Source organism: Microbulbifer celer (assembly GCF_020991125.1).
GTDB lineage: Bacteria > Pseudomonadota > Gammaproteobacteria > Pseudomonadales > Cellvibrionaceae > Microbulbifer > Microbulbifer celer.
This window is the reverse complement of the sequence record NZ_CP087715.1, coordinates 2762501-3210000: the sequence shown is the minus strand read 5'-3', so window position 1 is coordinate 3210000 and position 447500 is coordinate 2762501. Positions and strand designations below refer to the sequence as shown.

The window sequence follows — 447500 nt, the reverse complement described above, 5'->3', positions numbered from 1 at the left end:
GAGAAATCGAGTCTTAATAGGGCGTTCAGTTGCAGGCAATAGACCCGAAACCCGGCGATCTATCCATGGGCAGGTTGAAGATTGAGTAACATCAATTGGAGGACCGAACTCACTAATGTTGAAAAATTAGGAGATGACCTGTGGATCGGAGTGAAAGGCTAATCAAGCCGGGAGATAGCTGGTTCTCCTCGAAAGCTATTTAGGTAGCGCCTCGCGTCTCACCCACGGGGGTAGAGCACTGTTTGGGCTAGGGGGTCATCCCGACTTACCAACCCCATGCAAACTCCGAATACCGTGGAGTGCAATCGCGGGAGACACACGGCGGGTGCTAACGTCCGTCGTGGAAAGGGAAACAACCCAGACCGCCAGCTAAGGTCCCAAATATCAGTTAAGTGGGAAACGATGTGGGAAGGCCCAGACAGCTAGGAAGTTGGCTTAGAAGCAGCCATCTTTTAAAGAAAGCGTAATAGCTCACTAGTCGAGTCGGCCCGCGCGGAAGATATACCGGGGCTCAAACTGATAACCGAAGCTGCGGATGCAACTTTGTTGCATGGTAGAGGAGCGTTGTGTAAGCCGCTGAAGGTGAACTGTGAAGTTTGCTGGAGGTATCACAAGTGCGAATGCTGACATGAGTAACGATAAGGGGGGTGAAAAACCTCCCCGCCGGAAGACCAAGGGTTCCTGTCCAACGCTAATCGGGACAGGGTTAGTCGGCCCCTAAGGCGAGGGCGAAGGCCGTAGTCGATGGGAAACAGGTTAACATTCCTGTACTTGCAATTGCTGCGATGGAGTGACGGAGAAGGCTAGGCCAGCACGGCGATTGGTTGTCCGTGTTTAAGGTAGTAGGCTGGGGACTTAGGCAAATCCGGGTCCCTAAGGCCGAGAGCTGATGACGAAGCCTACTTTGTAGGTGAAGTGGTTGATGCCATGCTTCCAGGAAAAACTTCTAAGCTTCAGGCAATTGCGAACCGTACTCTAAACCGACACAGGTGGTCAGGTAGAGAATACCAAGGCGCTTGAGAGAACTCTGGTGAAGGAACTAGGCAAAATGGTACCGTAACTTCGGGAGAAGGTACGCCGGTTTTGGTGATGGGACTTGCTCCCTAAGCTGAGACCGGTCGAAGTGACCAGGTGGCTGCGACTGTTTATTAAAAACATAGTACTGTGCAAACACGTAAGTGGACGTATACGGTATGACGCCTGCCCGGTGCCGGAAGGTTAATTGATGGGGTTAGCTTAGGCGAAGCTCTTGATCGAAGCCCCGGTAAACGGCGGCCGTAACTATAACGGTCCTAAGGTAGCGAAATTCCTTGTCGGGTAAGTTCCGACCTGCACGAATGGCGTAACGATGGCCACGCTGTCTCCACCAGAGACTCAGTGAAATTGAAATCGCTGTTAAGATGCAGTGTACCCGCGGCTAGACGGAAAGACCCCGTGAACCTTTACTACAGCTTTGCACTGAACTTTGAGCCTACTTGTGTAGGATAGGTGGGAGGCTTTGAAGCTGTGACGCCAGTTGCAGTGGAGCCATCCTTGAAATACCACCCTGGTATGTTTGAGGTTCTAACCCAGTTCCCTTATCGGGATCGGGGACAGTGTATGGTGGGTAGTTTGACTGGGGCGGTCTCCTCCCAAAGAGTAACGGAGGAGTACGAAGGTGCACTCAGCATGGTCGGAAATCATGCAATGAGCATAATGGTATAAGTGCGCTTGACTGCGAGTCAGACATGACGAGCAGGTACGAAAGTAGGTCATAGTGATCCGGCGATTCTGAATGGAAGGGTCGTCGCTCAACGGATAAAAGGTACTCCGGGGATAACAGGCTGATACCGCCCAAGAGTTCACATCGACGGCGGTGTTTGGCACCTCGATGTCGGCTCATCACATCCTGGGGCTGAAGCCGGTCCCAAGGGTATGGCTGTTCGCCATTTAAAGTGGTACGCGAGCTGGGTTTAGAACGTCGTGAGACAGTTCGGTCCCTATCTGCCGTGGGCGTTGGAGATTTGAGAAGAGTTGCTCCTAGTACGAGAGGACCGGAGTGAACGAACCTCTGGTGTTCGGGTTGTCACGCCAGTGGCATTGCCCGGTAGCTATGTTCGGACGGGATAACCGCTGAAAGCATCTAAGCGGGAAGCCTCCTTCAAGATGAGATCTCCCTGGAACCTCGAGTTCCCTAAAGGGCCCTGGAAGACTACCAGGTTGATAGGCTGGGTGTGGAAGCGTTGTGAGGCGTTGAGCTAACCAGTACTAATTGCCCGTGCGGCTTGACCATACAACAGAGATGGTTACTGACGATTATCTAGCAAGGCTGGATTGGATTGTGAGCGTTAAGGCGCAAGCAACGAGAGACATACAGAGTTCTTGCGGTGTATTACTACAGATTGTTTTACCGAATTATTTGGGGTTACCGTTGATCGAAAGATCGTGCAAACGGCGGTAACACGGCAGCGCAGGGCCCTTGATATCAAGAGCAGCCCATAAGACCGAGCCAACCCAAGCCAGTTTGCCTGACGACCATAGAACTGTGGAACCACCTGATCCCTTGCCGAACTCAGAAGTGAAACGCAGTATCGCCGATGGTAGTGTGGTGATTCGCCATGTGAGAGTAGGTCATCGTCAGGCTTTAATTCAAAGGCCCAGTCGCTAACGCGGCTGGGCCTTTTTCATATATGGAAAAAACTTTCCACAGCTTTATCCCGCCCAGAATTGTTCAAAAACCCATCGACGTATTTTTATACGGTTCCCCAAAGCCAGTAACCATGCGGTTTACCTCCAATATCCCGTAGTTATGCACAGGTCTATCCATCATATATGTGGGTAACCGCTACTATTTCATCCTTTCAATTCACACAGCCATGAAGTCTGTGGAAACAGAAAACCAAACAGTGTTGTCCTGTGATTAACTTTTATGAGTGAAGGTTCCTCTTGGGATATCTCGTTGGATAAAACGTTTTCGTCCACGAGGAACTTATGTCGGTGTATTTTTGTACGCATCCCGTGAAACCAGCTGTCATGGGCTTCAGGGCTACTACTCTCAACTTATGCACAGGTCTGTCCCAAGAATCTGTTAGTAATAGTGGCTGTGAATAAGTGGAAAAATCCACAGAAAATCAAAAACTAATAGCTGCCTGAATACCTGTGCTCCAGACTCCGGGCCCGCAAGGAGGTTACGTGATCCACAAGCCGGAACAGGGCGGCCATGAGGATGGATATTGGGGGGAAAAGCGAGTGGGGGATGGACTCAGAAGTGCATGCTCCACCCGAGTGAAGCACTCTCTATATCCTGTTCACCGCGAAAGTCGCTGCTGCCGACCTCCGGGAATAGCTCCCACTCGGCACGCAGTGTCCAGCGGTTGTGATGGCGATAGCTGACTCCTGCGCCATACCCCCAGTGGAAGCCGCTTTGATTCTCGCGCCACTGCCCTGACACGGGCATTGTGATTTCTTCTTCTGCCCCGTCATCACCGGTAATAAGGAATACAGCTTCGCCGCGTTGGTTTTGCTCCAGCCTTCTCAGCCAGAATCCGCCGCCAACCTTGCCGAATACGCTGAGTCCGGTGGTTCCGAAAGGAAGGTGAGCGACAACAAAAGCGTTGCCCATACGTGAGGTGATTTCTTCATTGATCCGCATTGCTGGGAACCGGGGGTTACTGACCTGAAAAGCCTGACTGGCATCGGGTAATTGTCGGAGGTCCAACTCAATCGCCAGATTGGGCTTCCAGCGCCACCCGCCATAAACCTTCCAGCCATTACCCTGTTCTTCACAAGATGTACCAGAAGCGGATTGCTGTTGTGAGTTGAGGCCACTGACAAAGGCCGTTGCCTGTGTACAGAAGCCATCGAGGGAGCCATCCAGGGCGCTGAGACCCAGATAGCGGTGGGAGTAGAAATCGGCGCTGGCGGGGGTTGCCAGCAGGGCTGCAGATACAACAAGCAGTTTGGGGAGCCGTGCCATGGCGTTACCTGCTGTTGGTAGAGTGGGGTTTGGAGCCGGCTGGTACTGTATTCCCTAAAGCCGGCTGGTACTGTATTCCCTAAAGCCGGCTGCTAATGAGTATCATATTTTCAGTCGGGCCCGCAATTCCGCCAACTTCTTGGCATTTTCGGATTTGGAAAGGGGCTGACCCTGCTGATGCTCCAGCTGCACCTGCTCGGGGGCGGGTAATTTGTCGCCGGCCATCAGGCGCTCACAGATCTTTTTGTAGTGCGCGGCGAATACCGGGTACGCGGAGGACTCGGGATTGTTGGCGAGAAAAAACCAGTCTGCTGCACGCCCTGCGTGGTATACGGCAGGATGGCTCCACTTGAAATTCGCCTTCGGGCTCGGCGCATTACAGGCTTCACGGTAGGCTGCGCGGGGTTCAGGCAGTCCATTCTCGCCTTCGGCGCACAATTGCAGCATCTTGTGTACGGTGGGCAGGTACTCGCACTGCCTGATCGCGCGCTTGGCGCCTGCGACCATCTGTTCGGGAGTAAATCCCGATAGAGATTCCAGCCACAGCCGCTTGGCGTGGTTCAGGGTCTGTACATCGGGAAAAGCCGCGTTGAACTGATTGTGGTAACTCAGTTTGAGCAGGCCGAATACTTCATTCAGTGCACGTTTTCTGGCGTCGAGCTCGGGATCACCAGTTTGTGTCTGTGACGATGTCCCAGACCGATGTGTCCCTTGTGCGCTGGTTACCTGATTGCCGGGATTCTTGTGGCTTGCCATGGTGTTGTCCTATTGCGAACTTATTACGCTCTGCCCACTGGTAACGCGCGTGTCGCACGAACACGGCATCCCAGCTTTTGCGTGCGCCGCCCTGTTCTCGCCAGTAGATACGGAACTCGGGCACCAGGCCCAGGGCAAAGTCGCGGTCTATTTCACATTGATTCAGCAGGTGCCCCAGACAGTCGCTGGAAGGCTGCCAATTACGCGATATGGGTTTGGCTACCGGGTTCTTCTCAATGCCCTGGCAGTAATAGGCCCACTCTTCTCGCGCGTACTCGATAAACAGCTCGCCCCAGCGGGCGCTGTGCCCGCCGCGCTCAAGCCATTTGTAAATAAATTCAGGGAGCAATTCTGCGGCAAAACTGGGGTTGATGGCCAGACGGCGCAGTTGCTCCCAGGTGTGTTCGCTGGGTTGCCAGTCTCTGACCATGGCGACGGGCTTGCGCTTCTCGATGAACGGCGTTTCCTGCTGTTCCCAGTCTTCAGTGACCCAGTCATTGAACTCCAGATCCCAGGACACGGACTGTTTACCGCTTTTGCGGTGATACTCCACAAACCGCTGCATACAGCGACGCACAAAGGTACTGGGGACGCCTTCGTCCGCCAGCTTGCTCAGGGTGCCTTGATCGGGGTGCCAGTCTTGGGGGAGTGGCTGCTTGCGCCCCTGGGTCGCGCGGAAGGCTTCCCATTTACTCTTCACCTGTTTGAGAAACAGGGAACCGAAGGAATGACGGCTCTCGCCCCGGTCGCGCCAATAGGTCACGAATTCCGGTATTTGCTCACGCACAAAGTGCTCTGGTACACCCAGCTGGCTGATGCGCGCCAGTGTCTCGTTATCCGGTGTCCAGTTGGGGCCGATGGTATTGGCACTGCGCACCGTCTGCTGACGGCTGGCCATCCGGGCCGGGGGCGCAGTATTCGAGGCGGGTGCGCCGGTCTCAGGCAGTGCAAACTTGAGGATGCTGCTGCCCCCATAGGGGGCGGCACCGAGCAACAGTGCGCCCTGGTTGCGCAGACTGGTGGCGACCCGCTGTATATCCGCCGGTTGCCAGAACGGCAGCAATTGCTCGAGTTGCTCTCCTTCTGCAACATACCAGTCGCGCCCCGGGTGGGATTCCGCGGGCAGAAATGGCAGCAGGTCTCCCAGAGCCGTCAACAATACCGCCTCCTCCAGGCCGACGGTGGCAGCCAGAGTGGGAGAGATAGACAGCGGTCTTTCCGGGAGCAGGGGATGTTTCATGGAGTGGATGATAACACCCGGGGCCTGTGGCCGGGGACTGGTATCGCCATCTGGAAGCGGGCTTTGAGTGCGAGTAGAACCTGTGCGAGCAGAGCCGATAGAATGACTGATCGGTTAGTGGTTTAGGGAGTGATTCGGTAGGTACAGCGTCGCGCGCCCTCTAACAGGTAGTCAACGCGCACGACCTCAGCTTCGGGCAAGCACTGGCGAAAGATATCCAGCTCTGAGCGACAAAATTCGCGGCACTTGGTGGCTGCGGCACAAATAGGGCAGTGATTCTCCACCAACAGCCAGACACCGTGGCTTTGATGTATTGCCTGGGCCATGTAGCCCTCCCGATTGCGGAGCTCTGCCAGCTTCTTCACTTTTCCCGCGAGACTGGTGCATGCTGCCAGCGCCTGCTGGTAGTCACTCAGGGCGTTGCGTTCGCGCTTGGCAATCAGTGCTTCCAGGCCCTCGTCACCGAACACTTCGCGCACGCTATCAATCAGGTGCAGGGACAGGTCACTGTGGCGGTCTGGAAATCGGCCGTGGGCCTTTTCTGTCAATTGCCAGAAGCTCGCAGGGCGCCCGACTTTCTCAGCGCGTTCGAAATGCGCCAGTAATCCGTCATCGGCCAGTTGTTTCAGGTGCTGGCGTGTACCCACCGGGGTTATATCGAGCTCGTTCGCAAGTACCTGCGCAGTCTGCGGGCCGCGGGTCTTGAGGATATACAGAATCCGATCGCGATTGTTGCTGGAAGCGGCCATAGTCAGTGCACCGGTGATTTCGCTATTGATGAAGAAAGCCGCGGACTGGCGGTTCTGTGTCGTTGCCACGCAAACTGTGCCGCGCCGGCGAAACACAACAGTGCTCCCAAAACCAGGGACCAGTGGCTGCCCACGAGCGCCACACCGCTGCCCACCAGCGCAATAATAACGCTCGCAAGGCAGAAGTTGGCTGTCAGGAGCCCCATGATGCGCCCCTGACCAAATTGTTCGAAGCGCTCTGACATCAGTGCTGGAAAGACCCCATTCACGGTAGCAATGCCAATGCCGATCAGCGCAAATACCGGATACACACTGATCAACCCGGCCAGTGGCAAAAATAGCAGCAGAGTGCCCAGCGCCAGCGCTCCTTTCAAGACCAGCGCAGTACTGCCGAATCGACGCTGCATCGCCGGGACCACTAGGGCGCTGGTGGCAATCATCGTGCCGGTGACCGCGACTGTGTTCCAGGCGATCTGGTGGGGAGCAAAGCCGAACTTTTCAACCAGCCAGAACGGGTAGAACTCGTAGAATGCGTTGACTCCCAGGCAGAATAAAAGATTGAACAAAGCGAGTGGGAAGATCGCCGGCTCTTTCCACAGTGCCAGGGAGTTTTGCGCGCGTGCCAGGGTGAGCAGACTGGGCCGGTGCCCGGCCAGTGGCCGGTCTGCCTGAATGCCAAACTGTACCAGCGCGGTACAAACGATGACCGCCAGCCCCGCGAACCAGAAAACGGCGTCTACCCCCAGTGTTACCAGATAACCGCCGGACAAAGGGCCCAGAAGCCAGCCAGCGTAGGTACAGGCCATGGCCAGAGACAGCGCGCGGGTGCGGTCGATGGCGGGGTGAAGGTCGGCGGCAATTGCACGCGCGATAGCGATATTGCCCTGACAGACGCCAGTGAGAAAGCGCGCCACGGCAAACAGAATGAAGTTTTGCTGCAGTAACGCCGTGGCCGAAAGCGCATAGCCGATCGAGGCCAGTAGCAGAGTCGACATTAATACCCGTTTGCGTCCGAAGTGATCCGAGAGGCCACCAATGACACTACTGCCCAGCAGCAATCCCAGCGGGAACAACGCCAGTACCAGTCCCAACAATAGCTTGGGTGGCATCCCCATAAAGTGGGTCAGGTCATTGGTGGGCCCTTCAAGAAACATGGGCGCCAATACAGGGTAGGGCAGCGCGATGCCGGCGGTTCCCACCAGGGATACCAGCAATACGGCGAGCAGGGTGGTTCTTGGGTTGGCTATTGGCATGGTAATAAAGAAAGTTGATTGTTGTTTTATTTAGGGTACCGCGATACAGCAATAAGAAAAGCAAATGCTTATCTATTGTCGTTATAGATATTCCCTATTCGGCGCGCAGACCGGGTACAGGCAACGGTGCGATTCGCTAAGCTATTTACTCGGTGATCAAACGGAGACGGCGACCCGATGCAATCCTTTCTGGATAACTGGCATCAAGCGGCGGTAACGACGCTCGGACTTTTCTGGATGGCGTTCTGGGCATTCGCGCTGGGTTATCTGATCAGCAGCATGATTCAGGTGTTCGTGACCCGGGAGCGCATGCGTCGCAGTATGGGGGAGACTGGCGCCAAAAGTGTGGGGTTAGGCGCACTGTTTGGCTTTATCTCAAGTTCCTGCTCTTTCGCTGCACTGGCAACCACTCGCGCGCTTTTTGCTAAAGGCGCGGGATTGATTCCCTCCCTCGCATTTCTACTGGCGTCTACCAACCTGGTGGTGGAGTTGGGGATCGTCATCGCAGTGTTCCTGGGCTGGCAGTTTGTGGTGGGGGAGTACGTTGGTGGGCTGCTGCTGATCCTGCTGATGTGGCTGCTGGTCAAGGCCAGTTATCCCGATGCACTGGTAAAGCGTGCCCGTGAAAAGGCCCGCGAAGCAGAAAATAGTGATGCCCAGGACGAAATGCCGGACTGGAAGAGACTGATCCTTTCCACTGAGGGGTGGCAGCGCGTAGCCGAACGCTTCGTAATGGAATGGAAAATGGTGTGGAAAGACGTCACCATCGGGTTCACTGTTGCGGGCATAATCGCGGTGTTTGTGCCTCAAGCTTTTTTTCAGGCGCTATTTGTCGGTTCGGGGGAGTCAGACCCAGCTTTCTGGCAAGTCGTGCTGCAAAGTGTCGTAGGGCCGGTCGCAGCATTCTTTACCTTCATTGGATCTATGGGGAATATTCCACTGGCTGCGGTGCTGTTCGATAATGGCGTTGCGTTTGCCGGTATCATGGCGTTTATTTTTAGTGATCTGGTGGTGCTGCCGGTTTTGAGAATTCAGGCCCAGTACTACGGTTGGAAAATGGCGCTGTATATTCTGTCAGTATTTCTGTGCATTCTCGTGATCAGTGCGCTGCTATTGCACTACGGCTTTTCTGCACTGGATTTACTGCCCGAGGCCAGTAGCGGAAAAGGTCTGAGTGAGCGGGAGTTTTTCAAGGTCGATTACACGCTGCTCCTGAATGTAGGGTTCCTCATCCTGAGCCTGATCTTTTTTGGCTGGCGGATAAAAATCCGCGGACTGCCGAGGCTGAATACGGATAAACCCAGTGAAAAAATTCTGCTCACCTTGGCCCTGCTGGCGCTGTGTTGGCTCGCCGCTGGCGCGATGTTGATGTGATGTTGGTGCGATGTTGCCTTAACCCGGGGGGAAGCTTTTAAAGTGGCTGTCATCAAAGTTATTACCTTACTTGCTGGAGGTCACAGTGGCTGAAAAGAACAAACTGCCGAAACACCGATTTCGTCTTGAGGGGGTTTCCTGCGCGGGCTGCGTGCGCAAAATTGAAGGCGCGTTGCAGGCGGTACGAGGCGTGCAGGAGGCGCGAATAAACCTGGCCGATAGAACACTAGTGGTGACTGGCGACGTAGATGTACGAGCCTGTATCGCTGCAGTGAAAGAAGCCGGATACGGTGCCGAGGAGATACGAGCCAGCGAGCGTGAATTGAGGGAGCAACAGCGCCAGGAAGAGCGCAAACACTATCATCAATTGCTGTGGCGTTCCGGTATCGCGTTGGTGCTGGGTATTCCGCTGATGGCCTGGGGGCTGATCACCGGTGATATGTCCGTGGACTCACCATCAGAGCAATTGGCATGGGGTGCTATGGGGTTGCTCACCCTGGCCGTGATGGTGTTCTGTGGTGGACATTTCTATACCGGCGGCTGGAAAGCATTCCGTCACCACAGCGCCAATATGGATACGTTGATCGCGCTGGGCACCGCCTCCGCCTGGCTTTATTCAATGTTGGTTGTTATCGGGCCACAGTGGTTGCCGGATGCCGCGCGTCACGTATATTTCGAAGCCAGCGCGATGATCATCGGCCTGATAAACCTGGGTCAGGCACTCGAGGTGCGCGCCCGCGGTAAAACCAGCGCGGCAGTGGAAAAACTGCTGGAACTTCAGGACACCAGTGCCCGTGTGTTACGTGATGGTCAGGAGGTGGATATTCCGCTGGAAGAAGTCCAGCCCGGCGATCACATGCGCGTGCGCCCCGGAGAAAAAGTACCGGTTGATGGTGTGGTCAAGGTCGGTAGTAGCCTGGTGGATGAATCCATGTTGACCGGCGAACCGATACCGGTAGAGAAAGCCGAAGGGGATCGTGTATCCGCAGGCACGTTGAATAAAAACGGCACACTTATCTTTATCGCAGATAAAGTGGGGGCGGAGACCCGACTCTCGCAGATTATCGAAATGGTGCGCAGTGCACAGAACTCCCGCGTACCCATTGCCCGTCTGGCGGACCAGATATCCGCAATCTTTGTTCCTGCAGTGATGATTATTGCAGTGATAACCGCACTGGTCTGGTACAACTTTGGCCCCGATCCCAAGGCGGCACACATGCTGGTGGTTTTGACCTCGGTGCTGATTATTGCCTGCCCCTGTGCCTTGGGGCTTGCTACCCCGATGTCGGTCATGGTCGGTGTCGGGAAAGGGGCCGAGTACGGTGTTCTGATCCGCAATGGCAAAGCGCTTCAGCAGGCCTGTGGCCTCGACACTCTGGTGGTGGATAAAACCGGCACCCTGACCGAGGGCGCGCCAAAGCTGACCGACATCGAAACCGATCTCGAAGAGGACGGGTTGCTGGCGTTGCTGGCCGCGCTTGAAGCGGGGTCGGAACACCCGCTGGCAGAGGCGATCGTCAATGCGGCAAAGGAAAAACAGCTGCAGCTGGGCGAGGTTAGTGACTTCGAGGCGATCACCGCGCATGGCGTGCGCGGGAATGTGGATGGGCGGGCATTGCTGCTGGGTAACCGCAAACTGCTGCAGAAGGAAAATGTCCCGGAGGGCGACTGGCCCGATCGGGTACAGGCGCTGGCCGAACAGGGGCGCACGGCAATGTACGCCGTCGTCGACGGAGAGGTGGCAGGTATTATCGCTGTTGCTGACCCCATCCGCGAGGATGCAAAGGCGGCGGTGGCGCGACTGCAAAAAGACGGCCTTAAGGTGCAGATGCTGACCGGCGACAATCGCGCCACGGCTGAGGCGGTGGCGCGCCAGTTAAATATCGACGAGGTTCATGCGGACCTGCAACCGGAAGATAAAGAAAATCTGATTGCCGAGCTGCAGAACAATGGGCGTAAGGTGGGTATGGCCGGGGATGGCATCAATGATGCGCCGGCCCTGGCGCGCGCCGATGTGGGGTTTGCCATTGGCGGCGGCACCGATGTCGCGATCGAAACTGCCGATGTCACCCTGATGCGCTCCTCCCTGCACGGTGTCGCCGATGCGATCGAGTTGTCCCGTGCCACCCTGCGCAATATCAAGCAGAACCTGTTTGGCGCTTTTATCTATAACACTCTGGGTATTCCCATTGCCGCGGGTGTGCTGTATCCGTTTACCGGCGCCCTGTTGAGTCCGGTAATCGCCGGTGCGGCGATGGCATTTTCCTCGGTGACGGTGGTGAGTAATGCCAACCGGTTGCGTTTCTTTCAGCCGAAAAAAATCGGGGAGGGGCAGTCGTGATGAGTCTTCTGATCAATATTGCAGGGCTGGTTTTGATTGTTGCCATCGTTTGGTGGTTCTGGCTGGCGGGGCGACGCAGCAAAGGCGAACACTATTCGGACTCCCTGGAGATTCTGGTGCGGGACGGTGTCTATGAACCGGACCGTATCGAGGTGCCGGCGGGGCAGGCGATCACCCTGCATTTTCGGCGCGAGGACCCGAGCCCCTGCGCCGAGTATGTGGTATTTGCGGATCTGGATATCAGTCAGCAATTGACGGTAGATGCCGTGACCGACCTGCGTTTACCCGCACTGGAAAAGGGCGAATATCCGTTTACCTGTCAGATGCAGATGTATCGCGGTGTACTCGTCGTCGGATGAGTCGCAAATTGTCGGGGCGCTGCGCTTTCTTTTGCTCAGGCCCCGGTTTCCTTTGAAAGCCCTGATTTTAAAACCAGGTGCGGAGTCCGATCACCCAGGTGGTCTCGCTGGGAGAATCTCCCTCTTCACGTGCAAAATCCGCCGCGTTGCCAAACTTTTTCTCGTAGTGCACACCAAGATACGGTGCAAATTTGGGCGTGAATTCATAGCGCAGCCGCAACCCCGCTTCCAGGTCGGAAAGGCCCGAGCCGGTTGTGCTGTTGCGGTGATTCTGTCCGTAAAAGTTCACTTCCATTTCCGGGGTCAGGATCCATCGCTGGGTCAGTAGCAGCTCGTACTCCGCTTCCACGCGCAGGGCGCTATCGCCGTTCTCTCCCACAAACAGGGACGAGTCCACTTCGAAAAAGTAGGGCGCAAGGCCATTGAGGGCAATGATGCCCCAGTTGCGGCTGTCACTCTCCCGTTCGAAGTCGTGGCGCACGCCTGCCTGCAGGTTCCAGTACGGACTGATTGCTCGACTATAGAGCGCTTGTAATTCCGCTTTTTCGGTTTCGCCTTCTTCCTGTTCCACTTCCGTTTTTAACCACACCCGGTCCCTGTCGCCGCCGAACCACGCGCTACCTTCCAGGGCACCGCTGTTGTGCTGGCGTCGCTCCAGCTGGTCGATGGTTACTTTGCTGAACAGTACCTGGTGGTCCATCACATGATCTGGCGCGTCCGCTGCGTGTCGCAGGTTGGGCGAAGCGGGCGGTGCGTAGGTTGCGGCGGTACCGGCCTGGCCGTGATGGTGGTGACCCGATACTGTGGCCTGTTGTGCGACGGCAGCCTGTGCCTGCAGGGCAGTGCCCAGAAGCACCATTTGCCAGTGAATCAACGCTTTCATACGACCCGCACCTCCCTGAACATACCCGGCATGTGATACAGCAGGTGACAGTGATAGGCCCAGCGGCCGTAAGCGTCAGCGGTAACCAGATAACTAATTTTGGAACCCGGCTGCACAATGACCGTATGCTTGCGCGGGATAAAATCCCCATCGCCGGTTTCCAGTTCGCTCCACATGCCGTGCAGGTGGATCGGGTGCGTCATCATGGTGTCGTTCACCAGGGTGATTCGGATGCGTTCGCCGAATTTCAGCATCAGCGGCTGCGCATCGTCGAACTTGATGCCGTCCATGGACCACATATAGCGCTCCATATTGCCGGTGAGGTGCAGTTGCAGCTCTCGGCTGGGCTCGCGCTGATCGCGGGTGGGGGTGAGGTTGCGGATATCTGCATAGGTGAGCACGCGGCGTCCGTAGCGGTTGGCGTGATCGCGCAGCCCGATGCCGGGATCGTGCAGTCCGTCGCCCGGCATTGATGAGCGCATGTCCACACCGTATCCGAACTCGCTCGGCAGGTGCACGATAGAGCTGTTGCTGCCGTGCCCGGCGCGCCCGAGTGCATCGGTAAACCAGACCCCTTGCATGCCGCCAAGCCCGGGGCGGCCACCGTGGAGGCTGTATTGCTCGGATGCGCGGTTGTGCAGGGCACTATCGGTCATACCGCTATGCTGGGAGTGGTCCGTCTCATCCATGCCGCCCATGGGTTCCATGTTGTGGCCCGCATGCCGGCTATGATCCTTCCTTCCATCTGTGCTGCCAGCGCTATCCATGCCGTCCATTTTGTGGCTGCCGCCATCCCCATGGGCGCCGTGTCCCATGCCCATATCTCGATGGGTCAGTACCGGTGCATAGTCCATGGCGGGAACCGCTGCCTGCAGGGCGGGATCCGGGGTCAGGGTACCGCGAGCGAAACCGCTGCGATCGATGGTCTGGGCAAACAGGGTATAGGCACTGTCCCCGTCCGGCTCGACGATGACATCGTAGGTTTCCGCCACGCCGATACGGAACTCGTCGACGCTGACCGGCTCGATATTCTGTCCATCGCTGGCGACCACGGTCATTTTCAATCCAGGAATACGGAGATCGAAGATGGACATGGCGGAGGCGTTGATAAAGCGCAGGCGGACTTTTTCTCCGCGTTGGAATAGCGCCGTCCAGTTGGCGTCCGGCGTCTGGCCATTCATCAGGAAGGTGTAGGTGTACCCGGTGACATCGGAAATATCGCGATCGGACATGCGCATTTCATTCCACATTTTGCGGTCGCGCCAGGTCTGTGCCACGCCCTTTGCGCGGATCTCATCCCACAGGTCGCCGGCGGTGCGCCGCCGCCGATTGTAGAAGTGCCCCTCGGCCTTGAGGTTGGCGTAGATGTCATGGGGCGACTCGTCACTCCAGTCGGACAGCAGCACCACGTAATCCCGGTCGTACGCCACCGGGTCCGGCTCTGCCGGGTCGATAACGATGGCACCGTAGAGCCCCTGTTGCTCCTGGAAATCCGAGTGACTGTGGTACCAGTAGGTGCCGCTCTGATTGAGCTCGAACTGGTAGCGGTAGCTGCCCCCCGGTTGGATGCCAGCAAAGCTGAGCCCCGGTACGCCGTCCATATCCGATGGCAGGATAATGCCGTGCCAGTGTATGGAGCTGTCGTGGGCCAGGTGGTTGGCCACATTCAGGGTAACGGTTTCCCCTTCTTTCCAGCGCAGAATCGGCCCGGGCAGCCCGCCGTTGACGGTCACTGCGGTGCGGTCGCGACCGGTAAAGTTCACCGGCGTGTAACCGATATTCAGATCAAAGCGGTTCCCACGCAGGGTGTGCACGGCCTCGCCGTTCAATACCGATTGCCGCTCACGGGCACCGGCCCCGCCGGAAATCCCCGCGAGTGCCGCGCCGGCAGCTGCACCGGTCACAAATGTTCTGCGGGAAATGTTTTGGTGACAAAGGTTGGGGCGCTTCATCTTTTTTCCTCAGAACTGTTCGGCGGCACTGTGCACTTGTGCGTAAAGCGCGCGGCTGCCGTCGGTGTTCAGTTACCAGACCTGATGGGGCCAACGCGGCACCGCGCAAACCGGCCCCGGGGCAGCCTTCGCCTGTTAGGTGGTGGTTTCAGGCGTCCAGCCCGCGATGGATGTTCTCTTTACGAATCTCCGCAATACCGGAATCCGTACCGGCCACGGCCAGATGCAGTTGGGTGGTATCCGGGAGCCGGAGCATGCCGTAGTGGAATTGCCACGGCCTGCCGGGGATCGCGAGGTCATTGTCGAACTGGATGCCGCGTCCGAGATGAAACCCTGCCAGGTTGATGCGCGACAACCCTTCGGAAATACCGGTGCCGCGGGCCTTGAAGAAAGCCTCCTTCATGGTCCACAGACGATAGAAGTGCACTGGCATCAGCTCCTGCGGCGGGGATTCCAGCAGCGCGCATTCGTCGGGGTGAAAATAGTGTCGGGCAATGCGCATAAAGTCCCGCGGTTTCTGCGGTTGTTCGATATCGATGCCGATGTCGGATTCGCAGGATACCGCCAGCCCGATCCACTGGCCGCTGTGACTGAGGCTGAAGTGCAGGTCGGGAGTGGAGGCAAGATGGGGCTTGCCGGCATCGTTGCGGGAGAAGGTCAGTGACTCCGGCGTCCGGTTGCTGATTGTCCCCAGCACCCGTCGCAATAGCGCCCGGCTCAGTAGGAACTGATGGCGCAATTCGTCGGAGGCATAGCGCGCCTGACGCTCGCGTTCTTCACGGGAGAGTATCGATTCCAACGCCTGTGCGGCGCTAGTGCCTTGGGGGATATCGTCGGTGCGGAGTAACCAGACTGCAGGTAATGTCATGGAGCACTTCAAAAATGGCTGGCCTGTGTCTCATGCTAAACGCTGCGGTGCCGGGCCGCCAGTGTCTTGTGTTCGTCAGGATGCCAGACCCGGGGGTGACGTGGTGTTAGAATTTTGTATCGCGAGTCGTGATTTGCTTTAATGAAAAAGAACTCATCGACCGATGGCGGGTCTGAAATACCATGTTGACTTCCCGTTCCGTGAAACTGTTTGGCTATCTGCTGATTGCATTACTGACAATGCAATCGGTCACTGCCTGCTATGACGGACACGGTGAACTGGACGTTGCCTCCCAGCATTTACCACCCCATCATCAGGATGCTGCCGACGGTACGCCGCATCTGGATCGATCCGTATCCGATAATCATTCTGCATCCCTCCGTCAGACCGCTGGCATCAGCCAAACCGATGAACACCCGGACCGGGTGGTGCTCGATCTGTTGGCCCCCAGCGAGCACACCAATCCAGATATCGCACAGGACTGTAATCACTGTTGTCATTGCCATAACAGTGCATCCTTGTGTCTGCCGTCCGCGCATCTCACCATGGTGAAATTTGCCGGCAACCACTGGTCCGCAGCGGCAGATTCCGGTTTTCCCCACGGCTATATTTCCGCATTGTTTCGCCCTCCCATCGCCTGAATTTTTCTGACTGCACCACGCGGCCTGTTTGATAAACGCGAGTAGCCGGCCGCGCCTTCAGGAATATTCAGGAGCTTTCCATGCAATTGCTTTTGGCGCCCGTATTGCGGCGCCCGTATGTCCGGCTGCGCCAAATACTGTTTTGTGCCCTGGCGCTACTACTTTTCCACAGCGCGTCCAGCGCTGCGGCTGAGCCCCCCGCACCGGTGCTAACCCTGCAGCAGGCCTTCAGCCGTACTCTGGAGCGCAATCCGTCTCTCCGTATGTTCGAATTCCGGCAGCGTGTCCTGGACGGGCGAGCGCAGACCGCTGCGCTGAATCCGGCTGTCAATCTGAACGCTGAGCTTGAAAACTTCGCTGGCAGTGATGGCTTTGATAATGCCGAGCTGACCGTTGGCCTTTCCTCCGTGATTGAGTTCGGAGACAAGCGGGAGGCGCGCACGGCGTCGGTCAACAGTGAGCGCGCGTTGTTGGAGGTATCTCGTCGGATACAGGCGCTGGATCTGCTGGGAGAAGTGACGCGACGCTATGTACGCGTACTCGCTGGCACCGAGCAGCAGGTGATGGCACAAGACGCGGTGCGTCTGGCCATGGATACATTGAATGCGGTCGACATGCGAGTCTCCGCCGGCGGCGCACCAGTGGCGGAAAAACTGCGTGCCGAGGCCGCACTGGCACGGGCTCAGATCCGGTTGCAGCGGCTGCAACAGCAGTTACGTGCCGATCGCGTCGCCCTGGCCGCGATGTGGGCAGACACTTCCACAGATTTTTCCGTTAACGGCGGCGCACTGTATCGGGTGGGCGCGAAGGGGGACTTCGAGGCTTTTTTCCAGCGCGTGCTCGCCGGGCCACTAGTCAATCGGTTCGCCAGTGAAGAGCGGCTGCGCGCGGCACAACTGCGGCTGGCGCGCACCGCCAGTCGCGCGGATCTCGGTTGGTCGCTGGGGGTGCGCCGAAATCAGGAGGTGGATAGCACCTCTCTGGTGGCGGGCGTCAGCCTGCCGCTGTTCAGCGCCGAGCGGGCCCGCGGTGCGATCAGCGCCGCGGAAGCGCAGCTCGACGGAGTTTCCGTAGAACGACAATCGGCCCACCTGCAACTGCGTACCCAGCTTTATCGGGCCTTCTCCACCCGTGCCCAGGCGATCGGTGCCGTACGACGTCTGCGCTCAGAAATCATTCCCGCGCTGATGCGCGCACTGCAGCAAACCGAACAGGCTTATCGCAATGGACGCTACGGCTATCAGGAGTGGGTGGCCGCGCGTGAAGAGTTACTCGATGCGCGCAGTGCGTTGATTCGCGAAGCAGAAAATGCGCTGTTGGCCCGCGCCGAAATAGAACAACTGACCGCGGCATCGCTGGATGTCATGGTGGTGGAAAAATGAAGACGAGAAACACGATGAATTTTGTAAACGCGACAGAAAAGCAGTTTGCGCTGCGGGTTTTCGCCCCGCTGGCGTTTTTTATATTGGGGTTGTTGGTGGGCAGCAGCCAGGCAATGGCTTCCGGTGAACACCATGAGGATTCGATCGTCGAATTGAGCGATGAAGCCCAGAGTCGAGCAACGTTGTCCACCGCGGTGGCCGGCCCACAAAAAATCGTACAGCAGATGACGTTGTACGGCAGATTGCTGCCGGAGCCAACGGCGGTAAGCCACATCCGCGCGCGCTATCCCGGTGTGGTTTCCCGGGTCAATGTGCATATTGGTGATGAGGTGAAAGAAGGCCAGGTTCTGGCGACAGTGCATTCCAATGAAAGCCTGCAGGAATATCAGTTGCGCGCTCCCTTTGCCGGCATGGTGACCGCGAAACACGCGGGACCGGGGGAGTTTGTCAGCAACCAGAAACTGTTTTCCGTCGCGGACTTTTCGCGCTTGTGGGCAGACCTGCAGGTTTTTCCCGCGCGTATGGCATCGGTTAAAAAAGGCCAGAGGGTACAGATTCGTGCAGGGGATCAATCTTACAACGGGACCGTGCGCAGTCTGGTGCCGGGAGATGAGTCGTCCCCCTATCTACGCGCCCGCGTGCAGGTCGATAATAGCGATGACCGCTGGGTACCCGGGATTTTTGTGGAAGGTCGGATAATCGTGGCGAAGGTGCCGGTAAAAGTAGCCGTGGACAACCGGGCCCTGCAGGAGCTGGATGGCCAGCCCGTGGTATTTGTGCAGACCGCCCGCAATCGCTTTGAGGCGCGCCCGGTTCAGCTGGGTGCAAAGGGGGCGGCGTTCACCGAGATCCATGCGGGGATTGAAACGGACGCGCGCTACGTGGTGGAGAACAGTTATCTGCTCAAAGCCGATCTGAAAAAATCCGCTGCCGGCCACGCGCACTGAGGAGTCGTCCCATGATTGAGTCCTTATTGCGCTTTTCCATTGAGCGCCGGGTGCTGCTGCTTTGCAGTTGTGTATTTCTGATCGCCCTCGGCCTGTGGAGTTATCAGCGGCTGCCCATTGATGCGGTGCCGGACATCACCAATGTACAGGTGCAGATCAATACCGAAGCGCCGGGTTATTCGCCCCTGGAGGCAGAGCAGCGGGTGACCTTCCATGTGGAAACGGCGCTCGCTGGTTTGCCCGGACTTGCCTATACCCGCAGCCTTTCCCGCTACGGCTTGTCCCAGGTGACCGCGGTTTTTCACGAGGGCACCGATCTCTATTTCGCGCGCAACCTGATTGCCAACCGACTCGCCTCCGTGCGCACCGCACTGCCCGCCGGGCTGGAACCCAAGATGGGGCCCATTGCCACCGGCCTGGGGGAGATATTCCTGTACACGGTGTCTGCATCCAGCGATGTGCGCCAGGCGGATGGACAGCCCTACGACACCATTGCACTACGGGAGATTCAGGACTGGATCATCCGCCCACAGCTGGCACTGGTTCCGGGGGTGACCGAGGTCAATACCATTGGCGGCTACCGCAAGCAGTTTCACGTGACGCCGGATCCGCGCAAGCTGCTGAGTTTTGGTGTGAGCATGGAGGATGTGGTCTCCGCCCTTAAGCGCAACAATCAAAACCGCGGTGCCGGCTTTGTGGAGCGTGGTGGCAGTCAGTTACTGGTGCGCTCCCCGGGGCAACTGCAGACCATTGCCGATATAGAAAGCGTCGTGGTGAAAATGCCGAAATCCGGGGCCGAAGGCCTGAATGCGGCGCCGGTTACCGTGGGGGATATCGCCTCGGTGGCCATTGGTCGCGAGTTGCGCACCGGCGCGGCTACCCAGAATGGGGAGGAAACGGTACTGGGAACCGCGATGATGCTGGAGGGGGAAAACTCCCGTGCCGTCGCGGTGGATATCGCCGCGGCGCTGGAAAACATTCAGGCTTCATTGCCGCAAGGCGTTATCGCAGAGCCGGTTTACAACCGCACCGTCCTGGTGGACAAGGCGATTGCCACGGTGCAGAAAAACCTGCTGGAAGGTGCGCTGCTGGTGATTGCAGTGCTGTTCCTGATGCTGGGGAATTTCCGCGCTGCACTGATTACTGCCGCGGTCATTCCCCTGGCCATGCTGGCGACGTTGACCGGCATGGTGGGCACCGGTATTTCCGCCAACCTGATGAGCCTCGGCGCACTGGACTTCGGATTGATTGTAGACGGGGCAGTGATCATCGTGGAGAACGCCATCCGACGGCTGTCGATGGAATCTCACCGCCATCAGAATGGCATTATTCCACTGCGTCAGCGGTTGGAGGTCGTGTTCAGTGCCACCAACGAGGTGATCCGTCCGAGTCTCTTCGGTGTGCTGATCATTACCCTGGTGTATGTGCCTCTGTTTTCGTTGACCGGTGTGGAAGGCAAGATGTTCCACCCCATGGCGGCCACGGTGGTGATGGCCCTGCTGGCGGCGATGGTGTTCTGTTTTACCCTGGTGCCCGCGGCGGTGGCGGTATTCCTGCGCGGGCCCATTTCTGCGCGGGAAAGTGGTGTGGTGCGCGGGCTGAAACTTCTGTATCGCCCGGTGTTACTGGCGGCACTGAACCTGCGCTGGCTGGTGCTTTCGTTCGCTCTGTTGCTGGTACTTTCATGCGCCTGGCTCGCGACCACCATGGGCTCGGAGTTTGTCCCGCAATTGGACGAAGGGGATATCGCCCTGCACGCCATGCGGGTGCCGGGCACCGGCCTTGAACAGTCCGTGCGTATGCAGCGGGAACTGGAAAAGGCGATACTGAAAATGCCGCAGGTCGAGCGCGTGTTTTCCCGCATCGGTACCCCGGAAGTCGCCTCCGATCCCATGCCGCCCAACGTGGCGGATACACTGGTGATGATGAAACCGAGGAGCCAGTGGCCCGATCCCGACTTGCCCCGGGATGCACTGGTTCGCCAGATGAAAGCCGTGGTGGAAGATGTGCCGGGCAACAATTACGAGTTTACCCAGCCGATCCAGATGCGCTTCAACGAACTGATCTCTGGTGTGCGCGCGGACCTGGCAATCAAAATTTTCGGCGACGACCTGGACCAGTTGCGTCGCTCGGCGAACACCATCGTGCAGCAGGTGCGCACTGTCGAGGGCGCGGCGGATGTGCGTATGGAACAGGTGGATGAACTGCCGGTGCTCTCCATCGCGCCCAAACGGGTCGCATTGGCCCAGTACGGCCTGGATCTCGAATCCCTGCAGAACCTGATTGCCACCGCTATCGGCGGCCAGTCCGCCGGTTTGATCTACGCCGGCGATCGCCGTTTCGAATTGGTGGTGCGGTTGCCGGAGACCGCGCGGCAGAATATCGACGGCTTCGCGTCACTGCCAGTGGCACTGCCCGGTGGGGGTTTTGTGCCGCTGGAAGAGGTGGCGACGCTGGAGCGGGTGCCGGTACCGGGACAGGTCAGCCGGGAAAACGGCAAGCGTCGCGTGGTGGTGAGCGCTAACGTGCGCGGCCGCGATCTGGGCTCCTTTGTCAGCGACATTCGGGAGATTGTTTCCAGTAACGTGACCCTGCCACCGGGCTACTGGCTGGATTACGGCGGCACCTTTGAGCAGTTGCAATCTGCCAGCAAGCGCTTGTCTCTGGTGGTCCCACTGACGCTGTTGATGATCCTGTGCCTGTTACTGCTGGCTTTCGGCTCCCTGCGCGATGCGCTGATTATTTTTACCGGTGTACCGCTGGCGCTCACCGGTGGAATACTGGCACTGTGGTTGCGTGACATGCCGCTGTCGATTTCCGCCGGGGTGGGCTTTATTGCGCTGTCCGGGGTGGCGGTGTTGAACGGCCTGGTGATGCTGTCATTTATTCGCGAGCGCTGGCGGGAAAGCGGTGAGCTGTATACCTCGATTGTGGATGGCGCCATGTTGCGGCTGCGGCCGGTATTGATGACTGCGCTGGTGGCGAGCCTCGGGTTTGTGCCCATGGCGCTGAACACAGGCACCGGCGCGGAAGTGCAGCGGCCGCTGGCGACGGTGGTGATCGGGGGAATCATCTCCTCCACCTTGCTGACCCTGGTAGTGCTGCCGGCGTTGTACCAGCTGGTCCATGGCCGTGCCCGCGGATTTTCACCGGTGGCTGTGGAAGGGTAGAATCTTCACCTCAATTTTCAGCACCGATACCGGGGAATCACTTGGCCAAGAAATCCAAAACCGCGTTTGTCTGTAACGAGTGTGGTGCCGACTACAGCAAGTGGGCGGGGCAGTGTGGTGCCTGTGGGGCCTGGAACAGCCTCAGTGAGGTGCGCCTGGGGCCCGCGCACACGGATAGCCGTGCGGCCAACTTTACCGCCGCCCAGTCCGGTTACGCCGGCGCTGCCGGTGGTGCCAGCAAGGTGCAGAAGCTCTCCGAGATCGACCTCAGCGAGCTGCCCCGGATCGCCACCAATGCCAGTGAACTGGACCGGGTACTCGGTGGCGGGCTGGTGCCGGGATCGGTGGTGTTGATCGGCGGGCATCCCGGTGCTGGCAAATCCACCATCCTGTTGCAGACCCTGTGTGAACTGTCGCGCTCGCAACCGGCGTTGTACATCACCGGGGAAGAATCCCTGCAACAGGTGGCCATGCGCGCCAAGCGCCTGGGTCTGCCGGCCGACCACCTGCAGATGCTGTCGGAAACCAACGTCGAGCAGATCTGCCTCACCGCCGGCGAAGTCAAACCGCGGGTGATGGTGGTGGACTCCATCCAGGTGATGCACATGGCGGAAGTGCAGTCCGCACCGGGTTCCGTGGCCCAGGTGCGCGAGAGCGCCGCGTATCTCACCCGCTTTGCCAAACAGACCGGTACCGCGCTGATCCTGGTGGGCCACGTCACCAAAGACGGCAGCCTCGCCGGCCCCAAAGTGCTGGAGCATATTATCGACTGCTCCATCATGCTCGAAGGCACCCACGACTCCCGCTTCCGCACCTTGCGTGCGCACAAAAACCGCTTTGGTGCTGTCAACGAGCTGGGGGTATTTGCCATGACCGAGCAGGGTCTGAAGGAAGTCTCCAACCCCTCCGCCATTTTCCTGCAGCGCGCCGACGAGATCGCTGCGGGCTCCGTGGTCACCACCATCTGGGAAGGCACACGCCCATTGCTGGTGGAGCTGCAGGCCCTGGTAGACGACAGCAGTCTCGGCAATCCGCGCCGGGTCGCGGTGGGCCTGGATCAGAATCGTCTCAATATGCTGCTGGCGGTATTGCACCGCCACGGCGGTGTGCTGGTTGGCGATCAGGATGTGTTTATCAACGTGGTCGGTGGAGTAAAAGTGATGGAAACCAGCGCCGACCTCACCCTGTTGATGGCGGTGGTGTCCAGTTTCCGCAACCGCCCCCTGGACCGGGACATGATGATCTTCGGTGAAGTCGGCTTGGCCGGCGAAATCCGCCCGGTCCCCTCCGGCCAGGAACGCCTCAGAGAGGCCGCCAAACACGGCTTCCGCAAAGCCATCGTTCCCGCCGCCAATCGCCTGAAAACGGATATTGAAGGCATGGAGGTGATTCCGGTGAAAACCCTTTCCGAAGCCTTGAATGCGTTGGATATGAGCTGAACCATGCCGCGCCAGGGAAGGATATCTCCGTTGTGGTTGATGGCATTTTGGGCCCTGATATTTTCGGGGCCGGTTGTCGGTGCGGAGCGGGTTGCCTCTCTCAACCTGTGCCTCGACCAGATCCTCCTCGCCTGGCTGCCACCGCAAAATATCGTCTCGGTCACCTGGCTTTCCGATCAGCCCCAGTACCGCAATGGCGCGATACCCGAGCATATCTACCGCAACCGCGCACAGGCGGAAGAACTTTTGCCGTTAAAACCGGACCTTATCCTCACCGGACAATTCGGCGCGCAGCGCGCGGCGGCGCGGTTGGAGGATCTGGGATTTAATCTGGTACGCATTCCCGATGCCTACAGTCTGGAGCAGCTGCAATTACAGCTGGATGCACTGGAGAAAGCGCTGGGGCAATTGCCGGCGCTGCAACAACAGAAGTCCCGCCTGCAAAAACTGCTGGTCAATAAACCGGAAAGTACGGGGGATACAAAGCCCACCGCACTGATCCTGTCCGCCAACAACATCACCTACGGCTCCGGTATGCTGGAGCATCAGCTGCTGACTCGCGCGGGATTTTCCAATCTCGCCGCCGAGCAGGGCATCAATCAACTGGGGCGTGTCAGCCTGGAACAGGTGATCGATGCGGCGCCGGACCTGCTGGTGTTCTACGGCGGGGCGCAGGATTTTGCCATTGCCCATCTGGCGGAACAGCACCCGGTGCTGAAAACTTATATCGAAAGCGGACGCACGTATCGCCTGCCGGCACAGCTGGGGTATTGCCCCGCGCTGGCGGCGGCGGATGTCCTGCAACAACTGCAACAGAAGAGAATGGATCTTGTCGAGCAACCATAGATGGATTTTCGGGCTGATGATCGTCGCGCTGCCACTGGCACTGCTGGCGGCGCTCTCCAGTGGCCCGGTCGCCATCGATCTTGTAGCCGCTTTTACTAGCGGCTGGCGTGGAGACAGCAGCGATGCGGTGATCCTGTGGCAATTGCGTCTGCCGCGGGCGGCGCTGGCGATTTTGGTGGGTGCTGCGCTGGGGATCGGCGGTGCCGCGATGCAGGGCATGTTGCGCAATCCACTGGCAGAACCGGCACTGCTCGGGGTGAGCAGCGGCGCGGCGCTGGCGGCGATACTGGTGCTTTACTACGGTGCTTTTTCCAGTGGACTGGTGTTGCCGGTGATGGCGATTACCGGCGCGCTGTTAGCGGTGGGCAGCGTCTGGCTGCTGGCCGGGCGCGGCGCCAGTGCCAGCCGCCTGGTGCTGGCGGGGGTGGCGATCAATGCGTTTCTGTCGGCGCTGATGGCGCTGGCACTCAACTATGCGCCGAGTATGTTTGCGATGCAGGAGATCGTGTTCTGGCTGTTGGGATCTCTGGCCAACCGCGGCTGGGATCAGGTACTGCTGGCACTGCCGTTTATTCTGCTAGGCGGTATGTTTCTATTCTTTTCCCGCAATTACTTGCGGGCACTTTCTCTCGGTGAAGCCAGCGCCGCATCTCTCGGATTCGCCGGCCGTCGTTACCCCTTACTGGTACTGTTCGGTATCGCCTTTGCCGTGGGGGCATCGGTGGCGGTGGCGGGCACCATCGGATTTATCGGCCTTGTGGTACCGCACCTGATGCGCCCGCTGGTGGGGCAGGATCCGGGCAGGTTGCTGTGGGCCAGTGGACTCGCCGGGGCGCTGTTGTTGTTGTTGGCGGACGTGCTGGTACTCAATACCGTGGGTGCACAGGAATTGCGGATCGGCGCGGTTACCGCTTTTATCGGTGCACCGTTCTTTTTCTGGCTGATTGTCAGCGCGCGACGGGGGATGACACTGTGAATACCACCGATCTGACATTGTGCTGCGACAACCTCTCACTGCAGCGCCACCGGCGTGCGGTACTGGAAAATATCGAATGTGCATTCAGCCCCGGCGAGTTGACCGCGGTGATCGGTCCCAACGGTGCCGGCAAGAGCAGCCTGTTGAGTTGTCTTGCCGGCGTTCTGTCGCCATCGGGCGGCCATGTGCAACTGGGCGAACATCTATTGTCTGCGATTTCCGCTGCCGAACGCGCCCGTCTGTTCGCCTATCTGCCACAGCAGGAAGCGCCCGCCTGGGCGATGGCGGCACGGGACCTGGTAGCGCTGGGGTTGTTGCCGTGGGGGCGAGCCATTCCCGCAACTGAAAAAGCGCAGCGGGTGGCTGATACATTGGCGCAAGTGGATGCGCATACACTGGCGCAACGTCCGGTCACCCAGTTATCCGGCGGTGAATTGCGCCGGGTACAGCTCGCGCGTTTACTGGTGGGAAGCGCACCACTGATAATCGCCGATGAGCCCGGCGCAGCACTGGATATCCGTCACCAGCTGCAGTTGATGCAGACCTTCCGTGCACAGGCGGACAGCGGCAAGAGCGTTATTCTCGCCCTGCATGACCTCGGACTCGCCGCCCGCTATTGCGATCGTATCCTGCTGTTACAGGCGGGACGACTGCGTGCCGATGGATCGCCCGCGGATGTGTTGACCCGCGAGCGTGTGGGCGAGGTGTACGGCATTCACAGCGAATTCCGCTGGCGCGATGGCCGCCCGGAGTTTGTCACCGGCGACCTGCTGTAGCCCCGCCGCGCATTGCGCTATACTCGCGCCCGCTTCAGGTGCCCAGCAGCACACGCCGCCACAAGCGGCCCGCTTGGCTGGGTTAAACGGGAAGTCCGGTGTACGGCTGTTCACAACAACAGTCTGAATCCGGCGCTGCCCCCGCAACGGTGATTCGCCCTCTGCGCCTTTGAGAGAACGATAAGCCCGATACCGGCCTCAAGCAGACCAGTAGTGGTTTATGCGAACTGTTACCTAACGTTCCGCTTGGACCAATAACGATAAAGCGGAGGGCTTTGTCTGGGCTTGTTTGCGGCGCCGGCACCTGTGCCCGTCGATCCTTCTCTCGCCCTTGTATTTCCCTCCCTCAATCGATCCTTATTTCAGATTGGGGCTCACATGCACAAGTTCTTATTCAGCAGTCTCGCCGGCGCCATCGCGCTGGCCGCGCAATCCGTTTATGCCGCGGAAAATCCGCTCGAACAGGTCAATGTGACCGGCAGCCGGGTAGAAATTCCCAGCGCCGAGAGCGGCGTATCGGTCTCCGTGCTCACCGCCGTGGAAATCGAGCAGCTTGGCTACAGCACCCTGTTGGACGTGGTGAAAACCCTGCCGGGGATCGCCGTCAGCAACAACGGCGGCCTGGGCAAAGTCAGTAACGTGTATGTGCGCGGCGAATCCGGTTCGCGCACCCTGGTGCTGCTGGATGGGGTCAACGTAGCCGACCCCACCAATACCCAGGTCACTACCCAGTTCCAGCACCTGCTGGCCAGTGACGTGGAGCGCATCGAAGTGCTGCGCGGCCCCCAGGGCATGATGTACGGCGCCGGTGCCGGCGGTGTGATCAATATCATCACCAAGCGCGCCGAACAGCCGCTGGAGCTACAGTTGAGCGGTGAAACCGGCCGTTACAATACCCAGCGCGCCCAGGCCGCCCTGCGCGGTCAGCAGGCCGGGTGGAACTACGCATTGAACCTGAGCCAGCTCGACAGCGATGGTTTCAATACCCGCGAGTCCGACACCACCGGTGAGCGCGATGGTTACGACAACCGATCCGTGAGTGCCCGCCTGGGTTACGCGTTCAGCGAAAACTTTTCTGTGGATGGCCAGATCCGCCAGATCGACGCAGAAACCGAATACGATAGCTGCTTTGCCCTCGTTGACCCCAACGATTGTCTGGATCTGTACACACAGACCAGCTACCAGCTGGGAGCGGACATCAAGGGTGCATACGCCGCGCACAACGTATCGGTCTCCAGCCAGGAACTGGAACGGGACAGCCTCACCGAGGGTGTCAGCAGCTACGCGGTGGAAGGCCGTATCGATGAACTGAATTACGCGGGCAATCTGGACCTCGACGCCGGCGCTATTTCCTGGGGCATGGACCTGGATCAGCAGGAAATTGAGTCCGTCAGCGATAGCCAGTCACTGGATATCCTCGGTGTCTACGGTGAATGGCGTGGCGATGTTGCCAGCAAGGTGTACTACACCGTCGGCTACCGTCACGACAGCCTGGAAGATGAAAATCACGATAGCTGGCGGGTCTCCGCTGCGGTACCGCAATTGATCGGCGACAACCAGCAGATCAAATACCGCGCCAGCGCCAGCACCGGCTTCCGTGCCCCCAGCCCCTATGAGGTGTCCACCAACCTGGTCAGCGAAGTGGCGCCCCTGGGACCGGAAACCAGCCGCGGCTACGAGCTGGGGGTGGAATACCGCTACGCCGATCTGCTGCAACTGGAAGTGGTGGCCTTTCAGCAAACCGTAACCGACGCCATCGTGTATGTCAGTGGTATCGGCACCGGTTGGGGCGCCTATGCACAGGATGATGGCGAAAGTGATTCCGACGGCCTCGAGCTTTCTCTCAGCGGCAAACTGGGCGAGCGCGGTCGCTGGTATGCCAATGGTACCTGGCTCGACAGTGAGGACAGTGCCGGTGAGCAACGTCTCAATGTGCCGCAAACCACCTACAACCTGGGCGCCAGTTACACCCTGCTGGAGGAGCGCCTGAGCATCTCCGGTAACTGGCGCCACCTGGCAGACCGCAACAGCCCCAGCACCGTGTATCTGGAGCCAGCAGTGGCACTGCAGAGTTACAACCGCCTGGACCTGAATGCCAAATACGCCTTCAGCGAGCGCCTGGCGTTTACCCTGCGCGGTGAAAACCTGTTGGATGAAGACTACCAGGAGGTCGCCGGCTTCCACACCACCGGCGCCGCCGTCTACGCCGGCATCCAGTACACCCTGCGCTAATTCCCGTCCCTGGGACCGCGGAGCGCCAGCTCCGCACAGCGGGCCGCAAGGCCCGCCCACTTTCTGCCACTCCTCCTACTTCCATCACCCCCTCTGTTATCCTTTCCACCTCATTTCATCCATACCCGATACTGGCCAGAAAAACTCATGACCAATCCAGAAAACAGCAAACAACAGCGCCACAAAAAGCGCATGCAGGCCCGCAAGGAAATCGTTGACTCCGGTGTGGCAAAAGCCCTCGAAGAACGCGGCATCGTCATCGTCTACACCGGTGACGGCAAGGGGAAAACCACCGCCGCCGTGGGCACCGTCACCCGCGCACTGGGCTATGGCTACAAAGTTGTAGTGGGCCAATTTATCAAGGGTGTGTGGGAGTGCGGGGAGAAAAACCTGCTCGGCCAGTTACCGTCTGATCAATATCCCCTGCAGTGGCATGAAATGGGCACCGACTTCACCTGGGAGACTCAGGATTTTGCAGCGGACAAGGCTGCGGCGGAAGCATTGTGGGAAAAGCTGAAAGCAGCGCTGGCAGATGAGAGCGTGTATCTGGTGGTGATGGATGAACTGACCTACGCGCTCAATTACAAATGGCTGGATAAAATGGAAGTGGTGCAAGCAATTGAAAACCGCCCGTCAGAGCAGAGCGTGATTATTACCGGACGCGGTGCTAAGCAGTATTTGATGGATATCGCAGATACGGTGACGGAAATGAAGTCGCACAAACATGCGTTTGAGAATGGGGTTTCTGCGCGGAAGGGGGTGGAGTGGTGACCACTTACATTACCCAGTAGCCAAGTGTACTGGCGGCAAGGTACCAGCTATGAGGGTGAGAGATGGGAAGAAAAAACGCCTCGGTTGAGGCGTTTTTTTGGGGGGGCGGCTGGCGCCGCATTGCGGAGCTGGAGCTCCGCGGTCCCGGGGTTACATTTTGTAGTTGAAGCGCAGGCCGGCGGTGCGGGGTTGGCCCCATACGCCGTAGCCCCAGTCGGCGCCCAGGGTATTCTGGTATGTGAAGTACTCTTCGTTGGCCAGGTTTCTGGCGAAGGCTTCTACGCTGTAGGTGTCGGTTGGCGAGTGCCAGGCGACTTTGGCATTTGCCAAGCCGTAGGCGCTCTGTCTGGAGTAGGGATCGTTTTCCACCTGCAGGTAGTGATCGTCCTGCCAGGCGTAGTCGCCCTGGAATACCAGTTCGCCGCTGTCGCCCAGACTCTGGTAATAGCGGGCCACCAGGTTGTAGGTGAAACCGGGCGCGGAGGGTAGTTCGTTACCGTTCAGGGTGTAGGCATCCCCGGCGACGTAGAACAGTTGCTCGGAATCAAAGTTGGTGTCGAGCCAGCCGGCACCGGCGATCACTTCGAAATTATCCGTGATCGGTGCGGTCAGTTCCACTTCGGCACCGGTACCGGTGACGTCACCGGCGTTGGTGATCACACTGCCGTCGGCCACGGTGAGGAACACCTGTGCCTGATAGTCTTCCACGGTGTAATGGAAGGCGGCGGCGTTCAGGCGGTAGACCTCGGCCAGGGTGGTTTTCAGGCCGAGTTCGAAGTTTTCGATACTCTCGGAGCCAACTGGCAGTGTTGCTTCCGGCGTTGAGTTGTAGCTACCGGAGAAGCCGCCACTTTTGAAGCCGGTAGAGTAACTGGCGTAGGCGAGGGTGTCTGGGGCCGGGCGCCAGTCGAGGCCGATACGGCCGGTCGTAGCGCTATCGCTCAGGTCGCCGGTGGCGTCAATCTCATCGTAAAAGCTCGGGCCGGCATCCTGGGAAAAGTCGCGCTCTTCCTCGGTGTAGCGCAGGCCGCTGACCAGGGTGAGGGTTTGCGAGAGATCGTATTCCAGTTGACCGAAAAGCGCCCAGGAGGTGCTGTCCAGAGTGACGATTTCCCGGTGCCACAAACCCTGTTCCGCCCAGTCTGCGGTGGTGGGTGCTTCCGTAGTCAGTCCGCGGTCATCCTTATAGTAGTAGAAACCCGTTACCCAGTTGGACTTCTCGGTGTTACCGTTAAGTCGAATCTCCTGCGTATATTGCTCGGCATCTACACCGTACTGCTCGTCAAAAAATATTACCGCCGTGCCATCACCGTCATCCTGCAGGAACTTGTCCAGCTCTTCGTAGGCGGTGATCGAGGTCAGGCTGAAGTTGTCGAAATCCCAGTTCAGAGTGGCCGATGTGCCGAAGGTATCGATTTCGGTGCCGAGTCCGTTGGCGGCACCGGTGGCGACATGCTCGGGATCGAATTTCCCGTTTACCGCTTCGGCACCGGTCATGTTAAAAGTTTCACTGGTACATTGACCGGACTGAATCGCGCCAATGCCGCAGGTCGGAGCGCCGGCGTCGACATTCGGGTCCGGGTCGGCGTATTCCAGGTAACCCATATGCGCAAAACCGACCGAGCTCTGATCGGCAGAGGCACCGTGTACATTCAACAACAGGCTGCCGCTGTCGGCGAGATCAAACTCGAGCTGGGTGCGGTAACCAAAGCTGTCGGTATCGTTGAGCTTTTCGCCGGTAACGGTGTTGGTTTGCCAGCCATCGTTATGGGTACTCTTGACTGCTACCCGACCACGGATACCGTCGCTCACCGGGCCACTGACGGTGCCTTCGATAATCCGCTCGGAATAACTGCCGTAACTGGCGCTGGCGGAAGCTTCAAAATCATCGGTGGGTTTGCGGGATACGTAGTGCACCAGGCCACCGGTGGTGTTGCGGCCGTAGAGCGTGCCCTGTGGGCCGCGCAGGACTTCCACCCGCTCCAGGTCGAACAGCTGGATTGCGGAACCTGCGGGGTTGCCGCGGTAGACGTCGTCTACATAGATGGAGACCGGCGATTCCCAGGAGTCGGAGAAATTCACCAGGCTGATGCCGCGCAGGCTGACGGAGGGGCTGGAGGCTTCGCCGAAGATGGCGAAGAAGTTCATATTCGGTACTTGCTGGGTGATATCCAGCCCTTCTTCAAATCCCATTTTATCGATGGCGTCGCCGGAAAAAGCGCTCACGGCAACGGACACATCCTGCATGGACTGTTCGCGTTTCTGTGCGGTGACGGTGACTTCTTCGAGAACGGATTGTTGGGAGAGGGCGGGTACGGTACCGAGTGTAGCGGTCAGTGCGATGGCGCTGGCCAACAGTTTGCGGCCCGACGGGTATGTTGTTTTTTGCTCTGCGTCAGAATGGTGAAGGCTGCTGCGATTTGGTGCAGTCATTTTTTTCTCCTTGTGATCGCGCGTGTTCCGTATATATCCGAGCTGGATTGCACGATATGAAAGCGGGCGTCTTTGCCCGGGATGCACGACAATGTTGCATTGCCGCGATTTGACTGGATGCGTTTAGTAAGGCGTCCAGAAAAAAGAGCGCCAGAATGACAGGGCTCTGGGAAAACCCTATCAAATATTACGGCTTGATCGCAATTTTGTTTCTAATGGGAGGGAAGAGGAGGGGCGGTGGTATCGATTCTTTCACCCTTCTGGGCGGGCAAGTACTGGGTATGAGTTTTCAGAACCGCTGTTGATACATCCCTGTACGCTGCGGCGGCGACGTCCCTGTCGCCGACGCTTCTGAAAACTCATACCCAGTACTTGCCCTTAACATCAGGGTATTTGACTCTGTTAAAAAGTGAATTACTTGGTCAAACGCAACATCAGCTTCATCATTTTGTCTGCGACCTTTCCATAGGGCGGCATCAACAGTTTCAAGGGATCCAGCGGGCCCTGATAGAACACCGGGCGCAGCTTGGAAAAAGTGATAAACCCCTCGTAACCGTGATAATGGCCCATGCCACTCTCTCCCACACCACCAAACGGGATATCGTGTTGGCCGACGTGCAGCACGGCATTGTTGACACTGACGCCACCTGACATCACATGGTCAATATAGTAATCGCGCAACGCTTTATCGTTGGTAAACGGATAAATCGCCAGCGGGCGGTCGCCGCGGTTGATGTACTCGGCCACTTCTTCACGGTTTTTGTAGGTCTTGATCGGCAGTAACGGACCGAAAACTTCCCGCTGCATGACTTCCATCTCTTCGCTGACATTGATCAACAGGTGGGCGGGGAATTTCTGGATGCTGTCGTCGCGGCTGCCCTGGCCATCGGTGAGATCGATGGCATTGGCACCTTTCGCGATTGCGTCATCGAGGGTTTTCCACAAGCGGTGAAAGGAAGTTTCATCGATCACTGCCGTATAGTCCGGGCTCTGGATATCCGGGTAGCGTTTCTTGAACACTTTCCTGGCCTTTTCCACGAAGGCATCCACCTTGTTTTCTGGCAGCAGCAGGTAGTCCACCGTGGTACAGATCTGTCCGGCATTGAACAGTTTCCAGAACAGTACACGCTCGCAGGCGGTATCAATATCAAAGTCGGGGCCGATAATCGCAGGAGACTTGCCTCCCAGTTCCAGTGTGACCGGTGTCAAATTGGCGGCGGCAGAAGCCATGACTTTGCGCCCGGTGTTACCCGAGCCGGTGAAGATCAGATGGTCGAATTTCAGTTTGGAAAATTCGATCCCCACACCGCCGGTTTCTTCGATAAATACCAGTTTGTCTTGCGGGAAGTAGTCCCCACTGATGCGTTGCAGTAATGCGGTGAGGTTGCGGGAGTTTTCCGACATTTTCACCATCGCCCGATTACCGGCGGCAAAGATATTGATCAGGGGGCCAAAGGATAGATTGACCGGAAAGTTCCATGGGACGATCACGCCGATCACCCCTAAGGGTTGTGGAATCACCCTGCTGGACGAGGTAGGGAATGCGGTGAAATCGGTATGGCGACGCTGTGGCTTCATCCATTTTTTAAGGCGCTTGATGGTGTCTTTGATACCGTCCAGCGCGGGGAAGATTTCTGCAAACAGGGTCTCGTGGTGAGAGCGGTTGCCGTAGTCGGCGCTGACGGCGCGCACGATCTCGTCTTGATGGTCGCGGATCATTTGCGCGAGGGACTTGAGATCTTTGACCCGTTCGTCATAGGTCGGGTTTGGAGCGGCCAGGTATGCCTTGCGCTGTTGCGCCAGCAGGGAGGAAAGTGCTATCTGATCGCCGGGTTGTTCGGACTGGATGGTCACTTCCTGCGTCACGGTTTGATCTTTATCATTTATTGTTCCGGTGCTCATCAGGGATTACCTTGGTTTCAATTCAGAGGCATGGATAAAGGCGTAAATAAAAAAACGGTCAACAGACACGGCAGCATAATGCAATTTCAGCCGTATTTGTTGACCGATGGTTTCAAGGTGTTGACCTTTTGTGCAGGAGAGCCTGCTTCAGTTCATTTTGCGTTTGACGCTACCTTCTGGTCATGGACCTCTTCCTGACCTTCCACTTCTTTCTGGCTGAGTTCCGCCAGGGCCAATAGCAGAGGAGATACCCGGGATTCATGCAATTCCCGGGTGATGTCATCCAGCTGCAGTTGCAGCTGGCTGCGTTCCACTTCCAGGTTCAGGGGCTCATTACCACTGGGTGTGGACTGGAATGGCGCTGGAAGAGGCTCTACGCCCGGTGCGAATCCGGGTGCCCCGGCCGGTAGTTCCGGGCTGGCCGCCGGGCGCTCAAACTCGCCAAACAGGGAGTTGGCGCGGTAGCGCCCGGTGTCGTCATCCATTTCCAGCGGGCTGGATTTTGCGCCATCGCCCCGGTCGCTGGTATCGATACTCAAGTCGTTTCCGAATACCCGCGACCAATCGTTGGGGTAGTAAGCGCCATCCACCGGGCCGAAGGCGGGATCGTAATTGCCGCCATTGCGGCCACCCTGCAGGTTGGCTGCGATGTCCTCGGTCTCTTTGGAAATCAGCCGGCCGTGCAGTTCCGGTGCCTGTCGCTCCCATTCCCGGGGCGGGTAAATGTAATCCTGATGGAGTTGCGACAGGGTGATGTTGTCCACAAGCACATCGTTGTTGATCTTGGTTTCGTCAGTATCGATATTGTCTTCGGGGTTCTGGTCCGGGCCGTTATTGTCATCATCGGTAATGGTGGCGGTATTACTGGTCTGCTGGATTTCGACATCCAACGGATAGTCCACGATAACCGCAAAGGTAATGCTGCCTTGTTCACCCGGCGCAAGTGATCCCACATCGAAGGTGAATGTATCACCGTTCTGCACCCATCCAGGCGTGGAGTTGGCGGCATCGAAGCTGGTGTTGGGGGGCAGGGTTTCGGTGATCACGACACCGGTAGAGGTGGCGTTGCCGCGGTTGCCGTATTCCAGGGTGTAGACAACGGATTCGGTGGGGCGCGGTTCCACACCCTTGTCGTCCTTGTCGATATACAGATCCACGAATTCGACGAAGAATTCTTCACTGTCCTGGTTATTCTCCGGCACACGGTCCTTGCCATTTTCCCCGTCGTCGTCCACCACCACCGTGTTGATCTGGGGCGCTATGTCCGCGGGTACGGATTCCGCCACTACGGCAGACAGGGTGAGCGAAGCACTCTCACCGGCGGCGAGATCGCCGATATTCCAGGTGACTGTGCCTGCTTCCAGGTCGATCACCCCGCCATTGCTGGCTGTGAAATCCGTAAACAGCGCAGTGTCAGGCAAAGTATCCGTCACCACCACCCCGGTGCCGTCCTGAGTGCCCTCATTGCTGACTTCAATGGTCCAGCTGATGGGATCACCGGGGTGAGTGGGATCATCGAAGTTCTCGATTTTGTCGACTACGTAATCCACGTAGGTGATATCGAAGTCTTTACCATCGCTGTTGTTGTCCGGTGTCGGGTCTTCCCCGTTGTTTCCATCGTCGTCGACGGTCACCGAGTTGGTCTGGGTGGGGATGGTTTCGGGCACGGAATCGTTGATCACCGCGGAAATAGTGAAGGTGAACGAATCGCCCACGGCCATATCGCCAATTTCCCAGGTGACGGTGCCGGCTTCCAGATCAATCACACCACCGTCGCTGGCGACAAAGTCGTGGAACAGGCTGGTGTCCGGCAGGGTGTCGGTAACGACTACCCCGGTGCCGTCCTGGTTGCCCTCGTTGGAGACGGTGATGGTCCACTCGATGGGATCGCCGGGGTGGGCGGGATCGTCGAAGTTTTCTTCCTTGGTGATGACGTAATCCGGACGACCATCGATGGGCGTGTTGTCATCGTTGTCGTTATCGTCGGGATCCTGTTCCGGGCCGTGTTCACCATCGTCTTCGATACTGGTGAAATTATTGGTCTCCTCCACACCCGCGGGCAGTGGATCGACGATGGTGACGGCGAACTCGACAGTGCCGGTTTCGCCGGCGGCGAGGTCGCCAACGTCGAAGCTGAAGGTGCCATCGCCGTTGTCCACCCAGCCGGCGGTGGATGCGGCCGCATCGAAGCTGGCATATTCCGGCAGGGTTTCGGTGATCACCACACCGGTGGCATCGGCGGTGCCGTTGTTGGCGTAGTTGAGGGTATAGACCACGGCATCGCCGGGTTCGGCGGTGATACCGCCGTCATCCTTGACGATGGCGAGGTCGATATATTCGATATCGAAGTCCTCTTCGTCGGTATTGTTTTCCGGCGTCGGGTCTTCGCCGTTTTCGCCGTCATCTTCCACGGTGACCGAGTTGGTCTGGGTGGGGATGGTCTCGGGCACGGATTCGTTGACGACTGCCGACAGTGTCAGGGTGATGGAGTCACCGGCGGCCAGGTCGCCGATTTCCCAGGTGACGGTGCCGGCGGCCAGATCGATCACGCCGCCATCGCTGGCGACAAAGTCGTGGAGCAAACTGGTGTCTGGCAGGGTGTCGGTGACCACCACACCGGTACCGTCCTGGTTGCCCTCGTTGGATACTTCGATGGTCCAGCTGATGGTGTCGCCGGGATTGGCTGGATCGTTGAATTCCTCGATCTTGTCGATGACATAATCCGGCGTGGCGATGATGGGAGTGACATCGGTGTCGGTGTTGTTTTCGGGCGTTGGGTCAGCGCCATCGTCTGTGTCGATAGAGACGGTATTGGTCGTCTGTTCTACGCCGGCCGGCACCGGATCGACGATGGTGACAACGAGCGTGGTACTGCCAGTGGCGCCGGCTGCAACGGTGCCGACGTCAAATGTCAGGGTGTCGCCATTGAGAGTCCAGCCGGGGTTGTCGGCGGGGTCGAAGGTGACGAAGTCCGGCAGGGTTTCGGTAATCACCACGTTGGTGGCATCGACCGTGCCGGTGTTGCCGTAGTCGAAGGTGTAGGTGACTTCTTGGCCGGGCACGGCCGGGTTGGCCTCATCGATACCGCCGTCATCCTTGTTGATAAACAGATCGAAGGCTTCGATTTCGGCGGTGACTTCGTCGCTGGTTTCGTAGTCGTCCAGGTCACCGCCTTCACCGTCGGCACCGGTGCGCTCGGCGGGGTCGTCACCGTCGATGCTGGTCCAGTCGACGGTGGTGTTGTTGGTCGTACTCTGGCCGACGGCGGCGGGGTCAGAGGTCACCTGAGCGTCGATGGTAATGGTGATTACGGTAGTGCTGTCGATCACGCTGATATCCAACAGCAACAGGTTGTCGGTGGAGCTGTCGATCACCTCCGGCGAGCCGCCGGTAACGTCTATCTGTACGTCGTTCACGCCGGACAGGTAGGGAGGCAATGCGTCCGCAATATGCACGTTGTAGGCATCGGCACCGCTGCTCGGGTCCAGTTGCACGGTGATCTGATATTGGGCGGTTCCGCCGAGTGTCAGCGGTGTGGGGCTGAGCAGTTCTTTGTCGACGACTACTTCGGGTTCCACCAGATCGACGGTAGCATCGTCGCTGATCTGGCCTTCGAACCCGGGCGTGTCGGCGTCGGTGTCGTAGTTGAGGGTGGCCTCGTTGGTCAGGGTGGTGCCTTGTTGATTGTCGACGACATTGGTAACACGCAGCCGGTAGGTGAAGGTGACGGTTTCGGTGGTGCTGTTGTCGGTATCGGTATTCACCAGGGTACCGAAATCGAAAGCGACGGTATTGCTACCCGGGTCGTTAATGACTGTGATCTGATCGAAGTCGATATTAATCGCGTCCGGGTTGTTGGCGGTAACGCTGACCAGGTCCACGAACTCGAAGCCGGGGCCATAATTGTCGAGGATCTCGCCGATCAGTGTGGCCTCGGGCAGGGTCAGCACCGTTTCGAAGGTGACGATTTCGCCAATGGTGGCTTCGGTGTCATCGTTGAGACTGTCGTTCTGGCTGGTGGAAACCAGGTTCTTTTCGATCAGCGGGTCCGGCACCGACAGCAACGCGTTGTCGCTGTTTGCGTAGTCGTTGAGGGCGCCGCCCTCACCGTCGGCGCCGGTGCGCTCGTTGTCGTCCTCACCATCGAGACTGGTCCAGTCGACGCTGGCGGTGTTGTCGACGGTGCTGCCGGCGAGCGCATTGGTGAGCGAGCCGCTGACAGTAATGGTGACGGTACTGCCCGGTACCAGGTCCAGTTCCGCCTGCGGATTCAGCACCAGTTCGTTGCCGACGATTTCAAAGTATCCCGAGATGTCCGTCGTTTCCGCGTCGGTCTGCAGGATTGCGATAAATGTGGCATTCACCAACCCGTCGGGCAGCGGATCGTTGAAGCTGATGTCGTAAGCGGTGGTGCTGCTGCCGTCGTCGGGATTGGTGACGGTAATGGTGTATTCGACCGGGTCGCCGTTGTCGGCTTCGGTGACGTTGACGGATTTGTCGATCTGCAACTGTGGTTCGATCACAGTGATGGTGGTGCTTTCGGTCACCTGACCGTCGTCGGGGTCGGTATTGGTGCCGTTGCCGTTCAGATCCCAACGGAATTCCGCCTCGTTGGTCAGTTCCACACCAGACTGGTTGCTGTCCACATTCAGGACGCGCACGGTGTAGACAAGCCCCACCAGATCCGCTTCGTTGAGGCCGTTATTGCCGCCGATATTGATCAGGTCGGCGGTGCCGAAACTGATCTCGCCGGTGGCGCCCGCTGCCGGCGGAGTGAAGACCACACTGCTGGGATCGATATCTTCGCCGATATAGATTTCGTCGAGGCTGACGAACTCCACTCCTTCGGGCAGGGTGTCGAGGATCTCCGCCATGGGCGCACTGCCCTCGGGCACCAGGAAGGAGGCGAAATAGGTCACCAGCTCACCGATCACTGCCTCTTCGTTGCCGTTGTAATCGTCGTCGATGGAACTGCTGACCACGACTTTGCCGGCCTCCACCGGATCCACCGTGAAATTGGTGGTGCCGCTGGTTTCGTAGTCGTTGAGACCGCCGGGACCGTCGGCGCCGGTGCGCTCGTTGGGGTCATCGCCGTCGATGCTCTGCCAGTCGACGGTGGCGGTATTGGAAACTTCGGTACCGGCGACCACGGTGCTGATCACCTGTGCATCGACCACGATGGTCAGCGTCGCGCCCTGTGGCAGGTCGAAGGTCGCGCCGGGAATGGTTTCCACGGTGTTGCCGGTGACCTGGAAGATACCGGTAAGGTCGGTGTCCATTCCGTCGACCGTCAGTATGGCGCTTTCCAGTGCCACATTGGTCAGCTCCGGCGGCAACGTATCGCTGAAGGTGGCATCGAAGGCGTCGGTATCGGAGAAGCCGGTATGCGAGACGACGATGGTGTATTCCACCAGGTCGTTCGCGTCGATGCGGCCGAGGCTCTCGGTCAGCGATTTCTGCACCTGCAGATCCGGTTCGATCACGGTGACATGGCTTGCGGATGCCTTGCCGTGGCCAGTGGGGTTGTCCACGCCGTCGGCGGTATCGTCCCAGAAAAACTGTGCGCGATTGTTGAGTTTGTCGCCGCTCTGGTTATCGGCGACATTCTGCACCAGCACCTGGTAGGTGATGGTAATGGTCTCGTCGGTGGTGTTGTCGCGGTTGCTGTTGGTCAGGTCGCCGAGATCGAAAGTCACCTTCTGGCCACTGACCGTACCGTCCAGGGTGTTCAGGTCCACCGTGGAGTCGATGTCACCGGAAAAATCGACACTGGTAACCCCGATAAATTGCAGCCCGGTATCCAGGGTGTCCACCAGGCTGGCGCTCGGGGTTTCGCCCTCGGCGATGGTCAGCGTTACCGAGTAGGTGATTACCTCGCCGATCACCGCCTCGTTATTGGCATTGGTATCGGAGTTGATACTGGTGCCGACCAGGGTTTTCTCCACGGTATTTTCGCGGATCGAGACCAGCGCATCGTCCTGCCAGTTGATATTGGAATTGCCTTCTGTGTAGTCGTTGCCGCCGTCGAGGGCGCCGTAGGCTTCCAGCTGCGCGGTATTTTCTATTTGCTGATTGGGCTGCACATCGTCGGTGGCCACCAGGTCGTAGGTGATGACAATGACGTTGCTGCCATCGGTGGTGGGACCGGTATCGGGATCGCGGCCCTCGTTGAGGGCGCCCTCGTCGGCGGATGGGTCGTCCAGGGTGATGCCGCCGCTGAACAGGTCGCCGCTGTAACTCACCGGTGTGCCGTTGCCGGTGAACACCTGCAGGTTGAGGCCACCGCTGGGAATTTCGAAGCCGTCGGGTAGCGTGTCGCTGATGGCAATATTGAAGGCATCGGAGCTGCCGGAGTTTTCCACCACGATGGCAAAGCGAACCGTGTCGCCGGCGTCCACGTTGCTGAGGTCGGAGTCGATCGGTGTGGTGTCGAGGTTCTGGCTGGTGATGTCGCCGCTCCAGGGCGCACTGCCATTGTCGGGACTGCCGGCGGGATCAAAGGCCACCGGTCCGGGGGGCGTCGGATCGAGTTGGCCATTCGGATCATCGGTGGAAATCACGCCCTTGGTGACGTCGATCGACGGCGACAGTACCTGCACCAGAGTACCGTCGGGGTCCAATACGGTGGTGGAATTGGTGCTGTCGATACTGACCGAGGCCATATTGGTCAGGAAAAGGCCGTCGGTAAACGGCACATCCTGCACCTCCACGGTAAACAACAACTGCACGGTGCCGCCTGCGGAATTGAGCTGTTCGACAGGATCGAAGGTCCAGGTAATGGCGTTGTTGGCGGTGTCCGCGCTGGTGGTGACATTGTCGCCGTCCAGGTAACCGTCGGGCCAGTTGCCGAAGTCGGTGCCCGGGCCGAAGCCCCACTGGTTGACGCCGGGGGTGGTGGCGCCGTTGCCGGTATCGACAAAAATGGGCGCTATCGCCTCGAACACCGGCTGCGGCAGGTAGTCCGTAATCGACATTCCCAGGGTATCGAGTGTCGCCAGCTCAAGCGTCAGGGCAAAGGTTACGGCATCGCCGACGCGGATCTCGTCAAGGTCATTGGGGTCGGTACTGCCGTTGACGGCATAGACGCTTTTGTCCGAATCGGCCCCCTCGATAGTGATCTGTTCTGAGCTGCTGTTGTCCACCGCTTCGCCGTTAGCGGAGGCGGCATTGGCATCGATGGTGGCCTGGTTGCCGATGACATCCAGTGAGTTCACTGCTTGACCGGTGGCGAGGTATTGCTCGCGGATGGTGGCCTCGTAGGTGACCACAATGGTCGTGGTGCCGTCCACGATGCTGTCGGCGAACAGGTCTCCGTTGAGGCTGCCGTCGCTGATGCCCAGGTCGATCAGCTCCTGGGATATATCGATGTTGATGGTGGTCTCGCCGCTACCACCGTCCTCGCTGACGGTGGCGTTGTCGGTACTGGAGGGGCCGTAGGTGGTGCCGTTGTAGAACAGCTCGATGGTGATCGAGCCTTCGTCTATCTGCAGGCCGTCGCCGAGTATGTCCGACAGCACCAGGTCCTCCAGCTGCATATAGTCGGAGACTTCGACGGTCAGGGTATATTCCAGCCCGTCGCCGGGGGTGAAGCCTTCCGCGCCGGTATCGTTGACCAGGACCACGTCTTTCTGCACCGCGGTGGCGGTGGCGGTGATGGTATCGGTGTCGTCGTCGCTGATTTCCTGTTCCTGATATGTGCCGGTGATGGAGGCGGTGTTTGTTACCGCGTCGTTGGCACCATCGTTGATCACGATAGGATCGCCATTGGCATCTACGTCCGGCACATAGCCGGTGTAGGTAATAACGATATCGTTGTCGGCGAGTGTGCCTTCTACCGGGTTGAGGAATTCGACCACCAGTTCCGCGTCGTTGTTGGCGCCTTCCGGTGGTTCGGTAACCGTGTAGTCAACGCCTTCCTGTAACACATTACCGGCGGAGTCGCTGACCACCACAGTGCCCGGCATATAGTAGAAGTTGTTGGGCACCTGCTCGGTTACCACCAGGTTTTCGATGGTGGACATATTGGCGATATCCACGGTCACGGCCCAGGTCACCGGTTCACTGGGGCCGGTGACAGTTTCGCCGTCATCGCCGATGGAATCGTTGTCGCCGTCGCCGTCCCGCGCTTCCTTGTCCACCTTCATTACCGTGGGGGTGATGCTGGTTTCTATCTCACTACCAGTGATGGGTGGATCAATATCCGGGTTGTTCAGCGGATCGTTGCCGTACATAAACCCTGGGCGCGCATAGACCGGAATGGGTACGCCCACCTCGGCGCCGGCGGCTTCGTCGAGCAGTATCGAGACGGTGAATTCGTAGGCCGGCTGGTCCTCAGTGAAGGAACCGAATGGCAGTTCGACGGCGTACCAGGTGGAGCCTTCCGGGCCCACTGGTGGCAGCGGAATGGCACCGGTCTGGTTGAGATCGTAGGGATGGTACTCTAGCGGGTTGCCGTTGCTGTCCACCCACTGTCCGTTCTCTACGGTATAGGTTTCAAAGCTGGCGCCCAGCAGCCCATCCACGCTTTGGACTTCGATCCCCGGACCCACAACCACATCCATAAACGGCCCGTAGCCGGTATCAGAACTGTTGTTTTCAAATACGAAATTCACCTCGGTGGTTTCGTTGATGAAGTCTTCCGATGGGGCATCCACCGTTGCGGTAGGGTTCGCCACCATCAGTGCTTCCCAGCTGCCCTGCAGCAGCTTGGAAAACACGATATCGGTTTCCACTTCGCCTTTCTGTTGCTCCAGCTCCCAGTCGCCGCCGCGCAGGGCGCTGCCGGTCGCATCGTCGGAGGCGGCCACATCGGCATTGGTCAGTTGCGCCAACTGATCGATAAAGTTTTCGCCGGTCTGGCTATAACCCGTACTGCAGCCGTACAGCAGGATATCGGCATTTTCGCTCAGTCCGGCTGACCAGCTTTGCAGCTGAGCGCGGTGGCTGTCTGCATCGGACGCGGTGAGGGAAGTCAGGGATAGTTCTTCACCACCGACATCAATACCGCCAGCGCCACCGTGAGAAATAATGTGAACCGCATCGAATGCAGTGCCGGACGCTGTGCTGATTTTCTGCAGCAGGCTGGTGACTGTTTGCAGGCTGTCATCCCCGTCCAGTGTCAGTAGGGTAATGCTGCGCTCGCCGATGGTGATCTGTGTGCTGTCTTCATGGTGGGTGACCGAATCTGCCTGCTGCAACAGATCATCCACCAGTGACTGGGCGTCATCCAGTTGTAAATCGATCACCACCAGTTCCTGACGGGGGGGATCGGAATCCTGATCGCTGTTGATGGCCGAGGGTTCGCTGTTCTCGTTCTGCTTTTTCTTGTCTGCAGTTTCTATCGTTACCGCAGTATCTCCGTCGTCAGTATTGAATCCCGCGGAACCCGGCCCGGAATCCCCGTTGTGCTGGCTCACATCTGCCGCCACCGAGGCATCCAGCAATACCCGCTTTTCCAGTGAGCGACGCAGGCTGGTGAGTTGGCGGCCGTGCAGGTTGATGGCCTGAGCCAGGGATGATCTGGAAAACTCGTTGAGTTCCATGGGGTACCTCGTTCCTTGTGGCTTTCTCGGCGGCATTCCTGGCCGCTCGGAAAAATTAACTGTGCGCGACGGTCAAACGCCGCTTTCCCGGATCACGACACCCGCAATCCGGTCCGTCAGTAGTTTCAGTAAACTCACTGGTTCACCAAACAGCACCAGGTGTCCGGTGCGTTGTGCGGTAGAGAGCATTTTTTCTCCGTCGTTAGCGATGGAGAAATTCACCAGGTGCAGCGCTTCTGCACTGCGCTCAGGGTCGTCCGGCAGCGTCTGCAGTGGGCCACCGTAATCGGATGCCAGTGCGGGGTCCTGAATCTTGCGTGAGGCGATCTGGTCTACGCTACTGACGGTGACAGCAACCGGTTGCCAGCCTCCGTCCAGAAACAGGCGGCCGTACATCGGGTTATTTTCGCGTGGCGTCAAGCGTGTGATTTGCTGAGAGCGGCCGTAGGCACGCCCGCGCAATGTGGTGCGATCGACGATAGTAATAAACGGTTGATTGAGATCCAGGTACTGGCCGCTATGCAAGCCGGGAAGAATCCAGTCCACATGACCGGATACCTTGGCGATGATTTCCAGCTGTTGTTTTTCTGTATGCAAGGTTCGCAATAGCTGCTGTTTACTGAGCAGATCCTGCAGGTACACACCATCCAGGGCGTCCAGGCTTTCTGCAAAGCCGTCGCTATCCTGGCGCCGTTGCAGAAGTTGCAGCTCCTCTTCGGTACGGGCAATGCGATAGTCCAGCTCCGGGTCTTGCAGGCGTGCGATCACGGCGCCAGTTCGGATTTCACTGTCCGGTTTCAGGTCCAGGGATTCCAGTACAGCCCCTGCCGGCGCCATCACTTTCTGGCTATCTGCAAAGAAGGTGCTGGCGGGGAGTTGCACCGGCCACGGCAGAGGGATCAGCAGCAGCGCTGTGAGCACTGTCAGTGCACCGAGAAACTTCGGGTTGAGCAGGCGAAGGTAGTTTGTCACTTTCTGCAGTGGAGACATTCCGTTACTTTCTACCGTCTCATTTTCGCTGCCTGGTGATGGTCTCTGATTCGAATTTTTACGCATGATTGGCCGCTTATCCTGCTCCTTGAGGAAATTGATAAAGGCAAGGGTTTCCCGAACACTGGGAACTACTAGCAGCAGCCCCACACAGATCAGAAGGATCAACACTCCGGCGGCCTTGAACAACAGCTGGTAGGCGGCATAGCTGATCAGCATGAAGACCGATATACGATAGAGCAGGCCGGCAATGCCAAACAGGATCAATAGTTTCTGTCGACGATTGGTCGGCGGCGTTGGCTGACGCACCAGCACCCCCCAGGCCCACTGGCGTAAGGTCGAAGTAGCGGTCTGTTGCAGGTTTTTTTCTCCTGTGAAATCGCTCAGCAGGTAATAGCCGTCGAACTTCATCAATGGGTTGGCATTGATCAGCAGCGTGGTGATCAGAGAGGTGGTGAAAAGGTAAAATGCCAGGGATCGCATAGAGCCGTCGTCCAGCAGGCACCAGGTTGCCGCCGCGGCCACTCCGAGTGTTGCCTCAAACAACACGCCACCGGCGGAAATATGCAGACGTGCGCGTCGTGGCAAGCGCCAGGCATCGGTGATTTCACTGAACATGATCGGGAACAGTGCGATCAATCCAACGCCGATGCTGTTGGCGCGCACGCCGTACAGGCGCGCGACACTGGCGTGGCCCAGTTCGTGGAACAGACTCAGTAGCAGGTAGCAAAGGAAAAATGTCACCGCACCTGCGGCGTTCCAACTGGCACTGAAGTAGGCGAGAAACTCTGGCCAGTGCTGCCCGATTGAGAGTGCAGAGGCAATTGCAACCAGCCCCAGAAAAGCGTAAAAGGCCGGATAAGCGGTGCAGCGGGCCAGGGGACGTAACAGGTAGCTGCTCAGGTTGGGAATAAAAAGTGGCCTGCGCCAGAATACGGTTTTCTGCAGTGTTTGCAGACGTTGCTGTTGTAGATTGATGCTCGCGAGTTTCCGTTCAATTTCCTTACTACTGCTCTGCAGTAGTTCATTGTCCTTGACGAAGCGGGCCACGGCCTCCACTTCTTCGGCGCTGATGGCACAGCCGTGATCGCGCGCGATACGATTGGCAATGGCTTGCGGGCTTCTGAAGTGCCAGTAGTGCAGTACCAGTAATTCCAGCTCTCCGAGCTCGAGATACTGACCACGCAGGGGATCGTACAGCATCCAGGTGGTATTGCCCTCGCTTTCGCGCACCGGGTGGAACTGCAGGTCACTGCGCAATGGCGGTAGCGCTCGCTCCTCGATATCAGAAGTGCGAGTGTCCGGTGGCTCTGTGGTAGTGGCGGAACACTGGGGTTGCACGGTTACCTCTTTTTACCTCTACCTCTTTGCTTGCCTTGCATGCACGCCTAGATACCAACCCAGCGGCGGGCGCTGGCCAGTGGTCGGCGCAACAGGTAATAGACAAGGGGAACGCGCGTACCGTAGATGCGGGCGTGACCGCGAGTATTGATCCGGATCTGTGCCCGGTCTTGCTGAATACTGGCCAGCAGGCGATAGCTGGCGGGGAGGTTCTCGCCCTCGGCAGTAAGCAGGCTGTGGTAGCGCAATTGCCCCCTGATCGGCGAGAGTGGATCTGACTCGGCGTAAAATACCGTTTGGGCATTTTTTGGTAACGGAATGGCGTCTGCTGTGGGCAGATCAATCTGGATCTGTCGTGCGTGGGGCTGAACGATCTCCATCACTTTTTCGCCGGCGTAGATACGGCGGCCGATCCAATCGGAAGGGTCCGTATAGATGGCCACGCCCGTTGCCGGTGCTTTCACCCGGGTTTTGTCCAATAAGGTTTGCTGATAGCTCAGGTCAAGATTGCGGATGGAAAGATCGGTTTCTGCTTGTGCCAGTTTGTGGCCAGCCGCGGCCTGCTGGAAGTTGTACTGACGGGTCATGCGCAGGCGCTCCCGATACAGCGCAATCTCCTGCTGTACGCGATCAATCTCTGCGGTGACTTCAGCGTCTTCCAGGGTGAAAAGCAGTTGCCCGTTTTGTACCTTCGCATTGGGAGGGATATTGATCTCGCGGATCACGCCATCGGTGCGTGCGGAAACAATACGTGGCTCGATCGCCGCCAGTGTGGCTGGCGCGAGTACGCTCTGGCGTACCGGGATCAGGCAGATTCCGGCAAACACTGCGGCCAGAATCAGAGGTCGACGTGCGCACAGACGACGCAGGGAAAATCGGCGCGCGCCGCGCAGTGCCAGTAATGCCTGCTGAACCGAGTCCGCCAGCTCGCGCACTATTTCCTGCTCCTGTTGGGAAAAAGCTTTGGCCCTCAATAAAGCAAGGCATCCCTCTTCCCCATTCCGTCCCAGTGGTATCAATATTAAGTGGTGTGCTTCCTGTGCCTTTTGATCGCCGTCTTTTGGTGCTGCAGTGGAGAACTGGACTTGCAGCAGCCGCTGTTTTTTGGCGGCTGCAAAGTGTTTTTGCACCTGCCGACGCCAGCGGACCGCTTCGCTACTGGTCGCATCAATGGTGGTGACATTGGATGCTGCAATGAGTTTTAAGTTGGCGCCAGAAAAAAACAGGCAGCTGTCAAACTTCAACAGTTGCTGACTGTCACTACAGGTTATGCGCGCGATCTGTTGCGCACTGGTTGCAGTACGCAAACTTTTCTCGATCGCGAGAAAGCTGTTGAGTTTTTCCAGGAGCCTCGCATCCATATCAATTGGCCCCCTGGGTTTTTGGGGCCGGTTTGGCGGTGCCGTCGGCGAGAAGGTCTTTGGCTTTATCGCGCATGGTAAAACGCGCTTCCCCGCTCATGCCGGAGATCAGCAGATCCGGTGCGGAGATACTTGCGGTTTCTTTTTCGATATGCCCGATCACCCGTACCGTGCGGGTCACCGGATCCACTACCGGAACAATGCGTTTCAACGTGGCCGTGTACTGATGACCGGTTTCGTTGATGGCTACGGAGAATTGATCGCCAATGGATATTTTCTCCAGCCAGCCCGAGGGAATAATCGCTTCCACTTCCAGGCCGCGGTTGTCCACCAATTCGAGCAGCGGCGCGCCTACATCCACCCGTTGGTGTGGCTCGACGCTGCGGCTCACCACAAAGCCATCAAACGGCGCGCGCACGGCACAATAGCCATTGCGATGGGTGAGCACCTTGGCCTTGGCGGTGGCCTCTGCCAGCTGTGCTTCGCTCTGCACCATTTCCAGTTCACTGATATTGCCACCGAGCTGACGCAGGGAAATATTGGCTTCCAGTTGTCGGCGGGCCAGCGCCTGTTGGGATGCGGCGCCTTCGAGTTCTGCCTCGAGTTCGGTGCAATCAAAGCGCGCGAGCAGTTCGCCTTTTTCAAAACGGTCGCCGGCTCTTACGCGGACCTGTGTAAGTCGGGCGGCCAGTTCACTGGAGAGCTGTACGCGGCTGAGCGCATTGAGTTTGGCGGGCGCGCTTTGCGAGGTTTCTGCCAGCACCTGGCTACACAGCGGGAGCAGTCCCAGTATCAGGGTTACCAGCAGGCGAGGGCGCAATTGGGGGTGCATTCGGACTTGCATATGGGGTACCACGAAACCATCTACCACAAAGTTTTATTGCGCCCGGGGCCACCCGGGCTGCTTCGGAGCGTTCCTCGGCCTTATCGGCCACAGCGGTCACCAGTGCGCGGCGGCCTGGCCGTCCTCACGGATTTCCGCCTCGCGTTTTTCAACGCCCTGTGGGTTGTAGCCGCCGGTGGGCAGCAGCTCCATGCTGGCGCTCTGGGTGCGCAGGTCGGCCACCTGTTGCTCAATCACTTCCAGCGGTTGTCGATAGTCGATATAGAACTCGGGCTGGAAACCCACTGCATTGCTGAGGCGGCCATTGGCGCTGCGCCAGTCGGCATAACTCACATCCCGCTGCACACTGGATACCAGCGCCTGGGTGGCAGCGTGGATACTTTCCAGCTCGGTGCCCTGGCTGGATTGCCAGCGGGCGCGGGACTGGCTCGCCATTGCCCGGTCGAGCTCCGCCATTTCCGCCGCATAACCGTGGTTCAGTTGTGCCCGCTGCAGGTGGCTGTAGGCCAGGTCCACCTGGGTGAGCACAGCGACGGTCAATGCCGCACGGCGCACATCGCCCAGGCGCTCGGTATCTTCGGCATAACCCACCAGATCGCGGCCGGCGACTACCGTGCCGAGCAGGTCCCAGGTCAGCCGCAGGCTGCTTTCGGCCCAGTCGTTGTAGAGCAGGTAGCTGTTGTCGTCGTAGAAATAACCGGTGCGCAGTTCCAGGCCCGGGAGGAGCTGCAGGCAGGCCTTGCGGATTTCCGTGGCGGCGATGCGCTGGCGGTAATCCTCTTCAAGCAGTTCCGGGCGGTTGCGCAGGCTGTACTGCTCCAGTTCCAGTACGCTCATCTCATTGAACGGGCTGCGCAGTACATCGCTCTGGCTGGCGCGGACGGTGAACTGGCTGCCCGGCGGCAAGCCCATCAGTGAGGCGAGTTCCATCTTGGCGTTGTGCATATCGCCTTCCAGCGCCAGTAATTGCTGCATCAGATCCAACAGGTCGCGACGGTATGAGAGGCTGGCCTCGGTCTGGCGCAGACCCCGCTCGGCGCTCTGGCGGGATTTTTCCAGTGCGCTTCGGGTCTGTTCGATCAGAGCAGGTAACTGGTTCTGGGCGCGCTGGGCGGCGGCGGCCATCCAGAAGGCATATTCCACGTCGGTGATGACGTTGTGCATCAGCTTGCGCTGGCGCTCAATGGCAATCATCACCCCATCGGCAGCCTGTTTGGCAGACAGGTAATTGATGCCAAAGTCGAGCACATTCCAGGACAGTTCCAGCCCGGAGGTGCTGTAGGTTTTGTCCAGGGAGGTGGATTGTGCGAGGGATTCATTGCCATTTACATCTTCGCTGCTGGAGAAATGTTGCTTGTTGCGGTGGTTATAGCCGGCGCTGGCGGCAATCTCCGGCAGCATATCCCAGCGCGACAGACGCAGGTTGCGGTCGGCAACCACCGCTTCCATCAGTTTCAGGCGGTTGTCCATGTTGTAGGCGATAGCGCGGGCGATGGCTTCATTGAGGTCGATGGGGCCTGTCACCGGTTGCTGATTGCCAAAGGCGGTTTGCCAGTCACCGCTGGCGCGTTGATCGATAGTGGCGTCGTCCATGGCTTCCGGCTGTACGGAGCATCCGTGCAATACAGACAGGGAGACCAGTGTGAGGCTGAATGCCGCAAAAGGGGCCAGGCGCATATCTCTTTGTCCTTATCGGCGTTATAGACTTCTTGAGGCGCAAAACGGCTGCGCCCGTAAAATCTAGTACAGCCGGCCGACTGCTCGCCCCTGTTTCCTCTACTGAGGTTGAAATCCGCGCGGGTATTACGGCGTGGTAGTTGGAGCTTGCGACATCTGGCGTGGGCTTTTGCAAAAATGGTGTTGTTCATTTATTGTTCAATCTTCGCGGGGTATTTCGCGCCGCTGTTCGTGCTTCAATGTCGTACCCAAGTGCACCCTCCGAACTCATGAGAAGATAGATCCGTGGCCAGTATCGAATTCAAAGGCGTCAGCAAGCGCTATGGCGATAGCCCGGCTCACCCAGTCGTGGTTCCGGGGCTCGACCTGCACATCCGCGATGGCGAGTTTATGGTGCTGGTGGGGCCGTCCGGCTGCGGTAAGTCCACCATCCTGCGGATGATCGCGGGGCTGGAGAGTATCTCCGGCGGTGGCCTGTGGATTGGTGGCGAGCGGGTCAATGATCTGCCCCCGAAAGACCGGGATATCGCCATGGTGTTCCAGAGCTACGCCCTTTATCCCCACATGACCGTATTCGAGAACCTGGCCTTTGGCTTGCGGGTACGTAAGCAGCCGCAGGCTGAAATTGAACGGCGTGTTCACCAGGCTGCGGACACCCTGGGACTGTCGGACCTGCTGGCGCGCAAGCCCGGGCAGCTCTCCGGCGGCCAGTGCCAGCGGGTCGCGCTGGGCCGCGCGATGGTGCGCGATCCACAGGTGTTCCTGTTCGACGAGCCGCTGTCCAATCTTGACGCGGAACTGCGGGTGCAGATGCGTGCGAATATCAGCCGTCTGCACCGGGAGTTCGGCACTACATCGGTTTATGTCACCCACGATCAGGTAGAAGCCATGACCCTCGGCTCGCGCATCGCGGTGCTCAATGATGGAGCACTGATGCAAGTGGGCACGCCGATGGAGTTGTACACGGATCCGGAGAATGCCTTTGTCGCCGGGTTTATGGGTGCACCGCCCATGAACCTGTCGCAGGTGCGCAATACCGGCAGTGCGCTGGTCAACGGTCTGCTGCGTTTACCGCTGGCGCACCTGCAGGGCCTGCCCGGCCGTTTGCAGCTGGGCCTGCGGCCGGAGCAGTTGTGTCTCGCCGCCGCGGCACCGGCCCACTGGCCCCGGGTGCGGGGGGCGATTGAGCTGGCAGAGAGCCTCGGCGCAGAGATGCTGGTACACGTGGCCGCGGGCGAGGCGCGCATGGTGGCGCGATTGCCGGGACTGCAGTCTCTGATGGCGGGGGAGGCCGTGGAGCTCGCCTTCGATCCTTCTTCTATTTACCTGTTCGACGCCGATAGCGGTGCCCGACTGCCTGTCACCGCACCGGTTGTGGCGGAGCCGACGTGCTGAAGCGTCTGTTTTCCATCGCGGTGCTTGGAGCGGTTTTCCTGCTGTGCAACCGAGCCGCTGCTGCGGAACCCCTCGAGCTGTGGCACAGCTACCGCGGTGCAGAACGCGCCGCACTGGAACAGTTGATCGCTGACTACAATCGCCGCCATCCGCAGCTTCAGGTCAAGGCGCTGGCGGTGCCGTTTGGTGGCTACGCCGACAAGCTCTCCGCGGCCTTACCCCGGGGGCGGGGGCCGGATCTGTTTATCTTCGCCCATGACCGCCTCGGCGCCTGGGCCAGTGCCGGGCGCACCGTGGCACCCATTGATGACATTGTCAGTGAGCGCTTGCTATCCCGCTTTCCCGACAATTTGCGCCAATCCATGGTGCACGGGGGGCGCCTTTATGGCCTGCCATTCAACTTCAAAAGTCCGGCTCTGTACCGGAATACCGATCTGGTTCCCCGCGCCCCCCGCAGCACCGACGAGCTGGAGGCCGTGGCCCGCCGCCACACCGATCGCAATGCCGGGCGTTTCGGCCTCGCCTACAGCTACACCGAGCCGTTTTTTCACGGCGCGCTGATGAACAGCTTCGGCGCCGGCCCCTTCGGTCGGGGCGGCGAGCTGGATCTGGATAGTCCCGCCAATATCCGCTCCATGGAGTTGCTGTTGCACTGGGCGCGGGGAGATGCAAAGGGTGAGAAAATTCTGCCGGAGGAGCCCAGCAGTACTCTGGTCACCAACCTGTTCAATCAGGGCCGTGCGGCGATGGTGATCAGCGGGCCCTGGATGCTGGGAGAGATCGACCCGCAACTGCCATTTGCGGTAGAGCCACTGCCATTGAATAGTGAGAGTGGTCAGCCGCTGGCTCCCTGGGTGGCGGTGGAGGGACTGTTCGTTTCGCCGTGGACCGAACACCGCCGGTCAGTACTCGACCTGATGGATTTTCTCACCAGCCGCCAGTCTGCGGAGATCATGGCCATCCGCGGTGGTCAGCTGCCCGCCAACCTGGCTGCCTTCGATCACCCGCAGGTCGCCAGCGATGCCATCGCCATGGCGTTTCGCGCACAGCTGGACAATGCGCTGCCAATTCCCAACCAGCTGGCCATGACCCTGGTATGGCAGCCGCTGGAAACCACTTTGCAGAAAATTGTCACCGGCGCGGCGCTACCTGCGCCGGAGCTGCACCGCCTCCAGCAACAGGTGAGCGGGGAGCTGGCGCGGCTTGAGCAGGCCCGGGTGCGCAACAATATCGGACAGGCCAGCTTGCCGGTGGCCTGGCGCCTGGGGTTGTGGATTGTGCCGATCCTGCTGGTGGCCATTGCCCTGGCGCTGTGGCACCGTCACCGTATTCCATTTACGGCAGGCTGGCGGGCCAACCGGACTGCCTACCTGTACCTGCTGCCGGCTGTGCTGGGGATGACCCTGCTGGTGTTCTTCCCGCTGCTCTACGGTCTGCTGCTGTCGTTTACCGATACCACCGTGTTCAATGAATACACCCCGCTGTGGTCGCGTTGGGTGGGCTTCGATAACTACCTCGCCATTCTGGGGGATTTCGACCTGTGGGGTGGCGAGACGCGCAACCTGAACTTCGACAACTTTTACTGGACGCTGTTTATCACCGTCTGCTGGACGCTGTCCAACGTAGTGCTGTCGGTGGGGTTGGCGCTGGTGCTGGCTCTGGCGCTGGATAAACCCATTTTCGGTCGCGGGCTGTTCCGGCTGATCCTGATCCTGCCGTGGGCGATTCCCAATTACATTACCGCGTTGGTGTGGAAGGGCATGTTCCACCCGCAATTCGGGGTGATCAATCAGGGGTTGCAGATCCTCGGGTTTTCCCCAATCGCCTGGTTCGATGCCGTCGGCACCAGCTTTGTCACCGGCCTGGTTACCAACGTGTGGCTCAGTATCCCGTTTATGATGGTGGTCATCCTTGGTGGCCTGCAGTCGATCCCGAAGGAGCTTTACGAGGCCGCACGATTGGAAGGGGCCGGGCGCTGGCGACAGTTCCGCTCCATCACCCTGCCGCTGCTGAAACCGGTACTGGTACCGGCGGTGATCCTGTCGGTGGTGTGGACCTTCAATATGTTCAATGTCATCTATCTGGTCAGCGACGGCGCGCCGGCGGGGGCCAACGATATCCTGATCACCAAGGCGTTCCGTATCGGCTTCGAGAAATACCAGTACGCCTATTCCGCGGCCTATTCGATGGTCATCCTGATGCTGCTGTTTGGGTATGCTCTGTGGCAGACGCGGGTGGGCCGGACTGTGGAGGCAGTGCGATGAGTGACCGTGCGATGAACCACAATGCGCTGGCCGGAGCCGTAACGCCTTACCGCGAGCGCGCTATTGCGCGGGGTACGGCGGTCCTGCGGGATGTATTCAGCTGGCGCTTTGCCTTGCTGCTGTTCGCTTCAGCGGTCGTTATTTATCCCCTGTTGTGGGTGGTGGGCCTGGCCTTTTCCGGACAGCAGGCGTTGATACTGGTGCAGTTACCGGAGGACGCCGGCATTCTGGACCAGCTGCTGGCCCTGATGCCGCTGCCGACGCAGTGGAGCCTGTCCAACTTTTCCGCGGTGCTTACCGAGCAGCCGTTTCTACGCTGGCTGGGTAACAGCCTGGTGATTGCACTGTCCACCACCCTTGTCGGCCTGTCGCTCAGCTGCAGTGCGGCTTACGCCTTTTCCCGCTTCCGCTTTGCCGGTCGCGAGCGGGGGCTGATGCTGTTTCTGGTGTCGCAGATGTTCCCGTCGGTGCTGATGTTGATTCCACTGTATGTGATCGTGGTGCAGTGGCTGGGTTTGGGGAATTCATGGCTGGGGCTGATTCTGGTGTATTCCATCACCGCATTGCCGTTCTGTGTGTGGATGCTGAAGGGCTATTTCGACACCCTGCCGTATGAAATTGAAGAAGCCGCACTGCTGGAGGGCGCTTCGCGCCTGACCATCTTTATCCGCATCGTGCTGCCCCAGGCGCGCCCGGCCATCGCCGTAACCGGACTGTTTGCATTCATGACCGCATGGAACGAATTTATTCTCGCCGCCATTTTTATGGACGACGACTCCCGCTACACCGTACCGGTCGGGCTGCGCTTCTTTGTCAGTGATTACGCCTCTGAATGGGGGTACTTTGCCGCGGGCTCCATCCTGGTATCGCTACCGGTTATGCTCTTGTTCCTCGCGTTGCAGCGGTTCCTGGTGTCCGGGCTTTCCGGCGGGGCGGTGAAGGGATAGGCCGCGCGATCAGGCTTTCGATAGTTCGCCGGATTAAATAACAATGGCTGCGGATCGGCAATGCGCCGGCTACCTACTTTCCGGTACAGTAGGTGGCAGAGGATTTCTGCTCGGTGATTTGGCAGATCCTCAACTCTTCTGGCAGGGGCCGGTATCACCGCTCTCCCTTCTCTCCTCCTTCTTCGTGGTCATCGGGTCATACATTCTGATTGGCTAAATTTTATCCTTCCGGTAAGGTTGGTACTTTCGTCCCAGGTAATCTGCACAGTTATGGTGCGGATCATGGTTGTCTTTGTAAGTGGTTGAAAATAAAAGAATTTTCCGTTCCCGCTTTGCGGGAACCAAGGTGGGATAGTTCATTTTTCGGTAAATTCTCAAGGTGGGACGACTCACTTTGGCGCGCCGGCGGAGTATAGGCTTGCGTCAGAGCGGGTACCCCGTTTGCGGTTTCGAGTTACCCCCTGGCGAACCCAAATAACGAAAATGACGTGACGATGGGGGAGACAACTCCATGAACAGAATGACCGGATTCAAGAAGAACTCTATTGCGGTAGCGATTGCTACCCTCGCGGGTGTCAGCAGCCAGGCCCTGGCCCAGAGCGAACAGAACGTATCACTGGAAGAGGTGGTCGTACTGGGTATTCGCGGCAGTCTCGATAAGGCCATGGATGCGAAGCGCGATGCCAACGGCGTTGTCGATGCCATCTCCGCAGAAGATATCGGTAAGTTTCCCGATACCAACCTGGCGGAATCCATGCAGCGTATCTCCGGTGTGTCTATTGACCGGGTCAATGGTGAAGGCAGCAAAGTCACCGTGCGCGGCCTGGGCCCCGACTTCAACCTGGTAACCCTGAACGGACGTCAGCTGGCGCGTACCACCGGCGGCCGCTCCTTCGATTTCCAGAATATTGCCTCCGATATGGTGACCGGTGTAGAGGTTGCCAAAACCAGCGATGCCACCCTGCCGTCCGGCGGCATGGGCGCCACCATCAACATGACCACCGCACGCCCGCTGGAAACGCCTGAGCGCACCGTGCGTTTTTCCGTGAAAGGTGTGATGGATGAGTCTTCCGAAGATGCCGATATCACACCGGAATACAGCGGTTTCTACTCCGACACCTTTGCCGACGGCAAATTCGGTGTCGCCATCTCCGGCTCTTTTCAGGAGCGTGAAAGTGGCAGTGCCCAGTCCACCGTACCGGGTGGTTGGATCAGTGTTGAAGGCCAGATGGACAACAACTGGGATGGCGTGAATGACCAGTGGGGTGCGGTGCCTACCGAGAACCAGGTGAACCGTCCGGGCGAGGGCGATATTTATTCTGTTCCCCAGAACACCGCCTACAAGTTTGAAGAGCAGCAGCGTAAGCGGACCAACGGTCAGCTGGTGCTGCAGTGGGCGCCGACCGACGATTTCACGGCGACCATGGATTACAACTACTACCAGAACAAGATCGCCAAGCAGTTCAGCGATATCTCCGTGTACCACTCCTGGGATGGCGATCAGCGCGGTGTCTGGAGCGACGGCCCGATCTCCTCTCCGCTGATCTATAGCGAGTTCAAAGGTGAGCCGAGCGATGTGGCAATCGGCGGCGGCAGCATGGCCGAAGTCAACGAAGGCGATATGTTCGGTATCAACCTGGACTGGCAGGTCAGTGACCGCCTGAGTCTGGAGTTCGATGCGCAGCACTCCGAAGCCGAGCGTCGTCCGGATAGTCCTTACGGTACCGACAATACCTTTACTCTGGCTGCCATGGTACGTAACGGCAGCAGTGTCGACTACACCAACGAACTGCCGGCGATCCATGTCTACACCGACAATGGCATCAATGCATCCGATATCCAGGTGACCGGTTCCGCGTTCTACAACACCCTCGATGAGTCTGAAGTGGATCAGTTCCGCTTCGCCGGTAATTTCGAAGTCAACGACTCCAGCAATATCGATTTCGGTATTTCTCGCCAGGAAGTAACTAACCGTTCGCGCTCCGTATTTGTACAGCGTAACAACTGGGGTGGTGCCGGTCCGGCCTCCGACCTGCCGGATGAGTTGTTCACCGAAGAGAGTATCTCCGATCAGTTCGATATGTCCTGGGGGGATTTCTCCGAGCTGGGTGGCCTCGAGCCGATGGACACCTATTTCGCCTATGACTTCGGCGCCATGGTCTCACTGGCAGAAAGCCTGTATGCCGACAACGCGGCAGACCGGGCCACGGCCAACCGTCTGGGCGACTGCGGCACAGCGTTCTGTGCTTCCACCGATTGGGCTTCTGATACAGACCGCGAGACTACCGAGACTTCGACGGCAGCATTTGCCCAGTACAATTTCTTCTCCGAAGTGAGTGGAATGCCCTACCAGGTTAACGCCGGCCTGCGTTACGAGCAGACCGAAGTCGATTCCGTCTCGGTTGTGCCGGTCTATAACCGGGTGGACTGGAACTCCAACAACGAAGCGGTTGTTAGTGGCAACGGCGATCAGGAATACCAGCGCGAGCAGGGAGATTATGACTACTGGCTGCCGAGCCTCGCATTCAAGCTCGATGTAACCGAGGATGTTGTGGCCCGCGCAGCGGTCAGCCAGTCGATTACCCGTCCGGACTACAACTCTATCAAAGGTGGTACTACGGTAGGCACGATTGCCAACGGTGGTATTGGGGGGGGCTCTACCGGTAACCCGAGTCTGAAGCCATACGAGTCCATCAACTATGACCTGTCGGTTGAGTGGTACTACGGCGAAACCAGCTACGCTTCTGCTGGCCTGTTCCGCAAGGAAGTTTCCAACTTCATCAGCTCGGTCAAGACCGATACCAATCTGTTCAATATCCCCAACCCCTGGGATGGCGCGCTGGTGGATGAGGCTCGTGCGAACGGCGCTAATGATGCCGCCGGGATCCGTACTTACATTGCCGAAAACTACGCCGATAGCGAGTTCGTCAATGTCACCTACACGGAGAATGATGCTGGCGAGACTGTGATCGATCAGATCTTTATTCAGGGCAACCCTGAAACTGACCGCGACATGGTTTTCCGGGTGGATACCCCGACCAACAGCGATGTGGAAAACACCATCGACGGTCTGGAGCTGGCAGTTCAGCACATGTTCGGCGAGACCGGTTTCGGTATGCAGGCGAACTACACCATCGTTGATTCCGAGCTGGAGTATGACCCGTTCCTGCTGGTGGATCAGGAAGCGATGATCGGCCTGAGCGATTCTGCAAACCTGATCGGTTTCTACGACATGAACGGATTCCAGGCGCGTATTGCGTATAACTGGCGTGACAAATTCCTGAGCTCTCGAGGTCAGGATACCGGCGCCAACCCGCAGTACGTGGAGGAGTACAGCCAGATCGACGTGAATGTGAGCTACGAACTGCCGCAAGTGGAAGGTATGCAGGTATTCCTGGAAGGTATTAATGTTACCGACGAGTACCAGCGTGTTCATGGGCGAGACGTGCGTCAGATCATGGGTCTCTACCAGGGTGGTGAGCGCTGGCAAGTGGGCGCCCGTTACGCCTTCTAAGTCATTTCACAGGATGGTTTATTAAGGCAACGGAAAGCCGCTGGCCCTTCGGGTCAGCGGCTTTTTTGATCCGGTTATTTATGCAACCCTACTACAACAATAATTAACCACTACGAGAGAAATACGATGGCAAATGCAGTATTGCTGAACAACGTCGAGCATCGCGACCTGCGAATTGATACGACGCGCTCAGCCGCCTTTGGCGATGACAGCTGGTATGCATTGACCTTCCCGCTGGAATTTCGCGCCCTTCAGGGCCACTACCCGATCTTTTTTCAGAAGGACGCTAAAACCGGCGACTTCTTTCCGCTGGTACTGCTCGGTTTTCAGCCCGGAGAAAACCTGTATCTGAGCGATAGCGGCTGGGCGGCTTCCTACATCCCGCTCACGATCCGTCGCGAACCGTTTCTGATCGGCCGCCAGAATGTGGTCGAAGACGGTGTACGGAAAACCCGCCGTGTGATTCATATTGATCTCGATAACCCGCGTGTCAATCATGAGCATGGTGAACCGTTGTTTCTGGAATATGGCGGAAACTCACCATACCTGGACGGCGTGTCAGATATGCTTGAAGCAATTCACCAGGGTGTCGAGCAGAATGCGCAGTTTATTCCTGCACTACAGATTCACGGGCTGCTGGAGTCCTTTACTCTGGATGTTACGTTGGATAATGGCGAAACCAACCAGCTCAAAGGCTTTTACACTATTGATGAAGAGCGGCTGCGTACATTGAGCGCGGAAGATCTGAGCAAACTCCATCGGGCAGGATTCCTTGAGGCCATCTATATGGTGTTGGCGTCCCAGGCTCAGGTTCGTCGGCTGGTAGATGAAAAAAACCGTCGTGCCGCAGTCAGATAAATTGCCAGAGTGAGGACGACATGAGCAAGCCGTTTATCGAATCTGCCGGCCTGCCTGTTGCGGATGAAGTACAGGGTACAACGCCGGAAAATGTGCTGGAGTCTGTTGCGGGCGTAGCCCGTCCGCTGGTATTGCGCGGCTACTGCGATCACTTTCCTGCGGTACAGGCGGCGAAGCAGTCTCCACAGGCAATGGCCGAATACCTGCTGCAGCAATACAGCGGGCATGCCGTCAATGGTTGTTTCGGTTCGGCGGAAGCGGGCGGTCGGGTTTTCTACAATGAAGACCTGAGTGGCTTCAATTTCGAGACCCGTCGTGTACCACTGGGAGTGCTGCTGGATGAAATTCTGGCCAGCGCCGATGTCGAAAGTACGCCCATGCGGTATATGCCTTCCTCAGAAGTCGGCTACTGGTTTCCGGGGTTTGCCGCCGCCAACGATGCCGGGGTGAACAGTGTTTCTCCTGTCGGCTCTTTGTGGCTGGGCAACAAGGTGCGTGTGGCCGCGCACTACGATTTTCCGAACAATCTCGCCTGCAATATTGCCGGCAAGCGGCGTTTTACCCTGTTGCCCCCGGAGCAGATAGCGAACCTCTACCCCGGCCCGCTTGAGTTTGCGCCCGGCGGACAGGAAATCAGTCTGGTGGACTTTTACGATCCGGATTTTGAACGTTTCCCCAAATTTCGCGACGCGTTGGCAAATGCACAGATTGCAGAACTGAACCCCGGTGATGCGCTATACATTCCCGGCATGTGGTGGCATCACGTGGAAAGCCTGGATACGCTGAACGTTCTGTATACCCATTGGTGGCGGGATTCTGAAGCCTTTATGGGGCGCCCCACCAATGCGCTGCTGCACGCAGTTCTCGGTTTGCGCAACCTGCCGGCCCATCAGCGCAAGGCCTGGAAGGCATTGTTTGATTACTACATCTTTGACGCTGATGAAGGCGCCGCTGAGCATATAGCGCCCGCCGCCCAAGGGATATTGGAACAGCCGCTGTCGCTGGAAAAGGCGATGCAATTGCGTGCGAAGCTACAGAATGACCTGAAGCGCTGATAACGCTTGACGGAATCAATAAGTGAGAGATGACACTGTGAAAACTGACAAACTTATTCGCCGGGTGATTATTGCTGGTGGTGGAACCGCAGGCTGGATGACCGCCGCGGCACTGGCCAAATTGCTGGGAAAAAACCTCGATATTAAACTGGTGGAGTCCGAAGCCATCGGCACCGTGGGTGTCGGTGAAGCCACTATTCCCACACTGCACTTATTTCACCAGCTGCTCGGTATCGACGAGCGGGAAATGATGGCGTTCACCAATGCCACTTTCAAATTGGGTATCGAGTTTGAGAACTGGAAAGACGTCGGTGAAGACTATATTCACTCCTTTGGTGCGGCAGGTAAAGACTGCTGGGCGTGCAATTTCAGTCACTTCTGGGTGAAGGGAAAACAGCAGGGGATTGACTACGATATCGGTGATTACACCAAAGAACACCTGGGGGCGCGTCTGGGAAAATACGCGGTATCTCCACGCAGCGAGCGCACCCATGCCTATCATTTTGATGCCAGCCTGTACGCAAAATACCTGCGGATGCTGGCGGAAAAAAATGGCGCAGTGCGCATCGAAGGCAAGATTGATGATGTGCAGCTGGATCACGACAACGGTTTTATCAAGGCGCTCAAGCTGGAAAGCGGTGAGCTGCTGGAAGGTGATCTATTCATCGACTGTACCGGCTTCCGCGGCCTGCTGATCGACAAGGCGTTGCATACCGGTTTTGACGATTGGGGGCACTGGTTGCCCTGTGATCGGGCGGTTGCGGTGCAAACCGGTAAAGGGGAAAACCCGGTTCCCTATACCCGCTCTATTGCGCGGGAATCCGGATGGCAGTGGCGTATTCCCCTGCAGTCGCGTACCGGCAATGGTCTGGTGTTCTGCAGTCATTACATGAACGAAGAGCAGGCGCTGCAGCAGTTGCTGGATAATATCGAGGGGGAGCCGCTGAACGATCCGCGGGTGATCCCGTTCCGCACCGGTACGCGCCGCCAGCACTGGAACAAAAACTGCGTGGCAATCGGTCTTTCCAGTGGCTTTATCGAACCACTGGAATCCACCAGTATTCATCTTATCCAGCGCAGTATTGTTCGCTTGATGACCCTGTTCCCCTCCGATGGTATCAAGCAGGTGGATGTCGATGAATTCAACCAGCTGATCCGGGAAGAAACAGAAAATGTGCGAGATTTTGTCGTCTTGCACTACAAACTGACCGACCGGCGGGATTCCGAGTTCTGGCGCCACTGTCGCAATATGGACGTTCCTGAATCTCTCGCTCGTCGCATGCAAGTATTTGAAGAAAGCGGTCGCGTTTACCAGAACGGCACCGAGCTTTTTGGCGAGAGCTCCTGGCTGCAGGTACTGCTCGGCCAGGGGTTGATGCCGCAAACTTACCACCCGATAGTGGATATGATGAGCGATGACGAGCTAAGCCGCTTCCTCGGCAGCATCCGCAGCCAGGTGCGCGGTGTCGTGGATGGCTGGCCAAACCATATGGAGTTTATCAACCACTATTGTAAAGCCCGGATGGATTGACTGTGAACGGAGCGGGGGGCGAGAAAGTTCAACGGAAAATCGAACATATCGGTAATGACAAGACGCCGATTCTGACGCTTGATAGTTTTGACATGTTCACCGCGCCGTTGCAGAACGCGGCTTATCAGGCCACTTTTGCACCGGATGTGAAGACTTACTATCCTGGCGTGCGAGCCCCCATCCCGAAAGAAGCCGTCGTGGCAGTATTACGCGGGCTCTTCCGTCAGTTGTATCCGGTTTTTGATATCCCGAGGCACCTGCGGTTGAAGCCGCGCGATGCCAACTTCTCGCTGATTACCCGTGCACCGTCTGCATTGGGGGACTTGCAGCGTATTCCACACTTCGATACATCCAACCCGTATTTTTTTGCCCTGTTACTTTATCTAAATCCCGGTCCTCACGGTGGCACTGGTTTTTTCCGGCATAAAAGCACCGGCTATGAACGGGTGAGCGAAGAGCGCGCCGAAACCTATTTCTCTGTGGCCGATCAGTTCTTGCAGCAGCAGGGTGGCCCTTCTGCCGGCTACGTGAAAGAAAGCCGCGACGACTATGAATTGTTCCACGAAATAGAATATCAGCAACATCGCCTTACGGTTTATCCGGGAAATGTGCTGCATTCCATTCTGGTTGATGAACAGGCCGATATCAGTGCCGATCCTAAGACAGGTAGGCTGACTGCGAACCTTTTCTTTGAGTTCGCATAATTGATCGTCGAGGCAGATACCGAGGGGCGGACTGAGACGCAGTTCAAGGTTTTCCGTTGCTGGGCCCGCAACCGCGCTTTTATCTCGCACCATCTTGGTGAAAATCGCAAAGTGGGACGACGTCAAGACACTAAAAAACTACGTTTAATCTCGCGATGAACTGAGATAAGAGCGACAGTGCTCACAATCCAATAATCAACAATAAATAAAGCGAGGTTCGACCCATGCGTTTACCCCCTCATCAGCGGGGAGCCTTTCTGGCGCCCGTTTTTTCTCTGATGACGGCTTCGGCATTGTACGCCATGAGTATTACTGCCCAGGCCCAAATCCAGAATCCATCGACCAATCTCGCCACGGGCGCTTCCGTCACTGCCAGTACCGCGGACCTTGCCGCTGCGTATGCGGTAGATGGCGACAACGGTACACGATGGGCGTCAGCGGCACAGACCGATCCTTCCTGGCTGAGTATTGATCTCGGCCAACTGTACAATCTGAACCAGGTGGAAATTTTCTGGGAAGCGGCTAATGCCGATACCTATGAGATCCTGGGCTCCAGTAACGGCAGTCAGTGGACCACCTTGTCGACCCAGACCGGCGGCCAGTTCGGCCACCGTACCGATTCCGTCTCCGTAAATGGGACATACCGCTATGTTCGCATTAACGGTCTGTCCCGCAGCGCGGGCAACCAGTGGGGCTATTCGATTTGGGAGTTGGGCGTGTTCGGCTCGCCGGCCACCTGTGATAACGGTTGTATGCTGGAAGTGAATGGATCCACTGCCCGGGCGCAAATGGACGGTGGCGATATTGTCGACTTGCATTATTCGATCAATGGCGGCGCCCAGCAGAATGTGCGCATGAATCAGAGTGGCAGCGAGTGGACGTACGATGTTCCCAATCTGTCCAGCGGCGATACCGTTTCCTATTTCTTTACCAAGATTACCAATGGTGTGGGCGAGACCACTGACGCCGCGCAGTTTACTTTTGGCGGGCAGGGCGGCTCTTCCTCTTCTTCCTCTGGTGGTGGTTCCGGCTCCGGCGGTTCCTCCAGCAGTTCCAGCAGTTCGTCTGGCGGCGGCTCTTCGAGCAGCTCATCCGGAGGCTCGTCCGGCGGCGGTTCCAGTAGTTCTTCTTCCGGTGGCGCAGATCTCGGCAGCATAGTGCCGTTGTATGATGGCAGCACACCTCTGGAGCCGGTCATCCAGTACGAAACCGCTACTGCGCTGGTCACGCGCTTCTCCGATCGCGCGCGGGATCGCCACGCCAAGGAAGATCATTTCCAGGCGTACGACCATTACCTGAGCTTTTACTGGGAAGACCGCACCGCGGCGATCGAGATTATCGATGAGGTGGCCAAGGGCGGCGACAGTGTCCGTATGAATGTGCGCACCGAATTCAAATTGAGTGATACCGAAGCGGAAAATCGCTGGTTCTATCGCGGCGTGGGCACGGTAGCCGAGTACTGCGACAACGGCACCATGGTGGTGGAAGACCAGTACAACTACCATAAGGAGCGCACCTACAACTGTCGCGAAGGCCGCAATATCCAGGTAGGCGACAAGCTGGAATTTGAACTCAGCCAGTTCCTGGATGCCAGTGTGCCCAACGGTCGTGCGAATTATTACGGCACTACTTTCCTGTACATTGTCGGTGAGGGATTGGTGCCCTGGGATGTGGGCGGCACCACGCCATTCGGTGGCGTGAAGGATTCCTACAAAATTCCAGAGGCCGCATGGCTGGGTGGCGATACTACCATCCATGCGCTGACGTCCGGCGAGACGGATAACCACTTCATGCAAATGGCCACCAACATCGGCTATGAAAATGCGCAGCCGTTTATGCGTGGCCGCCGTGTTCTACATTCCTCCGCGGTAGATGGCGTGCACGATGAGAAGCCGATCGAAAACCCTCCGCTGCAGGATATGATCGGCCTCGCGGGACCGCACTATATTGCCGACAGTTGCGCGAGCTGCCACGAGCGCAACGGCCGTGCCGCGCCGGCACCGGTTGGGGAGCCGCTGGAGAAGTGGACCTTTAAAGTGGCGGATGCCAACGGCAACCCGGACCCCTATCTCGGTTCCGCATTACAACCCAAAGCGCGCGGCGGTGCTTCCAGTGAAGGCAATGTTTCCATTGCATTCTGGAGTGAGCAGAACGGTCTGCGTTCTCCCAACTATGCGTTTACCGGTGTCACCCCGGAGCGTTTTTCCGCGCGCATCGCGCCGAATCTGGTGGGTATGGGCCTGCTGGAGGCAATCGAGGAAAGCGCAATCGTTGCCCAGGCTGATCCGAACGACAGCAATGGCGATGGCATTTCCGGGCGTGTTAACCGTGTGGTGGATCCGGAAACCGGCGATACCCGTCTTGGTCGCTTTGGCTGGAAAGCCGGTGCACCGAGTATCCGTCACCAGTTGGCGCGTGCCTTCAATACCGATATGGGCGTGATGACTTCCGTCTTTCCCGAGCCGGACTGCGGTAGTAGCCAGAACGATTGTGGTAGTGGCGGTGCCGAACTGGACGACCAGCACCTGCAGGATCTCACCAAATATATTGCCCTGCTGGGCGTACGCCCGCAGCGCAATCACGACGACCCCTCGGTACAAAACGGCCAGCAGCTGTTCAGCAGTATCGGCTGTGCCGACTGTCATACACCAACGCAGCAGACCAGCGCAAATCATCCGTTTGCGGAACTGCGTGATCAGACCATCCACCCGTACACCGATCTGCTGCTGCACGATATGGGACCGGGCCTTGCCGACAATCTGGGTGAAGGTGAAGCCAGTGGTGCAGAATGGCGCACCGCGCCGCTGTGGGGGCTGGGACTTTCCGCTTGTGTCACCGGTGGGGTGGAAAACCCGGTCGGTGGCCAGGGGAACGAAGTCTGCACTCCCGAGCACAGCTACCTGCACGACGGCCGCGCGCGCTCCATCGAAGAGGCCATTCTGTGGCACGGCGGTGAAGGTGAAGCATCAAAAAATGGCTATCAGGGACTGTCGGCCTCTGGCAAGCAGGATCTATTGAACTTCCTGAACTCCCTGTAAATCTTTACAAAAAGCTTCCAGGTAAATCACAAAAATTGGTCGTTGAGTGTTGTTGGGCGGGGTTTCTACCTCGCCCTTTTTTGTGTACGAGCGATCAGAGCCTTCCCCGCAGAAATCATCAGACCCACCTTGCCCGTTTCAGCAATGTGGGGCGACGATGGTTGCTTTTCGACATTAGATCAGTGGTCTCTCAGCGGAGAGAAACATAAAACAATAAACAATGATAAGGAGACAGCGATGTCCAGATTCCTTTTCCGTACTACTACGCTCGCCTTGGCAATAGCAGCAACTGCCTGCGGTGGCGGTGGTGGTTCCAATAACAACAACAATGATGACGATATCGGCGTGGTCGAGCCACCGGTGGACGAGCGCCCCGAGCGTTGCCTGGAAGATCCGATGAACTCCGGTTACTGCCTGGTGTGGGCGGATGAGTTCTCCGGGGATGCCATCGACAGCGAAAAATGGTCCCACGAGAAAAACTGCACCGGCGGCGGCAATAACGAGGCCCAGTGTTATAACGATTCCGCAGACAACTCCTGGGTTGCCGACGATATGCTGCACATCAAGGCTGTCCGCGAAGACGCCACCGGCCCCGGTATGGTTGACGACGATCCCAACTACGATCCGGAAGATACCTCCGGCAGCGGCACCTACACCTCCGCGCGCCTGCGCACCAAGAACCTGGGTGACTGGAAATACGGCCGTTTTGAGATGCGCGCAAAACTGCCCTTCGGCCAGGGCAGCTGGCCCGCGTTCTGGATGTTGCCCACCGAATGGAACTACGGCGGCTGGCCGCTCTCCGGGGAAATCGACATTCTGGAAGCGGTCAACCTGAAGGTGGGTGGTGAGGACCATATCCACGGCACTTTGCACTACGGCGATAACTGGCCGGGCAACGTCTATTCCGGTGAAGCCTACCGCATCCCTGGTGACCTGAACCCCGCGGACGATTTCCACACCTACGCGGTGGAATGGGAAGAGGGGGAAATCCGCTGGTACGTAGACGGCGACCACTACGCCATCCAGAAAGCGGACGGCTGGTACACCACCGCCGCACTGGATAACCCCAATGCACCTTTTGATCAGACCTTCCACCTGATTCTGAACCTGGCAGTGGGCGGCGACTGGCCATCCAATGTCAACGACACCGGCATTGATGAAAGCGCCTTCCCGCAGGAATTCATCATCGACTATGTGCGGGTCTATCAGTGCACCGAAGACTTTGAAACCGGCAAGGGTTGTGCCAGTACCGATGGCGATTTCGTCTACAACGAAGGCACCCAACCACCGCAGGCACCGGAAGGGGATGAGATCGCGATATTCGATGGCGAAGTCAACGCACCCTACCAGTGGTACTCCTGGAGCAGTTTCGGAAGTGTGGATTTCGAAGTGGTCGATGCCGGTGGTGATTATGGGGATGTAGGCCAAATCACCTACAACACCGACGAGGGTATCGGCTTTTTCCAGTCCGAGGCCACTTACGATCTGAGTGATTACACCTATATCGAATTTGACCTGCGGGTTCTGGAAGAGCCCGCGGATGCCGGCTCTGCCGGGCTCACTTTCCGCGCTGACTGTATCTTCAACAACGGCTGTACCTCCGGGGACTACCCCCTGGATATGCCTGCACTGGACCAGTGGACACATTTTCAGATCCCGCTGATGGAACTAGTCAATCAGGGCCTCAACGCGGAGAGCGTGGATACCCCCTTTGTGATCTCACCCACCTGGGGTAACCAGATGGGGGCGGTATTGCAGGTGGATAACGTGCGCGTGGTCAAGTAGTCGCGACGTGAACTGCGGGCGAAGGTGGCGATGCCGGGGGCGGTCTTGTGAGACCTTCTGCGAGAGGGACCTCGCAGAAGAGCCCCCACGGATGGGTTCACGGCGTGTCTCACAAGACCGCACCCGGTAGCGCCACCGCCACAGCAGATTAACCGAGGTCCTGGGTGAGTCCCATTTTGTGGTTTTCCGCGGGTGGCAAGGTGGTGTGCACCATTTTGTTGGCGGATTTCAAAGTGGGACGACCCTTTTTCGTGCAGTGGGTACAACGAATACTGACAGAGCCGTGTTCAACAGAACCGGTAATAGACATTGAGTCACAAGAATAACCAGCCAGGAAATTGATGGGAGTGTAGCGGTGATGAAGAAGCGAATTCTGCTGGGGGTCATCTCCGGTCTGATAGCCGGCGGTGGGCTCGCCGGCTGCGGTGAACAGGTCGAACAGAAAGCGGCCGCCAAGCCGAAAACGGAAGGTGTCAGCGTCAATGATGCCTGGCCGCAATTGACCAGTCCCATTGAGAAAGATCCGGCCATCGAAGCGCGCATCGACGAGCTGCTCGCCAAAATGACCGTGGAAGAAAAAGTCGGCCAGATGGTGCAGGTGGAAATCCGTGCGGCCACCCCGGAAGAAGTGAAGCAATACAATATCGGCTCCATCCTGAACGGCGGCGGCGCCTTCCCCGGCGACAACAAACACGCAACCGTGGACGATTGGGTCGCACTGGCGGACGAGTACTACAAAGCCTCCATCGACACCAGTGACGGTGGAGTCGGCATCCCCATGATCTGGGGCACCGACGCCGTACACGGCCACAACAACGTGATCGGCGCGACCCTATTCCCCCATAACATCGCTCTCGGCGCCACCCAGAATCCCGAACTGATGCGCCAGATCGGTGCCGCCACTGCGGCCGAAGTGCGCGCGACCGGCATCGACTGGATCTTCGCGCCCACCCTCGCAGTAGTGCGTGACGACCGCTGGGGTCGCACCTACGAATCCTATTCCGAAGATCCTCAGGTGGTGTATGACTACGCCGGCAAACTGGTGGAAGGCCTACAGGGCGCCCACGACAGTGAAGAGCTGCTGCACGGCAAGCATGTGATCGGCACCGCCAAGCACTTCCTGGCCGATGGCGGCACCGAGAACGGCATCGACCGCGGTGACGCAGTGATGAGCGAAAAAGAGCTGGTTGAGATCCATGCGCAGGGTTACTTCTCTGCCATCGAAGCCGGCGTGCAGTCGGTGATGGCCTCCTTCAGCAGCTGGAACGGCGAGAAGATGCACGGCCACAAGTACCTGATGACCGATGTGCTCAAAGACCGTCTGGGATTTGACGGTTTTGTGGTTGGCGACTGGGCCGGCCACCAGTTCGTCAATGGCTGTACCAATGAAAGCTGCCCGCAGGCAATCAACGCCGGCCTTGATATGTTTATGGCGCCGGACCCGAGCTGGAAGGAACTCTACGCGAATACCGTGGCACAGGCGAAGAGCGGCGAAATTTCTGCAGAGCGTCTCGACGATGCGGTGCGCCGCATCCTGCGAGTGAAAATGCGCTCTGGTCTGTTCGAGGCGGGGCTGCCGTCCGAGCGCGCTAACGCCGGTGATGAATCCCTGATCGGTGCCGCCGAGCACCGCGCCATCGCCCGTCAGGCGGTGCGCGAATCCCTGGTGCTGCTGAAAAACAACGACAACCTGCTGCCGCTGGCCCGTGATCAGCGCGTGCTGGTCGCCGGTGACGGCGCCGACAATATCGGCAAGCAGGCTGGTGGCTGGAGCATCACTTGGCAGGGTACCGGCAACCAGAACAGCGACTTCCCCGGTGGTACCTCTGTGTACGGTGGTATTGCCGAGGCGGTTGAGTCTGCCGGTGGCACCGCAGAGCTGTCGGAAGATGGCAGCTTCGAGCAGAAGCCGGATGTGGCCATTGTTGTGTTCGGTGAGGACCCCTATGCGGAAATGCAGGGCGATATTTCCAACCTGGATTACCCGGGCGAGCGCGACCTGGCGCTGCTGCAAAGCCTGAAAGAGCAGGGCATTCCGGTGGTTTCCCTGTTCATTACCGGCCGCCCATTGTGGACCAACCCTGAAATCAACGCGTCTGATGCCTTTGCTGTCATCTGGCAGCCGGGTACCGAGGGCGGTGGTGTTGCCGACGTGATCTTCCGCAAGGCCAATGGTGAAGTGAATTATAACTTCAAAGGTCAGCTGACCTTCTCCTGGCCGAACGATGCCCAGCCCACCCTGCGTAACCCCGGCGAAAACGAAGCGCTGGCGCAGTTCAACTACGGCTACGGTCTGGATTACCAGAGCCAGGTGCAGATTGCCGCGTTGTCTGAAGAGAGCGGCCTGAAAGCCTCCAAAGGCAACGAAACGCTGGCGGTATTCAACGGTCGCGCACTGGATCCGTGGAGCTTCCAGGTAACCGATGCCGGCAACAACCAGTCTGAAATTACCAGCAGTGTCGCCAAGCTACAGGGCATCAGCGTGCAATCCGTCGACCGCAACGTGCAGGAAGACAGCCGTCGTGTGCAGTGGACCGGTGAAGGCAATGCGGTAGCCGGTTTCTTTGCCAATAGCCGTACCGATCTCTCCGCTTACCTGAGCAATCAGGGCGCGCTGGTATTTGATGTAAAAGTCGATGGCGCGCCAAGCGATGCAGTAAACCTGGGTATGTACTGTGGCCAGGATTGTGGTGCCGAGCAGTCCATCACTGAACTGTTGAGTGGCACAACCGCAGGTGAATGGAAAACCGTTGCCGTGGATCTGCAGTGCCTGGCAAAAGGCGGGGCGAAAATGGATATGGTGCTTTCTCCATTCTATGTGCGCACCGCTGGCAAACTGGATCTCACGATTCACGATATTCGTATCGCCGCCAAGTCCGAGGCGGATATCAACTGCGGTTAATGAAGTTGAGTTAATTTGACTGACCGCAAGCCCGGCTGCCACATCCATCTTTCCGGCAGCCGGGCTCCGCGATCCACCCACAAGGTGGTGGCCGGAAACTGATTACAAAATATGGATAACAACAATAATATCGCCGTTCGCGGCTTCAGAAAGCAGTACCCCGAACAGCAAGCAGTAAAACCCTGATCTGATCAGGCTTTGTGGATAAGTTTCTCTGGTTATCCGCAAAGGCTTCCTGCGCGCTGAATTTTCATTCGGATGGTATGAGCCGAGTTTTACATCCCGATCCGACAATAAATACAAAGAAGTTCGATGGGAGACATAATGAAAATAACCAAGCTATTGTCCAATCAACGTGTCTTGATTGGCGCACTGTGCCTGGCGGTTCAGCCGCTGGCCTCTATCACTGCGCACGCGCAAGCTGACCCGGTGTGGTCGGATGAGTTCGACGGTGAGCAGATCGATCGCAGCGTATGGACCTACAACACCGGCGGCAGCGGTTTTGGTAACGGTGAAATGCAGTTCTACACCGCATCCCAGAACAATGCCTATATCGAAGACGGCAATCTGGTGATCGAAGCGCGCCGTGAAGACTACGAAGGCAAGCCGTTCACCTCCGCCCGCCTGCACACCAATGGCCGGGTGGGATTCAAGTTCGGCACCCTGGAAGCACGGATTAAACTGCCGAAACTGGACAACGGCCTGTGGCCGGCCTTCTGGATGCTGGGCGACAACTACGGTGTCGACGGCTGGCCCAAGTCCGGTGAAATTGACATCCTCGAAGCCGGATTCAAATCCGCCATGGAAGATGGCACCGTCAACCATGCGGTATCCGGTGCGGTGCACTGGTGGCATGAAACCGGTACCTGGAGCGACTGGCTGCAGGCCTCCCATTCCCGGCACGCTGTACTGGCTGATCCGCTCTATACGGATTATCACATCTACCGCCTGGACTGGACGCCGGAAGAGGTGGTGATCTCTGTGGACGACACCACTGTCCTCACTATGGACACCAGCGCCCCGGAACTGTCGGAATTTCGCGACAATCCCATGCACATCCTGCTGAACCTTGCCGTAGGCGGTTGGAACTTCGTCGAGATCACCGACCCCGCACAGATCACCGCAGACTTCCCGGCAAAAATGTATGTGGATTACGTGCGCCTGTATGCCAACGAGCACACCGAGCTGGAAGTGGCGAGTGAACACTACGTCTCCGGTGATTTCGGTATCCTCACCGAAACCCACCCGGTGGAAAGTGCGCTGGACTGGGAAGACAATACCAACCTGTATGTGTGGAACAACATGGTAGAGGCCAGCGCTGTTCCTTTCGAAGGTTCCGAGTCACTGGCGTTCAGCGTGCAGCCCGGCAACTGGTGGGGCATGGGATTACTGCACCCGGACTACAACCTGCACAACTACAAGCACGGCACTCTTGAGTTCGACATGCAGGTGCAGAGTGATGTGAATATTGAAGTACACATGATGAGTACAGCCGGCGGCCAGGGCACAGTTGTGCTGGCAGAAGGTGGTGAACAGTATGGCCTGGTGCGCGACGGTGCCTGGCATCACGTGAGTATTCCGCTGTCGAAGTTCGGCGGTGTGGATATGGAAACCGTGCAGACCCTGTTTGCCATTTCCGGCCCGGCACCGGGGGAAGCCTTCGATATTGCCATAGACAATATCTATCTCACCGAAAGCACCGCGCTGCCGGCGCCGGAAGGTGGAAGCTTTGGCATTTATACCGAAACCGAAGCCAATACTTCTGCCGGCGCCCTGGTTGAAGGAAACAACAGCGATCTGTTCGTATGGGAAGGCACGCTGTCTCTGTCTCACGGCAACCCGCTGGAAGGGAACAGCGCCCTGAACCTCGCTTCCAACGGCCTGGGGTGGTTCGGCATGGGCTTTGCCGCTCGTGAGGGCTTCGATCTGAGTGCGTTTGATAATGAAGAAGCGGCACTGCACTTCTCCATGCGTACCACCGACCAGACTGAATTCCGTATCGGCATGAAGAGCGGCAATGTGCAGGACATCGGCCAGACCTGGGCAACCTTTGCCCCGGGAAATGATCCCTACGGATTTGCCCGCGACGGCCAGTGGCACGATGTAGTGATTCCGTTGTCCGATCTGGCGGCCGATCTGGAAATCACCGATGTGCGTCAGCTGTTCCAGGTGTTGGGTTTTGGTGAGGTGGTCGATCTTTCCATCGATAATGTCTATCTGTCGGGCGGAGCTTCCAGAGACGATGGCAATGACGCGAGATCCAAACCAAACCGTGGCAATGGTGAAGGCAAAGGGCCTCGCGGCTGCGGTCGGGACGGCTTGCCGCACCCAGTATTCGGTGAGGCGAAACGCTGCGGAAAGCCGCCGAAAAATCAGTGAAATAAGTAGTATGCACCTGGCGATAGGTATCGCCGGGTGCAAAATGGTGGCATGGAGGTGTCCGTGAAGAAGAAGTTTTTATCCCTCGCTTTGTTGGGTATTCCCGCGCTGGCTGCCGGCGCCGAAAATCCGCCGGTCTGGGCCGTCAACGTGGGCGGTGGCGTTTTCGAATCCACAGACGGCATTACTTACGGTGCGGACGAGGGTTTCAATGGTGGCTCGGTGGAAACGCTCAGTGGAAAAATTAAAGCCAGCCACAACCCGGAGCTGTATCGGAGTGAGCGCCGTGGGGTGGATTTTTCCTACGGGAAAGCGCTGCCCGATGGCCGTTATAATCTGACCTTACGCTTTGCGGAAAGTGATGCGGACAAGCCCGGCGAGCGTACCTTTTCTATTGACGTGGAAGGACGCGAGCGTATCGCAGCGCTGGATGTGCGGGATATCAGTGGTGCAATCAACACCGCCTACAGCGTAACCATTCCCAATATTGTGGTGGGGGACGGTGAGCTGAATATCGACTTTCGCGGCGATCAAGGGCCCGCGTCACTAAGCGCTCTGCTGGTGACAGAGCCCCACAGCCACGATCGGGAGTGGCAGCTCTATTGGTCCGACGAGTTCGATTACAAGGGCGCGCCTGACCAGGAGAAGTGGAACGTCGAAGTGCAGCCCCCGGGCTGGGTCAACGACGAGTTGCAGTACTACACGGGCCGGCCGGAAAATATTCGTGTGCAGGATGGCGTCCTGGTAGTGGAAGGACACAGGGAAGATTATAAAGGGGCGGACTACACTTCCGGGCGCATCCATTCACGGAACAAAGGGGATCTGCTCTACGGCCGTGTGGAAGTACGTGCGAAGCTGCCAGCCGGCCGTGGCACCTGGCCTGCTATCTGGATGATGCCTACGGATTTTCTCGGTTACGGCAAAGGTTGGCCAGACAGCGGCGAGATCGACATCATGGAACACGTGGGCTACGACCAGGGCCAGGTACATGCGACGGTTCACAACAAGGCGTATTACTGGGTCAACGGTATGCAGCGCAAGGGCTCGGTGATGATGGAGGATGTGAGTTCGGCATTCCATGAGTACGCAGTGGAGTGGGATCGGGATCGCATGGACTTCTTTATCGACGACGTGCACTACTTCACCTACATCAACGACGGCAACGGCTGGGAATCCTGGCCGTTCAACAAGCCTTTTTACGTGATACTCAATCTCGCCATCGGCGGAAACTGGGGCGGCGTGGAAGGCGTGGACCCGGAAATCTGGCCGAGAAGGATGGAGGTGGATTACGTGCGGATGTATCGTCCTCTTTGAGTAATGGATGAAAGAGGACGAGTGCAACACCAGGGCGAGTGCAACAACGAAAGTGTCGTACTCGCCCGGTAATAAATACCAACCGGAAACCCTGTAATCAGTCGGGGATGTTGGCGCTTTCAAAGGTGGCGACGTAGAACGGTGGGCGATCCAGGTACTGCGCCCAGCGCGTATCCCCGTCGAGAAAGGTCTTCTGGAACGCCAGTGCCAGCTGCCCTACATAGCGGTTGGCATCTTCCGGACCACCCCAGTCAAAGTGCCCCACATTGGAAACTTCGTAGAACAGCTTGGGTACGCCCCAGGGAATATTGCGATATACCCCATCACTCTGTCCGAGGCCACCGAGGTAAGTCGTATCCAGTGCACCATTGAACAGAATGGTGGGGATACGGGTATTGCGGCCACTGGAATCGCTGTCGACGGCGGTAAGATTGTGCCCTGCAAAAGACATTGCGGTTTTCAGGCCGCTATACTCCGCTGATGAAATCCAGGTGGCACCGCCGCCCATGGACCAGCCGGTGGCACCGAAACGGCTCGTGTCCAGTTGCCCGCGTAGCGGGCTGCCGAAACGTGTGTTTTCCCCTTTCATTGCATCCAGCACATCCTGTTGCTGGCGAGCCCGGGAATCTACGCTGTCTAGGGTGGTACGGGTGTCCATTGTTACCATTACAATACCGTGTGACGCAAAGAACGGACCCCAGTCCCGGTACCAGGGCTGGGTGCCGGTGTAAGGCGGAGTAAATACAAGCAGGGAGTAGGGCGGCGCCGCATCGGTGGGATAGTAAACGGTTGCGCCACCGGGAGTGGACAAGTAGGGCATGGTGTAACTGTCGTAATCATACGGGCCGTTATCGCTGTAGTTGCCCGGGGAGTATTCATCGCGACAGATGGCATCAGAAGGGCAGCCTTGTGCCTGTACCGCAGTCGCAGCCAGTAGCCCACCCAGTAAAACCCCGAGTGTGGGGAGTAAATTCTGTACCAGTTTTCTCTTCATTATCGTCGTAGCCTCTTTTATTACAATTATTCTTGAACCGAATTTTTCGGTTATCGGGGCTCCCGGATTTGAGTTTGTATAGATTTTCTCCGCGAGCGAGAAAATCATAGGCGGCTCGTCGATAGTCCCAATAGTACATAACCCACCAAAAAATCCTGTTTCTGTCTTCTGCTGTATTTCTGGCGTTGTATCCATTCATTTGCAACTGGCGCGCTGACTGTTGAATCCGGTAATTTGTCTCAAGTCGGTTGTGATGGGTGGATATCGCGGGTTGATTACCTGAGAGGGAGGAAAATGAAAAAGTCGATTGAAAAAATTTTCAGATTTTTTCTCGGTGGTATCGTTGCGGTGGCAGTGGCGATTGCCGTCTGGTTGACGGCTCTTCCCTACGAAAACCCTGCGCTGGAAGTAAAAACTCCGCATACAGAAATACCGCCAGATGTAATCGCTGCATCAGGAAAAACTATGCGTTCAGTGCCTCATGCCCTGCCGGAGCAGAAGGTGGCCTCCGAACCAGTCGATGGCGTTGAATCATCACCCGAAAATATCGCGGTACCCCCGGTTGAGGCGGTCGCCATTATTGATGCTTTGCTCCTGCTCAGCTTCGATCACGATGGTAACTTGTTGATGGATCGGAATACGCTGGCCGCATTAAAAGAATTCCATACTCAGCTGGAGGGTTCTGCCAGCGCGGACACCATGGTCACATTGCGAACGGTGCTGGAAGCGTCACTACCGGAAACTGTAGCCAACCAGCTGATGGCGTTGGCCCGGAATTACTTTGATTTCCGTCGGGCAGAGCAGGACTTTCAGCTGGCGATGACAGCGGGTGCCGAGGAGGTAAATGGGGTGGCGTTTCAGTCCGAACAGTACGCCGAGATAAAAAAAATACGTCGCAGTTACTTTGCGCCGGAAGTGGTGAACAAGCTGTTTGCTGAAGAGGAAGCCCAGCTGCCGTACATGGCAACTGCGTTGGCGGTAGCGCAAAATCGTGAGCTGACAGCGGAACAGCGGGCGCAACAGCTGGCGGTACTACGGGAAGAGTTCAATCACGTGACAAGCAGAATGGACTCGCCGCTGGCAGGCAAGGTGCTGGAGGCGAAAGTTGCGCGGATGCGTGCGTCGGGCGCCACGGAAGCTGCGATCTTCGACGCACGCAGCGAGGTGTTGGGGAGTGCCGAGGCGCAGCGCCTGGCCGATCTCGACCGGGCGCCCTAGAGGGCACCCATCCAGGTTGAATGTCAGCTGGAGGCTTCGGCTGCCAGCGCCTGCTTGCGGTATTCCGTGGGCGACATGCCGACCAGACGGCTGAAGAAACGGTGGAAGGCGGATTTACTGTTGAAGCCGGATTCCAGCAGCACGTCGAGTACCGTCATATCCGCTTTCTCCGGATCTGCCAGCAGGGTCTTGGCGGCCTCCACCCGATAGCTGTTCACGAACTCGAAAAAGTTGGTACCGAAGTGTTTGTTGATCACCCCGGAGACTTCTTTCGGCGGCAGGTCGATGCGCTCGGAGAACTGCTCCAGGTTCAGGTTCTTCTTCAGATAGATCTTGTCCACGTCCATCGCGTGGCGCACCTTGGTGATGGCCGGCTCCGAGGGCGCCTCTTCGCTGACAGTCTCGTGGGTCTCCTCTTCTGGCTTGGTATCCAGAAGTTGATGGGCGTAGGTCAGACTGTACGCAAAGAAGGCGTTGATCAGGATAAAGGCCAGGTAATTGTCAGCGATGCCCATATAGTCAGCGACAATATCACTGGAGAACTTTGCTACTACGTGCACCACCATGGTCCATCCCCAGGAGATGAAGACCCCCCAGGCCAGTGCCGACAGCCACGTCAGCTCCACCTCGGAATAGTGTGAGTACTCATCCTTGAGTGCGATCCGGTAGCGGCGAATCTGAACCAAGGATGCGGCAGCATACACAAATGGTACCAATGACGCGAGATCCCAGATGAACTCGATGGCCAGGGTGGGGAGTGACTGTTCGGTGTCCGTTGCAAGTCGCAGATCACTGCTGGAAATTCCGAATACCGCTATACAGGCCAGGCCCAGCAGCGCTGGCAGCAGGTGTATGGCAAGGCGTCGATCTAATGTCAGCTTCCGTTGTGTCAGCGAGCAGACATACAGATAGATTGCGGGCCCCTTGAGTAGCAGTGCGCTGTACAGCAGGTAGGGCAGCAGCGTCTGTTCAAACCAGGGGGCGAGCGAGAATTGGTCGTTCCACAGGATCAGCGTGCAGGCGGAGGCCACGGCAATAATCAGCAGAAAGGCGCTCAGCAATCTGCCGTCGTGTCGCGCGCGTGTGGGCAGAATGGACTGGAAGACCGCCAGTAGCAGGCATTCTGCCGCAGTCATCAACAGCACCACGTCGTGAATATTGAAAATGTATTGTTTCATCGGGTCATCGCTTGAGTGTCTTTTTTATGGTTCTTATTAGAGTTTTGTAATGAGGCGATTATAAGAGAAAACCCACCCGGGTAGGAGCCTGAAGCGGGACGGGATGAGCAATGTCTGCCGCTTGTGTCCCAGTGTCTGGCGACGTGGGTGAATGTGACTGGAGAGCCCGTAACACCGGGGCCCGAAAGATCCGCGGAAAAGAAAATGAGCCCCGAAATACACCCAGGAGATATGCCTTCCCGAAGGAGGTGGCACAGCCCAGTTTGCTCTTTCCCCTAAAGTGGGGCGACCGCACTGGGGGATCTGCGGATACTGCGCACCATCGGTTCATACCTTCGGGTGCACGGCCACCGCCCCTGCACCATTCGGCTCTGACCTTCTCGGCAGGGCGCGACGAAGGTTCCCGACATCATCTCTCTTCTCCCGCTAGTGGGCAAACCCGTTTTAGCTGGGCCGGTACAGTGCTGTTGTACCGGCTTTTTTTTTGCCTGGGCGACACCTACCCTGACACGGGGGAATACCGGGTGGGCGCAATTATTGGGGGCGGTGAGGGCGTCCGCTGGCCTCCCGTCCGTCTTCATACTGTCAGCGGCTTTCCCGCTATTGCTCACTGCGAAATGCTATTGGTTGAGTTACCTGCTCATCCTTCGCGATTTGTGACCGTAAAGCAGGGGGAGGGCTGGAGTTTTTGTCGGCAAATCATTACCTTATACCGCCGTTTTTTCCGGGACTCTTTCCATGCCTCTGCCTGAGAACTCTTCCGGGAGTCGGGTGTAGGGCCGGTCAGAATAGTCAGAAGTGAAGCGAACAGGTTTAATTAAGGAAAGCACCATGACCAGAATCGTTGCGGATATCGGCGGTACCAACGCCCGTTTCGCCGTTGCCCACCCGCGCGACGGGGGCTACCGTCTCGAGCATATTCAGGTGGTGAACTGCGCCAAATATCCGGATTTCTATTCTGCGCTCGGGCAGTGGGTCGAAACTCTGGAAGAGCGTCCGCGCGCGGCCTGTATTGCCGTCGCCGGGCCGGTAGAGGCGACCCCGCAGGGGGGGCGTGTGACCATGACCAACCTCGGGTGGGATATTCGCGCGGAAAAGTTGTGCTCTGACCTGGGGCTGGATCGGGCGCGGGTGGTGAACGACTTTGCCGCCCTGGCGCTGTCACTGCCGCGGCTTACCGGAGAGGACAAGTGGGCCCTGCGGGATGTGCCGCCCCAGCACAACGGCTGTATGGCGGTGCTCGGCCCGGGCACCGGTCTCGGTGTGGCGGCGATCATTCACGAAGCCGGCCGTTACCGCGTGGTGCCGGGGGAGGGCGGGCACGCCAATCTTTCCGCCGGCAGTGAGCGCGAGTTGGAGCTGCTGCAGATTCTCGCCCGCACCCAGCTACCGGTCTATAACGAGTACGTGCTGAGTGGTGGCGGCCTGGTCAACCTGTACCGGGCAGTCTGTGCCCTGCACGGCCGTCAGCCGGAAGAACTCACGCCGCCGGATGTCAGCGGTCGCGGCCTCGACGGTAGCGATCCCCTGTGCCGTGAGACGCTGATCGACTTTCTCAATTTCCTCGGCAGTGCCGCCGGCGATGCGGCGCTCTACTATGTGGCCCGCGGCGGAATCTTCCTCGGCGGCGGCGTACTGCCCCGTATCGAATCCCTGCTGCCGGAAAGTGAGTTCGAGCAGCGCTTTGTCACCAAAGGCCGCCTAGGCGACTGGCTGCAGGGCGTACGGGTAGAGGTGCTGAAGGCCGGTTACCCTGCGCTGATCGGCGCTGCCGCCTGGCTCGAATACTGATCACGATTCTACTACCTTGCATTTTTTGCGAGGTTGTAGCGCTCCCCGAATCGGCGCCTGATGGCGCCGGTTTTGCGTTGGAATGGATAAAAATTAGCCAGTCGGTATAATTGCCGCCAGGTGACTGAGCCGGGTCTCTTCTCCTCGTACCCGGTATCTCCTCCCCCTCCTCCCCCCTCGGGGGTGGAGGCCAAGGACTGTGGGCCGCAATAGGATGCAAGCACTCACCATAACGATAAGTCCAAGGGAGAAGATGATGAGTCTGACTAAAAGAGGTTTTCGGCCAGCACTGCTGTCCGTCGCTATTGCTGCATCCGCTACATCCGTTGGTGTGATGGCCCAGGACGAAGGCAGCACCCAGCTGGAAGAGCTGACCGTAACCGGTTTCCGCAAGAGTGTGATGGACTCCATCGACACCAAGCGCGATGCCAAGGCGGTTGTTGAAGCCATTTCCGCCGAAGATATCGGCAAACTGCCCGACTCCTCCATCGCTGAAGCCATCTCCCGCCTGCCGGGCCTGGCTACCCAGCGTCTGGACGGTCGCGCCAGCCGCGTCACCATTCGCGGCTTCGGTGAAAACGAAAGTGCCACCACCTTCAACGGCCGTGAACAGGTATCCATCTCCGACAACCGCGGGGTGGAGTTCGACCTGTACCCTTCCGAGATCATGAGCGGTGTGACCGTCTACAAAACCCCGCAGGCCAACATCGAGGCCGAAGGTATTGCGGGCGTAATCGACATGCAGACCGTCAAGCCCCTGGAGCGCGGCGAGCGCGTAATCCAGTTCAATGGCCAGCTGGAGCAGACCAGCTTCGACAAGCTGAACCCGGACGGTGAAGACCAGGGCCATCGCGGCACCTTCTCCTATATCGACCAGTTTGCCGACGATACCATCGGTGTGGCCTTCGCTTACAACACCATGAGCTCTCCGAACCAGGAAGAGCGCTGGAACACCTGGGGTTACCCGGAGTTTGAAGTCGACGGTGAGAACTACTCCATTCTCGGTGGCGCCAAGCCGTTTGTGCGCTCCTCCGTGCTCGAGCGCGATAGCGCCATGCTGGTGGTTGAACTGCAGCCGAACGACAAACTGCACACCACCTTCGATGCCCTGTATGTCGACTTCAACGATGAAAAAATTCTGCGCGGTATCGAAATTCCTTTTGCCTGGGGTCAGGGCAATCTGTCCGCAGACCTGTCTGGTGCGGATCCTTCAACCGGCTTCCTGACCAGCGCTTCCACCGAAGGCCAGCGCGTTGTGGTACGTAACGACCTGGAAACCCGCGCCGCGGAAATGACCTCCTTCGGCTTCAACACCAAGTACGATTTCAGTGACACCCTGCAGCTGGAGTTTGATGCCAGCCACTCCGCCGTAGAACGCGATATCTGGAGCTTCGAAAGCTACTCCGGTACCGGCCGCGGTGACAATGAAGGTATTGCAGACAACCTGACCTACACCTTCGACGGCGGCAATACCGGCGCCAAATTCACCCACGGCCTGGATTACAGTGACTTCGGTCTTATCCAGTTGGGTGGACCGTTGTCCTGGGGTGCGAGTACGGCCTTGAATGAGAAGTACGGCCAAGTAGAAGGCGACGACTACTACAATGCCGCGCAAGATGGATTCCTGAATACCCCTTCGATTGATGACGAGCTCACCACCATCAAACTGGCGGCAAAGCAGCTGGTAGAGCTGGGTGTAGTGGAAGAGATCAGTTACGGCGTATCTTACCGCGACCGTGAAAAGACCAAACAGTCCGGCGGCTACTACATGACTCTGGCCAACTTCGATGGCGAGTCTGCGGGCATGCTGGAAGTGCCGGAAGAATATCGCCTGGGCAGCGCCTCCCTCGACTTTATCGGCATGGGCGACATGGTCGCATACAATGCCAAGGGACTGCTGAACGACGGCTACTACGACCTGCTGGATGAATCCCTCACCGGTATTGGGCACCTGACCAAATCCTACTCCGTGAGTGAGGCGGTCACCGCAGCGTTCGTACAGGCGGACTTCGCTACCGAAGTGGCTGGCCTGCCGCTTTCTGGTAACGCCGGCCTGCGCTACGTATACACCGAACAGGAATCCGAGGGTTACGCCGGACAGGTTATCGACGACCTGGTGGTCGCTACGCCCACAAGTCTGAGTCACGACTACGGTCGCCTGCTGCCAAGCCTGAACCTGGCGCTGGAAATTGACGAGCAGCAGACCCTGCGTTTCGGTGCCGCCAAAACCTTCTCCCGCGCGCGCATGGACGAAATGAATGCGTCTCTGGAAGTGAATTACAACCAGACTCCCGACGAAAACGGCAACCACTGGAACATCAGCGGTGGTAACCCGACGCTGGAACCGAAAGAAGCGGTAGGTGTAGACCTTTCCTACGAGAACTACTTCAGCGATGAAGGTTACTTCTCTGTGGCGCTGTTCTGGAAAGACCTGAGTAACTGGCACTTCGATGACAACTACAATGTTGACCTCGTCGGTGTAGCCGATCCGAATACCGGTGAAGTGCCCGCGAACTCTTCCGCGACTGCGTACGGTAAGATCAATGCCGGCGGCGGTACCCTGCAAGGTTACGAGCTGTCCGCTACTCTGCCGTTCAACCTGTTCAGTGAAAGCCTCGACGGCTTTGGCCTGATTGCCAGCCACACCGGCGTCAGCTCCGATGTCGAAGACCAGAACGGCAACGAGTACGAGCTGCCGGGCCTGTCTGACAGCATCCAGAGCATGACCGTCTACTACGACAACCACGGCTTCTCTGCCCGCACCAGTGTGCGCAAGCGCTCTGACTTCAAGGGTGAGGTTTACGGCCTCGGCTTCAACACCGAACAGGTCGACGTGCTGGGTGAAACCATCGTCGATGCGCAGATCGGTTATGACTTTGCCGACGCGGGTATCGGCGGCCTCGAGGGGCTGTCTGTTTACCTGCAGGGCGTCAACCTGACCGATGAGCCGTTCACTACCCTGAGTGGTGACAATGAGCTCCAGGTACGCGACTACCAGAGCTACGGCAAAACCTATCTGCTGGGCTTCAGTTACGAGCTGTAATTACCCTCTGTCAGTCTAGCCTCACAGCTAAAGGCCCTTGCGATTCCGTATTGCAGGGGCCTTTTTTGTGGTCTTCAGAATTATTCTCAGGCAGGCTTTCGATAACTATGTGCAACTCTTCGCACACCGTGGCTATGCCGTACAGCATCCCAATTCCGCAGCTCTAGCGGTTATGGATGGGACGACCTGGAAGCTGGTTATCGCCAGTGGAGATGTTTAGTCCGGTACGACATCACCGGGGGGGCAGGTATCTTTTGCGCGCCACAGCAGCTGTAGGTAAAAGGTGGCTGATCCCGCTTAAGTCAGGTTCGGTTTGAGTTTATTGCGGTGCAATATGCGGGGGAGTATATTGGCTCTTCGGCCCTGAACTTCTCACGGAATGACGCGGGTAGGGCCGCTTCTTGATCAGTTGATGGATAATAAAATGAATAAATTTTCCTTACGGCAGGGAAGAGGTTGGCCTGTGGCCGCGTTGAGCCTTCTACTGGCGGCCTGTGGTGGCGGTTCTGGTTCTGGCTCCTCAGGCTCGAGTGGTGATGTCGCTAACCCGCCAGTACCGTCACCGGATTTACTTACGGGTATATTTTTTGATAGCCCGATAGCGGGGCTCAGCTACAGTACGGGGTCCGGGCAACAAGGGGTTACCGATGGTGAGGGCCGGTTTACCTATGAGCCCTCGGATACGGTTTCCTTTTCATTAGGGGCTCTCACATTTGCTTCCATTGCCGCGAAGCCCGCACTTACCCCGCTGTCATTGTTTGATACACGCGATATCAACGATCGTCGAGTTGTGAACTTTCTGCGTATTGTGCAGAGCCTGGACGATGACGGGGATATCGAAACACGCATCATGTTGCGTGACGATACCGCGGAAATTATCGACAAGTCCGGGCTGACGTTGGTCGATTTTGATCAGGATCCGCTTGCCTTCGCTACGGATCATAAAGTCACAGCCTTTCTCTCCGCCGCCGGGTTAGGAGCGCTCGTGGAAGAGGAGTCTGCCAGAGAACATTTTTCCCTGACGCTGAAAAATTCAGAGAAAATTGATATCGATGAGGATGGCATTGGCAATCACTCCGACGCAGATGACGACAACGACGGCATTCCGGATGAGTGGGACGAGTTTCCCTACGACCCGGAGCGCAGTGGTGACGTCGACCTGGATGGCATCGATAACATCCATGATGGTGACGACGATAACGACGGCTACGCCGACGAGGATGACGACCTGCCGTATGATCCCGATGAGTGGGAAGACACCGATGGCGATGGCATCGGCAATATTGTCGATGAAGATGACGACAATGATGGTACTCCAGACAACGCCGATACGGCGCCGCTGGATTCTGATGTCGCGGGTGACGCCGATGGCGATGGCCTCGATAATGTTGTCGATCCTGACGATGACAACGATGGGGTGGTCGACAGCCAGGATGCCTTTCCGCTAGATGATGCGGAGAGCATGGATTTTGACGGTGATGGTCTGGGGGACAATGCAGATCCCGACGACGACAATGACACCGTTCCAGATACTGAAGATCGAATCCATATCGTCGGCCAGAGTGAGGTTTACTTCCAGGGCGAAACGATCACCCTGCGCGCACGAGGTTTTGATCCCGATTTCAACCCGGCAGACCCCGAAGACGGTTGGCATATACAGTTCTATACCTATGATCTGGAAAACCCCGAAAACCACATGTCCGAATATCCTGTCGAGGGCGTGTATAACGCGGAGTACGACTATGCCGGTAACGTTTGGGAGATAGAGTACTGGGCACCAGCCAAACCGGGCGAATTTCGTACCGAGCTGGCCCTCTACTGCTCTGAAAGCCCCAGTGTCTGTGAGGAAGAATATAATGGGGACCAGGTAGAGCAGAGTATTTATTTCACGTCTACCTGCGCAGAGCCGCCCTGTAGTTATGAACTGGATACACCCCGGGGTCATTACGTCACCAATAGTACGATCTATCCACACAATGCGGCCTTTGTGCAGCGCGATAATGGTGAGTTGGTGGCACTGGTCTCAGAGGACGATACTTACCTTACCCGATCAGTAGATAGTGGCCAGACCTGGGAGACTTTTGCAACGCTGCCGGAGTATATCTACGGCAATCCGGTGATGATCGAAAACCGATTTGGAAAGGTGCTGATACTTGGTCACTGTGACAGCGGAGGCGCCTGTATCTACGAGACAGACGACGGCCAAGACTGGCTGAAAACAGCGCTTACTGTAAATACCAACTTTGCCGGCTGCGATGAGACGGAGTGTGACTGGAACCTGTTGCATGCGGAGTCGCTGATCGAGGCGAGTGACGGCACCTATATTGTCAGTTATTCACTGGCCGAGTCACCTCAGGATGATGACTACAATATCGATGTTTACGTGACATCCAGTAGTGATCTACAAAGCTGGAGTACGCCGGCAAAGGTATCCAGCGGTACTGATTGGGACTTCGACTCAACACTGCTGCAAGCCTCAACTGGCAAATACTATCTGGGGTTTGTTTCCTACTCGAAGAATCAATTGGTGATCGCTGAATCGGATGATCTGGAGAACTGGAATGAAAAGCATCTGATCAGTCCGCACCCGCACCTGCATATGATGCCAAGGTTGCGGGAAATTGACGGTAAGCCGGTATTTTTCTACGAGAGCAGTGGCGTATTGCGATACAGTTATTTGCTCGATTCTGGAAACTTCTCAGGTCCGAAAACGGTAATTGACGGGATACCATTTGGTCCGGATATACAGCTGCTGCAGAGTGGTCACATCGGTGTCCTTTACCAGATGGACCTGAACAATCAGCGCGATGTCTTCTATGAGGAAATTGACTCGGTCGATATAGGAGGCTGAACCGAGGGCTAACCTCAGCAGCAAAAAGGGACTGAATTTTCAGTCCCTTTTTTTTGGCCATACCGTTACCGATCAAAATTCTGCGTCAGTGTTCGGTAGTGGTGAACGCGTTACAAACCATCACATCCGTATCCAGCGAACCAATCACCCGCTCCGCAGTATTACCCCGCAGCAGTGAGCCGGTCTCACCGTGCTGGTTGAGGGTGCCCATCACCACCACATCGGCGTCGACTTCCAGAGCAATCTCGGCCACCACTTCGTTGGTGTAGCCCTGCTTTACATGAATGCGGTCGGTGGGTACACCGGTCTTGTCGGCGAGCTTGGCCAGGGCGCCGCGATCGGGGTAGCGCATGGAGTCCAGATAGGCATTGACCAGGTGCAGCTCGGCACCGTAAACCTCGGCGATATAATTGGCGCGGGCGGTGATCTGGCGGTTGAGCTGGCGTTGCTGACTGGTCTGGGCCTGGTAGTTGACCGTGGCCAGCACCACCTTGCGACGGTCTTTGGCGCCGGGGCGGATCAGAACTACCGGGCAGCGGGCCTGCTTTAGTACCTGCCATTTAGACTCGGCAAAGGTGAACCGGCGGCTACTAGTGCGAGCGTGCACTGGCAGGTAAATCATCTCTGCGTTGCAGCGTTTAGACTCCTGAATAATTGCCGCCTGCCAGTCACTGGACCAGCACACGGTAATTTCAAATTCCACGCCCGCTTCTTCGATCGGGGTGCGGATCTGGTCGCGGAACCAGAACTCGTCCCGGAACAGGTGATCATTCACCGCGCGGGTGTCCACTGCCTCGCCATCAACGGCGACGAAGACCGCAAGTTTCGGTTGGGGATTGCGCTCGCGGGCGGTAGTCAGGGCCCGCTCCAGGGCTACATGTTTGTCATCGTTAGGGTCGACTACGACGAATACGACCGGTTTGTCCTGCATGGTCACTCCTTCAGGTTTTATGGTTCTTCCATTCAGTCAGTGTTTTTCTCTCTGGACCGCACAAACCGCCTGCGGTGCCTCTCATCGACTTGGCAGTCAAGGTTATCACCGGATGTTGCTTTTTTCATCTGCTCCCCTTCCATCTACGCCCCTGGGCAGGAGGATGAAAGTGCGTGGCAGCCGGGTAAAGTAGCCTGCAGTGATGACCGTTGGATAACGACCGAGAGAAGATAATGAAAAAAACAGCCGGCCTGACAGCATGGATTTCTGCAGCCGCCCTGGCCTTAACGGCCTGTGGCGACGATGCGCGAGTGGATCAATCCGAGCGCCCGGTAGCCGCTCCGGATGCCGCTGCATCATCGCAGACGAGCGAAACTGCAGTATTGACCGAGGTCAAGGATGCCGCCCGTGACCCTTTCTGGAACAACGCCACCATCTATTTCATGCTCCCGGACCGCTTCCATAACGGCAACCCGGACAACGATCTTTCCTATGGCCGCAAAGATGATGCAGCGCACCTGCGCGGTTTCAAGGGGGGAGACCTGCGCGGTGTCATCCAGAAGCTGGAAGAGGGCTACTTCTCCGATCTCGGAGTGGATGCCATCTGGATGTCTCCCATTGTCGAGAATGTGCACGGCTACGATGAAGGGGACAAGCGAACCTACGCGTTTCACGGCTACTGGCCGAAAGACTGGACTGCGGTAGATGCCAACTTCGGTACCGAATCAGATCTGGCGGAACTGGTGGAGGTCGCTCACAGCAAAGGCGTGCGTATCCTGCTGGACGTGATCATCAATCACACCGGCCCGGTCACCAGCGAAGACCCCCTGTGGCCGTCGGACTGGGTTCGCACCAATCCCCAGTGTGACTGGAGCAGCTTTGAGCAGAATGTAGAGTGCGCTCTCACCGAAAACCTGCCGGACATCCTCACTGAAAGTGAAAAGCCGGTTGAGCTTCCACCACAGCTTACCGAGAAATGGCAGCGCGAAGGTCGCCTTGAGCAGGAAGTGGCAGAGCTGGATGCCTTTTTCGAGCGTACCGGCTATCCGCGCGCGCCCAAGTACTACATCGTCAAATGGCTGACCGATTGGGTGCGGGAATACGGTGTGGACGGTTTCCGTGTAGACACGGTCAAACACGTGGAGCCGGAAATCTGGGCGGTACTGAAGAAGGAGGCCAGTATCGCGTTGTCGGACTGGAAAGCGCGTAATCAGGGCCAAAAGCTCGACGATCGTGACTTCTTTATGGTGGGAGAGGTTTACCACTACGGGGTGAATGATTTCGCCAGCAGCGATGGCCGTTTCTATGACTATGGCGATCGCAAAGTGGACTTCTTCAACTATGGCTTCGATAGCCTGATCAATATGGGGTTCGCTGCACACGCTACCCAGGATATGGAAAGTATCTTCCGCGAGTACTCCAATACCCTGCATGAGGGCGCCTTGAAAGATGTTTCGGTGCTGAATTATCTGGGCTCTCATGACGACCAGAACTCTTTCGACCGTGAACGCAAGCAGGTGAAGACTGCTGCCTTGAAACTGATGCTTGCGCCCGGTGCTGCGCAGATTTATTACGGCGATGAAGTTGCCCGCCCGATGATTGATGACCAGGCTTATGGCGATGCGTCCATGCGTGTCCCTATGGACTGGGCGTCTCTGCAACAGACGCAGACTCAGGAAATCCTCCAGCACTGGCAAAAACTGGGTCAGTTTCGTCAGTCCCATATGGCCGTGGGCGCCGGTGTGCACAAACAACTGAACGAAAAGCCGTATGTATTTACCCGCACCCTGGAAGATGACCGGGTGATGGTGGCGCTGGATATGCCGAAAGGTGAGAAATCCCTGACTGCTGCTGGTGTCTTCGCTGAGGGCGCTCTGGTGAAGGACTACTATTCTGGCGTTGAGGCCCGGGTAGAAGATGGCACTCTTTCGTTCGACACCAAATTTGACACCCTGCTGTTGGGTGTTGAGCAATCGTCGCAGTTGAGTGCCCGATAGTAACTGTACCGATATTTTAATTCTTGGACCAATAGGCTTTCTGTTCGCTTATTGAGCTATGGATGAGGCAGCAATTGGCTGCGTGCGACCCCTCTTTCTCGTCGAAAGGTTTGCCGGTATCCGCTTTTGCGTGATACCGGTTTTTTTTGCCCGAAATTTACCGGAACTTTCCAGGAGTGGCGCTTTTGCGGACTAAGCCCCCGGGAAGGATGAGGTAATTCCCTGGGAACCCGGTAACTTGAACCTGCGCCTATGCGGTTCGCGCACGAAAATGAACAGCTGCGTTGTATTCAGTTGATAACAAAATAAAGACTGAATGTTGAGCCGACATGACAGTCGTCCGGATAAAAATAACGACCGGAGCATAGCGATGATATCTGCCCCCAATGCGGTCGGAGACAAGGTCTCTGCCGATTCCGTATGCCTGAGAAATTTTCTGTTGCCGGTACTTGCAGTGGTATTGGTGCTGCCATTTCCAGTGTTGGCACAAAACTGGTCCGAAGCCTGGTTCCGCGGTACCCCGAACGAATGGGGAGCCACCGCCATGGCTTACGATGCCGAAACCGGTGTCTGGGCCACTGAGCAGACATTTGATGATCCCAGTCCCCGCTTCAAAATCAGCCGTTTCCAGAACTGGAATGAGGCCTATCCGGCTGGAGATTATTCAATGCAAAACGGGCGCTATCGGATTGCATTTGACGATACGAGCAAAGAGATAAGGGTAACGGAAATTGTCGATCCACCGGTGGGGGCGGGTCACACTCTGTGCTTCGACAATGCACAAAACTACGCGAATCCACATATCTATTTCTGGAACCCCGATCCCTCCACCGGTTTTAATAACCTGCCCAATTGGCCCGGCGAGTCGATGACCGAAAGGGACGGCTTTTATTGCTATGACTTCTCCGGTCATCTGGATGGTTTCATGCCCGGGTCGCTCAATGTCATCTTTAATGACAATGGTACGGCTCAGACTCAGAACCTGCTGTACGCGGGCGCGCCCTGCTATATTGCCCATCAATGGCAGCCGGCACAGGCCTGTGGTCTGGATCAGGAGCCGGAGGAAGATCAGCCCCCAACCACCCGCCCGCTGCTGAAGCAACCGCTGAACTTCCCCATCTCCGGCAACGTGTCCGGCGGCAGCTACCGGTTTGAAATCGCCTACCCCAATCTGCAGGGACTGTTTATGTCTCCGGTGATGGTGGTACCGGATGGCGTGAACGACCTGCTGTACGTGGTGGATAAAACCGGCTCCATTTTCACTTTCCCAAATCGCGAGGATGTGGCCCCGGGCGAAGTGCAGACGCTGCTGAATATTAATAATGAAGTGCGCAACTATCACGAGCAGGGACTGCTCAGCATGGCCTTCGATCCGGCGTTCGCCAGCAACGGTTATATCTATATTTATTACATCCACGGTACCGACGATAACGAACGCGCACCGGATGGCAGTTATGGCGATGCCATTCTTGAGCGCTGGACCGTTGATGATCCGGATAATCCATCCCGGGTCGTGACCGGATCGCGAACGGAACTGTTGCGGGTTCCACAGCGAGGCCCGGACCACAAGGGCGGCATGATGCAGTTCCACCCGGAAGACAACTACCTGTACCTGAGTATCGGCGACGGCGCTTACGGTCACAGTGCCACCATGTCTTATCCGGAAGATCCGCGCACCAATAACGGCGCGCAGGAAACCGACAACCTGCTTGGTACTTTCATCCGTATCAAGCCGCTGGCGCAGCCGATCGATGGAAAGTACTACGAAATTCCCGCGGACAATCCGTTTGTGGGTGTGCCCGGTTTTCGTGAGGAAATCTGGTCTTACGGCCACCGCAACCCGTGGCGCTGGAGCTTTGATACCGAGGCGCCCTACACCCTGTGGGAAACCGAAGTGGGGCAGGCGGGATTCGAAGAGGTCAACCTGATCGAGAAAGGAAAAAACTACGGCTGGCCGGTATGCGAAGGCACCACCAACCGCGGCGACCTGGGGGGAGACCCGGGTAAAAACTGCAGTACCGATTTCGAGCCCCCCCGGGATGGCTATGCGCATCCCACCGGTTTTTCCATTATTGGTGGCCTGGTCTATCGGGGCGGTGCACTGCCCGGGCTTACCGGTAATTTCGTTTTCGGCGACTACGTGACCAAGCGCATCTGGTCCATTGTGGATGGCGAAGCCAAGTCGCTGATCAGTGATACTTTCCCGGAAAACATTGCGTCTTTTGGCACCGACTTGAGTGGCGAGACACTGCTGGTTTCCACCTACGGTGTGGAGTACGGCGGGCAGTCCACAATCTATAAGATCGTTGATGAGGATACGGCTACCGCAGTTATTCCTGCAAAACTGTCGCAGACCGGGATCTTCTCCGACCTGGAAAACCTGACGCCCGTCAGCGGTGTTCTGGAATATAGCCTCAACACCGAAGGGTGGTTTGACGGCGCCGGTGTGCGGCACTTTATCGCGTTGCCGAATGACACACAGATCAATTTTGACGATATCGATAATTGGGATCTGCCGGTGGGCACCGTGCTGGTAAAACATCAGAGTATTGCCACTTTGGAAAACCTGAACAAACCGTTTACCACATCGGTCCTTTTCCGGCAGGACAGCGGCAAATGGCAGGCGGCTAACTACTATTGGAACAGCACCGGTGAAGATGCCGATCTGGTGACGGAAACCATGACGGTAATGGACGGGGGGATCGAAAACCGCGAGCGCGCCGTGCAGTCAGCGGCTGATTGCGGGTCCTGCCATATCGGCAGTGGTAGTCGCGAGCCCCTGGCGGTACATACCCGGCAGCTGAACCGGGATTTCCAGTACGGTGAATCTCCACAGTCGATTGCCAACCAGCTGGATGTGTTCAATAACATCCAGTTGTTTGCGGGGGATATCGGCGCTGCACAAAATCACGGGCAGTTTGTCGCCACCAATGACGAAACCGCCGATCTGAATACGCGTGCGCGATCCTACCTCGATACCAACTGCTCGCACTGCCACGCCAGTGGTTTTATGGACCTACGCTACGACACGCCGCTGGAAGAGACGCGCCTGCTGGGTGTCGAGACCGTTGCCGGCACCGCCCGCTTGCGACCGTTCGATCACGCCAACAGTCTGATCTATATCTACCAGACCACCGACAACAACCGTATGCCGAAAGGCACCCGTTACACCAATCCGGTGGCGGAGGCGCTTTTCCGCGATTGGATTGAGGCGGTCGACGCACAACAAACCGGTATTGCATTGCAGGCAGGCGGTGATCGTCTCAACAGCGGCGATACGCTGACGATTGCCGTACAGGCCGAATTTGATAACGGCTTTACCACCGCGGTTTCCGGTACGCCCAGTGTCGCCTCCAGCGACAGTGCAGTCATTGCCGTCGAGGCGGTGGGCACCGGGCAATTTACCCTGCGCGCCGGCGACCCCGGCAGTGCCTCGGTGACGGTACAGCAAAATGGGTTTGGCGAAACCCTGGCAATTTCTGTCACCACTGTGGATACCGGTATTACCGACATCGAAATCGCGCCACAGGGTTTGCCGCTCGACAGCAGTCGTCAGTTGGCAGCCTATGGTTTGCGCGCAGATGGTACGCGGCAGAATCTTTTCGGACAGGTGACCTGGGTTGTGGAGAGTGGCCCTGCCACTGTAGATCAGAATGGTCTCGTAAGCCGTACCGGTAGCGGTGATGTCTCAGTGCGGGCGGAGGTCGGCGAGTTTTCGGCGGCCGTCAGTCTCACTGAAGCTGGTTCAGGGATTTCCGTGCGCTTCGATAATCCCGATAACTGGGACCAGGTATTCGTGCATTTGTGGGTGACGGTGGATGGCCAGGATCAGGCTGTTACCGAATGGCCGGGGCGGTTGATGTCGGGCCCGGATCGGGAAGGCTGGTGGCGCCATACCGTGGAAGAGGAAGAGCTCCACCAGGGACAGATCAACCTGCTGTTCAACAGCGGAGACGGCCAACAGACCGGAGACCATCGCGATATCACGCAATCCTCGAGTCTTGTCGGCGGCACCTGGGAGCCCTGGGAAACGGAAGGTCCGATTGGCGGCGAGACTTCGCGGGTGTCTGTGATCGGTGGTACCACCACCGATGGTGGCCGCGACTATCCCATCGGCAGCGTGATTACCGTCACCGCAGATACGCCGCCGCTCGGCACCGAATTTGCCAACTGGAGCGGCGATGCAGCCCCGTATATTGTCGGTGATCCGTCCCAATCCCAGGTACAGTTGTTGATACCGCAGCACGATCTGTCGCTGGTGGCCCTGTTCCCCAGCACAAGCAACGAATACGAAGCGGGCCAGAATTTTTACGCCGCCCAGTGTGCCAGCTGTCACGGCGACCAGGGGCAGGGTGCGGTTGCCCAGGCGTTGGCCGGCTCCGGCAGTAACTGGCAGCTCGCCGACCTGACCCAATACATCGAGGACTTTATGCCCATGGATGCGGCCGCCAGTTGTGTCGGCGACCAGCCCGGCGCCTGTGCGTACGAAACCGCGCGGCTGATTGTGGATGAAGCCTGGAATACCGGCACCTGTAATGACAGCACCTGCGATGGTAGCAACCTGGACCGGCGCAACCTGCGCCTGCTGACGCGGGATGAATATCTCAACAGTGTGCGGGATATTTTCGCCACCGACTTTGATGTTTCGCTGATGAGCCCGGTACCGGCGGATGGCCGCTATCGCAATTTCGATACCGCTTCCTACCTCACGGCGGGCAACGATCGCACCCTTGGTTATCAACTGGTGGCCGAACAGGTAGCGGAGCTGGCCATCAGTCAGTCCGGTTTCCTGAATCTTGTGAATGACTGTGCAGAAATCGAATGCGTGGTGGATACCCTTGGCTTCCGTCTTTTCCGTCGCCCGTTGAGCATTGCGGAAATTGGCAATTACACACCACTCTACAGCAGCGAAGACGATGGCCGCCTGTTGCTGCAGGCCATGCTGATGTCACCCCACTTTATGTATCGCTCGGAGCTGGGTGTACTGGATGGTGAAACGGGCCTGTATCGTCTGACCAATTACGAGATTGCCACGCTGTTGTCCTACACCTTCTGGGGCACCACACCGGACGATACCCTGCTGCTCGCGGCCACCGAAGAAAACTTTGACGTGGCGGCACAGGTTGACCGATTGCTGGCAGATCCCCGTGCAGAGCGCGGTCTGCGCCGGTTTATCGACGGATGGCTGATCAACAATCAGTATCCGTTCCCGGCCATCGACAGCCCGGAATTGATTGCGGCATTCAAGGAAGAGACGGTGGGCTTTGTGCTGGAGCATATCCGCAGCGATGCGGCTTACAGCACGCTACTCAGTGCCAACTCCACCTGGGCCAACGACGTGCTGGCTGTCCATTACGGGCTCGACAACAGTGGTGGTAGTGGCTGGATGATGCGCAATTTTCCGGTGGGCGACCCGCGCAGCGGCAGCGGCCTGCTGGGGCACGGCAGTTTCCTTGCCTCGCGCACCAGCACCGTCAACCCGGCGCCGATCAAGCGCGGTGTCTACGTGCGCGAAGTACTGATGTGTCAGGAGTTTCCGCCGCCGGCTGCGGCCGACTTCAATGTGGTGTTTGAAGAGACCGACAGCAACCGCGAAGCGACGGCCCGGCATACTTCCGACCCCGCCTGTGCGGCCTGTCATCAGTTTATCGACGGCGTCGGGTTTGGTTTTGAAGGCTTCGGCAGCGATGCGCTGTATCGCACCATCGAAACCATCGGCACAGGTGAAGAGCGGGAGATTGATGACAGCGGCAGTATCAAAAGCCTGTATACCCCGGCCACGGTACTCGACCCCACCAGCTCCAGTTACGACTTCTACTCGGTTCCGGAACTGGCAAACCTCATTGCCGGCAGTGATCAGGGAGAAGCCTGTTTCGCGCGGCAGTTTTATCGGTACGTTGTCGGTCGGGAAGAGAGCGCCAGTGACGACCTGATCATCCATGCGGTAAGCGAAGACCTGCGCAATGGTGGCGGCATGCAATCCATGTTGCGCACCCTGGTCTTGTCCGACACATTCACCCTGCGTCGCTGAAACAGGAGAGCATAATAATGAAACTGTTGAATCAATTCCGCCTTCCCACCGTCAAGGAATCCACCAGCCAGTCGCGCAGGAAGTTCCTGCTACGCATGGCGCAGGCCGGAGTGCTGTTGCCACTGGCGGGCAACATGCTCGGCCAGAAAGTGCTGGCACAGGCTGACAGGGCCCAGCGGGTACTGTTTCTGTACTACCCCAACGGAGTAGTGCCCTATAACTGGTTGCCGCAACAGGGGCCGGGGACCATTGGTGGCAGCCAGGCACTGAGCTTTGGGCTCGGCCCGCTGGCGTCCTGGCACAATCGCATGATCGTACTGCAGAACCTCACCCTGGATATTGGTGACGGTGCCGGCGCGCACTACAACGATATGCGCGGCATCCTCACTGGCAACAATCAGATCAGCCGCGAGAGCGCCAGTATCGACCATTTGATAGCCGAGCAGCTGGGCAATGAGGGCGTGTTGAATCTGGGGGTACGTACCGGCAGCCGCTCGGACATCATGATCTCCAAACCCCGTGGCTACGCAAGTAATGAGCGACCGATTCCTAACAACGACCCCGCCGATGCCGCACAGAAACTTGCGGTAGGTATTGAAGGCGGAGGCAGTGGCGACGGCAACGGTGAGAAGCAGGCCTATTACGAGGCGGTATTGAATGATTTTGACAGCCTGGCCAATGCGACCCTGGATGCCGCCCGCAGAGACAAACTGACCCTGCATGAAAACGCACTCAAACGATTGCGGGATCTCGCCAGTAACCAGGTGGGGCAGTGCACTTTCAATACCAATGTGATGAGTGATCCCTACTACGCGTCTACCAGCCAGCTCACGCCGACAGAATGGCAGATGTTCCCGCACCTGGCGCGGGCGCAGGTAGACAATATTGTGGGTGCCTTCACCTGCGGTCTACACAAAGTCGCGACCCTGCAACTGTCCAAAGGCGACGAGAACGGCAATCTGGTGAACTATGCCTACGATGAATGTTGGCAGATGGCCCAGGAGGCCATCAGCCAGGGTATTCAGAGCACCAGTGATGGCGACCCGGTAAGCGGTATTACCCGCTGGTACAACGAATTCGCCAGTCACAGCGCCTCGCACCGCCCGGGGGATGTACCGCATACCGCCCAGGTCCGCTGGTACCACTCCCTGCTCGCCTACACCCTGCAGAGACTGGACGATAGCGGACTGCTGGATGACACATTGGTAGTGATGTTCAGCGAAGTGGGCGACGGCTCCAAACACGGCGGTGCAGCTGGTGCCGTCACCCTCGCCGGTGGTGCCGGCGGTGCGCTACAGATGGGTCGTATCATCAACTGCGGTGACGGGGTTAACAACGGCCAGCGGATTTACGGTACACACCAGTTATTTGGCGATATCGCCCGTTACCTGGGGGTGAACAGTTTGCCGGAAAGCCATTGGAGTGGGGGCGTCGTCTGACCCAGGGAGGGGAAACAGAGCCCCGGAAATCCGGGGCTCTGTTCGTTGGGAGGTTTTCTACTGGCTGGGGAGGGTTTGTAGGGCTGCTTTCAGCTCCCGCAACTTCTCCTTCACCCGCGCCGCATTATCCGGCCCGATGCGAATCATCAGCTTGTGCAGGCCGGGCATTTTTTCCAGCTTTTCATCTTCGAATTTGTAGTACACCGTAGGCTGTACCAGTTTGATCGGGCCTTCCACTTCCGGCGCGGCCAACACCTGATCGATGGCGGCGAGTAGCGCCGCGTGGAAGTTTTTGTTCTTGAGGCCGAGCTCTCCATAGGCCTGTTTCAGACGCGGATACCAGAACTGATACAGCTTGACCGCAGTATCGGTATCCACCATGGCGAACAACCTCACTGGCTGGTCATAGCGCTGGTAGTTTTCCTGTGACAGCACGAAAACCTTGGTGCCGTCGTTGCGGCTTTCCAGGTCTTTGACCGCGATTTCGCCTTTCAGGTTGGTAAACGGCCGGTTCTTGTGCATCAGCTCACCGCGGGTGGCGGTATTGACTGCAGCGACCCATTTGCGCACGACCTCATCCGACACGATCCACTTGGCCAAGGCACCATCGGAAGACAGGCTGATGATATCTGCGCGGGCTTCCTTATCGCTCTCATTGAGTGCCGGCAGTTCACGCGGTGGGTCTTCCGGCTCGGTGGGCTCGGGAGCCGGGGGGATTTCCGGTTCTTTCGGTTCGTCGAGGTCGACACTGGGGTCGGGCTCTGGTGCCGGCTCTGTAACCGGCGCCGGTACATCTGGCTCGGGGGCATCCCTGACCGCAAACCAGTAGATACCAAAGGCTACGGCTGCTGTAACCAGTAAAGCAATCAGCCAATCGCGAATCGTGCCGCCCATGTGAGGACTCCTCCCGTTGATTTCGGCGCTCTGTTCAGTGTAACCCACAGACTGTGTGGTCTCCGACAGTAGCAGAAGCGAAATGTTTCGCGCTATAGCCGCGATGAAATGGGAAGCACCTGCTAAATTGTGTCGGATATGCACAGATTGCAGTGTTCATTCATGCGCCATTTGTGTGATTAATGTCTCACTTCTGGGTTGTTTGGAAAAAAATGCGGGAAAAATCCGGCAGCGACAGTGGGGGGGTGCTAGTAGTATTTAATGAGAACTGCGTCAAGAATAATTACAGGGAGCGGTGCCATGTTTCGATTTCGGAGTGGAAAACGACCAGAGGCCAGCAGTAAGCGTCGCAGTCGGTCGTCTATATCAGTGATGGGCAGATTCCTCGGGGGGCTGGTTCTGGTGTTGGCCGCCACCGGAGCAAGCGCGGGGCTACTGGATTTACTCAGAAAGCCCTCTATCGAACTAAAGACCGGCTTGCTCGATCTCAGTCTCGAAGAGCTGATCTTGAATACCAGCATACTCGGTCTGATAGAGCTGGAAATTGATGTCAACCAGGTGATCGCTGTCCTTACCCTGCCTGGCGGAATTGAAACGGATCTGATCATTAACTTTGACCGCGTGATCGGTCTGAATGAAGACAGTCTGGGCCTGTCTGCCAGTGAACTGGATCCGGAAGACCCCGCGCTGCTCCAGCGGCTTCCTGCCGGCGCCATGGTTATCCCTCAAGCCGACTTCCCCATGCTGATCGAAATCGAGCCTGTGGATAACTTTGCGTTTGCAAACGACGTCGAGCTGGAGATTCATACCCACAACCTCGAGTTTACCCCCGGTACGCGATTGCGATTATTCGCCGCCGCCCACGGAGAAGCATTCCGGGATATTACGACTTATGTGGGGCCGGGCAGCTATCGCAGCCGTGGACGCCGTGGCAAATTCTCCGAGTTTCTGGTGGTGGAAGATAATAGGGATACAGATACCGTAATCGCCACTAAGTTTGATTACCTGAGGGATCTGTTGGAAGGCTACCGGGGGGATATCCCGCCCTACATCTATTGGGTACTACGGACCGAGATTAACTCGGCAAAGAACGCCTGGAATTTTGATGATGATGACAGAGCGACAGATCTGCTAGATTCGGCGATAGAGACCGTGAATCGAAACCGTGGTCTTATTCCCAATGTGTGGCACCCCAACCTTGATATGAAAAACGTTGCCGGGGAATTTACTGCGGCGGCGCAAACGCTGATATTCAGTCTGGATCTGCCTGATTGATGCCGGGACCCACCGCCATGGGGGGAACAGCAAAACAGGGCGCACCTGACAGGGTGCGCCGTAGCCTGCCACTCTATCGGGCGATTTCATTTATCGCCATACTGCTTCTATTATTCCTCGCGATCAATGCGCGAGAGATCTATCGCTTTTTCATCCCCGCCCCGACTCTCCATCCGGACAGAGCGGTTTATACCCTTGCGATACTGCCTGTGCAGTCTGAACATCTGGACACGCAATGGCGTTGGATCCGCAGTGGTGGGCAACTGCTGATGCAACAGGCGCTGGAAGCTGAAAACTCGGTCAAGCTGGTAGCGCAGGAAAATGTTAACGGTGCGCTGGACCTTTTCCAGATTGGGGGTGAAAACGCCCGCTACGCCGAGGTCGGTCGACTTTTGGGCGCGGATTACCTGCTTCACTCCGAAGTGACAGAACATGCGCAGCGGGATCAGTTTCAGCTGAAGGTGATCTTGATCAATGCATACGATGGGTTGCAGCGCACTGTGTTGGAAGATGCTCTGGTGGCAAGGTCTGAGTTGTCTCGTACTTTTCAGGGAGTACCGCATCTGATCCGAGATGTTCTGCGGATTGATGATACTCATACCACGCCGACACCTTTGTGGAGTATCGATGCAGAGCTGTATACAAAAGCCCAGCACGCGCTGAACCTTGGGGAATTGGAGTCGGCAAGAGACCATCTAAATGCACTGCTTGAGTCGGAGCCCGAATATGCCCCTGGCTGGTTGATGAAGGCGAGGGTGGCGTACCTCACCGGTAATATAGAGGCCGCGCTTCACTGCCTGAAGTCGGCCATTCAGCACAGCGCAGACAATACAGTGACATCGCTGCAGGCGCGCGCACTGGACGCGTTGTGGCGGGGAGAGAGCCAGGCGGCGGAAGCGTATTTGCGGCGGTTGATTGCCGCCTTTCCCCACCTTGCCGCCCCGCGATTGGATCTCGCTGCTCTGTTGATGGAGCGGGGAGATTTTCAGTCCTCTGGAGCCGAGCTGGAAAGGCTGGTGGCGTCACATCCCCAAAGTCCCACCGCGTGGCTGGAGCTTGCCAAGTCAACCATTGTTGCTGGAAACATACAGCGTGCAGTAGATGAATATCTGGTGAAAGCACTGGGCCTGTTCCAACGTCTTAATAACCGTAGCGGCGAAGGTGACACGCTCAATGCGATGGGCGTTGCCTATCAAAGGCTGGGGCAGTGGCAAGAAGCGGAAAAGTATTACCTGCGCGGTTATCAATTGCGATATGCGGAAGGAGATATCCGAGGCCAGGTGGTCAGCTTGAGCAACCTGGCGACCATACAGGGTATTCGCGGGAACCTGGATGCCGGGCTGGATACGCTGGAAAAAGCCAAGATACTAGCGAAAACTATGGAGGACCCCGCTGCCTACAGTGAAATTTTCAATCAGGTAGGGTTGATGTGGGAAGAGCAGGGACGTTACGAAGAGGCGTTGGTCAATTACCGCAAAGCGCTTGCGATTCGCATGCGTATGGAGGATCGTTGGCTACAAGCGGAAAGCCAGAATAATGTCGGCTTTATTTATTACCTGTTGGCAGATTTTGATCACGCGATGATTTACTGGCGTCAGGCTGCGGAAAACTTTGCCTTGACCAGTGACACCCTTGGAGAGGTACAGGTAAAGCTGAATGTTGCGCAATTATATTTGCAGCGGGGCAGTTGGTCGGAAGCGCTGCAGGCGCTCCAGATGGCGGAACAGATGGCGAAGCAGGCCGGCCTGAAGGAAGAGGTCATAATCGCCCAGGCGTATCAGGGCCGACTGGCATTCCTGCAAGGAAGTTTTCAGTCCGCGGATAAATATTGGTCCCTTGCCAGCGATTACGTCAGTAACCGGGGAGATTACCGGGGGGCGATCGAGTTTGGTCTGTGGCGTGCCGAACTGGCGCTGGTGTTGGGCAAGCAGGAGAGAGCGGCCAATCAGTTGGCGGAACTGGAAAACCTACTGCGGGAACACGGAAGCCCGGATCAGTGGGTATCGGAGAAGCTGCTCCGATTCCGCCTGGCAATGGATAAAGAAAACGTGTCGGCGGCGCACGATATCTATCGCGATATTGAAACCACCTTGTCTACTCAGGTGCCCCAAAATTTTCACTTGAGGGCCAAAACTGCCGCACTTGAGCTGGGGTGGAAATTGAGTGAAGACACAGAAAGTGTGGCTTCAGAAGGTTCAGATCTGGTTACTGAGACCAGTACTGGCCCATGGCAAGAATATCCCGTAGAAAAGTTACGCTGGTTGGAAGTGATCGCATTGAACCAGTGGAAAACCCAGGATTGGACTGCGCTGGAGAATACTCTTGATGCAGCACAAGGGGTAATGGAAGAGGTAGACGGTTACTGGAAAGGCTACCTGTTCCACCATCTGAAGTTTGTGCTTTCGCTGGAGTATGGCAGAGGGGATATTGAATCCCGCGAGCTCGCCAACCGGGCCTATTCAGGGCTGCTGAACAATATAGACCCGGCTGACCGCTACGCCTTTCAGGCGCGCAACGCGCTACCCGATGATCTGGCTCAAAATTAACCAGAGGTTCCTCAAGCGCTGATCTATTGAAGTTTCAGCACATACCCGGACATCGGTGGGATTTCGATCGATGCACTCCCGCTGGCGTCTTTCCATTGCAGCTTTGTCTGATAGCTTCCCAGCTGATCGTGCAGTTTTGTTTCCTTATCTGTGGGGTTCCATGCCTTCTTCAGGTCATCGGGAATTTCCAGCTCAAAGTTTTTGGGCGCTTTGTCAAAATTGGCCACAATCAACAGTCGGTCGTCTCCTGACCAGCGGGCGAATGTGTAAACGGAATCGTCATAACCGGCTGAGTGCTTCCGGTTGTATTCGTGTAGATCCTGATATTCACCGCGCAGTGCTTCACTTTCCGTGGAGAAATTCATCAGCCGCTGATAGAAACTGCGCAGCTGCTGTTCGCTTTCGCTTAACTTCTCGCTGTTGAACGCTCCTTCGTTGTTCCAGCGGCGGATAGTGGGGACTGACCAGTAATCGAAAATGGTGGTGCGGCTCGACTTGCCAAAACCGGCGTCACCCGCGCCCGGTTCACCCAGCTCCTGACCGAAGTAGAGCAGGGTGGGCGCACCGCTGATGGTGGTGGAGACGACCATGGCCGGGATACCCGCCCGAGGGTTGCCGGCAAATTCCGGGCTGGCAATACGCTGCTCGTCGTGGTTTTCCATAAAACGCAGCATATTGTCTTCGATGCCCTCCAGGCTTTTCTGGATATCCACCAGTGGATCGGTGCCGGCCTTACCTTCCATCACCGCTCGAATGGCATCGTAGCTGCCGACCTTGTCATACAGGTAATCCATCTTGCCCAGGTGAATGTAATCCCGGTACAGGTCGGGCTGGTAGATCTCTGCCAGCAACAGCGCATCCGGTTTCTGCATTTTGATGCTGGAGTTGAGATAGCTCCAGAACGCTACCGGCACCATGCCGGACATATCGTAGCGGAATCCGTCCACACCAAATTCGAGCCAGTAATCGGTGATCTGACGAAACTTCTTCCAGCTATCCGGTACCTCTTTATCTGCCCAGAACGCCGCGTGTGCGCGGAAGTCCTTCTGTGCGTATTCCTCGGGGAGTTGGGGGAAGTCGTAACTGCCGTCCGGGCGCACGCCAAAGTTGATCTTGACGGTCTCATACCAGTCATTCTGGGCGGGTTGTGGCGCGCGGCTGCCGTTGCCGGTCCACTTGGCCGGTGTTTCTTCAAACTTGCCATCGGCCAGTGGGTGGCTTTCGCCGTTCAGGGGCTGGTAGCCATCTTCCGCCTCCGGTACCTGGAAGGGTTCGCCCGGTACATAGTAGAAATTGTTGTCGCGGGCGTAGGCCACACTGGTGTCGTCGTCCGCACCGAAATCACGTACGCCCTCGGGCTTGGCGAGGGACTGGTAGTTGCGTGCAACATGGTTGGGCACGATATCGATGATGACCTTGAGGCCGGCGTCGTGCGAACGTTCGATCAGCGCTTTGAACTCCTCCAGGCGCTTCGCCGGATCATTGGCGAGATCCGGGTTCACGCTGTAGTAGTCCTTGATCGCATAAGGGGAGCCGGCGCGCCCCTTGATGACATCCGGATCGTCATTGCTGATACCGAAGGCGGTGTAGTCGCGTACCAGTGCGTGGTGAAGGGAACCGGTGTACCAGATGTAGTCGGCGCCCAGTGCTCGGATCTCTTCCAGTGCCTTCGGGGTAAAATCACTGAATTTACCCACACCGTTTTCTTCGATGGTGCCCCAGGGCTTGTTGGTGGCGTTGGTGTTGCCGAACAGGCGGGGGAGTACCTGGTAGATAACCGGTTTGCCATTGGTGGCGACAATCGTCGATGACTCCTCGGGAGCCGGCGTTCCGGTTTCTGAATTGCAGGCAGTAAGCGTACTGGTGGCGATGGCGGACGCCAGAAGAAGCTGGATAAATTTGTTCATAGTTTTTCTATTCAAAGTTCGTTTACAGGGTTACGGTCAGGGCCTGGTGCTTTTCGGTCCAGTTGAATTTCACATGCAGGGTCTTGCTGCGTTTGTTGAACCAGGCGGTGTTATTCGAGAGTGACTTCTCAGCGGAGACCAGTTTGAAGATGTCCCCACCTGCGCTGATGGATGAAGGCTCCTGACGCCAGTTGTGTAGCACCAGCTCAATGCTTCGTTTTTGCGGCGCACCGGAGTAACCCTTCCCTTCGCGATCAAAGCGGAACTCGATACCGGATTCGGTACGTTCCCCGGCAAACATCAGTTTTTCGTACAGTCCTTTGCCAAAGGCATTCGCGGTAACGCCGTCATCTTCGTAGACGTATCCGGCGGACCGATCGACGGAATCGTGGGCATAGTAATCCAGTCGCAGTTCTTTGCTGGAGTACTCGCGAGTGTTTTTCATGTCGCCAACGGTGGGAATAAATGCACCGGCGCGCACCAGTACCGGAATAGTTTTCAGGGAGACATCCACCCTGGCGATATCGCCGGCGTATTGGTTGTCGTTCCAGTAGTCGAACCAGGTGCCTCCGGGAAGCTCCACAGTGACCTGGTCCGACTCATCCATTACCGGTGCCACCAGGAAATCATTGCCCCACAGATAGGCTTCCTTGTAGTCCATTAATGCCAGGTTGCTTTCATCTTCGAAAAACAGCGGACGCATCAGCGGCATACCGGTCTGGCTGTTTTCAAATGCCAGTGTGTAGTTGTAGGGCAGCAGGCGGTAGCGGAGTTTGATGAAGTCGCGGGTGATATCGCGAGTCTCGCGATCGTGGAATACCGGTTCCGGCGCGATATGGCCCTGGGCGTGGGGGCGATACACCGGCTGGAAGGCGCCGTACTGCAGCCAGCGGATGTAGGGCTCGCGATCGAAGCTTTCGCCATCGGCGAAGCCGCCGAGGTCGGAGTGGGTGTAACCAAAGCCCAGCAGGCCCATTTGCAGTGATAGCTCCACTTGCGGTTGCAGGCCTCCCCAGCCGCGCGCCACGTCGCCGGTCCAGGGAATCATGCCAAATCGTTGGGAACCCGGGAAGCCGGCGCGCATCATGATAAACGGGCGTGCCTCGGGGCTGTCTGCTTTCTCGTTGTCGTACAGCATCTGCGCCCAGCGGTGGCCGTAGGCGTTGTGAATCTCGTCTGCCATACCGATGGCGTGCACGGTATCCGAGGGATGCACTTCCGGCTCACCCAGGTCCCCCCACCAGCCGGCGACGCCCTGATCTTTCAGGTCTTTGTAAATATTCCAGAACCAGTCGCGACCGTCTTCGGAGAAAACATCGATAAGACCGGTGTTGCCGAAATAGAAGTCAAACTGCTTGGGTTTGCCGGCGAGATTTTTCGCCAGGGCATTGCTGGCTACGGCATTGTCCCAGCGCTCGGCAGTGGAAAGCACAAAAGGCTCGGTGACCAGAATGGTGTTGATCCCCTGTTCCTTCAGTTCCGCCATCATTTCTACCGGTTTCGGGAAGGCGTTGGTATCCCACGCCAGGTTACCCATATGACCTTTGATGTCCGGGCCAAACCAGTACAGGTCCAGTACCAGTGCGTCCAGCGGAAAGTCTTCTTCGCGGAACGCTTTGACGGTTTCGCGCACCTGATCCTCGGTGCGGTAACCAAAGCGCGAGGCAAAGTTGCCCAGCGCCCAGCGCGGCGGCATTGGCTGGCGGCCAGTGACGTCCACATAGTTTTCGATCAGCTTGGGATAGGTATTGCCTGCTACCACGATGTAAGCACTGCGGCCGGCAACGGCCTCAAACTGCATCACGTCCTGTTCGCTGGCGCCGAGATCCATGGTGCCGGTGGCGCTGTTGTCGAACAGCAGAATGTATTTGTTGCTGCTCATCACTGCCGGCAGACCAAAGTACATTTGATTGGACTCGGTGCTGTAGCCATAGTGGGCTTTGTTGTACAGCGGCAGGCGATGACCGCGGCGGTCCATCCCCAGCACGCGCTGTCCGCCGCCGATCAGTTTTTCCTGCTCCTGCAGGGCAAAGCGGAAGCCACGCATGGTTTCGTTGGCAAAAAAACCGTGTTCTTCCGCCAGCAGGTTTTTTCCATTGCGCAGGTATTCAATGGCAAAAGGCGACTTGTGGATAACAGCAGTAAGGTCACCGAGTGCATAGCGCAGGGTATCTTGTGAAACACGCAACTGCGCCTGTACGTCGGCTTCGAGCTGTGCGCGCGCAAAGGAGGGTAACTGTTTCATGCCCTCGCGCTGGTAGTGCACTTCCAGCGCGCCGCTGTTCAGCGGTGTCAGGGTGACCTGGCTGTCGCTGGTTTCGATCACCAGTTTGTCGTCGCGCAGTTGATGGCTCTGGTAGCTTCGACCTGTTTCCGGATTCGTCCCCTGGCTTGATTCGGCAAATGCCGGTTGCATGGCCGCAGCCAGGAAGGTCGGCAACAGGGTGGGCAGCAGGGTAGCCAGTCCGAATTTCTTCAGTAGCCTTTTGGGCTTTGCGGTACTTACTTCTTTCATCGTCTTTGAGTTTCTTGTTTAGTTAGTTGTATTTTTTGCGGTTGCCGCACTCTTCAACACCCGTCATACCGGACTTGATCCGGTATCCAGCTGCGCTGGGGCTGGATTCCAGCATGCGCGGGAATGACGTAGTGGCGTGTTTTTCACTAGCGAATTTCGGCAACCAGTACATCTCTGGCAGGAATCAGCAGTCCGTTCAGTGAGTAGGTTTTTCCATTGGTGATATCGGTCGCTTTGGATTTTCTTCCGAGCATCTCCGCCAGATGTGCCAGCGGCAATTCACGCGGCCGCTCGCTTTTGTTGATGGCCACCATCACGGTGTCTTTGTCGTCGTAGCGAAAATACACATAGAGACCGTCAATAGGCGCAAAATGCTTGAGTTTTCCATGATGGATAACGTCTTTGTCTTTGCGCCAGTTGAACAGGGTGCGCACAGTTTGCTGCGCTTCTTTCTGCTGCTGGCTCAGGTTTTTGCCGGTAAAAGCGTTTATCCGGTCGCCTTGCCAGCCGCCGGGGAAATCGCTGCGCACCACACCGTCGTCACGGCGTTTGGGGCTTTTCGCCAGAATTTCATCGCCGTAGTAAAACTGCGGGATACCGCGCATGGTGGCGAGGTAGGCCACCGCCATGCGGAACTTGCCCATATCCTCGTCAAGCTGGCTGAACAGCCGACTCATATCGTGATTGCCGCCGAGAATCACCAGATTGTTGGGGTCCGGGTAGAGCACATCGTTGGCGAGAGTTTCGTACAGGGTTACCAGGCCGGTGCTCCAGGTCTCCGGTTTCTCCAGGCCGTCACGCAGGCCGTAGAGGAGCGGGAAGTCCATCATGCTGGGCACATGAGAGACGTAGCCGTTGCGGTTTTTATTGCCCGCCTGCCAGTAGGCAACGAGCGCGGGCTGCCGGGTCCACTCTTCGCCGACGATATTGAAGTCGGGATATTCGCGCATCAGGCGTGCGGACCAGCGGGTGAGAAAATCCGCATCGGAATAGGCATAGGTGTCCACGCGAATGCCGGATAGGTCGGCGTACTCCACCCACCAGATGGCGTTCTGAATCAGGTAGTTGGCCATGCGCGGGTTGCGCTGGTTCGGGTCCGGCATGGAATCCACAAACCAGCCGTCGGTAAACAGCCGGTGATCTTTGTGGCTGGCGTAGGGGTCCATATGCACGGTGCGGGCGTGATTGGTGTATTCGTACTCGCCCTTTTCGATACCGTCGCCGTTCAGCCAGTCGTCACCGGGGAGATCCTGCATCCACCAGTGCCCGTCGCCGATGTGGTTGGGCACCATGTCCTGGATAACGCCGAGCCCCCTGGCCTTCGCCGCCGCGACAAACGCGCGGAAGCTTTCGTTGCTGCCGAAGCGGGGATCGATACGATAGTAATCGGTGGTGGAATAGCCGTGGTAGGAATACTTCGGCTGGTCGTTCTCCAGCAGAGGGTTAGGCCAGATCTGGGTAAAACCCATATCCGCGATGTAATCCAGATGCTGCTGCATACCGGCGATATCACCGCCGTGGCGTCCATTGGGATCCTTGCGGTCCAGCCCTTCCAGCGTATCCGCCGTCTCGTCGTTGCCCGGGTCACCATTGGCAAAGCGGTCTGGCGTGATCAGGTAAATACTGTCGGTGCTATCGAAGCCCTGGCGCTCGGCGGAACCGGCGCGGCGCTGTTTCAGTGTGTAATCCACCGTGAGCTGGGTGTCGCCGGTGCGCAGCTTGATGGGCAGGGTGCCCGGCTTGGCGCTGTCGGTGATGGCGAGGTTGATAAACAGGTAGTTGGGGCTCTGTTCCCGCTCGGTACCGGCGAGTGTCACGCCGGGATAGTCCAGGCTGACCACTGCGTCGGCAATATTGTCCCCGTGGAGCATCAGCTGCAGGTCGGGTTCCGCCATCTGTGTCCACCAGAAGGGCGGCTCCACCCGTTCAACGAGGGGGCTGACCGATGCGCTGCAGCCCACAGACAGCAGTATCAGCAGGGAAAACAGCAGAACTCGGGGGTAGGGTGTATCCATCATCGTCGCGGTCACCTGTTATTGGACCTGGGCGCTTTACCCGGGTGGATTATTCGCACTTTTTTTCAACATTGTGCCCGTACTTGTGCGCCCTGTTATCCCCCTCCCGTCGGGGGGAGTCGCTCTCCGGTTGTATCCATCTGGCCTGGCGCGTACTTCCTCCACGCCCCAGGCAGGGAGGAGGCATTGACCAGCCAGTTCGCCAGTATGTGACTTGCCCCGGTAAGGCGGTGCTCTTGCGGTGGAAGCACGCCCCGGGCGCACGATCGATAAAAATAACCAACCGAGATGATGAAAATGACCAAGAGCTATCTGGCCCTGGCAGCACTGCTGCTGGGGGCGAGTTCCATGGCGCAGGCGGAATGGTTCCTGCGCGGCACCCACAACAACTGGCAGGCCGATCAGATGCAGGATGTCGGCAGCAACACCATGCTGGCGGACGATGTGGTGTTCTCCGCTGCCGGCGAGATCAAGTTCGACCGCTGGGGAGACTGGAGCGAAAACTACGGGGCAAATGGCCAGCAGAACGGGAACAATATCGCGGTTCCCGCCGGCACCTGGGACATCAGGTTCTATACCGACAGCAAAGACTACGACATCCTTCCCGCCGAAGACCCCGAAACCCCGGATGCCACCCTGCACCTGCGCGGTACCCACAACAGCTGGGTCGCCGGTGACCTGATGGCCCGCATCGGCGAGACCGACGAGTACGATGCCTGCCGCAACTTCGACAGCGGCGACGGCAACGGCGGCCCGCGCTTCAAGATCGATCCCAGCGGCAGCTGGAGCGGTGGTGAGTTCCCGGCCCAGGACGCGGCGGCTAGCGGCTGGACCTATATTGTCGCCAATGCCGAAACCAGTTCACTGGTCAGCGTAACCACCGACCTGGGCGCAAACTGCGGCGCGGTCGAGGCGGACAGTGATAACGACGGCGTGCCCGACAGCCAGGACAACTGCCCCGACACCCCTGCCGGAGCCACGGTGGATGCCAACGGATGTGAAGTGGTGCAGCCCGTGCAGTCCGACTTCCGCAACCGCAGCATGTATTTCGTATTTGTGGACCGCTTCTACAACGGCGACACCAGTAACGACAACGGCAACAACGCCGCCGCCACCTCCACCAGCAAATCCGCCGGCGGCCTGTCGGAATGGAAGAAATACTGGGGCGGCGATATCCAGGGCCTGATCGACAAGCTCGACTATCTGGAAGCCCTCGGCATCACCGCCATCTGGGTGACCCCACTGAACGACAATATTGATGCATCCGGCAGCGAAGGCGCCTACCACGGCTACTGGGGCCGCGACTTTTACGCAGTGGACGAACACATGGGCGACTGGGCGCTCGTCGACCAGCTGGATGCGGAGATGGAAGCCCGCGGCATGAAGCTGGTGCTGGATATTGCCCTCAACCACTCCAATCAGGACGACCAGTACGAGTTCGGCGCGCTCTACAAAGAGGGCACCTTCATCACCGATGTAAACCTGGACAACGGTACCTGGTATCACCACAACGGCGCCATCGCCGACTGCGGTGACAGCGATCCGTCTACCAGTTGCGGTGGCGAGTGGGACGATCCCTGGGCCTTCCGCAACAAAACCCTGTTCAACCTCACCGACTTCAATCACGGTATCAGCAGCAACAGCGCCGCGGACCAGTACCTGATCGACGCCGCGCTGAAGTGGATGGAACACGGTGTGGATGCCTTCCGTATCGACGCCATCAAACATATCGAGCCGAGCTTTATCAATCGCTTCAGTAATGCGGTACGCGCGCAGGATCCGGAAGTGTATATCTTCGGCGAATGGTATGGCGCCGGTGCCGGAGAGAGCCTGTCGATGCAATTCCTGAGCGAAGACCGCGGCTCTGAGCTGCTGGACTTCCAATTGCGCAATCATATCGAGGAGGCGATCGCCGGTGATATCACCATGACCCAGCTGAACACGCATATCACATCGCGCCCGGGTGCGATGAACGGCCGCGACAGCTGGCAGCCCATCTTCCTCGATAACCACGATGCCACCCGCACCAGCGTGTTCCTGCAAACCACCGGCCCTGTGGATAACGGACGCACCGGCAAAGGTTTCTCCAAGCCCCTCGCGGACGCGCGCCAGAATCTGGGTATGGCGCTGGTCATGACCCTGCCGGGCATCCCGACGATTTACTACGGCAGCGAGCAGAACAGCACCTGGTTCGATGCCAACGGTGATGGTCAGATAGGACACGACCCGTACAACCGCGAAGGCATGCCGTCTTTCAGTGAAACCAGCGATGCTTTCCAGCTGATCAGCGCACTCGCTAACCTACGCGAGAACAGCCCCGCGCTCGCATCCGGCAGCTACAGCGAACGCTGGGTGAATCAGGATATTCTGGTTTACGAGCGGATCGAGGGTAGTGATGTGGTGATGGTGGCGGTAAACCGCGGCGGCAGCACCTCAATCAATGTGAGTAATCTGGCGCTTGCCGATGGACAGTACAGCAGTCTGGTTGGCAGCGATTCGGTAAGCGTGAGTGGCGGCTCTGCGGTGCTGAATCTGGATGCTAATGAAGTGATTGTGTTGCACTGAGCGCTATCGGACCGATAACGGTTCAGGAATTTAGCGAAGCATTTAAAGTGAGGAATCGGGGGTTCCCTGGCTCCTCCTTTTTACTTCCAGTGTCCTGACAAATGCACCGGGGTCTTCGAGCTCAATTAAAGTGTCTTTATCGGGCAGGCAGCTCTCTTCGGCGAACTACAGTAAATCTGTAACTGGACTGCAAAAAAGAATATCCAGCACAGTTATTACTAGCTTCGACTTATTCTCCTTACATTGGGTCACGCACGCGGTAGAATTCTGGCGCCTCAGGTTAAATGGCTATGAAGATGGTGCTCAAGCGAGACTGTGTTGCGCGAAGTTGCGTTCCAGCAGTACTCCCGGCAACCATAAGTTTTCCCGTTTACTTCCCGAAATTCCGGAGTGTATCTTATACATTCAAAACCGTGCTTTAGTAGAACTCGCGCAGAGGCAGCGTTATTATCGAGAACAAGTGCTCTGATAGTATTTAGACCAAGTTTCTGAACGGAAATTTGTAATAGTTTACCGACGCCCTTTGTGGCGACTCCTTTCCCTTTGTGCTTTTCTGCTACCCGATATCCTAGCATCGCAGACTGTCTGGAGTGATCAATTTCTCTTAAGTTGAACCTGCCCAGTAGCTCATTATTAGTAACCATTAGTGCTGGATACATTGATTTCTGACGCATGAGTTGTAAACACTCGGTTATATGCTCTGTGACCCCAGGGTGGGTATAGAAGTCCGGATTTCTGGCGGCTATAAACTTTTCAAACCACAGTCGGTTTTCTGTTTCAAATTTGAGTAGTGCAGAGGTGTGTTTGGTAGATAGTACTTCGAAATTAGTACTGTTCTGAAAATACATCGTTAATCCGTCTAGGTATTTTCTGATCGTTCAGTTGTTTGACCAGATATTTTATGCTCGATCTGAAAATCGTCGATTTTGATAAACGGTGACTTACCGAAGGCAGAAAGTGAAATGATAGCTGTGATAGCTACCGCTGCTTGAAGAAAACATTTTCGGTTCATACGAGTATTGGTTTAAGTTTTTTCTGGTTTTTAAGGGTGGAAATTGGTAGAACGTTATTTGTCCACGTTTTCAGCTGAGTACAATCCCTTTCTGCTTACGGTAATCTCCAGGTGTGATCCCCATCCAGTCCCTGAACGCGCGGGTAAAGGCACTCTGTTCGGAATAACCCAGCAACATAGCCACATCCGCATAAGACAGACTCGGGTCCTGTAAATACTTTTTTGCCAGACGCTGGCGCAATCCGGCCACGATACTACGATAGCTGTACCCCTCGTTGGCCAGTAGCCGGTAAAAACTGCGTAGTGAGATACCCATCTGCCGGGACACCGATCGGGCAGAGGTGTCGCCATCCTTCATCGCCATCAGAACCTGCTGCTGTAGCGCCTCGAAAAACTCTTCAAAGCTGTCGGATCGATTTTCCCCTTCGGACTTCAACATCGCCTGCGCTTGGCGGTCGAAAATCTTGCGCATGTACGGATCACGGCTGGTGATGGTCATCCACATAATTTTTGCCGGCACATCCACCATCAGGCACTCAGAATTGAAGGTGACCGGGCACTGCAGTAGGTCCCGATAAATCTGCGGCTGTTCCGGGGTGGCAAACGGCAGCCCGACGTGAATCGGTGGCACCGGTTTTCCGATCAGGCTCTGAACCAGGGTGATAAAAATGGATACGCCGAATTCGCAGGAGATGGGTGTTTCCACATCGTGCAGATTCCAGCGGTGGCTTATCACGTCGTCGCCCACTTCCACCCAGGTGCTCAGGGTGGACAGTATCAGTGTCTGGTAGTGCCCGTAACGGGTCAGTGCCTGGCCCAGGGTGCTGCAGGCGGTCAACAGGTATCCCACCAGGCCGAAGTCTTTCGGCTCAACCAGCTTGCCGATTTTTATCCCAAAGGCCGGCTCGGGATCCAGCGCATACAGGTCGTGCAGCAGGGCATCGAACTCCCGGTTTTCCATCTTGCTGCGCGCGCGGTACTGCGCGAGCTTTTCCCCATAGGCCGGCGCGCGGATGCCGCGCAGTTCTACGTAGCGCTGCAACACGGCAATAAAGCTGGCCGGTATGGTGGCGGGGATGGTGGCAGATTCCGACATGCAACCGAGTGTTTGCGATCTGGCACAAAATGTCAATGCAGGCCAAAGCGTCAATACTTTCCCCGGCCGCTTACCTACTATTCCCGTCATTCGACGCACCAGAATCAGCACCAGAATAACAACAAGCTCGATGAGTTTGAGGGAGCCAACCCCATGGCCTATGTGGTCACCGAAGCCTGTATCAACCACAAACACACCAACTGTGTGGATGTGTGCCCGGTAGACGCGTTCCGCGCCGGGGACGCGATGCTGTATATCGACCCGGACACCTGCATCGACTGCAATGCGTGCCTGACCGAATGCCCCGAGCGCGCCATTCACCCGCAATCGTCGGTACCGGAAGATCAGCGGCACTATATTGCGCTGAATGCGGAGCGGGCCAGGGTGCTGCCGCCCATCCGCGAAAGCGTGTTCCAGGCCGCTGCGACCAGCGCCCAGTCCGCCCTCAGTGCCCGCTTTGCCGTGGTGGGTGCCGGCCCCTCCGGTTTCTATACCGCCGAGGCGATTCTGAAAAACATGCCCGCGGCGCAGGTGGATATCTTCGAGCGTCTGCCAACGCCCTTTGGGCTGGTGCGCTACGGTGTCGCCCCGGATCATCCCCGCATCAAATCCATCAGCGCCAGTTTCGAGCGGATCGCGGAAAATCCGCAGGTACGCTTTTTTGGCAATGTGGCCATCGGCCGGGATATCTCAGTGGCAGAACTGAGCACGCTGTATCACGGCGTGGTGTATGCCACCGGCGGTTCGCAAAGCCGCCCGCTGTCCATTCCCGGTGCAGATCTCGGCAACATCTTCGGCTCGTCGGAATTCGTCGGTTGGTACAATGGCCACCCGGACAATCAATCCCTCTCCCCGGATTTCACCGCCGAGCGCGCGGCGGTGATCGGCATTGGCAATGTGGCGCTGGATATCGCCCGTATGCTGGTATTGCCCCACACCGAGCTGGCCCAAACCGACATCGCCGATCCCGCACTGTTGGCGCTGCGCGATAGCAACATCAAGGAGGTCTGCCTGCTGGCCCGGCGCGGTGTGTTGCAGGCTGCGTTTACCCCCAAAGAACTGGAACAGCTGATCGCCCTCGAAGGCCTGGACCTGATCATCAACCCGCAGGACCTGGAACTGGATCCTGTGTCTGAAGCGGAAATGGCGAAGCCGGAATTCAGTGAAGCCCGTCAGAACCTGGCACTGCTGCGCAAGGTGGCGGAGCGGCCGCTCAGCAACAGCGCAGACACGAAACGCATCCGCTTTCTATTTTTGACCAGCCCGGAATCCATTGAAGAGGAGGGCGGTACCAAGAAACTCCACACTGTGCGCAACTGTTTGCAGAGCGGTGACGATGGCCGCGTGCGCGCAACTGCCACACCGGATAGATCCGCGCTGGACGTGGGCCTGGTGATCAATGCCACCGGCTATCAGGGGATGCCAATTGACGGACTGCCGTTTGACCAGCAACGCGGTGTAATCAGTAACAAAGATGCCCGGATTGAGGATGCCTGCATTGAAGGTTCCCGCATTGAAGGAGACGGAAAGCAGGCCTATGTAGCGGGCTGGATCAAGCGCGGCGCCAGCGGCGTGATCGGCAGCAACAAGCAGTGCGCCGCAGATACCGTTACCCGGATGCTGGCCGATCTGCCTCCATCCCCGGAGTCCATTGATGGCGATGTGGAGCAACTTTTTGCGCGCAAGCAGGTGGAAGCCATCCGTTATTCAGACTGGCAACTGCTGGATCAACACGAGCAGTCACAGGGTGCCAGGCAGGGGCGTCCCCGCTGTAAAGAAACCTCCATCGAGCGCATGCTGCAGGTGATCCGGGAGGCCCGCGCCGCGGCCATCGCCGAGTCCGAGGCCCAAGCCAGGCTGCCGGTCAAAACCCACTACCGCAGCTGTACCCTGTGCGAGGCCATGTGTGGTGTGGAAATCCAGTACCGTGGGCGCGAGATCATCGCCATCTCCGGTGATGAGAAGGACCCGCACAGCTGGGGACATATCTGCCCAAAAGGTTATTCCCTGCAGGACTTGCACAACGATCCGGACCGACTGAAAAAGCCTCTGCGCAAAGTGGATGGCCAGTGGCTGGAAGTGGAATGGGACGAGGCGCTGGACTATGCCGCCCGGGGCCTCGCCCGGGTGCAGGCGCAGTACGGCGAGGACGCCCTGGCGGCCTACTGGGGCAATCCCACCTCCCACAACCTGGGCCTGCTACTCACCACCAACAAACTGAAAAAAGTCCTCAACACCCGCAATATCTTTACCGCCGCGTCTCTGGACCAGATGCCACACCAGCTGTGTTCCTACCTGATGTTCGGGCACGGCCAGGTGTTCACCATTCCCGATGTGGACCACACCGACTATATGTTGATGCTGGGCGCAAACCCGGCGGCGTCCAATGGCAGCCTGATGTCCGCGGGGGATATCCTCAAGCGCCTGGAAGGGATCCATGCCCGCGGCGGCAAGCTGGTATTGATTGACCCGCGCAAAAATGAAACCGCCCGCTACGCCCAGGAACATCACTTTATCCGCCCGGCCACCGATGCCATTTTCCTGGTGGGGCTGATCCAGCACATTATCCGCAAGGAGCTATACAGGCCCGGCAGGTTGGCGGACATGCTGGATCACTGGAACGAATTACTCGACACCTTCAACCTGTTCTCCATGGCAGAGATTGCCGAGCTGTGCGGCATCGAGCAGGCGGAAATCGAGCGCATCGCCGAAGAGTATGCATCCGCAGACAAGGCCATCTGTTACGGCCGTATGGGCGTATCCGCACAGGCCTTCGGGGCACTCAACCACTACCTGATCAACGTGCTGAATATCCTCACCGGAAACCTCGACCGGCGCGGCGGCATGATGTTCACCAGGCCGGCGGTGGATGCGGCGGTCAAACCACATCAGGCCGGCAGCTTTGATACCTATCAGAGCCGCGTGCGCGGCCTGCCCGAGTTCAACCGCGAGCTGCCCGCCTCCGCAATGGCCGAGGAAATGACCACCCCCGGCAAAGGGCAGATACGCGGCTTTATCTGTATCGCCGGCAATCCCGGCCTTTCCTCTCCCAACAGCCGCCTGCTGGAGAAGGGCATGAGCGAGTTGGATTTTATGGTATCGCTGGATTTCTACCTCAACGAAACCTCCCGCCACGCGGATATCATCCTGCCGCCCACCGGCCCGCTGGAACACGAGCAGTACGACCTGGTATTCAATCTGTTATCGGTACACAACACTGCCAAGTTTGCCGAGCCGCTGTTCCCCCATGAAGCCGGTGCGAAGTCCGACTGGGATATCATGAATGGACTGATCGAACGGCTCGAAACTATTAAGAAGGGAAGCAAGACGGGCAGCAGCAAGCCGCAGACCATGACGCCGGTACAGATACTGGACATGGCACTGCAGCATGGCCCCTACGGTAAAGGCTTTGACGAGTATCGTGGCAACGAAGTGATCCGCCACGAGGACGGCCTCAGCCTCGAGAAGTTGAAAACGTTCATCCACGGCCTGGACCTGGGGCCGCTGCAGCCCTGTCTGCCGGATTTCCTGTTCACCGCAGACAAGAAAATCCACACCATGCCCGGCGAATTCATTGCCGACCTGGGGCGCCTGCAGCAGTTTGCCCACGATCTAAAACAACACAACCCGCTCAAGCTGATCGGCCGCCGGGATCTGCGCACCAACAACTCCTGGATGCACAACAGCAAGCGCCTGGTCAAAGGCCGGGACCGCTGCGGACTGTTGATGCACCCCCTAGATGCGGAAAAATACAAGCTGCGGGACGGCGGCAAAGCGAGCATCTCTTCCCGGGTCGGTCAGCTGAACGTGGTGATTGAAGTGACGGACTCCGTGATGCCCGGCGTAGTCTGCCTGCCCCACGGCTGGGGGCACGACCTGGAAGGCGTCGAGCTGCGGGTGGCAAAAACCAATCCGGGGATCAATTCAAACGATCTGACCGACGACCGTATGGTAGACGCGCTCTCGGGCAATGCGGTACTGAACGGCATCCCCGTAGAAGTATCAGCGCTCTAAAATAATTCAATAACAAGGTGAACCATGACTACCAATCAGCTGATCGGCGCAGAAGTGTCGCTCTACACCGGCAAGCTCCGCTGCTATCTGAAATACAAAGATATTCCGTTTGAGGAAGTGGTCGCATCCCAATCGGTATTCTGCGATGTAATCATTCCCCGCACCGGCGTGCGCTATATCCCCATCTTTATTACCGAAGATGACCAGGCCATCCAGGACACCACGGAGATTATCGACTTCCTGGAAAAACGTTATCCCGAGGCCAGCGTCTACCCCGGCACCCCAAAACAGAACCTGGTCTCCCTGCTGCTGGAAACCTATGGCGATGAATGGCTGGTAATACCCGCCATGCACTATCGCTGGAACAAACCGGAAAACCGGGAGTTCGCCATTGCCGAATTCGGCCGCACCGCAGCGCCGGAAGCCAACAGGGAAGAGCAGCTCGCCATCGGCCATCACAACGCCAAACCCTTTGCCGGCGCACTGCCCAGATTGGGGGTGGTGGATGAACTGGTGCCTGCCATCGAGAAGAGTTATCTCAACCTGTTGGCCGACCTGGATCGACACTTTGCCGAGCATAACTTCCTGCTGGGAGACAGGCCCTGCATGGGGGACTTCGGCCTGATCGGCCCGCTGTATGCGCATTTGTACCGCGACCCGTATTCCGGCCGCCTTATGCAGGAATGCGCCCCCAATGTGGTTGCCTGGGTCAAACGCATGATCGAACCGGCACCGCTATCCAGTCACTTTCCTGCCGGTGATTTCCTGGCAAATGATGCAGTGCCCGAAACGTTATACCCCATCCTGCAGCGCATGCTGAGCGAGCAGGGCCCGGTGCTCAAGCAGACCATGGATCAGGTGGGGACGTGGGTAGGGGAGAACCCGGAGGTGGAAATCCCCCGGGCAATTGGCAAGGTCAGCTTCACCATTGAAAGTGTCAGCGGCAGCCGTCTGACCTTTCCGTATATGCAGTGGATGTGGCAACGCTGCCATGATTTTTACCACGGCCTGCAAGGTGAAGAGAAGGCAACCGTAAAAACGCTGTTGAGCAATACGACGGGCTTGGAAGATCTACTTAACTACCCCATTCACTGTCGTGTTCGACGTATAGAAAACCAGCTCCGGATTGTCAGGTGAGTCACTGGCCCGGCGCTGGACGCAAGGGGTATTTCGATTCATCATGGCATGGTTTCCGATAACCGCTCAGTGACAGGGATAAAGATGCTGATTGATCGAGTTGATGGATTTCAGTGCCACTTTTATTAGATATTATTTGTAACAAATGATTGAACATTAATCTTTTCTCGGCCAGCTGCATAGTGCCTGTCCAGGCCATATGCCATGGTCTCAAGCGGAGATTTATCGTAACCAAAATCTTGAATCTCTTTCATATAGCGACGGATAAAGTTAAGCGCACCCAGATGTTCCCACTGTGCTACGTGAACCAGCTCGTGGAAGTGCAGCTGAAAATCTGCCTCTTCCCCCCGCGCAATATAATAGGTGTTCTTGTAGCTAATACCTCTAACTGGCATGTCGATGAAGTCACCAAAACCAATGGCTCTCAGTTCGGGAAAGTCGGGTTTCGGTATCTCATCGGTAACAACAAAAAAAGAATTTTCCAAGAACGCAGCAGAGTAAAAACCATGGAATGCATTTTTAAAGCGGGCGCAGCAAATGCGTGCTTCTAAAAATTCCTTATTGGTTTCATCTATCCATCCATTGATATGTTCAATCATCCTAATTTCCGTGCAAAGCTTTGTCTAATCCTGTGAAGTCGAGATTCGAGCCTGATAAACTGGCTCGATAAGTATAATACCCCGATACCACCTGTAAAAGAAAAGCGCCGAAGTCCGAGGAGTCTACTTCTGTTCGCCAGATCTCTGCTCTAGCTTCGCACGCTCGGCCTTGGATACATAGCGCGGTTTGGCCTTGGAGTTGAGCTTGTCGTTGGCTTTCTTGGCTCTCTTCTTCAGGATCTGATTGACTTTCTTCCTGCGATTCATAATTCACTCGGTGCGTTTGCGGGTAGGGGGCATTCTAGCGTCATCGGCGCCGCCAACCAACGTATGGTACATTGCTCGCCCTATGCCCATAGACCCACAGCGAGCCAACACCATGAAACCCTGGATCGAACTCGGTACCGCCCAGATTCCCAACAATGGCGGCACACTAAAGCTACGCCAGCGCGACCAGGAGTTCTCAATTTCCCTGTCCGGGCCGCGTGGCGAACTGATGAACAGTCGCAGGTTCAACAGCGAGCAGCAGCTATCGGTGCTCGGCTGCGCGCATCTGAAAAATCACCAGAATGCCCGTGTTGTCGTGGGCGGTATGGGTATGGGTTACACCCTGGCTTCAGCGCTGGAGGCTGTGCCGTCCAACGCCGAGGTTATCGTTGCCGATCTGATTCCCGAAGTGGTGGAGTGGAACCGGGGCCCGCTGGGCGAATGTGCCGGCCGGCCGCTGGACGACAGCCGGGTCTCGATCCATATCGGCGATGTGGGTGATCTGCTGGTGAAGGGCAACGGTGACTACGATGCCGTATTGCTGGATGTGGACAACGGCCCCGAAGGGCTGACCCACAGTGATAATAATTGGCTGTATTCTGTGGAAGGTACCAGTAGCATCTATAACTGTCTTGCGCCGGGTGGTGTGCTGGCAGTTTGGTCGGCGGGGCCGGACACCATGTACGTCGGCCGCCTGAAGAAGGCGGGTTTTCAGGTCGATGTCATGACCGTGCGCGAACGCCCGGGGAAGGGTGCGCGGCATACGATATTTTTAGGTAAGAAAACTGGGTAAGTTACTAAAGTAAAACCTGTACCCACCAAATTATATTCTTCTCTGGTACGAGATAACCGCTGCAATTCAAGGGATACCAGAAAGAATTTTTTCCACAAGCTCTTGTGGAATAGTCAGCATGGGCCAGTGTCCGCCGTTTATTGTACGGAACTGCCACGTGGAGGATCGTCTCAGTTGATCCACCAGGTCGTGCTCCCGTGAAGACGACAACCAACCCTCATGCGCAATAAAAGTCGCTGAAATTTCGCTCAGAGGTGTTTCAAGCTCGGCTCGATCAGTAACAGTATTACCAGGGTGCGGCCTTTGTTTTGATACAAGCAAAGCTTTTTGAGCCTGGTTCAAATGTGGTTGTGATTCCAGTTCTTCGGCGGTAGGTGCTGGCCACATTCCCTGATTACTGTCTATTGCTTTTTTCTCCTCCTCGATTGGGAGGCCAGATACCTCTAGCAGTGACTGACCAGAGACAGGAAGAAACGCCTCGATAAAAATCGTATGGCTAACAGATACCTTCCCCCGGCTAGCCACCTGGCCTACAACAATTCCAGAGTAACTGTGACCGACAAGCGCTACATCTTTGAGGTCGTGCATCCTGATGTAGGATTCAACGTCCTCGACGTGAGTGTTGAGATCAGTTGATCCCTGTGAGTTTTCTTCAAGGCCGGAAAGAGTAAGTAGATGTGTTTTGTAACCTGTCCTTTCTAGATTCTCAGAAACCTCACTCCATATCCAATCGCCCGCCCAGGCGCCCGGTACCAGAACAAATTCCATAGTTTTTCCTGATTCTGATAGTCTTGGTTGAAAGAAATCTTCCCAGTGGAGATCTGCAGGGCGGAATAGCATCTATAGCGGCGGTAGTGTACAGATCGAAGCAACGGTGACCTGCGACATCACCAGTAAAGGCCCATGGAGCAGTGCAAAAAACCGAGGATCAATCAGGCATTATCCAATGTTTACCTGAAAAACAGGGGGTTATACACGTTGTGCGTGATGGATGGATCAAGCTTCACCATTTCGTTGCAATGCCCTGTGCGGATCCGAATGTGCGGTGGTATGGGAAAAGGTGGGCTAGAAATCCGCCTTTACCCGATTAATTTTCTTTCTTCGCTCGCAACTTATCTAATGATAGCTCGGCCCTGTCAACAAGTGTAAAATAACCGTCTGCAGATGAAAGCTGTATGTCGATTGAAACTTTTAAATTCTCTGCCATAGTCGGGTAACTGCGTAATTTTGGAACCACCTTGATTGCTATATCGTCAGATTTATTCTTAAGCAAAAAATTCTGTAACTGTTTGAATTCAGACTTTGAAGACTCGCGGTTTCGGATAATAAGTGCAATTGGTAAGAGAGAGGCCAGCTGGTAGAGTCGGCGCCTCTCCCGACCAAGAGAAAAGCACTGATGAGCTACTACCAGCTGACCGAGAACGAACGATACCAGATTTACAGCCTGAGAAAAGCCGGACACTCACAAGCAGAAATAGCGGAGCTGCTGGAAAGGCATCCATCGACGATCAGTCGAGAACTGCGGAGAAATACGGGGCTGCGAGGGTATCGCCCTGGTCAAGCCCATAAGCTATCAGATGTCCGGCGACGAGAGGCCCATAAGGCGCGGAAAGTGACCGACGAGGTGCAGCGTCAGATTGAGCTGCTAACCATGCAAGATTTAAGCCCGCAGCAGACTGCGATCTACTTGGAGAGGCACACAGGTGTTTCGCTACACCATGAAACGATTTACCAGATAATTTATGCAGATCAAGCCAGCGGTGGGGATTTGTATACACATCTGCGGATAGCGTCCAAGCCATATCGTAAACGCTATGGCAGCTACGACCGGCGGGGAAAGATCAAAAACAGGGTGAGTATAGAAGAACGTCCAGTTGTTGTTGATCAGATGAGTCGGATTGGAGACTGGGAAGGTGATACTGTCATTGGCAAGGGACGCAGCGGAGCATTGCTGACGATGGTTGAGCGCAAGACATTGTTTACAGTCATTGTGCGACTGACGGGTAAACGAGCAGACTTGCTGGCCGATGCAGCTGTTGCTCACATGGCTCACCTGAAGGACAAGATTAAAACGATAACCTTCGACAACGGGCTTGAGTTCTCCGGACATGAGGTTATAGCCAGAGGGCTGGGCGCGGATATTTATTTCGCGCACCCCTACGCCTCTTGGGAGCGGGGGATCAATGAAAACACCAACGGTCTTATTCGGCAGTATTTTCCAAAAGGAACGGACTTCAACAAGGTGACGGACGATCAGGTTCACTTTGTTATGAATCGGTTGAACAGCAGGCCGAGAGAAAGTCGAGGCGGCAAGTCACCAAATGAATTATTTATGGGGCAGCGAGACGATTTGCTCGCTGCGTGAAGAAATTGCAGTTATTACTTGAAACCAAGACTCATCAAATTCAAGACTGTATATGGAAACTTTTTTACTAGTTAAAAAACTATTCTGCTCCTCAAAATAAGGGGGTTCAAACTCCTTCAAGCCGAATTCGCCGTAATGAAAACCTGCTGGAGAATTTATATTCACTCCAACCCAGCTTTTCTTTGAATCAAGCACAAAACCGTCAGGAATCTCGATTTTTACTTTTACTTCGTCAGAGCTAATAGCTTGAAAGTCGTCCCAACCAAAAGTGCTCATTTTGGCAATGGTGGTTATAGGCATTGATGTACAGCTGCATAGGCATAAGAGGATAATAAGTAGTGATGTTTTCTTCATTATTTTAGATTTCCTGAATTGATGCTAAGTGCCATTCTCTTTCCTTCTCACCGGAGAAAGCTAGTTCCGTAATACCCCAATTGCTGAGTATACGTAATCTGGTTTCCCTCTTTCTTCAATTTCTTCTTTAACGTCTGAGTAGGGGATAAGTGAACAGACCTCTTTCTGGCAAATTAATGCTACAAACCAGCCTCCACCCTCTATTTTTTCTGGCTCACCACAAGAAGTCTCTTCTCGTGTAAATTTCATGTACCGACCAGATTGAAAGCCCCATCCGTGAAGTAGCTCTAAAACAGCTACAGCAACTTTATAGCCATCTTCTGACTCAGATACTGAATCCGAATGCAGCTTAACTACTGCCAGGTTTTTACTATTTTTTACCGCCTCTGATTTAGCCTTGCTCGGGTCAGGGTAAACGTACTGAAACTCCCCAAAAGGGCTATCAGGTGGAATAATTTCTGGACCCGTGACGCTACAAGCAAGTATCTTCTTGCTGAATAGAACAATTACTGCCGATAAAAGTATTACGATTTTCATAGTATACCCTGCCAACAGGGGTGGCCAATGTTGTGCGTATTCTACGCAATAATGGGAGTGCAGAGACCGTGTAAAAAGTAAGATGTCGGCTGCATTGCCTTGTATGGTCAAGCTGAGGGGCTAAGATGGAAACGATAAGAGAACATTTTTCAGTTTATCTGCATTAATCTTTACTACGTTCGCGGGTAACTCACCTTTTAACGCAGGGATAGGTTGCTGCATCCAATTAATTGCCTGCTCTTGATTGTGATGAAACACAACCCAGGCAATATCCTCGTTTCCGTCACAAATAGTAATTAGCTCATCCCTAAATGTGCAACTTGAAAATCCAGGTTTACATAGTTGAACGTAACCGTCCCAATGTGACATCACTTGAAGTAACTCTGACAGTTAACGCTGAGTTTAGGTGCATATTGTAGCATGTCCCCAGCAGCGAATGGTTATGTGGGAGAGCCTCGATCTGCTGGATGATTTACACCATCCTCTGTGGGAATGCCGTCTATTTTTAGTGGATTTATGTCTTCCAAACACGCCACGTTAAAACCGAATTGATTTGGCTTTGACCTTCTTTGGTGATGCGTATAGATCCCACAATTACTACAAAAATAATGTTTTGCAGTATTTGTATTGAACTGGTACAAATTAAGGTGATCTTCACCTTTTAAAATCTTGATTCCACCCAAAGGTGCTGAAGCCGCAATTGCTCCTCGTCTGCGACACAAAGAACAATCACAGCGTCTAACATCTACTAGGCCTTGCGGCAAATCTACCTCAATTTCGACCAAGCCACAGTGGCATCTGGCCAAGTACTTTGGCTGAATTTTAACTCCATCAACTTCTTTTATATTCGCAGTCATAGCTCACTCCTTGTGCTCAGCCACGGCTAACCTTGGGCGCTTTATGCGTGATAATGGGAACGAAGCGACCGCGCGTAAGGTTAGACGTCGGCCTGCAGCGCTTGTATGGCTGTCACTCACCCATGCCTGGGGGCAAGGTATCAAACTTAGCCAGGCCCGCAGGAAATACTGCCCAACTGGGAGCCGATGCCGCATAAAGTGCCATTGATGGGTTTATACTTTCATTTTCATCTAAGGTCGAAACCGCAATAGAATAGAAATTTCCTACGGTTACTTCAACGCACACCGTTACACCACAATTATTACAGAATATGTGATTCAGATCTTTTCCGGAATCGCCTTTTCGACTATATACAGAAAACTCGCCATCTGTGATTTTGAATCTGTTTTTTGGAAACCAAATTCCAAACCACTTATCTGAACCAGTATGGGTTTGACATTCTTTGCAATAGCAAAATACAGAGTTGATAGGCTCTCCTTCAGCGGAGTACTTTAAGGAACCGCATCCACATCTACCTGTCTTAAATTCCATTTTTCAAACTCCTTAGTTGGATGGTTGGATTCTGCGCCGACTAGGGAGCCGTCACCGACTCCCAGCCCTCTAAGAACCGTACTGCGGGTTTCCTCGCATACGGCTCAAGCCCCTCAAAGGCTCAGGCTGAACCCGGTGATTTGACTCATTATCAATTCTCTCCTGCACCTTACGACGCCAAGATGCATCCTGCAATAGGCCCGGAGATTACTCTCCACGCATGTGCCGGTAGGATACCGATGGCAGAACATCGGGTTACATCGTTCTGAGAAATGACCTCCTGTAATTTTTCAGGGTGTGCAACAGAAATTTATACGACTTCACGTCGCAAATAACGCCGCGCTCACCGGAGCAAACTGCCTGCGGTTGTATGGTCGACCACCCACTTTACCTTGCCTCAACTACTTAAAAAGATTGGCAATCCAGCTTCCAACCAAAAGAACCACACCTATTGCTGCATTGGCCTTATCAAAATCATCATTTTCTCTAGATTTTTGAGCCTGACGATCGAGGTCTTCAGCACGGTAGTAGTTATTTTGCTCTCTAGCTTGCTCCGCTTGGCTCTCTAGACTGTTCGCACGACGCTCTCTCTCCATCCAGCCCTGCGAAGAACAACCAGAAATAACTAAACATAAAATTAATAATGATAGAAACTTCATTTTTTCCGCCACAATGATTATTCAGTTCCATAACGCTGAGTCCAGGGGCAACCCACTTTAGGTGCCATTTTGTGCAAAATAGGAGCGCAGCGACTGCACAAAATAGTGTATAAAGTGGGCTGTCCCCTGGAACGATTTGTTACCAAAACCTCCACCAAGGCCTCCGGCCCTCAAGATTCAACTTTATACTATCTATCGTAGCTCCTGTAGGTAAATCCTCAAGCTGATTATATATCTGACCCGCGATTGAAAAATGAACTTCTACATTAGTAGCTTGAAGGTTATCTAATGAAAAATAACCACCAAGGCAAGGAAGAATTTTAAAGCTGTAAACTTGTTCTTTCTCTAAGAGAACCCCAGATTCTCTCATGCCATTAACGATTTTTGGGGCGAATTCATTTTCTACAAAATGTCGGCTCTGAAGGAGAGCACGAAATTCTTCTGTAGATTTCGCTACTTCCCTAAGACTTCCTGTTGCTACACTTAAATGATAAACCACATTATCGTTCAAGGATTGGATAAATACATCACCAATCGCTGAAATCAGAACAGGTAGCTTATCGCTCCCTATTAGCCATTCCCAATCTGAGAGAAGCTTCTTTCTATCTATGCTACTAAAATTTACGGTAAGGTCATTTAGAGTCACAAAACTTCCCTTTTTGGTAACGCCCGAAGCACGGGAAAAATTGTAGCGCAGCGGAAGTTTTGTCCCAGTGCCTGCGATTGTTATGCGTATTTTCCGCCATGTATTCTCACTACAACTGAATAGGTTGGTCCGGAGGTTACCGAAAACAGTTTGATTCGGACGACCGAACAAACTGAGCTATCCTCTCCCTCGATATCAGTTATATCCAGCAGGTGTAACGCCTCACTTCCAGGTTTCGTCAGCGGGTGATCTTCTAAGCATCCGATCCACTTCTTGGCATAATTATGCTCGTTTACTGCTATGGGTAGAACCGGACTTTCCTCTAGGGGGAAAACCCCCTTCTCGGCCACATAGTATGAATATGCTATTTTTGCCAACATTCGAATGAAAGACCAGATATCTAATTTTGATTGAATCTCGATACCTGTAGCTCGATGCTTTTGAAGCCTGTCTCTTGCATCACCGATGTGAAGTGTGTCGATACCAGCAATATCTATACCTGCTGGATTGTTATCTTTTGTCTTACCTCCGAGCGCCAATGGCGTTGTAAAAATGGGGAAGTGCATCGTGTGAAAACCGCCCTCAATGGGCATTTCTCCATCTATACGTATCTGCCCCGCTATGAATTTCACTGGTGCCGTCGATGGTTTTTCACGCTTTTTATGGCGAGACGAAACCCCCATAGCACGACGGCCTAGATCTAGGAATCCCCTAAGCACACGAAGCTCTACCTTCGAAGTGCTTTTTGCACATTTCGTACAGCTTGATTTTGGTAGCACGAGGTTTCCATTTAAGCCGAACGGGACGATGTGTTCATCAGTAAGCTTGTCCGTTGCATTGCCACAATAGATGCAATGGTTTACGGGTGGATACGTAAACTTTGGTGTTCGCGGAAGCCGATTACTCATAGTTTTCTCGATGCATGCTGTAGTGCATAACGCTCAGCGCAGGCGCAGCCAGAGCGGAGCGCATTTTGTGTTAATGTTTGAGCGCCAGCGAGTAACACAAAAGGTGCATAGCGTTGGCTGTCGCTCTGCCGCTGTTTGTTATGCACTTCGGAGTATTTTGTTTGCGTAGAGGTCCTCTACAGGGAAAATCATTGTGTAATCATCCCAATTTAAGTTCCCATCCACTATCTCATACTCAAGAAATTTCTTTTCAGACTTATACTGTTCATAGTCTGGATGACCCACAGAAAATATGAATGGCGCAAAATCTACAATTTGTTTGTGGCCATCATTGAAAGTTATTTCAAGAATGTGAGATTTTAGGTGACGGACAGACTCAACCAAAATTTCTGACATTTTTAACTCTCTGCGTGATTACTTTGGGAGCAATAGGCTGTTTTCTCACGAAGTATGAAACCCACTTTTCAACGATTTCATCCGCATATACGTTGACAAATTCTTCAAACTCTTTTCTCTTCTTAGGATCTAAACCTTGCCCTTTATCCTTTATGATAATCTTGCTGATTTTTCCGTGAAAGAAATGAATTTCTGCTTTACTTTCTTTTCCTTCATATTTTGCATGGACGTGAATCGGTTCATGCTCATTGCTATAGAAGAAAAGAGTAATTCCGAGGTATTGGTATAGTTTTGGCATCACATTCTCCTTGTGAAGTTGCTACTTGATTGCATAACGCACGCGTAATAGGCGCGAGCTTGCGAGCGTCCTAATTGACGCGATTGTGTACGCCCAGCATGGGCATGAACTAATGAGGTGAAAGTCCTCTGTAGGAGAGCCAGATCACCGGGATATCGTTGATCATAACTACTAGCTGACGGCAAGGGCAACCTCGTGAGAGGTTGTCTGGAGGAAGCCCGAGCGCAAACCTGTGAGCCGACGAACAGAAATCGCATACAAGGCCCAGTCCCGGGGACGAGTTAGCACAAGATAACAAAGTCCAGTGGCTCGAGGGATAGGGTAAATGCGGCGGTTGTGCAGGGACAGTTCATGTTCTTATCTGGGGCGGTCCGACGTTTCGGGGTCTGTACCGCTTGCTGGGAGCGATTCTAGCGCCGGGTGGGGTAACCCGCTCGGTGATGGTGCAGAAGTCAGCAGAGGGCATAGTACCCGGAACCGGCAGGAGGCCGGCGATGGGGAAGGCCTAAACATTAGACAAAGAGTGAGACATTGCTGCCTTATGAGGAATATTGGTTGTGACAAACGACGTTCAGTCCCATAGCGGTAGTGATTTGTTCCCAGCTTTGGAGAGTAACCTGTATGCGCAGATTCTGGCGCCAGAGAACGTGCGTGCCGCATGGAAGCAAGTACGCAAGAACAAAGGCGCCGCCGGTGTCGATGGTATCTCCATCGAAGACTACCCCCAGTGGGTAACGTCACGCTGGCCAGCTTTGCGCCGAGCCCTGGTTGAGGGTTATTACCAACCCCAGCCCGTTAAACGGGTCGTGATCCCTAAACCCTCAGGTGGTGAACGCCATCTTGGGATACCCACGGTACACGACCGCGTGATCCAACAGGCAATCAGCCAAGTGCTGACGCTGATCATAGACCCAACGTTCTCAAACCACAGCTATGGCTTCCGCCCCGGACGCCGCGCCCACGGCGCAGTCAGCCGGGTTCAGCACTGCATCAAGCGGGGTCTGAAGGTTGCTGTAGATATTGACCTGTCCAAGTTCTTCGACCGGGTAAATCACGACCTTCTGATGGCACAACTGGGTAAACACGTCAGGGACAAGCGTGTCCTGTCCCTGATTGGCAAATACCTCAGAGCCGGAATACAGGTAGATGGGGAAGTGCGACCAAACACCCTCGGCGTACCGCAGGGTGGCCCACTATCTCCACTCCTGGCCAACGTGATGCTTGATCCTCTGGACAAATACCTGGAGAGGCGTGAACTCCCTTTCGCCCGCTATGCAGACGACTTTGTCATCTGCGTAGCGAGCACCTCCAGAGGGAGCAGGGTAAAGCAGCAAGTAAGCCGCTTCTTGGAAAGGAAGCTGCAGCTGCCGATCAATCAGGAAAAGAGCGCAGTTCGCAAAACCAGCGCGCTGGAGTTCCTCGGATTTACTTTCAAAGGAAAGCAGATCCGCTGGAGTGACAAAGCGATACGACACTTCAAGTACCGGGTGCGTCAACTGACGGGCCGCTCTTGGGGGGTATCCATACAGCGTCGGATACGCGAACTAAACCAGTTCCTGATCGGCTGGATCAACTACTTCGCCCTGGCCAAGTACTACCGTCCTTTACCACTCTACGGTGAGTGGATACGCAGACGGTTACGCATGTGTTTTCTCAAACAATGGCGCAAACCTAGAACGCGAATCCGTAATCTCATCAAACTGGGTGTTCCGGAGAGGCCCGCAATATCAATCGGGCTCAGCTCCAAAGGGCCTTATCGACTGGCAAAGACGTTTGCAGTCCATCAGGGAGTCAGCAATGAGTACCTGAGTAAGCTGGGGCTCGTCTCGGTAAAAGAAATATGGGTGAAATTTCACTATCCGAATGGATAGTTTTAATGAACCGCCGTATGCGGACCCGCATGTACGGTGGTGTGGGGAGGGCGGGCTAGAAACCCGCCCTTACCCGATTACAAGTTGGATCATTCGAAGAACTCTCTCACTGGCTTATCCTCAGCCATTATATGGTCGGTTATATGATAGACGTCTTTAATCCAAGGATGCTGTAAAGCCTCTTCGCGATCTATTATTTTTCCAAGGAACTCAACGTTCTTCCAGGGCGACTCAGATTTGTTCATGACCGTTACGGCCCAAGAACCACCATCTTCCCAGATTTTTATGGGAAAAGCCGTGCGCGTTTCTGGCTCAGCATCTTCGTCCCAATTTCCCAACCCGATAAGGACATAAGCGGCTTTCTCATCGTGCCCCTTAGTAAATAGAACGTAATAGATCGAAAAGGCGTCGCCATCTTGGTGGACGAAGCGCGTTAATCGTGTGCTCGTGTTTCCACAACAGTCACATGTTTCCCTTTTCGGTTCGTCGAATTCGATTTCAATCATTTCTCAATACTTAAGACTTGTAACGCTCAGCGTTGGCTGTCGCTCTGCCGCTGCTTGTATGGTTAAATATTCATGTAAACCGCTATTCCATGCGACTGAAAAGAGATAAGTTGGAGCCCGTAATCTGGCTGCAACCAGTTACCGGAAAGGCAGTCCGATGCATGCCAGGTACTCGATACCGTTAACAAGCCTGGACGCCTTTCCGACCCGAATTAAACTCGAACAGTCGAATGGGCTCCGAGCCCGAATTTAGCAAGTAAGGGCTATTATGACAATCAATAATGAGAACACGGGTGTTAACGTCGGTATAGATGTAGGTAAGTTTCAGCTAGATATCCACATCTGGGAAAGAGATAGACACTTTACAGTTGAGAATGATGAGGCTGGTATCCGTGAGGCGCTGAAGATCCTTAAGCGTTATCGTATCGAGCGTATTACCATGGAGGCGACAGGCCGCTATGAAATGGCGTTCGCATCTCTGGCATTTGAAATGGGCATGCCTGTCGCAATCGTCAGGCCAATCCTTGTCCGCCAGTTTGCCAAAGCTGCCGATCAGCTGGCTAAAACAGACAAGATTGATGCAAAAATAATTGCTCGCTTCTCCGCGGTAATGCAACCGCGGTTGACTGCACAAAGAAGCAAAAATCTTCAGTTAATCAAGGACTCAGTGACACGCAGAAGACAGTTAATTAATATGAGAACGCAGGAAAGTAATCGAGAAAAAGTCTCCGGCGAAGAGGTCGCTCGATCCTGTAACCGCCTGATAAAGGCAATCAACAAAGACATTGAATGGACAGAGAACAAACTGGCCAAAGCAGTAAATGATGAACCGGCATGGAGCGAGCGAAAGCAACTTCTAGACAGCGTACCAGGTGTTGGTAATGCACTCGTGTGGACGCTACTAAGCGAGATGCCGGAGCTCGGAACGCTCAACAACAAAGAGATAGCAGCGTTAGCCGGCCTAGCTCCCATTAACCGCGATAGCGGTAAAACCAAAGGTAAGCGGCGGATACTGGGAGGGCGCCACAGTGTCCGCACAACTCTGTATATGGCCACATTGAGCGCAACCCAGTGCAATCCTGTCATTGGCGGGTTCTATAAACACCTAGTAGGTCAGGGAAAGCACAAGAAAGTGGCGCTGACAGCCGCAATGAGGAAGCTCCTCACCATCCTGAATGCAATGGTTCGAGAAGGGCAAGCCTGGGCGCACTAGGAATTTTTTACACTGAGGTTGAACCACAGTCGCTTGTTATGAGGATTTCCCGCAGAACCCAGGAGCATACTTTAAAAGGTAGCTATGGGGATCGTCATAGTCTGCGTAGAAGACTAGTAACTCATTATTTTTTAGTATTTTCAAAAGCTCTGAGTACCAAATATGATAGTTGGCATTAAAAGCGACTTTGTCGTCAGAATTTAAACCATAGTAACTTACGAAATTCTTTGCAAGAACTTCAGCAGACGAGTTGTCTTCTGACCACTCAACAACACCTTCATCTTTTATGCTGCTGAAAACTAAGTAATCATTTTGTGGCCAACACCCAGATTTCATTCTTCCAATGCTAAATCTCCAGTGCATTCCACTTGGAGACATTCCTGAGTAGATGTAAATATTTTTATAACCATCTCTATGTAAGATCTCTACCATTTTCAGAATGCGTCTTGGCAGATTCTCCATAATTAGTCACTCATAACGTTGAGTTCAGGGGCGGACAATGCTATGTAACTTTTGTGCGAAAATGGGAGCGTAGCGACCCGCACAAAAGGTGCATAGCGTTGGCCGTCCCCTGGAACGAATTGTTAAGTGCGTGGCCATCAGTCTCCGTAAAAAACCAGTGCTGTGCGGTCTTTAATTGCCAGATTTGCGGCCGCATCTAAATTTTCCAGAGTTTCAATGATCAACGACTTATCCAAACTTTCTAATCCCTTATAGATTGTTTCATATCTGATCTTGCTTTTATTGGTAAGGCTCAGTGTCTCCATAAACGATGCAATAACATTTCGCAGCCTCATACAGTCATCCAGTTCATACGTTGTATCACTATATTCATCAAAAATAGGGGCTCCAACGTTGACAACAGGCAATAAATACTCCTGAACCTCAAAGCTCGGGAAGAACCAATTTTCCCTTTTTTCTTTTGAATTTTTAATATTCCAGTTGATCATGTATTGACACTTAACGCCGCAATCAGCCGCGGCTTACTTTGTGTGCTTTTTGCAAAATAATGGGAGCGCAGCGACCGTGCAAAAAGTAAGACGTCGGCTGCATTGCTTGGTTACATTTTTAGACACTCGGTACGGGAGTAGTAGGTTCCTACGGCCCAAACTACTTTTTTCTGCCTCATGTGTCCATAGTGCGTTCTTACGTTACTTGTAATGTATGTATCCTCATCAAGACTTCGTGCATTGAGCCCAAATATAAATGCCTCATTGGTTTCTACTTGATTCTTTAGCAACTCGATAGAGCTTTGATAGTTTTCCTCTCGCTCTGATTTTTCAGAAACCAACCCAAAATTGATTGCATTATCCTCTAAACATGATGGGCGATAACTAATAAATAGATCTATGATTTTTGGATTGTCTTTATTCTGCACCCACGGCGGACCCAAATTAACGAATGTAAATTTGTATTCATTATCTCTCATTTCCTTAAGTTCAATAGGACGAACTTCCACGAAGAAGATAGTAGCCATCGAATTAATCGGCACAAGGAACAAGAGAGCTGTAAGTATTATCTTCATAAAATGTAACGCCCAGCGCAGGCGCAGCCAGCGAGTAACACAAAAGGTGCGTAGCGTTGGCTGTCGCTCTGCCGCTGATTGTTAGCCATTTCCTGGCTCAGGGCTGAAAAGAGCTGCACCGACGCTTAAACCAGCCAGTACGCTTTTTATAATTTACGGGGCAATTGTCCTTACACTCTGCCCCCAACTCTTTCAGCGATTCAGCTTCTTTGAAGTGCGCAACAGTTTCCCCAGAAACTACATGCTTGTAACCGGGCTCACTAGATGTAACTAGAAAATAGTTATTACTATCCCCGATCAATATTTTTTCACTAGCCAGCGCATACACATCGAATCTCCACATGCCCCAGGAACTCCAATTATGCATTATCAAGCAATCTGACATTGTTCTTAAGGGCTCTCGGTCTTCCTCTGAATGAGAAAGTGGAGATAGGCCAATGGTGGCAATCATCAGCATTTTTATTATTTTCATGCTCAACTCTCCTTATGATGGCTAACGCCCAGCGCAGGCGCAGCCAGCGCGGAGCATATTTTGTGTTAATGTTTGAGCGCCAGCGAGTAACACAAAAGGTGCGTAGCGTTGGCTGTCGCTCTGCCGCTGATTGTTAAGTGGGGGCTAGCACCCACCATCTCCCCCTCCTCCACAGTCTCCGCCACCACCATGTCCGCCGCTATCGCCGCCAAAATACACTCCGCCATTGGTACGTTGGTTCACACCAAATTTCACAATAACCCAAAGAATGCTAGATATGAGAAAGCCAGTAAAGATGATTGGGGCGAAAACTGAATTGAGTGAATCATTTGAGGACAGCTCTATAAACTGCCAAGAACCTAGAAGACCCGCCAGGTTAAATATAAATGACTTCATCGGTACTCCTTTACTCACTTAACAGTTTTATTCAAAAGCCCCAGATATAGACATTCTGCCTATATCTGGAAGTAAGTTTCCATATCTACCCATTCTGCCTAAATATGGAAGCATATTCCTCTTTTTCTTTTGGCGGCGGTTGCCTTTTATAGTTGTAATCGCAGGTTGCCTTCTATCTCCGTAATCAGAGACTCGGGTACCTCGTACTCTGTCGCCAGGTTTCGCCATTTTGAAACCTGTTCCACGACATTATCCACAATGCTATCGATCTTTCGCTTGCTAAACAGCGGGCTGATCTTTTCCAGGCTGTAGATATCCTCGCGGGTAAAGTCCTCCCGCTTGCCGTTCAGGCTCATCCAGTGGTTGTTCACCCATTTGCTACCCGGTTTGTAGCTGTAGGCGAGGTCGTAGGCGGGGGCCAGTTGCCAGGTTTTTTCTTTGAGCTGGAAGGCGAAGTTTTTTGCGTGGTCGTCGTGGTTGCGGGCGACGATGTTGAACACCATGCGCAGCAGCAGTTGTTCGGCTTCTTTGGCGGTGAGTTTCAGCTGTCGGGCGATGCCGAAGAGTTCTGCGTAGGAGAAGGAGCCGGGGGCTTTGTAGTCTACATGGGCGATGCCATTTAGAGTCTGAATATGGATTTTGTCGTTGCCGCGGCGGTCGAAGCGTTCGGTGACAAAGTGCCGGCGGTTGCCTTCATCGAGCAGGTGGCAGGGCATCATATCGATGCCGCAGTGGGTGGCCATTTCATGGTAGACGTATTCCATGGCGCCGAAGCCCATGGGGTCTCCGAAGGTTTCCCGGTTTTTGTTGTGCTCGCTGACGCCGTCGAACTTCATCAGGTAGTGGGTGAAGCCTTCCGGGACGTCGGCCTGTCCGGAGCGTACGTGGGTGAAGTCTTTATTGAAGGCGAGTACTGCCTTGGGGCGGGCGCCACCGGCGCTCATGCCGACGGAGAGCAGGGCGATCATGGCTTCGCGGCTCTCTTTTAAGCGGCCTTCGCCATCCTTGTCCAGTTCTATGCGGAAGCCGGCGCGGCTGTCGAGGACTTCCTGGGCGATGCTGACGAGTTCGTCGATGGCGATGTCCTGGGAGGCGTTGAGCTTCTTGATGCGGGTGGCGGGGGCGTATTCCAGTGCGCCCATGCCGCGCTTGCCGGTGAACTGCAGTCGCTGTAGCGGCGTGATCTCTTCCGGATGTTTGCCCTGGGAGGCCATCCACGCGTTCAAGACCGCATTGCCGAAGTCGTCGGGGAGGGAGTCGGCGATCAGGCCGGGCAGGCCGCGGAAGGTTTCAAAGCGCAGTTCCGGGAAGCTGTAGATACGTTGTGCCAGGGGCATTTTGAGAGGGGAGAGTTCAATGCCGCTGTCGATAAAACCGGGATCGTACTCGAACGCGCCGAGGCCGGTATCGGTGTCAAAGCTGACTGCGCCGGCGACCTCACCTTTGTAATCCACTTCGATGACTTCCATTACCATTCCGGCTCCTCCTGCGAATCCTTGTCTTCTGGACTGTCTTCCCCGTCACGATGTTTGCGCTGGCCGGAGGCCCGCTGGCGTTGCTTGCCCTGGAGTTTGGCGAGCTGGATGGGGGAGGGCGGTTGCGGGGGCAGGAAGTTGTCCAGTTGGGTGGTGAGGTCGAGGGCCTGGAGTATTGCCACCAGTACCTCCAGCTGGGCTTTGCCCTTTTCTGCATTGAGCACCGCTTTGCGGCTGACACCCGCGCGCTCCGCAACCTCGATCTGAGTGAGGTCCCGGTTCAGGCGCGCCTGCTTCAGGCGCTGGCCCAGCGCTTCGGCGACGGCGGAGGGAGATTTCTGGCTGTAATCCATAAGGTGCTTTATTTGGGATTTAATGCACGTTTTACCAGATTATGTGCCAATTTGGGCATATTGCAAGAAGTTTCCTCAAAGTCCTATATTCTGTACTTAAATGGTTTTAATACGATTAAAGTGCGTTAATTCGCACTTTATATGGGCTTTCTGATGCTGATCGGAAGCTGTGACCGCGGTTTCATCACGGTTCATGACGCTACAGCCCGCGCCTTCCTTCCCTGGTTCTCCACCCCCGCCGGGGAGGATGGCCGGTATAGTCCCGGCTGACACAATGCCGTCATAACCAAAGTGCCGCACCGTAAAACGCCGGTGTACCAGGACGATTCAACAATAATCAGGCGGTTAATGCGATGAAACAACAGCCCAAGCTTCCCTTCTGGCAGGTGTGGAATGTGAGCCTCGGTTTTCTCGGGGTGCAGTTCGGTTTTGCCCTGCAGAATGCCAATGCAAGCCGGATCCTCTCGGACCTGGGGGCAGATCTGCACTCCCTGTCCCTGTTCTGGATCGTGGCACCGTTGATGGGGCTGTTGGTGCAGCCGATCGTGGGGTCCGCTTCCGACCGCACCTGGAGCCGCTTCGGCCGTCGCAACCCCTATATCCTGTTTGGTGCTATTGCGGCGGCGGTGGGTATGGCATTTATGCCCAACGCGGGTATTGCGGTGGCGTTTATTGCGCCGATTCTGTTTGGTGGGGTGATGCTGGCACTGATGGATGCGGCGTTCAACGTCACCATGCAGCCATTCCGCGCACTGGTCTCGGATATGGTGCCGTCAGAGCAGCGCACGGTGGGTTACGCGGTACAGTCCCTGCTGATCAATCTCGGCGCGGTAATGGGCTCCATGCTGCCGTTTATCCTCACCAATGTGATTGGGCTGGAGAACACCTCAAAAGCGGGGGAAGTGGCGCCGTCTGTGATCTGGGCCTTTTATATCGGCGCGTCTGTGCTGCTGGGCTCGGTGCTGTGGACCGTATTCCGTACCAGGGAATATCCGCCGGAAGAGTACAACGCGTACAAGGGCATCGATGAAGCAGCTCTGGCGCAGGAGCTGGCGGAGCGTAAATCCCTGCCACAGCGCCTGGGCGGCTTTTTCAAGTTGATGGTGACCATGCCGAAAACCATGCGCCAGTTGGCTGTGGTGCAGTTCTTCTCCTGGTTCTCCCTGTTCATCATGTGGGTGTACACCACGCCGGCGATTACCCAGCATGTGTGGGGGGTAGAGGCGAAGTGGTTCGATTCCCATTATCTGGAGAGTGTGGGTGAGATTCCGGCGCATATCGCGGCGGCCAAGGGGGCTGCCGGTGACTGGGTGGGGATTATCTTCGCCGCTTATTCCCTGTTCGCAGCGCTCTTCTCGCTGGTGCTGGCGCGGGTTGCCAGCAAGCTGGGGCGCAAGCCTACCTACGCGCTGTCGCTGTTGTTGGGAGGGCTCGGTTATATGAGCTTCTCCCTGTTCCAGGGCGGTGAGGCCACCCAGGTGAATCTGTTAATTACCGAGGTGACCGTACCCAGTGGCGCCATCGGCCTGTTGCTGCCGATGATCGGTGTGGGTATTGCCTGGGCGGCGATTCTGGCGATGCCGTACTCGATCCTTTCCGATGCGCTGCCGGCGAGCAAGACCGGTGTGTACATGGGTATCTTCAACTTCACCATCGCCGCACCGCAGATTCTCTCGGCGCTGGTGGCGGGGCCGATTCTGGCGGGCGTGTTCGACAACCAGGCGATCTACATCCTGATGCTGGCGGGTGTGTTTATGGTGTGCGGCGCCGTTTCGGTGTTCTTTGTTCGGGAGGAAGATGCACAACCGGTGACTTCGGAGCCGGTGGCTGCCTGATCAACACGCGGTTCCCAATGAGCCCCTCACCAGAGGGGCTTTTTCGTGGAGGCCTTGTTGTAAACGCTTGCCGCCGGTAGCGTGGTCATTCGTCTTCGCCGACCCGCACCACCAGCTTGCCGAAGTTCTTACCTTCCAGCATCCCGGCGAAGGCTTCCGGGGCCTGTTCCAGACCGTCGACAATCTGTTCGCGGTATTTGATTTTACCTTCCCCGTACCACTTGGACATCTGCTGGTAAAACTCGTCGTAGCGGTGGCCGTAGTCATCAAAAATGATGAAGCCCTGCACTTTCAGGCGCTTGGTCAGAATGGTTCCCATCAGCAGGCCGAGGCGGTCGGGCCCTTCGGGCAGGTTGGTGGCGTTGTATTGGGACACCAGGCCGCACACTGGCACGCGCGCGTTGGTGTTCAGCAGCGGTAGGACGCCGTCCAACACCTTGCCGCCGACATTTTCATAGTAAACGTCGATCCCGTCCGGGCAGGCCGCGGCCAGTTGCTGGTCGAAATCGGACGCATGGTGATCAATACACGCATCAAACCCCAGCTCTTCCACTGCAAAACGACATTTCTCCGCGCCGCCGGCCACACCGACCGCACGGCAGCCTTTCAGTTTGCCGATCTGCCCTACAGTCGCGCCCACCGGGCCGGTGGCCGCGGCAACCGCCACGGTTTCACCTTCTTTAGGGGCGCCGATATCCAGCAGGCCCATATAGGCGGTGAACCCCGGCATACCGAGCACGCCCAGTGCCAGGGAGGGGTGTTCCGGGTTTTTGCCCAGGTTGATCAGCATAGTGCCATCAGACAGGGCGTAATCCTGCCAGCCACAGGCGTAGGAGAGCACCCAGTCGCCCTCGGCAAAGCCGTCGAGACGGGATTCCACCACGCGATTGATGGTGCCGCCCACCATCACATCGTCGATCGCCACCGGCTCCGCGTACGAGGGCGCATCACTCATGCGGCCGCGCATATATGGGTCCAGGGACAGGAACACCGTGCGCAGCAGCACCTGGCCCTCGGCGGGCTCGGGGATGTCGGTCTGTTCCAGGCGAAAGTTGTCCGCGCCCGGCGCGCCCTTGGGGCGGGAGGCCAGAACAAGGCGGCGGTTGTGGTCATTGGACTGATTCAGGCTCATGGGGCTTTCTCCGGTGAGGGTTTTGACGGTTCGGGGCAAAGAGTGAGCATTAGAGGGATTCTGCAGTAATTCATTCCGTATTGAACGTAATCGGAGGTAATGACTGGCTACTGACGCGGTGTTTTATTGGATCACTAGCTTAGTCTACGGGCAGGCTCCCGTGTAACGTGCGGTGGCTGCCTGCACTGAATCCACTGGCGCATCGGGATGAGAGGCGGTAGCCTTAAGAATAATGTTACAGGCGCCAATCTTTGTGAAACGGTTGTAATCGTTTACATTATTGTGTGATTAATTGTATAAAAGAGATTGTCCGGCTCGCGCCCGTTCCGGTAAAAAAGAGCAGGCGGTGAATGAAGCCGGTTGATAATAAATCGGAGCCGCCAAGCGGCCACAGTGAGTGAGAGAACAGAATGAATACCACCGTCAGCAGCGGTGCGGCGATTGACGCTGCCCCCGGAGTTGCGGACTCCGAATCCCTCCACGCGGAAACCAATCACGGCCTGGTCATCGCCATCAGCGGTGTGGCCACCATCGGCGGCTTCCTGTTCGGGTTCGACAGCGGCGTGATCAACGGCACCGTCGAGGGGCTGCAGACCGCATTCAATTCCGACTCCGCCGGTACCGGCTTCAATGTGGCTTCGATGTTGCTGGGCTGTGCCATTGGCGCCTTCTTTGCCGGTACCCTGGCGGATAAATATGGCCGCAAGACGCTGCTGATTGCTTCGGCGCTGATGTTTATCGTTTCCGCCTGGGGCTCCGGTATTGCCACTGGCTCTCTGGAGTTTGTCTTCTATCGCATTCTCGGCGGTCTCGCCGTGGGCGCCGCCAGTGTGATGACGCCCGCCTATATCGCGGAAGTGGCACCGGCGGCCTATCGCGGGCGCCTGGCCACGGTGCAGCAGGTGGCCATCATCAGCGGCCTTACCGCGGCGTTTCTCAGTAACTATGCCATCGCCAAATTTGCCGGCGCTTCCACCACCGAGTTCTGGATGGGTTTTGAGGCCTGGCGCTGGATGTTCTGGATCGAGTTGTTGCCCGCTGCCATCTTTCTGATCGGTCTGTACTTCATCCCCGAGAGCCCGCGCTTCCTGGTGGCCAGTGGCCGCGGTGACTCCGCGCGCGCAGTATTGCAACGCCTGTTCGGCGAACGCACCGCGGCAGACAAGGAGCAGGACATCCGCGCGTCGCTCGCCGACGACCACCGCCCCAGCCTGTCGGATCTGAAAGATACAAAAACCGGCAAGTTGCGCAGCATCGTGTGGGTGGGTATCGGCCTGGCGGTCTTCCAGCAGCTGGTGGGCATCAATGTAGTGTTCTATTACGGCGCCGTGTTGTGGCAGTCGGTGGGCTTTACCGAAAGTGATGCACTGCTGATCAATGTGGTTTCCGGGGCGGTGAGTATTGCCGCGGTCATTACCGCGCTGATCCTGGTGGACAAGATCGGCCGCAAGCCGCTGCTGTGGTTCGGGTCCGTCGGTATGGCGGTGACCCTGGCAATCATGGCCGTTTCTTTCTCTCAGGCCACGCTGGATGAAAGCGGCTCCCTCAGCCTGTCGGACTCCGTGGGTACCATCGCCCTGCTGGCGGCCAATGCCTATGTGGTCTTCTTCAATGCCTCCTGGGGGCCGGTGATGTGGGTCATGCTGGGAGAGATGTTCCCCAATCAGATTCGCGGTTCCGGCCTCGCGGTATCGGGCCTGGCCCAGTGGTTGGCCAACTTCGCCATTACCCTGTCGTTCCCGGTGTTGCTGGTCAGCATTCAGCTGTCTGGCAGTTACGGTATCTATGCCATCTGCGCGTTTATCTCGATCTTCTTCGTGTCCAGATATGTGCGCGAGACCAAGGGGCGCGAGCTGGAGCAGATGCAGGGCTGATAGTCCCGGCGGCAGCCCCAGCCCCGGGCTGCCGCCGATAACAGGTTCCCCATTCGCCCGTGTGGCCTCTGCCCGAACTTGTTCGGGCGGGCCCCGGGAATTTTTTTGGGGATGATTTAATTTATATGATTAACCGGATTAATGGTTCGGGTAGAACATAAGACGCCAAGCCGAACTCAGCCCGACTAAAAACCGCAAACGGAAAAAGCCCGATAAATAACAAACCAATCAATAACCAATAAATAACAAAAGGGATTGCCTGTTATGAAGCCTCTCTCTACACCAGCCGATGCCCTGCGCACCATACTGGCCGCGGGCCTATTGTCAGTGACGCCCCTCGCGATTGGCGACTCTGAGACCACAGAACGGCGAATCGATCTCTGGCCGCAGACCCGCAGTCCGGAAGTAGCGCCCGCGCTGGAGAAACGCGTGGAAGCGCTGCTGAAACAAATGACTCTGGAAGAAAAAGTCGGCCAGATCATGCAGCCGGAAATCCAGTCGATCACCCCGCAAGAGGTGAAGCAATACCATATCGGTTCGGTATTGAACGGCGGTGGCTCGGTGCCGGGGCGCAAGGAGGATGCGGGCCCGGACGATTGGCTGGTACTGGCGGACGCCTTCTGGGAAGCCTCCATGGATACCAGCGATGGCGGTACCGCCATTCCTGTATTCTGGGGGACGGATGCGGTGCACGGCAATGGCAACCTCACCGGTGCCACTCTGTTCCCCCACAATATCGGTCTCGGCGCCACCCACAATCCCGCATTGGTACGCGCGATCGGCGCAGCAACCGCAAAAGAGGTGCGCACCACCGGAGTGGAATGGGTATTCGCACCGACACTGGCGGTGGCCCAGAACGATTTCTGGGGCCGTACCTATGAGAGTTACAGCGAAGACCCGCTGGTAGTGAAGCGGTTTGCCTCCGCCATGGTGGAAGGGTTGCAGGGCAGTGTGGGCAGTGATGATTTCCTGTCGGAAACCCGCGTGCTGGCATCGGCCAAACATTTCCTCGCCGATGGCGGTACTTTCGAAGGCGATGATCAGGGCGATGCCCGCATCAGTGAGCAGGAGCTGGTGCAGATCCACAACGCCGGCTACCCCGCAGCCATCGAAAGTGGGGTACAGACCATCATGGCCAGCTTCTCCGAGTGGAACGGGGTGAAGCACCACGGGAATAAATACATTCTTACCGATGTGCTGAAAGAGCGCATGGGCTTCGATGGTCTGGTGGTTGGCGACTGGAATGGTCACGGTCAGGTGCCAGGCTGCACCAACGATAGTTGTCCACAGGCGATCAACGCCGGCATCGACCTGTTGATGGTCACCTACGACTGGAAAAACATGATCGCCAATACCCTTGAGCAGGTAAAAAATGGCGAGATTTCCATGGCGCGCCTGGACGATGCGGTGCGCCGGATTCTGCGGGTCAAACTGCGCGCGGGCCTGTTTGATAAAAAGCCTTCCGAGCGCGCGTTGGCCGGTGACGAGCGTGTGGTGGGCAACCCCGAACACCGCGCCCTGGCCCGCCGCGCGGTGCGCGAGAGCTTGGTATTGCTGAAAAACCGCGACGGCGTGCTGCCGCTGAATCCGGACCAGAATATTCTGGTGGCGGGCCCCGGCGCCGACAGTATTGCCATGCAGTCCGGCGGTTGGAGCGTGACCTGGCAGGGCGCCGGCATTCCCAACGAGAAGTTCCCCGGTGCCACCTCCATTTTCCGCGGCATCCAGAAAGCGGTGGAAGTCGCCGGTGGCAAGGCAATACTGTCTGAAGACGGCAGCTTCGATCAGAAACCCGATGCCGCCATTGTGGTGTTCGGGGAATCCCCCTACGCCGAAGGGCAGGGGGATCGCAATACCCTGGAATTTGAGCCGGGTAATAAAAAGAGCCTGGCGCTGCTGAAACAACTCCGCGCGCAGGATATTCCCGTGGTTTCCGTTTTCCTGTCCGGCCGTCCGCTGTGGGTGAACCCGGAAATCAATGCTTCCGATGCCTTCGTTGCCGCCTGGTTGCCAGGATCCGAAGGTGATGGTGTGGCGGACATGCTGATAGCGGATAAAGACGGCAAAGCCCGTCACGACTTCACCGGCCGTTTATCCTTTTCCTGGCCCGGCCTGCCGCTGCAGGGCAAGTTGAATACCCATCACGCAGGCTACGATCCGCTGTTCCGGTTTGGCTATGGCCTGAGCCTGTTCTCCGAGCAGCAGGGACCAGAGAAGCTCGCGGAAAATGTGCCCGGCCTGCAACAGGGTGAACCGGAAAGTTATGCGCTGTATCAGGGGCGGCCACTACAGCCCTGGGGGATTCAGATCGACGACTTTGAACAGAACCAGATGCTGAGTGGCGCCTTCGCCAAATTGCCCAGTGGCCGCGTCACCGTGGTCACCACGGATAAAGACGTACAGGAAGATGCCCTGACCCTGAAGTGGCAGGACACCTGGCTTGCCCGTCTCAGCCTGAAACATGGGGAGCCACTGGATCTTGGCAGCTACGTGGAAGAGGGCGTGTTGTCTTTCGACCTGAAAGTGGATGATCTGGCGGAAGCGGACCTCGCGGTGGAAATCCAGTGTGGCGAGGGCTGCGAGCGTCATGTGAATCTCACCCGCCAGGCGCGGAGCAACATCGGCGAAGGTTGGAAAACCGAGAGTTACCGTCTCAGTTGCTTTGTCCGCGAAGGGGATGATCTCTCCAGTGTAACGGTGCCCTTCTCCCTGCGCGCCGGCGGTAAAGGGCAGGTTTCCGTGGCCAATGTGCGCCTGGAGAAAACTGGGGAAGCAAAAGACCACTGCCCCGACTACCGGAAGCTCTCCACTACCCCCGATACCCGCTATGAATACTGGGCCAAGGGATGGTGGGACGAGCGCTTCGAGCGCAACCTGAAACGCCTGGAAAAGGGCAATGTGGACCTGCTGATGATTGGCGATTCCATAACCGAAGGTTGGGAAAAAGCCGGTAAAAAAGTGTGGGATGAGTACTACGCAGATCGCAATGCGGTCAATCTGGGCTACGGTGGCGATCGCACAGAAAATCTGTTGTGGCGGCTGCAGAACGGCGAGCTGGATGGTATCCAACCGAAGGCCGGGGTGGTGATGATCGGTACCAACAACACCGGCCACCGCCGGGAAGATCCCGAACTGGTGGCAGCGGGCGTACGCGCGGTACTGGACGAACTGCGCGATCGTCAACCACAGATGAAAATCCTGCTACTGAGTATATTCCCGCGGGATCCAGAACCCGGTACGCAGATGCGCAAAATCAACCTGGCGGTCAACGATATTATCGAGGGCTATGCCGATGGTGAACACATCTTCTATCAGGAAATTTACAGTGAGTTTCTGGAGAAAGATGGCACCCTGAGCGAAAGCATCATGCCCGACTACCTCCACCCCAATGAAGCGGGGTATGAAATATGGGCTGAGGCCATGGAGCCAAACCTGAAAAAAATACTGAACTGATATTTAGAGGTATGAATCAAGGTGCCCATTTATCGAGTTTCCTGGGTTTAATTGAGGTTTAATCGGGGTTTGATTTCTTGAAACTTGAATTGCGTGGCATTTTTGTCGCTTCAGTTGCCCAGAAAGTGGTGACTATTTTAGGTGCTGATCCGTCTTACTGTTGAAGGCCCTAAAGCCTTTCTGAAAGTTGGTGTGAGCTTGGGCGGGTGAGTGTTTCCCCGCCCGTTTTTTTACACCTCGGGATCGGGCTGCACGGCTGATAACTTTCTTTAAGTGTTACATTCACATTCCGGTTTTGAGAAGTGAGCAGATCTGTCGCTAGTGGTCCATGCGGGAAATTCGGTAACTAAAGCACACAGCCAAAGGCTCCAGGGTGGCGTTGGAAAAGCGCAGGACTAGCAGCGTTAATTCAAGCTTTTTCAGCGTCGCCCTGGAGTCTGTGGCGAAGTGATCGGTTACAGAATTTTCCGCATGGACCACTAGTGTTATCGTTGGTTTGACATGTTCTTGTTTACTTTATAAGTAAAATCGTGTCACAGATTGGGTTCGAAAAATATAATAATAATTACTAAAAGTTCCTTTTATTTTCACACCAGAAAAAGTCGTAATCCCCGCATGAATTGTGTGCTCTTGGGCGAGTACTCAGCCGGTTGCTGCCAGCTATATGCAGGATTTCCAGGAAATGGAGCCGCCATTGAGCGTGGGAGAGTTCGCGCACGAACATCAAGGGCAGCCGGTGGACGAGGATCCCATCCTGGCTGAGGCCGAAGCGCGTGGGCTCGGCTATCTCGGCTGGTCCTGGTCTGGCGATACCGAGCCCTACTTGGATATGGCGCTGAACTGGGACCCGAACAATCTTTTCGGTTGGGGTGAGCGTTGGTCTGCTTGAAGTGGGGGAAAGTGTGACATACGGACTACAGGGCGCGCCCGGAAATGTGGGAATGCCCGGGTGTAGCGCACCCCTGGAACCCCATAAGTGGTTTTATCAAAGCGGTATTTAAATAATGAAAATAAGGAAATAGCGATGATTAAATTAAAAAAGATAAAGCTTGCCGAGCAGGTGGCAAAGTACTGCCGTCCGGTCATGCAGGCGAGTCTGTTCGCCCTGTGTGCGAGCGGTGTGCAAGCGGCCCCACAAGAAGAGTATCAATGGCAGAACGTGCGCATTGACGGCGGTGGTTTTATTCCCGGAATCATTTTCAACCGCACCGAACCCAACCTGATTTATACCCGTACGGATATTGGTGGTGCCTACCGCTGGGACGAGGAAAACCAGGAATGGAAGCCGTTGCTGGACTGGGTCGGCTGGGACAAATGGGGCTGGAACGGTGTGATGAGTATGGCCACCGACCCGGTAGATCCGGACCGTGTCTACGCCGCGCTCGGTATGTACACCAACGATTGGGACCCCAACAACGGTGCTATTGCCCGCTCCACAGACCGTGGCGACACTTGGCAGGTCACCGAACTGCCGTTCAAGGTGGGCGGCAATATGCCGGGCCGCGGCATGGGCGAGCGGTTGCGCATCGACCCCAACGACAACAGCACCATTTATTACGGCGCAGAACTGGGCGAGGGCCTGTGGCGCAGCACTGACTACGGGGAAACCTGGTATGAAGTACAGAGCTTCCCCAATCCTGGCACCTACGCCGCCGATCCTGATGACGAATGGGGTTATGGCGATAAACTGCAGGGCGTGGTGTGGGTGACCTTTGACCCCAGTTCCGGCACCAGTGGCGCCGGTTCCGATGTAATTTATGTAGGGGTCGCCGATAAGGCGCATTCCCTCTATCGCTCCACCGATGGTGGTGCCAGCTGGGAAGTGATCCCCGGTGCACCCAGTGGTTTGATTCCCCACAAAGGCGTTTACGACGAAGTTAACGGCGAGCTGTACGTGGCCATGAGCGATACCGGTGGTCCCTACGATGGCGAAACCGGCGCGGTATGGAAATTCGAAGCGGCCACGGAAACCTGGACCGAAGTCAGCCCCATGACCGCAGCCAGTGGCGAGTTGTATTTCGGCTATTCCGGCCTCACCATCGACCGCCAGAACCCGGGCACCCTGATGGTCGCCTCACTCAATTCCTGGTGGCCGGACATGATCCTGTTCCGCACCACCGACGGCGGCGATTCCTGGAGCCGCATCTGGGACTGGGGGGCCTATCCCGAGCGGGTCAAGCGTTACGAGATGGATATCAGCTCCGTACCCTGGCTGCACCTCGGTGCCAATCCGCAGCCGCCGGAAGAAGCGCTGAAGCTGGGCTGGATGAACGAGTCGGTGGAAATCGATCCACACAATTCCGACCGTTTCATGTATGGCACCGGCGCGACCATTTACGGATCGAACAATCTCACCGAATGGGACAGCGACGGTATCGTCACCATCGAGCCGATGATAAAAGGGCTGGAAGAGACCGCGGTACTGGATCTCGCGAGCCCGCCTAGCGGCAATGCGAATATTTTCTCCGCGCTCGGTGATATCGGCGGCTTCAAACATACCGATCTGGATTCGGTACCGGAGCTGATGTACCAGACCCCGTATCTCACCAGCACCACCGGTATCGACTTTGCCGCGCTGGATCCGTCGATCATGGTGCGGGTGGGCAATGCAGACACGGTGCACCTGGGTGTTTCCACTTCCGCCGGCGACAGCTGGTGGCAGGGGCAGGAACCGGCGGGCGTGACCGGCGGTGGCAAGGTGGCGATGAGTGCCGATGGCGGCGCCATTGTATGGAGCCCGGAAGGCGCCGGGGTACATGTGTCCACCACGCTCGGCAGTTCCTGGATTGCGTCAAGCGGTATTCCCGATGGCGCGCGGGTGGAGAGTGATCGAGTTAATCCACAAACCATCTACGGTTTCAGCAACGGGGTTTTCTATCTCTCCAGCGACGGCGGTATGACCTTCGCAGCGACGGCCGCCAGTGGTTTGCCGGAATCCGCCAAGTTCCTGGCGGCACCGGGCAATGAGGGGCATATCTGGCTCGCCGGTAGCGGCGTCAATGTCAGTGCGGAAACCGTCACCGGCCTGTGGCGTTCCACCGACGGCGGTGTGAGTTTTGAGAAAATTGCCAGTGTGGAAGAGGGGGTGAATATCGGCCTGGGTGCGGCCGCGCCGGAAAGCGACTATCACACCCTCTACCTGGTTGGTACGGTGGATGGTGTCACCGGTGTATTCCGCTCCACCAATCAGGGCGGTGACTGGGTTCGCATTAACGACGATGCGCATCAGTACGGCAATATGGGCGAAGCCATCACCGGGGATCCGCGCATCTTCGGGCGGGCGTATCTCGGCACCAATGGTCGCGGCCTGTTGTATGCAGATCCGGCGTCCGGATCCTCGTCCGGCGGAACCAGCTCCAGTAGTTCTGGAGGGAGCAGTTCTTCTAGCTCCTCGAGCTCCAGTTCCTCGAGTTCTTCCAGCTCAAGCTCTTCCAGCTCAAGTTCTTCAAGTTCAAGTTCGAGTTCGTCCGGCGGTTCCGGCTCGTCCAGCAGTTCCTCTGGCAGTTCTTCCGGAAGCTCGTCGAGTAGTTCCTCTGGCGGTAGCTCCGGTGGTATAGCCAGCTGCGAATATATCGAGGGCAGCGACTGGGGAGGTGGTTTTACCGGCAGTATCCGGATTACCAACGATGGCGATACCGCGATCGAAGGCTGGACGCTGAGTTTCTCCTATAGTGGCAGCAGCAGGGTAACCAATCTGTGGAACGCCAACCTTGCCGGCAGTAATCCCTATACCGTGAGCGATATGGGCTGGAACGGTACCATCCAGCCAGGCGGTTATGTGGAGTTCGGATATCAGGGGGAAAAGGCTGCGCAAGAGCCGCTGGAAATTCCCGCGATCACCAGTGAGGTTTGTGAATGAAATGCGCATTACACCGAACTGAAAAGGTACTCAAAGAGGATATTCCTCCGCACTGAATGATCACTGTTGTGATCACCCTTGGCCCGGCTTCCCCAGTCGGGCTTTTTTGCTTCGGGAGTCGGCTATTCTACCGTAGTGAGTGCTGCGACGGCTCGGAGATAATTCGGTACTCTTTCACACTCGAATGTTTTATGGATATTATGAATAACGTGAATAATAACCAGGAAATAGAATTCCAATAATGATGAGACCTTCAGGCCCCTTCCGGGCCCTATTCGTTATTGCGCTGATTTTATTGCCCGCCACTCAGGTACAGGCGGACAGTACCCGGATTTCTGTTCGTGACTACGGCGTCCTGCCCAAAATCAGTCAGATGAGCATTTCTCCCAATGGTGAAATGATCGCCTACCGCATGACCGAAAATGAACGGGATATGGTGGTGGTTTACGACCTGGAACAGGGAAAACACAAAGCGTCACTGGATTTATCTGAATCAGGTTTGCAGTTCAACGGCCTGTACTTTGCCACCAACGAGGAGCTGATCCTGCGCGCATCCCAAGTGCGGTGGGTGTGGGGGTATCGCGGCGACCTGGATCTGAGCACCGCCTTTGCTTATAACGTCGAGCAGAACGAAATCCGTCAGCTGCTGACGCCGGGGGACGTGATTTACAAAGGCCAGGAGGGGCTGGGGCGAATCACCGGTTTTTCTCCGGATAACAAGTTTGTCTACATGCCGGCATATGTGCCGGACAGCCCCAACGATCAGTCGCCGCGTATGTCCCTGATGAAGGTGGATCTCGATTCACCCCGGCGTCCCAGGGTGCACTTCAAGGGCAAGCCTGATTCCATCGAGTACTTCGTCGATGAGAACGGAGAGGTCATGGTCCATGAAACCTTTAACAACCGCCGCAACGAGCACGAAATCTTCGTCAGAGAGGGCGACGGCTGGAAGACAATCTATCGGGAAGAAACAAAAATCCGTTCGATAATACCAGTTGGATTGACGCCGGACCGCGATTCCCTGGTGGTGCTGGCGAATAACCGTGAAACCGGCCGCGATGACTATTACACCCTGTCTCTGGAAAGCGGTGAAATCACCAATATGGGCTTCGGCCGCGAAGACGCCGATATCGAATATACCTACAAAGGGCTGGACAAAATCGTCTGGGGCGCCCGTTATTCCGGATTCAACCCTGAATACCGTTTTTTCGATCCCGAGCTTGACCGGCGCATGCAGAAAATCCGCAGTATGTTTCCGGAGCATTCGGTTTGGCTGCGGGATTGGAGCGACAACTGGGAAGACTTGATCATCTATGTAGAAGGATCGCAGTTTGCCGGCACTTTCTACAAATTCAGTAAAAATGAACCGCCCACACAACTGGCCTCTGCGCGTCCGAAAATTACCGCGGAACGCATACATCCGGTTGTCACAACCCGGTATAAAACCCGCGACGGCTACAAGATTCCGACACTACTGACTATTCCGAGAAATCGCGTCCAGAGTTTGCGGAACCTGCCCGCAGTCATCATGCCCCACGGTGGCCCCGCGGCCTATGATCAGATCGGCTTTGACTGGCTCGCCCAGGCTCTGGCCAGTCGCGATTATCTGGTGGTGCAGCCGCAGTTCCGGGGTTCCTCCGGCTTCGGACTGGATCACGAACTGGCCGGCCGCGGTGAGTGGGGTGGCAAGATGCAGGACGACGTCACCGACTCGGTCAATGTCCTGGTCAAACAGGGAATCATCGATCCCGAGCGGGTATGTATTGTCGGTGCCAGTTATGGGGGTTACGCGGCCCTGGCTGGCGGCGCTTTCACGCCGGACCTGTACCGCTGCGTGGTGTCCATCAACGGCGTTGCCGATCTGGAAGAAATGCTGAAGTACGAAGAGCGTGAGTACGGCGACGATCACTGGGTGGTGGCCTACTGGCAGAACAACTACGCCAAGGGTGAGGTCACCGACGAGCTACTCAATGCAGTATCCCCAGCCCTGCATGCGGAAAACTTTCAGGCTCCGGTACTGTTGATTCATGGCGAAGACGACCAGAACGTACCGTTCAGGCAGTCGAAGATCATGTACAAAAAACTCAGGCGTGCGGACAAAGCCGTGGAACTGCTGGAGCTGGAGGGCGAAACCCACAACCTGATGCGGGGCGAAACCCGCCTGCAGACCGTTGAGGCCATGGTGTCCTTTGTGGATAAGTACCTTCGGCGCAACGAGGTAGGTGAGTCGGCGCAATGAATAAAAAGCTCGCATCGCGGGCGGGCACCCAACCTACCGCTGTAGCGAAGTGATCGGTTACAGGATTTTGATCTTCCCCCGCTTTAGCGGACACCATAGTCAAAGTTCTCTTACCCAGATATTGCGGAAACTTACAAAATCGTTGTGGTCTTGTAGGGCGATAGGCGCGCAGTCGTGGAATTCATATTCAGGTTCCCCTATCCACACGGTTGTACCCAGTATCTCCTCGTGGTTCTGCACCAGCACACCATTATGTAGAACAGTGATCGTTGCCGGCTCGACCAGCTTCTTGTGTTCAAATCGAGGCGCTTTGAAAATGATATCGTACGTCTGCCATTCACCCGGCGGCCGCGAGGCATTCACCAGGGGAATGTGCTGCTTGTAAATCGAAGCGGCCTGGCCATTGGAGTAGGTCGGGTTTGCGTGGGAATCCAGGATTTGCACTTCATAGCGCTCCTGCAAAAAGATGCCGCTGTTATTACGCCGTTGACCCTCGCGGTCACCGAATTGGGCAGGAGTACGCCATTCTAGGTGTACTTGCGCATCACAGAATGCGCGCTTGGTGCGGATGTCACCTTTTCCCGGTACCACGGTCAGGACTCCCTCCTCCTGGGCCCACTCGGCTTTGCCACCTTTAGCGGATTCCCATTGCGACAAGTCGGTACCGTCGAACAATACCAAAGCGTCCGAAGGTGGAGCGTCTGCTGGTGCTTCTACTACCTTCGGTACGGGTTCCCACTGTTCAGATTTCTCGGCAAGTTGCCAGGGCTCCAGTGCTTTGCCTGTCGTCTCCGCCGTGCAGGATAACGCGGTGAAAAAACACGGAATGATCATGGCAAAGGCCGTTGATATGAAGGTGGGGAGGCGATTATTTCTTATGGCGCGCATGCGTTGTGTCATCTGATTGTATTTCATGGTCAGGTCGCCCAAGCTCGATCACCCTCGGTATAAGGTATACAGCCATCAAAGCGACCCGGTACTGCCGTGTAACGAAGGACTTCGGTAGCGCCGGGTTTTGAGGTGAAGAATCCGAACAGGGTGAGCTGCTTCATCATGGTGAAGTAGTGCGGGCCATCCTGCCCCGCACTATGCAGCCGGGCCTTGCGGTCCAGTTGCGCGAGGAGGTCGTGCCTGTCTTCCCGTGTCAGTTCCATAAAGGCGACACCATAGGCTTCCTTGCTGAGGTCCTGTAGCTGGGTAATACCGCGATGAAAAACGAGCTGATCTTCCGCGGTATAACAATCGTTCACCATAACCGTCATAAACTGGCCTACCTGCGCATCCTTTGCACCGGGGGTATCTGTTCTCGGAATAATGGTTTCGGCAACCTCATCTAGCAGCAATATATCGGTAGAGTCAAAACGGTATTCTTCAGCGGGCTCCCTGCGTGTACAGCCTGCCAGCAGAACATTTCCACCAACAAAGGCTGCGCCTGTAGCGGCGGCGATCATTTTTATCAGTTCGCGTCTGTTCATGGCTAGAGGTTACCTTTCTTTAGTTCTTCCACTGCGTGGTTGGCGGCCCGGGCGGTGAGTGCCATGTAGGTCAGTGAGGGGTTTACACAGGATGCAGACGTCATACAGGCACCGTCGGTCACAAAAACGTTAGGGGCATCCCAAACCTGGTTGTGGGCATTGAGTACGGAGGTTTTGGGGTCGCGTCCCATGCGCGCGGTTCCCATCTCGTGAATGCCTTTGCCCGGTGCATACTCACCGGAAAATCCGTGTACATTCTTTGCGCCGCCGGCCTCCAGTATCTCTACGGCGTCCTGCATCATGTCCTTGCGCATGGCGATTTCGTTCTCGCGGATTTCCACATCCATCGCCAGTACTGGCAATCCCCACTTGTCTTTGACGTCGCGATTCAGGTATATCCGGTTGTCGTGGTAGGGCAGCATCTCGCCGAAGCCGCCCATGCCGATTCTCCACCCTCCCGGCTCGCTCAGGGCACTCTTGAGGTCGGCGCCAATATTCAGCTCCGCGATATCTCTTTTCCAGCCCTGTCGACTGGCGGCCCCCTGGTATCCGAAGCCGCGCAGATAATCGCGCTGGTCGCCATTCCAGTTGCGGAATCGCGGTACATAGAAACCGGTAGGGCGACGGCCGAAGTAATATTCGTCCAGGTAGCCCTCTACATCGCCGCCAGCACCCACATTGAGGTGGTGGTCCATTACATTGTGGCCCAGCTCGCCGCTACTGCTGCCCAGGCCATCGGGCCAGATATCGGTGGCGGAGTTCATCAGCACCCAGGTAGAGTTGAAACTGGAGGCATTGAGGAACACGACGTTGCTGGTGAATTCATAAGTCAGGTTGGTTTCTGCATCAAGGACCTCGACACCCCGTGCCCGTTTCTTTTCCTTGTCATAGAGTACCTGAGTCACTATCGAGAAGGGGCGGAGGGTAAGGTTGCCGGTTTTCATCGCCGCCGGCAGGGTGGAGGACTGGGTACTGAAATAACCGCCGAAAGGGCAACCCAGCCAGCACTTGGCCCGGGCCTGGCAGTTTACCCGCCCCTGTTCTGCTTTGGGCTGGGTGATATTTGCGGTGCGCCCCATAATCAGATGGCGATCGCCCTTGAAGGCCTTTTGGATTCGCGCGGCTACATCCTTTTCCACGCAGTTCATCTCGAATGCTGGCTGGTACTGTCCGTCCGGTAGAACATCCAGCCCGTCGCGATTGCCACTGATTCCGGCAAAGCGCTCGACATAGTCATACCAGGGCGCGAGGTCGCGGTAACGAATGGGCCAGTCGATGGCGATGCCCTCGCGCAGGTTGGCCTCAAAATCCCGTTGGTTGAAGCGGTAACTCTGGCGCCCCCACAGCAGTGACCGACCACCGACATGGTAACCGCGAAACCAATCGAAGCGCTTGTCTTCCACGTAGGGGGAGTCTTTGTGGCTTGCCCACATGCCGGCGGTGGATTCGTTCAGTGTATATTCGCGCTTCAGGACCGGTTCATCTTCCTTCATTTTCTGGGTTGGTGTATCCCTGTGTGGATAGTCCCAGGCTTCCTTGAGCGCATTTTTGTAATCTTTGATGTGCTCGATATTGCGCCCGCGCTCAAGCAGCAGGACTTTGAGTCCTTTTTCGGTAAGTTCTTTCGCGGCCCATCCACCGCTGATGCCAGAGCCGACAACGATAGCATCGTAGTGATTACCAATCGCCATGGTTATACCTCTTATATATTATTATTTATGGAGTGAATCGTTTGCCGTATTAAAAAGTTTCTGTTAACTCAATTCCATATTTTCCTGTAGCACCACACTAGCCTGGTACCTCAAGATTGCCAGCTAAACGTCACAGATTTGTATCGCCGATTTCAATGATTCTATATTCCCTTCGATACTCCCCCTTGTGGGAATAAATTCCTGGGCAATGTAGCCGTTAAAGCCGGTCTCTTTGATCGCGCGGGCAATGGCCGGGTAGTAGAGCTCCTGCGTACCATCTATTTCATTGCGGCCGGGAACGCCGGCGGTGTGATAGTGGCCGAAATATTGATGGTGATCGCGAATGGTACGGATAATATCGCCTTCGCTGATTTGCATGTGGTAGATGTCGTAAAGGAGTTTGAAGTTTGGGGAGCCCAGCCGTTTACACAGTTCTATTCCCCAGGCGGAGTTGTCACACAGGTAGTCGGGGTGGTCGATCTTGCTGTTGAACAGCTCCATTTGCAGGACGACGCCGCGCTTCTCCGCTTGCGATAGGATTTTTTTGAGGCCTTCGGTCGCGTTCTTCAGCCCTGTTTCCGGGTCCATTCCGCGGGCGTTGCCGCTGAAGCAGATCAGGTTCCGGTAGCCGGCGTCGGCTACCAGATCAATATGCTTGCGGTAGTTGTCGATCAGCTGGGGGTGAAACCGGCTATCTCCCCAACCATCCTCCAGGCTGATTTCCGCACCGTTACACATGGAGGAGTCCACGCCCTCGCGCTTAAGCAGGGCCCAATCCTTCGGGCCAACGAGATCAATGGCGGCAAAGCCCAGCCCCTTGATCACCATGCATAGCTTCTCAAGGGAGAGATCGCCATAGGTCCAGCGGCTGACAGAGTGGTTGATATTACCTTTTAATTTGAAGGGCTCCGGGATTTTGGGGCTCGCCAGGGTGTTCGCACTCAGCGTGCCCATCGCGGTAGCGCTCAACGTGCCCGCGGCAAGGTTGCGGAGCAGGGTGCGTCGGTCTGGATCAAAAGTCACTTTTATTTATCCTCTCTCGATAGCGCCCTGTGGTAACAGTTCCTCGGAAGAGGATGTCTTTTCCTTGCTGAATGTCAGTGTGAAGAGCACAAAGACTGCCAGTGCAAAGGCCGCAGGGAAAAGCCAGATATTCTTCCAGAGATGGCCGTCTACCCCGGTAAAGTTTTCGGTGACTTGCCCGGCCACCCAGAACCCAATAAGCATGCCGACACCATAGGTAGCGAGGGTTATCATGCCCTGGGCGGAACTCTTGAATTTCTCACCGGCTTTGGAGTCTGTGTAGATCTGGCCGGATACGAAGAAAAAGTCGTAACAGATGCCGTGCAGGGCAATGCCTAGGATCAGCATGAACGCGAGGTTGTCGGCATCGCCAAAGGCGAACAGGGTGTATCTCAAGGCCCAGGCAATCATGCCGATCAGCAGTGTCAGCTTGATGCCGAAGCGCTTCAGGAATATTGGCAGCACCAGCATGAAAAGTACTTCGGAAATCTGTCCGATGGTCATTTTTCCGGTGGCGTTCTCGACGCCGATCTCAGTCAGGAACGGATTGGCATTCTGGTAGTAGAACGCCAGGGGAATACAGATCAGGACCGAAGAAAGGAAGAAGAGAGCAAAGTTCCGGTCTTTCAGCAGGCCCAGCGCATCCAGCCCCAGTGCATCACGGAGTGCCAGCTTTTCACCCCGCGAGACGGCTGGTGGCGTCTCGGGCAGGGTGAAGCTGAAGATTCCCAGAATCAGGGATGCCATGGCGCACATCAGGAAGGTATTTTTCAGTAGGCCCGCCGCAATGGCTTGTTGAGAGTCCCAGGAGAAGCCATAACTGATGAGGAGCCCCGCGGCAATCCAGCCCACGGTGCCCCATACCCGGATGTTGGCAAAATCCTTGGCCGGGTCGTTCATTTGCCGGAAGGCAACTGAGTTGACCAGGGCGAGGGTTGGCATATACAGAATCATATATGCCAGTACAAAGGGATAAAAAGCATCGAAGTTCTCGGCGCGGTAGAGTTGATACATCAGAACCGCGCCTGCGAGATGCAGGAAGCCCAGTATGCGTTCGGCATTAAAGTAGCGATCGGCGATCAGACCGACAATAAAGGGGGCGATGATGGCGCCCCAGGATTGCGTCGAAAAGGCCATACCGGTCTGGCTGCCAGTGGCATGGAGGTTGTTGGCGAGAAAGGTGCCCAGGGTAACGAACCAGCCTCCCCAGATAAAAAACTGCAGGAACATCATCGCGCTGAGGCGTATTTTTATAATATTCATGGTTGCCCACACTCTTATTGGTATTATTGGTCTTGTTGGAAGCTTCCCGCTCCTATTCCGCCAGGCCCAGTATGCGGCGGTTGCGCGCTTCGCTGGTATTGCCGCCCGCAAAGTCGTCGAACGAGCGCGCGGCCTTGTTGATCATTCGTTCTTTTATGAAAGCCGCGCCTTCGGCCGCACCCTGCGCGGCGTCTTTCAGGCAGCACTCCCATTCGAGCACTGCCCAGCCCTTGAAGTCGTATTGGGTCAGTTTGCTGAAGATAGCTTTGAAGTCTACTTGGCCATCCCCCAGTGAGCGGAACCGGCCGGGGCGATTCACCCAATCTTCGTAGCCGCCGTAAACACCAGAACGGCCGTTGGGATTGAACTCCGCATCCTTGACATGGAACATGCGGATACGGTCGTGATAGCGATCGATAAAATCCAGGTAGTCGAGTTGTTGCAGGACAAAGTGGCTGGGATCAAACAGGATATTGGCGCGCGGGTGGTTGTCCACCGCTGCCAGAAACCGCTCAAAAGAGGCGCCGTCGTGCAGATCCTCACCCGGGTGGATTTCGTAGCAGAGATCAACGTCGGCTTCATCGAAAGCATCCAGTATCGGCCGCCAGCGCCGCGCCAACTCCGCAAATCCCTGATCCACCAGGCCGGCTGGGCGCTGGGGCCAGGGATAGGCGAGGTGCCAGAGCAGGGCACCGGAAAAGGTTGCGTGCGCTTTCAGCCCCAGCCGTTGGCTTGCCTTGGCGGCCAGCTTTAGCTGGTCGATGGCCCACTCGGTACGCGCTTTGGGGTTGCCCGCGAGGGCGGCGGGGGCGAAGTTGTCGAACAGCTCATCATAGGCCGGATGCACCGCCACCAGCTGCCCCTGAAGATGCGTGGACAGTTCGGTAATTTCTACCCCTGCCTCGGCACAGATGCCGCGCACATCGTCGCAGTACGCCTGGCTTTCTGCCGCCAGTTTCAGGTCCATACAGCGGGGATCGTTACTCGGTACCTGCACGCCGCGATAACCCAGGTCGGCGGCCCAGCGGCAGATATCGGATAAATTATTGAACGGCGGCTGCTCGCCCATAAATTGCGCGAGGAACAGTGCCGGGCCTTTGATGCCATTGCTATCGGTAGCACCGATGTGCGCTTCGTTCATGGGGTCGCCTCCTTAGACTGCGGGGATTCGGTAGGAAGGTTTTCGTTGAGGGAAATCCAGTTGCCGTGGCTTGCCAGCATGGCCTCGATAAATGCCATGCCGCGCAGACCGTGGTCGATTCCGGGGACGCTGTTCTCAGAGCCTGTGAGTATCGCGTCGGCGAAGTCCCGGTACAGGTTGGCCATGGCTTCCAGATAACCCTCCGGGTGCCCGGCGGGCAGGCGCAGGCCGCGGCGGGTGCCGGGCAGCAGGTAGTCGCGGTCGGTGCCGGCGCGCAGCAGGCGGGTGTCGCCGTTAGCGGCGCGATGGATCAGTACGTCCGGCTGCATCTGCTGCCATTCCAGGCCGCCGTGCTCTCCATAGATGCGCAGGGTCAGGTTGTTTTCCTCGCCGGCGCATACCTGGCTGGCGGTGAGCACGCCACTCGCATCGCCGTCGGTGCGAAACAGGGCCGCGCCGTCATCGTCCAGCTGGCGGCCGTCGATATGGCTGCGGAGCTCGGCGCACAGACGCACGATTTTCTGCCCGGCGACAAATTCCGCGAGACCGAAGGCGTGGGTGCCGATGTCGGCCATACAACCGCTGGCGCCGGCCTGGGCCGGGTCGGTACGCCAGCCGGCCTGTTTGTTACCGCTGTATTCGAGGCCATCGGCGAGCCAGCCCTGGCGGTAGTCCACATAAATTTTGCGTATTCGGCCGAGGGTGCCGGCGGCCACCATATCCCGCGCCTGGTGTACCAGCGGATAACCGAGGTAGGTGTGGGCGAGGCCGTAGTGGCAACCATTGTCGGCGAGGGTGCGGGCCAGGTCGGCGACTTCACGGAAATTGATACCCGCGGGTTTTTCGCTGAACACATGAATGCCCGCCCGGGCGGCGGCTTCGGCGATGGGGACATGCAATTGATTGGGGGTGGCGATGGTGAGCGCCTGCAGTCGCTCGGCAGGCGGCAGGGCGGCTTCGCCACGGAGCAGGCTCTGCCAGTCCGGATAGATGCGGTTGTCTGCGAGGCCGAGGGCGCGGCCGCTGCGCAGGTTGTTACCCGGCTCGCGGCTGAAGCTGCCGCACACCAGTTGGATGCGCCCGTCGAGGTTGGCAGCGGCGCGGTGCACCGCGCCGATAAAGGCGCCTTCACCGCCGCCAATCATGCCCAGACGCAACCTGTTTGCGGGCTTGCTCACTGTATTCTCCTTATTGGTATCAGCGGTGGCTGTGCACACAGGCAACAGCTTGTGAAAATCAATGTAACGGGTTACATTTTTACCTGTCAAGCACCCTGTGGATACATTCGGCGCCGGAATTGCCATGCGGTGGGGGAGTTCACCGCCCGGCGGTCGCTGCCGGGGTATACTGGCTCGTTTTATGGCTGCAGCGGTGGCGGGTATGATTGGCCGGTCAGCAAGAGGGGAGAGGCTTCCGTACATGTCGAATATTCGCACCGTGGCCCGCCTGGCCGGTGTCTCTGTCGCCACGGTTTCGCGCGCGCTGGCAAAACCGGATCTGGTGTCGCCGCGCACGCGTAAAAAAGTACTGGCAGCGGTGGATAGAGCCGGTTACAAGCCGAACCTGATGGCGGTGCAGTTCCGCTCCCGACGGACCCGTAACCTGGTGGTTCTGGTGCCCACCATTGCCAACCCGTTTTTCTCGCGGGTGATTACCGGTATTCAGCAGCGTGCGCGCGAGGCCGGCTACCAGGTGTTGCTGTGCAACACCCTTGGGCAGGAGGACATTGAACGCGAATACGCGCGCATGGTACAGAACTTCCAGGCGGATGGTGTCATCCAGCTGCGCGCCTTCGATCCGTTCTCTAATGAGGCCGACGCGGAGGGTGCTGGTGACGATTCCCTGCTACCCATGGTGAATGCCTGTGAGGTGATGCCCGACTGTAGCTATCCTTCAGTCCAGCTGGACAACCGCGCCGCCGCACGGGCCATGACCGACCACCTGGTACGCCTCGGCCATCAGCGCATCGGGCTTGTGAAAGGTCCCCAGCGCAGCCCGCTGACCCGGGATCGCATCGCCGGTTATCGCGAGGCGCTGGAGGCCGCGGATATTCCGTTTGATGAATCCCTGCTGTGCCCCGGGGATTTCTCCCTGCAGTCCGGCCACCGCGCCGCCGGCACCCTGATCACCCGCGACAACCCGCCCACCGCGATTTTCTGTGAAAACGATGAAATGGCCATTGGCGCCATGCAGCGTATCAAGCAGGCGGGGCTCCGGGTGCCGGAAGATATTTCCATCGCGGGCTTCGATGACATCGCGTTTGCCGCCTACAGCGACCCGTCCCTGACCACCATTGCCCAGCCTGCGGAAGAGTTCGGCGCCACTGCCGCACAGTTACTGATTGACCTTCTGGAACAGGGGCCGGCTAACGCGCCCGCGCAGGTGCTGTTGCCTTACGATCTGAAAGTGCGCGACAGCACCGGGCCTGCCCCCACCTCTGATTCGTAACCGCCGTACATGAGGCGCCATATACTTCCATCGGAGGGTTGCGGCCTTTTCTGAAACCGGTTACATTTTTCCCGTCACCTAGGGGGTTGTGTATCTGCACATGAGCATATGACATGAGCATATGAACAGTAGCCCCGTAACCGCGTAAAAATAATAAGACAATAAAAATAACCAGCGATGAACAGCCATGACCGAAACCGTGCAGGCCGCCCCTGCCTCTTCGCCTCACCAGTACAAGTCTTTCATTTTATTCCAGCAGGCGCCGGCTCTCGGGTACCTGTTATTGCATCCCTGTACAGGAGATAAATAATGAATCGAACCGTGCCCCTATCTGTGCCCCGCCGGAGATTTCTTGCCATGACCACTGCCGCTCTTGCCACCGCTGCCGTATCCCCGGTGCTCGCCGGTTCGTTGAAAAAAACCGGAGCCAAAGCCCGGGTGCGCGGTGTGCAGCTGTACACCGTGCGCGCGCTGATGGAGAAAAGTGTTCCTGCCACACTGAAAGCCCTGGCCGGCATCGGTTACGAGCAGGTGGAATTCGCCGGTTACTTTGGTGAAAAACCGGCGGAGCTACGCAAAATACTCGCTGGTGAAGGGCTGTCCGCGCCCGCGGCGCACTTGCAGCTCGACCAGTTGCGCGGGGATCTCCAGCAGCACCTGGATGCCGCCGTGGAAGTCGGCCACGACTATGTTGTATTGCCCTGGATTGGTGAGAGCGAGCGCAGCGAAGACAGTTACAAGCGCCTGGCAGACGATCTCAACCGCTGGGGCGAAGCCTGCCGCAAGGCCGGGCTGATAATGGCCTACCACAATCACGAGTTTGAATTTTCTCCCGCTGGTGATTTTGTGCCCTACCACCACTTGCTGGATCACACCGATCCCGCGCTGGTGAGTTTTGAGCTGGACCTGTTCTGGGTGCGCAAGGCCGGGTATGACCCGCTGGTGTATTTCAAACAATATCCGGGCCGTTTCCCGCTCTGGCACGTCAAAGATATGGATACAGAAGGAAATATGGTGGACGTGGGTGCCGGCATCATCGATTTCCCGCAGATACTCGCCGCCGCCGGTCAGTCCGGCTACCGCTATGGGTTTGTCGAGCACGACCAGCCCGGAGATCCACTGGAATCTGTTACCGCCAGCTTCAGTGCGGCCGCGGGCTGGGGATGAACTGAAAGCGGCTACCGATGAAAGGCGATGAAATAATAAAAATAGGTCAGAGCCATGAACAGACGATCGCTACTCAAAAACCTGATGCTCGCTGCCGGCGGCCTCGCGCTGTTACCCGTGGCCGAATTTACCCGGGCCCGGGTTCTCGCCGCCTACGATGAGCTTCAGGTGACCCCCAGCCAGCAGCGGTTGTTGAAAAAACTGGTGGACACCCTGATACCCGCAACTGATGTGGATGGGGAAACTCTCAAAGGTGCTGCCGAGCTGGATGTGCAGGACTTCGTGCTGGTGATGGTAAATGACTGCCTGAACCACACCAACCAGAAAATGTTTATTGCCGGACTGCAACTGTTCGACGACTTCCCCTCCAGTAGTGGTAAGCCGCGCTTCAGCGAACTGGATCGTTCTGATAGCGAGCGCCTGCTCGCGGATATCTGGGGTCGGGAAAACCCGCGGGAGCCCCGGCAGTCCCAGGCGCTGGCAGCGGTGCGCTATTTCCTTGATACCAGCAAGTGGTACGCCATCCAGGGTTACCTGCACTCCGAATATGTCATGACCGAACTGATGCCCTATCAGCTGGTACCGGGCCCGGTATTCGATGGCGACAAAAAAATAGACCCGGAAGCGAAGGTGAACCTCCATGGCTGATCTGAACATAAACGCCGCGCGCGGCAACAGCTATGGTGCCATCGTCATCGGCTCCGGTATGAGTGGTGGCTATGCGGCCAAGGAGCTGTGTGAAAAGGGGGTACAAACCCTGGTGCTGGAGCGGGGCAGAAGTGTCGAGCACAATCGCGATTACCCCACCACCAATCTGATGCCGTGGGAGTTCAAACACCGGGGAGAAATCCCGGAGGATATCCGGCGGGACAATCCCATTGCCAGCCGCTGCTATGCCTTTCGCGAGGATGCCGCGCATTTTTTTGTCAAAGACAAAGAGCATCCCTACATACAGGAAAAACCTTTCGACTGGATCCGCGGCTACCAGACCGGCGGCAAATCGTTGATGTGGGCGCGCCAGGTGCAACGCTGGAGCGACCTGGATTTTGAGGGCCCGGCGCGGGACGGCTTCGCCGTAGACTGGCCCATCCGCTACAAAGACCTGGCGCCCTGGTACAGCAAGGTGGAACAGTTTGTCGGTGTCGCCGGCTTTCGCGACGGTATTCCCCATCTACCGGACGGCGAATTTCTGCCGGGTATCGAACTGACCGCGGCAGAAAAACATTTTAAAGCCGTGGTGGAATCCAGGTACAAAAACCGCCATGTCATCAGCGGGCGCTGCGCGCACATTACCGGCAATATGGAGTACTATGCCAAGCAGGGACGCACCATCTGCCAGCAGCGGGTCTTGTGCCAGCGGGGTTGCCCGTTTGGTGGTTACTTCAGTGCGAACTCCGCCACCCTGCCGTGGGCCGCGCGCACCGGTAATCTCACCCTGAGAAACGACTCGGTCGTGCACTCGATCATCTATGATGAGAAAAAACAGAAAGCCACCGGCGTGCGTGTGATTGACGCCCACAGCAAGGAAATGACCGAATACTACGCGCCGTTTATTTTCGTCAACGCCAGTGCACTGAATACCAACCTGATCCTGCTCAATTCCACCTCGTCCCGTTTCCCCGATGGCCTCGGCAACGACAACGGGCTGCTGGGAAAATTCGTCTCCTTCCACAACTACCGCGGACGCATGACCGCCGAATACGACGGTCTCAAGGACTTCAAAACCCACGGTCGTCGCCCCACCAGCGGTTACATTCCACGATTTCGCAATCTGCACAAGCAGGAGACCGGTTTCCTGCGGGGATACGCCGCCGGTGTCGACAGTACACGCCCGGTGGACATGAATTACGATGGCGTCGGTGAGCAACTGGTCACCAACCTGATGAACCCGTCCTACGGCCCCTGGCAGATCAATTCCCACATGATGGGTGAATGCATTCCTCGGGAGCGCAACCAGGTATCGCTCGACCCGGTACAAAAAGATGAATGGGGCATGCCGGTACTGCGGGTGAATGTGGGCTACGACGACAACGACGAGAAAATGATCCGCGACTATCAGGAGCAGATCTCGGAAATGTTCGACGCCGCCGGCTTCACCAATATCCAGATCGATGACGATCACCGCAATCCGGGCCTCGACATTCACGAAATGGGCGGCGTGCGCATGGGCCACGACCCGAAAACGTCCCTGCTCAACAAGCATAACCAGCTGCACGCCTGCAAAAATGTCTACGTCACCGACGGCGCCTGCATGACCTCCACCGGTACCCAGAACCCGTCACTCACCTATATGGTGTTTGCAGCGCGGGCGGTGGATCACGCTTTGAGCCAGAGTGGCTGATAGCGTTTTACCGGTGGCTCTATAAATTTTCGATCGAAAATGGCAGCGCCGGGAGACCCGCTGAATTGTAGAGATTGACTTCCGGGTAATCTGCCCAGGCATATTTGAGTGCGCTCGGCTGCGTGATGGAATCGTGCCAGACCACCACCGAGCTTCCGTGAATCTGCGCCTGTGCGGGCAGATAATTACCATCGCGATCGGCAAGAATAAATCCCTGCACCGATTCTCCTTGCTTGAGACGCAATCCCTCGCCAGTGTGGGCAAAGTGAATCGTGACCCGGCCATTTTCCAGCTGGTGTGACTGGAAAGTAGGGCCGCGGCTGAGAATATCCTCGCCATAGCTGATGCGCTTTGCCTCGCCCCACAGGCGCGCGGCAACATCCTGTTTGTTGCGTGGGTGTATATCGTAGATATCACCGATATCGATGGCGGTGGCCATGCCGGTGTTGGGCAGCTTCAGGGTACGGCTTTGCATTTCGCGCAATAGTGCCCAGCTGCTGTCCGGCTGCGGGTTTTTGGGTTCCAGAAAAGCGGCCAATTGTACAAACAGGAACGGAAAGTCCTGTTGCCACTGCTGGCGCCAGTCTTTGATCAGCGCGCTGAACAGGTCGTGATAGTGCACTGCCTCGCCCACATTGCTTTCCCCCTGGTAGCAGATGACGCCGCGCAGTGCGTATCCCTGGATCGGACGGATCATACTGTTGTACAGGAAGCTGGACTTGTGCTCGTAGCGGATATGATCTGGTATCGGAGGCTCTACCTGATTGCTGTACTGCCAGCCCTTGCTCAGGTCGAGTTTATTGTCGCCGAGTTGCAACCAGAGTTGATCCGTGCGGCCCACATATGGCTTGTTGTGCCAGCTGTTACCGACGCGCAGGGCGATCAGATTGCGACCCTTGTTCAGCACTTTCGTCGGGATTTCATAGCGGGCACCCTGGGCCTGTGAATCCTCTTCCGCCAGTAGTTGTTCATTGATCCAGACGAAGGCCTCCTGCTGCAGGTCTCCAAGTTCGAGTACGGCCCTGGATGGAATTTCGTCGAGGGTGAATTCATGACGTAACCAGGCCAGGTGCTCGAACTCCGCGGGTAAGGCCTGTTCACTCCAACTGGCAGTGGGGAAATCAAACCGGTAGGCGCCAGCGTTCAGTGCATCCTCTCTGCTGCTGAGCCGCTGATATTTTTCTTCCGCATTGCGCTGATTGCGGGCGAAACGGGCGGGCCAATCGGTGTCCGGTTGATAAAGCGCTTCGGTGCGTTCGCGATAGGCGGATAATTGCAGCAGAGCCTCTTTACTCATCCACGCTTCCGCCGGTGTACCGCCCCAGTTGTTGTCGATGATACCAACCGCAACGTCTTTCTCCAGATGGTTTTTCTGCGCGAAAAGGTAGGCGACCGCGGAGAACTCGGCGGCATTTTCCGGGGTTGCTTTTTTCCATTCACCACCTTCCAGTGCTGTTTTTGGCGTTGGGGATACCTCGCTGGGCACATCGAAAAAGCGGATCAGCGGATAGTCTGCCGCGGCAATGACCTTGTCAGAGTCGTTGATGCCCCAGCTCAGTTTCCATTCCATATTCGATTGGCCGCCGGCAAGCCACACATCGCCAAAGTGGACATCGCGAATGGCTGCTTCACCATCGCCGCTGAGTATGAGGGTATAGGGGCCGCCCGCTTTCTGGGGGGGTACGGGAATTTCCCAGTGACCACGTTCATCACTGCGATTGTGATAGGTCTTTCCGTCGAAGTGCAGGGTGATGGGGGTATCGGCGGCCGCAGAGCCCCAGATGGTCACTTCCTGATCCCGCTGCAATACCATCTGATCGGAGAAAATCTTTGCCGGCGCTATATCGGCAACGGAGGGCCAGGGCGCGCATGCCAGCAGCAAAAGAAAAGCAGTGCGTGCCGATGGGGCAGAGTTGATTCCGTGAGATTTTCTGAGCATAAAACGTGTCCTACACAGTGGTCGAGTGGCCGGCGCTCGCGGATGCCGGTGCCGGCATCTGGGAGGCGCGGGCCGCGATGGAATTCAGCATGCGCTGGAAGGTGGCGATCTGCTCGTCTTCGGCCATCAGTTCTGCACGGGGGTGCCAGGCGACGGGTACCAGTCCACAGCCGGCAAACAGTAATTGCCAGCTCTCTTCCTGGAAGGTTTCGCTCTCCTTCAGGGGAATATGTCCGCGCGTGCGAAACAGTTCAATCTTGTGCTGCAGGGTGTTTGGCCGGGGCGCATTGGCACAGTGCTGCCAGAAGGGCTCACGGCGTCCGTTCAGGGCGTAGTGGGCGAGCTGGAAATCCCTGAGTCGCAGGCTGTGGTCGTGGAGTCGGGCATTATAGATTTCCCGCTCCAGCCGCATGCAACCGGAATCTGTGGGGATCAGGGTCAGCAGGTAGGAGAGCGAGGTGTGCAGCAGGTGCAACTGGATACCCTGAACCGGGTCCAGGCTTGTAGCGGTTGTCCCGACAGAGACACAGTTGGCCTGCCAGGGGTTTGTGCGGCGGCCGCGAATCAGGGGTTTCAGATGAGGTTGTTGCGGGGTGCCTGCTGTGTGCTGGACTTTCTCCAGTACCTGATCGGCGTGGGTGTGCGCACTGGAAAATGGTGCAAAAAGTGCCGTGTGGGCGCGCAGCGGATATCGCCCCAACCAGCCGGCATCGAATGCATTGACCTGGTTGAACGTGGGCGGTGGTTGCAGGGCCGGCACACTGGCAACAAGTGCCTGGTCGCAGGGAAACCAGTGCGCCCAGGATTCAAAATGTGCAGCCTCGAAGTACTTAGCTGGTTCCGGTTCGACCTGAGTGATCAGTTCGCCATCGCCACTGGCATCGATAAACAGATCGGCGGTCACCGTCTCGCCATTCTTCAATTGCAGCGATTCTATCCGGCCATCGGTGTTATCGATACCGTCTGCGATATTGACCGAGGCCAGCTCTGCTACATGGTGTTTTATCCCTGCGGCCAATGCGATCCGGCCGATAGTCTGCAGGTAGGAAATTGCGGGTAGATTGCCGGCAAGCTGTCCGCTGCTGAAACGCTCGCTGTCGATCTCGTGGGAATAATATCGCCCCTGTTTGGCGCTCGCCGCACAGAGTGAGAATGCATCCAGCGGGATGTTCAGTCCACGCTGCCGCGCTCTGGCCCAGTAGTGGATAAATGCCACGCCGTTCAGTGCGCTGCCCGCGGTGTCAAACGGCATGAAAAACTCTGATTTTGACCCGGCCCAACCGAAGTAGCGGTACCCCATGGATGGCAGGCCACCACAGGCACCGAGCAGCGCCTGCTGGTCGAGCCTGAGTAGACGATGCAACGCTTGTTGGGAGGGCAGTGTCGGATACACCTCGCCGGGCGTCAGCCGCGACGGCAATTCGACCAGGGTGATGGTAACCGGCTTGTCCGCATTGCCCAGGCTCAACTGTAATAGCAGGGCGCTGATCCAGGCATCGACATCGCGACCGACAACCGCGATGGAGCGAATGGGAGAACACGAACCCGAGGATTCTTTTGTAAACGCGCTCATTTTGTTGTTTCCAGTGCCGCGGTCTCCATTGGTGCGGTAGCGCAATAGTTGCCGACAAATTCGCGACTGCTCACCATCGTGCCGAGAGCCTGCTGCACCGCCTCGAACTGTTCGGCCATGGTGCGCTGTGCCAGTGTGGTGTCCACGGTTGCGGAGAGCGGGTCGGTTTTTTCCGGCATCAGGCCCTGGCCCATCATCACGCTCAGCCAGCTCGGTGGCGCAAAGAGCCCGAAGCGGTACTGTTCGATATAGCCGCGTTTGCGGAACGCATCAATGCGCCCGCGCAGGCTGTCAGGAATATTCATGCTACGACAGTAGTGCCACAGTTCACTGTCATCTCGCTGGTTGAGGTGATAGTGGAGGATAATGAAATCCCGCGCGCGCTCGTACTCCAGATCCATCTGTCGGTTGAATTCCCGCACCAGTTGCGGCGGCGCCACCTTGCCGGGCAGTAGTGCGAGAAAGTGCGCGATGGCAGACTGGATCAGATAAATACTGGTGCTCTCCAGTGGTTCCAGAAAGCCGGCTGCGAGGCCGATTGCGATACAGTTTTTGTACCAGGAACAGCTGCGTTTTCCGGCCTCAAAGTGGATCACCCGGGGACCACTCCCGCTGTGTCCGCCCAGGCTTTGCTGCAGTGACGTTACGGCTTCATCCTCACTCATCAGCCCGCTTTGAAAGACCAGTCCGTTGCCGGTGCGGTGCTGCAGGGGAATCTGCCACTGCCAACCGACGGCTTTTGCGGTGGCGCGAGTGACCGGGGGAAGTTCTGGGTTGCGTTCGCTGGGCATGGCGACTGCGCTGTCGCAGGGTAGCCAGTGCTTCCAGCTCTCGTAGCGCACGCCGAGGCGTTCCCCCAATAGCAGTGAACGAAAGCCGGAGCAGTCAATAAAATAGTCTGCGTCGATACGCTGGCCGGACTTCAGTAATACCCCTTCGATATCGCCGGAGTCACGATTGAGTTGGGCTCCGGTAATCCGGCCTTCAATACGGCGCACGCCTTTTCTTTCGGAGAATAGGCGTAGATAGCGGGCGTAGAGGCCAGCATCAAAATGATAGGCGTAGGCAAAGCGGGAATCTGTGGCGATGGTATCTTCGCCAGATTTTCGGCCGGGAAATTTGAACCGGTTGTGCCGGCACATCTGAACCGCAAGCGAGTACGCTTCCAACGGTTTTGTTTCCGCACTATGGGAAAAACGCAACCACTGCTGATGAAAATCGCTACCGGCAATGGTATCGCCGAAGGTGCCGAATGGGTGGATATAGGACGTATTTTGCCGGCCCCAGCCGCTAAACTCGATGCCAAGCTTGAAGGTGGCCTGGGTAAAACGCATGAAGTCCCGCTCGGGAATCCCGAGCAGGTCGTTGAAGTCCTTGATGGCGGGAATGGTGGCTTCGCCCACGCCGACGGTACCGATGGCTTCTGACTCCACCAGTACCAGATCGCAAATCCTGTCGGTGGCCAGGCTTGCCAGTGCAGCGGCTGTCATCCAGCCTGCGGTGCCGCCGCCGATAATGGCTATTTTTATTCTTTCTGCCATTCTTTGCCCCGAAGTTTTTTCGCTCGATGACGTTCTCTGAGGTTCAGTCGGTGGGCCAACAAAGCGTATGGCCCACCGGAGCTGATGGGCGGGTGCGGCAACAGGTAGTTGCCGCAGAGCCGTCAGTTGCAACGTAGATCAGAACTGGTAGCGGAGCCCCAGCATATACAGGCGACCGTTGGTGAAGCGGGAGTTGGGCATCAATTTGCCGCCGTCTTCCACACTGGTTACCTGTTGGCGGGTGACCGTTTCCTCGTTCATCAGGTTGCTGCCCTGGAAGGAAATATCCATATTGTCGGTCAGGCTGTAGCGTATGGAACCGTCCAGCGAGCCGTAGGCATCGGTCCAGACCGGATAGGCCACACAGCAGTCGATGGCAGTCACCATATACTCGTCGCGCCAGCTGTAAGCCAGGCGTGCCTGTATGTCACCTTTTTCATACATGCCCACCAGGTTGAAGGCGTTGTCGCTGAGGCCTTCCAGGCGGTCGACACCAATCGTGTCGGGGGCCTGGTCGGTAACGGTGGTGCCCTGTACCTGCTGACTCTGTACACCGGTATTGGTTATCCCGTTATTGTCGATGTAGGTGTAGTTGGCCTGTACGCCCAGCCCGTTGAACGGTTCCGGCAGGAAGTCGAAGAAACGCTGGAATGCCACTTCGAAGCCCTTGATGCTGGCACCCTCTCCATTGAGTGGCCCACGAATTTCCGCAGTGCGGGTAACACCGTTATTAGTGAATTCGCGATAGTAGCGGCCGAACTGGATGTAGTGATCAAAATCCTTCTGGAACAGGGTGAAGGTCATGGAGCCTACATCGGCGAAGTAATACTCCAGCGCCAGGTCGTACTGCGTGGCCTCGATCGGTTTCAGGAATGGGTTCTGTGCGTCTCCCACCAGGCCGATTTGCGCACCAGTGATTTCGCCATCCTCATTTTTTACCCACAACGGATCGTCTGCATTACTGGTGTCCGGAAGTAGCGTATTGACGCCCACATAATTGCGCAGGTTGCCAATATCCGGGCGTGCGATGGCCTTGGACGCAGCGAAGCGCAACAACACTTCCTCGGTCAGGTCGAACTTGATATTGAAGCTCGGCAATATGTTGTGGTGGGTGGTTTCCGTTTCACTGCTCTGTGTGGCGCCGTTGGCAAACTGTGCGTCGGCCAGGGTCAGGTAACAGCCCAGGGTTCCGGAAACGGCGGGCGTCGGCTGTCCATCCTCTACTTCCACATCGGCGCAGCCGAGATTCTGACGAGTCGGGTCGGGAATGCGTTCGCCGGTGTCCGGGTCCAGGGTAAAGAAGTACTCATCGCCGAGGCGGGGCAAGGCGATACCACCACCACTGGTGTCGATGGTTTTCACATAGCGCAGGCCGATATTGCCGGAGAAAGGAATATCAAACAGTTCGGCATCGGCGCCACCGAAGTTGAACTGGACATACAGTGCCTGAGTCTCTTCGTTGACGTCGGCAATTTCCGCGGGGGTGAAGCAGGTCCCCGGAACCTCGTCGCTGCGGTCGCCGATATTGGAACACACCGGATCCCAACCGGTGCCACCGGCAAAGCCAAGCGCGCTGGCTCCAAGTGCATTGGCCATGGCCTGGCGATTTTGCAGCAGGTCCATATCAGCGAACACAAACTGGTTTACGTTGATATCGTGGTAGTTTGAATTGCCAAAGTTGCGCACTTCATAAAAGCCTTCTGGATAGCCGGTAAAGCCGGGTTGCCCGCCCGCGCCGTTGGCGGGGTCATGGTTATCCAGGTTGTAGTAGGCTGCTTGGCTGCCGCCACCCCAATCGTTGGCTACGTTCTGCCAGTTGTATCCGCTCCAGCGTACCTGTTGGTCGCGCTCGGCCCAGCGCACCCCGGTTTTGATGGATTCCATCCAACCGTTATCGATGTCGAACTCGAAGTCCGCACGCAGCGCCAGTTGGTCCCCCTCACTGTCTTCCACATGGTCCATGATGGAGTGGATGCGATAGTTGTTCGGGTTGGACCAGTTGCCTTCGGACATATTGACATTGGACGGGTCCAGCAGATTGATTTTCGGGCGTTCGCCGCGCAGATCCAGATCCAGGTTGGCATAGGAGGCAAAGCCGACATCAATATCGTAATTCTGTACTTCCGACTCCACGTACTGCACATCAAAATGCGAACGCACCCGGTCAGAGATCGCCCATTTGACGTTGAAGGACAGATCCTGGGTCATGTTCTGATTATTGTTGGAGCGGGTGGCGGTGTTCATACCCACGCCGCGTTGTTGCTGTTCAACGGGGCAATCCGTCCAGTCGTAACAGGCATTGACGAAGGGCTCTCCCGCGGCATTGGTGGCGTCAACTGTGTCGGTACCAAACCAGCCCATGCCGCTGGCCAGGACGCCAGTCTGGAACATGCCGTTGGCGTTAAAGGTGAAGGGACCGGTTCCTGTTGCCGGGCGTGGAATAGTCGAGCCGGGGTCGTTCAGGAAGTTTTCCGCGGCGGTAATTTCGTGATACACGCTTTGGCCGTAGGAGAGATCGGCCGGTGAGGCCTGCACTACATACTCTTCCCAGGCGTTTTCATATTCGGAGCGGTTGTACTGTGAGGTGAATACTACTGTTTCATTGGGGTTTTGGAACTGAAATGCCAGCGCGCCGCCTTTGCGTTCTCGTTCGTACACATTTTCCCGCATATTCACACCGCCAGGGATGTAGTACAGGCTGTCATCGTCGTACACGTCGCGGAAGCGGTTCATTCGGAACAGTTGGCTGCCGTCGGTTTTGGTGGTGACGTCCGAGTAGGCGAAGTTGGCGAGTATCCCGAATTCACCGACACCGGTTTCCCAGCGAGTGCTGTACAGACCGGACGCTTCCGGGGTGGCCTCTTCGGAGAGATCGCTGTAATTGGTATTTATGCTCAGGGCAATCAGGTCTCCATCCTGATCGAAGGGGACCCGTGTGCGCATGTTGACTGTGCCGGCAATACCGCCTTCGATCAATTCTGCCATCTGGTTTTTATAGGTGTCCACGCCACTCATCAGTTCCGGGGAAACATCGCTCCAGCTGAGCCCGCGGGAAGAGTTTGCGCTGAAAGAATCGCGGCCGTTGAACTCGGTGCGTACCTGATTCAGACCGCGCACGACCACGCCCGAGGGCTCCGCGGAAAAGTGCGCAGTATCGGAAGTGGCGGCAAAGCGGTTTACGGTAATCCCGGCGACCCGCTGCAAGGCTTCGGCGACGGATTTATCCGGAAAGGAGCCCAGATCTTTGGCGGTAATGGAATCCACCACCGTGGGTGCGTGGCGTTTGATGTCCTGTGCACTTTCCAGTGACATACGCATGCCTTGGACCACCACCTCCTCAATGGCCGGATTCTCTTCCTCGGGCTTTTCCGGAGGTTGGCTGTCTTGCGCGCTCGCCATTGCGCCGCCCAAGACCAGCAGTGGGGATGCAAAGGAAATAAGACCGGCCCTGACGCCGGGCAGACGGATACGATTCATTGAATTCACCCTCTTATTTTGATTTTCGGTACTGCCAGTTTTCCCGCACCGGTGATGGCTGGTGGCGGGTTGGAATGTTGCGGAAGCAACGGATTCATGGCGAGCGGGCGAGGCATATCTGTCGGCAGGCAATCTCCGGCTCTGATGGCCGTTTTCTCTCGGGTTGCCCTTCATCGCTTTATTGCTCGTTATTATTTTATTGAGATCAAATGTAACCGGTTTCAAAAATGTTGTGCAAGGTCTCGTGTGCTATCTGGCGCCTTATCTTTCGGGAAAAATGACGGAGAGAAGCATTGGAGCGCACGATATACAGTAATGACTGTATATAGTTTGTGAAGCGGATGGTTCTTGGGGAAATCTTCACGGGGGTGATATTTTTACCGCGATACACAATGTGGTGTAACCCGTTACATTGCGGCTGCAATTTGTCTCGATCGGTCTCCCCATATCCACTGATCCCCGCTTGCCTCCCACGGCCGACATTGTGTCAGCCGTGGGTCAGGTCAATTTTGCTGGCGGTATCACCCTCGGTGTTGTAGCGGCATGTGTTTGCCGCTACCAGTGTCGGGTTGGCGCCGGTTAGCCTCGCTTTACTGTGACTGTGCTGCCGCTGTACTGAATGGTTTCCGCCGTGTTCCCATCCAGGTTCGATGGTTTGTCCCCCTGGTCAATCCAGCGGATGCTGATACTGCGCTCCTCGGCCATCCCGTCAAAGCTGCCGCTGCGCTCGCCGATGGTGAGTTCACCGCTGGCGTTATCGTAGGTGACCGGAATGCGGGACCACTCGCCGTTTTCGTAGTCATAGCTTTCGCCGTCGTCTTCGTAGATTTCAAAACTGCCGTCGGCGCCGGTAAATACGTTCAACGTCAGCGGCGTATTGATACTTTCCGCGGTGCTCTGGATTTCCGGGCCAGTGGGCAGGATACTGCCGGCTTTTACAAACAGCGGCATCTGCGTGTAGGGCGCGTCGGCTTTGATGGTCTGGCCGCCGCTGTACTTTTCTCCACTGTTGAAGTCGTACCAATCGGTTCCCGCAGGGAGGTACACGTCGCGGGTGCGGGCACCGAACTCGGTGATCGGGTTCACCAGCAGGGACGGGCCGAACATGTACTGGGTGTTGATGTCGCGCACCTTCGGGTCGGCACCAAAATCCATCGTCAGGCCGCGCATCATGGTACCGTCCTTGTGGTGGGCATCTCCGGCCAGGGTGTAGATATAAGGCATCAGGCGATAGCGCAGTTTGGTGTATTCCACCATGCTGTTGTAGGTATCACTGCCTTCATCGGCGAGGTTGAAAATTTCCCGGTAGGGATTCTGGCCGTGGGCGCGGAATAGCGGCGTGAAGACACCGAACTGGAACCAGCGCAGGTTCAGTTCCTGCCATTCTTCCTGTTCGCTTTCCGCCATTTCCTTGTAGTTACCCACTACCACATCGCCGTTGTAACGGTAGCGATCTTCCGGGGTGAAGCCGCCGATATCAAAGGTCCAATAGGGCATGCCCGCCAGACCCACACCGATGCCTGCGGCAATCTGTTCTTCCAGGTTGGACCAGCGGGAAACCACATCGCCACTCCAGATAGCCGACGCCGTGCGCTGGATGCCACCGAAGCCGGAGCGGGTGAGAATGAACGCGCGCTTGTGGCCGTCGGTTTCACGCTCGCCCTGATACACGGTTTCCGCGTGGGGCAGGGCATAAGCGTTGAACATTTCCGCCCCGGTGCCCATGGCGTTGGGGGTGATCAGGTCCTTGCGGTGTTTGAAACTCAGGTTGGAATGGATATCCGGTTCCACCGCGTCCAGCCACCAGGCATCGAAGCCGACAGTGTTGAGTTTATCGCGCATCTGGCTCCAGTAGATATCCCGACACTCGGGATTGTACGCATCGTAAAACGTATTCAGATAGCCGCTGCCGATCCAGTCCAGGTTTTTCTCTTCGATGTTCTTGTTGAACATACAACCCTTGGCGTTGAGCTCGGCATAGTTGTCCGTGGTGGGGTAGAACTTCGGCCACACGGAAATCATGATGTTGGCATCCAGCGCGTGGACGCGGTCCACCATGGCTTTGGCATCGGGGAAATAGGTTTTGTCGAAGTCGTGGCTGCCCCAGGCATCTTCCGGCCAGTAGGACCAGTCGAGCACGATATTGTCGATGGGGATCTTGCGCTCGCGATACTCCTCCAACGCGCCCAGCAGTTCTTCCTGTGACTTGTAGCGCTCGCGACTCTGCCAGAAACCGAAGGCCCACTTGGGCAGCATGGTGGCTTTACCGGTGAGTTCGCGGTAGCCGGAAACCACCTCGTCCTTGTTGTCGCCGGCCACAAAATAGTAATCCACCGCTTTACCGGTATCCGCGGTAAAGGACAGCTGCTGCTGTTCTTCTTCGGGGAGTGGTCCGTGTTGCAGCAGGCGCATGTAACCGCCCTGAGGTTGCCATTCCAGATCCAGTTTGTATTTCTCGCCGGCTTCAAGATCCACTTCTGCATTGTGGTACCAGGGGTTCCAGTTCATGCGCCAGCGATTCAGCAGTTCTTTTCCGTCCAGGGACAGGCTGGCGTAACCGGAGGAGTACATCTTGAACTCGTGCTCGCCACTGATTGTGGGCTCGACACTGCCGGTCCACTGGATGCGCAGGTCCTGTGCGTCTGCCACTTCTTCCGGCAACGGAATTTCGCGCACACTGGCGTGAGACAGGAACTGGTAATTGAGGTCTGCTTCCGAGCGCTCCAGCTTGAGCTCGTCGCCATCGTAGTAGCGCGCGGTGAGGCCGCCGGGCTCGCCCTTGGCATCGTACAGTTTGAAACCTTCCGGCAGCGGTTGTGGCGGTAGCGGGTCGCCCAAACGGCTGATCCCGGTGTTATTCCACAGCAGGCCGTAATTGCGGCTGGAGACCAGGTAGGGAATGGCGATTTCCATGTTGTAGGTGGTGAGTTCGATATTCTCACCGCGGTAGTTTACCCGGCCGTCCTGCTGTTGGCCGAGGCCATAAAATGCCTCGTTCTCCAGAGGTTGGAAACGCTGACGGAAAGAATGGGAATCTGCATCCGCCGGTCCCGGCTCGTTGATCACTTGCGCCATGCTGCGGCCGGCTTCCGACAGCAGGGTCACGCCATCGGCGTTCTTGAATTCCACTACGCCGGTAGCGAGAGACACCTCCGCGCTGACTTGCGCGGTTTTGACCACCAGTTCGCCATTCACTTCGGCGACACTGAACTCGATATCCTTCGGTTGCGCAGTCACCATCAAGGTATCTGGCAGGTTGCTGAAATCCTGCTGGGGAGTGGCAGTGACGCGGATGATCTCTTCATCGATCACCTGCAGGCGGACTTTTCTGAACGCACTCTCGTTCAGTGTGATCACGGCACCGTGTGCGGTTTTCTGCCAGCTGGCGTGGGTGGTGGCTGCCTCCGGTTGCGAGGCACTCTGACTGCCGTCGCAGGCATAGAGCACAGGGAAAAGGGCCAGTGCCAGTAGTGTGCTTTTGGGCTTGATGTTTTTCATGATCTCATCCGTCGTTATTGTTTGTCTGCTGTTTATGAACTGTGTGAGAAGATGGATAAGCGCAGCGCATCCACCAATCAATCGTCAATTCGTTTTGTAGGTGGCGAGCTTCACCTTGAGTACATGGGGCTGTTCAATGAAGTTCAGGCCCCAGTCGGTCTGGTCGCCATTCCACACCCGCTCGAATACCCACTCACCATCGTCAAAGTGACCTTCTTCCACGCGTTCAAAGGTGTACTGCTCCCCCACAAGTTCCTTGCTGGGGGAAAAGTTGACTCGCGCGTGGTAACCGACGACCAGGTATTCGTCCTTGCCCAGCTCCGCGATCACCGCTCCGCCGGAGGCGGGGCTGTTGCCTTTGGGCGGTTCGATCCAGAATGCCGGGCGGCCGTAGGTGATCTCTGCGGTCCAGTCCCCCAGGTCCTGGCGCTGGGTGTTGTCCTCGGGGTCTTTTTCCGGTTTTTCTTCGCCGTCGCTGCCTTTGGCATTCCACAGGGCTTTGTCGGCGGAGTAGGTGTCTACCGGTTCGGAAAAACCCCAGGTGCGATGATTCAGACTGATTTCAGCCCATTCGGCCCCCATGGCCCCGAACACCCTGTACAGTTCGGCGAACGGCTTGATCACCGTTTCATCCATGGTTTTCGCGCCCAACGGATAGTTGGAGTACTTGGTGTTGTCCATGCCGAAGGGGGCAAAGCCCAGGGCACCGTGCCCCAAGGCGTCGAAGAAATAGCGCGCATAAGGTTGATCGTTGCCGATCTCGGCGATATACAGCGGGTTGTCGTCGCGGGCATAGAGTTCCATCACCCGGGTGGCGGTCTTGTGATCGCGAAAATAGATATCCGGCGAAATCATATCGATATGCGGCGCGGCGGATTTCCAGATTGGGATGACATTGTCCGTGGCGCCGCCGCTGGAATACTGGCCCGGTTGTCCGGGATTGAACGGGTTGCGCAGTGCCACGTTGACATACAGGGGGAGTGGATATTCTTTTTTTCCGGCTTCGGCGATTTCATCGACGTAGCGGCCGATATGCCAGGCGTGAAAGAACTCGTCGGCGTCTTCACCGAATACGGTTTCCCAGTTGCCGGGTTCTTTACCAGCCTTTCTACCAGCGTCGGTCAGCAGTTTTTGTGGCACCGGTTGCTGGAAAATCTCTTCCGCGGTTTCGGAGTAGTCCCGTGCGGAACCGTAGGTACCCACCTCATTCTGGACCTGCACCATGATGACGGTGCGCTCGCGGTCGACCTTTTTCAGGTGACGCATCAACTGCACAAACGCTTTTTTGTCCGCTTCCAGCGTGCTGCGGTAGTGCGGGGACAGGGAGTTCAGGGTTTTGCCATCTTCGGTTTTCACGCGCGGAAAACGCTGATTGTCGAGTTTTACCCACGACGGTGCGTAGTGCGGGGCGTTGTTTTTCCAGGTGGCAAACCACAGCAGTACCAGCCGCACGTCTTGTTCCCGCGCCTGTGCGATCAGGGTGTCGACAAAAGAAAAATCAAAGGCATTTTCCTGCGGCTCTACCTGCTCCCAGGCAACGGGGATGACCAGGGTATTTGCCTGCATCTGTTCCACCACCGGCCACACATCCGGCAACGCTGCTGCGTAGTTGGCGGAGTTGTTGGTCTGGGCGGCCAGTATCAGATAGGGCTTGCCATCCACCATCAGCGCGTGACGGCCATTGTTGGAGTCAATATGCGGAAAGGTCTGATCGACTTTGGCGGTGGCGACACCACTTGCCAGTGACAGATACAGCAGAAAGCAGAAACTGAGTTGTAGTGTTTTCATGGTCGTTATTATTCGTCGCTTGTGCCTTTGGGAATGAAACCGGTGGGGCCGGGGCCCCACCGGGTACAACAGGATCAAATACCGGGGATCAGAAAGTAACCCGGATACTGGCCGCATAACGCACATCCTGGGAGTAGGTGTAGGCGTGACGCTTGCCGATTTCACCCTGATCCATCAGGCCAACGGTTTCTTCCCGGGTAACGTTGGCGGCTTCAAAATTGACCGAGACATTGTCGGTAACGTTGTAGCCCATGGACAGGTCCAGTTGGCCGTAGTCATCGTTGTAGACCGGCAGGTGCCAGCCGGCGCCGTCGTCCTTCCAGCCGTTGGCGTTGGCAGAGACCAGATATTCGCTGCGCCAGTTCCAGGCCAGGCGGGCGTAGAAACCGTACTGTTCGTACATACCCACCAGGTTGTAGGCGTGTTCGGACAGGCCTTCGAAGGGCAGGTCGTTGTAGTCGGAGCCGTCGGTGTTGGTCGGATCCACTTCAGCGGGTACGTCGACGCTGCTGTCGATATAGGTGTAGTTGGCTTGCACACCGAAACCATTCCAGGGCTCGGGCAGGAAATCGAAGAACTTGCTCACACCGAGTTCGGCGCCCTGAATATCGGCGGTTCCCACATTACCCATCCAGCTGGCAACCACATCCATGTCTTCAATAGTCGTGTCTTCGGTAACGGTGCCGAAGACATCGGAGACATCTTTGCGGAACAGGTTTACGTGCGCCATACCGCCGTTGTCATCGAAGTACCACTCGGCGGACAGGTCGTACTGGTTTGCGGTCATTGGCTCGAGGCCAGGGTTGCCTGTGGAGTCCAGCGCAAAGTAAATCATGCTGGGATCGTAATCCTCGGGAGAGGTGGGCGGATTGATGCCGTCTTTCCAGTTGACCGAGAAATCCATCAGTGCTTTCAGTCGCCAGAACTCGGGACGCCAGACTGCCTTGGACGCGGCAAAGCGGATCTTCAACTCGTCGGTTGCGTGCAGGCGTACATTGAGGCTGGGAAGCACGTGGTCGTAGTCATTCTCTGACGAAAGCGCCACTGGGTCGCCGGGAAACAGCGGTTCGCTACTACCGGGGATACTGAACGCACCAAAGCGCATATGACCATGCGCCACATTGTCCGTGCGTACATAGCGCAGGCCGACGTTACCGTCCACCGGCATGGTGAGGTCATCCATGGCAAAGTTTGCCTGCAGATAGACCGCTTCGGTGGTTTCGTCCTGTGTGTTGAGATTGTCCGGCGATGTCAGGTCCAGTTCGTTCCAGCGCACGGACGGATTGTGCCAGTCGATACCGGCAGGATCGGCGAGAGCATCGGTATGGTCGTAGTAGAATTCCGTCAGGCGGTCCGTGGTACCGCGATAGTCGCGCAGCAGGGCAGGATTCAACAGGTAGGCGGAGTCGGGCACGTCGATATTGCCGCGCTGGAAGCCACCGTAGGAAAAGGCCACCAGGTCACTGCTCTGGACATTGGGGAAGGAGTTCCTGTCCGGATACAACCAGCCGGTCTGCCAGGGTTGATACATGGCCGACCAGCTGAAGGCTTCTGCATTGCGGGTGGATTTTTCGGTATAGCGTGCACCGGCCTGAACAGAACGGATCAGACTGTTCTCCAGTTCGTACTCCAGGTCCAGTCGGGCAGCGAATGAATCGCCCTCGTTGTCGGACGGCATGGACTGCATCTGGCCGTAGCTATAGTTGGATGGGTCCGTGAGAAATGCGTCATCGACATGGATGGAGGGGGCGCTGTTGAGGCCGTCTACCCGGATGGCATCGGGGAAGGTGACTAGCCCGAGCAGTACGTCTTCGGTCTGTGAGGTGGATTCCACATATTGCAGATCCCCCTTAACCGTGAGGCGCTCGCTTGCCAGCCATTCGCCACCGAAAGAAATATCGGTGGTCTCCGAGACATTTTCCGAGTACCGGGTACTGGTACCGAAAGCCATACCATTGCCGTTGTTGGTACCGATGGTGCCTGATACCAGCGCGCCATTGTTATCGTACTCCCAGTCTTCCGCTCCCTTGACCGCAGCGGTGTAATTGCCCGCATCGATAAAGAAGCCATTTTCATCCCAGAACTGTTCATGGGTGGAGCGGAATGCGGTGGTATGGAGCTGCAGGTCGTCACTGGGGGCCCACTGCAGTGCCAGGTACTGGCCTTCGCGTTTGCGTTTGTAGTCGTTGCGACGCCAGTCGGCACCGGGAGACACCCAAACGGTTTGGTCTTCTTCAATATCTTCCCGCGGGAAATAGGCGCGGGTATAGATATTGTCGGCGCGGCTGGAAAGATCGGAAGTCGACAGGTTTACCAGCACACCGAAATCGCCAATCCCCGTTTCCCATTGATCGCTGAACAATGCCGAGTATTCGCCATTGGTCTCTTCGATCTGATCGCCGTAGTTGCCCTTGATGGTTGCGCTGAAGACCTGACCATCGCTGTCGAAGGGCATACGGGTACGCAGGTTCACCACCCCGCCCAGGCCACCCTCGATCATACTTGCGGATGGACTTTTATAAGTGTCGACACCGGCCATCAATTCTGCCGGTACATCGTCAAAACTCAGGCTGCGTCCGCCACTGGCTGAAAATACATCGCGTCCGTTGAGCTCGGCGCGCACCTGGCTCAGGCCGCGCACTGCTACGCCGGCACCTTCGCCGGCAAAGTGTTCCGGATCGCTCATGTCGTCGTAACGGGTTACGGTTACGCCCGGTACCCGTTGCAGTGCCTCGGTAATACTGCGGTCCGGCAGCTTGCCGATATCGGAAGCGACAATGGAGTCTACAATCGAATCGGAGTCACGTTTGATATCCTGGGCGGACAGGATACTTGCCCGTTGTCCGGTGACAGTGACTTCTTCCAGACTTGCTGCATCGGTGAGTTCGTCTTGTTTCTCTTCCTGTGCCAGCGCAACAGAACTCAACGCCATCAGGGAAATTCCTGATGCGATGCGGATACAGCGCGATAGCTTGGATTTGGCGAATGCCTTTTTATTGTTATACATCTCTCTTCTCCCATTTTTATGGTTGTTTTTTTATACCGCTAAGACGTTTGTTACCGCTATGGATCTACTTCCCCCGGTGGCTTTATTGGAGTGACTTCTTGTGAGTCGTGCGGGTCAGGAGGTAGCTTTTTCCTGCCCTGGCGGTAAAGGCTCTGGTATTACCTTTGCCTCGCAGGGCGAGAACCTTGCCGCTGTCGGAATCGCGCAGGGTAAATGGCCCTGCGTCCTGCAGCTTAATCTGGATGTTCCGGTCGTTTCCGCTGACGAGTGTGGCGCGCTGCAGCTGCTGGTTGTGCCACGCCATATCCACCGTGACATCGCCGCGGGCGCGCAGGCCGGTCACACTGCCACTGTTCCAGGCGTCAGGGAGGGCCGGCAGCAGTTGAATGTGCCGATCGTCAGACTGGATCAGCATTTCTGCCATGCCTGCAGTCGCGCCGAAGTTGCCGTCAATCTGGAAGGGGGGATGGGTGCTCCACAGGTTGGGCAGAGTGCTGTCTTTCAGTTGCGCGGCGAGAATGCGATGGGCGCGGTCGCCGTTGTCGAGGTGTGCCCACAGGGCGATTTTCCACGCGCGGCTCCAGCCGGTGCCGACGTCGCCGCGGGCTTTGAGTGAAGTACGCGTGGCTTCCTGCAGGTCTGGGGTATGCGGGCCAATTCCTTCACCGGGGAACAGGGCGTAGAGCTGCGATACGTGGCGGTGCTGGTTTTCCGGATCGTCCAGGTCTGACTTCCATTCCTGCAGTTGTCCCCAGCTGCCGATGCGCAGGCCCGGGTCCAGGTTTTCCAGTGTGCCGTTCAGTTCGTCCACAAAGGCACTGTCGCCGAGCAGGCTGGCGGCAGCGCGGGTGTTGGTGAGCAGCTCGTGGACCAGCTGCTGCGACATGGCGGCGCCGATGGTGAAGTTGCCGTGCTCCGGTGAATAACTGGGGGACACCACCAGTTTTCCGTCCCGCGGGTCTGGCACCAGGCTGTCGAGCCAGAATTGCGCAGCGCCCTTCATCACCGGATATGCGCGCTCGCGCAAGAAAGTTTTATCCAGATTGAAACGGTAGTGTTCGTAATAGTGGTCCGCGAGCCAGGCACCGGCCTCCGGTTGCCAGAAGGCGGTGGGCCAGTCGATCACTCCGGTAAAGCCCCAGATGTTGGTATTGAGAAACAGGGTCCAGCCGCGCGCGCCGAGGAGTTTTTCTGCGGCCACGGCACCGGGCTTTTGCAGGCTGTCGATAAAGTCGAACAGGGGGCCGGTGGTTTCGCTCAGATTGGTCACTTCCGCCGGCCAGTAGTTCATCTGCAGGTTGATGTTGGCGTGGTAGTCGGCGTTCCAGGGGGGCGTGGCGGAGTTGTTCCACACCCCCTGCAGATTGGCGGGCAGTGAGCCGTCGCGGGAGCTGCTGATCAGCAGGTAGCGGCCGAACTGAAAGTAGAGTTCCTCAAGGGCGCGATCGGAGGTGGTGTCGCCTGCGCCGTAGTGATCCAGCCGCTGGTCGATGGGGACATCTCGCTTTCTGATCTGGCTTTCAGTGGCTCCGGTGAGGTTCAGGTTTACCCGTGCAAAGAGGTTGCGGTAATCCTTCACGTGGGCGGCCCGCAGGACCGGGTAGCCGTGGCGGTGTACCTTGCGGCTGGCCCGGTCCATGCGTGCCTGCACCATCCTGTGGGGATTCTGGCCGCGGTACTGTGGATACTCCGCCGCGTATTCGGTGCCGGCTGTGATCAGCAAGGTGGCACTGTCGGCGCCTGCCACGGTGAAGCTGCCGTCCTCTTTGGTTGTGACTTCGCCGCCGTCGGCGATCAGCTGTAACTGGGTTTCGTACCCCAGTCCGTTGTCATCCAGCGCGCCGCTGATGGTGACGCGCTGATCTTGTATGTGTACTTCGGCACTGCGGTTGTCGGGAATCTGCAGCTGGGCGCGGAATTGGATGTGGCCGGGCCGATCGGCCCGCAGGTGCACCGCGATCACTTCATCGGGGTAGCTGGCGAGATATTCGCGGGTGTAGTGTACGCCGCCTGCGGTGTAGCTGACCGAGGCGGTGCCGTTATCCAGATCCAGTGCGCGGCGATAGTCAGCCACTGTGTCCGCGGCGGGGAACTCCAGTACCAGATCGCCAAAGCTCTGGTAATTGCCGTAGGCGGTAATCGGGTTGCCAAGGACTTTGGCTACCGCTTGCGGGGCCAGTTGCCCTTTTTCTGCCAGCGCGGCGCGCATCTGGGCGAGCGCCTGGTGGCGCGGCTCCCGGGGCAGGCCAAAGTCATAGCCGCGCGGGCCATTCTGTTTGGAGGCGGGGCCACCGGTCCACAGGGTTTTCTCGTTGAATTGAAGGATATCGCGGGTAATCCCGCCCTGAACGGTGGCACCGAGGGCGCCATTGCCGATGGGCAGGGATTCGGTTTCCCAATCCTGCGCCGGGTGGTCGAACCAGAGTGCCAGTGGTGCAGGCCCGGCTTCTTTCGCGGACACTGCCGCACAAGTTGCCGTGGAAAGCGTCAGGCATACCGCGGCCAGCGCCCCGGCTACCGTGTAGACTGACTGGTCCGCACTCTGGGCGCGGGCGTGTACTGTCTTCATCGCGTGTCACTGTGTATTGCTTGTTGTTATTTATTGGTTGTTATTACTGTTTGTGACGTTTGGCGTTTTGGTTTTGGCTCCAATCTTCAGTATTGATAATTGGAATCTTTTTTATTTTGAATCTTGCTGGTTTCACGTGCGGTAATTTTGGCTTTTGCGCGCGTTGCGATTTTCAAACCTGAATTCAGGAAAGTATCACCGGGTGTAATCGTTTACAATATTAATCGCAATTATATGCTAAATAGATGGCGGGAAATTCCTTTCCGTGGTGACCATACGTGAAGAAGTGCGTGGAAGGGCCGCGAGATAGCCGGCTTCGGGAACAATGTGCCGAGACTCTAACAAATGAATCAGTCTCAGGACTTGGCGTTATCGTCAATATTTGTCATATTAATCAAGCATCAATGTTGAGGGGCAGACCTTGGATAGACATCACAATGGACGCAATCTGACGCAACAGCTGGTACACACCTTGGGTGAGGCTATCGCCAGCGGGCGCTACCAGCCCGGAGACGGTCTGCCCTCTGAGGCCAGCCTGTGTGAGGAGTACGGCATCAGCCGCAGCGCCACCCGCGAGGCAATCAAGATGTTGACTGCCAAGGGGCTGATTTCTTCCCGTCCCCGTCAGGGCATCCGGGTCCAGAGCCGCGCCCGCTGGAACCTGTTTGATCCAGACGTGCTGGGCTGGATTCTGCGGGCATCACCATCGCTGGAAATGCTGCGGGAGTTTATGCAGCTGCGTAAGGCGATTGAAAAAGAGGCCGCAGCGCTGGCAGCGACGGAGCAGGATCGTGAGGGTATCGCCGGCATTGAAGAAGCACTGGGACGCATGAAAGCTGCTGAGAGCGGTCTTGGTGATTCGGTAGATGCGGATATTGCTTTCCATATCAATATCCTCAATGCCACTAACAACCCCTTCTATATACAGTTGGGCAGCTTTATCGAAACCGCGCTGCGGGTGAGCATCCGCTTCACCAACCGTATCAAGGGCGTGGAGAGCGCCAGCTACCAGAACCACAAACGGCTGTTCGATGCCATCGACCGCGGGGATGCCGACGCTGCGAGCACAGCTTCCGCCGCGATGCAATTGGAGGCGCTGGCGTTGATAGAAAGCCAGCTGGATGCCCGCCAGGCTGGAGTGACGGCGGCGGTTTAGGGACGGAACTCTGATGATGTAGCGGGGACAAAGACTTTGCCTGTATCGCGCACAGTCGCTGCTTTGGCTCTCGCACACCCATAAAAATGCAAAAGGAGTTGCACTATGTCCCGCTTGTCCCGTGTTTTTATCCTGATGCTGCTATCTCTGTCTCTTCCAGTTTTCTCGGCTGAACTCCAGGTTTACGAGCTGCAGGTAAATCCTGAGTTGAAAGGTGAGTTCGAGCGCAGTCTGCCGGAATTTCTCGCCTACAGCCCCGATGGTAAGTGTCTGCTGCACACGCGCGGTTTTTCTTCTGCTGAAAGCTATATGAACAAGTTGGATCGGGCTTTGGCTGGAAAAGAGATGGCCATAAACCCGGCCCGGGTGACGGTAATGGAAAAGGCTCGTGAGCGCTCGTTGCGAGAGTCTATACAAAAGGATGACAGGATTCCCCAAGACCAGAAAGAAGTTGTTCTGCAGTCCATGCTTGCGAAGATAAATTCCCGTGAACCGGCATGCACTGACCCGATGGAGTTCTACCAGAAATTGCTGCAGCACCCGGGCGGGCGCCAGTTCTCCTTGGGCGAATTGCCGGAGGGAAAAGCGGTGTTTATTGAATACTATGCTGACTGGTGCGCGCCGTGTAAAAAGCAGGAAAAAGTCATACGCCAGTATGCTCTGGAGCGCGGCGATGAGTTCGTTCTGCTGAAAGTGGAGCGGGATAAAGTCAAGTTATATGGTTTGCCCGCCCCGTAATCAGTGTTTCCCCAGGTAGCCTGAGTGGCGTCACCCATTGGATCAGATTTGAGATTTTCCCCCCAGTGCGCGAGCATATTCCGTTTGTCGTACTGAATCCCCCCGGGAAGATCTCTCATGTCATTTATCGAATCGCTCGATTCCGCCCTCGATACCTTCGTCGCTTACGCTTGGGGCACACCCCTATTGGTACTGCTTGTGGGCGGTGGTCTGTTTCTACTCTTCAGCTCCCGCGGTCGCCCCTACCGCCATCTGGGGCACAGTATCGACCTGCTGCGGGGCAAGTACGATGACCCCAATGATCCCGGCCAGGTGCCGCACCGGCAAGCGCTTTCCACCGCACTCTCGGGCACCCTGGGTCTGGGGAACATCGCCGGGGTCGCCATCGCCATCAGCACCGGCGGTCCCGGAGCGATCCTGTGGATGTGGGTGACAGCGCTGGTGGGGGTGGCGACCAAGTTCTATACCGCGACCCTGGCGGTGATGTATCGCGGCCGTGACAGCAGCGGCGAGCTGCAGGGCGGTCCCATGTATGTGATTCGCGAGGGGCTCGGTAAACGCTGGCAACCGCTGGCCTATCTGTTTGCGATCGCCGGACTCTGCGGCCTGCTGCCGTCCTTCCAGTCCAATCAGACCGTGCAGTTGTTGCGGGTTTCTTTTGCCGAGCCCATGGGCTGGGTGTCTGCGGACAGCTCTTTGCTGTTCGAGTTTGGCCTCGGTGTGGCGCTGGCTCTGGCGGCGCTGGTGGTGATTGCCGGACGTATCCAGCGGATCGGCCGGTTCGCTGTGCGGGTCGTGCCGGCAATGGTGGTGTTCTACCTGCTGTTGACCCTGGGGGTGATCGGCTACTTCTGGCAGGAGATACCCGCCGCCTTTGCGCTGATCTTTTCCGATGCTTTTACCGGTGAAGCGGTGGCCGGCGGTGCGCTCGGCGCGGTGATCGCCACCGGGATCAGTCGCGGTGCTTTCTCCAATGAGGCGGGCATCGGCACCGAGTCCCTGGCCCACGGCGCGGCAAAAACCAATGAACCCGTGCGTGAGGGCGTGGTGGCCATGGTGGGACCGATTGTGGATACCCTGATCATCTGCACCTGTACCGCGCTGGTGATTCTGCTGACCGGTGCCTGGCAACACGGTGAAGGCATCGAAGGTGTGTCACTTACCGCCGGTGCCTTCAGCAGCGTGTTCGGCGGTTGGGGGCCGATCATGTTGCTGATCATGGTGGTACCCCTGGCGTTCAGTACCATCGTCACCTTCTGGTATTACGGGGTGAAGTGTTTTGGCTTTCTGTTTGGTACCCGTTTCCAGTGGGTGTACACGGTGATTTACCTGTTGCTGATTGTGTTTGGTGCGGTGGCGTCATTGAGTATCGTGAACAATCTGATTATCGGTATGTATGCGGTAATGGCGATCCCCACCATGGTGTCCACGCTGCGCCTTTCTGGCAGGGTGAATCAGGCTGCGCACGATTATTTTGTGAAAACGCCTGGCGTCTGATTATTTGCAGGCCCGTATGCTGGAAAATCCCTGTGCCATACTTTTTGAGCGGCCCACAACCCGTGGGCCCTATGTCCATATCCGAGAAGGGTATGTCCAGGAAGTAAGGTGCCGGTCGTGGTCGGTGCCGCGTAGTATGGATGCTCGACCATGGATATCAGTTGTCGTCGCGGTTCTATTGTCTGCTTTTACGCCATTCTGATTGGCCTGCTTCTCACTTTTTCCTCAACCGGTAGTTACGCTGCCCGCGATTGGCAGTCGTTCCACACCGGATGGCTGCCGGTCTCTCCCGCTGCCGATACCATTAAAGGAACAGTAAAGAGCCACCAGTTCCCACTGGTGGGTTACCGTATTTCCCTCTACGCCAATTTCACCATTGCGGGCGGATTCCAGCGCAAGTTGGCAACCGCTGTGAGCGAAGAAGATGGCAGCTTCAGTCTGCATTTCCGGTTGCCGCCAGGGCTGCTGGAAACAATGCCGCCCGTATTGTTGGTGGTGGCTGAGAAAGGTGAGGTGACCCTCGCCACCGTCGTCGCCGGCAACGATGTGCCGTCAAAACTGGTCGTCAACGAACGAACCACGGTTGCCATGGCGACTGCCTTTGCGCAGTTTATTCACGGAAAGAAACTACGCGGCAATCATGTCGGTATGCAAAACGCGGTAAAAATGGCCGCAAACATGGCCGTTCCCTCAACCGGGCTGGTATCTCCGGTTTTACTGCAAAAACCGAATGGCAATGAGACCAGTACATTGCCAACCTTCAATGCGCTGAGCAATGTGGTTGCGGCGTGTGTTGCGACACAACAGCACTGTGAGCAGCTGTTTGCGGCAACCACTCAGGTTGGTGAGGCACCGGTAGACAATGTATTGCAGGCGATAGCGAATGCTGCTCGCTATCCCTCTTATCCCTACTACCCGCAGGACAGCGCAGACCCGTTGTTTCTGTTGTCGCTCGCGGCTCCGGTCTATCAGCCTGCTTTGCCCCAGCGTCCCACAAACTGGCTGTTGTTCATTAAATTTACCGGTGGCAACTATTCCGCACAGGACCAATTCAACCTGATCAATGGACCCGGCAATATCGCATTTGACGCTGAAGGCAGCGCGTGGATCCTGAACAACTATGTTCCCAAAGCCACTAATGAAAACGCTTGTGCGAGCCAGCGGTTGCTGCGGTTTCAGCCGTGGGGTGAGACATATCCCGGGTCGCCCTATTATGGCGGGGGGTTGAGTGGTGCAGGGTTCGGGATCACTCTGGATCCCAGAGGCCGTATCTGGGTAGGTAACTTCGGTTTTGAATCCCCGGCCTGTGCTGACGGTACCGTGCCGCCGGACCCGGACAACAAAATCCCGGCTACGCACAACAGCGTTTCCCTGTTCCACAAGAGCGGTCGCCCGATCTCCCGCGAACAGGGCTTTACCCGCGGCAATATCTGGTGGCCGCAGGGGACGGTTTCCGATCGCCGCGGTAATATTTGGGTGGCCAATTGCGGCAACGATACCGTTACCATGATCCCTGGTGGCAACCCATTGCTGGCCAAAAACTTCCCGCTACCGGGATCCAATCCGGATCTGCAGCCCACCGAATCTCCCTCGCTGAAGCCGTTTGCCATTGCCATAGACCGGCGGGGAAGGGCTTGGATCACCGGCAATAAATCCGAACGCCTCTACCGTATTGATCGTCGCGGCCGTGTAGAGGAAGTGGATATTGCCGGGGTGGAGCTATCCTGGCCCATGGGTATCTCCAGCGACAGCAAAGGCAATATGTGGGTGTCCAATTCCGATGCGGTAAATGTGCCCTGTGTCGATCCACTCGACACGCAGGGGGGCGGCAACCCATCGATGGTCTTTATTCCCGCGGATGGCAGTGCGCCGGTTCAAGTGTTCGGCCAGGGAGGGCTGAGCATTCCGTGGGGGAACGCGGTGGATGGCAGCGATACCATTTGGGTATTCAATTTCGGGCACACTCCGTTTGAAGATGCCCAAGAGGATACTGTGTGGCCGGATACCGGTGTCTCGCGCTTTTGTGGTAGCGGTGAATGTCCTCAGGGGATGTCCGTGGGCGACGCGATATCACCGGATACCGGCTACACCAGCGATGCCCTGGAGCGGATCACTGGTGGTGGCATCGACCCATCCGGCAATCTCTGGCTGTTGAACAACTGGAAGAAGATCGGTCCGTTTGTGTACGACACCAATCCGGGCAGCAATAGTTTCGTCATTGTGCCCGGTGCGGCGACACCGGTAAAAACGCCTCTGATCGGCGTGCCCCGACATTTCCGATGATCACTGATCGCAACGCTTTATTTGGGGCAAATGGTTGGATTGTGAGTAATTGTGTATTTTTTCGCGGTTTTAACTGGTTTTTAATCATTCTCTGGATACATCCTGTTTTTCCGGAATGTGTGCGGATTTTATCCGGCCGTTGAAAACAGTTCCCTATGAACTTGCGTGTGGCGCCTAATTTTGTGTGAGGCTTTTCACAAAGTTGGGCCTGCGCTTGATTTTTGTCTCACCAGCTATGGGAACCAGTGGAAAAAAGCGCTACAAACGCCGCTTACCTAAAAACATAAACACTCTTCTACGGTTAAAACTAACTTAGGTGGCACTATGGCGAACCCGCTCGATCCCAAGCCGGATGCAAATCTGGATTCCAACTCTTTTCTTTCCGGTATGAACGAAAATGGTGCGAGCGAGCGCCCGTTCGCAGACAAGCTCGAATCCACGATAGCCAAGGATCGCTCCACCATTGGTAAAAATATCAAGTTCCGCGGTGAATTGATTGGCAACGAAGACTTGCATATCGAAGGTACCGTTGAAGGTACCGTGATTATGGAAGGTCACGACCTGTCCATTGGTCGCGAAGGTGAGATCAATGCGAATATCCACGCGCAGAACATTGTCATCAACGGTTCCCTGACCGGCGATGCCCTGGCGGACGAGTTGATTGAGATCCGCAATACCGCCGTGGTTAAGGGCAACCTGATTGCCCCGCGTATCCAGCTGGACGATGGCGGTAAGTTCCGCGGCTCCATGGATATGGTGGATACCGATGATGAAATGAAAGCGCGCCACAGCGAATTTAAAGAAAAACTGGTACACCCCAGCCTGCCACCCAAGGACGAAGCGCCGGCGAAGCCTGCCGCGGCGAAAAAATCTTTCGCCCCGAAAACACCTGTTAATGAGAGTGCCAAGGACCAGGCCAAAGATCAAGCCAAGGAAGCCGAGCCGGCAGACAGCTGATCGCTGATGGCTCGACCGCGGCGCCGTTACCTCCGACGGCGCTGCACTTCTATTCCTGGCTCACGCCCTCGAACCTTTGCGATAACCGATGCAACACCGTTCTTTTGGCCTCGCTGCGTTAACGACCGAGATGGTCAAAAGCGGGGACCGAATCCTCGACCTTGGACCGCTCTCATCCGGTACCACCCAGGCTTTTCTCCGCCTCAATTGCCAGTGTCATATTGAAGATCTGGTGGAATACCTCACGGACAACCAGTCCTGCAGTGACCCACTGGCGGCGCTAGAGGAGCACCTGCTGCCAAAGCCCGCGGGTCTGAAATTTGATGTGATTCTGTGTTGGGATCTGCTCAATTTCCTCGACCTGGAAGTGATTGAGCACTTGATCCAACTGCTAAAACCCCACCTCAAGCAGGGCACGATTCTGCATACCATGCGCTACACCGGTCGCGATCAGCCGCGCAAGCCGCGACGCTTCCGCCTGCTGGAGGATTTCTGCTTCGAGTATGTGGACGATCCGGAATATCCGGAAGTTCCGTCCAAGGGCCACTCCACGGTAACGCTACTCAAGTGTATGGATCGATTCACTTTGTTCAATTCATTGATGAAGCGCGAGGGGATGGATCAGAACGTGACCGAGCACTTCCTCGAGTACGACAGCGTCACTTCGCGCAATCAGGTGCGCAGCGGCGGAGCTTCGGATGTCAGTGCCTACTTCAATACCGTGCGCGATGACGAACGTATCGAACTCTCCGGTATCGGAAAAACACTGGGCGCGTTACCGGCTGCCAGTACCGTTCTTGATTGCGGGCGTAAAAACGGCCGCAATATCGATGCGCTGAAAAAGAAAGTCGGTTCACTCTACGTGGAAGACCTGCACGCTTCGCTCACCTGGCGAAAGAAGACCCAGGGCGAGGCGGCTGGCCTCAGTGAGTCCATGTTCAGTTTTGACAAGGGCACCCGCCTGGACGGCGTGCTTCTCTGGGACCTGCTGAACTACTGCACCCGGGAACAGGTGCAGGCTCTGGGGGAACTGTTCGCGGAGCGGATGAATGCCGGCGCAATCCTGCATTTTCTGGTGCACAAATCAGCACAACAGCCGGAGCGCCCGTCGATGTTTGAAGTATTGGAGGACGGTCGCGTGGCGGTCACCGGCATTTCCAGCAAGCGTTGTGCGCGCAACCTGGGCAGTACTGCCGACCTGATGCGGCTGCTGCCGGATTATCGCTTGTACAGCCACCATCTCGCCCGGCTGCCATCCGGGGAAGCCATTCAGGAATTTGTACTGCAACTCAAAGGCTGAATATTCATTGTTTGAACGTTCCGTTTGAGTAAATTGCTTGAACACGACGTTCGAGAAAATTTCGAGAAAAACACAATGTCTGAATTATTACGCTCTGTATTTCTTGCTCTCAGCCCGGATGCGGTGACCGAGGGATTTCTGTATTTGATGCTGTCTCTGTTCACTCTGGCGCTGGTGTGCCGGTTCGCCCGTCGCGGTGGCGAATTTGTGGAGCAGGCACCGGGGCTGCTGACCTCTCTGGGGATTCTCGGTACCTTCACCGGGGTGATCATCGGGCTGTTTGAATTCAGTCTGGTGGATATTGACCAGAGTATCGCAAACCTGCTGGACGGCCTGAAGACCGCGTTTATTACCAGTGTGTGTGGTATTGGTCTTTCCATTTTGCTGCGTGCACTGACCCGTTTTATTCCAGTTCCCGGCGATGTGAGCGGGCCGGTGATAGAACTGTCGGATATTCAGCAGTCCCTGCAGCAGTTGCAGAGCACGTTGGTAGCGGGACAGGAGCGGCAGTTGAAGCAGAGCGAAAATCAGTTGGCGGAATTCTCTGAACAGATTTCCCGCGCTCTGGTTGGAGAAATGGAGCAGGTGGTACAGCGCTTCAACGAGCGTGTGGAATCCCAGTTCGGTGACAACATGGCCCGATTTGGTGAGAACTTCAGCCAGTTCGATGCCATGGTGGCAACACTGACCAACGAATACAAAGCGCACGAAGAGCGCGTCGAATATTGGTCCGAGCACTGTGATACCGCGGTTATCGGCATGGTACAGGTCGCCCGCGATTTGCAGCAGGTACATCAGCAGCTGGCGGAAGTGCCGCAGTTCTTTGAGGGAATGCAAGGCTTCGGCCAGGATGTACGAGAGCAGATGCAGGCGCTCAATGCGCAACTGGAGCGCTATGGCCAGATCAGTACGCAGGTCCAGGACGTCATGCCTCAGCTGGGGGATCGCATCGCACAGTTTGTGGAAGGTATCGATGTGGTGCAGCAGGTGATGACCAGCGACATGAAGCAGTCTCTGGTCAGCATTGCCCAGCAGAGCGAATTGCTCGGTGCGCAGATTCAGGCGGTTTCCGGCGCGTTCGAAAAAATGTCGAGCCTGGATGCGGACTTTATCCAGTCACTGGTACAGGAATCTGTCACCACGCACCGCAACGGCATGCAGGAACTGGCATTGCAGCAGGCCCGCACCCACAAGGAAATGGTGGATGCACTCACCCATGTTATCCGCAAGAGCATTGGCGAGTCTGAAAATACCATCGGCAAGCAATACCAGTTGGTGGAGCGCCGTATGGAAGAGGAAGTCGAGGGTGTGATCAGTGCCATGGGGCAGGCGCTGGCGACCATCAGTGGTCAGTTCACCCGGGACTACCGTCAACTGATTGGGCAGATGCAGCGTCTGACGGAGTCGGCCGCGCGTGCCCAGTCCCGGCAGCAGGTAGAAAGCCGCCATGAGGAAATCGCCTGATGGTGCAGCGGTCTGGATATCACGGCGGCCGTGTAAGCCAGGATAGAGGCGATGACGCCTCCTGGATCAGTGTGTCCGACCTGATGGCCGGATTGATGATGGTCTTCCTGTGTATTGCGGTGGCGATGATGCGCTCGGTGATGATCGAGCGGGAAAAAATTCGCACCATCGCTATGTCCTACAAGGAAAACCAGCTGGCCATCTACGAGACCCTGCAGCGGGAATTTGCCCCGGATCTGGGTCGCTGGGGGGCCACCATTGATCGCGAAACACTGACCATCGCCTTCAATAACTCTGATGCCATGTTTGAAACCGGTGAGGCTGAGCTTAATGCCAGCTATCAGGTGGTATTTGAAGAATTTTTCCCGCGCTACATGAATGTGCTGGCCCCGTTCAGAACTTCTATTGAGGCCGTGCGGATTGAGGGCCACACCAGTTCTGGCTGGGGGCAGTCCAGTGACCCCAATGCCATGTACTTCAACAACCTGCGCCTGTCGCAGGATCGCGCGCGCTCGGTGCTGCGGTTCGTGTACACCCTGGATGCGGTTACGTCCTACAATTCCTGGATGATGAAGAATGTGGCCGCAGTCGGATATTCTTCATCGCGGCCCATATACAATGCGGATGGCAGTGAGAATATTGACCAATCCAAACGGGTGGCCTTTCGCGTGATTACCAACTCTGAAACCAAGATCCACAGCATTCTCGAGGAATCCTTCTGATGAGACGCTGGGCGCGGCATCTGGAAGCACTGACCCGTGCTGTCTCCGGTATGGGGCCGTCCATCACCACCCCCGAATCTGCCGAGGGGGGCCAGGAGGAAGGAGGACAGGAGGCTGCAGTAGCGGATGAACAGGAAGTACAGGCGTTGTCTTCGTCAAATGAGTCCGTACCGGAAACGGCGGCTACCGCCAATACCAGTGGTGAGGAAGTAGAACCAGCGCAAGTGGCACTGGAATCCCTCGAGCAGACACTGGTGCGCGGTATGGAAGTGGCACTGGGTGATCTGGATCAGACCGCCCACGGCTGGATTTACCGCGGGCATCCGGTGATGGTGTTCGCCGTAGACGTTGCTGGCGTGGAAGACCTGAATGTGCGCAAAGAGTTTTTCCATCGTATCCACCTTGCCAGCTGTTGCGGCGCCCTGGAAGATCCCGCACAGCCGGTCTGGATTGGTACTGCGCGCGAAGCACTGTCCGCACCGGGGCTGGAACAACCGCCCCACGCCTGCGAGTACTGTCTTGCCAAGGTCAATCACCGCGGCTACCGCAGCCTTGGTCCGCGGGATCGGGGCAGGGTTGCCTCGGCGCTCAGTTTCCACTGGCATGTCAGTCAATTTGCCGATGAGTTTTTCTCCACCGATCGCGCCAGCTTCTGGACGCCCGGCAAACGACCACAGCCACTGCATGCACTCACACCTGAAGTACAAGCGGATTCGGGCACCTGCGGCTTTTGCGAGTGGCCGGTACCGAGTGGTAAAGAGTGGTTTGTACCCGTGGATCGCGGTGTTGCTCTGGGACTGGCTGTGGATGCCTGTATTCTCTGCGCTCAGCAGCAGGCCGCCGGCGTACTGACGCTGCCGGAAAACAGTGCGCTTGCCGCCAGTGAATCGCGTTATCGTCACTGGCAGGCGCAGGTGGTCGAGGATAACGGCGAAAAGGTAGAAGAGACCGGCGAGCGCAACTGGCAGCGGGTGCGTCGACAGTTGCCTCTCGACTGGCACCCGCTCTGCGAGCAGCTGGAGCGCAAACTCGCAGCGCCACTGCTGTTTCACCGTTTTGCCGGATACGAGGGCGTCGCAGTACTGGCGTGGCCGGAACACCGCCGGGGTATTGTCGCCAGTGACAATGAACGGGATCGGCTGCCGGAGGGCTGGGACTTCTGGACCATCAGCGGCGTGCTCGGGAGCCTCGGTTAATCATCCGCAATCAAGAGCTGTAAATACGAAAAAAAGGGCAATCCATGGATTGCCCTTTTTACTTGTCCTCATTTTAGTGCCTCGGGTCAGCGTTCTGATTACTGACGAACAGTCACCTTGGTGCCCATTGGCGCATTCTCATAGAAGATTTTCGCCATGTGCCAGGGCAGACGGATGCAGCCATGGGATTCCGGGCGACCGGTCACTTTGCCCGCGTGCATACCCACCGCACCGTTTACCCGCATAAAAAAGTCCATCGACGCGCCGCGGAAAACCGTGCCCGCCGGACGCTTGTCGCGGCGTACATCTACGCTCGATTTGCGCACATAGCCGGCGCGGTCTACATAGTGGCCGAACAAGTTGGAGCGGTGATCAATATCTTTCTCGCTGATCCGGAAAGAGCCCGTAGGGGTGCGGTAACCCGCGATACCCGTGGCCACCGGTGAGATACCGGCCAGGCGTCCCCCTTTGTAGAAGTAGGCACGCTGCTCACTGATATCGATGATGATATGCGGTGTTCCGCCCACCACATCCCGGCGCCACCAGGCACTGCCATCGGTCATGGATCTGTGTTGCTGATAGGGGTAGGGATAATCACCGGCCTGTGCTACCGGCGCAAAGGCTGCCGTGGTGGCGAGTACCAGGCTGCTGCCAACAAGCATTTTCTTAATCAGGGAAGTGAAAGTTTGCATGCGTACCTCATCTGCTCTTGCGAGCCAATTGCAGGCCGTTGTGTGCTGGCTTCGGTTACCCATTGTTGGGTTGGCCGTGTAGCCGAATTTCCGGTCAAATTCAGGACGAGCGAGGTCCTGCACCGGACGTGCACAAACAGTACCTTTGAATTTCCCCAATGCGGCGCGCCGGTGTGTCCCGGTTTGGCCGCGGGATGAGCCCGCCTCAGAGTGGATCTCTCTAGGTTCGCGCAAGGCTCGAGTAAGCTTCCAGCGAACTTCGAGAGATGCACCTGTGGCAAGTGAGAGGCATGGTAGGGTTAGGCTTTGGCGCCTATTACATTTAAATGGAATGAGCCGAATTCGGCTTATTGCAAAGGGGAAATGTTCCTGGATGGTGTTGGTGGAGAGCCGGCGGGGGGCAGAAAAAAGGCCGGCTAAACAGCCGGCCTGAAAATCCAGAAGGGGTCTGGATACTTGCTTTGACGAGAGAGCAACCAAATCGACGTTTTTATCGAGAGGTACAGGTTTGAGTACGCTCGTGGGCCTCGGTTCGGCCCGCTCGATAAAGTAACCGCCAAATTTTCAACTGAGCCCGATCATTGGCATTGGACTCATCAATTAACGCTTAACTGTGACGAAAAACCCGCGCGCCAGCGACCGGCAGGGTGAGTAGATTGCCGTCCACACTGCCGGAAAAACCCGCTGGGGTGATGTCTTCGGCGCCCACAAACGGTGCCGGCAGAGTGTATTCCGCTGCCGTCTGACCCAGGTTCAGGGCTACAAAATAGCGTTCCTGTTCGACCCCTTGATCTTGAACACTGCGCTCGAACACCAGCAGGTCATCGCCGGTATCGACAATGTTCTGCTCGGCAGTGGCCAGTGCCGGCGACAGCGCGGCGTGCCAGTCCAGCAACGCGCGGAACCGGTTCAGCATCGAGTGCTTGTCGTCTTCCTGTACGGAAACCGCAAGGTGATAGTGCTCTTCCGCTACCGGCAGCCAGGGTTTTGCCCTGGAGAACCCCGCGTTGACCTCGCCACCATTGAACCAGGGCATGGGGGTGCGGCAACCGTCGCGGCCCTTGAACTCCGGCCACAGGTTGATGCCGTAAGGGTCCTGCAGATCCTCGAACGCCACCTCCGCTTCCGGCAGACCCAGTTCCTCGCCCTGGTACAGGCACACACTGCCGCGCAACATCAGCTGCATCAGCAGGAACAGCGGGGCGCGGGCCAGCGCGGTCTCGCGGTCGAAGCCCTTGTTCCAGCGGCTGAAGGAGCGCGGCACATCGTGGTTGGAGATGGACCAGCAGGGCCAGCCTTCCTCAATAACGCGGCGGTTCTTTTCCAGGGTTTCCCGCAGGAACTCTGCACTGCAATCTTCCGACAACAGGTCAAAGGAGTAAGCCATGTGCAGGCGGTTCTCGGTGGTGTAGTCCGCCATGATCTTGTGGGTGTTGTCATCGCCCACCTCGCCCACGGTGGTGGAGCCGGGGTACTGATCCATCAGCGCGCGTACGCGCTGCAGGAAGACCAGGTTTTCCGGCTGGGATTTGTCGTGGATATGCCACTGGTGCTCGTAGGTGTTCACCGGCGGCAGACCGTTGTCGTCCAGCTTCAGCGGACGCGGCGGATTGTTTTCCAGCGACGGGTTGTGGAACGCGTGGTTGATCGCATCCAGGCGGAAGCCGTCGACCCCGCGATCGAGCCAGAATTTCAGGTCCGCCAGCAACTGTTCCTGAACTTCCGGATTGTGCAGATTCAGGTCCGGCTGCTCCTTGAGGAAGTTGGTCAGGTAGTACTGACGGCGACGGGTGCACCAGCGCCACGCGCTGCCGCCAAAGTTGGACATCCAGTTATTGGGTGCGCTGCCATCGGGGTTGGCATCCGCCCACACAAACCAGTCCGCCTTGGGGTTGTCGCGGCTGGATCGGCTCTCCTCAAACCAGGGGTGCTGGTCGGAGGCGTGGCTCAGGATCTGGTCGATGATGACCTTCAGGCCCAGTGTATGGGCGGTTTCGATGACCCGGTCAAAATCGTCCAGGTTACCGAAAATCGGGTCGACATCGCGGTAGTCCGATACATCGTAGCCGAAGTCCGCCATGGGGGATTTGAAGAAAGGGGAAATCCAGATGGCGTCCACGCCCAGGGATTTCACATACTCGAGCTTCTGGCAGATCCCCTGCAGATCGCCGATGCCATCACCATTGGCATCGCAGAAGCTGCGTGGATAGATCTGGTAGATGACGCAATTGCGCCACCATTCGCCATTGTGCTCACTGATAGTGTTACCGCTCATACCTTGAGTCCGCTGGATTGCTGTTTATTAGGTTAGGGTGGAGTATGGCGATGCCGTGGACCGCTTACCTCCTCCCCCGCAAGGGGTGGAGGGAGCGGGCTTTCAGGGGGTGTTGTGACTGAGTGGTCTCGTGCGTTGGGGGAAGCGGGATGAGAAAGGCAACATCGACGGCCTCCCTTCCCAAACTGGTACCACCGTACACGCAATAATCGGTGCTGTTCCTTGAAGGCCGATTTACCGCTCTTTATGATTCTGAGTCTTTCACAGGGAATTGAAAAGACGGCAAGGAATCCATGACCACACCACATAATCCTCTTCAGCACACCCCCCAGAACTTTCCTCTTATCGCCGGGCGCAACGCAGGCAAGCCAATCCGCTGCAGGCCCGAGTTACAACCGGTCTACGACCGCCTGCAACAGGCCGCCCAGCGCAACCACCACTGGGCACGGATCGCGGTCAAAGAACTGAATGCGCTGACCACCGGTATGCTGGGGAAAAACAACGTATACGTACGTCCCGGTGAACGCGAGCGCTCCAGTGGCAGTGAGAAGTATTATGTCTTTCTGCCGGGACTGAAGGCGACGGTGGTACGTTGGATGAATGACCAGTTTTGTATTATGGAGCTGGACCTGGATGCACATTACTATGATTTGGCGGCACCGGGTGAAGAGGGCACCCGTTTGGGGCTCTATCGTGTTTCAACCGGCCGCGGTCATAACTCGTGGTCGTCAACCTATGTTGCAGATAGCAAGATTCTTCCTCAACGAGGGCGATTAGTTACAGTCGCAGACGCCCAATTTAGTAGTGCAGACGACGCTGTTGAAGATACGCTTCCCAGAACCATGAAGCATCTTGGATTGGGGGCCGCCCAAGTCCCCGAGAGTGGTGCGGATCTGCATTTCACACCAGGCAAAGCGCGACTGGGAGGGCTTTTCAGTTATAACCCTCTGTCGGTGGCAAACAGTCGCGCATCTGCAGTGCTGTTAGCCAGTTCCATGGCGGCGGCTCGGGATATAGAGGGCGTGGTATGGGCCGCAGATTTCGGCGGTTCCGCGGTGTTGACCCAGGCGATGCAGATATTGGTGGATAAAGGGATCAGCCTGGAAAGTCATACCGTTTACTTCCACAAGCCGCGCACATCGCCTGCAAAAGCACTGAAGTTAGCCCACCAGCTACAGATGCGTTTAAATGAACGTATTGCTGATACCGGGTTGAGTGCGCGCGGTGCACTTAGTCAGTTTGGCGTGGCTGGATTAAGGCTGAGAAATCAAGATGATCCCTACAACAAAGGTTACCACGCTGAGGCCTGGCTGAACGGCGGCCTCAAGGTGGCCGCACCGGTGGGTGTTTTGGCTGCAGCCATTGGCGGGCAGGCTGGGTTGGTTGTAGGTGGCATTGCTACCGCCATCGGTGGGGTCGGAGTCGTCCATGCGCTGGGTAAAAGTGCTGCGGAAAGTTTTGGACACCATTTCAGACGTTGAGGGGCGTTATGCGTAATCTATTCAAATACCTCCCGCTGGAGTGGCGGCGCCGGGATGCTTATTGCACGCCTCGGGGGCCATCGTTTTCCAGTTCGCCTGAAACCACTTTGGTACTTGGCGGCAGCCGCCTGAATTTGCGTGCTCCCAGGCATAGGCCGTTGCGCCGTTCGGTAAAGCAGACAAGAATTCTGCCGGGGCATGACGTGTTGATTGATCCTCGCCTGAGCCGATATGGACAGGGGGTGATGGCGAATTCACACTGGGGTATCAACTGTGTATTGAGGCGCTTGTGGGCGTTCTACGGGCCGTGGATGAGCGGGTGTAAGGGGGAGTTGATTCTCAGTGTGAGTGTCATTGGCCGCTTTGATGAACACAGATTTGAGAACTTATCTTTTTTTAACCCCAGGGCCTTTGAAGTGGTCTTGATGCGCTATTTAAACGAGCGCTACGGGCACCACAACTGGGAAAATGAGCTTGCCCATATTCCGCGTTTTCATGGCCCCGTAGATTGGCAGCGTCATTCGCATTTACCCGTTCCCAGTGCCAGCTTCAAAATCAGTCGTGGCGCAGACCCGGAGAAACTGATCCGCCCGGAGCATGTTTTTGTGTTCCCGATAACCGAGGAACATTTTGTTGAAGTTTGTTTTGAGCGGCGATATCACAGTTTCGATTCTGAACACCGTCCCACATTCGATATATCGCCGATTGAAAAACTTCAGGAAGACATATTCAACAGCATCACCCTGGAACTCGGCCCGGAAACCCAGGCCAAGGTCGACAAAGTCAAAGCCGAAGTCGGCAATATGCAGTTGTGCAAAGAATTCGCGCCGCTGAAATGGCCCACCAATATCTACCCACCTGAGACTTCCGCCGCGCCGGAAGGGCAGAACGCGCTGCAAGCCGGGGGCTGATGATGGTAGATGCGCTGCGCTTATCTCCCCTACGGTACGATCGTGTTGATTGCATAAGTAAGGTGGATAAGCGCAGCGCATCCACCATGGACCACTAGTGTGGTGTAACGAACTAGGGCTGGTCCTGCACCGACCGCAATAGCTGCTCCGCCAGCGCAATCGCCTGCTGGCGATCTTTCACATCCAGTTTCTGGTACAGACTGCGGATATGCGTCTTGATGGTGCTGGGGGCGACCTTGAAGTGTCTGGCGATACGCTCGTTGGAGAGACCGGAGTGAATGGCGTTCAGGACCTGCCACTCCCGCGGAGTGAGTGGGGAGTGACGCAGGAAGTCCGGCAGGTCGTCGCTGGCGAGGATTTCGCGCACGATGGTCTCATCCAGTTCGATCCGGATGCCACCGCCCAGCTCCGGCTGTTGCTGAGCCAGTTTGATCAGCTCGCGGGCCTTGTCCGCGCGGGCGTCGTCCAGGGCCTGTTCTCCCCCTTTTTCTTCTGCTTTCTCTTTTTCTTCCAGGGCGGCTTTTAATATTACGATCAGGGGTTTGCCGATCTGCAGTGCACTGGCGGTGAGATCGCTTTCCAATAATTGGCCGAGGGCGGTGTGGATATGTTTTAGCGCTTGCTCCCGGCGCTCCCGCAACCAGGCGAGATGGGCGGCCAGTACGCGATTGCGCAATTGATCGGTGAACAGACCGCAGGTTTCGGAAACCGAGAGCAGACGGCTCAGCAGGCGGTTGGCGTCGGACCAGCGATGCAGTTCGATCAGCGCGCGCACATGGTTGCGCCCGTGGCACTGTTCGAAATGGTTGCTGGGGCGGTCCGCCACCGGCACCGCCTGTTCCTGCCAGGTGGCGATGGCCTCGGTATTGCCCAGTGCGCGCCACACGCGCATGCGGGCGGCGTCGGCATTGGCGATCCAGTCGCGATGGTAGCGCTCATCGGTGAGCAGGTGATCCACCCGCTCCAGCCATTCAATGGCCTCGTCTTTGTCCCCGCGGGCCACCGCCACTTTCAGCAGCAGGGTGTATTCCGGCAGCAGCCAGCGCTCGCCGACCTTGCGATTGATCTGCATGCCGCGTCGGGCGGATTCCGCCGCGCCGTCCAGGTCGCAGGCTTCCCACTGCAGTTGTCCCTGCAGGCGGCATACAAATTCAGAAATGGGCAGGCCGGTCAGGTGGTGCTCTTCCACCAGGCGCTGGGCGCGCGCATGTAGCGCAGCGGCTTTTTTCAGCAGCCCGCGGGCAAAGGCGATTTCGCTCTGCTGGCACAGGGTCCAGGCGGCACTGGGAATATCCTTGCGCGCGAGGGTGATTTTTTCCACCGCTTCCATATGGCGGCTGGCCTGATCCAGTTCGCCGAGGCAGAAACTGGTTTCGCCGATCACTAGCTGCGCGGCGATACGTTCGTTGTCCTGTTCCGGTGGCAGCAGGTCGAGGGCTTCCTGGGCATATTCCTTGGCCTTGAGGATCTGTCCCCGGGCCACGGACACCTGTGCGCGCATGGCGGCAAAGGCGCCTTCATAGGATTCCCACTGATCCGGATCTTCCCGCTGCAGCCAGCTTTCACTGGCGGCGAGCAGTTTGTTGCAGCGCGCGTAATCGAAGCTGTCTCGGGCCAGGCGTGCGGCCAGCAGGGTAAAGGGGGCGTAGCGTTTCAGCGCATCTTCGCCGAGCCAGTTGAGGCTGTCGTTCAGCACCCGGAATTGTCCCTCGCGCAGGAACTGCTCGCCCTGATCGGCGATCAGGTTGTGTACCCGCTCGCGGTCTTCGGCGGCCAGTGCGTGGCGCAGGGCCTCCAACGGTTGCCCCAGCTCCAGCCAGGTATCACTGGCAATCTGGTGCAGTTGCTCGCGCTGCTGCCGCTCTGACAGTTGGCGTTGCAGAAAGCGCGCAAATACCGGGTGAAAGCGGAACCACTGGCGGCTGGAATCCAGCGCCTGTAAAAACAGCCCGCGGCTGGCCGCCAGTTCCAGTTGCTGCTGGCCGCCCTCCTGGCCGCTGAGGCGCTCGGCGAGGGTGCCGTTGACGCGAGTGAGGATGGAGGTGCTGGCGAGCAGTTTGCGCAGCGGCGGGTCTAGCCGTTCCAGTACTTCTTCGGCCAAGTAATCGAGAATATGGCCGTGGCCCTGTTCCAGTTCGCCGAGATAGCGGTCCACTTCTTCGCGGTTGCGCACCGAGAGTGCGAACATCTGGATCGCCGGCGGCCAGCCTTCCGACAGCTGGTGCAGCTGGGCAACGCGATCGCTGCCGAGGGTAAAGGGCAGCCGGCGGGCGAGGAGTTGGGTGGTTTCCTCTACCGACAATGCCAGCTCGTCGGTACCGAGTTCCAGCAGGCGGTCCTGCAGGCGCAGGTTGCCGAGCCCCAGGGGCGGTTGGCTGCGGCTGGTGATCACCACGCCGATCCCCGCCGGTGCGTGGCGCAGCAGAAAACGCGCAGCGTCGTGGACTTCGGGGTTGTCGATCTGGTGGTAGTCGTCGAGGACGATGCGCAGTTCGCTGGGAAGGTGGCGCAGCTCCGAGAGCAGCTGGCTGATGATCAGGGCCGGGTCCGGGACCTGCTGTGCCGCGAGCATGCGACAGGTTTCCGGCACGCCGTTACCAGTGGCGCGGTGCACACTTTCCACCAGGTAGCGACAGAACTGCCCGGGTTCGTTATCGCCGCTGTCGATGGAATACCAGGCTACTGGATTGCGCTGTTCCGCCGCCCAGGAGGCCACCAGGGTGGTTTTGCCGTAGCCCGCCGGCGCAGTCACCAGTACCAGTTGGTCGCTCTGGCTTTGCTCCAGCAATCCCAGCAATCGCGGGCGCTGGAGCGTGTGTTCCGGGCAGTCGGGGAGGCTGTACTTGGAGGCTAGGAGCATGGCGTTGACCGATCAGCATGGCTTGGGCCGGGGTTCCCACACTCAAGTAATACCACGCTGGAACCCCGGGAGGCGCAATTGTACAACTTTAGTGTGCCAGCCCCCCGTTCGGTCCGCGTCCTCCCCCGGGGGGGAGGAGTCGCTCAGCCTTCCTTGCTATCGGCCTCCGTGGTTTTCGCGCCTGCTTTCGCGCTAAAGGCGTGCAGCCCGATTACTGCGCCCACAAAGCCGCCGGCATTGCGTGTACTCACAACCCGGCCATCCGCTGCCAGCAGCAGCGGCTGCCAGGGCTTTTCATCTTCGAGGCGGTAGTGGAAGTCGTATTCCGAGCCGCGGGCGGTGACGCGCAGCTGGATATTTGTTAGTTCCCCGGCCTCGGTTGTCAGTGCATTGCGGGCAATGGTTTGTCCCTGTGGATTTCCCCCGCCGTTGCGGCGACTGACAATCAGATCGGAACCGCCGTCTGCATTGCCGGTCACCCCGAAAAAGTAGAAGTGCTCACTGTTCTGGAAAACCGCCATGCCAGCGCGGTCACCCTTCTGTTGAGGGTGATAGCGCATCTGGGTTGTGGCAGTAGCCTGCAGGTGCTGCTGTCGGCGCGCGAGAAAAGCGGGGTTATCTTTCTCGCCCAGAGCGATGGGAGTGGGGTTGAGTTGAAGGCTTCCCGGTGTCCGCGTAAGGCTGTACCAGGGGGAGGGCGATGGATTGCGCAACTGCAGCCAGTGCATGGGTAAATCCGGTGCATCGAACTCATCGCGCAGGGTGAAATTGCCGGTTGTCGGAACCGGGGCCGCGGGTTGGGGTGGCAAGGCGGGGCGCTTGCCGACGGTGGGAATCTGCTGCTCGCCGCGGGTAATCACTGGCCAGCCGTTTTCCCAGCTTACCGGCATCAGAAAGGTCTCACGCCCGGTATTGTAGAAGTCTCCTTCATACGGGCGAGTGCCGAGAAACACCGCCCACCAGTTATCTTCCGCATCCTGTACGAAATCCGCGTGACCCACGGAGGTCACCGGGTTCTGGCGTTCCGGGTCGAGATGACGCTGGGTGAGGATGGGGTTTTTATCCCAGGGCGTAAAAGGCCCGAATGGCGACTCGCCTTTGAGCACGACCTGTGAGTGGTTCACACTGGTGCCACCCTCGGCGGCGATCAGGTACAACTGGCCATTTCGGCGCAGCAAATGAGGGCCCTCGATCCACACTGGCTTTTCTGCCAGGTTCACGCCGCCGTTGACGATCAGTTTGCGCGGGCCAGTAGTCTTCAGATTTTCCGCATCGAACTCCTGCACCCAGATTGCCCGGTGGCCTTCGTACAACGGCTCGCCCTCTGGAGCGTCGTTGTTGAGGATATAGGCCTTGCCGTCGTCGTCAAAAAACAGCGATGGATCAATCCCTCCCACTTCCGGCAACCACACCGGATCCGACCAGGGACCGGCGGGATCCTCTGCGGTGACCACAAAGTTACCACCGCAGTCCACACATGTAGTGATCAGATAAAAGGTGCCACTGTGGTAGCTGATGGCGGGGGCAAAAATACCGCGGGAAATTCCAAGCCCGGAAAAGTCCAATTGTCCAGGCCGGTCAATTACATGGCCAAGTTGGGTCCAGTTCACCAGGTCACGGCTGTGAAAAATGGGGATGCCGGGGAAGTGGGTGAAACTGGAATTGACCAGGTAGTAGTCTTCGTCCACTTGAACGATGCTCGGGTCCGGGTAGTAGCCGGCCAGGACCGGGTTGCGGTATTCGTCCTGGGCGATTGGCTGCTCAAAAATCGTGTCTTCGCCGCGGTATTCGAGCCAGTCGAATAGCGCGGGATGTTCAGTTTCCGCCGATACGCCCGATGAGGTAGTAACTAATACAGCGGCGGCGGTCAGGTTGCGGATGAATTTATTCATGGTGTGAATAACTCTCGTCGTGATGGCTTTCAGTAGCTTTCAATAGCGTTCAGGCCGTTGACCAGGTAGGCCAGTGGCGCATTCCAGTTGATGGCAATTTCGTTGCTGGCATAACTGCATACGTGATCGGTGTAGGACTGATCGGTGATCTTGCTCGGGTACTCACATCCGTCCTGCTGCGACGGATTGGGGCCTCCCACCAGAAATCCGGGCAGGGGCGGTAGATCCGGGCGCGCCGCGGCCAGGCGGTGGTGAGGGTGTTGAGGGGTTTTGTAGCCAAAGCCGGTGACGTAGGAAAACCCGGTGGCATTGCGGCCCAGCAAGTAATCCCGCGTGGCTTCTGCGCTGTGTAGGAACTCGCTATCGTTGGTGATACGGAAAGCTTCCAGAAAAAGAATACCCTGATTCGCGGCTACGGCATTGCTGCCCCATACAAAGAAGTCCGGATTGCTTGCCATGGGCACCCGGTAGGCACTGCGCTCACCGGCACTGCGCAATTCTCGCGCGGCGACCACGAGATTTTTTTCGATCGCGCTGCGCCAGGGGCCGCTGCCCTCCGGCAGCTTGTCTCCGTGAAAGAGGAGGCTGTAATAGCCGAGCCATCGCACATCGCCCCAGTTGGGCAGGCTGTATCCCCGGGTGGAATTGGTGATGGTGGACCAGAATGTCTCTTCTTGTGTCGCGAGGTAGAGCTCCGCCGCCGCCCATAGGCGCTCGTCATCGAGCTGTTCATCGCCATAGGCGCCAGTGGTCACGTCCGGATCGAACTGACGATTGATTTCATCCTGACGATAGTGCACCGCGGGATTGTTTTCCGCCCACCGCCAGGCGGCCAGCGCGGCCTGCAAATAGGTTTTGCTCTCCTGTTCCAGATAGGGCGCGTATACGCGCGAGGCCTGGGCCATCACTGCGGCAAAATCCAGCGCGGCGGCCGTTGTTTTCTGCACCATGTAGCGCGGTTGCGTGGCCTGATGTGCGGCCGTTTCCATGCCTTCAAAACCGGCGGTGGTGAGCTTGTGGTACACGCCGCCGTCGCTCGGGTCTTGCATGGCAACGAGCCACGCCAGGTTGTAGTGCACCTCATCAAGAATATCCGGTAAGGCATTGCCGGATTCGGGAATATTCAGGGGCTGCGCGGAAAAATATTCCGGATAGCGTTCAAAGGCGCTCATCAGCGTGCCCATAGTGATGCCGCTGTTAACCACGTACTTGTTGTAGTCGCCGGCGTCGTACCAGCCCTTGGGCGCGGACACCAGGGTATTGGTTGGCCGTTCTTCAGTTGCGGCAGAGGGATGAATCCGCACCTTGTCATCCGGATGACCGGCGGCGCGGTGCCAGGGCCCCGCGTGAACTTCTTTCAATTCCGTTGACGCGCGCTGGTAGTAAAACGCTTTAACGCTTGCCGCGGCAAGATCCTGGTAAACCTTGTCGTCCACATTGAAAGGCTTCGAGCGGAGAGCGTCTGTGTCTCCAGCTGTGGCAATTTCGAGATAGTACTGACCGGGGGTTTTCAGGCCCGAGAACTCCGCCACCAGCGTGGTTTTCCCACTCAAGGTTTTCTCTTGGCCCGGTTGCAGCTCGCCGCCCAGCACTGCCCTGCCGGACTTTGAAGCGCGCACCACAAATGTTGGTGGGGCTTTGGGCAGGTCTTGTGTAACGAGAACTGCGACCTTTTCCGACTGCGGGGAAAACCCCAGCTGGTTAAAGCGGAAATCCCCGCTGATTTCAGGGTTGGCCTGTGCATACGGGACGCCGCTGAAGGCCGTGGCCAGTATCAGCGCACTACCGGCGGCGAATATTTTGTTCTTTGACACTGCCATGGTCCTCTTTATTTATTTTTACTCTTACCGCGCTCTTCTTGCGCACTCTGCCTTTTCAGATGGCCCCGCGAATATGCGGGCGCACCTGTTGTTGGTAGTACTCTGCCAGTGCTTGGTGGGTAGATTCGGGAAGGGGGGCGAGGTCGGAAACCGACGCGTTGCGGGCAATCTGTTGTGGGCTGGATGCGCCGGCAATAATGGTGGACACCGCCGGATGATCCAGAATCCAGCGTAGTGCCTGTGCTGCCAGATCGTTGTCGACGTTGTCCGGTAGCAGGGCTTTCAGTCCGTCGACGAGCGCCACACCTTTCTCAAACGGAATACCGCCAAAGGTTTCACCCACAGAAAAAGCGGCGCCGTCGCGGTTGTAGTTGCGGTGGTCGCTTTCGGCAAAGCGGCTGTCGCGGGTGAATTTTCCGGAGAGCAGGCCGGAGGCGAGGGGCAGGCGTACGATAACGCCCACGTTTTTTTCCTTTGCCGTCTGCAGCAGTGCCTCCGCCGCGTCCTGACGGAACAGGTTAAAGATGATTTGCAAGGTGGCGAGCCCCGGGTTTTCCAGGCAGGTGAAGGCTTCTTCAATGGTTTCCACACTGGCGCCGTAGTGGCGGATCAGGCCGCTGCGCTGCAGATCTTCCATCCAGGTGAAGATGTCACCCTGCTGCAATATTTCTGGTGGCACACAGTGCAGCTGGGCCAGGTCGATTGTGTCCACACCGAGGCGTTGGGCAGAATCTTGCAGGCTCGCGCGTATGCTGGCAAAGCTGTAGCCGTCCGGATAGAGGTCCTGCCCACGCCCTACCTTGGTAGCCACCAGCAGATTGTCGGGCTTGTGTGGGAAATTACCGATGTGCTGTTCACTCTGGCCACTGCCATACACGTCGGCGGTATCCCAGAAGTTGATGCCTTCTGCGGCAGCTACGTCGAGAATTGCGCTCGCGGTCTCGTCCGCAATGGGCCCAAAATCCCCCCCCAGCTGCCAACAGCCAAGGCCGATCTCACTCACCCGGTACCCTGTTTTTCCCAGTTGACGATAGTTCACTGTGTCACTCCTGCTGCTGTGGTGGGAGACTTCTATTGAGATGCTTTTCCGGTGTCTTTTCGATCGACCTGGAAAGGCGCCGCGGGCAGACCCGCGCGATTGTAAAGGTTGGCCTCTGCCGGATTATCGGCCCAGGCATAGCGTACGGAATGCGGTTGACTCACCTGATCGCTCCAGACCTCGACGCTGTCACCGGAAATTCGGGTGTTGGCCCAGAAATAGCGGCCATCGCTGCCGGCAATGGCAAACTCAAACAGCGGAGAATCTGCTTCGCGATGACGGCAATCCGTATCGCAGGGTTTTGCTATCAGTTCTCCCTGGGCACTTGAAAAACGCAGCACCGCTTTGTCTCCGGTGAACGTCGCCGATGTCAGTTGCGGGCCGGAAGCCGTGATGTCGTCGTGGCGGTAGACCAGCTTTCTCGCCGCCAGTGCCAATCGTTGGCCCACCGTTTTTTTGTCCAGAGGGTGAATGTCATTCCACTCACCTGCATCGATGGTAACCGCCATGGCGGTATTAGGCAGTGCAAGCGCGCTTGTCTGAGCCTCGCGAAATTCCGCCCATCCGCTGTTGCCGGGTTTGTCCTGTGGTTCCAGAAAATTCGGCAGTTGCACAAACAGGAAGGGCAGCTCCTTGTTGCCGGTATTTTGCTTCCAGCCTTCGCGCCAATCGCGGATCAGTGCCGGTAACAACCGTCTGTACTCGTCCGCACGCCCGACATTGGACTCGCCCTGGTACCAGAGCGCACCGCGGACAGAATATTTCTGCAGCGGGTGGAGCATGGCGTTGTACAGGCCGGCGGGCTTCCAGCGTACAAAGGTCTGGCTTCCCACGGGCTCCATGGTTGTACCCAGCTTGTAGTGCCATTCGCCGCGCAGATCAATACGCTCTCCGGCCACCGTGAGTGCGTAGGGTTTGTCTTCGACGAAGCCGCCGCGACCACCACCATTGATCACGCGGATGGCAATGGTGTTTTTGCCGGCTTTCAATAGTCCCTCCGGCACGCTGTAGCGCCGGCGAGGGTAGAGATAGGTGGTATTGCCCACCTTTTCTCCGTTGATCCAGGTTTCGTCCGCATCAACGATGCGGCCGAGCTCCAGCAGAGCGGATTTTTCGGCCAGTGTTTCAGGCAGGGTGATGGTTTTGCGGAACCAGACAACGCCGTTGGTTTTACCCAGCGCCGTGTCCGCCCAGTAGCCGGGCACGGCCATGGTGGACCAGTCGCCGACATCCAGGTTTTCCACATGCCAGCGTTTGTAGCCCCTGTCGTTGTGATCGGCTTCCCGGTGCCAGGCGTCGCTGTGTTTGCGGTCCGAGCTCTCAATTTGTTCGATCAGGTCATCGTTCTTGAAACGTTGCAGCTCTTTGAGGTGTTCCGGGAATTTTTTCAGGGTTTCCTCGCTTACCCAGGCTTCCGCCGGTGAACCGCCGAGGCTGCTGTTGATGATGCCGATAGGCACGTTTTCAGCGCGCTCGATGTCCGCGGCAAAGAAGTAGGCTACGGCAGAAAAGTCCTGAATATTTTCCTGGGTGGCCGGCAGCCACTGTCCTGCCTCCAGATCTGTGCGTGGGGTATTGAAATCGTAGGTCTGGGGTACCCGAAACTGGCGAATGCGCGGGTTGTTGACCGCGGAAATTTCATCGGCGAAGCGGTGGACCACCCGGTTGATGGGATATTCCATATTCGACTGGCCCGAGGCCAGCCACACATCGCCGACGAGAATATCTTTCAGCTCGATACGGTTTTCCCCGGCGATGGTCATTGAGTGAGGGCCGCCGGCAGGCAGCGATTTGAGGGTCACCGACCAGTTACCGCCGTCGTCGGTCTCCACTGTGTATAGCTGGTCCTGGAATTCAACCCGGACTTCTTCGCCGGCATCTGCTCGGCCCCAGATATTTACCGGTGCACCCCGCTGCAGCACCATGCCATCGCTGACGAGCCGGGGCAGTTGTACGTCCGCATTGGCATGAAAAGCCAGGGAAAAACTGGTGAGTCCTAGTGTCAGGGACACCAGGGGGGTAAGAATGGCTTTCATTGGTGCTCCTCATCGCTGGCAATGTGCAGCAGCTTATTGTTATCGGAATTTTCTTGTCAGGTCTGGCCGATGGCATTGTCACCACATTAGCAGGTAACGCTACCATTTAATGTAAACGTTTACAATAAACGGAGGCCGGTCTACCCTTGCCGGTGCCATAGCCAAGGGAAGAATAACAATGAACAAAATACAGAACAGAAGGCTCCTCACAAGTCGAGGCCTGCTGCTGACCGCCTGCGCGCTCACTGCCTGCGCCTTCACTGCCTGTACCGGAGACACTGAAAAAAGTGCACATGCCGTGGGTGTGAATAAAAGCACAGCAACGGTCGATGCCTCCGCTACCTTCGATGCATTGCCATTTCGTGATACCTCACTGCCCATCGAACAGCGGCTTGACGATCTTGTCGGACGCATGACGCTGTCGGAAAAAATCAGCCAGCTATACAACGATGCGCCGGCGATAGAGCGCCTCGGCGTAGCGAAGTACGACTGGTGGAATGAGGCTCTACACGGCGTGGCCCGTGCGGGCAAGGCCACGGTCTTTCCGCAGGCCATCGGTCTGGCGGCGACCTTTGACGATCAATTGTTGGGCGAAGTAGCCACGGTGATTTCCGACGAGGCGCGGGCCAAGCACCATTACTTTGCCGACAATGGTATGGCGTTCCGCTATACCGGGCTGACATTCTGGTCGCCCAATATCAATATCTTCCGCGACCCGCGCTGGGGCCGGGGGCAGGAGACCTACGGTGAAGATCCGTATCTCACCGGGCAGCTGGCGGTGTCATTTATCAACGGGCTTCAGGGGGATGATCCCCGCTACCTGAAAACCGCGGCAATGGCCAAGCATTTCGCGGTACACAGCGGCCCGGAAAAATCCCGTCACTCCGATGATTATACGGCGAGTAAAAAAGACCTGGCCGAGACCTATTTCCCCGCCTTCAAGACCGCAGTGATGGAAGCCGATGTAGAAGCGGTCATGTGTGCCTACAACCGGGTCAATGGTGAGCCGGCCTGCGGCAGCGATATGCTGCTGAAAGAAACCCTGCGAGAGGATTGGGGCTTTGAAGGGCATGTGGTGTCAGACTGCGGTGCGATCGCGGACTTTTACGAGCCCGATGCCCACAACCTGGTCAGGGCTCCGGCGGAGGCCGCGGCCTGGGCCCTGAAAGCCGGGACCGACGTGAACTGCGGCACCGGCCGGCTCAGCACTTTCGCCAATCTGGGGTTCGCACTGCAGCGCAATATGATTGATGAAAGTGAGATTGATACCGCGGTCAAGCGCCTGTTTGCCACGCGCTTCAAACTCGGCATGTTCGACCCGGCCGATTCCGTGCCCTACACGCAGATTCCCATGTCGGTGGTGGGGTCTGAAGAACACTTGGCGCTAGCGGAAAAAGTCGCGGAAAAATCCATGGTGCTGTTGAAAAACGACGGCGTGCTTCCCCTGGTGGAGGGCACCAAAGTTGCGGTTATTGGCCCAAACGCGACCAATTTTTCTGTACTGGTGGGGAACTACCATGGTTCTCCGATCAATGCGGTGACGCCGCTTGCGGGGATCCGCTCGCGCGCCGGGGCTGGCAACGTAGTCCACGCGCCGGGCTCTGCACTGATTGCCGATCAATACGGGCACTATGAAATCGTCAGCGCCCAAAACCTGTTTCACCGCAATGGAGATGGCGAACTGCAGGCGGGCCTGGAAGCGGAGTATTTCCCCGTTGATCTCACCCGGGGGGAGAAAGCGCGCGATTTCCGCTATATACCGGCAACGACATTGGCTGAGTCTCCGGCGTTTACCCGTATCGATCCCACGGTGGATTTTTACTGGACCCGCTCGCCCATCGACGACACGGTAAACGGGGATTTCGGTGTTGTGTGGAAAGGTGTACTGGTTCCACAGGCGTCGGGAACCTACCTGTTCAAAACCGGTGCTGAGCTGTTACTTGATGGCCAGCCTGTTGACGGCGCAGTGTCTCTCGTCGCCGGAGAGGAATATGCCCTGACGTTGTCGGACGTGTTTCTGCGCACGGTATCGGGTAGCCCGTTGGAGCCGGAAGTCCAGTTGACATGGGTCAATACTTCCCGAGACTACGCGGCCGAGGCCCTTGAGGTGGCGCGTGGGGCCGAGGTCATCTTGTTTACCGGCGGCATCTCCGCAGAGCTCGAAGGCGAGGAAATGTCGGTGGAACTGGAGGGGTTTGATGGCGGGGATCGTACCGACATCAAGCTGCCCTCCGTCCAGCAAGACCTGCTGCGGAAACTGAAAGCGTTGGGCAAGCCGATCGTAATGGTCAATTTCAGTGGCAGCGCCATGGCGCTCAACTGGGAAGATGAAAACCTCAACGCGATCGTACAGGCGTTTTATCCCGGCGAAGCTACCGGTACCGCGCTGGCGCGCCTGCTGTGGGGCGATGTGAATCCGTCCGGTCGTCTGCCGGTAACCTTCTACCGCAGTGTTGAGGACCTGCCGGACTTCAAGGGCTACTCGTTTGCCAATCGCACCTATCGATACTTTACCGGCGATGTGCTCTATCCATTTGGCCACGGCCTGAGTTACACGCAGTTCGCCTACAGTAATTTGAACGTTCCCGAAACCATTGCGCCGGGGGAGGAGCTCGCGATTGATGTGACCCTGACCAACAGCGGTGAGCGTGCCGGTGGAGAAATCAGCCAGGTTTACCTGAGCCTGCCGGATGCACCGGTTGATGTTCCGATTCGTGAACTCAAGGCATTCAGACACACGCAACTGGCGTCTGGAGAGTCGACAAAACTGCAGTTTGTCATTGAAAGTGAGGATCTCGCCTACGTGGACAATGCGGGTGTTTTCCAGCCTTACCGGGGCCGCGTAAATCTCACGGTCGGATCGGGGCAGGGGCCCTATCTGAAAGCACCACAGTTTGCTGAAGCAACCGTGGTCATTCCGTAGAGTTTTCGAGAGCAGAATAAAAAGCCCACCGCTACACCGGTGGGCTTTTTGTTTGCGGTGTCGCCGCAGAAAATCTGCAGAGATAATGAGTGCGGCATGGCCTCGGTTATGGTGAGGCCGTAACAAGGTGGCTCTCGGGCGGCCCGAGGTAGGAGGGCTTCAGGCCACCGGTATCAATCAGGATCTTCTGTAGGGTAACGCCGGGGTCCATGGCGTAGATGCGCAGTCTGTGCTGCCCGGGATTCTCGACCTTGTGTACGGATTCGGATTTCCGCACGCCGTCTTTCACCGCGGTTGCCCATGCGCCTTGCGACAGGTCGGCCAGGATATCCACTACCTGCGGTTTCTCATCGTCCAGCGCAATGGCGTAGCGCATTCCGCGCCCGGGCCGAAAGTTCAGGCTGGGGGCGAACAGGCCCTGTATGCGGATTTCGCCGGCAGTGAACAGCGTCAGATCGTACTCCACGAAGGGGGCCTGGTGCGGATCTTCAAACACCCGGTCACTGGCGGGAAAGACCGAGATGGATGAGTGAGTGCGACCGTGCAGGGGGATTTCCTCCCAGGCTGCACCGCCCGTATCCCGCTTGCGGCTGAAATTGGCCGCCTCAATCGCGATGTAGCCGCCCGCTTCCACGAAGCCTTCAATATTTTGAGTGGCATCCGTATCCGGCTTGAAGCTATTTACCCGCACGCGCGCGCTGCCCCAACCGGTGCCCTTGATATCGATAATTTCCTGGTGCCTGCCCGCGGGGGCGTTTTCCCAGTCGATGGATACGGACAGCGGCAGTGTATGCTGCAGTACAGTACCCTCGGTTTTACTGAGGTGAATCCAGGGTGCGCTTGTGGTCGCGGAAAAATCGAATGGTTTTGTCCCGCGGTTGAACAACTCGATGGTGTGGCTGGCTTCGCCGTAGGGGCTGAACTCTGGAAGAACCAGATTGCCGCTGGCCGGCCAGAATTGCCCACTGCCCTCCACCGCGACACCCATATCCGCTTCACCGTGGGGCTGATAAGAGGCGAGGGCGGGCATGGTATTGGCGGGTGGGTTGTTCCAGTGGGTATAACCGATATGCGGCTGGGACATCATGTGATTCCACTTGCCGTCGTTGATACGGTGGAACTGCTCGCTCAGACTGGCATCCAGCGCGAACAGGTCTTCGGCTTTGTTCGCGAACTCGTTGGTGTCGGTCCGGCCCTGGCTGGCGTAAAGGTGATTGCGGGCGGTGGCCATATATAGTTGAGAAACCACCGCGCTGGCCTTGACTGGGTAGAGCACCAGTTGAAAAAATGCATCGCGGTATTGCAGAGGCATTTCCCGGTAAATTTCTTCCGCCCGAGCCACCAACTCCGCCAGTTCCGAATCAATTCGGCTGGCTTCCTGGTAGTGGTGTTGGCTGTAAGTACCTGGCTCCAGCAGCTCTGGCTTGCGCCGGCCATTGTGACGGCTGTATCCCTGGACAAGCTCGGCAATCTCTTGCGCACGTTCAGGACCAAACTCCCGTGCCGCCCACCGTTCGCCGAATTCCGCTAATCGTTCCTTCGGCCAGGTCTCCGGATTCCATGCCATGCGCAAAAAGAATTCCGTGGGAAACTCCTGCGGCTTCAGGTCGCCCACATTCACCAGCCATATCCGGTCGGCGCCATAGGCATAGGCCAGATTCATCTGCTCCCACACTTTGGCAATAGGGGTGACATTGATCCAGCGGTAGGAGCGCGGCCCGCCAACATAGTCGAAGTGGTAATAGACCCCGGCGCCGCCACTGCGCTGCCGTTCTTCCGGCGTCGGCAGTCTGCGGATATTGCCCCAGTTGTCGTCTGCCCATAGCAGCGTCACATCCTCCGGCACCCGCATACCGCTTTCGTAATAGCCCTGCACCTCCTTGTACAGCGCCCACACCTGTGGCACCTCGGTGAGCGGCCGTTCGTCAAACACCTCGCCGAGAATTTCCCGCTGGTCCTTCACGATTTTTTCCAGCAGGCCGATATTCTGCTCCTCGCTCATGGGCGTATCTGCCTGTCCGCGCATGCCGAGGGTATAGATGCTGTCGTAAGGCTTGTTGCGCTCCGCCCCTTCCTTCCAGAAGTCGTAGAGTCCATCCGCATTCACGGCGTAGTCCCATGCGCCTTTGCCGCGCCCTGAACCGAAGTTCTTTCCGTACCGATTCCACTCCTTGTCCGCCCGCATCATCGGCTCGTGGTGGGAGGTTCCCATCACAATGCCGTACTCGTGCGCGCGCACCATATTCAGCGGGTCGTCATCGTTGAAGGCGTTGTTCCACATCGCCGGCCACAGATAATTCGCCTTTAGGCGCATCATCAACTCAAACACTTTCTCGTAGAACTGGTGGTTGTAATCCCCATACTTCTCCTTGACCCAGTTCGTCAGTGCCGGCGCTTCATCGTTGAGAAATATTCCCCGGTATTTCACCCGCGGCCAATCCACCACGCGCGTATCTGCGCCAATGTAAATCCGATCAGCTTTGCGCACCGGCACATCTGCCCACCAGTACCAGGGCGAAACACCAATCTGTTCGCTGATCTCATAAATCCCGTAAGCCACTCCGCGCCGATCGTGCCCTGCGATCACCAGCGCCCGATCCAATCCGGCTAGTGGACTATCCACCACCTGAATCAGATAGCCTTCCCATTTGTCCCTGATCGCACTCACATCAATCCGCTGCTCGCTGATCAGGCGATCGATCAGTGGGCTTTTGCCGATTTCACCGGCAATTACGGCATGGGTATCGAGGTTCTTGATCGTATGGACCAGCGAGGGCCTGGTACCTGTGACTCGCTCGACATCTTCCTGCAGATTGTGCAATGCCAATCGAATTGCCGCATCTGCGTTACTGTCCACAAACAGTGGCGCGGAAGCCTTGCGGTCGACAAGTCGAAAATCTTCCGGAGAAGGGGATTTGGAAACAAAGGAGGGGCTACCCAACGCGAGGGTATGGGAAGAAAAAAACAGACAGGCGAGGACAGTAACTGCCCAATATAAAAAAACGTTCTTGAGCATATTCAATAAAACTTGGTTTCAAGTAATAACTGCAATTTCTTCACGCAGCGAGCAAATCGTCTCGCTGCCCCATAAATAATTCATTTGGTGACTTGCCGCCTCGACTTTCTCTCGGCCTGCTGTTCAACCGATTCATAACAAAGTGAACCTGATCGTCCGTCACCTTGTTGAAGTCCGTTCCTTTTGGAAAATACTGCCGAATAAGACCGTTGGTGTTTTCATTGATCCCCCGCTCCCAAGAGGCGTAGGGGTGCGCGAAATAAATATCCGCGCCCAGCCCTCTGGCTATAACCTCATGTCCGGAGAACTCAAGCCCGTTGTCGAAGGTTATCGTTTTAATCTTGTCCTTCAGGTGAGCCATGTGAGCAACAGCTGCATCGGCCAGCAAGTCTGCTCGTTTACCCGTCAGTCGCACAATGACTGTAAACAATGTCTTGCGCTCAACCATCGTCAGCAATGCTCCGCTGCGTCCCTTGCCAATGACAGTATCACCTTCCCAGTCTCCAATCCGACTCATCTGATCAACAACAACTGGACGTTCTTCTATACTCACCCTGTTTTTGATCTTTCCCCGCCGGTCGTAGCTGCCATAGCGTTTACGATATGGCTTGGACGCTATCCGCAGATGTGTATACAAATCCCCACCGCTGGCTTGATCTGCATAAATTATCTGGTAAATCGTTTCATGGTGTAGCGAAACACCTGTGTGCCTCTCCAAGTAGATCGCAGTCTGCTGCGGGCTTAAATCTTGCATGGTTAGCAGCTCAATCTGACGCTGCACCTCGTCGGTCACTTTCCGCGCCTTATGGGCCTCTCGTCGCCGGACATCTGATAGCTTATGGGCTTGACCAGGGCGATACCCTCGCAGCCCCGTATTTCTCCGCAGTTCTCGACTGATCGTCGATGGATGCCTTTCCAGCAGCTCCGCTATTTCTGCTTGTGAGTGTCCGGCTTTTCTCAGGCTGTAAATCTGGTATCGTTCGTTCTCGGTCAGCTGGTAGTAGCTCATCAGTGCTTTTCTCTTGGTCGGGAGAGGCGCCGACTCTACCAGCTGGCCTCTCTCTTACCAATTGCACTTATTATCCGAAACCGCGAAATATTCTAAAGCCAAAAAAGGCTACAAGGTCAAAAGTATAAAGCGAAGGCGGGCCGCCGGGTGCGGGTTCACAGTGGTCCTGAATACCCGCACCCGGCGGCCTGCCGCCACCGGACTAAACTACAAAGCCCAAATCACTGCGGAGTAACCGAAAACTCATCAACATAGAAAGTTTCCACTTCCAGAGGCGTACCCTCAAAGTACAACCGCAGCTCATTCACGGTACAGCCCGCCGGCACCTCAAAGCTGCCGGTCAGCGCGTGCCACTCATTCGCCGCCAGACTGATCTGATTGTCGTCATCGTCCGTTCCGGCAACGGCCGGATAGGCGTCTTTCTCTCCCTCACAGGCCAACTTTTGGGTCAACTGAACCGGCGCCGCATTGGGCCCGGAATGCCGCACAGACAGCGCAACATCATACGCAGCACCCGCTTCCACTGCCGCCGTCAGGTCATAGGAAGGATTGGAATTCTCTGCGCGGGTGGAAACCTTCAGGCTCTGGCTGCCCGCCTGCGCCTGCTCATTACTGAGCGCAAGCGTGGTGCCACTGGCGTACCAGGCACTCCACGCCGCCGCGGGAACCACACCCTCAAAGCCACCGTCCTTGATCAGGTTATCGGTTTCCTCTTCCTCGCCGCTGTTCGGCGGAATCACCTGCACACTGTCGAGGTAAACATCGGTCCCCCCGGGCGTATTATCAAAATACATCAACGCCTCATTCACCTGACAGTCTGCGGGGATTTCCAGCGTACCCGCGAATTCGGTCCAGGTCTGCGTGGGTACCGCGTCGTTGTCGGCGATCCAGAGATACTGGTCCCCCTGGCCCTCACACGCGAGCTTGGTCACCATTGTGATCTGTACCGGAGCGGCACCGGTGTGGAGGGCCCAGGCAATCATCGGGTAACTGGTACCCGGTTCCACCAGTTCGGTCAGGTCGTAGGTCGCGTAGGCGCCGCTGCTGAAATCGGAGGCCAGCAGGCTGCGGTTGCCGGTTTTTGCGTATTCCGCGGAGGTGCTCAGGGCGCCGCCACCCCAGCCTGCGCCCCAGCCCTCCGCGCTCTGTTCGAAGTCGCCGTTGCTGATCAGGTTCGCCACCGGCTTGGCGCCTGCGACGCCAAAACGCAGCCAGTCGATGTTGCCAACACCAGAAACGTCATTGAAGCGCACAAACACATCGTGACTGCCGGACAGCGGCGTCCACTCCACCGTACTGGTCTGGAAATCGTTCCAGCCATTGGTGGGAGGCAGCGGCACCTGCAGGGTGTCGGTGTTTTCCAGACTGTCGAGGCGGATAGAGATGCCGCCAGTGTTGCCCGGGCCTTTGGCGTAGTTGACACTGAAGCTGTCCCAGGTGTCCTTGAACGCCACATCTTTGAACACAATCCAGTCGCCCACATCGGCGTGCACCACAGCGTCGTCGCCGGCCTGCACGCCATGGCCCTCGTCGTAGAGTTCCGCCTCCAGCGTGATCAGGTCGTCGCTGCCGCTCCAGCCGGCGGGAGTGTATTCCGGCACCAGATGATCGCACTCCGCCTCCTCGGCGAGGTAGCAGTTCAACCACTGCAGGCCCGCGCGCTCGCTGCCGTCGCTCGCCAGCAGCCAGGCTTCACTGCGCCACGTATGGCCCTGGCGGTAGCCCCAGTGGGTGACACCGGCCACTGCCGGGTGCTCCCAGAATACCGTGAACAGCTCGCGCAGCTTGTTGGCATGGCGGGCGTCGTCGGCAAAATTGATGTCCAGTTCGGAGATGTAAATCGGCAGGCCGGTGGTGGCGAGGCGGTCGAGGTTGTCTTTGATATCCGCTGCCAGGGACTGCTCGAGAAAATGCGCCTGCACGCCGATGCCGTCGATCAGCTCGCGCTCCTGCAGCAACTCGATCAGGGCGAGATAATCTTCAGTGGCGGCCTCGAGGCTCAGAATGTTGTAGTCGTTCAGGATCAGCGTGGATTCCGGGAAGGCCTCGCGGGCCAATTCGAATGCCGTGATCAGCCAGTCCCAGCCAGTGTTGCCCTCACCGCCCAGGGCTTCTTTATAGGTGGGCGGTGCGTTCAGCGGTTCATTGACCACATCAATCATTTCAAGGTTCGGATAGCGGGTTTTTACCGCGGCCACCCACTCTTTGATTTCCTCAAGCTGCTCTTCCGCACTCAGGTCGGTGAGCCACGCCGGCTGTTGCTGGCCCCAGAATAGGGTGTGGTACTTGAAGCCGAGATCGTTGTTGTTGGCGAAGGTGTGAGCGGCATCGAGATCGGTCCAGTCCATGACGTCGCGAGTGGACTCCACCGCGCCCCACTTGCCCGCATTGCTGGGTGTGATCTGATCGAACCAGGTGGTGAGCTGGGTATAGTCGTCCGCGTGTTCGGTGGCGACACCGAAGAATTTATCCAGCACCGGTAGCACGGTGACGGTGACTGCATCCGCCGGGCTGCTGGCCCCGCCATCGTCGTTGACACGCAGCTCAAAGGTGAGTCTGACGGATTCCTCCGTGGCCGGCGCGGTAAAGCTGGCTTTGCCGCTATCGTCTGTTGTCAGAGTGACAGCAGCGCCTGCGGCCTGGCTCCAGTTGTAGCTGGTGATACTGCCGTCCACATCGCTGCCGACGCCCACCAGGGTGACGTTGCTGCCAGCGACTACCACCTGATCGGGGCCGGCCTCCGCGACCGGAGCAGCATTGTTGTCGGTGCCGGGCGTTGCGTCCGGACCTTTGATTTTTCTGTCGGTACAGCCTGCGGCCGCAATGGCCAGCGAAAGCGCCGCGATTGGAAACAGAGAGGTTTTCATGGTTGTTACCCTTGCCGTTGGTCCGGTTGTCCGGACTTTTTTGTTGTAAATACGGTATACGGAGCAGGGGGGCCTGCCGGGGGGCTTTTGACGCGGAACGGTTACACGGGGAGGGGTGCTATCGCTCGGGTCATCGCTATTTCAATTTTATTTTTGTGTGCGTCCATGCGCGGTCCGCGTCTATCTCCGGGGGCGGACCGTGCAGGCTGTCGGACAGCTCTGCGGCGACCTTGTGTATCGGGAGGTGCCTTTTGTTAACGCTACCATTTGGGTTTGACGTTTACAATATGTGACGTGAAAATCTCCTATCTACTGGGTAACTGCAGGATTTTGACGGTTATGAAAGTCCTTGACAGCGGACTGCCGACTGAATAATCCTATAAATTGTTAGCGGTAACAAAGCTAGGAAAAAAGATAGTGCCGGGTGTTTCCGTCCGGCCATAAAAACACATAAATAACAAGCCGCAGCAGCCGTCCCGATTGCTTTACCGATCCTTCGTGTACATCGAGCGGGAGTGCCGGCGGCAAGCGAGATGGGGGCACTTCCGTGTTCGATAACAATAAGTTCGAGAAAAAGCCGTTTAAGAAAAACCGCCTGTCTGAAGTGATCATCGCACTGGCGGCCACCGCGTTCACCGCCCAGCACGCAATCGCGCAGGAAAATCAGAACGCCGAGGATGCCGACGCGGCAACGCCTGTTACCATTGAAGAAGTGGTGGTGAGCGGAGTGCGCTATAACCTACAGAATGCGCAGGATATCAAGCGTGAGGCCGATACCTTCGTCGATTCCATCTCCTCCGATGATATGGGTTCGCTGCCGGACCGCAGCGTGCTGGAAGCGATACAGCGCATGCCCGGGGTTTCCATCGAACGCTTTGCCGGCGCTGACGACCCGGACCACTTTGGGGTGGAGGGTTCCGGTGCCGTTATCCGCGGCATGACCGCCACCCGTTCCGAGTTCAACGGCCGCGACTCTTTCACCGCCAACTCCGGCCGCGGCCTCTCGTTTCAGGATGTACCGCCGGAGCTGATGGGCGGGGTGGATGTTTACAAAAACCAGTCCGCGGACATGATTGAGGGCGGTATCGGCGGCACGGTGAGCCTGCGTACCCGCAAACCCTTCGACCTCGCGGAACAGACCATTTCCATCTCGGCGGATTATTCCCAGGGCGACCTTGATGAAGACGGTACCCCGAGCGTGTCGGCACTCTTCAGCGATCGCTGGATCACCAGCGCTGGCGAGTTTGGAGTGCTGTTCAATATTGCCCACTCGGAACTGACGGGCACCTCCCACGGTATCCAGTCCGATACCTATCTCAATTACGATGCCGAGGGTATCGCCGGGGCGGAAGGCTTCGACACGGTGTGGGTCCCCAATGCCTCGAACTTCTTCAAGAAAAACGACGAGCGCACCCGCAAGGGTTACGCGGCGGCGTTCCAGTGGGCGGATACTGACGAAACGATTCTGGCCACTGCGCAGTTTATGCGCTCGGACTCGCGCCTGTCCTGGACCGAGAATGCGGTGAAATACAGCGGGGATTCCTACGATGCCGCGCGCACGGTCGGTCCGCTGGCGGGTACTGAATTCTCTTTCGACGACAACGGCATATTTGAACAGGGCGCGATGGTTACCGAGGCCGGCTGGCGCGGCGGATACGCACCCGACGATGGCCAGTACGGCTCCAAGTTCCAGACCGACACCCGGGCCAAGGATACCCACACAGTAGTGGACGACTTTGCCGTCAATGTGCAGTTCACACCCAACGATAATTGGGAGTACAGCGTCGATTTCCAGTATATCCAGGCGGAAACTCGCGACGACGATCTGCAGATTGCCCTCGGCCAGTGGATGGCGCAAGCGTACGATGCCAGTGGTGAAACACCCACGCTAGCGGTGGATGATCCGAGTGTACCCTACGACGGCAACAGCGATCCCAATTGGTTCAAGAATCCACAGAATTACTGGTGGCGTTCTGCCATGGACCACTACGAGCGCTCCGAGGGAGAATCCTTCGCCACTCGCTTTGATGGCGCTTATCACTTCAGTGAAGAGCCTCTGGGTCTGTTGCGCGCGGCCAAGTTCGGCGCGCGCCTGGCGGAGCGGGACCAGACCGTGCGCCTGACCGCCTACAACTGGGGCACCATCGGCGCGGAGTGGGATACCCCTTATTACCTCACAGACCCGGAAGTGGCAGGTCAGCCCTACGAGTACGTAAGTTTTAGCGATTTCCACCGCGGCAGTGTCCTCTCGGTACCCGGCGGCGGCTTCCTGTTCCCGGATGCGGAATATGTGAAAGGGGTGGTGCAGGGGCATCGCGACCTGTTTATCTCTCCTGCTGGCGATCCGTGGGAACCCTACCCAAGTCGCGATGACATCGTCGCTGAGGGCATTTTCCAGGCGCCCGAGGTTTTCGATACCACCGAGACCAGCCGCGCCGCCTATCTGCGTCTGGATTTCGGCTCCGACGCCACCGCACTGCGTTTCTCGGGTAACGTCGGTCTGCGTTATGTAGAGATTGAGCGCGAGGCGCAGGGTTCGGTGCAGTATCCCGACTTGGTCGGCCTACCCTATCCTGATGGATCGCCGGTAGATCTGGGCGACTACGACGCGGTGGAAGAGTGGGCTGTCCAGGCAGTACTGGACGGTCGCTTCCCCACCGAAAAAGACGCCATGTCTTATGCACGGGATCCTAACAACTGGCTGACTCAGGAAGAAAAAGCATTCGGCAACGACGCTTTCACGTTGGAGGAGGGCTGGAGCGAGTACAGCACCGTGCTGCCGAGCTTCAACCTGAAACTGGAATTGCGCGACGACCTGCTGACGCGTTTCGCTGTTTCCAAGGCCATTTCCCTGCCGGACATGTCGGATGTGAAAAATCAGGCGGTGATCGGCAACCGTCAACTGGGTGTGGTACGTGAAAACGGTCCGGAGGAACCTCCAGTAGACGGGGAGGAGGCGGAAGACAACGGTACTAATATCGTATCCGTCGCACCGGTGGACTGGGTCGGCTCCGGTGGCAACCCATACCTGTGGCCAATGGAGTCTATTCAGTATGACGCTTCCCTGGAGTGGTACTTCGCGGATGTGGGTTCCTTCACCACCTCGCTGTTCTACAAGGATTTGAGCGATACCTTTATTACTGGTGCCTTCCCGCGAGACTTCGCCAACCCGGTCACCGGTCAGGTGCAGACCGTGGATTTTGAGTCCACTGTAAATGGAGGCGACGGCTTTATGCAGGGGGTGGAGCTCGCCTATCAGCAGTTCTACGACTTCCTGCCGGCGCCGTTTGACGGGCTCGGTTTGCAGTTGAACTACACCTGGATTGATTCTGGTCTCAGCAATAGCCGTGTTGGCAGTGGCGCCGAGCCTGCCACCGGCGAGGAAGAAGCCGACCGCTATCCGCTGCCGGACATCACTCTGCTGCCACTGCGCGGTGTATCGGAACATACCTACAACATTGTTGGCATGTACGAGAAGGGGCCCTGGTCTGCGCGTCTCGCTTATAACTGGCGCTCGAAGTACCTGCTCACTACCCGCGATACCATCAGTAAGTATCCGATCTTCAATGACGATGCCGGTTATATGGACGGTTCCGTGTTCTACAACTTCGACAATGGTGTGACCGTGGGTCTGCAGGTGTCCAACCTGCTCGACACCCAGACCGAGACCATTATGCAACTGGATGACGCGGGCTCTGAGGCCGGTCGCTCCTGGTTCATCCAGGACCGCCGCTTCGCCCTGATCGCGCGCGCGAATTTCTAACGCTTTCGCACGACGTTCTTGACAGACCTTGTTGTGCTTTCTCGTCGGCGCACTGTGCAAGCAGTGCGCCCTTTTTTTGTTTGAAACCGGTAAGCTCGACAGGTAAGTTTGGGCGTTTTTATGCGGTTAAGACAGGTTGCAAATGAACAATAACAACATCCGGAAGGTCGTCATTGTTGGCGGCGGCACCGCTGGCTGGATGGCGGCGGCAGCGCTGTCCAAAGTGATGAAAAACCGGTTCTGTCAGATTGAACTGGTGGAGTCGGAAAGTATCGGTACCGTCGGCGTGGGCGAGGCCACCATTCCGCAGATTCAGGTGTTCAACCAGATGCTGGGGCTCGACGAGGACGAGTTTCTGCGCAAAACTCGCGGCACCTTCAAGCTCGGTATCCAGTTTGAGGACTGGGGCCGGAAAGGCGACTCGTATATCCACGCCTTCGGCGAGGTTGGCCGGGATATGGAAGGCATCCCGTTTTACCACTATTGGCTGAAAGAGCACTTCCGTGGTGGGAGCGCAGACATCGGCGAATATACCCTCACCGCACTGGCGGCGCTGCAGGGGCGTTTTATGCGTTCCATTGATGCTGGCAACTCACCGCTTTCCAATATCACCTATGCCTTCCACTTTGATGCCGGCCTCTACGCACAGTTTCTGAGGGAATACGCTGAGCAGCGCGGTGTCATCCGCAGCGAGGGGACAGTTACAAATACGCATCTGCACCCTGACAGCGGATTTATCCACTCGATACAGCTCGCCGACGGACGCGCGATTGAAGGCGATTTGTTTATCGACTGTTCCGGGTTCCGTGGATTACTGATCGGTGAGGCACTTGGCGTAGGCTATGAAGACTGGCGTCACTGGCTGCCCTGCGACCGCGCCTGGGCGGTGCCCTGCGAGGGTGACGACAATCCCATCCCTTACACCCGCTCTACCGCCCACACCGCTGGCTGGCAGTGGCGCATCCCGCTACAACACCGAATTGGCAACGGCCACGTCTTCAGCAGCCGTTTTATGGAAGAGAGTGAGGCCAGGGAAATCCTGCTGCGCAATCTCGACGGCACGCCGCTGGCAGAACCGAAACTGTTGCGCTTCACCACCGGCAAGCGGAAGGAGTTCTGGCACAGGAACTGCGTGGCCCTCGGCCTCGCCAGCGGATTTATGGAACCGCTGGAATCCACCAGTATCCACCTGGTGCAGTCCGCCATTGCGCGCCTGCTGAGCCTGTTCCCCAACCGAAGTTTCGATCGAGTCGACATCGACGAATACAACCGTCAAACGCACTTCGAGATGGACCGCATCCGCGACTTCCTGATCCTTCACTACCGGGCCACAGAGCGCGACGACAGTGCCTTCTGGAACTATTGCCGCACCATGGAAATACCCGACACCCTCGCACAGAAGATCGATCAGTTCCGCGCAAATGGCCGCATTGTCCGCGCCAACAGTGAACTGTTCAATGAGCTGAGCTGGATGGAAGTCATGCTGGGGCAGGGCGTGATACCACGCGGTTACCATCCTCTCGTGGATGCCATGCCGGAGGACATGTTTGTCCGGCGGATGCGGGAAATCAAATCGGTCATCGAGCGCTCGGCGGAGGCGATGCCATCGCATAAAGAGTTTATTGCTCGCCACTGCGCCTAAATCTCCCGATTAGTTTGAATTTATCCGCACTATGACAATTTGTTGCAGGTAGCGGGGTGCCCGTTTGGGCGCTGTCCCGTCACGTTCTCAGTAGTAAACCGATAACAGGTAGAAAATGAGGACAGCGATGATGAGAAACATGTTGTGGAAAAAAGGCCTGAGTCTACTCGGCCTATCACTGGTGGCGGGGAGCGCTCTGGGGCACGGCTTGATTGTGGAGCCGCCAGCGCGCAACGCCCACTGCGGGCTGAATGAAAAGCCGGACCAGGCCACCACCCCCGCCTGTGTCGAAGCCGCCGAGAATGACGCTAATGGCATGTACCAGTTTATGAGCGTGCTCACCCACACCCAGGGGCACGCACAGGCAGACAGTACCAATGTGTGTGGTTTTGACAGCGAAACCTGGAACGGCGGCCCCAGCCCCTGGGACTACCAGCTCGACTGGCCTACCAGCCCCATGAGCGGTGGAACCCAGACGTTCAGCTGGAATATCAGCTGGGGCCCGCACTGGGACGACACCGAGGAATTCCGCTACTGGATCACCAAGCCGGACTTCAATTACCAGGTAGGCGGCACCCTGACCTGGGAGGACTTTGAAGACGAGGCGTTCTGCGTACTGGATTACGACGACGCCAACCCCACCGCCAACCCCAACGTGGTCGCGGAGAAAGCCAACAATCTCTTCCACACCACCTGTGAAGTGCCGGAGCGTGAAGGGCGGCACATCATTTACGGCGAGTGGGGGCGCAACTACTTTACCTGGGAGCGCTTCCACGGTTGTGTGGATGTGGCGTTCGAGGGCGGCGGCTCCGGCGGAGGTTCGTCGTCCAGTAGCAGCTCCTCCTCGAGCAGCAGTTCATCCTCAAGCAGCTCTTCCTCCTCGGGTGGCTCCTCTTCCAGCAGCTCCTCCAGCAGTGGCGGTTCCAGCTCCAGCTCCGGCGGCAGCACAGGCAACGGTGTGAACTGCGAATACGTGGTATCCAATGAGTGGAGCGACGGTTTCACTGCGGAAGTGCGCCTGACCAATACCGGCAGTGAATCAGTGAGCGGCTGGGAAGTGCAGTGGGGCTACTCCGACGGCACCGCGCTGAGCAACACCTGGAATGCCGTGGTCAATGGCATGGGGCCGTTTACTGCCACCAGCATGGGTTGGAACGACACCATCGGCGCCGGCCAGACCGTGAGCTTTGGCATGCAGGGCACCAAGGGTGGTGCCAGTGCCGAAGTGCCGGAGGTAACCGGGAATGTATGTGAATAAGCTCCGGAGTTAATCGATAGTAAACGCAAAAGCCAGCGGAACACCGCTGGCTTTTTGTAGACCATCAGTATAGTGGATCCAATTGGTCGTTACATTTATGACCGCACCCAGTGGGGCAAGACGTGCTATCGAGAGTGGTCTCTGCAGTTTGAGGCTATTGTAGGTGCGATTCCCGAATTCAGGACTGAGAAATACTGTAAGAGGTTTTCTGAAGTAATTGATTCGATGATATATCTCTTAATCCAATTGAGACACGCCTGGCCACGCGTAAGACGGTGGCCAAGTGTCGAGTAAACACGGTTACGCGAAAGACTGTGGAAATTGTTTCGGTTACCAGTCGTGCATGCCGCCGTCTTCTAGGCGGTTCACCGGCAGAAACGCGCGCTTGTACGGAAATTCCTTGGCCATATCTTCGTCGATATCCACACCCAGTCCGGGGCTGTTGCCCGGATGCAGGTAACCGTCGCTGAATGAGTATCCGTGGGGGAAGACCGCGTTGGTCTCGTCTGTGTGATGCATATATTCCTGGATGCCAAAATTCGGGATCGACAAACCAAAATGCAGTGCCGCCGCCATGGTCACCGGCGACAGATCGGTGGCGCCGTGACAACCGGTGCGGACGTTGTACAACGCGGCGAGGTTAGCGATGCGCCGCAAGTGAGTGATGCCGCCGGCGTGCACCACAGTCGCTCGAATATAGTCTATCAGCTGTTCTTCGATCAGCTGTTTGCAGTCCCAGATACTGTTGAACACTTCACCCACCGCCAGTGGTGTGGTGCTGTGTTGGCGAATCAGACGGAAATTGGCCTGATTCTCCGCAGGCACTGCATCTTCCAGCCAGAACAGGCGGTAGGGTTCCAGATCTTTTGCCAGCCGTGCCGCTTCGATGGGCGTCATGCGGTGGTGGGCGTCGTGCAGCAGGTGGATATCCCAACCCAGTTCTTCCCGCGCTGCGGCAAACAGTTGCGGCACGATGCGCAGGTATTTTTCCGTGGACCAGGTATTTTCGGTGGGCAGGTCGGCGTCGGCCGGCTCGTAACGGGCTTTGTCTTTGCTCACGCCGTAGGTAGAACTCAGCCCCGGAACCCCACACTGCAGACGCACTGCGCGGTAGCCCAGGGCGATGTATTTTTTCGCCTCGGAAAGCGTCTCCTCGATGCTTTCACCATTGGCGTGGGCGTACACCAGATTGCCCTCGCGGCAGGCGCCACCAAGCAGCTGGTACAGCGGCAGGCCGGCCACCTTGGCCTTGATATCCCACAGGGCCATATCCACCGCGGCAATCGCCGACATGGTCACCGGTCCGCGGCGCCAGTAGGCGCCCTTGTACAGGTACTGCCAGATATCCTCAATCTGGTGCGCGTCGCGCCCAATCAGGCAGGGGATAATGTGATCTTGCAGGTAACTCGCCACGGCCAGTTCGCGGCCGTTAAGGGTGGCGTCGCCAAGGCCGAAAGTGCCGTCTTCAGTTTCGATTTTCAGGGTGATGAAATTGCGCCCGGGGGAGGTGGTGATAACCCGGGCGGATTTGATTTTGAGCATGCCGTATTCCCTCAACTCCGATAATGCATGTTTTAGCCGGAAGTTATTTTAACTTGCCAATCAGAACGGAATTCTGTGTTATGGTTTCTTCTTGATAGCGCTACCATTCTAGCCCCCAGAGTCGAGCCAAGGAAAGTCCCCTGGCCACAGAACCTGTAACAGAAATAATAAAAGCCCCTGAGGTCACCATGTATAGCGATGCGTTTTTCATTCCCCGAGCCCTGTTGCTGTTTGCGGTATTCCTGGCTGCGGCCACCGGTGTCCATGCCGAAGACGGCTACGATCTCTGGCTGCGTTACCAGCCTTTGGAAGCCGAGGCCCGGGAAAAGTACCGGCCGCAGTTGCGGCAACTGGTGATTCCCGGAAGTGAGCAGTCGCCAACCCTTAAAGCCATTGAAGGTGAGCTGGTACGTGGGGTCGGCGGGCTGCTGAAGCGAGCGCCCGGGGTCAGTGCGGGTGTCAACGGTGACGGCTTTGTGCTGGTGGCGACACCGAAAGCCTCGCGCGATGTACGCGCTCAGAACTTCCCGGTACACAAGCTGGGAGAAGAGGGGTATCTGGTGCGCTCCACAACCATTCGCGGCCATAGAGGCACGGTGGTGGCCGCCAACTCCGAGCTCGGTTTGCTCTACGGTAGCTTCCATTTACTGCGGCTGCTGCAGACTCGTAGTGCCCTTGAGGGCGTGAGCATTGAAAGCCGCCCGCGAATCGGCCTGCGTCTATTGAACCATTGGGACAACCTCGACCGCAGCGTGGAGCGCGGTTACGCTGGCCAGTCTATCTGGGACTGGTGGAACCTGCCGGACGTTCTCGACCCGCGCTACACCGACTACGCTCGCGCCAACGCGGCCATCGGTATTAACGGCACGGTACTGAATAATGTAAACGCCAGCGCCGACAGCCTCACTCCGCGCTACCTGGCCAAAGCTGCGGCACTGGCGGACGTGTTCCGGCCCTATGGTATTCGCGTCTATCTGTCCGCCCGCTTCAGCGCGCCGGTGGAAATCGGTGGGCTCGATACCGCAGATCCGAAAGATCCGGACGTGCAGCGTTGGTGGGCCCACAAGGCGGATGAGATTTACCGGCTGATCCCGGATTTCGGTGGCTTTCTGGTGAAGGCTAACTCCGAGGGACAGCCGGGCCCGCAGGATTACGGACGCAGTCACGCCGAAGGCGCGAACCTGCTGGCGCGTGCGTTGAACCCCCACGGCGGCGTGGTGATGTGGCGCGCGTTCGTGTACCAGCAGGACAATCCTGAGGATCGCGCCAAACAGGCCTACAGCGACTTTGTGCCTTTGGATGGTCAGTTCGATGACAATGTCATCGTGCAGGTGAAAAACGGTCCCATCGACTTTCAGCCCCGCGAGCCCTTCCACCCTATGTTCGGCGCCATGCCGAAAACTCCCCTGATGATGGAATTCCAGATCACCAAGGAATACCTGGGCTTTGCCTCCCATCTCGCCTACCTCGGCCCCATGTACGAGGAGGTCCTGCGCGCGGATACGTTCGCCGAGGGGCCCGGGTCCACCGTGGCAAAAGTTATCGACGGCAGCCTGCATGGCCACCAACTCACGGGCATTGCGGGCGTGGCGAATATTGGTAGCGACCGCGACTGGACCGGCTCCACCTTCAATCAGGCGAACTGGTATGTCTTCGGGCGTATGGCGTGGAACCCGCAAACAGGGGCAGAAGAAGTGGCGCGGGACTGGCTGAAAATCACCTTCTCGAACAACCCGGTTGTTCTCACTACCGGCCAGGACATGTTGCGAGACTCACGCCAGGCGGTAGTGGATTACATGACGCCGCTGGGGCTTGCGCACCTGATGGCCACCGGCCACCACTATGGCCCGGGGCCCTGGGTGTCGGACCTGGCGCGCCCGGAGTGGAACCCGGCCTACTATCACCGCGCCGACAAAAATGGCATCGGTTTTGATCGCACCAGTGAGGGCAGCAACGCGGTGGCCCAGTACGCCGACCCGGTGGCGAAGCGCTTCGCCAGCCGCAGTGATGTGGGCGACGACCTGCTGCTATGGTTCCATCACCTGCCGTGGGACTATCCAATGACATCCGGGCGCGACCTGTGGGAAGAGCTGGTGCACCGCTACGATACCGGTGTGGCAGAGGTCCGGGAAATGCGCGCGCAGTGGCAATCACTTGAACCGCTGATCGATGCAGAACGCTTCGACAAGACCGCCCGCTTGCTGAGGGTGCAGGAGCGCGAAGCGCAGTGGTGGCGGGACGCGTCCATTGCCTATTTCCAGTCGGTTTCCCAGCGACCACTTCCGGAAGGCGTAGCGCCGCCCGCGCATAGCCTTGAGCATTACCAAGCCGTGAAGTACCCCTGGGCGCCGGGTCATTGAGAGAGCGGAGGGGAGGGTTTTTAAAGTTGACTCTCCTCCCTTTCGTAATCTACTTGTCTATTTGTGGAGTGCGGTTTCCGTATTCGACTCATTAATTCTTGCCGCAATTTTTACGTTGGCGGGGGGGACTATCCCTGCGGGTCAATCGTCTTCTCTGTAGGTGGGAGAGAAATCGCTTGACTCAATAAGGCAAGAGGCGTAACTATATTATGGTAGCGGTACCATAAAGATTATAAATTCAGCAAAAATAAATTCAGCAAAAACCAATAAGAGCCGCAAAGTCCTCCTCGAAGTGGTTCAGTCGAGCAGTGTCGGCCGCGGCATAATGCGAAGAGGGAAAACCAAAATGTTCGAACGCAAAAAACTTTCGGGTGCTGTGGTTGCGGCCATCACCTCGATGGCCTGTGCTTCTGTACTGGCCCAGGATGCCACTCTGGAAGAGGTGGTCGTTACCGGTATCCGTGCTTCCATGGATCGTGCCATGGACATCAAACGCGATGCTTCGGGTGTGGTGGACGCTATCTCTGCCGAAGATATCGGCAAGTTCCCGAGTTCCAACCTCGCTGAGTCCTTGCAGCGCATTCCCGGCGTTGCCATCGATCGGCAGAACGGCGAAGGCTCGAAAATCACTGTCCGCGGCTTCGGTCCTGGCTATAACCTGGTTACGCTGAATGGCCGTACCCTGCCGACTGCGACAGTCGGAATCATGGGGCAGCGCGATAACTACACCGGTGCGCAAGGCCGCAGCTTCGGTTTCGAGAACTTGACTGCCGAAGGTATTTCGGGGCTGGAGGTCTATAAGACTGGTAACGCCTTGGTACCTTCCGGTGGCCTTGGTGCGACCGTCAATATCAATACGCTTCGTCCGCTGGAGTCAGATAATTCGGCAAGCATGTCGTTCAAAACCAATCACGATACCAGTGTTGGTTCGGACGGCGATAGTGTCACTCCCGAACTGTCTGGTTTATTCAACTGGTCTAATGAAGACTCCACTTTCGGTATCGGCGTTTTTGGCTCCTACTCAGAGCGCGATTCAGGGGCGGTAATGGGGCAGGCCAACGACTGGGTGGTTAGTCGGCAGTCTGGCGACTTTTTGTCGGATACGAGTAAGGTCCGTGCCGACGGTGATCCCTCCAACTATCAGAACGTTCCTGTCGACGGTGAACTGTTCGCGATTCCTCAGGATAGCCGCTACGACTACAGCGAGCTAACCCGGGAACGTTTTAATGGTCAACTCGTCGCGCAATACACGCCCACGGACTCTCTGAGATTTACAGCGGATTACACCTTTGCCAGCAATGAACAGGCGGAGATGCGCTTTGAGCAGACTAACTGGTTTGCGACGCCTTTTGATCAGTTGATTTTCGACGGCTCCGGCCCTGTCAACAATGCGTTGTTCATGCAGGAGAACAACGACGGTACCAAGGATATTGGTTTCGAGCAGACCAATCGCGCCACCAAAGAATCACTTGATTCATTTGGGTTGAATATGGAATGGGACCTGGCTGAAAACCAGACTCTGCGGGTTGATGGGCACTCCTCAACAGGTGAGGCAAGGCCGAATAACCCCCTGGGCCACACGTCAACCTTCGTGGACTTTGCCGCGCCTGTGATTCTGCAGCACTCTCTGGACTGGCGCAGCGGCTTCCCTGTGCAGGACTATACTATTGACGATTCCGCCAAGGGTAACGGCAACGGCGTTCTCGATGTAGGCGACCTGGCAACCCAGGTTCAGCGTAGTTCTACGCAGCAACAGGACATGGACGTCAAAGAGTTGGATGTGCGCTACACGTTTGACTGGGAATCCAGCCAACTCGATCTGGGTGTGAATTATCGCGATACCGAAGTTTTTGTGGCGACGGCCAGCACCCAGCAGGATATCGGCACATGGGGTATGGCCGAATTGCGTAACGTGGAAGAGCTGGCTCCCGGCCTGGTGGAGGCCTACTGCCTTGAGTGCCAGTTTGGTGACTATTCCTCGGGGCGCGGGGATGTCTCTTTCCGAGCGGATGCGGCAGCTCTGTTCCCGATTTTCCAGGAGCACTTCCTGAATCATGAAGACCCCGCTTTGCGCACAGATGTCACTGTGAGTGGTAGCCAGAATACCGTTCAAGAAGACATCATGGCGTATTACGCCAACTATAAATTTGAAACCGAGTTGTTTGATATTCCCGTGCAGCTGAATGCTGGTCTGCGCTATGAGGAGACCGAGGTGGAATCGTTCTCCCTGCAAACGGTTCCTACTGGTGTGAGTTGGACTGCGGATAACGATTTCGTCATCAATTACGGGTCAGAGGAGCAGAATGTTGAAGGTTTGGGTAAATACCATCATTTACTGCCAAACCTCGACCTTAAGTTTGACTTGACCGAGAATCTTGTCGGTCGCGTCTCCTACAGCGAGACCATTGGTCGTGTGCCTTACAGCAACCTCTTCTCCTCGACGACAGTTCAGGCCCCGAACAACCCGACCGCTCTTGGTGGTCAGACAGGTGGTAATCTAGAGGACCCAAGTCTGCTGCCGCTGGAGTCCAAGAACTTCGACATCTCTGCCGAGTGGTACTTTGCGGATTCCAGTTACGTCTCTGTCGGTTACTTCGACAAGACGGTGGATAATTTCCTGGGAACAGGTGTATTCAAGCGCTCCTTGTTTGACCTGCGGGACCCATCCTCTGGCGCGGCTGGAACTCGCTCTGGCGACGCGCTTGCGGTCATTGATGAACTGGGTATCGACCAATCTCCTGCGAACCTGTTCACCATGGTGGCGCTTATCGATGCCAATAACGGTAACGTGGCCGCGGCACAGTCGGAGTTTGAGTCGAAACTAGAGGGCGGCCAGTTGCCCCAGTCGTATGTCGACCAGATTCTCGGTGCCTATGATGTGAACACTGACTCCAGCGACCCGCTGATGGAGTTCGAGGTCACCCAGCCGATCAATGAACGAGAGGGTAATATCGACGGTTGGGAATTCGCTGCGCAGCATTTCTTTGGTGACACCGGCTTCGGTCTCGCCGGCAGTTATACCATGGTCAATGGTGACGTGGAGGCAGATCCGGCCCAGGACCCGAGCGAGAACCAGTTTGCTCTGACAGGACTGGGGGATACCTTCAATGTGACAGCGATTTACGAGAACTTTGGCTGGTCTGCCCGCCTCGCCTACAACTGGCGTGACGAGTTCTTGAACGCCACTAACCAGGGTGGCAGCAGAAGCCCACAGTTCACAGATGAATATGGCCAGTATGACCTGAGTGTCTCTTACGACATCAATGACAATCTCCAGGTGCAATTCGAGGGCATTAACCTGACCGGTGAAGATCAGTTACAGTATCGCCGGGAAAAGAAAATGGTTATCTGGGCTTACGAGCTGGAGCCGCGTTATGCTCTGGGTGTTCGTTACAAGTGGTAAGTCACTGCTGACCTGAGCGGGCAAGAAGGGCCGCCATTTGGCGGCCCTTCTTGCTTTTTAGTGGCTAATTATCCAATCGCTTAAGGGTATCGACGTCAGGGTATACTGCCTTTACCTTTACCTTTACCTTTGTAGTAGTAACTTACGCTTCAGCGGATAATCTTATGACGAACGCGGTTTTACTGGACAACGTGACTCACAAGGACCTAAGAGTTAAAGTCGGCCACTCGGCTGAGTTTGGCGATAACGTCAATATGGTGTTGGTTTTCCCCACCGAGTTTACCTTCGTGCAGCGGGAATATCCCATCCTGTTTCGCAAGGATTCAACGGAAGGTTTCCAGGCCGTTGCGCTATTGGGATTTGACAAGGGTGAGAACCTGTTTCTGGGCGATGCCGATTGGAATGCCCGCTATGTGCCCGCAGTCCAGCAGCGAGGCCCATTCCTTATCGGTATTCACCAACAAGCGGGGGGGGCAGAGGAGATGATCCATGTTGATCTCGACCACCCCCGGATCAGTCAAGCTGAAGGGGAGCCTGTGTTTCTGAAGCACGGTGGCAATTCCCCATATCTCCAACACGTAAATCGCATGCTCCAACTCATTCTCGATGGTGCGGAGATTGCGAAGCCCATGTTTAAAACTTTTGAGGAGATGGGGCTTATTGAATCGGTGGAGCTTAATGTCAGACTGGATGAGCAGGTGGAATATAATCTGCCGGATTTTTTCACCGTCAACACAGAACGGCTGAGTGCGCTCGATGGCACATCGTTGGAGCGACTGAACCGGGCTGGATATCTGAAGCTGGCCTGGATGGTTGCCGAGTCACTTGGAAATATTGACGGGCTGGTCCAACTTAAGAATCGCAAACGCAAAGCCCTGCAAATCTGAACATGGCACTGATCGCACGTAAGACCCGGATAATTGAGGGCGTTGAGCCGCATAATATTCCCTTTGAGGAGCTGGTGGCAGAGGGAAAGCCAGCGGTTATCAAAGGGGTGGCTAGTGATTGGCCGTTGGCCTGTGTGGACTCGCCGCAGCAGGCGGCAAGTTACCTGAAGTCCTATTATCGGGGGCGGCGGGTCACTGCTTTTACTGCGCGACCAGAGTTGCGGGGGCGTTTCGGTTACACAGACGACGCTACGCAGCTTGACTTCGATTCAGATCAGGGAGATTTGGGGGAGTATCTGGATCGGATACTGGCTCATATTGACGACCCGGCCGCACCGTCATTCTACATAGGTTCGACAGATGTGGATTTGTTCCTGCCGGGGTTTCGGGCAGAGAACGATCTGATGCTTGATCACGATATGTTTACCGCCAACCCTCCTATGGTAAGCGTCTGGATTGGAAACCGCACAACGGCGCTGGCGCATCACGATCTGTCACACAATATGGCCTGTTGCCTTATCGGAAGACGGCGCTTCACGCTCTTTCCACCAGAGCAGGTGGCGAATCTCTACCCGGGCCCTCTAGAGCCAACACCGGGGGGGCAGGTAGTCACCATGGCGAATATCTCTGCCCCGGATTTTGAGCGTTTCCCAGGGTTACGTGAAGCCTTGGATGCAGGGGAGGTGGCCGAGCTGGAGCCCGGTGATGTACTCTATTTCCCGGCAATGTGGTGGCACCAGGTCGATGCACTGAATACCTTCAACGTCATGGTTAATTACTGGTGGAACCTGGTTCCAGATTTCATGGACACACCACAGAATACTCTGCTGCACGCGCTGCTCAGCCTTCGCGACCGCCCTGAAGCCGAAAAGAGAGCTTGGCGCGCCATGTTCGACTATTACGTGTTTGGACCGGCGGAGCGGGCTGGCGAACACCTGCCCGAAACCGCGCGTGGCAATCTCGCGCCGCTGGATGAGTTCAAGGCCCGACGCCTGCGAGCGCTATTGCTCCGGCGTCTTAATCGATGATGGTTCCCCATATGCACGATCATTCTGTCAAACGTGTTGTTATTGCTGGAGGGGGGACTGCTGGCTGGACGGTGGCATCGCTTCTCGCGCGACAACTTGGTTCCTTACTCGACATTACGTTGGTGGAGTCTGACGCGATTGGTACCGTTGGGGTAGGTGAAGCAACTATACCTACTTTCCGCTCATTCCATGCGCTGCTCGGCATTGACGAGCGCGAGTTTATGCGCGCGACCCAGTCTACCTTCAAGCTCGGAATTTCATTCGAAAACTGGGACCGGATCGGGGATCGTTACATTCACCCGTTTGGGGATGTTGGCAAGTCGACCTGGATGGCAGAATTTCACCATATGTGGTTGATGGCGAAGGCCAAGGGGTTCGGTGGGGATCTGGGGCGCTGTTGTTTCGAGCACGAAGTGGCCATCGCTGGCAAGTTCGCGGTGTCGGAGTCGTCGAAGCTCAATTATGCCTATCACTTGGATGCGGGGCTTTACGCTCGGTTCCTGCGCCAGAAGTTTGAGCCGCAGGGTGTCAAGCGCATTGAAGGCAGAATCACGGGGGCCGAACAGGACTCAGAGAGTGGGTATGTTACGGCACTGGTGATGGAAAATGGTGACCGGGTGAGCGGTGATCTGTTTATCGATTGTACAGGCTTTCGTGGCTTGCTGATCGAGGAGACGCTTGCCGCCGGTTACGAGGATTGGCGGCACTGGCTGCCGACGGATAGTGCGCTGGCGGTACAGACGGAGTTGTCTCAAGTTCCACCTTACACGCAGGCCATGGCGCGCAGTGCTGGCTGGCAGTGGCGTATCCCGCTACAGCACCGGGCAGGTAATGGTCTGGTCTTTTGTAGCGCGTACCAGGATAAAACGGAGGCCCAGGACGAACTGCTAGGCCACCTGGAAGGAGCGCCGCTTACGGATCCGCGCCTCATCCGGTATACGACGGGACGGCGACGTAAGTGTTGGGATAAGAATGTCGTGGCTATCGGTCTTTCCAGCGGTTTTCTCGAGCCGCTGGAAAGCACCAGTATCCACCTTATCCAGATTGCTGCTGTGCGCCTCATCCAGCTGTTTCCATTTGGTGGTAATTTCAAAGCGCTAGCCAGGCGCTATAACCGACAGATGCATGATGACTTCGAGCAGATCCGCGATTTCATCATCCTTCACTACAAACTTACCCACCGAGACGATACGCCTTTCTGGCGTGCCTGCCGTGACATGGATATCCCAGATACGCTCGCCGAGCGCATCGAGTTGTTCAGCGATAGTGGTTACATCAGGCCTGCGAGCGAGGAGCTGTTCCAAACTGCGTCGTGGCTGTTCGTGATGACGGGGCAGGGGCTGATGCCGCGAAACCACCACTACATGGGTGCTTTACTAGGCGACGAGCGTCTACGGAAAGCGCTTGAGTCCCTTCAGCAAAATATTGTGAATGCCGTGAATAGCATGCCTTCGCATGACGATTTTCTGCATAAGTATTGCCCGTCTGATATTCCGCCCTCTTGATTGAGGCGGCTTCTAAAAGCTAGTGGCGCCAAATGGTGATACCGTTTTTGGAGTGAAAGCCACCGGCTTCCGCGCGCTGTTGATGGAGCAGATCCTGAATTGCGGCTTTGAGGGCTGGAACCCTTGGTTGTCCACGGATCGCGCCTGCGCGGCGCAGTCGACACAGGTGGGGCCCGCACGGCCCATTATCGGTGTCATCATCCACAGGCTCGGATGGGCGGTGCGGAGCTCTGGATGGATTTCTGCGGCAGTTGCGCGACTCCATCCAGTCTGCAGTGGTGCAGATGCCGGCACACCGGGATTTTGTTGCACAGTATTGTGCTGCGAACACACAGCCGCCTGAGGCCAGCCTCGTGTGACGGTTGCCAGCAAGCGACTTTGATTGGAAGATAGGCGCTCTGATTGAATGCTGCTGGAAGTGAGTGCCGTGAAACCAAAACAGAGCCGCCGCCAGGGCAGTGGCCCCACCATTGCCGACGTGGCCCGAGAGGCGGGCGTCTCGCCGATGACCGTCTCCCGGGTGATCAACGGCGAGGACAGTGTGCGCGCGCGCACCCGCGAGACCGTGAATGCGGCGATCAAGTTCCTGGGCTATACCCCTAACAGTGCCGCGCGCAGTCTTGCCGGCGGCGCCCAGATCAAGATCGGCCTGCTGCACAGCCACCTCAACGCTTCCTACCTCAGTGCCTTTCTGATCGGTGCCCTGGAACAGTCCAGTCGCTACAACATTCAGTTGGTGGTTGAGCATTGCGATGTGGAGTTGAATGCGGAAGCGGTGGTGGCGCGGATGTTGAGCGGTGGTGTTGAGGCCATGCTCCTGCCGCCGCCTCTATCGGATCTACCGGCGGTTTTGGAGGTGCTGGAGTCCAGTGAAACGCCGACGGTATTGATCGCCGCTGAGCAGCCGCGCAACAACATCTCGGTGGTGAAGATCGACGATTACCAGGCCGCCTACGAGATGACCCGGCATATTGCCTCTCTCGGCCACCGGCGTATCGGTTACATTACCGGTGACCGCGGCCAGCAGGTGAGCCAGCGCCGTTTGAAAGGCTACCGCCAGGCCCTGAAAGACTCCGGCCTGTGTCCCGTGGACGAGCTGGTACAGGAAGGGATTTTCACCTACCGCTCAGGGCTGACCGGTGCGGAAAAACTACTGGATCTGAAACAGCCGCCCACGGCTGTCTTTGCCAGTAACGACGAAATGGCCGCGGCCACCATCTCCGTGGCCCAGCGCCAGGGCCTGGATGTGCCCAGGGATCTGACCGTTTGTGGATTCGACGATACCGCACTCGCCACTACAATCTGGCCGGAGCTGACGACGATTCATCAGCCGGTTGTGGATATGTCGCGGGCGGCGGTGGATCTGCTGGTGAAAAAGGTCCGCGCGCAGCGGGCCGGCGAGGCCGAGCAGGGCCAGCAGGTACAACTGGACTTCACCCTCATCCGCCGTCGTTCTGACGCGCCCCCTCGGTAACTCCTCTTCTCTTATTCCGGTTCAGTGGCGGTGCCGCTGCCGGGTGGGCCCTTGTAAGACACGAGCTAGGCGCCCCCCCTTAACCCATCCATGGGGGCTCGGCTGCGGCCGTCCTGGCCGCAGACGGTCTTACAAGGGCCCACCCGGCATCGGCACCTTCGCTTCGGCTATTGGGCGGTGTTCCGGATTTTGAATAAAAAAAAGCCGGCAGGGGGAGCCGGCTTAGTAAGGATACGATGAGAGCTATTGATCACAACGATTCAAGGGAGACTGATTCTTTAGAGAGGCTCCTGTCGCAGAAGTTCCCGCTTCGGCATAAATTTTTTCGATTGGCGCCGTTCTTTTCAATCCCATCCGACAATGGTAGCTTTGCTTTTCTACTGAAGTGTTGACAAGGTTCCGCTTTTTAGCGGAAGAACGACACAAAATGCACAAATTTCACTCCTGAATCCACATAATAAGCGATGCGCGGGTAAACCCCGGGGAAGTATCCGCATCCAATAACAAAACCACGGGGAACAACAATGGCCGACCTGGTAATACTGGCGGCGCCGGGGATGGGGGCTGTGGACGAGCGCTTTGCCGAACCCCTGTTCCGCAGCCTTGCCGCAGCGCTGGGAGACGACTGGTCCCGCGTCTACACCGACACCATTCTCTGCCAGAGCCACCTGCAGCCCAATATCGAGCGCCTGTTCGAAGCCACGCAGAAACGTGACATGGACTACCTGCGCGCGCGCAAGTTCATGCTCTATGGGCTCTCCGAAGCCGCCTCCCAGCTGGGTGATATCCAGAGCCGCGGCGGCAACTACGAAAAGACCCAACAGGCCGTCTACCAGACCTTCGAGCGCGCCGCCAAAGAAGCTGGCGACACCACCCCGGTAATCCTCCTCAGCCACTCCGTTGGCTGCACCATCCTCTCCAACTACCTCTGGGACGCTCAGCGCTCCACCATCAACCACGGTATCTGGCGCGACGGTGGCCCCAAAGGCGTGCACAAAGGCTCCGCCAAAGACCTCTTCCTGCGCGGCAAAGCCCTGTCCCACTGGTACACCCTCGGCGCCTGCGCCCCCCTGTGGCACGGCGCCATGCCCCGCGAGCAGATCCAGGCTGTCACCTCCGACACCCGCGGCTACAACTTCCGCTGGAAAAACTTCTACCACCCCGACGACCTCTTCGGCTGGCCCCTCAAGCCCCTCAGCCCCTCCTACAATCAGGCCGTCTACCGCGACTTCGAGACCCGCCCGCTATCAGACTGGAGCGCCACCAGCTGGGGCCCACAACTGGTGGCCCACGACGGTTACTGGCAGAGCGAGATGGTGCAGCAGAACCTGCTGCAGGACATCCGCGAGATGCTGAAAAAGAACCGCGGCCACCGTCCCAGCCCCATGCAGCGGGCGACTGCTGCTGCGATATAGCCCAAAGCTGGCTACAGGGTGACTCCAAAAGCCCAACGCGAAGGTGCCGCTACCGGGTGAACCCTTATGAAACCTTCAAAAACATGGATGTTTTTGCAGAGCCCCCAGGGATGGGTTCACGGCGTGTTTCATAAGGGTTCACCCGGTAGTGGCACCGCCACTAAGCGTACCAAAGACCACCCGCGGGTTTAGAGGATGGAGCCCCGCCAGTTATACTCCCCAGCGAAGATTCAAAAGGTGGTTTTATGGCTCTGCAATTTCACTCGGTCCCCGTCACACCCTTCCAGCAAAACTGCACCCTGCTGTGGTGTGACGACAGCCTGCGCGCAGCCGTAGTCGATCCCGGTGGCGACATCGAAAAAATCCTCGCCGCCGTCGAAGAGCGCGGCCTCAAGCTCGAGAAAATCCTTCTCACCCACGGCCACCTCGACCACGTCGGCGGCACCGCCCCCATCGCCCGGCAACTCGGCATCCCCGTAGAAGGCCCCCACAAAGACGACCAGTTCTGGATCGAACAGATCAGCGTCCAGGCCCAGATGTTCGGCTTCCCCCCGGTGGAAACCTTCACGCCCGACCGCTGGCTCACCGACGGCGAAACCGTCACCGTCGCCGACGAAGTGCTCGAAGTCGTCCACTGCCCCGGCCACACCCCTGGCCACGTCATCTTCTTTCACCGTGCCAGCAATCTCGCCCTCGTCGGCGACGTCCTGTTTGCCGGCTCCATCGGCCGCACCGACTTCCCCAAAAGTAACCATCAGGACCTGATCGACTCCATTACCAAGAAACTCTGGCCCCTTGGGGATGCGGTAAAATTTGTACCCGGCCACGGCCCCATGTCCACCTTCGGGCAGGAGCGTCAGACCAACCCATTTGTGGCGGACAAGCGTTTTGGTTGATTCAGCGTGGATTCACTCGGGCCTGGGCTAAATGGTGGAACTGAATTCGACGGTGGCAGCAAGGCACCGGGTACGGGTTTTCAGGACCGCGGTGAACCCATCCCTGGGCGCTGCGGCGCAAACATCCTGTTTGCGACGCTCCTGAAAACCCGTACCCGGCACCTTGTCTTCTCATCACACTTGTTACTCCGTCTCACAGGCCGGCTATGAAACCCTGGAAATTACTCACACTCATCTCAATCCCAGCAGTACTGGTTTTCGCCAACGGCTGCGCAGTGATCTCCGAAGACGAGTGTCAGGCCGGCCTCTGGTACGAGCGCGGGATCGAAGACGGCGCTCGCGGGCGCAGTCAGGCGACTGTGTATGAAATCGCGCAGAAGTGTCACGAATACGGCGTGCGCGTGGATACCAGTGACTGGATGCGGGGCCACGAAGAAGGGGTAGAGCAGTACTGCACCCCGGAGAATGGATTTATTCAGGGCCGTAACGGGCGCGACTACGAAGGCGTCTGCACGGGTCCTACTGCGGACCTTTTCATGTCCCACTATCAACAGGGACTCGTGGTTTACCAGGCCGAGCAGCAATACCTGGCGCTGGAGAACCGATACGAAAAAGTCGAGCGGGAATACTACAGTGTCAGCGCCCAGCTGGATGAAGATGTCAGCAAAAAAGAGGCCCGCGCCCTGCGCCGCCACCTGCGCAGTCTGCGCCGGGAGATGCGCGGGCTGGAACATCAGATGATGCGCTTTGGCGGATTTGGTGCTTTCAATCCGGGGCTGTTTTACTGATATTCAGCACGGAACCATTTATTTAAAGGTAGACAAGCATGGCAATCTGGCACGGCGATATCACTCTCGAACAGGTCCAGCAGAGCATGGGCAACTGTATGCCCACTTTCCTCGGTATGCAGATTACCGAACTCGGGGACGACTACCTCGTCGGCACCATGCCGGTGGAAGACCGCACCCGACAGCCCTTCGGCATCCTGCACGGTGGTGCCAGCGTGGCCCTGGCGGAGACCCTGGGCTCCGTGGCCGCCAACTGTGTGGTGGATAACAGCAAGTTCTACTGCGTCGGTCAGGAGATCAACGCCAATCACCTGCGTCCGGTGGCGGAGGGGGTTGTGACGGCCAAAGCGACCGCGGTACACATTGGCCGCAGTAGCCAAGTGTGGGAAATCCGCATCAGCGATCCGAAGGGCAAGCTCAACTGTATTTCCCGTATCACCATGGCTGTGGTGCCGGTGCCCGCCAGTTAACTCTCCGACAATTCTCCTGCCCTGTGACTGCCGAAACCTTTCTGTTCGAAGACGTACCTTACAGCCTGCACCGCTCGCCGCGGCGCAGGCGATTGGGCCTGGTGGTAAAAGACAGCGGGGTGGAGGTGCGTATTCCCCAGCGGTGCGCCGCCCGCCACGGGCATCAGTTCCTGCAGGATAATATCCAGTGGGTGCGGCAACAGTTGAGCCGCTCACAGCAGCGTCGCGCGGAAGTGCCCGACCACCACTTTGCCTTCGGGGCACATTTTCCCTGGCTCGGTGGCACGTTTGAGCTGGACCGTGCGGCCAGTGCGGCGGACGCAGGGATACGCGATGGCTATATCCAGTTGTATTCCCGTATCCGGGCGCCTTCGGAGGTGCAGATCCAGACGGCGTTGCAGCGGCTGTATCAGCGTGAGGCGCTGGCGTTGTTGACGGCAAAGTCACAGCATTTTGCCGGGCAGTTGGGGTTGGCATTCTCGGCAGTCAAAGTGCGCCGGACGAAGAGCAAGTGGGGCCACTGTACGATCCGCGGCGAGCTGCAGTACAACTGGCTGGTGTGCCTGGCGCCGGAGCCGGTGGTGGATTATCTGGTGATCCACGAGGTGTGCCACCTGCAGCACCACAATCACAGCCGGGCTTTCTGGGCTCTGGTAGAGAGTCTGTGTCCCGACTACCGCCGGTTGCGACGCTGGCTGAAGGACAACGGACACCGGTTGCATCTCTGACTGTTTTGTTCGGTCGTCTTAGGGCGCTCTGTAGCACAATCGGGGCGCCAGGGCGCCGGGTGAGGGTTTTCGAAACCGCTGTGAACCCATCCATGGGCGCTGCGGCGCAAACATCCTGTTTGCGACGCTTTCGAAAACCCTCCCCCGCCACCCGGGCTTCGCATTGAACTTCTGTGCTTCGTGATTCCCAAATACTTCTGTGGCCAAAATAGAAGACGGAGTGGCGGGGATAAGTTTTTGGAAGCGTCGGCGACAGGGACGTCGCCGACGCAGCGTACAGGGATGTATTCACAGCGGTTCCAAAAACTTATCCCCGGTGCTCCGGCGCCCGGAGCTGACCAATAGCGGACCACTGAATCCCAAAACCACCACCAAGCGCAAGTTTCTACTTATCCCCGGCAAACTGGCGTAAACTGCCGGGATCACATTACAGGCAGGTCGGTATGGAACTGGAACCACTCGGAGACGATTTTGAGGAAAACTGCGCCCGGTTTTTGCCGGAAGCGGTAGAGCAGGGCTGTGTTTGGGCGCTGGAGGGCGAGGAAGGGTTCGCGCTGTGTGAATCAGAGCGCCGTGCGGATACCGAGGTCATGCCATTCTGGTCCCAGCGGGAATTTGCCGAGCAGCAGGTGGATGGCGACTGGGCCGACTATCAGGTTGTACCCATCGACCTTGAAGAATTTATCGACGACTGGCTTACCGGCATGCACGATGACGTATTACTCGTCGGCATCAACTGGAACGAAGAACTTGAAGGGGAAGAAATAGAGCCCCTCGACCTGCTGGAACAACTTGAGCAGGCATTGCAGTAAACCGGATAACGAAACTGCACAAACGACATACAAGAATAAACCGGTGACAACTATTCAGTGCGTCACTACAGCACAGGAAACAAATCTCCAGCGGGAGGTCTGAACGTGAGTCAATTTCTGGGATTGCGCACCGTCATCTACGGCGTCAGCGATATTGCCGAAGCCAAGGCGTGGTATACCGTATTGCTGGAGCAGGAGCCCTATTTTGACAGCGAGTGCTACGTGGGATTCAACGTCGGTGGCTTTGAGCTGGGGCTGAATCCCGATGCGCGCAATATCACCAGCCGCGCCGACGGTGTGGTGGCCTACTGGGGGGTGACCGACATCGCCGCCCAGGTCGATCGCCTCAACGGGCTCGGCGCGCGTCAGCACAGTGAAGTGGTCGACGTGGGGGAGGGCATTCTGATGGCCAGTTTCCTCGATCCCTTCGGCAATGTATTTGGACTGATAGAGAATCCGCATTTTGCGTTGGCGGAAGGTGGCAGCAGTGCGCCGCCGCAGAGCAATCCACTGGAGTCGTAACCCGTGAGCAAGCCCCCGGCCTCCCGTTTTCGTCCCTCCGATCAGACTTTTGCCGCCGAGAGCCTGGCGCAGATCGGCCGCGGTTATGTAGTGCCGGACCGGGTCGCGCTGATCACCGGTTGCTCCAGTGGTATCGGTCGCGAACTGGCCCTGGCCCTGCACCGCCGCGGCACCATCGTCATCGCCACCGCGCGCCGTGCCGAGAGCCTGCAGGAACTGGCAGACCTCGGGATTGCCACCGAAGCGCTGGACGTCAATGCCCATGCGGACATCAACCGCGTGGTCCACGCCATCAAAACTGCGTACGGTCGGCTGGATATTCTGGTCAACAACGCGGGCTACGGACAGATGGGGCCACTGCTGGAGCTGGATAGCCGCGCGCTGGAGGCCCAGTTCCGCACCAACGTATTTGCCCCCATGGCCCTGGCCCGGGCCTGCGCGCCGTTGCTCAAATCCCGAGGGCGCGGGCTGATCTGTAATATCGGCTCCGTATCCGGGGTATTGCCCACACCGTTCTCCGGCGCTTACTGCGCCTCCAAAGCAGCCCTGCACAGCCTCTCCGACGTACTGCGCCTGGAACTGAAACCCTTCGGGATTCGCGTGATTACCGTTCAGCCCGGCGCGATTGCCTCGGAGTTCGGACGCCACGCAGAATCCTCCCTGCGCGGCCTGTTGCCCGCAGACTCCTGGTACAAGCGCAGTGAAGATGCGGTGCATGCCCGCGCGCTGGAATCCCAGCAGAATGCCACCCTGGCACGGGATGTGGCGCGGCGTCTGGCGTCAGAGTTGTTGCGCAAGCGCCCGCGCTCGCTGCTGCGTATCGGCAACAAGAGCCGGCTGCTGCCGTGGGTCGCGCGCTGGTTACCGCGCTGGATGCGGGACCGCCTGCTGTCGCGCCGGTTTGGTCTGAAGCGGTTGCAGCTGTCAAACCAGTAGCCTTTGCCGCTGCATCTAATTTCATTCACTTTGTTCGTGTTCATCCACTATGTTTGTGTTCATCCACTATGTTTGTGGTTGGCCCTGTAGATTTTTTGCCGTCCCTGGGCTGGCGGTAATCGGGATCCCAACCCTGCATGACTCCAGACCAGATCCTCATACTCCTTATTCTTGCCGCCACCGTAGTCCTGTTTATCTGGGGCCCCTGGCGGCACGATATGGTCGCGCTCGCCTCCCTGCTGGCGTGCGTGTTCTGTGGTCTGGTTGAGCCCGCCAAGGCGTTTGCCGGATTCGGTCATCCCGCTGTTGTCACCGTCGCCTGTGTGCTGATCCTGAGCCGCGGGTTGCAGAATACTGGCGCCATGGACGTACTGGCGCAAAAGGTGGTCCCCAGGAAAGGCGGTATTACCCTGGCGATCACTGCGCTGACCGCGGTGGGTGCGGCAATGTCCGGCTTTATGAACAACGTCGGTGCCATGGCGCTGTTGATGCCTGTGGCCACGGATCTTGCGGACCGTTACCAGGTTCCCCCCGGCAAAGTCCTGATGCCGCTGTCGTTCGGTACCATCCTCGGTGGCATGACCACACTCATTGGTACCCCGCCCAACCTGATTGTTTCCGGCTTTCGCGCCAGCGCCGGTGCCGGCAGTTACGGTATGTTCGACTTTACCCCAGTGGGTGTTGTGGTGGCGCTGGTGGGGGTGGTGTTCGTATCCCTGATCGGCTGGCGCCTGGTGCCCGCCCGCACCCAGGCCGGTGCCGCCACCTTTGACACCGGAACTTATCTCACCGAAGCACTGGTGGGCGAGAAAAGTTCCGCCATCGGTAAATCGCTGGTCGAGCTGATGCGCATGATCGGGGACGAAGATGCGCAGATCATCGGCCTGGTGCACAACAACGCCCGCGTCTCCACCGCCATGCCCGGGTTGCGGGTACGCGCTGGGGATATTCTGGTGATCGAATCAGAGCCGGAAGCCCTTTCAGCGGTGCTATCCAACCTGGGCCTGACCCTTGCTGAAGATCCCGACGCCAAAGAAAAGACGAAAAGCAAAAACAAGGACGCATCGGAAGAAGACAAGGACAAACAGGCAGATGACGTAAAAAGCCCGCCGGACCAGCCGGAAAGACAGCGCGGGGAACCCACCCTGAGCGCAGACGTAAAAGAAGTGGAGACACCGCCAGAGCTTGGCAACACTCGGGTAGAAAAAGCCGATGAGGAAACCGATCCCGAGTCTAAACAGGACACCGGGAAACAGGATCGGGAAAATGCGGCGAACCCAGAGAGTGACAAGAGTGGGGCGGATAACAAGGAATCCGACAAGAAGGAACCTGACAAGAAAGAGTCAGACAAGAAAAGCAGCGAGGAAAAGCGTTCCAGGGATCGCAGTGAAATGGTGTTGCGGGAGCTGGTGGTCATGCCGGACTCGTTCCTGGTCGGCCGCAGTGCACAGAACCTGCGCCTGGCCGGGCGCTATGAAATCAATCTGCTGGCCCTGTCCCGCCAGGGCCGGCGCTCGGTGAAACGGTTAAAGTCCACACCGCTGCGCGCCGGGGATGCACTGCTGATGATGGGGGTGGAGGAAAACCTCAGCAGCTTCGCATTTGAGCAGCGCTGTGTGCCACTGGCACAAAGGGATATCACCATCCCCAACAAGGAAAAAGCTTACGTAGCGCTGGTGGCCATGGCACTTGCCGTAGCCGGTGCGGCGTTTGGATTACTGCCTGCGGCTATTTCCTTCGCCACCTGCGCGCTGGCGTTCATGGCAATGAAGGTGGTGCCGTTGCGGGGCGTGTACGATGCCATCGACGGCTCAGTAGTTGTACTTCTGGGCGCGCTGATTACCGTTGCCGGCGTAATGGATACCACCGGTGCCGCGGATGTGGTGGCAAAGTCCATGCTGGATAATATCGCCCGGGGAAGCCCGGTGGTGGCGCTGGTGTTATTGCTGGTGGTCACTATGACCCTGTCAGACTTTATGAACAATGCCGCAACCGCTGCATTGATGTGTGCAATAGCCCTCAGTGCCTCCGCCCAATTGGATGTCAATCCGGACAGCTTCCTGATGGCGGTGGCTATCGGTGCCTCCTGTGCTTTTCTGACCCCGGTGGGGCACCAGAACAACACCTTGATCCTGGGGCCCGGCGGGTTCAAATTTGGTGATTACTGGCCGATGGGGTTACCGATGGAAGTCATCGTAGTTGCCGTTGCCGTGCCCATGTTGCTGTGGATCTGGCCTCTGTAACGGGGCGCCGGTCTGAGTGCGCTCGGGGAGCCCATTGCGTCGTTCGTATCAGGCCACGGTATCATCCGGGCTTTGGGTGATTTCGGCGAGGAACTGACTGCAATACCGCAGCGCATCCGTCACCGTCACGATACCCGCCAGTTCTCCCTCCCGCATGACCAGTACCGAACCAATTCCGGTATCTGCCATCGCCAGCAGTATTTTGTCCAGCGGATCGTGAATATCGGCGATATACGGCCGACGTGCCGCCAGATCGCGCACAAACAGTTGCTGCTCCTCCAGCCGGTGGCCGGGTGAGTTTGCACGTTCGATATCGCCGCGGGAAATAATGGATTCCAGCTCTCCGTCCCGGGTGACGGGTAAATGGTGCACTGCATGCTGCTCCATCAGGGATTCCGCTTCCTCTACAGGTGCCTCCGCATCCACATGGTAGGGAAAAGGCGTCATCAGTGCCGCCAGAGTAGGCATATGGTGTATATCTCTGTTTTTAGACATTGCTGGCTATCCCCCTTGATTACAACCGATATTGGAATACTGCTTCAAGGATAGGTCAGGCAGCAGCAACATACTGTCGATGTGAGTGCATCCAGAAGAATTGTCGGCCAGATTGCCGGTGGGGCGTTCTGTTTATGACCGGTGTACCCAATATAAACGAATAGCGCGGGTTTCCCGGTTGCACTTTTAATTTAATCTATTATTATGCGCAGCACTGTTGGATATCGGTGCCACCCATTGGTGCCAGGGTCCAAAGAGAGAAGACTGGATCCGAATGTTTTCGGTTTTCTCTGTGCCCGCGTTTCGATATTAACTCAAATGCCCAATGTACCGTCTGGAAAGCTCGATCTGGAATGTTCGACCAGGAAAGTACGCTGAGAGTTGAGTTTGCGATGTCGTTACGGCTGAAGTTTCCGGCGGTCTTTACTTACTTTTGAGCGTGCGATATCTGAATATCCTGTATATGCGTCCTGGCCTGACGGCCCAGGGGCCGGGTCCTTTATTTCGCAAGATATCTCTATATCGGTTTATTTCCGATTATTTGACCACACTGGCAGGTTGTTTGGGTTGCCAGCGGGCGGGAAGTATTATCGGTGTATCGCCGTGTCTTATATTAAATAGTTTCAAATTTCGGCTTTTTCAGAATAACGGAATAAGCCGTTTAACAACCTTCAGCATTGCTCACTAATCACTGTAATTGATAGGCAATGTATATCTACCTGATAAACAGAGGCTCACTATATGTTTCAGGAATACGACCAGATTGAACAGCAGATCGCTGAACACCAGGCCAAAATTGAACAACTGCAGCAGGAAATGGCGCAGGTTGAGCGTAAAAAGGAAGGTGTGATCGCCTTTGATAAGGCGCTGGTCAATCTGGCCGCTGAGTACGAGATGGCAGAAGAGGAGTTCTTCGTTGCCCGTGCTGACCAGATTGTTGAATGGCTGATCGGCCAGCTGGATGCAGAAGAGGAGCCGGACTATATCCGTACACTCAAATCCCGCGTTGCCCGTCACCTGAAGCGTGGGGACAGCCCCCGCCGTGGTGCCCGCGCTGCCAAATCCAGCAAGCCCGCCGAGCCGAAACTGGAAACCGGCCACTATCGCAACCCGTACACCAATGCCACCATTGAAAAGAAAAAGCGCAATCCCAAGCAGCTGAACCAGTGGGTGGAAGAGCACGGCCTGGAAACCGTGAAAACCTGGAAAATCTGATTTTCCTATGCTGAAGGCGGCGCCGGCGCAATACCGGCGCAGTCTTAACATCCGCCAGTTTTTACGCATCCTGCGCCGGATTTCACATTCCTGTCTGTTTTCCTACGGTTTCCCCCTTCTCGCCTTCCTTTACAGCCGGTTTCTCTTCTATATCCACTATCCTTGTTAGCAATTAAACGAAGACAGGTGACAGGGAATTGTTCATGCCTGAGTTCGCCGTTGGTGGCGCTGTCAGCGCAAGTAAAAGGTTGTTGGTGCTGCTGTTCGTTCTATGCATTGCAGCCTGTGATTTTGGTGGTTCTGATCGCTCTGGCGGTGGTGGTGGTTCCGGCGGCGGCTCCAGCAGTTCTGGCGGTAGCAGCTCTGGTGGTGTCACTGAAGTAAAGCGAGGAGTGTTTGCCCGCGGCCTGTTCTTCGGCCTGCGCTATGAAACGGAAACCCAGTCCGGTTTTACCGACATCGATGGCGTCTTCCTGTACCGCGAGGGAGAAACGATCACCTTCTCTCTCGGCAGTATCCAGCTGGGGTCCGCTCCGGCGGACACCTATCTGAATCCATTTGACCTGCTCGGTAGCAGCGCCCCTGTCACCGAGCGCCACCTGCGTGGCCTGCTGGAAAACCGCCGGCAGGTAAATAATCTGGACCGTGTCGCCAACATGACGCTGTTCCTGATGACCCTGGATGAAGATCGCAATCCGGACAACGGGGTACAGCTCGTCGGTTGGGATGAAAGGTTGGTGGATGTATCCATCGACTTTGATGTGGACCTCTATCTCTTCCCCTTTCTCGAAGGCCCGGAAACCCTGCGCGCGCTGCGCACACGGTACGGCGTAGACTTTGAGGTGCCAGAATCACTGCCGCTGGTCATTCTTTATGAAAGATTGCGCATAGAAGTGCCGGCACACCTGCCCGAACGGAAAACCCGCGACCGCGGTAACAACGGCACCATCGAAACCGAATACCTGGTGGCGTACAACGATTTCGGCCTGCCGATCGAGTTGCGCCGTTTTCCGTCGTTCAGCACTGGCCAGTTCTGGGACCTGTTTGCCCGCTATGAGTACGACGACTGGGGGCGCGAAGAGTTTCTGCAGCAAGACCGGGACACCAATGACGACAGTGTGGTGGATAAATTTATTCGCCGCAGAAATTTCTACAACAACAGCGGCCTGCTGAGCGAACGGCTGGAAGAGCGCGGTGAGGCGGGGGTTAGCTATCGCCAGAAGATCGAATACTTTTACGACGGCGGCGGCAATCGCACGGGATATGTCCTGGAGCGGGATCAAAATGCAGACGGCGAAGCGGACTACCTGCAAACCGCAGACTACTTCTACGATGACATCGGCCTGATCACCGAGCGCGAAATTGAAACTGACACCGATGCCGATGGCCGTACAGACCAGCGCTTTCGCAGCCGATACTTCTATACCGACACCGGTCAACTGGAGCGGAAATTTAAACGGTTCGATACCGACAATGACACCGCCGACGGAGTGACCGACGCCACCATAGAGATCGACTACAAATACAATGACGAAGGGCGCCTGGTACGCGTGGATTACGTGAAGGAAACGGACATCGGTGGAGACACAGAATACCGTTTTCTATGGCGGTATAAATACAACGATCGCGGCCTGTTAGCACGGCAGGTGCGGGAAGTGGACCGGAACATCACCGGCGTATTCGATACCCGGCAGGTATTGGATTATCGGTATAACGCTGCAGATGAACTCGCGACCCTGATCGTCCGCTTCGATACCGATAACAACGGCGTGGTGGACTTCGAGGATACCACCGACTTCTACTACAACGATATCGGCCAACTGGAGCGGCGGGAAAGTGTGCGCCGCAATACCCGCGGTACCGTAGAACTGGAATACGTGGAGTTCTATGTTTTCGGTGACGACGGCGAGCCGCTCAGCCGTACCATCCATTATGAGGGAACCCTGAGCGATATTGATGACCGCCGCAGTCCCATCTACGGCAATCACCGCTACCGCTACTACGACCTGTATCGGGCAGGACTATACGACCAGCATTATTACTTCCACCACTATTACTGGCCGCAATCATTCACCGGCGTGGAGCGTTGGCGCTGGCAATATCGCACCCTGGATGACGGCCTGCGATTCCTGATCGAGTACTACCGCTATACGCGCCGTTATCGCAGTCTGCACTATCCGTGCGGTACAACCGTGGCAGACCCGGGCGTAATGTGTATCGGACCCGAGCGGGAGCGATAAACTCCCGCCGGTAGTAAATGCGATCTGTTCGCCTGCGTCAGTGCATCTTCAGCCGTGGCTTCACAAACCGGTTGGCGTGACCCACCAAGTACAGCAACATCGCCCGCGGCCAGCCGTGCAGCGCGGCCAGGTGCATCCGGTACAACGAGCGGTAAGCGAGCCCGGCAACGCGGCCTTCAATGGTGAGGCTGCCTTTTACCAGTCCACCCATCAGGTTGCCTACCGCATCGAAGCGCGACAGGGATACCAGTGAGCCGCGATCCTTGTACAGGAAGGAATGCAGTTCCGCACTCTCACCATTTTCCACCAGCGCAATCAGGTTTTCGCGGGCAGTTTTTGCCATCTGCTGGGCGGACTGTGCCCGTGGCGGCACCTTGTTACCCGCACTGTCGATACAGCCGGCGCAATCGCCGAGAGCAAAAATATTCGGATCGGCCTGGCTCTGCAGGGTGGCATCCACCTCGATCTGGTTCTGGCGATTGAGTGTCAGTCCATCCAGCTCTTTCAGGAAATCCGGTGCCTTGACGCCCGCCGCCCACACGCGAATGGCTGCGGGAATCTCTTCCCCATTGGCGGTCACAAAACCGTGTTCGTTGGCTTCCGCAACCTGGGTGCTGGTGAGTACGCGCACACCCAGCCGGGTAAGCTCTTTCTCGGAACTGTTACCCAGCCGTGCGGGTAATGCGGGTAACAGGTGCGGGCCGGCTTCGATCAGGGTTACGCGGAGATCGCCATTGGCGATGCGCCCGTAGTGGCCCATTTCATCCACCGCATCCACCAGTTCCGCGGCCAGTTCCACCCCGGTGGCACCGCCACCGACGATGGCAATTTCCACTTTATCCACAACCTTGTTTTCCAGCTGCAGGAACTGGTCGAGCAATTTGTGGTGGAAGATCTGTGCCTGTTCGGAGCTGTCGAGGAAGCGGCAGTGCTGGCGCACCCCGGGGGTGTTGAAGTCATTGCTCTGGCTGCCGAGAGCAATTACCAGATAGTCGTAGTCGAGCGTACGCGCCGGCACCAGTTGCTGGCCGCTATCGTCACACACCGGTGCCAGTTCAATGGTGCGTTTTTCCCGGTCCAGCCCACACAGACTGCCGAGCTCAAACTGAAAACCGTTGGAGCGCCCGTGTACCTGGTAGTTGAGCGCGTCCATGGAGGAGTCCATCGCACCGGTGGCAACCTGGTGCAACAGGGGCTTCCACACATGGGTACGATTTTTATCGACCAGTGTGACTTCCGCCGCGGGTGATTTGTTGCGGCGGTTAAAGCGGTTAAAAGAAAAGTAACGGCCGAGGCTGGTAGCGAGCTGAAGCCCACCGGCACCACCGCCGACGATGACGATTTTTTTCATGACAGAGTTTCCTGTAGAGCGATAAAAATAAGGCGCTCTCCGACCGTCTCCTCAGGGAGTCGGGCGACTCTGTGTGACCCCTGTCGATTATATGGCGCAGTATTGCCGCCCGCCGGAAAAATCGCAACGGGCGGTTGGTTTCACTGGAAACCAGTCACGGTTTCCGCGGGCTTATGGGCTGCTCTTGCCGGCGACCTTACGGGCCAGACGACGGCGGGCCAGATAGCGGTGGGTAACTGTGTCAGGAAGTGGTTTCCAGATAACGGGCAGCCATGGCGCGCCAGTCGCCGCTTTGCGACAGGTACACCGGCTGTAGCGTTTCATCCAGCGGATCAGGGGTAGTGGGGAGCGCGTCCACAAAGCCGACTACCGCTGCCTGTCGACAGCCGGCGGCGTGCAAGGCGGCGAGGCAGGGCGCCACCTGCACTGCCGGCACAGATGCCAGTAGCCCGCCACAGACCTGTGGGTCTGCCAGTAATTGCAGCGTCGGATCGATCTCCCAGGCAACCGCGTTTTGCAGCGCAGTCAGGTAACGCAGGTTGTCGCGATGGACCGGAGCCAACCAGCCCTGGTCAAGGGTGCATGCGGCGCCCGGTAGTATCGGCAGCGCGTCCGCAAACAGGGTGGCGCCCCGGCTGGCCTGATGGCAGTGGTCCAGTTCCGGGGAACCGGATTGCACAGACGGCGCCGACAGCAACGGCAACAGATGGCCGAGCAATCCGCTACTGCCGATACTGGCTACCGCCGTCGCGTGATGGCGATGGAATATGCCTGCGGCGGTAGCATTGCTTTGCAACATGTACTCCAGCGACTGCTGTATCCAGCGCGCCCGCGCGTGTCCCTGCCGCTCGGCGGCGAACAGGGTGCCATTACCCAGTGGTTTGGTCAGGATCAGGCAGTCGCCGGGTCGTGCAGTCTGCCCAGTGTGCGATTTCGCCGGTTCCGCGAATCCGTTGACGGTGAGAGCCAGCTGCAGTTCGTGCCCCTCACAGGTATGTGTATCCACGAGTGGACATTCGTGGTGACGCAGTTCCCGTTCGGCGCCGTCCAGCAGTTGCTGCATATCCCAGCGCGCCAGCTCGGGCATGGCGCCGGACAGCGTGACTAGGGCGCGCGCCTCGCCGGGTTGTGCCCCGGAGGCAAAACTGCCCGAGAGCGCATTGAGTGCGCACAGTCGTCCATACAGCCACGGGTCTGCCACCGGTGATCGCATCATACTGATATGTTGCAGCAGCCTTTTGCCCTCAGGCACAACAATCGCGGTGGCGCCATCGGCCGGGTTGGGACCATCGTCGGTCACTTCCTGCAGCCAGCGGCTCGGGGCCATTTGTGGCGCGAGGTGGTGGAGAGCGGCGCTCTGAGCCATCGGTGATGGGGCGTAGGGCGGAGGAGGGACCGGCAGTTCGTTGAAACGCTGCAGGAAGCGGCGATTGCGGTAATCCTTCCAGCGCCAGAGTACTTCACCTACCGCCGCGATGCCGCTGTGGCTGGCCAGTGTCCGTTGATTGCCACAGGAAATCAGTGTCACCGGTTTCCGCGGTGGACGGAATGCTGCCAGCTTCTGCCGGGGGCATCGCTGCAGAGTGACGCACAGGTTGCGATACAGCAGCTCGCCCTGGTGCACGGCACAGGCGGCGGACTTGGGTACCGGGCCGCGGGCGAAGCTGGCGAGATCACCGCTGGCGAAAATGTAGGGTTTACCACTGACCCGCAGATGATCGTCCACCAGCACAAAGCCGTCGTCGTCCAGCGCCAACCCGGATACCGCCAGCCACGGCGGCGCCGCCGCCTCGGTACACAGCAGTGCCTTGTTCAGGGCCAGAAACTGCCCCTGCTCACTGTGTACGCCGCGGTGGGTAATTTCACTCACGCGCCAATTGCGGTGCACCCGAATATTTAACCGGGTCAGCTCGCGGGCGAGCAGTTGTCGCGCAAGCAGTGGCAGTTCCGGTGGAATTTTCTTGCTGCCCTGCAGCAGGTGAATCTCCACCCGGCCGCTATAAACCGGTTCTTCAAGCGCCCATGCCATGGCCATGGCCAGTTCACACCCGCCGACACCACCGCCGACAATGCCCAGCTTAAAAGGCGCGTGCTGATCGAACAGCTGTTGCTTCAGTTGCTGCCAGTAACGGTGGAAGTGGCCGATGGGTTTCACGGGAATGGAAAGCTCGGAGCCGGTGATGCTGCGATCGGGGGTGGCGCCAACATCCAGCGAGAGCAGATCGAAGGGCAGGTCCGGGCGCCCCAGCAGGGAGACCAGGCGCTGGTCCGGGTGCAGTTGGTGCGCACAGGCCTGGATAAATCGGGCGCCGGCAGCGCGACACAACCGCGGCAGATCAATATGAATGTCACTGTAGCCATAGTGGCCCGCCACCATGCCCGGCAGCATGCCGGAATAGGCGCTCTGAATTTGCGGCGAAATCAGTGTCAGGCGTGCGCCGGGCAGCGGCTTGCGCGCCCACTTCTGCAGCAGGGTGACGTGGCTGTGTCCGCCACCGATAAGGACAATATCCCTTTGTTGGGGGGGCTCCTGCATGAACTTTTCACCCGTCAAGATGGATCGGTTTGATCGAAATATAAACAGTGTAATGGTGAGCAGCGTTTTAGCACGGGTGTGGTACCCGTAGGCGACTGATTCGGCGCCGGAATTACACGAAATACTGCCAACAAAAATAGACCAAAGTCGTAGGGAGCGACATGTGGGCAACCCTGCTGGTCTTTACTTAATGGTGCGTTGTTTTATCTCCCTTTCTTTTTCAGGTTGAACGCGCTAATTCGTTGAGCACCGAGATTTGATGCTGAGATCCCGCGCCACCCGACAGACCGCTAACCAAAAACAATCCCGGGGCATGCATCGTGTGCTGTGGATACTGGTCTTTTTTCTGCTGTTTATTGGCGCGCTGAATATTATTGTCTCCACCGTTGTGCCGGGCGCGATCCAGCGCTGGTTGCACGAACGCGGCCTGGAGGCGCAGGTTGCCCATATCCAGATTTCTCTTCCCCGTCTGCGTGCAAACCTGCGTGGGCTGGATGTACGCAATAAATACGGCCGTGGTTTCAGCGCCCGCGAGGCTACCCTCGGCCTCAGCTGGTGGTATCTGTTACAGGGGAAAATTCACGTCAAGCTGGTAGAGCTGGAAGGCGTGACTATGGACCTGGAATCGGAGCCCGGTAAACGCGGGCGAGTCTGGGAAATCGGTGGCTGGCGCCTGGGGGAGGGGGAGAAAACGCCCACAGACTGGCGGGTGGAGCTGGCGGCGGCGAAGCTGCGCGACGCCACCGTGTGTTATCAACACAAACCCCAGTGGTCCACCGCCAGTTGTGTGGAAATCGGCCGTCTCGAAATGCAGGATTTTTTCGTCTCCGGTTACCGGGAAAGTGACGAGCCGCTGAAGTTTTCCATTGGCACGGAGGATTTCACGCTGCAGCAATTACTGGCGTGGGAAGAAACCCCTGCCGGCACGCATGGAGAAGCGGCAGAAGGTGACATGCAGCAGTCCGGCCGCGAACACCCATTTATTGCCGCGGTTCTACTGGAAGCGGAAGACATCGGATTCGATCGTCCCGGTAACCGCCTCGTCGCCGATGAAATGCTCGTGCGCAAATTTGCCGGTTGTACCCCGGCGCGCTGGACAGACGTGATTCGCGGGCTGCAGCTTATTGAGGGACACTGTGCCAGCGCACGCCGCCTTAACGGCACCGGATCGGAAAAGACACCGCTGGCTTTTGACTTCGGCAAACAGGCACGGGTGCAATGGCGACGCCTCGATGGACAGGAAGTTCGGTTGCGCCATGCCAACCGCCGCTACTGGAACTGGCGCGCGCAGACCATTGCCCTCAATCGTTTTGACTACCAGCGGCAGGCAAAGAGCATCCGCTGGCAACAGGCCGGCGCCACCGGCTTTGACTGGTGTCCTAATACTTGGCGCTCTGGCAGTACTTGGCGCTCTGGCAGTACTTGGCGCTCTGGCAGTACCTCGCGCACCAGGGGCGGGAGCAGCGGCCAACATCACTATTGCCTGCGCGCCGGCAGCCTGAGTTTCCCCGAGCCCGCCAACCTTGCCTGGCCGCAGGGGTTTACCGTGGCCACGCGGGATGCGAATGCCGCGCAGATCAGCCTGTTGGATGTCGCCGCCAACCGCACTGCGCCCAATCCGGTGACCGCAAACAACCTGCGTCTCGGTGTACTGGAATACCGCAATCGACAGCGCCGGCTGACCCTCGATGGTGTCGCGCTGGACAGTATCAACGGCTGTATACCCGGCCAGCTCTGGCAGCGCGGTGATCACTGTGTACAACTCACCGCATTGGCGGCACCGGAACAATTCGAGCTGCAGTTTCCCCGCAGTCAGGCGGGGAGCGATGGGCAGCCCGCGCAATCCTGGGCGGTCGATAGCGGGCCCTTTTCCCTCAAACATTTCAATCTGCGCCCAGCGGCCGGCAGTGCCGGCACCCCCCTGGTGGTGGATGCACTGCACTGGGCCGAGATGCGCCTGCAACCCGGTCCGGGAAATTTCCAGCTGACCGATATCGGTCTGGAAAAACTGGATGGCTGTCTGCCTGAGGATACTGTGGCGCGCGCCCCGGGCAGGCTGTGCGCGCAGGTGCAGCAGTTGCGCGGCAAGGGCAGTTTCCTGTTGGAAAAAAATGGCGACCTGCTGGCGAACTGGGGTGAACTGACGCTGGAAAGCCTGAAGTTGTCTGATCGTGTGGATAAAAGTGGCGGCATCAACCTGCAGAAACTGAATTGGGGGCACGGACTGCTGCGCCAGAGCCGGGGTGCGTCGTCCACCGATATTTTTGCCGAAGCCTTCTTTACCGCCCCGCTCCCGAAAGATGCCCTGGGCCTGGATGCGTGGCTCGACGATGGCACGGAGAAGGGATTGCTGGCGGAAGAACTGAACAATCTTCCGGACTTCTCCCGCGACAATCCTGACAGGGAGGTTGAGGACCAGACTGGTTCCGGTACCGGACAAGTCGCCAGGCGCTTTTCCGTTACCGAGCTGGATCAGTCCTCCGCGACACTCGCTAGTGTTGACGGTTGCCTGCCCGGCAACTGGTCCAGGCTGATTTATGGAGAAAGCCCTTCAGCGCGCGCACCAGCGTGCTTTTTCATCCGCAACCTGCAACAGCAGGAACCGTTGAGACTGGCGCTGCAACGGGGAGAAATCAGTGATGCGCGCACGCGGCTGAAGTTTCACCTCGCGGCCGGTGCCCTCAGCCTGGAAGCGATCAATATCGGCACTGTCGCCAATAAGGAACTGGTCGCAGTAGAAAACCTCAGGCTGCCGCAGGCAGATATCCGCATCGCCACGTTGCCGACGCGCACACAGGTGCAATTGCCCTCCATGGCGCTGGATCGCGCGCACTGGTGCAGTAGCGAAAAACGCTGTCTCAATATCGAGACGGTGCGCACTGGTGAGCAGTTCAGCGTGGCATATGACCGCAATCAATTCAGCGCTGATCTCAACAACCTCACAGTCGATCGGTTTGAACTGACGGGGCAGGGCGCAGACCCGGGTATCACTGCCGATATACAGGACCTGAAAAGCCTGCAGCTGAAAGTCAGCCTGCCGCGCCGGCAGGGGCGAAGCGCGGACTGGCAGATGCGGGATCTGCAAGCGGCGGAACTGAATGTCTGTTTACCCGCGCCGGAGAAAAGCCGCGCATCCGAGGCCATACTTCCCCGCTGTCTACAGGCGCAATCGTTGCGTTCCCGCGGTTCCGGCATTGCGGTACAGCGACTCGGGCTGTCCGCCGGCCCGCAACAACCGGCGCAATTGCAGGTGGGCGAACTGGCCATCGGGCGCGTCGCCATGGTGCAGCCCGATGCGGGACCATTGCGGCTCAATCTGCACAACATCGATCTGCAGGCGGTAGACGGCTGTGGCCTGCAGGACTGGTTGCAAAGTGAAGCCGCCGCCCGCTGGGCCGGATGTCTGGCGTCCGGGCGTCTGCACCTTTCGGGAGACAATTTGATTCCGCTCGGCGGCGGAGGCGTGAGTGAACCCGTCGAACGCTTCACCCTGGGCCCATTACAGGCGCAAGGCCTGCGGTTGCGTCCGCAAACAGGTAGCGCACCTCGGCTGGAGCTGGCGTCCATGGGCTGGCGTTCCCTGGGCTGGTCCGGCGGTAGCCGGATCCGGGTGGCGGATTTACAGATGCGAGACTTCAGCGGTTGCCTGCCGGACAAACCGGGTCAGCCGATAGCGACTTCGCAACGATATTGCGCCGGTTTTGCGCGCCTGGCACTACCGGGTAACCAGGTGCTGTCTCTGGGCGAAGTACTCAGCGCCAGTGGCGACATTGAGTTGGCAGGATTCTATCTGCGCCAGGGGGATCGCCAGCGCGTTGCAGTCGAGAAACTGGGGGTGAGCGGCGTGGCCTTCTCCAGAGAACGGCTGACGCTGGAAGGGGGGGAAATCTCCGGAGTCAGCGGCTGCCTGTCGTCCATCAAATTGCCGCGTAAAACACTGAACCCCTGCTTTGAAGTCGGGCGCGTATCCGTCGTGCGGGAGCACCGCGTGGCCCTGGCTGAGGGGGTACGGCAACGGCGGTTTCACGATCTTTTTATCGAGGGCGTGCTGCTCAAGGAGCGCGGCATTCCGTCCGGTAAGCCGGCTCAATTGCTACAGGTGGCTACTGTGGAAGCCGAGTTGCTCGCCTTTGGCGGCCGCGAAATTCGCGGCGACAACCTGCAGCTGAATAATGTGAGCAGTTGCCTGCCCGCAGGTTATATCAGCGGCATCGATCACTGCGTGAACCTGGAAAGTATCACGGCCACCGGCACCTACCGGCTGGACTCCCGCAGGCTGGAACTCGCGTTGCTGAATGCCAACCAGCTGACCGTACTTGGGGACGAGGGCAATCGGCTTGTGGAGCTCGCCTTTATCCAGGTGCGACAACTTCTGGCATCCCGGGAGCAGGTGCTATTCGAGTATCTGGAAGCCCGTGATGCGCGCCTGCTGCGGCGCAGCCAACGGGCGCAGGAATTCATTCACCGCCAGTGGAACTCAGAATTCCAGACGCTGTACGTCCACCAATTCGATTATGCAATCAGCCCTCACAGGCTCAATATCCAGAACATCGAGCTGATTCGACCGCGTACAATTCTCGCTCGGGGTATACAGGGCGGCCTGGAGTCGGTTGAGCGTGTCATTAGCGATGAAGAACCGGCGGACAATAACCGAGGTCGACGACTCCAGCGCGGGGATCTCTCCCGCAAAGCCAGGCGCTTTGAGTACCGTATCGGCGAAGTTTATATCGATCACGGACATTTCTTGTGGTTGGACAGCAGTAAAGAGTACCGGGCCAGTTTGCCAATCCGTCAGATCAATTTACTCGTGCGCAATATCAGCAGTCACAGTGACGATCCACCGGCGATAGTGCTGCTGAATGGTCGCCCCGGCGGCTTCGGTGACCTACAACTGGCCGGGGAACTCGACTTGCTGGAAAACAGCCACTGGAATGCGGGCCTGCTGGGCTACGTGACCGATGCCAACCTGATACCCGCAACGCCCTACATCGCCGCGCTACTGGGTTACAAAATCCTGCAGGGCCAGCTGGATGCCGAGGTGGATATTCAGATACGAAACAACCAGGTAGATGCACTGGCGAAAATGGGCCTGCAAAAAATAAAGGTGCGACGGGTGCGAGAGAGCGATCACCTGCCGGTAAAAAGAAGCATTATTCCTCTCGGGTTTGCGTTGGCACTGTTGAAAGACGGCAACGGCGATGTGCACTTTGATATGCCAGTTACTGGCGATCTGTTCGATCCCGAGTTCAATTTCAGCTTCATCTTCAGCGAATTGTTGCAGCGCGCCATTCTTGAATCCCTGTTTGCCTACTTTACCCCGATTGGCGTCTACAGCCTCGCCAAGCTGGCCTGGGCACGCTTCCGTGCGGTGGATTTTGATCCGGTGGAGTTCGTTCCGGGCAGCACGGATTTGACCGAGACTGCCAAATCGGATTTGCTCGGTATGATTGAAAAAATGCGCGGTAACCCGCAGGCAAGGCCGGGAATCTGTGGTGTTTCTACCGCACTGGACCTGGAATTCCTGTTCCCCCACGTGAGAGACGCGTATGGTCGTGGTGGAGAGCAGCAAAAAGAGTTTTATCGCGACCCGCCACGGGGGATACACGAAGAATTACTCCACCTCGCCGGGCGCCGCAGTCACCATGTGCAGAAGTTCCTGATTGAGGCTGGGCTCGAAGCCCAGGACTTCATCCAGTGCGCACCAGACTATATTGGTACGGAATTTGACGCACCCAGAGTAGAACTATCCAACTGACCCAAATACAGGGAGTAAGTGTGATGGCCAAGAATCTCGCCCATAAACTGATCGAGCAGCACCTGGTCAGCGGCAAAATGACACCCGGCGAAGCGGTACAGCTGAAAATCGACCAGACCCTGTGCCAGGACGCCACCGGCACCATGGTAATGCTGGAGTTCGAGGCTCTGGGGCTGCCCGCGGTCAAAACGGAAGTGTCCGCACAATATGTCGATCACAACCTGATCCAGGCGGACTTCAAGAATGCTGATGACCACCTGTTTCTACGCAGCGCCAGCCGCAAGTGGGGCCTGTGGTACTCGCGGCCGGGCAACGGCATCAGCCATGCAGTGCATATGTCCTGTTTCGGCAAGCCCGGCAAAACCCTGCTCGGCTCCGACAGCCACACCTGCGCCGGCGGTTCCATGGGGATGCTCGCCATGGGCGCCGGCGGTTTACAGGTCGCACTCGCCATGGCCGGTACGCCATTTTCCCTCACCATGCCGGAAGTGATCGGGGTCAAAGTCACCGGCAAACTGCCGCCCTGGGTCAGCGCCAAAGATGTGATTTTGGAAATGCTGCGCCGTTACGATGTAAAAGGCGGCGTGAACAAGATTTTTGAATATTACGGCCCGGGTCTCGACAATCTCACCGCCATGGATCGTCACGTCATCGCCAATATGGGCCAGGAGATGGGCGCCACCGCCAGCGTCTTCCCCGCCGATGAAAACCTGCGCGCTTTCTTGAAGCAGCAGGGGCGGGAAGAAGACTTCACCGAAATGGCCGCCGATGATGGCGCCAGCTACGACGGTGAAGAACATATCGAATTGTCCGAGCTGGAACCACTGATCGCCTGCCCCTCCAGCCCCGGCAACGTAGTCACCGTGCGCGAAGTGGCGGGTAAACCGATCTACCAGAGTTATATCGGCTCCTCCGCCAACCCCGGCCTGCGGGACTTTGTGATTCCCGCAAAAATGCTGGAGGGCCGCACCGTACCCGAAGAAGTCTCCCTGGATATCAACCCCTCCAGCCGCCAGTTGCTGGAAGAAATCAGCCGCAATGGCGACCTGAACCTGATGCTGCAGGCCGGCGCGCGTCTGCATCAGACCGGCTGCAACGGCTGTATCGGCATGGGGCAGGCACCGGCCAGTGGGCGCATCAGCCTGCGCACCGTGCCGCGCAACTTTCCCGGACGCTCCGGCACCAAGGAAGACCAGGTTTATCTGTGCAGCCCGGAAACCGCCACAGCCAGCGCACTGTTTGGCAAAATCACGGACCCGCGTGACATGGACATGGACTATCCGTCGTTCACTGAACCGGAACAGCTGCAGGATATGCGCCCGCTACTACTGGCGCCCCGTGATCCTGAAAAAGAGGTTCCGGTAGAAATCCAGTTGGAGAAGGGCCCCAATATCCAACCGTTACCGGACTTCGGACCACTCCCGGAAATCCTCAGCGGCCCAATTCTGCTCAAAACCGGAGACAATGTCTCCACCGATGAAATCCTGCCCGCGGGTACGGAAATCCTGCCACTGCGCTCCAACATCCCGGCCATCAGTCATTACACCTTCTCCCGCATTGATGAAAGTTTTTACGATCGCGCCATGGCGCACAATGGCGATTGCTTCGTCATAGGTGGCGAGAACTACGGTCAGGGCTCCAGCCGCGAGCACGCCGCCATCGCCCCGCGCTATCTCGGTGTACGCGCAGTGATCGCCGTCTCCATGGCGCGCATCCACCGCCGCAACCTGATCAACTTCGGCATCGTCCCGCTGTTGTTCAAACAACCGGAAGATCTGTCGAAGCTCAACCAGCAAGATATGCTCTCGTTCAGCGACCTCCCCAACCAGCTGGCCAGTGACAAAACCGTATCGGTGCAGACTGCTGACGGTAAGACACTGGAGCTCACACACAATATGAGTGAAGAGGAAGTGGCCACAGTGATTGCCGGCGGGCTGATTAATGAAGTGCGCAAACATCACTTGAGCGATTAATACTGCGCAGAGCCGACATTCACTTTGAAACCCTGCAACCCCCCCGCCTGAGCGCGGGGTTTTTTGGGGTCGGCATCAGGAAAAGAGGATCATGCTGCAAGTTGCCAAGTGAGAGTATCTTCCTACCCTGAAATACAAAAGCGCCGACTCTTTCGGTAAACTGCCCGCATCATTTAAAACCACCGGTTATAGGGAGTGTGGGAGTGAGAAACTGCCCAAATTGTGAAGAGAAGCCAATATCTTTCTGGGGATGGCTGAATGGTATCAACTCAGTAAAGTACAACTGTAAGTTCTGTGGCGTGGACCTGACCGCAGATGTGATCACCTGGGTTTTTATTGTCGTTATCATGCTGGCCATGTGTGGAGCAGCATTGGTTGCCGTCACCCAGTTCGGCGTAGACTTCCGCGAAGATCGTTTGTTGCTGATAGGCGTGATGTGTGTTCCCGGGGTGATAGGGTCTTTGCTCGGATACTGGATTTCTGGTTATCGGGTAAAAAACGACTTTTAACTGCGCGAACCTGTAACGCTCAACAAATTCGCTGATCTGATCAATGAAGTGCGCCCTGAAAGCTCAATGAATGGCCAGTTCTGTCATTCGCCCTTGTATAATTACGCGCCAGAATTTCTAATGTGCCGCGCCCGCAACCCGGGTGCGGCACTTTAGTTTTGCCTGCATGACTTGCATGAAAAATGTGCAAAAAGAAAAATTAGATTTACAAGGGGTAGTATGTTGATCCGTAACCGGAACCTGCTTGTGGCCGCACTGGCCACACTCATTTCATCCACAACCGCTGCGCAGGAGATGAACACCATTGGGCCAGTAAACAGTGTTTACCAAGGAAGCTGGAGCTTCCATGGCGAGCTCTTCAACTTTGACTCACAAGTGGCGCGTTACGAGGGCATATCCGACAGCGGCTACGGCCTGGGGGCGGGGTACAGCGGTGAAAAAGGGTTATTCAACTTCAATGTTGGCCTTGGCGTAATCCTGATCGATGATAAAGATAAGTTTGAACAGTACGTAGAAGATGAAGATGGTGATACCTTCAGCAAGGACTCTTCCATCAGTGCCGTTACAGCCAATATTGACGCCGGTATACAGTACCCGGTAAGCCGAAGTGGCAATTTTGTTCTCGGCCTGAATATTGGTTTTCGGCAACTGGAGGCCGAACGCGAAATTGCCAACTGCTCCGATTGTTTCACCGAAGGTGTCGGGCTTGGAAGCGAAACGTACCTCAAACCGTTCGCGAAGATGCAGTTCAGTAAACGCTTCGATGGCACCCTGGCCCTATTCAATTATGCCGGTGATAAGGGCCTGGATAACTCAGTACAGTTTAGTTTGAACTGGAAAAGATAAGCCCTTCCTGTAGTCATCCTTCCAGCGTATTCTGTAGGGGAAAGTGGCGCCAGCAGCAGCTTCTTTGGCGGATCTCATCCACCTTGCGGCTTGTTGGCCCCTCTCTCTTGTCTTTTCTGCCAGGCCATATTTTTAGAAATATAGGTCTCAGGCATATACATGCCGCTAACCGAGAAAGTGCATAACACTCGCAGGCAGTGGATCTCTGGCCCTTCGGGCCGGATTCTCTACGTCGACGTTTCGTCCCTAGCGCTTATCGGGGGATGTTATTAAGGAGAAATGCTTGAAATTGATAAAATTTTTTCTGGGAGCTGCCTTTGTTGTTTCAGTTCAAGTGAACGCGGCTAGCTTTAATCTTGACGGAAAAATCATCGAATCTGATACCGTTGAAGAAATCGTAGATTGTGGCTCATATAAAGTTCGACTGAAAAGTGAGCAGTTTCCCTATAAGTATGAAATGGAAATTCCAGAAGAATACAAAATTGAAGGTTTTTATGGTTCTTCTGCTATCGTGGAAAAATCGGCTTTTATCTTTCCAGGTGGAACTAGAGTGCTAAGTCCTAGCGAGATCAAGAGCTTAAAATCATTGTATCCATTAGATAGAACATACTTGCCTACATCTGCGGTGTGCAAAGGGAGCACGCTAATTGTGTCGTATTGGTCTGGCGGTAATTGCAAGGAATGCGAAGCATTTTTGCAATTTGAAGTAGTAGATGGAAAGCCAACCAATGCGAAAAAGGTTCATTACGGCCAAGTTCAGGTCCTTAAAAATTAGTCAGGCCCATAAAGATAAGGGTTCATTTCCCCCCGCAAGACATCGGTTCTCAGCCGGACAGCTTACATTGCTGGCGGAATTTGACATGTAGTGGTCAACTATGTGGTTGCCACCTGAGGCTAGTGGCATAATGCAGACCGTTGAGAGTCGATAGGCTCTCGCAAATCAGGTCTAACTTCACTAAAGGATTGGTGTATTTCAAATTGTATTGCTTGTGGAAGAATAGAAAATTTCAATCATGGCTCAAGTACTCCCGAAGGTTGGTTTTGTTCCCGATGTAATACCGTGGGAGCATTAACCACGACGCTTCAAAACGCGCCATCCTCGCCTGTCAACGGGCGTGACGGTCTGTTTTTAGTGGGCCTGATTGCTAATCTGAACTTGTCTATTGAAGAATTAAATGCCATTACAGGTACCTTTGGTAGTCCTTGTCGCGATCAGGGTTTGGAGGATATCTGGGGCCTGGGAATTCCTGCGCGTCATCAGACCAGTAGTCAGAATATCGTGGTTGTGTTTACGCGTAATCACGGTGTAATGAATGTATATGGTATTGGTCGTCATGTGAGTAAAGGCAATAGCCATTAGCGTATTCTGCGCTGGAATGGCAGGCATGTTCGGGTGAATCGATAGTAAATGGATAAATTTTCTCTGTCATGTAAATCAATCAATTTCGCCTTACCATGAGTCATCGATCGAATTCGCATTTAAGAGTAGGGTTAAGCCTATCTCCGGCGAGAATATCGTTACAAAAGCGAAAACTGTGCATTAATCGGAACCGATCCTGAATCGAAAATTAGAAGCCTTGTCGCTACTGAGATCGTAGTTTGTGGCGTACTTATAAAGAATTCGATTGATGCAACAATTAGAGTCGCAGCCGACTTGGGGTTCTTGGTTTTTTTCCCCAAGATACGACGGCATGAAGGCTTAAATATTATCTCGCAGAAGATGTTTTTTGGCTGTGTCTATCAAACCTTGATGGGGAATATTGCCGTGTCGTCACCACGGCCGAAGCCCTGAGCGTTAACTGAGATCAGTGGTGTGAAAGTACAGCTGCTAACATCAGGATTTCTTGGTCATAAAAAATGAGGCGAAAATGGATAAGGAAAAGAACAGGGTTAGACAAAGGGCAAACGAGATAAAGCCGTATCGCTGCAAGAACCTTATAGCAGTGCTTGAGAACCCGATGGATATCAAGAATATCGGCACTGTGATACGGAATGTGAATGCCCTGGGCGTAGAGAAGACCTATATCGTCGATAGCCGGAAGGCGTTACCAGATGATTGGGAGGAGATGAGAGAGAAAAAGTCCCTATCCAAGACCTCGGTTTCTGCTATCAAGTGGAGCTTTGTAAAACGATTCGATAGTAGCGAAGACTGCTTGAAACACCTGGAGAAAAACCGGTTTAGATCCGTTGTCACCTCCCCGCATGTGAAAGGAAAAATAAACGAGATTCTGCATGAGGCAGACTATACGATGCCGAAATTGGCCGTCTGGTTTGGGAATGAATCGCGGGGAATCAGCGATGAGGTGGTAGCCTCAAGCGATTTTTGCGTATCAATCCCTATGTTTGGAATGATAGAAAGCCTGAACCTCGGGACCACTACCGGGATTGTGCTATATGAAATTACCAAACAGAGGCGGGCGTTCCAGGAAAAGTACAAGCGTGCAGGTCGAGGGCCCCAAAAATCCACAGAGAGCAGCCAGTAAGGTAGCAAGTTCTCCGGGGGCCAGGAAGATTGGTGCAATGGAAATGCGCACTGGAAATAATAGTAGCTACTCTCACGCGGTGCTTAAAAATCAGCCCCGGCTATTCAATCAGATTGTAATCACGCAAAAGGGCGATAGAATCGACTCGCCGCATTCAAGGAGAGCGCCATGAGTAAATTTCATCTAGCCCAGCTTAATATCGCCAAACTGATAGCCCCCATCGACTCCCCCCAGCTGAAAGACTTTGTCGACAACCTGGACCGGATCAACGCATTGGCAGACGAATCTCCCGGCTTTGTCTGGCGGCTGCAAACCGAAGAGGGGGATGCAACGAGTATCGATTTCTTCGGCGCGGATCAGATCGCGAATATGTCGGTGTGGCAATCGTTCGAGTCTTTGCACGATTACGTGTATCACTCCGCGCATATTGAGGTTCTGCGCCGCAAGAAAGAGTGGTTCCACAATATGGCCGAATCGCACATGGTGCTGTGGTGGGTGCCCGCAGGGCATGTTCCCTCGGTTGAAGAGGCTGCCGACAAGCTGGCCTTGCTGCGCGCATCCGGGCCCACGAGTGAGGCCTTCACCTTCAAGAAGGCATTTCCCGCTCCGGAGCAGGAGAAGAGCAGCTCAACCGAGGCGTAAAGCGCTTCTACACCGCGATCTATTCCAAGCCCCCACCACCCTGATCCAAGGGTGAATGAAAACGCGCCACGACCCGCCGTGGCGCTTCGTCTTTGAATCCGGGACCTTTCAGTTCCGCCGCCTTTGTGACATATCTAGCGTTTGTCATATTCCGCTTTGCCACCGATTGATGTGCCCCTGGTGTTGCCCTAATCTGGATCGGCTTTTGACGTTGCTGTAGAAATTTGATGCGTCAAAGGTCATAACCAAATGGCACCAACAAATAGAAATATCTATCCCAGTTGATTAAATAATAATAGGACGGGACTTATGAATAATTTCAATAAAAATGCGCTTTCTTTCGCAGTAGCCGCCGCAATGCTGATCCCCGCGGGCCAGGTAATGGCGCAGTCCGATGACGAGAGCACCAACTACGATTACGAGGTAATTGAAGAGGTCATCGCCACCGGAACCCGCAAAGCCGGGGTACTGCCCACCGAAACCCTGTCGCCGGTAGATGTGCTCGGCAGCGCCAACTTGTCCGAGCAGGGCAGTTTCGATCTCACCGACTCCCTCTCCAAAATCGCCCCCTCGTTCAATACCCAGCGCTTCCCCATTGCCGACGGCACCGCCTTTATCCGCCCGGTCACCCTGCGCAACCTGTCGCCGGATCAGACCCTGGTGCTGGTTAACGGCACCCGCCGCCACCGCTCCGCGCTGGTCAACCTGCAGCTGGCACCGCTCGGCACCAACAACCAGGGCGCCCAGGCGGTAGATTTTTCCGCGATTCCCTCTGCCGCCATTGCCCGCGTTGAAGTATTGCGCGATGGCGCATCCGCCCAATACGGCTCCGATGCCATCGCCGGCGTAGTGAACGTGATCCTGAAAGACGACGCCGAGGGTGTAAGCCTGAGCGCGCAGACCGGGGAATACTTTGAAGGCGATGGCACCCGCACCAGCCTCGCGGCCAACGCCGGTTTCGGCCTGGGTGACAACGGCTTTGTAAATGCCACGGTAGAGCACTCCACCGCGGATAAAACCTGGCGCGGCGCCGCGCGCCCGGATGCGGAGTTTGTCGGCTCCGTAGTCGGTGTCGATCAGGTACCGCTGGACGGCCTGGGCCAGCGCTGGGGCGATCCGGATGTGGAGACCACCAAGCTGTTCATCAACACCGGCTATGACCTTAACGAAAGCGTCGAGCTCTACGGCAACTTCGGCTACTCCGATAACTCCACCATCTCCGACTTCTTCTACCGCGGTCCGGTACTCGACCCCGAACATGAATTCGAAGCCCGCGCCACCCTGCAGGCAGACGCGGACGGCGACTTTATGCCAGACAACGCGCCGATGGATCTGGTCAACAGCATCCTCGGCCAGAACCTGGACCCCGCCGACTACCTGGTGGCCGACAGCAACAGCCCCAGCGGCTACGTACTGCGCAACCCGATTTACACCCAGTTCCCCGGCGGCTACAACCCGCAGTTCGGTGCCGACATTGTGGATATCTCCGCGGTGGTGGGCGCCCGCGGTGAACTGGCCTCCGGCATGACCTGGGACCTGCGCGCCCGCACCGCCGAGAACGAAGTCACCTATGTACTGAAAGACTCCATCAACCCGAGCCTGGGCCTGCTTTCTCCCACCAGCTTCAACCCCGGCACCCTCACCCAGCAAGAGACCAGCGTGAACGCCGACTTCGTAAAACCGATCGAAGTCGCCGCACTGGCCACACCACTGAACCTCGCCTTCGGTGCCGAGTGGCGGGATGAAACCTACAAGATCGGCGCCGGTGATGAAGCCTCCATCGCAGTAGGGCCCACCGCGGCGGTATTCGGTGTGGGTTCCGATGGCTTCCAGGGCTTCCCCACAGAAGCCGAAGGCAGCTACAGCAGCGAGAGCATGGCCGCCTACGTGGACCTGGAAGCCGACCTCAGCGACCAGTTCACCGTCGGCGCCGCGCTGCGCTTTGAGGATTACGACCTGTTCGGCTCCACCGCCAACTGGAAGCTCTCCGCCCGCTACGACTTCTCCGAAGCCTTTGCCCTGCGCGCCACCGCCAACACCGGCTTCCGCGCACCCACACCCGGGCAGGTAAACACCCTCAACGTCACCACCACCGCCAACCCCGACGGCAGCCTGACCCCCAGCGGCACCTACCCGGTAGACCACCCGGTGGCCCAGGTGCTGGGCGCACAGGCCCTGGACCCGGAAGAGTCCACCAGCTTCACCCTGGGTGCGGTGATCAACCCGCTGGCGAACACCAGCGTCACCATCGACTACTACAACATTGATATCGAAGACCGACTCGCACTGCGCAACAACACCATCGGCGCGGATGAAGTCGACCTGCTCACCAGCGCTGGCGTGGCCGATGCCAACCTGCTGCTGAACAGCAACGTCAACTACTTCACCAATGCCTTCGACTCCACCGTGCGCGGTATTGATCTGGCGGTCACCAGCGATTTCGACCTCGCCGGCGGTTTGCTGGTGGTGGACCTGCGGCATAACTTCAACGAACAGGAAGTCACCGACATAGCCCCCAACACCGTCAACGCCACCCGCGTGTTCGACTTCGAAAACCAGGTGCCCAACCAGCGCAGCACTCTCACGTTCGACTACGACAGCGGCGGCATGCTGCAGGGCTACCTGCGCTTCAACCGCTACGGCGATTGGCAATCCACCGGCGGCCAGCTGGAAGCCGACGGCAACGACACCTCCAACGCCACCCGCTACAGCGGCGAGATCCTCACCGACATCGAAGCCCGCTTCACCATCGCAGAAAACTATACCGTTGCCCTGGGCGGCGAGAATATTTTTGATGTGAAGGCCGATGATGAGGGCAATGGCACCCTGCAATTCCTTGGCGTACGCCAGGCGCTGACGTCGCCGTTTGGGTTTAATGGTGGGTTTTGGTATTTGCGGGCCAGTGCGGATTTTTGATTAGTAATTAACCCCAACGATTAAAGAGGCCACCCTTTGCGGTGGCCTTTTTTTTGGAGCTGACATTGTTTAGTGAGTGGCCCTATAGGGCTAAGGCTGGTGATTAATTAGCCGCTGTAATTGTGTGTAATGGATTTATGGGGTTGAAAACGTGACGTGTGTATCATTTTGTGGCTAGATGGTGGTCTGTGTCCAGATATAGACACATCACGGGTCCGGGTACATATATGGATACTTTGTGGGCAGGTATAGACATTTTGGTGGTTCCTATATATGCACACGCCCATGAACAAACCGTTAAGTGAGTAAAGGAGTACCGATGAAATCATTTTTATTTAATCTGGCGGGGCTTCTTGGCTCTTGGCAATTCATTGAGCTTTCTTCAAATAGTCCACTCAATTCAGTCTTAGCACCAATTGTTTTTACCGGGTTTCTCATATCGAGCGTTCTTTGGTTCATTGTAAAATTCGGTGTGAACCAACGTTCTAATGGCGCTACATATTTTGGTGGGGATGTCGGTGGTCATGGTCATGGTGGTGGCGGTGACTGCGGCGGTGGAGGAGACGGCGGGTGCTAACCCCCCCCTGTGTCAGGATAGATGTCGCGCTCACTTTCTAACCAGCAATGTATCAGGGGGTGGTAACAGAGTGAAGGATGCCACGATATAACGATGGCTTTAAAGAACGCACTGTTCAGATGATGATGCCGCCGAACGCGAAGTCGATAGCGGAGGTTAGCCGGGAAACCGGCGTTTCAGAGCCAACCCTGTACAATTGGCGAAATCAATTTCGTGAACAGGGTGTAGCCGTGCCAGCTGATCCAAAGAACCCCGAAAATTGGAGCGGGGAGAGTAAATTCGCCGTAGTCCTTGAGACCGCAGCGCTGAATGAAGCCGAGCTGGCGGAGTATTGCCGCAAGAAAGGGCTCTACGCCGAGCAGATACAGCGCTGGCGTGAAGCTGCGATTAGTGGGGCCGGTAGTCGCGACCAGATGTCCATGGAGGAGCGGCGCGACCTGCAGAAAGAGCGCAAGAAAAGCCGCAAGCTAGAGAAAGAGCTCAAGCGCAAAGAGAAGGCGCTGGCGGAGGCGGCTGCGTTACTGGTGCTGCAAAAAAAGGCCCAAGCCATCTGGGGGGAAAGCGAGGACGAATGATCGCCTCGGAAGACCGTCAGGTGGCGATAGAGCTTATCGAAGAAGCGGTGACGGCAGGCGCTGCCCGGTACAAAGCGTGCGCGGTATTGAACCTCACTGTGCGTACCCTGCAACGCTGGGAGAAAGCATTGCAGGAGCGAAGCTTGGTCGATCAGCGCAAGCGCGCGGCTCAGGCACGTACCCCGGGTAACAAGCTCACTATCGAAGAGCGACAAAAGATACTGGCAGTCTGCAACCAGCCGGAATACCGCAGCCTTCCGCCATCACAGATTGTCCCGATGCTGGCCGATCAAGGAATCTATATCGGCTCTGAATCCAGCTTCTACCGCGTATTGCACGAAGCGAATCAGCTGCACCGCCGAGGTAAGGCGGAGGCGCCACGTAACGTCGCGAAACCGAATGCGTACCTGGCAGATCGCCCGAACCAGGTGTGGAGCTGGGATATTACCTTCCTAGCGTCCAGTGTAAGAGGAGCCTTCTACCGGCTGTATCTGATACTCGATGTCTTCAGCCGCAAAATAGTGGGCTGGGAAGTGCATACTGAAGAGTCGTCAGAACATGCCAGCACCCTGATTCGCAAAGCGCAGCTTGCGGAGGGCGCCGTCAAGAATGGATTGGTTCTGCACTCAGACAATGGTGGGCCGATGAAGGGCGCCACCATGCTGGCCACATTGCAAAAGCTCGGGGTGGTGGCATCGTTCAGTCGGCCCTCAGTGAGCAATGACAACCCGTACTCGGAGAGCTTGTTCAGAACCTTGAAATACGGACCGAGCTATCCGAGCAAACCGTTTGAGAGTATCTCCGCAGCAAGGCAATGGGTTCATAGCTTCGTGCAGTGGTACAACAATGCACATCGCCACAGCGCGATCCGCTTTGTGACGCCGAGCCAGCGTCATAGTGGCGAAGAGATTGAACTACTAAAGCGCCGTAAAACCGTGTACGAAGAGGCGAAACGGAAGAACCCGAGACGGTGGCCACGCCACACCAGGAACTGGAATCCTATTAGAGGCGTCTGGCTTAACCCACCACAAGAAAAACAAGCCGCTTAACCGCTGATCGCGACATCTTCTTTGACAAACACCGACCCCCCCCCCCCCACTTAACAGTCACAGGCAGTAAAGCTCCGGCCCTTCGGGCCTCCGCGGGACGGCTTACCTTAAGCACGTTTTGCGCGGTCGCTTCGCTCCCAGTTTCGTGCAAAACGCGCTTAAGGTAAGCCGCCCCTGCTGTGGGCGTTAGATTTTCTCGCCTGTGAGCGATTAATTCTCAAGGAATATTTATGAGCAACAACGAAATTGCGATAGTCATTCCCGAGGGGCAAGCTGAAATTGTTCCTATTATGCAGCGTTGCCTCATGTCTGTTCGTGAAGAGCTTCGCGACGACCCTTATATCATCGAAGCCATCAAGGTCTTGCAAGTTGGTGGCTATAGAAGCTCTATAGGCTCTTTTTGGAACGCCGTAGTGGATGACCTTAGAAACAAGATCATGTTCAGGAGTGTTAAGCTATTCAACCAATCTGTAGAAATAGGCAGAAATGTTGAAACATACGAGGACTTCCAAAACTACGTCAACGATGATCAGCTGATAGACGGTGCGTATAAAATTGGCGTTATTGGCTGGGAGGCCAGTAAAGTTCTGAAGCACGCCAAAGAAACAAGGCATATATTTTCAGGTCATCCAAAAAGTAGCGATCCCTCAATTATTAAAGTTTTGGCGATGATGGATGATTGTATTAAGTATGTACTTAATGCGGAATATCCGGCTCAGATAATCGACGTCAATGACTATGTTGCAACGTTAGCTGAGCAGAATTATGACCGCAATGTCGTTGCAATTGAAAGTGCATTAGGTGATTTGCCAGAGATCTATAAGAATGAGTTGGCGAATAGGCTCTATACTTCTTATATACACCCGCAGTCCACCAGCATATTACGTTCAAACATAGAATTCGTTGCTCCAATTCTTTGGCGTGTGCTACCCAAGCCAATAAAAATACAAGTCGCACGCAGAGTGGATCAAGAGATTCAAAAGGGCAAGGCGGATATAACTGAAACAGCATTCAGCTTCATTGAACTTGTTAAGAATCAGAGTTATCTATCTGTAGTAGCTCGTCGCTATCAAATTGATCCCTTGGTTAAAGAGCTAACGGCTGCATTTGATGACTTTCCAAGAGAAAACGATGCTGTCAAAGATTTGGTTCCGTATGCGAGCTTGATACCCGACGATTTGCTGCCAGAATATGTTCTTTCCTTAACTAGAACATACGTGGGAAGAATGGGTTCGAGCGCTAGATGGAATAGAACTGACTTTTTTGCCGATGGCGCGGCCATGTACATACCCGATATGTTTAAGTCATTTGATGACCACGCAGCTAGTTACTTTGTCGAAGGCGTAAAAGCTAATGAGCTTCTAAAACGTCGTATTGAGGCGCCCGCCAAAATGAGAAGGCTGCGAATTCTGGGAAATATAGTGCTAGAAAAAATCTCTAATACTTTCCAAGAGCGCCAATTCATAGAGGCTTTATGTGATGAGCAGCGAGAAGCAGAGTTTCTTGCTCTATTGCGCCAATAAACCTAACAAGGAGCTGCTCCCGTACAAATTTTACGCTGCGCTTCAAATTTGCCGCAGAGCTCGGTGCTATACACTCAATGAAACTAACTAAATCCGTTAAATTATTATGGATATATTATGAACAATCAGGAAGTGCCAAATATTGAGGGAATGCTTGCTTATCTAAAGCCACGAAGTGATAAGTGGGATTCACTATGCGAGGAGTCATTTAAAGCCCTTCTTCAAGAGCCAGAAGCAAGGGCTTTAAATGAAGAGGAAAAAGGTGAACTCGAGAAAAATAAGCAGCATATAAACGATGTTTTATTAAAATCACTGCAATTGCCTAATCTATCTTTCTTTGCGGGTAGTGGAACCTCTCTTGCTGAGGTCAATGGTCCTAGCATGTGGGATCTTTGGAAAAAGTCGATGCTTAAATATCCCAATGCTGAAAAATCAGATGAAGGCTTTGGTGTGCTCACAACGGAAGCGTCATCAACATTAGACAAAGTAAAATATACAGAATTAGAACACCCCAATATTGAATATTTCTTATCACAATGTGATGCCTATCTTTTATTTAATGAAGATGAAGAAGTTGATAGTTTCCTAAATAAAGTAAAAAACACGATATTACATGAATGTTCATCATTTATAAACACAGAGCAAAGTGATATATCTTGCTATCAAAGTCTTTTGCAAAAGTTAGCAAGAAGAAGAGTGCGCGATCCACGACTAAAAGTATTCACTACAAACTATGATATGTGTTTTGAAACTGCCGCGTCAGATCTTGGGATGATGATAGTTGACGGTTTTTCTTATACTCGTAATCGAAAATTTGATGGAAAATATTTTAACTACGATGTCGTGAGAAGGGAAAGTGATAACCATGAGTTTGTGGAAGGAGTAGTACAGCTGTACAAACTACATGGCTCTGTTAGCTGGGAAAGAAGAGAAAGTAGTGTATTTGAAACGAATTCACCGGCGCCAGAAAATGCGGTATTAATTTACCCTGCGAAAGGAAAGTACCAGCAAGCTTTCATACAGCCCCACCTTGAACTCCTATCAAGATTTTTAGAATCATTAAGACAGCCTAATTCGTGTTTAATTATGGCTGGATTTGGTTTTAATGATGATCACCTTTCTGAGCCTATAATATCGTCAATAAAATCAAACCCGAGTCTTAAATTAATTATTGCTGATTATAAAGCAGCCTCTAATATCAAGAATTCGACTAAGGAAACCAGTCCTTACTGGGAAGAGCTATCTGAATTAGCCTCTCAAGGTTATGACATACATTTTATTAATGGTAGCTTTTCAGAATTTGTATCAATTATTCCTCACTTAAGAGCCCTTACTCCTGCTGATCAGTTAGCAAAAGCTGTTAAGGCGGCTGGAAGATAAAATGGACTTAAATTTACTATTTACAGAGAACGGAATTCTAAGCAATCGACTTAAAGTCGGTGTTGTTTCGTCAGTATCAGCACAAGGCATTAAAATAAATCTAGCTCATTCAGGTGATGTGAGCGGTAGTTATGTTGATGGAAGTAGATACGGGCGTGGAGAAGTGGGTGAACTTCTTTTAATTGAGGGGCAACAATCGATTTTGCTGGGCCGCTTAACAGAAGTGAGACTACCTGATAGAGATCGAACAGAATTGTCGCAAGATTTTGAAGGCTCTACCAAGCTTGATGCTATTGGATTCGTACAGTTATTAGGTTCAATTAATATTGAACAGTTAAAAATTCAAGCAGGTATCATTTCTTACCCTAGACTTGGGGATCGGGTATTTTCTGCTCCGACTGAACTAATATCTGCCTTGCCTGAGCTTATGATTAGCGGTGTAACAGATTCAGGAAGCACTAAGGTAACACTGGAAATTGGTGAGGTTACCGGAGAAACTGGAAACAAAATACGTGTAACCCCGGAAAAACTCTTTGGACGCCATTGCGCTATTCTAGGATCTACTGGTGGTGGAAAGAGCTGGACTACAGCAAAAATAATTGAAGAATGTGCAAAACATAACAACTCTAAAATTATTGTTATTGATGCAACTAGTGAATATCGTACGCTGAATAGCACATACACAGCCCACTTCCATATCAGCTCCCCTCTTCATGTACATAAAGAATCTACAGAGTTTTGCATCCCTTCTACTGATTTTGTTGAATCCGACTTTATTGCTATGTTTGACCCAGCAGGAAAAGTACAGGGGCCAAAACTAAGGGAAGCAATTAAGAGCTTACGTTTAGTTAAGCTCAACCCTGATATATTTCCAGATGGCTATATAAAGAAGATTGATCAATCTAAAGAGGATTATCGGAGGGCTTTGAATAGAAATAACAATGCCAAGCTGGTTGATAATCCAGCGCAACCATTTGATATTGGAATGCTAAACAAGCAAATTCATCAAGAGTGTTGCTATCCAGAGGATTATAATAAAACAGGAAAGAAGTGGGGCGGAGAAGATGGAAGTGTTGCCTTCTGTTCTTCACTGTTTACCAGGGTTTTGGCAGTTACTCACTCGGAGTCGCTTAAGTCTGTATTCAATCCAGAACCCAATGCTGAGAGTTTAGGGGAGATACTAGATGCTTTTTTAAAAGGGAATAAAAAAGTATTAAGACTGTGCTTAAGCGATGTTAGTTATCAGTTTTATGCAAGAGAAATGTTAGCCAATGTAATAGGGAGAAAACTGCTAACGCTTGCACGGAATGAGCTGTTCATAAGAAAACCTATATTAACTATAGTTGATGAGGCGCATAACTTTCTCGGAAAAAGAGTGGGTGCAGAAGATCACTCTACAAAACTTGACGCTTTTGAAATGATAGCGAAGGAAGGCCGAAAGTACGGTTTGAATATATGTCTAAGCACTCAAAGGCCTCGGGATATAACGGAGGGGGTACTTAGTCAAATGGGTACTTTATTGGTTCATAGGTTAACAAATGATAGAGATAGAGAAGTTGTTGAGAGAGCGTGTGGAGAAATAGACCGTTCAGCAGCATCCTTCTTGCCAAATTTAAAACAGGGTGAAGTAGCATTAGTTGGCGTTGACTTTCCAATACCAATGACAATACAAGTTGATAAGCCAATATATCCTCCGAAATCAGATGGCCCAAGTTTTCAAGATATTTGGGGGAGATTGAATTGAGCAGAAAGCGTATAAAAAAGGAAAGGAGGGTGTTCAAGATTCTGTGTCAGCCAAATAGCCTCATAGGCCGATGTGTTTTTCCAGGTTATCCGGGAAGTGTATCGTTAGCTGCGATAGCGTCAGGGGTTGTTGGCAAAAAAGGGTGCGCATGTTTGGAATATTTAAAAGTAAGCCTGTTCTGTCTGAAGAATATATTGAATTTCAGGTCGCCACTTATAAATGACTGCTGAAAAATTTCGGTGGCGATGACTTTTATCACCATGCAAGGCTGGTACTTCCGTGAACATAAGGGGTCAAGTCTTGACATAATAGTGTTTTGTATCGGCCGCATCCTCTAGATGCCAGAGTTACACACAAAAAAGTAGACACCATGAAAGCAGTCGTTTGCTACCGGCCAGTAGGCCAGAAAGAACTGGATCTGGTAAAAGAGTCCAGCTACAAAGCGTGGCCCCCAAGACTGCCAGAGCAGCCAATCTTCTACCCGGTAACCAATGAAGAATACGCGATAGCGCTCACCAATGGAACATTACCGACTTTGGCAAAGGGTATGTAACCAGATTTTATGTCAATAAAGAGTTTATGGACCGTTACCCCATCAGGTGTCTCGGCGCAGCCGCCCATACTGAGTGGTGGATTCCGGCCGAAGATCTGGATGAGCTTAACAATAATATAGTGGGTAAGATTGAAGTCATCCGTGAGTATGGGCCATCGAAATAGTGATCTTCCGCCGCTTTAACGGATGCCTGCTGTGGCAGCAACGCAGAGGGTGTTCAAAACTCGGCATCAGCAATACAGCGCTCAAGATGAACAGCTGTAGTGTGATACACCCCCCGCATTGAAATACTCTTTGGGTCTTAAGCGGTAGTATTTCTCTTCGATTTCTTTTGATTGCTCATCATACGGGTGGCTCAGGACTTCCTGCAGCTCCTTGATCGGGCTGTAATCACCTTGCGCGGCCTGTTGATAGGCTGGCACGATCAGCCATTCACGCCACGCATACTTCGGGTTGACACGTTTCATTTTTTCGGCTGCCGTCGATAAGTCATGACCGGCCGACACTAGATCGCGCCAGCTGCTTAACCAGGACTGCCATTTTTCGTCGAGCTCAGAGGATGTTTTGGCATAGAAGCTCTTTTTCAATGCGGTAATGTCCTCAGGTATATGGGATAGCTCACGAAAGAACATGGTGTAATCTACCTCTGAGCGATTCATAAGTGTCACCAGTTCCTTAAACAGCTCCAGGTTGAACTCGGCGAGACCGAGCTTAGCTGCCCACATGTGATGCAGCTGGTCTTGCATTACTTCCTGGAAATCACGGCGTATTTGATCCAGCCGTTCTAGCGCTTCATTGTCGTTCGCGAGCAGTGGGCGGATGGCCGTCCAGAACATATGAAAGTTCGCCTCTGCGGCGGTTGGCTGGTTGAAGAATGAAAAATGCTGGCCGCCGCCGGTCCAGGGTTGGAACTCGGGATCGAAAACTTCACAAAAACCAAATGGACCATAATCCAGCGTAAAACCTCCAGCGGCGCAGTTGTCACTGTTAAAGTTACCCTGGCAATAACCTACACGGAGCCAGTTGGCGACCAAGGCGGTAAGGCGCTGGCGAAATAGTCGCGCTAATTCAATCACTTGATCTGCAAAATTGAGGCTGGGGTCGATTTCGTCTTGGTATTCCCTGGCAATTAAATGCGTAACGATCATGCGCAGCTCTTCAAGTGCATTGTCATGCGCATTATTGCGAGCACGGCGGGCAAATAATTCAATTTGTCCAACACGCAGGAACGAAGGGGCTACGCGTGTTGATATTGCCACCGGATTCTCGGTGATAATGTCGGGATCAAATGCGTTGGAATGATCGGAATACCAGGGGCGGGATACGGTGTCCGTTTTAGACACATACAGGGTTAGCGAGCGGGAGGTCGGCACACCCAAAGCGTGCATATATTCCTGTGCGAGAAATTCACGGACGCTTGAGCGCAATACCGCGCGCCCGTCGGCTCCGCGGCAATACGGGGTTGGGCCACCCCCTTTTAACTGCATCTCCCAGCGCTGCCCGTTAAATACGCCTTCGAACACGGAGATGGCCCGCCCATCACCATACCCGTTGCCGGTACCAAATGGACATTGCTGGATATATTCAGTACCGTAAATTGACAGCGCATAACCGGTTGCCCAGCCGAAGTTACGCATGGGGGCACGGGCTGCAGAGATATCTCCAGAGAATAGCTGGATAAAATTTGGGTCCTGGGCAAGTTCGTCGCTGAGCCCAAGCTCATGAAAGAAACTGCGACTATGGGCGACATATTCTGGCTGTCCAATCGGTGTGGGTGTTACCGGCACGAAGTGTCCGGAGAATACTTGGCGCGCGCGGTGATCATCGCCATCCATTGTGGCATCTGGGTCGGCATTTAAGCTATCCATCAACGAGTAATCTACCTGCTGGACAAATTCATCGAAGGTGGTCACCTTGGTTTTGTCTGGCGATGTGGATGGCTGAGTCATTGTTGTCAAAACCTATGGTTATGCGTGCTATGGCTAAGCGGTTGTTTCAGTCAAAACGGCTTATGGGAAAAACTCGCTACAAGCGAGCCTACTTCATGCCCTCAAGAGCAGCGTCGACTTTCTTCATCAAACTATTGTTGGTGGGAGAGTTACCCAAAGTCTAACACTCAGGGTACGGGGCTGCCCAATAGATCCTGTAGGAGTGTTATAGTGGTCGGCTAGATGGTTCCATTCCAATAAATGTACCTGATAAAGTGTGAATGCCAATGGAGCTCAGAGAAAAAATAATAAATCTGGAAAAGACACTTTTGACGTTCGAAGTCAGGCGGTCACCGGCAAAGCTCAATGAGCTGCTGTCCGAGAATTTTAAAGAAATTGGTGCCAGTGGCGCCTGTTCCGGTCTCGCCGAGATCCTCGAGCATCTGCCCCGTGAGCGTGACTGGTCCGCAACAACTCAGGACTGGGAATTTCGGGCTCTTTCAGAAGGGATCGTTCAAGTCATGTACAAGGCCTGTATCGAGAAGCCTGGCTCAGGCACACCTGTATATTCTCGACGAACTTCGATCTGGCGGCTGGAAGGTGAATCCTGGAAGATGGTGTATCACCAGGGAACAGCGGTGGTGCCATTTGAGCTTGAAGGCTGATTGGCGGCTAGAGTCTTATTGAGAATAGTGGGTAAAGGAAACAGCAACCGGAGACGCGGTGATCAAAACTCCCAAACTCTATCTGTTTGTAAATTAATCGATTGGCGAGCGTGAAGAACCAAAGCGGCTCGGTACAGATACAGCGGAACCTGGAGTATCCGCGTCTTATGTGAGACCGCCAAAAAAGAGAGCAGGCACTGCTGGTTTGGCTAGCATGACCGCAACGGAATAAGAAGCCGCCATTGAGTGAGGCGTTTTAGCAAAAAGGGTGAGCATGTTTGGAATATTTAAAAGTAAGCCTGTTCTGTCTGAAGAAGATACTGAATTTCAGGTCGCCACTTATAAATGGCTGCTGAAAAATTTCGGTGGCGATGACTTTTATCACCATGCAAGGCTGGTACTTCCGACGAGAGAGAGTACTTTCCCTCAAAAGTTGAAAGCCCGGAACAGGCCGCAAGTGAAACCTTTTTGACCGTTAAAAAGTATGCGGGTATGGAGGATTGGCCCTGTAGATTGCAGGCGCAAGACGATGACATTAACACGCGAGTCGCTCCTACTTTAACAATACAGAATGCGCCGCAAAATCCCCTTGGTACGCTTTCGGTAGAAGAGGGTGAAGAGGTTGTAATAACCTACAACCCGGCCGTGGTTAAAACCCCCACACAACTCGTGGCTACCCTGTAGCGTTGCTGGGTACACAACACAGCCAACGTGCTCAATAAACTGTCGGGCTAGCCGAAAGCCCAGCGCCGCTCAGACGCGCCTGCCGGGTCCCCAGATTACCGTCCCTGCTTGCCGCGCAATTTGAGGCGCCGCAAAGCGGCCTTGGGCTTGGTTACTGCGAGAAACTGGCCCAGTTCCCGGTCCAGCCGCCGGTTGATAATCGCCAGCAGCTCATCTGTATCCTCTACGCTGCGGGCATAGCGCGCGGCTGCGCCCAGGCGGCCCTTGCGGCAATGCCGCTCAAGGATCTTGCGCGAGTTTTTGTCGGCCGAGGCGTTAGCCACCGGCACACTGGCCCCGGATATATCGATACCCAACAGTTCGCCAATCCTGTTCAGGCCGTCGCCCTGCTCCCAGCACACTTCGGTAAAGCGCTCGGAACCGCGGAAGAATTCCCGTGCAGCCTCGTTGTGCTGGAGGTAGAAATCGCGCAGGCGGTCTTCATTCCCATGGACGTCGTAGCACCCATAGGCGATCCGGAACGCCTCGGTCGGGCCATTGCGCAGGTTGAGCTTGCGCAGGCTCTCTAGCCATTGATCCTCGGAGCGGCGGGTCGTAAGCACAAAACGGCTGTCGGGGTAACGCTCGGCCAGGCGCTCGTACAGTAGCGGGTAGGGGAAATCGCAAAGACTGTCATAGTTGTCGATGATGGCACAGATGTCGTCGAAGCGACCAAGCTCATATAGCTTGAGCCCCAGACTCCCCGGCCCCTGGCGGCTCAGAAAGCCCAGTTCGGCCATTACGGCATTGAAAGTGGTGGTGCCCGTTCTGCTCAGGCCGATACAGAAGGTCTTCGGCATCATCTGCGTACCCCGATATGAAGTTTGGTCGGGCCGGATCAGCCGGCGTCCGGGTAAAAGAGTTCGAAGTCGCGGGCGTATAGCCGCTGGATCAGCTGACGCTCGGCCGGCGCGAGCTGGCTGCGTACATAGTCGTCCGCTCGCTGGCGATCCGATTGCCGCGTATGCAGCTCGAGCGGGCAGCCGAAAATATCGTCCACGATACGGCTCAGGTCGGTCTCCAGTGTCTCGACTCTGCCGACATGGCTCAGGGATTCGATCGGCAGCGGGATCAGTTCGTGCTGCGGCACCCAGTGGGCGTTGGCCATAAGCAGGTCGTCATCCAGGCGCTGCAGGAACTCGAGCAGTGTATACACGCGTTGCGGTTTGCCCACCGGGTGCAGGCGGTATTTCTTCACCATCCGGGGAACCGCTGTCTTGCTGCGCCAGGCGGAAACAATGCGGCTATAGGGGTTGCGTACAACGGTAAATGTACATGCCCCCGCGAGTGACCCGGGGGTCGGCAGGGCTTTGAAGCGGTCTTTGGCCGCGTTGCCACCGGGATCATTGTGGATATCGTAGCCGCAGTGGTGTGCCAGTGTGCGCATCACGGTGGAGTTGGCTGCTTTGGGAATGCGGAAATAGCAGAAGTTGTGCGGCCGGGACCAGGCAATGTGGCTCACAATCATCCGGCGTACCGCGGGGTTCGCCGTATCGCGCAGTAGGGGGTGCCGCCCCAGGCCGCCGTAGCGCAGGGCGGCGCCGAGCCAGATACTCGCTCTCATTGCTTCGGTTCCTCAGGTTGCCGGGGCATGAAAAGGGCGCAGTATACTCACGGGCGGCAACTGCGTCACCGCCCTGAGTTGCAGCTTGGAGGGATGCGCCGGTATTCTAGCTATGATCCGGCTCATGTACGACCGCCCCGGCATCTGCCCCAGTATCTGGAAGACACCTTTCAAGCGGTACCGCTAAACCATGATCATTTCTCACAAGTACAAGTTCATCTTCATCAAGACCAGGAAAACAGCCGGAACGAGCATCGAGATAGCCCTCTCCAGGTTCTGCGGCCCCAACGACGTCATCACCCCGATGAGAAAGGAAGATGAAGATCTCAGGCGCTCGCTCGGTTACCGCACGCCCCAGAACTATCACGCACAGCTATCCGAATATGGGCCGATAGACTTTCTCAAGCTAATCTACGGGAAGCGCAAGAAGCGCTTTACCAAGCATCAGCCGGCAGCGCAGGTGAAGGCGCTTGTAGGCGACGAAATATGGAACAGCTACTACAAGTTCAGCGTGGTAAGGAATCCCTGGGATCGCGCAATCTCCAGCTACTTCTGGCGCAACAGAAGGAGCAAATCACAACAGGACCTCGACGCCTTCATCGCCAGCGACTACTTGCGCAAGAAGCATGACAACAGCAGCATCTACCTCATCAATGATGGAATTGCTGTAGATCGGGTATGTCGTTTTGAGCAGCTCAGTCAGGAGCTTGAAGAAGTCCGTCTTCACCTGGGAATCCCCGAGCCTCTGCCCCTGCCCAAGGCGAAGGGCGACACAAGAAAGGACAAACGCCACTACCGGGAAATACTAACGGAAGCGCAAAGAGATGAGATTGACCGGATTTTCAGAAAGGAAATCGGACTTTTTGACTATTCGTTCTAGTGGTCCATGTGGGAAATTCGTTAACTAAAGCACACAGCCCCAGGCTCCAGGGCGGCGACGTGATCGTTTGCAGAATTTTCCGCATGGACCGTTAGGGCCTCCACAGGAGAGGCCATCTCCGGGCAATCCCTCTGTCAGCGTTTCCCCAGTGCGTGCACTTGCCCCAGCGCCAAATCCAGATTGCGCGCGCCCGCTTCCAGGCTGAAAGCGGTGGTGTAAAGGTGGCGGGACTGGCGCCCGAGAGCGGCGCGGCGGTCATCATCCGACAGTAGCTGCTGAATCGCGTCCGCCAGCGCGGTCGGATCCTCGAATGGTGTCCAGCACGCGGTATCAGTGTCGGAGAAAATAAAACGCGCTCCCACCGTGGGCGTGGTCACCACGGGCAGGCCAAAACGCATGGCGTCCAGGTAGACAAAGCCGAAGGGTTCGTCGAGCGAAGAACAGACGAACAGATCCAGGCCCTGCAGGAAATCCGCTTTATCACTGTGTCCAAGCCAACCCGGCAGGTGAACAATCCGCGACAGCCCGCGCTCTTCGACACGGGCTTTCATGGTGTCGAGATCCTTGCCATCGCCGGCGATTGTGCTCTCGAGCTCGACACCGCGCTCGCGCAACAGGTCCACCGCGTCGATCAGGACGCCAAACCCCTTGCGCGGGACAAAGCGCCCCAGGGAGCCAATCCGCGGTGGATGCCGCAGATCTTGCTCGCTGGGCTCAGGGCCTTTTTCGCCCGGCTCAGGGCTACTTTCCTTTGGCTCAGGGCTGTTGTCCTCTGGCTCAGGGCTGTTTTCAGCCAGGAAGTTGGGCACGATAAAGATGCGTTCCTCATCGAAACCCTGCGCCTTCAGCGCGGCCTTCATTTCCGTGGTCGTTGCCAGCCAGCCGTCCGCGTTGCGGAAACGCCCCATGCGCTTGCTCTTCATGGTGCCTACGCGGGTGAGTACGGGGATGCCGCTGCCGCGCAGGGCGCGATGTGCTTCGATAAAACCCATCTGCGCAAAGCCCAGCACCAGATCCGGCGCAAAATCCAGAATGCGCTTCCGCAAACCGGCGTGCGGGAGGTAGCGGTGTAGCTTCCAGATGCCTTCGAGCACCTCCACCTGATCGCCCAATCCCCGTTCGCCGAGCAAGGCAATCATTGACTGGGCCCGCTGGGAAACCAGAATCTGGAGTTGGTGGCCTCGTTCCTTCATGGCCAGCGCATAGGGCACCAGGGACTGTTGTACCCCGCCGAGGCCAGTCGAGATCATGACCAGTGAGATTTTCATAGGCGCCGTCTTTGCCGGAGAGATGTGTGCGGACTGGAGCATCAGTCCGGTGACCGCCATCGCATGTGTGCCCAGCGCCGTTTGAGGGCAGCCACCAGTGGATGGCGACGGATGCCGCGGGTGCGGCCGATATCCGTCCAGGCCTCTGCATCCAGGCCGTAGTCACTGAAACGCTCCACCAGCGCGGTCACGGGATCGGTGTCGATATTGAACTCAACCAACTGTTCCGGCCTGTCGGCCATAAAAGCGCGCACTTCAGTCAGATGCGTGTCCCATTCGCCGCGCCAGATTTCAGCGATCTCATCCTTAGAGTCGATCCCCCGCTGGCGCATGACCCGTTGCACGAACTCACCGTGACCATGTTTCAGCCGCGAGCGGATCCAGTCCTCCCGGTCGCGCAGATTGAGCAGCAGGATGCTGTCCGGATAGTCGCGCATCATCTCCCGAAAGTGGCGTATGGGCTCAAAACTGTCACTCTCGGTTTGGTAGATCAGGTCGGCATAGAGGGTGTAGTTTTCCAGCCCGGCAAAAATCTTGCGCCCGGCGTTAAGGTTCTCGCGCATCAGGTATGCGGCGTTGCGGCTGCGGCGCAGGGGCCTTCTGAACTTGTATTTCAGCACGGGATGCCCGGCGTGCCGAAAAAGCGACTCCAGGCTGCGAGTACCGCATTTGTGGAAGCCGATTTGAATGACTCTGGGAAGGTCGCCAGGGTGCTGATTCCTTGGGTGCATGCTGAAATCCTGATAAATACATCGATTCGCTCCGATCACGGGCGAGTATATCGCCTACGTGAATAGGTGGACAACTGCGCATTACGCACAATTATCGTCCATTGATTCAGTGGCGAAATCGAGGGCCAGGCATGGTCCCGGTATGGGAACCGGAGCTATGACCCAATAGGATGCCTTCTCGATTCACTGCCTGCGCTCTAGCGTTGCGGTTACTATGTGAATTCAGAGTCATTAAAAAACACCCTCTGGTGTTGCAGCTTCTCAGCTGAAGCCCAACGTGAGAAAAACACTAAAGGCCGGCTTAAAAGAAATATCAGGTCGAGATAGTTCGAGGAGCTGTTGGCTGTTGAGTACATGGCTCCGGGCCAAAGCACTTCAATAGGAAAGGGCAGAGCAATCAATGTCTCTACCTGAGGTATTTCGCTCAATTTTTATGGGCCAATATGGTCTAGTGGAGAATAAGGGGCGGTCATCAAAGTGATTTTCTGCCCTGCATTGTTTTCTGCCCTGCATTAGTAGTGCAATCGTAATAAATCAGTAATTAATACTTCAGCTTTCTCCAGCGAAAGCGATTTGCACCGATGGGTGAAAACGATACGAATCAACGAAGTACGAACGTACTAGTCCCTGTACCCGGCACGATAATCGAAGCCAAGATAAATCCTGAATGTCCAACCATTGCGGTGTCCTGATTTGAAAGTTGCTTAGCGGTAAGCAATTAAAAAATTCTGGCGCGATTTACAAGTGTCCTTTGTTGACATTCAATCGCAAACTCCTAATGTGCTGCAATGCTGGTGCGTAGCAGAATCATGTCGCCACGTAAGCTCAATACAAGATACGGAAATGCATTGAAAATATTGGGAGATGTACAGTGGATCTTGCAGAGATATTGGCGGTAGGCAGTTCATTTCAAAGTGAAACGGGAAACATCGACACCGGGCTGTTGAGGCCAATTCGTAATTGTGACTCTGTATCCGATAAAGAATCGTTATACAGTTGCATGAAAGAAATTATCAGCAACCCGGAGTATGGAGAGCAGCTGCTTGACTCTCCTGGAAGGTTGATCGAGCTGCATGAAATTGCCGCTGTTCATGATGGGGCGCTTTTTGCAGCACTATCAATCCACTACAACCTTTGTGTCGGCACGATAAAGGCGCTAAAGAAAGATTCTGAGTATCTTTCTGGAATCTACAGGGAGCTCCTGCAAGGGGAGGCGGTTGGTGTTTACCTGGCTACAGAGCTCGCATACGGAAATAATGTTTTCTCTCTTGAAACAGAGGCAATATACGATCGCGATAGAAAGGTCTTTACCCTACATTCACCGAACGCCAGTTCATTCAAGTTCATGCCAAACACCTCACTATCTCAACATGCGGCCAAGATAGCGGTAGTTATGGCACGGCTAAAAATTGATGATGAAGAATACGGCGTCATGCCATTTGTGGTAAGAATTCACGATGCGAATAAAGTGTTACCAGGTATCAGAATCAGCGAAATAGGGAATAAACCTGGGTTCGGGCTCGACAACTGTATTACCAGCTTTAATCAGGTGGACTTGCCTTTTGAATCAATCTTGAGCAGAGATATTCTTGATATATCACTCAATGGGGAAGTCGATTTTATAGAAACCGATCAAAGGAAGCGGTTTCTTCAGTCTATGCAGCGGGTTCAGTTCGGGAAAATATGCATGGCTGCTGGGGCAGCCGCGGCGGCAAAAGCGTCATTGTATATTACAAAAAACTACGGCAAGCAGAGAAAGACCTTCTCGGTCGTAGGCGATGTCCCACTGACCAGCTACAGCTCATTTTCTCAGCCTCTGACCATTTATACTGCTGCTCTCGTCGTTCAGTCCTTGTGGATTAGAGACCTCGGTGATAGAGCGCATCGTGAAGAAGACAGCAGTAAAGGCATGCCAGAAGAGTTGAAGAATGAAATTGCGTTAGCGAAATCTCTGGTTACCTGGGAGTCCAGGGAGGTGATAGTTGGTTGCCGAGAGCTCTGCGGGGCACAGGGTATGTTTTCTGCCAACAAGTTCTCTAACTACTATGCAATGGCAAACGGTTGCATCACCGCAGAAGGCGATAATGTGGTCATCATGCAGAAGGCCGCCAGAGACTACCTCCGATCATCACTCCCATTTTCGTTCCCGGATTGCTCGCCGTCTGTGCAAGCTGTCCTTCGGGTTTTGCACAAATTTGCGCTCAGTTTACATAAAGAAGTGCAGCTTGGACTTAAGGCTGAGGATAAAACTGACTACTTTTCAAAGTGGAACCAGTATTCAGAAAAAATGATGGAAATGCTTGATGTTTATGGCGCGCTGTGCGCATCATCGGCGGCAAGCAGTTTTATTGGGGAGGAAGGGTATTCATGGCTATTGGAAATATTTTTGTTGGAGAAGCTTAAGAAATTCGTGCCGTCTATTTTGGCGTCAGACATCGAAGATCCAGATAGCATAAAAGATCTACTAAAAAGAGGAGAAGATCTCGTACATGAAAAGCAAGATCAAACAGTCGAAATCATTGATTGGTTTGGTATAGATAAAACTGGGCTGAAAACCCCAATTTCAGAAGGTGACTACATAAATTGGTACCACAGTAGCCACGCTGACGCGTCGATACCTCAATAGTGAACCCGGCGATAAGATTAACTTCTTCCTTCGGCTGAATTGAAGAATAACTGCAGTCGTTTTTTACCCAAGTTACCCACAGAGAGGCATTGACGATGGAATTAGAGTTTGAACCAGGAAGAAATATTGCGATGAAAATTCCCGCGCACGAGTACGAAAGTACCGTCCGCTTCTACCGAGAGGTCCTGAAATTCAAGGACATCACGGGGAATGCTGTTGGCGATACGCCAAAGTTTGAGTTTGGCGATAAAGTACTTTGGTTGGACTGCATGCCAGGCCTGAGTCAATCAGAAATCTGGTTAGAGGTGGTTGTCAGTGATATCGACAAAGCTTCTGAGTACCTTAAGGAGCAAGGCTGCCACCGCAGAGACGAGATCGAGCCACTACCAGATGGATTTAAAGCGTTCTGGATATCCAGCCCAACGAATATCATCCATCTGGTATCATCCACCGGTGAATAGCCTCAAGTTTGGCGTGCTTCAGTCTATTGGAATATTTTTTAATACTGTTGGTTGACCATCCTGTCGAGTATTTAAGTGCCAGCGGTTAGCGCAATAGTTTTGAATCTCGAGTGTGTTTTGATGGCGAAGGTCTTTAGTACGCCATAATTTTGTTGCCCATATTTACTAATAAAAATAAGGATAAATTATGAGGCATGTTTATATCTCAAGTTTTCTTCTGCTTTCTGCTCTACTTATGGCCGGTGAAAGCTTCAGTCATGATGATTCCCCGATTCTCGAAGGTCCCTACCTGGGACAAAACCCTCCTGGACTTGAGCCGGAAGTTTTTGCGCCGGGGATTGTTTCCATTGCAAGTTGGGGCGATGCTGGTCGTTTCTCGCCAGATATGGATGAGTTTCATGTTCTCAGGTGGGGCAGGGAGAATAATCAAAGAGTTACCGAGTCTGTTACTTTTAAGAGAATGGATAATAGGTGGCATGAGGTGGCGGTTCCGGGTAGAGATGGAGTGCCGTTCTTCTCACCTGACGGCAAGACCCTGCACTTCGGCAAGCGCTACAAGGAGCGTACAAAGGATGGATGGTCAGAGATGAAAAGCCTTGGCTCCCCGTACGAAGAAATACGTATCATGAGTCTTACAGCCTCCGAGAACGGCACCTATGTGTTTGACGAGGTGGGGACAGGCGGCGATGGAATTATCCGGTATTCACGTCTAGTGGACGGAAAACGCGAAGAACCGAAGCCCTTCGGTAAAGAGATTAACACCGGAACCTGGAATGCCCATCCGTTCATTGCACCAGACGAGTCCTATATTATGTGGGACGGCGACAGGGAGAATGGGTACGGAAGTTCCGATCTCTATATCAGTTTCCGGAAGCCAGATGGTTCTTGGGGCGAGGCGATTAACCTGGGCGACAAGGTAAACACTGATGCTGAAGAAGGCGGTCCACAGATAACACCTGATGGAAAATATCTCTTCTTTAACAGAGTCGTGACGCGTAAGTCCGGTGCTACGGATTCAGATTTGTACTGGGTCGACGCGCGAATCATCGAGGGTCTCAGACCCAGGCAATAGAAATATAATCATCACACCAGTTCGGGTAGTAAGTGGGGCAATTGAGAACTATCAATCGAGCACACCCTTTGCGCATAATACCTGAGGACTATCCAATGAAGGTTAAACGAATAGTTTCCAATATTCCGACATCCAACCCAGATGATGCCAGCGCATTCTACGAGTCTATTTTCGGCCTTGAGATCGTTATGGATCACGGGTGGATTAAAACATTCAGTTCCGGTGAACAAATGACGACACAGGTGAGTGTGGCATCTGAGGGAGGCTCGGGAACGCCGGTACCGGATTTATCCATAGAGGTGGATGATCTCGATGCAGCCTTGGCAAGAGTTAAAGCGGAAAGTATCCCAATCGAATACGGTCCAGTATCCGAGCCCTGGGGCGTTCGCCGGTTTTACGTTCGCGATCCATTCGGAAAGCTAATCAATGTTCTGCAACATGAATAGCTCCCGACAATAGCGTCAACATACAGGCCGGATAAAAGGCCTGACAATGTCCCAATCCTTCAATCTCTCCCGCGCCGCATTATGCCCCGGCCCCCTATTGAGCGAGCAATACCGCCAGTAGCCACTTCGCGAACAGGGCCACACCGCAGATGCCGCTCACCAGCGCAATGGGCACCAGCCCTGAACGGCGGTAGCTTGCCAGCCCGACCACGGCAAACGCCGTGACACTCAATATACCCAGAAGTGTTACCAGCCCCAATCCCCATCCTTGGGTGGTGATGGCTGTGGCAGCGGCGGTTGCGAGCAGGGCCCAGCCACACCAGAACAATACCGGCTGCCACTGCTTGAGGGTGGCCTGCCCAGGACTTTGCCGCAAGTGATGGGCGCTGGCTAGGCACAGGCAGGACAGTGCGGCGAGCGTGAGCAGTGCCTGGGTAATCGCGGCCAAAGTGGAAAGAGAGAAAGCCGATTCAGTCACGATGGTTCCCCTACTGCGTTTCCGGCAGCGGCCGGTTGTGCGGCTGCCTGGGCCTTGCTGGCTGCGCTTGCGGTCTGCTTCGGGCGGGTAAAGCGGGCGGCGATACCGAGCAGTACACCGATACACAGTACGGTGATATCAAACCCGGCGAACACCCAGTCGCCACTGCTCAAGCTGTGCAACAAGTGCCGGTCACTGGTCAGGGCGTTGACCACCGGCAGGGCGGCGAACGCAATGGCGGCAATGGCCAGCTGTTCACTCCAGGCGCGGTCACGGGGGCGCAGCGCGGCGTGAACAAGCAACGCGAGCCAGGTGAGGAACATGATATGCACTTCCCATTGTGCGCGCTCCGCCATGGATATCGGCAGCAGCCGGTTGGCCCAGAAGTAGGCGGCGACGCCGGTCAGCAGGCCGGCCACGGTGCCCACATTGAGTTTTTCCACAAGAAGTATGCCGCGGGGAATCCGCCCGGGTTTGCGCTCTGCCAGTTGGCGACGTTTCACTGCCCACATGACCAGACCGGTGGCGACCATGCCGGTACCCAGCAACCCGGAAATAAAATACAGCCAGCGGGTAATCGGCGCGGCGAACAGGCCTTCGTGCAATCCGAGAAAGGTATCGCGCACGCCCTTGGCGGGCGAGGAAGCGGCGGGGGCGTTGTGCAGCAGCTCGCCGCTGACGCCATCAAATACCAGGCGACCGGCGCCGGCGGCAATAGTGTTGTCGATGGATTCCGACAGGACCACTCGCGCATTACTGAAACCGGGGTAGCGGATATCGATACTGCGTATGCGGCCTTGGCCCCAGATGTTTTCTGCTTCTGACATCAGTGGCTCCAGCGGGGTGAAGTGTGCAGGGGCGCCGGCGCTTTCGGTCATGCCCGGCGGGCTGAATACTTCGCCGTAGAAGGCGCTGCGTCCGTCGCTGCCGTACTGGCCGGCGACGATCAACGGCATAAAAGAGAAGCCCATGAAGATCAGCCCGGAGTAGGTGATCATCGCCTGGAACGGCAGGGTGATTACGCTCAGTACATTGTGCGCGTCCAGCCACGAGCGCTGGCCTTTGCGGGGGCGGAAGACAAAGAAATCCTTGAAGATCTTTTTATGGATGATGACACCGGTGACGATGGCCACCAGCATAAACAGGGTGGCGAAGCTGATAATCCAGTCGGAATAGCTGCGGTTGGTGTAGTGCAGTAACCAGTGCATCTGATACAGAGTCTGACCGCCGCCAGTGGCTCGGCTTTGCATGGGTGCGCCGCTTTCCAGGTCGATCAGCTCGTTGCCTCTTTCCGCGCTGGCGCCGGCCTCCAGGTCTGCGCCGCGCCAGAAAATACTGCCGTAGGGCTGGTTGCGATCGACCGGCAGGGTGAGCAGCCACTGGTCCGCATTGGGTGCCTGGGACTGCGCCCGCGCGAGCAGGGTGGCTGCGGTTGCGCGGGTATCGCTGTTGATCTGTGCCGGCGGCAGTTCCGGCTGCATCCAGCGGTCGATCTCGGTATCAAAGTACCCGGCGGTGCCGGTGACAAACATGAAGTACAGCACCCAGCCGAGGGTGAGGCCGGCCCAGGTGTGTACCCAGGCCATGGTCTGACGGATGCCGGCGTTGGCGACCTTGGTGGAGCTGGTATGGGTATCGGTATCGGATTTTATTGTGGGCATGGTGATGGTTCTTTCAGCTCCCTGAGAGGGAATTCAGGGTGAGGCTTAATCCTGCGAGGGCGGCGCTGGATAGCAGCAGGGTTATCCATGCGCGGCGTGGCTGGCGGATATGGAACACCCAGAGGATCGCGCCGGTATAGAACACGAAGCTCGACAGGTGCGCAACCAGCGTGCTTTCACTGGTGGCGAGCGGCAGTACGCTGCCGAGAAAAACCCCCAGCGCGGTAGAAAACAGGTAGCCGCCCAGTAATGCCGCGGCGATCAACGATGCCAGCCGCCAGCCGTGTAACCCCATGATTTTTGTCCTGCCTGTTTCTGCTTGTGGTTAAAAAACGGTTGTTAAAAAAGGCCGTTCCAAAAAAGAACGGCCCCGATGAGATCGTCATCGGGGCCATGGTTTCCGCTCGATAAACCGGTATTGATCAGAAGCGATAGTTGACCGACGCGGTAATATTGCGCGGCTCGCCGAACTCCACCTGGTTATAGAAACCGATCTGGCTGTAGTAAGTCTCGTCCAGCAGGTTGTCCAGGTTCAGCTGGCCGGAGAGCTGTTCGGTGAACTGGTAGCGGGCCATCAGGCTGACCAGGCTGTAGGCATCCTGGGTCAGGCGCTCTGGCGCTTTGGTGGCCGCGTTGATGGTATCGGTGTAATTGCGACCCTGCCAGTTTACGCCGCCGGCCACGGTCAGCCCTTCCAGCCGATCGGCGAAGCGATAGGTGGTGAACAGTTTCAGCAGCTCTTCGGGCTGGCTGGTGTTGACCGCGTTGCCCGCGGCATCTTCCGCGTCGAAGTTGGTGTAGCTGAAACTCAGATCCCAACCGGGCATCAGTTCGCCCACCACTTCCAGTTCATACCCCTGGCTGCCGGCACCTTTTGCGGCGTAGTACGCCTGGCTGTTTTCTTTACCGGGTACCGGGAAGTTGCCGTCCGGCTGGCCCACGTCGTCCTGCAGGATATCGAACACAGAAACCATAGTCTGCAGGGCGCCGTCAAAGTACAGGCTTTTCAGGCCCACTTCTTTACTCTTGCCGGTGACCGGATCGAGGAAATCCCCGTTGCGATCCTGCAGGTTCTGCGGTTGGAAAATTTCCGTGTAGCTGGCGTACAGGGTGTGTTGGTCGTTGAGTTCGTACAGTGCGCCGGCGTAGGGAATGAAGATATCATCGTCCCCGAATTCCTGCGTGGATCCATAGGAAACACCACTCTGCTCCCACTCTGCAATCCGGCCACCGGCGATCACTTTGAAATTGTCGGTGATGGACAGGCGGGTGGCGGCGTAGAGGCCGAACTGATCGGTGGTCTGGTCGATATCCACATTGTTGTCGCCCCAGGTGGCTTCCGGGTAGCTGCCGTCCCATTCATTAAAGTTGCCAACCGGCGCCACGTCGCTGCGTGCGCGGGAAGTGGCGATACTGTCGTCGCTGTGATCGACCGCACCCAGGGTCAGTTCGTGCTCACGGCCGAACAGGGCGTAGCTGCCGCTCACCTGCAGGCTGATGCTGGTCTGCTCGCGCTCGGTGGCGGCGTTGCGTGGCGAGGCGCTCATGCCCAGGCCGGTTTCCTTATCCGGGGTGCCGGACAGATACAGCAGTTTCTGGTCGGAAGTGTTGGTGTTGTTGTTGACGCTGAACTTGGCGGTCCAGCCGCCGAAGTTGTGCACTAGGTCCAGGTACAGGTGGTCAACGGTGGAGGACCAGGTTGTCCAGTCTGCGGCCAGGGTCTTGCTGCGATCCCAGTCGGTGCGGCTGCCGTCGGCATGCCAGGTGGGCAGGCCACCCCAGGTGGAGGCCTTGGGTTCGTTGTCCTGGCGGCTGGCGCCGACGCGCAGCAGGGTGTTGTCGGTGAGGTCGGCATCGATCACGCCGTAGAAAACGGTTTTGCTTTCTTCCGCCAAATCCCGGAAAGATTCTCCGTCGAGAATATGGCTGACAAAACGGCCGCGTACCGACCCGCTTTCATTCAGCGGTGTGCTGACGTCCGCGGTGGCGGAGTAGGTGTTCCAGCGCCCGGCGGAGGCATTCAGGTCCGCGGTGAATTCTTTGCTGTCTGCGTGCTTGCGCACCAGGTTGATGGAGGCGGAGGGGTTGCCGGCACCAGTGAGCAGGCCGGTGGCGCCGCGCACGATTTCCACGCGCTCGTACAGGCTCATGTCGGACTGGGTTTCACCGGCGTTGCCGCCCGGCTGCCAGTAAATGGGAATGCCGTCCACCTGGTAATTGTTGATCGCAAAGCCGCGCGCGGAGTAGGTGTGGCGCGTGCTGTCCTGGGCGCGTGCGGAGACACCGGCGGCGTTGTTGACGACGTCGGTGAGGGATTCCAGGTTCTGGTCGCTGATCCGTTGCGCGGTAACCATGCTGACGGATTGCGGTGTTTCGTACAGGGACAGGCCCAGCCCGGTGGCGGTATCGACGCGGTCATTGCTGGTGTAGCGGCTGGTAACCACCACTTCTTCTATGGCTTGCTGCTCGTTCTTCGTGGTTTTCTGCTCTTCGGCAGCGGCAAAGCCGAGGGGGCTGGTAGCGGCGCAGGCAATGGCGGTGGCCAAGCTGCGGCGAATAAATGGTGAACGAATGGCTGATGCGCTTGCGTACATCCTGTATCCCTTGATCGTGGCTAATTATATAAAGCTGGATCTTAGTGATAATGGTTGTTATTTGCAAATTGTGTGAATGAATTACGCGAGGCATTGCCCCGGGTGCAATGCGGTGTGTGCATAAGCGTCAGCTTGCGGGTCTCACTTTGGGCGGAAGGCGATCAGGGAGCCGTCAACCGGTCCAGCCGCAGCCGCTCGCGCCCGTCGAATAGTCGTCGCGCGCACAACGCCACCGCGGCAAAGGTGCCAAAGCCGGTACCGGCGGCGATGGTGAACATGATCAGTATCTGATATTTCACCGCCAGCGCCGGTGATGTGCCGGCGAGTATCTGGCCGGTCATCATGCCCGGCAGGGAGACGATGCCCGCGGCGGCCATGGCGTTGATGATCGGGGTGAGGCCTGCGCGCATGGCGTCGCGGCGGAACTCGCTCAGGGCCTGCTGCGCGGTGTCTCCCAGCATCAGCCGGTTTTCAATAATGTTGCGGGAACGCTGGGCGCTCTCTGTCAGCCGGTCCAGGGACAGGGCGACGCCGGTCATGGTATTGCCCAGCAGCATGCCCAGCAGGGGAATGGCGTATTGCGGCGTGTACCAGGGTGTGGGGCTGATCACCGCCACCAGGGTAAGCACGGTGACGGCAAAGGCGGAGATAAACATCGACAGGGTGCCGATGCCAAAACTCCAACCGCCGCGCAGATGGTATTTCTGCCGCGCGACCACTTCGCGTCCGGCGAGCAGCAGCATACCGACGCCCATCAACGCCACCCAGTGCAGGCTGCCGACGGAAAACAGGGCTTCCAGGACCAGGCCGACGAGGGCGAGTTGAATTGCGGTACGGGCGCCGGCAATCAACAGACTTTTGCCCACACCCAGGCGCGCGAAGAAGGTACATGCAGCCAGGGCGATGACCAGCAATGCCGCCAGTGCCAGTTGCCACCAGGAGAGTTCGATGACGTTCACCCTGTCATCTCCTGTTGTTCGATCCCGTTATCCACAATGTGAAAGTGACGGTCAGCCACACGTGCGATCTGGTCTTCGTGGTGGGCGACCCAGAGAGTGGGGAGTTGTTGCTCTTCAATGATATCCCGTAGCCAGTTTTCCACCCGCTCGGTACTGTCTTTGTCCAGGTTTGCCGTGGGCTCATCCAGCAACAGGGCTGCCGGTTTGCGGGCGAGCGCGCGGGCCAGCGCGAGGCGCTGCTTTTCCCCGGACGAGAGACGGGTTACCTCCCAGTCGAACGCGTCCGCGTCCAGGCCGAGTTGCTGCAAGGCATCCTTTGAGCGCTCGGGAAAGTGTTCACCCACGGTCTCGTGCCACCAGGCACTTTCCGCCGGCACCATCATCACCGCGCTGCGCCAGCGATGGCCCGGCATATCGTTCTGGTTGGTATCCCCGAGGTGCACGTTGCCGGTATGCAGATCCAGGTCGGCAATGGCGCGCAGCAGGCGGCTTTTGCCGGAGCCGGACGCGCCCGACAGGCATACGATTTCTCCTGCCGCCACTTGCAGGTGGATATTTTTCAGGTCGCCAATGGCGAGGCTGTTGAGTGCCAGTGTTGCCAATACCGTGTCCGTTTATTTAGCCAAAATAACCGATGCCCTTGGCCATCAGCGCGGCGCACAGGGCCATGCCGATAATGGCCGTGAGCTCGGCGTGCACAATGATACGCATCCAGCGGCGTTTGCGATCGCCAATTTCCGGCACCTCTCCCTGTTTGAGGGTTTTGCCCCAGCGTAGAAATTGGATGGTGGGATAAATGGAGAGCAGTGCGGCGATGACAAACAGGGTCAACTTCGCGTGAAATGCCCCGTTTTGAAAGTAGTAGCTCGCGCCTTTCTCAAAGAAAAACACGCGCAAAAAACCGACCACCAGGAGCAGCACTGCAGATAGACCCAGAATACGGTCGGCGATACGGATCTTGCGGGCATTTTGCAGGCTGAAATTTTGCCCTAGCAGAATCAGTTGCATGGTGAGGACAGCCGTCATGGCCAGGAAGGCCAAGTGGTGCAGGAAGGCGAAGAGTGCGGGCATGGTATGGGTATCCGGGTGTCTTTTGCCAGTCTTCTAACCGACAGGAAGTGGAATCAGTCTTGCAGTCTACAACTTGTTTTTAACAGTATTTGGATTCTCGGTGCAATGCGCTTGCCCTTTGAACCCGCCGCCAGTTCCGGCCATAATCCGGCTCTTTCAGCAGAATAACGAGACTCTCGCAGTATGACCGAGCCTTCCGTCTACGACGCCACAGAGCGATTGCCCCTCGCGGAATACACTGAGAAGGCGTACCTGGATTACTCCATGTACGTGATTCTCGACCGCGCCCTGCCGAATATTGGCGATGGCCTGAAGCCGGTTCAGCGCCGGATTGTATACGCCATGAGCGAGCTGGGGCTGAAAAATACCGCCAAATACAAGAAGTCTGCCCGTACCGTGGGCGACGTGATCGGTAAGTACCACCCGCACGGTGACAGCGCCGTGTACGAGGCCATGGTGCTGATGGCGCAGCCGTTCAGCTACCGCTACCCGCTGGTGGATGGCCAGGGTAACTGGGGCTCGCCGGATGACCCCAAATCCTTCGCTGCGATGCGTTATACCGAGTCGCGCATGGGCAAGTATTCCGAAGTGCTGCTGTCCGAACTGGGGCAGGGCACGGTGGACTGGCAGCCGAATTTTGACGGCACCATGGACGAGCCTTCCGTACTGCCAGCGCGGGTTCCCAACATATTGCTGAACGGCACCACCGGTATCGCCGTGGGGATGGCCACGGACATTCCACCCCATAACCTGCGGGAAGTGGTGGACGCGACGGTGCACATGTTGGAAAACCCCAAGGCGACCGTCTCCGAGCTGTGTGAGTTTATCCAGGGCCCGGATATGCCCACCGAGGCGGAGATCATCACGCCCCAGGCAGATATCCACAAGGTGTACGAGAGTGGCCGTGGCTCGGTCAAAATGCGTGCGGTCTGGAACCGGGAAGATGGCGATATCGTCATCACCGCACTGCCGTATCAGTCCAGTGGCTCCAAGGTACTGGAGCAGATTGCCGCACAGATGCAGGCCAAAAAGCTCCCCATGGTGACCGACCTGCGCGATGAGTCGGATCACGAGAATCCCACCCGTCTGGTGATTGTGCCCAAAAACAATCGCGTGGATGCGGAACAGGTCATGAACCACCTGTTCGCCACCACCGATCTGGAGAAGAGCTACCGCATCAACCTGAATATGATCGGTATCGATGGCCGCCCACAGGTGAAGTCTCTTGATAAGATCCTCTCCGAGTGGCTGAGCTTCCGTACCGTCACCACCCGCCGTCGCCTGCAGTTCCGCCTGGACAAGGTAGAGAAGCGTCTGCACCTGTTGGCGGGTTTGCTGGTTGCGTTCCTCAATATTGATGAAGTGATCGAAATCATCCGCACCCACGACGAGCCCAAGCAGGAATTGATACGCCGCTTCGAGCTCAGCGATGTGCAGGCGGAATATATTCTCGACACCAAGTTGCGTCAGTTGGCGCGCCTTGAGGAAATGAAGATCCGCGGCGAGCAGGCGGAACTGGAAAAAGAGCGCGATATGCTGGTCAAGACCCTGGACAGCCCGCGCCGCCTCAAGACCCTGATCAAGAAAGAACTGCTGGCGGCCGCCGACGAGTTCGGGGACGACCGCCGTTCGCCCATCGTCGAGCGCGAAGAGGCCAAGGCGTTCAACGAAGCGGACCTGCTGTCTTCCGACCCGATTACCGTGGTGCTGTCCGACAAGGGTTGGATCCGTCAGGCCAAGGGCCACGAGATCGATCCCTCCTCGCTCAGTTACAAAGCCGGCGACGGCTTCAAATACGCTGCCCGTGGCAAGAGTAACCAGCCGGCGCTGTTACTCGACAGCACCGGGCGCAGTTACGCCATTGCCGCCCACACCCTGCCGTCTGCGCGGGGGCAGGGCGAGCCGCTGTCCGGGCGTATCAACCCGCCATCCGGGGCTACCTTTGAAGGCCTTCTGATGGGCAGTGACGATCAGAGAGTACTGCTGGCGTCCGATGCGGGTTATGGTTTTATTGCCAGGTACGCCGATCTGCAGTCGCGCAACAAGGCCGGTAAAGCCATGCTGAGCCTGCCGAAAAATGCCCGCGTACTGCCGCCACAGGAAGTGGAAAACCCGGAATCTGCGCTGCTCGCCGCAGTGACCAGCGAAGGCCGCATGCTGGTGTTCCCGGTGTCTGAACTGCCGGAGCTCTCCAAGGGTAAGGGCAACAAGATCATCAACATCCCCGCCGCCCGCGCCGCCAGCCGGGAGGAGATTGTGGTGGGCATCGCGGTGCTGGAAGGCAAAGACGAGCTGCTGATTCACGCCGGCAAGCGCCACACCCGAGTCAAGATCTCTGAGCTGGAGCACTACGAGGGCGAACGCGGCCGCCGCGGCAACAAGCTGCCGCGCGGCTTCCAGAAAGTGGATAAGGTGGAAGTGCAGCGCAAATAAATTTTGCTGCGGTCGATACAGAAAGGGCGTCCCGCGGGCGCCCTTTCTGTTTTCAGCGCTGTGCAATCCTTCAGGAAGTGCGCAGTTCCCGCCGCAGGATTTTACCCAAGGTGGATTTCGGCAACTCCTTGTGCAGCACCACCTGTTTGAGCACCAACATCGCCTCAATCGACCATCAACTGAGTACCGGCGCAAACTATTGCCAACGCAAAATGAAATAGGCGCTAAGCTGTTCTTCATTTCTTGTGGGTCGCAATGGAAACGATTACATTGCTGTGAAATCTGTATCAGTGGTCGCAAGCCTGAACCTCCGATACCGGTATCGGAGGGCCCGGAAAAGTGGCCTGAGAATATAAAGAGATAATAAAAAATATTACAAGAAGGTATCCGGCTGATCCTGTCGGCCAGGCATATCCAATTCTATTTCCACACCTCACGCTGGTAGAGCGAAGCGTCGCCGGTATCCGCCGGTCGTCTCTGCGTTCCACTTCAAGTCGCCGGTAAACTCCGGGGGCTAAACAGTACACGCGCCGCCGCACTACGGTGGCATCCGTTTACATGGCAACGGTGCAGGAAATAATAATGAAAAATCCCATCCAGAAAATCTCATCATTATTGCTGCTATTGTGCGCATGGTGTTCCACGTCAGCGGCGATCGCTGCGACCTGCGAGTACGTCGTGGCCAACGACTGGGGCTCCGGCGCACAGGCGAGTATCCGAATCACCAACAACGGCACCAGCCCCATCAACGGTTGGGAGGTGAGTTGGGAGTACAGCGACGGCACAGTGGTGGCCGATAGCTGGAATGCCGAAATCTCCGGCGACAACCCCTATACCGCGAGCAATCTTTCCTGGAACGGCAACCTTCAGCCGGATCAGTTCGCCGAAGTCGGCCTGCAGGTCAGCAACGGTGCCGGCAGTGCTTCGGTACCGGCGATAGCCGGATCCATCTGTGACGGGGGGAGCAGTTCCAGTTCAAGCTCCTCCAGCAGCGGTTCGGGTTCAGGTTCCGGTTCGTCGAGCTCCAGCTCTTCAAGTTCTTCCGGCAGCTCCAGCTCTTCCGGTAGTTCCTCCAGTGGCGGCGGCCCCAGCGGGCCACCCCCGGCGGTGGCGTTGCAGCGGGCGTTCCCAAACCTGACCTTCAGCCAGCCGCTGGGCCTGATGCAGGCGCCGGGCGACGATTCCCGCTGGTATGTGCTGGAAAAAACCGGCACCGTCTACTGGATCGATGCCAACGACAATTCCACGGCCACCAAGAACACCTACCTGGATCTGTCCGGCCTGGTGGATACCGCGGTCGAGGGCGGTGTGCTGGGGATGGCCTTCCATCCGGACTACCAGAGCAATGGCCAGGTGTTCCTGTCGTTCACCACGCCGGCTTCGGAGCCGATGACCTCGGTGATCGCGCGCTTTACGGAAAGCGCGGGCGGCGCCAGCCTGAACGCCGGCTCGCGACAGGATATCCTCACCCTGCTGCAGCCCTACGCCAACCACAACGGCGGCCACATCGCTTTCGGGCCCGACGGCTACCTGTATATCGGTTTTGGCGACGGCGGTTCCGCCAACGACCCCGAGGCCAACGGCCAGGACACCAGTAACTGGCACGGCGCCATGCTCAGGATCGATGTGGACAGCGGTTCTCCCTACGCCGTTCCCGCGGACAACCCTTTTGCGAACGGCGGCGGCCTGCCGGAGATCTACGCCTACGGCCTCAGAAATCCCTGGCGCTGGAGCTTTGACAAGGCCAGCGGCGATCTGTGGCTGGCGGATGTGGGCCAGTCCGGGTATGAGGAAATCAATGTGATAGAAAGCGGCGGCAACTACGGCTGGCGCTGTCGGGAGGGCTTCCACAGCACCTCCAACAACTGTAACTCCACCGGCCCTTACGACGACCCGGTGTTCGAATACGATCACGGACAGGGGCAATCGGTCACCGGTGGTTACGTCTATCGCGGCTCGCAGATCGCGGGCATGAACGGCGCTTATATTTTCGGCGACTACGTCAGTGGCAGGGTCTGGGCCTATACCGATGCCATGTACCAACTGTTGGATACGGATCTGGGAGTTTCATCATTCGGCGAATCCAACAGCGGCGAAATCTACATGGTGGATATTATCGGTGGCACACTGCACCGGATCGTCGGGGACAGCGGCTCCAGTTCAAGCAGCTCCAGCTCGGGCGGCTCCAGCAGCTCAAGCTCAAGCGGCTCCAGCTCAAGCGGTTCTTCGTCCAGTGGCTCTTCGTCCAGTGGGGGTAGCGGTGGTGACGGCGTCTCCTGCGAAATCACCTACGAGAATGTCTGGGATGGCGGCTACCAATTTGATGTCACCGTGAGCAACGCTGGCACCAGCGCGGTGAGCGGCTGGGAGATCGCGCTGCAGTTCAGCGAGGCGCCGCAGGTCACGGGCTACTGGAATGTGGACCTGGCGGTTTCGGGCAATACCGTCAGCGCCCGCGACGTCGGCTGGAATGGTGATCTCTCCCCCGGAGACAGCGTCAAGTTCGGCTTCCAGGGCGACCATGACGGCAGCTTTGACTCACCCGATTGCCACGGATCCGGCGGCTCGTCGAGCAGCAGTTCGAGCTCGTCCGGCGGCTCCAGCTCCTCGTCCAGCAGCGGCGGCACCGGCAATATGACCGGCGGCGAGATCTATGCAGCCAACTGCGCCCACTGTCACGGCTTCGCCGGCGACGGCGGTTCCATCGGCATTCCGCTGACCACGCCTCAGGACCTGGAGTTCATGATCGGGTTTATCGAGGACACCATGCCCCAGGATCAGCCACAGGTCTGCGGCGCGGACTGCGCGGACAAGGTCGGCAACTATATCGCCGATACCTTCTGGGAAGACCAGCAGCCGCTGAATTGCGAGATGGTCCGCTACGGCGCCCGCCAGTTGAAGATCCTGACCCGTGCCGAGTACCAGAACACGGTCGGGGATCTCCTGGGGGTAAATTTCGCCGCTGCCGAGAGTCTGGCTGAAGACAGCCAGGTGGGATACTTCATCAACAACGCCCACGCCTCGATGGTGACCAGCACCTACGATCGCTACCTGACGGCGGCCGAGGAAATAGCGGCCTGGTCGGCGGCGCGCGACTTCTCGCCGGCGCTGAACTGCGGTTCCTTTAACCAGAGCTGTGTGGATCAGTTTATCGGCGACTTTGCGCCGAAACTTTTCCGGCGACCACTGGACAGCCAGGAAGTGGCCACCTACTCGGAACTGGCCAATGGCACCTTTACCGAAGGTGATGTGCAGGCGGGTATACAGCTCGCGCTGATGACCATGCTGTCCTCACCGCAGTTCCTTTATCGCCACGAATTGGGTGAATCGAATCCGGCCAACAGTGCAATAGACATGGACGCCTTCGAGTTGACCTCCCACGAAATGGCCACCTGGCTGAGCTATTCGTTCGCCGGTTCCACCCCGGATGACATCGCCCTGCAGAAGGCGGCCAACGACCAGTTGCGCGACCCGGCGCAGATTACCCAGGAGGCGCAGCGGCTGCTGGATCTGGCTGAGGCCCGGGACACCATGGGTGACTTTGTTGGAAGCTGGCTGGGGACCGACAGCCTGGAAAACGCGCCCAAGGATACGGCAGTGTGGCCCGGTTTCGAGGATGTGGCGCCGCATATGGAGCAGGAAATCCGCGAAGTCTTCGCCGAGGTGATGCTGAACGGCAACGAGTCTTTCGCCTCCCTCTACGACGCCAACTGGACCTTCGTCAACGGACCCCTGGCGCAGCACTACGGTATCAGCGGCGTCTCCGGCGACGACTTCCAGCAGGTCACCACCAGCGACCGCGGCGGCATTCTCACCAGCGGCGCCTTTATGGCGCGCTGGGCGGAGCTGACCGAAACCTCGCCGATCCGGCGTTCGGTGCGCGTGCGCCGCCGCATGCTGTGCCAGGACCAGCCGGATCCGCCCGCCGGTATCACGGAAAGCCGCGCCGAGCGACTTGAGGAGTTGGCGGACCTGATCGCCGATCCGGCCACCACCAACCGCATGAAGTACGAAGCGCTCACTTCCGTGGCGCCCTGTCTGAACTGTCACCAGGAGTGGATCAACCCCCTCGGCGGCGGCATGGAAGACTTCGATGCGGTGGGCAACCCGCGCAGCGTCGACCTTAACGGCAATCTGATAGACGCCAGCGGCGCGTTGTACGCACCGGATGTGCTGAGCAACCGCGGCGAGTCGATCGCGTTCGAGGGTTCGCGCGGCCTGGGCCAGCTATTGGCGACCCTGCCCGCTGCGCAGTCTTGCGTATCGCAGAATATGTTCCGCTTTATGCTCGGGGTGGGGCACGACAGCATCGACAGCTCCAACCCGGAAGGGCGGGCACTGGATCCGGTCGAGGAGGAGGGTTACGCCTGCACGGTGCAGGATATGACCGACACCCTGGTGCAGCAGAGCCCCCGGGCGATGCTCGAAAACATGAGCACACTGGATGCGGTGCGCTACCGCAAAGAGTGGCAGCGCTGAGGCAGCCGGACCCAGCCGATCAGCCGTATAAACAGAATAAGGGCGCAAGTTATGAAAAAGCCATACAAAAACGTGTTTGACAAAAGGCGCAGGGATTTATTGAAAATCTTCGCCGCCGCGGGTATCAGCAAGGGACTGCTGCGGGCCTCGCCGCTGGTCGGGGGCATGATGGCCTCCCGCCTGGCCGAGGCGCAGACCGGCCCCAACAAATCGGTGGTCATCTACGTGCCCGACGGCGCCCTGCCGGAGCACTGGTATCCGAACGGCGACCTGACCAGTTTCGGGGCCATGTCCCAGCCCTACAGCACCGTCGCCAGCGAGTGCAACTTCCTCAGAAGCATGAGTCACCACCGCGGCGGCCACGGCGTCATGCCCACCATCATCAACAACAGCTGGGGCGGCGACAGTTTCGACGTGAACATGGGCAGAATCCTCGGCGAGAACCTGCCGTTCACCTATGTCAACCTGGGCGTGCACAGCAATGGCAAAGGCGTTCTGACCAAGGACAATGGCTCGGATGTGCCGTTTGAAGACAACCCCTTCAACGCCTTCAACCGGTTGTTCGGGAATCTGCAGGCCGGCGGCGGCGACCCCAAGCTGAACGCGGTGGACGCGCACCTGGATGCGGTCAACGCCCTGAAAACAAAACTGGGCACTTACGAACAACAGCGCCTCGATTCTCATTTGACGGCGATCGAGGAAACCCAGCGGCGCCTGCAGGAACTGGGCGGTGGTGGCATGTCTTGCGCGGCCGCCAGCCCACCGGCCGAATTCCCGATTGAATTTTCCACCTTTCAACAACAGGCGGAATTGCAGGCGGATATCATCGCCCTGGCGCTGGAGTGTAATTTCACCGCCTCCTGCTCCCTGGCGCTGGGCAACGACGGTGCCGAGTTCACTCTGCCCTACCTGGATTTCCAGAACACCTATCACTCATCCATCCATGGCGGCAACGACGGCGACCCCACCTACCCCCACTACCGGGAGACTCGGGCCCACCTGAGCAGCCTGTCAGCATCACTGATTGGCCGCCTGCGGGACCGCGGCATACTCGACAGCACCATCGTCTGCGAGGTCACCGATATGGGCAACGGCGACGCCCACAGCAACAGCGACATTCCGTTGATCATGGCCGGCGGCGGCGGCGCCATACAGCGCGGCGTATCCAATGCCGGCGGCGCTTCGTATACGCCGCTGCATCAGATACACACGGCGGCGGTAGCTTTGCAGGCCCACCAGCACCCACTCTACCAGGGCTATCAGAGCGAAGTGATTCCGGGGGTTTTGACCTGAATATGTTCGGGGATAAAACTGCGAAGGTTATTGCGCTGGCTTTGGCAATCACCTACCTGAACGGATGCTCGGAATCCGGGCGGGAATCCTCGCCACAGGCGCGGCTCAACGATACCGGCATCACCTGGGGCGCCAATTATCCCAGGGGCGTCAATAGCGATTGCACCGCAATCATTGACTTCGAGCGATCGCCCGGCGGGGAATCCGTGGCGGGTGATATCCTCAGTCAGCAGGACTGCAACCAGGGACGGGACACCGCCACCGGCAAGAGCGCCGATGGCGCGACCGGCTTCGCCTATCGCAAGATCGGGGCCGGGGGCGAACCGTTGCCTGCGGACGCGCAGAGTTGGCACTGTGTGCTGGATGAAATCTCCGGGCTGGCCTGGGAAGTCAAACAGCCGGGCGACGGCGTCTACGGCAACCGCGGACGCCACGACGCCGACGATGTGTTCACCTGGTACAACCCGGACAAAAGCGCCAACGGCGGCGCCATCGGCGACTGGAACAGCCGCTACGCGCAGTGCACAGGCTACGTCCAAGGCCAGCCAGCCACCTACTGCAATATCGAGGAATTCGTCAGCCGCATCAACCGGCGGGGCCTGTGCGGCTTCAATGACTGGCGTGTACCGACCCTGGACGAACTCTCCGGCCTGGTGAACTTCGGGCGCAACGCCCCCGCCATCGACACCACCTATTTTCCCAACACCAAAGACGGTTTTTACTGGAGCCATTCGCCGGACGCCGAATTGCAACAGAGGGCCTGGGCGGTCAACTTTCAGTTCGGCTACTCCGCGCCCATGCCGCGGGACAACGGCCGCCATATCAGGTTGGTCAGGGATTGGGCGGACGGGCCCGGGAAAAGCGAACCCAACCCGGCTTCGGTACCGCCGCTGTCGGCGGCTCCGGCGCCGGCCGCTCAGGGCTGCAACAGCGAACAGATCCCGGCCTCGGCACCCACCTCCCGCTATCGACAACAGGACGACGGTTCTGTTGCCGACACCGAAACGGGCCTGATCTGGCGCGCCTGCCGAATATTCGCGAGCTGGGCAGCCTGCTCGAACTGCAATGTGCGGGACCGGCGATCAACCGCGTGCTTTTCTCCAACGCCGCCTCAACGGACGTCTGGTCCTCGTCACCGTCCAATTTCCATACCCACTATTCCTGGTATGTGGATTTCGCAACCGGCGCGCTCACCTACGGCGAACGGGAAAAACCCAAAGCCATCCGCCTGGTGCGCGACGCCCAGTAAAAAACCGCCCTGTCCGCAATGGAACAAGATACTAAAGGCCATCCAAGCGGGTGGCCTTTTCTTTTTGTAGGGAAGGTACCGGTGGTCCCCGGACTTGTGAAATTAATAAGCATCCTTACAATAAGCGCCCTTAAGAGCGGCGCTACCCGGTCCGCCGTACCATCCGGATTTCATCCAGGGCTTCCATGCATACAACCGACACAGAGGCGCAGCTGGGCTTTGAACTGCATACCGCCGCCCGCCTGTTGAAACGCAACTTTGATCGCCGCGCCAAGGCGCACGGTATGACCCGCTCGCGCTGGCAGGTGCTGTGGATGCTGAATAAAGAGCAGGGCCTGAAGCAGGCGGAAATCGCCGAGCGTATGGATGTGGCACCCATCACTCTGGCGCGTCAGATCGATCAGTTGGAGCAGGAGGGGCTGGTGGAACGGCGGCCAGATCCACAGGATCGGCGTTGTTTCCGGGTGTTTCTTACCCCGGCGGCGGAGCCGGTGCTGGTTATCCTGCGCGGCCTGGCCGGTGAGGTGCGGGACGAGGCGCTGGCGGGGATCTCCGCTGAAGAACTGGAACAACTGACCAATTTATTGAGCCGGATTCGGGAAAACCTGAGTCGTGAGGAGGTAGTGAGTGGCTAATGCAGAGGGCAGGGCATTGGGGAATATCAACAAGCGCACGTTGGGCTTTGCCGCGGGGATTCTGGCGGCGGCCGCAGTGACAGCCTGGTGTATCTGGGGCGGTGCTGGCCGCGTACACACTGAGAACGCCTACGTAAAAGCCGACAAACTGTCGCTGGCACCGGAGGTGAGCGGTATCGTCGCCGAGGTCATGGTGAAAGCGAACCAGGCGGTGAGTAAAGGGGATGTTCTGGTAAAGCTGGATGACACCCCGTTTCGTCTCGCTGTCGCGGAAGCCGAAGCGCATCTGGCGCAGATGAAAAACCAGATTCACGCGCGCCAGGCAGAATACGCCGAAGCGGAGGCAGCTTTGGCCCAGGCTCAGGAAGACGCCGATTATTACCGCCGTCAGTTGGGGCGCAACGAGAAGCTGGGTAAGGTGGCGCTGTCGGAAGCGCAGCTGGATGAATCCCGTCAGATGCTCAAGCAGGCGAGCGCCAAGATCGCCATCAATACTGAGAAGCTCGCCAGCCTGCGCGCAGAACTGGGCGGCAACTCCCGGGTGCCGCTGGAACAGCAGGCGGATGTGATGGTGGCCCAGGCGCAGTTGGACAAGGCGCGCTATCAGCTGTCGCGCACACGCATTGTTGCCCCGGTTTCCGGTGTGATTGCCAACGACGCGCCGCAAGTTGGCGAAATGGCGCCGGCGGGGATGGCCGTGGTGAGCATGCTGGATACCGAGGCGATGTGGATCGAGGCCAACCTGAAAGAAACCCAACTGGAAAAAGTCCGCGCTGGTCAGCAGGCGGAGGTCTCGGTGGATGCCTACCCCGGCGTGAAATTCCAGGCTCTGGTGGCGAGTCTCGCTGCCGCCAGTGGCAGTGAATTCGCGCTGATCCCACCGCAGAACGCCAGTGGTAACTGGGTGAAGGTGGTACAGCGGGTGCCGGTGCGTCTGCGTTTATTGCCCAGTGATCATTCTCGCAAAAACTACACGCCGATACTGCGTGCGGGCATGAGTGCCGAGGTGGAGATTGATATCTCCGAAGACCACAAACTGGTGTCTGCCCGCGCCAACGGTGCCGGTGATGGCGACAGCCGGATCGTGCTCTGAACATGAGTGCGGGGGAAGTAAACTCTGGTTCTGGCACTGGTTCTACGCCTGCAGCACTACCGGAGCTGGCGCAGCGCCAGAAGGCATCTGGTGGTGAGCTGATGATCACCGTCAGCATCATGCTGGCGACTATCATGCAGGTGCTGGATACCACCATCGCCAACGTGGCGCTGCCGCATATGCAGGGTAGCCTCAGTGCCAGCAGTGACCAGATCACCTGGGTGCTCACTTCGTATATTGTTGCCGCGGCCATCATGACGCCGCCGGTGGGCTATCTCACCCAGCGTTTCGGGCGCCGGCAGATATTCCTGTGGTCCGTGGGCGGATTCACCCTCGCGTCCATGCTGTGCGGCCAGGCCAGCAGCCTGAATGAAATGATCCTGTGGCGCCTGCTGCAGGGTGTGTTCGGTGCTTCTCTGGTGCCGCTGTCCCAGGCTACGCTGCTCGATACCTATCCCAAAGAAAAACACGCGTCCGCCATGAGTATCTGGGGCGTGGGGGTGATGATCGGCCCGATTCTGGGGCCGACCCTGGGCGGCTGGCTGACCGAGTACTATTCCTGGCGCTGGGTGTTCTACATCAATGTCCCCTTCGGCATTCTGTCGATGCTCGGGATCTATTTCTGTGTACCGGAAAGCGAAACCCGTAAACAACGTTTTGACATCCTTGGTTTTGCAATGCTGGCCCTGGCCGTGGGCGCCCTGCAGATGTTGCTCGACCGCGGCGAACAGGTAGAGTGGTTTGAGGCGTTGGAAATCCAGTTCTACGCCATCGCTGCCGCGCTGGGTTTATACCTGTTTGTTCTGCATTCGCGCACCACGGAAAAGCCGTTTATCTCACCGGGACTGTTCCGCGATAAGAACTATGTTTCCGGGCTCGTCTTCATTTTTGTTGTGGGCATTATCCTGCTCGCCACCATGGCATTGCTGCCACCGTTCCTGCAGCAGTGGAAAGGCTATCCGGTCGTCACCACCGGCCTGATCCTCATGCCACGGGGCATCGGCACCATGATCTCGATGATGCTGGTCAGCAAGTTGATGAAACACTTTGATGCGCGCCTGCTGATCCTCGCCGGCATGGGGCTGATTTCATTCTCCCTGTGGGAGATGAGCGGCTTCAATCTGCAGGTGAGCCAGCACGACCTGATCGTCACCGGTATCGTCCAGGGTTTGGGGCTTGGCCTGGTGTTCGTCCCCATTTCCACCCTGGCCTACGTGACCCTGGAACCGCAATACCGCGGCGAGGCCACGGCACTGTTCAGCCTGTCGCGTAACCTGGGCAGTAGCATCGGGGTATCGATCGTGATGGCGGCATTGACCCGCAACCTGTGGATCAATCAGCAGCAGCTGGGTGAGCGGGTGCAGTTACCGGTGGGTATGCTGAATGGCCTTCCTTCTGCAGACACCATCGGTGCATTGCCGGTAGCGGTTATGGATGAGGTGGCCCGTCAGGCGGCGGAGATTGCCTACGTGAATGATTTCCACATGTTGATGTGGATCAACATTCTCGCGATGCCGTTGGTGTTTTTGTTGTCTAATCCGGATCGTAAAACGTAACGGTATTCGAACCGCGCTCGGAAGTGTAGTGGGAAGGCCCTGATAGCGGAAACTTGCTTGCGGGACCGTCTGCGGCCTGGATGGCCGCAGACGAACCCCCATGGATGGGCTTACGGCGTGCCCCGCAAGCAGGGCCGCCACGACGTTATTTCAAAACCGCCGGACTCGGAGTTACTTCACCGGATACCAGGACTGCGTCCGGTAAAAGAAACCGAGATAGCCGCGCACCATCAGCTTGCCGTCTTCTTCCCAGAATTTGCAGTCGTAGATCTTGCCTTTTACGGGGTCGAGAATTTGTCCGCCCTCGTACTCATCCCCTTTCTTCACCATACCGGTGATGATATCCATGCCGACAATTTTCTGCCCCTTGCGCGGGCCCGGGCAGGCCTCACAAACCGTATCGTCCGGCTTCGTCAGCAGATCCACCACTCGGCCGTAATACTTTCCGCCCTTTTCGTAAATCTCCACGATCGATTTGGCCTGGCCAGTTTCATCATCGATCGTCTTCCAGCGACCCACCACATCCGCAAACGCGAATTGGGCAAACAGGAGGCTGGTGAAAGCAATCAGGAAAATTTTCATCAGTTTCATCGTAGTTACCATCGCTAGGAAAGATGTGTGACCATACCATTAATTTGGGTCAGCGCCCGCCCGGGACTTCACATTCAGTGTAGTTGCTGCCCGAGTCAGTGGATTGGACTCCCCCGCGCTGTCGCTGTGATCGCCCCGGAACTATGGGATAATCCCCGAAATAACGCGCCAACCTTCAAATAACCCGGCGTAAAAACAACTGCCCGAAAGAGCTTGTTATAATGGATAGCCCCAGGCATGCCCTGACAGTAGATAACGTCATCTTCGGACTGGACGACGGCGAACTCAAAGTGTTGACCGTCAAGTATGGCGAAGGCAAAAGTAGTGGACGCTGGGCGCTGCCCGGCGACTGGCTGCAATCGCAGGAAACACTTGAGCAGGCCGCGAGCCGTGTATTGCTCGACCGTACCGGGGTGAAAGACATCTATCTTGAACAATTGCACACCTTCAGTGCCCTCGACCGCCACCCCGGCGAGCGCATCATCACTGTCGCCTTTTATGCGCTGGTGCGATCCGATGCCCACGTACTGTCGGAAGGCCATGACAATATGGAAGCGCGCTGGGTAAATGTACGCGAAACTCCCGGGTTGATCTACGACCACAGCGAAATCCTCGACATTGCCCTCGCGCGCCTCAAGCACAAGGTGCGCCACGAACCCATTGGTTTCAACCTGTTGCCGGAAAAGTTCACCCTGCTGGAACTGCAGCGGCTTTACGAGGCAATACTCGACACCAAGCTGGACAAGCCCAATTTCCGGCGCAAAATGATGAAGATGAACCTGCTGGTGTCCACCGATGAAAAGCAGTCCGGCGTAAGTTACCGCGCTGCCAACCTCTACCGGTTTGATCGAAAAGTTTATAACGAACTTACCGAGCAGGGTTTCGTATTTGAGGTGTAGACGGTTGAGGTGCGAGACCTGAGCAAAAAAAACCCGGGCAGTGCCCGGGCCAGCTCAACAGTGAGAAAGTCAGTGGGAGAGAGAGTGCGCCCCTGACTGCAGGACAGCGGCGCCTCGGTGAAAATAAAAAGCTATAGCGGTCGTTTACGTCTCAGCTCTGGTTTTCTTCATAGGAGAAGAAGTCAAAATCCGCCGGGCAGTCCGCACCGGAAATATCCTGACAACACATACCCACAAAGGCACCGGTAAAACTGGCGCCTTCACCGCGCCCGGCCTCATCGGAAACAATACTGTAATCCAGCGTATCGCCCACCGGCTGCCAGTTTTCCCCGTCGGTGGACCAGCTGAACACCAGCTCCGCAAAGCGCACTTCCGCACGCAGGTAAATCGGCGCATTCTCCGGTACCGGCACTACGCGTTCGCTGCCGGAGCCGTAGTTACCCAGCGGATATTCCAGGTCCGTCACCTCGCCGTCGCTATGGCTCATGATGCCAATGTGTTTTCCGTGGTCATCATCGTGAGAAATGTACAGATGGTGGAATTTCTGTCCGTTGTAGTAGCACACCAGTCCGGCCATCTGCTGGAAAGTCTGCGGCTCAAACGCCACACAGGTGGTGGCGGTGAAGCAGAAAGCCTCCTGGCGACGGGCGATGAGTGCGGTCTCGAATTGGTTACCGATGGACTGTTTGCCGTACAGACGCAAGTGCCCCGGGCGATCCGTCAGGCTGTAGAAGTTTTCCGGGAAGGGCGTGCGCAACCACTGGTAATGATCCGGCAGTTCCGTACTGTCAAACTCATCCCTTGCCGGGGCTTGTGGCCACGGGTGTGGCGGCAGGTCCGGTGCATCCACCACTGCCTGCGGTTGATTATTGCCGTGGCTGAGTCTCAGCCAGCCGTCCTCACTCCACTCCGCGCGCTGGATTGACGTCTCGCGTCCCAGAGGGCTGCGCTTGAGACCAGGCAGCGGTCTTGTGGACAAGTGCACCGCGAAGATCTCACCGTTGGGGGTTTCCACAATATCGCCGTGACCGGAGCGCTGTAGCGCCAGGTCCGGGTTATCCACAGACGTCAGGAAGTAGCCGTTGGGATCGACTTCGTATGGGCCCTCGATATTTCTTGCGCGCGCAAACGTCATCCGGTGTTCATAACCGGTGCCGCCCTCGGCGGTGAGCAGGTAGTAGTAACCATTGCGACGATAGATATGCGCCGCCTCGGTAAGACCGGCTTCGGTACCGCGAAAAATATTGGTGATCGGTCCCACGAGTTTGCCGGCTTTGGGGTCAAATTCCTGCAGCAGGATACCGCCAAACGGATTTTTGCCGGGGCGATGGTCCCACACCATATTCATAAACCACTTGCGACCATCGTCATCGTGAAACAGAGATGGATCAAAACCGCTGCTGTTCATATACAGCGGATCGCTCCATTCGCCGTCCACCGTGTCGCAGGTGGTGATGTAATTGTGCGCGTCCTTGAAGCTGCCGTTGAAGCGTTTTACGTCGGTAAACACCAGGTAAAACTTGCCGTCGCTGTAGGACAGGCAGGGCGCCCAGACACCACAGGAATCCGCGTTGCCGCGCATATCCAGTAGTGCCTTGCGATTCAGCGGGCGCGACACCAGCCGCCAGTTGACCAGATCCTTGGAATGGTGAATCTGAACGCCGGGGTACCACTCGAACGTGGAGGTGGCGATGTAGTAGTCGTCACCCACGCGTACGATGGAAGGATCCGGGTTAAAGCCTTTTAAGATTGGATTGTTCATCTCGTCCTTACTTCGAAAGAATGTTCAGTTGGGTCTCGATTAGTTCGGTGATGGGGCCGGTTTGGTGTCAGCTTTGGATTCAGTCTCAATCGCCTCGGTCATGCCCGCTGCGATAAATGCGTTGCTCAGGCGGTAGCGACGGAAGATGATCATTGTGATCAGAGTACAGATCACCGGCCCCGCGGCATAAATCAGCACGATGCCATTGAGGGTGCGCTCGCTCTGTTCCGTATTGGGCACATAGTCGAAATATCCCAGCAGCCAACCCGCACAGGCACCGCCAAAGGCGAGCCCCAGTTTCAGTGCCATCAGGTGGCCGGAATAGGCCATCGCCATTTTTTTCGGGTGCCCTTTACGTGCGTAGTAGTCCACTGTGTCTGGCACCATGGAAAACACCAGCGGAATCGCGATCATGTGGACAAAGTTGGCAGCCATGGCCATGGCCAGTGCCAGATACACCTGGTCTCTCCCCAGAGGCAGCAGCGCGACATGGGTCACTACCACACCGATCATGGACCAGTTGAACAGGCGCACTTTGCAGAATTTCTTGGTGAGGAAGTTGGTGCTGATGGCCCCGAGTACGCCTGCCAGCATTGGCAGGGTGACGAACATGCTCACCAGGTTTTCCGACTGGAAATAGTAGGTCACATAGTAGGGCGTGACTGCACCGCGCATGGCCACCAGCACCAGCAGGAAGAAGGTGGCCGCGGCGATGACCGCCCATTGGCTATTGCGGAACAGATTGAAAAAATCGAGCGCGAAGTTTTTGCTCTGGTTTTCCTGCGGTTCCGGTTCTACCCGTTCGCGGGTGGACCAGAAGCAGACAAAGAAGCACAGTGCCGCGATACTCGCCATCACCGCCATCGCCATCTGGTAACCAAAAACCTTGTCGCCCTGGCCCAGCAGATTGACCAGCGGCAGTGTCGCTGCGGAGACCAGTGCGCCCCCCACCATGGCCATGGCAAACCGGTACGACTGGATCGAAGCGCGCTCGGCCGTGTCTTCGGTGATCACCCCGCCGAGGGCGGAGTAGGGAATGTTGATCGCGGTGTAGACCGTCATCAGCAGGGTATAGGTGATATAGGCGTAGACCAGCTTGCCATTGTCACCCAGGTCTGGGGTGGTGAATGCCAGTACCGCCAGCCCGGCGTAGGGCAGAGCCATGATCAGCAGGAAGGGGCGGTAGCGTCCCCAGCGTGTGCGGGTGCGGTCTGCGATACCGCCGACCAGCGGGTCGGTGATGCCATCAAAGATGCGCACCACCAACATCAGCGTGCCCGCGGCGGCGGCGGAGATGCCGAAGACATCGGTGTAGAACACCAGCAGGAAGTTGATGACCACCTGAAACACGATATTGCTGGCTGTGTCTCCGAGGCCGTAGCCGATTTTCTCGCGGATACTGATCGCTGAGGGTTGCATGGGTTTTCTCTCTGGCTCTTATTGTTATCGCTATTCGCACCGTATGCCTGCTGATCACTTGGTGATGTGAGACGGACGGCAGCAAACAGAGGGGTTTTTCGTTTCGCTTATTAGTTTTCACTTTTTGCGAATTTTTATACTGGCGTTTGCCGGTTATTAATAATAGTCTGGTTGACTATAACACAGCGGCAGGGGCTGTCTAGTGGCCCCGGGTCTGTGTTGTGCCAGAAAGGTTAAAAAATAAACAGAACAAGAGGAAGGAAATCGCGATGAATGGTGACAGACGACAGTTTCTGCGCAACTCCCTGGCCGCAGCAGGTGCCGGCCTGGTCCTGGGTACCGCAGGCCCCCGCTCATTGCTGGCAGCGGCCACCACGCCGCCTCAGTCAGGTCTGGCGGGGCTGTTCGCGCCGGACTTCGCCGTTGGCACGGCGCTCTCCAATACGACCCTGCTGGGTCAGAATCCGTCACTGGAATCACTGGTGGCGCGGGAGTTCAGCGCAATCACCGCGGAAAACGCGATGAAGTGGGAAGAGATTCATCCCACTGCCGACAGCTGGGATTGGCAGCGCGCCGACTACTTTGTGGAGTACGGTCAGCGCACCGGTATGTACACCATCGGTCACACGTTGGTATGGCATTCGCAAATGCCGGAGTGGGTATTTATCGACCAAGACGGCAAGCCGCGCCCTAAGGCGGTGGTACAAAAGGCCATGGAGGAGCATATCGCCGCGGTAGCCGGCCGTTACCGGGGGCGGATCCAGGCCTGGGACGTGGTAAATGAAGCGGTTACCGACGATGGCAAGTGGCGTGAGAGCCACTGGTACAACACCTTTGGTGAAGACTACTTCTCCCGTGCTTTCCACCTCGCCCGGGAGGTCGACCCGAAGGCAGAACTGCTGTACAACGACTACAACATGACCATACCGGCCAAGCGGGATTTTGCCCTGGCGCAGATTCAGAAGTTCCGCAAGCAGGGGATGCCAATTGAGGGCGTTGGTATGCAGGCCCATGTCCACCTGAGCGAGCCCGAAATTGCGAAACTGGAAGCCAGTATCGAGGCTATCGCGGCTGCGGGTCTCGAGGTGCATATCACCGAGCTGGAAGTGGATGTATTGCCGAAGGCGTACGATTACATGGGCGCGGAGATCTCTACCAATTTCGAATACTCCGACGAACTCAACCCGTTCAGAGATGGATTACCGCAGAAGGTCGCCGATCAATTGGCGGCGCGTTACGAGTCGTTGTTCAATCTATTTTTGAAGCACAAGGACAAGATTCGTCGGGTTTCTCTCTGGGGGACCACCGATGCGGAATCCTGGAAGAATGATTGGCCGGTGGTTGGGCGGACCAACTATCCGCTGATCTTTGATCGTGAGGGACGGCCCAAAGAGGCTTATTACTCGGTAGCCGGGCTTAAGGGGGAGTCCAGGTCCGGTTGATTGGTGCTTCGGTTATGGTTTCGTGGCGGCGCCGCTACCGGGGGCAGCTTTGCGAGACACGCCGTGTACCCATCCCTGGGGGCTCGGCTGCGGCCGTCCTGGCCGCAGACGGTCTCGCAAAGCTGCCCCCGGTATCGACGCCTTCGCAAAAAACTTCAACTTACTTTTGAAGTCGTGAAAGCACGTTCGTGACAAATAGCAGAGTCGAAAGCCCCACGTGAAGGCGGAGTGCTGGGGATTGGTTTTCAAAAGCGTCGGAAACAGGGACGTTTCCGACGCAGCCTACAGGGATGTATGCATGGCGGTTTTGAAAACCAATACCCAGTGCGCCGACGCCACAAACCGAGAACAAAGGGGGCCACAAAACAAGAACATAAAAATCAAGTCAGCTACGAAGAGCAGCTAATGGGCAGATGCTTCCCAGATTCGGGCGGAACCCCAGCCCAACTCTCAAACTCCGGATGCTCATCAAACGGCGACTGGAGCAACATGAATAACGTTTCAAAAGGCGCGTAATCGCCAGCCTCTGCCGCCTCAATCACCTGCTGCACCAGATAATTCCGCAAAACAAACTTCGGATTTACCCGCAACATCGCACGGCTGCGTTCTGCCGGTGTTACCGACTCCCTCTGCAAGCGCTGGTCGTAGTGACTCAACCACTGTCCCAGGTTCTCATGCTGCCCCGGCGCGACCAGTGATTCCAGACTGGCGGCGGGACGTTCCCCCTGGTAACGGGACAACGCGCGGAAAAACGCCGAATAATCCACACGTCCATCGTCCAGCACCTGTAGCAGATCCGCGCACAACTGCTGATCGCCTTCCTCTTCAGTCGCCAGGCCCAACTTCGCCCGCATCCGCGTCGCGTAAAAATCAATAAGCAGTGGCTGAAAATCTCCCAGGCAGCTCTTCAGGGTTTCCGTATCCAGCAGTGAGGAAAACCCATGGGCCAACGCATTCAGATTCCACAACACTACCCCGGGCTGGGCATCAAAGGCATAGCGCCCCGTATGATCCGAGTGATTGCAGATAAAGCCGGGCTCGTAATCGTCCAGAAAACCGTACGGGCCGAAATCGAACGTATCACCGATGATCGACATGTTGTCGGTATTCAACACCCCGTGGGCGAAACCCACAGATTGCCAGCCCGCCGCCATCTCCGCGCTGCGTTTTACCGTAAAACGCAACAGCGCCTCCGCCTGCTCCTGTACCGGCTTGTCGGCTACCTCCGGCAGAAACTGCGCACACACATGCTCCACCAGCTTGTGCTGCGCTTCCAGCTGACGGGTATAGAACAGATATTCAAAATGGCCAAAGCGGATATGGGTTTCCGCGACGCGGATCAGTGCTGCACCGGTTTCCATTTTCTCCCGCGCCACCGGCGTTTTACTGTCGACGAGACAGAGCGCGCGGGTGCTGCGGATACCCAGTGCGGTCAGCGCCTCACCGGCGAGGTACTCGCGAATGGTGGAGCGCAACACCGCGCGGCCGTCGCCGAAGCGGGAGTAGGGGGTTTTGCCCGCACCCTTGAGGTGGAGATCCCAGAGTCGGCCGTTGTTTTCAATCTCTCCCAGCAATAGCGCACGGCCATCCCCCAGTTCCGGGTTGTAGGCGCCGAACTGATGGCCGGTATATTTCATCGCCACGGGTTTGCTGCCGGGCAGCAGGTGTTCACCGGTAGTGATTGTTGCCAGCCGCGGATCTTGTGCCGTCTCCGGGGCCAGACCCAGCAGTGAAAGTACAGCCGGGTTCACGTGGATCAGTACCGGATTTTCCAGCGGTGTGGGGGCCGTGGGGGTGCCGAATACCGGGCCGAGATCGGCGTAGCGATGTTGAAGACGGATGTCGTCGAGCGTGCGGTTGCTGTCAGTCACGGGCTGCTCAAGGTCAGGGAAATGTTTTTATCTGCCCAGCAATCGACTTCCATATTCAGCAGGTCTTCGATCGCGGGGTTCTGGTATAGCCAGTCTGCGGAGACGGTCATGCAATAACCGGGGCCATCGGCGCTCAGTTGCAGATCATCGATACTGCGATCGACATGATCCCGGTGCACGATGCACGCCAGCCGCAGGCACATTAACAGGTCGCTATCGGGGTGGAAACCGTAGTGCTCCCGTGCTGCTTTGATGTCACCGCGCTGGTTGCGTACCAGATAGGCCAGGTTTTCCTGCTCCCCTTTGCCGAACCCCGCGAGATCTGCGTGTTCGATCATGTAAGCGCCAAGTTTTCGGAAGCTGCTGTGGGAAAGCGCCAGTCCGATTTCGTGCAGATCGGCGGCCCAGCGCAGCAGGCGACGATCGCCAACCGGCGTATGCGGATTTAACTGGCCGAGAAACTGCAGGGCCGTATTGGCAACCCTCTGGGCCTGTTCGGGATCGATCTGCCAGCGTTCCATCAGTGCCGCAATGGTATCTGCGCGGCGGTCGCCACCGCGCTGCCGGCCGGCGAGGTCGTGGACAATCCCCTCGCGAATGGCATACGGGGATACATGCATTTCACGAATATCCAGTTCACGGAAAATGGCGTGGAGGATCGCGAGCCCGGCGGCAAACACCGGTCGGCGCTCGGGATCCAGATGGGGAAGTTCCAGGCTTTCAATGGTCTTGCAGGCGGCGACCTTGTCGGCGAGGTCATCGAGGTCATCGCGCAGGATGGGGTCAAGTTTACCCTCATTCAGTACCCGTGCGACGGACTTCACGGTACCGGACGCGCCGACCACCAGGGCGTCATCCGCCAGGTGTTGCAGCTCTTGCAGCTCAGCCTGTGCTGCGCGGCGGGCGCGAATGAAGTGATTGTGCTTGCCGCTGTCGATTTTACCGCTGTCGAAAAAGCGTCGACTGTAGGCGACGCAGCCCATATTCAGGCTTTGCAGTAATCGGGGTGTTTCAATACCGCGCACCAGCTCAGTGGAGCCGCCGCCGATATCTACCACACAGCGCAGGGTGGGCTCGCCTTCCGCCGCCGCCATCACGCCGGAGTAAATCAGGCGCGCTTCCTCGATGCCGCTGATGATCTCCACCGGTACGCCGAGGATGGATTCCGCCGCTTCCAGGAAACCGTCGGCATTTTCCGCCGCGGCGCGCAGGGTGTTGGTCCCCACGACGCGCACATTCTCCGCGGGAAGGTCCTGTAGTACGGGACTGAAGCGGCGCAATGCTTCCAGCGCCCGTTCTGCAACCTCGGGGGCCAGATTGCGTTCGGCATCGAGCCCCGCGGCCAGGCGAACCATGGCGCGATCGGTGTGCAGACGCACCATGCGCTCGTCGCGAAACTCTGCCAAAAGCAGGTGAAAACTGTTGGACCCAAGGTCCAGGGCGGCGTAGCGCTCTGCTGGCTGATCGGCTGTCATCATTCTGGCTGTAAAAATCGTGTAACAAAAATGTAGCAAACTGGGCGACGATCGCCTATGGCTAAATATGGCACCATGATATTGAGGAGTCCCTGCATGGAAGACGTGGTTGCGGTGCCGGCTGGTTCGACCCGGCGCACCGGCGGCGCCCCTGAGCGTAAAAAGAATCCCGACTCACCAACGACAGTAGCTGCATCCAGTATGGCAAAAGAATTTCCGGTCTTTCCCAAAGAGTTGAGCTGGCTTTCATTCAACGCGCGTGTCTTGCAGGAAGTGGAAGACAAAAACGTGCCGATTATTGAACGGGTTCGCTTTCTTGGCATCTTCTCCAGCAATCTGGATGAATTCTACCGGGTTCGGGTTGCCGATGTACGGCGCCTTGCAACCTTTGCCAAGGGCAGCAGGAAGAAAGAGCACTTCTCCACCTTGCTGGCCAGTATCAATGAAAAGGTGATGCAGTTACAGACCCGTTTTGGCAATGCTTATAACCAGGTGCTGAAAGATCTGGGTGCGCATAATATCCAACTGATCAATGAAAGCCAGCTCACCGAAAATCAGCGCGCCTATGTGGAGGAGTACTTTCACCGCGAGGTGCTGCCGGAGCTGGAACCCTTCTTTATCGACGACCGGGATACCATGCCGCTGCTAAATGAAGCGCGTATCTATTTTGGTATCTATCTCGAGCTGGAAGATGGCAGCCTGCGTTTTGCGGGGCTGGAGATTCCTACTGATATTCTTCCGCGATTTATTCCGATACCACACCGCGATGGGGTGCGGGAGAAAGTTTATATCGTGCTCGACAATGTTATCCGGGCCTGCCTGGTTGATGTGTTCCGTCATGTGCTGCCAATCGAAAAGGCGATGGCATTCACCTTCAAGATCAGCCGCGACGCGGAGCTGGAGCTGGGCGAACATGTAACCCAGAACATCGTTGACCGCGTGGCTAAATCGCTCAAGAAACGTGCCCAGGCGGAGCCGGTACGGCTGGTGTACGATGCAGCGACCCCGGAAGTGCTGTTGGAACTGATCAAGAAAAAACTCAGGATGGGGCGCTACGACAGCTATACCCCCGGTGGGCGCTACCACAATTCCAAAGACTTCATGAGTTTCCCTGCGGACCATAAAGCGCATACCTACCGGCCCAGAAGCCCGCTGCCCACCCTGCCGGATGCAGCGAACATTTTTGAGTGGATGGACGAAGAAGACCGCCTCTGCTACTACCCGTATCACGACTTTCGCGTGATCACCAAATTACTCGCCTCTGCGGCCATTGATCCCAAGGTCAAAGAGATCCGGGTCAACCTTTATCGGGTGGCAAAAAACTCCCGCGTGATTGCGGCGCTGATCAATGCCGTGCGCAATCAGAAGCAGGTTACGGCGGTGGTGGAGTTACAGGCGCGGTTTGACGAGCTGGCCAATATCCACTGGTCCAATGAATTGCGGGATGCGGGCGTCGAGGTTATTTACGGTGTGCCCGGCCTCAAGGTGCACTGCAAGCTGATTTCTATCGTACGTGAGGATGCCGGTAAAACGCGCTACTACAGCCATTTCGGCACCGGTAACTTCAATGAGAGTACTGCACGTTTTTACTGTGACTTCAGCCTGCTGACCAGTGACCGGAAAATGGGGGAGGACGCCTACCGGGTATTCGATTTTATCCGCCAGCCGCATTTGCAGCCGGATTACCACCATATCTGGGTGTCTCCCCATACCAACCGCCCGAGTATCCTGACAGCGATCGAACATGAGATCACCGCCGTTGAAGCGGGAAAACCCGCGGCGATCTTTATCAAATGTAACAACCTGGTGGATCCTGAGATCATCCAGGCGCTATATCGCGCCGGAGAATCGGGGGTAAAAGTCCGTATTATTGTGCGCAGCATGTGCGCTCTGGTAACCGGTGTCTCGGACAATATTCAGGTGATCAGCCTGGTGGATAAATATCTTGAACACGCTCGGGTCTATGTTTTCCACAATATGGGTGACCCCAGTGTCATGTTGTCATCCGCCGACCTGATGACCCGCAACCTGGATCACCGGGTGGAAGTGACGTTTCCAATCACCAGCCCGACCCACCGCCAGACTGTGCTGGATATTCTCGAGTTGCAGTGGCGAGATAACCAGAAGGCGCGGGTTCTTGACAGTAACCAGAGTAATACCCACATAGCCAATCGCAGGAGCAAAAAAACGATGCGCGCTCAAGATGCAATTTATCGTTATCTGAAAAAGCGCGTTTGAGCTGGCTTTTAGGGGCGACTTGAGCCTGGTTTTCAGGCGCAGGTGTTCCCAATATTAATTGAATTTTGTGTCAGTTAAATGAAGGTTCCTCAACGATAAAAAAATCATAAAAAATGTCCCCTTTCCCGTCATTTTGAACTCTACATGATTGGTTGACCAAAGCCGCGAATATTCCGGTTTTATCAACCATCAACCGATCATGGGAACTGAGGATTTCGAAATGAAGCGCGCACAATTCCGTAAAAAATACCTGGCGCAAGCTGTCCCCTTTTTGAGCAGAAATAACTTTCTGGTAGCCGTCTCTTGTGCCGCTGCTATTGGGGCTGGTGAGGCTTCCGCACAGGCTGAATCTGAAGAGAGAATGGAAACGATTGTTGTGACGGGCACTTTTGCCGGCAGTCTCGACCGCTCTATCCATGTCAAGCGGGAAGGAGAGTCCATTTCCGACGCGGTTGTTGCGGCCGATATTGGCAAGCTGCCCGCAGTGAATGTTGCCGAAGCACTACAGCGCGTACCCGGGGTGACCATTGTTCGTGAAGCGGGTGAGGGGCAGTTCATCAGTGTTCGTGGCCTCGGTCCGAATTTTCAGTCTGTCACTCTGAACGGCATGCCGCTCGCCTATAACGAGAATATCCGCACTTCCGGCCAGTCCGGCCGTCAGTTCCGCTTCCGCGTACTACCAGCCGACCTTATTGACGGTGTGGTGGTATCCAAAGCACCCACGGCAGATATGACGGAAGGCGGTATCGGTTCCTCGGTAGAGATTCGTATGCTCAACCCACTGGATCGCGATCCATTCCTGTCTACTTCCTTCGAGGGTACCTACGAAGAGCGCGCCGATGCCATGTCACCGAAGAGTGCGGTGTCTGCCAGTTGGCAGAACAGTGAAGGCACCTTTGGTGTGTTGGGCGGTGTGTCTTACCAGGAGCGCGAGGTCCAGTTTGAGCGTTTGGGGAACGGCTGGGGCGTCATCGGTGAGGAAGACGTTAACGATGCGGAATACCTCCATGGCGTGGCGGTACCCGGCGATATTCAGGTTACTCTGGAGCAGGAAAAACGGGACCGCATGAGTGCGGTCGGTGGCCTGCAGTGGCGACCGACTGACAATTTCGAGTTTGATCTGGATATGCAGTATTCGCAGTTCAACAACGAGATTGCCGAACGCCGCCTGACTTACCAGACCTGGGGCTATTGGGATAATCTCGACCAGAGCACCGCAGTTATCGACGATGGCCGGTTGGTGGCCGGTACTCTCAATGGTGCCCGTATCCGTAACACTACGGAGTTTTCCGATCAGGCGCACGAAAACGCTATCGTGATTGCCGGTGCCGAGTACAATGTCGCCGACTGGATCTTCGAGCCCCGGGTGAGTTTCTCCCGTGCGACTTCGGATCTGGAAACGCCGCTGCAGCGCATTGAATACCGTACCGAAGAGGGCGTGGGCAACACCACTTTCGACCTCGGCACCGATGCCGTAAGCAATGGCAAAATCAACGCGCTCTACACGGATCTGGATCTGACCGATCCGGCCACTGTTCCTTTCCGCCGCTACCGCATTCGTCCGATGAACTCTGAGGACGAAGATGTCACCTTCAAATTTGATGCCACGCGCGATCTCCATATGGAGTTCGCCAACCTGAATCTCACCCAGATGAAACTGGGGGTTCAGGTTTCCGACCGCTCCCGTGATTATCAGCGCCGGGACCGCAGCACGACTGCCTTGCGCAATGGGCTGGAGCTGAGCGACGGCTTCAACGGTGTGATGGTCCCCGGCAATACTTTCGACCAGGTTATCGGCCAGGGCCAGCTGTGGACATCCGCAGACTGGGCGGTGTGGCGCGACGCCTTCGTGATCGACGGCGAGTTTGATGGCGTCGAGCCCAGTGCCAGCCAGCTTGAACCCACTGCCGCGGACCTGCGCAACTCCTACGGTGTCGATGAAGAGATTCTCGCTGCGTACGCGAGAGTAGATTTTGCTTCCCAGATCAACGACATTCCGTTTACCGGTATTGCCGGCGTGCGTTATGTAGAGACTGACAGTCTGGTCGATGGCACCCTGGCCACGGCCGAAGTCGATGGCGAGGGTAATGTCATCACCGTGTCCAGCGCGCGCACCACCAACAATACCTACAAAGAATGGCTGCCGAGCCTGAATGTGAACTTTGATCTGACCGACGACGTGATCATGCGCTTGTCCGGTAGTAAGACAATGACACGGCCTTCTTTGTCCGAGCTGCGGGATGTGGTGGTGCCGAACAGTGGCACTGTGTCGGATATCTTCGTGCTGGGGTCTGCGGCCATGAATGACCCGAGTTTGATCCTGACCGCCGCGGGCGGGAATCCTTACCTGAAGCCCTACACTTCCTGGAACCTGGATATGTCGTTTGAGTGGTACTTTGACGACTTTGGTGCCTTCTCCATCGCCGGGTTCTACAAGGATGTGGACGATTATATCGCGTCCGACTTTGAAACCCGCACCCTGCCATTTGCGGTGCATGACGGTTCCACCCTGCCGGTGGATGTCCTGGTCAGCTCTCCGGCAAACGTCGGTGATGTGGCGATTTCCGGTCTCGAGTTGGGCTTTACCGGGCGCCTGGAGATGGGCCTCGGTATTTCTGCCACCGCCACCTTTGCCACTTCCAAGCTTGAGCTCGACAAGTCGGACGTGGGTGTCCAGACCGCGGGTATTCAAGGGATCTCCGATCAAAGCTACTCCATTTCGCCGTTCTACGAGTCCGGCCCGTTCGAGATAAATCTGAGCTACACCTGGCGCGATGACTACCTTACCGATGGTGGGGTTACCGTGACCTCCCGCCCCACGGAAGAAGATGCAACCTCCTACTACCAGAAAGGAATCGGCACCCTGGATATGGGGGCCAGCTATCGGTTTGCGGAAAACTATGAAGCGTTCATGCAGGCGGTGAACATTCTGGAAAATCGCCCCTCCACTTACGTGGGCTCGGAGGATCGTCTGCACCAGGTGCACAACTATGGTCGCACCGTTAACTTCGGTGTACGCGCAAAATTCTGATCCTGGTCCCCGAAGCGATTGTGACAATCGTCTTCGAATCTTTCGCTGCACTCCCCTGGAGTGCAGCCTTTTTCTTATTGTGAAGAGGTAGAACATGTTGAGTCGCCGTATTTTTCTGCAGCGGGCTACGGCAGCCGCTGTGGCCTTTGGTGGATTGGGCAGTGTTTCGGCACTGGCCCAGCAGTACCGGCTGGACCCGGTTCGAGGGAGTCGAGGGTTTGGCGAGTTGGTCGCAAAGGAGGGCGCGTTGCTGCATCTCCCCCCGGGGTTCGGGTATCGGGTGCTCACCCAAACCGGAGATATCATGAGTGACGGTCTGCTCACTCCCAGTGCTCCGGACGGTATGGCGGCGTTTCCGGTGCCCGGTAATCCGCACCAGAGTCTCTTGGTGAGAAATCACGAACTGGATTCTATCGGTGAAGAAGTCGGCCCCTTTGATCGCAAGGCCGATGTCATCGACAAATACCGTAAGGAGATATTCGATCTCTATCGGCGGGATCTACCGGTCAAGGGGGCACCACCACGCTGGTAGTGGATCACACCCGCGGGCGTATTGAGCGCTCGCACTTGAGTCTCGCGGGTACGGCACGCAACTGTGCCGGGGGCGCCACCCCCTGGGGAAGCTGGTTGAGCTGTGAAGAGACCCTGGCGGGGCCAGAGCAGGGGTTTGGCCGTAACCACGGCTATATCTTCGAAGTGCCGGCGGCCGCGCGCGGGCTGGTGGAGGCCCGGCCACTGAAGGCCATGGGCCGCTTTGTACACGAAGCGGCGGCGGTAGATAGTACCACCGGGATTGTTTACCTGACGGAAGATTCCGATCAGGCGATGTTTTACCGCTTTATCCCCGAGACTCCAGGTGAATTACACAATGGGGGAAGGCTGCAGGCATTGGTGATTCGCGACTGGCCCGCGGCGCAAACCCGCAACTGGCTGGAGGATTCGGAAGACGCTGCCGCCCACCAGGTGACCACCACGCAGACTTTTGAATGCGACTGGATCGATCTGGAAGAGGTAGAAAACCCCGAAGGGGATCTCGGAGAGCGCGGTGTCGCCGCCGGCGCTGCGCGTTTTTGCCGTTGTGAGGGGGTTGCCTTTGCGCAGCGGGAAAACGGCCGCCGGGAGATCTTTTTCGCTGCCACCGGCGGTGGCCCCAAAAAAATCGGCCAGGTATGGCGCTACCTGCCCAGCCCTGACGAAGGCACCAGTGAAGAGAAGGCATCGCCGGCGCGGTTGCAAATGGTTTATGAAACCCACGACCGCGCCATCCTCGAGTCCTGCGACAATCTGGCTGTGGCCCCCTGGGGTGACTTGATTATCTGTGAGGACAGCTACGATAGCGCACCGGACATGCGCAACTATATTCGCGGTATGACGCCGGACGGCCGCTTGTACACCCTGGCGATGAACGCCCACCCGGACAATGGCGAGTTCTGTGGAGCCTGTTTTTCTGCGGACGGTTCGACCCTGTTCGTCAATATACAGCGCCCCGGACTGACACTGGCAATCACCGGGCCATGGCACTCGCTGGGTGAGCGCAGCCGTCAGCAGGCGATGGTACTGAATACGGAGTCGGTTTGAGGCGAATCTGGAAACTGTGTGCGCGATAAAAGCGTAACAGGCGGTATTTGGTCGCTTCCAGTATTCGGTCAATGAAATTTCAGATTGAGTCCGAGAGCGAGTCTTCGCCCGTAATGGCTGTAGCCGGCAAACCCTCCGCCGGCTACATATTCCCACTCCGCTGCATCGGTGAGGTTGATGCCTTCTGCTGTCAGGCTCAGGTGGTCGGATAGCGCGAGGGTCAGGTGGGCATCCAGTGTGCCGAAGGGCATGCTGTTGCGGGCATCGAGCCGGCTTTCCCCCACATCCCGCAGGACTCTGTCGCGCCAGCTGTATTGCAACCGCGCGGTAAGGTAGCGATCGTCGTAGTACAGCCCCAGGTTGGCGGTGTGACGGGCCACGTCTTCCAGCGGGTCCCAGTGTGTGGTGTTGTTGTCCCCGCGATATGCAGCGCGTGAGTTGGTGAAGGTCAGGTTCATCTGCAGGCCCAGATGGTCAAAGGGGGAGGGTAATCCGCCAAGGTTCTGCCGGTATTCCAGTTCCATACCGTTCACATAGGCGCGGCCGCCATTGGTTTTGCTGGTGAGCAGGTAGGGCTCGCCGTCGATACGGATTTGGGTGGAATCTGTGTGAATAAAGTCGTCAATGGATTTATAAAAGAGACCGGCGCCGAGAATCCCCACGGGATCACCGCTTTCTGAGGAACCAAGTGTCCAGTGCATACTACTGTCCAATTGCCAGGCGGTGACCGCGTGAAGATCCGGATTGCCGCCCTGGGCGCTGTGCTCGTCACCGGAATGGAGCGTCAGCCGCGGCGCGAGATCCTGTAGATCCGGGCGCTTCAGGGTACGCGCGATGCCGGTACGCCACTGTAGCGCTTCACTCAGATCAAGGGTTAGGTTCGCGGCGGGCAGCCACTGATCGTAGGCTTTGGTGAAATACCGCGGTGTTACGCTGTCACTCATGGCTTCCAGTTGATGGCCGCGGGCATGGTGCCGCGTTTCCGCATAACGCAGCCCGGCGTTACCCCGCCAGGGGATTCCCTGGGGTGTTATACCACTCAGGTTCAGTTGCGCCATAGCGGCGGTCACCGATTCGTCCACCTGGTAAGAGTTGACCCGGTTTTGGCTGTTAAGGAGGTTTTTGCTAATCACTTCCTTTCCCACATCCTGCCAGAATATGTCCTCTTGTGGTTGCAACCAGACAGTAGGAAGACTGCTGTTGGCTGTTGCGAGAAAATCCGCTTCCGCGACAAGATCGAAATACGAGTCGGGAAAGATACGATTCTCGATGCCAGTGACGATGACTGCATCGGTACGCTGATAATCCCGCGTGCGCCGTTGATACTTGGCGCCCAGGTGCAGTGAATCGAGGTACAGGGAATCCAGCAATGCGAAATCGATCCTGCGCGACAGGTTGAAGGCACCGGAAAGGTTGCGGTCTTGCGTGGTATTTTTCCGCCACTCCAGGCGGCGTCCGGGAAAGGCTTCCGAATCGGACAGCGACAGATTGCGATAGGTCACCGATGGCAGTGCACCACGATCCGTCAGAGGAAAGTGAAAATCAAATTGCACATCGCCTTCGCGGCGCAATCGGGTGCGCTTGATCGGGGTGTCATTGTAACTGTCCGCTTGTGAGGCAGCTGCGAGTAAGCGGTAGTGCCAGTTGCTGTGCCAGTCACCTTCTACGGAGAAATCCAGTGCGTGGGTATCGTCCACCAGTCCGGCGGATTCGCTGCCGATCTGGACACTGCCGGAATCGGTGCTACCGGTGGGGATAAATGGCCCCTGTATTTCTGCACTGCCGGGCACCAGGGCATCCACGGAATACTGTGCGCTGTAACTGAATTCCCGGTAGTCGATTTCCTGTTTCAGTTGCAGGTAATTCAGGTTCCATTGAGGACCGCTCGGGATACGCTGCTGTATACCGAGGCTGAGCCCGGAACGCTGTCTGTTTTCCCTTTCCAGAGTCGGACGGATATTGCCGGGGGAGATGGGGGCTTGCCCGCTATCCCCGAGCGCGTTGCTATTGGTGCTCTGCTGCCAGCCAAAATTCATCACCCGATCCTGGCGCAGGTTGAGATGGCTGCGGGACGCGGCCAGATAAACGCCCAGGTTGTTATCGACATTGACCCAGTTGCCCATCAGGGAAAAGTGCGGATCGCGCTCACTGGCGAGAGAGGACTGACTCAGCTGGAAGTTAAGGCCGAGGCGGTTCTCTGCCAGTTCCAACGGCTGGTAGGTCTGTATATTGACACTGCCACCGATGGCCCCTTCATCGTCCATGGCCTGCGGGGTTTTACGGATCTCCACTGCCGCCACCAGTTCTGCCGGCAGGGTGTCGTAGTGGAACTGACGGCCATACTGCCCCGAAGTGCGCACGTTTTCGTTGGTGGCCAGGGTGTTGCCGTTGAGGGTGAAGGCGTTGAAGGCGGTGGGTAGCCCGCGAATACTTACAAACAAGGCCTGGCCGCGGTCGCGTACCACGGTAATTCCCGCGTTGCGGCTGAGCGCTTCTGCGATGTTGCTACCGGGCGAATGACGAATTTCTTCCGCCAGCAGGATATCCACACTCTGGGCGGCTTCCCGCTCCTGTTGCTCGGCGCGCTCGATGCTAGTGAGGTAATGTCCGGTCGCAACCACTTCTTCAATCCCGGCAGCGTTGGGGGTTGTGGGCGCGGTGGGTTCCGCGGGTGCGCGCGGCGCCTGTACCAGCCAGCCCTGATTCGAGTATCGGGCACTGAGACCGCTGCCGCGCAGCAGCTGCGATATCGCGCGTTTTGCTGAAAAGTGTCCGCGCAGTGAGAGCGCCTCGCGCCCCGCCACCAGATCGGGATTGAACAGCACCGCCTGATCGAGTTCCCGGGCAAACTGCTGCAGTGCATCAGCCAGTGGCTGAGCGGGAAATTCAAAATAGTGTTTGTCCGCGAGTGGCTGTGCCGACAGCGCGGCGGTACACAGGCTGCAGAGTGCACACATGGCGTAACGTTGGATAGCCCTGGCAGTGATGGCGCTGGTAGACATGGGACTGTGTGCGTTCCGGGGCCTCAGGTGATCAACGTGAGCGCTTTGATTAATTTGGGCGCTTCAGGGGTTACCGGGCGCTCAGGATTATCCGGTCGTTTTCCTTGCGGGTTTCCAGTGTGTACAGCTCGCGCAACAGTGCCAGCGTGGCTTCGGGGTCCCGCAGGTTGAATCGCCCTGCCACCGGTTGGTTTCTCAGGTTGCCGTGCGCACTGATCGGCGTATCACTGTAGCGGCTCAGGTGGTCAATCAGATAGCCGAGGGGTTCGCTATCGATCGTCATCCATCCCGATTGCCAATGAGACGGCATGTCGAGCGGGAAGTGGTCGATCGCCCAGCGACCATCGTCCTGTTGTCGCAATTGCTCGCCGGCGTTGAGGTACTCCGGGGGGCGCCCATCGCGTCGGGATACTTTCACCCGTCCCTCGTACACCCGCACTTCCAATCCGTCGCGCAGACGATCGACACTGAACGCGGTACCCACGGCGGTAACCCGGGTGCTGTCGGTGCGTACGGTAAACGGACGCGTAGGATCCTTGGCCACCGCAAAATAGGCGCCGCCACGGGTCAGGCTGATCTCACGGCTGTCTTTCCGGAAATCGACATCCAGTGCACTGCGGGCGGCAAGGGTCAGGGATGAGCCGTCCCGCAGGTTGAAGGTGCGGTCCCTGGTGGCGGATGTCTGATACGCTGCCGCCGCCTCGGCGGTGGATGTGGTTTGTTGTGAGGCGCTTTGGAAATGCAGTGTGACACCCCCCACGGCAAGTAACAGGCTGGCTGCCGCAGCAAAAGCGACCGAGCGTGTGAGGTTGCGTCTGGTCGGCAAAACAGTCACGGCGGTATCACTGGCCCGCTGCGCGTCGGTAAGGGCCTGCATCAGTGCCGGGTCTTCCCAGGTGGACAGCATGCGCTCGAGGATGGCCGCTCCCTGCGCGTTGTCGCGTAACCAGCGCTGTAACTGTTGTTTACCCGCGTCGTCCAGCGGACCGCAGGACATTTCTTCGAGCCAGTCCGCGGCTTCCTGATACAGGGTTTCCGGGGGAAGGGGGGGAATTGCTGTACTCATGGTTGTGCCGCCCTCAGCCCTGTTTGTCCAGGTGCAATTGAATGTCGACCAGTGCCCGGGTGATGTGTTTCTTTACCGCTTCCCGGCTGATATTCATTGATTCGGCAATCTGTTCACGGCTTTCGCCGTATACCCGGCGGCGAATAAATACCTGGCGGCGGAGCGGGGGCATGTCTTCCAGGACTCTGGCAATCTGCGCCAGCCGTTGCCCGGTGTGATAGCAGTCTTCCGGTGACGGCGCGGGGCTCACCGCGTCATCCTCTTCCAGTTGTTCCGGGCGTTTGTGCTTGGAGATCAGGTTGCGGGCAGTGCGAATGGCGTAGGCGACAGGATTTTCGATCGCGCGCCGTCGGGATTGCTCCAGTACGATAGCGATGCATTCCTGGTAGTAATCAGCGGCTTCCGTGGGATCCGGGCTGTGACGCTGGACGTAACGCCGGATTTCGGTGCTGCCCTCAAGCAGCTCCCGGATAGTTCCCTGGTGAATTGTCGCTGAATTCGGCATTGAATCTGGTGCTCCTGATTCCGTGTCGAAAAGAATAGCGACAGATTGTTACAGTCACTTGTAACTAAACGGAAGGCAATGTTTTGGGAACGGTTGCCTCAGTTGCGGCTGAAGCCGACCAGTGCCCCATTTTTGAACGAGAAGCGATAGCGTTTGCCAACCTTTAGTCGGCCTTTGCAGGTAGAGGCGATCGTAATGCGCGGAAATTGTGGCGTGACGACCCAGGTGCTGAAGTCTCCTTCCGGCCCGCGCTTGATCAACCAGTAGTGATCGCCGTTGCTGCAGTTACCCTGCTGCATACAGTTATCGTAACCCCAGACATAGGCGTTGACGTCGTATTGCGCGGGAATATTCGGGGCGGGGCGAAAAGGGGAGCGCGGATCGCCGGTGGTGTCGTACAGTTCGTCAAACTGCACTACGCGATAGTTTTTGGCTGCGGTATCACAGCTGGCGGTGTGCTGCCTGGTGGTGGACGCGGGGGCGGGCTTACCCTCGGGTTTTGGTTTGGTAACGCCTTCCATTTCACTGGGCAGGTAGCCGCAGCCGCCCGTTCCTGCCAGCGTCGCCAGAAGCAGCGCTGAGAAAACCCTGCTGACACTGAAATACCGCACTACAAACCTCCACCGGTATTGGATCCGTCCTCTAACTATAGCCATATCCTTCGTGATGTCTGTGTGTGACCTGCGCGTGAATACCCGCATGTCCGCTTTCAGCTTGTGGCGGCGCGTACTTCACCGGCCGCCCGACCGGTCCAGTTTTTGACCGCCCGCCGCAGGCTGGACGCACAGGAAAACCCGGTGTAATCCGCGATGGTGTCCAGCTTGAGGCTGGAGTGCTGCAGGTGATGTACTGCTATCTCCATGCGGATCTCGTGTAGCAGTCGACGGAAAGACGTGCCCTCGGCAGATAACCGACGGGTAAGGCTGCGTGCCGACAACTGCAGCTGTTCCGCCACTTTGCCGAGTTCCTGGTTTGGCGTGAAATGCGCGCGTATATGCCAGCGCACGCGTTCACAGAAGGTGATGCTTTCCGAGAAATGATCCAGTTCCCGTTCGCACTCCTGGATGAGGTGATCAAAAGTGCGTTGGCGCAGCGGTCGAAAGCGCTTGAACACCAGCGCCATGCTGCCAGAGATGGTCGAACTGTCGCATTCGAATGCCAATGACTGACATGGCAATTGCTCATACAGGCGAGTGCAGGCCGGCTTCGGATCTGCGAGCCGGACCTGAATCTCCGGGTCGCTCACGTTCTTATTGCCGCAACTGTCCCAGATACGTAACGTGGTAGCGAGCCTGAACTGCAGCGCAAAGGCGCGCAGCATCGGGTCGTGATCGTGTGGAGTGACGTAGTTGATGGGTTCTACCACACGGTCTCCGGTATCCAGGTAGGAATTGGATTTGCCCGCGCGCAATGCATAAAAGGGCTGCACGATTACCATATAGCGCCTGAACGCCTCGGCGGCGTCTTTGAGGCTGGGACTGCAGTGCACCAGAAAACCCAGCGGACCCCAGTAACTCCAGTGCAGCTGCAATCCTACGGCGAGCCCCAAGTTGGGTTGCCGACAAAGGCGAATACCATTGCGTAGTAGCTGTTGCCATTGGTGATAGCTGATATGCGCCCGCTGCAGGTCAAACATCGCAGGGGAAATGCCGGTGCCGGCCAGCAATGCGTCCTGGTCGGCGCCGAGGCTGGTAAATGCCTCGATAAAACCCAGGGGGTGACGGTGCAGGGGAATCAGCCTTGCATCAAAATCCATAGCCCGCTTCCTCATTTTAGAGGTGCCCTTTATTCTTATCCTGTCCCATACGGAACCAGAGGCCGCGTTAGACAGTAACCCAATGAAGCGGGAAGACTATTACCCGACAGGTAACGTCAGGTACTTTGTGAACCAGTTTGCGGTTGCTGGTGTTATTGACCGATTGCCGCGGGTGGACGGTTGGTTTTGGGTCTGCGGCGTTTGAAACGGCATTTGCGTCGGTAGGGGAAGGTGCTGTCTACGCGGCCATTGCGGATATTATGCTGTAACTTTTGCCAGTAGCGGTAATCGTAAAGGTCACTGTGTTCGCTCTCAAAGGCTTTACGTGCGGTGGGATTACCGGAGAAGAACAGCCGGAACTCCTCCGGGAATACATCGGCTTCCGCTACCGTATACCAGGGCCGATCCGCCAGTTCCTGCTCGGCGGTCTGCGGTTCTGGGAGCTTGCGGAAATTGCATTCCGTCAGTGGACACAGTTCATCGTAATCGTAAAACACCACACGGCCGTGGCGGGTGACGCCGAAGTTTTTCAGCAGCATATCGCCGGGAAAGATGTTCGCCGCTGCCAGCTGTTTGATTGCGTTGCCGTACTCTTCCATTGCCGCAATGGTCTGCGCTTCGTCCGCGGTGTCCAGATACAGGTTCAGGGGCTCCATGCGTCGTTCCACATACAGGTGGCGGATGATGACCCACTTTTCATCGATTTCGAGTTTTGACGGCGCCACCTTTTTCAACTCTTCCAGCAATTCCTCACTGAAGCGATTGCGATAGAAAATAAAGTTGGTGTACTCCTGGGTATCCGCCATACGCCCGACGCGGTCGGCGCGGGATACAAACTTGTACTTCTCTTTGACGATGGCCTCGGTGACCGTCTTCGGATTGTCGAACTTGTCCTTGATGACCTTGAATACCACCGGATAGGAGGGCAGGGTAAACACGCTCATCACCATCCCCTTGATACCGGGGGCAATGATGAACTTGTCGTTGCTCACCTTCATATGCGCCAGAATGTGGCGGTAGAATTCTGTCTTGCCGTGCTTGTGAAAGCCGATGGAATTGTAGAGTTCTGACTTCTCTTTCAATGGCATGATGGTGGAAAGGAAGCGCACAAAGCGCGAGGGAATTGGTGCGTCCACCATAAAGTAGGAGCGGGTGAAGCTGAAAATGATACTGGCGGAATCGTTGTCGTAGATAACGGTATCCACAAAGATGCCGCCACGCTCGTTGTTGAGGCAGGGAAGAATCAGCGGGATAACCTCGCCACGAAACATCATGCGCCCCACCAGGTAGGCGGCCTTGTTGCGGTAGAACACGGATTCGAGCATATCCACCCGCAGCATCTGCTCATCGTCTTCGCTTTCGAATACCGACAGTGGCCCGGCGCGCAGAGCCGCACAGATATTGCCGATATCCCTCCGGGTATCCTCCCAGTCGATGGAGAATTGGTAGTCCGCAAGGATATCCTCGATCATCGCTTCCAGGCCTTCGCGGCCACTGTAGCTGATATAGATGCTGTAATCCCGCAACGGCTTCTCGTCCGGGGCGCGGGAAGATTTCACGAAGAGGTGACTGTCGTGGATGTGCGCGTGGTGGAACTGGCTGCAGAATACGGAGTTGAAAAAGGTTTCGGCGATTTCGTAGTTATTGTTGTTGGCGATCAGCTGACCGTAGGTTTCCTTGGCCTGACCCCAGAGTTCCAGTTGGGTGGTATCTTTACTGGTCACCGAGTGTACCAGGTTGAGCACCTGGTTGACCTTGGTCTTGTAGAGATCGATACGCTCCTTGTTGGATTCCTGCACCGCGCTCCAGGCGTGGGTCTCAAAGCGTGCTTTCGCCCCCAGGGTCATATTCTGGAAATCGGCAAAGTAGGCCTCAAAGCCATTGAGAATGGTCTTCGCAATACGCCGTGCGGTGGGGGAGTGGTTTGTCATACACTAGACTCTTATGGAAGCATATCCTGCCTTTTGATAACCCTAGCATGACCACCCAGGAGACTCCTTGAGCGATTGGATCAGCAGCTTTGTCTTTTTCTTTGCCGTCATTGACCCGGTAGGTACCCTGCCGGTCTTCATTGCTGTCACCAGCCGTCACAGCGAATGGCAGCGCAAGAAGATTGCCATCATGGCGGTGGCGGTCGCAGCAGGCATTCTGCTGTTCTTCCTGTTTGCCGGCCAGTACCTGCTGGAGGCCATCGGTGTGCCTCTTTCCGCCTTTCAGGTGGCCGGTGGCATCGTACTGTTCCTGTTTGCACTCACCATGATCTTTGGTGAAGGTAAGCCCGAGCAGGAGGTGGGAATCATTCGCGACGGGAACGAGACGGCAATTTTCCCCCTTGCGGTTCCCTCTATCGCCTCCCCCGGCGCCATGCTGGCTGCCGTAGTACTGACTGACAATCACCGCTTTGACCCCATTCACCAGATCAATACCGCCTCTTCCATGTTTGCGGTGCTGGCCATTGTGCTGATGCTGCTTTTGACCGCCAACTGGATCTACCGCTGGATCGGCAACGCCGGCGCGAGTATCGTCAGTCGGATAATGGGACTGATTCTCGCCTCGGTGGCTACCACCAACGTGTTGCTCGGTATCCAGCAGTTTTTTCTGGCGTGAATCGAACCTGGTAGCAACAATATCTCGGGCTTGATAATTACACGGCATCGCGATTGTCGGGGGGACCTTTGCATCACGATATTTCTCTGATTACTACCATTTCCGTGGCGCTGGGACTGGCACTGCTGCTCGGGTTTGTGGCCGCCCGACTGCGTTTGCCGGCGCTGCTCGGTTACATGATCGCTGGGGTGATCATCGGTCCGGCAACGCCGGGCTTTGTCGCGGATATGGTGCTGTCACAACAGCTGGCGGAGATCGGTGTAATCCTGCTGATGTTTGGTGTCGGCCTGCACTTCTCCCTGTCGGACCTGATGGCGGTGCGGCGCATCGCCATTGTTGGTGCGCTCGCGCAAATTGTGGTGGCCACACTGCTCGGCTTCGGTGTGGCGCGCTGGTGGGGCTGGGAGATTGGCGCCAGTCTGGTGTTTGGACTGGCGCTGTCGGTGGCAAGCACCGTCGTGCTGTTGCGTGGACTGGAGGCGCGCCGATTGCTGGATACGGTCAACGGGCGTATTGCCGTAGGCTGGCTGGTGGTGGAAGACCTGGTGATGGTATTTGTGCTGGTGATCCTGCCGGCACTGGCGGGTTGGCTTGGGGGGGTGCCGGTTGATACTGGTGTCGATACCGGCGCCGAGGCCGACAGTCTCGCACTCACCATCGCCATCACGCTCGGCAAGGTGGGGGTATTCGTGGCATTGATGCTGGTGGGCGGCCGGCGGCTTTTCCCCTGGCTGCTGTGGCAGGTGGCACGCACTGGCTCGCGCGAACTGTTTACCCTGGCAGTGGTGGCCTCCGCGATGGGTATCGCCTATTTCTCCTCGATGATCTTCGGGGTGTCCTTTGCGCTCGGTGCATTTTTTGCTGGTACGGTGCTACGTGAATCGGCGTTGAGTCACCGCGCCGCAGAGGAGTCACTGCCGCTGCGGGATGCTTTTGCGGTACTGTTTTTTGTTTCCGTGGGTATGCTGTTCGATCCGGGTATGTTGATTGAATCACCGGGGCGGGTGCTGGCGGTAGTAGCGATCATCGTGATTGGCAAAACCCTGGCCGCGTTCGCACTGGTATTACTATTCCGTTATCCGCTCAATACTGCGCTCACGGTGTCGGCGAGTCTGGCGCAGATTGGCGAGTTCTCATTTATTCTCGCGGCGCTCGGTGTCTCTCTGGGGTTGCTTTCCGCCGAGGGGCAGAACCTGATTCTGGCCGGTGCATTGATTTCCATTGCTCTGAATCCGTTGCTGTTCAATGCGCTCGAACCGCTGCAGCGCTGGATTCGCGGGCGCTCGTCGCAGGCTCGGTTTATGGAGCGCTCGGCGGATCCGCTGGCAGGTCTGCCCATGTCTACGGATCTGCGCAAACTGACCGGGCATACGGTGGTGGTTGGTTATGGCGACGTGGGTTCGCGGGTGGTGACGACGCTGTGCAACGAGGGAATATCCGTGGTGGTGGCGGAGCAGAGCCGCGAACTGGTGGAGCAACTGCGGGAGAGGGGATTGGCCGCAGTCTCCGGAGACGCGGCGGAGGCAGAAGTCTTGATTCAGGCCCACGTGGCGCGCGCACGCCTGTTGATTGTCACCATCCCTGATACCTTGCGCACTCGGCAGATGATCGAGACTGCGCATTTGCTGAAGCCGGATATCCGAGTGTTGGCGCGTGCCAGTGGCGAAGAGGATGCTGTGTTGCTGAAGCGGGACGGAGCCGAGCGGGTGTTTCTGCGTGAACAGGAGCTGGCGAGGGGAATGAGCAACACTGCTATCGAGTTATTTGATGCCTCCGTCGCCCAGGACCGCTAGTGTTCCATGGGGAAAGTTGTGTAACCGTTTACCTCGCCAGAACGGCCGGCTCTGCGTTGGCCATCGGGAACAAAACCATCTGAATGCGCTCTGAGACAGGGTGGCGACACCGTGCCGAGCTACAGGATCGAACTGAGTATTGATTGTACTGAGCATTGTAAGAATCGGCCTCTTGAGCGGACCATTGGTTCAGGCAGTGAGATTTTTTGCCGCCAATAGGCGTTGAAACAATCAAGAACAATGAGGAATTCCCCGTGCTGATTAAATCCCCCGCGCGCAGTGCCCTGAGCGAGGGGCAGACTACCCCGGAGTCTGCCTACGCATCGAAAGGAAGGGTATCCCGTCGCAGTGTAATCACAGGTCTGAGCGCAGGTCTGGGCGGACTGGCACTTTCTCGCAGTGCCTTCGGACTGGATCTTTTCGGTAGTGACGATCGCGAGAGCGCCCCGCGCAAACCGCTACAGTTCACGCCGCACAAGCCGGTGCCGGATCTGGTGCTTACCCCGGAAAAAAAGGTCATCACCCATAACAACTTCTACGAGTTCGGCACCGGCAAGACCGATCCGGTAGAAAACAGTCAGGGGCTAAAAACCGAACCCTGGACGCTTACTGTGGAGGGCGAAGTGGCCAAGCCGGCCACTGTGGATGTCTGGAAACTGATGTCAGATATCGGTCTGGAAGAGCGGATTTACCGCATGCGCTGTGTCGAGGCCTGGTCCATGGTCATCCCGTGGATCGGGTTCGAATTGGGTAAGTTTCTCAAGCGTTTTGAACCCACCAGCCGCGCAAAGTACGTCGCTTTTGAAACACTTTATGATCCGGAGCAGATGCCCGGCCAGCGCAACCGCTATGTGGGGGGCGGCGTCGACTATCCCTACGTGGAGGGGCTGCGCATGGACGAAGCCATGCACCCGCTTACTATTCTATCCGTTGGCCTCTACGGCAAAACTCTGCCACCGCAGAACGGGGCTCCCATCCGGCTGGTGGTGCCCTGGAAGTACGGTTTCAAAGGTATCAAGTCCATTGTCAAAATCAGACTGGTGGAGAAGATGCCCCCCACCAGCTGGAACAGGCTTGCTTCCAACGAATACGGCTTTTACGCCAATGTAAACCCGGCAGTGGACCACCCACGCTGGTCTCAGGCCAGTGAACGCTTTATCGGTCCCGGTGGCCTGTTTGCGGTCAAGCGCCAGAAAACCCTGCCGTTCAATGGTTACGGGGAGGAGGTGGCATCCCTGTATGCTGATATGGACCTGAGGAAGTTTTTCTAGTGGCTGCTGCCTGGAAAAAACCACTGGCGATCGCTTTGCAGGTGGCGGTGCATCTCGGCGCGCTGGCACCGCTGGTGTGGTTGTTCTATGCCATCAATGCCGGCCATCTCGGCGGCGATCCGGTCAAGGAGCTGATTCACTACCTGGGCATGGGGGCACTGCGTCTGCTGCTGCTCACCCTGCTGGTGACACCGCTCGCCAAATTGCTCCACTTCGGTCAACTCAATCGACTGCGGCGCCCGCTGGGGCTGTGGTGTTTTACCTGGGCTTCGCTGCATTTCTGCGCGTGGCTGGCACTGGATCTGGGGCTGGACTGGTCACTGATCGGCAGCGAGCTGATCGAGCGCACCTATATCCTGGTGGGGTTCAGTGCGTGGTTGATCCTGCTGGCGCTGGCGGTCACGTCGATCCCCGCGCTGTTGCGGCGGATGGGCAAGCACTGGAAAAAGTTGCACGGGCTGCTTTATATCGCAGCGCTGTTGGGGTGCTGGCATTTCTGGTGGTCGGTGAAGAGCGGCTGGATTGAACCGGCAATTTATCTGACGCTGGCCTGCGTCCTGTTGTGGTGGCGAAAGGACAGCGTGGTGCGTTGGCTGCGATCTTTTACCCGATAGAATCATGGGAAACCACGGGATATCAGTGGCGGGCTGGCGCCACGGATATCCCGAGACAAGATTTGCCGTTCAGCTTCCCACGGGGCCGCCGTCATCCCGGCGAATGGCCAGCACCGAGGGCCGTGGCGGCAGGTCCGGATCGTTATCTGGCCAGCGGTGTAGCGGCTCGTCAAATGTGGAGCGATCCGTATCCGCCGGGTGCTGTACCGCGACAAACAAGGTTTTGCCATCCGGGGTGAATTCCGGGCCGCAGATCTCTCCACCCTCGGGGCAGCCAAAGAAATGTTTCGGCGCTGCGCGCAATTCTCCCTCCGTGGCCATTGCCCACAAGCCATCGTGAAAACCGAAGCTTTCACAACCGTCGGTGGCGATCCACATATTACCCAGCTGATCGAAGGCCACATTGTCCGGGTTGGTAAACCAGCCGTGCCGGGATATCGCGCCCGGGCTTGTCTGCCCGTAAGCGCCGCGCTCGCGGGGATCTTCCGCATTGGGGTTGCCGCCGAGCAGGAAGGTATTCCAGCTAAACCGATTGCTGGCGTGATCGCGCTGGCCTCCCTGTATGCCCGGCGGTACGATTTCCAGTACGTGACCCGCGGTGTTGCGCGCGCGCGGATTGGCCGCGTTTTCTTCACCGGCTTCGCGTTTTTTGTTCTTGGTCAGCATCACGTAAGTACAGTCGTTGACCGGGTTGGTTTCTACATCTTCCGGCCGATCCATGGGGGTGGCGCCGAGCAGTTTTGCTGCGCGGCGGCAATCGATCAGTACGTCCGCCTGATTGCGAAAACCATTTAGTTCGGTGAGCGGACCTTCACCGAATGTCAGCGGCAGCCATTCGCCATTGCCGCCTTCATCAAAGCGTCCGGCAAACAGTGTGCCTTCGGTCAGCAGGTCGCGATTGTGGGCGCTTTCTCCCGGGCGATAGATGCCTTTCGAGACAAAGCGATACACAAACTGGTGTTCGTCGTCATCACCGCCGTAGGCGACGATGGGCTGGCCGGGCTTGCTCACCAGCGTGAAGCCCTCGTGTTCAAAGCGGCCCAGGGTGGTGAGTTTGCGGGGTATGGATTCCGGATCGTAGGGATCGAACTCCACCATCCAGCCAAAGCGGTTGGGCTCGTTCGGTTCGTGGGTAATGTCGAAACGGCGGTCGTAATCGCCCCAGTTGCGATTGTCTTCGGCGATACCGAAGGCGTGATGGTTGCGCGCTTCCACCTCGTCGGCGATGTTGTCCGGGTCGCCCTGGAAAGCGCCGCCGAACCCTTCCTCTGCAATCAGTACGGTGCCCCAGGGTGTCTTGCCGCCGGCACAATTGCCCACAGTGCCGTGCACCTTGCGGCCGCTGGCATCGGCATTGGTCACCAGTCGTGTGTCGCCGGCGGCGGGGCCAACCAGTTCCATTTCCGTGGTTAATGAAATACGGCGGTTGTAAGCGCTGCCCTGTACCGGGCGCCAGCCATCCGGTGTTTTTTCGACTTCCACAATGGTGTGGCCGCAGGCCTGTTGTTCGATCGCCACATGCTCTGCGCTGGTGCCGCGGTTGGCACTGTCTTCCGTATAGCCGGAAAACATCAGATGCGGTTGGGTGTACTCGTGATTGACGCACAGCAGGCCGTGTTCGCTGTTGTCGCTGGTGATATGCATATCGCCCTGGCCGGGGCCCGCTTCATCGTGCAACGGCAGGTAGGCGATAAAATCATTGTTGTAACCGAAGCGTCGCGCCTGCTCTGCGGCAGTCAGTTTTGTCGGGACGAATGCGCCGGCAAACGCCTCCAGCGGATCTCCCCAGCTCAATACCCGGTCGGCACTGTAGCCCTCGGGAACATGGTGCTGAAAGTCGAGCCGGTGCGGTATCTCGTCAAAGCTGAGGTTGTTCGCTGAATCTGGCGCATCTTTTGACGAGCAGCCGGTTAACAGGGGAGCGCCGGCAGTGGCGGCAGTAGCTGCGCCAATCGCCTTGAACAGAGTGCGTCGCTGTGGGCTGGCGGGTGCCTGGTCGTCTGCGGCGGGGCGTCTTCTTTCAGTCATAAAATATTCACCAATTATTCATATCTACTGTCGGTGGGGCCTGGCAATCGCCTGCAACGCTGATTGCCCGCTCTGGATACAAGGTTAACGGCGCAATATGACAATTTTAAAAAAAGCGTAACGCAACGTTCACATCTCAATACTAGCCTGCGCCCACAAATCAACAGGTCGGGTGTGGGGCCAGCAGAATTCCCCTCCACCAAACGGCCAACCATGGCTTCTGTAATCTGAATCACACTCCTAATGGGGACGGGGAACTATGACCAAGTCTGTTTTCAATCTGAAATTGGTGGCGCCGCTTGCCGCCGCGATCATCAGCGTCAATACCGGTGCGCAGGAAGCATCAAAAGAAGAGATCGGCGAACTGATGGAAACCATCGTGGTTACCGCCCAGGCAGCCAATGCCCGCAGCGATATTCAGCGCCAGAGGGATTCGGACAAGATGATTGCGGTGCAGACTTCCGATGCCATCGGTGAGTTGCCTGATGCCAACGTCACCGAGGCGCTGCAGCGCATGCCCGGCGTCTTTATTACTCGCGACCAGGGCGAGGGCCGCTTTGTCGGCGTGCGGGGTATCGACCCCAACCTCAATTCCGCCACCATTAATGGCATGGCCCTGCCGGCGCCGGAGAGCGACAGCCGCGCCGTGGCCATGGACGTGATTCCTTCCGACCTGCTCGCCAGCCTCGAGGTGTCCAAGACCCTGACTCCGGATATGAGCGCCGACTCCATTGGTGGCGCGATCGAAATCAAAAGTATCAACGCGCTGGATCACGACGGTCAGAACTTCAAGCTCAGCGTCGAAAACAGCTACAGCGAACTCCAGGATGAAAATAGCCCCAAGGTGGCCGGCAAGTTCACCAATGTGTTCGAGCTGGACGGCGGTGCCGAGCTGGGTGTGGCCATTGCCGGCAGCCACCAGGAACGCAATTTCGGTTCTGAAAACATCGAGACCGATGGCGCCTGGGAAATGATGGAGGCCGAGGATGGCAGCAAAGCGTTCGGCGCACCGGAAATCGAGCAGCGCGACTATACGATTACCCGGGAACGCAGCGGCCTGGCGGCAAATTTCGACCTGCGCCTGTCCGATGCAAGTTTGCTCTACCTGCACAGCCTCTACTCGGATTTTTCCGACTCCGAAAAACGCCAGCGCAATGAATACAAGTTGGACAAGGGCGACCTGCAGAGCATCTCTTCCAGCTCCGCTACCTGGTCTGATGCGCGTCTTAACAAATCCCTCAAGGACCGCTTCGAGGAGCAGCAGATTCTGTCGCTGGTCGCCGGTGGTGAACATGACCTGGATCTGTGGGGCGTGGAATATGCACTGGGTTATTCCCACTCCGAAGAGGCTGAACCGCACCGTCGCGACACGGATTTCGAACAGCGGGGCCTGGAACTGGGTTACACCAGTGCCGGCAAGATCCCAAGCCTGGAAATAGGCGATGTCGACGCGTCCATGAACCCCGCCAACTACGTGCTGGATGAAATCGTCATCGAGGACAACTTTACTGACGATGAGGAGCTCAGTTTCCGTATCGACCTCCGCCGTGATATCGAAGTGGCCGGCAATCCGTCGGAACTGAAATTCGGTCTCCAGCAGCGCAACCGGGAAAAGACCGGCGACCTGAATGCAACCGTGTACAGCGGTTTCGGCGGCGACTATACCCTGGCCGACTTCGCCATGAACAAAGTCGACTACAGTCTGATGCCTTTCGTCGGTGCCGGCGTCGACATGGGCGCGCTGAACCGCTTTATCGATGCCAATCTGGGTAACTTCGAGATCGAGGCGGCCGATACCGCGCTGGACTCCGCTCGCGACTATGTGATGAGCGAGGATATTTCCGCGCTCTATGTCATGAACAGCATTGATTTCGCGCGCGCCAGCCTGGTTTACGGTGTGCGCTATGAGCGGACTGATTTCAAAGCCGCCGGCAATCGCGTGATCGAGTCCAACGAGCCCATCGCCGGCGCCGTGGAAGTGGCGGAAGGTGTCTACGTCAGCCCGGAAAATTCCGCCAGTGACTACAGCCACTTGTTCCCGAGTGTCAATTTCAAGTACGACTACAACGAGAATGTCGTGCTGCGCGCCGCCTACACCGAATCCCTGTCGCGCCCCTCTTTCGGCTACCTGAATCCGTCCGCCAAGGAAACCGAGTACGACGAGGGCGAGCTGAAAGTTGAGGCGGGGGACCCGGAACTGGATCCTTATGAATCCCAGAACCTGGATTTCTCCGCCGAGTACTACACCGATGACCTGGGCATGTTCTCACTGGGATTGTTCCACAAGCGCATCGACAACTTCGCGGTGGTCGCCGACGTCACCAGTACCATGAACGGCGATTTCAGCGAGTATGCGGGCAGCCTGCCGGTGGACGACGCGGAAATCCTGCGCCCGATCAACGGCGATACGGCGACCCTGAATGGCGCCGAGCTGTCCTGGACCCGGGCCTTCGACAACGGCCTGCTGCTGCGCGCCAACGCCACCTTCACCGATTCCGAGGCCCGGTTGGGCCTGGGACCGGACGCGGGGCGCAGCGACAAAGCACCCCTGCCACTGCAGTCGGACCTGGTGGGTAACTTTATCGTCGGCTACGAGCGCGATGCCTTCAGCCTGCGCCTGTCCACCAGTTTCCGCGGTGAGCGCCTGGACGAGGTGAACACGGAGGATGCGGCGCTGGACAAATACGAGGACGACCATATGCAGGTGGACCTGTCGGCCAAGTACCACTTTGCCAACGGCGTGCAGCTGAGCTTCAGCGGTGTCAACCTGACCGATGAACCCATGTATCTGCACAACTCCGGCTTCAACGGTCAGTACGAAGAGTACGGCCCGACCTACGTGCTGGGCGTGACCTACTCAACGTTCTAAGCCGCAAAAAGTGCCGGGTTGACTCGCAAGAGCAGAATGCCCGGTCCCCTTGGGGGCCGGGCATTCTGCTATTTTTTATATTGGATTCACTATTCACCTGTTTGCCATGTCGTTGACCCTGAGCGGGCGTATTTTTCCGCTGCTGTGGTCAAACTGCCAACAGATGTGTCAGAAAAAGATAGTCATATGACGTGTACAACTTTATTGAAAAGTACGGTTGCGCTGGCGCTGGCGCTGGCGCTGGCTGGCCTGCTTACCGCCTGTGGACCTCGTATGGACGAGTCGCGTGCCGAATCAGTGCCGCTCCAGCCCAATCAACGCATTACGCTGTCGGAGGTGGTTTCCAGCCAGCTGGCGCCCGTTAATCTGGCGGATACAGACTACCTGCTGCTCGCCAGTGAGAAGCGAGGACTGGTACTCGCCGATATGGACGGGGGCGAAAAGCTCGCGCTCGATGGCGGTACCGTGGAGCGCTTCGCGCTGCAGCAACTGGAGGAAAACCGCTGGCTGGTGGCGGTGTACGATGAAGACCGTGGCGAACTGCAATTGCGTCTGCTGGATGTGGACCCCGACAGTGGTGAACCACAGATCCGCTATCTGAGTGCGATGGCCACGGACGCGCCTCAGGCCGCCATGTGCTTCTCCCGCCAGGCCGGGCGAACCCATTTGTTCGCCATCGATGAAAACGGTCTTGGTCACGAATACGTGGTGCACCCCCGCGAGGACGCCTGGCAGTTCACCGGCATCCGCCCGCTATATTTCGGCGAGCAGGTCAGCAGCTGTGTGGTGGATGACCGCCATGGCAAGTTGCTGGTTGCGCAGCCCCCCCTGGGCATCTGGCGCCTGAACGCCGACGCGGAGATGGATGAGGATCGCGAAGTATTCGCCGCCCCGGCGGAACTGGCGGAAGAGGATTTCGGTGGCCTGTGGCTGGACGAAGCCTCCGGCAACCTGTGGCTGACTGCGGGGCAGAAAGTCCTCGCGTTCAATCTCAACAACCCTGCCGAGGGCACCCGCTTTTCCCGTCAGCTTGCCGAACTGGAGCCGGTTTCCGCCGTGATCCAGCGGGGGCAGCTGCTGGCGCTGGAAGAGGAAAGTGACGTGGTGCAGCGCTTCCAGGTGGCGCTGCCGGAACCCGCGGCAGAAATGCAGGCATTTCGCGCGCCGGTCGAGATCCCCCGGGTTGCCGCCAGTGGCCAGACCGTACCGGTCAAATCTGGCGGCGACGCCGCCGACGATCCCGCGATCTGGGTCAATCCGGTCAATCCGTCAGCGAGCCTGATTCTGGGTACCGACAAGAAAAGTGGCCTCAATGTTTACGACCTGAACGGTGCGCTGGTGGAACAGTTCCCGGTAGGGCGACTGAACAACGTGGATCTGCGCCCGATCCAGCACGGCAGCTTTGTCGCCATTGCCGCCGCCACCAACCGCACCGATCCCGGTGTCAGCCTGTTTGGCATCACCGCTTCCGGCAAGGTGGATTACCTGGGGTTGCGCAATCTTGATATGGAAGACCCCTACGGCCTGTGCGTTTACCGCAAGGGTGCTGATCTGATGGCGTGGGTGTCGGACAAAGACAGCGACTTACAGCTACTGCAGATCATGCCCGGTGATGGGGATATCGATTGGCAGCTGGAGCAGCGCGCTACGCTTGCGGTAGAGAGTCAGGTGGAAGGTTGCGTGGTGGATGACGAGAAACAGAAGCTGTTCTTCGGCGAAGAAGATGTGGGTATCTGGCGGTTGGATATCGCCGGGTTCCTTAACGGTGAAGCGCAGCCACAACTGATCGCACCGGTGGATGGTATCCGTCTGGCGGCTGATGTGGAAGGCATGGGTCTGTACCACAAGGGCGAGCGCAGCTATCTGGTGGTATCCAGCCAGGGTAACAATAGCTATGCGTTGTTCAGCCGCAGTGGCAGCGAGTTTATCGGTCACTTCAAGGTGGACATCAACCTGGATCGCAACATTGATGGCAGCTCGGAAACCGATGGCCTGGAGGTTTCCAGTGCAGCCTTTGGCGACCAGTACCCCGATGGGTTACTGGTGGTGCAGGACGGTCGCAACCGCATGCCGAGCCAGAGGCAGAACTTCAAACTGGTATCCTGGTCCGACATTGCGACCACGCTAGAGTTGAAATGACGGCGTAGGCGGGGCGGATCCCGCTGCTCGTTCGAATATGCGAAAATCCGCCGCTTCAGTTTCTGAATCGGCGGATTTTTTTATGCAGCGACTCCAGTCCTCCCTGGTCTCCGACTTCTCCCTGTCCCGTATCGCCTTCGGCCTCTGGCGTCTGACGGATTGGAGCTACACCCCGCGCGAGCGGTTGGGTCTGTTTGAACAGATGCTGGATCTGGGGGTGACTACGTTTGATCTGGCGGATATCTACGGGGATTACCGTTGTGAGCAGGCATTTGGTGAAGCGTTGAAGTTGAACCCCGTGCTGCGCGAGCGGATGGAAATTGTCAGCAAGTGCAGTATCCGTCTTGCGGGGGAGGTCTCCGGTGCACGTATCAATCACTACGATACCAGTGCGACTCATGTGCGCTCGGCGGTGGAAACCAGCCTGCGGGATATGGGGATTGAACAGATGGATCTGTTGTTGCTGCACCGTCCGGATCCGTTGATGGATGCGGATGCGCTGGCGGCGGTGCTGGAGCAGCTGGTGGCTGAGGGCAAGGTGAGGCAGTTGGGGGTTTCCAATTATCTGCCGCATCAGACGGATCTGCTGCAGTCCCGTCTTTCGCAGCCGCTGGTGGCGAATCAGATCGAGGTGTCGCTACTGCAGTCGGCGCCGATGTTTGATGGCCAGCTGGATTACTGTCAGCAGCACCGGGTGATGCCGATGGCGTGGTCGCCATTTGCGGGTGGTCGCCTGTTCCGCGGCGACGATGGGGATGCGGTGCGTGTTCAGCAGGCTCTCCATGCGCTGTGTGAGTCGCGGGGGTTGGATCCGCAAGTCGGGGCGATGCAGTTGGCGGTGGCCTGGTTGCTCAAGCATCCCGCCAAGATGGTGCCGGTGCTGGGCAGTGGTAATCCCGAGCGGTTGGTGGCGGCGTTGGAGGCGCTCGATATGGAGATGGAGCGGGAGGACTGGTACGAGCTGCTCCGTGCTGGTCGGGGCCGTGAGGTGGATTGAGTTCAGGGGGACTAGGCCTGCCCAGTGGTTTGGTTCTTTTGCTAGTTGAGTGGCGGTGCCGCCACCGGGTATCTGTTCGCGAGACACGCCGTGAACCCATCCATGGGGGCTCTGCAAAAACATCCTGTTTTTGAAGGTCTCGCGAACAGATCCCCGGCGTCGACACCTTCGCAAGAGCGAGGTACTTCGAAATAGCGCTTTATCAGGGCTGATCACGAAGTGTGGGAGTTGAAATTGAAGCTGCAGCGCACAGGGATGTATACACAGGGGGCGCCTAGCTCGGTTTCAAAAACCCCTACCCAGTGCTCCGGCGCCCGGAAGCAGGAACAGAGCTACGAACCCCAGAGCTCAGGTTATCCGGCAAAAGCATTCTCAGGCATCAGGTCATAATTCACATCGCCCAGATCAAACTGTTCCAGCGGAGCCAGTTGCATGGGGACGCGATAGCAGCGGAGGAGTCTGTCGCCGCGCCAGTCCATCACTTCCAGATCGTCGCCGGCAACGCCGTGCAGCAGGCGGTCAAACTCGGTGACCGCGGAAGCAATCAGGGATTTGTATTCCAGCGCGTCGCCGAGCTTGATATAGCGGAACTCTTCATCCACCTGCTCGATGCGCAGCCAGCCCGGACCGCGTTCGGCGCCGGCACAGCCCAGTACGAGCGTGCCCTGCTGATCCCGGCACAGGGGCGCCAGGTCGTCCACAGAGGGATCGGCCTCCACCTCGGTGCCCACCCACACCCAACCGGACAGGCCCAGGCGAGTCAGGTGCCACTCAGACAGCCACACCGTCTGATCATTATCCACCCGGAACTCACTGTACTCTTTCTCGCCCTTGCGGCTAGCCAGGTCCACGTTCGCTTGCGGATTCTGCTGGCGGAAAGTATTCAGCTGCTGGGTCATCTCGTAGTTGACTTCCCAGTGCTTGCACAGGCGCCACTGCATCGGATACTCGCCCCACTCGACGATATATTCCTCCCGCTCGCGTACCGTCTCTGCCACCCGCCAGAAAGCCCCGTCGATCAGGATGCAGGTATCGCCCGGCTTACTGCCGGGGGCGATGATGCTGTGTTCGGGGGACGCCTCGGATGCGTTGACGATATGTTCGCTGCGGCCTTCGATTACCTCGTACCAGGGGAATCCGTGGCGCAGGGGCGGGGGGAAGGCCAGCGGTGGGCGACCCGCGAGCAGGCGCCGGAACAGTACGGATTTCTCGATTTCCAGATCAGATAGGGTGTAGCCCTCTTTCTGGGTGATCTGACCCCAGGCGAAGGCCGCACGGACAAGTTGTTTTTCTCTGTCTGAAAAGCTCATGAGGGTATTGTGTAAATATTATTCGGTAGTTGAGCGACCGCAAACCATACCACCGCAGGCGATGCCGCGCCACGGCTACACGGCCCCAAAACGCGGCAAACCGTGGGCGGGCGTGGAAAAAGTCCGGTAGACTGGACAAGATTTGTCACATCCGGGCTGGTTGAAAGTCGAGATCTGGAAACAAGGCCACTAAGAAAGCCCGTAAGAAAGCAAGTAAAAGGAGTACGAGTTGGACTCAAGGAAGCCGCGTGCCGTCCATCAGCAGTGCAGTATGGGAATCGGTCTGTTTGTGAGGGCAGTGTTTACTGTCGGATTCATCTTTGCCGCCGGGTTCAGTGTCGGCGCGATTGCCGAATCGGGGGCTGTCAATGACAGTCCGATTGCTGAGACCTGCTACACCGATGGCTGGTCGGAATCCCTGCGCTGTTATCAGATTCCCGTAGATAAGGCCGGGGAGGTCAGCCTGTCTGTGCTGGTGGCGCCGGCAGTAAACGGTGGACACCGCGAGCCGCTGTATCTGCTCGCCGGCGGGCCGGGCCAGGCCGCCAGTGATCTGGCCCGGCTGCTGAATCCGCTGCGCAAGCTGAACCGGAGCCGGGATATTGTGCTGGTGGACCGCCGCGGCGCGGGCCGCTCCAATGCGTTCGATTGTGGCTTCGGCGACGAGGATCTGATTACCCAGATGGACCACTTTGTCGCTTCCCTGGAGGAGTGTCGTTCTACCGCGGGAGAACGTCCGCTGACGATCAACAGCCGCCAGACCGTAGATGACCTGGAAACGGTGCGCCAGGCGCTGGGGCACGAGCGAATTTCCCTGTGGGGTGGTTCCTGGGGCACGCGTACCGCACTGCTGTATCAGCAGTGGTATCCGCAATCGCTCCAGAGCCTGGTGCTCGATGGCGTCGCGCCGATCGAGTCGCGGGTATTTCTCGCGGCACAGGCGGCGGAGTCGGCACTGCAGCAACTGGAACAGGCGTGCAGTGCCGATCCGGTGTGTGCAGATTTTGGCAACTGGCGTGGTGAGCTTGACCTGTTGCTCGCCAACTGGAGTGACGAGCAGGCGCACAACTTCCCGGATCCCTTCACCGGCGCGCCGGCCGAGGTGCCGGTGGAAGACTGGATCGTCGCCAGCGCGGTGCGAACTGCACTCTATGATCCCGCTGCCGCGGCCCTGTTGCCGTTTGCCGTGCATCAGGCGAGCCGCGGTAACTACGCACCGCTTTCCGGTATCTTCGGCCTGTTCGCCCGTACCGAAAGCGCCATGTCCATGGGGCTCACCTTCTCCGTGGCCTGTGCCGAGGAATTGAACCGTATCAGTGCCGACGATATCGCCAGTGACTCCGCTGACACCTTTATCGGTGATTCTTTTATCCGCACCTTTGTGGAAGGTTGCAAGGTGTGGCCGGTGCCGGAGCAGCCCTACGAGAAACCGCAAGTGCGCGAGCATCCGGTACTGTTGATCTCGGGCTCGGCTGATCCGATCACTCCGCCGGACTACGCCGAAAATGATCTCGATTACCTGCCGCATCGACAGCACCTGGTGGTTGACGGCGGTGGACACATTAACTCCACTCGCGGTTGTGTCCCCAATCTGATTCTCCAGTTTCTCGATCAGCCGGATACTGCGCTGGATGACCGCTGTCTCGCGGAAATCGAGCGGCCGCCATTTGCCGCCGGCGCCTACGGGCCGGAATTGAAACCCGACTTGATGCCGGAAGCGGAGCCAGTGCTGGCGGATAGCCGCGAGTCTGATGAGGAGATGGAGAATGCGCAGGGAGGCAGCGAACAATGATCCGGGTGGAAAACATCAGTAAGTCCTTCGACGGTACACCGGTATTACGGGATCTCAGTTTTGAGATACCCGATGGCCGTATCACTGCCCTGTTGGGCGCCAATGGCGCGGGCAAAACCAGTTGTCTGCGAATTGTCTGTGGCCTGTTGAAGGCCGATGCCGGCCGTGTGCTGGTGGGAGAGGCTGATCCCGCACGAGACCCCATGGGGGCGCGTCGACAACTGGGGGTGGTCGGGGACCGCGAAGGTCTCTACGAGCGTTTGACCGTGCGCGAGTATCTCGCCGCATTTGCCCAGATGCAGGGGCTCTCCGGCAGCGTACTCGATGAGGCATTACAGGCCGTGCGCGATGAACTGGAGTTGGACACGCTGTGGAATCGCCGCATGAAAGGTTTTTCCCAGGGGGAGCGGATGAAGGTCTCTCTGGCGCGGGCGCTGGTGCATCGCCCCCAGCACCTGATCCTGGATGAACCCACGCGGGGGCTGGATGTGCTGGCGGTACGACTGCTGCGCAAGACCCTGCTGCGGCTGCGCGCTGCCGGCACCACCATCCTGTTTTCCAGTCATGTGATGCCGGAAGTGGCGGAGCTTTCCGACCGCGTGCTGGTGATGGCCAAAGGGCAGATTGTTGGTAGTGGCACCCCGCAGGAGCTGTCGATGGAAACCGGATGTGAAAACCTGGAAGACAGTTTTGTCGCGCTGGCCTATGGTCGGCATCAGCTGGCACCGGCAGAAGGAGAACCGGCATGAATTTACAGCGAACGATCGCAAGCTGGAAGCAGATGACCCCGCTGTTGCGCAAGGAATTGTTGGAAGCCTGGCGCGATCGCCGCGCGCTGGTGATGGCGGTGAGTTTTGCGCTGCTGTTCCCGGCAATGATGGCCGGGGGCACCATTTTTATGGCGAAAAAACACAGCGAGGAAATTACCCGGGTGGCACTGCTGGGCAGCGAGCATGCCCCTCTGATCGAGCACCAGTTGCAGTCGCCGGATATGGAAGTGGAACCCCTCGACAGTGGCGATCCGCGCACGTTGCTCGGGGGCGACTACGATCTGGTATTGCAGGTGACCGAAGACTTCAGCCAGCGCTACCAGGCGTTTCGCGCACCGCGACTGTATCTGTATGTAAATAGTACCGATACCGGCAGCGGGCGCGCCCAGCGCGACCTGCAGGAGCGTCTCGGCGCACTGCAGCAAATGGTGATCACCCAGCGTCTGACCGCCCGCGGTGTTGCCCCGCAGGTTCTGGCCCCCTGGCAGCTGGAAACCCGGGATATCAGTACCCCGTCGAGCCGCGGTGCCCTGATCCTGGCGACCGTGCCGGGACTGTTGATTCTGACGTTGTTCGTGGCCAGTCTCGCGACGTCTGTGGACACCTCTGCGGGAGAGCGTGAGCGTTTGAGTCTCGAGACCCTGTTGCTGCAGCCTCTGCCTCCGTGGCAGGTGATCACCGCAAAGACGCTGGCAGTGGCCAGTATCGGCTGGCTGGGCGCATTAATGGCCATTGCAGCACTGGTGGCATTGATGCCGATCATGCCGCTGGCGGAATTCGGTATTCAGCAGGCGACCACCGCAGGCGGTATCATTGCCATGGGGCTGGTGCTGCTGCCGCTGGCGCTGTTGATTGCCGTGTTGCAGATTCTGCTGGCGCTGCGCTCGCAGTCTTTCAAGGACGCACAGACGCAGCTGAGCATTTTCCAGATTGCGCCGCTGGTGCTGCTGATGGTGATCGATGCGGCGCAGATCAAGCTGGCGGACAGCTGGCAATTGCTGCCGCTGATCGGTCAGCAGCAGTGGATCAAGGGGCTGTTGGTGGGAGACTGGGTATCACCGGTCTGGATGCTGGCCGGTTCCGGGGTGACGTTACTGCTGGTTGCGGTATCGGTCATGCTCGGCGCGCGCGCCTTGGGGCGTGAGAGTTTGTTGTCCGCGGCTTGATTCGCGCAACGGGAAAGTGGAGGTATTCACCGGTGACGGAAGATGAGCGCGAAGGGCTGCTGAGTATTGATCTCGAGGCTGTCGCTGCCAATTACGCTTGGTTGAACAGTCAGCTCAAGCGGGGGGGCCGCTGTGGTGCTGTAGTCAAGGCGGATGCCTATGGTCTCGGTGCCGCTGAAGTGGCACCGGTGCTGTATCGCGCGGGGTGCCGGGATTTCTTTGTTTCTCTTCAATACGAGGGGGAGCAGCTGGCCGCCCTGTTGCCTGCCGATGTGCGTATCGTCCTGCTGACCGGTGTCCGCCCCGGGTGTGAACAGCGCTGCGCCGAAGCGGGTTTGATCCCGGTACTGGTGACCACTGAACAGGTACAAAGCTGGGTTGCGCAGACCTCTGCGAACGGCGTTGCCGCACCCTGTGCGCTGAAAGTGGATTCGGGCATGACACGGCTGGGCATGGGCGCAACGGAGTTTTCAGCGCTATTGCAGCAGCGGGAGTTGCTGCGTACGGCCAACCTGCAGATGATCCTGAGCCATCTGGCCTGTGCCGATGAGCCGGCGCATCCGCAAAACCGGAGGCAACTGGAGCGCTTTCAGCGCAGCGTGGAGGCCCTGCGCCAGGTGTGTCCCGATGTCGAGGCGAGTCTCGCTAACTCATCCGGTATCTGCCTTGGCGAGGAATACCATTTTGATGTGGTGCGCCCGGGCTGCGCCCTGTACGGAGTCAATCCGTGTCCTGGGTATCAGAATCCGATGCAGCCGGTGGTCAACCTTTACCTGCCCCTGCTGCAATTGCGCGAAGTGGAAGCCGATTGTGCAGTGGGTTACGGCGCAACGGAGTCGGTTGCCTCGGGCAGTTGGTTGGCAGTGGTACGGGGCGGTTATGCTGACGGTTTACTGCGCACCCAGAGCGGCCGTGGCTGGGGGCAGGCGGTGATCGGCAGTGAGCGGGTGACGGTGCCCATGCGCGGTCGTGTCTCCATGGACACCACGGTATTTGATGTGAGTGCACTCAGTCCCACTCAGCGTGCGGCCCTGACCGGTATCGAAATCCTTAACAGCGTGTTGACCGTGGACCGCATGGGTGACGCTGCCGGCACCATCGGTTATGAAATCCTCACCAGTCTCGGACGGCGCTACTGTCGCCGCTATCATTGAGGCCACCTTCGGCCTCCAGAAGCACTGTCGGCCTTAGTCAATATTGGTCAACCTTCAAAAGTACCGGAGACTCCCTTTTTGGTAGAACGCAATACTTCCTCTCGTCCTGTCGAGTTCATCGCTTCCCTGCGGCCGCTGCTGACCCTTCTGGCAGATGGTGCGGTGCATTCCGGGGAGTCCCTCGGCGAGCAACTTGGCATCAGTCGCGCCGCAGTCTGGAAGCAGCTACAGAAGCTGGAGCTGCTGGGGCTTGAAGTGATTTCGGTAAAAGGGCGTGGATACCAGCTTCCCGGTGGTCTGGATCTACTCGAAGAAAAAGCGATACGGGCCGGGATGTCGGCAGATGCTGCCACACATCTGCAGGTGTTGCAGGTGGAGGACCTGGTGGATTCCACCAATGCCCGCGTACTTGCTGCCCTGGAATCCGGTGGCGGGCACGGCCTGGTGATGCTCGCGGAACAGCAGACCGCCGGGCGCGGGCGTCGCGGGCGGGCCTGGCAGAGCCCGTTTGCTTCCGGCATCAACCTGTCGATTGGCTGGCAATTCAATGGCGGTGTACCGCTGTTGGAAGGATTGAGTCTCGCCGTGGGGGTGGCCCTGGGGCGGGCATTATCCCGATTTGATGTGCCGGGTGTGCGCCTCAAATGGCCTAATGATGTCTGGTGTCAACAGCGCAAGCTGGCCGGTGTTTTGCTGGAATTGAGTGGAGACCTCACCGATCGCTGTGCGGTCGTTATCGGTATTGGCCTCAATATGCGGTTGCCAGAGGCGGTGGCCAGCGCAATTGATCAGCCCTGGATCGACCTCGAACAGGTGCGGCCGGGTATCGGTCGCAATCAATTGGTGGCGGCAATGCTGAGTGAGCTGATGCCGCTGCTGGAAAGCTATCCACAGGTCGGGTTTGCCGGCTATCGCGACGAGTGGATGGCAATGGATCAATTCGCCGGCCAATCCGTCCGCCTGCAGTCGTCCCGGCAGTGCTGGAGTGGTATCGAGCGCGGTGTCGACACCGCCGGTGCATTGCTGTTGGAGGTGGCGGGAGAGCATGGTGAGAGTGCGGGGGTGCGAGCTTTCCACGGCGGCGAGGTGTCGCTACGTCCCGCTGAAACGCCAGAAAAATCTGGAGGCCCGCGGTGAGTATTCTCGAGCTGGATCTCGGCAACACACGCTGCAAGTGGCGGCAGCTTGCATCCTCGGGTGTTGCAGGTCTTGTAGGTGTTGTATCGCGCGGCGCATTTGCAACCTCGGCATGGCACAGCGGCGCCTTGCCGGTTGACTGGCGAGGGGTGTCGTTCACCCGGGTTCGCGTGGCCAACGTCGCCGGGGAGGGCGTTGCGGCAGTTGTTCGCCAGTACTTCGTGGAGGGGTTCGGTCTCGAACCGGAGTTTGCCGAAGTAAGTGCTCGCTGTGCCGGTGTCACCTGCGCTTATAAAGAAGTGAGCCGGCTGGGGGTGGATCGTTGGCTGGCGGTTCTGGCTGCCCATCAGCGGGATCCTTCACCGTCATTGGTGGTGGATTGCGGTAGCGCGGTCACTCTGGATTTGCTGGGCAGCGGCGGTTGCCACCTGGGCGGTTACATAGTGCCGGGACTGGCGTTGATGCGTCGCGCCCTTTTTCAGGATACCGACGCGGTAAAAGTGCATGGCGGTACGGCGGCATCCAGGAGTCTCGCCCCGGGGCGCGATACGGCAGAAGCCGTCAACCGGGGGTTGCCGCTGATGGTCCTGGGAGCGATCGAGGAAGCGCGGCAGCAGTTGATGTCAGCTGCAGTGGGTCCATCCGAGCCTGCGCCCAAAGTCTGGATTACCGGGGGCGACAGTGCTTACCTGTCGTCGCTCTGTACCCTGGAGCATGTGCGGGTTGACGATCTTGTGTTGGAGGGGTTGGCGCTCACTAACCCCTAGTGGCAATAAGCCCCGTGGCGCTAACCCCCCTAGAGGAAACTTGTGTAACGGTTACAATCCCAGCCTCTCTATACGGTTGGTTGTTGGCGTAGACGCCAGGTTGTTGACGCCTGATCTGAAAATAAACTCAAGGCCTTTGCTGAAATCCTATGCGCTGGATCGTTCTGTTGTTGTTTGTCTGTAATCTCGGTTTGCTCGGGTGGTTTACCACGGCGGGGCAGGAGCGTTCTATGGTGGTGCGCCCGGTTGGTGATACTGGCAGCTCCGGTTCCATTGCGCTTGTCAGCGAGGCGGACCCGGAGCAACTGGACGCCGCGAGCGGAAAAGCGGAGGCGGAGGCCGTACGTGGCACCGCGCAGATATCGGATCGGGGCGTTGGTGGCAGTGATACTGCCGCTGCTTCTGCAGCCAGTTTATGTGCATTGGTGGGGCCGTTTGAAGAGGCTTATCAGGGGGAGGACGTGGCGCAGCGCCTGAATGCGCTTCAGGTCAGTGCCCGGGCACAAGAGATCGCGATGCAGGGACAGATGCGCTATTGGGTATTTCTGGCCCCGTTGAGCTCCACCCGGGAGGCGTTTCGGCGCCTGCGAGAACTGCAGTCCGAGGGGATCGACAGTTATGTGATTCCGAAGGGGTCTCTCGAAAATGGCATATCCTTTGGCATCTTCTCGGAAAGAGGACGTGCAGAAGGGCTGACTCAGGAGTTGAAATCCCAGGGGGTTGCTGCGCAATTCCGGGAAGAGCCCCAGACTTACCTGGAACACTGGGTGGTTTTGGGCGGCGAGGACACGCAGTTGTCGCCAGAGTTCTGGCAGCAGTTACAGCGGGATTACCCGGGGATAGAGCAACGGCAAAACCTGTGCAGTGAGATCCAGGGGGCTTCAGAGAGCTGATTTTTGAGGTGGATTTAGCTGTCGGAAAGAAAAGACGCGACAAGCTGTTGCGTGTCGCTGAGACTTCCCCTAGAATCCCGCCTCCACGTTACAGGGGTGCCTTGCAAAGCATTGGGTGTCTCGACGTGAGTTGCATCCGGAAGGGTTGCAGCGGTTGGTGCTGGCGTAGCTCAGTTGGTAGAGCAGCTGACTTGTAATCAGCCGGTCGGGGGTTCGACTCCTCTCGCCAGCTCCATTTCTTCTTCTCGCAGCTTTTGAGGAAATCTCGGTAAGTCTGTGAAATTGAAGGAAAAAATGTTTGACAACGAGGTGGTCGCTGTAGACAATACGCACCGCTTTCGAGCAGGGGTTCCCGAGTGGCCAAAGGGATCAGACTGTAAATCTGACGCGCAAGCTTCGGTGGTTCGAATCCACCCCCCTGCACCATTATTCAGGTGTTGATCTCGACAAGGTTCGAGTTTGATGCTGAAGGCAGAAGAGGTTGTTTGGTCTTCTGTCGTGAGGTTGTCGCACGCGGTACGCGGGCATAGTTCAATGGTAGAACCTCAGCCTTCCAAGCTGATGATGCGGGTTCGATTCCCGCTGCCCGCTCCATTCTTTCTGTGCGGAGCTTGGTTGGTGAAGAAAGCTGCTCGCTAATTGGTGGGTGGTCAGTGCAAGCAGCCCCGCTTGTGCGCCGGCAAAGGGTTGTCGGTTTTGGAGTAGGCTCATGTAGCTCAGGGGTAGAGCACACCCTTGGTAAGGGTGAGGTCGGCGGTTCAAATCCGCCCATGAGCTCCATTATTCGTAGCCGCGGTGGCCTTGTGTCTCCGCGGCTATTTGTATCCGGCGTATGCGATGTGTGCCCGGGTGCATCGGTTCCCGAGTAGGCTTTTGTAAGTCCGGGAGCTGTTCTTGGTAAAGTCGCTAGTTCGGCTCACGCTTATATTGGGAGGCCCGCAATGGGAAAAGAAAAGTTTGAACGCTCCAAGCCCCACGTAAACGTGGGCACCATCGGTCACGTTGACCACGGTAAAACTACCCTGACCGCAGCGCTGACTCGCGTATGTGCGGAAGTGTGGGGCGGCGCCGCGGTTGAGTTCGCCGGTATCGATAACGCACCGGAAGAGCGTGAGCGCGGTATCACCATCGCCACCTCTCACGTTGAATACGAGTCCCCGACCCGTCACTACGCGCACGTAGACTGCCCGGGACACGCCGACTACGTTAAGAACATGATCACCGGTGCTGCTCAGATGGACGGCGCTATCCTGGTTTGTTCCGCAGCTGACGGCCCCATGCCGCAGACGCGTGAGCACATCCTGCTGTCTCGTCAGGTAGGTGTACCGTACATCGTGGTATTCCTGAACAAAGCCGACATGGTCGACGACGAAGAGCTGCTGGAACTGGTAGAGATGGAAGTTCGCGAACTTCTGGACCAGTACGAGTTCCCGGGTGACGACACCCCGATCATCACCGGTTCCGCGCTGATGGCGCTGGAAGGCAAAGACGACAGCGAGATGGGCACTACCGCAGTCAAGAAGCTGGTAGAAACCCTGGACGAGTACATCCCGGAGCCGGAGCGTGCGGTAGATCAGCCGTTCCTGATGCCGATCGAAGACGTATTCTCCATCTCTGGTCGCGGTACCGTAGTAACCGGTCGTGTAGAGCGTGGCGTACTGAACACTGGCGACGAAATCGAAATCGTCGGTATCAAAGACACCACCAAGACCACCTGTACTGGTGTTGAGATGTTCCGCAAGCTGCTGGACGAAGGTCGTGCAGGTGAGAACATTGGCGCGCTGCTGCGTGGCACCAAGCGTGACGAAGTTGAGCGTGGTCAGGTACTGGCGAAGCCGGGCACCATCACCCCGCACACCAAGTTCGAAGCGGAAGTGTACGTACTGTCCAAGGACGAAGGTGGTCGTCACACCCCGTTCTTCAAGGGCTACCGTCCGCAGTTCTACTTCCGTACCACCGACGTAACCGGTGCGTGTGAGCTGCCGGAAGGTACCGAAATGGTAATGCCGGGCGACAACGTTCAGATGACTGTTACTCTGATCGCGCCGATCGCCATGGAAGAAGGCCTGCGCTTCGCGGTTCGCGAAGGTGGCCGTACCGTAGGTGCTGGCGTTGTAGCCAAAATCATCGAGTAATATCGGTGGCGGCGTGATCGAGAGGTGAAACTTTTCGGTCACGCTTGCAAATCCCGGGGTTGCTGGTATTCTCCGCACCTCGTTTTTCCGAGGGTGACGCTAAGAGTTGCCTTCGGAAGTGTTCCAGGCCAGTAGTTCAATTGGTAGAGCACCGGTCTCCAAAACCGGCTGTTGGGGGTTCGAGTCCCTCCTGGCCTGCCAACTTTCAAGCGCCCGCAGGGGCCTGCAGTTGGGCTATCCTGTACTGCTTAGCTCTTGTGGTCATTGGCAATAAGGCGCCAAGTGGTTCCGAGGCGCGCTAAAGGCTTCTTTGTATGAGTGCTAAAGTAGAGGCGAAAACGTTTCGTCTTGACGGCCTGAAGTGGCTGCTGGTGGTGTTGCTGGTCGGCGCTGCTGTAGCGGGCAATTCCTACTACGCTGAAATCCCCTTGTTGTATCGCGTGCTGGCAATGGTGGCCTTGTGCCTGGTTGCGGCATTTGTAGCGGTGCAGACAGCCAAGGGTAACGCCTTCTGGACTCTGTTGCGTGAAGCGCAGAATGAAGTGCGGCGCGTGGTTTGGCCAACCCGCCAAGAGGCTACGCAAACCACTTTGATTGTGGTTGTGTTCGTGCTGTTGATGGCGGTAATTCTGTGGGCCCTGGATTCCGGTCTCGGTTGGGCTGCTTCCAAGGTTATTGGCTAAAGGTTTACCCATGGCGAAACATTGGTATGTGGTTCAAGCATATTCCGGTTATGAGAAGCGCGTAAAAACTTCTCTCAAGGAGCGCATTGAGCTGCACGAAATGGATCATCTTTTTGGTGAAGTGCTCGTTCCCACTGAAGAAGTGGTTGAAATGCGCGCTGGCCAGAAGCGCAAGAGTGAGCGCAAGTTCTTCCCCGGCTATGTGCTGGTGGAGATGGAGCTGAATGATGATACCTGGCACCTGGTAAAAGAAACGCCACGTGTGTTGGGCTTTATCGGTGGTAAGGCTGACAGGCCGGCACCGATCACCGATCGCGAAGCACAGGCTATCCTGAATCGCATCGATGACTCTGTTGATAAGCCGAAACCGAAAACCCTGTTTGAGCCGGGTGAGATGGTTCGCGTTATCGATGGACCCTTTAATGATTTCAATGGTGTGGTCGAAGAGGTCAACTACGAGAAAAGTCGCCTGCGGGTGGCGGTGTTGATCTTCGGTCGCTCCACTCCGGTAGAGCTGGAATTCGGTCAGGTAGAAAAGAACTGATTTCGAGCTGGATGGATTCGGCCCTCTTTCGCTGTGTGCGGAAGAGGGCTTTCGCGTCCCTGAAAACTGCGTACGCAGTCGGGGTAAACAGGGGAGCTGAGCGTTGCATGTTTGTACAAGTGTACAGCGCAGGCGTTAATACCCAGTTAAAGAGGAAGCTGTAATGGCTAAGAAGATTGAAGCTTATATCAAGCTGCAAGTGAAGGCCGGTCAGGCCAACCCGAGTCCGCCCGTTGGTCCTGCGCTGGGTCAACACGGTGTGAACATTATGGAGTTCTGTAAGGCGTTCAATGCACAGACCCAGAATCTGGAGCCGGGCCTGCCGGTACCGGTAGTGATCTCTGTATACAGCGATCGCTCCTTCACTTTCATCATGAAGTCTCCGCCCGCCGCAGTACTGCTGCGCAAGGCTGCCAAGATCAAGAGCGGCTCCGGTCGTCCGAATACTGAGAAAGTGGGCAAAGTGACCCGCGCTCAGATCGAAGAGATCGTTGAGATGAAAAAAGCAGACCTGACTGCAGCCGATATGGATGCAGCGGTGCGCACCATTGCTGGTTCCGCCCGCAGTGCCGGTATCGAAGTGGAGGGCGTGTAAATGGCTAAATTGACCAAGCGTCAGCGCGCGATCGCTGAAAAAGTGGAAGCCGGTAAAGCTTACGGAATCGATGAAGCCGTAGCGCTGCTGAAAGAGTTCTCCAACGTAAAATTCCCGGAAACCGTTGATGCCGCCATCAACCTGGGCATCGATCCGCGTAAATCCGACCAGGCTGTACGTGGTGCTACCACTCTGCCGCACGGCACCGGTAAAGATGTACGTGTTGCCGTATTTACCCAGGGTGCCAACGCCGACGCCGCTAAAGAAGCTGGCGCCGACCTGGTAGGCATGGACGAGCTGGCTGCTGAAGTAAAAGCTGGCAAGATGGATTTCGACGTGGTTGTGGCTTCTCCGGACGCCATGCGCGTTGTCGGCCAGCTGGGTCAGATCCTTGGTCCGCGTGGTCTGATGCCGAACCCGAAAACTGGCACCGTAACGCCAGACGTTGCGACTGCGGTTAAGAATGCCAAGGCTGGTCAGGTACGTTTCCGTGCTGACAAAGGCGGCATCATCCACGGTGGTATCGGTAAAGTAAGTTTTGACGTCAATTCTCTGAAAGAGAACCTGGAAGCACTGGTTGCTGACCTGAAGAAGGCCAAGCCCGCTTCCGCAAAAGGCGTATACCTGAAGAAGATCACCCTGAGCACCACCATGGGCCCGGGTCTGACTCTCGATCAGGCTTCTCTGGACGTTAAATAACTTTTCGAGATTTTAATTCTCTGAAAGTTGGAAGTTAGCGTTCAGTAAAAAGAACTTTGGGGTTCACCGTCGGTTCTATCGGTGGTGGGTCGTCAAAGACCGTAGGTGCGGTGGGTGTTTGAGGTTTAAATGCCCGCCGCTTAATCCAGGTCTCTGGCCAGTCTGGTCAAAGATGAGATCAAGCCTACGCAGACGGTGTCGCCCAAACCAGTATTTTTACTGGATTTGAGCTTTATGCACCGGAACGGGCCGGGCTTACATGTAGTTCCCGGTCTTCATTCAAATCCAGGAGTGACACTATGGCTATTGGACTCGTAGACAAGAAAGCGATTGTCGCGGAAGTCCAGCAGGCTGCTGAAGGTGCTCTGTCGGCGGTAGTTGCGGATTCCCGTGGCGTTACCGTAAACGACATGACTGCCTTGCGCAAAGAGGCTCGCGAAAACGGCGTTTGGTTGAAAGTCGTCCGCAATACTCTGGCGCGTCGCGCTCTGGCCGGTACCGAATTCGAATGTCTCATTGAGAACTTCGTCGGTCCCAGCATCATTGCTTTCTCTAGCGAACACCCGGGTGCCGGCGCGCGCATCCTGTCCGCTTTTGCAAAAGGCAATGAGAAGCTGGAGCTGAAAGGTGCCGCCTTCGAAGGCGTAGCGACTGACGTTGCACTGTTGGCAAGCCTGCCGACTTACGACGAAGCTATCGCCAAGCTGATGAGCGTTATGAAAGAAGCCTCTGCTGGCAAACTGGTTCGCACTATTGCGGCCGTTCGCGACCAAAAAGAGGAGCAGGAAGCTGCCTGATTGTTTCGCTCGAGCGAAACCGCAGTTTTCATTTGACTCTTTTTATTATGAATTTACGAGCAGTCTGCTGCTCACACGAAATCAGGTACTAACTCATGTCTCTGACTAAAGAAGATATCATCAATGCGATCGCTGAAATGTCCGTTAAGGACGTTGTTGAGCTGATCGAAGCTATGGAAGAGAAGTTCGGCGTAACCGCAGCGGCTGCTGTTGTTGCCGGTGGCGCTGCAGGCGGCGAAGCTGCTGCAGAAGAGAAAGACGAGTTCGACGTAATTCTGACCTCTGCTGGCGACAAGAAAGTGAATGTGATCAAGGCTGTTCGCGGTATCACTGGCCTGGGCCTGAAAGAAGCCAAGGCATTGGTAGACGGCGCTCCGAGCCCGCTGAAAGAAGGCGTTTCCAAAGACGACGCCGAAGCAGCGAAGAAAGAGCTGGAAGAAGCTGGCGCTTCCGTAGAACTGAAGTAATTCGGTTTTACATATCACCGTCGGAAGTCGCGTAGCGGCCTCCGGCGGAAAGGCTGGTGGACATTTGTCCGCCGGCCTTTTTGCCGTTTGCGGCATCGGGCTTTCAGCCTTGTCAAACGCGGCAAAAATCCGAGAGGTTTGCGCACAATGCAGTGCGGTTTACTTATTAGAAAGTAGGCACATGGATGTGCCGTTCGCAGAGCTTGCTCTGCGCGAGCTAGTCAAACACCAGCAGATCCACGTATCTGTGCCAGTGTTTGACTGGCGACAATTTTCCTGGGCAGAACGCCCAGGAAAATTAACAGGTAATAAGTAGCTTAGTGCATTGTGCAGAGACTTCTCGCCCGGACGGGTTGCGTACTGTCAGGTACCTGACCGCATCTCTACTGAAGTCTTGTCATCGATCAAGCTGGGGAATATGAATGGCTTACTCATACACTGAGAAAAAACGTATCCGCAAGGATTTTGGCAAACTGCCTAAGGTCATGGACGTACCTTTCCTGCTTGCGATACAGCTGGATTCGTATCGCAAATTTACACAGGCCGACTCGCGCCCGGATGAGCGTCTGGATGTTGGCTTGCAGGCGGCGTTCAAGTCTGTATTTCCAATTGTTAGTTATTCCGGCAACGCTGCACTGGAATACGTAAGCTACACCCTCGGCAAGCCGGTCTTCGATGTCAAGGAGTGTACGCTGCGTGGGGTCACCTACGCTTGTCCTCTGCGGGTGCGTGTGCGCCTGATTATTTACGATAAAGAATCTGCCAATAAGTCCATCAAGGACATCAAGGAGCAGGAAGTGTACATGGGCGAAATTCCGCTCATGACCGAGAACGGTACTTTTGTTATCAATGGTACCGAGCGAGTGATCGTTTCCCAGCTGCACCGCTCCCCGGGTGTGTTCTTTGATCACGACAAGGGCAAGACCCACTCCTCCGGCAAGCTGTTGTACGCCGCACGGGTGATTCCTTACCGTGGCTCCTGGCTGGACTTCGAGTTCGATCCGAAAGATCTTGTCTACGTACGTATCGACCGTCGCCGTAAACTGCCGGCGACCATTCTGCTGCGCGCCCTGGGTTACAGTTCCCAGGAAATGCTGGAGATGTTCTTCGAGACCAGCAAGTTCGAACTGCACGAAGACAATGTCAGCCTGGAGCTGATTCCATCACGTCTGCGTGGTGACGTTGCTTCCTTTGATATCAAAGACGGCAGCGGCAAGGTCATTGTCGAAGAAGGCCGCCGTATTACTCCGCGCCATATCCGTCAGCTGGAGAAGGCCGGTGTTGCCAATCTGGAAGCGCCGCACGATTACCTCCACGGCCGCGTACTGGCTCATGACGTGATCGACGATTCCACCGGTGAAGTGGCGGTGGAATGTAATACCGAAATTACTGAAGAAGTCATCGGCAAACTGCGCGTGCTGAACGTCAAGACCGTTGAGACGCTGTACACCAACGATCTCGATTGTGGTCCGTTCGTTTCCGATACCCTGCGTGCGGATCCGTCCCGCACCCAGCTGGAAGCACTGGTCGAGATCTACCGCATGATGCGCCCGGGCGAGCCGCCCACCAAAGAGTCTGCGGAATCCCTGTTCGAGAACCTGTTCTTCTCTGACGAGCGTTATGATCTGTCTGCGGTTGGCCGCATGAAGTTCAACCGTCGCCTGGGTCGTGAAGACGAAACCGGCGAAGGTACCCTGAGTAAAGAAGACATCGTCGATGTTCTGAAGACGCTGATCGAAATCCGTAACGGTCGCGGTATGGTGGACGATATCGACCACCTGGGTAACCGCCGTGTACGTTCCGTGGGCGAGATGGCCGAAAACCAGTTCCGCGTGGGCCTGGTGCGTGTAGAGCGCGCGGTAAAAGAGCGTCTGTCCATGGCGGAGTCCGAGGGGCTGATGCCTCAGGATCTGATCAACGCCAAGCCGGTGGCCGCTGCGGTGAAGGAATTCTTCGGTTCCTCCCAGCTGTCCCAGTTTATGGACCAGAACAACCCGCTGTCAGAAGTTACCCACAAGCGTCGCGTTTCCGCGTTGGGCCCGGGTGGTCTGACCCGCGAGCGTGCGGGCTTTGAGGTGCGGGATGTGCACCCGACTCACTACGGCCGCGTATGCCCCATTGAGACACCGGAAGGCCCGAACATCGGTCTGATCAACTCTCTGGCGACCTACTCCCGCGCGAACCATTACGGCTTCCTGGAAAGCCCGTACCGCAAGGTAGTGAACGGCCAGGCAACTGACGAGATCGAGTATCTGTCAGCAATCAACGAAGCGAACTACGTGATTGCCCAGGCCTCCGCTGCCATGGATGAGAACAACCGCTTTACCGATGACCTGGTCAGCGTACGTCACCACAACGAATTTACCCTGAAGAACCCGGAAGAAATCCAGTACATGGATGTTTCCGCGAAGCAGGTGGTATCCGTTGCCGCGGCGATGATTCCGTTCCTGGAACACGATGACGCCAACCGCGCATTGATGGGTTCCAACATGCAGCGTCAGGCAGTGCCAACCCTGCGCGCCGACAAGCCGCTGGTCGGTACCGGTATGGAGCGCACGGTAGCGCGCGATTCCGGTGTCTGCGTGGTAGCCCGCCGCGGCGGTGTGATCGAGCGTGTTGATGCCAGCCGTGTTGTTGTGCGTGTGCATGACGATGAGGTGGAAGCCGGTGACGCCGGTGTGGATCTGTACAGCCTGACCAAGTACACCCGCTCCAACCAGAATACCTGCATCAACCAGCGTCCGATTGTGAAGACCGGTGATGTAGTTGAACGTGGCGATATTCTTGCCGACGGCCCGTCCGTAGACCTGGGTGAGCTGGCGCTGGGCCAGAACATGCGCATCGCGTTTATGCCCTGGAACGGATACAACTTCGAGGACTCCATCCTCGTGAGTGAGCGTGTTGTACAGGACGATCGCTTCACCACCATCCACATTCAGGAGCTGACCTGTATTGCCCGTGACACCAAGCTGGGCAGTGAGGAAATTTCTGCGGATATCCCCAATGTGGGCGAGTCTGCGCTGAACAAGCTGGATGAGTCAGGCATCGTCTACATCGGTGCAGAAGTGGGCGCTGGCGATATTCTGGTCGGTAAGGTGACCCCGAAAGGTGAAGCCCAGCTGACGCCGGAGGAAAAACTGCTGCGTGCGATCTTCGGTGAGAAGGCGTCAGACGTTAAAGACACCTCTCTGCGTGCGCCTTCCGGCACCCGCGGTACCGTAATTGACGTTCAGGTGTTCACTCGCGACGGTCTGCAGAAAGACCAGCGCTCTATCGATATCGAGAAGGCGCAGCTGGACGAGGTTCGCAAGGACCTGAACGAAGAGTACCGTATCGTTGAAGGCGCCACCTTTGAGCGTCTGCAGGCCGCTCTGGATGGTCAGACCGTTGCCGGCGGTAAAGGCGTCAAGAAAGGTGACGTGCTGAACGCAGAAGTCCTGGCGGGTCTGCCCCGCGAAGACTGGTTCAAGCTGCGCATGGTTGACGAGACCCTCAACGAACAGTTGGAAAAAACCGAAGCCCAGCTTGAAGAACGCCGCAAGCAACTGGACGAGGTCTTCGAAGACAAGAAGAAGAAACTTGAGTCCGGTGATGACCTGGCGCCGGGCGTGCTGAAAATCGTCAAGGTTTACCTGGCGATCAAGCGTCGCATCCAGCCGGGTGACAAGATGGCCGGCCGCCACGGTAACAAAGGTGTTATCTCCGTGATCAAGCCGGTCGAAGATATGCCTTACGACGAAAACGGCGAGCCGGTCGACGTGGTGCTGAACCCGCTGGGTGTACCGTCGCGGATGAACGTTGGTCAGGTACTGGAAATGCACCTGGGCATGGCCGCGAAAGGTCTTGGTGTGAAGATCGACCGCATGATCAAGGAAAAGCAGGAAGTCGAGAAAATACGCGGATTCCTGGGAGAGGTGTACAACTCCACTGGCGGTCGCTTCGAGGATCTGGATCAGCTGTCGGATCAGGAAGTACAGGCCATGGCGCACAATCTGCGCAAGGGCGTACCGATGGCTACACCCGTATTCGATGGTGCTGCGGAACCTGAAATCAAGAAGCTGCTGCGTCTGGCAGACATTCCGGACTCCGGTCAGATCACTCTGTACGACGGTCGTACTGGTGATGCGTTCGAGCGTCCGGTCACTGTGGGCTACATGTACATGCTGAAACTGAACCACCTGGTGGACGACAAGATGCACGCGCGTTCTACCGGTTCCTACAGCCTGGTTACCCAGCAGCCGCTGGGTGGTAAGGCGCAGTTCGGTGGTCAGCGTTTCGGTGAGATGGAGGTGTGGGCACTGGAAGCTTACGGTGCCGCTTACACCCTGCAGGAAATGCTCACGGTCAAATCCGATGACGTGGAAGGTCGAACCAAGATGTACAAGAACATCGTGGATGGCGACCACCGCATGGAGCCGGGCATGCCCGAATCCTTCAACGTACTGGTCAAAGAGATCCGCTCGCTGGGTATGAACTTCGAGCTGGAAAACGAGTAAGACCGGTAACAATCGGATTTAGTAGACAGAGGCCGGTGGTCTGAAGAGACCATCGGCGCTCCCGGCCCCAGAAGCAGTTGGCCGGGTTGACTACCCCCTAGTGGAGGAAAGGCCTTGAAAGATTTGTTAAACCTGGTGAAAGCCCAGGAGCAGCTGGAAGAATTTGACGCGATCCGTATCGGTCTGGCTTCGCCAGAGATGATCCGTTCCTGGTCTTACGGCGAAGTGAAAAAGCCCGAGACTATCAATTACCGTACCTTCAAGCCGGAGCGCGAAGGTCTGTTCTGTGCCAAAATTTTCGGTCCGGTAAAAGATTACGAATGTCTGTGCGGCAAGTACAAGCGCATGAAGCACCGCGGCATCATCTGTGAAAAGTGCGGTGTAGAAGTGACCAAGGCCAAGGTGCGTCGTGAGCGCATGGGCCACATCGAACTGGCGAGCCCGGTTGCGCACATCTGGTTCTTGAAATCGCTGCCGTCCCGTATCGGCCTGCTGCTGGACATGACTCTGCGTGACATCGAGCGCGTACTGTACTTCGAAAGCTACGTTGTGACCGACCCGGGTATGACTACCCTGGAGCGCGGCCAGCTGCTGAACGACGAGCAGTACTTTGAAGCGATGGAAGAATTCGCGGACGAGTTCGAAGCCAAAATGGGTGCCGAAGCGATCCAGGATCTGATGAATGACATCGATCTGCCGCAGGAAATCCAACACCTGCGCGAAGAGATCCCGGCGACCAACTCCGAGACCAAGATCAAGAAGCTGTCCAAGCGCCTGAAGCTGCTGGAAGCGTTCTACAAGTCCGGTAACGATCCGGAGTGGATGATCATGCAGGCGCTGCCGGTACTGCCGCCGGATCTGCGCCCGCTGGTACCGCTGGACGGCGGTCGCTTTGCGACCTCTGACCTGAACGATCTGTACCGCCGCGTGATCAACCGTAACAACCGTCTGAAGCGCCTGCTCGAGCTGAACGCGCCAGACATCATCGTGCGCAACGAAAAGCGCATGCTGCAGGAGTCTGTGGACGCGCTGCTGGACAACGGTCGTCGCGGCCGCGCCATCACCGGTTCCAACAAGCGCCCGCTGAAATCCCTGGCCGACATGATCAAGGGTAAGCAGGGTCGTTTCCGTCAGAACCTGCTGGGTAAGCGTGTGGACTACTCCGGTCGTTCCGTGATCGTGGTGGGTCCTACCCTGCGTCTGCACCAGTGTGGTCTGCCGAAGAAAATGGCCCTCGAGCTGTTCAAACCGTTCATTTTCGGCAAGCTGGAAACCCGCGGCCTGGCCACCACCATCAAGGCGGCCAAGAAAATGGTCGAGCGCGAAGAAGCGGTGGTGTGGGACATCCTCGACGAGGTGATCCGCGAGCACCCGGTACTGCTGAACCGTGCACCGACCCTGCACCGTCTCGGTATCCAGGCGTTTGAGCCGGTACTGATTGAAGGTAAAGCGATCCAGCTGCACCCGCTGGTGTGTGCGGCCTACAACGCCGACTTCGACGGTGACCAGATGGCGGTACACGTACCGCTGACCATCGAAGCGCAGCTGGAATCCCGCGCGCTGATGATGTCCACCAACAACATCCTGTCGCCCGCCAATGGTGAGCCGATCATCGTACCGTCCCAGGACGTGGTATTGGGTCTGTACTGGATGACCCGTGAGCGCGTAAATGATAAAGGCGAAGGCATGTTCTTCTCCGATATCAAGGAAGTGAGCCGTGCGTTCTACGCCGGGCAGGTGGGCCTGCAGGCGAAAGTAAAAGTGCGCATCGACGAAGTTTCCATCGGCGAAGATGGCGAGAAGCAGGTTACCCGCTCTGTCAAGGATACCACCGTTGGCCGCGCGCTGCTGTGGAACATCGTACCCGATGGCCTGCCGTTCGAGTTCGTCGATCAGCCGATGAAGAAGAAGGCCATTTCCCGTGTGCTCAACGAGTGCTACCGCAAGGTGGGCCTGAAAGCGACCGTTATTTTTGCTGACCAGCTGATGTACACCGGTTTCGACTTCTCCACCAAGTCCGGCTCGTCCATTGGTGTGAACGATTTCGAAATTCCGGCGGCCAAGGCCGAGCTGATTGCCTCCGCGGAAGAAGAAGTGAAGGAAATTGAAACTCAGTTTGCTTCGGGTCTGGTAACAGCGGGTGAGAAGTACAACAAGGTCATCGACGTGTGGTCCCGTACCAACGACAAAGTGACCCAGGCAATGATGGCCGGTATCAAGAAAGAACCGGTAGTCGATCGCGAGGGTAATGAGACCGAGCAGGACTCCTTCAACTCCGTCTACATGTACGCCGACTCTGGCGCACGGGGTAGTGAGGCTCAGATCCGTCAGCTCGCTGGTATGCGTGGTCTGATGGCGCGTCCGGATGGCTCCATTATCGAGAACGCCATTACCGCGAACTTCCGTGAAGGTCTGAGCGTACTGCAGTACTTCATCTCGACCCACGGTGCACGTAAAGGTCTGGCGGATACCGCCCTGAAAACTGCGAACTCCGGTTACCTGACGCGCCGTCTGGTAGACGTGGCCCAGGACGTGGTGATCACCGAGATCGATTGTGGCACCGATGACGGTCTGACCATGGCGCCGGTGATTGAAGGCGGTGACGTTATTGAGTCCCTGGGTGACCGTATCCTCGGTCGTGTCGTGGCCCGTGACGTGATCAAGCCTGGCAGCGATGAGATCGCCGTGCCCGCAGGCACCATGATTGACGAAGCCTGGGTAGATCGTATCGAGACCATGGGTATTGACGAGGTCATCGTGCGCTCAGCGATTACCTGTGAAACTGCCCACGGTATCTGTGCGCTGTGTTACGGCCGTGACCTGGCCCGTGGCCACCGTGCCAACCCGGGTGAGTCTGTGGGTGTTGTGGCTGCCCAGTCCATTGGTGAGCCGGGTACCCAGCTGACCATGCGTACCTTCCACATCGGTGGTGCGGCGAGCCGTGCGTCCGCGGCAGACAGCATTCAGGTTAAGCAGCCGGGTACCGTACGCCTGCACAACCTGAAGACAGTAAAAGCCGAGAGTGGCAGCCTGGTTGCGGTATCCCGCTCCGGCGAGTTGGCGGTGGCCGACGCCGCCGGTCGCGAGCGCGAGCGTTACAAGCTGCCTTATGGTGCTGTGATCAGCATCGATGAGGGTGCCGAGGTTGATGGTGGCCAGATCGTGGCCAAGTGGGACCCGCACACCCACCCGATCATTACTGAAGTTGCCGGTTGGGTGAAACTCTCCGGTATGGAAGATGGTCTGTCCATCCGTAAGACCACGGATGAAATCACTGGTCTGTCCTCCATTGAGGTGATCGATCCGGCGGAGCGTCCGGCGGCAGGTAAAGATCTGCGTCCGGCAGTGACGCTGGTTGACGAGAGCGGTGAAGAGCTGACCCTGGCCAACAGTAATGCACCGGCGCACTACGCGCTGCCTTCGCGTGCGATTGTGAGCCTGAAGGACGGTGACAAGGTAAACATCGGTGACATCGTTGCCCGTATTCCGCAGGAATCCGGTGGTACCAAGGACATCACCGGTGGTCTGCCGCGCGTGGCAGACCTGTTTGAAGCCCGTAAGCCGAAAGAGCCGTCCATTCTTGCGGAGATCTCCGGTACCGTTTCCTTTGGTAAAGAAACCAAAGGCAAGGTTCGCCTGCAGATCACCCCGACCGATGGCAAGCCATTGGCGAACGGCAAAGACCACTACGAGGTTCTGATTCCGAAGCACCGTCAGCTGACCGTGTTCGAGGGTGAGACCGTAGAGAAGGGCGAAGTGATCTCCGATGGGCCGTCCAACCCGCACGACATCCTGCGCCTCAAAGGTGTGGAAGAACTGGCTCGCTACATCACCAACGAGATCCAGGAGGTTTATCGCCTCCAGGGTGTAGGCATTAACGACAAGCACATCGAGACCATCGTGCGTCAGATGTTGCGTAAGGTCGAGATCCTCGAGATGGGCGATTCCGAGTTCATCAAGGGCGACCAGGTGGAATACCAGCGCGTGGTGGAAGAGAACGAGCGCCTGCGTGCCGAAGGCAAGCAGCCGGCTCAGTTCGAGCGACTGCTGCTGGGTATCACCAAAGCCTCTCTGGCGACCGAGTCCTTCCTGTCTGCGGCCTCGTTCCAGGAGACCACCCGCGTACTGACCGAGGCGGCTGTCACCGGCAAGGGCGACAATCTCCGCGGTCTGAAGGAAAACGTGGTTGTTGGTCGACTGATTCCGGCGGGTACCGGTCTGGCTTACCACGCCGAGCGCAAGCGCAAGCGCGCGCAGCAGCTGACCCACGGCTACGCCGAAGGGCCGTCTGCCGAGGAGGTGGAAGCTGCGTTGACCGAAGCCCTGAAATCTTCCGGGGAGTAAGTCGAGCGCCGACCGGTGGGTCTGCCCACCGGTCGGCTGTGTATCGCAATCAACAGCCGATGTTAGTACTTACTTCGGTTGGTGATTGACTAGGGGCGCTGACATTTATAGAATGCGGCCCCCGCTAATGGGGTGCAGTCGTCTGGCGGTTTTCGGATGGCCGGATACGATTGCGCACTGACGATAGGCCCTCACTGCTGTTATTGGTGGGGGCGTTTTATTTTTGGAGTGATTTTTAATGGCAACGATCAACCAGTTGGTTCGTAAGCCGAGAAAACGCAAAGTCGAAAAAAGCGACGTTCCCGCTCTGCAGGCCAGCCCTCAGCGTCGTGGAGTTTGCACTCGTGTGTACACCACTACACCGAAGAAGCCGAACTCTGCACTGCGTAAGGTATGCCGTGTGCGTCTGACCAACGGTTACGAAGTAACTTCGTACATCGGTGGTGAAGGCCACAACCTGCAGGAGCACAGCGTGGTGCTGATTCGCGGCGGTCGTGTAAAAGACCTGCCGGGTGTGCGCTACCACACTGTTCGCGGTGCACTTGACTGTGCCGGCGTTAACGATCGCAAGCAGGGCCGTTCCAAGTACGGTGCCAAGCGTCCGAAGGGGTAATCCCTTCTCGATTTAGCGTTTCGGTTTATTGAAGTAACCGGAGTAAGGCTGAGCTCGCCGATATGTATTTTGTTTACGGCGGCGTCTCAGAGTACCCCTGAAGAGAGGCAATCCCATGCCAAGAAGACGAGTAGTCGCCAAGCGCGAAATTCTGCCCGATCCCAAGTTCGGGAACGTCACACTGGCCAAGTTCATGAACCATGTCATGATCAGCGGCAAGAAGTCTGTGGCAGAAAGTATCGTGTACGGTGCACTGGATCTGGTTTCAGAAAAGCTGAACAAAGATCCGGTAGAGGTTTTTGAAGAGTCCCTGGAAAATATCGCGCCGATGGTGGAAGTGAAATCCCGCCGCGTTGGTGGTGCGACCTACCAGGTCCCCGTAGAGGTGCGTCCTGCGCGCCGTACCGCGCTGGCAATGCGTTGGTTGGTAGATTTCTCCCGTAAGCGCGGTGAAAAATCTATGGCCCTGCGCCTCGCCAACGAAATGATCGATGCTTCCCAGAACAAGGGCGGTGCGGTCAAGAAGCGTGAAGACGTCCACCGTATGGCAGAAGCCAACAAGGCGTTCTCTCACTATCGTTTCTAAGATAGTGGCGTTTCTGAGTCTGATGATTATTAACATCGGAAATTAATACCGAAAGGCAGCATGGACCTGAGTATTCATTTGGGTCGCGCTGCCTTTTGCCGTTTATCGAGGATACAACTGTGGCACGTAAAACGCCTATCGAACGCTATCGTAATATCGGTATCTGCGCCCACGTAGACGCCGGTAAAACCACCACCACCGAGCGCGTACTTTTCTACACTGGCCTGTCCCACAAGATCGGTGAGGTGCACGAAGGCGCCGCCACCATGGACTGGATGGAGCAGGAGCAGGAACGTGGTATCACCATTACTTCTGCGGCAACCACCTGTTTCTGGGCTGGAATGCAGCAGCAGTTCCCGGAGCACCGCGTAAACATCATCGACACCCCCGGGCACGTTGACTTCACTATTGAAGTAGAACGCTCCCTGCGTGTACTCGATGGTGCCGTGGTTGTTCTGTGTGGCTCCTCTGGTGTGCAGCCGCAGACCGAGACCGTCTGGCGCCAGGCCAACAAATACGAAGTGCCGCGCATGGTCTTCGTCAACAAGATGGACCGCGCCGGCGCCGACTTCAAAATGGTTGTCGATCAGCTGCGCACCCGTCTGAACGCGAACGCCGTTCCGCTGCAGATGACCATTGGCTCTGAAGACGAGTTCAAGGGTGTGGTCGACCTGATCAAGATGAAGGCGATCCTGTGGAACGAAGAAGACATGGGGATGACCTTTGAGTACGGCGATATTCCCGCCGAGCTCCAGGACACCTGTGACGAAATGCGTGAGTACCTGGTGGAAGCTGCGGCCGAAGCTACAGAAGAGCTGATGGAAAAGTACCTCGAAGAGGGCGAGCTCACTGAAGAGGAAATCAAGGGCGCTATCCGTCAGCGTACCCTGGCCAATGAGATCGTCCCGGTTCTGGGGGGGTCTGCCTTCAAGAACAAGGGCGTACAGGCCATGCTGGACGCTGTGATCGAATACCTGCCGGCGCCTACCGAAGTACGCGCGATCGAAGGTACCCTGCTGGACAAGGACGAGACCGTCGAGACCCGCGAAGCGGACGACAGTGCGCCTTTCTCCGCGCTGGCGTTCAAGATCGCCACCGACCCCTTCGTCGGCACCCTGACTTTCTTCCGTGTTTACTCTGGTACGCTGGAGAGCGGTACCGCGGTGTATAACTCCGTGAAGCAGAAGAAAGAGCGTGTCGGCCGTATGGTACAGATGCACTCCAAAGACCGTCAGGAGATCAAAGAAGTGCTGGCGGGCGATATCGCTGCTGCGATTGGCCTGAAGGATGTGACCACTGGTGACACCCTGTGTGCGGAAGACTCGAAAATCGTTCTCGAGCGCATGGAGTTCCCGGAGCCGGTAATTCACGTTGCCGTCGAGCCGAAATCCAAAGCCGACCAGGAAAAAATGGGCGTTGCACTGGGTAAGCTGGCTCAGGAAGATCCGTCTTTCCGTGTTAAGACTGACGAAGAGTCCGGCCAGACCATCATCGGTGGTATGGGTGAGCTGCACCTGGACATCATCGTTGACCGCATGCGTCGTGAGTTCAATGTTGAAGCCAACATCGGTAAGCCGCAGGTGGCCTACCGCGAGGCTATCCGTAACAACGTCGAGATCGAAGGCAAGTTTGTGCGTCAGTCCGGTGGTCGCGGTCAGTACGGTCACGTGTGGATCCGCTTCGAGCCGTCTGGCGACGAGTCCGAGGAAGGTCTGGAGTTTGTCAACGAGATCGTTGGTGGTGTGGTGCCGAAGGAATACATTCCTGCGGTTCAGAAAGGTGTGGAAGAGCAGATGCAGAACGGTGTTCTGGCTGGCTACCCGCTGCTGGGCCTGAAGGCTACCCTGTACGACGGTTCCTACCACGATGTGGACTCCAACGAGATGGCGTTCAAGATCGCCGGTTCTATGGCAACCAAAAAGCTGGCTGACGTCGGCGGTGCGGTACTGCTGGAGCCGATGATGAAGGTGGAAGTTGTTACTCCAGAAGAGAACATGGGTGACGTGGTCGGTGACCTCAATCGTCGTCGTGGTCTGATCCAGGGTATGGAAGAGAGTACTTCTGGCAAGGTTGTGAACGCGGAAGTGCCGCTGGCCGAGATGTTCGGTTACGCCACTGATCTGCGTTCTGCGACTCAGGGCCGTGCGACTTACTCCATGGAGTTCCTGAAGTACGCGGAAGCGCCGAAGAACGTCGCTGAAGAGATCATCGCGAAAAACAAGGCCTAATTGACTAGGTATTAGACTCAACTTCTTTTAGCTAGAGGACATTGAAAGTGGCAAAAGAAAAGTTTGAACGTTCCAAGCCCCACGTAAACGTGGGCACCATCGGTCACGTTGACCACGGTAAAACTACCCTGACCGCAGCGCTGACTCGCGTATGTGCGGAAGTGTGGGGCGGCGCCGCGGTTGAGTTCGCCGGTATCGATAACGCACCGGAAGAGCGTGAGCGCGGTATCACCATCGCCACCTCTCACGTTGAATACGAGTCCCCGACCCGTCACTACGCGCACGTAGACTGCCCGGGACACGCCGACTACGTTAAGAACATGATCACCGGTGCTGCTCAGATGGACGGCGCTATCCTGGTTTGTTCCGCAGCTGACGGCCCCATGCCGCAGACGCGTGAGCACATCCTGCTGTCTCGTCAGGTAGGTGTACCGTACATCGTGGTATTCCTGAACAAAGCCGACATGGTCGACGACGAAGAGCTGCTGGAACTGGTAGAGATGGAAGTTCGCGAACTTCTGGACCAGTACGAGTTCCCGGGTGACGACACCCCGATCATCACCGGTTCCGCGCTGATGGCGCTGGAAGGCAAAGACGACAACGAGATGGGCACTACCGCAGTCAAGAAGCTGGTAGAAACCCTGGACGAGTACATCCCGGAGCCGGAGCGTGCGGTAGATCAGCCGTTCCTGATGCCGATCGAAGACGTATTCTCCATCTCTGGTCGCGGTACCGTAGTAACCGGTCGTGTAGAGCGTGGCGTACTGAACACTGGCGACGAAATCGAAATCGTCGGTATCAAAGACACCACCAAGACCACCTGTACTGGTGTTGAGATGTTCCGCAAGCTGCTGGACGAAGGTCGTGCAGGTGAGAACATTGGTGCGCTGCTGCGTGGCACCAAGCGTGACGAAGTTGAGCGTGGTCAGGTGCTGGCGAAGCCGGGTACCATCACCCCGCACACCAAGTTCGAAGCGGAAGTGTACGTACTGTCCAAGGATGAAGGTGGTCGTCACACCCCGTTCTTCAAGGGCTACCGTCCGCAGTTCTACTTCCGTACCACCGACGTAACCGGTGCGTGTGAGCTGCCGGAAGGTACCGAAATGGTAATGCCGGGCGACAACGTTCAGATGACTGTTACTCTGATCGCGCCGATCGCCATGGAAGAAGGTCTGCGCTTCGCGGTTCGCGAAGGTGGCCGTACCGTAGGTGCCGGCGTTGTAGCCAAGATCATCGAGTAATCTTTACTTCTGATCTGACTGCAGAAAGGCCGCAGTGGAAACACTGCGGCTTTTTTTTGTGGTTGCTTTTCAGCTGTCCGGCGGTGCCGGTTTGTCAGATCCAGTCTCTGGTCAGGTTGCAGTGGCGACAGTTGTGCAGGAGTTGGTCGAAGTCGCGCCCGTCCAGGGCGACCAGCTCTTCATGGTTGCCCGCCTCGAGGTAGATGGTGTCTCGCTCTTCCAGGTCGGAATCTACCAGGGTGATGAGCCCGTATGCCGGGCCTAGCGCGGGTACTGCACCGACTTCGCAGTCATCAAAGAGGGTGGCAAAGTCGGCCTCATCTGCCATTTCCAGGTGATTACGTCCTGTTTCGTCGCGGACTGCCCGCATGTTCAGGCTGGCGCTGGCGGGAATAATGGTCATCACCATACCCCGCTCATCCTTCAGGATGATTGCCTTGGCGATTCGATCCTCGCGCACATCGGCCTTGTGGGCGGTTTCCCGGCTGGTGGCGCTATGTGCGTGGGGGATGATGCGGTAGCGCACCGAGTGGTCATCAAGAAACTGACTGACTGTGGAGGCCATGTTCATATCGGCTACCTCCTGGGGTTGTTGTGGGGTGTTTCTGAAGTGTAGGTTCGCGTCGCCGCTGCTCGAAGGGCCAATGGAATAATCCTGTCCGGGAGTTGACAGGCCAAAAAATCACCCGTAGACTTCGCGCTCCTTTTCGCCCGCCCTCGGGGCTGCGTAAAAGGACGTTCTTTAGATTTACAACTGGAGTTTGATTCCATGCAGGGTCAACGCATCCGAATTCGCCTGAAGGCCTTCGATCACAAGCTGATTGACGCGTCTACACAGGAGATCGTCGAGACGGCCAAGCGCACCGGTGCCCAAGTTCGTGGCCCCATTCCGCTGCCGACTCGTAAAGAGAAGTACACCGTGCTGATTTCTCCGCACGTCAACAAAGACGCGCGCGACCAGTACGAGATTCGTACTCACAAGCGTTTGCTGGACATTGTTGAACCCACCGAAAAAACCGTTGACGCGCTGATGAAGCTCGATCTGGCGGCCGGTGTAGAGGTTCAGATTAGTCTCGGCTAACACTACAAACTAACCACCGAATCCCAGGCGAAAAAGGTCTGGGTAGTGTAACGCTCTGAGATTGGGCGGCCGCAGTGGGTTAAAGCCCCGTGCACTGAGAGGTTGAAAAGATGACTATAGGTATTGTCGGCCGCAAGAGCGGCATGACTCGCATCTTCACCGAAGATGGCGCTTCTATCCCGGTAACTGTTATCGAGGTAGCTCCGAATCGCGTCACTCAGGTGAAAACTCAGGAAACTGACGGCTACTCCGCAGTACAGGTAACTGTGGGTGCTCGTAAGGCTTCCCGTGTCTCCAAGCCCCAAGCGGGCCACTTCGCCAAAGCCAACACTGAGGCTGGCTCTGCTCTTTTTGAACTGCGTACTGACGGTTCTGAAGAGTCCTTCGAAATCGGTTCTGAAATCACTGTTGCAAGCTTTGAAGCTGGCCAGAAGATTGACGTAACCGGCACTTCCAAAGGTAAAGGTTTCCAGGGCGGTATCAAACGCTGGAACTTCCGCATGCAGGATGCTACTCACGGTAACTCCCTGTCTCACCGCGCACCCGGTTCTATCGGTCAGTGCCAGACTCCTGGTCGTGTGTGGAAAGGCAAGAAGATGGCCGGCCACATGGGTGCGGAGCGTGTAACTACGCAAAACCTGGAAGTGGTTCGTGTGGATGCCGAGCGCAACCTGCTGCTGGTTAAAGGCGCTGTTCCCGGAGCTCCGGGTGGCAACGTGATCGTTCGTCCGGCTGTGAAAGCCTAAGTCTGAGGGTAATTAGATATGGAACTGAATATCGCTACTCCCGAAGGCGCCAAAGGCACTGTAGCTGTCTCTGAAGTGGCTTTCGGTCGTGAGTTCAACCAGGACCTGGTACACCAGGCCGTCGTCGCCTACATGGCTGGCGCGCGCCAGGGCACCAAGGCCCAGAAAAACCGCGCTGCGGTTTCCGGTGGCGGCAAGAAGCCTTGGCGCCAAAAAGGTACCGGTCGCGCTCGTGCTGGCACCATCCGCAGCCCGCTGTGGCGCTCCGGTGGCGTAACTTTCGCTGCTGAACCGCGTGATCACAGCGTTAAGCTGAACAAGAAAATGTACCGCGCTGCACTGCGCTGCATTCTCTCTGAGCTGGCTCGTCAGGAGCGCCTGGTTGTTGTTGAGTCTTTCGACGTGGAAGCGCCGAAAACCAAGCAGCTGGTAACCAAGCTTGCCCAGTACGATCTGTCAGAAGCGTTGATCGTGACCGAAGAGGTCAATGAAAACCTCTACCTGGCCGCACGCAATCTGCACAAGATCGATGTTCGCGATGTACAGGGTATCGATCCGGTAAGCCTGATTCGCTTTGACAAGGTCGTGGTTACCGTTTCTGCACTGAAGAAAATTGATGAGGTGCTGGGATGAACCAAGAGCGAATTTACAAAGTCCTGCTGGGCCCGGTAATTTCCGAGAAAGCTGCTGTGCTGGCGGATGTCGCCAACCAGGTAGTGTTCAAGGTAACCACCGACGCTTCCAAGGCTGAGATCAAGGCCGCGGTAGAAAAGCTGTTCAATGTATCTGTTGAGCAGGTTCGCACCGTGAACGTTAAAGGCAAAACCAAACGTACTCGCTACGGCATGGGCCAGCGTAACGACTGGAAAAAAGCCTACGTTCGTCTGGCCGAGGGCAGCGACATCAACTTTGAAGCTGCTGAGTAAAGGGGACAGTTACAATGGCTATTGTAAAATCAAAACCGACCTCTGCCGGCCGTCGTCACCTGGTCAAGGTTGTCAACGCTGACCTGCACAAGGGTGCTCCTTACGCGCCGTTGCTGGAGAAGAAGTCCAAGTCCGGTGGTCGTAACAACAACGGTCGCATCACCACTCGCCACATTGGTGGTGGTCACAAGCATCACTACCGCGTAGTGGATTTCAAGCGCAACAAAGATGGCATTCCGGCCACCGTTGAGCGCCTGGAATACGATCCGAACCGCAGCGCGCATATCGCTCTGGTTTGTTACGCCGACGGTGAGCGTCGTTACATTCTTGCGCCGAAGCACCTGAAAGCTGGTGACAAGGTCCAGTCCGGTGACGCTGCGCCGATCAAAGTGGGTAACACTTTGCCGCTGCGTAACATCCCGGTCGGTTCCGTGATTCACGCGATCGAGCTGAAGCCTGGTAAAGGTGCTCAGTTGGCCCGCTCTGCCGGTACCTCTGTACAGCTGGTTGCCCGTGAAGGTCAGTACGCGACTATCCGTCTGCGTTCTGGTGAAATGCGTAAAGTTCTGTCCGAGTGCCGCGCCACCCTGGGTGAAGTGAGCAACTCTGAGCACAGCCTGCGCAAGCTGGGTAAAGCTGGTGCCAAACGCTGGCGCGGTGTTCGCCCGACCGTTCGCGGTGTGGCGATGAACCCGGTAGACCACCCGCACGGTGGTGGTGAAGGTCGTACCTCTGGTGGTCGTCACCCTGTGACGCCTTGGGGTGTTCCGACCAAGGGTAAGAAAACGCGTAAGAACAAGCGCACCGACAACATGATTGTACGTCGTCGCGGCAAGTAATTCTCTTATAGAGAGTAGCCGCGCGATGTGTGAGCAGCTAAAGAGGAATCTAAAGTGCCACGCTCATTAAAGAAAGGTCCCTTTATTGATCTGCATTTGATCAAAAAGGTGGAGGCGGCGATCGAAAAAAATGATCGTCGACCGATTAAAACCTGGTCTCGCCGTTCGATGGTTATGCCGGAGATGGTGGGCCTGACGATTGCCGTTCACAACGGTCGTCAACACGTGCCCGTATTGGTCAACGAAGAAATGGTTGGCCATAAACTGGGTGAATTCGCGGCTACCCGCACTTACCGCGGCCACGCTGCGGACAAGAAAGCGAAGAAGCGCTAAGCCGAGGTTATAGAGATGGAAGTACAAGCAAAATTACGCGGTGCTCGTCTGTCGGCACAAAAGGCGCGTCTGGTAGCTGATCAGATTCGCGGCAAAGGTGTCGAGGAAGCCCTGGACGTTCTGGCCTTCAGTCACAAGAAAGGTGCTGCGATCGTCAAGAAGGTTCTGGAATCCGCAATCGCCAATGCCGAGCACAACGAAGGTGCCGACGTTGACGAACTGAAAGTTTCCACCATCTTCGTGGATGAGGGTATGACCATGAAGCGCATCAAACCGCGCGCGAAAGGTCGTGCTGATCGTATTCTGAAGCGTACTTGTCACATTACTGTGAAAGTAGCCGAGAAATAAGAGAGCAGGCGAGACAACCATGGGACAAAAAGTAAATCCTACCGGCATTCGTCTGGGTATCGTTAAAAAGCATACCTCTGTTTGGTATGCCGGCAGTGACGAGTACGCAGACAAGCTGTACACGGATCTGAAAGTTCGCGAATTCATTCGCAAAAAACTGGCCCACGCTTCCGTGAGCCGTATCGAGATTGAGCGTCCGGCCAACACCGCTCGTGTGACTATTCACACTGCGCGTCCGGGCATCGTGATCGGTAAGAAAGGTGAAGACGTAGAACGTCTGCGCAACGAGGTTAGCGCCAAGATGGGTGTGCCGGTGCACATCGACATCGAGGAAGTACGCAAGCCGGATCTGGACGCTGCCCTGGTAGCCCAGAACGTTGCTCAGCAGCTGGAGCGTCGTGTGATGTTCCGTCGCGCTATGAAGCGTGCGGTACAGAATGCTATGCGCCAGGGCGCTGAAGGTATCAAGATTCAGGTTGGTGGTCGTCTCGGCGGTGCCGAAATTGCCCGGACTGAATGGTACCGCGAAGGCCGTGTGCCGCTGCACACCCTGCGTGCGAACATCGATTACAACACTGCTGAAGCCAGTACGACATACGGCATCATCGGTGTGAAAGTTTGGATTTTCAAAGGCGAAGTCATCGGCGACGAGATCCCCGAAGAAAAGCCTGCGAAGACCCGCAAAAAAGCTGCTAAGTAAGGGGTGCGCAGATGCTACAACCAAAGCGTACAAAATTCCGCAAGGTACAGAAGGGTCGCAACCGCGGTCTTTCCCAGCGCGGCTCTAAAGTGAGCTTTGGCGAGTTCGGCCTGAAGGCCATCGGTCGTGGGCGCATTACTGCGCGTCAGATCGAAGCGGCTCGTCGCGCGATGACCCGTCACGTAAAACGTGGCGGTAAGATCTGGATTCGTGTGTTTCCGGACAAGCCCATTTCCAGTAAGCCCCTCGAAGTTCGAATGGGTAAAGGTAAGGGTAACGTAGAATATTGGGTGGCACAGATCCAGCCGGGTAAAGTCCTTTATGAAATGGAAGGTGTATCCGAAGATCTGGCTCGCGAAGCTTTTGAGCTCGCTGCGGCCAAGCTGCCTGTAAAAACAACTTTCGTTAAGCGTTCGGTGATGTAATGAAGACTGCAGATCTACGCTCAAAGTCAGTTGAGGAACTGAACCAGGAACTGCTGAGCCAGCTTGAAGAGCAATTCAAGCTGCGCATGCAGATGTCCACAGGTCAGCTGACTCAGACTCATCTGCTGAAGCAGACTCGTCGCGACATTGCTCGCATTAAGACTGTGTTGACCGAGAAGGCAGGTAATTAATCATGGCAGAAGCAAAACTCAAGCGTACTGCGACTGGTAAGGTCGTTAGTAACAAGATGGATAAAACCATCACCGTTTTGATCGAGCGCCGTGTTAAGCACCCGATCTACGGTAAAATCGTGAGCAAGTCCACCAAGCTCAAGGCACACGACGAAAACAATGATTGCGGCATCGGTGATGTTGTAACCATTGAAGAATCTCGTCCTCTGTCAAAGAGTAAGTCCTGGGCCTTGCAGAAAATTGTAGAGCGTGCCGCGAAGGTTTAACCCCTAGCGCATTGACATTGACTGTGAAGATCTAAAAGGATCTTCGGAGAGGAACAATGATTCAAGCAGAATCCTACTTAGAAGTAGCCGATAACAGTGGGGCTCGCCGTGTCATGTGCATCAAGGTGCTGGGCGGCTCCCACCGTCGCTACGCTGGCGTTGGCGACATCATCAAAGTAACCGTCAAGGAAGCAATTCCTCGCGGTAAAGTGAAAAAGGGTCAGGTTATGAACGCGGTAGTGGTTCGCACCAAGAAAGGTGTGCGTCGCCCGGACGGTTCCCTGATCAAGTTTGACGATAACGCAGCGGTGCTGCTGACCCAGAACCAAGCTCCGGTCGGCACCCGTATTTTTGGCCCGGTAACTCGCGAGCTGCGCGGTGAGAAGTTCATGAAGATCATCTCACTGGCTCCCGAAGTTATCTAAGCCACGAGCGGAGAAAAGTTATGCGCAAGATCAAGCGTGACGACGAAGTGATCGTTATCGCCGGTCGCGACAAGGGCAAGCGTGGCACCGTACGTAAGGTGCTGAACGATGGCCGTCTGATTGTTGCCGGTGTCCAGATGATCAAGAAACACCAGAAACCGAACCCGCAACTGGGCGTTGCCGGTGGCATTGTTGAGAAAGAGGCTGCTATCCAGTCTTCCAACGTAGCTATCTTCAACCCGAATACCCAGAAAGCTGACCGGGTAGGCTTCAAAGTACTGGAAGACGGCACTAAAATCCGCGTCTTCAAATCCAGCGGCGAAGCCGTTGACTCATAAGTCAGGTGGAAAACATGGCAAGGCTTAAAGAGCTCTACACAAGTGAACTCGCGCCCAAGCTGAAAGATGAGCTGGGTGTTGAGAACGTGATGGCAGTGCCGCGCATTACCAAGATCACCATCAACATGGGTGTTGGTGAAGCCATTGGTGACAAAAAGGTACTGGAACATGCTGTCAGTGACATGACAGCGATTACTGGTCAAAAACCCATCATCACCAAAGCGCGCAAGTCAATTGCGGGCTTCAAGATTCGTGATGGTTGGCCGATCGGCTGCAAGGTAACTCTGCGCGGTGAGCGCATGTATGAGTTCCTGGAGCGTCTGATCGGTATCGCGATTCCGCGTATCCGCGACTTCCGTGGCATCAGCCCGAAGCAGTTCGACGGTCGTGGTAACTTCTCGATGGGTGTAACCGAACAAATTATCTTCCCGGAAATTGACTACGACCGAGTAGACAAAATCCGCGGTCTGGATATTTGTATCACTACTACAGCAGCCAACGACGACCAAGGTCGTGCACTGCTGAAAGCATTCAACTTCCCGTTTAAGGGTTAAGAGGATTCCATGGCGAAGAAATCCATGATTGCGCGCGAAGACAAGCGCGCTCGAACCGCAGCTAAGTACGCTGAAAAGCGTCAAGAGCTGAAGGCGATCATCGCCAGTACCACTACTTCCGATGAGGAGAAGTGGGAGGCTCAACTCAAGCTGCAACAACTGCCGCGCGATGCAAGCCCGGTACGTCAGCAACGTCGCTGTCGTATTACTGGTCGCCCCCACGCTGTCTACCGCAAATTCGGCCTGTGCCGTAACAAACTGCGTGAAGCAGCCATGCGTGGTGATGTCCCCGGCCTGGTTAAATCCAGCTGGTAATACGGCAGACTTGAGGAGTCTTAAGTAATGAGTATGCAAGATCCGTTGGCAGATATGCTGACCCGTGTCCGCAACGCCCTGGGCCGCGGCAAGGGCAGTGTTTCTATGCCTTCTTCAAAACTGAAAGTAGCCGTAGCCCACGTACTGAAAGACGAGGGTTACGTTACTGACGTGGCCGTCAGTGAAGGCGCCAAGCCTGAACTGACCATTGAGTTGAAATACTTCCAGGGTAAGCCGGTAATTGCTGAGCTGGATCGTGTTTCACGTCCTGGCCTGCGTAACTACGCCGGTAAAAAAGCGCTGCCTTCTGTTCGCGGCGGTCTGGGTATTGCGATCGTCTCCACCTCTAAAGGTGTGATGACCGATCGTGCGGCCCGTCAGGCCGGTATCGGCGGCGAAGTGCTTTGCACCGTATTCTAAGCGGGGGTTGAAATGTCTCGAGTAGCAAATGATCCAGTTCAGATCCCCGCTGGCGTATCCATTGACCTCAAAGGTCAGGATATCGCTGTAAAAGGTGGTAACGGCAATCTGAACTTCAATATCCACTCTGATGTGGAAGTTAAGCAGGAAGAGAACCAGCTGACCTTTGCTGCGCGCAATGGCTCCAAAGCCGCGCGTGCACTGGCGGGTACTACCCGTGCGCTGGTTAACAACATGGTGGTCGGTGTCAGTCAGGGTTTCGAAAAGAAACTGCAGCTGAACGGTGTAGGTTACCGTGCGAAAGCATCCGGTAAGTCCGTTAACCTGACTCTCGGTTTTTCTCACCCGGTAGACTATGCACTGCCGGAAGGCGTTACCGCCGAGACTCCGAGCCAGACTGAAATCGTACTGAAGAGCAGCGACAAGCAGCTGTTAGGTCAAGTGGCCGCTGAGATCCGCGCGTTCCGTCCGCCGGAGCCCTACAAAGGTAAGGGTGTCCGTTACGCCGAAGAACGCGTGTATCGCAAAGAGGCCAAGAAGAAGTAAGGCATAGATATGAACGTTAAGAAGCAATCTCGCTTGCGTCGTGCACGTCGTGCCCGCGCCAAGTTCCGTGAGCTGGGCGCCGTTCGCCTGACAGTGAACCGCACTCCCCGCCACATTTACGCACAGATCCTGTCTGCCGATGGCGACAAGGTATTGGCCACAGCCTCTACTCTGGACAAGGACCTGCGTGAAAGCAAAACCGGTAACGTCGACGCTGCAAAAGCTGTTGGCTCCCTGATCGCTGAGCGTGCCAAGGCCGCCGGTGTTGAAGCGGTAGCCTTCGATCGCAGCGGTTTCAAATACCATGGCCGTGTAAAGGCCCTGGCTGACGCTGCCCGTGAAGCCGGTCTGAAATTCTAAGGGTTGAGTTATGGCTAGAGAGAAAGACAAAAGCAACGACGAAGGCCTGCAGGAGAAGCTGGTCCAGGTCAATCGCGTTGCTAAGACTGTAAAAGGTGGCCGCATTTTCGCGTTCACCGCGCTGACCGTAGTTGGCGATGGCAATGGCCGTGTCGGCTTTGGTCGTGGCAAGGCGCGTGAAGTGCCTGTCGCGATTCAAAAGGCGATGGAAGCCGCGCGTCGCAACATGATCCAGGTAGACCTGAACGGTGACACTATTCAGTACGCTACCAATGGTCGCCACGGTGGTTCCAAGGTATACATGCAGCCCGCTTCCCAGGGTACCGGCGTTATTGCCGGCGGTGCGATGCGCTCCGTACTGGAAATGGCTGGCGTCCACAACGTACTGGCCAAGTGCTACGGCTCTACCAACCCGGTAAACGTCGTTCGCGCTACTTTCAGTGCGCTGGGCCAGATGAACAGCCCGGAAGACGTTGCTGCCAAGCGTGGCAAGTCTGTGGAAGAAATCCTGAACTGATCTGGTTTTCGTCCGGGGTGAGCGGATTGCCGCCCACCCTGAACCAAACCCTGTTTTGAGTGAATGAGTCATGGCTAAGAAGACCATCAAAGTCACCCAGATCAAAAGCATCGCTGGTCGCCTGAAAAACCATCAGGCATGTGTTGCGGGTCTGGGTCTGCGCCGTATCGGTCACACTGTGGAGGTGGAAGACACCCCCTCTGTGCGCGGCATGATCAATAAAGTGAACTATCTCCTAAAAGTGGAGGGGGCGTAACATGCGTTTGAATGAACTGTCTCCCGCTGAAGGTCACAAGCACGACGCCAAGCGCGTTGGTCGCGGTATCGGTAGCGGCCTGGGTAAAACCGGCGGTCGCGGCCACAAGGGCCAGAAGTCCCGTTCCGGCGGTAGTGTACGTCCGGGCTTCGAAGGCGGTCAGATGCCTTTGCAGAAGCGCCTGCCGAAGTATGGTTTCTCCTCGCGCGTTGGCCGTTTTGTGGCCGAAGTACGTCTGGCGGAACTGGCAAAGGTAGAAGGTGACACGATTGATTTGGCAGCGCTTAAAAATGCCGATATTATCGGCAGCCACATTAAACGCGCCAAAGTGTTCCTTTCTGGTGAGCTGACCAAAGCGGTTACCGTTAAAGGTCTGGGTGTCACCAAAGGTGCTAAAGCAGCCATTGAAGCTGCTGGCGGAAAAGTAGAAGACTAAATCGAGGCCCCAATGGCACGACCAGGATCTGGTGTTAACTCCCTGGGCAACGGCAAGGGATTAGGCGAGCTTTGGGCTCGCCTTCGTTTTCTGTTTCTCGCGATACTTGTATATCGCATAGGGACCCATATTCCGGTGCCCGGTATTGATCCGGAAAAGCTGGCGAACCTGTTTAATCAGAACCAGGGCACGATCCTGGGCCTGTTCAACATGTTCTCTGGTGGCGCACTGGAGCGGATGAGTATTCTTGCGCTCGGCATCATGCCTTACATCTCCGCGTCCATCATCATGCAGTTGATGACCGCGGTAACACCTTCACTGGAGGCGTTGAAGAAAGAAGGCGATGCCGGTCGGCGTAAGATCAACCAGTACACTCGTTATCTTACGGTGTTGCTGGCACTGATCCAGGGTATCGGCATGACCTTCGGGCTTGCCGGTCAGAACCTGGCTTACTCCGCGGAACCCGCATTTGGCTTCTACTTTGTAGCGGTCGTCTCGCTGGTAACCGGTGCTGTGTTCATGATGTGGCTGGGTGAGCAGATCACCGAGCGCGGTGTTGGCAACGGCATCTCTATGCTGATTTTTGCCGGTATCGTCGCGGGACTGCCCAGTGCAATTGGCCAGGCATTCGAACAGGCGCGTCAGGGTGAGTTACATATCCTGATGTTGCTGGCCATCGGCTTTGTGGCGCTGGCAGTGGTGTACTTCGTGGTGGTGATGGAGCGCGGTCAGCGCCGAATCACTATCAACCACGCGCGTCGCCAGGCCGGTCGCTACTCCCAGGCGCCCGCTGCACAGTCCAGTCATCTGCCTCTGAAGGTCAATATGGCCGGTGTAATTCCGGTGATCTTCGCCAGCAGTATCCTGCTGTTCCCCGCCACATTGGCGCAGTGGTTCGGTCAGGGTGGTGAAGGTATTGGTGCTCAGATCCTGCAGTGGATGGCACTGCAGCTGGGCCCTGGACAGCCGCTGAACATTATTCTGTTTGCGCTGTTGATCGGTTTCTTCTGTTTCTTCTACACGGCGTTGATGTTCAACCCCAATGAAGTTGCAGATAACCTGAAGAAATCCGGTGCTTATGTACCCGGTATCCGCCCTGGTGAGCAGACTGCACGTTATATCGATACCGTGCTTACGCGTCTGACACTGGTTGGTGCTTGCTATATCGCACTGGTATCCCTGCTGCCGCAGTTCCTGGTAGTCGGGCTGAACATTCCGTTCTATCTGGGCGGGACTTCGCTGCTGATCGTTGTGGTCGTAGTGATGGACTTTATGGCTCAGGTGCAATCGCACTTGCTGTCTCACCAGTATGAAGGGTTGATGAAGAAGGCAAATCTGCAAGGCTACGGCCGCCGTTGATCGGCAGCTACTGCAGCAGGATTGAATTGAGGTAAGGTCATGAAAGTACGCGCTTCTGTTAAAAAGATCTGCCGTAACTGCAAAATCGTACGTCGCAAAGGCGTTCTGCGGGTAATCTGCAGCGCCGAGCCGCGTCATAAGCAGCGGCAGGGCTGATAGCGCTTGCGTAGCCCAGGCTGCGTGCGCTGATCGGCGTCTCGCCAGGGAAGGTGAGTCCGGTGTCTATCCCGGGAAGGGGTTCGCGGCACCAATAGTTCGTGAAAGAATTTGCCTTTTAGTGCGGCCCCGTGCTAAAAGGCAGCACCGCAAACCTCCGGGTTTGAGGTGGAGACCGGGGAGTCAGCTTCTGGGTCTCGAATAGGGGGCGTTGACTGTCGTCCGCTTTCTCCTGAGCCTGGCTCTGGGGACGGTGGGCTATTGCAATTTGGTGTCTGAAGAGCTATTCTTGCGCGCCTTTTTGGTGGCGCTGCTGGCTTTTTAGTCGCCGTCAGCGCCGAATTGAAAATTGAGCCGGCTATCTATAAGCAAGTCGGTTCACAATACGTGGAGTATGCCTCTATGGCACGTATTGCTGGTGTCAATGTACCAGACCACAAGCACGCCGTGATCTCCCTGACCCATATTTTTGGGGTCGGTCGCACCACGGCCAAGTCTATTCTGGCAGCGACTGGTATCGCTGAATCCACTAAAATTCGCGACCTGTCTGAAGATCAGATCGAGTCCATTCGCGGTGAAGTTGCAAAACTGACCGTAGAAGGTGATCTGCGTCGTGAAGTATCCATGAGCATCAAGCGTTTGATGGACCTGGGTTGCTTCCGCGGTCTGCGTCATCGTCGCAGCCTGCCGCTTCGCGGTCAGCGCACCAAGACTAACGCTCGTACCCGTAAGGGACCGCGTAAGCCGATTCGTAAGTAATTACTTACGGTCGCGCAAGTCTTCACAAGTATAGGATTTAGGATACTGGTATGGCTAAGCCAAAAACTACTGTTCGCAAAAAGGTCAAAAAGACCGTTGTCGACGGTGTTGCCCACGTCCACGCATCGTTCAACAACACGATCGTTACGATCACTGATCGTCAGGGTAACACTCTCAGCTGGGCTACCGCTGGTGGCTCCGGCTTCCGAGGCTCTCGTAAGAGCACGCCTTTCGCAGCCCAGGTTGCCGCCGAGCGCGCAGGTACTGCCGCTCAGGAGTACGGCCTGAAAAACCTTGATGTCGAAGTTAAGGGCCCTGGCCCGGGCCGTGAATCAGCTGTTCGCGCCCTGAATAACTGCGGCTACAAGATCACCAACATCACCGACGTGACGCCTATCCCGCATAATGGATGTCGTCCGCCCAAGAAACGTCGCGTGTAAGAGGGGGTTGACGAAATGGCACGATATATTGGACCAAAATGTAAGCTTTCCCGTCGGGAAGGTACCGATCTTCAGCTGAAAAGTGGCGTTCGCCCGCACGAATCTAAGTGCCGTGCGGAAACCAAACCGGGTGTACACGGCGCCGGTCGCGGCCGTCTGTCAGACTACGGTGTTCAGCTGCGTGAAAAGCAGAAAGTTCGTCGTATTTACGGCGTGCTGGAAAAGCAGTTCCGTAACTACTATAAGGAAGCGGCACGCCTGAAAGGGGCAACTGGTGAAAACCTGCTGCAACTGCTGGAAAAACGCCTCGATAACGTGGTTTACCGCATGGGCTTCGGCTCTACGCGTTCTGAAGCACGTCAGCTGGTTGCCCACAAGGCGATCCTGGTAAACGGTAGCACCGTGAACATCCCTTCCTATCAAGTTAAGGAAGGTGACGTCATCGCGATCCGTGAAAAAGCCAAAAAGCAGATGCGTATCCAGAACTCCGTTTCCCTCGCTGCACAGCGTGGTGACGTTGAGTGGGTAGACGTGAACGCGAGCAAGCTGGAAGGTACCTTCAAGCGTGTTCCCGATCGCGTGGATCTGCCGGCAGAGATCAACGAAAACCTTATTGTGGAACTCTACTCCAAGTAAGGCTCTGTTCCATTTAAGGAATGAAACTGTAATACAGGTATGGCTATGCAGACTGCTGTCAACGAGTTTTTGACACCTCGTCGTATTGACGTCACCGAGTACAACCAGAACCACGCGAAAGTAGTTCTGGAACCGCTGGAGCGTGGCTTCGGTCACACTCTCGGCAACGCACTGCGCCGCATCCTGCTGTCCTCTATGCCGGGTTGCGCCATCACTGAAGTCGAGATCGATGGTGTCGAGCACGAGTACAGCGCAATCGAAGGTGTGCAGGAAGACGTAATCGAAATCCTGCTGAACCTGAAAGAAGTTGCGGTGGTGATGCACGGCAAGGATCAAGCAGTGCTGAGCCTGAGCAAGAAAGGCCCGGGTGCGGTAACCGCTGGAGACATCCAGGTGGATCACGACATCGAAATCGTGAATCCAGAGCATGTGATCGCCAACATTACCGGCGATGTGGAACTCAACCTGCGACTCACCGTCGCGCGCGGCCGCGGCTACCAGCCCGCCGATGCGCGCCGTGACGAAGAGGAAGAGAGCCGCGCTATTGGCCGCCTGCAGTTGGACGCTTCTTTCGGTCCGGTTCGCCGTGTTTCCTACAGTGTGGAATCCGCGCGTGTAGAACAGCGCACCGACCTGGACAAGCTGGTACTGGATCTGGAGACCAACGGTACTCTGGATCCGGAGGAAGCCATCCGTCGCGCCGCCACGATTCTGCAGCAGCAGCTTGCAGTGTTTGTGGACCTGGAAGGCGAGAAAGATGCCCAGCCGGAAACCAAGGAAGAGGAAGTTGACCCGGTGCTGTTGCGCCCGGTAGACGACCTTGAACTGACTGTGCGTTCGGCTAACTGTCTGAAAGCAGAGAACATCTACTACATCGGTGACCTGATTCAGCGTACCGAAGTAGAACTGCTGAAGACTCCGAACCTGGGTAAGAAGTCCCTGACCGAAATCAAGGACGTTCTGGCTTCCCGCGGTCTTTCCCTGGGTATGCGCCTCGAGAACTGGCCACCGGCCAGCCTCAAAGGCGACAGCAAGCTGAGCTCCCTGTAAAGCATTTGTGGTGCGGGTTTTTACCCGCCCTGTATGAAGAACCCGAGTGGTGCGAGCAGTAGCGAGCATCACTCATAAACGACTTGCTGTGAAAGCAATCGAAGTCGTGAGGAATTGAGTTATGCGTCATCGCTATAGTGGCCGTAAATTCAGTCGTACCAGCGCCCACCGCAAATCCATGTTCAAGAACATGACTGCTTCTCTGGTGGAGCACGAACTGATCAAAACCACACTGCCGAAAGCCAAGGAGCTGCGTCGCGTCGCCGAACCGCTGATTACCCTGGCCAAGAAAGACAGTGTTGCTAACCGTCGTCTGGCGTTTGCCCGTCTCCGTGATAAGGATGCCGTGCGCAAGCTGTTTGACGAGCTGGGTCCCCGTTACGAAGCCCGTCCGGGCGGTTACATCCGCATTATGAAATGCGGTTTCCGTGCAGGCGACAAGGCACCAATGGCTTATGTTGAGCTGGTAGATCGTCCGGTAGCGGACGAGTCTGCGGAAGCAGCAGAAGCCTGAGGCACCTCGCTTCAGGGATAATCGGTACTTTTAAGTGCCGAGCAAAGGAAAGCCGGTCATTGACCGGCTTTTCTTTTATCTGATCCACAGATTAGGCGGAAGTGAAGATGTTCCAGTCGTTGGATGATTTGCTGAAAATCCTGAACCCCCAGATTGTGGGCAGCCTAAAGCGCGCGATTGAGTTGGGGAAGTGGCCCAATGGCGTCGCCCTGACCGAACAGCAGAAGTCCCTGTGCGGCGAGGCGGTGGCCTACTGGGAAAGCGCAAATGTGCCACAGGAGGCGCAAGTGGGTTATGTGCCACCGAAGCCCCCCCCCTGCGGTGACGAGAATGAGGAAACTGAGCGGCGCCTCAACTGGGTATAGTCCTGCCGAGATAATAGATCAGAGCCGCCTTTTAAATTCCCGCTCCAGGAAGCGTAGTCCGGTGATGCTACCGGACTCGTCGACCAGAAAGTGCGCCACGCGGCCGCCGCCGGTAATTTCGATACGGAAGGCATTCACTTTCGCGTCGTAGATTTCGGCGGGTGAGTGGGCGACCCCCATTTGTACCTCCAGGTAGTTCCCGTTGAGGCGCCAGGTCATTACGCCCAGTTCCGGATTGTCATAGCTGCCGGTATAGGCCTCCAGAGGGTGAGCGAGTGGCGCGGCACGCTGTTTGCGCTCCTCCAGGTGCTTCGCATATCGCTCTCGGTAGCCTGCCAGTCTCTGCTCCAGAACTTTCAGTTTGTCTAAGAAGCGTGCTTGCGCCCCCTCTTTTTTCAGCAGCGTTTCGTAGACTAAGTTTGCCATCAAATCTACCGCGGGCGTCGAAGCGTTGGCGAGAACCACTACACCTACGCCGTGTTCCGGCATAAATGACATATGGGTCCTGTATCCCGGAAAGGCGCCGAAACGGTGTAGTAACAGCTCACCTTCATAGCGGCCTATATCCCAACCATATCCCCATCCGGTGCGCTGGTAATCACCGAACTTTCGATCCTGTTTGGCGTGTACTCTCTGGGTTAAGTGGAGGGGGGCCGCCGGCAGGAGCTGCTCGCCTTGAAATGTACCGAGGTTGATATGGGCGGATACAAAACGTGCCAGGCTGGATGCCGTAGAGAAATGACCGCCGGCGGCATGCAAATTCTCATCATCCTTGAGCAGTGTCAGGCGGTTGGTAGGGATGCTGGCGATGTTATGCGGCATCGCGACTTGCTCTATTTTTAACTCCGTAAGCTTTGACGTAGTCTGGTTCATGCCTAAAGGTGCCAGTACTTCCGAGTGAACCACTTGTTTCCATCCTTGCTTCTCTTTTCCACCTAATACTAGCCCGATGACGTTGTAGCCAAGATTGTCGTAGTGAAATGACTTGCCGTTTTCGGATGGCTGGTAGCTGCCGAGAAGGTCAATGAGTTTGGAGCGGGTGTAATTGCCGGTGTAGGCGGTGCGTAGCACGACCGGCCAATCGTCTTTCATGCCGTGTCGCATGGAGAGAAGCTCAGCCAGGGTGACTCGCCGTGACTCCCATTCAGATCCTGCTAATTCTGGTAGGTAGTTGGTAACGGGTTTGTCGAGATCGAGATGGCCGTGCGCTGCTTTCAGTGCCGCCGCTGTGGCTGTCAGGGCTTTGGTGCTGGAGGCAATGTAGAAGTAGGTGTCATCGTCCACCTTTCGGCCTGTATGGATGTCTGCCACACCGAAACTGTGGCGGTAAATAATTTGTTCTCCCTGGACAACGGCGATCGCCATGCCCGGGACAGCCCCGCTAGCCACCAAGTGTTCGCCGAATTCTTCGACGTTGGTCTGCCATTCCTGCGCATGCACGGAAACTGCGATGACGTAGCCCAGCGCGCCGCAGATAAGTCTCCTTAATAGCATTTCAAGCTCCTTTCTCGTTATTGTTTGCCCTTGGGGTTATCTGGGGTAGGGCCCAGCGTCTGAATTGGACGCGGCTAGGTGTGGGTTGAGATGCATCCTGATTAAGCCAGAAGCGAGGAATTGATCCGTGGTTGCGGTTTCGTTCCAGTCGTGGATTATTCGGATTAGAGGGTTACCGGTTCCAGCCCTGATGTCCGCGACCTCTTGGAGGCGGCGGTTTGCGTGAGCTGCCGAGATCGATAACCTGCGATCAGCTGCTTACAACATCGCGGGCAGTTCGTGTAATAACTGTGTTTTTTCTTTCAGGATACGTCGGGCGCTGTGGGCGCTGACCGGCTCAAAGTCCAGCCGCTGGTTGGCCTGCAGCTGTCCCAGCCGATGCAGGTCGGCGCTGATCACGTGGGCGATACGCGGGTAACCGCCGATGGTCTGTCCCTCCACGAAACTGATAATCGGCAGGCCATTGGGCGGCACCTGGACGGTGCCCGGGCAGAGCGCGGAAGAGACGAGCTGGGGGAGATCTGTGGTTGCCAGTGGCTCGCCGGTGAGGCGAATCCCCATACGGTTGCTCTGAGGCGACACCGCAAAACCACCGTGATGGAATGCGCTCAGTGCCTCCGCAGAAAAATACCCGGCCTCGCAGCCCGGGACCACGCGGATCAGCGGCCGCGTCCGGTAGTCCAGGCGGAATTGCGGTGGCAGTTCCCGCGGCGCAACGTATCGGCAGTGTTGCAATGGGACGTGGTCGCCGGTTCGAAGAGACCTGCCGTGTAAACCTCCGAATCCGCTAATCAGATGGGTTGAGACACTGCCGAAAACCGGGGCGAGGTCGATCTCGGCGGCGAGTGCCAGATAGGCGCGGGCTCCGGATTTGAGGGCGCCGAAGCGCAGACGGTCGCCGGCAGCCATATTCAACACGGCGTTATTGGGTACGGCGTTTTCATTGTGGCTAAGATCGAAGCGCGCACCGGTTACCGCAATGGAAACATCGGTGGTGAACTCTATCTCCGGCCCGGTCAACGCCACCTCGATACCGGGGTGCGCGATGGGATTCCCCAGCAGTAAATTGCCTAGCGCCATGGCAAAGGTGTCCGCGGCACCGCCGCGGGCGACGCCCCAGCGCATCAACCCGGGGCGGCCGACGCTCTGGATACTGGTCTGTAGGCCGGGCTGGATAATGTGGAGACTCACCGTCTTGCCCCCCGGCTTTTCTGTATATTCCCCGCATTGGCCAGATCGGTTTCGGCGGTATCGATCGGTATTTTCTCCGGCTCGGCAAACGGATCTGTTTCTGCGAACTGCTGTGCACTGATGGCCACGAACCGGATCCGATCCAGCGGCCGCGCGATAAATGCCGGGTCCCGTTGTGGGCGAAACAGTGCCAGTGGAGTGCGGCCGATGATTTGCCAGCCCCCGGGCGTCTGCTGTGGATAGATGCCAGTCTGGCCACCACCGATACCCACCGAGCCTGCCGGGACATTCAATGTTGGGCGGTCCTTGCGCGGGCAGTGCAGTTGCTTGTCCAGTCCGCCGAGATAGAGAAACCCCGGGGTAAAACCCAGCATGTGCACGAGGTAGTCGGTCGCGCTGTGGCGTCGGATGACCTGGTCGGCAGGGAGCCCAACGTGGTTGCTGAGTGCTTGCATGTCCGGGGCAAATTCGGGGGCATAGCAGACCGGAATTTTGATCTGGTAGCGCGGGCCCGCAACCGGCGATGGTTGTGTCAGTTGTACGCGCACCAGTTCATTCAGTGTGTCGACAAGACGCTGCGTGCCCGCGCCATCATCCGGCAATTGCAAAAGATCAAAGCAAACCGTCAGACACTGATAAGCGGGGACCAGTTCGGTAACCCCGGGAATGGACGCCGACTCGATGGCCTGCGCCAGGGCGATAATCGTTTCGCTCAGGTCCGGGCCGGGGGCATCCGCAAAGCGGATATCCAGAGCGCTATCGCCGTTGGTCTGCAGCTCGAATGTACGCTTTGTAAATGATCCGGGCATCAGCTTGCCGAGGGTCCGAGTTTAAATCCTGCCTGTCGCAACGCCTGCTGTAGTTTGCGCGCCGTTCTTTCTGCACCCGGGGTGTCGCCGTGCAGGCAGATGCTGTCGACGGAAAACTGTAGCGGCGTGTTGTCGATGTCACCGAAAGTTGCGCCACTGGCCAGGGCGAGTACCTGCTGCAGGCATTGGTCAAATTCTTCAATCACTGCGCCCGGCATACTGCGGGGGGAGAGCCGGTGCGCATTCAGGTACCGGCGATCCATAAACCCTTCGCGCAAAAACGGATGATTCAATTTTTTCGCGGCGCGCTCCATGGCGGCATTGGCCAGTCCGAGAATCTGCAGGTGGGGAAATTCTTTGTGAATAAAGTCCACCAGTACTTTCGCCAGCTGATCATTCGCTTCGGCATCGTTATACAGCGCGCCGTGCAGTTTGATATGGCTGAGCGCAATTTGCATTCTGCCGGCTTCAGTTTCGAGGCGTTGAATCTGTTCCCATATTGAATCGAGTAACTGTCCGTGCTCGATCGGCAGGGAAACCCGACCGAAATTTTCCCGGTCGGGATAGCCTGGGTGGGCGCCGGCCGCGAGCTTGTTGTTAAGTGCATTTTCCAGCGATAACGCCATGGTGGTGGCATTGCCCGCGTGTCCGCCACAGGCAATATTGCAGCGGGAAATAAACCGCATAATCTGCGCATCGCGCGCGAGGTCTGCCGCGGTTTCTCCCTCTCCCAGGTCGCAATTGATGTCGATGGTTTTCACGCTCTGCACACTCCCTCGCGGTGTGTCGATCAGGCTTTCTTTAGCATGGATTTCAGGAAGCGCCCCGTGTGGGAGCCTTTCACTTTGGCCACCTGTTCCGGCGTGCCAGCGGCAATGATCTGGCCGCCGCCGGAGCCACCTTCGGGGCCGAGATCCACAATCCAGTCTGCGGTTTTGATCACGTCCAGGTTGTGTTCGATCACCACGATGGTATTGCCGTGATCCCGCAGCCGGTGCAACACGTCCAGTAGTAATTGAATGTCGGCAAAGTGCAGGCCGGTGGTGGGTTCGTCAAGAATGTACAGGGTCTGGCCGGTATCGCGCTTGGAGAGTTCACGGGACAATTTCACCCGCTGCGCTTCACCGCCAGACAGGGTGGTCGCCGCCTGGCCGAGTTTGATATAGGACAGACCCACATCCATCAGCGTCTGCAGCTTCTTGGCAATGGACGGTACCGGATCGAAAAATTCCCGCGCATCTTCCACGGTCATCTCGAGTACTTCGTGAATATTTTTGCCCTTGTAATGCACTTCAAGGGTTTCGCGGTTGTAGCGTTTGCCCTTGCAGGTGTCACAGGGCACATAGATATCCGGCAGGAAGTGCATTTCTACCTTGATCACGCCATCGCCCTGACAGGCCTCACAACGTCCGCCTTTCACATTGAAGCTGAAGCGGCCCGGCTTGTAACCGCGCGAGCGCGCCTCCTGAGTACCGGAAAATAGTTCACGAATCGGGGTGAAAATACCAGTGTAAGTCGCCGGGTTCGAGCGCGGGGTGCGGCCGATCGGGCTCTGGTCGATATCGACACACTTATCGAAATGTTCCAGCCCTTCCACCGCCCGGTGGGGCGCTGCCTTCAAGGTGGTCGCCTTATTCAGGGCGGTGGCCGCCAGCGGATGCAGGGTGGCATTGATCAGGGTGGATTTACCGGAGCCGGACACGCCGGTAACACAGGTGAACAGGCCTACCGGCAGCTCCAGGTCCACATCCTGCAGGTTATTACCGGTGGCGCCCTCGATGCGCAGAACCTCTCCGGGGGCGGGGAGGCGTTTTTCCGGGACCTTGATCTGCTTGGCGCCGGACAGGTACTGACCGGTGAGCGAGCGCTCACACGCGGCGATTTCTTCGTGGGTGCCCGCGGCCACTACTTCGCCGCCGTGTACCCCGGCACCGGGGCCGATATCGACAATAAAATCTGCCGCGCGGATGGCGTCTTCGTCGTGCTCCACCACGATCACGGTGTTGCCGATATCCCGTAAATGCGTGAGCGTTGCCAGCAGTCGCTCGTTGTCCCGCTGGTGCAGGCCGATGGAGGGCTCGTCGAGGATGTACATCACGCCGACGAGGCCGGCGCCGATCTGGCTGGCCAGGCGGATGCGCTGCGCCTCACCGCCGGACAGGGTCTCGGCACTGCGGTTCAGAGTCAGGTAGTTGAGCCCCACATCCACCAGGAAGCGGAAACGATCGCGCAGTTCCTTGAGAATCTTGTCGGCGATTTCTTTCTGTGCGCCCTTGAATTTGAGCTGGTGGGCGAAGTATTCAAACGCATCTCCCACTGGCAGCTCGGTAATCTGCGACAGGGTCTGGTTGTCCACAAACACATTGCGGGCTTCCCGGCGCAGGCGTGTGCCGTTGCAGTCAGGACACTTCTGGGTGCTGAGGTATTTGGCCAGCTCCTCGCGTACGGATTGGGACTCGGTATCCCGGTAGCGGCGCTGGAAGTTGGGGATGATGCCCTCGAAGGTGTGGCGGCGGATGGTGACGTCGCCGCGGTCGTTCACATAGCTGAAGTCGATGGGCGTGTCACCGCTGCCGTAGAGAATGACCTCTCTGTCTTTTTTGCGCAGTTTTTTCCACGACTTGTCCAGGTCGAAACCGTAGTGCTCCGCCAGCGAGTCGAGCATGTGGTAGTAGTAGATGTTGCGCCGGTCCCAGCCGCGGATCGCGCCTTCGGAGATGCTGCTCTCCGCGTCGAGGATCACCTTGTCTTCATCGAAGAACTGTTTCACACCCAGGCCGTCACAGGCGGGGCAGGCGCCGGCGGGGTTGTTGAACGAGAACAGGCGCGGTTCCAGCTCGTCCAGTGAGTAATCACACACCGGGCAGGCATGGCGGGCGGAGAACAGGCGGTCTTCCTGGTCGCCGTCCATAAAACTGATGGCGGCAATGCCGTCGGTAAGGTTCAGTGCGGTCTCGAAGGACTCCGACAGGCGCAGCTGCAGGTCGTCGCGTACCTTGAACCGGTCCACGACCACTTCCACGGTGTGCTTCTTGCGCTTGTCGAGCTTCGGCGTGTCGTCCAGGTCGCACACGGTGCCGTTGATACGCGCACGCACAAAGCCGTCCCGGCGCAGCTGCTCGAATACGTGCAGGTGTTCGCCTTTGCGGTCGCGCACGATCGGCGCCAGGAGCATGATCTTGCTGCCCTCGGGCAATGCCAGGACCTGGTCCACCATCTGGCTGATGGTCTGGGCCTGCAGGGGCTCGTGATGCTCGGGGCAGCGGGGTTCACCGACCCGGGCGAACAGCAGCCGCAGGTAGTCGTAGATCTCGGTGATGGTGCCCACCGTCGAGCGCGGGTTGTGGGAGGTGGACTTCTGTTCGATGGAGATGGCCGGCGACAGCCCCTCTACGGTGTCCACATCGGGCTTTTCCATCATCGACAGGAACTGGCGGGCGTAGGTGGACAGCGATTCCACATAACGCCGCTGGCCCTCAGCATAGAGGGTGTCGAAGGCGAGTGAAGACTTACCTGACCCCGACAGACCGGTAATCACGATCAGCTTGTCGCGGGGAATATCGAGATCGATATTCTTCAGGTTGTGGGTGCGGGCACCCCTTACATAAATCGTATCCACGCAGAATCCTGTTGTTGATGCTGGATGTCCCGGCCAAAATCGGGTGAGAGAGAGTCCGGGCAAAAGAAAACGGTCAAGTATAATCCTCTGCCCGGGTGTGCCAAAATCCGCTGCAATGTATTAGTCCAGTCGAAAAGGGAAATCATGATTCCAGTCATTCTCTGCGGTGGTACCGGTTCCCGCCTGTGGCCGCTGTCCCGCGAGGCCTATCCCAAGCAGTTTCTGCCGCTGGCGGGCGCCCGGACCATGCTCCAGGCGACGGCCCTGCGCCTCGATGGCATGGACGGGATCGAGGCACCGATACTGGTGTGCAACGAGAATCACCGCTTTGCCGCCGCCGAGCAGCTGCTGGAGATCGATCGCGCCGCCCAGTCCATTCTGCTGGAGCCCAGTGCCCGCAATACCGCGCCGGCCATCGCCCTGGCCGCGCTGGCGGCGACCGAGGGCGGCGAAGACCCGTTGCTGCTGGTACTGCCCGCGGACCATGTGGTCGCAGATACTACCGCGTTCCAGCGCGCGGTGAGCGGCGCTCGTGCGTTGGCGGAGAGCGGCCACCTGGTCACCTTTGGGATTGTGCCCACCTGTGCCGAGACCGGATATGGTTATATCCGCAGTGGTGATGCCGTCAGCGGTGGCTGGAAGGTGGCGGAGTTTGTGGAAAAGCCGGATCTGGCCACGGCGGAAAAGTACCTCGCCAGTGGCGACTACAACTGGAACAGTGGCATGTTCCTGTTCCGCGCGTCCCGCTACCTGGAAGAGCTGGGGCAGTATTGCCCGGAAATACTCGCCGCCTGTCGCGCCGCCTATGCCGGTGCCGGACGGGATCTGGATTTTACCCGTATAGACGCGGAGGCGTTCGCCCGATGTCCGTCGGATTCCGTCGACTATGCGGTAATGGAAAAGACCGAAGCCGCCGCGGTAGTGCCGATGCAGGCGGGATGGAACGATGTGGGCTCCTGGTCCGCGCTGTGGGAGCTGGCGGAGCGGGATGACAATGACAACCTGCTGCGTGGCGATGTAATGACCGAAGAGACCTCCGGCTGTCTGGTGCACGGTGGCGATCGCCTGATCGGGGTGCTCGGGGTCAGGGATCTGGTGGTCGTCGATACGGATGATGCCCTTATGATCGCCGACAAGAGCCGGGTGCAGGAAGTGAAGAAACTGGTCCAGCGCCTGAAAAAAGACGCCCGCAGCGAGGCGGAGCGCCACCGCAAGGTCTACCGCCCGTGGGGCTATTACGACTCTGTCGATGGCGGCGAGCGCTTCCAGGTCAAGCGCATTGTGGTCAAGCCCGGCTGCCAGCTTTCCCTGCAGATGCACCACCACCGCGCCGAACACTGGATTGTGGTACGCGGCACCGCCATGGTCACCCGCGGCGAAGACAAGCTGCTGGTGACCGAGAATGAGTCCACGTATATTCCCCTAGGTGTTGTCCACCGTCTGGAGAACCCGGGGACCATTCCCCTGGAACTGATCGAGGTCCAGTCCGGGAGTTACCTCGGCGAAGACGATATCGTCCGTATTGAGGATCAATATGGGCGCAATTGACCTTGCGGGTCAAATAGCCTGAATCTATCCGGGTATTAGAGACGGAGGGATCAACCTCCGTCGCTGTGGCTGCTACAATGCGCCGCAATTTTACTCAGCATCATTATCGTCGACGATAGGATGCGCTCCGATGGATGTGCCCGGACCCTTTCATGAATCCAGTTGAACGTCGCGCTCTCGCCGGCCTCGCCTCCCTCTACGTCTTCCGCATGCTCGGCCTGTTTATGGTGCTGCCGGTGTTGTCCCTGTATGGCGACGAATACCTGCACAGCACACCGGCCCTGCTGGGGGTGGCATTGGGGGCCTACGGTCTCAGCCAGGCCATCCTGCAGATTCCCCTGGGCGTGCTCAGCGATCGCTGGGGGCGCAAACCGGTGATTTACTGCGGGCTGGCGATATTCGCCGGTGGCAGTGTGCTGGCGGCGGTCACCGATTCGGTCTATGGCCTGATAGCCGGGCGCATTCTGCAGGGGGCCGGTGCCATTGCCGCCGCTACTATGGCCCTGGCGGCCGACCTGACCCGGGATGAGAATCGCGGTAAGGCAATGGCGGTGATTGGCGCCTCCATTGGTGTGGCTTTTGTGCTGGCGGTGGTACTCGGTCCTCTGGTGGCAGGTATCGGCGGGCTGTCGGCCATTTTCTGGCTGACCGCGTTGCTCGCCTTGCTGGGAATACTGCTGGTCTGGCGGCTGGTGCCGGATCCACAGGTTTCCCTGCGTCGGGGGCCTGTGAGCGGTGATTTCAAGCGCTTGCTGGCACAGGGAAGCATCTGGCGTCTGGTGAGTGGGGTTTTCTTCCTGCACCTGCTGCTGACCATGTTATTCGTGCCACTACCGCTCACGCTGGTAGAAAAGCTGGGGCTGGCCAGTGAGGCGCACTGGAAACTCTACGGACCGCTGATGCTGGGGGCGTTTGTGATCATGCTGCCGCTGATGCGGATGGCGGAAAAGCGTCAGCAGGTACCTGCGGCCATGCGCCTGGCGCTGCTGGGGTTGATCTGTGGCAGCATCGCCCTGATGCCGGATGTGCACGGCGGCTGGGTAATCGCGAGCCTCGGGGTTTTCTTTATTGCCTTTAACCTGCTCGAAGCCCTGCTGCCAGCGCAGCTCACCCGGGTGGCCCCTGAGGCGTGCCGCGGTGCGGCGACCGGGCTGTATGCGACCCTGCAGTTCCTGGGTGCCTTTGTCGGTGGCAGCCTGGGCGGGGTGCTCTATGGGCAGGGCGGTGCCGGTGCGGTGGCGACCTTTGGCCTGGGGGTGCTGGTGGTGTGGTCGCTGGTCTGGTGGCGTCTGCGGCGCGGGTCCCTGGCATCAGCGGCAGTCTGACGGGCGGGGCGCCGGCGTGCGGTGACGGCCGGGGGCGAGTGTTGTATGCTGCTGGATAAAAATACATGACTTGTGTTGCGGCGGTCTGCTGCGACAGTTTACCGATTTAAATTCCATTTTTGAGATTACACCGGCCCTCGGGGCCGAGCGACAGGAGAAATTTATGGCCAGCAGGGGCGTGAACAAAGTAATTCTGGTTGGCAACCTGGGGGCAGACCCCGAAACCCGTTACATGCCCAGTGGCGGCGCGGTGACCAATATCAACGTCGCTACGTCTGAAACCTGGAAAGACAAGCAGACCGGTCAGCAGCAGGAGCGCACCGAGTGGCACCGGGTGGTGTTCTTCAACCGCCTGGCAGAGATCGCCGGCGAATACCTGCGCAAGGGTAGCAAGGTGTACCTGGAAGGCTCCCTGCGCACCCGCAAATGGCAGGACAAGACGACCGGCCAGGATCGCTTCACCACCGAGATTGTCGCCGGCGAAATGCAGATGCTCGACAGCCGCGGGGAAGGCGGCTTCCAGCCGGGGCAGGGCGGTGGCTACGGCCAGAACCAGAATCAGGGGGGCGGCTTTGCCCAGAACCAGGGCGGTTATCAGGACGAGTACGCCCAGGGCCGCTCAGCGCCTTCGCCGATGGCACCGGGCAGCCAGCAGCAGGCGCCCCAGAACCAGGGCGGCAACCAGCCGCAACCCCCGGCGGGCGGTTTTGACAACAGCTTCGACGACGATATTCCCTTCTGATTGGATCTGACTTCGAATGCCCATGCACCACACCGGCTATCTGCCGGACTCTGTTGCGGTCATCGGTGCCGGTAACGCCATCGACAGCGTCCTGCACAAAGGGCTGCAGCGGGTGGGTTTCCGCACCCAGCTGCTGACCGCGTCGGAGATCGACCAGCTGCGCCCCGGAGCCCTGGTGCTCAATGCTGCCTGCTGTGGCGGTGCGGCGCACATGGCTGAAGCGAAAGAGGCCTGCGAGCGCCTGTTGCAGCAGGAGTTTCACGCCCTGTTGCACTTGTCTTCCTACCGGGTTTTTGCCGGTGGCCAGCGTAAAAAGCTGGATGAGGAAGATCTGCCGGATCCGGACAGCGAAAGCGGGCGCAACTGGCTCGAATGTGAGCGACTGCTACTGAACCACGCTGAGTCGAAGGGCAATGTCAGTATCCTGCGCCTGGGCTGGCAGGTGGATCGCGGTGAAAAGGCGCTGTTGGGGCGGGTGATCGGCGGGTTGCTGGCGGGCAAGCCGGTCAGGCTCGACGATACCAGCAAAGGCAGCCCGGTGACGGTGGCGGATATGTCGCGGGTGGCGGTCGCCATGATGCAGCAATTGGCCAGTGGTGGCCCGGTATCGGGCGTTTACCACTACGGCGCTGCAGATCAGTGTACGGCAATGGAGTTCGGTCGCGAGGTGGTGGACCGGGTGCGATCACTCTACGGCGAAGAGTTCGAGGCGGAGCTGCTGCCATTGGAAGAAGAGCGGGCCGATAGCTCGGCGATTCTCAGCTGTTGCAAGGTAAGAGATTCGTTTGGCATCCAGCAGCGCAGTTGGCGCCAGGGGCTGACCCGTCAAGTGGAATTGTGGCTGGAGCGCATGCAGCAGGCGAGTAATTGACCGCTCCCGCAAGTTGACGCTGAGGTTCCCATTTCCACAGAACCAAAAACGGCGAGCCAATGGCTCGCCGTTTTTGTATCCGGTGTTTCTGTGCGATGGCGAGGTGTCGTCACACCTTATCGAACACCAGGCTGGCATTGGTACCGCCAAAGCCGAAGCTGTTGGACAGCGCGCGACGCACTTCCGTCTCACGCAGTTCGGTAACGAGATCCAGGCCCTCGGCGGCTTCGTCTATTGTTTCCACATTGGCGGAGGCCGCAATAAAGTTGTTCTGCATCATCAGCAGGGCATAAATGGCTTCCTGCACACCGGCGGCACCCAGGGAGTGGCCGGTCAGGGATTTGGTGGAGGCGAACGCCGGTACCTTATCGCCGAATACTTCCTTCATCGCCCGCAGTTCCGCCACATCGCCCACCGGAGTGGAGGTGCCGTGGGTGTTAATGTAATCCACACTGCCATCCAGTCCCTGTCCGTCCATGCCGGCCAGCGCCTGCTGCATGCAGCGGGCAGCGCCCTCGCCACTGGGGGCCACCATGTCATAGCCGTCGGAAGTGGCACCGTAACCCACCAGCTCGGCGATGATATTTGCACCGCGGGCCTTGGCGTGTTCCATTTCTTCCAGCACCACACAGCCGCCGCCGCCGGCAATCACGAAACCGTCGCGATCGGCGTCGTAGGGACGGGAGGCTTTGGTGGGAGTGTCGTTGTACTTGGATGAAAGCGCGCCCATGGCGTCGAACAGGTGCGTCAGGCTCCACGCCAGCTCTTCACCGCCGCCGGCGAAAACGATGTCCTGCTTACCCATCTGGATCAGCTCGGCACCATTGCCAATACAGTGCGCGGAAGTGGCGCAGGCGGAGGAGATCGAATAGTTGACCCCTTTGATCTTGAATGGGGTAGCGAGACAAGCGGATACAGTACTGCCCATCACCTGGGGAACCCGGAAGGCGCCCACGCGACGCACACCCTTGGTCTTCAGGATTTCTGCAGACTCGATGATAGCGGCGGTGGAGGTGCCACCGGAACCCATCACCAGCCCGGTGCGCGGGTTGGAAATGTCGGACTCTTCCAGCCCGGACATGGCGATGGCTTCGGCCATGGAAATGTATGCGTAAGCGGCGGAGTCGCCCATAAAGCGCAGCTGCTTGCGATCAATATGTTCCTTGATATCAATATCCACAACGCCCGCGACCTGGCTGCGCAGGCCCAGTTCCGCATATTCATCCATATAGCGGATGCCGCTGCGGCCGGCTTTGAGGGAGGCCAGTACTTCCTCGGTGTTATTGCCGATACAAGAAGTGATGCCCATTCCGGTAATTGCTACCCGGCGCATAGTGATCTCCAGTAAAGCTTGTTCAGTGAGTTTTTATTGTTGTGCACGGACATTGTTGTGCCCGGATTGACAACAGAATTAAAAGTTGTCGGTGCGGGTGAAAAGGCCAACCCGGAGGTCCTTGGCGGTATAGATTTCGCGGCCGTCTACCGCCACGGAGCCATTGCCAATGCCCATCACCAGCTTGCGCTCAACCAGGCGGCTCATCTGGATATGGTAAGTAACCTTCTTGTTGGTCGGTAGGATCTGGCCGGTAAACTTTACTTCGCCGCAGCCCAGTGCGCGACCGCGGCCGGGGTTGCCCTTCCAGGCCAGAAAGTAACCGAGCAGCTGCCACATGGCATCAAGGCCGAGGCAGCCGGGCATGACCGGGTCGCCGGGGAAGTGGCAATCAAAGAACCACAGGTCCGGGGTGATATCCAGCTCGGCAATCAGTTCTCCTTTCCCGAACTCGCCGCCATCTTTGGAGATGTGGGTGATGCGATCCAGCATCAACATGTTGGGTGCGGGTAGTTGGGCGTTGCCCGGACCGAACATTTCTCCCCGGCCGCAGGCCAGGAGTTCGTCACGGGTGTAGCTGCTTTTTTGAACAAAATTACTCATTGGGTCCCCGATTCTGGGCATTTTTACACGAGCCGGCATTCTAAAGGCTAAGGGTAGCTTGTCCAGTCAGTCAGTACCCTTTTTGTGACTGGAAAAGTCCCTTTCAACCATTGACCCCTGATAGTAACCCGGTTTTATGGGGGAGTGAGCGACAACTTCCCATCGCCGTGCCAGACTGATTCTTGTCATCATTTTGTGATAACTTGCAGAAAAACGGCATAGTGTTGTGCCAATTTGTCGTTCAAGGGGGATAAATGCTCAAAAAATGTCTCTTCCCTGTGGCCGGTTACGGCACGCGTTTCCTGCCCGCGACCAAGGCGATGCCCAAAGAGATGCTCCCGCTGGTAAACAAGCCCCTGGTGCAATATGGCGTAGAAGAGGCCATTGAGGCCGGGCTCACCGAAATCGGCTTTGTGACCGGGCGCGGCAAGCGCGCCATCGAGGATCATTTTGATACCAACTTCGAACTCGAACACCAGATTGCCGGCACCGGTAAAGAACGTTATCTGGACAGCGTGCGTTCGGTGATCAATGAGGCCAGCTTTTCCTACACCCGTCAGGGGGAGATGCGCGGTCTTGGGGACGCCATTCTCCAGGGGCAACGCCTGATCGGCGATGAGGCCTTTGGCGTGGTACTTGCAGATGACCTCTGTCTGCACGATGCGCTTGGGGTGCTCGGTCAGATGGTGCAACTTTACAAGCAGTTTCGTTGCAGCATTGTGGCGGTAGAGGAAGTTCCGAAGGAACAGATCCACAAATTTGGCGTTATTGCCGGCAATGAGATCAAGCCGGACCTGTACCAGGTCACCGACATGGTGGAGAAGCCCGCAGCGGAAGATGCCCCGAGCAATATGGCAATCATCGGCCGCTATATCCTCACGCCGGATATTTTTGATCTGATCCGCCAAACCCCGCCGGGTAAAAATGGTGAGGTACAGATCACCGATGCGTTGCTGGCACAGGCCCAGCAGGGCTGTGTGCTGGCCTATCGCTTCAAAGGGCGCCGCTTTGACTGCGGCTCCGTGGATGGCTTTATCGAAGCCACCAATTTCGTTTATGAAAATGTATACCTGCCTGGAGAAAAAGGCTGAAATGACTGAGCTTACGTGTTTTAAAGCTTACGACCTGCGTGGTCGTGTTCCCGACGAATTGAATACGGATGTTGCCTACCGTGTGGGCCGCGCATTTGCCCAGTTTCTGGACGCGCGCCGCGTGGTGGTGGGGCACGATATCCGCCTGACCAGCGCCGAGCTCACCGACGCGCTCGCCAACGGCCTGCGCGACGCTGGTGCTGATGTATTCCACATTGGTGAATGTGGCACCGAAGAAATTTACTTCTCCACTTTCCATGGCGACTTTGACGGCGGTATCTGCGTGACCGCGAGCCACAATCCGATGGATTACAACGGCATGAAATTCGTGCGCGCAGGTAGCCGTCCGATCAGTGGCGATACCGGCCTGTTGGATATCAAGCGCCTGGCGGAAGAAAACAACTTTGCGGAAGTCGAAAAGCGCGGCGAACTGCACTCCTATGCGCACCGTGAAGATTTCGTCAAGCACCTGCTGGGTTATGTAGATACCTCTGCATTGAAGCCGCTGAAGCTGGTGGTCAATGCGGGGAACGGTGGTGCTGGTTCGGTGGTGGATGCACTGGCGCCGAGCCTGCCGTTTGAATTTGTGCGTGTGCACCATGAGGCGGATGGCAATTTCCCCAACGGTATCCCCAACCCGATCCTGACGGAAAACCGCGAATCCACCGCAGCGGCGGTGCGTGAAAGTGGAGCGGATTTCGGTATCGCCTGGGATGGTGACTTTGACCGCTGTTTCTTCTTTGATGAAAACGGTGATTTCATCGAAGGTTACTATGTTGTCGGCCTGCTGGCGGAGGCTTTCCTGGTCAAGCACCCGGGTGCCAATGTGGTTCACGATCCGCGTCTGACCTGGAATACCGAGGATATCGTGCGCGCTGCTGGCGGTGAGCCGGTACAGAGCAAGACCGGCCATGCGTTTATCAAGGAGCGGATGCGTAAAGAAGATGCAATTTACGGTGGTGAGATGAGTGCGCACCATTATTTCCGTGATTTTGCCTATTGCGACAGCGGCATGATTCCGTGGTTACTGGTGGCGGAGCTGGTGAGCCGTGCCGGCAAGCCGTTGTCTCAGTTGGTGGGGGAGCGTATGGCGGCTTTCCCTTGCAGTGGTGAGATCAATTCCAAGGTGGAAGATCCGGCAGCGCTACTGAAGGCGGCGGAAGAGAAATATGCCGATGGCGCCAACAGTGTTGAGCATGTGGATGGCCTGAGTGTCGCCTTTGATGATTGGCGCTTCAATCTGCGTATGTCCAACACCGAGCCGGTGGTTCGCCTGAATGTGGAATCCCGTGGGGATGAGGCGTTGATGAAGGCCAAGACCGAAGAGCTGCTTGGTCTGATTCGCGGGTAGTGGGTTTTGGGCTGGTGCTTCGTTGTGACTCCTGTTGCACTTTGTAGCGGGGTTTAGTGGCGGCCCTGCTATCCGGGTACTGCCTCGCGAGACACGCCGTGAACCCATCCATGGGGGCTCTTCTAAAACGTCCCTGTTTTAGAAGGTCTCGCAAGGCAGTACCCGATATCAGGGCCTTCGCATTACAGTTTCGTGGTTTACACAACCAGTAGTAGGTTGGTGGGGCGAAGTCAAAAATCTGATGCGAAGGTAGGGTGCCGGGTGGAAGGTTTCGAAAGCGTCAGCGACAGGGACGTCGCTGACGCAGCGTACAGGGATGTATTCACAGCGGTTTCGAAACCTTCCACCCGGTGCCCTGCCGCCACCAAATGTTATAAAGGCCCCAACAACCAAAAAGCCCCGAATTCACTCCGGGGCTTTTTCCTGCGTGGTGCGCTGGGCTACACGGTCCGCTCAATCGAAAATTCCGCCAACTGCCGCAGCGCAGTCTTGTATTCACCTTCCGGCAAAAACTCCAGCTTTTCCAGCGCGAGTTTTACCTCTTTTTTGGCGCGGTCAAAGGTGTAATCCAGCGCACCACAGGCGTCGATGGCAGCCACAATCTCGGTCAGTTTCTCAGAACTTTTCTGTTCGATGGCTTCTCTTACCAGTGTCGCTTGTTCGGCAGTGCCGTGCGCCATTGCATAGATCAGTGGCAGGGTGGGTTTGCCTTCCGCCAGATCGTCACCCACGTTTTTGCCCAGCTCTTCCGAATTGCCGCGGTAGTCCAGCGCATCGTCCACCAGCTGGAAGGCAGAGCCCAGATGGCGGCCGTAGAGCTTCAGGGATTCCTGTTGCTCCGCAGTGCAGCCCGAAAGTACCGCCGCCGTCTCACAGGCCGCCTCGAACAAGGCGCCGGTCTTCTTGTGGATAACGTTCAGGTAATTGGCCTCGGTCACCGCCGGGTCGCCCGCGTTGACCAGCTGCTGTACCTCGCCCTCGGCGATAGTGTTGGTGGTGTCCGACAGAATCGACATGACGCCCATATTCTCAAGCGCCACCATCATCTGGAATGCGCGGGAATACAGGAAATCGCCCACCAGCACCGCCGGCGCATTGCCCCATTGGGCATTGGCGGTAAGGCGGCCGCGGCGCATATCCGATGTGTCTACTACATCGTCGTGGAGCAGAGTCGCGGTGTGGATAAACTCGATAATGGTGGCGAGACCGATATGGTCGTTGCCCTGATAACCGGCCGCGCGGCTGCACAGCAGTACCAGCAACGGGCGCAGGCGTTTGCCGCCGGCTTCCACAAGGTAGTGACCGATGTTCTCCACCAGGGGAACGTCGGAGTGCAGTTGGTCGAGGATATGCTGGTTCACGGCCGCGAAATCGTCGGCGGCTACCTGGTGGAAAGGCAACATGCAGGGTTCCTTATACTGCGATTCAGACAAAGATGGTTTCAGATCGGCGGCAAGCCTATCCGTTTTCGGGGCGCGCCAAAAGGATGGGGGGTGCCAAAAGCGGCTATTGTATCAATCGGGCGGATTGATTAGAATCTGCGCCCCGCTCGATCCGGGTGCGTCCGCTATTTATGGCGTCGCGTCGGGTCACCGGAGCAGGAAATGATGTTTAACATCTGTTTGTTTTATAACACGGCGCAAGCTCCCAAAATGCTGGCTGTGCGGTCACAGACCCCGCCGCTGCTTCGTGTCGTCCATATCGGAGCATAGTAATATGTACGCTGTAATTGAAAGCGGTGGCAAGCAGCACCGTGTTGAAGAAGGCGAGGTTCTGCGCCTGGAAAAGATCGAAGTCGCCACCGGCGAATCTATCGATTTCGACAAAGTTCTGATGGTTGTTGATGGTGATTCCATCAACATCGGCGCCCCTGTCGTGGATGGTGCCAAGGTGACTGCTGAAGTGTTGAACCACGGTCGCGGTGAGAAGGTGAAAATCATCAAATTCCGTCGTCGTAAGCACTCCATGACTCGTCAGGGCCACCGTCAGTGGTACACCGAAGTCAAAATCACTGGCATCAAAGGCTAATCACCAGGTAATAGAAGAGGAGTAACTACTCATGGCACATAAGAAAGCTGGCGGTAGTACGCGCAACGGTCGCGATTCCGAGAGTAAACGCCTGGGCGTTAAGCGCTTTGGCGGTCAGGCTGTCTCTGCAGGCAGCATCATCGTTCGTCAGCGTGGCACCAAGTTCCACGCCGGTGTCAACGTTGGTATGGGCAAAGATCACACCCTGTTCGCTACCGCTGATGGTGTAGTGAAGTTTGAGGTGAAAGGCGCCAATAACCGGAAGTTTGTTTCCATCGAAACAGCCTGAGTGAAACTGAAAAGCTGCTGCGCAAGTGCCTGACAGCGCCCGGCGGTGCTCACAATGCTCACGTACTATAGTACGCTCCGCTTGTTGCGCTCCGGCGGGCACCTCAGTCATTTGCTCGCTACGCTTTTCAGCGTCCCTCAGCGGTCGCCAAAAAAAGAAGCCCCGCAATTGCGGGGCTTTTTTGTTTGATCTGCCGCAAATTACACTGAAGACCGGTATATCCGGTAAGTAGAGTCATGAAATTTGTAGATGAGGCGCCAATCAAGGTGCAGGCCGGCAACGGCGGTAAGGGCTGTCTGAGTTTTCGTCGTGAGAAGTTCGTCGCCAAGGGCGGTCCCGACGGCGGTGACGGTGGCGACGGTGGTTCCGTATATCTGGTGGCCGATGAGTCACTCAACACCCTGGTGGACTACCGCTATCAGCCCAACTACCAGGCCCAGAATGGCGAGCCCGGACGCGGACGCAACTGCACCGGTGCCAAGGGCGAAGATCTGGAGTTGAAGGTGCCAGTGGGCACTACCGCCATAGATGAGGACACTGGGGAGACCCTGGGGGACCTGCTGGAGCACGGGGAAAGGCTTCTCGTCGCTCAAGGTGGATTCCACGGCCTGGGGAATACCCGTTACAAGTCCAGTACCAATCGCGCCCCGCGCCAGACCAGCCCCGGCTCTGAGGGAGAGCGGCGCCAGCTCAAGCTGGAGCTCAAGGTGCTGGCGGATGTCGGCATGCTGGGCTTGCCCAATGCCGGCAAGTCCACCTTTATCCGCGCCGTTTCCGCAGCCAAGCCCAAGGTGGCGAATTACCCCTTCACCACCCTGGTGCCCAATCTCGGCGTGGTGAAGGTGCAGAAATACCGCAGCTTCGTGATTGCCGATATCCCCGGGTTGATCGAAGGGGCCGCCGAAGGCGCCGGTCTGGGCATCCGCTTCCTCAAGCATTTGACCCGCTGCCGTGTGCTGTTGCATTTGGTGGATCTGGCGCCGTTTGACGGCTCTGATCCGGCGCAGAATGCGTTGTCTATCGAGCATGAGCTGGCGTCGTTCAGTCCCACCCTGGCCAAGCGCGAGCGTTGGCTGGTGCTGAACAAGACGGATCTGGTGCCCGCGGATGAGCTGGAAGAGCGCTGTCAGTCAGTGATCAATGCGCTGGGCTGGCACGGGCCAGTATTCCGGGTGTCGGCAATTCGCGGTGAGGGCACCGACGTGCTCAGTGGTCAGTTGATGGACTACCTCGAAGAGCGCAAGCAGCAGGAAGAGTTGGATGGCGAGCTGTTCGAGGCCGAGCAGGCCGCACAGCGCCAGATGCAGGAAGAGGCGCGTGAGCGAATCGAGGAGTTGCGCCTGGCGCAGCGTGCCAGGCGCAAGGGTGCGAAAGAATCTGACGAGGATGATGAAGATTGGGACGACGATGACTACGACGTCGATGTAGAATATCGCCCCTGATTTATGGCTTCCACCAGTGCAATATCCTGAAGGAAGCCCTTCTCACACGAGGAAGACATGGACTCCATCTCGGCTCGCCAACAGTTGTCTGCCAGCAAGCGCTGGGTTATCAAGATCGGCAGTGCGCTTTTGACGGACAACGGACGCGGTGTCAATCGCGCCGCGATCCAGAACTGGGCCGGTCAGATTGGCGCCTTGCGTCGGCAGGGTATCGAGGTGGTGCTTGTTTCTTCTGGAGCGGTGGCCGCGGGGATGGATCGCCTGGGCTGGCGCAGGCGGCCCGAGTCGGTACATCAGCTGCAGGCCGCGGCTGCGGTAGGCCAGAGTCACCTGGTGCAGGTGTACGAGCACGCCTTTGGCCAGTACGACTGCCGCACAGCCCAGATTCTGCTGGATCACGATGATCTCTCTAATCGCACCCGCTATCTCAACGCGCGCAGTACCCTGAAAACGCTTCTATCCCTCGGTGCGGTGCCGATCATCAACGAAAACGACACCGTGGTGACCGATGAGATCCGCTTTGGGGACAACGACACTCTGGGGGCCTTGGTGGCCAACCTGGTGGAAGCGGATGTGTTGCTGATTCTTACCGATGCCGATGGCCTGTTTACCCAGGACCCCAGGGACAATCCGGATGCAGAGTTGGTGCGCGAGGCGGTGGCGACAGATCCGAGGCTGGTGGCCATGGCCGGGGATTCCCGCAGCGGGCTCGGTCGCGGCGGTATGTCTACCAAGGTGCGGGCAGCGCAGCTGGCGGCGCGCTCCGGTGCGTGCACGGTAATCGTCGGTGGTGCCATCGACTCGGTGATCGAGCGGGTGGCCACAGGTGAGAATCTGGGTACTCTGCTACTGCCCGAAGCGGACCCGCTGGCGGCGCGCAAGCGCTGGTTGGCGGGGCAGTTGCAGGTGCGCGGTGAGCTGGTGTTGGATGCCGGTGCGGCGCGCGCGCTGCGCAGCCAGGGCAAGAGCCTGTTGCCGGTAGGGGTGACGGCGGTCAGTGGCCGTTTCCATCGCGGCGAGCTGGTGAGCTGTATCGGTCCCGGTGGCGAAGAGGTCGCCCGTGGGCTGGTAAATTACGACAGTACCGAGGCGCAGCGGATTCTCGGGCAGTCCTCAGCGGAAATTCTGGAATTGCTGGGGTACCGGGATGACGATGAACTGATCCACCGGGACAATCTGATTCTGCTGTGATTTTGGGCGCGAGGGTGTTCAGAATTTTGTGTCATTTCTTTACTATCAGCAAAAAATCCGGTTTCCCTGATTGGATAACCGGATCTTCCGAGGTGCGGCCTTAAGCTGCAATTCTTAAGTCAGCAGCATTACGCTATCTGCCGGCTGTTGGTTAGGAGCAGGGAGAAGGGGGGGTGGGGTTAGTTGGGCATTCTTGGATAACGAATGTCCCTGACTTCTCGGGAATGTAGTAATCAAACAGAACAATTACCACATTGATGGTGTTGCCATGTGAATCGCTCACCACTCGAACTTGTAGATTTTCAAGCCCTCCGGCTTCCAGCGGGACGCTGTTATTTGCTTCATCTAGCACTTCTAGTATATTTACGTCGACTTCGCCGTTTCCAGTTACTGTGTACTCGAAAAATATTCGTCCTCCTGACTCTAGCTCGATTACGTACTTGTTTTCGAGCTTGTCCGGAAGTATTCCGAGCGCGTGACTTACATCTTCGACCTGCCTAAAGATCGAACCTGCTTGTGTTTGGTTGTCGAGATAATCTCTAAAATCTGCTTTGCAGTAAGCGCAATTTACAAAGCTCCATGCGTTTTTGATAACGTCTTCAGGCACTTTACCTGATTTGAAAAATTCACTTAGATTGTTCATATGTGCAACCAAGGAGTCCGCTAAATTTTGGATCCTTGAGGGGGTCTGAATTTCTTCAGTGCGGGGTACTACACCTGTTCCGCCATGGCCTGGCGGCGTTGGTGGAAGTGGAATCCACTCAACTGTACCTGAAAAGGACCACACCTTTTGGTTGGGGGGGTCAATAATGTGAATTAATGCGGTGTCCTTGGGAGTTAAATTATCCGCGATCCACGTGAGGGCCATTGTGTTGGCTTCATCCTTGGTGCATCCATTGCAAACATCCTTCCATTCTATACTTGCTGCAGAAGCTGATATCGGTGTTAGTAGCAGCGCTGCTATTAAAAGCGTCATCGCTTTAATCATGGGTACTCCTTTTAATGCTAAACATGTTGATAATCGTTATCAACATTTGAAGTGTATTTTAGTCTTTTGCAGATGTGAAGCCGTGTGTAATGGGTTGTAATGAGTGTGGATGTTCTTGGGTGTATGGTGCTGGTGTGCAGAATGTGGCGAGTTGGGGGTCAACAAGATCTCAAAAAAATGAGGGCACTCTCATGAGTCGGGGCGAAAAGTCCCGCACAACTTACTTCCTCAGCAGGCTACTGCTTAGCCCACTCGGGCTACGGTGCACTTCGTCTTTGAATCCGGGTGTTAGTAAGTATATTTCGCTAAGAATCTATATCTGCTAGGAAAGTCACTCTCGGACAGCTGAAGGGCAGATTCTACCCACTCAACGGGAATGTTCTGCGTGAAGGTGCTCAGGTCGCAGAAGGACTGGAGGGAGTTGATATCGAAGAAGGGCTGTTGGAGAGACACAAAAAATCCGGTTTCCTTATCTGGAAACCGGATTTTCCGGCGGTCGGGCCTACGCTGCAATGCTTAAGTGAACAGCATTACCGCGATGCGGGGCTTTTTGCGTTCAGGAAGTGGTGCCTCAGGCAGCCAGCTTCTTGATCTGGGCGTTCAGGCGGCTCTTGTGGCGAGCAGCCTTGTTCTTGTGAATGATGCCCTTGTCAGCCATGCGGTCGATGACCGGAACGGCAGCCGCGTATGCGGTTTTGGCTTTTTCTGCATCACCTGCATCAATGGCCGCAACTACCTTTTTGATGTAGGTGCGCACCATGGAGCGCAGGCTGGCGTTGTGATTGCGACGCACATCATTCTGGCGCGCGCGTTTCTTCGCTTGAGGTGAATTGGCCACCGGTTGCTCCTGTCTGGAATCTGTAAAACTCGAACTTCGGGCCGGGGGCCCGTTTGGGACGCGACATTATCCCCAGCACTGGTTGTTTGTCAACCGCTCTCGGGGGTTGTTTGTGACCGGCCCCGTTTCGCCGTGTGACTGCCGTTATTTGAGGAGTCTACTGAGGAGTCTACGGCTCATTCCCGGGGCAGGTCGCTGGGTAGCTCCAGGGAGAATACGACGCCTTGCCCATCCTCTCTATTGCTGGCTTTGAGGCTCCCCTGATGGAAGTCCGCGATCAGGCGTGCGATGTGCAGCCCCAGGCCCAGGTGGCCGGCCTTGCCGCCGTCGTCGCGGACGGAAACCAGAGAGTCGAACAGTTTCCGGCCGAAACCTTCCGGCAGCAGTGGGCCTTGATTGCTCACCGCAAGGACATAACCCCGTTTGTCGCGAGTCAGTGTCAGCGATATTTTGCTGCCCTCGGGGGCAAAGCTCACCGCGTTGTCCACCAGCTTGTCCAGCAATTGCGCCAGGAGTTCCGGTGCGCCGTAACAGGGCTGTGGGGAGGGGGGGCAATTCAGGGCAATACGGTGCGCGGGGTGTGCATCGGCGTAGCTCTGCGTCAGGACCTGCAGCAGGTCGGCGAGGTCGAACGCCTCTTTTTCGGCTTGGCTGATGCTCGCTTCCAGATGACTGGCGGCGGACAGGGCGTTGAGGATCGATGACAGTCTGGCGCCACCGTCTGCGGCCCGTTCCGCGTATCGACGGCTTTCCTGGGACAGGTCGCCCGCACTGAGATTGTCGAGAGACGAACGCACCACCGCCAGTGGCGTGCGCAACTCGTGGGAAAGTTTGCTGGCCAGACTGCGCAGGTACTGGTGGTAGTGGTCCAGCTCTGCCAGCAGGCTGGCAAAGGAGCGATTCAGCGCGCCCAGCTCGTCGCGGATAAAGGGTTTGGGGAAGTCTCCGCGCAACCTGCCGCTGGCATCCACTGCATTGCTGGCAGCGCGCTGCAGGCGTCGGATCCGCCACGAGAGCCAGCTGGCATAGCCCAGCAGCAACAGTAGCACCAGACCGGCGGCGCCGGCAGTGATCAGCCACAACCGTCGCGCGGCGGATTCGGTCAGGGATTGCAGGGCGTCAGCGGACTGGCTGGCAATGACGCGTCCCAGAATCGGTCGCTCGATGATTTCGTCGGCGCGGGTGATGACCGGCACGCTGACGGCGCCAATACGGCTGTCGCTCCCGGCTGTAGAGTCTGGCGCCGCGCGGAACCACTGGCCAGTGGTTTCGCGGTTTTTTGTCAGTGCATCCGGATAGTTGTCGTCGGGCAGGGGTGGCAATGCCGGTGTGTCCAGGATCTGGCGATAGAACCAGTCGCGCAGCCAGGGGGTGCTTTCTTTTGGCGCGGAGTCGTCTTCTTCCGGCGGGAGCAGGCTACCGGTTCGGGCGAGGATAAACCCCTCTTGGTCCACAACGGTCAGCTCAAGATCCGGGCGGGCAAAGTGCGTCAGTTCCTGTTGCAGGGCGGGCAGGCGTTCCACCAGCTTTCCGGGGCGCCCGTCCGCGGGCAGCGTGCTTGCTTCCCGCGCCGGCGGGCCGCCGCTGCTGTCTGCGCGATCGATCACGCGCAGTGCCAGTTCGCCATGGCTGAGTGCCGCGGGCAGGGTCAGTTCCAACTGGTAGCCGCGGGTGGAGGCGGACCAGCGTCCCCGCAGGCGCAGTTCCCGCTCGTATTTGCCGCGGCGGGGATTGAACCACAGGGCTTTTACCGGTCCCTGGCTGGCTACCGGAAGAATATAGCGTTCGCGCGCGGTGAACACTTCCACCAGGTCGCCGCTGGCCGGCAGTGTGCTGCGGGGGTCGTGATAGCTGGGGGTGCGGTCTTTGACTGTCAGCAGCAGATAAATCCGCTGTGCATTTTTGCCCAGTGTCACCTGCGCCAGCGGTTCGCCGTCTTCGGCGATTAATTGGCGCGGCTTGAACTTCTGCGCGCGCCATTCGCCACCGTAACCGTCCACAACCGGCGGTTGCGGCAGGGGGTTCAGATACAGTTGGGCACCCGGCGGGCGGCCGCCGCGTTCCGGGTCCGGGGCGATTAGTTGCGGAGCGCTGGCGAGGCGAGCGGCGATGGCGTTGCCGGTTGCCTCCAGGGTCTGCATCTGTCCCTGGGTCAGGGCGGCATCCACGTGACGCAGGTACTGGCAGCCCGCCCAGGGCAGGGACAGGGTGATCAGGCTGAGAAGGAGCAGTTGGCTGCGCAGTTTCACAGGGATACGTTCTTGATAATGGTCACTTTTGTGTTTTGTTTCAGGCCTGCCAGCGGTAGCCCATACCGTAGGCGGTGCTGATGGCGTCAAACTCTGGATCGATACTCTGGAACTTGCGCCGAATGCGTTTCACGTGCGAGGTGATGGTGTTGTCATCCAGTACCACGCGCGCTGCCTCCATCAGTTGACTGCGGGACTTTACGTGCCCCGGTCGCTTGGCGAGGGCGTGGACGATCCAGAACTCGGTTACGGTGAGGTCCACCAGGGTCTCCTGCCAGTGGCAGTGCAGGCGCGAAACATCCAGGGTGAGATCGCCCTGGTTGAGTGTTTCGCCGTCATCGCTCTGGGACTGCATCATGGAGACCCGGCGCAGCAGGGCGCTGATGCGCGCCTGCATGTGGGGCAGGGAGATATCCTTGGTGAGGTAGTCGTCGGCACCGAGGCGCAGCCCGGAAATGATGTCCAGCTCCGAGTCCCTGGCGGTAAGAAACAGGATCGGCAGGGTTGGTGCCATGGCGCGCAGCTCCCGACACAGATCAAAGCCACCTTCGATTTCCGCCCCCAGGCCAACATCAATGACTGCCAGATCCGGCAGGCGCTGCTGAAACGCAGCCAGTGCGTCCGGGCGGGTATGGTAGAGGTTCACCTGGTAACCGGTGCGGCGCAGGGCGTCGCGGTAGTTTTCGGCGATGGCGATCTCGTCTTCAACGATGGCGATTGTGGGACTGGTCATGGGTTGTGTTCCGGCACCGTGTAATAAGTCTTGTATGGCGCAAAATCATGCCCGAACTCTGGGGCGGCTGGCAAAGATTGCCGGCAAATAGGGTTGAAGCCTGTTGGGAGATGATCGCCTGTGCAGTGATTTTGGGCGTTTGGCTGGGGTATGAGCGCGCGTAAAAAGCGTAGTCACAGGCGGAGCAAAAAGGCGCGCAGCGTCGGCCGCGCGCAAGCTACTACTTACAGGGCAAGTACTACTGGGGCTGGATTACTGGCACAGCCACTTTTGTAGAGCGGCTGTGCCTGGTTTGGGGCGTCGAGGCCGGTTTAGACGTCAATTAAAAGGTGCCGGCGACGCTCTGGTCTGTATGGGACTCGGAGGTCAATGAGTCGAAGGTGCCGAAGTGAATGTCCACCCGGCGCTCCAGGGCGTAGGCATCCAGATCACCTTTGTTGGCCTGTGACTGGCTGGCACCGAGAGCGTGACGCTCTATGCGCTCAGGGGCCACACCGTAGGCTTCGAGTGCGCGCTGTACACTGAGGGCGCGTTGGTCTGAAAGCACATTGTTATAGCCGTCACTGCCGCGAGGGTCAGAGTGGCCTTCCAGGTACACCTTCATTTGCGGGTGACGGATCAAAAAGTCGGCCATGGCGGCGACCTGGCGCTCCTGGGCTTCCTGCAGTTCATCGTCTCCGGTAGTGAACAGCATCTGAAAGCTCAGGCTGTCAAGCGCCAGTTCCTGGGCATCGTTGGCGGACAGGCGTGCAGCGTCCAGCTGTTGTGCCAGATTGCCCAGTTCAGTACGGCTTTCGGTCAATTGGGTTGCTAGCATGTCAGCCTCTTCTGCTTGCTTGATCTGTTCGCCGAGCCAGGCGCCGCCCAGTGCTCCGGCAATAAAGCCGACCGGACCACCGACAGCGGCGCCCGCAACGGCAGCGCCGGTAAATACGGTGGCCTGCTTGGCCGGGGTGAGAGCAGAGCTCTCGAATTCTTTTTCCACGCCAGCCTCTGAAGCGGCGGCACTGTTCACGGCCAGACCATTCAGGGCCAGGCTGCTCAGGGTTGCTGCCATCAACATCTTTTTCATGATCGTGTTCCTTGCGATTGTCGGATTGAAATGACTGCTCTTTGTGTCCGGTCGGGATGAGTTTCCCTCTCCGGTTGAGTGTCATTTAACCCCCGCAAGGAGGCGCTCACGTGGCGTGGATGGGGCAAATTCCGCAGCAATTATGGCGAAATGTGGCAGTGTGCCCCGAAACCCGGTTCAGGCTTCTACGCTTTGGATGACGTTACTGCTGGCGGCGACGATAGCGGTGGTCACGGGGTTGGTCTATCCGCACCCGAACCCGCTGGGGACGCGGCCCCATGGCTACCACGGCGTACAACAGGATCGCCAGTACCAGTGCGATAATCAGCGCATTGATGGTCATTCCATTTCTCCTCTGTTACCGCCTGTCCCTGCGGCTCGCCAAATGCATAACCTGAGTATAGTTCCGGTTGGCGTCAAAAGTAGGGTTGTGACAGTGCCGCCCGCGATTGGTTTTATTCGAGCCTGCCGGCGGCGACCGCTGGTGGAGCGCGGTGAATAGGGTAGACTTGCCGGCCATTCACTCAGGAAGCGGAGTTTTGGCATTGAGTACGCCCGAGCAGCGGAATTCCGAGCAATTACCGCCCGGATCGGAAAAGAAAGATAGCCCCCGGCGCGGCCTGCTGCACGGTACATCCGTAGTGGGGAGCGCCACCATGCTGTCTCGGTTTATGGGGCTGGCGCGGGATGTGGTGTTTGCCCGCCTGACCGGCGCCGGAGACGCGGCAGACGCGTTTTTTGTTGCGTTCAAGATCCCGAACTTCTTCCGCCGGCTGTTCGCCGAGGGCGCCTTTGCCCAGGCCTTTGTGCCGGTATTGGCGGAGTATCGCCAGAAGGGGGGGATTGCCGCGGTGCGGGAGCTCAATGACCGGGTGGCCGGTGCCCTCGGTGGCACCCTGTTGTTGGTGACCCTGTTCGGCGTGCTGTGCGCGCCCCTGGTGACCGGGCTGTTTGCCTTTGGTTGGTGGTGGGGCGGCGATGAGCCGCAGAAATTTGCCCTGGCGACAGAGATGCTGCGCATCACCTTTCCCTACCTCATGTTGATATCGCTCACCGGCTTTGCCGGCGCGGTACTGAACAGTTTTGACCGCTTTGCCATTCCGGCACTGACCCCGGTACTGCTGAATCTGGTCTTGATCGGCGCGGCCACGATTGCCGCGGGCTGGTTTGAACCTTCGGTGATGGCGCTGGCCTGGGGGGTGCTGGTCGCCGGGGTTGTGCAGTTGTTGTTCCAGATCCCGTTCCTGATCGGTCAGGGCCTGTTGCCGCGGCCGCGCTGGGATTGGCAGTACCCGGGGGTGCGCAAGATCCTGCGCCTGATGGCACCGGCCATTTTCGGTGTCTCCGTTACCCAGATCAGCCTGGTGCTGGATACCGTACTGGCTTCATTTCTGCCCACGGGATCGGTGACCTGGTTGTATTTTTCCGACCGCCTGACCGAATTGCCCCTTGGGGTTTTCGGGGTGGCGGTGGCCACTGTGATCCTGCCCAACCTCTCCCGCCAACACGCCGGCGGTGATCCGCGACTTTTCCGGCACACGCTCGACTGGGCCCTGCGCAGCGTGACACTGATTGCGCTACCGGCTGCCGTTGCCCTGTTCGTGCTCGCCGAGCCGCTGCTGACGGTGTTGTTCCAGTACGGCAAGATGACCCCGCGGGATATGGAAATGGCCGCCTGGTCACTCAGGGCGTATACCTTTGGCCTACTATCGTTCATGCTGATCAAAGTGCTGGCACCGGGCTATTTCGCTCGTCAAGACACCGCCACCCCGGTGAAATTCGGACTGATCGCCATCGCCTCAAAAATGGTCCTGAGTCTGTTGTTTGTGATTCCCCTGAACCACTATTTCCAGCTTGGCCACATGGGCCTGGCCGCGGCCACCGCCGGGCAGGCGGCCATCAATGCCTGGTTGCTGTATCGCGGTCTGCGCCAGGGGGGGGTCTATACACCGGAGGCGGGCTGGGGGGGCTATCTCCTGCGCCTGTTGCTGGCCAACCTGACCATGGCGGCGGTGCTGCTCGCATTTCTACACTACTGGCCGCAATGGCACGAATGGCCCTGGTGGCAACGGGTATGGCGCATGGGGACACTGGTAGCCGCCGGCGGTGCCGCATACGGACTGACCCTGCTCGCCAGCGGTCTGCGCCCTCGGCACTTCCGGGCCACATCCTGAGGTCAAAATCCGGTATACTGCGCGGCTTGGTTTTGCAAGGGTGAGTAGAGCACTGTGAACGAGCAACGGGAGCTGATTCGCGGGTTGCACAACCTGCGGCCGGACCACCGGGAATGTGTGGCCACCATCGGCTCATTCGATGGTGTTCATCTTGGCCATCAGGCCATCATCAGTCAGTTGCGGGCCCGCGCGGCGGAGCACAAACTGCCGGCGGTGGCGATCATCTTCGAGCCGCAGCCGCACGAGTACTTTTCCGGAGAGAAGGCCCCGGCGCGCCTGATGCGTTTCAAGGAAAAGGTACTGGCACTGTTTGAGGCGGGCGTGGACCGGGTGTTGTGCCTGCAGTTTAATGAGCGCCTGCGCAGCCTCTGTGCCGAGACATTTGTCCAGCAGGTGCTGGTGGATGGGCTGGGGGTGCGTCACCTGGTGGTGGGAGATGACTTCCGCTTCGGTTGCGACCGCAGCGGCGACTATACCTTGTTGCAACAGGCAGGTGCCCAGGCCGGCTTTACTGTGGAAGATACGGCTACCCTGGAGGTCGCCGGTGAACGGGTGAGCAGCACCCGTATCCGCAAGGCGCTGGAAAGTGCGGACTTTGCGCTGGCGGAACAGTTGCTGGGCAAGCCGTACCGGATCACCGGTCTGGTAGCCCGCGGCCGCGCCCTGGGGCGCCAGCTGGGAGCGCCTACCGCGAATGTGCGTTTGCACCGGTACCGCTCGCCGTTGGTGGGGGTGTATACCGTTACCGCCAGGCGTACCGATGGCAGTCCGATGGCGGGCAGCTGTATGGAGGTGGCGGGGGTGGCGAATGTGGGGTTCCGGCCAACTGTGGAAGGCGAGGGCGCGAAGCCGTTGCTGGAAGTGCACTTGTTTGATTTCAACGGCGATCTGTACGGCCGTGAAATAGCGGTGACTTTCTGTCACAAGCTGCGCGATGAAGAGAAGTTTGAGTCGCTGGACGTACTCAAACAGAAAATTGCGGAAGATATTGAGAACGCGAAAGCGTGGTTTGCCAACCGCAACTCAAACTAAATTAACGACTCCTCTGCATCAAAATATTCAGTACTTTGATGCGAAGGCAGAGCGCCGGGCATCAGTTTTCAGGAGCGTCGCAAACAGGATGTTTGCGCCGCAGCTTACATGGATGTATTCACAGCGGTCCTGAAAACTGATGCCCGGTGATGTGCCGCCACTGTACTGGCCAGGTATGGGCCCCGGAGCAGGACGTTGGTGCTCTGCTCCTTACCCGGTGGCGCCGGAGCACTGGGTATCAGGTTTCAAAATCGCTGCGAGTACATCCATGTACGCTCCGGCGGTGACGTCCCTGTCACCGACGGTTTTGAAACCTGATCCCCAGCACTCCAGCTTAAATTTTCAGTCTTGTACTTCGTAAGCGGAATAGCGCGGAGTGCGGCTGGGTGAATAGTGAATTGATTCTCGAGCTACAACCGAAGTAGATAACCAATGACCGATTACAAAGCGACCCTGAATCTGCCGAAAACCGACTTCCCCATGCGTGGCAATCTGCCCAACCGGGAACCGGAGATTCTGAAGAAATGGCAAGAAGGAAAGCTCTACGAAAAAATTCGTGAAGCCCGCGCCGGTCGTGAGCAGTTTATTCTGCACGACGGCCCTCCCTACGCTAATGGCGATATCCACATCGGTCACTCGGTTAACAAAATTCTGAAGGACATCATCGTCAAGTCGAAAACCCTCAGCGGCTTCGACGCCCCCTACGTGCCCGGCTGGGACTGCCACGGCCTGCCCATCGAACATAAGGTGGAGCAGAAAGTCGGCAAGGCCGGCGTGAAGGTGGACCACAAAACCTTCCGCCAGAAATGTCGCGAATACGCCGCCAAACAGGTGGAAGGCCAGAAGAAAGACTTTGTTCGTTTAGGTGTTTTTGGCGAGTGGGACAATCCCTATCGCACCATGGACTTCGAATTCGAAGCCGACATCATCCGCGCCCTCGGTCGCGTGGTGAAAAACGGTCACCTGGCGCGCGGCTTCAAACCGGTTTACTGGAGCGTGGTGGGCGGCTCCGCCCTGGCGGAAGCAGAGGTGGAGTATCAGGATAAAACCTCCTTCTCCATCTACGTCAAGTACCCGGCCACCGAAGAAACCGCGCTGGCCATTGCCGACGCCGCCGGCGGTCATGCCGGCGATGGCGACCTGTCCGTAGTGATCTGGACCACTACGCCCTGGACCCTGCCTTCTTCCCAGGCCGTGTCTGTGCACGCAGATCTGGAATATGTGATTGTGCAGGTTGGCGGTGAGCGCCTGCTGGTAGCGGAAGAGCTGAAAGACGCGGTACTCGAAGCCGCGGGCCTCAATGGAGAAGGCGGTGAAGTCGTGGGTCGCATTCGCGGCGCGGCGCTGGAGCACCTGAAAATCCAGCACCCGTTCTACGACAAAAAGCTGCCGCTGATCCTCGCCGATCACGTCACCACCGATGCCGGTACCGGCTGTGTGCACACCGCGCCGGACCACGGTCCCGACGACTTCAATGTCGGCAAGCACTACGGTATCGAGACCCTGAATTACGTGGACGACAACGGCGTCTACCGCGATAGCGTGCCGCTGTTTGCCGGCGAGCACGTGTACAAAGTGGACGGCAAGATTGTCGAGCTGTTGAAAGAAAAGGGTGTTCTGCTGTTTGAAGATAAACTGGTGCACAGCTACCCGCACTGCTGGCGAACCAAAACGCCGCTGATCTATCGCGCCACGCCGCAGTGGTTTATCAGCATGCAACAGAATGACCTGTTGGATCACGCGCAGACAGCCGCCGACGCCGTGGAGTGGATCCCCGGGTGGGGGAAAGCGCGCATCGATTCCATGCTGGATGCCAGCCCGGACTGGTGTATCTCCCGTCAGCGCACCTGGGGTGTGCCCATTGCCCTGTTCGTGCACAAAGAGACCCACGAGATTCATCCAGATACCCCGGCGCTGATGGACAAGGTCGCAGAGCTGGTAGAGAAAGGCGGCATGGATGTCTGGTTCGACCTGGATGCCAAAGAACTGCTGGGGGATGAGGCAGAGCACTATCAGAAAGTCACCGACACTTTGGATGTGTGGTTCGATTCCGGCGTGACCCACTATGCGGTGCTGGGGCGTCGTGACGCGCTGCGCTTCCCGGCGGATCTGTATCTGGAAGGTTCCGACCAGCATCGCGGCTGGTTCCAGTCGTCTCTCAAGACCTCCATCGCCATCAATGATTGCGCGCCCTACAAACAGGTACTGACCCACGGTTTCACCGTGGATGCACAGGGCCGCAAGATGTCCAAGTCCATTGGTAATACCGTGGCCCCCCAGGATGTGATCAACAAAATGGGTGCGGACGTATTGCGCCTGTGGGTGGCGGCAACCGACTTCAGTGGTGAGATGGCGGTCTCCGACGAGATCCTGAAGCGCACCGCCGACTCCTATCGTCGCCTGCGCAACACCGCGCGCTTCTTCCTGTCCAACCTTGCGGGCTTTGAGCCCGATAGAGATCTGCTGCCGGCGGACGAACTGCTGGCGCTGGACCGCTGGGCACTGGATCAGGCGGCCCGACTGCAGGACGAAATCATCGCGGCTTATGATCGCTACCAGTTCCACCAGATCTACCAGAAACTACATAACTTCTGCGTGGTAGAGATGGGTGGCTTCTATCTGGACATCATCAAGGATCGTCAGTACACCACGCAGGCGGACAGCGTTGCGCGACGCTCCGCGCAGACCGCGCTGTACCATATCGTGCAGGCATTCGTGCGCTGGGTAGCGCCGATCCTGAGCTTCACTGCAGAAGAGCTGTGGCAGTTTGTGCCCGGAGAAAACGGCGACAGCGTGATGCTGGCGGAATGGTACCAGCTCCCGCAAATGCCGCAGGACTCGGTGATGGATTCCGATTTCTGGGATGCCATCGCCGATGTGAAAACCGCCGTGAACAAGGTCCTGGAAGAGCAACGAGCGGCGGGGAACATTGGTGGTTCCCTGCAGGCGGCGGTGACTCTCTATGCGGATCCTGCCCTGCTGGAAAAACTGGACGCGCTGCAAGATGAGTTGCGCTTTGTTCTGATCTGTTCCTCCACCTCGGTGCAGCCGTTGTCCGATGCAGCCGGTGCGGAAGAAACCGAGCTGGCGGGCCTGCGTGTCGCTGTACATAAAGTGGATGCGCCCAAGTGTGGCCGCTGCTGGCACTTCCGTGAGGATGTGGGCAGCAACAGCGAACACCCGGAGCTCTGCAGCCGCTGTGTGGAGAATGTCAGCGGTGCCGGCGAGGAGCGTCACTATGCCTAATAATTCGGGGCATAAAATCTTCAGCAGCCCGCTGCGCTGGTACCTGCTGGCACTGGCGATTATCGTGATCGATATCGTCACCAAGGTCTGGGCGGTGGACCAGTTTATGTACGGCCCGGCGCTGCAGATTATTCCCGGGTTGTTGCAGTTCACCTATGCAGAAAACTACGGTGCGGCGTTCAGCTTTCTCGCCGATGCCGGCGGCTGGCAGCGCTGGTTCTTCGGCGCCGTCGCGATTGGATTCAGTGCGGTGGTGATCATGTGGATCTGGCGACTGCCCGCGGTGAAGCGCTGGGAGCCTACCGCGCTGGCGCTGATTCTCGGTGGTGCCCTCGGCAATCTGTGGGATCGGATCCTGCTGGGGTACGTGCGCGATTTTATTTCCGTGTACTACGGCAATTGGCATTTCCCGGTATTCAACGTTGCCGATATGGCGATTACCGTGGGCGCGGCAATGCTGGTCATCGAACTGCTTTTCTTCAAAGATCGTAGTGACGAAGGTTCAGAAAAAAGCGCCGAAGTGTAGGTGTAGAAGGGTAAAAGTTCAGAGCAGTATTATGAGTAACAATGAAATCGGCGAGCATAGCCGCGTGACCCTGCACTTCAGCCTCAAGCTGGATGATGGTTCCGAAATCGACTCCAATTTCGAAGGTGAACCGGCCACATTTATTGTGGGCGATGGCAACCTGCTGCCGGGGTTCGAGCGCGCGCTGTTTGGTCTCAAAGCGGGCGATGAAGCCGAAATAGAGATTCCCCCGGAGGCCGGATTCGGTCAACGCAACCCGTCCAATATCCAGAAAGTCCGCCGGGATCACTTTTCCCCGGACATGGAGCTGGAAGAGGGGTTGGTGGTTTCCTTTGACAATGGCAGTGGTGAACTGCCCGGTGTGATCAGCGAAGTGAGCGAGGACGATGTGACCGTCGACTTCAATCACCCTCTCGCCGGTCAGACCGTATTCTTCACCGTCAAAATTCTCGAAGTGGCCTCGATCAACTGAGGCCCGACCAGAGCGTAACTCTTATGCAGATTCGTCTCGCCAATCCCCGTGGATTCTGTGCCGGTGTAGACCGTGCCATCGATATCGTCAATCGCGCCCTGGACGTGTTCGGCGCGCCGATTTATGTGCGTCACGAAGTGGTTCACAACAAGTTCGTCGTGGACAGCCTGCGTGAACGCGGTGCGGTGTTTGTGGATGAGTTGGAGGAAGTGCCGGATGATGTCATTGTCATTTTCAGCGCCCACGGTGTTTCCAAAGCGGTGCAACAGGAAGCGGCCAGCCGCGGCCTGAAAGTCTTCGATGCCACCTGCCCACTGGTCACCAAGGTGCATATGGAAGTGAGCAAGTTCAGCACCGACGGCAGTGAGTGTATTCTCATCGGCCACGAAGGGCACCCCGAGGTGGAAGGCACCATGGGCCAGTACGATACCGGCAATGGTGGAACCATTTACCTGGTGGAAGACGAGCAGGATGTGGCGAAACTGGAAGTCCAGAATCCGGATGACCTGACTTTCGTCACCCAGACCACGCTTTCCGTGGATGACACCTCCCGAGTGATCGACGCCCTGCGGGCCAAGTTCCCCAATATTCGCGGCCCGCGCAAAGACGACATCTGCTATGCCACCCAGAACCGACAGGATGCGGTCAAACAGTTGGCGTTGGAGTGTGATCTGGTACTGGTCGTGGGCAGCCCCAACAGCTCCAACTCCAACCGCCTGCGGGAATTGGCCGAGCGTTGTGGTGCCGAGGCCTATCTGATTGATGGTTCGGACTGCATCGACGCCAGCTGGCTGGCCGGGAAAAATACCGTAGGTATTACCGCCGGCGCCTCAGCGCCGGAGGTACTGGTGGAGCAAGTGATTCAGAAACTGCGGGATCTGGGGGCCAGTACCCCGGATGAGATCGCGGGTATTCCGGAAAATATCAGCTTCAGTCTTCCCAGGGAGCTCCGGTAAAGCCTTTCCAGCGAGCTCCGGTAAAGCCTTCCCGGGCGGTCAAAATACAGGCGGGCGCCCTGCCCGTCTATCGTCTGCGTACTACCGTTTGTCGGCGTTGCCCTAATGCCGTGACGGAGTCACTTCCATCTATTCTCTGAATTGATATAAAGCAAAGCAATAAAGCCTTTTTAAAAGTGGGCCAGCTTCGCCCCTGTTCCAGAGTAGATCAATAATGGATAAGACCACTCGCCAGAATGGCTTCACGCTCGTTGAGTTGATGGTCGTCATTGCCGTCCTTGGCATTATCCTGGCCATCGGTGTTCCCTCCTTCCGCGCCATGATCCAGGACTACCGGATCGTTACCACTACCGACGAAATCAGCAGCGTACTCCAGTTTGCCCGGGCAGAGGCCGTGCGCCTTGGTGGGGGCGTTGGGGTCAAGGCCGTAGGGGACGATGTGGCCAACGGTCTCAGGGTATTTGAAGACGCAAATGCAAACGGAAGTTATGACGCAGGAGAAGAGGTTCGCGTTTTCAACATAGAGAACGCAAACCTGACGCTGGCCTCAGATGTCGGCGGCATTGATACGGCGGACCTCGAATTTATTTTCAATGCGCGCGGAGAACCCGATATTACCGATACCCTCAACCTGGGGATGTGTGACGAGCGGACAGGAAATTATGGCCGTCAGTTACAGATGTTGGTTTCCGGTGCCGTTCGGTTGCAAAAAAACACTGCGTGTTCCAGCTAGGACTGGAGGGGGATGAAAATGAAAAAACAACAGGGCGCTACGTTAATAGAAGTACTGATATCTGTGCTGGTCCTTGCCGTTGGCCTGCTGGGTGTTGCAGCCACTCAGACACTGTCGTTAAAAAACGGTAATGGTGCAAACCAGCGCTATATGGCTGCCCTGGCGGCGCAGGAAATTGTCGAGCGCATGCGCGCAAACCCCGCAGGCCTAGCACAGGGCGGTTACGACGGCACGGTAGATGGAAAGGAAACCGCGAAAAGCTGTGCGACAGCCTGTAATGTCAGTGACTTGGCGAGCATGGATCTCTATGAATGGGACCAATTACTGCAGACGAACTTACCTGCATCCACCGGGACCATTGCCCGCAATGGTGATGAAGTTACGGTAACGGTTGCCTGGAAGCAGCAGCATACCGGGAAGAATCTCGGTAGCTCTAAAGGTGGTACTGAAGACACGGACTTTGTGATGACGGTGGAGCTTTGATATGCGAATGATGACAAAGCAAAAAGGGCTTTCACTGGTAGAGCTGATGATCGGTGTCCTGCTTAGCTCTCTGCTGCTGTTGGGGGTTCTGCAGGTGTTTCAGAGCAATACCAGTACTTCTCGCACGCAGACAGCCTTTTCGCGCATTCAGGAAAGTGGCCGCTTTGCGGTTGATATGCTGAGTAAAGAAATCAGGGCGGCCGACTACTGGGGCTGTGCGCCCGATCAGGAGAGCATCGGCAATACTCAGACAGGCTTTTTTGGCACTGTCGGAGCCGATGGTGTGCAGGGGCGGAATAACGTTGCCGCTGGGCAGAAGGTGGGAGAGAAGGACGTAGTAGCAGGCACCGATGTGCTGATTATCAGTAGCTCTGTTGATGCCTGTGCGGGAGCGGGACGCTTGCTTGATCCGGCAAGTGCGCTGTTGCCGGAAGTCAGTGGCAACTGCCCGATTGCAACCGGAGATGTTGTGTTAATCGCAAACTGTCGTGCCGGGGATGTAATTGCCATCACCGGTGTCAACGGTGCGTTGGGCGAAGGGAACCGGGTAATCTCGCACGGTTCTACTTTGCAGGATGCCTACGGCGCGGACTCGAAGATCCTGAGACCCTACCAGCATACATACTTTATTGCCGAGGGCGCGCCGGGAAGCAACTCCCTTTTCATGCGCGATGAAAATGGCAATACCCAGGAATTGGTGCCGGGCATTGAAGACATGCAGGTCAGCTACGGGCGCGATACGTCTGGCGATGGGATTGTGAATATCTGGCAGGCAGCGGAAGCGAATCTGAACAATATGGCGCAAGTGACCGCCGTTAAGCTACAGCTGTTGGTGACCAGTGATGAACCGGCAGGCGTCGATACACAGACAATTACCGAATTGGATGGCACTGAGACAACCTACAGTGACGGGCAGTTGCGTAAACTCTACGTCGCTACCGTGAAGGTGCGTAATCGCGGGAGAATGTAATGAAAAAACTTTCCAGTCAGCAGGGTGCGGTGCTTATTGTCAGCCTGATTATTTTGCTGGCGCTGACCATGATCGGCGTTTCCGGCGCCCGCAGTGTGATGATGGGCGAGCGTATGACGTTTGCTTCCAGGGATGCAAAGGTGGCCTTGGAAGTGGCGGAGTCCGTTGCGCGACAGGGAGAAGCCCATATCGATGCATTGACGGATATCAACGGGTTTGGCACTACTGGTTGGCGACGCGCTGCCGGTGAAGGCCCCAATGATCTGTTCGATAGTGCAACCTGGACTGATGCAAACTCTCAAGAAGTTGAAGTTGGAATGACTGGCCCCAACGGCAGTACCAAGTTGAAAGGCCGGATGTATATCGAGCTGGCGGGGTTGGCATCGGATGATTCCGATGCGGCGAATGTGGATATGAGTGCCGGAAAGCCAAAGCAGGAATTTCCGGATATTCAGGTGTTCCGCATTGTCTCCCGCGGAGTGGGCGTCGGCGGCACCGAGCGCATTATCATCACGCACTATGGTCGCGCCCTGTAAGGTAATGATAAGAATTCAGAAATAGAGACCGATTACTTATGAAACGGAATGATCAAATTACCTTGCGAGTTTCTTTCCGATCTCTGATTGCGGCATTTTCACTGACGCTAGCAACCAGCGTTTCTGCGGCGCCGGGTGAGCTGTCGGATGTGCCACTTTACACCCGTGGTGGTGCTGAGCCGAATATTATGTTTGTGCTTGATTCCTCGGGTTCTATGCAGGGAGAGATTTGGCCTCCGAGTGATTACGAAAGCGAAGCTGATTATGGGACTTGCTCAAACCCTATATCAAACACTTACACAACGACCGAAGAGCAATGGGTCTGGCCTCAAGGCTGGGTTGAAGTTGAAGTGGAGCGAAATCACAACTACGAAATAAACTTTCGAGTAAATCGTACCGATGGGAGTGTCCAATTTAAAGTAGATGATGGCGGAGGTTGGCGCACTTGGAATAACTCCAGCAATTGCTTCGACGAAGACGACGATTACCGCGCTTGGATACATGCGTATGGTGATTATGGTAATTATTATTACACGGGTAGTGATCCACAGTTTGGCGATTACAGGGATGAATCCGCTAGCGGTAAATTGCTGAACTGGTATTTCTCTGAGCTGAATGATGCGGGCACCTATGTCGCGGCAAAATTTCTAGGCGCAGACGGTGACGCCGCCCGCTCTAAGGTTCCTGTAACTCGAACGGATGTTATGAAGGCGTCGGCAGCAGAGCTGGTAGCGGGGCTTGAAGACGTTCGGGTGGGCCTTATGCAATTTGACGGCTCCGGTAATGCAAACGGAGGCGAAATGCTGGCCGGGCTGACCAGTGTAAGCGCAGACACGCGTGATTCGTTGCTGTCAGCGATTGCTACTATCGGTGCTAACGGGGGAACGCCACTGGGAGAAACTTTTGAAGACGTCGGACGTTACTTTATTTCTGGATATGAAAACGAAGAATTATCGATTGTTCAGGAAAGTTGGCAAGGTGTCACGACGGAAACCAAAAATGGCAGCGAAATCTTCGAGAGTGAACCTATATGGAATGGCGTGGCTAAACCGAACCGCACGGTTGAAGGCGGAGCTATTCAATACTATTGCCAGAAAAGCTTTATGGTCGCGCTCACCGATGGGGAGCCGACTAGTGATAGAAATGTCAGTTCGGAACTCGAGGATTATGATTATAATTGCGATGGTATAGATGGTTGTACTACGGGCAATGATGAATCTATGGATGACGTGGTCAAGGCTTTATACGATATGGATTTGCGGCCCGACCTGAAAGACGCAGATGATCAACCGGTACAACATAATATTGCCAGTTATATGATTGGTTTTGCCAATAGTGATCTTTCAAATAGTAAAGTTTTGACAAATTCCGGCTATTTTGGAGCGGGATACCACACTCCTGAAAAGGAGTGCTCGGGATCCGATTGCTCGTATGTCTATAGCGCAGATAATGCTTCACAGCTGGCTGTCACCTTCAACCAGATTATTAATAAAGTCCGTGCCGTTGTCGGTAGCTCCAGCTCCGTCGCTTTCAACTCCACTTCTCTGGAGGCGGGCTCCGCTATTTTTGCGGCAAGTTTTGATAGCGGTGACTGGAGTGGTGGCTTGTCTGCACTGGGGCTGGATGACGAGGGGGATATCGACTTTGATGCAACCTGGAATGCGGGGGATATTCTGGACGATATGGATCCCGATGAACGAGTAATGCTGACTTATAGGCCCGGCACCGGCGGGGTTCCATTTACTGTCGCAGGACTTGATTTTGACGGCAGCGATGGGGATACGGAAGCGGACCTGAACATCAATACTTCCAGTGGCACTGCCGTCGAAGATGATCGGGCGTCGGAGCGGATTGCTTATCTGCGGGGTGACCGCAGTAATGAAGGCAATAGTGCGGATGAATTCCGGCAGCGCGGCGGCGTATTGGGGGATATCGTCAATTCGACTCCGGTCTATGTTGGCGCACCCGATGCCGGCTGGGCCAGCAAAGACTTCCCCGAGGCCGCTTCTTACGCAGCGTTCAAGAGCCAGAAAAGCAGCCGTACGCCGGTAGTGTATGTGGGGGCCAATGATGGCTTTCTGCATGGTTTTAATGCAACGACTTCGGGCGCGGATGCGGGTAAAGAGTTGATTGCGTATTCCCCGGCAGTGCTTGCCAGCACAGGGCTGGAAGAGGGGCTGCACGCACTGACGTCACAAAACTACCTGCATAAATATTATGTGGATGGTACGCCGACGGTGGTCGATGCGTATCTTGGCGACGGCGGTAATGGCGCGTGGAAATCAGTGCTGGTGGGTGGCCTTGGTGGCGGTGGTAAGGGATATTTTGCGCTGGACGTGACCGATCCCTCCAACTTCAGCGAAGATAATGCTGGCAGTATTGTGTTGTGGGAGTTTACAGACAGCGATAACAGCAACCTGGGTTATACCTTCAGTCGTCCGCAGATTGGCCGTATGCCCAATGGAAAGTGGGCTGCCATCTTTGGCAATGGTTATAACAGCCATACCGGTGATGCTGGCTTGTTTATCGTATATCTGGACGGCAGTGGTCATGTTTACCTGTCCACCAGTACCGGCAGCAGTGCAGACAAAAACGGTCTATCCACACCTGCAATTGTAGATGCGGACCTGGACGGCACAATCGATCGCGTATACGCCGGAGATCTACGCGGTAATATGTGGGCGTTTGATGTTGATTCTACCGTGGCAGCGGAGTGGACTGTGGTGAATAGCGCTGGTACAGCCACGCCTCTGTTTACGGCTTCTGGCGAACCGATCACCGCCGCGCCATTGGTAGCGAGAAATACCGCTTATAAAAACGGGGCTTCACCGAATCTCCTGGTGACCTTTGGTACCGGTCAGTATCTGACAGAGCAGGATACGACAGATACAACCGCCGGTGGTTTTTATGCGGTGTCGGATAACGGCTCGTACGGCCTGAGCAAAAGTAACCTGATTGCGCGCACGATCAATAGCAGCCTGCAGGATGGCAACCGAACACTGACGGGTACATCCCTGAACTGGAGTACCAGCAGGCTGGGTTGGTATATCCAGTTGCAGCCAGGCAGTGCGACCCAGGGTGGCGAGCGGGTTGTGGCGCGCCCTGACTTATTGCGCAATATCATTTTCTTCAACACCATTATCCCCACCGGGCAGGTCTGTTCTGCGGGGGGGCACGGCTGGCTGATGGATGTGGATATCCGCACCGGGCTCCCGCCGGAAGGTGAAGGCGTGTACGACGGCAACGGAGACGGTGTTATCGATGAAGATGACGCGGCGTATGTTGGTGAGCGGGTTGACGGCGGGATGCCCAATGGCTCGGGCTTTTCCGGGGGCAATCAATATGTTCCGATTACTGATGGTAGTATCGATCCCAGACCAGTCGATCCCCCGGCCGGAGATAGGGTGGGGCGCTTGTCATGGGAAGAATTGACCCCGGATTAAGAATCTCCTGAAGCAGCTGCGTTGCATCAGTGACACCGGATATCCAGACAGAATTGAGAAAAAAGTTGGACACACGTATGAAAAAACAGCATGGGTTTTCCTTGATTGAGCTGATGATTGTAGTGGCAATCATCGGTATCCTCGCGGGGATTGCCTGGCCTTCCTATCAGGACCATGTGCAGGCTTCTCGTCGCGCGGATGCGCAGGGGGCGCTGATGGGGCTGGCGCAGGCGATGGAGCAGTATTTTACCGAGAATGGTACCTATACCGGTGCGGCTGACAATAACAATGTTCCGCAGATCTTTGCCACCGAAGCTCCATTGGACGGCGGTACCAAGTATTATAATTTGCGGGCGATCGTCGCTAATGACGGCGGTTCTTATGATTTACAGGCGCAGGCAAAGGGCGCGCAAGCGGATGATGGCAATCTCCTTCTGAGATCAACCGGCGAGAAAGGCTGGGATCGAGGGGATGATGGGAAATTTGGTGCCAGCGATATGTGCTGGAGTAAATCCTGTAGCTGATCAGCCGGGTGCTGTTGCGCAACTGAGGTTGTCCCCGCGACCTGTTTCCCGCACTCCATCACCGTCCTTGTCTTTACCGACATAGGGGCGGCCGATGGCGTTCAGGATGATCGTCCAGCCGATCTCTTCCTCTCCGCTGGGTGGACAGTACGCAAAATGTCCACTTTGCGCGGGGGTAGTACCATCTGGGCGAAAAGTGATATAGCCGGAATTATTGAAGGCCCTCCAACGGAGGGAGCCCCCGGAATCGGCACCCGAGAATATTTTCTCTATCGTCTCGCCGGTGTCCCTCTCCCCATCCCCATCCGGGTCGGCGAACAGAATGGCGCCTGACGACCAGTCGTTTCCGCAGCTTGCATCAATACCCCGCGGGCAAAGGGTGTATCTCTGCTGCTCGCTATAGGCCCGGGTTCGCATGAGAATCACTAAGTCAAACAGCTCGCGGGCTTTTGCCTCACTGCGGTAGCGTCGCACAAACTCCCCCATGGGAGGTACGGCCAGGGAGATTACGATGGCAAGGATCGTAACGGTGATGATTAGCTCTAGTATGGTAAATCCCGGTTGACGTTGCATGGCGTGGCTTCCTCATCCTTGAGTGCGCCTCAGCATATCAGGGATTTTTGAGAAGCCAATCACAGTCCATTACAGTACGATCGTGCTGATTTTGGGGCTGGCAGCCTGCTAATCTTCCATATCCAGTTTCTTCAGCCGATACCGTAAAGACCGAAAGCTGATCCCCAACTTCTGCGCCGCCGCCGTCCTGTTCCAGCGGGTTTCTTCCAGCGCTTTTTCCAGCGCCTTTTTCTCGATGTCCTGCAGGAATTCATCCAGCGATTCAAACGTTGAAGATGAGAACTGACCGGGGTACATATCATTGCCCCCCAGCCTGACACCGTCTGCCTCTTCCATTAATCCGGAATTTTCATGCAGCTTTGCTGAGACCGGGTCCAGTTGTAAATCTTCCGGTCTGATTGTTCTGCCATCGCAGAGCGCGAAGGCTCTTTGCAGAATGTTTTCCAGTTGCCTCAGGTTGGCGGGGAAGGAATAATTCTGCAGAGTGTTGAGGGCGTCCTGAGTGATTCGGGGCGTTGGGTTACCTGAGGATGCTGCCACCTCTCGCAAAACACTTCTGGCCAGCATGGGGATGTCTTTCTGGCGCTCTCTCAGTGGTGGAACTACCAGTTCGATGACATTGAGCCGGAAATAGAGATCGCTGCGTATCCGGTGAGCTGTGGCCGCATCCACCAGACTTTTGTGGGTGGCACTGATAATGCGAAGATCCAGCGCATGTTCCCGGTTGGCACTGGGTGAGTAAATCTTTTTGTTTTGAATGCACTGCAAAAGTTTTGCCTGCAGTGCCTCAGGCAGCTCGGTGATGTCATCGAGATATAGTGTGCCGCCGTTGGCAGCCATCAGGGGGCCGGATTCTGGGCCTTCTGTGTGGTTGCCAAACAGGCTGTGTTCGAGTTCGGCTGGGTCTTCGGCGCTGCAATTGACGACGACAAAGGGGGCGCTTGACCTGGGGCTGAATCGATGAATCTCCCGTGCTGCCAGCTCTTTACCCGCGCCGTGCTCTCCGCGAATATGAATTGGTGCATCCGTACGTGAGAGCTGTTCTATATGTTCCTGAAGCTTCCGGGTTTCAAGAGTCTGTCCCTGAAGCAGGGCATGCCACTCGGTCTGCGGTGAGCGTTTTTCTTCCCCGAGGCGCAATGCCAGCTGAACCAGCGCACGCAGGGGTTTGAGATTGATCGGTTTGCTGACGAAATCGAACGCACCCAGTTTCAGAGCGGCGACGGCGGTATCCATATTGCCGTGTGCGGTGATCACTGCCACCGGCAGAGCCCGATCCAGGGGGCGCTGCTGGATGTCCTTTACCAGCTCGAGTCCATCACCGTCCGGCAGGCGCATGTCCGTGAGGCAGAAATCGTACTGCTTTTCCGCCAAACGCCGTTTGGCCTCCGTCACGGACATGGCGATGTCAGTGCGTACGTCCATCCGGCTCAGAGTCATCGTCAGCAGTTCGCAGATATCGGGCTCGTCGTCGACGACGAGTGCTAGAGGTTGGCTTCCGGCCATAATCTTCTTATTGGGATTTTATTTCTATTAACTTTCTGATTAGAAAACCTGTTCGGCATTGGCGAATTCTACTCTGAAGCAGCTGCGTTTGTCCTGATTGCGACAAAAGTAGAGGTTGGCTCTGGTGGCTTCACAGAGTTCCCGCGCAATATAGAGTCCGAGCCCGGCACCGGAGGAGTCGGTAGTAAAAAATGGTTCGAAAATTTTGTCCTGATGCTCAGCCGGTACTCCGGGACCGCGGTCCAGCACGTCCAGTCGCGCGCACTGGCGCTCGGCAATATAGCTGGCACATATTTCCACTTCGTGAATACCGGTGGCATTGAATGAATGCCGCAGAGCGTTCTGGCACAGGTTGGTGAGCACCTGGCCAAATTGATTGGGATCGAAGCGTGCGAAAACCGGTGAATCCGGCAGTGACAGGGAAACACGGGCAGTTTCCGGTATACCCACACAAAAATCCTCAACAAACAGTGGGAGCCACTGACAGAGGTCCTGGCGCTCAGTGACCGCTGCCTGGCGACGGGAAAGCAGCATGACGTTTTCTATAATCTGGTTCACCCGCTGGCTGTGCCTGCCAATGATATCTGTAAGCTGGCGATCCTCTTCTGCAATAGCGTCGGATTCTGCCAACAGCTGTGCGGCGTGACTGATGGCACCCAATGGGTTGCGGATTTCATGGGCGATGGAGCCGGTCAGGCGGCCGAGGGATGCGAGTTTTAATTGTTGGGCTTCCTGTGCGAGCTTGCGGCTGTCCTCCAGAAATATCAGCGTGCTGTCACTGCCGCGTCCCCGCGGCAGTGTGGTGTAGCTCGCGCGCAACTTGCTGTGGCCGGCACCGTGGATGGTGCCGGTGTGCCTGTCTTGCTGTGCAAGCAGGCCGGCAAGGTCGCGCCGGAGGACGGGGCTCAGTTCGCCGCTGGCCGAGCGGTGGCTACCCAGCATCTGCTGTGCCGCCCTGTTGGCGAGCTCCGCATTGCCGCTGTCATTTAACACCAGAACGCCAGTGCGCATCTGTGCGACGATCTGTTGGGTCAGCCGCTGCAGGTGCGCTGCCTGGCGGCTCTGGGCTTCCGCTTTGCGGTTGGCCAGGCGAATGTGGGTGGAGAGGTACTGCAGTGCACTGACGCAGGTAAACAACAGGATACCGAGGCTGCCGGCAGACACGATGTCCTGGGTCTCGGCAAAGCCTGTCACCAATCCGATCAGCTGCTGGCTGATGACCGCGATACTGGTGATGGCTGCAAGAAAAGCACCCATCCGGCGATCCAGCAGCAATGAGCCCACCGCACAGGTGGTGAGCAGCAGATATCCAACCCCCGAGTCCAGACCACCGCTGGCCTGAATCAGGAGCAGGAAGGTGAGGATGTCACAGCTGAAGATACAGACGATCCGCAGCGGCGTGGTGTGAAAGCCGCGCACAAACAGGTAGCCCAGCCAGGCTACATTGAGTACGGCGTAGGTAATGGCTGTGTTGAGGTAGAGGGTTGGGAAAAGTGTACCGACGGTACCGCGGCTGATACCGGAAGCAAATAATCCGAGCAGGACGAGACCAATAACGACCCGATACCAAGCATAAATACGTAACAGGTCGCGCTGGCGGAAGCGTAAACTTGTCTGGAATTCATGTGTGTGGCCGGCAGTGTTGTCATCACCGGCCTTTGCGGCGGTGGTATCTGATATCGTGCCCGGGGCACTATCCGGTACTGCATGCGTGGTCACTGGGTGCACTCGTTATTGTTTTATCACGGTGTTTGATGACGGAGTTTCATGTCCGAGACCCCGAGCGGACGCCGCGCAGGTTGTGCGTACAGGCGGGGTCGCTACAATAGCCGCCTCGATCCAATGGGGTATAAAGATGTCTACTTTGCAGCTAGTGCTGGCGCAAATCAATCTGCTGGTGGGAGATATTCCCGGTAACACCGACCAGGTAGTCGAAGTTGCGCGCAGGGCGCACCGGGAGCACGGTGCGGACCTGGTTCTGTTCCCGGAGCTGACCCTGAGCGGCTATCCACCGGAAGACCTGTTGCTGCGCCCCAGTATGCAGAAGCGAATCGATGCCGCATTGAAGCAGTTGAAGCAGGCTGAGTTGCCCTGTGCCGTACTGATTGGGTATCCGCGGGTGGTGGCCGGCACTGTATTGAATATGGCGGGCCTGATTCAGGGTGGGGAGCTGGTTGCCGAGTATGCGAAGCAGAAGCTGCCGAACTACCAGGTATTCGATGAGCTGCGTTATTTCGTGCCGGGGGAGCAGGCCTGTGTGGTGGATATCCAGGGGATTCCCACCGCCATTACCATCTGCGAAGACATCTGGCACCCGGAGCCGGTTGCCCAGGCCGAGCGCGCCGGGGCCAAACTGATGCTGAATTTGAATGCGTCGCCTTTCCACCGCGGCAAGGCCCAGGAGAGGCTGAAGTTACTGGCAGGGCAGGCGAAGATGGGCAAGATGCCCATTGTGTATGTGAACTCGGTAGGCGGCCAGGATGAGCTGGTGTTCGATGGGGGTTCCTTTGCTGTGGATGCAGACGGGGAGCTGCGGGCACGGGCCCCGGAGTTTGTGGAGAGCCTGCTGCCAGTGACGGTATCTGCCGACGGCAATGGTAAGGTCAGCCTGAAGCCCGGCAATGACGCCAAGCCCCTCGACGGGCTCGCTTCCGTCTACCAGGCACTGGTGCTGGGCGTGCGGGACTACGTTAATAAAAACGGCTTCAATGGTGTGGTACTGGGGCTCTCTGGTGGTATCGATTCAGCGCTGACACTGGCGATTGCCGTGGATGCCCTGGGCCCGGACCGGGTCGAGGCGGTCATGATGCCATTCCGATATACCTCGGATCTGTCCAAAAACGATGCCGCGGATCAGGCGCATCGGCTTGGTATTCACTATCGTGTCATCAGTATCGAGGGCATCTTCGATGCCAGCATGAGGGCGCTGGCCAGTGAGTTCGCTGGCAGTGAACGGGATACCACCGAGGAGAACCTTCAGGCCCGTGCCCGCGGCATGTTGCTGATGGCAATTTCCAACAAAAAAGGCGCGATGGTACTCACCACCGGCAACAAGAGTGAACTGGCGGTAGGCTACGCCACACTCTATGGTGATATGGTCGGCGGCTACAACGCGCTCAAGGACGTGCCGAAGATTCTCGTGTACGAGCTCGCTCGTTACCGCAACACGGTATCTGAAGTGATCCCGGAAACGGTCATCACCCGCGAACCCAGCGCAGAGCTGGCGCCGGACCAGGTGGATTCCGACAGTCTGCCGCCCTACGAGGTGCTGGATGAAATCCTGCGCCTGTATATCGACCTGGATCTGAGCGCGGCGGATATCATTGCCAAAGGTTTTGATGAAGCCACCGTGATGCGGGTGGTGCGCCTGGTGGATCGCAATGAATACAAACGCCGTCAGGCGGCGGTTGGGGTACGTATCTCCGAGCGTGGATTCGGCCGCGATCGTCGTTACCCGATCACCAATGGCTGGAAGGCGGGCGAGTAAGCATTCACTGCCTGCCTTGCCGGCGGGCACGAGAGGTACAACAGAGAGCTACAAAAAAGGCCCCGCAGCTTGCGCAGCGGGGCCTTTTCGCGTTCAACGGAACAGAAAATCACAGCTCCGGGGGCAGTGGCGCATCTTCTGGCCGGTATTCGGCGTTGTACAGCTCCCGGCTGTCAAAGCCGCGCGGATCTTCCTTCTCGAACAGGCCGAGGGTTACCCAGTGCAGCACGCTGCGGTCCTTGGCGCCCACGTAATACCGGTAGTTGAAGGTGCCATCATCGCGAAACACCGGATGATGGGGATAGTTGGTGCGCAATACCGCCAGCGAGGTGGACTCCAGCTGCGGCATATCCAGCAGGTTATAGGACTGCACCATCACGGCGAGCGCATCCGGAACCGCCGGAGTCTGCTGGAAGTTCTCGACCACATAGCGACCGCGATTGGCGGATGCCAGGTAGGCACCGCGCTTGAAGTAGTAGTTGGCCACGTGGATCTCGTAGCGGGCCAGCAGATTGCGCAGGTGGATCATGCGCTTCTGTGCGTCCGGAGCGTAGCGGCTTTCCGGGTAGCGCGCCATCAGCTGGGAGAAGTAGGCGAAGGACTCACGCGCGGAGCCCGGGTCACGACGGGTCATATCCGTGGGCAGAAAACGCTCAAACAGCCCGCTGCCCTCGGTAAAGGATGCCAAACCCTTCATATAATAGGCATAATCCACGTTGCGGTGCTGCGGATGCAGGCGGATAAAGCGATCCGCTGCACTGATCGCTGCATCGTTCTGATAGTCGCGGTAGTAGGCGTAGATCAGCTCCAGCTGGGCCTGCTCGGCGTAGGTGCCGAACGGGAAATTGTCTTCCAGCGCGCGCAGGTTCTTGATTGCCAGTTCCCACTGGCTGGAACGCAACTGACGCTGGGCCGCCTCGTAGAACGCTTGTTCGGTGCGGTTGCCCGTGGGCAGCCCCTCTTCCTCTTCGTCGGTGCTGGCACAGGAAACGACAAACATTGCCAGAATTGCCAGACACAGAGTTTTCCAGGCTTGCCCATTCCAAGACCTCATGGCCCCTCGCTCTATCATTATTTGACTCAACCTTATTAAACTAGCTGCCCATCAAAATTCACCGGGAGCCGAAGGGCAGCTATTTAACCATACAGCCCCGCCAGCCCAAAGTACCAGTACCCAATGAGCAATCAAATACATATCGATATCAAAGTGCCGGCAGAATGTGCCGGACATCGGTTTGACCAGATCGCAGCGGATTTGATCCCTGACTATTCACGCGCGCGTCTGCAAAACTGGATAAAGGGCGGTCAACTCACCGTCGATGGCCGCTCGGCCAAGCCTAAAGATAAGCTGTTTGGCGGTGAACAGCTGCAATTACGCGCCGAAATGGAGCCCCAGGGGGACTGGGAGGCCCAGCCCATGGACCTGGATGTGGTGTATGAAGATGACAGTCTGCTGGTAATCAACAAACCGGCTGGCCTGGTGGTGCACCCCGCTGCCGGCAATCCTGATGGCACCCTGCTCAACGGCCTGCTGGCCCACAGTGCGAGCCAGCAGAATATCCCACGGGCAGGAATTGTGCATCGCTTGGACAAAGACACCAGTGGGTTGATGGTCGTGGCGAAGACCCTTCAGGCCCAGACCGATCTTGTAGACCAGCTCAAAGCGCGTACCGTGAGCCGTCAGTACGATGCCATCGTTCTGGGTACCCTGAGTGGCGGGGGTACCGTGGAGGCACCCATCGGTCGTCATCGCCAGAACCGCCTGAAAATGGCCGTGGTGAAGGGGGATGGCGGTAAGGAAGCGATTACTCACTACCGCCTGCAGGAGCGCTTTCCCGGTCACACGCTGGTCCGCTGCCAGCTGGAAACCGGCCGCACCCATCAGATCCGTGTGCATATGGCGCATATCCATCATCCGCTGGTGGGAGATCCGCTGTATGGTGGGCGTAACAAGCTGCCGGCCGGTGCTACTGCAGAGCTGATCGAAGCCCTGCAGCATTTCCCCCGCCAGGCCTTGCACGCGGCAGAGCTGGCATTGATTCACCCGGCAACTGCCGAGCCCATGCACTGGTCGGCACCGATACCGAAAGATATGCTGGACCTGCTCGTACTGCTGCGGGCAGAAAGTCATTAAAGTCATCAATGCGTGTTCAGGAAAAGGAACCATAAGGAAACACCATGTCTGCCGATCACTATCTGAAGCCCGACTGGCCAGCACCGGCAAGTGTGCGGGCATGTTTTACCCTGCGCCACGGCGGACACAGTGCAGGCGCCTATGCCGCGTTCAATCTGGGAGACCACGTCGGGGATGACCCGGACGCCGTCGCGGCCAACCGCGCCCGGCTGCAGCGGGAACTGAAACTGCCCAATGCACCGCAGTGGTTGGAACAGATTCACAGCGACAAGGCAGTGGAAGCAAAAGGCGATGGCCAGGTGCGCACTGCCGATGCCAGTTTTACCCGAGACCGGGGCGTGGTCTGTGCCGTGCTGACGGCGGATTGTCTGCCTCTGCTGGTGTGCAATCGCAATGGCAGTGAAGTGGCGGCGATTCACGCCGGGTGGAAAGGACTATGTGGCGGAGTGATCCGCGCGACCATTGCTGCGCTGGAGAGTAAACCCGAGGAGCTGCTGGTATGGCTTGGCCCCGCCATCGGTCCCCAGGCGTTCGAGTGTGGCGTGGATGTACTGGAAGCGGCGTTTGAATCTGCTATGAGCGAATCCCACGCCGAAGCGATTTCAAAATGCTTTGTGCCCCACACCAGAAAACCGCTGCACTTCCTGGCGGATATCTATGCGCTGGGGCGTGCGGAACTGCACGAGCTAGGGGTTACCGAGATCTTTGGTGGTGACCGTTGTACCGTGACGGAAGAACTCGAGTTCTTTTCTTACCGACGGGATGGGGATACCGGGCGGATGGCGTCTTTGATCTGGCTTGAATAGGCCATCTCCTTTGATGCGGGCTTGCGGTAAAAGATAGATGCGCTGCGCTAGTCTACCCTACACTTCTGATCCCCCGCTCTCACCGCAGGGTGGATAAGCGCGGCGCATCCACTAACCTATCAGCAGCTTGAAAACCCGCCACTTGCCCGCAAATTACTGATCAGCACTAGACTGTATTCGTCATTGCGTCCCCGCGCGTCGCCTTTTTCTTTGGGCGGCGGGCTAATGATCAGGAGAGGGCAACAGAACCATGCGCATCGACCGAATGACCAACCCGTTACAGGCCGCCATTGCCGACGCACAATCCATCGCCGTCGGTCGCGACCACAACCAGATTTATCCGGAACACCTGCTGCAGGCATTGTTGGATCAACCCAATGGCAGCGTCACCGCATTTCTCAATCAGGCCGGCTTCAATCTGAACGGCCTGCGCAATGATCTGGCGAAACGCCTCGACAGTCTGCCTACCGTAGGCACACCCACCGGTGATGTGGGAATGTCCCAGGAGCTGATGCGCCTGTTCAATCTGGCAGACAAAAAAGCGCAGAAAAATGGCGACAGCTTTATTTCCAGCGAAACGGTACTGCTGGCGGCATTCGATACTGCCGCGGGCGAAGTTTCTAAAATCCTCAACGCCCATGGTGATCTGAAACATCTGCAGGACGCGATTACCAAAGTGCGCGGTGATGAGAAGGTCAACGACCCGCAGGCGGAGGAGGCCCGTCAGGCGCTGGACAAGTACACCATGGACCTAACGGCCCGCGCTGAGTCCGGCAAGCTGGATCCCGTCATCGGTCGCGACGATGAAATCCGCCGCACCATTCAGGTACTGCAGCGCCGCACCAAAAACAATCCGGTACTGATCGGTGAGCCCGGTGTGGGCAAAACGGCCATCGTTGAAGGTCTCGCCCAGCGTATCGTAAATGGCGAAGTGCCCGAAGGACTGAAAGACAAGCGATTGCTGTCGCTGGATCTCGGTTCCCTGTTGGCCGGCGCGAAATTCCGTGGCGAATTTGAAGAGCGCCTGAAGGCGGTATTGAACGAACTCTCCAAACAGGAAGGGCGCGTCATCCTGTTTATCGACGAGCTGCATACCATGGTCGGTGCCGGTAAAGCCGAAGGGGCGATGGATGCGGGTAATATGTTGAAACCCGCACTGGCGCGCGGTGAGTTGCACTGCGTCGGTGCCACCACCCTGGACGAGTATCGAAAGTACATTGAAAAAGATGCGGCACTGGAACGTCGTTTCCAGAAGGTACTTGTGGATGAACCCACGGAAGAAGATACCATCGCCATTTTGCGCGGCCTGAAAGAACGCTACGAAGTGCACCACGGCGTAGATATTACCGACTCCGCCATTATTGCCGCCACCAAACTGTCCCAGCGCTATATCACCGATCGCCAGTTACCGGACAAGGCCATCGATCTGATCGATGAAGCCGCCAGCCGTATCCGCATGGAGATCGATTCCAAGCCGGAGGAAATGGATAAGCTTGATCGTCGCTTGATTCAGCTCAAGATCGAGCGAGAGGCGGTAAAGAAAGACAAAGACGATGATGCGGCGAAAAAACGTCTGGAAAAGCTCGAAGAAGATATCGACAAGATCGAAAAAGAGTACGCAGACCTGGAGGAAATCTGGAAGGCGGAAAAAGCCAAATTAGCCGGCAGTGCAGATGTGAAGAACAAGCTGGAGCAGGCCAAACTGGATATGGATGCCGCGCGCCGCGCAGGCGACCTGACGCGCATGTCAGAGTTGCAGTACGGCGTTATCCCGCAACTGGAGGAACAGTTGAAACTGGCGTCGGACACCAGTAACGATAGTGAGAATCAACTGTTGCGCAATCGCGTTACCGACGAAGAGGTGGCGGAAGTGGTTGCCCGCTGGACCGGAATCCCGGTGTCTAAAATGCTCGAGGGCGAGCGGGAAAAACTCCTCAAAATGGAGGATGCCCTGCACGACCGCGTCATCGGCCAGGGCGAAGCCGTGGAGGCGGTGTCCAATGCCGTGCGCCGTTCTCGCGCGGGGCTTTCGGACCCGAATCGGCCGAATGGCTCCTTCCTGTTTCTCGGTCCCACCGGTGTGGGTAAAACCGAACTGTGCAAGGCACTGGCGGAGTTTTTATTCGACACCGAAGATGCCATGGTGCGCATCGACATGTCTGAGTTTATGGAGAAGCACTCCGTCGCGCGGCTGATCGGTGCGCCTCCCGGCTATGTTGGTTATGAGGAAGGCGGTTATCTCACCGAAGCAGTACGGCGCAAACCTTATTCGGTACTGTTGCTGGATGAGGTGGAAAAAGCGCACCCCGACGTTTTCAATATTCTGTTGCAGGTACTGGAAGATGGTCGTCTGACCGATGGCCAGGGTCGGACCGTCGACTTCCGTAACACCGTGGTGGTAATGACGTCTAATCTTGGATCAGACCTGATCCAGAAATACGCCAGCGCTCGTGACGATGACGAGGTGGACAGCGAAATCCACTACCGTCAGATGAAGGCGGCGGTGATGGACGTGGTGGGAGAACATTTCCGCCCCGAGTTTATCAACCGCATCGATGAAGTCGTGGTTTTCCATCCGCTGGACCGCGCCGAAGTGCGCTCCATTGCGGAAATCCAGCTGCAGAATCTGCACAAGCGATTGTTGGAGCGGGACCTGAAGTTGGAAGTCTCCGAGGAGCTGCTCAACAAACTTGCGGATGTTGGTTTTGATCCAGTATACGGCGCACGACCGCTGAAGCGTGCGATCCAGATGTGGCTGGAGAATCCGCTGGCGCAGGATGTGCTTTCCGGAAAATTTGCTCCGGGGGATACCATTCACGCATCACTGGAAGGAGACAGGGCGGTTTTCAGTAAATAGAGCCGAGGTTTTCGCGAAGGTAGCGGTGCCGGGTATTCATTTGTGATACCAGCAAAAACAGGATGTTTTTGCTGGGCCCCTTGGACCGAAAGCGCCGTGAACACATGGAACGGCTGGGCTGGGTTGAGTGGGGTGCGCCTAGCTCGTATCCCACAAGCGGATACCCGGCGGCGTTACCGCCACATACTTTATTACGAAGTAGTCATCCCCAAATGGATTTGATGTATGGCACTCGCAGGGCAGATTTTTAACCGGCGCATGCTGTGGATGCTGTTGGGCTGTCTGCTGGTGTTCGGCGGTATTTTTGCGTTCAAAATGTTCGGCAGCTACATGATGAACCAGGCGCTGGACAACATGGCGTTGCCACCCGCTACTGTGACTACCGCACCGGCAGAGCAACAGCGTTGGCAAAATACCCTGAGCGCAGTGGGCAGCGTGCGCGCTGTCAATGGTGTGAATGTGACCACGCAGGCTCAGGGAGAAGTTGAAGCCATCTATTTCGAATCCGGCCAGCAGGTGGAAAAAGGCACGGTGTTGGCGGAGCTGACCGCCGCCCCGGAAACCGCGCAGATCGAAGTGCTGGAGGCGGAGCGGCGTCTGGCGGAGCGGGATTTCAAACGTATTTCCGCCCTGTATGAAAAAGGCGTGGCCACCCTGCGCGAACTGGATCAGGCTCAGGCGACCCAGGATCAGGTGATGGCCAATCTGGCGGTGCAGCGCGCCACCATTCGCGAGCGTACCATCAGCGCACCATTTTCCGGTCAACTGGGTATTCGCCAGATCGACCTGGGGCAGAATGTGGCTCCGGGCGATGCAGTAGTTTCCCTGCAGCAACTGCAACCCATCTTTGTGGATTTCTCTCTATCCGAGCGGGATTTTTCCCGCGTGCAACAGGGGCAGGAAATCGCACTGTCCGCGACCGCCGTTCCGGAGAAGACGTTCCAGGGGCGGATTACCGCCATTAACCCCGCCATTGATCCCCGCAACCGAACCTTTGTCCTGCAGGCCACACTGGAAAACAGCGAGCGGTTGTTGCGCCCGGGGATGTTCGCGGATGTTTCCGTCAAAGTGGAAAACTTCCGTACTGTCGTCGTGGTGCCGCGCACGGCAATCAGCTACGCCCCCTACGGCAATTCCATTTTTGTCATACGCAAAGCGGATAAAGCGGCCTGGAAAGAGGCCCATGAGGGGGCAATAAACCGTCAGGGGGAAGAAGTGCAGCCTCCGGACTGGATCGCCATAAAGCGCTTTGTGAAAACCGGAGAGGTGCGCGGTGATCTGATCGAGATAACCGAGGGCGTGCAAGCCGGTGAGCAGGTGGCAACCAGTGGACTGCTCAAGCTGCGCAACGAGGGCGCGGTGATTATCAATAATGAAAACCCGCCACCGGAGCAGCTGGCACCGAAACCGGATAACAGTTAGCGGTCGCCGAAATCAGGCAAGGATGCCGAGTGAATTTTACCGATATCTTTATTCGCAAACCGGTACTGGCCTGTGTGGTCAGTCTGTTTATTTTTCTGCTCGGCCTCCGCTCAAGCACCGAGTTGAATGTGCGCCAGTATCCGGAGTTGGAAAATGCCGTCATCACCGTCACCACCGTGTATGTCGGGGCAGATTCGGATCTGGTGCAGGGCTTTATCACCACGCCGCTGGAACAGGAAATTGCCAGTGCCGACGGGCTCGACTATATCGTGTCCACCAGTGTGCAGGGTATATCGGTGATCCAGGCCTACGTGCGTCTGGATTACGATCCCAACGAGGTGCTCACCCAGGTCGTGGCCAAGGTGAACAAGCTGCGCAACGAGCTACCGGAGGAATCTGAAGATTCCACGGTGGATCTCGCGGTAGGTGAGACGATTGCCGCCATGTACCTGTCGTTTTCTTCGGAGATCCTGGATAACAACGAGATTACCGACTACATCACCCGGGTGGTCCAACCCAAGCTTTCTACCGTTGCCGGTGTACAGCGCGCCGCGCTGCTGGGTAACCGCACCTTCGCCATGCGTGTCTGGCTGCGGCCGGAGGCCATGGCAGCCCAGGGCGTTACCCCGGGTGATGTGAGCAACGCGCTGCGGCAAAACAATGTGCTGGCAGCGGTGGGGAAAACCAAGGGTACGCGGGTGGCCATCGATATCCGTGCAGATACGGATATCGCCTCGGAAGCCGACTTTCGCAGGCTGGTGGTACGTGCCGATGACGATCAGCTGGTGCGACTTGAAGATGTGGCCGAAGTAGAGCTGGGGTCCGAATCCTACGATACCTCGGTCACTTTCAACGGGCGATCGGCCACCTTTGTCGCGGTGGAGGTTGCACCGGATGCCAATGCGCTGGATGTGATTGCCGATGTGCGCGAAAAGCTGCACGGGGAAATTTTCCCGCAGCTGCCCGAGGGGATGATCGGTGATATCCCTTACGACAGTACCGAGTATATCCAGGATTCCATCAACGAAGTGATCAAGACCATCGCCGAGGCGGTGTTGATTGTAATCGTGGTGATCTACCTGTTTCTGGGGTCCCTGCGCAGCGTGATCATTCCAGCGGTGGCGGTGCCCCTGTCTCTGGTCGGCGCCATGTTCCTGATGTTGTTGATGGGCTTCTCCATCAACCTTCTGACCCTGTTGGCCATGGTCTTGGCCATCGGCATTGTGGTGGACGATGCCATTATCGTACTGGAAAACGTGCATCGCCATATTGAGGAGGGGATGTCGCCACAGGACGCGGCGTTAACCGGGGCGCGGGAATTGGCCTGGCCCATTGTGGCGATGACCACCACCCTGATTGCGGTATATCTGCCTATCGGTTTTCTCGGTGGGCTGACCGGCACGCTGTTTGTGGAGTTCGCTTTTTCCTTGGCCGGTGCTGTATTGCTTTCCGGGGTGGTAGCGTTGACGCTGTCGCCGATGATGGCGGCTAAGGTATTGAAGCCGCAGGACGGCAAGCGCAGCAATCGTTTCGAGGCCTGGCTGGAGCGGCGCCTGGACGGGCTGGAATCCGGTTACCGCCGCCGCTTGCACAGTGCGCTGGATGATCGGCTGGTGATCCTGCTGTTTGGCTTGATCGTGCTGGCCAGCTGCTACTTCCTGTTCATCACCTCCCCCAGCGAACTGGAACCGAAGGAGGACCGCGGGTTTGTACTCGGCATCGCCAGCGCAGATTCTTTCGCTACCATCGACTACATGGAGCAGTACACCAAAGAAATCAACGGCGTGCGCGACCGTCACCCGGAAGTGGAAAACCTGTTTCTTCTGAACGGCGTGGGCGGGTCTGGAGACAGCAGCAACAGTGCTATTGCCGGTTTCGTGTTGTCTTCCTGGAACAAGCGCGACAAAGATACCCATGAAATGCAGGTGCTGATCAACAATGAGGTATCGCAGATCGCAGGCCTCAAAATCGCCACTTTTGTGCCGCCCAGCCTGCCTACCGCCGGTGGCAACCTGCCGGTGGAGTTCGTCGTGGGCACCACCGAGCCCATTGCCAGCCTCGCCGGGTTTGCCGATGAAATCATGGAGCGGGCACTGGAGAGCCGCAAGTTCATTTTTCTCGATTCAGATTTGAAGCTGGATAAGCCACGTTTTTCCGTAGTGATCGACCGCGACAAGGCCGCGTCCATCGGCGTGACCATGGCGGATGTGGCGCGGGAACTGGGGGCAATGATGTCCGGCGCTTACACCAATCGCTTCTCGCTGGAAAACCGCAGTTACAAGGTGATTCCCCAGGTAGTGCGGGCGGACCGCCTCAGCGGGGATCAATTGAAGCAGTACTATATCCGCGCCGGTGACGGCACCCTGCTCCCCCTTTCTACGCTGGTGCGCTTGCGGGAAACCGTAGAGCCCCAGCAGCTGAAGCGCTTTCAGCAATTGAACGCGGTGACCATCTCCGGAGTGCCGCGCCCGGGGATTCCCCTCGGCGAGGCGCTGGCGGTATTGGAATCTGCGGCCGAGGAAATTCTGCCGCGAGAATACTCCACCGATTACTCGGGCCAGTCACGCCAATTCAAAAATGAAGGCTCCGACCTGCTGCTGACTTTTTTCTTTGCACTGGTTGTCATCTATCTGGTGCTGGCCGCGCAGTTCGAATCATGGCGCGACCCACTGATCATGCTGGTGACGGTGCCCATGAGTGTGTGTGGGGCAATGATCTTTGTCAGTCTCGGACTGACTACCCTGAACATTTACACCCAGGTCGGGCTGGTAACCCTGATCGGGGTGATTTCCAAGCACGGTATTCTGATCGTCGAGTTCGCCAATCAGTTGCAGTTGCAGGGGCGCAGCAAGCGCAAGGCGATCGAAGAGGCGGCCTCCATCCGTTTGCGCCCGATCCTGATGACCACCGCCTCTCTGGTGCTGGCAATGGTCCCGCTACTGATTGCTGCAGGGCCGGGGGGCGGTGCGCGTTTTGCCATGGGCTTGGTGGTGGCCTCTGGTATGACTATCGGTACGCTGTTTACCCTGTTTGTGGTGCCGGCGATGTATCTGTATCTGGGGCGGGATTATGGTGTGCAACAGGAAGCAGGCGAGGGAGCATCCGGGCGGGGCGCCGCAGACACAAGTCCGTCTGCGGGCCAGTGATGAACAGGACTGGAATCAGGTCAGCAATTGGATTGGAGGACTTGTCGGGTCCGCTGAATGCGCTCCTGCCTTTCCTCTTCCGGTAATACCCGATAGCTGCCGTCTGCGGAAACTTCGCGCACCCGGGCGTGGGATTCGAGTTCCTGCAGGCGCTGCTGCGCACTGCGACAACGCTGGGAGCGGGCAGCAAGCTCTGCCTTGGTGTTGTCGGGTTGCTCCTGTTGCTGCTCTTGCTCTGGTTGGGCGGTGTCCGCTGGCTGCGGTTTGTCTTCCGCGCTCGCACCGGTGGCAAGCTGTTGCTTGGCGATGAGGGCATTCTGCTCTTCCTGCCATTGTTTGTAGCGCTTGGATTTGGGTTTTTTAACCACTTCCACCTGATGCTTTTTCGGCGGTTGGGAACCGTAGTGAATTACGCCGTTTTCATCTTCCCACTTGTAGATACCATCGGCGTGGGTGAGCGTTGCCAGGCTGAGAGTCAGAGCCGCAATCAAAATGCGCATGGGCTGCATCCCTGTTTTGATCTGAGGTGTTGTTGTGTTTGTCCGCTGCCATTGTAACGGTGGGATGTGTGCTTCTCGCAACCCAGTTAACAATTTGTCCAGCAAAGCGGTCACGGGATGTCTGTACGTGTGTCAGATCTGCCTTCATCTATTGACACGCTGGTCACAAGCTGGACAATTTGTTGTTCGCTCGGCGAAGTAGATGTCACCACAACACCCTGTGGAAAGCACTCTCTCACCGGCGGGTTAAGCGCCCGCCATCCCCTGCCGGGCAGGCCCTCCCCATCTGGAGGCCTTGGAGCTGACGACCTTTTCCGCATGGGGCGGGCTCCGCGCAGTTTGCTGTCACCGTTAAGTTATCCTAAAAAACGGGTTAAATCTGCGTTTAAGGCTGATATTTATCACGCTTTTCCTTTAGAATCGCCGTCTGGCTTTCGCTCGGACCGGCTATTCTGTTGGTTCTGGATGATGCGGATCCTAATATTCTGAGATTTTGAGGGGGCTCAAGTGGAATTACTCTCCGGCGGCGATATGTTGGTTCGCGCGCTGCAGGATGAAGGGGTAGATCTGATTTTCGGCTATCCCGGTGGGCAGGCGTTACATATATACGATGCCATCTTCCGGCAGAAGGGCATCAAGCACGTGCTGGTGCGTCACGAGCAGGGGGCAACGCACTCTGCGGATGGCTATGCCCGAGCTACTGGTAGGCCCGGTGTGGTGCTGGTGACTTCGGGCCCCGGTGCCACCAATGCCATCACCGGTATCGCCACCGCCTACATGGATTCGATTCCCATGGTGGTGATCTCCGGCCAGGTTCCCAGGGATAAGATTGGTGAAGACGCCTTTCAGGAAACCGATATGGTGGGCTGCTCGCGGCCAATCGTGAAACACAGTTTCCTGGTCAAGAAAGCTGAAGATATCCCCGAGGTGATCAAGAAGGCGTTTTATATCGCTACTACTGGTCGTCCCGGTCCGGTGGTGGTCGATATCCCCAAAGATGTGACCAATCCGGTGGAGCGTTTTCCGTATCAGTATCCGGAAAAGCTGCGCATGCGTTCCTATACGCCGGCGGGCAAAGGGCACGCGGGCCAGATCCGCAAGGCAGTTGCACTGCTGCTGTCGGCGAAGCGTCCGGTGATCTACGCTGGCGGCGGTGTTGTGCAGGGCGATGGCTCCGAGCTACTGACCGAGCTGGCCCAGCGCCTCAATTACCCGGTCACCAATACCCTGATGGGGCTGGGTGCTTATCCGGGAACTGACAAGCGCTTCCTGGGCATGCTGGGCATGCACGGTACCTTTGAGGCCAATACGGCCATGCACCACGCGGATGTGATTCTGGCGATCGGTGCGCGGTTTGACGACCGGGTAACCAATACCCCGAGTAAATTCTGCCCCGGTGCCAAGGTGATTCATGTAGACGTGGATCCGGCCTCTATTTCCAAAACCATCACCGCAGATGTGCCGATCGTCGGTACCGTGCAACAGGTGTTGAAGGAAATGCTGGAGATGATCAAGGCCGCGAAAGAGTTGCCGGATCAGTCGGCTATCGTCGACTGGTGGCGTCAGATTGATGACTGGCGTGAGCGCCATGGTCTGTACACCGCCCCGCGCTACCGCACCGATGGCGACATGATCATGCCGCAGGAAGTGATCAGTGCAGTGCATCAGATCACCGAAGGTGATGCCTATGTGACCTCCGATGTGGGTCAGCACCAGATGTTTGCGGCCCAGTATTACCTGTTCGACAAGCCCCGTCGTTGGATCAACTCCGGCGGCCTCGGCACCATGGGCTTCGGCCTGCCGGCAGCGCTGGGGGTGAAAATGGCATTCCCGGACTCGGAGGTGGTCTGTGTAACGGGTGAGGGCAGTATCCAGATGTGTATCCAGGAACTGTCCACGGCGACCCAGTACAACCTGCCGGTAAAAATCCTGTGTCTCAATAACCAGGCTCTGGGCATGGTGAAGCAGTGGCAGGAAATGCAGTACGAAGGGCGCCTGTCCAACAGTGTCTATGAAGAGTCTCTGCCCGACTTTATCAAGCTGGCAGAGTCTTACGGACACCTGGGCATGAAGATCGAACATCGCGACGAGCTGCACGACAAGCTGTCCGAGGCCTTTGCGATCAAGGACCGCACCGTGTTTATCGACGTTTACGTCGATCCGTCGGAGCACGTCTATCCCATGCAGGTTATGCCAACTGGCTCCATGCGGGATATGTGGCTCAGTAAAACGGAACGGACGTAAAGGGAGGTAAATAGAATGCGCAGAATCATTTCAGTTCTGATGGAGAACGAACCCGGCGCGTTGTCCCGTGTGGTTGGTCTGTTTTCACAGCGAGGCTATAACATCGAAAGCCTTACTGTTGCGCCAACCGAAGATGAGACCCTGTCCCGTCTGACGCTGACAACCATCGGGAATGACCACAAGATTGAACAGATCACCAAGAATCTGAACAAATTGATCGATGTGGTAAAGCTGGTGGATCTTACCGAGGGCGCTCATATCGAGCGTGAACTGCTGTTGGTCAAAGTACGCGCGACGGGTGCCCAGCGGGATGAGGTCAAACGCAGTGTTGATATCTTCCGCGGTCAGATCGTCGATGTCACCAGCAACATGTATACGGTACAGATTTCCGGTACCAGTGAGAAACTCGATGCTTTTCTGCAGGCTCTGGGCGAGCACACGATCATGGAAGTGGTCCGCTCTGGCGTCTCGGGAATTGCCCGCGGCGAGAAAGTACTCAGCGTCTGAGAATCAATGAATCAACCGCTGACCAATCAGCGGGTCAAACCTTTTAAGTACACACACGTAGGAAGTAAGTTATGCAAGTTTATTACGATAAAGACTGTGACCTTTCCCTGATCAAATCCAAAACCGTCGCCATCGTTGGCTACGGCTCCCAAGGCCACGCTCACGCGAATAACCTGAAAGATTCCGGTGTGAGCAATGTGGTTGTGGGTCTGCGTAAAGGCTCTTCATCCTGGGCGAAGGCGGAAAAGGCGGGTCTGCGTGTGGCCGAAGTCGCCGATGCCGTAAAAGATGCCGATGCCGTAATGATCCTGACCCCGGATGAATATCAGGCTTCCGTCTACCGTGAACAGGTTGCTCCCAACCTGAAATCCGGCGCTGCACTGGCATTTGCCCACGGCTTCAACGTGCACTTTGAGCTTATCGAACCGCCGAAAGATGTCGACGTGATCATGATCGCCCCGAAAGGCCCGGGTCACACCGTACGTTCCACTTACCTGGAAGGTGGCGGTGTGCCGACATTGATCGCCATTTACCAGAATGCGTCTGGTAACGCTAAAGAGCTGGCGCTGTCCTATGCTTCCGCTAACGGCGGTGGTCGCTCCGGTATCATTGAAACCAACTTCCGTGAGGAAACCGAAACCGATCTGTTCGGTGAGCAGGCGGTACTGTGTGGCGGTGTTTCCGCGCTGGTTCAGGCGGGCTTTGAAACCCTGACCGAAGCGGGCTATGCGCCGGAGATGGCGTACTTCGAATGTCTGCACGAGCTGAAACTGATTGTTGATCTGATGTATCAGGGCGGCATCGCGGATATGCGCTACTCCATTTCCAACACCGCTGAGTACGGTGACTACGTCACTGGTCCCCGCATCGTTACCGAAGAGACGAAGGCAGAAATGAAGCGTGTGCTGAAGGACATCCAGACCGGTAAGTTCGCCAAGGACTTTATGCTGGAATCCCTGGCTGGTCAGCCGCGCCTGAAGGCTGAGCGCCGCATCGGTAGTGAGCACCAGATTGAAGAGGTAGGCGCAAAACTGCGTTCGATGATGCCCTGGATCAAAGCCAACAAGATCATCGACAAGACCGAAGGCAACAGCTGATAACCCGCAATCAATAGCGGTGAGTTGGTAAAAGCGGCGGGGCTCCACAGCCCCGCCGCTTTTTTTTTGTCGCTCTGCCACTGTACACTCGCTGGCAGAACAACCTAATACGGAGCCGTTATGAG

At 57.0% G+C, this 447500-nt stretch carries 326 protein-coding genes, 5 tRNA genes, 2 rRNA genes, 1 pseudogene and 1 riboswitch (2 of these 335 running past the window's edge); of the genes and pseudogenes, 215 read left to right on the top strand and 119 right to left on the bottom strand.

The window, feature by feature from the left end; genetic code table 11:
• Nucleotides 1-2272: ribosomal RNA gene (locus LPW13_RS13260) — 23S ribosomal RNA — on the top strand (it extends 610 nt beyond the left edge of the window).
• Nucleotides 2273-2506: 234 nt separating this feature from the next.
• Nucleotides 2507-2622 (top strand): 5S ribosomal RNA (gene rrf, locus LPW13_RS13255).
• Between the two features lie 619 nt (nucleotides 2623-3241).
• Here the strand turns inward: rrf and LPW13_RS13250 are convergent.
• The 5 genes from LPW13_RS13250 to LPW13_RS13230 all read right to left on the bottom strand — a co-directional run bounded on the left by LPW13_RS13250 (nucleotide 3242) and on the right by LPW13_RS13230 (nucleotide 7953).
• Complete coding sequence (locus LPW13_RS13250) at nucleotides 3242-3955, bottom strand: outer membrane beta-barrel protein (protein ID WP_230436068.1); 714 nt, start codon at nucleotides 3953-3955, stop codon at nucleotides 3242-3244.
• Between the two features lie 102 nt (nucleotides 3956-4057).
• Nucleotides 4058-4711, bottom strand: a complete 654-nt coding sequence (locus LPW13_RS13245) for a replication protein P (RefSeq protein ID WP_230436066.1) — start codon at nucleotides 4709-4711, stop codon at nucleotides 4058-4060.
• Nucleotides 4623-5951, bottom strand: coding sequence for a DnaT-like ssDNA-binding domain-containing protein (locus tag LPW13_RS13240; protein WP_230436065.1), 1329 nt, complete (start codon nucleotides 5949-5951; stop codon nucleotides 4623-4625). Before LPW13_RS13240 ends, LPW13_RS13245 begins: the two co-directional genes overlap by 89 nt.
• Nucleotides 5952-6073: 122 nt before the next feature.
• Entirely contained in the window at nucleotides 6074-6700 is a 627-nt protein-coding gene (locus LPW13_RS13235) for a helix-turn-helix transcriptional regulator (protein ID WP_230436063.1), read from the bottom strand.
• 2 nt (nucleotides 6701-6702) lie between these two features.
• Nucleotides 6703-7953: an MFS transporter gene (locus LPW13_RS13230; RefSeq protein WP_230436061.1), complete on the bottom strand. Its 1251-nt coding sequence runs from the start codon at nucleotides 7951-7953 to the stop codon at nucleotides 6703-6705.
• 177 nt (nucleotides 7954-8130) lie between these two features.
• On the opposite strand from LPW13_RS13230, the gene LPW13_RS13225 reads away from it, so the two are divergent.
• The 3 genes from LPW13_RS13225 (at nucleotide 8131) to LPW13_RS13215 (ending at nucleotide 12027) form a co-directional block, all read left to right on the top strand.
• A complete protein-coding gene (locus tag LPW13_RS13225; protein ID WP_230436060.1) occupies nucleotides 8131-9327 on the top strand; it encodes a permease in 1197 nt (398 codons plus the stop codon).
• Nucleotides 9328-9412: 85 nt separating this feature from the next.
• Nucleotides 9413-11668 carry a heavy metal translocating P-type ATPase gene (locus LPW13_RS13220; protein ID WP_230436058.1) on the top strand — a complete coding sequence of 752 codons (2256 nt, stop codon included), beginning with the start codon at nucleotides 9413-9415 and terminating at the stop codon, nucleotides 11666-11668.
• Entirely contained in the window at nucleotides 11668-12027 is a 360-nt protein-coding gene (locus tag LPW13_RS13215; RefSeq protein WP_230439198.1) for a cupredoxin domain-containing protein, read from the top strand. Before LPW13_RS13220 ends, LPW13_RS13215 begins: the two co-directional genes overlap by 1 nt.
• Before the next feature lie 67 nt (nucleotides 12028-12094).
• Here LPW13_RS13215 and LPW13_RS13210 read toward each other — a convergent pair whose 3' ends face one another.
• The 3 genes from LPW13_RS13210 to LPW13_RS13200 form a co-directional block, all read right to left on the bottom strand.
• Complete coding sequence (locus LPW13_RS13210) at nucleotides 12095-12910, bottom strand: copper resistance protein B (RefSeq protein WP_230436056.1); 816 nt, start codon at nucleotides 12908-12910, stop codon at nucleotides 12095-12097.
• Nucleotides 12907-14862, bottom strand: a complete 1956-nt coding sequence (locus tag LPW13_RS13205) for a copper resistance system multicopper oxidase (protein WP_230436054.1) — start codon at nucleotides 14860-14862, stop codon at nucleotides 12907-12909. Before LPW13_RS13205 ends, LPW13_RS13210 begins: the two co-directional genes overlap by 4 nt.
• 148 nt (nucleotides 14863-15010) lie before the next feature.
• On the bottom strand, nucleotides 15011-15730 hold the full coding sequence (locus LPW13_RS13200) for a 4'-phosphopantetheinyl transferase family protein (RefSeq protein WP_230436052.1): 720 nt from the start codon (nucleotides 15728-15730) through the stop codon (nucleotides 15011-15013).
• 182 nt (nucleotides 15731-15912) lie between these two features.
• On the opposite strand from LPW13_RS13200, the gene LPW13_RS13195 reads away from it, so the two are divergent.
• The 10 genes from LPW13_RS13195 to cobO all read left to right on the top strand — a co-directional run bounded on the left by LPW13_RS13195 (nucleotide 15913) and on the right by cobO (nucleotide 28910).
• Entirely contained in the window at nucleotides 15913-16371 is a 459-nt protein-coding gene (locus LPW13_RS13195; RefSeq protein WP_230436050.1) for a hypothetical protein, read from the top strand.
• A gap of 80 nt (nucleotides 16372-16451) precedes the next feature.
• Nucleotides 16452-17753 (top strand): TolC family protein, encoded by a 1302-nt coding sequence (locus LPW13_RS13190; protein ID WP_230436048.1) that lies wholly within the window; start codon nucleotides 16452-16454, stop codon nucleotides 17751-17753.
• Between the two features lie 14 nt (nucleotides 17754-17767).
• Nucleotides 17768-18700, top strand: a complete 933-nt coding sequence (locus tag LPW13_RS13185) for an efflux RND transporter periplasmic adaptor subunit (RefSeq protein ID WP_230436046.1) — start codon at nucleotides 17768-17770, stop codon at nucleotides 18698-18700.
• 11 nt (nucleotides 18701-18711) lie between these two features.
• Entirely contained in the window at nucleotides 18712-21870 is a 3159-nt protein-coding gene (locus LPW13_RS13180; RefSeq protein ID WP_230436044.1) for an efflux RND transporter permease subunit, read from the top strand.
• A gap of 41 nt (nucleotides 21871-21911) precedes the next feature.
• Nucleotides 21912-23309, top strand: coding sequence for a DNA repair protein RadA (radA, locus tag LPW13_RS13175; RefSeq protein WP_230436042.1), 1398 nt, complete (start codon nucleotides 21912-21914; stop codon nucleotides 23307-23309).
• Nucleotides 23310-23348: 39 nt separating this feature from the next.
• Entirely contained in the window at nucleotides 23349-24155 is an 807-nt protein-coding gene (locus tag LPW13_RS13170; protein WP_230436040.1) for an ABC transporter substrate-binding protein, read from the top strand.
• Nucleotides 24139-25131, top strand: a complete 993-nt coding sequence (locus LPW13_RS13165) for a FecCD family ABC transporter permease (RefSeq protein ID WP_230436039.1) — start codon at nucleotides 24139-24141, stop codon at nucleotides 25129-25131. The genes LPW13_RS13170 and LPW13_RS13165 overlap by 17 nt, the downstream gene beginning before the upstream one ends.
• The gene (locus LPW13_RS13160; RefSeq protein WP_230436037.1) at nucleotides 25128-25907 is read left to right on the top strand and encodes an ABC transporter ATP-binding protein; all 780 of its coding nucleotides are present in this window, start codon (nucleotides 25128-25130) and stop codon (nucleotides 25905-25907) included. The genes LPW13_RS13165 and LPW13_RS13160 overlap by 4 nt, the downstream gene beginning before the upstream one ends.
• Nucleotides 25908-25926: 19 nt before the next feature.
• A riboswitch (cobalamin riboswitch) is annotated at nucleotides 25927-26122 on the top strand.
• A gap of 163 nt (nucleotides 26123-26285) precedes the next feature.
• Entirely contained in the window at nucleotides 26286-28139 is a 1854-nt protein-coding gene (locus tag LPW13_RS13155) for a TonB-dependent receptor plug domain-containing protein (protein ID WP_230436035.1), read from the top strand.
• A 147-nt stretch (nucleotides 28140-28286) separates the two neighbouring features.
• Complete coding sequence (gene cobO / locus LPW13_RS13150) at nucleotides 28287-28910, top strand: cob(I)yrinic acid a,c-diamide adenosyltransferase (protein ID WP_230436033.1); 624 nt, start codon at nucleotides 28287-28289, stop codon at nucleotides 28908-28910.
• A gap of 150 nt (nucleotides 28911-29060) precedes the next feature.
• Here the strand turns inward: cobO and LPW13_RS13145 are convergent, their stop codons facing one another.
• From LPW13_RS13145 to LPW13_RS13115, 7 genes are all read right to left on the bottom strand, one after another.
• A complete protein-coding gene (locus LPW13_RS13145; RefSeq protein WP_230436032.1) occupies nucleotides 29061-31265 on the bottom strand; it encodes a TonB-dependent receptor in 2205 nt (734 codons plus the stop codon).
• 492 nt (nucleotides 31266-31757) lie between these two features.
• The gene (locus LPW13_RS13140; protein WP_230436030.1) at nucleotides 31758-33245 is read right to left on the bottom strand and encodes a coniferyl aldehyde dehydrogenase; all 1488 of its coding nucleotides are present in this window, start codon (nucleotides 33243-33245) and stop codon (nucleotides 31758-31760) included.
• Between the two features lie 152 nt (nucleotides 33246-33397).
• Nucleotides 33398-42787 carry an isopeptide-forming domain-containing fimbrial protein gene (locus LPW13_RS13135; protein WP_230436028.1) on the bottom strand — a complete coding sequence of 3130 codons (9390 nt, stop codon included), beginning with the start codon at nucleotides 42785-42787 and terminating at the stop codon, nucleotides 33398-33400.
• A 72-nt stretch (nucleotides 42788-42859) separates the two neighbouring features.
• Entirely contained in the window at nucleotides 42860-45118 is a 2259-nt protein-coding gene (locus LPW13_RS13130) for a zinc metalloprotease (RefSeq protein ID WP_230436026.1), read from the bottom strand.
• A gap of 47 nt (nucleotides 45119-45165) precedes the next feature.
• Nucleotides 45166-46479: an HlyD family efflux transporter periplasmic adaptor subunit gene (locus LPW13_RS13125; RefSeq protein ID WP_230436024.1), complete on the bottom strand. Its 1314-nt coding sequence runs from the start codon at nucleotides 46477-46479 to the stop codon at nucleotides 45166-45168.
• 1 nt (nucleotide 46480) lies between these two features.
• A complete protein-coding gene (locus tag LPW13_RS13120; protein ID WP_230436022.1) occupies nucleotides 46481-47311 on the bottom strand; it encodes an efflux RND transporter periplasmic adaptor subunit in 831 nt (276 codons plus the stop codon).
• 108 nt (nucleotides 47312-47419) lie between these two features.
• Complete coding sequence (locus LPW13_RS13115) at nucleotides 47420-49000, bottom strand: TolC family protein (protein ID WP_230436021.1); 1581 nt, start codon at nucleotides 48998-49000, stop codon at nucleotides 47420-47422.
• Between the two features lie 285 nt (nucleotides 49001-49285).
• Between LPW13_RS13115 and LPW13_RS13110 the strand changes: the two genes are divergently transcribed.
• The 13 genes from LPW13_RS13110 (at nucleotide 49286) to LPW13_RS13050 (ending at nucleotide 72686) form a co-directional block, all read left to right on the top strand.
• Nucleotides 49286-50395, top strand: coding sequence for an ABC transporter ATP-binding protein (locus LPW13_RS13110; protein ID WP_329957900.1), 1110 nt, complete (start codon nucleotides 49286-49288; stop codon nucleotides 50393-50395).
• Nucleotides 50389-52659 (top strand): extracellular solute-binding protein, encoded by a 2271-nt coding sequence (locus tag LPW13_RS13105; RefSeq protein WP_230436019.1) that lies wholly within the window; start codon nucleotides 50389-50391, stop codon nucleotides 52657-52659. Before LPW13_RS13110 ends, LPW13_RS13105 begins: the two co-directional genes overlap by 7 nt.
• Entirely contained in the window at nucleotides 52656-53606 is a 951-nt protein-coding gene (locus LPW13_RS13100) for a sugar ABC transporter permease (RefSeq protein ID WP_230436017.1), read from the top strand. Before LPW13_RS13105 ends, LPW13_RS13100 begins: the two co-directional genes overlap by 4 nt.
• Nucleotides 53607-54117: 511 nt before the next feature.
• Nucleotides 54118-57120, top strand: a complete 3003-nt coding sequence (locus LPW13_RS13095; protein ID WP_230436015.1) for a TonB-dependent receptor — start codon at nucleotides 54118-54120, stop codon at nucleotides 57118-57120.
• Nucleotides 57121-57246: 126 nt separating this feature from the next.
• Nucleotides 57247-57978, top strand: a complete 732-nt coding sequence (locus LPW13_RS13090; RefSeq protein WP_230436014.1) for a SapC family protein — start codon at nucleotides 57247-57249, stop codon at nucleotides 57976-57978.
• A gap of 20 nt (nucleotides 57979-57998) precedes the next feature.
• The gene (locus tag LPW13_RS13085; protein ID WP_230436012.1) at nucleotides 57999-59033 is read left to right on the top strand and encodes a cupin-like domain-containing protein; all 1035 of its coding nucleotides are present in this window, start codon (nucleotides 57999-58001) and stop codon (nucleotides 59031-59033) included.
• 37 nt (nucleotides 59034-59070) lie between these two features.
• Entirely contained in the window at nucleotides 59071-60564 is a 1494-nt protein-coding gene (locus tag LPW13_RS13080; protein ID WP_268932641.1) for a tryptophan halogenase family protein, read from the top strand.
• 2 nt (nucleotides 60565-60566) lie between these two features.
• Nucleotides 60567-61268: a DUF6445 family protein gene (locus LPW13_RS13075; protein WP_230436010.1), complete on the top strand. Its 702-nt coding sequence runs from the start codon at nucleotides 60567-60569 to the stop codon at nucleotides 61266-61268.
• 224 nt (nucleotides 61269-61492) lie between these two features.
• Nucleotides 61493-64306, top strand: a complete 2814-nt coding sequence (locus tag LPW13_RS13070) for a di-heme oxidoredictase family protein (protein ID WP_230436008.1) — start codon at nucleotides 61493-61495, stop codon at nucleotides 64304-64306.
• Between the two features lie 237 nt (nucleotides 64307-64543).
• A complete protein-coding gene (locus LPW13_RS13065) occupies nucleotides 64544-66091 on the top strand; it encodes a glycoside hydrolase family 16 protein (protein WP_230436006.1) in 1548 nt (515 codons plus the stop codon).
• Between the two features lie 358 nt (nucleotides 66092-66449).
• A complete protein-coding gene (locus tag LPW13_RS13060; RefSeq protein WP_230436004.1) occupies nucleotides 66450-68993 on the top strand; it encodes a glycoside hydrolase family 3 protein in 2544 nt (847 codons plus the stop codon).
• Between the two features lie 324 nt (nucleotides 68994-69317).
• Nucleotides 69318-71372, top strand: a complete 2055-nt coding sequence (locus LPW13_RS13055; RefSeq protein ID WP_230436002.1) for a glycoside hydrolase family 16 protein — start codon at nucleotides 69318-69320, stop codon at nucleotides 71370-71372.
• A 63-nt stretch (nucleotides 71373-71435) separates the two neighbouring features.
• Nucleotides 71436-72686, top strand: a complete 1251-nt coding sequence (locus LPW13_RS13050; RefSeq protein WP_230436000.1) for a family 16 glycosylhydrolase — start codon at nucleotides 71436-71438, stop codon at nucleotides 72684-72686.
• Nucleotides 72687-72783: 97 nt separating this feature from the next.
• Here LPW13_RS13050 and LPW13_RS13045 read toward each other — a convergent pair whose 3' ends face one another.
• Complete coding sequence (locus tag LPW13_RS13045) at nucleotides 72784-73680, bottom strand: dienelactone hydrolase family protein (protein ID WP_230435998.1); 897 nt, start codon at nucleotides 73678-73680, stop codon at nucleotides 72784-72786.
• Nucleotides 73681-74145: 465 nt separating this feature from the next.
• Here LPW13_RS13045 and LPW13_RS13040 point away from each other — a divergent pair, with 465 nt between their 5' ends.
• The gene (locus LPW13_RS13040; RefSeq protein WP_230435996.1) at nucleotides 74146-74898 is read left to right on the top strand and encodes a lipase chaperone; all 753 of its coding nucleotides are present in this window, start codon (nucleotides 74146-74148) and stop codon (nucleotides 74896-74898) included.
• Between the two features lie 23 nt (nucleotides 74899-74921).
• Here the strand turns inward: LPW13_RS13040 and LPW13_RS13035 are convergent, their stop codons facing one another.
• Nucleotides 74922-76076 (bottom strand): helix-turn-helix domain-containing protein, encoded by a 1155-nt coding sequence (locus LPW13_RS13035; RefSeq protein ID WP_230435994.1) that lies wholly within the window; start codon nucleotides 76074-76076, stop codon nucleotides 74922-74924.
• Nucleotides 76077-76907: 831 nt separating this feature from the next.
• On the opposite strand from LPW13_RS13035, the gene glk reads away from it, so the two are divergent.
• From glk to LPW13_RS13020, 3 genes are all read left to right on the top strand, one after another.
• On the top strand, nucleotides 76908-77867 hold the full coding sequence (glk, locus tag LPW13_RS13030; protein ID WP_230435993.1) for a glucokinase: 960 nt from the start codon (nucleotides 76908-76910) through the stop codon (nucleotides 77865-77867).
• 253 nt (nucleotides 77868-78120) lie between these two features.
• Nucleotides 78121-80910, top strand: a complete 2790-nt coding sequence (locus tag LPW13_RS13025) for a TonB-dependent receptor (RefSeq protein ID WP_230435992.1) — start codon at nucleotides 78121-78123, stop codon at nucleotides 80908-80910.
• A 424-nt stretch (nucleotides 80911-81334) separates the two neighbouring features.
• Nucleotides 81335-83761: a sialidase family protein gene (locus LPW13_RS13020; protein WP_230435991.1), complete on the top strand. Its 2427-nt coding sequence runs from the start codon at nucleotides 81335-81337 to the stop codon at nucleotides 83759-83761.
• Between the two features lie 85 nt (nucleotides 83762-83846).
• Here the strand turns inward: LPW13_RS13020 and LPW13_RS13015 are convergent, their stop codons facing one another.
• Nucleotides 83847-84692: a universal stress protein gene (locus LPW13_RS13015; protein WP_230435990.1), complete on the bottom strand. Its 846-nt coding sequence runs from the start codon at nucleotides 84690-84692 to the stop codon at nucleotides 83847-83849.
• Between the two features lie 233 nt (nucleotides 84693-84925).
• Here LPW13_RS13015 and LPW13_RS13010 point away from each other — a divergent pair, with 233 nt between their 5' ends.
• The 3 genes from LPW13_RS13010 (at nucleotide 84926) to LPW13_RS13000 (ending at nucleotide 94159) form a co-directional block, all read left to right on the top strand.
• A complete protein-coding gene (locus tag LPW13_RS13010; protein WP_230435989.1) occupies nucleotides 84926-86689 on the top strand; it encodes an alpha-amylase family glycosyl hydrolase in 1764 nt (587 codons plus the stop codon).
• A 370-nt stretch (nucleotides 86690-87059) separates the two neighbouring features.
• Nucleotides 87060-92720, top strand: a complete 5661-nt coding sequence (locus LPW13_RS13005) for a PQQ-dependent sugar dehydrogenase (RefSeq protein WP_230435988.1) — start codon at nucleotides 87060-87062, stop codon at nucleotides 92718-92720.
• Between the two features lie 17 nt (nucleotides 92721-92737).
• On the top strand, nucleotides 92738-94159 hold the full coding sequence (locus LPW13_RS13000) for a DUF1552 domain-containing protein (RefSeq protein ID WP_230435987.1): 1422 nt from the start codon (nucleotides 92738-92740) through the stop codon (nucleotides 94157-94159).
• 57 nt (nucleotides 94160-94216) lie between these two features.
• Here the strand turns inward: LPW13_RS13000 and LPW13_RS12995 are convergent, their stop codons facing one another.
• On the bottom strand, nucleotides 94217-95053 hold the full coding sequence (locus LPW13_RS12995) for a DUF3014 domain-containing protein (protein WP_230435986.1): 837 nt from the start codon (nucleotides 95051-95053) through the stop codon (nucleotides 94217-94219).
• A gap of 402 nt (nucleotides 95054-95455) precedes the next feature.
• Between LPW13_RS12995 and LPW13_RS12990 the strand changes: the two genes are divergently transcribed.
• Complete coding sequence (locus LPW13_RS12990) at nucleotides 95456-96328, top strand: DUF6689 family protein (protein ID WP_230435985.1); 873 nt, start codon at nucleotides 95456-95458, stop codon at nucleotides 96326-96328.
• On the top strand, nucleotides 96328-98874 hold the full coding sequence (locus LPW13_RS12985) for a tetratricopeptide repeat protein (RefSeq protein ID WP_230435983.1): 2547 nt from the start codon (nucleotides 96328-96330) through the stop codon (nucleotides 98872-98874). The genes LPW13_RS12990 and LPW13_RS12985 overlap by 1 nt, the downstream gene beginning before the upstream one ends.
• A gap of 23 nt (nucleotides 98875-98897) precedes the next feature.
• Here the strand turns inward: LPW13_RS12985 and LPW13_RS12980 are convergent, their stop codons facing one another.
• The 3 genes from LPW13_RS12980 to LPW13_RS12970 form a co-directional block, all read right to left on the bottom strand.
• Nucleotides 98898-100781, bottom strand: coding sequence for an alpha-amylase family glycosyl hydrolase (locus tag LPW13_RS12980; protein WP_230435981.1), 1884 nt, complete (start codon nucleotides 100779-100781; stop codon nucleotides 98898-98900).
• A gap of 22 nt (nucleotides 100782-100803) precedes the next feature.
• Nucleotides 100804-103296 carry a glycoside hydrolase family 31 protein gene (locus tag LPW13_RS12975; RefSeq protein WP_230435980.1) on the bottom strand — a complete coding sequence of 831 codons (2493 nt, stop codon included), beginning with the start codon at nucleotides 103294-103296 and terminating at the stop codon, nucleotides 100804-100806.
• Between the two features lie 146 nt (nucleotides 103297-103442).
• Entirely contained in the window at nucleotides 103443-105314 is a 1872-nt protein-coding gene (locus LPW13_RS12970; protein WP_230435979.1) for a glycoside hydrolase family 13 protein, read from the bottom strand.
• Nucleotides 105315-105608: 294 nt separating this feature from the next.
• On the opposite strand from LPW13_RS12970, the gene LPW13_RS12960 reads away from it, so the two are divergent.
• Entirely contained in the window at nucleotides 105609-107876 is a 2268-nt protein-coding gene (locus LPW13_RS12960) for an alpha-amylase family glycosyl hydrolase (RefSeq protein WP_277611262.1), read from the top strand.
• Nucleotides 107877-108151: 275 nt separating this feature from the next.
• Here the strand turns inward: LPW13_RS12960 and LPW13_RS18280 are convergent, their stop codons facing one another.
• Together LPW13_RS18280 and LPW13_RS12955 are read right to left on the bottom strand one after the other, a co-directional pair.
• Nucleotides 108152-108724, bottom strand: coding sequence for a GNAT family N-acetyltransferase (locus tag LPW13_RS18280; protein WP_377564146.1), 573 nt, complete (start codon nucleotides 108722-108724; stop codon nucleotides 108152-108154).
• Nucleotides 108725-108958: 234 nt separating this feature from the next.
• Nucleotides 108959-109984 carry an AraC family transcriptional regulator gene (locus LPW13_RS12955; RefSeq protein WP_230435978.1) on the bottom strand — a complete coding sequence of 342 codons (1026 nt, stop codon included), beginning with the start codon at nucleotides 109982-109984 and terminating at the stop codon, nucleotides 108959-108961.
• 153 nt (nucleotides 109985-110137) lie between these two features.
• Between LPW13_RS12955 and LPW13_RS12950 the strand changes: the two genes are divergently transcribed.
• Nucleotides 110138-113998, top strand: a complete 3861-nt coding sequence (locus LPW13_RS12950) for a molybdopterin-dependent oxidoreductase (RefSeq protein ID WP_230435977.1) — start codon at nucleotides 110138-110140, stop codon at nucleotides 113996-113998.
• A 24-nt stretch (nucleotides 113999-114022) separates the two neighbouring features.
• Nucleotides 114023-115135, top strand: a complete 1113-nt coding sequence (locus LPW13_RS12945) for a glutathione S-transferase family protein (protein WP_230435976.1) — start codon at nucleotides 114023-114025, stop codon at nucleotides 115133-115135.
• 125 nt (nucleotides 115136-115260) lie between these two features.
• Here LPW13_RS12945 and LPW13_RS12940 read toward each other — a convergent pair whose 3' ends face one another.
• Both LPW13_RS12940 and LPW13_RS12935 read right to left on the bottom strand, forming a co-directional pair.
• Complete coding sequence (locus LPW13_RS12940; protein WP_230435975.1) at nucleotides 115261-115734, bottom strand: hypothetical protein; 474 nt, start codon at nucleotides 115732-115734, stop codon at nucleotides 115261-115263.
• A 123-nt stretch (nucleotides 115735-115857) separates the two neighbouring features.
• A complete protein-coding gene (locus LPW13_RS12935) occupies nucleotides 115858-116001 on the bottom strand; it encodes a DUF2986 domain-containing protein (protein WP_230435974.1) in 144 nt (47 codons plus the stop codon).
• Nucleotides 116002-116113: 112 nt separating this feature from the next.
• Here LPW13_RS12935 and LPW13_RS12930 point away from each other — a divergent pair, with 112 nt between their 5' ends.
• Entirely contained in the window at nucleotides 116114-116794 is a 681-nt protein-coding gene (locus tag LPW13_RS12930; protein WP_230435973.1) for a spermidine synthase, read from the top strand.
• Nucleotides 116795-116860: 66 nt separating this feature from the next.
• On the opposite strand, the gene LPW13_RS12925 is transcribed toward LPW13_RS12930, so the two are convergent.
• Complete coding sequence (locus LPW13_RS12925) at nucleotides 116861-117562, bottom strand: alpha/beta hydrolase (RefSeq protein WP_230435971.1); 702 nt, start codon at nucleotides 117560-117562, stop codon at nucleotides 116861-116863.
• Between the two features lie 628 nt (nucleotides 117563-118190).
• On the opposite strand from LPW13_RS12925, the gene LPW13_RS12920 reads away from it, so the two are divergent.
• A complete protein-coding gene (locus LPW13_RS12920) occupies nucleotides 118191-119159 on the top strand; it encodes an IS30 family transposase (RefSeq protein WP_230435866.1) in 969 nt (322 codons plus the stop codon).
• Here LPW13_RS12920 and LPW13_RS12915 read toward each other — a convergent pair.
• From LPW13_RS12915 to LPW13_RS12880, 9 genes are all read right to left on the bottom strand, one after another.
• A complete protein-coding gene (locus LPW13_RS12915) occupies nucleotides 119121-119459 on the bottom strand; it encodes a hypothetical protein (protein ID WP_230435969.1) in 339 nt (112 codons plus the stop codon). The genes LPW13_RS12920 and LPW13_RS12915 overlap by 39 nt on opposite strands.
• A gap of 114 nt (nucleotides 119460-119573) precedes the next feature.
• The gene (locus LPW13_RS12910) at nucleotides 119574-120050 is read right to left on the bottom strand and encodes a hypothetical protein (RefSeq protein WP_230435967.1); all 477 of its coding nucleotides are present in this window, start codon (nucleotides 120048-120050) and stop codon (nucleotides 119574-119576) included.
• A gap of 440 nt (nucleotides 120051-120490) precedes the next feature.
• The gene (locus tag LPW13_RS12905; RefSeq protein ID WP_230435965.1) at nucleotides 120491-120907 is read right to left on the bottom strand and encodes a GFA family protein; all 417 of its coding nucleotides are present in this window, start codon (nucleotides 120905-120907) and stop codon (nucleotides 120491-120493) included.
• 112 nt (nucleotides 120908-121019) lie between these two features.
• On the bottom strand, nucleotides 121020-121439 hold the full coding sequence (locus LPW13_RS12900) for a GFA family protein (protein ID WP_230435963.1): 420 nt from the start codon (nucleotides 121437-121439) through the stop codon (nucleotides 121020-121022).
• 401 nt (nucleotides 121440-121840) lie between these two features.
• On the bottom strand, nucleotides 121841-122110 hold the full coding sequence (locus tag LPW13_RS12895) for an outer membrane protein assembly factor BamD (protein WP_230435961.1): 270 nt from the start codon (nucleotides 122108-122110) through the stop codon (nucleotides 121841-121843).
• A 127-nt stretch (nucleotides 122111-122237) separates the two neighbouring features.
• On the bottom strand, nucleotides 122238-122744 hold the full coding sequence (locus LPW13_RS12890; RefSeq protein WP_230435960.1) for a T6SS immunity protein Tdi1 domain-containing protein: 507 nt from the start codon (nucleotides 122742-122744) through the stop codon (nucleotides 122238-122240).
• Between the two features lie 80 nt (nucleotides 122745-122824).
• Nucleotides 122825-123376, bottom strand: coding sequence for a hypothetical protein (locus LPW13_RS12885; RefSeq protein WP_230435958.1), 552 nt, complete (start codon nucleotides 123374-123376; stop codon nucleotides 122825-122827).
• 414 nt (nucleotides 123377-123790) lie between these two features.
• Nucleotides 123791-124048, bottom strand: a complete 258-nt coding sequence (locus LPW13_RS18275) for a DUF2442 domain-containing protein (protein ID WP_377564260.1) — start codon at nucleotides 124046-124048, stop codon at nucleotides 123791-123793.
• Nucleotides 124029-124346, bottom strand: coding sequence for a DUF4160 domain-containing protein (locus LPW13_RS12880; protein ID WP_043319732.1), 318 nt, complete (start codon nucleotides 124344-124346; stop codon nucleotides 124029-124031). Before LPW13_RS12880 ends, LPW13_RS18275 begins: the two co-directional genes overlap by 20 nt.
• 557 nt (nucleotides 124347-124903) lie before the next feature.
• Between LPW13_RS12880 and ltrA the strand changes: the two genes are divergently transcribed.
• A complete protein-coding gene (gene ltrA / locus LPW13_RS12875) occupies nucleotides 124904-126217 on the top strand; it encodes a group II intron reverse transcriptase/maturase (protein ID WP_230435956.1) in 1314 nt (437 codons plus the stop codon).
• A gap of 89 nt (nucleotides 126218-126306) precedes the next feature.
• Here the strand turns inward: ltrA and LPW13_RS12870 are convergent, their stop codons facing one another.
• Complete coding sequence (locus LPW13_RS12870; RefSeq protein ID WP_230435954.1) at nucleotides 126307-126723, bottom strand: hypothetical protein; 417 nt, start codon at nucleotides 126721-126723, stop codon at nucleotides 126307-126309.
• A 268-nt stretch (nucleotides 126724-126991) separates the two neighbouring features.
• Between LPW13_RS12870 and LPW13_RS12865 the strand changes: the two genes are divergently transcribed.
• A complete protein-coding gene (locus LPW13_RS12865; protein WP_230435953.1) occupies nucleotides 126992-127936 on the top strand; it encodes an IS110 family RNA-guided transposase in 945 nt (314 codons plus the stop codon).
• Between the two features lie 36 nt (nucleotides 127937-127972).
• On the opposite strand, the gene LPW13_RS12860 is transcribed toward LPW13_RS12865, so the two are convergent.
• The 7 genes from LPW13_RS12860 to LPW13_RS12830 form a co-directional block, all read right to left on the bottom strand.
• The gene (locus LPW13_RS12860; protein ID WP_230435951.1) at nucleotides 127973-128398 is read right to left on the bottom strand and encodes a hypothetical protein; all 426 of its coding nucleotides are present in this window, start codon (nucleotides 128396-128398) and stop codon (nucleotides 127973-127975) included.
• A 137-nt stretch (nucleotides 128399-128535) separates the two neighbouring features.
• Complete coding sequence (locus LPW13_RS12855; protein WP_230435950.1) at nucleotides 128536-128886, bottom strand: hypothetical protein; 351 nt, start codon at nucleotides 128884-128886, stop codon at nucleotides 128536-128538.
• 110 nt (nucleotides 128887-128996) lie between these two features.
• Nucleotides 128997-129461: a hypothetical protein gene (locus tag LPW13_RS12850; RefSeq protein ID WP_230435948.1), complete on the bottom strand. Its 465-nt coding sequence runs from the start codon at nucleotides 129459-129461 to the stop codon at nucleotides 128997-128999.
• A gap of 97 nt (nucleotides 129462-129558) precedes the next feature.
• Nucleotides 129559-129933 (bottom strand): hypothetical protein, encoded by a 375-nt coding sequence (locus tag LPW13_RS12845; protein WP_230435947.1) that lies wholly within the window; start codon nucleotides 129931-129933, stop codon nucleotides 129559-129561.
• Between the two features lie 144 nt (nucleotides 129934-130077).
• Nucleotides 130078-130329: a hypothetical protein gene (locus LPW13_RS12840; RefSeq protein WP_230435945.1), complete on the bottom strand. Its 252-nt coding sequence runs from the start codon at nucleotides 130327-130329 to the stop codon at nucleotides 130078-130080.
• A 146-nt stretch (nucleotides 130330-130475) separates the two neighbouring features.
• Entirely contained in the window at nucleotides 130476-131798 is a 1323-nt protein-coding gene (locus tag LPW13_RS12835) for a type II toxin-antitoxin system HipA family toxin (protein ID WP_230435943.1), read from the bottom strand.
• Nucleotides 131798-132157 (bottom strand): helix-turn-helix transcriptional regulator, encoded by a 360-nt coding sequence (locus LPW13_RS12830; RefSeq protein ID WP_230435941.1) that lies wholly within the window; start codon nucleotides 132155-132157, stop codon nucleotides 131798-131800. The genes LPW13_RS12835 and LPW13_RS12830 overlap by 1 nt, the downstream gene beginning before the upstream one ends.
• A gap of 353 nt (nucleotides 132158-132510) precedes the next feature.
• Here LPW13_RS12830 and LPW13_RS12825 point away from each other — a divergent pair, with 353 nt between their 5' ends.
• Nucleotides 132511-133992 (top strand): MFS transporter, encoded by a 1482-nt coding sequence (locus LPW13_RS12825; protein WP_230435940.1) that lies wholly within the window; start codon nucleotides 132511-132513, stop codon nucleotides 133990-133992.
• Nucleotides 133993-134077: 85 nt separating this feature from the next.
• On the opposite strand, the gene LPW13_RS12820 is transcribed toward LPW13_RS12825, so the two are convergent.
• Nucleotides 134078-135124: an NADP-dependent oxidoreductase gene (locus tag LPW13_RS12820; RefSeq protein ID WP_230435938.1), complete on the bottom strand. Its 1047-nt coding sequence runs from the start codon at nucleotides 135122-135124 to the stop codon at nucleotides 134078-134080.
• 410 nt (nucleotides 135125-135534) lie between these two features.
• On the opposite strand from LPW13_RS12820, the gene LPW13_RS12815 reads away from it, so the two are divergent.
• From LPW13_RS12815 to LPW13_RS12795, 5 genes are all read left to right on the top strand, one after another.
• Complete coding sequence (locus tag LPW13_RS12815) at nucleotides 135535-136998, top strand: sugar porter family MFS transporter (RefSeq protein WP_230435936.1); 1464 nt, start codon at nucleotides 135535-135537, stop codon at nucleotides 136996-136998.
• Between the two features lie 264 nt (nucleotides 136999-137262).
• Nucleotides 137263-140451: a glycoside hydrolase family 3 N-terminal domain-containing protein gene (locus tag LPW13_RS12810; protein WP_230435934.1), complete on the top strand. Its 3189-nt coding sequence runs from the start codon at nucleotides 137263-137265 to the stop codon at nucleotides 140449-140451.
• A gap of 664 nt (nucleotides 140452-141115) precedes the next feature.
• Nucleotides 141116-141340, top strand: a complete 225-nt coding sequence (locus LPW13_RS12805; protein ID WP_230435933.1) for a hypothetical protein — start codon at nucleotides 141116-141118, stop codon at nucleotides 141338-141340.
• A gap of 135 nt (nucleotides 141341-141475) precedes the next feature.
• Nucleotides 141476-144310, top strand: coding sequence for a cellulose binding domain-containing protein (locus tag LPW13_RS12800; RefSeq protein WP_329957899.1), 2835 nt, complete (start codon nucleotides 141476-141478; stop codon nucleotides 144308-144310).
• A gap of 241 nt (nucleotides 144311-144551) precedes the next feature.
• The gene (locus tag LPW13_RS12795; RefSeq protein WP_230435931.1) at nucleotides 144552-146549 is read left to right on the top strand and encodes an alpha/beta hydrolase family protein; all 1998 of its coding nucleotides are present in this window, start codon (nucleotides 144552-144554) and stop codon (nucleotides 146547-146549) included.
• A gap of 99 nt (nucleotides 146550-146648) precedes the next feature.
• Here LPW13_RS12795 and LPW13_RS12790 read toward each other — a convergent pair whose 3' ends face one another.
• The 7 genes from LPW13_RS12790 to LPW13_RS12760 form a co-directional block, all read right to left on the bottom strand.
• On the bottom strand, nucleotides 146649-147479 hold the full coding sequence (locus LPW13_RS12790; protein WP_230435929.1) for a 3-keto-disaccharide hydrolase: 831 nt from the start codon (nucleotides 147477-147479) through the stop codon (nucleotides 146649-146651).
• The gene (locus LPW13_RS12785) at nucleotides 147467-148024 is read right to left on the bottom strand and encodes a gluconate 2-dehydrogenase subunit 3 family protein (protein WP_230435927.1); all 558 of its coding nucleotides are present in this window, start codon (nucleotides 148022-148024) and stop codon (nucleotides 147467-147469) included. Before LPW13_RS12785 ends, LPW13_RS12790 begins: the two co-directional genes overlap by 13 nt.
• Nucleotides 148025-148026: 2 nt before the next feature.
• The gene (locus LPW13_RS12780; RefSeq protein ID WP_230435925.1) at nucleotides 148027-149715 is read right to left on the bottom strand and encodes a GMC oxidoreductase; all 1689 of its coding nucleotides are present in this window, start codon (nucleotides 149713-149715) and stop codon (nucleotides 148027-148029) included.
• A gap of 123 nt (nucleotides 149716-149838) precedes the next feature.
• Complete coding sequence (locus tag LPW13_RS12775; protein WP_230435923.1) at nucleotides 149839-150738, bottom strand: hydroxypyruvate isomerase family protein; 900 nt, start codon at nucleotides 150736-150738, stop codon at nucleotides 149839-149841.
• Nucleotides 150739-150744: 6 nt separating this feature from the next.
• Complete coding sequence (locus tag LPW13_RS12770; RefSeq protein WP_230435921.1) at nucleotides 150745-152001, bottom strand: nucleoside permease; 1257 nt, start codon at nucleotides 151999-152001, stop codon at nucleotides 150745-150747.
• A gap of 52 nt (nucleotides 152002-152053) precedes the next feature.
• Entirely contained in the window at nucleotides 152054-153142 is a 1089-nt protein-coding gene (locus LPW13_RS12765) for a sugar phosphate isomerase/epimerase family protein (protein WP_230435919.1), read from the bottom strand.
• Nucleotides 153139-154320 (bottom strand): Gfo/Idh/MocA family protein, encoded by a 1182-nt coding sequence (locus tag LPW13_RS12760; RefSeq protein ID WP_230435917.1) that lies wholly within the window; start codon nucleotides 154318-154320, stop codon nucleotides 153139-153141. The genes LPW13_RS12765 and LPW13_RS12760 overlap by 4 nt, the downstream gene beginning before the upstream one ends.
• A 241-nt stretch (nucleotides 154321-154561) precedes the next feature.
• On the opposite strand from LPW13_RS12760, the gene LPW13_RS12755 reads away from it, so the two are divergent.
• The 4 genes from LPW13_RS12755 to LPW13_RS12740 all read left to right on the top strand — a co-directional run bounded on the left by LPW13_RS12755 (nucleotide 154562) and on the right by LPW13_RS12740 (nucleotide 159098).
• Nucleotides 154562-155590 carry a LacI family DNA-binding transcriptional regulator gene (locus LPW13_RS12755; protein WP_230435915.1) on the top strand — a complete coding sequence of 343 codons (1029 nt, stop codon included), beginning with the start codon at nucleotides 154562-154564 and terminating at the stop codon, nucleotides 155588-155590.
• A gap of 357 nt (nucleotides 155591-155947) precedes the next feature.
• Nucleotides 155948-156757: a sugar phosphate isomerase/epimerase family protein gene (locus tag LPW13_RS12750; RefSeq protein ID WP_230435913.1), complete on the top strand. Its 810-nt coding sequence runs from the start codon at nucleotides 155948-155950 to the stop codon at nucleotides 156755-156757.
• A 54-nt stretch (nucleotides 156758-156811) separates the two neighbouring features.
• Entirely contained in the window at nucleotides 156812-157405 is a 594-nt protein-coding gene (locus LPW13_RS12745; protein WP_230435911.1) for a gluconate 2-dehydrogenase subunit 3 family protein, read from the top strand.
• The gene (locus LPW13_RS12740; RefSeq protein ID WP_230435910.1) at nucleotides 157398-159098 is read left to right on the top strand and encodes a GMC oxidoreductase; all 1701 of its coding nucleotides are present in this window, start codon (nucleotides 157398-157400) and stop codon (nucleotides 159096-159098) included. The genes LPW13_RS12745 and LPW13_RS12740 overlap by 8 nt, the downstream gene beginning before the upstream one ends.
• Before the next feature lie 19 nt (nucleotides 159099-159117).
• Here LPW13_RS12740 and LPW13_RS12735 read toward each other — a convergent pair whose 3' ends face one another.
• From LPW13_RS12735 to LPW13_RS12700, 8 genes are all read right to left on the bottom strand, one after another.
• Complete coding sequence (locus LPW13_RS12735) at nucleotides 159118-161037, bottom strand: sialate O-acetylesterase (RefSeq protein ID WP_230435908.1); 1920 nt, start codon at nucleotides 161035-161037, stop codon at nucleotides 159118-159120.
• Nucleotides 161038-161047: 10 nt separating this feature from the next.
• The gene (locus LPW13_RS12730) at nucleotides 161048-162610 is read right to left on the bottom strand and encodes a tryptophan 7-halogenase (protein ID WP_230435907.1); all 1563 of its coding nucleotides are present in this window, start codon (nucleotides 162608-162610) and stop codon (nucleotides 161048-161050) included.
• Complete coding sequence (locus LPW13_RS12725; RefSeq protein WP_230435905.1) at nucleotides 162607-164151, bottom strand: tryptophan halogenase family protein; 1545 nt, start codon at nucleotides 164149-164151, stop codon at nucleotides 162607-162609. The genes LPW13_RS12730 and LPW13_RS12725 overlap by 4 nt, the downstream gene beginning before the upstream one ends.
• Before the next feature lie 138 nt (nucleotides 164152-164289).
• On the bottom strand, nucleotides 164290-167628 hold the full coding sequence (locus tag LPW13_RS12720; protein ID WP_230435903.1) for a TonB-dependent receptor: 3339 nt from the start codon (nucleotides 167626-167628) through the stop codon (nucleotides 164290-164292).
• A gap of 579 nt (nucleotides 167629-168207) precedes the next feature.
• Nucleotides 168208-171126, bottom strand: coding sequence for a TIM-barrel domain-containing protein (locus LPW13_RS12715; protein ID WP_230435902.1), 2919 nt, complete (start codon nucleotides 171124-171126; stop codon nucleotides 168208-168210).
• Between the two features lie 84 nt (nucleotides 171127-171210).
• A complete protein-coding gene (locus LPW13_RS12710) occupies nucleotides 171211-172914 on the bottom strand; it encodes a GH35 family beta-galactosidase (RefSeq protein ID WP_230435901.1) in 1704 nt (567 codons plus the stop codon).
• Nucleotides 172915-173002: 88 nt separating this feature from the next.
• Nucleotides 173003-175921 (bottom strand): TonB-dependent receptor, encoded by a 2919-nt coding sequence (locus tag LPW13_RS12705; protein WP_230435900.1) that lies wholly within the window; start codon nucleotides 175919-175921, stop codon nucleotides 173003-173005.
• A gap of 82 nt (nucleotides 175922-176003) precedes the next feature.
• A complete protein-coding gene (locus tag LPW13_RS12700) occupies nucleotides 176004-178490 on the bottom strand; it encodes a glycoside hydrolase family 95 protein (RefSeq protein WP_230435899.1) in 2487 nt (828 codons plus the stop codon).
• Between the two features lie 421 nt (nucleotides 178491-178911).
• Here LPW13_RS12700 and LPW13_RS12695 point away from each other — a divergent pair, with 421 nt between their 5' ends.
• The 9 genes from LPW13_RS12695 (at nucleotide 178912) to LPW13_RS12655 (ending at nucleotide 189803) form a co-directional block, all read left to right on the top strand.
• Complete coding sequence (locus tag LPW13_RS12695) at nucleotides 178912-179646, top strand: FadR/GntR family transcriptional regulator (protein ID WP_230435898.1); 735 nt, start codon at nucleotides 178912-178914, stop codon at nucleotides 179644-179646.
• 105 nt (nucleotides 179647-179751) lie between these two features.
• Nucleotides 179752-180384, top strand: a complete 633-nt coding sequence (locus LPW13_RS12690; protein WP_230435897.1) for a thioredoxin family protein — start codon at nucleotides 179752-179754, stop codon at nucleotides 180382-180384.
• A gap of 117 nt (nucleotides 180385-180501) precedes the next feature.
• A complete protein-coding gene (locus LPW13_RS12685; protein WP_230435896.1) occupies nucleotides 180502-181881 on the top strand; it encodes an alanine/glycine:cation symporter family protein in 1380 nt (459 codons plus the stop codon).
• 150 nt (nucleotides 181882-182031) lie between these two features.
• On the top strand, nucleotides 182032-184164 hold the full coding sequence (locus LPW13_RS12680) for a Vgb family protein (RefSeq protein ID WP_230435895.1): 2133 nt from the start codon (nucleotides 182032-182034) through the stop codon (nucleotides 184162-184164).
• A 324-nt stretch (nucleotides 184165-184488) separates the two neighbouring features.
• Nucleotides 184489-185121, top strand: a complete 633-nt coding sequence (locus LPW13_RS12675; RefSeq protein WP_230435894.1) for a bactofilin family protein — start codon at nucleotides 184489-184491, stop codon at nucleotides 185119-185121.
• A gap of 88 nt (nucleotides 185122-185209) precedes the next feature.
• A complete protein-coding gene (locus LPW13_RS12670; protein WP_230435893.1) occupies nucleotides 185210-186421 on the top strand; it encodes a methyltransferase domain-containing protein in 1212 nt (403 codons plus the stop codon).
• A gap of 75 nt (nucleotides 186422-186496) precedes the next feature.
• Nucleotides 186497-187885, top strand: coding sequence for a hypothetical protein (locus LPW13_RS12665; RefSeq protein WP_230435891.1), 1389 nt, complete (start codon nucleotides 186497-186499; stop codon nucleotides 187883-187885).
• A complete protein-coding gene (locus LPW13_RS12660) occupies nucleotides 187885-188607 on the top strand; it encodes an OmpA/MotB family protein (protein WP_230435889.1) in 723 nt (240 codons plus the stop codon). Before LPW13_RS12665 ends, LPW13_RS12660 begins: the two co-directional genes overlap by 1 nt.
• Complete coding sequence (locus tag LPW13_RS12655) at nucleotides 188607-189803, top strand: hypothetical protein (protein WP_230435887.1); 1197 nt, start codon at nucleotides 188607-188609, stop codon at nucleotides 189801-189803. Before LPW13_RS12660 ends, LPW13_RS12655 begins: the two co-directional genes overlap by 1 nt.
• Nucleotides 189804-189901: 98 nt before the next feature.
• On the opposite strand, the gene LPW13_RS12650 is transcribed toward LPW13_RS12655, so the two are convergent.
• The gene (locus LPW13_RS12650; RefSeq protein WP_230435885.1) at nucleotides 189902-190495 is read right to left on the bottom strand and encodes a L,D-transpeptidase family protein; all 594 of its coding nucleotides are present in this window, start codon (nucleotides 190493-190495) and stop codon (nucleotides 189902-189904) included.
• A 607-nt stretch (nucleotides 190496-191102) separates the two neighbouring features.
• The gene (locus LPW13_RS12645; protein WP_230435883.1) at nucleotides 191103-192770 is read right to left on the bottom strand and encodes an alpha-amylase family glycosyl hydrolase; all 1668 of its coding nucleotides are present in this window, start codon (nucleotides 192768-192770) and stop codon (nucleotides 191103-191105) included.
• A gap of 293 nt (nucleotides 192771-193063) precedes the next feature.
• On the opposite strand from LPW13_RS12645, the gene LPW13_RS12640 reads away from it, so the two are divergent.
• Together LPW13_RS12640 and LPW13_RS12635 are read left to right on the top strand one after the other, a co-directional pair.
• Entirely contained in the window at nucleotides 193064-194251 is a 1188-nt protein-coding gene (locus tag LPW13_RS12640; protein WP_230435881.1) for a hypothetical protein, read from the top strand.
• 8 nt (nucleotides 194252-194259) lie between these two features.
• Nucleotides 194260-195162: a hypothetical protein gene (locus LPW13_RS12635; RefSeq protein WP_230435880.1), complete on the top strand. Its 903-nt coding sequence runs from the start codon at nucleotides 194260-194262 to the stop codon at nucleotides 195160-195162.
• 112 nt (nucleotides 195163-195274) lie between these two features.
• Here LPW13_RS12635 and malT read toward each other — a convergent pair whose 3' ends face one another.
• The 5 genes from malT to LPW13_RS12610 form a co-directional block, all read right to left on the bottom strand.
• Complete coding sequence (gene malT, locus LPW13_RS12630; RefSeq protein ID WP_230435878.1) at nucleotides 195275-198022, bottom strand: HTH-type transcriptional regulator MalT; 2748 nt, start codon at nucleotides 198020-198022, stop codon at nucleotides 195275-195277.
• Nucleotides 198023-198165: 143 nt separating this feature from the next.
• Nucleotides 198166-199914: a glycoside hydrolase family 43 protein gene (locus LPW13_RS12625; protein WP_230435876.1), complete on the bottom strand. Its 1749-nt coding sequence runs from the start codon at nucleotides 199912-199914 to the stop codon at nucleotides 198166-198168.
• A 29-nt stretch (nucleotides 199915-199943) separates the two neighbouring features.
• The gene (locus LPW13_RS12620) at nucleotides 199944-201728 is read right to left on the bottom strand and encodes a glycoside hydrolase family 9 protein (protein ID WP_230435874.1); all 1785 of its coding nucleotides are present in this window, start codon (nucleotides 201726-201728) and stop codon (nucleotides 199944-199946) included.
• A gap of 61 nt (nucleotides 201729-201789) precedes the next feature.
• Nucleotides 201790-202773 carry an aldo/keto reductase gene (locus tag LPW13_RS12615; RefSeq protein ID WP_230435872.1) on the bottom strand — a complete coding sequence of 328 codons (984 nt, stop codon included), beginning with the start codon at nucleotides 202771-202773 and terminating at the stop codon, nucleotides 201790-201792.
• Between the two features lie 32 nt (nucleotides 202774-202805).
• The gene (locus LPW13_RS12610) at nucleotides 202806-204809 is read right to left on the bottom strand and encodes a sialate O-acetylesterase (RefSeq protein ID WP_230435871.1); all 2004 of its coding nucleotides are present in this window, start codon (nucleotides 204807-204809) and stop codon (nucleotides 202806-202808) included.
• Between the two features lie 178 nt (nucleotides 204810-204987).
• Between LPW13_RS12610 and LPW13_RS12605 the strand changes: the two genes are divergently transcribed.
• Nucleotides 204988-207732: a glycoside hydrolase family 3 C-terminal domain-containing protein gene (locus LPW13_RS12605; RefSeq protein WP_230435869.1), complete on the top strand. Its 2745-nt coding sequence runs from the start codon at nucleotides 204988-204990 to the stop codon at nucleotides 207730-207732.
• A 106-nt stretch (nucleotides 207733-207838) separates the two neighbouring features.
• Here the strand turns inward: LPW13_RS12605 and LPW13_RS12600 are convergent, their stop codons facing one another.
• From LPW13_RS12600 to LPW13_RS12590, 3 genes are all read right to left on the bottom strand, one after another.
• Nucleotides 207839-210748, bottom strand: coding sequence for a glycosyl hydrolase 115 family protein (locus LPW13_RS12600; RefSeq protein ID WP_230435867.1), 2910 nt, complete (start codon nucleotides 210746-210748; stop codon nucleotides 207839-207841).
• Between the two features lie 40 nt (nucleotides 210749-210788).
• Nucleotides 210789-211757, bottom strand: a complete 969-nt coding sequence (locus tag LPW13_RS12595) for an IS30 family transposase (RefSeq protein WP_230435866.1) — start codon at nucleotides 211755-211757, stop codon at nucleotides 210789-210791.
• Between the two features lie 221 nt (nucleotides 211758-211978).
• Nucleotides 211979-214624 carry an endo-1,4-beta-xylanase gene (locus LPW13_RS12590; protein ID WP_230435864.1) on the bottom strand — a complete coding sequence of 882 codons (2646 nt, stop codon included), beginning with the start codon at nucleotides 214622-214624 and terminating at the stop codon, nucleotides 211979-211981.
• Between the two features lie 547 nt (nucleotides 214625-215171).
• Here LPW13_RS12590 and LPW13_RS12585 point away from each other — a divergent pair.
• From LPW13_RS12585 to LPW13_RS12575, 3 genes are all read left to right on the top strand, one after another.
• Nucleotides 215172-218387 (top strand): TonB-dependent receptor, encoded by a 3216-nt coding sequence (locus tag LPW13_RS12585; RefSeq protein ID WP_230435862.1) that lies wholly within the window; start codon nucleotides 215172-215174, stop codon nucleotides 218385-218387.
• 142 nt (nucleotides 218388-218529) lie between these two features.
• Entirely contained in the window at nucleotides 218530-220029 is a 1500-nt protein-coding gene (locus tag LPW13_RS12580; protein WP_230435860.1) for a tryptophan halogenase family protein, read from the top strand.
• A gap of 127 nt (nucleotides 220030-220156) precedes the next feature.
• A complete protein-coding gene (locus LPW13_RS12575; RefSeq protein ID WP_230435859.1) occupies nucleotides 220157-221287 on the top strand; it encodes a lytic polysaccharide monooxygenase in 1131 nt (376 codons plus the stop codon).
• Nucleotides 221288-221617: 330 nt separating this feature from the next.
• On the opposite strand, the gene manD is transcribed toward LPW13_RS12575, so the two are convergent.
• Nucleotides 221618-222829, bottom strand: a complete 1212-nt coding sequence (manD, locus tag LPW13_RS12570; RefSeq protein WP_230435857.1) for a D-mannonate dehydratase ManD — start codon at nucleotides 222827-222829, stop codon at nucleotides 221618-221620.
• Between the two features lie 188 nt (nucleotides 222830-223017).
• Between manD and LPW13_RS12565 the strand changes: the two genes are divergently transcribed.
• From LPW13_RS12565 to LPW13_RS12495, 16 genes are all read left to right on the top strand, one after another.
• The gene (locus tag LPW13_RS12565) at nucleotides 223018-225189 is read left to right on the top strand and encodes an alpha-glucuronidase family glycosyl hydrolase (RefSeq protein ID WP_230435855.1); all 2172 of its coding nucleotides are present in this window, start codon (nucleotides 223018-223020) and stop codon (nucleotides 225187-225189) included.
• A 346-nt stretch (nucleotides 225190-225535) separates the two neighbouring features.
• A complete protein-coding gene (locus LPW13_RS12560) occupies nucleotides 225536-228592 on the top strand; it encodes a TonB-dependent receptor (protein WP_230435854.1) in 3057 nt (1018 codons plus the stop codon).
• A 164-nt stretch (nucleotides 228593-228756) separates the two neighbouring features.
• Entirely contained in the window at nucleotides 228757-229479 is a 723-nt protein-coding gene (locus LPW13_RS12555; protein WP_230435852.1) for a SapC family protein, read from the top strand.
• 2 nt (nucleotides 229480-229481) lie between these two features.
• Nucleotides 229482-230507: a cupin-like domain-containing protein gene (locus LPW13_RS12550; protein ID WP_230435851.1), complete on the top strand. Its 1026-nt coding sequence runs from the start codon at nucleotides 229482-229484 to the stop codon at nucleotides 230505-230507.
• An 11-nt stretch (nucleotides 230508-230518) separates the two neighbouring features.
• Nucleotides 230519-232012 carry a tryptophan halogenase family protein gene (locus LPW13_RS12545; protein ID WP_230435850.1) on the top strand — a complete coding sequence of 498 codons (1494 nt, stop codon included), beginning with the start codon at nucleotides 230519-230521 and terminating at the stop codon, nucleotides 232010-232012.
• Nucleotides 232013-232034: 22 nt separating this feature from the next.
• Nucleotides 232035-232355 (top strand): tryptophan 7-halogenase, encoded by a 321-nt coding sequence (locus LPW13_RS18270; RefSeq protein WP_377564393.1) that lies wholly within the window; start codon nucleotides 232035-232037, stop codon nucleotides 232353-232355.
• 84 nt (nucleotides 232356-232439) lie between these two features.
• Nucleotides 232440-233486: a LacI family DNA-binding transcriptional regulator gene (locus tag LPW13_RS12540; RefSeq protein ID WP_230435849.1), complete on the top strand. Its 1047-nt coding sequence runs from the start codon at nucleotides 232440-232442 to the stop codon at nucleotides 233484-233486.
• Nucleotides 233487-234010: 524 nt separating this feature from the next.
• Nucleotides 234011-234901: a hypothetical protein gene (locus tag LPW13_RS12535; protein WP_230435848.1), complete on the top strand. Its 891-nt coding sequence runs from the start codon at nucleotides 234011-234013 to the stop codon at nucleotides 234899-234901.
• A 245-nt stretch (nucleotides 234902-235146) separates the two neighbouring features.
• Nucleotides 235147-235797 carry an MBL fold metallo-hydrolase gene (locus LPW13_RS12530; protein ID WP_277611298.1) on the top strand — a complete coding sequence of 217 codons (651 nt, stop codon included), beginning with the start codon at nucleotides 235147-235149 and terminating at the stop codon, nucleotides 235795-235797.
• 206 nt (nucleotides 235798-236003) lie between these two features.
• Nucleotides 236004-236585 carry a DUF2799 domain-containing protein gene (locus LPW13_RS12525; protein ID WP_230435847.1) on the top strand — a complete coding sequence of 194 codons (582 nt, stop codon included), beginning with the start codon at nucleotides 236004-236006 and terminating at the stop codon, nucleotides 236583-236585.
• A 38-nt stretch (nucleotides 236586-236623) separates the two neighbouring features.
• Nucleotides 236624-237055 carry a hotdog fold thioesterase gene (locus tag LPW13_RS12520; protein ID WP_230435846.1) on the top strand — a complete coding sequence of 144 codons (432 nt, stop codon included), beginning with the start codon at nucleotides 236624-236626 and terminating at the stop codon, nucleotides 237053-237055.
• Between the two features lie 23 nt (nucleotides 237056-237078).
• Complete coding sequence (locus tag LPW13_RS12515) at nucleotides 237079-237783, top strand: M48 family metallopeptidase (protein ID WP_230435845.1); 705 nt, start codon at nucleotides 237079-237081, stop codon at nucleotides 237781-237783.
• Between the two features lie 443 nt (nucleotides 237784-238226).
• Nucleotides 238227-238595 (top strand): DUF2750 domain-containing protein, encoded by a 369-nt coding sequence (locus tag LPW13_RS12510; RefSeq protein ID WP_230435844.1) that lies wholly within the window; start codon nucleotides 238227-238229, stop codon nucleotides 238593-238595.
• A gap of 105 nt (nucleotides 238596-238700) precedes the next feature.
• Nucleotides 238701-239117: a VOC family protein gene (locus tag LPW13_RS12505; RefSeq protein ID WP_230435843.1), complete on the top strand. Its 417-nt coding sequence runs from the start codon at nucleotides 238701-238703 to the stop codon at nucleotides 239115-239117.
• A gap of 3 nt (nucleotides 239118-239120) precedes the next feature.
• Entirely contained in the window at nucleotides 239121-240053 is a 933-nt protein-coding gene (locus tag LPW13_RS12500) for an SDR family oxidoreductase (RefSeq protein WP_230435842.1), read from the top strand.
• Between the two features lie 137 nt (nucleotides 240054-240190).
• The gene (locus tag LPW13_RS12495; protein WP_230435841.1) at nucleotides 240191-242296 is read left to right on the top strand and encodes an SLC13 family permease; all 2106 of its coding nucleotides are present in this window, start codon (nucleotides 240191-240193) and stop codon (nucleotides 242294-242296) included.
• Nucleotides 242297-242344: 48 nt separating this feature from the next.
• Here LPW13_RS12495 and LPW13_RS12490 read toward each other — a convergent pair whose 3' ends face one another.
• Nucleotides 242345-242791 carry a CBS domain-containing protein gene (locus LPW13_RS12490; RefSeq protein WP_230435839.1) on the bottom strand — a complete coding sequence of 149 codons (447 nt, stop codon included), beginning with the start codon at nucleotides 242789-242791 and terminating at the stop codon, nucleotides 242345-242347.
• Nucleotides 242792-243532: 741 nt separating this feature from the next.
• On the opposite strand from LPW13_RS12490, the gene LPW13_RS12485 reads away from it, so the two are divergent.
• Both LPW13_RS12485 and LPW13_RS12480 read left to right on the top strand, forming a co-directional pair.
• Nucleotides 243533-244006, top strand: a complete 474-nt coding sequence (locus LPW13_RS12485) for a hypothetical protein (RefSeq protein ID WP_230435837.1) — start codon at nucleotides 243533-243535, stop codon at nucleotides 244004-244006.
• 203 nt (nucleotides 244007-244209) lie between these two features.
• Nucleotides 244210-246246: an RHS repeat domain-containing protein gene (locus LPW13_RS12480; RefSeq protein ID WP_230435835.1), complete on the top strand. Its 2037-nt coding sequence runs from the start codon at nucleotides 244210-244212 to the stop codon at nucleotides 246244-246246.
• A gap of 37 nt (nucleotides 246247-246283) precedes the next feature.
• On the opposite strand, the gene LPW13_RS12475 is transcribed toward LPW13_RS12480, so the two are convergent.
• Together LPW13_RS12475 and selD are read right to left on the bottom strand one after the other, a co-directional pair.
• Nucleotides 246284-247597 (bottom strand): NAD(P)/FAD-dependent oxidoreductase, encoded by a 1314-nt coding sequence (locus LPW13_RS12475; RefSeq protein WP_230435834.1) that lies wholly within the window; start codon nucleotides 247595-247597, stop codon nucleotides 246284-246286.
• Nucleotides 247598-247838: 241 nt separating this feature from the next.
• Nucleotides 247839-250133 carry a selenide, water dikinase SelD gene (gene selD, locus LPW13_RS12470; RefSeq protein ID WP_230435832.1) on the bottom strand — a complete coding sequence of 765 codons (2295 nt, stop codon included), beginning with the start codon at nucleotides 250131-250133 and terminating at the stop codon, nucleotides 247839-247841.
• Between the two features lie 259 nt (nucleotides 250134-250392).
• On the opposite strand from selD, the gene LPW13_RS12465 reads away from it, so the two are divergent.
• From LPW13_RS12465 to LPW13_RS12395, 15 genes are all read left to right on the top strand, one after another.
• On the top strand, nucleotides 250393-255888 hold the full coding sequence (locus LPW13_RS12465; RefSeq protein ID WP_230435830.1) for a DUF748 domain-containing protein: 5496 nt from the start codon (nucleotides 250393-250395) through the stop codon (nucleotides 255886-255888).
• A 23-nt stretch (nucleotides 255889-255911) separates the two neighbouring features.
• Complete coding sequence (locus LPW13_RS12460; protein WP_230435828.1) at nucleotides 255912-257861, top strand: aconitate hydratase; 1950 nt, start codon at nucleotides 255912-255914, stop codon at nucleotides 257859-257861.
• A gap of 299 nt (nucleotides 257862-258160) precedes the next feature.
• Nucleotides 258161-258370: a hypothetical protein gene (locus LPW13_RS12455; protein WP_230435826.1), complete on the top strand. Its 210-nt coding sequence runs from the start codon at nucleotides 258161-258163 to the stop codon at nucleotides 258368-258370.
• Nucleotides 258371-258589: 219 nt separating this feature from the next.
• The gene (locus tag LPW13_RS12450) at nucleotides 258590-259216 is read left to right on the top strand and encodes a porin family protein (protein WP_230435825.1); all 627 of its coding nucleotides are present in this window, start codon (nucleotides 258590-258592) and stop codon (nucleotides 259214-259216) included.
• Nucleotides 259217-259499: 283 nt separating this feature from the next.
• Nucleotides 259500-259991, top strand: a complete 492-nt coding sequence (locus LPW13_RS12445) for a hypothetical protein (RefSeq protein WP_230435823.1) — start codon at nucleotides 259500-259502, stop codon at nucleotides 259989-259991.
• 285 nt (nucleotides 259992-260276) lie between these two features.
• The gene (locus LPW13_RS12440; protein WP_230435821.1) at nucleotides 260277-260576 is read left to right on the top strand and encodes a hypothetical protein; all 300 of its coding nucleotides are present in this window, start codon (nucleotides 260277-260279) and stop codon (nucleotides 260574-260576) included.
• A gap of 508 nt (nucleotides 260577-261084) precedes the next feature.
• Nucleotides 261085-261699 carry a TrmH family RNA methyltransferase gene (locus LPW13_RS12435; protein ID WP_230435820.1) on the top strand — a complete coding sequence of 205 codons (615 nt, stop codon included), beginning with the start codon at nucleotides 261085-261087 and terminating at the stop codon, nucleotides 261697-261699.
• Between the two features lie 168 nt (nucleotides 261700-261867).
• Nucleotides 261868-262341 carry a DUF3291 domain-containing protein gene (locus tag LPW13_RS12430; RefSeq protein ID WP_230435818.1) on the top strand — a complete coding sequence of 158 codons (474 nt, stop codon included), beginning with the start codon at nucleotides 261868-261870 and terminating at the stop codon, nucleotides 262339-262341.
• Nucleotides 262342-262650: 309 nt separating this feature from the next.
• The gene (locus LPW13_RS12425; RefSeq protein WP_230435816.1) at nucleotides 262651-265257 is read left to right on the top strand and encodes a TonB-dependent receptor plug domain-containing protein; all 2607 of its coding nucleotides are present in this window, start codon (nucleotides 262651-262653) and stop codon (nucleotides 265255-265257) included.
• Nucleotides 265258-265576: 319 nt separating this feature from the next.
• Nucleotides 265577-265834 (top strand): hypothetical protein, encoded by a 258-nt coding sequence (locus LPW13_RS12420; protein ID WP_230435815.1) that lies wholly within the window; start codon nucleotides 265577-265579, stop codon nucleotides 265832-265834.
• Between the two features lie 77 nt (nucleotides 265835-265911).
• Nucleotides 265912-267458 (top strand): IS3 family transposase gene (locus LPW13_RS12415; RefSeq protein ID WP_407941944.1). Its coding sequence is split into 2 segments (ribosomal slippage): nucleotides 265912-266383 and nucleotides 266383-267458, totalling 1548 coding nucleotides; the frame shifts between segments, so codons are not numbered across the junction.
• Between the two features lie 230 nt (nucleotides 267459-267688).
• On the top strand, nucleotides 267689-268981 hold the full coding sequence (locus LPW13_RS12410) for a hypothetical protein (RefSeq protein ID WP_230435811.1): 1293 nt from the start codon (nucleotides 267689-267691) through the stop codon (nucleotides 268979-268981).
• A gap of 117 nt (nucleotides 268982-269098) precedes the next feature.
• Nucleotides 269099-270361, top strand: a complete 1263-nt coding sequence (locus LPW13_RS12405) for an SIR2 family protein (protein ID WP_230435809.1) — start codon at nucleotides 269099-269101, stop codon at nucleotides 270359-270361.
• Nucleotide 270362: 1 nt separating this feature from the next.
• On the top strand, nucleotides 270363-272105 hold the full coding sequence (locus tag LPW13_RS12400; RefSeq protein ID WP_230435808.1) for an ATP-binding protein: 1743 nt from the start codon (nucleotides 270363-270365) through the stop codon (nucleotides 272103-272105).
• A gap of 370 nt (nucleotides 272106-272475) precedes the next feature.
• The gene (locus tag LPW13_RS12395) at nucleotides 272476-272658 is read left to right on the top strand and encodes a hypothetical protein (protein WP_230435807.1); all 183 of its coding nucleotides are present in this window, start codon (nucleotides 272476-272478) and stop codon (nucleotides 272656-272658) included.
• Between the two features lie 245 nt (nucleotides 272659-272903).
• On the opposite strand, the gene LPW13_RS12390 is transcribed toward LPW13_RS12395, so the two are convergent.
• The gene (locus tag LPW13_RS12390; protein WP_230435806.1) at nucleotides 272904-274607 is read right to left on the bottom strand and encodes a protein adenylyltransferase SelO; all 1704 of its coding nucleotides are present in this window, start codon (nucleotides 274605-274607) and stop codon (nucleotides 272904-272906) included.
• Nucleotides 274608-274873: 266 nt separating this feature from the next.
• Here LPW13_RS12390 and LPW13_RS12385 point away from each other — a divergent pair, with 266 nt between their 5' ends.
• Complete coding sequence (locus LPW13_RS12385) at nucleotides 274874-275251, top strand: nuclear transport factor 2 family protein (protein WP_230435805.1); 378 nt, start codon at nucleotides 274874-274876, stop codon at nucleotides 275249-275251.
• Between the two features lie 779 nt (nucleotides 275252-276030).
• Here LPW13_RS12385 and LPW13_RS12380 read toward each other — a convergent pair.
• Together LPW13_RS12380 and LPW13_RS12375 are read right to left on the bottom strand one after the other, a co-directional pair.
• The gene (locus LPW13_RS12380; protein WP_230435804.1) at nucleotides 276031-276777 is read right to left on the bottom strand and encodes a sulfotransferase; all 747 of its coding nucleotides are present in this window, start codon (nucleotides 276775-276777) and stop codon (nucleotides 276031-276033) included.
• Between the two features lie 35 nt (nucleotides 276778-276812).
• Nucleotides 276813-277538, bottom strand: a complete 726-nt coding sequence (locus LPW13_RS12375) for a sulfotransferase family protein (RefSeq protein WP_230435803.1) — start codon at nucleotides 277536-277538, stop codon at nucleotides 276813-276815.
• Nucleotides 277539-277728: 190 nt separating this feature from the next.
• Here LPW13_RS12375 and LPW13_RS12370 point away from each other — a divergent pair, with 190 nt between their 5' ends.
• Nucleotides 277729-278418, top strand: a complete 690-nt coding sequence (locus tag LPW13_RS12370; protein ID WP_230435801.1) for a sulfotransferase family 2 domain-containing protein — start codon at nucleotides 277729-277731, stop codon at nucleotides 278416-278418.
• Nucleotides 278419-278552: 134 nt separating this feature from the next.
• On the opposite strand, the gene LPW13_RS12365 is transcribed toward LPW13_RS12370, so the two are convergent.
• Together LPW13_RS12365 and LPW13_RS12360 are read right to left on the bottom strand one after the other, a co-directional pair.
• Nucleotides 278553-279686, bottom strand: coding sequence for a glycosyltransferase family 4 protein (locus LPW13_RS12365; RefSeq protein ID WP_230435799.1), 1134 nt, complete (start codon nucleotides 279684-279686; stop codon nucleotides 278553-278555).
• Nucleotides 279687-279727: 41 nt separating this feature from the next.
• On the bottom strand, nucleotides 279728-280417 hold the full coding sequence (locus LPW13_RS12360) for a sulfotransferase (protein ID WP_230435797.1): 690 nt from the start codon (nucleotides 280415-280417) through the stop codon (nucleotides 279728-279730).
• Nucleotides 280418-281288: 871 nt separating this feature from the next.
• On the opposite strand from LPW13_RS12360, the gene LPW13_RS12355 reads away from it, so the two are divergent.
• The 4 genes from LPW13_RS12355 (at nucleotide 281289) to LPW13_RS12340 (ending at nucleotide 285022) form a co-directional block, all read left to right on the top strand.
• Nucleotides 281289-283043, top strand: coding sequence for an acyl-CoA dehydrogenase family protein (locus LPW13_RS12355; protein ID WP_230435795.1), 1755 nt, complete (start codon nucleotides 281289-281291; stop codon nucleotides 283041-283043).
• A gap of 95 nt (nucleotides 283044-283138) precedes the next feature.
• Nucleotides 283139-283504 carry a VOC family protein gene (locus LPW13_RS12350; protein WP_230435793.1) on the top strand — a complete coding sequence of 122 codons (366 nt, stop codon included), beginning with the start codon at nucleotides 283139-283141 and terminating at the stop codon, nucleotides 283502-283504.
• Between the two features lie 187 nt (nucleotides 283505-283691).
• Nucleotides 283692-284576 carry a TolB family protein gene (locus tag LPW13_RS12345; protein WP_230435791.1) on the top strand — a complete coding sequence of 295 codons (885 nt, stop codon included), beginning with the start codon at nucleotides 283692-283694 and terminating at the stop codon, nucleotides 284574-284576.
• Between the two features lie 95 nt (nucleotides 284577-284671).
• Nucleotides 284672-285022, top strand: a complete 351-nt coding sequence (locus LPW13_RS12340) for a VOC family protein (RefSeq protein ID WP_230435789.1) — start codon at nucleotides 284672-284674, stop codon at nucleotides 285020-285022.
• 94 nt (nucleotides 285023-285116) lie between these two features.
• Here the strand turns inward: LPW13_RS12340 and LPW13_RS12335 are convergent, their stop codons facing one another.
• From LPW13_RS12335 to LPW13_RS12305, 7 genes are all read right to left on the bottom strand, one after another.
• Nucleotides 285117-285500, bottom strand: coding sequence for a DUF3325 family protein (locus tag LPW13_RS12335; protein ID WP_230435787.1), 384 nt, complete (start codon nucleotides 285498-285500; stop codon nucleotides 285117-285119).
• Nucleotides 285497-287161 (bottom strand): PepSY-associated TM helix domain-containing protein, encoded by a 1665-nt coding sequence (locus tag LPW13_RS12330; RefSeq protein WP_230435785.1) that lies wholly within the window; start codon nucleotides 287159-287161, stop codon nucleotides 285497-285499. The genes LPW13_RS12335 and LPW13_RS12330 overlap by 4 nt, the downstream gene beginning before the upstream one ends.
• Before the next feature lie 13 nt (nucleotides 287162-287174).
• A complete protein-coding gene (locus tag LPW13_RS12325; RefSeq protein WP_230435783.1) occupies nucleotides 287175-287456 on the bottom strand; it encodes a hypothetical protein in 282 nt (93 codons plus the stop codon).
• Between the two features lie 127 nt (nucleotides 287457-287583).
• Entirely contained in the window at nucleotides 287584-289755 is a 2172-nt protein-coding gene (locus LPW13_RS12320; protein WP_230435782.1) for a TonB-dependent siderophore receptor, read from the bottom strand.
• 161 nt (nucleotides 289756-289916) lie between these two features.
• A complete protein-coding gene (locus LPW13_RS12315) occupies nucleotides 289917-290714 on the bottom strand; it encodes an ABC transporter permease (RefSeq protein WP_230435780.1) in 798 nt (265 codons plus the stop codon).
• Nucleotides 290711-291316 carry an ABC transporter ATP-binding protein gene (locus tag LPW13_RS12310; RefSeq protein WP_230435778.1) on the bottom strand — a complete coding sequence of 202 codons (606 nt, stop codon included), beginning with the start codon at nucleotides 291314-291316 and terminating at the stop codon, nucleotides 290711-290713. Before LPW13_RS12310 ends, LPW13_RS12315 begins: the two co-directional genes overlap by 4 nt.
• A gap of 16 nt (nucleotides 291317-291332) precedes the next feature.
• The gene (locus LPW13_RS12305) at nucleotides 291333-291785 is read right to left on the bottom strand and encodes a DUF2214 family protein (protein ID WP_230435776.1); all 453 of its coding nucleotides are present in this window, start codon (nucleotides 291783-291785) and stop codon (nucleotides 291333-291335) included.
• 183 nt (nucleotides 291786-291968) lie between these two features.
• Here LPW13_RS12305 and parC point away from each other — a divergent pair, with 183 nt between their 5' ends.
• From parC to LPW13_RS12270, 8 genes and pseudogenes are all read left to right on the top strand, one after another.
• On the top strand, nucleotides 291969-294218 hold the full coding sequence (gene parC / locus LPW13_RS12300) for a DNA topoisomerase IV subunit A (protein WP_230435775.1): 2250 nt from the start codon (nucleotides 291969-291971) through the stop codon (nucleotides 294216-294218).
• Nucleotides 294219-294800: 582 nt separating this feature from the next.
• Nucleotides 294801-298697 (top strand): cellulose binding domain-containing protein, encoded by a 3897-nt coding sequence (locus tag LPW13_RS12295; protein WP_230435773.1) that lies wholly within the window; start codon nucleotides 294801-294803, stop codon nucleotides 298695-298697.
• A 51-nt stretch (nucleotides 298698-298748) separates the two neighbouring features.
• Nucleotides 298749-299990 (top strand): DUF1552 domain-containing protein, encoded by a 1242-nt coding sequence (locus LPW13_RS12290; RefSeq protein WP_230435772.1) that lies wholly within the window; start codon nucleotides 298749-298751, stop codon nucleotides 299988-299990.
• A 2-nt stretch (nucleotides 299991-299992) separates the two neighbouring features.
• Nucleotides 299993-300814: pseudogene (locus LPW13_RS18265) on the top strand (Lcl C-terminal domain-containing protein); the annotation flags it as partial.
• A 14-nt stretch (nucleotides 300815-300828) separates the two neighbouring features.
• Complete coding sequence (locus LPW13_RS18260) at nucleotides 300829-301239, top strand: Lcl C-terminal domain-containing protein (RefSeq protein WP_377563980.1); 411 nt, start codon at nucleotides 300829-300831, stop codon at nucleotides 301237-301239.
• Between the two features lie 185 nt (nucleotides 301240-301424).
• Nucleotides 301425-301874: a MarR family winged helix-turn-helix transcriptional regulator gene (locus tag LPW13_RS12280; protein WP_230435768.1), complete on the top strand. Its 450-nt coding sequence runs from the start codon at nucleotides 301425-301427 to the stop codon at nucleotides 301872-301874.
• Nucleotides 301867-302967: an HlyD family secretion protein gene (locus LPW13_RS12275; RefSeq protein WP_230435766.1), complete on the top strand. Its 1101-nt coding sequence runs from the start codon at nucleotides 301867-301869 to the stop codon at nucleotides 302965-302967. The genes LPW13_RS12280 and LPW13_RS12275 overlap by 8 nt, the downstream gene beginning before the upstream one ends.
• Before the next feature lie 2 nt (nucleotides 302968-302969).
• Nucleotides 302970-304523 (top strand): MDR family MFS transporter, encoded by a 1554-nt coding sequence (locus LPW13_RS12270; protein ID WP_230435764.1) that lies wholly within the window; start codon nucleotides 302970-302972, stop codon nucleotides 304521-304523.
• A gap of 171 nt (nucleotides 304524-304694) precedes the next feature.
• Here the strand turns inward: LPW13_RS12270 and LPW13_RS12265 are convergent, their stop codons facing one another.
• The gene (locus tag LPW13_RS12265) at nucleotides 304695-305114 is read right to left on the bottom strand and encodes a DUF2147 domain-containing protein (protein ID WP_230435762.1); all 420 of its coding nucleotides are present in this window, start codon (nucleotides 305112-305114) and stop codon (nucleotides 304695-304697) included.
• Nucleotides 305115-305335: 221 nt separating this feature from the next.
• Between LPW13_RS12265 and LPW13_RS12260 the strand changes: the two genes are divergently transcribed.
• Nucleotides 305336-306013, top strand: coding sequence for an NUDIX hydrolase (locus tag LPW13_RS12260; RefSeq protein WP_230435760.1), 678 nt, complete (start codon nucleotides 305336-305338; stop codon nucleotides 306011-306013).
• A gap of 151 nt (nucleotides 306014-306164) precedes the next feature.
• Here LPW13_RS12260 and LPW13_RS12255 read toward each other — a convergent pair whose 3' ends face one another.
• Both LPW13_RS12255 and LPW13_RS12250 read right to left on the bottom strand, forming a co-directional pair.
• Nucleotides 306165-307775, bottom strand: a complete 1611-nt coding sequence (locus tag LPW13_RS12255) for a glycoside hydrolase family 43 protein (RefSeq protein WP_230435758.1) — start codon at nucleotides 307773-307775, stop codon at nucleotides 306165-306167.
• Nucleotides 307776-307814: 39 nt separating this feature from the next.
• Complete coding sequence (locus LPW13_RS12250) at nucleotides 307815-309194, bottom strand: glycoside-pentoside-hexuronide (GPH):cation symporter (protein ID WP_230435756.1); 1380 nt, start codon at nucleotides 309192-309194, stop codon at nucleotides 307815-307817.
• A gap of 269 nt (nucleotides 309195-309463) precedes the next feature.
• Here LPW13_RS12250 and LPW13_RS12245 point away from each other — a divergent pair, with 269 nt between their 5' ends.
• A complete protein-coding gene (locus LPW13_RS12245) occupies nucleotides 309464-310636 on the top strand; it encodes an endo-1,4-beta-xylanase (protein ID WP_230435755.1) in 1173 nt (390 codons plus the stop codon).
• 389 nt (nucleotides 310637-311025) lie between these two features.
• On the opposite strand, the gene LPW13_RS12240 is transcribed toward LPW13_RS12245, so the two are convergent.
• Both LPW13_RS12240 and LPW13_RS12235 read right to left on the bottom strand, forming a co-directional pair.
• Nucleotides 311026-312507, bottom strand: coding sequence for a protein adenylyltransferase SelO (locus tag LPW13_RS12240; RefSeq protein WP_230435753.1), 1482 nt, complete (start codon nucleotides 312505-312507; stop codon nucleotides 311026-311028).
• Complete coding sequence (locus LPW13_RS12235) at nucleotides 312504-313985, bottom strand: Ppx/GppA phosphatase family protein (RefSeq protein ID WP_230435751.1); 1482 nt, start codon at nucleotides 313983-313985, stop codon at nucleotides 312504-312506. Before LPW13_RS12235 ends, LPW13_RS12240 begins: the two co-directional genes overlap by 4 nt.
• Nucleotides 313986-314078: 93 nt before the next feature.
• On the opposite strand from LPW13_RS12235, the gene ppk1 reads away from it, so the two are divergent.
• From ppk1 to LPW13_RS12215, 4 genes are all read left to right on the top strand, one after another.
• Nucleotides 314079-316220 (top strand): polyphosphate kinase 1, encoded by a 2142-nt coding sequence (gene ppk1, locus LPW13_RS12230; RefSeq protein ID WP_230435749.1) that lies wholly within the window; start codon nucleotides 314079-314081, stop codon nucleotides 316218-316220.
• A 361-nt stretch (nucleotides 316221-316581) separates the two neighbouring features.
• Nucleotides 316582-319251 carry a TonB-dependent receptor gene (locus LPW13_RS12225; protein WP_230435748.1) on the top strand — a complete coding sequence of 890 codons (2670 nt, stop codon included), beginning with the start codon at nucleotides 316582-316584 and terminating at the stop codon, nucleotides 319249-319251.
• 94 nt (nucleotides 319252-319345) lie between these two features.
• Nucleotides 319346-319783 (top strand): alkaline phosphatase PhoX, encoded by a 438-nt coding sequence (locus LPW13_RS12220; protein WP_230435746.1) that lies wholly within the window; start codon nucleotides 319346-319348, stop codon nucleotides 319781-319783.
• Nucleotides 319783-320829, top strand: a complete 1047-nt coding sequence (locus LPW13_RS12215) for an alkaline phosphatase PhoX (RefSeq protein ID WP_230435744.1) — start codon at nucleotides 319783-319785, stop codon at nucleotides 320827-320829. Before LPW13_RS12220 ends, LPW13_RS12215 begins: the two co-directional genes overlap by 1 nt.
• Nucleotides 320830-320897: 68 nt before the next feature.
• Here the strand turns inward: LPW13_RS12215 and LPW13_RS12210 are convergent, their stop codons facing one another.
• From LPW13_RS12210 to aceK, 6 genes are all read right to left on the bottom strand, one after another.
• A complete protein-coding gene (locus LPW13_RS12210; RefSeq protein ID WP_230435742.1) occupies nucleotides 320898-323831 on the bottom strand; it encodes a TonB-dependent receptor in 2934 nt (977 codons plus the stop codon).
• A gap of 70 nt (nucleotides 323832-323901) precedes the next feature.
• Entirely contained in the window at nucleotides 323902-324897 is a 996-nt protein-coding gene (locus LPW13_RS12205) for a FecR family protein (RefSeq protein WP_230435740.1), read from the bottom strand.
• 13 nt (nucleotides 324898-324910) lie between these two features.
• On the bottom strand, nucleotides 324911-325402 hold the full coding sequence (locus tag LPW13_RS12200) for an RNA polymerase sigma factor (RefSeq protein WP_230435739.1): 492 nt from the start codon (nucleotides 325400-325402) through the stop codon (nucleotides 324911-324913).
• Between the two features lie 98 nt (nucleotides 325403-325500).
• Nucleotides 325501-326013 (bottom strand): hypothetical protein, encoded by a 513-nt coding sequence (locus LPW13_RS12195; protein WP_230435737.1) that lies wholly within the window; start codon nucleotides 326011-326013, stop codon nucleotides 325501-325503.
• Nucleotides 326014-326111: 98 nt separating this feature from the next.
• Nucleotides 326112-327158 carry an AraC family transcriptional regulator gene (locus LPW13_RS12190; RefSeq protein WP_230435735.1) on the bottom strand — a complete coding sequence of 349 codons (1047 nt, stop codon included), beginning with the start codon at nucleotides 327156-327158 and terminating at the stop codon, nucleotides 326112-326114.
• A 152-nt stretch (nucleotides 327159-327310) separates the two neighbouring features.
• Nucleotides 327311-329089 (bottom strand): bifunctional isocitrate dehydrogenase kinase/phosphatase, encoded by a 1779-nt coding sequence (gene aceK / locus LPW13_RS12185; RefSeq protein ID WP_230435734.1) that lies wholly within the window; start codon nucleotides 329087-329089, stop codon nucleotides 327311-327313.
• 67 nt (nucleotides 329090-329156) lie between these two features.
• On the opposite strand from aceK, the gene LPW13_RS12180 reads away from it, so the two are divergent.
• The 4 genes from LPW13_RS12180 to msrQ all read left to right on the top strand — a co-directional run bounded on the left by LPW13_RS12180 (nucleotide 329157) and on the right by msrQ (nucleotide 333443).
• On the top strand, nucleotides 329157-329765 hold the full coding sequence (locus LPW13_RS12180) for a MarC family protein (protein ID WP_230435732.1): 609 nt from the start codon (nucleotides 329157-329159) through the stop codon (nucleotides 329763-329765).
• A 68-nt stretch (nucleotides 329766-329833) separates the two neighbouring features.
• Nucleotides 329834-331558, top strand: a complete 1725-nt coding sequence (ybaL, locus tag LPW13_RS12175) for a YbaL family putative K(+) efflux transporter (RefSeq protein ID WP_230435730.1) — start codon at nucleotides 329834-329836, stop codon at nucleotides 331556-331558.
• A 254-nt stretch (nucleotides 331559-331812) separates the two neighbouring features.
• Entirely contained in the window at nucleotides 331813-332829 is a 1017-nt protein-coding gene (gene msrP, locus LPW13_RS12170) for a protein-methionine-sulfoxide reductase catalytic subunit MsrP (protein WP_230435728.1), read from the top strand.
• A complete protein-coding gene (msrQ, locus tag LPW13_RS12165; RefSeq protein WP_230435726.1) occupies nucleotides 332829-333443 on the top strand; it encodes a protein-methionine-sulfoxide reductase heme-binding subunit MsrQ in 615 nt (204 codons plus the stop codon). Before msrP ends, msrQ begins: the two co-directional genes overlap by 1 nt.
• A 69-nt stretch (nucleotides 333444-333512) precedes the next feature.
• Here the strand turns inward: msrQ and LPW13_RS12160 are convergent, their stop codons facing one another.
• Nucleotides 333513-335471 carry a PhoX family protein gene (locus tag LPW13_RS12160; RefSeq protein WP_230435724.1) on the bottom strand — a complete coding sequence of 653 codons (1959 nt, stop codon included), beginning with the start codon at nucleotides 335469-335471 and terminating at the stop codon, nucleotides 333513-333515.
• Between the two features lie 259 nt (nucleotides 335472-335730).
• Here LPW13_RS12160 and LPW13_RS12155 point away from each other — a divergent pair, with 259 nt between their 5' ends.
• The 3 genes from LPW13_RS12155 to LPW13_RS12145 all read left to right on the top strand — a co-directional run bounded on the left by LPW13_RS12155 (nucleotide 335731) and on the right by LPW13_RS12145 (nucleotide 341476).
• Entirely contained in the window at nucleotides 335731-338340 is a 2610-nt protein-coding gene (locus LPW13_RS12155) for a TonB-dependent receptor (protein WP_230435722.1), read from the top strand.
• 186 nt (nucleotides 338341-338526) lie between these two features.
• Nucleotides 338527-340479 (top strand): phytase, encoded by a 1953-nt coding sequence (locus LPW13_RS12150; RefSeq protein WP_230435720.1) that lies wholly within the window; start codon nucleotides 338527-338529, stop codon nucleotides 340477-340479.
• Nucleotides 340480-340561: 82 nt separating this feature from the next.
• Nucleotides 340562-341476 carry an aldo/keto reductase gene (locus tag LPW13_RS12145; protein WP_230435718.1) on the top strand — a complete coding sequence of 305 codons (915 nt, stop codon included), beginning with the start codon at nucleotides 340562-340564 and terminating at the stop codon, nucleotides 341474-341476.
• Between the two features lie 353 nt (nucleotides 341477-341829).
• Here the strand turns inward: LPW13_RS12145 and LPW13_RS12140 are convergent, their stop codons facing one another.
• Nucleotides 341830-342786, bottom strand: coding sequence for a hypothetical protein (locus tag LPW13_RS12140; RefSeq protein ID WP_230435717.1), 957 nt, complete (start codon nucleotides 342784-342786; stop codon nucleotides 341830-341832).
• Between the two features lie 271 nt (nucleotides 342787-343057).
• Here LPW13_RS12140 and LPW13_RS12135 point away from each other — a divergent pair, with 271 nt between their 5' ends.
• The 25 genes from LPW13_RS12135 to tuf (LPW13_RS12015) all read left to right on the top strand — a co-directional run bounded on the left by LPW13_RS12135 (nucleotide 343058) and on the right by tuf (LPW13_RS12015) (nucleotide 369893).
• The gene (locus LPW13_RS12135) at nucleotides 343058-344578 is read left to right on the top strand and encodes an alpha/beta fold hydrolase (RefSeq protein ID WP_230435715.1); all 1521 of its coding nucleotides are present in this window, start codon (nucleotides 343058-343060) and stop codon (nucleotides 344576-344578) included.
• A complete protein-coding gene (locus LPW13_RS12130) occupies nucleotides 344575-345327 on the top strand; it encodes an ABC transporter ATP-binding protein (RefSeq protein WP_230435713.1) in 753 nt (250 codons plus the stop codon). Before LPW13_RS12135 ends, LPW13_RS12130 begins: the two co-directional genes overlap by 4 nt.
• Nucleotides 345324-346514 (top strand): ABC transporter permease, encoded by a 1191-nt coding sequence (locus tag LPW13_RS12125; protein ID WP_230435712.1) that lies wholly within the window; start codon nucleotides 345324-345326, stop codon nucleotides 346512-346514. The genes LPW13_RS12130 and LPW13_RS12125 overlap by 4 nt, the downstream gene beginning before the upstream one ends.
• Nucleotides 346515-346546: 32 nt before the next feature.
• Nucleotides 346547-347668 (top strand): alanine racemase, encoded by a 1122-nt coding sequence (gene alr / locus LPW13_RS12120; RefSeq protein ID WP_230435710.1) that lies wholly within the window; start codon nucleotides 346547-346549, stop codon nucleotides 347666-347668.
• A gap of 78 nt (nucleotides 347669-347746) precedes the next feature.
• Nucleotides 347747-348805 carry a bifunctional biotin--[acetyl-CoA-carboxylase] ligase/biotin operon repressor BirA gene (birA, locus tag LPW13_RS12115; RefSeq protein ID WP_230435708.1) on the top strand — a complete coding sequence of 353 codons (1059 nt, stop codon included), beginning with the start codon at nucleotides 347747-347749 and terminating at the stop codon, nucleotides 348803-348805.
• On the top strand, nucleotides 348802-349572 hold the full coding sequence (locus LPW13_RS12110; protein ID WP_230435706.1) for a type III pantothenate kinase: 771 nt from the start codon (nucleotides 348802-348804) through the stop codon (nucleotides 349570-349572). Before birA ends, LPW13_RS12110 begins: the two co-directional genes overlap by 4 nt.
• Nucleotides 349573-349721: 149 nt before the next feature.
• A complete protein-coding gene (locus LPW13_RS12105) occupies nucleotides 349722-350465 on the top strand; it encodes an SPOR domain-containing protein (RefSeq protein WP_230435704.1) in 744 nt (247 codons plus the stop codon).
• 159 nt (nucleotides 350466-350624) lie between these two features.
• Nucleotides 350625-350700 (top strand) — tRNA-Thr (locus tag LPW13_RS12100).
• Nucleotides 350701-350807: 107 nt separating this feature from the next.
• Nucleotides 350808-350891, top strand: a tRNA-Tyr gene (locus LPW13_RS12095).
• A 94-nt stretch (nucleotides 350892-350985) separates the two neighbouring features.
• Nucleotides 350986-351059, top strand: a tRNA-Gly gene (locus LPW13_RS12090).
• 111 nt (nucleotides 351060-351170) lie between these two features.
• Nucleotides 351171-351245 (top strand) — tRNA-Thr (locus tag LPW13_RS12085).
• Between the two features lie 161 nt (nucleotides 351246-351406).
• Nucleotides 351407-352600 (top strand): elongation factor Tu, encoded by a 1194-nt coding sequence (tuf, locus tag LPW13_RS12080; RefSeq protein ID WP_230435702.1) that lies wholly within the window; start codon nucleotides 351407-351409, stop codon nucleotides 352598-352600.
• A 125-nt stretch (nucleotides 352601-352725) separates the two neighbouring features.
• Nucleotides 352726-352801, top strand: a tRNA-Trp gene (locus LPW13_RS12075).
• A 113-nt stretch (nucleotides 352802-352914) separates the two neighbouring features.
• Nucleotides 352915-353283, top strand: a complete 369-nt coding sequence (secE, locus tag LPW13_RS12070; RefSeq protein WP_230435700.1) for a preprotein translocase subunit SecE — start codon at nucleotides 352915-352917, stop codon at nucleotides 353281-353283.
• Nucleotides 353284-353293: 10 nt separating this feature from the next.
• Complete coding sequence (gene nusG, locus LPW13_RS12065; protein ID WP_230435698.1) at nucleotides 353294-353827, top strand: transcription termination/antitermination protein NusG; 534 nt, start codon at nucleotides 353294-353296, stop codon at nucleotides 353825-353827.
• A 163-nt stretch (nucleotides 353828-353990) separates the two neighbouring features.
• Nucleotides 353991-354422 carry a 50S ribosomal protein L11 gene (gene rplK / locus LPW13_RS12060; protein WP_230435696.1) on the top strand — a complete coding sequence of 144 codons (432 nt, stop codon included), beginning with the start codon at nucleotides 353991-353993 and terminating at the stop codon, nucleotides 354420-354422.
• Nucleotides 354423-355121, top strand: coding sequence for a 50S ribosomal protein L1 (rplA, locus tag LPW13_RS12055; RefSeq protein ID WP_230435694.1), 699 nt, complete (start codon nucleotides 354423-354425; stop codon nucleotides 355119-355121). It abuts the gene before it with no gap.
• 299 nt (nucleotides 355122-355420) lie between these two features.
• Entirely contained in the window at nucleotides 355421-355918 is a 498-nt protein-coding gene (rplJ, locus tag LPW13_RS12050) for a 50S ribosomal protein L10 (RefSeq protein WP_230435692.1), read from the top strand.
• Between the two features lie 95 nt (nucleotides 355919-356013).
• Nucleotides 356014-356385 carry a 50S ribosomal protein L7/L12 gene (rplL, locus tag LPW13_RS12045; RefSeq protein WP_230435691.1) on the top strand — a complete coding sequence of 124 codons (372 nt, stop codon included), beginning with the start codon at nucleotides 356014-356016 and terminating at the stop codon, nucleotides 356383-356385.
• A gap of 422 nt (nucleotides 356386-356807) precedes the next feature.
• A complete protein-coding gene (rpoB, locus tag LPW13_RS12040; protein ID WP_230435689.1) occupies nucleotides 356808-360881 on the top strand; it encodes a DNA-directed RNA polymerase subunit beta in 4074 nt (1357 codons plus the stop codon).
• A 114-nt stretch (nucleotides 360882-360995) separates the two neighbouring features.
• Nucleotides 360996-365225 (top strand): DNA-directed RNA polymerase subunit beta', encoded by a 4230-nt coding sequence (gene rpoC, locus LPW13_RS12035; RefSeq protein WP_230435687.1) that lies wholly within the window; start codon nucleotides 360996-360998, stop codon nucleotides 365223-365225.
• Nucleotides 365226-365463: 238 nt separating this feature from the next.
• Nucleotides 365464-365838 (top strand): 30S ribosomal protein S12, encoded by a 375-nt coding sequence (gene rpsL, locus LPW13_RS12030; RefSeq protein ID WP_067150990.1) that lies wholly within the window; start codon nucleotides 365464-365466, stop codon nucleotides 365836-365838.
• Between the two features lie 115 nt (nucleotides 365839-365953).
• On the top strand, nucleotides 365954-366424 hold the full coding sequence (rpsG, locus tag LPW13_RS12025) for a 30S ribosomal protein S7 (RefSeq protein ID WP_230435685.1): 471 nt from the start codon (nucleotides 365954-365956) through the stop codon (nucleotides 366422-366424).
• Between the two features lie 119 nt (nucleotides 366425-366543).
• Nucleotides 366544-368652 carry an elongation factor G gene (fusA, locus tag LPW13_RS12020; RefSeq protein WP_230435684.1) on the top strand — a complete coding sequence of 703 codons (2109 nt, stop codon included), beginning with the start codon at nucleotides 366544-366546 and terminating at the stop codon, nucleotides 368650-368652.
• A gap of 47 nt (nucleotides 368653-368699) precedes the next feature.
• Nucleotides 368700-369893, top strand: a complete 1194-nt coding sequence (tuf, locus tag LPW13_RS12015; protein ID WP_230435682.1) for an elongation factor Tu — start codon at nucleotides 368700-368702, stop codon at nucleotides 369891-369893.
• Nucleotides 369894-369987: 94 nt separating this feature from the next.
• On the opposite strand, the gene LPW13_RS12010 is transcribed toward tuf (LPW13_RS12015), so the two are convergent.
• Nucleotides 369988-370464, bottom strand: a complete 477-nt coding sequence (locus tag LPW13_RS12010; protein WP_230435680.1) for an aminoacyl-tRNA deacylase — start codon at nucleotides 370462-370464, stop codon at nucleotides 369988-369990.
• Between the two features lie 198 nt (nucleotides 370465-370662).
• Here LPW13_RS12010 and rpsJ point away from each other — a divergent pair, with 198 nt between their 5' ends.
• From rpsJ to LPW13_RS11865, 29 genes are all read left to right on the top strand, one after another.
• A complete protein-coding gene (gene rpsJ, locus LPW13_RS12005) occupies nucleotides 370663-370974 on the top strand; it encodes a 30S ribosomal protein S10 (protein ID WP_010133849.1) in 312 nt (103 codons plus the stop codon).
• A gap of 110 nt (nucleotides 370975-371084) precedes the next feature.
• Nucleotides 371085-371720, top strand: coding sequence for a 50S ribosomal protein L3 (rplC, locus tag LPW13_RS12000; RefSeq protein WP_078084417.1), 636 nt, complete (start codon nucleotides 371085-371087; stop codon nucleotides 371718-371720).
• Between the two features lie 18 nt (nucleotides 371721-371738).
• Nucleotides 371739-372353: a 50S ribosomal protein L4 gene (gene rplD, locus LPW13_RS11995; protein WP_230435678.1), complete on the top strand. Its 615-nt coding sequence runs from the start codon at nucleotides 371739-371741 to the stop codon at nucleotides 372351-372353.
• On the top strand, nucleotides 372350-372646 hold the full coding sequence (gene rplW / locus LPW13_RS11990; RefSeq protein ID WP_230435676.1) for a 50S ribosomal protein L23: 297 nt from the start codon (nucleotides 372350-372352) through the stop codon (nucleotides 372644-372646). The genes rplD and rplW overlap by 4 nt, the downstream gene beginning before the upstream one ends.
• A gap of 14 nt (nucleotides 372647-372660) precedes the next feature.
• The gene (rplB, locus tag LPW13_RS11985) at nucleotides 372661-373485 is read left to right on the top strand and encodes a 50S ribosomal protein L2 (RefSeq protein WP_230435674.1); all 825 of its coding nucleotides are present in this window, start codon (nucleotides 372661-372663) and stop codon (nucleotides 373483-373485) included.
• 54 nt (nucleotides 373486-373539) lie between these two features.
• Complete coding sequence (rpsS, locus tag LPW13_RS11980) at nucleotides 373540-373818, top strand: 30S ribosomal protein S19 (protein ID WP_010133844.1); 279 nt, start codon at nucleotides 373540-373542, stop codon at nucleotides 373816-373818.
• 15 nt (nucleotides 373819-373833) lie between these two features.
• Nucleotides 373834-374166 (top strand): 50S ribosomal protein L22, encoded by a 333-nt coding sequence (gene rplV / locus LPW13_RS11975; protein WP_230435672.1) that lies wholly within the window; start codon nucleotides 373834-373836, stop codon nucleotides 374164-374166.
• A 19-nt stretch (nucleotides 374167-374185) separates the two neighbouring features.
• Nucleotides 374186-374866: a 30S ribosomal protein S3 gene (gene rpsC, locus LPW13_RS11970; protein ID WP_230435670.1), complete on the top strand. Its 681-nt coding sequence runs from the start codon at nucleotides 374186-374188 to the stop codon at nucleotides 374864-374866.
• A gap of 11 nt (nucleotides 374867-374877) precedes the next feature.
• Nucleotides 374878-375291: a 50S ribosomal protein L16 gene (gene rplP, locus LPW13_RS11965; protein WP_067087034.1), complete on the top strand. Its 414-nt coding sequence runs from the start codon at nucleotides 374878-374880 to the stop codon at nucleotides 375289-375291.
• On the top strand, nucleotides 375291-375482 hold the full coding sequence (gene rpmC, locus LPW13_RS11960) for a 50S ribosomal protein L29 (RefSeq protein WP_230435668.1): 192 nt from the start codon (nucleotides 375291-375293) through the stop codon (nucleotides 375480-375482). Before rplP ends, rpmC begins: the two co-directional genes overlap by 1 nt.
• 2 nt (nucleotides 375483-375484) lie before the next feature.
• Complete coding sequence (gene rpsQ, locus LPW13_RS11955; protein WP_230435666.1) at nucleotides 375485-375748, top strand: 30S ribosomal protein S17; 264 nt, start codon at nucleotides 375485-375487, stop codon at nucleotides 375746-375748.
• 56 nt (nucleotides 375749-375804) lie between these two features.
• On the top strand, nucleotides 375805-376173 hold the full coding sequence (gene rplN, locus LPW13_RS11950; RefSeq protein ID WP_230435664.1) for a 50S ribosomal protein L14: 369 nt from the start codon (nucleotides 375805-375807) through the stop codon (nucleotides 376171-376173).
• A gap of 20 nt (nucleotides 376174-376193) precedes the next feature.
• On the top strand, nucleotides 376194-376511 hold the full coding sequence (rplX, locus tag LPW13_RS11945; RefSeq protein ID WP_230435662.1) for a 50S ribosomal protein L24: 318 nt from the start codon (nucleotides 376194-376196) through the stop codon (nucleotides 376509-376511).
• A gap of 14 nt (nucleotides 376512-376525) precedes the next feature.
• Complete coding sequence (gene rplE, locus LPW13_RS11940; protein ID WP_230435661.1) at nucleotides 376526-377065, top strand: 50S ribosomal protein L5; 540 nt, start codon at nucleotides 376526-376528, stop codon at nucleotides 377063-377065.
• A 9-nt stretch (nucleotides 377066-377074) separates the two neighbouring features.
• Nucleotides 377075-377380, top strand: coding sequence for a 30S ribosomal protein S14 (gene rpsN / locus LPW13_RS11935; protein WP_230435659.1), 306 nt, complete (start codon nucleotides 377075-377077; stop codon nucleotides 377378-377380).
• Between the two features lie 27 nt (nucleotides 377381-377407).
• Entirely contained in the window at nucleotides 377408-377800 is a 393-nt protein-coding gene (gene rpsH, locus LPW13_RS11930) for a 30S ribosomal protein S8 (protein WP_230435657.1), read from the top strand.
• Between the two features lie 12 nt (nucleotides 377801-377812).
• Entirely contained in the window at nucleotides 377813-378346 is a 534-nt protein-coding gene (gene rplF / locus LPW13_RS11925; protein WP_230435655.1) for a 50S ribosomal protein L6, read from the top strand.
• A gap of 9 nt (nucleotides 378347-378355) precedes the next feature.
• On the top strand, nucleotides 378356-378706 hold the full coding sequence (rplR, locus tag LPW13_RS11920; RefSeq protein ID WP_230435654.1) for a 50S ribosomal protein L18: 351 nt from the start codon (nucleotides 378356-378358) through the stop codon (nucleotides 378704-378706).
• Nucleotides 378707-378716: 10 nt separating this feature from the next.
• Entirely contained in the window at nucleotides 378717-379223 is a 507-nt protein-coding gene (rpsE, locus tag LPW13_RS11915) for a 30S ribosomal protein S5 (protein WP_230435653.1), read from the top strand.
• Nucleotides 379224-379293: 70 nt separating this feature from the next.
• The gene (gene rpmD, locus LPW13_RS11910) at nucleotides 379294-379479 is read left to right on the top strand and encodes a 50S ribosomal protein L30 (RefSeq protein WP_230435652.1); all 186 of its coding nucleotides are present in this window, start codon (nucleotides 379294-379296) and stop codon (nucleotides 379477-379479) included.
• 1 nt (nucleotide 379480) lies between these two features.
• Nucleotides 379481-379915: a 50S ribosomal protein L15 gene (gene rplO, locus LPW13_RS11905; RefSeq protein WP_230435651.1), complete on the top strand. Its 435-nt coding sequence runs from the start codon at nucleotides 379481-379483 to the stop codon at nucleotides 379913-379915.
• A gap of 12 nt (nucleotides 379916-379927) precedes the next feature.
• On the top strand, nucleotides 379928-381274 hold the full coding sequence (gene secY / locus LPW13_RS11900; protein WP_230435650.1) for a preprotein translocase subunit SecY: 1347 nt from the start codon (nucleotides 379928-379930) through the stop codon (nucleotides 381272-381274).
• Nucleotides 381275-381313: 39 nt separating this feature from the next.
• On the top strand, nucleotides 381314-381430 hold the full coding sequence (rpmJ, locus tag LPW13_RS11895) for a 50S ribosomal protein L36 (protein ID WP_010133825.1): 117 nt from the start codon (nucleotides 381314-381316) through the stop codon (nucleotides 381428-381430).
• A 402-nt stretch (nucleotides 381431-381832) separates the two neighbouring features.
• Nucleotides 381833-382189: a 30S ribosomal protein S13 gene (gene rpsM / locus LPW13_RS11890; RefSeq protein ID WP_230435649.1), complete on the top strand. Its 357-nt coding sequence runs from the start codon at nucleotides 381833-381835 to the stop codon at nucleotides 382187-382189.
• A 50-nt stretch (nucleotides 382190-382239) separates the two neighbouring features.
• The gene (rpsK, locus tag LPW13_RS11885) at nucleotides 382240-382629 is read left to right on the top strand and encodes a 30S ribosomal protein S11 (protein WP_230435648.1); all 390 of its coding nucleotides are present in this window, start codon (nucleotides 382240-382242) and stop codon (nucleotides 382627-382629) included.
• A 15-nt stretch (nucleotides 382630-382644) separates the two neighbouring features.
• A complete protein-coding gene (gene rpsD / locus LPW13_RS11880; RefSeq protein ID WP_230435646.1) occupies nucleotides 382645-383265 on the top strand; it encodes a 30S ribosomal protein S4 in 621 nt (206 codons plus the stop codon).
• A 45-nt stretch (nucleotides 383266-383310) separates the two neighbouring features.
• Nucleotides 383311-384315: a DNA-directed RNA polymerase subunit alpha gene (locus LPW13_RS11875; protein ID WP_230435644.1), complete on the top strand. Its 1005-nt coding sequence runs from the start codon at nucleotides 383311-383313 to the stop codon at nucleotides 384313-384315.
• 121 nt (nucleotides 384316-384436) lie between these two features.
• Nucleotides 384437-384829 (top strand): 50S ribosomal protein L17, encoded by a 393-nt coding sequence (gene rplQ / locus LPW13_RS11870; RefSeq protein ID WP_230435642.1) that lies wholly within the window; start codon nucleotides 384437-384439, stop codon nucleotides 384827-384829.
• 107 nt (nucleotides 384830-384936) lie between these two features.
• On the top strand, nucleotides 384937-385194 hold the full coding sequence (locus LPW13_RS11865; RefSeq protein ID WP_230435640.1) for a DUF1315 family protein: 258 nt from the start codon (nucleotides 384937-384939) through the stop codon (nucleotides 385192-385194).
• Nucleotides 385195-385212: 18 nt separating this feature from the next.
• Here the strand turns inward: LPW13_RS11865 and LPW13_RS11860 are convergent, their stop codons facing one another.
• The 5 genes from LPW13_RS11860 to uvrA form a co-directional block, all read right to left on the bottom strand.
• Nucleotides 385213-386688 (bottom strand): serine hydrolase, encoded by a 1476-nt coding sequence (locus LPW13_RS11860; RefSeq protein ID WP_230435638.1) that lies wholly within the window; start codon nucleotides 386686-386688, stop codon nucleotides 385213-385215.
• Between the two features lie 258 nt (nucleotides 386689-386946).
• Nucleotides 386947-387879, bottom strand: coding sequence for a 5-oxoprolinase subunit C family protein (locus LPW13_RS11855; RefSeq protein WP_230435636.1), 933 nt, complete (start codon nucleotides 387877-387879; stop codon nucleotides 386947-386949).
• The gene (gene pxpB / locus LPW13_RS11850; protein WP_230435634.1) at nucleotides 387876-388688 is read right to left on the bottom strand and encodes a 5-oxoprolinase subunit PxpB; all 813 of its coding nucleotides are present in this window, start codon (nucleotides 388686-388688) and stop codon (nucleotides 387876-387878) included. The genes LPW13_RS11855 and pxpB overlap by 4 nt, the downstream gene beginning before the upstream one ends.
• Nucleotides 388688-389449, bottom strand: a complete 762-nt coding sequence (locus LPW13_RS11845; protein WP_230435632.1) for a LamB/YcsF family protein — start codon at nucleotides 389447-389449, stop codon at nucleotides 388688-388690. The genes pxpB and LPW13_RS11845 overlap by 1 nt, the downstream gene beginning before the upstream one ends.
• 29 nt (nucleotides 389450-389478) lie before the next feature.
• Nucleotides 389479-392307 (bottom strand): excinuclease ABC subunit UvrA, encoded by a 2829-nt coding sequence (uvrA, locus tag LPW13_RS11840; protein ID WP_230435630.1) that lies wholly within the window; start codon nucleotides 392305-392307, stop codon nucleotides 389479-389481.
• A 144-nt stretch (nucleotides 392308-392451) separates the two neighbouring features.
• Here uvrA and LPW13_RS11835 point away from each other — a divergent pair, with 144 nt between their 5' ends.
• From LPW13_RS11835 to LPW13_RS11820, 4 genes are all read left to right on the top strand, one after another.
• Nucleotides 392452-393855 (top strand): mannose-1-phosphate guanylyltransferase/mannose-6-phosphate isomerase, encoded by a 1404-nt coding sequence (locus LPW13_RS11835; protein ID WP_230435628.1) that lies wholly within the window; start codon nucleotides 392452-392454, stop codon nucleotides 393853-393855.
• Between the two features lie 152 nt (nucleotides 393856-394007).
• Nucleotides 394008-395180 (top strand): MFS transporter, encoded by a 1173-nt coding sequence (locus LPW13_RS11830; RefSeq protein WP_230435627.1) that lies wholly within the window; start codon nucleotides 394008-394010, stop codon nucleotides 395178-395180.
• 163 nt (nucleotides 395181-395343) lie between these two features.
• Complete coding sequence (gene ssb / locus LPW13_RS11825) at nucleotides 395344-395922, top strand: single-stranded DNA-binding protein (protein ID WP_230435625.1); 579 nt, start codon at nucleotides 395344-395346, stop codon at nucleotides 395920-395922.
• A 16-nt stretch (nucleotides 395923-395938) separates the two neighbouring features.
• A complete protein-coding gene (locus LPW13_RS11820) occupies nucleotides 395939-396793 on the top strand; it encodes a sugar nucleotide-binding protein (RefSeq protein ID WP_230435624.1) in 855 nt (284 codons plus the stop codon).
• Between the two features lie 109 nt (nucleotides 396794-396902).
• Here the strand turns inward: LPW13_RS11820 and fabB are convergent, their stop codons facing one another.
• Both fabB and fabA read right to left on the bottom strand, forming a co-directional pair.
• Nucleotides 396903-398126: a beta-ketoacyl-ACP synthase I gene (gene fabB / locus LPW13_RS11815; RefSeq protein WP_230435622.1), complete on the bottom strand. Its 1224-nt coding sequence runs from the start codon at nucleotides 398124-398126 to the stop codon at nucleotides 396903-396905.
• Between the two features lie 78 nt (nucleotides 398127-398204).
• Nucleotides 398205-398729: a 3-hydroxyacyl-[acyl-carrier-protein] dehydratase FabA gene (gene fabA / locus LPW13_RS11810; protein WP_230435621.1), complete on the bottom strand. Its 525-nt coding sequence runs from the start codon at nucleotides 398727-398729 to the stop codon at nucleotides 398205-398207.
• A 254-nt stretch (nucleotides 398730-398983) separates the two neighbouring features.
• Here fabA and galU point away from each other — a divergent pair, with 254 nt between their 5' ends.
• Together galU and LPW13_RS11800 are read left to right on the top strand one after the other, a co-directional pair.
• Nucleotides 398984-399820: a UTP--glucose-1-phosphate uridylyltransferase GalU gene (galU, locus tag LPW13_RS11805; protein WP_230435619.1), complete on the top strand. Its 837-nt coding sequence runs from the start codon at nucleotides 398984-398986 to the stop codon at nucleotides 399818-399820.
• 1 nt (nucleotide 399821) lies between these two features.
• Nucleotides 399822-401171 carry a phosphohexomutase domain-containing protein gene (locus tag LPW13_RS11800; protein WP_230435617.1) on the top strand — a complete coding sequence of 450 codons (1350 nt, stop codon included), beginning with the start codon at nucleotides 399822-399824 and terminating at the stop codon, nucleotides 401169-401171.
• A 440-nt stretch (nucleotides 401172-401611) separates the two neighbouring features.
• Here LPW13_RS11800 and ispB read toward each other — a convergent pair whose 3' ends face one another.
• Nucleotides 401612-402574 (bottom strand): octaprenyl diphosphate synthase, encoded by a 963-nt coding sequence (gene ispB, locus LPW13_RS11795; RefSeq protein ID WP_230435615.1) that lies wholly within the window; start codon nucleotides 402572-402574, stop codon nucleotides 401612-401614.
• 313 nt (nucleotides 402575-402887) lie between these two features.
• Between ispB and rplU the strand changes: the two genes are divergently transcribed.
• The 4 genes from rplU to proB all read left to right on the top strand — a co-directional run bounded on the left by rplU (nucleotide 402888) and on the right by proB (nucleotide 406121).
• A complete protein-coding gene (gene rplU / locus LPW13_RS11790) occupies nucleotides 402888-403199 on the top strand; it encodes a 50S ribosomal protein L21 (protein ID WP_230435614.1) in 312 nt (103 codons plus the stop codon).
• A 31-nt stretch (nucleotides 403200-403230) separates the two neighbouring features.
• Entirely contained in the window at nucleotides 403231-403488 is a 258-nt protein-coding gene (gene rpmA / locus LPW13_RS11785) for a 50S ribosomal protein L27 (protein ID WP_010132157.1), read from the top strand.
• Nucleotides 403489-403724: 236 nt separating this feature from the next.
• On the top strand, nucleotides 403725-404930 hold the full coding sequence (gene cgtA / locus LPW13_RS11780) for an Obg family GTPase CgtA (RefSeq protein WP_230435613.1): 1206 nt from the start codon (nucleotides 403725-403727) through the stop codon (nucleotides 404928-404930).
• Between the two features lie 57 nt (nucleotides 404931-404987).
• Nucleotides 404988-406121: a glutamate 5-kinase gene (gene proB / locus LPW13_RS11775; protein WP_230435612.1), complete on the top strand. Its 1134-nt coding sequence runs from the start codon at nucleotides 404988-404990 to the stop codon at nucleotides 406119-406121.
• 151 nt (nucleotides 406122-406272) lie between these two features.
• Here proB and LPW13_RS11770 read toward each other — a convergent pair whose 3' ends face one another.
• From LPW13_RS11770 to LPW13_RS11745, 6 genes are all read right to left on the bottom strand, one after another.
• Nucleotides 406273-407109 carry a hypothetical protein gene (locus LPW13_RS11770; protein WP_230435611.1) on the bottom strand — a complete coding sequence of 279 codons (837 nt, stop codon included), beginning with the start codon at nucleotides 407107-407109 and terminating at the stop codon, nucleotides 406273-406275.
• Between the two features lie 571 nt (nucleotides 407110-407680).
• Entirely contained in the window at nucleotides 407681-407947 is a 267-nt protein-coding gene (gene rpsT, locus LPW13_RS11765) for a 30S ribosomal protein S20 (RefSeq protein ID WP_230435610.1), read from the bottom strand.
• A gap of 176 nt (nucleotides 407948-408123) precedes the next feature.
• The gene (locus tag LPW13_RS11760; protein WP_230435609.1) at nucleotides 408124-410196 is read right to left on the bottom strand and encodes an ATP-binding protein; all 2073 of its coding nucleotides are present in this window, start codon (nucleotides 410194-410196) and stop codon (nucleotides 408124-408126) included.
• A 40-nt stretch (nucleotides 410197-410236) separates the two neighbouring features.
• Nucleotides 410237-410929 (bottom strand): proteobacterial dedicated sortase system response regulator, encoded by a 693-nt coding sequence (pdsR, locus tag LPW13_RS11755; protein WP_230435608.1) that lies wholly within the window; start codon nucleotides 410927-410929, stop codon nucleotides 410237-410239.
• A gap of 322 nt (nucleotides 410930-411251) precedes the next feature.
• Nucleotides 411252-412001 (bottom strand): OmpA family protein, encoded by a 750-nt coding sequence (locus LPW13_RS11750; protein WP_230435606.1) that lies wholly within the window; start codon nucleotides 411999-412001, stop codon nucleotides 411252-411254.
• 202 nt (nucleotides 412002-412203) lie between these two features.
• Nucleotides 412204-412344, bottom strand: a complete 141-nt coding sequence (locus LPW13_RS11745) for a hypothetical protein (protein WP_230435604.1) — start codon at nucleotides 412342-412344, stop codon at nucleotides 412204-412206.
• 196 nt (nucleotides 412345-412540) lie between these two features.
• On the opposite strand from LPW13_RS11745, the gene murJ reads away from it, so the two are divergent.
• The 12 genes from murJ (at nucleotide 412541) to LPW13_RS11680 (ending at nucleotide 427096) form a co-directional block, all read left to right on the top strand.
• The gene (gene murJ, locus LPW13_RS11740) at nucleotides 412541-414175 is read left to right on the top strand and encodes a murein biosynthesis integral membrane protein MurJ (protein ID WP_377564272.1); all 1635 of its coding nucleotides are present in this window, start codon (nucleotides 412541-412543) and stop codon (nucleotides 414173-414175) included.
• A gap of 54 nt (nucleotides 414176-414229) precedes the next feature.
• Entirely contained in the window at nucleotides 414230-415207 is a 978-nt protein-coding gene (gene ribF / locus LPW13_RS11735; protein ID WP_230435602.1) for a bifunctional riboflavin kinase/FAD synthetase, read from the top strand.
• 432 nt (nucleotides 415208-415639) lie between these two features.
• Nucleotides 415640-418453 (top strand): isoleucine--tRNA ligase, encoded by a 2814-nt coding sequence (gene ileS, locus LPW13_RS11730; protein WP_230435600.1) that lies wholly within the window; start codon nucleotides 415640-415642, stop codon nucleotides 418451-418453.
• Nucleotides 418446-418979: a signal peptidase II gene (lspA, locus tag LPW13_RS11725; protein ID WP_230435598.1), complete on the top strand. Its 534-nt coding sequence runs from the start codon at nucleotides 418446-418448 to the stop codon at nucleotides 418977-418979. The genes ileS and lspA overlap by 8 nt, the downstream gene beginning before the upstream one ends.
• A 31-nt stretch (nucleotides 418980-419010) precedes the next feature.
• Nucleotides 419011-419451: an FKBP-type peptidyl-prolyl cis-trans isomerase gene (locus LPW13_RS11720; protein ID WP_230435596.1), complete on the top strand. Its 441-nt coding sequence runs from the start codon at nucleotides 419011-419013 to the stop codon at nucleotides 419449-419451.
• 23 nt (nucleotides 419452-419474) lie between these two features.
• On the top strand, nucleotides 419475-420407 hold the full coding sequence (gene ispH / locus LPW13_RS11715) for a 4-hydroxy-3-methylbut-2-enyl diphosphate reductase (protein ID WP_230435595.1): 933 nt from the start codon (nucleotides 419475-419477) through the stop codon (nucleotides 420405-420407).
• A 214-nt stretch (nucleotides 420408-420621) separates the two neighbouring features.
• The gene (locus tag LPW13_RS11710) at nucleotides 420622-421140 is read left to right on the top strand and encodes a GspH/FimT family pseudopilin (RefSeq protein ID WP_230435593.1); all 519 of its coding nucleotides are present in this window, start codon (nucleotides 420622-420624) and stop codon (nucleotides 421138-421140) included.
• An 18-nt stretch (nucleotides 421141-421158) separates the two neighbouring features.
• Nucleotides 421159-421623: a type IV pilus modification protein PilV gene (pilV, locus tag LPW13_RS11705; RefSeq protein ID WP_230435591.1), complete on the top strand. Its 465-nt coding sequence runs from the start codon at nucleotides 421159-421161 to the stop codon at nucleotides 421621-421623.
• A gap of 1 nt (nucleotide 421624) precedes the next feature.
• A complete protein-coding gene (locus LPW13_RS11700; RefSeq protein ID WP_230435589.1) occupies nucleotides 421625-422593 on the top strand; it encodes a PilW family protein in 969 nt (322 codons plus the stop codon).
• The gene (locus tag LPW13_RS11695; protein ID WP_230435587.1) at nucleotides 422593-423129 is read left to right on the top strand and encodes a pilus assembly PilX family protein; all 537 of its coding nucleotides are present in this window, start codon (nucleotides 422593-422595) and stop codon (nucleotides 423127-423129) included. Before LPW13_RS11700 ends, LPW13_RS11695 begins: the two co-directional genes overlap by 1 nt.
• 38 nt (nucleotides 423130-423167) lie before the next feature.
• A complete protein-coding gene (locus tag LPW13_RS11690) occupies nucleotides 423168-426572 on the top strand; it encodes a PilC/PilY family type IV pilus protein (RefSeq protein ID WP_230435586.1) in 3405 nt (1134 codons plus the stop codon).
• 77 nt (nucleotides 426573-426649) lie between these two features.
• Nucleotides 426650-427096 carry a type IV pilin protein gene (locus LPW13_RS11680; RefSeq protein WP_277611198.1) on the top strand — a complete coding sequence of 149 codons (447 nt, stop codon included), beginning with the start codon at nucleotides 426650-426652 and terminating at the stop codon, nucleotides 427094-427096.
• On the opposite strand, the gene LPW13_RS11675 is transcribed toward LPW13_RS11680, so the two are convergent.
• The 3 genes from LPW13_RS11675 to LPW13_RS11665 form a co-directional block, all read right to left on the bottom strand.
• Entirely contained in the window at nucleotides 427097-427669 is a 573-nt protein-coding gene (locus LPW13_RS11675) for a GspH/FimT family pseudopilin (protein WP_230435585.1), read from the bottom strand. It abuts the gene before it with no gap.
• Nucleotides 427670-427777: 108 nt separating this feature from the next.
• Complete coding sequence (locus LPW13_RS11670; RefSeq protein WP_230435584.1) at nucleotides 427778-429175, bottom strand: sigma-54-dependent transcriptional regulator; 1398 nt, start codon at nucleotides 429173-429175, stop codon at nucleotides 427778-427780.
• A 39-nt stretch (nucleotides 429176-429214) separates the two neighbouring features.
• Complete coding sequence (locus LPW13_RS11665) at nucleotides 429215-430894, bottom strand: sensor histidine kinase (protein ID WP_230435583.1); 1680 nt, start codon at nucleotides 430892-430894, stop codon at nucleotides 429215-429217.
• 136 nt (nucleotides 430895-431030) lie between these two features.
• On the opposite strand from LPW13_RS11665, the gene LPW13_RS11660 reads away from it, so the two are divergent.
• Nucleotides 431031-432662 carry an NAD+ synthase gene (locus LPW13_RS11660; RefSeq protein ID WP_230435581.1) on the top strand — a complete coding sequence of 544 codons (1632 nt, stop codon included), beginning with the start codon at nucleotides 431031-431033 and terminating at the stop codon, nucleotides 432660-432662.
• Nucleotides 432663-432771: 109 nt separating this feature from the next.
• On the opposite strand, the gene LPW13_RS11655 is transcribed toward LPW13_RS11660, so the two are convergent.
• On the bottom strand, nucleotides 432772-433716 hold the full coding sequence (locus tag LPW13_RS11655; RefSeq protein WP_268932638.1) for an outer membrane protein assembly factor BamD: 945 nt from the start codon (nucleotides 433714-433716) through the stop codon (nucleotides 432772-432774).
• Nucleotides 433717-433839: 123 nt separating this feature from the next.
• Here LPW13_RS11655 and rluD point away from each other — a divergent pair, with 123 nt between their 5' ends.
• The 5 genes from rluD to LPW13_RS11630 all read left to right on the top strand — a co-directional run bounded on the left by rluD (nucleotide 433840) and on the right by LPW13_RS11630 (nucleotide 443027).
• Nucleotides 433840-434796, top strand: a complete 957-nt coding sequence (rluD, locus tag LPW13_RS11650; protein WP_230435577.1) for a 23S rRNA pseudouridine(1911/1915/1917) synthase RluD — start codon at nucleotides 433840-433842, stop codon at nucleotides 434794-434796.
• A 44-nt stretch (nucleotides 434797-434840) separates the two neighbouring features.
• Nucleotides 434841-435602 carry a peptidoglycan editing factor PgeF gene (gene pgeF / locus LPW13_RS11645; protein ID WP_230435576.1) on the top strand — a complete coding sequence of 254 codons (762 nt, stop codon included), beginning with the start codon at nucleotides 434841-434843 and terminating at the stop codon, nucleotides 435600-435602.
• 250 nt (nucleotides 435603-435852) lie between these two features.
• Complete coding sequence (gene clpB / locus LPW13_RS11640; RefSeq protein ID WP_230435574.1) at nucleotides 435853-438459, top strand: ATP-dependent chaperone ClpB; 2607 nt, start codon at nucleotides 435853-435855, stop codon at nucleotides 438457-438459.
• A gap of 225 nt (nucleotides 438460-438684) precedes the next feature.
• A complete protein-coding gene (locus LPW13_RS11635) occupies nucleotides 438685-439881 on the top strand; it encodes an efflux RND transporter periplasmic adaptor subunit (protein ID WP_230435572.1) in 1197 nt (398 codons plus the stop codon).
• 29 nt (nucleotides 439882-439910) lie between these two features.
• Complete coding sequence (locus LPW13_RS11630) at nucleotides 439911-443027, top strand: efflux RND transporter permease subunit (protein WP_230435570.1); 3117 nt, start codon at nucleotides 439911-439913, stop codon at nucleotides 443025-443027.
• 20 nt (nucleotides 443028-443047) lie between these two features.
• Here the strand turns inward: LPW13_RS11630 and LPW13_RS11625 are convergent, their stop codons facing one another.
• On the bottom strand, nucleotides 443048-443527 hold the full coding sequence (locus LPW13_RS11625; protein WP_230435568.1) for a DUF4124 domain-containing protein: 480 nt from the start codon (nucleotides 443525-443527) through the stop codon (nucleotides 443048-443050).
• 507 nt (nucleotides 443528-444034) lie between these two features.
• On the opposite strand from LPW13_RS11625, the gene LPW13_RS11620 reads away from it, so the two are divergent.
• From LPW13_RS11620 to pssA, 4 genes are all read left to right on the top strand, one after another.
• Nucleotides 444035-445771, top strand: a complete 1737-nt coding sequence (locus tag LPW13_RS11620) for an acetolactate synthase 3 large subunit (protein ID WP_230435567.1) — start codon at nucleotides 444035-444037, stop codon at nucleotides 445769-445771.
• A 15-nt stretch (nucleotides 445772-445786) separates the two neighbouring features.
• A complete protein-coding gene (gene ilvN / locus LPW13_RS11615; protein ID WP_230435565.1) occupies nucleotides 445787-446278 on the top strand; it encodes an acetolactate synthase small subunit in 492 nt (163 codons plus the stop codon).
• A gap of 71 nt (nucleotides 446279-446349) precedes the next feature.
• Nucleotides 446350-447375 (top strand): ketol-acid reductoisomerase, encoded by a 1026-nt coding sequence (ilvC, locus tag LPW13_RS11610; protein ID WP_230435563.1) that lies wholly within the window; start codon nucleotides 446350-446352, stop codon nucleotides 447373-447375.
• A gap of 120 nt (nucleotides 447376-447495) precedes the next feature.
• Nucleotides 447496-447500, top strand: the 5' end (the start) of a protein-coding gene (gene pssA / locus LPW13_RS11605) for a CDP-diacylglycerol--serine O-phosphatidyltransferase (protein ID WP_230435562.1). 910 nt of this gene lie beyond the right edge of the window; only the first 5 of its 915 coding nucleotides appear in the window; the start codon lies at nucleotides 447496-447498; the stop codon falls past the right edge of the window.

Bases quoted from the DNA above. Each gene is read 5' to 3' on its own strand.
- LPW13_RS12480 (WP_230435835.1), top strand. From the start codon at position 244,210: ATGCCTGAGTTCGCCGTTGGTGGCGCTGTCAGCGCAAGTAAAAGGTTG.
- LPW13_RS12325 (WP_230435783.1), bottom strand. From the start codon at position 287,456: ATGGGGTTACACGGCTGGCGGCTGGCATCGTTGATCGCCGCGGCATTA.
- rpsL (WP_067150990.1), top strand. From the start codon at position 365,464: ATGGCAACGATCAACCAGTTGGTTCGTAAGCCGAGAAAACGCAAAGTC.
- LPW13_RS12635 (WP_230435880.1), top strand. From the start codon at position 194,260: ATGCGTAATCTATTCAAATACCTCCCGCTGGAGTGGCGGCGCCGGGAT.
- LPW13_RS12330 (WP_230435785.1), bottom strand. From the start codon at position 287,161: ATGCCCACAATAAAATCCGATACCGATACCCATACCAGCTCCACCAAG.
- LPW13_RS12190 (WP_230435735.1), bottom strand. From the start codon at position 327,158: ATGGATTTTGATGCAAGGCTGATTCCCCTGCACCGTCACCCCCTGGGT.
- rpsM (WP_230435649.1), top strand. From the start codon at position 381,833: ATGGCACGTATTGCTGGTGTCAATGTACCAGACCACAAGCACGCCGTG.
- LPW13_RS12160 (WP_230435724.1), bottom strand. From the start codon at position 335,471: ATGACTGAAAGAAGACGCCCCGCCGCAGACGACCAGGCACCCGCCAGC.
- LPW13_RS12485 (WP_230435837.1), top strand. From the start codon at position 243,533: ATGTTTCAGGAATACGACCAGATTGAACAGCAGATCGCTGAACACCAG.
- LPW13_RS12350 (WP_230435793.1), top strand. From the start codon at position 283,139: ATGGAATTAGAGTTTGAACCAGGAAGAAATATTGCGATGAAAATTCCC.
- LPW13_RS12400 (WP_230435808.1), top strand. From the start codon at position 270,363: ATGGACTTAAATTTACTATTTACAGAGAACGGAATTCTAAGCAATCGA.
- LPW13_RS12825 (WP_230435940.1), top strand. From the start codon at position 132,511: ATGAAACAACAGCCCAAGCTTCCCTTCTGGCAGGTGTGGAATGTGAGC.
- LPW13_RS11865 (WP_230435640.1), top strand. From the start codon at position 384,937: ATGTTCCAGTCGTTGGATGATTTGCTGAAAATCCTGAACCCCCAGATT.
- LPW13_RS13000 (WP_230435987.1), top strand. From the start codon at position 92,738: ATGAAACTGTTGAATCAATTCCGCCTTCCCACCGTCAAGGAATCCACC.
- LPW13_RS12535 (WP_230435848.1), top strand. From the start codon at position 234,011: ATGGCCGACCTGGTAATACTGGCGGCGCCGGGGATGGGGGCTGTGGAC.
- LPW13_RS13180 (WP_230436044.1), top strand. From the start codon at position 18,712: ATGATTGAGTCCTTATTGCGCTTTTCCATTGAGCGCCGGGTGCTGCTG.
- LPW13_RS12375 (WP_230435803.1), bottom strand. From the start codon at position 277,538: ATGAGAGCGAGTATCTGGCTCGGCGCCGCCCTGCGCTACGGCGGCCTG.
- selD (WP_230435832.1), bottom strand. From the start codon at position 250,133: ATGCAGGAGCCCCCCCAACAAAGGGATATTGTCCTTATCGGTGGCGGA.
- LPW13_RS12860 (WP_230435951.1), bottom strand. From the start codon at position 128,398: ATGGAGAATCTGCCAAGACGCATTCTGAAAATGGTAGAGATCTTACAT.
- LPW13_RS12690 (WP_230435897.1), top strand. From the start codon at position 179,752: ATGTCCCGCTTGTCCCGTGTTTTTATCCTGATGCTGCTATCTCTGTCT.
- LPW13_RS12520 (WP_230435846.1), top strand. From the start codon at position 236,624: ATGGCAATCTGGCACGGCGATATCACTCTCGAACAGGTCCAGCAGAGC.
- LPW13_RS12590 (WP_230435864.1), bottom strand. From the start codon at position 214,624: ATGAAAACCTCTCTGTTTCCAATCGCGGCGCTTTCGCTGGCCATTGCG.
- LPW13_RS12950 (WP_230435977.1), top strand. From the start codon at position 110,138: ATGGCCTATGTGGTCACCGAAGCCTGTATCAACCACAAACACACCAAC.
- LPW13_RS12645 (WP_230435883.1), bottom strand. From the start codon at position 192,770: ATGAGCGGTAACACTATCAGTGAGCACAATGGCGAATGGTGGCGCAAT.
- LPW13_RS12705 (WP_230435900.1), bottom strand. From the start codon at position 175,921: ATGTATAACAATAAAAAGGCATTCGCCAAATCCAAGCTATCGCGCTGT.
- LPW13_RS12975 (WP_230435980.1), bottom strand. From the start codon at position 103,296: ATGAAAGAAGTAAGTACCGCAAAGCCCAAAAGGCTACTGAAGAAATTC.
- ilvN (WP_230435565.1), top strand. From the start codon at position 445,787: ATGCGCAGAATCATTTCAGTTCTGATGGAGAACGAACCCGGCGCGTTG.
- LPW13_RS12805 (WP_230435933.1), top strand. From the start codon at position 141,116: ATGCAGGATTTCCAGGAAATGGAGCCGCCATTGAGCGTGGGAGAGTTC.
- rplN (WP_230435664.1), top strand. From the start codon at position 375,805: ATGATTCAAGCAGAATCCTACTTAGAAGTAGCCGATAACAGTGGGGCT.
- LPW13_RS12880 (WP_043319732.1), bottom strand. From the start codon at position 124,346: ATGCCAAAACTATACCAATACCTCGGAATTACTCTTTTCTTCTATAGC.
- LPW13_RS12835 (WP_230435943.1), bottom strand. From the start codon at position 131,798: ATGGAAGTCATCGAAGTGGATTACAAAGGTGAGGTCGCCGGCGCAGTC.
- pilV (WP_230435591.1), top strand. From the start codon at position 421,159: ATGAAAAAACAACAGGGCGCTACGTTAATAGAAGTACTGATATCTGTG.
- fabA (WP_230435621.1), bottom strand. From the start codon at position 398,729: ATGAGTAATTTTGTTCAAAAAAGCAGCTACACCCGTGACGAACTCCTG.
- LPW13_RS12765 (WP_230435919.1), bottom strand. From the start codon at position 153,142: ATGAACGAAGCGCACATCGGTGCTACCGATAGCAATGGCATCAAAGGC.
- LPW13_RS13090 (WP_230436014.1), top strand. From the start codon at position 57,247: ATGGCAAATGCAGTATTGCTGAACAACGTCGAGCATCGCGACCTGCGA.
- LPW13_RS12255 (WP_230435758.1), bottom strand. From the start codon at position 307,775: ATGAACAATCCAATCTTAAAAGGCTTTAACCCGGATCCTTCCATCGTA.
- LPW13_RS11670 (WP_230435584.1), bottom strand. From the start codon at position 429,175: ATGGCCGGAAGCCAACCTCTAGCACTCGTCGTCGACGACGAGCCCGAT.
- LPW13_RS12545 (WP_230435850.1), top strand. From the start codon at position 230,519: ATGCACGATCATTCTGTCAAACGTGTTGTTATTGCTGGAGGGGGGACT.
- rplA (WP_230435694.1), top strand. From the start codon at position 354,423: ATGGCTAAATTGACCAAGCGTCAGCGCGCGATCGCTGAAAAAGTGGAA.
- secY (WP_230435650.1), top strand. From the start codon at position 379,928: ATGGCACGACCAGGATCTGGTGTTAACTCCCTGGGCAACGGCAAGGGA.
- LPW13_RS12560 (WP_230435854.1), top strand. From the start codon at position 225,536: ATGTTCGAACGCAAAAAACTTTCGGGTGCTGTGGTTGCGGCCATCACC.
- rplX (WP_230435662.1), top strand. From the start codon at position 376,194: ATGCGCAAGATCAAGCGTGACGACGAAGTGATCGTTATCGCCGGTCGC.
- LPW13_RS12420 (WP_230435815.1), top strand. From the start codon at position 265,577: ATGAAATCATTTTTATTTAATCTGGCGGGGCTTCTTGGCTCTTGGCAA.
- LPW13_RS12465 (WP_230435830.1), top strand. From the start codon at position 250,393: ATGCTGAGATCCCGCGCCACCCGACAGACCGCTAACCAAAAACAATCC.
- LPW13_RS12715 (WP_230435902.1), bottom strand. From the start codon at position 171,126: ATGAAAAACATCAAGCCCAAAAGCACACTACTGGCACTGGCCCTTTTC.
- LPW13_RS12345 (WP_230435791.1), top strand. From the start codon at position 283,692: ATGAGGCATGTTTATATCTCAAGTTTTCTTCTGCTTTCTGCTCTACTT.
- LPW13_RS12995 (WP_230435986.1), bottom strand. From the start codon at position 95,053: ATGGGCGGCACGATTCGCGATTGGCTGATTGCTTTACTGGTTACAGCA.
- LPW13_RS11690 (WP_230435586.1), top strand. From the start codon at position 423,168: ATGAAACGGAATGATCAAATTACCTTGCGAGTTTCTTTCCGATCTCTG.
- ilvC (WP_230435563.1), top strand. From the start codon at position 446,350: ATGCAAGTTTATTACGATAAAGACTGTGACCTTTCCCTGATCAAATCC.
- LPW13_RS11820 (WP_230435624.1), top strand. From the start codon at position 395,939: ATGCCCATGCACCACACCGGCTATCTGCCGGACTCTGTTGCGGTCATC.
- LPW13_RS12720 (WP_230435903.1), bottom strand. From the start codon at position 167,628: ATGAATCGTATCCGTCTGCCCGGCGTCAGGGCCGGTCTTATTTCCTTT.
- fabB (WP_230435622.1), bottom strand. From the start codon at position 398,126: ATGCGCCGGGTAGCAATTACCGGAATGGGCATCACTTCTTGTATCGGC.
- LPW13_RS13005 (WP_230435988.1), top strand. From the start codon at position 87,060: ATGATATCTGCCCCCAATGCGGTCGGAGACAAGGTCTCTGCCGATTCC.
- LPW13_RS12245 (WP_230435755.1), top strand. From the start codon at position 309,464: ATGAATGGTGACAGACGACAGTTTCTGCGCAACTCCCTGGCCGCAGCA.
- LPW13_RS12660 (WP_230435889.1), top strand. From the start codon at position 187,885: ATGGTGCAGCGGTCTGGATATCACGGCGGCCGTGTAAGCCAGGATAGA.
- LPW13_RS12625 (WP_230435876.1), bottom strand. From the start codon at position 199,914: ATGAATAAATTCATCCGCAACCTGACCGCCGCCGCTGTATTAGTTACT.
- LPW13_RS12820 (WP_230435938.1), bottom strand. From the start codon at position 135,124: ATGAGCCTGAATCAGTCCAATGACCACAACCGCCGCCTTGTTCTGGCC.
- LPW13_RS12220 (WP_230435746.1), top strand. From the start codon at position 319,346: ATGTTGAGTCGCCGTATTTTTCTGCAGCGGGCTACGGCAGCCGCTGTG.
- LPW13_RS11720 (WP_230435596.1), top strand. From the start codon at position 419,011: ATGAGTAACAATGAAATCGGCGAGCATAGCCGCGTGACCCTGCACTTC.
- LPW13_RS12985 (WP_230435983.1), top strand. From the start codon at position 96,328: ATGCCGGGACCCACCGCCATGGGGGGAACAGCAAAACAGGGCGCACCT.
- LPW13_RS12930 (WP_230435973.1), top strand. From the start codon at position 116,114: ATGAAACCCTGGATCGAACTCGGTACCGCCCAGATTCCCAACAATGGC.
- LPW13_RS12745 (WP_230435911.1), top strand. From the start codon at position 156,812: ATGAACAGACGATCGCTACTCAAAAACCTGATGCTCGCTGCCGGCGGC.
- LPW13_RS13210 (WP_230436056.1), bottom strand. From the start codon at position 12,910: ATGAAAGCGTTGATTCACTGGCAAATGGTGCTTCTGGGCACTGCCCTG.
- LPW13_RS12795 (WP_230435931.1), top strand. From the start codon at position 144,552: ATGATGAGACCTTCAGGCCCCTTCCGGGCCCTATTCGTTATTGCGCTG.
- rpsE (WP_230435653.1), top strand. From the start codon at position 378,717: ATGGCTAGAGAGAAAGACAAAAGCAACGACGAAGGCCTGCAGGAGAAG.
- rpmD (WP_230435652.1), top strand. From the start codon at position 379,294: ATGGCTAAGAAGACCATCAAAGTCACCCAGATCAAAAGCATCGCTGGT.
- LPW13_RS12205 (WP_230435740.1), bottom strand. From the start codon at position 324,897: ATGAGTACAGCAATTCCCCCCCTTCCCCCGGAAACCCTGTATCAGGAA.
- LPW13_RS12105 (WP_230435704.1), top strand. From the start codon at position 349,722: ATGCGCTGGATCGTTCTGTTGTTGTTTGTCTGTAATCTCGGTTTGCTC.
- rplQ (WP_230435642.1), top strand. From the start codon at position 384,437: ATGCGTCATCGCTATAGTGGCCGTAAATTCAGTCGTACCAGCGCCCAC.
- LPW13_RS12530 (WP_277611298.1), top strand. From the start codon at position 235,147: ATGGCTCTGCAATTTCACTCGGTCCCCGTCACACCCTTCCAGCAAAAC.
- LPW13_RS12250 (WP_230435756.1), bottom strand. From the start codon at position 309,194: ATGCAACCCTCAGCGATCAGTATCCGCGAGAAAATCGGCTACGGCCTC.
- LPW13_RS12785 (WP_230435927.1), bottom strand. From the start codon at position 148,024: ATGAACAGACGCGAACTGATAAAAATGATCGCCGCCGCTACAGGCGCA.
- pxpB (WP_230435634.1), bottom strand. From the start codon at position 388,688: ATGCCCGGATCATTTACAAAGCGTACATTCGAGCTGCAGACCAACGGC.
- LPW13_RS12755 (WP_230435915.1), top strand. From the start codon at position 154,562: ATGTCGAATATTCGCACCGTGGCCCGCCTGGCCGGTGTCTCTGTCGCC.
- LPW13_RS12680 (WP_230435895.1), top strand. From the start codon at position 182,032: ATGGATATCAGTTGTCGTCGCGGTTCTATTGTCTGCTTTTACGCCATT.
- rpsH (WP_230435657.1), top strand. From the start codon at position 377,408: ATGAGTATGCAAGATCCGTTGGCAGATATGCTGACCCGTGTCCGCAAC.
- LPW13_RS18275 (WP_377564260.1), bottom strand. From the start codon at position 124,048: ATGTCAGAAATTTTGGTTGAGTCTGTCCGTCACCTAAAATCTCACATT.
- LPW13_RS13240 (WP_230436065.1), bottom strand. From the start codon at position 5,951: ATGAAACATCCCCTGCTCCCGGAAAGACCGCTGTCTATCTCTCCCACT.
- LPW13_RS12640 (WP_230435881.1), top strand. From the start codon at position 193,064: ATGACCACACCACATAATCCTCTTCAGCACACCCCCCAGAACTTTCCT.
- LPW13_RS12855 (WP_230435950.1), bottom strand. From the start codon at position 128,886: ATGATCAACTGGAATATTAAAAATTCAAAAGAAAAAAGGGAAAATTGG.
- LPW13_RS13250 (WP_230436068.1), bottom strand. From the start codon at position 3,955: ATGGCACGGCTCCCCAAACTGCTTGTTGTATCTGCAGCCCTGCTGGCA.
- LPW13_RS12390 (WP_230435806.1), bottom strand. From the start codon at position 274,607: ATGACTCAGCCATCCACATCGCCAGACAAAACCAAGGTGACCACCTTC.
- rpsG (WP_230435685.1), top strand. From the start codon at position 365,954: ATGCCAAGAAGACGAGTAGTCGCCAAGCGCGAAATTCTGCCCGATCCC.
- rpsK (WP_230435648.1), top strand. From the start codon at position 382,240: ATGGCTAAGCCAAAAACTACTGTTCGCAAAAAGGTCAAAAAGACCGTT.
- LPW13_RS12565 (WP_230435855.1), top strand. From the start codon at position 223,018: ATGTATAGCGATGCGTTTTTCATTCCCCGAGCCCTGTTGCTGTTTGCG.
- LPW13_RS12650 (WP_230435885.1), bottom strand. From the start codon at position 190,495: ATGCAAACTTTCACTTCCCTGATTAAGAAAATGCTTGTTGGCAGCAGC.
- LPW13_RS12955 (WP_230435978.1), bottom strand. From the start codon at position 109,984: ATGTCGGAATCTGCCACCATCCCCGCCACCATACCGGCCAGCTTTATT.
- LPW13_RS12450 (WP_230435825.1), top strand. From the start codon at position 258,590: ATGTTGATCCGTAACCGGAACCTGCTTGTGGCCGCACTGGCCACACTC.
- rplE (WP_230435661.1), top strand. From the start codon at position 376,526: ATGGCAAGGCTTAAAGAGCTCTACACAAGTGAACTCGCGCCCAAGCTG.
- LPW13_RS13035 (WP_230435994.1), bottom strand. From the start codon at position 76,076: ATGAAACAATACATTTTCAATATTCACGACGTGGTGCTGTTGATGACT.
- LPW13_RS12200 (WP_230435739.1), bottom strand. From the start codon at position 325,402: ATGCCGAATTCAGCGACAATTCACCAGGGAACTATCCGGGAGCTGCTT.
- LPW13_RS12150 (WP_230435720.1), top strand. From the start codon at position 338,527: ATGACGTGTACAACTTTATTGAAAAGTACGGTTGCGCTGGCGCTGGCG.
- LPW13_RS12210 (WP_230435742.1), bottom strand. From the start codon at position 323,831: ATGTCTACCAGCGCCATCACTGCCAGGGCTATCCAACGTTACGCCATG.
- LPW13_RS13015 (WP_230435990.1), bottom strand. From the start codon at position 84,692: ATGCAGGACAAACCGGTCGTATTCGTCGTAGTCGACCCTAACGATGAC.
- LPW13_RS12265 (WP_230435762.1), bottom strand. From the start codon at position 305,114: ATGAAACTGATGAAAATTTTCCTGATTGCTTTCACCAGCCTCCTGTTT.
- LPW13_RS12980 (WP_230435981.1), bottom strand. From the start codon at position 100,781: ATGAACAAATTTATCCAGCTTCTTCTGGCGTCCGCCATCGCCACCAGT.
- LPW13_RS11770 (WP_230435611.1), bottom strand. From the start codon at position 407,109: ATGATTAAAGCGATGACGCTTTTAATAGCAGCGCTGCTACTAACACCG.
- LPW13_RS12525 (WP_230435847.1), top strand. From the start codon at position 236,004: ATGAAACCCTGGAAATTACTCACACTCATCTCAATCCCAGCAGTACTG.
- LPW13_RS12140 (WP_230435717.1), bottom strand. From the start codon at position 342,786: ATGAGCTTTTCAGACAGAGAAAAACAACTTGTCCGTGCGGCCTTCGCC.
- LPW13_RS13045 (WP_230435998.1), bottom strand. From the start codon at position 73,680: ATGAAGAGAAAACTGGTACAGAATTTACTCCCCACACTCGGGGTTTTA.
- LPW13_RS12155 (WP_230435722.1), top strand. From the start codon at position 335,731: ATGACCAAGTCTGTTTTCAATCTGAAATTGGTGGCGCCGCTTGCCGCC.
- LPW13_RS13065 (WP_230436006.1), top strand. From the start codon at position 64,544: ATGTCCAGATTCCTTTTCCGTACTACTACGCTCGCCTTGGCAATAGCA.
- rplU (WP_230435614.1), top strand. From the start codon at position 402,888: ATGTACGCTGTAATTGAAAGCGGTGGCAAGCAGCACCGTGTTGAAGAA.
- rplR (WP_230435654.1), top strand. From the start codon at position 378,356: ATGAACGTTAAGAAGCAATCTCGCTTGCGTCGTGCACGTCGTGCCCGC.
- LPW13_RS18280 (WP_377564146.1), bottom strand. From the start codon at position 108,724: ATGTATTTTCAGAACAGTACTAATTTCGAAGTACTATCTACCAAACAC.
- LPW13_RS12595 (WP_230435866.1), bottom strand. From the start codon at position 211,757: ATGAGCTACTACCAGCTGACCGAGAACGAACGATACCAGATTTACAGC.
- LPW13_RS12865 (WP_230435953.1), top strand. From the start codon at position 126,992: ATGACAATCAATAATGAGAACACGGGTGTTAACGTCGGTATAGATGTA.
- rplP (WP_067087034.1), top strand. From the start codon at position 374,878: ATGCTACAACCAAAGCGTACAAAATTCCGCAAGGTACAGAAGGGTCGC.
- LPW13_RS13135 (WP_230436028.1), bottom strand. From the start codon at position 42,787: ATGGAACTCAACGAGTTTTCCAGATCATCCCTGGCTCAGGCCATCAAC.
- rpsN (WP_230435659.1), top strand. From the start codon at position 377,075: ATGGCGAAGAAATCCATGATTGCGCGCGAAGACAAGCGCGCTCGAACC.
- LPW13_RS12960 (WP_277611262.1), top strand. From the start codon at position 105,609: ATGACCAAGAGCTATCTGGCCCTGGCAGCACTGCTGCTGGGGGCGAGT.
- LPW13_RS11695 (WP_230435587.1), top strand. From the start codon at position 422,593: ATGAAAAAACTTTCCAGTCAGCAGGGTGCGGTGCTTATTGTCAGCCTG.
- rluD (WP_230435577.1), top strand. From the start codon at position 433,840: ATGAGCAATCAAATACATATCGATATCAAAGTGCCGGCAGAATGTGCC.
- LPW13_RS13060 (WP_230436004.1), top strand. From the start codon at position 66,450: ATGAAGAAGCGAATTCTGCTGGGGGTCATCTCCGGTCTGATAGCCGGC.
- LPW13_RS13125 (WP_230436024.1), bottom strand. From the start codon at position 46,479: ATGGATGCGAGGCTCCTGGAAAAACTCAACAGCTTTCTCGCGATCGAG.
- rpsJ (WP_010133849.1), top strand. From the start codon at position 370,663: ATGCAGGGTCAACGCATCCGAATTCGCCTGAAGGCCTTCGATCACAAG.
- LPW13_RS12405 (WP_230435809.1), top strand. From the start codon at position 269,099: ATGAACAATCAGGAAGTGCCAAATATTGAGGGAATGCTTGCTTATCTA.
- LPW13_RS12575 (WP_230435859.1), top strand. From the start codon at position 220,157: ATGATGAGAAACATGTTGTGGAAAAAAGGCCTGAGTCTACTCGGCCTA.
- LPW13_RS12600 (WP_230435867.1), bottom strand. From the start codon at position 210,748: ATGCTCAAGAACGTTTTTTTATATTGGGCAGTTACTGTCCTCGCCTGT.
- LPW13_RS12870 (WP_230435954.1), bottom strand. From the start codon at position 126,723: ATGATTGAAATCGAATTCGACGAACCGAAAAGGGAAACATGTGACTGT.
- LPW13_RS12340 (WP_230435789.1), top strand. From the start codon at position 284,672: ATGAAGGTTAAACGAATAGTTTCCAATATTCCGACATCCAACCCAGAT.
- LPW13_RS12945 (WP_230435976.1), top strand. From the start codon at position 114,023: ATGACTACCAATCAGCTGATCGGCGCAGAAGTGTCGCTCTACACCGGC.
- LPW13_RS11750 (WP_230435606.1), bottom strand. From the start codon at position 412,001: ATGAAAAAGATGTTGATGGCAGCAACCCTGAGCAGCCTGGCCCTGAAT.
- rpmC (WP_230435668.1), top strand. From the start codon at position 375,291: ATGAAGACTGCAGATCTACGCTCAAAGTCAGTTGAGGAACTGAACCAG.
- LPW13_RS12430 (WP_230435818.1), top strand. From the start codon at position 261,868: ATGAGTAAATTTCATCTAGCCCAGCTTAATATCGCCAAACTGATAGCC.
- lspA (WP_230435598.1), top strand. From the start codon at position 418,446: ATGCCTAATAATTCGGGGCATAAAATCTTCAGCAGCCCGCTGCGCTGG.
- LPW13_RS13225 (WP_230436060.1), top strand. From the start codon at position 8,131: ATGCAATCCTTTCTGGATAACTGGCATCAAGCGGCGGTAACGACGCTC.
- LPW13_RS13025 (WP_230435992.1), top strand. From the start codon at position 78,121: ATGATGAGTCTGACTAAAAGAGGTTTTCGGCCAGCACTGCTGTCCGTC.
- LPW13_RS12725 (WP_230435905.1), bottom strand. From the start codon at position 164,151: ATGGCAGAAAGAATAAAAATAGCCATTATCGGCGGCGGCACCGCAGGC.
- LPW13_RS12605 (WP_230435869.1), top strand. From the start codon at position 204,988: ATGAACAAAATACAGAACAGAAGGCTCCTCACAAGTCGAGGCCTGCTG.
- LPW13_RS12780 (WP_230435925.1), bottom strand. From the start codon at position 149,715: ATGGCGATTGGTAATCACTACGATGCTATCGTTGTCGGCTCTGGCATC.
- LPW13_RS12845 (WP_230435947.1), bottom strand. From the start codon at position 129,933: ATGAAAATAATAAAAATGCTGATGATTGCCACCATTGGCCTATCTCCA.
- proB (WP_230435612.1), top strand. From the start codon at position 404,988: ATGGACTCCATCTCGGCTCGCCAACAGTTGTCTGCCAGCAAGCGCTGG.
- pdsR (WP_230435608.1), bottom strand. From the start codon at position 410,929: ATGACCAGTCCCACAATCGCCATCGTTGAAGACGAGATCGCCATCGCC.
- LPW13_RS12830 (WP_230435941.1), bottom strand. From the start codon at position 132,157: ATGGATTACAGCCAGAAATCTCCCTCCGCCGTCGCCGAAGCGCTGGGC.
- LPW13_RS13100 (WP_230436017.1), top strand. From the start codon at position 52,656: ATGAGTGACCGTGCGATGAACCACAATGCGCTGGCCGGAGCCGTAACG.
- LPW13_RS12810 (WP_230435934.1), top strand. From the start codon at position 137,263: ATGAAGCCTCTCTCTACACCAGCCGATGCCCTGCGCACCATACTGGCC.
- LPW13_RS11675 (WP_230435585.1), bottom strand. From the start codon at position 427,669: ATGCAACGTCAACCGGGATTTACCATACTAGAGCTAATCATCACCGTT.
- LPW13_RS12280 (WP_230435768.1), top strand. From the start codon at position 301,425: ATGCATACAACCGACACAGAGGCGCAGCTGGGCTTTGAACTGCATACC.
- LPW13_RS13230 (WP_230436061.1), bottom strand. From the start codon at position 7,953: ATGCCAATAGCCAACCCAAGAACCACCCTGCTCGCCGTATTGCTGGTA.
- LPW13_RS13040 (WP_230435996.1), top strand. From the start codon at position 74,146: ATGCGTTCAGTGCCTCATGCCCTGCCGGAGCAGAAGGTGGCCTCCGAA.
- cgtA (WP_230435613.1), top strand. From the start codon at position 403,725: ATGAAATTTGTAGATGAGGCGCCAATCAAGGTGCAGGCCGGCAACGGC.
- LPW13_RS12735 (WP_230435908.1), bottom strand. From the start codon at position 161,037: ATGCTCAGAAAATCTCACGGAATCAACTCTGCCCCATCGGCACGCACT.
- LPW13_RS12710 (WP_230435901.1), bottom strand. From the start codon at position 172,914: ATGAAAACACTACAACTCAGTTTCTGCTTTCTGCTGTATCTGTCACTG.
- rpoB (WP_230435689.1), top strand. From the start codon at position 356,808: ATGGCTTACTCATACACTGAGAAAAAACGTATCCGCAAGGATTTTGGC.
- ispH (WP_230435595.1), top strand. From the start codon at position 419,475: ATGCAGATTCGTCTCGCCAATCCCCGTGGATTCTGTGCCGGTGTAGAC.
- LPW13_RS12125 (WP_230435712.1), top strand. From the start codon at position 345,324: ATGAATTTACAGCGAACGATCGCAAGCTGGAAGCAGATGACCCCGCTG.
- rplK (WP_230435696.1), top strand. From the start codon at position 353,991: ATGGCTAAGAAGATTGAAGCTTATATCAAGCTGCAAGTGAAGGCCGGT.
- nusG (WP_230435698.1), top strand. From the start codon at position 353,294: ATGGCGAAACATTGGTATGTGGTTCAAGCATATTCCGGTTATGAGAAG.
- cobO (WP_230436033.1), top strand. From the start codon at position 28,287: ATGACCAATCCAGAAAACAGCAAACAACAGCGCCACAAAAAGCGCATG.
- LPW13_RS12410 (WP_230435811.1), top strand. From the start codon at position 267,689: ATGAGCAACAACGAAATTGCGATAGTCATTCCCGAGGGGCAAGCTGAA.
- glk (WP_230435993.1), top strand. From the start codon at position 76,908: ATGACCAGAATCGTTGCGGATATCGGCGGTACCAACGCCCGTTTCGCC.
- LPW13_RS13020 (WP_230435991.1), top strand. From the start codon at position 81,335: ATGAATAAATTTTCCTTACGGCAGGGAAGAGGTTGGCCTGTGGCCGCG.
- LPW13_RS12425 (WP_230435816.1), top strand. From the start codon at position 262,651: ATGAATAATTTCAATAAAAATGCGCTTTCTTTCGCAGTAGCCGCCGCA.
- secE (WP_230435700.1), top strand. From the start codon at position 352,915: ATGAGTGCTAAAGTAGAGGCGAAAACGTTTCGTCTTGACGGCCTGAAG.
- LPW13_RS12235 (WP_230435751.1), bottom strand. From the start codon at position 313,985: ATGATGACAGCCGATCAGCCAGCAGAGCGCTACGCCGCCCTGGACCTT.
- LPW13_RS12475 (WP_230435834.1), bottom strand. From the start codon at position 247,597: ATGAAAAAAATCGTCATCGTCGGCGGTGGTGCCGGTGGGCTTCAGCTC.
- rpmJ (WP_010133825.1), top strand. From the start codon at position 381,314: ATGAAAGTACGCGCTTCTGTTAAAAAGATCTGCCGTAACTGCAAAATC.
- LPW13_RS12490 (WP_230435839.1), bottom strand. From the start codon at position 242,791: ATGTCTAAAAACAGAGATATACACCATATGCCTACTCTGGCGGCACTG.
- LPW13_RS12740 (WP_230435910.1), top strand. From the start codon at position 157,398: ATGGCTGATCTGAACATAAACGCCGCGCGCGGCAACAGCTATGGTGCC.
- LPW13_RS12365 (WP_230435799.1), bottom strand. From the start codon at position 279,686: ATGAAAATCTCACTGGTCATGATCTCGACTGGCCTCGGCGGGGTACAA.
- LPW13_RS12670 (WP_230435893.1), top strand. From the start codon at position 185,210: ATGCAACACCGTTCTTTTGGCCTCGCTGCGTTAACGACCGAGATGGTC.
- LPW13_RS12145 (WP_230435718.1), top strand. From the start codon at position 340,562: ATGCAGCGACTCCAGTCCTCCCTGGTCTCCGACTTCTCCCTGTCCCGT.
- LPW13_RS12305 (WP_230435776.1), bottom strand. From the start codon at position 291,785: ATGCCCGCACTCTTCGCCTTCCTGCACCACTTGGCCTTCCTGGCCATG.
- LPW13_RS13245 (WP_230436066.1), bottom strand. From the start codon at position 4,711: ATGGCAAGCCACAAGAATCCCGGCAATCAGGTAACCAGCGCACAAGGG.
- rpsC (WP_230435670.1), top strand. From the start codon at position 374,186: ATGGGACAAAAAGTAAATCCTACCGGCATTCGTCTGGGTATCGTTAAA.
- clpB (WP_230435574.1), top strand. From the start codon at position 435,853: ATGCGCATCGACCGAATGACCAACCCGTTACAGGCCGCCATTGCCGAC.
- malT (WP_230435878.1), bottom strand. From the start codon at position 198,022: ATGCTCCTAGCCTCCAAGTACAGCCTCCCCGACTGCCCGGAACACACG.
- parC (WP_230435775.1), top strand. From the start codon at position 291,969: ATGACCGAGCCTTCCGTCTACGACGCCACAGAGCGATTGCCCCTCGCG.
- LPW13_RS12270 (WP_230435764.1), top strand. From the start codon at position 302,970: ATGAGTGCGGGGGAAGTAAACTCTGGTTCTGGCACTGGTTCTACGCCT.
- rplB (WP_230435674.1), top strand. From the start codon at position 372,661: ATGGCTATTGTAAAATCAAAACCGACCTCTGCCGGCCGTCGTCACCTG.
- LPW13_RS11660 (WP_230435581.1), top strand. From the start codon at position 431,031: ATGTCTACTTTGCAGCTAGTGCTGGCGCAAATCAATCTGCTGGTGGGA.
- LPW13_RS12555 (WP_230435852.1), top strand. From the start codon at position 228,757: ATGACGAACGCGGTTTTACTGGACAACGTGACTCACAAGGACCTAAGA.
- LPW13_RS12935 (WP_230435974.1), bottom strand. From the start codon at position 116,001: ATGAATCGCAGGAAGAAAGTCAATCAGATCCTGAAGAAGAGAGCCAAG.
- rplD (WP_230435678.1), top strand. From the start codon at position 371,739: ATGGAACTGAATATCGCTACTCCCGAAGGCGCCAAAGGCACTGTAGCT.
- LPW13_RS12130 (WP_230435713.1), top strand. From the start codon at position 344,575: ATGATCCGGGTGGAAAACATCAGTAAGTCCTTCGACGGTACACCGGTA.
- LPW13_RS11700 (WP_230435589.1), top strand. From the start codon at position 421,625: ATGCGAATGATGACAAAGCAAAAAGGGCTTTCACTGGTAGAGCTGATG.
- LPW13_RS13055 (WP_230436002.1), top strand. From the start codon at position 69,318: ATGAAAATAACCAAGCTATTGTCCAATCAACGTGTCTTGATTGGCGCA.
- rplW (WP_230435676.1), top strand. From the start codon at position 372,350: ATGAACCAAGAGCGAATTTACAAAGTCCTGCTGGGCCCGGTAATTTCC.
- LPW13_RS13115 (WP_230436021.1), bottom strand. From the start codon at position 49,000: ATGCGCCTGGCCCCTTTTGCGGCATTCAGCCTCACACTGGTCTCCCTG.
- LPW13_RS12135 (WP_230435715.1), top strand. From the start codon at position 343,058: ATGGGAATCGGTCTGTTTGTGAGGGCAGTGTTTACTGTCGGATTCATC.
- LPW13_RS12360 (WP_230435797.1), bottom strand. From the start codon at position 280,417: ATGCACCCAAGGAATCAGCACCCTGGCGACCTTCCCAGAGTCATTCAA.
- LPW13_RS13140 (WP_230436030.1), bottom strand. From the start codon at position 33,245: ATGAGCACCGGAACAATAAATGATAAAGATCAAACCGTGACGCAGGAA.
- LPW13_RS12925 (WP_230435971.1), bottom strand. From the start codon at position 117,562: ATGGAATTTGTTCTGGTACCGGGCGCCTGGGCGGGCGATTGGATATGG.
- LPW13_RS13215 (WP_230439198.1), top strand. From the start codon at position 11,668: ATGAGTCTTCTGATCAATATTGCAGGGCTGGTTTTGATTGTTGCCATC.
- LPW13_RS13070 (WP_230436008.1), top strand. From the start codon at position 61,493: ATGCGTTTACCCCCTCATCAGCGGGGAGCCTTTCTGGCGCCCGTTTTT.
- aceK (WP_230435734.1), bottom strand. From the start codon at position 329,089: ATGACAAACCACTCCCCCACCGCACGGCGTATTGCGAAGACCATTCTC.
- rplL (WP_230435691.1), top strand. From the start codon at position 356,014: ATGTCTCTGACTAAAGAAGATATCATCAATGCGATCGCTGAAATGTCC.
- rpsQ (WP_230435666.1), top strand. From the start codon at position 375,485: ATGGCAGAAGCAAAACTCAAGCGTACTGCGACTGGTAAGGTCGTTAGT.
- LPW13_RS12900 (WP_230435963.1), bottom strand. From the start codon at position 121,439: ATGGAATTTAAGACAGGTAGATGTGGATGCGGTTCCTTAAAGTACTCC.
- LPW13_RS12320 (WP_230435782.1), bottom strand. From the start codon at position 289,755: ATGTACGCAAGCGCATCAGCCATTCGTTCACCATTTATTCGCCGCAGC.
- LPW13_RS12395 (WP_230435807.1), top strand. From the start codon at position 272,476: ATGAAAGCAGTCGTTTGCTACCGGCCAGTAGGCCAGAAAGAACTGGAT.
- tuf (WP_230435702.1), top strand. From the start codon at position 351,407: ATGGGAAAAGAAAAGTTTGAACGCTCCAAGCCCCACGTAAACGTGGGC.
- ileS (WP_230435600.1), top strand. From the start codon at position 415,640: ATGACCGATTACAAAGCGACCCTGAATCTGCCGAAAACCGACTTCCCC.
- ssb (WP_230435625.1), top strand. From the start codon at position 395,344: ATGGCCAGCAGGGGCGTGAACAAAGTAATTCTGGTTGGCAACCTGGGG.
- LPW13_RS12550 (WP_230435851.1), top strand. From the start codon at position 229,482: ATGGCACTGATCGCACGTAAGACCCGGATAATTGAGGGCGTTGAGCCG.
- LPW13_RS13205 (WP_230436054.1), bottom strand. From the start codon at position 14,862: ATGAAGCGCCCCAACCTTTGTCACCAAAACATTTCCCGCAGAACATTT.
- LPW13_RS13085 (WP_230436012.1), top strand. From the start codon at position 57,999: ATGAGCAAGCCGTTTATCGAATCTGCCGGCCTGCCTGTTGCGGATGAA.
- LPW13_RS12260 (WP_230435760.1), top strand. From the start codon at position 305,336: ATGGATAGCCCCAGGCATGCCCTGACAGTAGATAACGTCATCTTCGGA.
- LPW13_RS11860 (WP_230435638.1), bottom strand. From the start codon at position 386,688: ATGCTATTAAGGAGACTTATCTGCGGCGCGCTGGGCTACGTCATCGCA.
- LPW13_RS12685 (WP_230435896.1), top strand. From the start codon at position 180,502: ATGTCATTTATCGAATCGCTCGATTCCGCCCTCGATACCTTCGTCGCT.
- LPW13_RS12010 (WP_230435680.1), bottom strand. From the start codon at position 370,464: ATGAACATGGCCTCCACAGTCAGTCAGTTTCTTGATGACCACTCGGTG.
- LPW13_RS12840 (WP_230435945.1), bottom strand. From the start codon at position 130,329: ATGAAGTCATTTATATTTAACCTGGCGGGTCTTCTAGGTTCTTGGCAG.
- rplJ (WP_230435692.1), top strand. From the start codon at position 355,421: ATGGCTATTGGACTCGTAGACAAGAAAGCGATTGTCGCGGAAGTCCAG.
- LPW13_RS12910 (WP_230435967.1), bottom strand. From the start codon at position 120,050: ATGAAAATCGTAATACTTTTATCGGCAGTAATTGTTCTATTCAGCAAG.
- manD (WP_230435857.1), bottom strand. From the start codon at position 222,829: ATGCTCAAAATCAAATCCGCCCGGGTTATCACCACCTCCCCCGGGCGC.
- LPW13_RS12850 (WP_230435948.1), bottom strand. From the start codon at position 129,461: ATGAAGATAATACTTACAGCTCTCTTGTTCCTTGTGCCGATTAATTCG.
- LPW13_RS12730 (WP_230435907.1), bottom strand. From the start codon at position 162,610: ATGAGCGCGTTTACAAAAGAATCCTCGGGTTCGTGTTCTCCCATTCGC.
- LPW13_RS12510 (WP_230435844.1), top strand. From the start codon at position 238,227: ATGGAACTGGAACCACTCGGAGACGATTTTGAGGAAAACTGCGCCCGG.
- LPW13_RS11710 (WP_230435593.1), top strand. From the start codon at position 420,622: ATGGATAAGACCACTCGCCAGAATGGCTTCACGCTCGTTGAGTTGATG.
- LPW13_RS13185 (WP_230436046.1), top strand. From the start codon at position 17,768: ATGAATTTTGTAAACGCGACAGAAAAGCAGTTTGCGCTGCGGGTTTTC.
- rplC (WP_078084417.1), top strand. From the start codon at position 371,085: ATGACTATAGGTATTGTCGGCCGCAAGAGCGGCATGACTCGCATCTTC.
- LPW13_RS12460 (WP_230435828.1), top strand. From the start codon at position 255,912: ATGGCCAAGAATCTCGCCCATAAACTGATCGAGCAGCACCTGGTCAGC.
- ispB (WP_230435615.1), bottom strand. From the start codon at position 402,574: ATGTTGCCTTTCCACCAGGTAGCCGCCGACGATTTCGCGGCCGTGAAC.
- LPW13_RS12675 (WP_230435894.1), top strand. From the start codon at position 184,489: ATGGCGAACCCGCTCGATCCCAAGCCGGATGCAAATCTGGATTCCAAC.
- rplF (WP_230435655.1), top strand. From the start codon at position 377,813: ATGTCTCGAGTAGCAAATGATCCAGTTCAGATCCCCGCTGGCGTATCC.
- LPW13_RS12940 (WP_230435975.1), bottom strand. From the start codon at position 115,734: ATGATTGAACATATCAATGGATGGATAGATGAAACCAATAAGGAATTT.
- LPW13_RS12580 (WP_230435860.1), top strand. From the start codon at position 218,530: ATGAACAATAACAACATCCGGAAGGTCGTCATTGTTGGCGGCGGCACC.
- LPW13_RS12495 (WP_230435841.1), top strand. From the start codon at position 240,191: ATGACTCCAGACCAGATCCTCATACTCCTTATTCTTGCCGCCACCGTA.
- LPW13_RS11625 (WP_230435568.1), bottom strand. From the start codon at position 443,527: ATGCGCATTTTGATTGCGGCTCTGACTCTCAGCCTGGCAACGCTCACC.
- LPW13_RS12655 (WP_230435887.1), top strand. From the start codon at position 188,607: ATGAGACGCTGGGCGCGGCATCTGGAAGCACTGACCCGTGCTGTCTCC.
- rplV (WP_230435672.1), top strand. From the start codon at position 373,834: ATGGAAGTACAAGCAAAATTACGCGGTGCTCGTCTGTCGGCACAAAAG.
- LPW13_RS11800 (WP_230435617.1), top strand. From the start codon at position 399,822: ATGACTGAGCTTACGTGTTTTAAAGCTTACGACCTGCGTGGTCGTGTT.
- rplO (WP_230435651.1), top strand. From the start codon at position 379,481: ATGCGTTTGAATGAACTGTCTCCCGCTGAAGGTCACAAGCACGACGCC.
- LPW13_RS12700 (WP_230435899.1), bottom strand. From the start codon at position 178,490: ATGAAGACAGTACACGCCCGCGCCCAGAGTGCGGACCAGTCAGTCTAC.
- LPW13_RS11835 (WP_230435628.1), top strand. From the start codon at position 392,452: ATGATTCCAGTCATTCTCTGCGGTGGTACCGGTTCCCGCCTGTGGCCG.
- LPW13_RS11680 (WP_277611198.1), top strand. From the start codon at position 426,650: ATGAAAAAACAGCATGGGTTTTCCTTGATTGAGCTGATGATTGTAGTG.
- LPW13_RS13095 (WP_230436015.1), top strand. From the start codon at position 54,118: ATGAACAGAATGACCGGATTCAAGAAGAACTCTATTGCGGTAGCGATT.
- LPW13_RS12295 (WP_230435773.1), top strand. From the start codon at position 294,801: ATGAAAAATCCCATCCAGAAAATCTCATCATTATTGCTGCTATTGTGC.
- LPW13_RS12920 (WP_230435866.1), top strand. From the start codon at position 118,191: ATGAGCTACTACCAGCTGACCGAGAACGAACGATACCAGATTTACAGC.
- LPW13_RS13155 (WP_230436035.1), top strand. From the start codon at position 26,286: ATGCACAAGTTCTTATTCAGCAGTCTCGCCGGCGCCATCGCGCTGGCC.
- LPW13_RS12225 (WP_230435748.1), top strand. From the start codon at position 316,582: ATGGAAACGATTGTTGTGACGGGCACTTTTGCCGGCAGTCTCGACCGC.
- LPW13_RS12290 (WP_230435772.1), top strand. From the start codon at position 298,749: ATGAAAAAGCCATACAAAAACGTGTTTGACAAAAGGCGCAGGGATTTA.
- LPW13_RS12370 (WP_230435801.1), top strand. From the start codon at position 277,729: ATGATCATTTCTCACAAGTACAAGTTCATCTTCATCAAGACCAGGAAA.
- LPW13_RS12380 (WP_230435804.1), bottom strand. From the start codon at position 276,777: ATGATGCCGAAGACCTTCTGTATCGGCCTGAGCAGAACGGGCACCACC.
- pgeF (WP_230435576.1), top strand. From the start codon at position 434,841: ATGTCTGCCGATCACTATCTGAAGCCCGACTGGCCAGCACCGGCAAGT.
- LPW13_RS12610 (WP_230435871.1), bottom strand. From the start codon at position 204,809: ATGAAAGCCATTCTTACCCCCCTGGTGTCCCTGACACTAGGACTCACC.
- LPW13_RS12385 (WP_230435805.1), top strand. From the start codon at position 274,874: ATGGAGCTCAGAGAAAAAATAATAAATCTGGAAAAGACACTTTTGACG.
- LPW13_RS11635 (WP_230435572.1), top strand. From the start codon at position 438,685: ATGGCACTCGCAGGGCAGATTTTTAACCGGCGCATGCTGTGGATGCTG.
- LPW13_RS13190 (WP_230436048.1), top strand. From the start codon at position 16,452: ATGCAATTGCTTTTGGCGCCCGTATTGCGGCGCCCGTATGTCCGGCTG.
- rpmA (WP_010132157.1), top strand. From the start codon at position 403,231: ATGGCACATAAGAAAGCTGGCGGTAGTACGCGCAACGGTCGCGATTCC.
- LPW13_RS13010 (WP_230435989.1), top strand. From the start codon at position 84,926: ATGAAAAAAACAGCCGGCCTGACAGCATGGATTTCTGCAGCCGCCCTG.
- LPW13_RS12970 (WP_230435979.1), bottom strand. From the start codon at position 105,314: ATGATGGATACACCCTACCCCCGAGTTCTGCTGTTTTCCCTGCTGATA.
- galU (WP_230435619.1), top strand. From the start codon at position 398,984: ATGCTCAAAAAATGTCTCTTCCCTGTGGCCGGTTACGGCACGCGTTTC.
- LPW13_RS11655 (WP_268932638.1), bottom strand. From the start codon at position 433,716: ATGAGGTCTTGGAATGGGCAAGCCTGGAAAACTCTGTGTCTGGCAATT.
- LPW13_RS12800 (WP_329957899.1), top strand. From the start codon at position 141,476: ATGATTAAATTAAAAAAGATAAAGCTTGCCGAGCAGGTGGCAAAGTAC.
- LPW13_RS12435 (WP_230435820.1), top strand. From the start codon at position 261,085: ATGGATAAGGAAAAGAACAGGGTTAGACAAAGGGCAAACGAGATAAAG.
- LPW13_RS11830 (WP_230435627.1), top strand. From the start codon at position 394,008: ATGAATCCAGTTGAACGTCGCGCTCTCGCCGGCCTCGCCTCCCTCTAC.
- LPW13_RS12665 (WP_230435891.1), top strand. From the start codon at position 186,497: ATGTCTGAATTATTACGCTCTGTATTTCTTGCTCTCAGCCCGGATGCG.
- LPW13_RS12750 (WP_230435913.1), top strand. From the start codon at position 155,948: ATGACCACTGCCGCTCTTGCCACCGCTGCCGTATCCCCGGTGCTCGCC.
- LPW13_RS12815 (WP_230435936.1), top strand. From the start codon at position 135,535: ATGAATACCACCGTCAGCAGCGGTGCGGCGATTGACGCTGCCCCCGGA.
- LPW13_RS13195 (WP_230436050.1), top strand. From the start codon at position 15,913: ATGTTGACTTCCCGTTCCGTGAAACTGTTTGGCTATCTGCTGATTGCA.
- LPW13_RS12915 (WP_230435969.1), bottom strand. From the start codon at position 119,459: ATGCCTATAACCACCATTGCCAAAATGAGCACTTTTGGTTGGGACGAC.
- ppk1 (WP_230435749.1), top strand. From the start codon at position 314,079: ATGGAAGACGTGGTTGCGGTGCCGGCTGGTTCGACCCGGCGCACCGGC.
- LPW13_RS12770 (WP_230435921.1), bottom strand. From the start codon at position 152,001: ATGAATATTATAAAAATACGCCTCAGCGCGATGATGTTCCTGCAGTTT.
- LPW13_RS13200 (WP_230436052.1), bottom strand. From the start codon at position 15,730: ATGACATTACCTGCAGTCTGGTTACTCCGCACCGACGATATCCCCCAA.
- LPW13_RS12905 (WP_230435965.1), bottom strand. From the start codon at position 120,907: ATGACTGCGAATATAAAAGAAGTTGATGGAGTTAAAATTCAGCCAAAG.
- LPW13_RS13235 (WP_230436063.1), bottom strand. From the start codon at position 6,700: ATGGCCGCTTCCAGCAACAATCGCGATCGGATTCTGTATATCCTCAAG.
- LPW13_RS11875 (WP_230435644.1), top strand. From the start codon at position 383,311: ATGCAGACTGCTGTCAACGAGTTTTTGACACCTCGTCGTATTGACGTC.
- LPW13_RS13170 (WP_230436040.1), top strand. From the start codon at position 23,349: ATGGCATTTTGGGCCCTGATATTTTCGGGGCCGGTTGTCGGTGCGGAG.
- rpsD (WP_230435646.1), top strand. From the start codon at position 382,645: ATGGCACGATATATTGGACCAAAATGTAAGCTTTCCCGTCGGGAAGGT.
- LPW13_RS11745 (WP_230435604.1), bottom strand. From the start codon at position 412,344: ATGACCATCAATGCGCTGATTATCGCACTGGTACTGGCGATCCTGTTG.
- LPW13_RS13120 (WP_230436022.1), bottom strand. From the start codon at position 47,311: ATGCACCCCCAATTGCGCCCTCGCCTGCTGGTAACCCTGATACTGGGA.